The following is a 452112-nucleotide window of genomic DNA, read 5'->3' on the forward strand; positions in this document are numbered from 1 at the left end:
AGAAGGCGCGCCGTCCATCGCTGATCGCAAGTTCGAGATAAAACGGCGCGGTGCTGTCACCGGCAAGTTCCGGCGCGAAGGCGACGAAACCATGGGCATGACGGCTGGGGTCAAGACCTGCATTGAAGGGCGGCTGGTTGTCGAATTCGCGGGTGACGTCTGGTCGGTCGATGCGGGTCCAGGTCGTGTCGATCTGGATTTCACCGCGATGGCGGCGCAGTTTCACGCTTTCCACATGGCTGTCGGGATCAAGCAGCCAGCCGGAAACCAGCATGCCGCTGCCTTCAACCCGGAACACATTGTCTATTCCCATTCTCACGGGAAAGGGAAGTCCGGATACCGTGTCGGCACCGTCGAAGCGGTTTGCGGCGGAACGCATGCGCAGCAGAATATCCGTCGAGCTGCGTACCCTTGGCAGGATCGCCCGGATATGGCCGGGTGTCTCGCGGGAGCCGGACAAGAGCCTGCGGTCATAGACTTCGGTAAAACGCCAGCCCCTTCGTCCGCGAAACAGAAGTCGCTCGATATCAGTGGGTTCGACAGGCTCATTGGCAAGCAGAAGACCGGCAAACCCGGAAGCTTCATCATTCAGGTCGGGCCGTGCAAAGACACTGATTGCGCATTCGGCGAGCGAAGGAGTCTTGCCGCTGATCAGCAGACGGGTAACGGCGGGCGTCAGGTCCTGTGCCCAGCCCTGAACGAAAATCTCGCCCTCGTCGCTGCCGCCGATGAGTTCAATGCAGCCATCTGAACGGGCTCCCGCCTGCAACAGAACGGTGATGGCAGAAAGTTTCTTGCGACTGATGGGGCCGGAGATCAGCCCCTCCACCAGCTCATCGATGACGCCTGGCAGGCTCGGTCCCGCAAGATCGCCGATCATGGCGACAAAATCGGCGATGGAAGCCGAGCGTGAAGCAAAATTGTAACGAGCGACCTTTGCCCGATGCTGGAACATGATCGTCTTCAAGACGCCACGGCGCAAAGCAGCCGTAGGCACTATGGCGACGAAACCATGTGTTCCGGCAGGTGAAGGCTCCTTGAGCGGCCACGTGACCAGGCTCGTCTTTACGCTCATGGCGGGGTCGCCATTCAGGAACGCTGTCACCTGGTCGTTTGTGGCACTGCCGATGCCGAGTACCAGCACCAGCGTGTCCTCAATCACGCTGCCGACCACCATTTCACCCTCCATCATCATAGGAGGACGATCGGGAGACCGGGCAGGTCTTGCAGGATGCTGCGTGGTAGGTCTTTCGTCTTGCGCCATGAGACCTCCCTTCAGGGCATGACCGCAAGGGTGAGAAGGGCACCGGCGACGAAACCTGCCATGACGAACATCAGCATGAACAGGAGTTTGATGTCGCCGCTGCTGCGCTTACGCACATCTTCCATCCGCTGTTCCAATCCGGCGACAACACCGTCCATGCGCATGATGTGCACATCAAGCTCCGTCATGCGCTGATGAAGATCGGTGCGCAGGCCATCGACGGAACTGGCAATGTCCAGCAATTCCGCCGGGGCGGCATTGCCCGATGCATCGAGGGTTGGCGCAACGCGCTGCAAGGATCGCTGATTGACCTGTAGCTGGCGTTGCGCCGCCATCAGCATGTCGAGCTTGTCCAGAATACGTGTCATAGGCGCGGCGATAAGCGCTTCGGCGGCCTGTTCGTCGGGCTTTGGTACGCGCAGCTTCTGTTCGGTGCCAGCCGCGTTTGCGGCAACGACGACGAGTTCGCCCGCCCGCGCGGCGGCGAATTGCGGCAACATCACTTCAAAAGCGTGTTTGCCGTCGCCGATACCGTTGCGCTTGAGATCGGGGCGATCCTTGTCGGCGGGGGCCTCCGCGATAGGCTTGTCGTCCAGCAGAACACGGATCAGAAGCCGCTCGGTCGGGATAGAAGGATCGAAGGCCCAGCCATAGAGTCGGCCTTCCTCAATGGCATCAACGCGTCCTTTCATGGCTTCGGTCCTTTGAGGTCCGGCTGCGGCGTTCGGCGCTGCGGCCTGCTTTGCTTCCCCCTCGGATGGAACTTTGGTCGCGATGTTCATGATTTACCTCTCATGCTGCCTCGACACGCGCGATACGCAATGTCCCGATCAGATCGAGATAGCGTGCCGCCGTGGTGTCGATGGTGTCCGGATGACGCGCATTGTCACTGAGCGACTGGCGCAAATCCGGGTTTTCCGCCATTCGGCGCATCGCCTGGGCGAGTGCCAGCGGATCATTCGGCGGAACAGTGAGGCCGTTGACCTCATGTTCAATCATTTCGGCCATTCCACCGATATTGCTGCATATGACGGGACGGTTCTGTCCTTGTGCTTCCTGGATGACGAGGGGCGCATTTTCCCACCAGATCGACGGCATGATTGCGCAATCGACGGCCTGGATCAGTTGGGCGATATCCTCCCGGCGATAGGCACCCCGACGCTGGACAAAAGGCGAGGTTTCGGCAAAGAGCCGATCAATTTCACTGACGAAGCTTTCGCTTTGAAACGGTGCCGCGCCATGCACCCGCAATTCGAAATCGAAACCCTCCGAGATGAGTTGCTGTGCGGCTTCAAGGAGGACCGTTGTGCCTTTCCACGGATTGAGATTGCCGAAATAGCCGAAAACAGGCTTGCTGCGCTCCACCTGCCGGGTTGCGACCGCTGGACGTTCCGGCTGGCCATTGGGAATGACGCTGATGAGTTCCTCCGCAATGCCCCATTCGACGTAACGCTGCTTGAGAAATTCGCTCGGCGAAACGAACGCATCGACAGCACTCAAAAGCGATTTGATATGCCGTTCACGCAGCACGAATTTATCGAGCGCAATGTCCTTGAAGCAGGCATGGCAGCGGTCAGGGCTTGCCCCATGGCAAAGTTCCTTGCCGGTCGTGCGGACCATCAATCCATCGTGATGGCAGATCGGATAATAGTCGTGCAAAGTCAGCACGATACGGCAATCCGGCAAAGTGCGGCGCACGATATGCGGGAATTCGGCCCCGAGCAAAAGCAGATGATGCAGATGAACGACATCCGGTCGGAAATCGTTCAGCAGTTCCACAATGTCCGGAACGATCCCGTAAAGGTCGATCTGGCTCATGTAGAAACGGTCGAAGTGACCCGACCAGAGCAGGATTTCATCGCCGCCATTGCCGATACTCTGGAAGCTCGTGCCGGGGCGGGCTTCGCGATGCACCTTGTTGGTGGCGCCCATGAACATGGCTTCGCAACCGGCGCGCTGATAGGCCCGAAACAGATCGTGCGCGAAAATTTCCGTTCCGCCCGGATGGAGCGACGGATGGTTGTGGGCTGCAATGAGAACGCGCTGGGCCATCAGGCAGCACCTCGCGAAGCGATGAAAATATCCTGATAGTGATCCGCCTCAATGCCGCGCCAATGGCCGAAGGATTTTGTTTCGAGCGTTAGCTTGGCCCCGGCAAGTGCACGATCCAGGAAGCCGTTTTCAAATCCCACAGCAGCAAGCGGCGGCAGTTCCGGCACGAACCAGCATGGCCCGCTGCCATGGCGCTCAAATGCGAGCCGCCTGTCACGTTTGCCATGACGGTCGCGTGCAGCCACATCATCCACCACGAAAGCCGTCATGAACAGTTTCCCGCCCGGCGCAAGCACACGGGAGACCTGATCGAGATAGGTCTTGACCTCGTCTGATGGCAGGTGCGTGACCACCGATGTCATGATGACGAAATCGAAACTGTTGTCCGCGAATGGCAGGACAAGGCTGAGCCCGTTCACTGCACCCTTGGGATTATAGAGGTCATGGGCGATATCGATGTGACGAAACTCGAAATTCGGATAGCGCGACGTGATGTTCTGGCGGCACCAGTTTACGCCGCCTGCCACGGGATCGATGCCGGAATAGCGGGCTTTGGCCGGGTTGAGATATTGCGTCAGCGGCACTGCCATGCGTCCGATGCCGGAACCGATATCGAGTACGCGCGCGTCGGGCCGAAGTCCGCCCTTGCGAATGAAGTGTCCGAGGAACTCTGCCCCAACGGCGCGATAATCTCCATCGCCGACGAACACGCTGTTCGGATCGGGGGAGGGTAGAAAACGGTTCGTCAAAACAGACTGCATCAGCCAGTCGATCTGTGCATCCGGTATTGCTGGTTTGGCTTCAGGTTCTGGCTGTTTCAGCGCTACCACGTCCGTCAAGCGGCGCTCCTTTCAGATTTTGTCATGATCACATTCGACAGGTCGACTGTGCGCTCCTGTTCCCGTGGCTGGGCCATCAACTCGGTAATGTCGTCGTCCCAGCGCTGTGTATGGAGCCAGGAATTATATTGGCTGGCGAGGCCGCGCATGTAATCCGCGCTGCGACGGATCGAGCGGCGTTCGAAATGGTAAAGCGCTACGGAAGGCTCGTAGAAAATCTGGAAGCCGAGTTGCCTGATCTTCAGGCAAAGATCGCTATCCTCATAATCGCCGATGACATAATCCTCCGTATAACCGCCGACGAGATCGAAGATATCCTTGCGGGTTATGAGGCAGGCGCCGGTGACGCCCGGAACTTCGCGGGACCGGAGTGCCGGCGGATAGTTGCCCGGCATGCCCTTGTAATAGTGGTGGTTCAGCCAGATGCCCTGGCGGTCACGCGCAAAATAAAGCCCGGCATGTTGAAGCGAGCCGTCCTCGAACAGAAGGCGAGGGCCGATTGCTCCGAGCTTCGGCTGGTCGAACAATGGCTGGATCAGTTGCTGCAACCAGCCATGTTCGGCGGGCACGACGTCGGAATTCAACATGACGATGGTCGTTCCGGTCGCAATGCTGGCCCCTGCATTGCAGGCACGCGCATAGCCGCCATTGCGGTTCATGATCGCCAGCTTGAACGGCATACCATGCAGAATGTGCAGCCCGCCCAGCATGTGCTCGGTGTCGTCCTGAATTTCTGGGGAATCCAGCACGAAGATGAACTCTGCGTTTTCCAGCAGCCATGGGTCGGTTGCCATGGATGAAAACTGGAAACGCAGGAAATCGAGGTTGCGATAAAGCGGGATAACGATGGATGCGAGCGGCGAGGCTGGCGTCGTTCCGTATTCCTTAACCTCGGATATGTGCACTGTTGCGGCGAGCTTCTTCTCTACTTCTGTGAGGGCTGGTCCCAGAATACGCGAGAAGACGTGTGGCCTTGCCTGTTGCGGCGGTACGGATCGCAAAATGCGATTGCGCTGCGCGGATGGCTCGAAGGGCTGCGGTGCGGGCACGAGAGGCGCGGTCGCGCCCGATGCAAGGCGCAACTGGAACCGTGGCTGCAAAAGCGGCCCGAGATTTTGTACCGAAGGAAGCCAGGCGACAAAGCCTGTCACATCCTGCTGAGGTGCATCTTCGCGCTTGGCTATCTTGCCCGGAAATTTGTGAAAGTTCGGCTTCAGCGACAGCGCGCTTCCGTTTTCCGGGAGATATTCGATATCCGCCAGCATGGCGGCGGGATCATACATCCATCCGCCCACGATCAAGCCGCCGTCGAGCGCCAGAGCGAGGTCGATTTCCGCTGCGGGATGGCTGGGAGACTGCGCGATCTGGCGAACGGGCAACGGCGCGCGCGTTTGCAGGTCAATGGCAACTGCGGCCCCCGCCGGGCTGAGTTTGCCAAGCTGGCGAACCAGAAATTCGCGCAATGCGCCATTACCCTGCCATTTGGTCCACCATTTGGCAAAATCTGTCGGTTCGCCAGTATTCGCAAGCTTGCGAACGGCAACGCCTTTCTGGCCGGTGAGCACCAGCAACAGCGAAGACGGCAGATCCTGCGGTGCTTCCAGCAGAAAATGGCAAGGTTGCCAGGCATTGCGCGTTTGCTTGCCCACGACAAAGCGTGGCGGAATAACCATCACGCTGCCGGAGGTGATGCCATAGATGGCGGAAATCTCGCCCAGCATTGGGTCGACCGCTGTTTCAAGGAGATGGTGTCCCTGAACCGGTTCGCCGCAATGCTGGGCCTCGCGCGGTTCCGGCGTCAATGCGAAAGTCAGGTCACGCACGAGGGATGCGAAAGTCTGGTTTCGCGAAAGCCGGAAAGTGCTGCGCCACGTAGTCAGAATGGTGGTCAGAAGCTTGATATGTCCGGGCAGGGTAAGTTCGCTAACGACATGCTCGACGTCGAAGGGGGCAAGTTCACTGGCCGGATAGACAACAGCCTGAGTAGTCGGACCAAGGGAGCCTGCGGAAAGCGAAAGTTCGGCAGGTTCAGTGCCTGTGCGCATGGCCCAGAACATGCGCAGGCCGCCATTTTCGAGTGGAATGCCGACACTCAGCAGCGGAACTGGCTGAACCGGCATTTCAAATTTGCATTTGGTGGTTGTACGAGCCGGGCCTGGAATATCCCAGATGACCACAGCGACATCGGCGCAGAGGCGGCAAATGGAGAGGTTCTCGGTTTTGCTTTCAGTGTCCGCCGAATGGTCGAGGTTCAATGTGAGGCCCTTTCATTCTTGCAGGAATTTCGGCTTGCAGGAAGGTCCGGGCACGCAAAACTGGGGAAGATGCGTGCCCGGTAAAGACGAAACGTGCCCGGCGGGAGGAATGCCGGGCACGCTCTCAATTGTTCAATTAGTGAACGGTGAAGTACTGGTCGGGATGAGCCTGTACGTCATCTGCATTGGTGTTCACGAGTGTAACGGTGTCGCCATTGCCGAGATCGACAACGACATTGCCACCAACCTGCGTGACACGGTCGGCAAGATCGTCTGCGGAAGAGATATCAAGGCCATTGATGCCCTTCTGAATCTGCAGAATGTCTTCACCGGGATTGAAGTCGAGAATGACGTCGTTTCCGCCGCCACCGTTGAACAGGAATGTATCGCTGCCATTTCCACCGATGAGAACGTCGTTTCCTGCACCGCCATCGAGGATGTCGTTGCCGTTCCCACCGTAGAGAATGTCATTATGCGCGCCGCCATAAAGCAGGTCGGAGCCGTTGCCGCCCTGGAGAATGTCATCTCCATTGCCGCCATACAGCACGTCACTGCCATTGCCGCCGCTCAAGACGTCGTTTCCTTCATTTCCGAAGAGAATGTCATTCCCGTTTTCGCCGAACAGGGTGTCATTGCCCGTGCCGCCGAAAAGGATGTCACTCCCGTTGCCGCCGAAGATAGTGTCGTTGCCATCGCCTCCGAATACGAGATCATCACCGCCATGGGCGCGGATGAAGTCGTCAAAACGGGAGCCGAACAACACGTCGTCGTAGGCGCCGCCTTCTAAAGTGGCCATCTGCTTCTCCTTGTGTTCCTATATGGGGTTTCCACAAGCCGGAATGCTCCGACCATTATGCTCTTAGTAGTCTGCTCTGCATTAAATGGAATTGCAACATCGGTAATTGGTATAATTTTGTCTGCCATAAGTAACAAATTATTACGATTAATTTATATTACAGTTTTATAAACAGAAATATGTATTATATTTATCGTCAGTATAATTTTTATTTAGATTGTATTTATACGGAAACTAGTTCCAAATTTGAAATATTGGATTAATGGACGGAGAAATACAAAAGTTTTCAAAATGATAGCGCCGCGCATGACATTCATGCACGGCGCTGCGTTCTTCTGGAGCTTCAACCTCTGATGGAATTTTACTTTGAAATTCTCTATTTATTAATCTTCGCGGAATGCCCGGTTCAAACTATCCGTGATCGGTGAAACTAGATAATCGATGGCGCGGCGTTCCTTGTGCACGATGATTATTTCGGCAGGCATGCCGGGATAAAGTCGGGCAGTCGGATTGGCGGCAAGCGATGCCGGAGTAATTTCCGCTCGCGCCACGAAAAATGCAGTATCGGTCTTTTCATCGAGTGACTGATCGGCGGCAATATAGGTCAGTTTGCCATCGAGCGGCGCCATCGAGCGTTGATTATAGGCGGTCAGCCGTATCTGGGCGCCCGCACCGACCGAGATGCTGTCGATGTCGCGCGGGCTGATCTTCATTTCTACGACCAAAGGTTCGTTTTCCGGAACGATATCCATGATTGCCTCGCCGGGAGCGATCACGCCGCCTGGCGTGCGCAGCCGGATATTGGCGACGATGCCGTCCTGCGGCGAGCGAACTTCGACGCGCCGCATCACATCCTTGGCGGCAACGATGCGCTCCTGCACATCGGAAAGTTCGACCTGGCTCGACGTGATTTCACCTGCAATTTCCGACTGGAGATCGCTTTCGATGCCGGTCAGCGCGAATTCGGCGCCGGCTTTTGCCTGCTCGGCTTTTGCCTTGTCACCGGCATATTCGCCACGGTCGCCGGCAAGCTGGCTGAGACGCGTATCGATTTCCGTAAGCTTCGATTTCTGGGCGAACCCTTTTTCAACGAGGCTGGCAATCGCCTTGCGTTGATCGCTGATGAGCGCGATCTGCCGATCTGTGGCAGCGATCTGCGCGGTCGAGGCCTTGGCCTGCTCCGTATATTGCTCGATGGTCTTTTGTTGAATGTCGATCTTGCTCAGTTTCTGCGCAAGCCGCTTCTGGAAAAAGATGTTTTCGGCGCGGATGGCGTTTAGCGCGTTCTCGCCACCATCGGCGAAGCCTTCCGGGAAACTGATTTCCTTTTCGCCCGATTGCTCGGCGCGCAGGCGGGCCAGTTTTGCGATCAGGCCGATGCGTCGGCTTTCGAGCGACTGGAGATCGGAACGTGCCTTGGTGTCATCGAGCCGGAGAAGGGGCTGGCCGACCTTGACGATATCGCCTTCCTGCACCAGCAGGCGATCCAGAATACCGCCCTCAAGATGGCTGATGGTCTTGCGTTTGGAATCGACAATGACTGTGCCCATCGCGACTGCAGCGCTTCCCAGATTGGCGGAGTAGGCCCAGGCGAAAAATCCGCCAAAAGCGACGCCGATAGTGGCAAGGCCTGCGATGATGAGGCCGCGCAAAGGAGATCGCGAATCCTCCCGCTCAAGGTCGAGCGCCCATTCAGGTTTGACGCTGCCGAAACGGGTGAGGGCCTTGTGATCCGACGATTCTGCACGCGGAGCGAGCAGGCTGGAAACACGACGAGGAATAACCGATTTACCCATCATGCGTTTGCGGCTCCCATTTGCGGGCCATTATTGGCGGGTGTCAGTGAGGCGACGACATCGGTGCGCGGACCGAACTGCGAGATGCGCCCGTTTTCGAGCACGAGAAGCTTATCGGCGACCTGCATGATAGACGGGCGATGTGCGATCATGATGACAATGGCTCCGTCATCGCGAGCATGTTCGACGGCCCGGATGAGGGCGCGTTCACCGACGGCGTCGAGGTTCGAATTCGGTTCATCGAGAACGATCAGACGTGGACGGTTGTAAAGGCAGCGGGCAAGGCCGATTCGTTGGCGCTGTCCGCCGGACAATGTCAGGCGACCGTCGCCGACCGGGGTATCGTAGCCAAGCGGCATGCGGCCGATCATTTCATGCACATCGGCCAGACGCGCAGCTTCCAGTACGCGATGCGGATCGCTGTCACCCATGCGGGCGATATTGTCCTTGATGGTTCCATCCAGCAGCGAGACAGACTGCGGCAGGTAGCCCGCAATCTCTCCGAAAGAACCGCGTTCCCACAGGTAAACATTATTGCCGTCGAGGAAAACGCCGCCGGAGGTGGGCTTGACGATGCCGATCAGCAGTCGGGCAAGCGTCGATTTGCCTGCGGCGGACGGGCCGACGATCCCCAGCACCTCACCTGGTGAAATTGAGAAGGAAATGCCCTTGATGATCGGGACGTCCACGCCGGGCGCGGCATAGATCAGCTTGTCGATCACAAGGTCGCCATTGGGGCGCGGGGTAGGCATGGTCTGGCGTACCGCCAGATTTTCAGAAAGCAATGATTGGACGCGCTTCCAGCTGGCGATGGCACTGACCCACTGACGCCAGTTTTCCACGATTCGGTCGAACGGCATCAGCAAGCGACCGATGATGATGCTGGTCGCAATCATCGCGCCGGGTGTGATTTCCTGCTGCATGGCAAGGAGCGTGCCTATTCCGAGCGACCCGATCTGGATGATGAAGCGCGCCGTGCGGGCAATCGAGGACAAGGCGCGGGCGCGTGTTCCGCCAAGGTCGAGCACTTCGAGTGCCTGAACCTGCATCGTGCGCCAGCGACGAGCCAACGCGGGGAGCATGCCCATTGCTTCGATGACCTCGGCATGGCGCAAGCTGCTGCCAATCTTCGACACCGCTTCGATATTGGCTTGATTCGCCTCCTGAATCAGATTTCGAGTAAGGAGGTCGGTCAGCACGCCGCATGCGATCAGAATGATGACGGCGACAAGGCCGATTACGCCCAGCATTGGATGAAGCAGGAATAGCACGCCGAGGAAGATGGGCGACCAAGCTGCATCCAGCGGGGCGTTGATGGCGGGCGACGTCAGGAAACTGCGCAGTTCGTTGAGATCGCGCAGCGTCTGAGTCGCTTTCGGCATGCCCTGATTCACGGAGGCCTGTACGGCGGCGGTCAGAACCGCGAGATTGAGGCGGCGCACAAGCGCGCTGCCCATGGCCTGGAAGGAAAGCGACCGGATAAACTCCAGCACGCCGAACACCAGCATGGCGCCAACAGCGAGCACGGTGAGCATGGTGAGCGTATCCATGCTTCGGCTGTTGAGCACCCTATCATGAACCTGCAACATATAGAGAGGTACAGTGAGTTGTAGCAAATTGATACAGGCGCTCAGCAGCACTGCATAAAGTAGTCCCGACAGGAAAACGCGGCGGGCCTTGAAAATCAGGCCTTTCGGCGTAGTTACCGAATCGTCCTGCCCCTTTTTGTGCGCAGGGCTCTTGCCAATCGAGTTGATTTCGCGAGTATCATTCATACGCTATCTGCCTTGGAATGGTCACAGGTGGCGGATATCCCTAAAAACTGTGTGCTAGTTCTCAAGTTCAGTAAAGTAATACTGCAGAGAATGTGACAGAAAAAAGGTTCTTACGGCGGGGAAATGCGAAAGGAGCAAGGAAAATATAACTGCAAATTTCTTCAAAATTTGAAGTAAAATTGAAAATGGAGAGCAAAAGATGCAAAAACTTCTACACGAGGGAGTGGAAGTCGAAACATCAGTCGATGGCTTTACTGCCGTTGATTTTCCTGAAGTTACCGCCGAAAAACAGGAACGCAGACATCCGGTTCATACAGTCGTTATCACGCATTTCGAACTGGCCCGGATGATAGAACGAGTGAACCGCCGCTTTGTGAGCTTGCTTAAAACCGAGCTGACGAAGTTGGGCGTGGAAGATATCGGCCCGGCCCAGACCCTGGTTCTGATGGCTATCGGCGATGTCGAGCTCACTGTGGGTGAATTACTGGATCGCGGACATTATGTCGGTTCCAACATTTCCTATTATCTTAAGCAGCTTACCGACGGCGGTTATGTCGATCGTGTTACCTCGCAGAGGGACAAACGGTCCGCTCGTATCCGCCTGACGGACAAGGGTGAACGGCTGTGTGCAAGCTTGCGCAATGCAAGCCGCTCCTACAACCATATCCTCACCCGGGATGATGACGATCTCAAGAATCTGGAGATTGCCTATCAGACACTGCACCGGCTGGAACTCGTGTGGGGCAATGCCGCACGATTTGGCATCTGATGTGTTGCGGCGGTTTTTGGCTGTCGGTCGAGCACGTTTTGTAACATGCGTATAGCATTTGTGCACAGGCGTGGCTTCGGCCAATTCGCTGCGCTAGCCGAGAATCTGGCTACCAGCGGACATGATGTAAGCTTGATCTGCGAGACAGTGGACCGTCGCCTCCCAGCGGTCCGCGTCATCCGTCACAGAGTGGAATCTGGTCCTCGCACCGGCGGTGCGATGGCCAGATATCTGGAAGTACCCGATCATCACACGAGGATCGGGTACCGCGTGGCCGAAACCCTGGAATCCATGGCCCATCACGGACAGGCGCCCGATATCGTTGTCGGTCATATTGGCTGGGGCAGCATGATGTTCGTCAAGGACGTACTGCCCTTGGTGCCTGCACTCGGTTATTGCGAGTTCTTCTACCGCGCGAATGGCGCGGATGTGGGCTTTGTACCGGGCGACCGGCCAGACATTGAAACCCGCAAGCGCTTGCGTCTGCGCAATATGGCGCAGCTTGTTACCCTTGAGGGTATCGACGGCGGGTTCAGCCCGACGCACTGGCAAAAAAGCCTCTACCCGCATTCCGTGCAGAATCGTATCGCGGTGGTTCACGAAGGGGTGGATACAAAACTTTTCTATCCGGACCGTCATGCAACGATTCAGTTGCCAGACGGGCGGACGCTGAAAGCGGGAGAATCGCGCGTCATCACATTCGTTGCGCGCGATCTCGAACCCTATCGCGGCTTTCCGCAAGCGCTGGAAGCGGCGGCCAAGGTCATTCGCCAAAACGACGACGCGATTTTCGTTTTCGTCGGCGGTGATGGCGTCAGCTATGGAACGCCGCCGCCCGGCGGCGGTTCGTGGCGAGAGCATCTCGTCAGGAATTTCGATCTGCCGCCGGATCGCATCGTATTCCCCGGCACGATCCCCCATGCCCAGCTGCGGAAACTTTATCAGATATCGACTGCCCACATCTATCTGACTTATCCGTTCGTCCTGTCCTGGTCGGTCGTGGAGGCGATGGCATGCGGCGCGCTCATCATCGGTTCGGACACGCCGCCGGTCCGGGAGTTGATCCGCTCGGGCCAAAACGGATTGCTTGTACCGTTTTTTGAGCCGGACGTGCTGGCGGAAGTGATCATGAACGTGCTTCGCGATCCCGACGCATGTCTACAGATGCGGGCGGCAGCACGCCGAACCGTCGAAACCCGGTTCAAGTTGTCGGATTGTTTACGCCAGCAAAAAACCTTGATCGATGCAGTATTGAATGGCCGGTAGGCCATATGTGGCGACAATCGGGCACTCAAGTCCTTACAATTAAATATAAAACTGCGTATTTCTGCGTGTTTACGCTATTGTCGAAATATATATTCATATTGTTTCAAATTTCGAATTAAATTCATTCCAAATATTCGCAATATTATCATATAGTTGATGCTATAAGACTGTTGACAATACATACTCTGTATTTTCTCATTGCAGGTGCAGGCCGAGACTCCCAAGTCGGCCATCACACAATGGATGATTATGTTGAGCACACCACTTCCTGCGATCTCGGCGCGGAAATCCCGCCGATATGCCATTGCTTCGATGCGTGATCGTGAAGCGCTGGAAGCGACGTCTCTGGGCGAGCTGACGACCTTTGTCGAAGGAGACGGAAAACGCCTTCGTCTGGCAAATACATTTCCACTCATTGCGGTCGCTGCTTCGCAAGAGGGCGAAAACGAACTGAAGACGGTTCTGCAGCAGATCTATCGTCTGAGCACCATTCCCGAACTACCCGTTGTGCGTGTCGATGAAGCATCGCCCGAAACCGCTCCGCTGCTGGTTACGCAGTTGCTCGAAAATAGCCTGGATCGTCTTGTCGGCCATGTCAGCAAGGTTCACACCGAACTCGCAATGCTGCGCCGCGAGCGCGAGACCATGTTTGAGAATTATCGGGCGATTGAAGACGCATTTCACGCTCGCAACTGGGATTCCTCAACGGAGATTTTCAGCCACGCCCCTCTGGTCGATCCAAAGGACGAAGGCTTTGCGCGGCTGCTGCGCGAATCGGAGATCGAGCAGCTTTTCCCGGTTTCGAGCTATGCCGTTTCCGGTTTTGCTCTCCATTTCCGTGACCTCCCGGCCAATCGCAATGGCCAGTTGATCGTGACGCTGGACTATCTTGAAAATGGCGAAGGAATTGCCGAGTGGCTGGTGCCTTACGGCACGTTGCATTCGGAATGGAACTTCTTTTCGCTTCCCAAGGCATGTGACGGTGGCCATCGGACGCTGCGCCTGCGCATTTCCGCCTCGGGCGGAGTTCCGCCGGAACTGTCGCTGGGCAATGTGATCGCCAACGAGCGTTATGCGGCGCGGGCTCGCATTCCGCATGCCGATCTCGACATGCGCCCGCTCGCATTGCGGATTTTTACCGGCTTGCCGGGTGTGCGTCCGGCATCGTTGCCGAATGCCATCGTGCCGACTGCGCTGATCAATGGCCGAAAGGTTGACGACTATCGTCTGCCGGTTGAACTGCTGCGCAACGTGGCCAACGTGTCCGTGACCCCCATTACTCCAGATTTTCCGACCGTGCGTTTTCTGGAACATGAGGATGCCATCGGTTGTCACCCGCTTGAGGAAGGCGTCACCGCAGCCGCAATCCGACGGGTGGTCGCGCCGGGAACGGTCCGCGTTTCTGCGCGGGCAGTGATCGACCATCCGGAAGGACAGCCCTGCGCGGTCGGCCTTTTGCTGGTCAATCTGGCATCAGATGTGAAGGAAGAAATCGACGCGATTTCCAATCTCGACCGCCGACGCCAACAGGTTTTGTTCAGCGGTTGGTCGGAAGTCGCACCCAATCGCCCGATCGATATCAACTTCATGCTTGAAGGACCGGTCGACCGGACAATGGACCTCGTTGTTCTGAGCAAGGCAGCTGCGGATTCCGTCGACTTTTCGTGGCTCAAGGTCCTCAACTTCCGGCTGGTCAAGCACATCGAAGCCCAGCCCGGTCAGGAATTGGTCAAAGAGGCTGCGAATGTACGATAGGTCGAAGGATTTGATCGTCGTTGCCATGCCGCTCTACGGCCATGCGGCGCTGGCGCTCGAAGCACTGGAAACCATTCTCGCATCAGAGACGGTTTTCCGCACACAGATCGTGGTGTCGGTGGACGGAGATCCGCGCCGTGAAGTGTTCGACAGCCTGACGCTCTATGCGGCAGCACATTCCAATATCCACGTCATCTTTGGCGAGAATGCCGGTCCCGGCGGCGCCCGCAACCGTGCCGTGGACTATATTCTCGAAGAGATGCCGGATGTGAAGGCGGTCTATTTCGTCGATTCCGACAACCGGGTGCAGCCGCACACCATCGACACGCTCTACCGCCAGCTATTGGCGTCGAATGCTGGCTGGGTCTATACCAATATCGACACTTTCTCCGTCAACTGGCGCGCACATTATGGCAACAGCTATTCGCGGCTGATCCACTGCATCACGGACAATATCTGCGATACGGGATCGATGATTTCCGCAGAGGTTTTTCGCAGCGGTGTGCGTTTCGATGACGACCGGCAAAATGGTTTCGAGGACTGGGAGTTCTGGCTTTCGGCGATTGAAGCGGGGTTCGTCGGGACGCCTTGCCATGATACCGGCTTTGAATATCGCCTGCGCGCGGAAAGCCGCTTCAAGGAGGCCAATCGCGACCGCTCCGGCTCGATCAGTTTCCTGCGCAAGCGACACAAGGCGCTGTTTCGTCGCCCGACACTCGTGGGTTTCGAGCATGAGGAATGCCCGCGTTATGGCGTGATCCGCGCAGGCGAGGGGACGGTCAGCCTTTTCACCGACTTCAGCCTTGGCACTACCGATCTCAAATTCGATGATGCGATCCGCGCATTTTGGGGCAGTGTTTCGGAGCCGGATAATTTCCATTTCCCGCCGTTTCTTGCCTCGTCCAACACAGAAACGCTGAAACTTCTGGCACGTTCGCGGTTGTTGCCGAATATCCTGTCACGGCTTGAGAGGCTGGCGGAACAGGCCAATATCGTCTTTGTGGAACTCACCAATGTGGAAGACGAGCGGCGGATCGATACGGAGATCATGCCGTCGGGTACGCGGCAGCCACATGCCGATCTCCTTTTCGTTTCAACCCGACTGATCAAGGAAATCATCGAAAACGATGCACTGGACTGGTTCGCTTCGTTGGGTACGCAGCAATTATGGCCCACATCGGCGCGAATGAAGGTACGTTTCCCGTTTCCGCGGGTGCGTCAGCGCCGGGCCTTGTCGCGGCCTGAGCAGTCGATGCTCAATCTGGTGACATCAATTGCAACAAGCCCGCTGAAGCAGAGTGCAGCCACACGCTGGACATGGCGTCCGCGTCGCCTGCCGGCCCTTTCCGAAATGTATCAGGTGCTGCGCAGCGAACTTGGTGGCGGGCCCGTTTTGCCGCTTGCGCATAACCCGGCAAGGAAAAAGACGGCTGCCGTTCTGGTGCCGAACGCCTCTTTCGGAGGGGCGGAAAAGGTTGCCTATGCCGCCGGTCGTGAGTTGAAGAACCAGGGGTTTGAAACCCATCTGTTCGTGCTTGGCAATGAACGGATGGACGTGCTCGATGAGTTCGACCAGTCCTTCGATTATCTTCATTTCTGGAAGGATGGCATTCCCGCCTGGGGCGACACAAATCGCTTTCTCGGGCAGGATTTCATCACCGAGGATCACCCGCTCGACTGGAGCATTCTGCGCGGGCAGTTGTCCGGTTTCGATCTGGTGGTGAACAACCATGTCATGGCAGCGCATCCGCTGATGGGCAAGCTGCGCTCGGAAGGCACGCGCACCGCCTGCTATCTGCATGTGGTGGACGAAACGGTCTTCCGCCGTCAGGCAGGCCAGCCCTATGCGGCGATCGCGTTCGAACACGCCTATGACGCTTTTCTCACCTGTTCGGATCAGCTGAAAATCTATCTGCACAGCTTCGGCGTACCATATGAAAAAGTGTTTTCGGTGCCAAACGGGGCCAGTTTTTCAATCGATACAAAACAGCGGGAGCAAGTCACCGCAGCGCGCAAGCAGGGCCGCAAGGGCGAACCGATGCGTATCCTCTATATGGGCCGTCTCGACCGTCAGAAGGGCATCGACCGGCTGCACGACGCAATCGTCAAGCTGAAAGAGCAGGGCATTCCGTTCGAAGCGCAGGCCATCGGCGGCGAAATTCTTTCCGACGATCCGAGTGCATCCTGGATGACACGTTTGAAGGATGCAGGCGTTAAAGTCTCGCCGCCGGTTTTCGACGGCAAGGACATTGCCAACCATCTGGCATGGGCCGATGTTCTGCTGATGCCGTCGCGATGGGAAGGCGCACCGCTGATGATCGCCGAAGCGCAGCAGCTTGGCTGCGTGCCGGTGGCAACAGCCGTCGGTGCCGTCGATGAGCTCATCAATCACGGACGCGATGGCATTCTCATCCGCAATGGCAACGATGCGCAGATTGTCTCCGACATGACGCGCATCCTGACGATCCTAGCACAAGATCGCGAAGCTCTGTTGCGAACTGCCGAAGGTGCCCTCGCTTCAGCGGCCCACCGCACATGGAGCTCGGCCTTCTCCGAATTTACCGATTGGGCGAACGAAATACGCCCCGTTTATCCGAAATCCCGGTCTTCCCAGCCGGATGTTGCAGACGATGCCAGCGCGACCGCCGTTCTCCCCGGCCGCGCAGTTGCCTGATTATACCAGAAAGGTCGACCTATGAGCCGCCCAACCAACCCAAGAATCCTCGTCACGGGCATTCCGAGCCATCTGACGCGCCTCATCCAGCGTGCGGACAAGGCGCAGGTCTATTATTCGGAAAAGCAGCGGGATTCCGAATCCAGAGATAATTTTATCCAGGAACTGAAGAACATCTCCAATACGGGTAATTATCTGATCGGCGAAGGGGCGATGACAGCGCTTCTGCCGACCGCCAAGCACATTCCATTCTGGCACCTCTATAATTGCGTCAATAATGGAACGGGTCTGGAAGAGATCAACAAGCAGTTCGATATCTGCGTCTTTACCTGCGCAAACCTCCTGCGCAAGGGCCTATCGGCAGATGCGGAAGCGCTTGTTCTGTCAAAGCTCGATATGCCCGTTGTCATGCTTGGCATCGGCATTCAGAACCGTCCCGATATTGAAAGTGAGGACGGCCTGCCGGCGGGTACCAAAAAGCTTTTGGAAGTTCTGAAAAGCCGCGAACACTATTTTCTTACGCGGGGCGAAAATGCAGCCGGCTATCTCCGCGATCAGGGCTTTTCCTATGTCCGACCGGTCGGCTGCCCATCGCTTTATTTCCGCCCGGACAATATGCGCAAGGCGATCAGTCGCCTGCCGGAGGTGAAGGTGGGCGAGGGCCGCACCGTGTTCACCGGCTACATGGGAGCGGAACTCGAAACCATCGGCGATATGAATGCGCTCGGTTCCGATGACGGACGTTCAGCCTATGTGGTTCAGGATGAGCTGTTGCATTTCGACATGCAACTCGAATCCGATGCCAATGGCCGCGCCTACGATTCAACCACCGGCGAGCTGGTCGGCCCGCTCACCTATAAGGGGTCGGGCGATCTGAAAAAGAAGGTGAGTGTTCACGCCTTCCTCGATACCAATCAATGGCGCGCCTGGTGCTCGACCATGGACTTTTCCTTCGGTCGCCGCTTCCATGGCAATGTCATCTCCATGCAGGCTGGCGTGCCGAGCCTGATGGTCGCCGTCGATGACCGTATGCGCGAGATGCTCAATTTCTCCGGATTGCCGAAGATCGATGCGCGCGATCTCAACGCCGCCAACGACAGGCGGGCTTTCGTCAGCGACCACATCGCCGCGATGAACATTCCCGAAGTCATTGAAACTTACTCGGCGCGAGAACGCAATTTCCGAAGCGTGCTTTCAGAAATCGGCATCGGCTGACCTCAGGCTCTCTTCAACAGTTCCTTAATTCCAGCGAAGATGGATCACCATGCGCATAATGATCACCGGCATTCCGTCATATTTGATGCGGACCGTCGAAAGCGTTTCCGGGGCAAGAGTGAAGCATCGCCCCTATTTCGAGCCCATCCGCACAAAGAAGGATGTGATCGATCAGGTCAAGAAGATTGCCAATACCGGCAATTATCTCATCGGTGAGGGCGCGGCCAACGCGGTGCGCGGCCATGATGTGACCTATGTCCCGTTCTGGCATCTGGCGAACAGTCTCAATTCGCCGGATACCTATGCGGAACTCAACGAGAGCTTCGATCTCTGCCTGTTCGCTTCGGCCAATCTTCTGCGTCCCGGCTATGCGGCCACGACGGAATCCTTTGTCTTCGAAAAGCTGAACATGCCGATTGTCGTCATGGGCATCGGCATTCAGAAGAAGGAAAACCTTAAAGCGGAACTGCCGGAAGGCACGCGCCGTTTTCTCGAAATCCTGCGCCGCAAGGAGAGCTTCTTTCTTACACGCGGTCATTTCACCGAAGAGTTCCTGAAGGATGCGGGCATGAAATATGTCCGCCCAACCGGGTGTCCGTCGCTCTATTATGCACCGGATCAGATGAAGCGCTCACTGAGCCGCCTGGCCGATCCAAGCCTCGCTGACGCGCAGAAAATCTCTTTTGGCGGTTATCTTGGCAGCGTTGCAGATACGATCGTCGATGCGCACGCGCTGCTCGAAAAGGACAGCGTTGCAAGCTATGTCATTCAGGACGAGGTGATCGTCTACAATATGAACATGGCGGGTGAAGATCATGCGGAAGCCTACGATCAGGCCGCAAGCCGCATCACCGCGCCCGTTGATTACAAACATATGGAAAAATGGCAGCGAAAAAACGAGCTGCTGGTGTTTTTCGACACGCATAAATGGCGCAGCTGGATCTCCAGTCAGGATTTCGGCCTGAGCCGCAGATTCCATGGCACCATCATTGGCATGCAGTCGGGGATTCCGGGGCTGATGATCGCTGTCGATGACCGCATGCGGGAAATGCTGGGCTTCGTCGGATTTCCGCATATCGAGGCAAGCGTCTGGAACCGCGAACCGCAGAAAAAGGCATATCTGCGCGACTTCCTTTCCAAGATCGATGTGCCCGCAGCCATCAACCGCTATTCGGAATGCGAGGCCAATTTTAACGGTGCGCTGAAAGATATCGGTATCCGATGATGAAACTTCGCAAGAGTGTTGGGGGCAGGAAAGGGGCAATGGCAGCTTTGCTTGGCGCCGCCTTGCTTGCCGTCGCGCCCAATGGCGCTCTTGCCGACACGCGCTTTGGTGTCAATCGGGTCAATATGGCATGGCTCAAGCCAGCCGAGCGCGAGCAGATATTCGATCAGATGGTGAAGAACGGTGTGGTGGCGGTTCGTCTGTCACTCACACGTCCGCTCGATCAAAGTATTAATGCCGTCCGCCTCGCACATGAAAAAGGCCTGGCCATCCTGCTCGAAATCTCGCTCAACAATGCGGATTTTTATCCGGAAGGGACAAAACCCCGGTCTGGGCGCGGGCGTATCTGGGACATGTATCGTCTGTCCGACATATCCCCCGAGCGATTCCAAAAGGCGGTGGCGGATGCTCTGCAAAAGATCGATGCGCTGGGGGTGTCTCTAGTTGCGGCTGAACCCGGAAACGAGATCAACTGGGGCGCTTATAATGGCGATCTTGCCATTCTGCCCAAGGAGAAGATGAAGACCGCGCGCTCTTTGGCCGAGATGGAGGAACTTCCGCTGGTCGAAAAAGGTGCGGAAAAATACATCGAACTTTTGCGCATCGTGCGCGGGGAACTGGCAAAAACCAGACACAGCGCTAAGGCAAAAGTCGTATCTGCGGGCCTTTCCGATATTCCCTTCATCGATGCGGACCGGCGGGGGATAGATACCGTCGAACCTGCCGCCTTTACCGATCTTCTCAAGAAGTACGGTCTGGATGAAGCTGCCGATGGCTACGGCATCCACATCTATCCCGGCAGCAGCGGCACGCGGGCTGCGCGCGCAAAGCATATCAGCAACGCGCTATCATTCTGCGGCGGAACCAATGGCAAGCCATGCTGGATCACGGAATGGGGCTTTGCCAACACCTCAAAGGCCTGTCCGGCCGATGACAATAATCGCCAGCAACTGGTCGAGAAGGCGCGTGATCGCTTTCGGCAGATGATGGATAGCGGCCAGATCGCAGCCGCCTATTATTTTGATTGGGATGCAAGCACGTATGGTGTGTGGCGCTGCGGCGCGCTGACGCCAGCCGGTAAAGCTGCAACGGTGATGCAATGAAACTCAAGACTGTAATCATTGGCGGTTCCAACACCGTCATGCTGCCGGGCTATCTGCCCACACTTCTGTCGACGATGGCTCGGCGCGGGATGGAACTCGATATTGTCGCCGATCTTGCGGTCGGCGGCACGACGAGCGCGCTCGGTCTTTATCAGCTCAAGCAGTTTGAACAGCTCGAAGAGTGCGAGCTGCTGCTGATCGAATATGCAATCAATGATGCTTTTGTTTACGGCGATGAACGGCGTCCATTCCGTCATTGGGCGCGGTTTTACGAAGGGATCATCCGCTACGCGCTTGAACGCAATCCGAACTTGCGGATTGCAACGCTTGTGTTCGGTGCGCGCAATGGCTCCTTTCTGAATTCCGTGCCTTCGATCGATGCGGGCATCAATTACATCTCCCAATGGTATGGAACGATCTCGGTTGATGTCTCGCGAATGCTGATGCAGCAATATGGCCGCGATGTCGTGGGCAATCCGGCATTTTATCTCGATCAGGGCCATTATGCGCGGCCGGTTTCAACAACGATCGTTGCGAATTTGATTGCCGATGTTCTTGAATCGGCCCTGTCGGTTCCGAACCGTCCAAAAGCGTTGCCATTCGCCATCGATCCGGACCATTTCGCAAATGCCCGCGCCTTGAGCGGCGAGCAATTGTGCAAGCGGCTCGGACGCGTGCCAGTGCAATACAGCAATCGCCGTTTCTCGATCTCGGCGCTCGATCTTGGCTTGGACAAAATGCGCTTCGAGGTTGAGGGCGGTCAGCTTCTGGCGCTTGGTTATGTCTGTGATCCCCGCATTCCGCCGCTTGATGTGGCGATGGGGGGAGAGGTGCATCGCGCTGCGATGATGAAGGGAGGCGTGCGCGATGGAACCTACAAGTTCCTCGTTTCGATGTTGAGTTTCGAGTTTCTATATGGCGCTAAGCTTTTGGAAGCGCGGGGGAATGTTGCGCTTACCCTGTCGGCTGCCGAAGAGGGTGTGGAACATAAGCTGCATGTTCCCAAGGATAGCACGCAACATGAGGAACTGCCTGCGGAGCCGGTACTTCCAATTACCGGCATCCTGTTTTCGGGCAATCTGAAAGTCATGTCGCTGGAGAAACAAGCAGCCGGAAACGCCATTCTATCGGAAGCTGCCCAATAGGCCGCTATTCAACAAAAATGTTGACGCTTGCGGCCCGTCCGGCTGCATCGACTACAGTCAGCGTCGAATATCCGGTTCCGTCCGGTTGCCAATTTGTCGTCCTTCTCCGTTCGATCTCGGCGATGGGCTTGCCGTTGGCAAGCCAGCGAAATGGCGCGCGCCCGCCTTGTAATTTCAGCACCAGCGGCGATGCATTATCGGTCAGGGCTTTCAACTCAACATGCGCGCCATCGGGTGGAAACACGATGCGCGGTGCAGGCTCAATCGAGGCCTTGAGAACCGGCAGAGGATCGCTCGCAGACGAAAAGCGTATCTGCGTCACCGGAAGATCGGCGCGCGCTGTTCGAAACGCGCCTGCGGGCGCACGCGGCAGCGGCACGGATGCAATACCGGACCGCACAAAGGCTTCAAACAGGATAGGTGCCGCCGAAACATAGCCCGCAAGGCCCGGCACTGAGCCGCCATCGGCTCGCCCGACCCAGACACCCAGCACATAACGGCCGTCATAACCAACCGACCACGCATCGCGATAGCCATAAGACGTGCCGGTCTTGTAAGCTATGCCGAGGCGTTTCGCGCCTTGCGGCGGCACGACACCGGCCAGAATATCGCCGATCTGCCAGGATGCCTGTTCGGTGAGAATAGGGGCGGAAGGCTGCACCGGCTCCGAACTTTCCGTGCCATCACGAAGGGCGGCGCCTCGCCCGCCATTGGCAAGCCCGGTATAAAGCTGCACCAGATCCCGCAGGCTGATGCCCGCACCACCAAGGCCGATAGCCAGCCCCGGTGCTTCGCCTTTTGGCAGTTGCAGATTAACCGCCGCCTGACGAATGCGTGTCGTCAACCGCGCAGGGCCGACCGCATCAAGAAGACTAATGGTCGGCACATTGAGCGACATTTGCAGCGCCTGACGGATGCTGACATCACCCTGATAGTTCATATCGAAATTGCGCGGACGATAGCCTGCGAAATCCTGCGGGCGGTCCTCGATGATGGTTTCCTGTGCGATCAGACCCTGCTCGAAGGCCAGCCCATAAATGAAGGGCTTGAGCGTAGAACCGGGCGAGCGCACGGCGCGGGTCATATCGATCCAGCCCTGCCTCTTGCCATCGAAATAGTCAGCGGAGCCAACTTCACCCAGAATATTGCCGTTACGGCTGTCGGCCAGCACCATGGCTACCGAAACTTTCGGACCGAGCTTCGCAGCGGCTTCCCGTGCCACAGCTTCTAGTCCCGCCTGCACCGACTTTTTAAGCGTCAGGTGATGCCGCGCCTCGGTCGGTGCCTGCTTCAATGCGAGATCGGCAAAATGGGCGGCCAACGACGGCAAGGGTTGACGCGTAGCGGATATGCGCTCACGCGATGCACGCTCGGCTTCCTCGTTCGTGAACACCTCAGACGAAACCATGCGTTTCAACACACGATCCCGTGCCGCAACTGCATTCTTCATCTCGCGGTCTGGACGGCGGCGCTCCGGCAATTGCGGCAGGGCCACAAGCAGTGCGGCTTCCGATGTTGTGAGACGCAGTGGCTCCTTGCCAAAATAGGCGAGCGAAGCTGACCGCACGCCTTCCAGATTGCCGCCATAGGGCGCGAGCGTCAGATAGCGCTCAAGAATTTCAGACTTGCTCAACCGCCGCTCGATCTGGACAGCACGCGCAAGCTGCCGGAATTTGGAGCCGAAGCTGCGGCTTTCGCGCGGCTCGATAAGGCGGGCAAGCTGCATGGAAAGTGTGGAGCCGCCGGAAACAATACGGCCACTCCCTGCAAGCTGCATCGCCGCCCGTGCAAGCGCCCGGAAATCAATGCCGCCATGATCGTAAAATCGCTTGTCCTCATAGGCGATCAGCATTTTCACGAATTTCGGATCGACATCCTCGATCCGCGTATTCAAGCGCCAATAGCCGTCCGGCGTTGCATAGGCGCGGAGCAGGGCGCCGTCGCGATCCATGACTTCAGTAGAAATGGTCAGCCGTTCCGGCAAGGGCGGAGGATAGGTGCGGTCGAGCCAGTCAAGCCCGACCACGGTTCCAATAGCGGCGATGCCGAGAAACGCGGCACCGCCAATCGCTATTTTCCAACGCCTTTTCAATTGTTTCGCCATGATCTTGTCCGAAAACCGGTTCCCACTTTTCGGGATCATGGCTTACGGTGCAGCTACCTCCATCATGCCCGTTGCCGTGCGCGCTGCAAATTGCGGACGATACATATCCTCAACCGTTGCTGCCGGATGGGTGTAAAGACCAGGCGTCACCGCACGCACCACATAAGCCAGCGTGATCGGCTTCTTCTCGCCCGCCGAGCGGTCGAAAGCGGCCACGAAACGATCATTGCGGAATTCGAGATGCGCTGCCTGTGTGCTTTCCAGCCATGAGAAGTTGCCAAGATCGGCACTGGAAACAAGGCCCGGATTATCGATCTCGAAGCCCGCTGGCAGCAGATCGGTCACAAGCAGACGCGACTGCCATTCCTGCAGATCCTCGATTTTCAGGACAACTACGTAGCGCTCATTCTGATTGACGCCGGTCACATTGGCCGGTTCGCCATCGAGCGTATAATAGGTGCGCTCGATGGTGAAACCTTCACCACCCGCGGGCAGCGATTGAGCGGGCGGCGCAACTGCGGTCACGACCGCATCAACCGATCCCTGACCCTTATTGGTGACGACCAGCGGCTGTGCTTCAAGGGCTGCACCATTGAGACGCTCGGAGAACGCGCCTTGATGCGCAGTGCCATTGATGTCGAGGCTGAGGGCACCATTGTCATCCTGAAGTCCGCGTGCTGCAAGCAGCATCCACGCCTGATCCTGCGTGCTGAGATAACGAGCCTTTTCACGCTGGAACTCGACCAGCGTAATCAGCGACGGCAGCACTTTCGGCGCAGGCTTGGTTTCCGAAGCAAGAGCCAGCATCGCCGCACCGTCTCGCAAGGGCGAACCATAATCGGAGCGATTATAGTCGTAGCTGGACTGGCTGGTTGCAAGCTGGAGCGACGCATCGAACACGCGTTCCGAGCGCGGCTGATCACCATAAAGGGCCAGTGCTGCACCAAGCTGGGCAATTGCCATCGGGCTTGCGAAGTTTCCGAGGTGGGTATCGGCGAAGTAACGCAGATCACCAACCGAAGCTTTCTTGTTGCGTGCCAGAACATAGAGCGCATAGGCAATGTCGTTGCCGCGTTCCTTGACGTCAGTGGTGTAGCCGAGTGCATTTTGCAGATTGCCAAGAGCGGACAGCATCGCCTGCTGCGGCACGTCATAGCCCTTTTCGCGCGCACGCGTCAGGAAGTCGGTCACATAGGCGTCCATCCAAAGATCACCCGACCCGGGCGACCAGAGGCCAAACGAACCACTCGAAGACTGGTTGTTCAGCACACGGAAGATAGCGTCCTGCACACGCTTCTTAAGCTCGTCCTGACTTTCCAGACCCGCTGCCGCTTCCGTACCTGCAGCCATCTCGCTCAAATAAAGCAGCGGCAATGCGCGACTGGTGGTCTGCTCTGTGCAGCCATAAGGATAGCGGTCGAGAGCCATCAACAAGGCTGGCACATCAAATGCCGCACTTCGCGTCACACCAACGCTGACAAAAGCACCATCAAGCAGGCTTTCCGACAGAAGGCCGCCATCGACTTTCAGGCTTCCGCCATTGGCCGAGAGATTGACGACATGGCGGCTCGTGACCGGCAGATCGACCGGGCGCACGGGCAATGCCAAAGCCTGTTCAACATTGAGGCCTGCATCGTTGGAAAGCCGGATTGTCACACCACCGGCACCCGTGGCCACAGCATTGAGCGGAACGGTGATCGACTGCCGTTTGCCACCGGCAAGCGCAATGCTTTCAGGATAGGAGCCAACCTCAACACCGAGATTATCGGTGGTTTCAAGGCTCACACGATAATTGCCATCCGGTGCGTCCGTATTGGCAATATCGAAGCGGATATTGGCCTGATCGCCGGGGGCCATGAAGCGTGGCAGACCAGCGGTGATGACCACAGGATCGCGGATGATGACATCGGTCACCGCATGGCCAACAGCCTTCTTGGTCCATGCCACCGCCATGACGCGCGCGGTGCCGTTGAACTGCGGTATGTCGAAAGTGATTGTTGCCTTGCCGTCGCTGTCGAGTTCAACCGGACCGGAGAACAGCGCAAGAAGCTTTTCGGTGGGCGGGCTGCCTTCGGCTGCCATATTGCCACCGTCGCCACCTGTGCGCAGCTTGCCGGTGACGCCGAGCGAACCGTCAATCAGGCGACCATACATATCGCGCATTTCAAGGCCCAGCTGACGCTGTCCGAAGAACCAGTTTTCAGGGTTCGGCGGCTGATAGCGTGTCAGATTGAGAATGCCGACATCGACAGCCGCAACCATGACATAGGCCTGCTCGCCACCTGCATTTTCAACCGAAACAGGAATGGAAAGCGTGGAACGCGGTGCAATCTTCTCAGGCGGGGTCAGCTTGACTGCAAGCTGCTTGTCGGCAGGATCGACCTTCAGCCATTTAAGACCAATCGCACGCGCAGGCATGCGGCTTTCAATAGCCTCACCCGGACGGAACAGCGTTGCCGTAACATAGGCGCCCGCGCCCCAATCCTCACCCACCGGAATATCGATGGTCGTGCCACCTTCCGGCACGCTTGCGGTGATTGTCTTGAGCAGCTTTTCCGCACCAATGGTGATGAGCAGCTCACCTGCAAAGCGCGGGGAGATTTTCAGTTCTGCCGTGTCACCCGCCGCATAATGTTCCTTGTCGAGCGCAATTTCGAGCCCGTCCGGTGTTTCGGTCGAGGTTGAGCTCACAAACCAGCCCGCATCGAATTCATAGCTTGTGGCCGGACCCGAAGCATCGGCTGTTTCGATTTCCAGACGATAACGACCCCAATCGACCGGCAGGCTGATTTCAGCCTCGCTATCGGTTTTCAGATCGACCTTGCCGTTGGCAATCGCCTTGGTGGAGGTCACCGGTTCGTAGTTCCAGCTATTGCCACTGCGATACCACTGATAATTACGCTCGATCTTGACCAGCGACCATTGTGCGCCATCAAGCGTTTTGCGGTCGCCCTTGCTGTCAGAGGCGATCAGGCTGAACTTTGCGGTTCCCCCCTGCGGAACTTCATCGCCAGCGAAATCCGGGCGAATGCCGATGAGATCGGTTTCCGGCTGAATGGCAACATCGATCCTACGCTCAACCGCGCGACCGCCGGTTTCGCGCATACGAACGGTCACGGCTGCATTTACGAGACGCGTCGTTGACGGCATTTCATCGACTGTAACCGGGAAAGTCGCCTTGCCGTTGTCATCGACTTTTGACAGGCCATCGAGCGGAAGGCGCGTGGCTTCGCCCTGTTCTTCATCGGCGAGGCCGAAATAATAGCCCTTGAAGCGGTCCCACTGACGCTTGGTCGAAAGCGTGACTTCGCCTTCAAGCGCAAGACCGGCGGCAGGCGCACCATAGAGGAAACGACCGTCCACGGTGATATTGGCGGTTTCACCCACGGCGATTTCCGGCTTGTCGGACGTCAGATCGAACTCGATCCGGTCCGGCACGAAATCTTCAACCAGGAACATCTGCGTGGCAATTGCTGGCTGCTTGGGGTCGGTGTAGACCGAAACATTCCAGGTGCCGCGCATGGCGTTCGACGGCAAGGTCAGGTCGATGGCATGACCACCGGCCAGTTTGCTGTCCGAAACGAGACGGCGATCTTCCACGCCATCGGGACGCGTGAAGATGAAGGTGAGCGGCAGATCCTCGATTGCGGTTGCGGTGTCGTCACGCGCAAGCGCGCCCACATGGACGACTTCGCCAGCGCGATAGATACCGCGCTCTGTCCATGCATAAAGATCGAGCGCTTTCGGCACGGCACGGCCCGTCACACCACGATCGGAAAGATCGAAACCAGCGCGTGCCATATCGAGGAATGTGAAATCATCATCATCCCCACTCGCCATCAGCACCGCTGGCACCATGCCGTCCTTGCCGCGTGTCAGTCCCGGCGTGAACGTCGCCCGGCCATCGCTGTCGGTGGTCGCTTCGCCCAGCACTTCATTGTTGCGTGCAAGCAGCGTCAGCTTCACGCCTTTAAGCGGCTCTGCGCTTTCCAGCGAACGGGCAAACACATTGATGCCGTCCTGTCCGGTATAGGTCGACAGGCCGATGTCGGAAACGACAAACCACTGCGTTGCCTTGGTGCCATATTCATCATCGGACTTCTGAACCAGCGGTTCAGCAGTCAGCACATAGACGCCGGGCTTGCGTTCCGGCAGTGCCTCATCAACCGGGAAACTGGTCGTTGCTTCCTTGTTCAGCTCATTGCCTGCAACCTCGATCTCGCCTTCCCAGACAGGCGCACCCATCTGATCGGAAACCGTGCTGATGTCGTAGCTGTCCAACTGGCGCAGGAACTGATAGCCGGAGAGAAGCTGTGCCAGCGAACGGTCGCCGACGCGGTAGAGCTTGACCTTGGCGGTACTTAGATTGACGCTGACCAGCGGAATGCCGCGACGGGCTTTCGCAGGCAGCACAAAGCTGTCGCCGGTAAAGCGCACGGATGGCGCGCGGTCCTGCACATAGATCGAAAGATTGACCGGAGCGGGCAGCACTTCGCCAACGGCCGATGGCAGGCCCTGACGGAACGTCACCGTATAATTGCGGCCATGTTCCAGCCCCTCGACGCAAATCTGGCGGTCCTTGGCGTCAACGGCTTTTGGCGCGCCACTATCGAGCGTAACGAAGCTCGAATAATCGACACCGCTTTTCACCAGTTCTTCCGAGAACTGCGCGCAGATGCGCGGCGCGGCATTATCATTATCGACCGTATTATTGACGATGCGGAAGCCTTTGCGGGATTTCAGGTCTTCATAGGCGTCACGAACGGATGCGGAATTGACGAGATCAAGGCTCGCTTCATAGGCCTGCAAGGCCGGGCGCGATGCATCGCGCTTTTCGAGCGCCTGCGCCATGACGGCAAGCGCTTGCGCGCGCTCATCCTTGGTGCGTGAAGTCTGATAGGCAAACCACGAGGCCGAGGTCGCATCGCGCTGGAACTTGGAACGTTCCTGGCCATTGGACGGCTCGGTCGCCAGCGCCCAAAGCGCATATCCGGCCCAGATTTCGCTTTCATCCGGCGACATGCCGGCAGCCAGTCGGAATTTTTCCATTGCCGTGCGCGGATCGCCATTGAGCGCTGCCGAGGCCGCTTCGCTCTTCAAGGTGCTTAGCCCCTCAGTGCTATCATTCGAAGTCAGCTCATTTTTCAGGCGCCGAGCTTCATCAACCAGATTGGCGGCGAAGAAGGAAATGGCTGGCGGGGCGCCGATATCCTCGACTTCGCGGGCCGCTGTCGACTGCGTTACGACCTTGCCTGCAATGGAGCCTACGGACTGATTGAGCTTGTTGAAATCGGATTTTAAAAAGCACCACTTGACCTTCGGATTATAAGTGAAGGCAAGGCAGGCATTGTCGCCCAGACAAATGCTTTTGCACTGGTCCAGGGAGACATTTTTCTCCGTGCGCAGATCAAAGCCGAAATAATCGCTATCTTTGGTAATCTCTATGCGCCGGGTTTCGGCAGCTTGTGTGTTGTGTGGAGCAGCCGAAACGGAGGCTGCGACTGCAAAGGCCAATAAAAGCCGGTTGAAACCAATACGCATTTGCATCCCCTCACAACGAACGCTGCCAATTCCAGTCTATTAGAAAAGGCGAAAAGAATCCGGCTCATGTGAAGCCTCACCGCGACAAACTGTCAAGGCGAATAGGAATTATCTACAACTATTAGGATAGTTTCAGTCGCCCGTTAGAATAATAGGCGTCATTAACCTTTCGTTAACAAATGGGAGCAAAGCGGCCTTTTGCGTGTTAGAATGGTGTCTGCATAGATGCGGAATGCACATCGCTTCATACCATGGGAGAGGCAGAGATGAGCAACATTCTATTCTGGGCAGCTTTGGTAATTGTGCCCGTGTTTCTTGGGACAGCCTATGCCTATCTGCAATCGATCCGCCACAGGGACGATTTTTAGGCTGTAGTGACGAATTAACTTACGGTTTGGCGCGAGGGTATTTTGTTGCTGAACAGGAGAAACGACCGCCGTGGAGTTAATCTCCACAAGGGAGTTTCGACACATTCAGAAGCAAAATACACCGCGTCCCTTCGGGATATGGCAAAAAAACCTCCATCTCGGCGTCGCAAAACCTCGATGGAGATACACTCCACCTTCGGTTTCGCTCCTAAAGCTGAAGATTTTTTGCTCATACCAAACCACAAGTTAGTTCGTCACTACAGCCTAGGGGCTGAAGAATTCTTTTGAAACACTCGTCTGGTTTGGTTGAAGCCAAGTCGGATATTCAAGCCTGCTACAATGTTGTGTTGATCCGAGAGCGGTGGTTCGCTGTTTTTTCGATTCGATCAAATTGCTTCTCCGGGCGGCTCAGTGCCGCGCGGAAGGTCCGGCTTGATTGCGCTTTTCCCAGATAAGGTTAACGTCTGTACCAGTTTAAAATCCTTGGTTGCCAGCAACCATTATTTGCATATGCTGGGGTAGATCAATCAAAAGGTGTCGGATTCTCACATATATACCCCCCTTATTCTAGGGGATTATTGTAAAAAATATAATAAAATCAGACAGTTATAAGCCAAAGTATACGCGAATACGCTTTACTCGGAAAGAATGGGTCCGCTGGCAGGACGATCAATGCAATTTCTTGATTATCCTTATTTTTTAGAAGTAGTTTCATTTTCCATCTGATATTTTTCATTGCCTAATGAAGGAAAATACCCTTCTATTGTTGCGATCAATGCATTGCCGGTAATTGAGGGGTTTTCGATGCGTCATCGCAACGTCGGCTTATGCGCACTTCATTGCCTGTCCAGTACGGCACTGATTTCTATGGGCGCGGCCTTGTTGTCCAGTACTCCTTCCGCAGCATGCTCTTTATCGCCAACGCTTGGCGACGACACATTCATCTGTGACAGCGGTGCGTCGTCCGGCGGTCTTACCGATCTCAACGGCAACAACACGTTGCTTCTGCCTTCGGGTGGAACGGGTATCATAAACGGGAGTGTTTTGTTTGGCTCCGGCGCGGATCACGTGGAAATCCATTCCGGCTCGATCGTTGGGGATGTCCTTCAGGGCGACGGGCCCAACAGTTTCCTTATTACGGGCGGAAATGTTACGGGCGACGTTCATCAGGGAAGCAATATTGACGAATTCCGGATGACGGGTGGCGAGATTCGCTCGCTTTATCAGGGCGACGGCTATGACCGTTTCTACATGACAGGCGGACATATCATCGATGCTTTCGAAGACGGTGACTATGCTGTCATGACTGATGGTCGGATCGGGCGGGTCAATCTCAAGCTCGACAACAACTATTTCAATATGTCGGGCGGAACAATTGACCGTAACCTGGTCGCCGGGCTTGGAAACGATACGATTATTGTTTCAGGCGGCATGATTGGCGGCAATATAAGCATTAGCAGCGGAACCGACAGCGTAACCATGACGGGCGGCACGGTTGCAGGCGACGTTTTGCTCGGCTTTGGTGATGACCAACTTTCTTGGGACGGCGGTGGCATAATCCAAGGAAAGATCGACCTCGGCCCCGATAACGATACTGCTGTCCTCGCCAATCTGACGGATGCCAATATAGGTGTGACCAAGCAGCTTACCGGAGGTGAGGGAAGCGATGTCCTTACATTCAATAACGTAAAAACCGGGAAAGTTGCGCGTTTCGATAGCTGGGAGACGATTAACCTCACCAATGACACGGCTCTTGTTTTCGACGATGCGTTCACACTCGGAGACGCCGGAACAGGAACGGGCGCGCTCAACATCGATGCTTCAAGCACAGTGTACGGAGGTGCTGCCAACAGCGGCGTGAACCCATTTGCTTCAGATCAGCTGGTAAGCGTTTTCAATGCGGGACGAATTGATCTGACCAACGGTGAATCGAGTGCCGTCGATACATTTACGATCAAGGGCAATTATGTCGGGCAGAACGGTGTTCTGTCTATTGATACCATTCTCGGGTCCGATAATTCCCCGTCAGATAAACTCGTGATCGATACAGGCACTGCGTCAGGCAGCACCAGTGTTTCAGTCACGAATGTTGGCGGGACAGGCGCTGCAACGAATGCGGACGGCATTATGGTCGTGCAAGCATTGAATGGCGCCTCCACCAGCCAGAACGCGTTCTCGCTGAATGGCCGTGCCGCGGCCGGTGCCTACGAATACTTCCTGTTCAAGGGCGGCGTAACGGCAAATACAAGCGAAAACTGGTATCTGCGGTCCACCTTGGTGCCAGGGAGCGGCCCGCCTCCTGTGCCGGGTGACAATCCCGGCGCGCCAGAAATACCTCAGCCGGGTGCGACACCGGTTCAGGGCGACGTGGTCCCGCTTTATCGCACGGAAGTTCCCGTTTATTCGGCTTTGCCACCCGTCGCGCATCATCTCGTGCTTTCAACTTTGGGTACCTTTCATGAGCGCCGCGGCGAACAGGAGCTGCTTGAGGCGGATGGATATTTGCCTGCTAGTTGGGCCCGGACTTTCGGGCAGGATATCGACAGTAAATGGCGGGGTACGGTTGCCCCAGGGGTCGATGGAAAGCTCTTTGCTATTCAGGCCGGACAAGATATTCTGGGTCGGGAAACGAGCGGCGGACATTTTGACCGTTTCGGCCTGTTTTTCGGTTATGCGCGTGCAAGCGGTGACATTACCGGGCAAGCGCTCGGCTGGCACGATCTCGCTGTCGGCGATCTCAACGTTACGGGTACGAGTTTTGGCGGGTACTGGACTCATATAGGCCCTCGCGGCTGGTATCTGGACACCATATTGATGGGAACCTGGTTTGGCGGGGATGCGAGCTCAAATGAGGGGCAGACCATCGATCTCGACGGGCATGGCATTACCGCTTCGCTTGAAGGAGGATATCCAATTGCCTTGAGCGAAAGCTGGACATTGGAGCCTCAGGCGCAACTGATTTGGCAGCACCTTTCGCTTGACGATCAGGCTGATCGCTATTCGTCGATATCATTTGATACTGACGATGCTTGGACGGGCCGGATCGGGTTCAGGCTGCAAGGCAAGCAGGAAACATCGATCGGAAAGCTGCGGCCCTATTTGAAAGCCAATCTTTGGCAAAATTTCTCGTCGGACCAGACAGTGCGTTTTGCCACCGATCCGATTGTAACCGACCTCAAGGGCACTTCGTTGGAACTGGGTGGCGGCATAACCTTGGATTTCACCGAAAAGGCTAGCCTGTTTGCGACAGCGGATTATACGACCAATCTCGGTGGCGAGCGCAACCGAATATGGGAAGGCAATCTGGGACTGAATATAAAATGGTAAAAACAATGGCGACCGGGATTGATCGCCGGATTTTAGAGGAGGGAACAACACTAATGGGTAGACGCGCATACGAAAAGCTCGCGAGAATCTGTGCATCCCTGAACACATCCGAGCAGGAGCTGGCTCACTCTCTCGGTATTTCGCGAGTTGCCCTAAAGGCCATTGATCGGACTGACGCGCCTCTATATCTACGTCTGGCGCTAGCCGCTTTGGTATCGGAAATGAATCCGGATGAAGTGCTGAACTCCAAACGCGGCAGTTCGGAAACGGAAAGACCGCTTCACCTCCTGTCGGCAAGATAATCGTTAAAAGTCACAGGTTTTTACAGGTGTCGTTGTGACAAAATCTTTCGCCATGCTGCTCTTTATTGGGTTGTTTTGTTATCCGCAACTGGCTGCCGCATCCTGCGTGCGCGCAGCCGGTGCCGCGGATTTGATGACGCAACGCCAGCTTTCTGCCCTGCGCGCGATGGAACGCAGCCGTGGCTGCAAGGGAGGCGATGAACGCGGAGGGTTCTTCAACCCATGCCGTGATCTTGCCCAACAGATTGCTGAAATCCAGCGGCGGCTCCCATCAAGGTCGCTTTCTTCTCAGTCATGTACGGAACAGCCGGCGGCACGGCAGGCAACGAAAGTCAAACTGGATCGTCCCAAAACTTCATCGCCCGCCACGAACAGCAAGCCATGGGTTCCGAATGGCGTGAAGGGCGCATTAACGTACTGCGTGCGCTTGTCAGACGGCTATCTGTTTCCGGCCCCGCATTCGCAGTTTCAAAAATCCGATAATATTGCAGAAACAATGGCGCAATGCCGTTTCATCTGCCAGGGCGAAAATGTCGATCTCTATATTTTGAACGATCCGAACGGCGAAACCTCGGAAATGATCTCCGTTTCCAGCGGCAAGCCCTACGTCGAGCTGCCAACGGCCTACAATTATCAAGGCGATCTGGAATTCAAAAGGTGTGACTGGGCTGGTTATGTCAACAAGGTCAGTGAACTGCGTGCAAGCAGCACAGCTGGCCGCGCCTTCAAAAATGTCGTCGTGCCCATGCCTGACAAACGCCCGGCGCGCAATGACGAGCCCGATGTGTCCGCAACGTCTTTTGCTCCTATAAGCGACCGTAATGTGCGCATTGTGGGGCCGGCCTTTATGTTCGACGAAGACGCGGGTCATGTGGAGGCTTCCACGTACTGATCGCCAGCAGGCTATCTTCTGAAGGTCAATTTGAATGAGACGTGTCGCGATTGAGACTGAGCGGTGCGTTTTCTGTCTGTAACCTCCTCCAAGCGGGCATCTTTTAATCCAAGCCCGGAAACTATCGATCATTGCATTGTTTGAAATCTGTCAGTGTTGTTCGACCTGGAGGAGGTAGACATGAGCAGGAACCGTGGCGTCGTTTATTTGCGACCCGGCGCAGTCGAAGTTCGCGATATTGAAGATCCAGCATTGGCGGCACCGGACGGGCGAAAACTGGAACACGCCGTCATATTGAAGGTAATTTCTACCAATATTTGTGGTTCCGATCAGCATATGGTTCGTGGGCGCACCACTGCCATGCCGGGTCTCGTACTCGGCCATGAAATTACCGGTGAAATCATCGAAAAGGGCAGCGATGTCGAAATGCTCGACGTCGGCGACATCGTTTCGGTGCCGTTCAACGTCGCTTGCGGACGTTGCCGCTGCTGCAAGTCACAGGACACAGGCGTTTGCCTGACAGTCAATCCGTCGCGCGCAGGCGGTGCATATGGATATGTCGATATGGGTGGCTGGATTGGCGGGCAGGCCCGTTATGTCATGGTTCCCTATGCGGATTTCAATTTGCTGAAATTTCCCGATCGCGAACAGGCAATGGAGAAAATCCGCGACCTGACCATGCTTTCCGACATTTTGCCGACCGGCTTTCACGGTGCGGTCAAGGCTGGCGTCGGTGTTGGCTCGGTGGTGTATGTCGCGGGGGCAGGGCCGGTGGGGCTGGCCGCTGCCGCATCTGCGCGCATCCTCGGTGCGGCAGTTGTCATGATCGGTGATTTCAATAAGGAGCGCCTCGATCATGCGCGCAAGGTAGGCTTTGAACCCATTGATCTTTCGGCCAGCGATAGGCTCGGCGACATGATTGCAGAGGTCACAGGCAGCAACGAAGTCGACAGCGCCATCGATGCGGTCGGATTTGAGGCGCGCGGTCACAGCGGCGGCGAGCAACCGGCAATCGTATTGAACCAGATGATGGAGATAACGCGCCCTGCCGGGGCGATCGGTATTCCCGGCCTATACGTCACGGAAGATCCGGGCGCGGTTGATAAAGCAGCCAAACATGGAAGCCTGTCACTTCGCTTCGGGCTGGGCTGGGCGAAGGCGCAATCGTTCCATACCGGCCAGACGCCGGTCCTGAAGTATAATCGCCAATTGATGCAGGCTATCCTCCATGGACGTCTGAATATTGCGGAAATAGTCAACGCGCAGGTCATCTCGCTTGAGGATGCTCCAAAGGGCTATGAGAGTTTTGATCATGGCGCCGCGAAGAAATTCGTTCTCGATCCGCACGGGCTTGTGAGCAAGGCAGCCTGATTCAAGTCCGTATCGAAATATATGAAAGGGTGTCTCAACAGACGCCCTTTCTATTGGCTTGGAATCTGTAACGTTTCAGCTTATCTTTCTCATGTACGACTTGGTAAATTTCGTCAGAAATTTAGGCAAAGAATTCTTTTCTCCATAAAGAAAGTGCTGGCTAAAAAAGCTACGCATATTCAACATATTAAATATGGGGCCAGATAGAAACCGGGGAGAACGAAATAGGGGCTTGCAAGTAAGGATGTTTAGAATACCATTACCTGTAACGTTTCAGATTTGGGAGGATATGGAATGCGGAATGGAATATCCAAGGTTCTCATTGCATCGACTTGCCTGGCTGTGACGACGTTAACGGCGGCGGGTCCAGCCTCAGCGGCCAATCTGGAAGTTACGCATTGGTGGACGTCTGGCGGGGAAGCTGCAGCTGTCAAGATTTTGGCTGAAAAGTTCGATGCGCTTGGCGGCGACAAATGGGTTGATGGCGCCATTGCCGGTAGCGGCGCCACCGCGCGCCCCATCATCATCAGCCGTATTCTCGGCGGTAATCCCATGGGGGCAACCCAGCTCAATCACGGACGGCAAGCCGAGGAGTTGATCCGGGGCGGCTTGATGACGGACCTGACCGAACTTGCAGAGAAGGAGGGGTGGGCTGACTTTATTCGTCCGAAAAGTCTTCTTGAATCCTGTACTTTTGAAGGACGCCTCTATTGTGTGCCAGTGAACATTCATTCCACCGAATGGTTGTGGGTCAATCCGAAAGTGTTCCGCGATGCCGGAATTGAGCCCCCGAAAAACTGGAATGAGCTCATTACCGCAGCCCCAAAATTGAGGGAAAAGAACATCGTGCCGCTGGCAACCGGGGATGGCTGGCAGGTGAACGGCTTATTGACCATTCTGACAATCGCAGTTGGAGGTAAAGAACTCCATTTGAAGGTCAATAGGGACAAGGACGCCGAAGCAGTGCGCGGTCCGGAAATGAGAAAGGTCTTCGAAGCTTTCGCCAAGGCGCGCTCGCTGGCCGACCCCGGCTATGTCGGTCGTTCATGGAATGAGGCAACCAATATGGTGCTGACTGGACGTGCTGGTGCTCAGATCATGGGTGATTGGGCACAGAGCGAGTTCGGCATGGCCGGTAAGGTTGCGGGCAAGGATTATAACTGTCTGCCTGGTCTTGGTCTCCGGACGAATTTGAGTACTGGCGGCGATGCAATCTATTTTCCGAAGAACAAGGACCCGGAAGTTACGAAAGCGCAGATGAAGCTGGCCAGCATGCTTGTCTCCAAGGACACGCAGGTTGCCTTCAATCTTGCCAAAGGTTCTCTGCCGATCCGTGGCGATGTCGATCTGGAGGCAGCCTCACCTTGCATGCGTGCAGGCATCGATATCTTGAAGAACCCGGACAATATCGTTCCGTCCGGTGAGCAGTTGCGCGCACCGGATACTCAGGGACAGATCGAAAGTCTGGCAGTCGAGTTTTTCTCCAATCCCGACATGACAGTGGACGAAATTCAGGAGCGCTTTGCGGAGATCATTGAGCAGGCACAGTAGTGACACTCAAGTTCCGAGCGGTCGATGGGAACTGCGCGCGGGACTTCCCGAAAATTGGGATTGGAAGGATAGCAATGGCAGTCATGGAAGAGGGCAAACGTCGAAGGCCCCCCGGCATATTCCGAAATCTGAACGCGAAGCTTGCGGCACTTCCGATGATCGCGGTGGTTCTCGTGGTCTTTATCGGCTGTACGCTCTGGACAGTCCTTTATTCGTTCACATCTTCAAAGTCGCTGCCGACATGGAACTTTGTGGGCTTTGACCAATACATACGGCTGTTTTCTGCAACCCGCTGGCATGTGTCCATCAGTAACCTTGCGATTTATGGTGCCTTATGCATGAGCTTTGCGCTCATGATCGGATTTGTTCTTGCGGCACTGATGGACCAGAAAATCCGCTTCGAAAACACGTTTCGCACGATCTTTCTATATCCTTATGCCCTTTCGTTTATCGTGACGGGTCTTGTCTGGCAGTGGATATTCAATCCCCAACTCGGGCTGGAGAAAGTAATTCGCGATATCGGATTCGAAAATTTCCATATGGCGATCCTGTCGAGCCGCACCTCTGTCATTTATGCGATTGTCATTGCCGGGCTTTGGCAGATGACAGGGCTTGTCATGGTTCTGATGTTGGCGGGACTGCGTAGTGTCGATGAGGAAATCTGGAAGGCCGCGCGGGTAGACGGCATCCCGAAATGGAAAACCTATCTGTTCATCATCCTGCCGATGATGCGTCCCGTTCTTGTGACGACCGTGGTGTTGATCGCGACGGGCATCGTCAAACTCTATGACCTGGTTGTCGCCATGACCAATGGCGGTCCCGGCATCGCATCGGAAGTACCGGCAAAATATGTCTACGACTTCATGTTCGGCTGGGCCAATCTGGGGCAGGGACTTGCCGCTTCCACAGTCATGCTGACTACCGTTTTGATCATCCTCGTTCCGTGGACGATGCTTGGGTTTAGCCGGAGGAAAGCAGGATGACGGAAGCTGTTGTGAACGGGAAAATGCCGAATGTAACCGAGGCTTTAGCCACCCAACCACATTTGGCACGAAAACAGGCATCACAGCCTTGGGGTCGCAAGCCGAAACGGCGCTTCGCGCCTGCCACCATCATGCTTTACAGCATCCTGTTTGTTTCTGCTGTCTACTACCTGCTGCCGCTTTATGTGATGGTTATCACATCCCTGAAGGGCATGCCTGAAATCCGGCTAGGCAACGTCTTTGCGCCGCCGGTCGAAATAACATTCGAACCATGGGTCAAGGCCTGGAGCCAGGCATGCACCGGCCTTTATTGTGAAGGGCTCAGCGCAGGATTCTGGAATTCGGTAAAGATCACTGTTCCAAGTGTGATCGTTTCCATTGCGATAGCATCGGTCAATGGCTATGCGCTGGCAAACTGGAAGTTCAAGGGATCGGAAATCTTCTTCGCGGCCCTGCTGTTCGGCGCCTTCATTCCGTATCAGGTCATGCTCTACCCGCTCGTTATCATCACACGGGAGCTGGGAATTTTCGGCACTCTGACCGGAGTTGTCTTTATTCATACCATTTTCGGCATGCCCATCCTGACGCTGCTATTTCGCAATTATTTTGCCGGTTTGCCGCCGGAATTATTCAAGGCGGCTCGCGTGGACGGTGCCGGATTCTGGCGAATTTTCTTTCAAATCATGCTGCCGATGTCGCTGCCGATTTTCGTTGTCGCGATCATTTTGCAGGTAACCGGTATCTGGAACGACTTTCTGTTCGGCGTGGTCTTTGCCGGAACGCAGAATTTTCCGATGACCGTGCAGCTGAATAACATCGTCAATTCCATGCAAGGCGTGAAGGAATACAATGTCAATATGGCCGCAACTATTCTGACCGGTGCCGTGCCATTGCTCGTTTACTTCCTCTCCGGCCGTTATTTTGTTCGCGGTATCGCCGCGGGCGCAGTGAAGGGATGAGTTCATGAATTCAAGCGTTTCCATCCAGGACCTGTCACTCGCTTTCGGCTCGGTCAATGTGCTGCAAAATCTCAATCTGGAAATCGGGGAGGGTGAGTTTCTCGTGCTTCTCGGGCCTTCCGGCTGCGGAAAATCCACGCTGCTCAATTGTGTGGCGGGGCTTCTCGATATTTCCGAAGGCAGCATCTTCATCAAGGGGCGCAATGTTACCTGGGATGAACCAAAGGATCGCGGCGTGGGCATGGTGTTTCAATCATACGCGCTCTATCCGCAAATGACCGTCGAAAAGAACCTTTCTTTCGGGTTGCGCGTCGCCGGTCTGCCAAAAGGTGAGATCGACAAACGCATCAAGCGTGCTGCCGAAATTCTCCAGATCGAATCCCTGCTGCAACGCAAACCTTCGGCATTGTCTGGCGGTCAGCGTCAGCGCGTTGCAATCGGCCGTGCATTGGTGCGCGATGTGGATGTGTTTCTGTTCGATGAGCCGCTTTCCAATCTTGATGCAAAACTGCGTTCGGAGCTGCGGGTCGAGATCAAACGCCTTCATCAAAAGCTCGGTAACACAATGATCTATGTTACCCACGACCAGATTGAAGCCCTGACGCTGGCGGATCGCATTGCCGTGATGAAAGGTGGCGTGGTCCAGCAACTGGCCGACCCGATAACAATCTACAACCGCCCGAAGAACCGGTTTGTCGCAGGGTTTCTGGGTTCGCCATCGATGAATTTCTTCTCCGGTGAAATTGCCGCCACAGAGGGAAAGCCGGCATTCCACATCGGGCAGACGGTCGTAGGGCTGGAGGGGTATGACGGCGCACCAAAGCAGGGACAGAAGGCCACGCTCGGCATTCGTCCGGAGCATGTCAGGCTTAACGCGGAGGACGGCTTTGAAGCCATCGTTGATCTGGATGAGCCTATGGGCGCCGACAGTTTGGTTTGGCTTCGCCTGAACGGGCACCCGCTATCCGCGAGAGTGGAGGGCGGTAAACGCTACCGGGCGGGCGAGAAGGTCAGGATCGACTTTAAACCCGATGCCCTGTCGCTTTTCGATGCCCAAACAGAGGAGAGACTCTAGATGAACAGCGAAAAACGCGTCCCATAAGGGCCGTCGACCAGAGACGAAACAATTGGCTTTCAGTTGCCGGTCCGAAGGCAGTTTCGGACCGCCGGGATAATTTGTCTGGAAAAAAGCCCGACACAATTCGGGATAGATTTCAAGGATGAGGACAATGAACGGATATTCCTACCAACTTTACAGCTCCCGCAATTTCCAGCCGCTGGAGCGTACACTGACGATGTTGCGTGACCTCGGCTACCGCCGGGTAGAAGGATATGGAGCGATTTATGGCGATCCCGTTCAATTAAAGAAGGAACTCGACGAACTTGGGCTTGCCATGCCTACCGGCCACTTTGGTCTGGATATGCTGGAAAATGAAGTGGCCCGCGTTTTGGAGATTGCCAAGATCGCCGATATGAAGGCGATCTTCTGTCCTTATCTCGATGCAGATCGCCGCCCGGATAGCGTAGCTGGCTGGCAGGAGTTCGGCAGACGTGTGGCGGCAGCTGGCGAGCCTTATCGCAATGAAGGTTATGCGTTTGGCTGGCACAACCACGATTTTGAATTCGAGCCTTTGGCCGACGGTTCCGTGCCGCAAGAACACATTCTCAATGCTTCACCTGATCTGGCCTGGGAGGCTGATATTGCGTGGATCGCCAAAGCCGGTGCCGATCCGTTTGAATGGATCGAGCGTTATGGAGATCGGATACTTGCAGTTCATGTGAAGGACATCGCGGTGAATGGTGAAAAAGCCGACGAAGACGGTTGGGAAGATGTTGGTCACGGGACCGTCGACTGGGCTGCCCTGTTCACGGCTTTGCGCAAGACGCCCGCCCGCTATTTCATCATGGAACACGACAATCCGTCCGACGATAGACGATTTGCGAGGCGTTCCATCGAAACCGTAAGAAACTTCTAAGTTGGAGAACGAGATGACCGGGAGCCTTGGTGTCGGGATTATCGGTTGCGGCAATATATCTGCCGCATATTTGCGGCTGTCACCGATGTTTCGAAACATCGAAATAAGGGCTTGCGCAGATATCAATCTGGCGGCAGCAAATGCGCGCGCAGACGAGTTCGGTGTAAAGGCGCAGACCATCGAAGAACTGCTTCAGAATGATGATATCGATATTGTCGTCAACTTGACAATTCCAGATGCCCACTATGCCGTGACCAAGCAGATACTGGCAGCAGGCAAGCATGCCTATTCGGAAAAGCCTCTGGTTCTTTCGATGGAGCAGGGGCTGGAACTGAAGGCGCTTGCCGATGGTCGTGGTCTCAAGGTCGGATGCGCTCCAGATACGTTTCTCGGCGGCGCACACCAGCTGGCGCGGCGCGAAATCGATAGCGGGCATGTCGGTCGCATCACTTCGGGTACATGCCATGTCATGAGCCACGGGATGGAGCATTGGCATCCAAACCCGGACTTTTTCTTCAAGCACGGCGGCGGTCCCATACTCGATCTCGGCCCTTATTATATTGCCAATCTCGTCAATCTTATCGGGCCTGTGAAGCGGGTCGCCGCATTGACTTCCATGGCGACATCGACGCGGACGATCAGTTCCGAGCCGCGCAGAGGCGAAACCATTCCAGTGGAGACGCCAACGACAATCCACGCGCTGCTCGAATTCGAGCAAGGTGCAACAATCACGCTTTCAGCGAGTTGGGATGTATGGGCGCACCGCCATGCGAACATGGAACTATACGGCACCGAAGGATCGCTCTATCTGCCGGACCCGAATTTTTTCGGCGGGGAAGTCCAGATAGCGAAGCCGGGTGAGCCAGCCGTACCAGTAGAAGACTGGGAACATCCCTTTGGAATCGCCAATGAGCAGCACTTGCAAGGAATGATGGCGAACTATCGGGCGGCGGGACTGGCGGATATGGCAGCCGCCATTTTGGATAGCCGCGACATGCGTTGTTCTTTGGAACGTGCACTGCATGGAGTCGAGGTCATGTTGGCTATTCTCAAATCAGGCGAAGAAAAGCGTTTCATCGACATTGAAACCGGATGCACGCGCCCGGAAGCACTTGATATAGCTGCCGCAGAGGCCTTGCTTAGAGCATTTCCTGCAAAAGTGCGAAGCGGTTTTGCGTAGGATAATACGTAAAAACAAAGAGATAGAGCATATTGACTTGCATCGCTCCTCCCGAGCGATTGGAGGCTGTCTCAATCCTGCGGGATTGGGGTGGCCTCCACCCATTTTAGCCGATTGTCTGTAGGGACTTGATGTCTTTGCCGTTGATCCGGCCCAGGATGGCTTTACCAAGTTGTTGTCCGGCGAGCTTGAAACTTTCCTCAACGACAATCAGCCCCGGGCGAAACCAGTGCAAAATTTCGGTCGACTGTTTGGCGGCTACATCGACTTCATTGCCAATGTTCATTCCGGCATCTTCGATACCCGCAACGAGTGCCAAGGCGGCGGCACTGCCCGAGCAGATGATCCCGTCGGGCCGATCTGCCCTTTTCATCAGTTGAGCAATGTGTAGCCGCAAATCGTCAAGCGGCGTATCGAGATCGACCCCTTCAAGGGGGGATCCATTGCAATGAAAGGTGCGCAGCCCCTCGTAAAATCCACCGACCATATGCCGGTAATAGGTGAGGTGGGCCGGCGGTGTCAGCAGGGCAAGCCGTTTTCGTCCAAGCGCCGTCAGTTTGCCGACCATCTCCAGTGCAAAAGTGAAATTATCAAAGTCGTGATAAGGATGCTCAATGCCCGTATCGGTGCGGCCGTGGGTGGCGAACGGAAAATCATGTTGGGTCAGATAATGGACGCGTTGGTCGTCCGGTTCGGTGCGTGAGAATATAATTCCGTCGGCTGAGCCTGTCTCGACGATATAGCGGATAGGTTCAATCGGTGCCCGTGAATGAAAATAGGGTGTCAGAATGAGATGGTACTGCGTTTCGGCAAGTACATCCGCAACACCATGAATGACCTGGCTGGTGAACCCCATGATTTCATCTTGCGTATTAAGAACCAGCGCAATGACATTTGTTTTGCCGGTTCGCAGGCGTACACCAGCACGATTGGGGCGATAGCCGATCTGCCTCGCGATCAATTGCACACGTTTGCGGGTTTCGGGACCAATTTCAGGCGCGTCCTTCAAGGCGCGTGAAACCGTGGTTACACCCAGACCAGTCATGAATGCGATTGTCTTCAGCGTGGGACGTTCATTTTCGAGGAACGATTTGGCTGGATTTTGCGGCTTGGAAACCGTCGGGCTCCGTTTTTCATTCATGCGCATTTCGTCCGGCGGCGAGGAACGACGTATATGGGCGAACGATAGAAATCGCTTTATCTATCAATAGCTTGTTTTGATGGACTTGTCATCTTCTATGAAACAATATTGCTGACTTCCGATATTATTCTGGACCGGATATTGCGCGCGTAATTTCATGTGCTCGATGGCCAGGACAGTGACTTTCACTAGGGGGAGGGCTTCTCCGTATGTGCTGTTTTAACTGGAATGTCATGGTATTAATTCAGTATAATAAGACAATTTTGGATATGTCATGATGGAGTCGGCAGACGCATGTGGGAACCTATTTTGGAAATGCGCAAGGGCGTCACCAAGCACCGACTTCTGACCGAAAAAATAGTCGATGATATTGAAAAGGGCATTCTTCAACCCTCCATGCGTATGCCGACCCATCGGGATTTGGCTCACAAGCTCGGACTTTCGGTGCAGACGGTCAGCATCAGTTACAAGGAAGCCGAACGGCGTGGTTATTTGCGTGGCGAGGTTGGTCGGGGAACCTATGTCTGCAACCGGGTGACGGAGCGAGCGGACCGGTTCATGCTGGATCGCGATCCTAGCGGAACGGCGGATCTATCGATTATTCGGGCGGTTTATACAGAAGCGCATGAGAATGCTTCGCGTCGCCTGCTCGAAGAAATGAGCCATTCGGACAATGCAAGCTTTATGCGTCCTTGCCGTCCGATAGCGGGATTGGATAGGCATCGCGCTATCGCACGCGATTGGCTGCGCGATCTGTCGGTGGATGTCGATCCGGGCCGGATCATCATCACCAACGGCGCTGCGCATGGGCTGTTTCTCGCGGTTGCTGCTGTCGTTCAGCCGGGGGAAGTCGTGCTCACGGAGAGCCTGACCGACCATGGCATCATAGGTCTTGCCAATGTGCTCGGATTTACTCTGCGTGGGCTTCCGATTGATGAACAGGGCATTCTACCCGATGCTTTTGAAACCGCCTGCAAGGCTGGTGACGTCCGTGCGCTTGTGATGATCCCGACACTGGGCAATCCGACCAGCCATCTGATGGGCGCAGGGCGTCGCATCGCCATCGCGGAAATCGCGCGGCGCTACGATGTCTGTGTTATCGAGGATGAGGTTTATAAACCCATCCTTGAAGATAAATTACCCTCGATGCCGGAGCTGCTGCCCGACCTAGGCTTCTTTGTTACAAGTTTCACCAAGACGGTGATGACTGGCTTGCGTACGGGCTATCTCGTTGTCCCGACGCAATATTCCATCCGGGTTACATCCATTCTGCGCGTTACAAGCTGGAGCGGCGTTAATCTCATGGGTGAGATGGCCAGCCGCTGGATCGAGGATGGCACGGCGGCGGAATTGATTAAAATCCAGCGCAGCGAGCTGCGATCCCGGCAGGCGCAAGTAACCGATATCCTGGGTTCGAATGTGGCTGGCAGCAATCCGTTATCGCTCTGCGCCTGGCTGAAAATTCCTCGCAACTGGTCTGAGGATGGGCTGGTGCGCGCACTTGCCAGCAAAGGTGTTGCGGTCACGCCATCGGACCCATTTGTGGCCGGTGCCGACCGTGGAGGCGGCGGCATTCGCATCTGCCTAGGGGGAAGGCTTTCTCGCTCGGCTTTGCAGACGGCACTTGAGACCATCCGTGAGACCTTTGCGCAATTGCCGCCTGTTTACGATGTGGGATCGATCGCCTAGTTCAGCAGAAAAATACACCAACGCCGAACCGTAAGTTAATTCGTCACTCCAGCCTAGAGCACTGATTGCAGGAACTCTTTGGTGCGCGCCTCGCTTGGGGCCTGAAATATCTGTTCCGGCGTACCTTGTTCGCAAATGCGTCCCTTATCGAAGAAGCAAACGCGGTCGGATACTTCCCGGGCAAATCGCATTTCATGCGTGACAAGGAGCATGGTCAGATCGTGCTCCTGTGCCAGACTGCGAATGACGGAAAGCACTTCTCCAACGAGCTGCGGATCAAGCGCGGAGGTGGGCTCGTCAAACAGGAGTACGCGTGGGCGCATGGCAAGCGAGCGGGCGATGGCGACACGTTGCTGCTGGCCACCTGATAGCTGCGAAGGATAATGGTCCTTCTTGTCGGTCAATCCCACGAGAGAGAGCAGGTCGAGTGCGCGGGCTTCCGCTTCGGCGCGCTTCATACCCAGAACGTGAACCGGGGCCTCGATGATGTTGCGCAGCACCGACATGTGTGGAAACAGATTGAAGCTCTGGAACACCATGCCGACATGCGACCTGATCTTGCGCAGATGGGCTTCGCTGGCCTGAAAGTGACCTTTACCGTTCGGCTCGTGATAAGGCATGTCTGCAAGCTCAAGCGTGCCCTCCTGAAACGGCTCCAGCGTCATGAGGATACGAAGAACCGTCGATTTCCCCGAGCCCGAGGGGCCGATAAGGGTGACTTTTTCGCCTGTTCTGACGGAAAAATTGAAGCGATCCAGTACGGTCAGCGCTCCGAAGCGCTTGGTTACGTTCTGAAAGCGGATAATTTCCTGGGTCATTTGAGAGCGATCCCGTTTTTTGGAAGTGTACGTTCGAGCAGGCGTATGAGTGCCGAGCATATCAAGGTCAGGGCGAGGAAAATCAGGCCCACCATCGACAGAGGCACCAGATATTCGAAGGTGCGGTCGCCAATCAGATTGGCAAGGTTCAGCATGTCGACAATGCTGACCACCGACAGCACAGGCGTCTCCTTCAGCATGGAGACGAGGTAATTGCCCATGGCCGGGATGATCCGGGGTATAGCTTGCGGAATGACAATATCGCGATAGGTGCGCCAGGGCGTGAGATTCAGCGCGCGTGCTGCTTCCCATTGTCCGCGCGGGATGGCTTCGATGCCGCCACGATAAACTTCCGACGTATAGGCTGAATATTGAAGACCAAGGGCCAGGGCGCCAGTCAGAAAGGCAGGCAGCACGATGCCGTAAACCGGTAGCACGTAATACAGGAAAAACAGCTGTACCAGCAGCGGCGTATCACGCAGGAATTCCACCACGACTGCCGTTGGCCAGGAGATCATCTTGTATGGGCTGCGGCGCAGAAGCGCAAAAACGAGGCCGAGTACCAGCGCGATTGCAAACCCGGTGGCAGCGGCTTTCAGGGTTACAGTAAGACCAATCGCCAGAATTGGCAGAATGGAAATCGCGAATGAGAGTGTGGATGAGGTGTCCCAGGCGTAACCGTAGATCATGCGAAACCTCCAGCCATGGTCTGGCGTCTCAGACGCCGCTCCAGCCAGCGAATGGCGGCTGCCAGTAAGAGCGCCATTGCGAAATAGCCGAGCAGGGTCAGTGAGTAGATTGTCACGCTGTCCAATGTCAGGTTTCGCAGGCGTTGCGCTTGGAAGGTCAGGTCGCTGATCGCAATGAGCGAAGCAAGGGCGGTGTCCTTGAGATTATGGATGGCAAGATTGCCGAAGGCCGGCATCATTTCGACCACCGCTTGCGGAAGGATGACATGAAACAAGGTATGGCCCCTGCTGAAATTGAGCGCTCGGGCGGCTTCATGTTGCGCTTCCGGCACCGCCTGTAACGCACCGCGAACCACTTCTGCGCCGTAGGCACCGATATTGAATCCAAGGCCCATGATGCCGGTTGTAATCGGATCAAAGGAAATGCCGATCAGTGGCAAGGCGTAGTAGAGCCAGAAAAGCTGCACGAGCAGCGACGTGCCGCGGAATATCTCGATATAGATCACCGCAATCGCGGAAAGGATCGGCCCACCCGCGAACCGGGCAATACCGGCGGAAAATGCCAGTACTGTGCCGATAGCCATCGAACTGAGGGCAAGAATGGCTGTAATTTGCGCTCCCTTGAAAAGGGCGGGAAGATATTCCGTCCAATGCATATGATCGTCTCCCGGTTGAGATGAGACAATGCCCGCCGAGCCGTGAACGGTTCGACGGGCAGCAAATCAACTTACTTTGCGTTGCATAGGCTGGCTGTATCCACCGTTCGTGCCGCTTCTACGCTTTCCTCACTAAGCCCATAAGTCATCAGGATTTTCTTGTAGTCGTCAGTCTTCTTGAACTCGATGAGCGCCTTGTTGAAAGCTTCGTAGAACTCCTTGTCTTCCGGACGGAAGCTGAACGCGCCGAAACTTCTGGCAGATTTGCCATCCACAACCGGATCGGTGAACGGATGCGCCTGTTCCAGTTCCGGTGAATTTTCGACCAGCTTGGCGACCGTCAGTTCCGTTGCAGCATAGGCATCGGCGCGCCCGGTCTGGACCGTCGATGGCGCATCGGCATTGCCCTGTATCATGACAATCTGGGATTCATCGATGCCCATTCCATGCAGGAAGTCGATCTGGTCCGCACCGGAAACGATCGCGACTTTCAGCGACGGATCTTTCTTGATGTCCTCATAGGAATGAATGTTTTTCGGGTTGCCCTTGGGCACCAGAAGACCTTCACCGTAACTCGAATTTGCGACGGTGAACTGGACCTGTTTGCAGCGGTCCGGCAGGACATTCTGCTCGGCGGCGACAAACTCGAACCGCTTGGCCTTCAGGCCGGGAATGAGCGAACCGAACGGGGTAACAGTCCAGTCGATTTCCTCAATTCCAAGTTTCTTGAAGATTGCGGCGGCGACGTCCGGGCCTATACCCTTGGCGGCGCCACTCTCGTCCATATAACCGTAAGGCACTTCATTGGCCGTCGCTCCACGAACAAAGCCCGCACCCTTGAGATCGTCAATGGTGACAGCTTGTGACGGAAGCGTGAGGGACAAGACCGCAGCTGCCGAAAACAGAGCGGAAATTGTATGACGTTTCATGCGCATCGTGTTCACTCCTCTTTATGAACGCCGGTTGTTTTGTTGTCCGGCTTGTCAGTTGGCGTTATTGATCGGTTTATCCCGGAGACGGCTCCTCGCTGATCGTGGCGATGACCGACAGGCAATCCCCCATTTTGATGAGACCAGGAAAGTGCCGGGCTGCGAGAATTCCATCGAGCGCGGCGCGATATTCCCGCGGAGCGACGCCTGTGCGGGTTACAGTATGGACGCGCGCAATGACGTCGCCTTTGCGTATTTCCGCTCCGAGATCGACCAAAGGTTCAAGCAAACCTTCGGTATCGGCAAAACCGAAGCATTCCTGCGACGGCATATCGAGCCACGTTGTCGGTGACAGCTCCACCTCTCCTTGGAGAATGCCTGCGTGGCGCAAAAGGTTGCGAATGCCGCGCTTGGCTATGGAAGCCGTGCGGGCAGAAATTGTACCGCCGCCGGAAAGCTCCGTCGTGACAAACACCTTGCCCGCTTCTTCCGCTATCGTGTCGTACATGCCGACAGCATCAATCTCGATCATCCGCATCGAGAAAGGAGCCGAAAAGGCTTTGACTGCCGCAAAGCAGCGGAGTTCCTGCGCCGTATCGGGCAAGGCGTGTGCGGCTGCATAGGGCAGGAAATCGAGTGTCCGTCCGCCGGAGTGAAAATCCATGACGATATCGGCCGCTGGCAGAAGGTAGCGGGTGAAATAGTCGGCAATCTTTTCGGTAACGGTGCCATCGGGACGCCCGGGGAAACTGCGGTTGAGATTGCCCTTGTCGATGGGGGATGTTCGCGTTCCCGCAAGAAAGGCAGGGTAGTTCATTGCGGGAACAATGATGACCCGCCCCCTGATCTCTTCCGGTTTCAGATTGGCTGCGAGATCATAGAGAGCGACCGGCCCTTCATACTCATCGCCATGATTGGCGCCGGTCAACAGGGCGGTGGGACCATCGCCGTTGCGGATCACACAAATCGGCAACATCAGCGATCCCCATGCGGAATCGTCTCTGGACCACGGCAGTCGCAGATGTCCGTGCTGAACGCCGTCGCGATTGAGATCGACGGTAGGCGTGATCGGGGAGGGACGTGAGGGGGGCGAGGTGTGCATCATCGCAGCGTCCTAATTCTTGACCACGAGCTTGCGCGGCACATTCGACAGGCATTCAACGCCTGTTTCGGTGATCACGATGCTTTCGGTGATTTCCAGCCCCATGGTTTCGAGCCAGAGACCTGTCATGAAATGAAAGGTCATGCCGGGTTGCAACTCGGTGCGGTCGCCGGGGCGCAGGCTCATCGTGCGTTCGCCCCAATCCGGCGGGTAGGACAAACCGATGGAGTAGCCGGTGCGATTGTCCTTGATAATTCCGTATTTCTTCAGCACGGCGAAGAAGCCATTCGCGATATCTTCGCATGTGTTGCCAGGGCGAGCCGCAGCGAGCCCCGCCTCCATCCCTTCGAGCGTGGCTTTTTCGGCATCGAGAAATGCCTGTGTCGGTTTGCCGAGAAATACGGTGCGCGACAGAGGGCAATGATAGCGCTTATAGCAGCCGGCGATCTCGAAGAATGTGCCTTCGCCGGTCTTCATCGGCAGATCGTTCCAGGTCAGATGTGGTGCGGAGGCGTCGGGGCCGGAAGGCAGCAACGGAACGATGGCGGGATAATCGCCACCAAAACCGTCAACGCCGCGCGTGCCAGCATCATAGATTTCCGCAACCAGATCGCATTTGCGCATGCCCGGCTCGATTTTGTCGACGATGCGTTGATGCATAGCCTCAACGATCCGACCAGCTTTTCGCATATAGTCGATTTCCGTCGGGCTTTTGACGGCGCGCTGCCAGTTGACCAGTCCTTGCGCATCCTTGAAGCGGGCATTCGGCAGATGTTTCTGCAAGGCGTGATGAGCGGCAGCCGTGTACCAGTAATTGTCCAGCTCGACGGCAATGGTCTTGGAACCCCAACCTTTTTCATCCAGTATCGACGCCAGAAGATCCATAGGATGCCGTTCAAGCGACTGAACATAGTGGTCGGGATAGCCGACGATGTTGTCGTGGCTGAGCCATGCAGTGCGTTTCGCTCCATTGCCATCCTGACTGCGGCCATACCAGATCGGTTCCCCTTCCATCGAAAGCACAACGCATTGATGAACATAGAAGGACCAACCGTCATAGCCGGTCAGCCAGTGCATGTTGGATGGGTCGGTGACGATGAGGACGTCGAAGCCTGCCTTCTCCATGGCGCGACGGGTTTTTGCTATCCGCTGATCATACTCCGCGCGGGTGAAGTTGAGTTCCACACTCATCGGCTGGCTCCTGCAGTTTTGGTTGAATCGATTTTCGTGCCTGCATCGCACGCACTGGCGCGCTCTGTCGCAAGGCGAGCGATGGCCGTGTCCTGAACGCCTGTTCCCGTGAGGTCGCAGAAGGTTATGTCTTCCGCCTTCCGCTGGAAGGGAGAAGCAGCGAGCGCGATCTGGCCAAGTTCTGGAAAAACAGTATCCGCAGCGACAAACCCTGCCGCAATCGCATGATGCAATTCACCGAGCCTGCGCGTTTGGGAGAGGCTGTCTGCAATGTAAACGATCGGTCGCCGAAAAAGGGCAGGATCAATCTCGTTCTTGTGTTCGGCATCGGAACCCATCGCGGTGAGGTGCTGGCCGGGCACAAGCCATTCAGCATTGATGAGCGGCGTTTCCGATGGTGTTGTCGTGACGATAATATCCGCGCCTTCGCAGGCTGGTTGTGCATCCGCGATTGCTGTTACGGGTATTCCGAGCTTCTCGGTAAAGCTCTGAACGGCTTTTTGTGCGCTGTCGAAGTTGCGCGCCCAAATCCGCGCCTCGGAGATTGGACGCACGAGCGTCAGCGCTTGAAGCTGCATCCCTGCCTGCATGCCTGCACCGAAAATGGCAGCTACACGGGCGTCTTCCCGCGCCAGGTGTTTTGCCGCGACAGCACCGGCAGCCGCAGTGCGCACATCGGTCAGATAGCCATTATCCAGCAAGAGCGCCTCGACCAGCCCGGTCTTCGCTGAAAACTGGATCATCAGCCCGTTGGTAGAAGGCAAACCAATGGACGGATTGTTGAAAAAACCGGGGCTCACCTTGATGGCGAAACTGTCAAGCCCGGGAATGTAGGCCGTTTTCACGTCCACTTCGCCCCGCTGGGCGGGGATGTCCAGTCGCAGTATGGGAGGCATGCTGACATCGCCACTGGCGAGCGCCTGAAAAGCATTTTCCACGCACGCCACGCTTGCCATGTCGAGGGCAATGATCCGCCGCAGATCGGCTTCGGTGAGAATTCTCATTTCAGCCATCATCCAGCCCTCCGATAGCGGTCTTCGACGATTGCGCGATGCTGTTCAGGGTCGATGTTGCCGCCTGAAACAATGACGACGGTTGGTCCTGTTGGCTTGATCCTGCCGCTCAACAAGGCGCCGAAACCAACCGCTCCTGCGCCTTCGATAATTTCACCTTCCTGCGTTGCGGCATGTCTGATCCCCGCTGCAATCTCCTCCTCATCGAGCAGGATCACTTGGTCCAATAGCGAGCGGCACATCTCAAAAGTCCAATGATTGTCGAGCCCAATGCCGCCGCCTAAAGAATCTGCAAGTGTCTCCAGTTCCTCGACATTGACCGGCTTACCGGCTTTGAGGCTGGCATCCATGGCTGCACCGCGAGCCATGGAAACGCCGATGATACGGCAATGAGGAAGCCGGGCTTTCACAGCCGCAGCGATGCCGGCAGCGAGCCCCCCGCCCGAAAGAGGAATGAGAACAATCTCGGTGTCCGGCTGGTCGTCAATGATTTCGAGACCGATTGTGCCCTGTCCGGCAATAATGCGCTGATCGTCAAATGGGGGGACGACATTCATTCCGTTTTCGTGGGCCAGACGCACCACCTCGTTCGTCGCATCGTCCTGGGATTTTCCGACGATGCGCACATCCGCACCAAGATCGCGGATTGCATCGACCTTGTTGCGCGGCACCAGCGATGAGAGGCAAACGGTGGCGATCAATCCCTGACTGGAAGCAGCATGTGCAAGAGCCCGTCCATGATTGCCGGTGGACGCCGTCACAAGTCCATGCTTGCGAACATCGGGCGACAGGCTAAGGACTGCGTTGGTCGCGCCGCGCAGTTTGAAGCTGCCGGTGGTCTGCCGATTTTCCAGTTTGAGATAAACCGAAGTGCCGGTGAGTTCACTTAGATGCTCTGAGCGCGTTAGCGGCGTTTTCACGACGAGACCTTGCAGCCTCTCACGCGCTGCTTCGATATCGTCAAGACCAATCATTTCACGGGCCAATCTTGGCATGGCGCTGCCTCTCATAGCGTCATGGCGACGGGGAACGCCGCGCCAAGTTCTGCTGAGCGCTGCGATGGATGAGTGGACAGAAGGCGCAATAATGCACCACGTGCGAAGCCGTAAGGCCGCATCCTCGTTCCCCAAATGTCTGATTTTTGTTCTTGGCTCTATGTGTGAAAGACCATTCTTATCATGTCAATAATTATATTGGATCATTACAATTTTGATCTGTAACGACTTTTCTCTGGCGGAGCCTTGTCAGCAGAGCAGGGGCGTGCCAATGAAAACAGGAGTGTTTGCAGATGCTGGATCAAAAGAATGAAAGCCGCCTTGAAGCTGGACGCCGTCGATTTGCGTATTCTCGCAGCCGTTCAGGAGAATGCGCGGATCACCAAGCTCGCACTGGCGGAGAAGGTTGGGCTTTCGGCGACACCTTGCTGGCTGCGACTGCGCAAGCTGGAAGAGGCCGGTGTTGTGACCGGTTATCACGCGCGCATCGCCTATCGAAAAATAGCCCCGATTGCTCATGTCATAGTCCAGATTACCCTGGGCAATCATCGACAAAGCGATTTTGACCGGTTCGAGAGAGCCATCCTGGCCTTGCCCGAAATCGTGTCCTGCTGGTCCGTTGGCGGTGGGGTGGACTACTTTTTGATGATCGTGGCGCGCGACATTGATGGTTATCAGCGGCTGATTGATCGTCTTTTGGACCAGAATATCGGCATCGAGCGCTACTTCACCTATATCGTGACCAAGCTGGTCAAGGACGAGAAGGCGAGTGCGCCCTTGTCGCTGTTCAAGGATGTGACCGACTAGCCCAAACAGACTGTCCGGCTTTTAAAATTAGTCCATTCCGCATGTGCGCGGAGATGATTTGGTCCGAATCCAGAGCTATCCCGTGACAAACTTCTTCCTGAATTGGGAGAAGAACAATGAATGCCGTTCTGGATCATCCGATACAACATGACGGGCTTGGCAGGCTCCGCGATAAACATCTCTTTCGTGAACTTGGCTATGTCGATGGACGCTGGGTAGCAGGAGAAAAGGCCGAAACTTTCCCTGTTCTCGATCCTGCCACCGGTCAGCGGCTTGCGCGTGTGGCAAGTCTCGGCGAAGTGGAGACGACCCTTGCGATTGATGCCGCTGTAAAGGCCTTTCCGTCCTGGCGAGATAAATTGCCCCAGGAACGATCAGCAGCTTTGCGGCGGTGGTTCGAGTTGGTCACGGCACATCGCGAAGACCTCGCATTGCTGATGACGCTGGAGCAGGGCAAGCCGCTGGCGGAATCGCGCGGCGAAATCGATTATGGCGCATCTTTCATTGAATGGTTTGCCGAAGAAGCGAAGCGGCTTAATGGCGAAACCATTGCAAGCCATCTGCCCAATGCCGAAATGCAGGTGCGGCGCGAAGCGCTGGGGGTGGTCGCGCTTGTAACTCCGTGGAATTTCCCACATGCCATGATTACCCGCAAGGCGGCAGCGGCCATTGCCGCCGGTTGCCCGGTTGTCGTGCATCCGTCTTCGGAAACGCCGCTCTCCGCACTTGCCCTGGCCGAACTGGCCGAACGTGCGGGAATACCCGCAGGCATATTCAATGTCGTGACAGGCAAAGCCGCGCCTATCGTTGACGTATTGTGCCGCGATGAGCGTGTTCGGGCGCTGAGCTTCACCGGTTCAACCGAAATCGGCAAGTTGATTGCTACCAAAAGCGCGAACACGATGAAGCGGCTCGTCATGGAGCTTGGCGGCCATGCACCGCTGATTATCTTCGATGATGCTTGTGTCGAGCGGGCCGTCGATGTGGCGATGGCTGCAAAGTTTGCGACGTCCGGTCAGGATTGCCTTGCTGCAAACCGCATCTTTGTCCAGCGCGGCATTTTGAAAGATTTCACCGAGGCGTTTGCTACGCGCATCGCCGCGCTAAAGGTCGGTAACGGGCTGGATCCGACATCAGATATAGGCCCTCTGATGCATAGTCGGGCGGTCGCCAAGGTCGAAGAGCATGTTCAGGATGCCAGCCAGCGGGGCGCCGGAATAGTTGTGGGCGGCAATCGGTGCGGGGATGCTGGACTTTTTTTCGAGCCGACTTTGCTGGTCGATGTGCCGGACGATGCTGCGATCATGCATGAAGAGACATTCGGGCCGGTTGCCGCCGTCACGGCATTTGACGATGAGGCCGAAGTCATCGAGCGCGCCAATTCCACACAATACGGTCTCGTTGCCTATGTGGTGACGGCAAATGGTGCACGTCAACTCCGCATGGGCCGTGCGCTCGAATACGGGATGGTCGCGGTTAATCGCGCGAAGATTACCGGCGCACCGATCCCGTTTGGCGGCTGGAAGCAATCCGGGCTTGGCCGCGAAGGCTCCCATCAGGGCATCGAAGCCTTCACCGAACTCAAATATCTCTGCATCGATACCGCCGCGTGAAAGCGTGGCGACAGGAAAGGAACATACCCATGTTGAACAATAGCAATGAGCTGACCGCCTGGGACCGGGATCATTTCTTTCATCCCTCCACCCATATGGGGATGCATGCGCGGGGTGAAACGCCGACGCGAGTGCTGGAAGGCGGGGAGGGCGTTTACATTGCAGATGTGAACGGTCGCAAAAGTCTGGATGCTTTCGCGGGGCTTTATTGCGTCAATGTTGGTTATGGCCGCACGGAAATAGCGGATGCGATTGCAGAACAGGCGCGCAAACTTGCCTATTATCACGCCTATGTCGGTCATGGGACCGAAGTGTCCATCACGCTCGCCAAGATGATCATCGACCGCGCACCGGACCATATGAGCCGTGTTTATTTCGGCCTTTCGGGCTCGGATGCGAACGAAACCAACATCAAGCTCATCTGGTACTACAACAATATTCTGGGCCGCCCGGAAAAGAAGAAGATCATTTCCCGTTGGCGCGGCTATCACGGTTCCGGCGTGATGACGGGCAGCATGACCGGGCTTGCGACGTTCCACAATGCCTTCGATCTGCCGCGCGCGCCGGTATTGCACACGGAGTCCCCTTACTATTTTCGCCGTGCAGACCGCTCAGTGAGCGAGGAGCAGTTCTCGCAACATTGCGCCGATAAGCTCGAAGAGATGATCCTTACCGAAGGGCCGGAGACCATTGCAGCCTTCATCGGCGAGCCTGTTCTGGGGACCGGCGGCATCGTTCCGCCGCCGTCTGGCTATTGGCAGAAGATCCAGGCCGTTCTTGATCGCTATGATATTCTGCTGGTTGCTGACGAAGTGGTCACTGGCTTCGGTCGCCTTGGAAGCATGTTCGGTTCCGACCACTATGGCATGAAGCCCGACTTGATCACCATCGCAAAGGGTTTGACCTCCGCCTATGCGCCGCTTTCCGGTTCGATTGTATCGGATCGCATGTGGCAGGTATTGGTTCAGGGATCAGACAAGATGGGGCCGATCGGCCATGGCTGGACTTATTCTGCCCATCCGATCTGCGCGGCGGCAGGCGTAGCCAATCTCAAACTTATCGACGAATTGAAGCTGGTCGAAAATGCCGGTTCCACAGGCGCTTATTTCCGCAAGGCATTGAAGGATGCCCTCGGCGATCACAAGCATGTCGGGGAAATTCGTGGCGAAGGCCTGATGGCCGCAATCGAATTTGTGGAAGATCGTGACGACCGCAGATTCTTTGATCCGTCGCTCAAAATCGGCGCTCAGGTTTCAACGGCGCTCCTGGCCAATGGCGTTATCGGGCGAGCCATGCCGGAAGGCGATATTCTCGGGTTTGCGCCGCCGCTTTGCCTCACGCCAGAGGAAGCGGACAAGATTGTTGCAGCTACGAAACAAGCCGTCGACACTGTCTTTGCATGAGTAATTGTCCCCCCGAGGTCAGTCCTCGGGGACTATCCCCGCCAGACCGGCAAGTGCAGTTCAGCGATCAATCCGCCTGACGGATCGTTTTTCAGAAGAATATCGCCTGCATTGGCACGCGCCACGTTGCGGGCGATAGTCAAGCCGAGACCGAAGCCGCCTGAGTCCCGATTTCTGGACTTTTCCGCCCGGTTGAAGGGTTTGAACATTTCCTCGATCTGGTCTGGCGGAATTCCCGGTCCATTGTCCTTCACGCTCAGCACAAGCTCATTATTGTCCTGGCGGAGCGCCAGTTTCGCTTTGCCGCCATAGGCAATGGCGTTGTCAATGAGGTTGGTGATGCTGCGCTGAACAGAGACTGGCTGACAATAAGCTATGGCATCCAGCTTGTCGGAATTTCTTTCATCCAGCATTGCGTCCGGGTAGTTATCTGCAATGGAAAGGAGAAGCGACCAGAGATCGACCTTTTCCTTTTGTTCATTGGCCAGTTCTGATGTCGCAAAATCAATGACCGAACGAGAAATCGCTTCTATATCGTTGATATCCTTGGCCAGCGACTTTGAGAGGGCTTCATCTTCAACAAGAGCCAGACGAAGCCGGATGCGCGTGAGCGGGGTGCGCAGGTCATGCGCAAGGGCAGCGGCAAGTTGCTCGCGTTCAGCCACATAATCTAGCAGCTTCGATTGCATCGTGTTTACGGCCTTGGCCGCGGCTTTGTACTCCCGGCTGCCGTCTTCAGGCAATGGCGGGCTTTTAAGGTCACCGCCGATCCTATGTACGGCGTGTTCGAGCACCCGATAGGGCGCTGTGAGCCGGCGAGTGGCCCAAATTGCAACCAGAACAACGCTAAGCGCCACAAGTGCAAAAAGCGGTATAGTTTCGGCAGTGATAATCGGATCAGCCGGAGTTATCCGCGTGATGAAATTTATCCAGCGTCCATCGCCGAATTGCAGGGAAGTGGTCAGGCTGGCGCTCAGGTTCGTCGTTGCTGCAAGATCGTTGATCTGCTTTTCAACATCGCCGATATCGCTGCTGTCAGTCGGCTGAACCGCGATGGCGTGCGTGCCGCGAGCAAGCGTGTCCCGGCTTATGCGAGCATCGATAACGCCGTAACGTGCCAGACGTGCAACAAGGACATCTTCAAGTTCTGCAAGATCTTCCTCGCTCGCCAGAACAGTCGGCACATCGGGTCGCGCTGTAATGGTGATGCCCTGACCTGAACTGGCCAAGCGAGAAGCAAGGCTGTTCCAGTCGCCGGGCGGCGTCGTGTTGAGAAGTTTGACGAGCGATGTCGCTCTTTCGCTGAGACGGAAGAGCTCCAGCGCATTGTTGGCATCCTTGCGGTCCTGCGAAACAATCCACAGCGTTGCGATTTGCGTTATCACAAGGCCACTGATCAGAATTGTAATGAGCCAGCTCGGCAGAGAACGTGGAAAGGGTAATCTCATTCCAGTTCGACCTGATGTCCAAACTGATAACCGCCGCCGCGAATGGTGAGGATCATTCTAGGTGAGCGGGAGTCATCGTTGAGCTTGCGCCTCAGCCGGCTGATCAAAATATCGACGCTGCGATCATAGCCGTATACAGCCTGGCTTCCAGCCATTTCCATAAGCTGGTCGCGGCTGAGTATATGCTGCGAACTTTTGACGAAGGCTTCGAGCAGATTGAACTCGGCAGTCGTGAGTTCAACGCGCACGTCAGCAGGGGACGTAAGCCGCCTGCGTGCGCAGTCGAGCGTCCAGCCCGCAAAGCGGTAGCTGTGAGTGACAGGGCGACTGGGAGCACGGTTATTCTCCAGACGCCTGAGCACGGCACGGATACGGGCAAGGAGTTCGCGCGGGTCGAACGGTTTGGCCAGATAGTCGTCGGCACCGATTTCAAGGCCCAGTATTCTGTCGGCAGCGTCGGCAATTGCCGTCAGCATGATGATCGGCACACGCGAATGGCGACGGATATCCTGGCAAATTTCAATACCGCTTTTGCCCGGAAGCATGACATCGAGAATGATCAGATCAATCGCCGTCCGGCTCATTACATCATGCATCTCTTCACCGTTTTGGGCGATGGAGACACGCATACCGCGCCGCTTGAGAAACTCGTGCAGAAGGTCACGTATATCTTTGTCGTCATCGACGATCAGAACGTGGGCGTCTTCTTTCAATTTGCAGCTTCCATAATAGCTTTGATTCACTTGATAGTAGCGCCCGGATTGCGACGATAAAAAGCCTGTCGCTTCAGTTTTCAACCGGCATCTGGAGCGCGCTACAATTCAGAAACAAAATGTAACAAAGATGAAAAACAAGGGAAAACAAGGCCTGTCATAACGAACCCGCTGAAGAAACTGAAGCCCGATGAAAGATTAAAATCGTATGTTCAAATCGATTTTCAAATCGAAAATAGCTGCGAGACCGTTTCTTTCAACGCTTTGTCTTGCGGGCCTGTTGTCCTTTCCGCTTCCCAACGGAGTGATGGCAGCGCAACTCGTAACACGCAGCGAACGGTGTGACAGGCTTCAGCATCAACTGCAAACCGCGCTTTCCGGTCGCGCCGAAACCCGGCAGGCTCGTCAGGCGGAAGCCTTGCAGAAGAGGGGGATGAAATTCTGCTCAAGCAGAAGAGAGGCACAAGGCCTGCGCGCCTACGCCGAAGCCCTTAAACTTCTGGGGGTGAAACCTGACATGGCTGATCCAGGCGGACAGGAAACTGCTTTACCACCGGCGGGCAAGATCCCGAACGGAAAAACCAATTGAGGAACCGGAAAATGAAGAAGTCCCTTATTTCTGCTCTTGGCGTTGCTGTTGTTCTGGGCCTATCTGCTCCTGTCCTGACGGCAAGTGCTGCTAGCGCTGCTCCGGCTGCTGCAACGCACACGACGGCCGCCAAGCATCTTGCTAAGAAGGCTGCTCACAAGAAGCATCACACCGCCAAGAAGTCGCACAAGAAGGCCGCTCCGGCCAAGAAGTAAGCTTTCCGCTTTGTGCGATAACCGACGGCTCCCTCGCAGTCGGTTTTTGCAACAAAAGGCCGTTGCCTGTCGGACATGGATGTTGTCCGATCTGCAGCGGCCTTTTCTGTTTATGATAGCGGGGCTTGCCGAGTTGGAACCGTCCTCCATATGTATCCGTATTGTATCGAGGGGCCGTTTATATGGCGACGATTGTCCTGAAACGGATTTATGATGCTCCTTCACCGGAGGATGGCTATCGTGTCCTCGTAGATCGCGTCTGGCCTCGCGGCATGACCAAAGAGAAGGCCGATATTGATGTATGGGCCAAGGATATTGCTCCGTCGACCAATCTTCGCAAATGGTTCTGCCACGACCCGGCCAAATGGAATGATTTTCAGAAAAAGTACCGCGAAGAGCTGGAAGCCAACAAGCCTGCCATAAAGGAATTGATCTCCAAGGCTGGCACAAGAGGTGGCCACCTGACGCTGCTATATGGCGCGAAAGATGAGGAACATAATCAAGCCGTGGTCTTGCACGAATTCATGCAAGACCTGTAAGCCTTTCGATAAAGATATTTGCTAAAGCATTTCCAGCAAAAGTGTGAAACGGTTTGCGTTCGGAAATGCCGAAAAACAACGATTCCGTTCAAACAGGAACCGCTCTAGTCTCTGTTCTCGGGCGCTCCCAATGGAAACAGATGACGGAACGGTCGTGCTTCGTCCAATGCGCGGGCATAGCTTGGCCGCGCAAGCAGTCGCTGGCGATAGGCACGCACATTCGCAAATTTTTCAGGAATGACATAACTCCAGTCGGCGTAGAGGAGCGGAGGGGCGGCGGCACAGTCGGCGAGGCTGAAACTATCGCCGACGACCCATTCCCGGCCTTCCATGTGCTGATCCAGAAACCCATAGGCGGTGTCGAACATCGCTCTCCAGCGATGGCCGCCATCATCGTGTTCACGGCCAAGAGCCGTGAAGACAAGGCGTTGCAGCGGATAGTGGATATAATTATCGAAAAAACGATCCCACATGCGCACGTCGGCACTGGCAAGAGGGTCCGACGGGATCAGCCGTCTGGTATGCGGATAGGCGGCTTCGAGGTATTCGATTATCCCTGTTGCTTCAAAGACGAGCTTTCCATTGTCTGTCAGAACCGGAAATTTGCCGCACGGCCAAAGCGCTGCGAATTCGCTGGCAATCGGTTCGGTGCCATCCAGCATTTGTGCCTCGAAGGCTATGTCCTTTTCATAGAAGGCCGTTATTGCCTTCTGGCAATAAGACGAGAAGGGATGCAGGTAGAGTTTCAGTGTCATTGTGCTCCTCCAACACGGATGGCAGATCGATCTCAAGCCGCTGGCCTGAAAGAAAAGCGGCCCGCTTTCGGCGGGGCCATCTGGTATTCATCGTTCGACTGGTTTGCCTTGCGTTATCAAACGAGCGCTATGCTGGCCGGAAATATAGGTCCACAGCCAGCTCCAGGCGACGGCGGCACGACTTCTCGTTCCAATGAGAAAGAAGATGTGCGCGATGCCCCAGAACCACCAGGCGATGATCCCCTTGAGCTTAAAGCGCCCCATATCAACCACAGCAGCGCCTCTGCCAATGGTGGCGAGATTGCCCTGATGCTTGTAACGGAACGGCATCGGCGGCGTTTGTCCTTCGACGCGGTTTTTTATGACTGTAGCAACATAGGCGCCTTGCTGTTTGGCAGCCGGTGCTATGCCCGGAACCGGTTTGCCGTCCGGTCCCTCAACCCATGCCGTATCGCCGATGACGAAGATATCTTCATGGCCGGGAACATTGAGGTTGGATAGAACCTTCACACGTCCTGCGCGGTCGCTTTCGGCATTCAGCCATGTAGCGGCGGGGGAGGCGGCAACGCCTGCCGCCCATATTGCCGTCCGGCAGGGAATGAACTCCTCACCGACAGTGACGCCATCCGCTGTAATTTCCTTGACCGGAATTCCAAGGCGTACTTCCACGCCCAGTTTTTCGAGTGCTTTCAAGGCATATTCAGACAGATCTTCGGGAAATGCAGCCAGAATGCGTTGACCGGCTTCAAGCAGCATCACGCGCGTCTGCCTGGTGTCGATATTGCGGAATTCGGGCCATATGGTCTGTTTGGCAAGCTCTGCGATAATGCCGGCAAGCTCGACGCCGGTCGGTCCGCCGCCTACTATGGCAAATGTCAGCAGCGCCTGCCTTTTCGCTTCATCTGTCTCACGTTCCGCCCGTTCGAAGGCCAGAAGCAGGCGGCGGCGAATGGTGGTCGCATCTTCAAGGGCCTTCAATCCTGGAGCCAAAGCCTCCCACTGGTCATTGCCGAAATAAGCGTGACGAGCCCCTGTGGCGAGTACGAGCATGTCGTAAGAAATTTCTGTGCCGTTTTCGAGTTGCACCTGACGGCGTTCGGTATCCACGCCCGTCACCGTACCCAACAGCGTGGTGACTTCCTTGCGGTCGCGAAACAGGTGGCGGATTGGCCAGGCAATTTCCGACGTGGCAAGGATGGTCGTCGCAACCTGATAGAGAAGCGGCTGGAAAAGGTGATGGTTGCGCTGATCAATCAGCGTTATCCGAACATTGACGTTTCTGAGATCGTGGACCAGTTGCAATCCGCCAAAACCGGCACCAATGACGACGATATGGGGTACATGCGCTTCGTTCATTATCTTCAGCCTGTATTCATCCTACAATATGTAGCCTGCCCATTCGTCTCGAACAGGGTATCTGACATTGTTTATGTCCGCATCGCGTGTATCCAGGCTAATGATTTCAACATTAATCACTTTCAAGTTTTTATCAGAGATCGCCGTAGGGATGTTGCTTGTATTCTGAAATAGAACATTTACGTGGTGCGATTTCAAATTTTTAATGCATGCTTGTGTTGAGTTCTTTCCAGATTTTATATTGTTTGACTCTTGCCTTCGCCGTTTCCACGCTAGGTAACCCTTGGTCGCAATCGGCGCTTGGAGGGACGGATGCATTGGCTTCAGGCAATATTTCAGCAAGCACCCGAAATAGCGTTGCAGCCAGTAGGCCGCATCTGGTTGGCGAACTTCAACGAATATGAATATGCCGCTATAACTGCGATCCGCTGGGGCGGGCGCATGATGGTGAACTGGAAGCACGACATCCAGACTGCCACCCTATTTCGTAAGTTCCATAATACATATTATGTGATTGGCTTTTGTAGCCGGGGTGGGTTCTAGCTTGAAGTGCGACTTGCAAGCGATAACAATGAGTTATCCTAAGCAAGGAACCCATCATGGAACGCACCTACGCGCATATTGACTTGGATGAGCGACGCAAGATCGCCCGCTGGCGCACTGCAAACCTCTCCGTTGACGTTATTGCCGAGAAACTTGGACGACATCGCTCAACCGTTTTCCGCGAGTTGAAACGCAATCGATTTGTCGACGATCAGATCACGGACCTGACTCGCTATTACTGCACGGTTGCCGATCAGAAAGCACGTGAACGTCGCTCGAAACGACGCAAGCTCATCCGGTTTGATCAATTGCGTCAATCCGTGATCAAGCACATCAGCGATGGATGGTCCCCGCAGCAAATTGCCGGAAGAAGGCATTGGTGCGGATGGAAGCTGTCGATTGACATAAGAGACCCTTCTATTAATCTTACAAACATGGTCAATATGATAGAAGTCCGTCGAGCTACCGTTTGGGATGCCCTTACGATTAGCAACATTGTTAAAGATACGATCAGAGTTTCAAATTCGAGAGACTATCCCGCATCAGTGATAGAGCAGGTCTCTGCAAACTTCTCTGCTGAAGCTGTACACGAGTTGATTAATAGGAGAACCGTCTGGGTTGCCCTTATTAACGGTGTTGTAGCGGGAACAGCCAGCCTTGAAAACGATACCGTGCGGACGGTTTTTGTAGCACCTTCGGCTCAAGGGGCTGGGGTTGGACGATGCCTCATGGAGACAGTCGAATTAGCCGCAACAAATCAAAACTTTAATCTTCTCAAGGTTCCAGCGTCTCTGACTGCGAGAAGCTTTTATGCTCGTCTTGGTTACAGGGACGTGCGCGAAATCCTCTACGGTGAAGAACGTACCTTTCTAATGGAAAAGTCTTTAGTTAAACCATTGGTCGAATGACCACTGTTGAAGGCGAACCGGAAGCAGTGCCTGTGAGTGAGAAAGCTAAAGTCAAAGGCGTATTTCACCCGCCCCCATTCCTCGCTTGCAACCCCGACCAGCCACTCGAAATGGGGGCTGACCTTACATGTGGCATCACAATGACATTTCTACTTTGCACAAAAGCGGACATTTCAACTTGGTCGCCACAGCTTTGTAGCAGCAGGGAGACGTTGCGGCAACGGATGACGGAGACGGGGTTGTGGACTTTGCGCCCGAACGCAAGGCACAGACACCCTACCCTCCAGAACATTTGACAAGCTACGCTCGATACATCCCTCACCTGTTGTCGAGAACAAACGGCTAGATAACATGCTTTCGATCGTGGCCGAGATGCAGGCCGCTCGAGAACTCCAGCGTAGCACGCATGGACCGCGTCGTACGGGACAAACAAACCACATGTTTGCTATACCGGATGGAAGTCGGGGCAACAGGTATCATCAGAAGCGTGAACGTAAATCACGCACAGCTTACATGAACGCCCCGGAAGTTATCGCGCGCCGGGAGAAGGCGCTGGTTACTTCTGTCGCTGTGACAGACGCTCCACCTTCGTCGCCTGCTCATATCTTTCGAAAGGATACCCTCGATGAAGTGCCTGCGCATATACGCCTCGCCGGACGGGGAATCTCATTTCGATGAGATTGATTTGCCGACCACTAAGCGGTCAGTGCATCCGGAAGCGGTTCCCTTTGATGTGACCGCCAGCTACCCAGCCTCTCGCGTGCGCATCACTCCCATCCCAGCGGGGATGCGAGAAGTGGCATGGCATAAGGTGCCGGAACCAGTTCTGACTGTAAGACTTGATGGCTCAGTTGAATACGAGACGAGTGACGGCGAAATACGACATGTCTCGGCTGGCAGCTTTGTGTTGGTCACTGACACACATGGCAAAGGCCATCTGTCACGTCACTCTCCGGAAGCGCAAACGGTAATCTGGATTTCATTACCCGGCGGACTTGAATTACCTCCCTCGCAATGATCTGCATTCGCACAGAAATGCGAGAAGCGCCCTCTCAGGCGCTTCTCTCAATCTTAGAATGTTCGCTGGAATTGTACCATGCCCTGCCAGGCATCATACCCGTTGAGAACGGATTTATTGTCACGCCACCGCACATAGGTAACTTCCGGTATGACCGTGAAGCCTGGAACAAGTTCGTAAGTGACATTCGCAGTTGCGGAGAAAGTGTTCGTGGCGTCGTAAGAAAGCTGGGCATTGACGACGGCCTTGTCAGTTAATTTGTAGGCGCCGCCACCCCACGCAGCCCAGTCTCCGCCCCATTGGCCGTAAAAGCTGCTCTTCGCGAGAACCTGACCGGCAATTTGCCCGTCGTCGCCCTTGACATCGATGTAACGGTCCTTGTTGGACTTGTAGCCGCCCATCGCCCATACCGAAAAACGGTCGGTAATATTCAGATTGCCGCGCAATTTGCCGGCCCATTCTTCATTGCGGGCATCGTAAGCGGCGACTCCGATCACCGCTCCCCAGTCCTTGGCATATTTCAGGCCACCGACGACGTGCGGTGTGTAATCGCTTATGGTGCCTTCAAAACCATATGCTTTATCCGTATCGCCATTGTTGCCCTGCTCCAGCGACAGGACCGCCGACAAGCCATTTTTGCCAGAATATGTGTAACTGATCAGACTCGTGCGATAGCCACCGGACAGGATCACGTCGTCATTGAGGACGTCGCCGAGAAAGCCGACGAAAGATGTGAATGCCGAATAGTCGAGCCCAATGCGAAGGCCGCCTAAGTCGATATAGCCGGTGCGCAGCGAGCCAGTGGAGGTGGAATCTTCACCATCCCCCCATTGAAAGCGCGCCTCTGCATAGGTTTTGAGCGTCCCAAGCTCCGTCTCGGATGCCGTGCTTGCACGCAGTGTGAAGCGAGTGGAGTTTTCCCAGGTGTCGCGCTGGCTCGGGCGGCTGAGATAAGGCGTTCCGTCCTTGTCTGTAAAACCACGAGCGTACACATCCTCGGCGCCCAGTATGCTGTAGCGGACATACCCATGAATCCGCAGGCATGTTTCAGTACCAGGAATATAGAAAAATCCTTTGCCGTAAGCGTCGCAGACCCGGACATATTGCGCCGCTTCCGGCTCCGGCGCGACTATCGCGTCAGCACTGTGGGCTGCTGAAACTCCATATGTGGTGGCGGCTGCGCTTATTATTAAAGAAGTAAATCTCATGACCCCTCACAATTAGTTAAAAAATTTAAAGAACTGATCGATATATCGACCAGATTGCAGAAGTATATAAAATAAAATTTGATTTCCATAATCGCAATTTGTATTTACTTAAATTTTGTATATATAAAACTGTTCTTTATGTATTTTGTAGCAATAATATATTGGCAATTACTTAAAATAGTAAGTCCTCCCACCTGCGGATACAGTGTTACCAGTTTGCGATCACTGTTCTGACCGCACCATTCCTGGAGGGTTTCATGTATCGTAGTTTCCTTGTTGCAGGCGTTTGCTGGTTCTCGTTAACGGGCCTGGCATCAGCCGAAACCGTACTCAATCGCGATAGTGGCAACGATCCGTCCACACTGGATCAGCATCATACAACGACGGTCTATGAAGCCGCTTTGCTGAATGATCTCTACGAGGGGCTTGTCACGGAAGATGCCAAGGGAGGTTTGACACCGGGTGTAGCGCAGTCCTGGGATATCTCCCCCGATGGACTGACCTACACGTTCCATCTGCGTGGCAATGCAAAATGGTCAAACGGAGACCCGGTCACTGCCGGAGATTTTGAATATTCATTACACCGCGTTATGGATCCCAAAACAGCCGCAGGTTATGCCAGCGTTCTTTATGTCATTAAAAACGCGAGAGAAATCAATACCGGCAAGCTGCCACTTGATCAGCTTGGCGTTGAAGCGCTGGATGATCATACGCTGAAAATCACCCTCGCCTCACCCACTCCATATTTCCTTTCACTGATGACCCATCAGACGACATTGCCACTGAACCGGAAGGCCGTGGAAAAATACGGCGAGAAGTTCACATGGGCCGGCAATATGGTGTCGAACGGCGCATATACGCTGGAGAGCTTCACGCCCAATGCGAAGATCGTCATGAAAAAGAATCCCTATTTCTGGAACGCCAAGACGGTCAAGATCGACGTGGTGAACTGGGTACCATTTGAAGAGCCGGCTTCGTGCATGCGACGGTTCGAGGCGGGAGAAATGGACATTTGCGGCACGGTTCCCGCCGAGCAAATGGATTACATCAAGTCCAGTCTGGGGCGAAATCTGCGCGTCGCCCCCTATTTCGGCACCTATTATTTGGCTGTCAAAGGCGAGCCGGACAGCAAGCTGCGCGACCCGCGTGTACGCGAGGCGATCTCGATGGCAATAGATCGCAAGTTTCTAGCTGAAAAAATCAGGCGGGGCATGATGTTGCCCGGCAATTCGCTGGTGCCCCCCGGCACCGAAAACTACGTCGCGAATGCACCTATGCTGGACTATAAGGATCAGGATATGCTCGACCGTGAAGACAGAGCGCGGGAGTTGCTGAAGGAGGCGGGCGTCACGCCTGGCAGCCTGTCGGTGAAGCTGCGTTACGCCACTTCGGTCAATAACAAGAATTCTATGATTGCCGTTGCGGATATGCTGAAAAATATCGGCATCGAAGCTGTGCAGGATGAGGTCGAAAGCACCACCTATTTCAACTATTTGCATGAAAAGGGCATGTATGATTTCGCCTATCAGGCCTGGATCGGCGATTATAACGACGCCTATTCCTTCCTGAGCCTGTTCACGACCGGCAATTATTTCAATACCTCCGATTGGTCGAACAAGGATTTTGATGCGCTGGTCAGGAAGTCGGAAACCATGACCGACGCCAAGGCACGGGCTGAAACACTTGCCCAGGCCGAGCGTATTCTGCTGAAGGAAGTTCCAATCATTCCCGTGCTCTATCCATCGTCGCAAGCGCTGGTATCTGAAAGGGTCGAAGGCTACACCGACAATCTGATGAATGCGCACGCAACCCGCTGGCTGTCGCTTAAGGACAAATAACGAAAACGGGTGGCGCACATGCCCCGCCCCTGCATGCCCTCTGCATGCCGCCGCGCACAAATCGCGAGGCGGCATGCAGAGAAGATTAGCAAAATTGATGCCGGCAGAACCGGAAGCTGGTCGTTAATCTTATTGAAAATCCCGTCTCGTGGCTTTATGCGAAAGCAATCTTCCATATTTTTCCATGGCAGAGACGTAATGAAATTTTGTTTGTCTGGCTTCGCAGGAAATCTGTTGCGCCGGGCCGACACTCGCATCGGAGGAGAGCCAGCATGGATTTCACCCTGACACGCCGTCAGACATTGATGGGACTTGGCGCGTTGGGCGTCAGTGCGGCTTTCGGCTCCCCTGCCCGCGCCGCGACGCGAAATCTGGCGGTGCTTCATCTGGCAAGCCATGCGCCGAGCTATATCGCGCATGAGCGCGGCTATTTCAAAGATGCCGGGCTTGATATCGAACTGAAATTCTTCGAAGCGGCCCAGCCCATGGCAGTCGCCATTGCTTCCGGCGATGCCGATTTTGGCGTGACTGCGATGAGCGGCGGCCTGATCAGCCTGGCCGACAAGGGCGCGATCAAGGTGATCGGCGGGGCGCTGGCAGAAGAAAAAGGCATCACCGGCAACATCATTCTGGCTTCCAACAAGGCCTATGAAGGCGGATTGACCGAACCGTCCAAGCTGGCGGGACACAGTTTCGGCATCACCACGGCGGGGTCGTCGTTCCATTTCATGGCGCACAAGATTGCCAAGGCCAACAATATCCCGCTGTCTGGAATCCAGTTGCGTCCATTGCAGAAGCTGGGTGCCGTGGTCGGCGCCCTGTCGACCGGGCAGATCGACGCCTGGGCGATCCAGCCCAATATCGCGAAGAAGCTGATCCGCGAGGGCGCTGCAAAGCAGATCGGTCTCGTCTCCGATTATGCGCCCGATTATCAGGTCACGACGGCTTTCACGTCGACCAGAAATGCGAGCGAAGAGCGCGCCATGACGGAAGCTTTCGTCAAAGCCTATTCCAGGGCAATCGACGATTATAATGCGGCCTTCGTCGACAACACGGCAGACGATGCGGCGCGCGACGACATCGCCAAGATCGTGCACAAATATGTCGAAAGCGACAGCCCTTTCGAGACTGCAAAGCAGAACCTGATTGACGGCGCGATGCGCATCAACAAGGGGCTTGCCCTGTCGCTCAACAGCTGCGTGGAACAGCTTGACTGGTTCCGGTCCGAAGGCATGGTCAAGGAAGCTGTCACGCAGGAAAAGCTGTTCGACACATCCTACGTCAAAACAATCTGAGACGGCCTCAGTCTGGCCGAGACTGAACATTCCGTGCCCGGCGCGTCATGTCGGGCACGAGGACTGGAGTTGAAATGGATTTACAACTGAAAAACATCAGCCATTTTTATGGTCCGGTCGAAGTTCTCAATGATATCTCGCTCACCATCCCGCAGGGGCAGATCGTCTGCCTGATTGGTCCTTCGGGCTGCGGAAAGTCCACGCTGCTGCGCTTCCTTGGCGGTCTCGAGCGCCCATCCTCGGGCGAAGTGCTGCAAATCGGCTCGCCGCCAGAGGATTCGCTCAATCCCCTCACCTATGTCTTCCAGCATTTTGCGCTGCTGCCCTGGCGCACGGTGGAAGGAAATATCAAGCTGGTGCTGGAGGATCACGGTCTTGGCCGGGCCGAAATGGACCGCATCGTCACCAATGTTCTGGAGCGCACCCGGCTTTCGGATTTTCGGCAGGCATTGCCGAAGCAGCTTTCGGGCGGCATGCGCCAGCGCGTGGCGATTGCGCGCGCTCTTTCGGTGCGCCCCGCCGTCATGCTGATGGATGAGCCCTTGTCGGCGCTCGACAGCCAGACGCGCGAACTGCTGATGGACGATCTGATCGCGCTGTGGACGCGCCAGCCATTCACCTCCGTCTATGTCACCCACAATCTCAACGAGGCCGTGCGGCTCGGTCATCGGGTCGTGGTGCTGTCGCGCAGGCCGGGACGGATCAGGCAGATTGTCGACATCGATATTCCCCTTTCCGAACGTCATCTCGGCGATCCCGTTCTTGAGGAAAAGCAGAAGCAGCTCTGGGAACTGATGCGGGCGGAAGCACAGGCAGCGGATCAGGAGTTGATCAATGGTTGAGACAGCAGACGTGAAACAGTCCGGCCAGACTGCCCGCCCAGTGCCTGTCCACCCGGTGCCTTTCCGGGGCGGCGGTTTCGCGCCCCAGCCGGTGCGCCATGTCGCCCTGATCCTGTTCGTGGCGCTGCTGGCGCTGGCGGAAATCGGAACCCGCAGCGGCTTCATCTCCAATCTGACATTGCCGCGCCCGTCTGCCGTGCTCGAAACCTTCGTCCAGCTCTGGCAGAGCGGTCTTTTGTGGCAACATCTGCTGCCGTCGCTGCGGCGGCTTGTCGTCGGCGCCAGCCTCGGCATCGCGGTTGGCGTCAGTCTCGGCGTGATGATCGGCCTGTTCAGCCATGTGCGGGCCGGTCTGGTGCCGCTTGTCGCCGCCCTCTTCCCGATCCCGAAGATCGCGCTTCTGCCGCTCTTCGTGATCTGGTTCGGCATTGATGAAATGTCGAAATATATGCTGATTGCCTTCGGCACTTTCACGCCGACCGTCGTCGCCACTTACGGCGCGGTCGATAATGTGGACCGTTCGCTCGTGCGCATGGGCCAGAGTTTCGGCCTCGGATGGTGGTCCATCGTGCGCAAGATCATCCTGCCGGGAGCATTCCCGGCGATCCTGTCGGGATTGCGCGTGTCGATCTCCATCGCCATCATTCTGCTGGTCGCTGCCGAAATGCTGGGCGCCCAGTTCGGCGTCGGTTCCTATATTCTGGAAGCCGGATCGCTCTACGATCTTGAAAAGCTGTTCGCCGGGGTGACGATCCTGTCGGTAATGGGGCTGATCGTCAATTTCGTCATCGGACAGATCGAGCGGCGCTTCCTGACCTGGCGCGGCTGATCGCAATAATATTTCGTATAGGCCAGTTTCTGTCGATAGAATGAAATGCGCCGCCTGCTTTTCGTTGCATGTTCTTGCCGGGACGTTATACGAAGGGACTCTATCGCAGATTTTTGCGCCTCACTTGTGCCAGGCAGGGTTATGCTCTTGTCTGCTCCCCCGTTCACGAGGCGCCACCCCGAGAGGAGCGGATCAATGAGCTGTTATGGCAAAGCGCATCGTCAGTTCACCGGATGTGACGCGCGATGAACGCCGAACCAAACCGCATCAAACCGGAAGGGACCGGCAAGGCGGCAATCGCGCTGAAAGATGTTCAGATTTCGTTCAAGCTGGCCGATGGCGGCCGTTTCGACGCCGTTGCCGAAAGCAATCTGGAAGTTGCAGAAAACGAATTCGTGGCGATTGTCGGCCCGACCGGCTGCGGAAAATCCACATTGCTCAATGCCGTTGCCGGGCTTCTGGTGTCGGCCGGCGGCACCGTTGAAGTCAGCGGCCAGCGGTTGCAGGGCCTCAATCGCAAGGCGGGCTATCTCTTCCAGCAGGATGCCCTGATGCCGTGGAAGACGGTGCTGGACAATGTCGCCATCGGGCTGGAAATCGCCGGCACGCCGAAGGCGAAGGCGCGCGAACAGGCCCGCGAATGGCTTGGCCGCGTCGGCCTTGCAAGTTTCGGCGACCGTTACCCGCATATGCTCTCGGGCGGCCAGCGCAAGCGTGTGGGCCTGGCGCAGGTGCTGATCCGCAATCCGAAATATCTGCTGATGGACGAGCCTTTCGGCCCGCTCGATGCGCAGACGCGCGTCATCATGGGCGATCTTCTGCTTGATCTCTGGTCGCAGGACAGGAAGGCGGTCATGTTCGTGACCCACGATCTGGAAGAGGCCATTGCGCTGGCGGATCGCGTCGTCATTATGTCCGCCGGGCCGCGCGCCCGCATCATGGCGGAATACAGGATTCCCCTCGCCCGCCCGCGCGAGATTTCCGAAATTCGCCTCGACGACAAGTTTCACGAAATCCATCGCGAAATATGGAGTGCGCTCAAGGAAGAGGTTCTCAAAGGCTATCAGCAGACGAGCGGGGAAAAGAAATGAAAAAGCCGATGCTGTTTCTGGCGCAGCTCGCCGTCGCTGTCGCCGTCATTCTGGTCTGGCATGTCTTTACCGACACGCATCTACTGGGCAATCCGGCCAAGGCAAAATTCTTCTTCGCCACGCCGGGCGATGTGGCGCAGCGCATCTATAAATGGTTTGCCGATGGAACGATCTGGTATCACCTCGGCATCACGCTGCTTGAAGCCATGCTGGCCTTTGCCATCGGGGCCATCGGCGGCGTGCTGATCGGGTTCTGGTTTGCCCGCAAGCCCCTGCTCGCCGCGATTTTCGATCCCTATGTGAAGGCCGCCAACTCGCTGCCGCGTGTCGTGCTGGCGCCGATCTTCGCGCTGTGGCTCGGCCTCGGCATCTGGTCGAAGGTGGCGCTCGGCGTTTCGCTGGTTTTCTTCATCGTCTTCTTCAACGTCTATCAGGGCGTGAAGGAAGTGAACCAGACCGTACTCGCCAATGCGCGCATGCTCGGCATGAACGAGCGCCAGCTCCTGCGCAATGTCTACCTGCCATCCGCGCTGTCATGGATGTTCTCAAGTCTGCATACGGCTGTCGGCTTTGCCGTCGTCGGCGCGGTGGTCGGCGAATATCTGGGTTCGTCGGCGGGTCTCGGCTACCTGATCCATCAGGCGGAAGGCGTGTTCGATGTCACCGGCGTCTTTGCCGGCATGCTGGTGCTGACAGCATTCGTGCTGGTGATCGACTGGATCGTGTCCATCGTCGAGGAGCGCCTGCTTGTCTGGCGCCCGAAAGCTGCCGGACACAACGGTTAAGAGAATTCAAGGAGGAAACCATGAGGACAACACGTAGAGATATATTGCTGGGCGCCGCCGCCTTCGGGCTTGCGGGTATTGCCTCGCGCCTGCCTGCCTTTGCGCAGGATGCATCTGCGACGCCGGAAAAGCCGGAGCTGATGTTCGGTGTTGGTGGCAAGCCGCTCTTCTATTACCTTCCTCTCACCATTGCGGAGCGCAAGGGCTTCTTCGAGGAAGAAGGCATCAAGGCCACCATCAATGATTTTGGTGGCGGCGCAAAGTCCCTGCAGGCGCTGATCGGCGGTTCGGTCGATGTCGTTACCGGCGCATACGAACACACCATTCGCATGCAGAACAAGGGACAGGACATCAAGGCCGTCTGCGAGCTTGGCCGTTTTCCGGGCATCTGCATCGGCGTGCGGAAGGACCTTGCCAGCGAGATCAAGACAATTGCCGATCTCAAGGGCCAAAACGTCGGTGTCACGGCGCCCGGCTCGTCAACGTCGCTCCTGCTGCAATACGCGCTCATCAAGAACGGTCTGGCAGCAGATGCCGCTTCGATCATCGGTGTCGGCGGCGGCGCAAGCGCGGTTGCGGCCATCAAGAAGGGCGAAATCGCTGCCCTCGTCCATCTTGATCCGGTCATCACCCGGCTGGAAGTGGATGGCGACATCACGCTGCTTCTGGATACCCGCACCGAAGAAGGCACCCGCCAGCTTTTCGGCGGCACCAATCCGGCTGCCACCGTCTATGTGCAGCAGAGCTTCATCGATGCCAATCCGATAACGACACAGCGCGTCGTCAACGCTTTCATCAAGTCGCTGAACTGGATTCACAAGGCTTCTGCCGACGAAGTGGCAGACGCCGTGCCGGAGGAATATCTGCTGGGCGACCGCGCGCTTTACAAGACCGGCTTCGAGAAATCCCGCGCCATGTATTCCGACAAGGGTCTTATTGCGGAAGACGGCTTCAAGAGCCTGTATGAGATGCTGAAAGCCCTCGATCCGGAACTGGCAAATGCCGATATTTCCTTTGCGCAGACCTTCGATCCGCGCTTCGTGCAAGCCGCAAAGGTGTAATGCGCCTTCGGGCAGGGTGATCCCCTGCCCTTTGCAACGCCGTTGACAAAAGCTCAAAACCGGCTTTTGGCAAAGCGCTCCTGCAACCACTGCGCGGCGGGCCCCTGCCGTCGCCGCTTGTTCCAGATAAGCTCCAGCGCGACCGGATGCGCGCCTTCATCGAATTGCAGCTTGGGCATGACGAGTTGCGGCGCCAGCGGTGAGTCCTGCAGGATATGTTCGGGAATGAACGCCCAGCCGATCCCCCGCGTGAGGATTTGCAGGATGACCCAGTGGCTTTCCACCCACCAGACCTCCGCGCCGACCCGCAGGCGGCGGCTTTCGGCCGTATCGCTGTGCTTCCGGGCCATGATCTGGCGAAACGATCTCAAATCTTCCCAACTGACTGCGGTATGCGCCAGCGGATGCTCACGCCCGCAAACCAGCACCAGCGGCACCCAGCCGATGGTGTGGAAGCCCAGTTCATCCGGCATGTTTTCAGCCCGCCACATGACGCCGAGGTCTGCCCTGCCCTCAAGCACAAGACCGCTTATGGCGGTTGAGGACGGAAATTTCAGCTCTAGTTCGACGTGCGGAAATTCTTGCGCAAAGGCCGAAAACAGCGTCGCGATAGCCGGTTCAGGATAAAGTTCGTCAATTGCGACCACAAGGCGGCTTTCAACATGGTCGCCAAAGTTCCGGGCGACGGAAACCAGATGTTCACGCCGGGCAAGCAGCAGCCGCGCTTCGGGAAGCAGCCGTATGCCCGCCTCCGTCAGCACCGGATTGCGGGAAGCGCGGCTGAACAGCTTGACGTCGAGATCGTCCTCCAGCGAGGCGACCAGAACGCTCACGGCAGACTGCGCCTTGCGCAAATGCCGCGCGGCAGCTGAGAATGAGCCGTGGTCCGCAGAGGCCACAAAAGCTTCAAGTTGCTCCAGTTCGACGCTCATCTATCGCAAATCCAGATAGTATCTAACTTTTCTTATCGGTAGAATAAGATAGAAGCACGCGCATTAACAACAGGGATTAAAGGAAATGCGCAGTTTTATGGACCGTGTCCGCCACGCAATGATGTTTGAAATCATCGGTCTGGCGATCTTCATACCCGGTTCCGCCTTCATTCTGGACAAGCCAGCCGCAGACATGGGCGTTATCGGCATTGTTTCGGCGACGACCGCCACCGTGTGGAATTTTCTGTTCAATCTGGGCTTCGACAAGGCGATGCTGCGTTTCACCGGCAGCGTCCGCAAGAGCATGATTGTCCGGGTGCTGCACGCGATCCTTTTCGAAGGCGGGTTGATCGTACTCCTGATCCCGTTCATCGCCTGGTATCTGGGAATCTCGCTGGTTACCGCCCTTGTGATGGATATCGCGATTGTCGTCTTCTATCTGGTCTATGCATTTGTGTTCAACATCGCATATGACAAGCTGTTCCCGCTGCCGGTCGGTCAGACCGCGCACGCGGTTTGACCTCTCGTCAACAGGGGGCGCGGCGTTTGCGCAAGTTGGCCTGCCGCTGCTCCCAGGCGATCAGCAGCAGGCTTGCCAGCACGATCAGGAATGCACCGGCAAAAACATTTGTTGCCGGCACTTCCGCCCAGATCAGGTAGCCATAGATAAAGGCCCAGATCAGCCCGCTATATTCCACAGGCGCAAGCGCCGAGGCGGGTGCATGGCGAAACCCCTCGTAAAGAAGGAACTGGCCGAGCGTTGACACCAGCCCGAGGCAGATCATCAGAAGCCAGCCTGAAAGGTCAGGCTCCTGCCATGTCCATGGAAAGGACAGCGCGCAGGCCAGACCGAACAGCAGGCTGGTGGCATACATCTGCGTCATCGTGGTTTCGCTGCGGCTGACGAGCCGGATCAGGATCGTGCTCCATGCCCAGCAGAAGCCCGCAACGATGCACATGGCGGCGGGTATGAGATTGGGCGAATGGGTTGGATTCGCAGCCACAGTCACGCCAATGAAACCGATTGCGCAGGCGATCCACCGCCCCGGCCCGATCTTTTCTTTGAGAACGAGGATCGACAGGAACATGACCATGATCGGCGCGGAGAAATAGAGCGTGGTCAGTTCTGCCAGTTCCAGATGGCGCGCCGCATTGTAGAACAGCAACCATGCGCCGAGCATCAACACCGCGCGGAGCACGATGGTATTGCGATAAGGGCTTTTGAAAATCGATGGATGACGGCGATACCGTATCAGCACGCCGGTAATGAGCACGATCACCAGGCTGCGCATGAACAAAATCTGCGGCACCTGATAGGTTGCGACGAGCCATTTCACCATCGCATCCTGAAGGGCGAAACAAGCGTAGCCGCCACAAGCAAGGGCGATGCCTGCGAGCGGTCTTGAACTGACTGACCCGGTGTTCATGCGTTCCCCGATCCGGCCCCGGAATCCCTGTTGCGGGATGGACCACGAACGCTGAATTTGCAGGACTGGAGCGCGTAAGCAAGAGGCTGATATATGACGGCCGACGACGGCAGCGCCGATGTAGCCGGAATGCAACAAACCCGAAGTCGGAACGCGCCGCGTTGGGACCTTCACTCCCTTGGCCGTATGAAACCGGTCACGCCAGCGCCGGTTTCGGTCACAACGCCCGCAAATTCATGGCTAGCGACCGAAGGCGAGCGGCTGGTCTACTGGCCGGTCATGAAATTATGCAGGTCGGAGCCGCAAATCCTTCGCCGCATAAAGCCGGGCCGCTTTCATTGTGCCACCTTCCTCAGAGATAGTTTTTACGGATTTCCGACACGGCACGGCGAAAAGCTCTGGTCGGGGCAGACTGGGGTGCTTATTCGGCCCGGCTTGCCACGATTCAGGGCCGTTTCAGTTTGAAAGCAGGTTTCGGGAGGCAGCTTTCCAATCTCGTGCTAGAAAGCTTTTATGAAAGACCTTTTCGACCAGATTGAACCGCGTGAAATTCTTGCGCCCGGAGCCATGCTTTTGCGCGGCTTTGCGCTTTCCGCCGAGGAAGCTGTTCTGAAAGCGGTCGCAGATGTTTCTGCCGCCGCACCCTTTCGGCATATGACGACTCCCGGCGGCTATCGCATGTCGGTCGCGATGACGAATTGCGGTGATTTCGGCTGGGTTACGGACCGAACCGGCTATCGGTACAGCGCCGATGATCCGCAAACCGGCCTGCCCTGGCCTGCCATGCCGGATGCCTTTCGCGCGCTTGCCCAAACTGCCGCCAGAGAAGCCGGCTATCCTGATTTCGAGCCGGATGCCTGCCTCATCAATCGTTACGAACCGGGGGCGAAACTTTCACTGCATCAGGACAAGGACGAACAGGATTTCAACAATCCGATTGTTTCCGTGTCGCTTGGCCTGCCCGCGACTTTCCAGTTCGGCGGATTGAAGCGAACCGACCCGATCGCAAAATATATCCTGCACCATGGCGACGTGGTTGTGTGGGGCGGACCGTCGCGCCTCTTCTACCACGGCATACTTGCCTTGAAGCGCGGCGAGCATGAAAAACTGGGTCCGTTTCGCTTCAATCTGACGTTCAGAAAATCGCGCTGATTGGTCGTAAAACGCGATTTTTTGGACAGAAGACGTAATAAACCGCTGTTCAATTGCGGCGAACGCCCGTTCTTTTTGTGGCTATTTCATGGCAAATGGATTTTGTGATCAGTCCAGCGCCTTTTGTCGCGTCTCCACATTGATGAAGAAAGCGATAATTCCGGCCAGCGCCAGAAGCCCCGCAAACAGTGCTACCGCTACATAAAAGCTTTGGCTGATGACGAGCGCCAGCGCAGATGGCGCAAGCAGGCCGCCAAGGCGGGCCATCGCGCCTGCCGCTCCCATGCCGCTGGCGCGCAGTGCTGTCGGATAAAGTTCCGGCGTGAAAGCATAGAGCGCGCCCCATGTGCCGAGCAGCGCAAAGCTCATGATGAGAATGGATGCGCCCACGACCGCCGAACTGTCGGCGACGGTAAAGAGAGCGCAGGCAGCAGCGCTGATGAACAGGAAGGCGATCAGGGTCTTCTTGCGTCCCCATGCCTCGACGCCATAGGCGGCAAGGGCGTAGCCCGGCAATTGCGCCAGCGCGACCACGACGAGGAAGCCGTAGCCACGGACGAAGCCGAAACCGTCACCGGCGAGCTTTGCCGGAATCCAGGTGAAAATGCCGTAATAGGACACCGAAACCAGAAACCAGATCGCCAGTGTCGTCAGCGTGCGCTGGCGCAGATTGGGTGAAAGCAGCTTGTCATTCGTCACCATGAGCGGCGCTTCGAGCCGAGCTTTCGGCGGCAATTCCGGTTTGCCGTTGCGGCGAAGCACGCGGTTCATCACCGACTTGGCTTCTTCCGGGCGCCCCGATTTAAGAAGATGCATCGGGGATTCCGGCACCCACAGGCGCAGCCAGATGCCGATAAGAGCCGGTGCTGCGGTGACGATGAAGATATAGCGCCACGCATCCTCGACGCCCGCAAGGCTCGTCGCCCAGGCGGCAAGCGCGATGACAACAGTGCCGACCGCCCAGAAACCCTCAAGCATGACCAGCCAGCGGCCGCGATTTTTGGCAGGCAGGAATTCTGCCATCATCGCATAGTCGACAGGCAATGTGCCGCCGACTGCAATACCCGTCATGAAGCGCAGGGCAAGCAGCATGCCAAAATTTGGCGCGAACGCCGAAAGCAGCCCGAACACCGCGTCGCAGGCGACGGTAATCAGAAGCACGCGGCGGCGACCGTATTTGTCGGCCAGCCTTCCGAAAACGGCGGCACCGATCAGCATGCCGAGGAAGAACAGCGTGCCGGTCTGCAACGCCTGCGGAACGGTCAGTCCGAACGTCTTTGCGATGGCCGCGCCGGTAAAGCCGACGGCCAGCACCTGCATGGCATCTGCGGCCCAGACAAGCCCGAACACCCCCAGAAGACCGCGTTGGAATGCGCCTGTACCCGCCTGATCAAGCGTCTGTTCGATGGTAACTTTCATGCCGCGATATGTTCCCCTACTGCCGGCTGAAGATGTGCGTGCCTTTTACAGCGCTGACGGCGGGGCGCTGTCAATCGCCCTTTTTGGAAATAGCCTTATCTTTTGCCTGCAAATATTCCCAGAAGCTTTCGGCATGGGCCGGAAGTGCTGCATCGTGACGGTAAATTCGGATCTCCACCGTAAAATCCCAATAGGGATCCGCAGAGGCCGGTACGAGTTCGCCGCGTTGCAACTCATCATAAATGAGGCTCTCGGGCAGCCATGCCATGCCCCAGCCCGCAAGCGCCATGGCCTTGAGGCCGATCGACATGGTGTTCTCGTGAACGACCTGGCGCTTGAAAGCGGTGCCGGAGGCAAATTTCTGCGACAAGGCAGCGCCGAAAAAGGAAAAATCGCCGTAGCTCAGATATGGCAGCGGCTCGCCGCTGGCGATTGCGTGATCCAGGACGGGACCCGTCGAAGAAGGACGCGAGACCGGCATCAGCCGTTCCGTGCCGAGCACGATATAGGGAAATTGCGTGCGGTCGATCAGGATCGGCACCGAACTATGCGCATAGGTCAGGAAGAAATGCACCTCTCCTTCCGTCAGCGTCGCGATATTGTCTTCGAAGCCGCCGCGATCCGGACTGAGCAGGGAGCGGATGCCCCCGACATCATCCTCGATATGTTTCAGCCAGTGCGGAAAGAACGTAACCGTCAGCGTGTGCAGGGCCGAAAATGTCAGAACGGGGTTTTGTACCTCACGGCTTGGCTGCAATGCCTTGCGTGTATTGTAGAACTGGCGAACCGTATCCTGCGCGACCGGAAGGAAGGTTTTCCCCTCACGGGTAAGCTCCGCCGGAAAGGTCGCGCGATTGACGAGCGTTACGCCCAGCCAGAGCTCAAGCTGCTTGATGCGGCGGGAAAACGCTGATTGCGTTACGTGACGCGCATCCGCCGCTCGCGAGAAACTTGACGTTGCCGCCAGCGCGATGAAATCTTCCAGCCATTTCAGTTCCATTGGGTGGACCTTCTCTAGGGGAGTAGGGGAATAAGGGAATAGGTGAGTAGGAGATGAAGAGCCGGTTTGCAGCCCGACATACTCCCTTACTCACCTATTCCCCTACTCCCTTATCCCTTATGCAATTTCTGCATAGTGATTGCAAAACATAGCATTGGCAGCTCCAAAGGTTTTTTCCTACCGTCCGGCCCAATCAATCACACAGATGTCCGAGGACGTGTTTTGGCCAGGGTAATTTATTTGAATGGCGCTTTCGTCGCTGAGAACGAAGCAAAAGTGTCGGTATTCGATCGCGGCTTTCTTTTTGGCGACGGAATTTACGAAGTCAGCGCTGTCATCGATGGCCGCCTTGTCGATAATGAGCTTCATCTTGCCCGTCTGGAGCGTTCCGTCAAGGAACTCGGAATACCGCTGCCTGCTTCGCTTGACGATATTCGCGCGGCACAGATCGAGCTGATGAAACGCAACGAACTGCATGAAGGCGTCGTCTATATGCAGGTGACGCGCGGCGAAGCCGAGCGCGATTTCGTCTATGCCGACGACATCAAGCCGAACTTCGTCATGTTCACGCAGGCCAAGAACCTTGCCAACTCGCCATCCGTACAGAACGGCGTGCGTGTGGATGTGGCGCCGGATACGCGCTGGGCGCGCCGCGACATCAAGACCGTCATGCTTCTGGCGCAGGTGCTGGCCAAGAAGCAGGCGAAAGCCAAGGGTTTCCACGAGGTCTGGCTAGTCGAAGACGGCTTCGTCACCGAAGGCGGCTCTTCAACGGCCTTCATCATCACCAATGACAATGTGCTGGTAACGCGTCCGAATTCGCACTCCATCCTGCCCGGTTGCACGCGCCGCGCCGTCATCAAGATCGCTGAAGAACAGAACCTGCGCATTGAAGAGCGCCTGTTCACGGTCGATGAGGCGAAGGCTGCGAAGGAAGCTTTCCTCACGAGCGCATCGAGCTTCGTGACGCCGATCATCGGCATTCAGGATCACACGGTCTCCGACGGCAAGCCTGGGCCACTCACCCGCCGTCTGCAGGAGATCTACATGGACATGGCTCGCACGGGAGCGGAGCCGGTATTTCAACCTTAACCTCAAAAAATGAAAGCAAGAGGGGACAATGACAATAAAAAGACTACTGAAACAGACAGCCTATGGTGCACTTTTTGCCAGCGCGGCAGCGCTGGCAGGTGCGGGAGCCGCATCGGCAGCCACTGAAGGTTATGGCGATTGCCCGCTGACCGGCGAAAAAGGCTCGGCCAAGATCAACCCAGCCGTTGAAGGCCAGTTCACCGTCATCATCAACCTGCCTGCCCTTGGCCAGTTCAACGGCGATACGCCGGATACCATCAAGGACGGCTACGAGTTCTGCATGGCGGTCAACATTGCGCATCGTCTGGGCCTCGACAAGGTGAAGCTGGTCAATGCCTCGTTCGATTCCATCGTTGCCGGTCAGAACAAGGATTACGACATCGCGCTTGCGCTGATCTCGGTTACGGAACCGCGCAAGAAGGTCGTGGATTTTTCCGCTCCTTACATGAATTCGGATTACGGCGTCGCCGCCCGTGCCGACAAGCCGGTTGCGGAAGCAGACATGAAGACCGGGAAAGTCGGAACGCAGGCCGGTACGACTCTGGTTCCGTTCGCGCAGGACACGCTGAAGGTTGCAAGCCTCGATGTGTTCGACGATACGGCTTCCATGTTCACCGCCCTTGCCGCAGGCAAGGTTGACGCCGTGATGACCGATCTCTCGATCATTCTGGGACAGGTGCAGAATTCCAACGGAAAGCTGGCGGTTGTCGGCAAGTATGAGTCCGGCGGTCAGACCGCAGGCATCTATCCGAAGGGTTCTGAAAACAAGAAGGTCATCGATCAGCTGATCGAGGACATGGAAAAGGACGGCACGCTGAAGAAGCTTGAAGCCGCCTATCTGCTTCCTTCGTGGGGCACGTCGCCTTCCGACGTTCCGCTCTGGAAGCCTTGATCTGACGGTTTTCGGATCGCAACCGCAGTGCCGGTTGCGATCCGGACCGACCGTTTCCCCATCTGTTTCAGTGAGAATAAACCATGTCTTATCCGGCACCGGATGCAAGCGCGGAACGCGCGCGGCAATGGCGTGTCCGAAACAAGGTTCGCACCCATGGCGGTCGTTCCCTGTTCGCTTTCGTCTTTTCCTTCTTCACCCTTCTGGCTGCGGGCCAGACAGTCTATAGCGTTTCGGCCTATACGATCTCGCAGGGCTGGCCCGAACTGCCCGTCGTGGCGATTGGCGCGGCGCTGCTGCTAGCGCCGCTTGCTGTTCTGTGGTTTGCCTGGCGCGCCTTGCAGATTTCAGGCGACTCCGGGAAAAGCGCGGACATTTACCGCGGACGCGAGCTTGGCGCAAAAGCCTCCGATCTCTCCTGGCAGGTGATTTCCTACGCCGTTGCCGTTCTCATCATCTGCGCCGGCGCATGGTTCATGATCGTCAATGACGCAGCCGTCAGCCGAACCTTCTTCGACATCAGCCTGATCGTCAAATCGGCGGGCACGGTGCTGAAAGCCTTCGGCACGAATATCTTCATATTCTTTGTATCTGCCATCCTGATCCTCGTCTGGGCGCTCGTCATCGCCATTGCACGCACTCTGCCGGGCAAGGCTGGCAAGCCGATCCGCGTGCTTGCGACGCTCTACAGCGATCTGTTTCGCGGGCTTCCAGCCATCATCACCATCTATCTCATCGGTTTCGGCCTGCCGCTGACCGGCCTGCCGATCCTGAAGGACCTGTCCTCCAACGCCTATGCCATTATCGCGCTGACGCTGACTTATGGCGCCTATACGTCCGAAGTCTATCGCGCGGGCATTGAAAGCGTGCATCCAAGCCAGATTGCGGCCGCGCGCTCGCTCGGCCTCTCCTATGCGCGCACCATGCGCTATGTGGTTGTGCCGCTTGCCGTGCGCGGCATAATTCCGCCGCTGATGAACAATTGCATCAGCTTGCAGAAGGACACCGCCCTCGTCGCCATCATCGGCACCATCGATGCCTTCAACCAGTCGAAGATCATCGCCGCGAACTACTTCAACCTGTCGGCTGTCACCACCGTCGCCATACTGTTCATCGTCATCACCATTCCGCAGGCCCGCTTCGTCGATCGCCTGATCGAACGGGATCGCAGAAAAATGCGCTCGAGCATGTAAGGGGACGGACAATGGCACTCGTAGAAATCGACAAGGCATATAAGCGCTATGGCGCGCTGGAAGTCCTGTCCGGCATCAGCCTGAACATCGAGGAACATCAGGTCGTTTGCCTGATCGGGCCTTCCGGCTGCGGCAAGTCCACATTGCTGCGCTGCATCAATCGGCTTGAAACCATCGACGAAGGCGAAATCCGCCTGCATGGAGACCGCGTCACCGGACCGGGCGTGGACCTCGACATATTGCGTCGCGAGATCGGCATCGTGTTTCAGGGATATAATCTGTTTCCGCATATGACGGTGATGGAAAATGTCACGCTGGGGCCGACAAAGGTGCTGGGCATGCCCGTGAAGGAAGCCGAGGAAAAAGGCCTGGCGCTGCTCGCGCGCATCGGGCTTGACCACAAGGCGAAGGAATATCCTGACCGCCTGTCCGGCGGACAGCAGCAGCGTGTCGCCATCGTGCGCGCACTTCTGATGGACCCGACGCTGCTTTTGCTTGACGAGATCACCTCGGCGCTTGATCCCGAACTGGTTTCGGAAGTGCTCGACATCGTGCGCGACCTCGCCAAAAAGGGCATGACCATGGTTCTCGCCACGCATGAAATGGGTTTTGCCCGCGAGGTTGCGGACAAGGTCTGTTTCCTGCAAAACGGCAAGGTCTATGAAGAAGGCCCGCCATCGCAGATTTTCGGCAATCCGCAAGGCGAGCGCACGCAGGCTTTCCTCAAACGCATTATCGAGGCCGGGCGTCTCTGACGCCCCGCCCCCAACTTCTGACCCGGAATGACCATGACAGGCAAGGCACGCGACTACGGCATCATCTGCGGCATCATGCAGCCGGGCGAACAAAACGCCATCACCGATGTGCCGGGCGTGCGCGTGGGGCACCGCACCTTGCGCCACGGCGACATCAATACCGGCGTGACGGCGATCATCCCCCATGACGGCAACATGTATCGCCGCAAGGTGCTGGCCGCCTGCGATGTCATCAATGGTTTTGGCAAAAGCACCGGTCTTGTGCAGGTTGAGGAACTGGGAACGCTGGAAACGCCGATCCTGCTCACCAATACGTTTGGCGTTGGAACCTGCGCCAATGCGCTGATCCGCGAAGCGATTGCGGGCAACCCCGATATCGGGCGCACGACGGCCACCGTCAATCCGGTGGTTCTGGAATGCAATGACGGCCCGCTCAACGATATTCAGGCCATGGCCGTCACGGAAGCCGACGCGCAGGAAGCCTTGAAGATCGCCGGAGCAACCGTGGGCGAAGGCAATGTCGGTGCGGGCACCGGCATGAGCTGTTTCGGCTTCAAGGGCGGCATCGGCACATCCTCGCGCCAGTTCGAACTGGATGGCAAAACCCATCACCTCGGCGTTCTGGCGCTGACCAATTTCGGGCGGGCGGGCGATCTGGTTCTTCCAGACGGGCGCAGGCCTTCGCCAAAAGCAGACGACCAGCCCGAAAAAGGCTCGGTCATTCTGGTGCTGGCCACCGATGTTCCGATGGAGCATCGTCAGCTGAAGCGCGTGACGCGCCGCTGCGGCGCGGGACTGGCGCGTCTTGGGGCGTTCTGGGGCCATGGCAGCGGCGATATTGCTATCGGCTTCTCGACGGCGGTGACGTTCGATCATGACGAAGAACGTGATGTGGTCGGGATCGCGGTGCTGAATGAAAATCGCATAGACACGCTTTTCCGCGCAGCGGCTGAGGCCACGCAGGAAGCCGTTCTCAACTCCATGTGCATGGCCGAACCAATGCGCGGGCGCGCTGCAAACCGCCGCTCGCTGGCCGACTGGCTGGAACGCGCCTGAAGGGGCAGATTCCGACAAGTGGAAAAGTTTTTGCCGCAGTGAACGCTGACAGGCTCTAGACACGATCTTGATATTTTCTGTGCATTGCCACATTTGACTTCGATCATTCGCTGATGATCGGGAAAGAAGGATGACATTATGCCCGCAAACCGCGACTCGGCGCGACCCATGGCACGCTCCCACTACCTTGGACTGCCTAGGCACAACCGTTGCAGGTATAAGGGCGCTTCGTTTTCGAAGCAGTCATATGCTGAATCGATGACAGCTCGGAAATTTCAGGACCAGCTTTTTGACGATATCACTTGTTCGCCTGACTGTACTAGGAAGCATCCTCCCGTTGCTGGCGGCATGCGTCACCGTTGGTCCCGATTATCAGAAGCCGACTGTGCTGACGCCTGCCGGATGGAACAGCAGGGCTGAAAGCCGCGCCCCGCAGCTGGGCGACTGGTGGAAGAACCTGAAAGACCCGGTTCTGGATCAACTCATTGCGGATGGGATCGCGGGCAGCCCGGATGTGGCGTCCGCGAAGGCGAAGGTGCGGCAAGCCCGCGCCAACTTCACCTCTGCCGGAGGCGTGCTCTATCCAAAGCTGGACGGAAGCAGCAAATACACGCGCTCCGACAGTGACAACACGCTTGCCTCCAATCAATCGAGCATGGGCTTCAATACCACATGGGAGCTCGATCTTTTCGGCGGCAACAAGCGTGGTGTGGATGCCGCCTATTACAACGTAGAATCCGCCAATGAACAGTTGCGGGCGGCGCTCGTCACATTGATCGGCGATATTGCAACCAATTATGCCAATTTGCGCGGCGTGCAGGCCAGTATTGCCATCGCGCAGCGCAACGCCGCATCCCAGTGGCAGACCGTGGCGCTGACGCGCAGCCAGCTGGAAGCCGGAAATATTTCCCAGGTCGATCTGTTGAGCGCGGAGACGCAGGCCGCGACAACGGAATCGCAGATACCGGGGCTGCGGATCAGCTACGCCCAGTATCTCAACCAGTTGGCCGTTCTGACGGGCCGGTCGTCTTCGGCGCTGGCTGGCGTTCTGGACAAGTCGGGCCCGGTTCCGGCGATCCCGCGCAAGGTTAGCGCTGGCCTGCCCGCCGATTTGCTGCTGAGCCGTCCGGATGTGCGCGCAGCGGAACGCGATTATGCAAGTTCGACCGCCAGCGTTGGCCAGAAACAGGCCCTGCTCTATCCAAGTGTTTCGCTCACCGGCAACATCAATACGGGCGGCGCCAATTTCGGTGATCTTGGCAAGCTGTCGACGATCAGCTGGGCCTTCGGCCCAAGCCTGAGTGTCCCGATCTTTCAGGGCGGCCAGCTGAAAGCCGATGTCGAGGCGGCGCGAGCCGCGCGCGACCAGTCATTTATTGCTTATCGCAAGTCCATTCTGACAGCGCTCAGCGAAGTCGAGAACGCGAGCGTTTCGCTCAACCAGAACCGGCTGCGGGCGGCCCAGTTGCAGAAAATTGTCAGCAACAGCCGCAAGATCAACGAACTCACGCTTGAGCAATATCGTGCGGGCACAAAGAGCTTTGTGGATGTATTGACCGCACAGCGCGATCTTCTGAGCGCGGAAACCAATCTCAATCAGGCCCGAACCGATCTCGTCCTGAATTATGTCGCCCTGCAAAAAGCATTGGGCGGCGGCTGGAATGGCAGCATCGATGTTGCGAAGCCCGAGGTGGTCGACGGTCATACAGGTCCGCGCATCGTCAAGGCTAGGCCGCTTCCTCCGCTGACAACCGATAAGAGGCCACTATGAAACCCACATCGAAACGCCGTTTTCGCTGGCGCCTGTGGCTGGCCGTCCTTATCGCATTGCTGATCGCAGGGTACTTCGTCTTTCGTTTCCTGACCAAAGAGGAACCCCTGCCCGCCACGACCCTCATCAAGCGCGGCGACATCGAAAGTTCGGTTCTTGCCACGGGCACGTTGCGGCCGAAAAATCTGGTGGCCATCGGCGCGCAGGCAACCGGCCGCATTCTCTCCCTGAAGGTGAAACCCGGCCAGCAGATCAAGGCGGGCGAGGTCGTTGCCCTGATCGACTCGACCAACCAGCAGAACGAGCTGAACAAGGCCGAAGCTTCGCTTCGCCAGAATGAGGCCACGCGGGCCCAGTATCTCGCCGATCTGGAACTAGCCAGACTGGATCTGGCGCGAAACCAGATGATGATCGGCAAGAACGCTGTCGCGCGAGCGGACTACGACAAGGCGGCCAGCGCCGTGAAGTCGAAGGAAGCACAGGTCGCCAACAGCGAAGCTGCAATTGCCGCGGCAAAGGTTGAAGTCCGGATCGCCGAGACCAATCTGGCCTATACGCGCATCACCGCGCCGATCGATGGAACGATCCTCGCCACGGTGGCGCAGGAAGGCCAGACCGTCAATGCGCAGCAAAGTGCGCCGACGATTGCCATCCTCGGCCAGCTCGACGCGATGACGGTCGAGGCGGACATTTCGGAAGCCGACATTACCCAGGTTCGTGAGGGAATGCCGCTTTATTTCACCATATCCGGACAGAACCAGAGGCGCTACGAGGCAAAGCTGGAAAAAATCGAGCCGGCTCCGGATTCCGTCGTCAGCGACAAGAGCTTCACGGCGACGTCGGTGAGTTCTTCCAGCACCGCGACCGCTTCCGCAATTTATTACAAGGGTATTTTCACCGTTCCCAATCCGGATGGCCTGCTCAGGACCTACATGACAGCGGAGGTTCATGTAGTGCTGGCAAAGGCAACGAACGTATTGATCGTGCCTGTGACGGCTCTGAAGGAAACGGGTGAACCCGGCAAGGCACAGGTTCGTGTCGTCACTGGCGAACACAGGATCGAAGACCGCACTGTCGAAACCGGAATTACTGACAAGGTCAATATTGAAATCCGTTCGGGCCTGAACGAGGGGGACAAGGTCGTAACCGACAATCAGGCTTCACCGGCTGCCCCGGCTGGTGTCTGACATGAGTGACGCCCCGCTCCCGCTGATCTCGCTCAAGGGCGTTTCCCGGCATTATCCGTCGGGGGATGATTTCACCACGGTTCTGAACCATGTGAACCTGACCATCGAGCGCGGCGAGATGGTGGCGATCATCGGTGCGTCCGGTTCGGGCAAATCCACGCTGATGAACATTCTCGGCTGTCTCGACCGTCCGTCGGAGGGCGAGTATCTGATTTCCGGGCGCGCAACATCGGACCTTGAAGCGGATGAACTGGCCCAGCTGCGGCGCGAGCATTTCGGGTTCATCTTCCAGCGCTATCATCTGCTCGGCGAGCTGGATGCCGTGGGCAATGTCGAGATCCCGGCCATTTACGCGGGCCAGAAAAAAGAACAACGGCGCCTGAAGGCTCAAATGATCCTGCAGCGGCTCGGCATGGGGGAGCGCACCCATCATCGCCCGAGCCAACTCTCCGGCGGCCAGCAGCAGCGCGTCTCCATCGCTCGTGCTCTCATCAACGATGCAGATGTCATTCTGGCAGACGAACCGACCGGTGCTCTCGACAGCCACAGCGGCGAGGAAGTTCTCGGCATCCTTCAGGAACTCAACCGCGAAGGGCGCACCATCGTCATTGTCACCCATGATCGGCAGGTCGCCGCAAGGGCGCAGCGCATCATCGAAATCCGCGACGGCGAAATCATATCGGATACGAGAAACGGCGAGGCCGGGCGGCCAGCGACGTCCGTGCCGGTCAAGCAGCCCCCTGCCCGGCCGAGGCTTATCGCCGGGATACGCGACCGCTTCAACGAGGCTTTCGCGATGGCGCTCCGCTCTATGAATGCGCATCGGCTCCGCACTTTTCTGACCATGCTTGGCATTATCATTGGCACGGCATCGGTTGTCTGCGTGGTGGCGCTGGGACAAGGTTCGCAAAAGCAGATACTTGAACAGATCAGCGATCTTGGCACCAATACGCTCTATATCAGCCCCGGCAGAGGCTTTGGCGACCTGAAAGCCGCACAGATCACGACGCTCAACCTTGGCGACGCCACCGAGATTGCGAAACTGCCTTATGTCATGGCGGCGACTCCATCCGATTCCAAAAGTTCGACAATCCGGGTCGACGACAAGGAAGTCAGTGTTTCGGTGAGCGGTGTTGGCGCGGAATATTTCGTCACGCGCAACAGCAAGCTGCTCGAGGGCCGCTTTTTCGATAAACGCAACGTCGATGATCTGGCACAGGTGGCTGTGGTGGACGACACTGCACGGACGACCCTCTTTCCCCATGAGGCGGGTTCCATCATCGGCAAGATCATTCTTCTGAATAAGATGCCGGTGCGGATCGTCGGCGTGGTCAAGGCGGAGGAACGAGGACCGGGAGGCGCGCAGACGCTTGAAGTCTTCGTGCCTTATACGACGATGCAGACACGCATGACCGGCTCCCGCTCATTGCAGATGATCCTCGTGCGGGTCGCGGACACAATGGACCCTGCGGAAGCTGAGAAGCTGATTACCGCCTTTTTGACCAAGAGACACGGCGAAAAGGATTTCTCCATATTCAACACCGATAGCTTGCAGAAGACGATTGAGGCCACGACCGCGATGCTTGCCCTTCTCGTCTCCAGCATTGCAGGCATATCGCTTTTCGTCGGCGGCATTGGCGTGATGAACATCATGCTCGTGGCTGTTTCCGAAAGAATCAACGAGATCGGCGTCCGCATGGCAATCGGTGCACGCCAGAGCGACATTCTGCAGCAATTCCTGATCGAAGCGATTCTGGTCTGTTTGATTGGCGGCGTTCTCGGCGTGCTCATCGCTGCCGGATTCGGCGTGCTGTTCGCTCAGTTCAATTCAATGTTCCAGCTCATCTATTCACCGGCTTCCATCGTGGTGGCGCTTGTCTGTTCAAGCCTGATCGGCATCGGTTTCGGCTTTATTCCGGCCCGCAATGCCTCCAAACTCGACCCCGTGGTGGCGCTCGCCCGGGACTGACGGGTGAGTCTACTCCGCGTGAACCGGCATTTACCTTCGGGATGCGCCGAATAGCAAAATTAACAGGCCATACCGCTACCTGTAATTGTTTCCATTCGAATAAATCAATGTAAGAAACTTCTTTAACAATCTGTTATTGTTTACTTTTGCGCTGCAACCGATGGTAATGCCGACCACGATCCGCTTCCAGTGGGCGCTATTTGGTTGCAAGAAATTTCTGTCTTTTGGGGTGTTTCGGAAGGGGGTTGTTAACCTTCATTTTTTATTACTTGGGCTCATTCAGGCGACAGTATCTATGGTTCAGGTATCATGCGTAATTTGAGAGAAAATTTCCCCCCATCGACAGGAAATCGTGCAGAGAACGCTCAGGACCCGAAGCAGCCTCGCGGCCAGACGGGAAGCCCCAATCCTGCCAGCGATGATGCCTGGAAAATCCATTTCTCGCTCGGTGAGAATGTTCGCTTTACCCGCACGCCGGAAGTCGAGCTTATGCGTCGTCGCGGTGAGGAACTGCCGAGCATCAATGAGCGCTCGCAAGCCAACGCAACTGAAGCGCAGCCAGCGATCAGCGTTGAAAAGGTTGCCGAAGAACAGCCCATGGCCGTTGCCGAACTCCAGAAAACCGTATCGGAGAGCATGGTTCGTTCGCCGGTGGCGCCTGTTCCTCCCGCAATGCCTGCAGCTCCCGTTGCTGTCGTCACTCCGCCTGTCGTAACCGCCCCGGAAACGGTTGCCGTTGTGATCGAACCTGCAAATCCAGAGCAGCCGTCAGCGTTCACCTATCTTTCCGACTTCGCTTTCTGGGAAGGCTGCGGCGTCGATACCGCGCTTGTCCCTGCGGAGCCTCTCGTCTCGGCTGTACAGGCAGAACCGCGCAAGCCCCTGCCAACGGTTGAATCCATTCTGGCGCAGTTCCGCATTCGCGAATGGAACAAGCAGCCTGAGCCGGTTGCTGCCGCGCCCGTTCAGCCCGTCGCGGAAACGCCGGTTGCCCCTGCTCCGGTTGAAGTGGCCGCACCGCAGCCCGTGGCTGCGGTAGAGGTTGAAGCGCCTGCGCCACTACCTGTTGCGACCGAACCGGAAATTGCGCCCGAAATTGCCGGCGAAGCCACCGAAGATGAAATCGTGCTGACCGTTGCCGAGGCGGAAGAGCATGTGGTCGAGGAAGTGGAAATTCCCGAGCCAGTCATCGAAGCGCCCGCGCCTGTTGCCAAAGCCGCGCCTTCGATTGCGCTTTACCAGCCGCAGCCCCTCCCCCGTGCGGAAGCGCCTGTCATGCACGGCGCATATGAGTTCCCCCCGCGTGACCTGTTGCAGATGCCGCCCGAACAGGACGGAAATGTCATCACGCAGGAAATGCTGGAGCGCAGCGCCGGACTTCTCGAAAGCGTGCTGGAGGATTTCGGCGTGCGCGGCGAGATCATCCATGTCCGTCCCGGCCCTGTCGTCACGCTCTATGAGTTTGAACCGGCGCCCGGCGTCAAATCCTCGCGCGTCATCGGCCTTGCCGACGATATCGCTCGCTCCATGTCGGCGCTTTCCGCTCGCGTTGCCGTCGTTCCGGGTCGCAATGTCATCGGCATCGAACTGCCGAACGCCAACCGCGAAACCGTCTACTTGCGCGAAATGATCGACAGCCGCACATTTGAGGCGTCGAACTATCGTCTGCCGCTTTGCCTCGGCAAGGGGATCGGCGGCGAACCGATCATCGCAGAACTGGCAAAGATGCCCCACCTTCTGGTGGCCGGCACCACCGGTTCGGGCAAGTCGGTTGCCATCAACACCATGATCCTGTCGCTGCTCTACCGCTTCAAGCCGGAAGAATGCCGCCTGATCATGGTCGATCCGAAGATGCTGGAACTGTCCATCTATGACGGTATTCCGCATCTGCTCACCCCGGTTGTTACCGACCCGAAGAAGGCCGTCGTTGCCCTGAAATGGGCTGTGCGCGAAATGGAAGAGCGCTATCGCAAAATGGCTCGCCTCGGCGTGCGCAACATCGAGGGCTTCAATGCCCGCGCCGCGTCCGCCAAGGGCAAGGGTGAAACCGTGATGTGCACGGTGCAGTCCGGCTTCGACAAGGAAACGGGTGAAGCTACCTATATTCAGGAAGAGCTCGACCTGACGCCAATGCCCTACATCGTGGTCATCATCGACGAGATGGCCGACCTGATGATGGTTGCGGGCAAGGACATCGAAGGCGCCGTCCAGCGTCTCGCCCAGATGGCTCGCGCCGCCGGTATCCACCTCATCATGGCAACGCAGCGTCCGTCGGTCGACGTTATTACCGGTACGATCAAGGCAAACTTCCCGACTCGTATCTCCTTCCAGGTCACGTCGAAGATCGACAGCCGTACGATCCTCGGTGAAATGGGTGCCGAGCAGCTTCTCGGTCAGGGCGACATGCTGCATATGGCAGGCGGCGGACGCATCGTCCGTGTCCATGGTCCGTTTGTTTCCGACGAGGAAGTGGAAAAGGTGGTCAACCACCTGAAGGAACAGGGACGCCCGGACTACCTGGCAACCGTCACGGAAGACGAGGAAGAAGAAGACGCAACGCCAGAAGCGGCTGTGTTCGACGCAACCTCGATGGGCTCGGAAGATGGCGACGACGTCTATGAGCAGGCCGTCAAGGTGGTGATGCGCGACAAGAAGTGCTCCACCTCCTATATCCAGCGCCGACTCGGTATCGGCTATAACCGCGCCGCCTCCCTCGTCGAGCGGATGGAAAAGGACGGACTGGTTGGTCCGGCCAACCATGTGGGAAAACGCGAGATCCTGACGGGCAACCGCGACTGACCATTGAGAATTGTTGGGAAATGAAGCCGGATCGCGCACGCGATTCGGCTTTTCTTCATGCTTTGCAATGGGTTGCGAACTGTTGCGCAGATGCGCTTGTCAAGATGTAAAAATTGGTTAATACTTAGTTCATTCGTACATTCTTGATAATCGGTCGAGGCAGCTCGAAAACTGTCTCGCGCCCAGAATATAGGGAGAATGATCGATGAAAAGCATTATTATCGGTCCAGCAGCGAGCGATAAGGAACGTACAGTTACGCAGCAGATTCTGCGGCGCATTCACGAACAGATGCCTAAACCTTCGGAAGACAAGACACAGGTTTGCAACGTATTGCGCCTGTCGAAAGGCGGCTATTCGCACCGCAGACGCAAGATTCATAAACTTGCCTGATAGCGAAACGATATACTGAGATATTTTCTAGCGCCGCGCATTCGCCTCGAATGCGGCAGGCGCTGTAATTTTAAACGCCTGGATACTCAGCGAGGAAGATCAAGCGCGCTGTAGAGTTCGGCGTCCTTTGCTTCACCGGTCATACGTTCCGCCAGAATGCGTCCCGTGGTCGGTCCAAGCGTGAATCCCTGATGCCCATGCCCGAAATTCAGCCATAAGCCCTTGTGCCGCGGCGCTTCCGCCACGACAGGCAGCATACGCGGCATGCATGGACGGCTGCCGAACCATGGCGTCTGTTCCACAGGTGCGCCTATGTCGAAAAGCTCGGCTATCGCCTTGATAGATCTGTTCAATTGCTCACGCCGCGCCACGCTGCCCAGTGGCGTCAACTCAGCCCCGGTCAGGATGCGCAAACCCGCACGCATCGGTGTTGCGACGGTCGAATTACTCACATCAAGAACAGGCACCTTCGGTCCCGTACCGGAAAAATGCTGATGGTATCCGCGCTTGATAACCAGAGGAATTTTATAGCCGAAACTGCGGAGGATTTCCGGGCTCCACGGACCGAGCGCGAGCACGACCTGACGTGCGGCATGGGGGCCATCCGCCGTATCGAGCTGCCAGCCGGAGCCATCCTGCCGCAAGCTGTGCGCATCGCCATGTACGAAAATACCGCCGCGCTTGACGAACAGGTCGGCATAGGCTTGGACAAGCGCGCCGGGATCGGAACAAGACCATGGGTCGGTCCAGTGAATGGCTCCAGCCAGTCCGGTCTTCAAGCCCGGTTCGGCGGCACTGACAGCCTTGCTGTCCTCAATGACGCTGGCAACGCCGAATTCCCGCTTTTTCAATTCCGCGTCACGTACGGAAAGGTCGAACGATCGGGCAGAACGATGCAACTCACGCAAACCTGTCCGCCTGATAAGGGTCTCCGCGCCTGACGCTTCGATCAGGGGCGCATGATCGTCGGTGGCGCGCCGGATCATGCGCGCATAGAACTGCGATGCCGCGCGGTGACGTCCGGTTTCTGAATTATGCCAGTAGCGCCACAACGGGCCGATTTGGCCGGGCATGTCGCGAAGCCGCCATGCGACCTGATTTTTGGCGCCGAATGCCGCCTTCAGCAGTTCCAACGTCGCGCGCGGCAAGGCATAGGGGCTGACGGCTTCGGTCTGGATAATTCCAGCATTGCCATAGCTCGTTTCCGTTCCCGGAACTTTCCGGTCGACGAGAAGTACGGACCAGCCTCTTTCCTGCAAGGCGAGCGCCGCTCCGACGCCCACCATACCGGCACCCATAACGATGCAATCCGTCATCTTCAGCTACTTCTCAGAAATGGTTCGATTCTCTTTCCGCCACTATGGGAAATCCGGCTCGCAGATGACAAGTTCAGCGATCACGTTCTTTTGTGGTTCCGCCCTTTATCGCCATTGCATTTTTGCTATAGAAGGCCACTTTCTCTATCAGGCCCTATTGGCTGCCGTGATCGAAGGACAGGATGATGCCCTCCCCCAAAAATGAACAAGCGGTCCAGAAGACTTCCTCGCGTTTCTTCATCGGCCTGATTTCGGTGTTGGGGGCGGTGTTCTTCCTCATCTTCATGGGGCTCGGCATCTGGCAGGTGGAACGCCTGCGATGGAAGCTCGATCTTATCGAGAGGGTCGATGCGCGGGTTCATGCCGAGCCGGTCGCCGCGCCCGGGCGGGATGACTGGGCCAATGTCAACCAGAAGGATGACGAATACCGTCACGTCACGCTGACCGGCACCTATCTGAACGATAAGGAAGTTCTGGTCCATGCACTGACCGAACGCGGCGCGGGCTACTGGGTCCTGACGCCGATGCGCTCATCCGATGGTGCGCTGACCTTCATCAATCGCGGCTTCGTCCCAGGCGACAAGCGCGATCCGTCATCGCGCGGGGAAACGCAGATTGCCGGAGAAACGACCGTAACCGGACTGTTGCGCATGCCGGAGCCGGGCGGGTTTTTCCTGCGCCCCAATGATCCGGTGCGCAATGACTGGAACTCACGCGATGTCACTGCCTTTGCACAGAAGCTAAATCTGGGTCAGGTTGCGCCCTATTTCATCGATGCCGATGCAAAATCCGGCACTGGGACGCTGCCCATCGGAGGGATGACGGTCGTGAAATTCCGCAACAGCCATCTTTCCTATGCCGTCACATGGTTCGCGCTTGCTGCCATGGTTGCCGGTGCCGCCATTTTCTTCTGGCGGCACGAGCGCAAATCATAAAGTCAGATATGGAGGGCGTGGCCGAGCGCCTTCATGCTGGCTTCGGCAAAGCCTTCGCTCAATGTCGGATGCGCGTGGATCGTAGCGGCGATATCTTCCAGTCTTGCGCCCATCTCCACGGCTTGCGCGAAGGAGGATGAAAGCTCCGATATGCCGACGCCGACCGCCTGAATGCCGAGGATAAGGTGGTTATCGGCACGCGCAACGACGCGGATCATGCCGTCTTCGCGCTCGATGGTCATGGCTCGGCCATTAGCCTGAAACGGGAAGATGCCGACCTGAATTTCATGACCGGCCTTGCGGGCTTCGTCAGGTGACAGGCCAACGGTGACGATCTCCGGATCGGTGAAGCAGACGGCAGGAATGCAGCGCTTGTCCCATACCTGATTTCCACCGGCGATGATTTCCGCCACCATTTCACCCTGTGCCATCGCACGATGCGCAAGCATCGGCTCCCCGGTCACGTCGCCGATGGCGTAGACGCCCCGCATCGAAGTGCGGCAACGCTCGTCAATCCGGATGAAACGCCCGTCCATATCCAGCCGGATTTCGCTCAAGCCCCAGCCATCGGTCTGCGGCTTGCGGCCTACGGTAACGAGGATCTTGTCAGCCTCGATGGTTTTCGTAGTTCCGTCGACGGTCAGGACTTCAAGCCCGGTCTCACCCTTTGAAAGTCCCTTGGCCGAAGTGCCGGTCAGGACTTCGACTCCGAGCGCCTTCAGGCGTGCCATGACCGGACGCGTCAGTTCCGCATCATATTGCGGCAGGATACGGTCGGTCGCCTCAACCACGGTCACCTTCGCGCCAAGCTTGGCAAGGGCCGTGCCGATCTCAAGCCCGATATAGCCGCCGCCAACGATGGCGAGCTTTTCCGGTATCTTTTCCAGCGACAGCGCTTCGGTGGATGAAATGACCTTCCCGCCGAAGGGCAGCGCCTGAATTTCCACCGGAACCGAGCCGGTCGCGATCACGATGTTTTCGGCATGGATGGTCTGGCGGCCCGTATCGGTTTCAACGAGAACGGTCTTCCCGTCGAGAAAACGTGCCTGCCCATGGAACATGCGCACACGCGACCGTTTCAGGAGACCAGCCACGCCGCTGTTGAGACGGTTGACGATGCCGTCCTTCCATTCGAGCGTTTTGGCGAAATCGATTGCCGGGTTTTCAGCCGTAATGCCGAGCGCGCCCTTGGATGCAAAGACTGAAAGCCGATGGAACTCGTCGGCTGCATGGATAAGCGCCTTGGACGGAATGCAGCCGACATTGAGGCAGGTGCCGCCAAGCCGCGTCTTTTCCACCAGCACCGTGTCAATGCCAAGCTGGCCTGCCCGGATGCCGCAGACGTAGCCGCCGGGGCCGCCGCCGATGATCAGGAGTTTGCAGGAAATCTCGCTCATTCGATCAGCCTTCTACAAAAATCATCGCAGGCGCTTCCAGAAGGCTTTTCAGCTTCTGCACGAAAACCGCCGCATCCCAGCCGTCGATCACGCGATGATCGAAACTGCACGACAGGTTCATCATCTTGCGCGGCACGAACTGCGCTCCGTCCCACATGGGGCGCACGGCCATCTTGTTGATGCCTACAATCGCGACTTCCGGGCGATTGATGATCGGCGTCGTGGCGATTGCGCCGAGGGGCCCAAGCGACGTGATGGTGATGGTGGAACCGGTCAGCTCCTCCCGTTTGGCCGTGCCGTTGCGCGCCGCATCGGTAACCCGCGACAATTCGGAGGCCGCGGCAAACACGCTCATGCTTTCCGCGTGGCGCACGACCGGCACGATCAGGCCGTTGGGTGTCTGCGTGGCGATGCCGACATGCACGCCGCCGAACTGGCGGATCATATCGGCTTCGTCATCGAAATGCGCATTGAGGCCGGGCTGTTCTTTCACGGCTTTCACGATTGCGCGGATGATGAAGGGCAGAAGCGTCAAGCGCGGACGGCCTTCCTTCTTCTCATTGTTGAGGTGGCTGCGCAGTTCCTCCAATTGCGTGACATCGACTTCTTCGACGATGGTGATATGCGGAATATGGCGCTTGGCTTCCGCCATGCGTTCGGCAATCTTGCGGCGGAGTCCGATGACCTTGATCTCATTCACCGAAGTGTCAGCCGCGTAGCCGGACAGAGCTGGAGCCGCGCCGGTTTCCTGCTGGAAATAGAGGTCGAGATCATCATGCGTGATGCGCCCCGCCGGTCCCGTGCCGCGAACGCGGCGCAGATCGACACCCGCATCGCGGGCGCGCAGCCGGACAGAAGGCGTCGCAAGCGGCTTTTCGCCTTCGCTGCGTATCGGACCCGCGCCGGAGAAAGCGCGGCTTGCGGCCTCGCGCTTCGGTGCGTCTGCTTTCGGAGGAACAGGCGTCTGCAATAGAACAGGTGTTTCAGGCGTCGGCACGGGTTGCGGCTTTGCCGCTTCCGCTGCCGCCGGAGCCGGTTTTTCCTCAGCCTTTTCCTCTGAGGAGCTACCCTCGATCTCCAGCCGTACCAGTTCGGACCCGACCGCGATCTTCTCGCCCACTTCGCCATTGATGGCGATGACCTTGCCGCCGCGCGACGACGGAATTTCCACCGTCGCCTTGTCGGTCATGACGGCTGCGAGAAGATCGTCCTCGCGCACGATATCGCCAACCTTTACATGCCATTCGACAAGTTCGGCCTCGGCAACGCCTTCACCAACATCAGGGAGCTTGATCGTAAAATGTGCCATTTGCTTCGCCCCCTCAAGCTTCCATGATCGATGTAAGCGCGCGGCCCACCCGGTCCGGGCCGGGGAAATAGGCCCACTCCTGCGCATGCGGATAAGGCGTGTCCCATCCGGTGACGCGGATGATTGGCGCCTCCAGATGATAGAAACAATCGCGCTGCACGAGAGCGGCAAGTTCCGCGCCATAGCCGCAGGTCAGCGTCGCTTCATGCACGATCACGCAGCGCCCGGTCTTTTTCACCGACGCCATGATGGTCTCGGTATCGAGCGGAAGCAACGTGCGGAGATCAATCACTTCAGCGTCGACGCCGGTTTCCTCGGCGGCTGCAAGCGCCACATGAACCATCGTGCCATAGGCGAGCACCGTCACATCGCTGCCTTCGCGGCGAATAGCAGCCTTGCCGAGCGGCACGGTGTAATAGCCTTCCGGCACATCGCCGAGATCATGCTTTTTCCACGATGTTACCGGGCGGTCATGATGCCCGTCGAACGGTCCGTTATAAAGGCGCTTCGGCTCGAACATGATGACCGGGTCCGGGTCTTCGATCGCCGCAAGCAAAAGCCCCTTTGCGTCGGCGGGCGTGGACGGCATGACGGTTTTCAGCCCCGATACGTGGGTGAACAGGGCCTCCGGGCTTTGGCTATGCGTCTGCCCGCCATAGATGCCGCCGCCGGAAGGCATGCGGATGACGATAGGACAGGTGAACTCTCCCGCGGAGCGATAGCGCAGACGTGCCGCTTCCGAGACGATCTGGTCATAGGCCGGATAGACGTAGTCCGCGAACTGCACTTCGATGCAGGGGCGAAGGCCATAAGCGGCCATGCCGATGGCAGTGCCGACAATGCCAAGCTCGCTGATCGGCGCGTCGAAGCAGCGCTCCTTGCCGTATTTCTTCTGAAGGCCAGCCGTGCAGCGGAAAACGCCGCCGAAATAGCCCACATCCTCGCCGAACACGACGACGTTTTTGTCGCGCTCCATGGCGATATCGTGGGCGTTCTGGATCGCCTCGATCATTGTCATTCTCGTCATGGATTAAAACCCCGCTTCCTGGCGCTGGCGGATAAGATGCGGCGGCGTTTCAGCATAGACATCCTCGAACATGTCGCGCATGGATGGCTTGCGGCCGTCATGCAGCGTGCCAATGGCTTCCGCCTCGCGCTGTGCAGCCACCACCAGGTCCATCACTTCGGCCTCTGCCTGCTTGTGACGCTCATCCGACCAGACGCCGCGCTTGATAAGATGGTTCTTGAGCCGCAGGATCGGATCGCCAAGCGGCCATGCATCGCTTTCGGCCTTGGGGCGATAGGCGGACGGATCGTCCGAAGTAGAATGCCCGCCAGCGCGATAGGTCACATATTCGATGATGGTCGGCCCGAGATTGCGGCGCGCGCGTTCCACTGCCCATTTGGCAACCGCATGAACGGCCAGATAATCATTGCCGTCAACGCGGAGCGCGGGAATGCCGAAGCCATGGCCGCGTGCAGCAAACGTGCCGGAACCGCCGCGCGCAATGCCCTGAAAGGTGGAAATGGCCCACTGGTTGTTGACGATGTTCATCACCACCGGGGCCTTGTAGGTCGAGGCAAAAACCAGGGCCGCATGGAAATCGCTTTCGGCTGTGGAGCCGTCGCCGATCCATGCGGCGGCGATCTTCGTATCGTGGCTGATGGCCGACGCCATAGCCCAGCCGACGGCCTGCGTATATTGCGTTGCCAGATTGCCGGAAATGGTGAAGAAGCCATGCTCCTGCGACGAATACATCACCGGGAGCTGGCGGCCTTTCAACGGGTCCTGTTCGTTGGAGAAAATCTGGTTCATCATCGTGACGAGCGGATAGTCGTCAGCAATAAGCAGACCGGCCTGACGATAGGTCGGGAAATTCATGTCGCCCTTGCGGAGCGCTTTACGGAAAGCGCAACTCACCGCCTCCTCGCCCAGATGCTGCATGTAGAACGAGGTCTTGCCCTGGCGCTGCGCCATCATCATGCGCGCATCATAAGCGCGCAGGATCATCATGTGGCGAAGCCCGTCTTTCAGCTCGTCATCGGTGAGCGTTCCCGCCCATGGACCGACCGCCTCGCCCTCTCGATTGAGAACACGGATGATGCTGAAAGCCAGATCGCGCATCGCTTCCGGCTTTTCATCGATCTCCGGCCTGCGCACGCTGCCCGCACGCGGGATTTTGACATGGGAGAAATCCGGCACGTCACCCGGACGCCATTCCGGCTCGGGAACATGCAGGGATAGTACGACATCATCGCTCATGCGGGGAACCCTCGAAACTGGCCTCGCCACTGGCCTCGCAAATTTACGGTATGTCGAACGGGGGATTTCAAACTGGTTCCGGAGCCTCCGGAAACACTTTCGGCGCGTGATTGCCACTCCGCCGATCTTGCTCCTCCCATGCGACATGGCGCCGATTTCCTCCTTCGGCACCATCCGCATTCAGGGTGGAACGGGTTCAAAAATAAAGCAAGATTATTTTTCGGTTGCTTCGGCACTCTTTTGTGAAACCGGTTCGCCCATGCTTCACAACGGCCCGGCATACGCTGGACGAAACAAGCTTATTTCCGTGGTTTAGATGGGATTTTAAGTGGAAAGTTTCGTTATCATGTGCCGCAATATTATTGCTCTCGATTGACGAAAACGTCAGTACTCAACGGTACTGTTTCTACCTATTACGGCGTATTCTCTTTTTGCGCAGAGAGGACATGAGGCGTTTTGTCCGTCGCCGGATGGCAAAAACTCCACATCCCGGACGGTGCCGATTCTCTGAAAAAGAAAAGCCGCACCTGCGAGGGTACGGCTTTGTCAGACAATATGAAATGTCCGGTTCAGCGGATCGCGTTGCCGTTCGCATCGAACCGGTGCACCTTGCCGTCATCGGGCGTGATGAAGATCACGTCGTCCTCATTGTAGTGGTGTTCGCCGAACAGCCGCACCGTTATCAGGCCTGCTGCTTCGGTTTCGACGTAAAGGATCGTATCGGCGCCGAGATGTTCGGCATGGATGACCTTGCCTTTCCATCTGCCGCTGTCGCGGCTGACGGAAATATGCTCGGGCCGGATACCGACCGTTTTCGCTCCGGCATCGCCGATGCGGGCACCATCGACGAAATTCATCTGAGGCGAACCGATAAAGCCCGCGACAAACAGATTGTCCGGCTTGTTGTAGAGCTCCATCGGCGAGCCGACCTGCTCGATACGACCGGCATTGAGGACCACGATGCGGTCAGCCAGCGTCATGGCCTCGACCTGATCGTGCGTGACATAGATCATTGTCGCCTTGAGCTCGCGATGCAGCTTGGCGATTTCGAGCCGCGTCTGAACACGAAGTGCAGCATCGAGGTTCGACAGCGGTTCGTCGAACAGGAACAGTTCCGGTTCTCGCACCAGTGCACGGCCGATGGCGACGCGCTGGCGCTGGCCGCCCGACATTTCAGCCGGGCGCCGCCCCAGATATGGATCGAGCGACAGCATGGCGGAAGCTTTCGAAACGCGCGTTTCGATCTCTGCCTTGGGCGTGCCTGCCTGCTTGAGGCCAAGCCCCATATTGTCCTTCACCGTCAGATGCGGGTAAAGCGCATAGGACTGGAACACCATGGCGATGCCGCGCTTGGAAGGCGGCGTGACGGTTACATCATCGCCATTGATGAGCACCTGACCGGAGGAAACGTCCTCCAGACCGGCGATGGAACGCAGCAGCGTTGACTTGCCGCAGCCGGAAGGGCCGACGAAGATGATGAACTCCCCGTCCCGCACTTCCAGATTGATATCCTTCAGGACTTCCTGCGCGCCATAGCGCTTGTGTACCGATTTGAGTAGCAGCGATCCCACGTATCAAATTCCCTTATAGCTTTACCGGCTTGCCGGTGCGCACACTTTCATCCGCCGCAAGGCAGATGCGCAGCGATTGCAGCGCGTCATCCATATGGCGGTTGAGATCGATATCCTCGCGGATGGCCTTGAGCATATAGGCCTGCTCGCGTTCGCACAGTTCCTGATGGCCGGGTTCATCCGCCATGGAGAGATCCGTATCGGGTTTCAGGAACTTGCCATCGGCCCCACGCTCGGCACGGTGAACGCGGATGGTCGAGGTCTTGGTATGAGCGTCCACATCGTCGGATTTGGTCACGGCCTCGTTCATCACGATGGAAACGCAGCCATTCGGCGAAATCACATCCTTCACGAAGAAGGCGGTTTCGGACATCATCGGACCCCAGCCCGCCTCATACCAGCCGACCGTGCCGTCATCGAACAGCACTTGCAGATGGCCATAATTATACATGTCCGGCTTGATCTCGTCGGAGAGGCGCAGGCCCATGCCGCGCACTTCCACAGGCTTTGCGTCGGTGATCTGGCACATGACGTCCACATAATGCACGCCGCAATCGACGATCGGCGACGTGGTGTTCATCAGGTTCTTGTGCGTTTCCCAGGTGGCCCCGCTGGACTGCTGGTTGAGGTTCATGCGGAAGACATAAGGTCCGCCGAGCTGGCGCGCCTCGGAGATAAGCCGCATCCATGATGGATGATGGCGCAGGATATAGCCGATGACGAGCTTGCGTCCGTTGGCGCGCGCGCAGTCGATCACGCGGCGCGCATCTTCAACCGTGGTTGCCAGTGGCTTTTCCACGAACACGTGCGCGCCCTGCTCCATCGCGGCGATGGCATAATCCGCATGGCTTTCCGAATAGGTGGCGACACAGGCGAGATCGGGCTTCAGTTCCTTCAATGCTTCGTGGAAGGAAGGATGGATTTCATAGCCCGCCAGTTCGTCCGGCACCGCAACCTTGGTGCGATTGACGAGGCCGACGATCTCGAAACCGGGATTGCGGTGATAGGCGAGCGCATGGCTGCGCCCCATATTGCCGAGGCCGGCGGAAAGTACACGGACAGGATTTTGCATTGCAGAACTCATTTTACAGCCCCCGCGGTAATGCCGCGGATCAGCTGCCGCGAGAAGAGAACATAGAGGATGAGGATCGGGAACATCGCCAGTGAAAGGGCCGACAGGACGGCGTTCCAGTTGGTGACGAACTGACCGATGAAAAGCTGCGAACCGAGCGTCACCGTCTTGGTGGCTTCGCTTGGCGCCAGGATCAGCGGGAACCAGAGATCGTTCCAGATCGGGATCATGGTGAACACGGCGACCGTTGCCATGGCAGGCCGGATCAATGGCAGCACCAGCTTGAAGAAGATCGCATATTCCGACATGCCGTCTATTCGCCCGGCATTCTTCAAATCGTCGGATACGGTTCGCATGAATTCCGACAGGATGAAGATCGCCAGCGGCAGCCCTTGCGCGGTATAGACGAGGATGAGCGCCGTCAGCGTATTGACCAGCCCCGCCGCCACCATGCCTTGCAGCAACGCAACCGTGCCGAGCCTGATGGGGATCATGATGCCGATGGCCAGATAGAGCCCCATCAGCGTGTTACCCTTGAAGCGGTATTCGGCGAGCGCGAAGGCTGCCATCGCTCCAAACAGGATCACGAAGAAAATGCTGGCCACGGTAACGATGGTGCTGTTCTGAAAATAGGTCAGAAACGAGCCCTGCTTCAGAACCGTTTCATAACCGATGAGACTGAAGCTTTCCGGGGTCGGAAACTGCAAGGGCGTGCGGAAGATCGCATTGCGGTCCTTGAAGGAGTTGATCAGCGTCAGCGCCACCGGAAACACGGCGATCAGCATATAGAAGATCAGAGCCGCATGAACGAGAGTGGTGCGAAGGGGCGATGTGCGTGCTTTCGACATGGTCTCGTCCTCAGAACTGATAGCGGCGCATGCGGCGCTGGATGCCGAACAGGTAGAGCGACACGCCTGCCAGAATGATGAGGAACATCACGGCGGCGATGGTCGCGCCCATCGACGGATTGCCAAGCTGCAATTGGAAGCCGAAGAAAGTGCGATAAAGGAACGTGCCCAGAATATCTGTCGACTTGTCCGGCCCTGCCAGCGCGCCCTGCATCGAATAGACGAGGTCGAACGCGTTGAAGTTGGCAACGAAGGTCATCACGGAGATCAGGCCGATGGACGGCAGGATCAGCGGCAGCTTGATCTTGAAGAACTGGCTCCAGCCGGTGATGCCGTCACATTCCGCCGCCTCGATGATTTCATCGGGAATGTTGAGAAGGGCCGCGTAGATCAGCATCATCGGAATGCCGACGAACTGCCAGACTGAGACGAGCGACACGGTGACAAGCGCCGTATCAGCCTTGCCGAGCCAAGGGCCGAACAGCCATTTCAGGCCCACCAAATCCATCATCCATGGGGCCACGCCCCAGATCGGCGACAGGATCAGTTTCCAGATAAAGCCGACGATCACGAAGGACAGCAGCGTCGGAAGAAAGATTGCCGTGCGGTAGAAGGCGGCGAAACGCAGCTTCGGCAGCGACAGCATGGCGGCCAGCAGAATGCCGATCGGATTTTGAACCAGCATGTGAATGCAGAAGAATATAAAGTTGTTTTTCAACGCATTCCAGAAATCGCGCGACCAGTTCGGATCGCCGAAAAGTGCCTGGAAATTCGCAAACCCCACGAAAGTGCGCTGTCCGTCGACGACATTGAAGAATGCCTGCCGCAAGGTCTCGATCAGCGGCAGCACCATGACGGCCGTGTAGATCAGGACGCAAGGCAGAAGGAATACAAGTATATGCCAACGCCTCGGGCGCTTGTGCACGATACCTGTCACGTCGGCAGATTGGCTCATATAGACTTCGCTCTTCAACAACATCTCCAGCAAGTGCGTAAAGCGAACATCTGGAAATGCATAAACTGATGGTTAGCGCTTTCGATTGCGAGAATGCATGCAAACCGGGGAACTTTGCTCCCGTCCCTGCATGCTCGCGTCATGTTTTAACCTGACACGGATTGCACCGATTGCAAAACGGCATGTCCATGCGCCAGGCGAAAAGATATGGGCGGCGCGCCCCCGCGATCGCCGCCCATAAAGCCCCGCGTTTTTACTTCGCAGGCTTGTACCAGCTGTCGAGGCCTTCCTGCAGCTTCTTCGCAGCGTCTTCCGGCGTCACGGTGCCGTTGATGACATTGGCCGACTGAACCCAGGTTTCATTCTCAAGGTTCGGCGTGCCACGCGACAGGATCTGGTAGGTCGAGCGAATGGTCGGCTTGCACTTTTCGCGCCAGGAAACGAATTCCTGCGCCAGCGGATCGCTCATCTTCACAGCCGTCGAGTTCAGGCTGAAGAAGCCCGGCAGCGCATTGGCGTAGATTTCCGCAAATTCAGGCGAAGAGACCCAGTTCAGGAACACCTTTGCCTGTTCTGCGTGCTTGCTCGAAGCGTTGAGACCGAGGCCGATGTCGTTGTGGTCGGAGATGTAGCAGGTGTCGCCTGCATTCTTGACCGGCGGCGGGAAGGCTCCCATCTTGAACTGTGCCTGCGTGTTGAACAGGCCGATTTCCCACGATCCAGCCGGATAGATGGCTGCGCGACCGAGGGTGAACAGGTTCTGGCTGTCCGGGTAGGTCTGCGCCTCGAAACCGTCGCCCAGATAATCCTTCCACTTGGCAAGAACCTTGAACGGTTCGACCCATGGCTCGTCGGTCAGCTTCTGTTCGCCGGCGATCAGCGCCTTGCGGCCTTCCTCGCCCTTCCAGTAGGTCGGGCCGATATTCTGGTAGCCCATGGTTGCGGCTTCCCACATATCCTTCGTGCCCATGGCCATCGGGATATAGTTGCCGTCTGCCTTGATCTTTTCCAGAACTTCGAAGAATTCGGCTTCCGTGGCCGGGGCCTTGAGGCCGAGCTTGTCGAAGGCTTCCTGATTGTAGATGAAACCGTGAATGACCGAGGCCATCGGTACGCAGAAGGTCTTGGAACCGTCATCGGTGGTCCAGGCGGACTTGGCGACGTCGGAGAAGTTCTTCATGCCTTCCAGATCAGTCAGGTCGGCGAGCTTGCCCTTGTTGAACAGCTCAAGCGAGGTGTCGAACGGACGGCAGGAAATGAGGTCTCCACCGGAACCTGCATCAAGCTTGGCATTGAGGGCCGCGTTATATTCAGTCGGCGCGCTCGGTGCGAAGTTGATCTTGATGCCGGGATTCTTGGCTTCAAAAGCCGGAATGATTTTTTCCTGCCAGATTTGCAGGTCATCGTTACGCCAGCTTTCAACCGTCAGCGTAACGTCCTCGGCCAGCGCAGCCGATCCCGACGCCAGAAGCGTGGAGCCCAGCAGCATGAGTTTGAACGTATTACGAACCATTTGACCTTCTCCCGTTTTTTTGAGCGCGGATGCGCAAAAGAGGCGAAAGCACGCCAGACCGCTTCGGTACGATCATTCCTCGCGTTACGGGAAAAGCACCGGCCCCCGCCGGTTGTCTCCATCCCAAATCCGCGTGATCCTCGCCCTCAGCGGCATCGCGCTCCCCTTCTGCTGAAATTAATGCCAAAAACGTACCAATTGTCCAGAGAAGTTTACAACTTTCGCGCATAAAAATTTAAAACGGTCATTTTTCCCGAATTATTTCAACATATTAATCATTTTTTTCACAAGCCGACAAATCTGCTTGGTTAATGGTATTTTTTTGGTATCTTCAAGCTGGAGGTATCTTCATGACTGAATTCTTCATTGGCGTTGATGGCGGCGGCACCGGATGCCGCGCTGTTGTAGCCGGTAGCGATGGTGCGATTCTGGGTTCGGGACGCAGCGGCTCTGCCAATATCGTCACCGACCCACAGACGGCCTTGATCAATGTGATCGGGGCGATCGACAACGCTTTTGAGGATGCCGGACTGGACAAGGTGCATTATGCGACCAGTCACGCCGTTCTCGGCCTCGCTGGCGGCAATGTCGTCGGCGCAGGCCTTCCGATAGAGCGGAGCCTTCCCTTCGCGCACTCCAATGTAGAATTTGACGGGGTGATCGCCCTGCAGGGCGCGCTTGGCGATCAGGACGGTATCGTTGCCATTCTCGGCACCGGCACGGCCTATATCACGCGCCGAAACGGCCATATTCATTCGGTCGGCGGCTGGGGTTTCCCCTTGAGCGATCTCGGCAGCGGTGCGCGGCTTGGTCAAAGCCTGCTACAGGAAAGCCTGCTTGTGCATGATGGCATCCATCCGCGCACGCGCCTGACCACCGACCTTCTCGATGAGTTCGACAATAATCCCGACAATCTGGTCGAATTTGCCTGGACGGCAAAACCCGGCGACTTCGGCAAATATGCTCCTCGTGTTTTCCAGTATGCCAGCGAAGGCGACGACACGGCACGCATGCTGCTGGAGCGTTCCGCCGGTTATATCAGCGAAACGCTCGACATGCTGATCAAACAGGGTGCCGAACGCATCAGCCTGCTTGGCGGCATGGCGCCGCTCTATGTGGAATGGCTGCCGCCCCATCAGCAGAAACTTCTCGTCAAGCCTGCAGCGGATGCTTTGACCGGCGCCTTACAGCTCGCACTGAAGCGATATGGGCCGCAAAATGGAAAGGCGCGTGAATGAGCGGAAATTTCAGCGCCTTCCTGCCCAAGAACCTGCAAGGTTCCGCCCCGTCTTCCGGGGGGCCTCTCTACATGCAGCTGCGCCAATCGCTGGAAGCTGCGATCCGCGCCGGACAACTGGTCGACGGCGAAGCTCTGCCGCCGGAACGCGACATTGCCGAATATGCCAATATAAGCCGCGTCACGGTGCGCAAGGCCGTGGACGATCTGGTGAAGGCCGGGCTTCTCGTGCGCCGCCATGGTTCTGGTACATTCGTCGTGCGTCCGAGCGAGCGAGTGCAGCAATCGCTTTCGATGCTGACCTCCTTTACGGAAGACATGGCGCGTCGCGGCATTACCACGCAATCCAAATGGCTGGAACGCGGCCTTTATTATCCCTCGCCGGAAGAAATGATGAAACTCGGCGTTTCCTCTGAAACCCGCGTTGCCCGCCTTGGCCGCCTGCGCATGGCGAGCGATCTGCCGCTGGCGATCGAACGAGCCAGCCTTTCAAGCGAAATCCTGCCCGACCCGGACGTGGTCAAGGGATCGCTTTATGCTGAACTGAGCCGCACCGGCTTTCGGCCTGTTCGTGCTGTCCAGCGCATCGCTGCCTGCAACATCAAAGATCCGGACGCGCGCATTCTCGGCGTCAAGGAAGGAGATGCGGGCTTGTCCATCGAGCGCATTTCCTATCTGCCGTCTGGCCGCGTCGTTGAATTTACAAAATCGCTCTATCGTGGCGATGCCTATGATTTTGTGGCGGAGCTGACGATACCGCAGCCTTGAGCCGGAAGTAGCAAGGAAAACGGCCCGTTTCCGGGCCGTTTTCATTCGCTTCAATGATGTTTCTTGCCTTCGCGCGCCAGTTCCGCAGTCGGATCTGCGGCGAGACGCTTACGCGCCCGGTCGTCCATCAACTCGTACCACATGGCATTGAGTACGGCGAAAGCGGCTGCAAGCGGGAGCCCCAATAACCAGGAAAAATACCACATTTTGTTTCCTTTCCGATTAGAGCGGTTTCTAGTAGGCGTGATTGCTGTCATCTTCGATCATGTTCTTGTCCACCTTGCCCCACAGAACCTTGTAGACCCAGGATGTGTAGGCGACGATCAGCGGAAGGAAGATGATCGTCACAACCAGCATGATGAACAGTGTCATATGGCTGGAAGACGAATCCCACACCGTCAGGCTTGCACGGGGATCGATTGACGACGGAAGGATGAACGGGAACATCGATACGCCCACCGATGAAATGATGCCGAAGATCGACAGCTTTCCAAACAGAAGCGGTGCAATTTCCCGGCGGCTGCGCAGGGTCACCAAGACCGCCAGCGCTCCCAGAATGCCAAGCGCCGGAGCGATCAGCAGGACGGGATAGTTCGCATAATTGGCAAACCATGCACCGTGATCCAGTTCCACTGTCTTGCGCAGCGGATTGGACGGTCCATCCGTGATGATGGCGCTTGTGATCCGGTAGCCCGAAATCCAGAACCAGCTGACGACGCCAGCCAGCACATAGAGCACGATCGTCAGAAGGGCCGCGATGCTGCCATAGGACCGCGCGCGCTCCTGGACATCACCGGTCGTCTTCAGCACCAGCCATGAAGCGCCATGCATGGAGAGCATCGTCACCGAAAGCGCGCCGCAAAGCAGCGCAAACGGATTGAGCAGACCGAAGAACGAGCCTTCGTAGAATATCTGCAGGTCGTCAGCCAGACGGAACGGGATACCCTGTAGGACGTTGCCGACGGCAACACCAAAGATGAGGGCAGGCACGAAACCGCCGATGAACAGCGCCCAGTCCCAACCTCTTTTCCAGGCCTCGCTGTCACGCTTGGAGCGATATTTGAAGCCGACCGGACGCAGGATGAGTGCGAACAGGATGGCAAACATCGCCAGATAGAAGCCCGAGAAGGACACCGCATAGAGCGGTGGCCAGGCGGCGAAAATGGCGCCGCCGCCAAGGATCAACCAGACCTGGTTGCCTTCCCAGACCGGGCCAATCGTATTGATGATGATGCGCCGCTCGACATCGGTTTTGCCAATGGCGGGCAGGAGAATGTCGACGCCAAGGTCAAAACCGTCCATCGCGGCAAAGGCGATCAGCAATACACCGAGCAGCAACCACCAGATGATGCGCAGGGTTTCATAGTCCAACAAATCGCTGAGTATCATGATCCTTACTCCGCAGGTGCTATGCTGGCCGGGGCGAGAACTGCTTCCGGCTTGCTGTCGGGTTCAGGTCCAGCCTTGATGGCGCGGATCATCAGGCCCATCTCGATGATGAAGAGAACCGTATAGATCGCCACGAAACCAAGTATCGTCAGCAATACGGTCGATGCTCCGAGATTTGAAACACCGATTGCCGTGGGCAATATGCCTTCGATGACCCAGGGCTGGCGACCGAACTCCGCGACGATCCAGCCCATTTCGGCTGCGATCCACGGCAGCGGTATCGCGAACACGGCAATCCGCAGCAGGAATGGGTAGCGGTCGAGTGCGCGGCGTGCGGACAGCACGAAGAATGTGCCCGTCAGCAAGATCAGCAGAAAGCCGATACCCACCATGATGCGGAAGGCCCAGAACAGAGGCAGGACGCCGGGAACCGTGTCGTTGGCTGCCTGCGTGATCTGCTCGTCGGTTGCCTGACGCGGATCATCGACATAGCGCTTCAGCAAGAGCGCATAGCCCATCCATTGGCTGTTATCGGCAAAAACGTCCTTTACGTCCTGCGGAACGGCGCTCGTATCGCCCGCCGCGCGGATTTTCTGCAAGGCGTCATAGGCGACGATACCGTTCCTGATATGGTTTTCGGCGTTCTGGACCAGATCGTTGATGCCCTGGATTGGGGTCGTGAGAGAGCGGGTGCCGATCAGGCCCATGACCCATGGAATATGCACCGCGAAATGGGTTTCGCGCGCCTCCTGGTTGGGGAAGCCGAACACCGTGAACGACGCCGGAGCCGGTTCCGTTTCCCACATGGCTTCGATGGCCGCGATCTTCATCTTCTGGTGTTCGTTGGCCAGATAGCCGCTTTCGTCGCCGAGAACGACAACCGAAAGCGAGGCAGCCAGACCGAAGGATGCCGCAATGGTCATGGAACGTTTGGCCAGTTCCACGGAACGTCCCTTGAGCAGATACCAGGCCGAGACACCGAGAACGAAAATGGCAGCGGTCACGTAGCCGGCGGAAACCGTGTGCACGAACTTGGCCTGTGCGACCGGGTTCATCAGGACTGCGAAGAAATCGGTGATTTCCATGCGCATGGTTTCGGGATTGAACGCCGATCCAACCGGATTCTGCATCCAGCCATTAGCGATCAGAATCCATAGCGCCGAGAAATTGGAACCTGCCGCGACCGCATAGGTCGCCATCAGGTGCCCAACTTTCGACAGGCGGTCCCAGCCGAAAAAGAAAAGACCGACGAAGGTTGCTTCAAGAAAGAAAGCCATAAGGCCTTCGATGGCCAGCGGCGCGCCAAAGATGTCGCCGACATAATGGCTGTAATAGCTCCAGTTCATGCCGAACTGAAATTCCATCACGATGCCCGTTGCGACGCCCATGACAAAGTTGATGCCAAACAGCGTACCCCAAAATTTCGTCATCTGCCGCCAGATGAGTCGCCCCGTCATAACGTAAACGGTTTCCATGATGGCAAGCAGCACGGAAAGACCCAAGGTCAGAGGTACGAAGAGGAAGTGATAAAGTGCCGTGATTGCAAACTGCAATCGCGACAGGGAGACAATATCGAGTTCCATCTCTTTAAGCCGGGTTACCCGGCCCTCCTGGTGTTATGAGCTGCGCTTCCAGCGCGCCCCTTTTGAAAGCGGGCAGTTCCTGAAGACTTTCCCGCTTCAATTCCAACTACCGGTCCAAGTGCCGGTGCTGTTATCGCTTACCTCATGGTTTCGAGGATTTCGTCAAAGCGCACTGTCCCCTTACTTACGGACTCAATTAGAGCGCCTTGATTTAAAACAATGATCCGTTCACAAATTCGCGCTTCGCGGCGTATATGCGTGGCGATCAGCAGTGTGTGTGAACCGGCCCGCGCCTTGAGGCGTTCAAGAACATCCTCGGCGGTGGCACTGTCGAGACCTTCGGTCGGTTCATCCAGCAGCCAGAGCGGAACATCGGTCAGGAAAAGGCGCGCAAGGGCCAGACGTCGCGCCTGCCCGCCTGACAAACCCATGCCGCCCTCGCCCAGCATTGCGTCCAGTCCGGCAGGCAGGTCAGCGATAAAAGTGCCAAGGCCAGCGGCAGTCAGCGCATCCATCAGTTCCTGATCGCCTGCATCGGCGCGCGCCAGCCGCAGATTGCCGCGTATACTGTCCTGAAAAAGCTCCGTCCTCTGCGTGAGGAGCCGTGCCGGTAGCATTGCGACGCTGCCCCGATCAGTCGGAATTTCTCCGGCGAGCAGATTGAATAGCGTCGATTTCCCCGCGCCGCTTGTGCCAACGATGGCAACGCGCTCACCGGCAGCAATATCGAGCGTGATATTTTTCAGGGCATCGCGGTCGGCACCATCACGACGAACGGACACGTCTTTCAGCTGAACGGCCCTCCCCTTCACAGGCCATTGCGGCAGTGCGGCTTTGGCCTCATCTGTCAGTTGAGGCGCGACACGCTTTGCAGCAAGTACGGTGCGGCCAAGCTCCATCGCGCCGCGCCGCAAGGCCGAAAAAGGCTCCATCGCACCCAGAATGACCAGCATTCCAAGCGCGGCCACAGGCGCGCCGATGGTTTGCGCCTGCATCAGCAATCCAACCGCCACGAGGCCACCAGCAAGCAGGGCCGCATGAACGATACTGAAACCGGTGCCGGTAACAATTTCAATGCGGTTCAGCTTGCGATCCGATGCGGCGACGTAGCCATCCGCGCGAGCCAATGCCAGCTTCTGTTCCTCAAGGCGTCCCGCCATCAGAAGTTCGGTCTGCCCGGCAACAAGATCGACGGTGCGGGCCCGCAGCGCCTCCGTGCCTTTGGCGCGCTGCCGCATGGATTTTTCGGATCGGCGGGCCGCAAAAAGCGGAAGGCCAAGACCCGCGACAAGCAGGACAAGCGCTACCAGCAGCCCGAAAAGCGGGTTCATCAGGCCAAGCGCGATACCAGCCACAAGGGCGGTGGCAAGCGCAGCGCCGACCGGCACCACCACACGCAGATAAAGCGAATCCAGCGCATCAATGTCTGCGGTCAGACGGAACAGAAGACGCGCCGGACGTTTCAAAAGCGTGTTCGCAGCATTCGGGCGCGCCCAGCTGCGGAACAGTTTTTCGCGAAGGGCGGCGAGGATCGCAAGCGTTGCATCATGCGTGACGAGCCGCTCGAGATAGCGGGAGCCGGTGCGCAAGATCGCCAGCAGGCGAATACCGGCAGCGGGCGCGAACACATCGAACACAACCGCCGTGGCGATGCTCAGTCCAGCAATAGCTGTTTCCGTTATGAACCAGCCCGACAGGCCAAGAAGCGCAATGCCAGCGAGAACGGTTACGGTTGCCGTCGCGATGCCGGCAAGTAACGCCGTCCTCCTGGTTTGGAAGAACAGCCGCAGGATGGGCTGCAATGACTGAAAACCGTTCATTCCGCCGCCCTTCTCTGCCAGACCGGATCGTTTTCCGTGCTGCCATCCAGACGAACGATGCGATCCATCCGGCGCGCAAGAGTTTCGTCGTGAGTGGCGACGATCAGCGTCTTGCCTGTGGCAAGCTTCAGAAGGCTGTCAGCGATGAGCGTTGCCGTTTCCTGATCAAGATGCGCGGTGGGTTCGTCGGCCAGAATAATATCAGCAACCGGATCGATGGCAGCGCGGGAAAGAGCCAGCCGCAGGGCCTCGCCGCCGGAAATACCGGCTCCATTTTCGCCGATAAAGCTGTTCCCGGTGACGCCCGGAACATGACCAAGCGCCATGTCGTCGATGATGGTTCTGGTGGTTTCCAGATCGGCTTGCCGACCAAGCGTGATGTTCTGACGGGCCGAACCCGCAAAGATATGCGGCTTCTGGCCGATCCAGCTCATCCTTGTGCGAAGCGCAATTGCGGTTTCGTCCGTAAGCTCAACACCGCCGATCTCGACCCGGCCAGACTGCGGCGCCGTCAGCCCGGCAATAAGCGCCAGAATGGTGGATTTTCCATAGCCGCTTGGCGCGAGCAGCGCCACGTGCTCGCCAGCCTCGATATGAAGGCTGAATTCGTCGAGAACCGTGGCCCCGGTTCCGTAACCAAAGCTGACATTGTGCAAGGCAACTGTGGGAGTCTCGCCAATTACTGCCTGGCTTCCGCTCTTTCCGACAACCGACATGGGGTGTTCGGCAAGCTTTTCCAGCGCGTCGATAGAGGCTTCGCCTGCTGCGCGGTCGTGCCAGACGGCTGAAAGATCGCGCAGTGGTTCGAAGAATGTCGGAGACAGAAGCAGGACGAAAAGGCCTTCCGCCAAGGTCAGCTTATGGCCCCACGCTCCGAAGTCGAGCTGCCCCAGCAAATGGAAGCCGATATAGACCGCGACCATGGCGACGCCGATGGCGGCGAAAAGTTCGAGCACAGCGGACGACAGAAATGCGATGCGCAGGACCGACATTGTCTTGGAGCGCAGGGTTTCGGCGTTCTCGCGCAACCGGTTCGCGGTTGCGTCCACGGCATGAAATGTGCGGATGGTGGCAAGGCCACGCAGCCGGTCGAGCAGGAAGCCGTTCATGCCGCCGAGTGCGACCAGTTGCTTTTCGCTGGCAGCCTTTGCCCGCCAGCCGATCAGCGCCATGAAGACCGGTATCAGGGGCGCAGCCACCATAAGGACGAGCGCGGCGGCCCAGGAATACCAGAGCACGACTGCAAGTATCGCCAATGGAACCAGCATGACGCGAATGCGCACGGGCACGAAGCGTGAAAGATAGGGAACGACCATCTCCGCCTGTTCGGCGAGAATACTTGCCGCCTCGCCCGATGACGGACGCGTCACATCGAGCGGCGAGCGCTGAGCAAGAGCCGAAACGGCATTGGTCCGCAACCGTGAAAGCTCCAGCCGGGCAGCATCAAATGCGTTTGCCGCGCCTGCACCGTCAAGAAGGCTGCGCAGGCAGCCAAGAATGAAGATGCCTGCCGCGCTATAATAGATGGAAATATCGAAGCCGGTGTCGGCCAATCGTCCGATGGCAAAGGCCAGAATGCCCGCTTGCGGCAGCCACAAAACTGCTGCCAGCGCCTGAAGATATGCCCCCCGTTTCAGCAAGGACGGAACGGGACGACGCTGCGGACGGCGTGAACCTTGTTGGTCGCCTGCCGCCTTGCCGTCTTCTGCCGTCAATGCTTCCGTTCGGGGGACAACGGATGTCACTCTCGCTTAGGCTCCTTTTTGGCCGATGTTCGCCCGCGCCCGAGCGCCACGATCCTGTCCGTGGTTTCAAGGAAGCGGGTCACCTTGGCGCCAAGCGCCAGAAGACTGGTCAAACGGTCCGTATCGAGCCGCTTGACGTCGTCGTACCAGTTGGTCAGCCTTTCGATCAGGCCGTACATGTCCTTCATGCGATCCTGCGCATAAAGATCGCTGTCGCCTTTCGGCTGTTCCATCAGGATCTCACGCAGAACAGTCAGCGTGGGATCGATCTCGCGCTTCTTGCGCTCCTCGGCGAGCGTGCGCAGAATCTGCCACACATCGTCAGGCGTCGTGAAGAAATCACGGCGATCACCGGGAATGTGCTTCAGCAACACCAGATTCCAACCCTGCAACTCGCGAATGCCCATGGACACGTTCGAACGTGACACACCGAGGGCATCGACGATCTGGTCGGCGCAAAGCGGCTCAGGCGACACATAAAGCAGTGCATAGATCTGCCCCACGGTGCGGTTGATGCCCCAACGGCTGCCCATTTCTCCGAAGTGGAGCACGAACGACTGAACGATTGGCGACAATTCCAAAATGCTCTCTCCCGTAAATTCTGAATTTTCAGAAATTACTGAAATCCAGATAATTCAAATGACCTGAACCTTCAATCCGCTTGCCCCGGCGAAAGCCGGAATGGACAATTGGCCGCAGCCCCGGGACACTCCTCCAAATGTCCCAAAACACGACAGGCCACCGCTTCCGCTCCGCAGTCGATGGGCAATCAGGCCAGGGATTCGGCAAATGGCAGATAATGTTTCCGGTCGGCAGGATAGCCGGTCTTGAAGCGAACTCCAAAACAGGTCTCCGGTCAGGCCGGAAGCAGCAGCCGCCGCTCCCATCACGGAGCAGCGGATTTCCCCATTTGGTGCGGCGGAAAACGCAAGTTTTCCGCCCTCTCCGCACCCTCAAGCTTATACCAACAGACCTATAGCGGGTCGGAGGATGAAGGCAGCTCCTTGCTGTCCTGCGTTCTGTCGCGATGGATCACGGCGCGGCTGAGCAGCATGAGCGTTACCGGCGTTGTGACGACCACAAAGACGGTAATAAGCACTTCATGCAGAATCGGCTTCGATTGCAAGATGGAGAAAAATATAATCGACGCGATCAGGATGCCGCCCGCCCCGAACGACGAGCCGAGCGTGGGAGCATGAACGCGCTCGTAGAAGCTTTTGAAGCGGACGAGGCCGATACATCCGACAAGCGTCAGGAAGGCACCGACGACCAGAAAAAAAGAGATGACGATGGCGGCCCATACGGGAAGTTCGCCGGCATTGATCATTCTATCACCTCCCCGCGCATGAGGAATTTCGAAAGCGCCACGGTGGCAACGAACCCCAAAAGGGCGATAATCAGTGCTGCCTCAAAATAGATGATGCTTCCTGTGCGTATGCCGAACGTGATCAGGAGCAGAAGCGCGTTGAGATAGAGCGCGTCGGTTGCGAGAATGCGATCCTGCGCGCGCGGGCCGACGAGCAGCCTGTAGACCGCGCAAGCCATGGCGCCGAGCAGCATCAGTTGAGCGGCAAGCAGGGACCAGAAGATGATGACTGCGCTCATGCGGATTTCTCCTCTTCCATGTCTGCCGCGCCGAATATCCTGATGAGCGGCTGCTCATACCGTTCTTTGATGGTATCCCGCCACGCCTGCGCATCGTCCAGGTCAAGCACGTGGATCGTCAGCTCGCGCCTGGCGGCATTGTAATCGACCCACGCCGTACCCGGCGTCGCGGTGATTATACAGGCGAGAACCGCAAGCGCCGTGCGGTTTTCCAGATCAAGCTGGATAACGACAAAGCCCGGACGTCGCTTGCGCCCGTTCGACAGGATGAGGCCCGCAACGGCTATATTCGATTGTAGTATGTCATAGCTTATGGCGCCAAACAGCCAGAGCATCGTCGGGATGGAACGAATATGGTTCTTCTGCGGCTGCAAGGCCGTCATGATAAGGCATGCAACGAGCGCGATGACCGCACCAAGCAGGAGCTGCGCCCGCGTGAAGCCGTTCAAAAGCAACCAGAACAAAAGCAGCGAGGCGAACAGAAGCGGGTAAGGCAGGATTTTCTTCACTGTGCCTCCTCCGTTTGCATGCCAGCGCGCGACGCGTTGAGAACGCTGCTGATATAGGATGCAGGATTATGCAGCGAACGCGCCGTTTCATCCATGTAGCGCATCGCCGGACCGGCTGCGATTGTCAGCGCCAGACAGATTGCCAGAAGTCCTGCGATCGGCACGACTTCGCGCACCAGAACGCGCGGCACATTGCCTTCGAGCGAAGCCCAGAACGTGCGTATGCCGGTACGTGTCATCGCGATCAGTGCAGAGAGGCCGGACAGTAGAACGAGCGCAACCAGTGCCCAGCTCGCCGGACTGACAGGCATTGCAAGCTGCGGCGTCGGACCGTCACCATTGAAGACGGCTGCGAGGATGAGGAACTTGGCGATAAAGCCGGAGAATGGCGGCAAGCCGATCAGCAATATCGCGCAGATGCCGAAGAAAGTGCCAAGAACAGCAAGCGTTGCAGGCAACACCGCGCCGATCTCGTCCTCGTCTTCCTCCTCCTCGTCGTCACCATAGGCTTCCATGGTAACGGCAAGAACGTTGGCGGCGGCGTCCTGCCCGCGCTCGATCAATTCGATGAGCAGGAAGAAAGCCGCGATGGTGAGCGTGGAACTGACCATATAGAACAGCGCCGCGCCAGTCATCGCGGTGTTGCCGCTGCCGATAGCGGCCAGCAATGTGCCGGAGGATACGAGAATGCTGTAGCTGGCGAGTCGGCCCATCGCCTGCGATGCGACAACCCCGACCAGGCCGAAGGCAAGGGTGACCATTCCGCCGAAATAAAGCCAGTCATTGCCGAAGCCATAGGAGGAACCGGCACCGATGCCGAACATCAGCGGCGACAGGCGCAGAAGGACATAAATGCCTACCTTGCTCATGATGGCGAACACCGCCGCCACCGGCGCTGCTGCTGCGGTATAAGTCGGGGCGAGCCAGAAATTGAGCGGCCACATGCCTGCCTTGACCAGAAATGCGACGCCAAGGACTGCCGCACCAGCTTCAAGCAGCATGCGATCCTCCGGCGCGACCTGCGAAATTTTCTGCGCGAGATCAGCCATGTTCAAGGTGCCGGTCACGCCATAGATCAGGCTGACCCCAATCAGGAACAGCGACGACGCGACGAGATTGACGGCGATATAATGCATGCCAGCCTTCACGCGGGCCGGACCGGACCCATGCAGCGCAAGGCCGTAGGATGCGGCCAGCATGACCTCGAAAAAGACGAACAGATTGAACAGGTCGCCGGTCAGGAATGCGCCGTTCAATCCCATCAGAAGAAGCTGAAAGATCGTATGGAAATGTGGGCTCGCCTTGTGCCAATGGGCAAGCGCGAAGCTGAGCGACGCCATGCCAAGCAGGCTCGTCAGCACCAGCATCAGGGCCGCGAGGCGATCCAACACCAGCACGATGCCGAAAGGCGCTGGCCAGTTGCCGATCAGGTAAACCAGAGCGTCAGGCGCTTTTTCGCTCGCCATGCCTGCAAGTGTGACGGCAATCGCGATCAGCCCCAGGGTCGAGATGGAGTTGATGGCCATCTTGAGCTTGCGCTTGCGTTCGTCAAACAGCAGCAGGATAGCTGCCGTGACAAGCGGCAGGACAATCGGAGCAACGATGAGGTGCGTTTTCCAGTCCAACATCAGTTCTCCTTGCCGTCCACGTGGTCCGTACGTGTCAACCCGCGCGAAGCGAGCAGCACGACAAGGAAAAGTGCGGTCATTGCGAAACCGATGACGATGGCGGTCAGAACGAGCGCCTGCGGCACGGGATCGGTATATTGCGTGGCCTGAACGTCAACACCGCTATCGAGCACAGGAGCCGCATTGGTGCGCAGGCGCCCCATCGAGAAGATGAATAGGTTGACGGCATAGGAAACCAGCGACAGGCCGATTGCCACCTGAAAAGTGCGGGGGCGAAGAATGAGCCACACACCGGATGCCATCAGCACGCCGATTGCCAGAGCAAGAACGAGTTCCATCAGTTCTCCTCCTTCGTTGCGGCGAGCTTTTCGACACGGTGTTTACGCAGCGACTGGTGCGCGAGAGCGATCAAAACGAGCACGGTAGCCCCGACCACGAGTGTAAAGACCCCAAGATCGAACAGCAGAGCGCTGGCTGTCGGCATTTTTCCGATATGCGGTATTTCCGTATACTGGAAGAAGGTTGTCAGGAACGGATAGCCGAAGAACCACGATCCAGCGCCCGTTGCGGCGGCAAACAGCAGGCCGAGCCCGATCCAGCGCAGGGGCAGGATGCGCAAGCGATCCTCCACCACGCGCGCGCCTGATGCCAGATATTGCAGCAGGAATGCGATTGCGAGCGTGATACCGGCAGCAAACCCACCGCCCGGCAAATCATGGCCACGCAGGAACAGATGCACTGCCAGCACAATGATGACCGGGAACAGCCATTGCATGATGACGGACGGCACGGCCAGATAATCGGCCAGTGTTTCACCGGCCTTGCGATCGGGCGCTGCCTCGTCATAGGCATCCTGAATCTTCTGCTGGGCCGTCGATCCGGTCGTATCGGGCGCAGGACGGAAACGACGCAGGAGCGCAAAGACCGTAAGGCCGACAATGCCGAGGACCGCGATTTCCCCAAACGTATCGAAAGCGCGGAAATCCACCAGAATGACATTCACGACATTCTTGCCGCCGCCGCCCGAATAGGCGTTTTCGAGGAAATAGTCGCCGATGCTGCTGGGCGATACGCGCGTCATCACCGCATAGGCGATGGCGGCCACCCCTGCCCCGCTGCCGATGGCAAGCAGGAGATCGCGATAGCGGCGGATGCGAGGGCCAATCTGTACCGGAAGCGGATCGGGATCTTCCCAACGCTTCGGCAGCCAGCGAAGGCCGAGCAGCAGCAGAACGGTGGTGACGATTTCGACCAGCAATTGGGTCACTGCCAGGTCGGGCGCGGACAGCCAGACGAAGGTGATGCAGGTAACAAGCCCCGCCCCGCCCAGAAGAATGAGTGCAGCCAGCCGGTGAAACTTTGCCTGATAGGCCGCGCCGACGGCACAGGCCCCGCCAAGTATCCAAAGGCCGGCAAAGATAGGATCAACCGGCTGCGGACCGAGCGAACCAGATTGCAGGCCGGAGGCGAAAATCGGCCAGGCGGCGGCAAATACGGCCACCACGACAACGATACGCAGCTGCGGCTGCAAACGGCGCGTGCTGAGAAAGGCTTCGGCCTTGCGCGCCCAGTTCCATGACAGGGTCACCAGAACACGCTCAAAAATACGCTGCCCCTGCAAGTGCCGGAAGAGCGGCGGGCCATCTTCGCTGTTTGCGAGATAGTTTTTCAGCATCCAGTGCAGAAGAATGCCGCCTATCATGGCGATGATACTCATCATCAGCGGCAGATTGAAGCCGTGCCAGACAGAAAGGCTATATTCCGGCGTTGCCTTGCCTAGCACCGACAGAACAGCCGAATGCAGGAACGGGCCGATAGACAGACCCGGAACGACGCCGATCAACAGGCAAAGCAAGACCAGAAGCTCGATCGGACGGCGCATCCAGTGCGGAGGCTCGTGCGGCTCGCGCGGCAGATCATGCGGCGGCGGTCCGAAGAACGTCGAATAGATAAAGCGCACAGAATAGGCGACCGTGAAGATACCCGCAATCGTGGCAACATAAGGCGTGATCGTATCGAGCCACGACGCCATGTGGGTTTCCACCGCTTCAGCGAAGAACATTTCCTTGGAAATGAAACCGTTGAGCAACGGCACGCCCGCCATGGCCGCGCTCGCCACCATGGCAAGCGTCGCAGTATAAGGCATGGGGCGCAACAGCCCGCTCAGCTTGCGCATGTCGCGCGTGCCGGTTTCGTGATCGATGATGCCCGCCGCCATGAAGAGCGATGCCTTGAAGATCGCGTGATTGACCATGTGGAAAATCGCGGCAACGGCAGCCAGCGGACTTCCGAGGCTGAGCAGAACCGTGATCAGGCCAAGATTGCTGATAGTCGAATAGGCGAGCAGACCTTTGAGATCCTGCTGGAAAACCGCAAAGAAACTCGCGATCAGAAGCGTTATCAGACCGGCGGAACCGACGATCCAGAACCACTCCTCAGTTCCGCTGAAAACCGGCCAAAGACGGGCAAGCAGGAACACGCCAGCCTTCACCATGGTCGCCGAATGCAGATAGGCAGATACAGGCGTCGGCGCAGCCATGGCGTTCGGAAGCCAGAAATGGAACGGAAACTGGGCGCTTTTGGTGAATGCGCCGAGCAGGATCAGAATGAGCGCCACACTGTAGAGCGGATGAGTCCGAACGAGGTTGCCCGCCGCCAGAACGTTGTCGAGATCGTAGCTTCCCACGATATGCCCAAGGATCAGAACGCCTGCCAGCAAACAGAAACCGCCTATGCCGGTCACCGTCAGTGCCATACGCGCTCCGTCACGGGCGCTTGCATTGTGATACCAATAGCCGATCAGCAGAAATGAGAAGATGCTGGTCAGTTCCCAGAATACCGCAAGCAAAATCAGATTGCCCGACAGAACAACGCCAAGCATCGATCCCATGAAGGACAAAAGGAACGAGAAGAACCTTGGCACCGGATCTTCCGGCGACATGTAATAGCGCGCATAAATGACGACCAGAAGGCCGATGCCCGTGATGAGCATCGCGAAAAGCCATGCAAAGCCGTCCATCCGGAAAGTAACATTGAGCCCGTAGGCCGGAAGCCACTCCACGGTGCCGCGAAGCACCTTGCCGTCCGATACGATGGGGTAAAGGCTGGCGGTGACGATAAAGGCGACAAGCGCGATCGCTGCTGTAAACCAGGCCGAGCCGCTGCGGTCAGCCCCCCTGAATAATCCGGTTATGGCGCTGCCGAGGAATGGTAGAAGGACAAGCAGGAAAAGCATTCTGCCGTCCATCGTCATGCGCCACAGGCCTCCTAGCCGAAATCAAGGTTGATCCGAAGCAGGCACCGCTCAAGAAAACAGCAACAGAATCGCTCCGGCAAGTTGTAGAGAGGAATCATATGTCCCGATGGCCTTATTATGACGGGCCACGGAACATTATGGCAATAGCTTTCAATGGCTTATGGTGCAGATTTGAATCATTTTATGGTTCCTCTTGCCAGAAAATCTATAATTTATCGGTTGCTGCGAACCGCGATGCCTGATGATTGGACATACTCACCCGAAAATCTTTCAGTCGAATGACATAGTCTTATCGGGAAGATTGTCGCGGACACGCCTTTTGAAGAGGCCCTTATCCTTCAAGCAAAATCGCGGAAAGCCTCTCAGCCTGAACGCGAATGTCCGGCACGGCTGTGACTTCCCAGAATGCGCCCCTCGTAACCGGACCGATGGCGAAAAACGGACCGGATGGCTCGCCTCTCGCATTGAGAAGCTGCAGCCCGCGGGTTACGTCCAACCCCAGATCGAGGGCATCCGGTCGAGCCAGCCCATGTTCCATAAGTCCGATCAATGCCGCATTGCGGGTTGTCGAGAAACGCGAATTGCCGCCACGGCAATCAATGACGGCTGCCACATGCAGCGTCTCAATCTTTTCGCTGCGCCGTGGGCGATAGCGGATTTCCATCCCTCCTCCTTCGTCGCGCACGGAAACGAGATGACCCGCCGTGATTTTAAGCTGTCCGTTGTCCACGGCAGATTCGATACGATCCGCCACAGCCGGAGCCATGCGATGGCGATGGACATCCCACCATGGGCGAAGATGCCTGAGAAAACCGCGACGCTGTGAAGTCGGCAACCCGGCCCAAATATGCTGCGTATGCGGGCGCAGGCCGTCCATCACACTGCGCCAGCCGGAACCGGCTGTTTCCGCTTCCGCCATCATAGCGCGCACGCGCTGCATGAGCTTCGGCAGGCCCAGCGATACGGACAGATCGTCCGCCGCAATCGGAACGGCTTGAGCCGGGGCGTGACGCGCGGGTAAAAGCCCCCGGCGTGAAATCGCGTATATCAGGGCACGATGCCCCTTGTCGAGCAACGACAACACGCTGTCGATCATCGAAAGGCCGGTACCGAATATCGCGACCGGAGCATCAGCCGGCACGTCGAAATAGCCATTGCTTGACCAGTATTCCGTAATCTGGCTGCCGGATTTCGCAATGGCGGCCTCATTTCCCGTCGCAAGAATAACCGCATCGGTTTCGAAGGTTTCGCCGGTTTCGGTGACAACGGTCGGTCTGCCTGCTTTCAGCGACACGTCAACAATACCGGTCTTTTCAACCGTCAATCGTGAGTCACCTGCTGAAAGATAAGGCTCAATCAAATGCTCCAGATAGGCCCGGTAGACTTTACGCGGCACAAAACTGTGCGGCTCCCATGGGTCGCCGCCCGTCTGCAACCAATTGAGGAAATGATCCGGCTGATCGGGAAAGGCGCTCATATTGCTGGCGCGGACATTGAGAAGATGACTGGAATTGTCCGTCGCGTAAGCTATCCCCGTTCCCAACCGGCCCGACCGTTCGAAAATTCGCACGGTCGATTCCGGCGAACGCCGGAGCAATTGTGCAGCCAGAATGATGCCGCTTGCTCCGGCGCCGATGATGACAAATGACTTCAAACTATCGTGACCTCATCCCGTTTTGCGACAACGACCCGAAACGAGTGCCGTCAAAATCCGCGCCTTAAATCTCACCTTTTTAGTTAGATTCCACCAAAGAACCGCTCTTGTAAACCCTGCAGAACCGGGAAGTTTGTTGTGAGAGCAATGCGCAGTGGCCCGTTTTCACTGCAAACGCATGACGGGAAAGTAAACAGTCCGATGAAACTAGCCACGTATCGTTGACAGTGTGTTTCAGAAACATGGGCTGGCCTCCCGCGCCTAAATAACAATATCTAGCTCATCATTATCGCAACAGGTTGCCTTGAAAATCCCAAGCCGGACAGCCTGCCCGACCGCTGAAACACAGGACCCCAGTCATGAATAATTCCCTGCTGAATTCCATCAAGAAGCGCCGTACGCAGTATGCTCTGGGCAAATCCCTTCCGTTGTCGAATGAAGATGTGGCGGAGCTGATCCGCGAAGCGGTCAAGCACACGCCTTCCTCCTTCAACTCGCAGAGTTCACGTGCCGTAATCCTGTTTGGCGCCGAGAGCGACAAGCTGTGGAGCATGGTGAAGGAAACGCTCCGCCAGATCGTTCCAGCCGACGCATTCTCGCAGACGGAAGCCAAAATCGACAGCTTCGCTGCCGGTGCCGGTACGGTATTGTTCTACGAAGACCAGAATGTCGTTAAGGGACTTCAGGAAAACTTCCCGCTTTATGCCGACAACTTCCCGGTCTGGTCTGAACAGTCGAGCGGCATGGCGCAGCATTCGGTCTGGACCGCGCTTGCCAATGCGAATATCGGCGCCAGCCTCCAGCACTATAACCCGCTGATCGATCAGGAAGTCGCCCGGACCTGGGATATTCCAGCCTCGTGGAAACTCCGTGCCCAGATGCCGTTCGGCTCAAACGAACAGCCCTTCGGCGAAAAGGCTTTCATAGACGACGCCGACCGTTTCAGAGTTTTCTTCTAAGCGTTCATTGCATCGAAAAAGATCGGGCCGGAGGAGTTTCCTCCGGCTTTTTCGTTTCATCGGGAAAATATTTCATCAGGCCGTTGTCCCCTCCCCAAAAGCTGGATGTAATGCAGATGCTTCAAGAGAGTCGCGACGAAGCGACAAGCTTGCGAAGCTTCATCAAAGCGGGCCGCAATCGCGCGACATGTGCGGATTGCGTGGTCCGAAGGGGGAAGTTGCATGACAACCGTAATACCGCCATTTGCTCATATCTCGAAGGCTGCCCATACCAGGCACGGCCTTGCACGGAAGCTGCTGCGAGCATCCATACCGGCCGCGCTCGCGTTCACACTATTTTTGTCCGCGTCACCGAAAGCGGTAGAAGCCGCGACGCCGGCCGACACGCTTGTCATCGCGATGAGCATCGACGATGTCATTTCGCTCGATCCGGCTGAAATCTTCGAGATCACCACGTCTGAGGTGCTGACCAGCACCTATGAGCGGCTTATCACGACCGACACCAAGGACCCGACCAAGATCATCCCTCAGATTGCCGAAAGCTGGACCTTTTCGGACGACGGCAAGTCGATCACGTTCAAAATCCGCAAGGGGCTGAAATTCGCTTCCGGCAACCCTTTGACCGCCAAGGACGCCGCCTATTCGCTACAGCGCGCCATCAAGCTGGACAAGAGCCCGGCGTTCATTCTGAGCCAATTTGGTCTCACCCGCGAAAATGCCGACCAGAACATCGTCGCGACCGACGACGAAACGCTCGTTTTCACCACAGGCAAGGCTTTTGCGCCAAGCTTTGTTCTCAATTGTCTCACATCCAGCGTTGCATCGATTGTCGACAGCAAGCTGGTGAAGGAGCATGAGCAGAAGGCGGAAAAGACCAAGGACTACCCTTACGAAACCGATTTCGGCTACGAATGGCTAAAAAACAACTATGCGGGCTCCGGTCCTCTGGCGCTCAGGCAATGGCGCGCCAATGAAGTTCTTCTTCTGGAGCGCAACGAAAACTATGCCGATCCAAAACCGGCGATGAAGCGCGTCATCTATCGCCATGTGAAGGAAGGTGTTTCTCAGCGCTTGCTCCTGCAGGCGGGTGACGTCGACATTGCCCGCAATCTGGAACCCGGCGACATCGAAGAACTGAGCAAGGACGAGAAGTTCCACGTCATCAACGCACCAAAAGGCCGCGTCTATTATCTGGTGGCCAACCAGAATGTGCCTGAACTTGCAAAGCCCGAAGTCCGGCAGGCGCTTAAATATCTGATCGACTACGATACGATCGAGGCGAAACTCATCAAGGGCATCGGCCGCACGCACCAGTCGTTCCTGCCCCTCGGCATGTTCGGCGCTGTCGGTGACAAGCCGTTCACCTATGATGTCGATAAAGCCAGGGAACTGCTTGCCAAGGCGGGCCTGAAGGACGGCTTCAAGGTGACGCTGGACGTTCGCAACACCCAGCCATTTGTCGGCATCGCCGAAAACATCCAGCAGACCATGGGCAAGGCGGGCGTGCAGGTGGAAATCCTGCAAGGCGATGGCAGGCTGACAACCACCAAGGTTCGCGCACGCAAGCATCAGATGGCTCTTGGCATCTGGGGGCCGGATTATTGGGACCCGCACACCAATGCAGTGACCTTCACCAACAATCCGAACAATGGCGAAGACGTCTCGATGCGCACGAGCGCATGGCAGGCGCATTGGGATATTCCGGAATTGACGGCGGAAACCATGGCTGCCGCCGAAGAGCGTGATACCGCCAAGCGTGAGGCGATGTATCACGACCTTCAAAAGAAGTTCCAGGACACAAGCCCGTTCGCGATCATTTACCAGCAGATCGAAACAGCCGTGACCAGCTCGAACGTGCACGGTTTCAACATGGTGGCCGATGCCAACTATGTTCAGACCGTAACGAAGGACTGACGGGAAACGAAATGGCCGGGCAAAACACCCGGCCATTTTAGGAAACGGCGACAGTAGTTATACGGTCTGACAATAAGTGCCGGTAGTTTCGAACCGCTTGCGTCGCCGGTTTTGAGGCTATCGGCTCAACCCGGTCGATGAGCCTTCACAACTGCCGGATCGGTATCGATCCGCCGCGCTCCAATAAGGTCGAGACAATAAGGTACCGCCGGAAAAATGGCCTGCAAGGTCATGGCGATAGATGCCGGTTTGCCGGGTAGATTGAGAATGAAGCTCTTGCCGCGGCTGCCCGCCGTCTGGCGGGAAAGAATAGCGGTCGGTGTCTGCTCAAGGCTGACGCGGCGCATCAACTCACCAAACCCCGGTAGTTCCTTATGCAGGACCGCCTGCATGGCCTCTGGCGTTTCATCACGCGGGCTCGGCCCTGTGCCGCCTGTCGTCAGGATGAGATCGCAAGCCTCGTTGTCACAAAGATCGATCAGCGTATCCCGTACCGATTGCATGCCGTCGGGAATGACACGGCGGACTGTTTCATACGGCGTGACGACAGCGGTTTTAATCCATGCTTCCATAGCCGGGCCGCTCAGATCTTCGTATTCACCGCGGCTTGCACGGTCGGAAACAGTCACAAAACCGATCTTTACCATCACGTTCTCACAGCTAGTTTTGGGCTCAATAAACTTCTGGCGGACTTATAGGCGCTCATCGGTTTGATGTGAAGGTTTGCGCACATGAAAACGCCGCCCGGAGGCGGCGCTTTGCAAATGATGTAACTCAGAAATTACGGCGTAACGTCGAAGCCGAACCACTTTTCCGACAGACGCTTGATCGTGCCGTCAGCCTTTGCAGCTTCAATGGCTTCATCGAACATCTTTTTCAGTTCGGCATCATCCTTGCGCAAGCCTACACCGACGCCGCGTCCGAGAATGCCGCCCTTGAAGAACGGGCCGGTCATGACGATGTCTTCATTGCCAGGCTTCTTGGCAGCGTCTGCGAGATAAGCGAGCGAAGCCACGACCAGGTCGACACGGCCAGACTTCAGATCGAGGTCGTGCTGTTCCGTGGTTTTGTATTCACGGATGTCGATGTTTTCCTTGAAATACTTGTCGAGAAGCGTCAGGCCGAGCGAAGCGGTCTGGACACCAACGGTGCGGCCCTTGATTTCGGCCGATACTTCGTCGATTGCCTTCTGGGCTGCCGCTTCATCCTTGGCGAGATAAAGGGTTTCGCCAGTGTGCGGCAGCTTCGCAAAAGGGCTATCCTTCAGCGTTGCGAAAGTCTGCGGCGTCAGGCCATAGGAAACCGAGAAGCTGATCGTCTCTTCACGCTTGGCCGTTGCCGTGAGGCCAGCCATGATCGCATCGAACTTGCCGGCATTAAGCGCAGGGATCATGCTGTCGAAAGGCTGGGCAACGATCGAGCACTCAACCTTCATGCGCGTGCAGAGATCCTTGTAAAGATCGATTTCAAAGCCATCCAGCGAGCCATCGGGCTTGGTGAAGTTGTAGGGACGGTAAGCGCCTTCCGTCGCGATGGTGATCTTCGTCCACTTCTTTTCCTCGGCATGAGCCGAGATGCTCGTCAGAGCAAGAGCGGAAATGAACACGGCTTTAAAAAGTCCGATAGCCTTCATTGCAGTTATCCTGTTGCGGTTGTTTCTGTCCGGCGTCCGCCGGAACGCAGAATTTCGAAAATTAGGCAGCGTTCTCGTGGCTGATGAACTTGCGGAAACGTTCCGACTTCGAGTTGCTGAACACATCTTCCGGTGCCCCGTCCTCTTCCACCAGTCCCTGATGGAAAAAGACGACGCGGTTGGAAACATCGCGCGCGAAGCCCATTTCATGGGTCACGACCAGCATGGTGCGGCCTTCCTCGGCCAGACCGCGCATGACACGCAAAACTTCACCGACCAGTTCCGGATCGAGCGCGGAAGTCGGCTCGTCGAAAAGCATGACCTTCGGCTTCATCGCCAGCGCGCGGGCAATCGCGGCGCGCTGCTGCTGCCCGCCCGAAAGATGGGCTGGATAGAAATCGCGCTTGTCGGCAATGCCGACCTTTGCCAGCAGGGCTTCTGCTTCCGCCACGCATTCCGCGCGCGGCCGTCCCTGCACAAAGATCGGCGCTTCTATGATGTTTTCCAGAATGGTCTTGTGCGACCACAGGTTAAAGCTCTGAAACACCATGCCGAGTTCCGAACGAATGCGCGAAACCTGCTTCTTGTCGGTCGGGTAGGCTTCACCTTTCGAGTTCTTCGCCATGCGGATGGTCTCACCCGAAACCGTGACCGTGCCCGACGAAGGCGTCTCCAACAGATTGATGCAGCGCAGGAAAGTTGATTTGCCGGAGCCGGACGAACCGAGGATCGAAATGACCTCGCCTTCGCGCGCTTCAAGCGAAATGCCCTTGAGCACCTCATTCGCACCAAAGCTCTTGCGCAGGTTTTCGACTTTCAGCGCCACCGGTGCATTGGGGGAAACGTTTTTGCTCACGATGTTTGTCCCTCGGAGGAAAGCTTGACGACTGGCTGGCGCAGATATGGCGTCAGTCTATATTCTGCGAACATCAGCACGCGCGTCAGAATGAAGTTGATGGCAAGGTAGATCGCGCCGGCGATCACGAAGATTTCTATGGCCCGATAGCTCTCGGCGATCAGCTTTGCTGCGATGCCGGTCACTTCCATGAGCGTGATGATCGATGCAAGCGAGGTTGCCTTGATCATCGATATCATTTCGTTGCCATAACCCGGCAACGCTTGACGGATCGCAAGAGGCATCACGACACGCCGGAAGCAGGTGAAGGCGCTCATGCCGCAAGCCTTTGCGGCTTCGATCTGGCCGTGCGGCACCGACAGCAGGCCGCCGCGGATGATCTCGCTCGCATAGGCAGCGTTGTTCAACGTCAGCGCAATGATCGCACACCAGTAAGGCTCACGCAAAACCGGCCAAAGGAACGAGTAGCGAATGATCGGAAACTGGCTGAGACCGTAATAGATAATGAATATCTGTACCAGAAGCGGTGTTCCGCGGAACACGAAGACGTAGATGCGCGCGATCCAGTCCAGCACCTTGATGCCCGACAGGCGCATCATGGCAAAAAGCAGGGCCAGCAAGGCGCCGAGCACGATGGAACTTACCGCGAGCTTCAAGGTCAGCGGCACACCGCCCAGCATCTGGAAGAACGCATCGGAATAGAATTCAAGGTTCATTTTGCCCTCCGGACGCCGCGCGAGAAGTGGCGCTCGGCCATCTGCAAAAGCCCGCCGGAAACCGACGAAATCGCCAGATAGAGTGCACCGGCAATGAGGAAGAAGTTGAAGGGCAAACCAGTGGAACCCGCGCCGATCTGTGCCTGACGCAGAAGCTCAACCACACCGGCAACCGACACCAGGGCGGATTCCTTGAGCGAAACCTGCCAGACATTGCCGAGGCCCGGCAGGGCGTGCCGCAGCGCGAGCGGTGCGATGATGCGGCGGAATTTCAACATTCGGCCCATGCCGCAGGCGGTTGCAGCTTCGATCTCGCCTTTGAAGACGGCCCGGAACGCGCCTCGAAATACTTCCGTGTGATGCGCGCCACAGGAAATGCCGATTGCCAGTACACCGGCCAGAAAACCCGGAAAACCGATAAAACCTTCCGCTCCAAAATATTTGCCGAGCGCGGTAACAGCCGCACTGCCGCCGAAATAGAACAGATAGATGACGAGGAGGTCTGGAATACCACGAATGATCGTGGTGTAGCCGTCGGCGACTGCACGCAGCGTGCGCCCACCGGAAATCTTCGCCCAAGCGGCAAAAACGCCGATGGCGGCACCGAGAAGGAAGCCAAGAACGGCGAGCGCCACGCTCACCAATGCGCCCATCAGCAGCACATAGCCCCAGCCATCCGGCCCGAAGCTCAAAATATCGAGAAAGCCCATCTGCTTCATGATGCGTCAGGCCCTGTTGGAGGTGGGGGATTGAATGTCATTTCTATTTTCAAAACTATCGGCCGTCATCGTCATTTGGCGGTTTCGGGCAGAGCCGGTTGAACGCTGTCTGGAATCGGATTGACGAAAACGGTTCCGCCGAGCCGTTTTTCGTGATCCTGCTTTGCTTTCTCGATCTGCGCCGGATCGCGGAACAGCTCGATGGCCGTGCTGCCCATGATCTTCGCAGCATGGGCCATGCCCTTGTGCGCAGCGGGCAGCTTGCCCTGTGCCACCATCTGCCACGAATGAAGCGGCGTACCGATCGCGCAGGTCGCACCGCGCATCTGCACCGTGGGCACAACCCAACTCACACTGCCCACATCAGTTGAGCCGACGAGAGTATTGTCGCCCTTATAGGGCGTATAGATATCCTCGCAAAGCGAAAGGCCCTCTTTTGGCTCCACACCGAAGCGGCGGAAGGCATCGGAAATGTCTTCCTTCGAAAGCGTCTTCTGGAACCGGCTTGCCGTTTCACGGTCCTGATCGTCGAAGTCCGGAGGTCCGAGACGCTCGAGCTGCGATTGCATCAGTTGTTCCAGAGGCGTATTGCCGATCAAATCGGCATCGCCGCTGATAACTTCGCTGCGGACCGTCGTTTCGGTCATCAGGGCGGCACCCTCGGCGATTTTCTTCACGCGCTCCAGAAGCGACTGCATTTCCGGCAGGCTGCGGGCGCGGACGAGATAGCGCACCGTTGCCCTGGCTTGCACGACATTCGGCGCAAACCCGCCTGTATCTGTCACTGCATAATGAATGCGCGCCGTGGATGGCATATGCTCGCGCATATAGTTCACACCCACATTCATCAGTTCGACTGCGTCGAGCGCGCTGCGTCCCAGATGCGGCGCCGATGAAGCATGGGCCGCGCGACCGTTGAAGTGGAAATTGATCTCGTTGCAGGCGAGCGAAACCGGATCGTTTACACCGGCAAATGGTGCGGGGTGCCAGCAGAAGGCGATATCGACATCATCGAACAGGCCTTCGCGAACCATGAATCCCTTGGCCGAGCCACCCTCTTCCGCCGGGCAGCCATAATAGCGCACGCGTCCCTTGATACCTTGTGCAGCGAGATAATCCTTGACTGCCGCAGCGGCGAGCAGAGAGCCCGCACCCAGCAGATTGTGGCCGCAGCCATGACCATGGCCACCTGCTTCCAGTGGCAGTTCTTCGACCAGCCCCGATACCTGGCTCAATCCCGGCAAGGCATCAAATTCACCGAGAATAGCAATAACCGGCCCGTCCTCGCCAGCTTCGCCCATGACCGCTGTTGGCAGTCCTGCAATGCCACGCTCGACGCGAAACCCTTCGGCTTCCAGCATTGCCGCATGCGCATCGCTCGATTTGTATTCTTCATAGTTTGTTTCAGGATTATCCCAAACCGTATCGCTCAGTTCGAAATATGCGGCGCTCTTGGCGTCGACGATATCCCAAATATCGTTATGGTTTTTCAACTTGGCTCCGTCGCTCATTTCGCCGCCATCCCGAAGGATGCCGACTGGCGCCGAGACATTTCGGCAGTGATATTGCCGAAACCTCCTCGGGCTCTAATTTTGTTGATGCTGATAGAACCCGGGGCCTACTCTCGCAAGAGCCGATCGAAGAGTTGACGAAAAATTGCGTATTTTCCGGCGCTTTTTTGCCTTCGCTCCACCAATCCGCCTCAATTCATTCGATTGAAGGGCTGCCGCTCCTTCCTGTCGGCCCCATTATTCCTCACACCTGTACTGAGCAGTACCCGATATGAATGGCGGTAAGTAGCCTCGATATTGGTCAAACTTGTTGTGAGTTTTCGCAAAATGAGAGGATTTCTCTGACAAATTGTCAGCAAGATAGCCGTTGAGGTGCAATCAACATGCCAACCTCTTGAGCGCTCGCCAGGGACAGGATAGTTCGTCGAGTGAATTGACCTCTCCAAAGCAGCATCATGATACAGGCAACAAACCAGACAAATTTTATCATCCGTCCGCTCCAAAGAAGTGAAGTGACCGACATCTGGCAGATCGATCGGAGCGAGATCATTGAGGAAATGTATCGTCTCGACGGAGAACAGCTGCTGCTTGAGCCGCGCTTCTATGATGTGCGAGGCTGGCCCGAGGGCGAAGCCGAAATCTACACGCCGATCCTGCTCGACTGCTACGACCACGGCGGCGTTTTTCTCGGTGCTGAAGTGGATGGGGCTTTGGTTGCCGTCACGGTTACGGATGTGCGTCCTGTCGGCGCCTATCCGGAATTACACCAGCTTGGCTTCATGCATGTCGATAACGCCGTCCGGGGATTGGGCCTTGCGGGCGAACTCTATCGGCGCAGCATGGCCCTTGCCACGGAAGCCGGAGCTCAAGGGTTCTATATTTCCGCCACCCCCACGCGGCGGACCATCGATTTTTATCTGAAACGGGGGGCGAAAGTTACATTGGCCCCTGATCCCGTGCTCTTCGAACGCGAGCCGGAAGATATTCATCTCATCCATCGATTCAACAGCGAGGCTTCGTGAAGCGGAACAGGAACCGCTATCATCGATTCCTCAATCTGCATTCGACGAGGCCGAAATACCTGCAAACTCCCGCGTTGCGTTGATTGTCGCTGTCATAAAACGATTTGTTGCTTTCCCCATGAATTAGGGGTTCAATTGATCAAATGGGAGATCACCATGCCATTTCGCGGTAACAAATATCAGGGAACATACGCACCCGAGGATATTCAGGTTCTTCAGGCTGCCTATAATCGTTGCTGCGGCTTTCTGGATCGATGCCCCACTACACATGAAGACAAAGAGACACTCGCGCGAGCGATCATAAGAACATTTGAATCCGGTGAACAGAACCCGGACAGGATCGCGGAAATCGTAGCGAAGCTTGAGCACGCCCGCGCCTAAAATCTGTCTGTTTTTTTGTAAAAAGCAATGAAGGACAGACGTGTAACTCTGGCAAATCTGTGACTGTCTGAATGTTTTACGCAAAGTAAATAATTCCGAGGTATAAACATTTTACAATCTGCTATATTTCAGTATAGTAGATTGCACGGATTTATAGGCTTTCGGATGGAATGATCTGTCAGCCATATGCGGAATGCATAGAATGCCATTTTCGAGAGATTACTACTTCGGGCGCTTCAAACCCGCCGAGTTGGAAAAGCTGCAAGCGGCTTACGTGAAGTCGTGTGAATCGATGTCACGTTGCCCCATCACCTCTCCCCACAAAGACGAAATGGCACGCGAAATCATCCAGATTTATGAATGCGGCGTCCGCGACGCCGAAAAAATCGCTGAGCTCATGGTGCAGATCGAGGCCGTAAAACCACGGCCTATGGGCGAATTGCTGCTTGAGCAGGCCACGGCACTCCAACCCAAGACGGCTTGATCGCAATCACTTCAATGCGCTACCCGGATGCGGTTTACGCATCCGGGTATTTTTGTTCAACGCTGGGCGACGGGCCGCACCAGCGGGGTGACGCGACGAATGGTGACGCGACGATTTTCCTGTTCAGCGGCTTGCGTGCGAATTTTGAGGAAGCGTTCGCCATATCCCTGCGTAACAAGATTTTCCGCAGGAATATCGTAGACCTCCGTCAAAAGGTTCGCGACCGATTCAGCGCGTTTGTCCGACAGGACCAGATTTGACCGATCCGAGCCGACTGCGTCCGTATGTCCCTCGATAAAGAAGGTTTCACCAGGGTCCTTCGCCAGCACCTTCTGCATAGCGGTCGCAACCTTGCGCAAGGTCTTGGCCTGCGACAAGGAAACCTCGGCGCTTCCCGTCGCGAAATGGATCGTATCCAGATCGATGCGGCGCACCTTGTCGCGCAGACGGGCAGAGTGGCGAACTTCATCGATCGTATAGACCCGCTCCACGCGTTCTACTGGCGGCATGGCAAGGAAGTCGTAAAAATCGCGATCCGGATCGTCCGCAACGTCGATAATATAGTCCCTCACCGGAATGGTCAGGCGCATCGGCGGAAGTTCGTAGCCGACATCGATGATCGAAGCACGTGGATTATCGTCATATTCCGGCGCATAGATCATCAGATATTCGTTGCCGTCCCGGTCGATACGGGAACGTTGCAGAACATCGCCATAACGATCATAAACCGTAACGATCTGGTATCCGCCGGAACGAACGATGGTTTCGCGGGTGCGGCCCCGCGGCAGTTCATCGTAATAGGTCCGTTCCGCGTCGCGACGCAGTCTCGGGCGATCATCGCCGCGCACGAAGATGCGGTCGCCCACGTCGAGAATGACGCGGTTATCCACTTCCTCGATTACTTTGACGTTCGTGACATTGTTGGTCACATTATTGACCGTCGTGTTATTGATGACCGTATTGTTCACCACCGTGTTGTTAACGATGTTGGTGGTTTCCGGCACGGCAAAAACCGGCGCTTCCTTTATGCGAGTGCCCTCTTCCTTGAGATTGGCCTCGATCTTCTGCGGGAGTGCAGCCTTCACTTCATCGGGAATAGCGACCTGTGCCGCAGCATCATTTGCGGGCGGCGCTACATTTTCCTCGGAAGCACGCTGCTGTTCACGCTGTTTGCGACGCTCTTCACGCGACTGGCTTCCGCCCGAATTGTCGGCATCCTTGTCGCTGTCGAGAATGGCGGCACCATTTTCAACCGGCAGGACCACCGTATCGTTCGTCTTGGCCGGGTCTTTTGCAATCTCTTGCTTTTCCTCGGTCGAACGCTGATCGACTATTTCCGGCGCCTGCCCCTGTTGCGGACTTTCGGTTGATTGCGGCTGCTCGACCGGGGTCGCAGGCTGAGCCTCATTTTGCGGCTTCTCCGTCGCCTTCGGTTCTTGCGGTTGAGCTTCTTCAGGATGCTCGACAATCGAGTCTTTCGCTGGCTCTGTCTGCGAAGGTGTTACAGGGAGTGCCTCCGCCGGCTGCTCGGCTGGCTTTTCCGCTTGCGGAGCCGGAGCTTCCTTTGCCGGTTTTTCAGGTGCAGGTTGCTCGGGTTGCGCTTCAGGCTCCACAGCGGGAGCTTCCTTCACCGGCTTTTCGGTGGGCGCTGTTTGCTTCTGAGACTCGGCGGCCTTGCGAGCAGCCTCCTCCGCTGCCTTCTTCTGTTCTTCGGCGCGACGCTGGGCTTCTTCTTCAGCAGCCTTCTGCTGCTGTTCGCTCTGGCGCTGCGCCTCTTCCTCGGCTTTTTTCTGCTCAGCGGCCTGCCTGGCCTGTTCTTCAGCCTGTTTCTGCGCTTCGCGCTCTGCGGCCTTCTGTTGTTCCTCGGCTTGCTTCTGTGCTTCGCGTTCGGCGGCTTTCTGTTGCTCTTCTGCCTGCCGCTGAGCTTCCTCCTGAGCGGCCTTTTGCTGCTCTTCGGCTTGTCGGCGGTTTTCTTCCTCCGCGGCGCGCTGTTGTTCCTCAGCCCGACGCGCTTCTTCTTCCGCTGCCTTTTGCTGTTCTTCAGCCTCGCGCTGCTGCTGCAGCAATAGCTCGTCGGACGGCTGGTCTCCACTCTCCTGTGCCAGCAGGATGGGAGCCGTCAAGGTATCCGCGAGCACAGGCTGCGCGAGAATGGAGGCCGAGAGAACCGGCACCGCCACCGTGGCAAGAAGCTTCGAACGAATAGACATATATCCTTCTCCTTCTGGAAGGCAGAATTGATGTGCGTCTGCCTACGGATTCGCAGGCAAAGACACTGCACGTCGCCAGCGGTACCCACTGAATTGGGACAAATTCCGGCGATTTCACAAATCCGTTATCGTAATCCACATGAACGCAGGCTGAACCCAAGCGTTCCGAACATTACGAGATTTGCCGCATTCGTCGGGCCAGAAGCTCTATGCCTTCCGCAATGCGGCTGAGTGGAATTGAGGAATAGGCGATACGAAAATAACGGCATGGCCGGTCGTCGCCCCAAAAGAATGGCGAGCCTGACTCGATCAGCACACCGTCCTCGCGCAGATCGCGGGCAAGCTTGTCTGCGTCCATGCCCTCAGGGCCTTCGATCCAGAAAGCGGTGCCACCAAAACCCGACTTACCGGCGATTTTCAAGCCTTCACGATCCAGGGCTTCGATCATGACGATATGGCGCTTGTGATATTCCATCCGCATACGATGGATGACGGCATCGTAGTGGCCAAGCGCCAGAAAATAAGCTGCCGTCCGCTGCAGATGGCCGGGCGGATGGCGCAACATAAGTGCACGCAGCGCCCTCGCCTCGCGGATGACAGGCGCGGGCGCAACCAGATAGCCGAGCCGTAGCCCTGGAAACAGCGACTTGGAAAAGCTGCCCACATAAAGAACTCGGCCATACTGATCCAGCGATTTCAGCGCCGGTGTCGGCGGCTGGAGAAAGCTCATCTCGAATTCATAATCATCCTCGACGATGACGAAATCGCGCTCGGCAGCCGCCTCCAGCAACGCTATACGCCGCACCCGCGGCATGGTCGCTGCGGTGGGTGATTGGTGACTGGGCGTCACGAAGACCGCATCAATGCCGTCCGGCAGCAACTCCGGCGGCAAGCCGCCTTCATCTACATCCAATGCAGTCACGCGTGCGCCGGTCAGATGCAGCGTGGCGCTGATATCGGGATGGCCGGGGTTCTCACAAACGGCATGCGAACGCTGCGTCAAAAGCAGATGGCTGATGATCCAAAGCGCGTTCTGCGCGCCGACCGTGACCAGAATTTCGTCCGGTTCGGCGCGTATTCCTCGACTTGGCAGCGTGCGCGAGCGGATATAGTTGACAAGCTCCACATCGTCAGCGGCTGCGAAATCGCCTGCCATAAGGATGAAATCTTCTCGTGCCAGCGCACGCCGGGCGCAATCGCGCCATGCGGCGAGGTCAAACAAAGTCTGATCCATCTGGCCGTAGAGAAACGGGTAGCGGTATTTCCGCCAGTCGAGCGGTTTGCGAATGGTTTTGGCTATATTGAAGCCGGGGCGCAGTTTGGACGACCAGTCGACGGCGGTATCAGGTGTCTGCAAGAAATCCCTGTCGGGATGACTGATGGGCGGCGTCGCGGCTACGTGATAGGCACTGCGCGAACGCACTTCCAGATAGCCCTGAGATACGAGCTCCTGATAGGCCAGTGTTACGGTGAGGCGGGATATTTTCAGATAATCTGCCAGTTTCCGCGTCGAAGGCATGCGGACGCCCGGCAATATGGCACCGGAAAGAATGGCTGACACAGTGGTCTCGCGGACCTGCGATTGCAATCCAGTGTTTCGGCTGCCGTCTATGAAGAAAATCGTCGGCGAGACTGCATCCAAAACTCTACTCCATTAGTAAATTTGCAACTACGCCTCGGTTTGCGTCAGTTTTTCCGCTTCATGCTCCACTTAGCAATAGCGTTTCTTCTTTCTGATTTTCCCCATGGAATAATTGCGCTGGCGAAAGTGTGGCATGTCCGCATATCCGGCAGCCCCCTCTCCGCCACCAAACTGGACTTATTGACTATTCAAACTGGATATAAGGCAAAATTGATGAGATGGCTATCGTTCGTATCTGGAACTGGAGATTGGCGGAAAACGCCAGCAGTCATGACCAAGTCAGGCATGGTTCTTAAATGGAAGGGGAACTCCATGAACTATTTCAACTGCATAAAACGGGTGGTTTTATTTTCGGCTGCAGCAGCGCTTTCCACATCTGCAGCCTATGCCGAAACCACGGTTGTAGTCGGTTATCAGCAAATTGTCGGTCCATTTCTAACCGCAATCGCCAACGGAAAATTCGATGCGGCAGCCAAGGAAGCCGGATACAAGATCGACTGGCGCCAGTTTGCGTCGGGCGGCGATATTTCAACCGCACTTGCGTCGGGCAACGTGCCCGTCGGCGTGATCGGCTCGACGGGCATTGCCGCAGCTGCCACACGCGGCGTAGACCTCCAGCTGTTCTGGATTCTCGATAATATTGGCAAATCGGAAGCACTGGTGGCGCGCGAAGGTTCCGGCATCGAGAAGCCGGAAGACCTCAAGGGCAAGAAGATTGGCGTGCCTTTTGTCTCGACCTCGCATTTCCATCTGCTCGTCGGCATGGACGATATATGGAAGATCAATCCGCGTGATGCGGAAATCCTTAACATGACGCCTCCGCAAATCGTGGCCGCGTGGCAGCGCGGCGATATCGATGCGGCCTATGTCTGGCCACCGGCGCTTTCCGAAATTCTCAAGACGGGCAAGGAAATTGCCAATTCGGAAGAAATCGGCGCGAAAAGCGTTCCGACCTTCGATGGACTGGTGGTCGACAAGAGCTTCGCCAGCGAAAATCCGAAATTCATGACCGCCTTTACCGCCGTACTGAAGGATGCCTACGCCGACTACAAGGCCAATGGCAGCCAATGGACGGCGGACTCCGATCAGGTGAAGGGTATGGTCAAGCTGATCGGCGGCAATGCTGCTGACATACCCGGCGCGCTCGCGCTGTTGTCCTTCCCCACAGTCGAAGAACAGGCTTCACCGAGCTGGCTCGGCGGCGGCAAGGACAGCGGCGCGCTCAAGTCTGTTGCCCAGAGCGCAAAATTCCTTGTTGATCAAAAACAGCTCGACCAGGCTCTGGATGATTATAGCGGTAACGTCAACGGCAGTTTTGCCGAAGCCGCCGCGAAGTAATTACGTGACGTAATTCAAGCACCTCCGCCAGCGGTGGGTCTTCAGGCAAGCCGCTGAACCGAGACGGTTCCTGCAATATTGTAACCTCTGGTCTGTGCCGGAACCGCTCCTTCGTTCCCGAAAGGTGACGTTATGGAAACCTTGAACGTATCGAATGTCAGTCTGACCTATCCCGGTCTTTATGTGGAAGAAGCCGTGATTGCGCTGAAGGGTGTCAATCTGCGGATCGATAGCGGGGATTTCGTGGTGGCGCTTGGTGCGTCCGGCTGCGGCAAGACCACGCTTCTCAATCTGATGGCGGGGTTCATGATCCCGTCATCTGGCGAAATCACGCTAGGCGGAAGGCAGGTGCGCGGCCCCGGCGCCGACAGGGGCGTCGTGTTCCAGAAACATGCGCTGCTTCCCTGGCTCAATGTCATCGACAACACCGAGTTCGGCCTCAAGCTTCAAGGTGTGCCGAAGGCAGAACGCCGCGCCCGCGCCACAAAAAATCTGGCTTTGGTCGGCCTGCAGGATTTTCACATCACAAGATCTACCAGCTCTCCGGCGGAATGCAGCAGCGTGTCGGCATTGCCCGCGCCCTGACCTGCGATCCGGCGATGCTGCTCATGGATGAACCGATGGCGGCACTCGATGCCCTCACCCGCGAGACAATCCAGGAGTTGCTGTTGCGTGTCTGGCAGGTAACCAACAAAATGTTCTTCTTCATCACGCACAGCGTCGAAGAAGCCTTGTTTCTCGGTTCGCGACTGATCGTCATGTCGCCGCGTCCCGGACGGATCACCCACACCTACGATCTGGATTTCAACCGACGCTTTCTGGAATGCGGTGACGCGCGCGCCGTCAAGTCCAGTCCCGACTTCATCAAGATGCGTGAGACAATTCTGGGGATTATCTATGGCGATGAACGTGCATCAGGAAACCCGGAACTGGTCCATGCTTGAGTTCGTAACTCGGGCAAGGCCAGTCAAACCCGGTAAAATCTATGGCGCCCCCGGCGACGGCAACAGCGGCTTCACCAGCCTTGTGACCGCACTGATTTTGCTGGGGCTCTGGTTTCTCGTGACAGGAATGGGTTGGGTCAAGCCGCTGTTTCTCCCATCTCCTTTTGCAGTCTATGGCAAGTTTATGGTTGCTATGACCGATGGCGTAGCAAATTCCACGCTGGCCGAGCACACGCTTGCCAGTCTTGGCCGCGTATTGGGCGCCTTCGCTATTGCCTGCATCACGGCCATTCCTATTGGTATCATGATGGGGATGAGCAGCTTTGTCCGTGGCGTACTCGATCCGATTATCGAGTTCTACCGTCCGCTGCCGCCGCTTGCCTATCTGCCACTGATCATCATCTGGCTCGGCATCGGCGAATTCCCCAAGGTGTTCCTCATCTTTCTCGCGATCTTCGCGCCCATGGCGATTGCGGCCAGAGCTGGCGTGCGCTCGGTCTCCACCGAACAGATTCACGCCGCCTATGCGATGGGCGCGTCTCGAACGCAGGTGATAACGCAGGTCATCATGAAAGCGGCCATGCCGGAAATCTTCACCGGCATGCGCATCGGGATCGGTGTCGGCTGGACGACGCTGGTTGCTGCGGAAATGGTGGCCGCACATCGCGGGCTTGGCTTCATGGTGCTCAATGCAGCGCAGTTTCTGGCAAGCGATACCGTCATCATGGGCATCATAGTCATCGGCGTGTTCGCTTTCGCCTTCGACCTGCTGATCCGCTATCTGGAAAAGGTTCTCATCCCATGGAAGGGCAAAATCTGATGGTGACGCAACCGCTGTAACCAGCCCGACCGAATTCTCATTCGCAATATCAATCGCGCGGCAATTCTGCCGTGCCACGGGCAAGCTTTGCCCGAAAACAGACTTGGCAGGGAGCAACGAATGTCCGCAGGGCAACTCACAGAGAAACATTTTTCCGACCTTTTCGACGCCTTCAACCGACATGACATTGACGCGATCATGGCCTTTTTCGCCGACGACTGCGTGTTCTTCACCATCGGTGGCGATGAGGTCTACGGCACTCGTCTTGAAGGCAAGGACGCCATTGCCAAGGCCTTCTCCGGCGTCTGGGCTGCCATGCCAAATGCGAAATGGGACGGGCACAGGCATTTCGTGAGCGGCGACCGCGCCGTGTCCGAATGGACCTTTCGCGGAACCGATGCCAATGGCGCACGCGTCGAGGCTGAAGGCTGCGATCTCTTCACACAGCGTGACGGCAAGATCGTTCGCAAACAGGCATTCCGCAAGAACCGGCCTTTGCTGAAGGCGTAAGCCCCAACAATGTCCGTCGGTGATCTGGAGGACCGACATATGGATACCCACACTCTCAACAGTTTCTCCGCTACACAGCCATTCGATCCCGCCTATGATCCGGTGGTTTCGAAAACGCCGGGACAAGGCCGCGACTATGCGCCAACCTACTGGGTCGGCACGGCTGGCCCCGCGCCCGAAGATGACGGCCCCATTCGCGGCGATGTCGATGCCGATGTCGTGGTCGTTGGTTCAGGCTATACCGGGCTTTCTGCAGCGATCCACCTCGCCCGCGACCACGGCATCAAGGCGACGGTTCTGGAGGCGAACGGCGTGGCCTGGGGGTGCAGCACCCGCAATGGCGGTCAGGCGCAGATTTCCGCTGGCCGGCTCAAGCGTTCCCAATGGATCGAGCGCTGGGGCGTGGATGTGGCACGCAAGCTGCACCGGGAAATCGCCGAAGGGTTCGATCTCTTTCGCGCCCTGATCGCGGAGCCGGAAATCGACTGCGATCCACAGGATGGCGGCCATCTCTACATCGCCCATCGCGACAAGGTGCTTCCCGCGCTGGAGAGAGAATCCCGCCTGCTGAACGAGGTTTTCGGCTATGGCACCCGCATGGTGGGCCGTGAGGAAATCCACCGGGATTTCATCCGCGATCAGGAAGCCCGCGGCGCAATGTACGAACCGGACGGTATCGGCATCCATGCTGCAAAGCTCGCCTTCGGCTATCTCAGGCTTGCCCGCAAGTTGGGCGCGAAGGTGCACACGGCAAGCCCGGTGCTGAGTTGCCGCAAGAACGGCAATGTCTATCATCTCAACACGCCGAACGGGACGGTCAAGGCGCGGCAGGTCTGCTTTGCAACTGCTGGGTATACGTCGCCCGGCCTGCATCCGCTGACCCGCTATCGGCTGATGCCGGTCTTGTCGAACTCGGTCGTAACGCGCCCGCTGACGCCGGATGAAATCGAGGCTTGTGGTCCGAAGACCGGCATTCCGTTGACGGACACGCGCACGCTTCGCCATTATTACCGCTTTCTCCCCGATGGGCGGATGCAGATCGGCAGTCGCAGCGCCATTACCGGGGCCGATGCACCGAACCCGAAACATTACGATCTGCTGCTTTCCGGTCTCTACCGGAAATTCCCGGCGCTCACCGGCATCGAGATCGATTATTCATGGTGGGGATGGGTCGATGTCAGCCACGACATGATGCCCCGCATCTATCGGCCCGACCCGGCACAGGAAATCTATTATGCCATGGGCTATGGCGGCAACGGCGTCATGTATTCGGCACAGGCCGGACGCCGCGTCGCGCAGCTCATGGCTGGTCGCGGACAGGGCCTGGATCTGCCGATCTTCACCTCCGAATTGCCGAGCTACGGCATGTTGACGCCATTCAGGCGCATAGGCCAGCGCGCCATGTATCGCTGGTATGCGCTGAAAGACGAAATTCTCTGAATTGCAAGGAAAGGTATGCGCCATGAAAATGACGACGGAAGAAGCCTTCGTAAAGGTTTTGCAGATGCATGGAATAGAGCATGCATTCGGGATTATCGGATCGGCCATGATGCCGGTTTCCGATCTGTTTCCAAAGGCGGGCATCACCTTCTGGGACTGCGCACATGAGACGAATGCGGCGCTGATCTGCGACGGCTATACGCGGGTGACCGGTAAGATGGGCATGGCGATCGCCCAGAACGGACCCGGCGTGACGGGCTTCGTCACCGCCATCAAGACCGCCTACTGGAACCATACGCCCATGCTGCTGGTGACGCCGCAGGCCGCCAACAAGACCATCGGTCAGGGCGGCTTTCAGGAAGTGGACCAGATGGCGCTGTTTGAAGAAATGGTCTGCTATCAGGAAGAGGTACGGGATGCGACCCGCATTCCGGAAGTGCTGAACCGTGTGATCGAAAAGGCCTGGCGCGGCTGTGCTCCAGCGCAGATTAATGTTCCGCGTGATTTCTGGACGCAGGTGATCGATGTGGATCTGCCGCAGATCGTGCGTCTGGAGCGTCCTAGCGGCGGGCGCGAGGCGATTGCCGAGGCTGCAAAGCTTCTGACGGAAGCAAAATTCCCGGTCATTCTCAATGGTGCCGGTGTCGTCATCGGCGGGGCAATCCCGGAATCCATAGCCCTTGCCGAAAAGCTCGATGCGCCGGTCTGTTGCGGCTATCAGCATAATGACGCCTTCCCCGGCAGCCACCGGCTTTCGGTCGGCCCGCTCGGCTATAACGGCTCCAAGGCCGCGATGGAACTGATCGCGAAAGCGGATGTGGTTCTGGCACTCGGCACCCGCCTCAACCCGTTCTCGACCCTGCCGGGCTACGGTATCGACTATTGGCCGAAAGATGCCAGGATCATTCAGGTCGATATCAACCCGGATCGGATTGGGCTGACCAAGAAGATCACGGTTGGCATTTGCGGCGATGCCAAGCAGGTCGCGCAGCAGATATTGGACCAGCTCGGCGCCAATGCCGGAAATGAAGGCCGAGAGGAGCGCAAACAACTCATCCATCAGCGCAAATCCGCCTGGCTGCAGCAGCTTTCGTCCATGGATCACGAGGATGACGATCCGGGCACGCAATGGAATGCGGAGGCACGCGAGCGCGAGACAGATCGCATGTCGCCGCGTCAGGCATGGCGGGCCATTCAGGCGGCCATGCCGAAAAATGCGATCATGTCGACGGATATCGGCAATAATTGTGCCATCGGCAACGCCTATCCGACATTCGAACATGGCCGCAAATATCTGGCGCCAGGGATGTTCGGCCCCTGCGGTTACGGCTTCCCGTCCATCGTCGGCGCGAAGATCGGGCAACCCGACACGCCAGTGGTCGGCTTTGCCGGCGACGGAGCGTTCGGCATCTCGATGAACGAAATGACCTCCATCGGCCGCAAAGGCTGGCCAGCGATCACCATGGTCATTTTCCGCAATTATCAATGGGGGGCAGAAAAGCGCAACACGACGCTGTGGTATGACAACAACTTCGTCGGTACCGAGCTGAACCCCAACCTCAGCTATGCCAAGGTCGCGGATGGTTGCGGACTGAAGGGCGTGACCGTCGACAGCCAGCAGGCGCTTACCGAAGCCCTGCAAACGGCGATCGACGAGCAGGCCAAGGGTGTGACCACCTTCATCGAAGTCGTGCTCAATCAGGAATTGGGCGAACCTTTCCGCCGCGATGCGATGAAAAAGCCGGTCGTTGTGGCTGGTATCAGCAAGGCCGACATGCGTCAGCAGATGCCGGTTTGACGATTATGCCGGGAGGTTTCCTCCCGGCAACTCCGGAGAATTATACATCCATGCTGCCACTGGAAAAGATTTTCGAGAAGGCCCGTTCCAACCCGCGCCATATCGTGCTGGCCGAAGGCGAAGACCCGCGCATCATCGACGCGGCGCTGCGTGCCGAGCGCGAAGGCATTGCCCGCATTACGCTGCTTGGTTCGCCGGATATTATTGGCAGGCAGATCGACGGATCAAGCATCCAGATCATCGATCCCACGAGATCGGACAAAAGCGCTGATTATGCGCATAAGCTCTATCGGCTGCGTCAGGCCAAGGGCACGACGGAAGAACAGGCCGAAGCCATGGCAAAGTCACCGCTGGGTTTTGCCGCCATGATGGTGCATGAAGGCGATGCGGACGGGACGGTTGCAGGTGCGGTTGCGACGACAGCAGACGTGGTACGCCACGCGCTGCAGATCATCGGCAAGGCCGAAGGTGCATCGCTTGTTTCCAGTTTTTTCCTGATGCTGCTTTGCCAGTCGCATCATCAGAAGAAAGGCGCCTTCATCTTTGCCGATTGCGGGCTCGTGGTGGAACCGGATTCCGCACAGCTTGCCGATATCGCCATGCAGTCGGCGGAATCCTACTCCCAACTGACCGAAAAAGACGCCGCCGTCGCCATGCTCTCCTTCTCCACCGGCGGCAGTGCCGCGCATGAACGCGTGTCGAAGGTGGTTCAGGCAACCCGAACGATTCGAGATCGGAAACCTGATCTGTGCATCGATGGCGAACTGCAATTCGACACGGCTTTTGTGGAGGCGATCAGCCACGCAAAATCACCGGGTTCCCCGTTGAACGGCAATGCCAATGTCTTCGTCTTTCCCAATCTGGAGGCCGCCAATATCGGCTACAAGATCGCACAGCGCATTGGCGGTGCGCAGGCGATCGGCCCCGTGCTTCAGGGGCTGGCGAAACCCGCGAACGACCTCTCACGCGGTTGCAGCGCGGACGATGTCCTCCACATGATCGCTATAACCGTCAATCAGGCAAAGTGAGGACATCGCGTCGTGCGCAACAGCTAGGGCTTCAGGAAGCGCGCGGCTATGCCATAAAGAAACTGCGGCAGCACCGTAAAGGCGTAGGGAGCGTAGACCCGCTCCAGCCGCTGATGGTACTCGCGACCCCATGGACCGATATTCACTACGGGATATGAAAGCGCCTTCGGATTGGCACGGTCTATGAACTGAGCCGCCGGTGTATTGGCCGCGATGACTTCACTATCCGCTGCATCCGGCATATGACCGAAGAAACTCATATCGGAGATACCGGCAAAGATTTCACGATATCGGATTGTCGTATCGAACTGATGCTCTGCCTCCAAACGTGCGGTTTCCAGAGCTCCAGCAAAACGCTGTTCCTCTGCCGTTTCAGCTCCCATGCGAACATGCGGATAGACGAGACTTCCAAAGCCGATAATCACCGTCGGGCCTGTAACACGCGCCTCCGCCACCATACGGTCCACAAGTTCGCGCGTAATGAGAAGCGGGTTGTCGCTGCTTGAAAGTTCAGCCTCCAGCACCGCGATCCGTTCCAGCGCCGCATCACCGCCGACGCGCCGAACCTCCTCGCGCAACTCCGCTGTGGTCAGAATTCGGCCCTTGTGATTGACATTCGCCTCGCTGCCAACCAGCTTTGCAAACCGGTCCGCCTCGACATTGAAATGCGTGATTGCACGATCCAGCGCCTCGCCGACAACCGCCTTGAACCGCTGGAACAACGCGTCAGGCGAGACGGAATGGGTCAGCCAGTTGAACGCAACCCACGTCCGTTCCGGAGTGGTGACTTCATAGCCGCCCCGGAAATCCCGCGCTTCAAGGCAGATAGGCGGCGGCGAAACCTCCCCGTCACCCGTGTCGCAGAGAGCCGCATTGGCTTCGACTGCCCGCATGATTTCTGACGCAATGAGATGCGCGCTGACCCCTTCGAACGGATAGCTCGCATGGGACGGTTGCCCAACCACGAAAGCAAAGGGAAGCTGTTTGCCGATGGTACCACGATAGATGGCACGGCCTTCCGCTCCGTCACCCTGATCGCTTGTTGCATCCAGATTGATACCAGCGACAATATCGAGACCCCAGCGTTCGGCAAGTTCCGGCAGGGCGTCGCGCAGGCTGCGCATTCCACGCGATCCGCGCTCTTCGTCAGGGGTAGCGAACAGGATCAAATTGCCTTCGCGATCCGGCTGCTGCGAGAAACGTTCCAATACTGCGATACCGGCGGCGACCCCGCTCTTCATGTCGAGCATGCCGCGTCCGGGGATATAGTTCCCGCTCTGAAAATCGGAGAGAGCCTTTTCCTCGTTCGGTGCGAGCGTGCGACTGGTAAGATCTGCCAGAAGCGCTTCCAGCAAGGCGTCCGGTTCAAAAGCCAAATGCTTCAAATCGCGATAATTGGCGGTTTCCACCACATCGAAATGACCAGCCAGCGCCAAAGTCCGTCGTCCGCTACCGCGAACCACCGCAATAACATTCTTGGTCATCGGCGAACCGTGACTGTCGACAACGGCAATGTCGTCCGGATTTTTCTGGAAATAGGGAATCTCGCGCAAAAGCTCGGCAAGCTTCGGACCAAACGATGCCTCGTCAGGTGTCCCGGTCTCACTCGGCCATCTTACCATGCGATAGGAGAGTTCTCGCACCCGTTCCGTCGGGTTCCATTCATTTTGGCTTGCCACGGTCTTCCTCGCTCAATAGTTCCCCGCCTCCGTACCTGGGTGAGGCACAGACGGGTCTTCACAATCTGATTTAGCGTCGATTTACTGGTTGAGATGCTTTCTCAGGAACGCTCTCGTTCTTTCATTTTCCGGGTTGGTGAAGATCACGTCCGGTTTGCCTTCCTCGACCACCACGCCTTTGTCCATGAACAGCACCTTGTCGGAAACTTCAGCCGCAAAGCGCATTTCATGGGTCACGATCAGCATGGTCATATGCTCCTGCGCGAGCTGTTTCATGACCTGATTGACTTCCTCAACCAGCTCCGGATCGAGCGCGGAAGTGGCTTCGTCGAACAGCATGACTTTCGGCTGCATGGCAAGCGCGCGGGCGATGGCAACACGCTGCTTCTGCCCGCCCGACAGACGCGACGGATACATTGAAGCCTTATCGGCGAGACCGACTTTCTTCAAAAGCGAAACGGCTAGTTCCTGTGCTTCCTGCTTGCTCTTGCCCTTCAGTTTGATAGGCCCGAGCGTGATGTTCTCCATCACGTTGAGATGCGGAAACAGGTTGAAGTGCTGGAAAACCATGCCCATTTGCTGGCGCACGGCATTGATATGCCGCTCGAAGGCACGTCCGCTCAATGGCTGGTTTACCTGAACACCATCCAGCAGTATCTGGCCTGAATTGACTGTTTCGAGATGATTGATCGAGCGAAGCAGCGTGCTTTTACCGGAACCGGAAGGACCGATAATGGCGATGATCTGGCCGCGTTCAACCGACAGGTTGATGCCCTTGAGAACCTCCAGTGCGCCATAAGCCTTGTGGACGTCGCGCACTTCCACCATGGGTTTGTTGTTGCTCATCGGTAAGCCTCGACTTTCTTTTCCATCCAGTGCAATCCGGCTTCCAGGATGAGATTGAGTACGTAGAAGATCACTGCGGCAGTGATATAGAATTCAAACGGGCTGTAGGTTTCGCTGATCGCCTGCTGCGATGCGTGCACCAACTCGGTAATGCCGATTACCGACACAAGCGCCGTGTCTTTCAGAAGAGCAATCAGATTATTACCCACCTGCGGCAGCGCATTGCGAACGGCTTGCGGCACGATGATGTAGCGCAAGGTCTGGGCGCTGCCGAAACCCAGCGAACGGGCGCCCTCATTCTGCCCCGGATCGACAGTCAGGATCGCGGTGCGAAACAGATCAGAATTATAGACCGCAAAATGCAGGCCAAGGCCGATAATGCCGGTCCACACGGCGGGAATGTTGATGCCGATCTGCGAGAGGCCGTAATAGAGCAGGAAGAGCTGCAAAAGCAGCGGGGTCCCCATGAAAAGCCAGATGAAGAAGCGGATAGGATAACGCACCAGCCAGTGTCCGTAGAGAACAAGCAAGGCAAAGGCGATGCCGCCGAAGAAGCTGACGATGGATGACGAAACTGCGATGATAAGCGTCCACCAGACGCCAGTCATCAGGAGTTCGGTGTAGGGCGGGACGATGGAAAAATCGAGTTGCATAAAATCACCGCCTATTTGAGCGCGTAGCGGGCTTCGAGAAAATCGACGAAGCGTGCAACGATATAGATGAGGACCATGTAAATGGCGGCGGCGATGCCAAAAATCTCAAACGGACGATAGGTTGAGCCGATGAAACGTTGGGCCGTATAGGTCAATTCAACGACGGAAATCGCCGAAACCAGGGCGGACCCCTTGATCAGCATCACGGTGTTGACCCCGAGAGAGCGGATCATCAGCCGGGCTGCCTGCGGCAGCACCACAAAGCGCATGGACTGCCCGCTGCTGAAGCCGATGGAACGGGCGGCTTCGTTCTGACCGGCATCCACTGTCAGAATGGCGCCTCGCATGGCTTCGGCGTAATAAGCACCGATATTGAGCCCGAGACCGATGGCACCGGCTGCGAAAGGCTCAAGATTGATGCCGATCTGCGGTCCGCCGAAATAAAGAACGAAAAGTTGCAGCAGGCACGGTGTGCCGCGAAACACGCTGACGTAAGCCGTTCCGATGAAACGCAATGGCCAGAAGCGCGACAGTTTCGCGGTTGTGGCAAGTGCACCGACACTCAAACCGATAAGAATGGCAAGCGCCGAAATTTCGACGGTAACCAGGGCGGCCTCCAGAAAATATGGAAAGACCTCCGCCATCAAAGAGAAATTCATCATCTCCCCTTTCCTGTCTGGACAACCAAGCCGGAAAGATATGTTGCCGGGACGTTCATTCTAACTGTCGCCCCGGCAAGGGTTTCATAGGGTTAGCGGATGTCGCGACCGATCCACTTCATCGAGATTTTCTCGTAGGTGCCGTCGGCCTTCATGTCATCGAGGGCCTTGTTGATCGCATCCTTCAGTTCGGGATTCCCCTTGCGCAGAGCGATGCCGACATTGTCGGTGCCCTGAAGCTCCGGCGTATCGAGCTGGCGAACCTTTTCGCCGCTTTCCTTGATAGCGATCAGGATCGGAATATCATCCGACGCAATGGCGTCGACGCGGCCTGAACGAAGCTCTAGCAGCAATTCCGGAATGCCCTTATAGGTGCGAACCGTCCAGCCGCCCTGCTCGCGCGCCCACTTGTCGCTGGTTTCGCCAAGCGTCACGGCAATGGTCTTGCCCTGCTTCAGTTCATCCATGGACTTGACCGGGGAAGCTTCCGTCACGAAGATGCCGCGCCCGCCGCGATAGTAAGGGCCAGCGAAGTCGACGGCCTTTTCGCGCTCCGGCGTGATGCTCATGCTGCCGACGACAACGTCGAACTTGCCCGCGCGCAGCCCTGCAATGATACCGTCGAAAGCCGTGGTTACGACAACCGGCTTAACATCGAGACGCTTGGCGATTTCGGCGCCGATATCGACGTCAAAGCCGACAACCTGATTCTGGCCGTCGACAAAGCTGAAAGGCGGAAAAACGCCACTCATGCCGATGCGCAATTCGCCGCTCTGCTTGACCTTTTCGAGATCGTCGGCATGGGCAGGTGCCAGCATCATCAAAGCGCCGACGCCAGCTGCAATGAGTGAAGATAGAAGGGTTTTCATTTCATTTTCTCCTAAGTGATCGTAACGCGATCACGGGCGATGCCCGTTCCGAGCGCGCGATGTGGCGCATCTTTCCAGATTGTCGACGCCCGACAGGCGGCGGCAAATTTCTCGGGAAAACCTATTCGGAACGGAAAAGATCGTCGCGCCCCGGCTAGCCAGGAGCGGCAGAAGAAAAGCGCCATCGATCCACCTCCGAATTCCCCTTGCCGGTTGCGTGCTGCTTATCCGGCTTGTTTGTTTTTAGGCACGCTAACGGAGCAAAGGATCAACGAAAACGCCATTTATGTATAGAAATGTCCAGTAATCTGCGATAAACGCAATCAGATTGGCGAAATCGTCAAAATGGCGGTGTGGTGATGGATGATCTGGACCAGCGATTAATCTCGGAACTGCGTATCAACGCACGCGCGTCAATCCCGACGCTTGCGAGCATTCTTGGGGTAGCGCGGGGCACGATCCAGAGCCGGATGGAACGCCTGATAGCTTCAGGCGTGATTGCAGGCTTTACGGTTCGGCTGAAGGATCACGGGTCGACCGACATGATCCGCGGCATTATGATGATCGAACTCACCGGGCGAAACATCAAAAGCGTGATCGCGACATTGCGTAAAAATCCCGGATTTTCAGCAGTGAACACCACCAACGGAACGTGGGACCTGATCGCCGAGATCGAGGTTCCCAACATGAATGAATTTCACCGGCTTGTAACAGGTATCCGGGCGATGGATGGTATCGCAAAGTCCGAGACGCATCTCTTTCTCGGACCTGCTTAAGTCCTGGTTGTTTATTCGGCGGCTTCCGCCACATATCCGAACTGCGTAACGCCTTGCGGCGCGGCGACGCCCGGCAAAACACGTCCGTCATCGATCGGCGCACCGATCTGCGTGGTCATCGGAATGACGCCTGCCCAGATCGGTAGCGCATAATCGGCATCGTCGTCCTTCGGTGGGCCAGAACGAACCTTTGCCGAGGCTTCGTTCAGTTCCAGTTCGAGAAGCATGGTGGCCTTCAACTCCTTTGCCATCATCGGGCGCAAACCTTCCCAGCGGCCGGGGAAAAGACCGTTTACGAAACTGCGCAAGTGATGTTCTTTCGCCGTCACATCCGAAATTTTACGCGCGGTTCCGAAAGCCATGACCGAGCGATAATTGCACGAATGATGAAATGCCGAGCGGGCCAGGACCAGCCCGTCGAGCAATGTAAAGCTCACACAGACTTCGGCTTCATCGCAGCTTTCCAGCATTCGGCTGGCGGATGATCCATGCCAATAGATGAAATTGCCTTCGCGCCAGACCAGCGTCGGTGTGACATAAGGCGTTCCATTGAACACATAGGCCACATGCGCGAGCGGTTGAGCATCGATGATTGAATGAACCGTGGCTGCGTCATAGGCGCCGCGCTCGTGAATGCGTTTTACACGGGTGCGTTCGGTGGGGGCTTTCGTCATGGCCGATATTTCTCCTTTATGTTCGGTCAAACTGCCCGCATAGTGGCATTGGGAAAATAACCACTTTAATCGAATAAGATAATGCCAATTTCCAATACACTTCCGGAATTCGGGATTGATCGTGCCAGCGATATCTCGCTCACCGCGCAACTGGTTGATCAGATCAGGCAAGCGGTTCTGGCCGGTCGGCTGAAGCCGAACGCAAGGTTGCCATCCACACGTAGCCTGTCACTGGAACTGGGGCTGTCCCGAACGACTGTTCTCGCCGCATTCGACCAATTGATTGCCGAGGGCTATCTGGAAGGACGGCAAGGCTCGGGCACGCATGTCACCGCGGAACTTCCCGATACCAGCCTGACCATCGACCCATCGCCCCTCCCTGCGAGAACCCAGCCGCGATTACATCGTGAAGAAGCCAAAACCTTTCGGCTTGGTGTGTTCGATAGCGATCATTTCCCGCATGACCAGTGGGGCAAACTGCTCGGGCGCATTTGGCGCAATCCTTCAGCCGATCTATTGAGCAGCGACGATGTGTTTGGTTTCCATCCTCTGCGGTCATCGCTGGCGCGTCATTTGCACGAATGGCGGGGTATGATCGTATCGCCGGAACAGATCATCATAACTGGCGGCAGCGCAGACGCCCTTTCACTCATCCGTGAAGCCTTGTTTACCCCCGGCGACAAGCTGTGGATGGAAGAACCAGGGTATCCACCGGCTCGCAAAATCCTGGGTGTCAATGGTCTCGACATCGTCCCGGTGCCGGTTGATGGCGGCGGTCTTGATGTTTCTATAGGTCGGAACGAGGCCGACAATGCGCGCGGTGCTTTTGTTACACCTGCCCGGCACCATCCGACAGGCGTAACCATGACTTTGGCGCGCCGTCTGGAACTGATTGCCTGGGCAAGAGAACGTGATGCGATAATTATCGAGGATGATTACGACAGTGAGCATCGCTATGTCGGCCAGCCGCTGCCAGCGCTGATGTCGCTGGACCCCGACCGTATTCTTTATATCGGGAGTTTCTCCAAGGTCTTCTCGCCCCTCTTGCGGCTCGGCTTCCTGATCGTGCCGTCGCATAGAGTGGTTCAATTTCGAGAATTACGGCAGACGTTGTTTCCCGCGCCATCGCCGCTGGCCCAGCCAGCTCTGGCCGCTTTCATTGAAACGGGAGCTTTTGCTCAGCACATAAGACGTATGCGCCGCATCCATGCCTCGCGCCGCCGTAAACTCATAGCAGCACTTGCACCCGGTGAACCGGACCTGTTTCGAATTGAAGCCCCTCCTGCCGGACTATCCTTGCTGCTGGCTTTGCCGGAGGGGCAAAGCGATACACATCTCGCATCCGTTCTGGCAAAGGCTGACATTGAGGTTCATCCACTATCGACGCTTTTTACGAAACTGACGCCCCGTCAGGGACTTATTCTCGGTTTCTCAGGATTTGACGAAACCACATTGGAGAAATCTGCAACAGCTTTGATAAAAATCCTCAGACAGTCGATTTAGAGATTTCGCATTAGCAATTTCGTAAACTTTGGATTCAGCTTTTCCCGGTAAACTTTGATTAGCAATTAGCTCGGGAGGAGCGTTGCAGCCCATTTGTTTTGCGTTACGGGTGCTCATGCGTTCTTCGGTTGTATCAGTCATTGCCCTTGCCTGCGCCGCTTTGACGGGCTGTACGTCAAGCTCCGGCGTCGACAGCATCATGCTCCAGTCGAAAACCTCGGCCGAGACTACGAGTTCGGTGGTGCGCCCGGTTCCGCCCGCTCCTTTGAGTGAAATGGCGAGCGCACCCCAACCGATGCCTACCGCCAGCCAGGAGGAAGTACTGGCATGGGCAGGCCCTATTCCAGATGCCGGTCCATTCAAGGCAGAACCGCCAGCACGCGTTGCACCACAGCCACAAGAACGGCCACAGGCCCGGATTTCAGTGCCGGCTCCCGAAGTCGCGGCCTATCCGCCGGTGCGTCTCACACCGCATGAGCGCTCCAGAATCTACAGCCATCGCTTCCGCGATGCGAAGCCGATCAATTTCGGACGCTCTTCGCCGCGCAAGCTTGCAGTGCACGGCGTGGACGTATCCCGCTGGCAGGGCGATATCGACTGGGCGAGACTGCGCACGCAGGGCGCCAACTTCGCCTATATCAAGGCAACCGATGGCGGGGACCATCTGGACCCCATGTTTCGCAAGAACTGGCGCGAGGCAAAGGCAGCCGGCATCAAACGCGGTGCATACCATTTCTTCTACTGGTGTCGTGTAGCAAGCCAGCAAGCCGATTGGTTCATCCGTAATGTTCCCAAGGAAGCCGATGCGCTTCCGCCTGTCATCGATGTCGAATGGAACGGCGATTCCTCCTGCAAGCGACGACCTTCCCCGGCGCAGGTGCGGGAAAAGATGCAGGTCTTCATGGACAAGCTGGAGCAGCATTATGGCAAGCGCCCAATCATCTATACGGCACCAGATTTCTACGACGACAACCTGAAAGGTGCTTTCACCAATTATCCTTTCTGGCTGCGCGCCGTTGCCCAGCATCCGTCCAAAGTCTATCCGGGTCGTCCATGGACCTTCTGGCAGTATTCCGGATCGGGCCTGTCGCAGGGCGTAAACGGAAAGATCGACCTGAATGTCTTCCATGGTTCCGAAGACGACTGGCACAGATGGCTGGCGCGCGCCGCCAGCTAGGGTCAGGACCTACTCGCGCGCGGAACTGGTCAAGGATTGGTTTGAATGTTATGAGACCGTATCAGGGATAACCGAAGCTTTGCCTCGAAACCCGGCATGCAACATCGCCATGCCGGGCCATTTGCTGTCCGCATGGTGTTACCATGAAAGGGAATGGCAAATATGGACACCCGGCTATTTGTGCTGGCGCTGGCAACCTTCGTCACTGGTACCGCCGAGAATATCATCATCGGTATTCTTCCGAGCATTGCCCCCGGTTTGAGCGTTTCCGTCAGTGTCGCCGGACAACTGACTTCGGTTTTTTCGATTACTTTTGCGCTCACGGCTCCGCTGGCACTCATCCTCACAACACGGTTCGAGAGGAAAAACATTCTGGTCTCAGCGTTGGGCATTTTCATAGCAAGCAATATCATTGCATGCATCAGCCCCAATTATGCGATCCTGTTTGCCGCGCGGATCGGCATGGCCGCAGCCAGCGCAATCGTTTGCCTGATTGCAACCATGCTCGCCACAGAACTGGTTAGTCCCGCAATGCGCGGACGCGCTATCGGGATTATATTCATGGGCATCAGTGGATCGATGGCGGCTGGCGTTCCGACCGGAATGATCCTCGACGAATGGCTAGGTTGGCGCGCGGTTTTCCTGGGTCTGGCGTTAGCAGCAGCTCTGGTGTTCCTCCTGTCATTACGCGTGTTACCAAAGACTGGACGCAATCCCGGCGGTTTGCCACCTTATATGCCGCACCTGAAATCCTCACGGCTAAGGTCAGCCCAACTGGTTTCTATCTTGATGATCGGCGGACATTTCGTATTGTTCGCCTATCTTTCATCCTACCTTCTGGAAGTGGTCCACATTCCCTCTCACAAGGCCATCTGGGCGATGGTGGCCTTCGGATTAGCCGGAATGACCGGTGGTTATCTCGGTGGCTTGCTTGTCGACAAACTGTCGCCACGGCTGGCTATTGTACTGACACCGCTTCTCTATCTGACGGCGTTGACGGCGATACCGCTTGCAGTCGGCTCGGGCACAATTTTTGGCACAGCGCTGATGGCATGGGCCTGCGTCAGCTGGATGATTTCGCCCGTGGTTCAGAGCTTTCTCATCACGACCGATCCTGCAACAGCCGATGCCGGTGTCGGGATCAATCTGTCAGCCATGCATGTGGGCGTAGCGCTTGGCACCGCGATGGGTGGGCTTGTTTTGCAGCACCTATCTTTCCACGCCCTTCCCTGGTTCGGGTGCATTCTGGTCGCGCTGTCCTTGCTGTGCGCTCTTAACGCTTCCCGATTTTTTCCAGGTCGTAGGGCGTCGATTGATACATCTCGTTAATCCAGTTTCCGAACAGAAGATGCGCGTGGCTCCGCCAGCGATTTTCCGGCTGGCGTGTCGCATCGTCTCCGGGGAAATAATTCGCCGGAACCTTGGTGTCGGGCTGAACCTGAATGTCGCGGAAATACTCATCTGCAAGCGATGTGGTGTCGTACTCCACATGATTGAACATATGCAACGAGCGGTGATGCGGATCGTCCAGCAGACAGAGCCCCGTTTCCGGACTATCGACCAGCACCTTCAGCCCGCTATCAGCCGGAATGTCGCTCTTGCGTACCTCGGTCCAACGTGAAACCGGGATCTTGAAATCGTCCGAGAATCCCCGGAGATACGGCGAAGACGGCGCAAGGTTGCGCTGGCTATAGACGCCAGAGGCCTTGCCCGGCAGTTCATACTTGCCCATGCCGTGGAAATAATGAACGGCGGCCTGCGCTGCCCAGCATATATTCAGCGTCCGGTGCACATGGGTCTGGGTCCAGTCGAAAACACGCTGCATTTCGTCCCAATAGGTAACTTCCTCGAATTCGAGGCGTTCCACCGGAGCACCGGTGATGACAAAACCGTCAAAGCGTTGATCCTGCACATCTTCCCACGGCTGATAGAAGGACAGCATGTGATCGGCAGGCGTGTGGCGCGCCACATGATTGGTGATCCGAACAAGGGTCAACTCCACCTGCAACGGCGTTGCGCCGAGAAGGCGCGCAATCTGCGTCTCGGTGGTGACCTTGTTCGGCATCAGGTTGAGAAGACCGATTTTCAACGGGCGAATATCCTGACGAATGGCATCTGCTTCGCGCATGACCATAACGCCCTCGGCCTGGAGAACACTGGTTGCTGGCAGATCGTCAGGAATTTTAATCGGCATAGTCGCGTCGGTCCCTAGTTTGTAGCGGAGCGGACGCAAGTGGCTTTATCCGTATAATTGCCGGTTTGGCCACATCCTCTCTTTGCGGAGAGTACCACCTTGCCCGGAAAGGCAGGTTGGCGTTGGGCGTCGCCCCAACTCTTGATGTGATGCCACTTCTACTCAATCTCTTTCGGGGTGGCAATAGGGTTTAAGTGCCACCCCGAACTGTTTGAGAAATTTCCTTTTCACGAGCTGACCGGTGCGCGAAATCAGCACTGTCATAGACACACGGAATTTGGAATGAACGGCCTTTAAGTATGTTCGATTGCGGCTTTCAGCTCACTCACACGCCGGGCTGCTGTCCGAAATGATTGTTCTGTCGCAAATCCAAACGTGACAGCGCGAACATCCGTCTCGGGGACAGGTGCACGGCATGAAGCATGTATTTCCGTCACGCCTGTCGCATCTACTATGCGCCTCACGTTCTCGGCCTTAATGCCGCTGCCTGGCATGATGCTGATACGACCGGCGGCCATTCCAGCCAACAGCCGCAGATTATCCAGTCCCTCCTCCGCCGTTTGTGACAGACCGGACGTTAGAATACGTTCGAAACCGAGCGTAATCGCCTGTTCTAGTGCTGTCTTCATATCAGGAACCAGATCAAAGACGCGATGAAGCGTCGTTCCGAGGCCTTGCGCCTCTGCAACCAGCCTCCGCAACATCGCAACATCAAGAGAACCGTCAATCAGCGAAGCGCCAACGACAACACCCGCCAAACCGGCATTTCTTGCGTTGCGGATATCGGACATCATGATGGCTTCGTCTGCTGCCGAAAAGCAGAAACTGCCGGCGCGGGGTCTGACCATTGCGTACACCGGAATTGGTGCCTGCGAAGCAAGTTCCATCAAGGATTGTGAGGGCGTCAAGCCGCCCAGTTCAAGGGCGGAACAGAGCTCGATGCGATCCGCGCCGCCTTCAATTGCCGAATGAAGACCTTCGGCGCTATCCACGCAGACTTCCAGTAACACGCTCACGCCTGATGCCCCAATATTGCTGCTCCCACCAGACCGCCGTCGCTGCCAAATATACCGGGGACGACTATCGGCTGTTCTGTCTTTCGCAGGATTCGGGTCCTCACCGCCTGGTCAATGGCAGAAATCAGCTCTGACGCGGTGGCAAGACCACCACCTACGGGGATGATTGATGTGCCGGTTACATTGACAACAGCGGCCAGCGGATCGGCTACCAGCTGGAGATAGGCGGAGACTGTTCTCGCAGCCTTCTGACAACCGGCGAGCCAATCCTGTAAAATCCTATGGCTGGTTGCATCGGCAGCATTCAGAAATCGATGCAGTCTCTCAATCCCCCGCGCGCCGCCAATGGTATCGACACAACCGCTTTGCCCACAGCCGCAATTGAAGCGTGGGACAGATACGGCCTGACCGTTAATCTCTATGGATGTGTTGAGGATCGGGCCGTGCCCCCATTCGCCGGTCAGTCCGCCCTTACCTCGAACCAACCGACCATCCACAACGAGCCCACCGCCGACGCCTGTGCCCAGCACAGCACAGAAAACAATGTCATGTCCTTTCCCAGCCCCTTCGATCGCTTCGGCGAGCGCCAGGCAATCGGCATCATTGGCCGCGATGACCCGACGTTGCAATCGCTCGCCAAGTTCCACGCTCAGCCTGTGACCTGTAATGCAGGGAATATTTGCCGACAGAGCAGTCGTCGTATCCGGATCGACCAAACCGGCGATGGAAAGAGCAAGTGGCCACTCGTCGTTCGACGCGTGAGTCTGTAGCGCGATTTCCAGCGCGCGACCAAATTCCTCCCAGTTGTCAGCGGGAGTGGGCAACTTTTCGAGAAGCTCGATATTTCCCGGATGCGTGGAGCGCGCAAGCCGAATGAAAGACCCACCGACATCTGCCGAGAGAACAGTCCCAGACCTTTGAGACTGACGCGCCCTTCTGTCCTGCATGGGTCGATCTTCCGCCGATACGTTTCGATGTAGCATCCAATCATCGTAAATGTATCGGCAGTCAATCGCGGAGTGCAGTATTTCCTACGGTTTCGACGCTACAAGCGAGATGTTCACGCCTTGCGGGTCCTTGCATTGAACAACCCACTCGCCGTTCGGCACCTCCATTGGTTCTTGCAGGACGGTTCCGCCAAGAGACTTGACCCTGCTGGCTGCATCCTTGACCCCTTCCACCATGAAGTAGAAACCCCAGCCGACTGGTGTTCCGGGAGGCGCGGTCATGATGCCGCCGTGATCGGCGCCGTCGACGCTGAACACCTTGTAGTTGCCCATAGGCCCCATGTCGAAATTGCGTGAAAGCCCCCAGCCGAACACCTTCTCGTAGAACGGAAATACAGTCTCGCAATTCTGGGCATAGAGTTCGTGCCAGCCCGGATGCCCTGGCTTGCGCGAACCGAAATCAGCAGGCGGCGGCATGTCGTCTTTCGGCTCAAAAAGTGCAAAGACGGCACCTTGCGGATCCGAGACAATAGCGAACCTTCCGATGTTCGGAATGTCCTGCGGAGCTCTCAAGACCTTGCCGCCCTCCGCCTTTACCTTATCCGCGAATTCATCGGCATTCGCTACGCCGACATAGCCGATCCAGCCGGGTTTGCCGTCGCAGTCCTCCTTCGGCATGTCCGCTATCGACATCATGCCCGCGATCATGCATCCAGGCACTTCGAAAAGCGTATATTTCATGCCGGGAACGCCAGCGTCTTTCGCTGTCCAACCGACGACTTTCGTATAAAAATCCTGTGCGTTGTCAGCATCTGTGGTCATGAGTTCGTACCAGACGAACGGAGATGCGCGGTTTTTCATTGAATGTACTCCCTTGGATATTTGTCGTTGGGGCGGTCAGCCGCAACAGCTATGTTTGGAAGCCTGCGTCTCATACTCATCATGCCGCTTAACGAAATGCATCGTGCCGTTTTCGTTGCGGCCCTTGGGCGCACGGTCTAGGATCATCAGCGTACCGATCCATTCTTCAATGCCACGGGCATAGCTGGAATAGGTGTGATAGATCGTACCGCTTTCATCCTTATAGAAGGCGCTCATGCCCGGCAGTTCATCGAAAGCATCCTCCGCAGGAAGCTTGTCAAAATTATAGAACACCCGATTGTTTTCGAGTTCATCCTTCGTGAAGGAGACGTGATAATCGAAATTGAAATCACTGCCTTTCGACGAAACCCATGGGAAGTGCCAACCCATTCGCTTCTTATAGGCTTCAAGCTTTGCAAGCGGTCCGCGCGAAACGGCAACAAGCGTGACATCGTGATTGTTGAGATGAGTTATCGTACCGTCAAAATTATCCGCAAGGAACGAACATCCCGTGCAGCCTTGTTCCCAGTCAGGCCCGAACATGAAATGATAGATCAACAACTGGCTGCGCCCGTCGAACAGATCGGAAAGGGTTTTCCGTCCCGAAGGCGTATCAAACATGTAATCCTTGTCGACCTTTACCCACGGCAGGGCTTGCCGCTCTCGATTGACCTTGTCGCGCAGATGGGTGGCTTCTTTCTCGCTTGCCAGAAGCGCGCGCCGCGCGTCCAGCCAAACTTCTCGGGATACGACCTCGTTCATGGTGCAAGCCCTCCTCCGGCTTTTGCTCCGCCCGTCGATTTCAATCTTCTTGCTTGACGATTTACATTGATATCAATATTAATAAGCTATGTCAAATAGCCACGATGTGCCTTTCGAAACAACGCTTTTAGTTCGCGACACCTGCCTTTGCTTGCATGTTCAGCGCGCTGCGCGTGCCCTCGCCCGCCGCTTTGACGATGCCCTCCGTCCTGTGGGGCTGACAAATGGCCAATTCTCACTGATGATGTCGCTCAATCGCCCGGCGCCCCCTCCAATGAAGCCGGTTGCGGAGCTTCTGGCGATGGATCAAACGACACTGACGGCGGCGCTAAAGCCGTTGCAGCGGCAGGGCTGGGTGGAAATCATCGTAAATCCCAACGACAGGCGTGAGCGGTTATTGCAACTCACACCGGAAGGAAAAGCTACTCTTGCGGCAGCCGTCCCAATATGGAAGGCTACGCATTCGGAAATTGAGAAGCAGCTTAAAAACGGCAATGGCGATGAAATTCGTCGAGACTTGCTGGTTATGTCATCAGTCTAGGCTTCAGATTCAATTGATCCCCCATGTTACGACAGCGACGATGCAGCAGAGGTTGCCCCTTGCAAGGGTTCGCCCTGTTTCCGTTCACAGGCGCCATAGAGCTTCCAACAATATGGGTGTCAGAAACTAGCTGCATCGCATCCGATCAGGTCAGGCAGGCCGCTTAAAAGCAGTATGTCGCCCCTTTCCGCAAACGGACCGTCAATATCAAGGCACAGGCCATAACAGCCTCGTTCTGAAAATCGTGTGTGTAACTTTTAGCGAATCGATCCGATTCTGGCCGCATTTCAACTGCCATCCGAACTCAGCAAATCGCGGAAATTCCGGCGTTTTCCGGGCACTTTCAGCTTGGGCCGCAACTTGTAAATCCGATGAAAACGCCTGGTTCCGTACCCGAAACGCGACGCTTAAATTGCTCGATAAATTGTGAATATATTAATCAAGTCAAAGTGTTGATAAGTTCTCTTGCAAGTGGCGCGCTTATCCATAAGATGCGAGCCATTTCAAAAATTTCAACGGAGGGGTTCTCAGATGTATCGTAAATTTCTACTGACAGGTGTGTGTCTTCTGGCGCTGGCCGGTGCCGCTTCAGCCGCAACCGTTCTCAACCGCGGCAACGACACCGATCCGGCGACGCTTGACCATCACCGCACCTCGACGGTCTCCGAAGGCAACGTGCTGCGAGACCTTTATGACGGCCTGACCATTCAGGACGCAGACGGCAAGGCTATTCCCGGCGTGGCCAAGTCCTGGGATATTTCCGAGGACGGCACGGTCTACACGTTCCATCTGCGCGATAACGCGAAATGGTCGAACGGCGATCCGGTCACCGCAGGCGATTTCCAGTTCACCTTCCGTCGTTTGATGGACCCGAAGACAGCGGCCGGCTATGCCAGCATGCTGTTTATCATCAAGAACGCCGAAAATATTGCAACCGGCAAGGCACCGACGGACCAGCTTGGCGTCGAGGCGGTCGACGATCACACGCTCAAGGTTACGCTGAACTCCCCTGCTCCATATTTCCTTGAGCTTCTGACTCACCAGACCGGTTTCCCGCTGCACCAGAAAAGTGTCGAGGCCAATGGCGACAAGTTCACCACGCCCGGCAAGATGGTGACGAACGGCGCTTATATGCTGGAAAGCTTCACGCCGAACGACAAGATCGTGATGAAGAAGAATCCGTATTACTACGAAGCGGATCAAGTGAAGATCGATACGGTCAACTGGATACCGTTCGAGGACCGCGCGAGCTGCATGCGCCGCTTCGAGGCCAAGGAAGTGCAGATCTGCTCCGACGTTCCGGCCGAGCAGATGGACTATGTGAAGAAGAACCTTTCCAAGGAATTCCGCATGGCGCCATATCTCGGCGTCTATTACCTGCCGGTGAAGGGCAAGACCGCAGACAGCAAGCTGAAGGACCCGCGCGTCCGACAGGCGATTTCCATGGCGATTGACCGCGATTTCATCGCCAATCAGGTCTGGCAAGGCACCATGCTGCCGGGCTATTCGATGGTTCCTCCCGGCATCGCCAACTATGTGAAGGATGCGCCGAAACTCAACTATTCCGACGATATGCTGGATCGTGAGGACAAGGCCAAGGAACTGTTGAAGGAAGTAGGCGTCGAGCCAAACACGCTTTCGATCGAACTGCTCTACAACACTTCGGAAAACAACAAGAATACGATGGCGGCCATTGCCGATCAGCTTGGCAATATCGGCATCAAGGCTTCGCTGAACGAAACCGAAGGCGCGACCTATTTCAACTTCCTGCGTGAAGACGGTCCGTTCGATATCGCCCGCGCGGCCTGGATCGGCGATTATAACGATCCGCAGAACTTCCTCTATATCAGCCAGAGCAATGTCAGCTTCAACTATTCCAAGGTGAAGAACGCCGCTTACGACGAGAAGATGGCAGAAGCTGAAAAAATTACCGATCTCAACGAGCGCGCCAAGACACTGGCAGAAGCCGAACAGCTGAAGCTTGACGATATGAGCAATATTCCGATCCTCTATTATTCATCGCGCGCTCTCGTTTCGGACAATATCAACGGTTGGAACGACAACCTGATGGACAGCCACAAGACCCGTTGGCTTTCTTTTAAACAATAAATTTTCAGCTTGGCTGCGTTGTCTGACGCAGCCCTTTTTTCTTCGGTGCTTCCGGAGGGCCTCTTTTTTGTTGGGGCTTACATTTTCTAGTAAAGCATATGGGAGTTTCTAATGGTTCGCGGAATTTTGATGACAGGCGTTTGCCTGATGGCGTTGAGCCAACCAGCATCGGCAGAAACAGTGCTCAACCGGGGCAACGACACCGACCCCGCCACGCTGGACCAGCATCACACCACCACTATTTCGGAAAACCGTGTCCTGCGCGACCTTTATGAAGGTTTGCTCGCTCAGAACGAGAAGGGCGAAGCCATCCCCGGCGCCGCTGCCTCATGGGATATTTCAGACGATGGCCTCACCTACACGTTCCACATGCGCGAAAACGCCAAATGGTCGAATGGCGATCCCGTTACCGCTGGCGATTTCGAGTTCACTTTCCGCCGCATCATGGACCCCAAGACGGCTGCCGGTTACGCCAGCGTCCTCTATGCCATCAAGAATGCCGAGGAAGTGGCCACAGGCAAGATGCCGGTTGACCAGCTTGGCGTGAAGGCGCTTGACGACAAGACCCTTCAGATAAGCCTCAAGAATGCTGCCCCTTATTTTCTCGAATTGCTGACCCACCAGACCGGTTTCCCGCTCAACCGGAAAGCCGTCGAGAAATTCGGCGACAAGTTCACCCTGCCCGGCAATCTCGTGACCAATGGCGCCTATACGCTTGTCAGCTTCAATCCCAACGACAAGATTTCCATGAAGAAGAACCCCAATTACTGGGATGCTTCCAACGTGAAAATCGACGCGGTGAACTGGATACCTTTTGAAGATCGTGCAAGCTGCATGCGCCGTTTCGAGGCGAAAGAAGTCGACATCTGCTCCGATGTTCCAGCCGAGCAGATGGATTATGTGAAGAAGAACCTGAGCGGCCAGTTCCGCCTCGCCCCTTATCTCGGCATCTATTATGCGGACATCAAAGGCGAGCCGTCGAGCAAGCTGCGTGATCCGCGTGTGCGCCGCGCCATATCAATGGCTGTCGACCGTGACTTCATCGCCAATGAAGTCTGGCGCGGTGTGATGCTGCCAGCCAATTCAATGGTGCCGCCCGGAATCGTGAATTACGTCAAGGATGCGCCGAAGCTGGATTTCGCAGACGAGGACGTGCTGGACCGTGAGGACAAGGCCAAGGAATTGCTGAAGGAAGCCGGTGTAGAGCCTGGAAGCCTTTCGGTGACCCTGCGCTACAACACTTCGGAAAACCACAAGAATACAATGGCGGCAATCGCCAATATGCTGGGTAATATCGGCATCAAGGCAACCCTCAATGAGGTCGAGGGAACGACCTTCTACAATTACCTTCAGGAAAAGGGGATGTTCGACATCACCCGCGACGGCTGGATCGGCGATTACAACGATCCGAATTCGTTCCTGGAGCTTTATACCACCGGCAATTACTTCAATTATGCCGAATGGTCGAACAAGGATTATGACGCGCTGATGGCGAAATCCGCAACGACAATCGATCTCGCAGAACGGGCGAAAATACTTGCTGATGCGGAGAAGATTTTGCTCAGCGACGGGGCCGTCGTGCCGCTGCTGTATTATTCGTCCACCGCTCTCGTTGCCGACCGCGTTCAGGGTTACCAAGATAACCTCATGAATTCGCACGCCACGCGCTGGCTTTCGATCAACAAATAAAGCCAGAACCAAAAATACCCTCAGGGGTTGCCGGATCGTTCGTCGACGATCCGGCAAAGAAGGGAAAAGAACATGCTGGGCTATACGCTCCGACGATTGGGTAGTGCGATACCCACGATTTTCATCATCATCACGCTGACGTTCTTCCTCATCAGGCTTGCGCCGGGCGGACCTTTCGATCTGGAACGCCCGATCGATCCGCTGATCCTGGAGAACCTCAAGAAAGCCTATAATATGGACGCGCCGCTGTGGCGGCAGTATCTGATTTATCTGGGCAATCTGGTGCAGGGCGATCTCGGGCCGAGCTTTACCCGGCGTGACTTTACAGTGAACGACCTCTTTGCTTCCGGCCTGCCGGTTTCGATCGTGCTCGGCGCGCTCGGCCTGACGCTTGCCGCGATCATCGGGACCTTCCTCGGCACGCTCGCCGCGCTGAAGCAGAATTCACCGATCGACTATTTCGTTGTCGCTCTCGCCACATTCGGCATCACCACGCCGACCTTTGTCGTGGCCCCTCTCCTCAGCCTTCTGTTCGGTGTCATTCTCGGCTGGGTTCCGGCGGGCGGCTGGTCCTCGGCGAATATAACCTACTGGATACTGCCGGTCCTTACGCTTGCATTGCCGCAGGTCGGCGTCATCGCGCGCCTCGTGCGCGGCGCAACGATTGAGGCATTACGCGCCAATCACGTGCGCACGGCGCGAGCCTATGGCCTGCCTTCCCGCGTGGTTGTGGGCGTTCATGCGTTGCGCGCCGCCATGCTTCCCGCCGTTTCCTATCTCGGCCCGACCGCCGCCGGCCTTCTCACCGGTTCGGTCGTGGTCGAAACTATCTTCGGCATCCCCGGCATCGGCCGTTACTTCGTGCAGGGCGCGCTTAGCCGCGATTACACCCTCGTCATGGGAACCGTTGTCGTCATTTCGGTCTTCATCGTGGCTTTCAACCTGATCGTCGATCTTCTTTATGCATGGCTTGATCCGAGGGTTCGCTATGACTGATCTTACCGCTCCGACCGAAACAGCCCAGCTGGAAGTTCCCAGCCGCTCGCTCTGGCAGGATGCATGGCTGCGCCTGCGCAAGAACAGGGCCGCCGTGGCGAGCGCCATCGTGCTTCTCCTGATGGCTTTTCTGGGTGTGTTCGGCCCCATGCTGAGCCCGCATCCCTATGACAAGATTTATCCGCAGTTCGTGCGCGTCTCCCCAAGCCTCGAAGCCTATCCGCGTGCCGATACGATCATGCCCGGGCTGGAACAGGTGCTGGCCCGCGCGCGGCTGAAAGCCGCTGGCGAGCCTGAACTGACCGGCAATTCGCTGGTGGTCAACGTAACGTCGCAACGCCCGACGGACGAGCGCGTGCTGCGCTATTTCGAGCGTTCCGACCTGTTCGGCAATCCGAGGATTGAACTGGCGCAGGACGGGCTTTCGGGCAAGTTGACGCTCAATGTCAGCCGCAACTATTTCCTGCTCGGCACCGACAATCTGGGCCGCGATCTGCTGACGCGCATCTTCATCGGCGTTCGCATGTCGCTTGCCATCGGCCTGCTCGCTTCCGCGATGGCTCTGGTTCTGGGCGTGTCCTATGGCGCGATCTCCGGTTACCTAGGCGGACGCGTCGACAATGTGATGATGCGGCTGGTCGATATTCTCTATTCTCTGCCCTTCATTTTCTTCGTGATATTGATGCTCGTCTTCTTCGGGCGATCGATTTTCATCATCTTCATCGCCATTGGCGCGACGGAATGGCTGGACATGGCGCGCATCGTGCGCGGACAGACATTGAGCCTCAAACGGCAGGAATTCGTGCAGGCAGCGGAGGCGCTCGGCGCAACGCGGCGCGGCGTCATCACCCGCCACATCATTCCCAACGCACTCGGTCCCGTTATCGTTTTCGTGACGCTTCTGGTGCCGAAGGCAATCCTGCTTGAAAGCCTTCTTTCCTTCCTCGGTCTCGGCGTGCAGGACCCCCTCACCTCTCTGGGGCTCCTGATTTCCGAAGGCGCCCAGAACATGCGCGGCGCCAGCTGGCTGTTGATCTGGCCTGCCGCGACGCTGACCATCATCCTGTTTGCGCTGAACTTCCTTGGCGATGGCCTGCGCGACAGCCTTGACCCGAAGGATCGCTGAGATGACGAACGAAAACATTCTGAGCGTGCGTGATCTGCGTGTCACCTTCGATACGCATGATGGTCCGGTTGAGGCCGTGCGCGGCATCAATCTTGATGTCAAAGCCGGTGAAACCATCGCCATTGTGGGCGAATCCGGCTCCGGAAAGAGCCAGACGACCATGGCGATGATGGGCCTCCTGGCCCAGAACGGCAGGGCAACCGGTCAGGCGCTTTATCGTGGACAGGATCTGATCGGCATGCCCGAAAAGAAGCTGAACAGGATACGCGGCGCAAAGATCACCATGATCTTTCAGGAGCCGATGACCTCGCTCGATCCGCTTTACCGCATCGGCGACCAGCTTGCCGAGCCGCTTCGCTATCATCGGGGCTTGAGCAAGAAGGATGCGCGCCCGCGTATTCTTGAACTGCTGAAGCTCGTCGGCATCCCCGAACCGGAGCGTCGCATCGACAGCTATCCCTATGAGCTGTCGGGCGGGCAGCGCCAGCGCGTCATGATCGCGATGGCGCTCGCCAACGAACCGGACATCCTGATCGCCGACGAACCGACGACCGCGCTCGACGTCACCATTCAGGCGCAGATTCTGGATCTCCTGGCCAATCTGCAAAAGCGGCTTGGCATGGCGGTGGTTTTCATCACGCATGATCTCGGCATCGTGCGGCGCTTTGCGGATCGGGTCTATGTGATGCGCTCCGGCGAAGTGGTGGAAACCAACGATACGGAGAAACTCTTTACCACGCCGGAGCATCCCTATACGAAGATGCTGCTCAATGCGGAACCGGAAGGTGAAAAAGCCCCTCCCGGCGACGAAGCGCCCGTGCTGGTTCGCGCCGATAATGTGAAGGTCAACTTTCTCATCAGCAAGCCGTGGCTCGGCGCCGCCAACTACCTCACAGCCGTCAACAATGTCTCGCTGACGCTGAAGCAGGGCCAGACCATCGGTATTGTGGGTGAATCCGGTTCGGGCAAATCCACACTGGGCCGCGCCATTTTGCGGCTGATCGCCTCCGAAGGCCGCATCGCCTATCTGGGGCAGGAATTGCCGCGCGAGCCGCAGGCAATGCGACCGAAGCGCCGCGAATTGCAGCTCGTCTTTCAGGACCCGTTCGGCTCGCTGAGCCCCCGCATGACGGTCGGGCGCATCATCACCGAAGGGCTTCTGATCCACGAACCCAACCTTTCGGCAAAGGAGCGCGACCGCCGTGCGCAGGAAGCGCTGAAGGAAGTCGGTCTCGATCCGGCCATGCGCAACCGCTATCCGCATGAATTTTCAGGTGGCCAGCGCCAGCGCATCGCCATTGCGCGCACGATGATCCTGAAACCGCGCGTGATCGTGCTCGACGAGCCGACAAGCGCGCTCGACCGTTCGGTGCAGAAGCAGATCGTCACCCTTCTGCGCGATCTGCAGAAAGAACATGGGCTGTCCTATCTGTTCATCAGCCACGATATGGCGGTCGTTCGGGCGGTGTCCGATTATGTGATCGTGATGAAGAACGGAAAGATCGTCGAACAGGGCGACACCGAACAGGTCTTCGATCATCCGCGCGAGGATTATACCAAAGCTCTGATGGCGGCGGCGCTGAGCGAAGAACGCTTCGGCACCTGACAAGCTGACGGAAATGGGCCAGATTTTCAGGCCCATTTCCATCCTTGATCGGAGCGTTCAGGCGACGCTGTGCAGCTCTGTGCATACCTTGTTGCGCCCCAGATGCTTGGCGCGATAAAGCGCGGCGTCCGCCCGGTGGAATACGGTCTGGAAGTCACGATCTCTCGGCGTAAAGAAAGCGATGCCCGCACTGGTCGTCGTAGAAAAATCTCCCGCCAGAGCTTCAAAAATTGTCGCTGCAAAGGCTTTGCGGATCGCATCAGCCAAAGCAAGAACCTCGCTGTTCTGTTTCTGCCTCAGGACCAGCACGAACTCCTCGCCGCCGACACGCGAAATCAGGGCCTCGCATCTGACATGGCTGCGCAGGACATTGGAAAAGGTTCCCAACACCTGATCGCCGATAATGTGGCCGTGCGTATCATTGATCGACTTGAATGCATCGAGGTCGAAGATCACAACGGAATCCCCGAGCTGCAATTCATCGTGGGTCAGCACATCGTAAAGGGCGCGCCTGTTCAGCAATCCGGTCAGGCTGTCCGTGCGTGCGTCGTTGGCATGGCGGCGCGCGATACGCGACTGGGTGAAATTCAGCGATAAAGCGCCAATGCCCGTAATCCCGATGATTGCCGTTATCGCATTGATGTTTTCAGCCCAGTTGCTGGGGATGGCAGTCATCACCCATTGCCGTTCGTACAGGATCACCACACCGCACAGAAAGAATGAAATCGCCGTCAGGACATAAAGCGCAATCATGCCTGTCACAGGGACCGGCGCCTCGCGATAGACGTGGAAATACTCTTTCGCCGTCATCAGGAGCAACAGGGCCGACGTCAGGTTGAAAATTGCCGTGCCGGTGCCCGTCTGCCCCGCCAGAATGGGAAGTATCGTGGCGCAGATGACGGCAATCGCTAGGAGGATCAAAAAGCGGCTGCGAACCGCACGACCCGAAATCTGTCGTGAACCCAGTATCAGCAGTATGAAGCCGACGTTTTCGAGGCTGAAGGCGACGATCGAGGCCGTGGCCAGCGGTAGCGGCCCGGCATAATAAAGCACAGCCCCCGTGCCGAGCAGGATCATGCCAAGGCAACCCCACAGCAAGAAGCCATCGTGGGAATTCTGATACCAGACACTCAGGATCGTCAGGGCCACTGCCAGGGAGCAGATACCCGCCGCAAAAAACAGTGTATTCTCGTCAAATCCCAAAGATACGTTCCCCCGCCGCAAGATGCTGCCCGACAGACTGTACTTCAGCTCTTTGTAATAAGCGATAAGCAATGTGGTATGCCGAACAAGCATCCGGCGATGCGACGTCTTAACTGCGGAATCTAAAAACTTTTTTATTCCACCCACTTGAACAGCCGCAGCGGCTTCCTAAATCGACGCCGTCACACTAACATTTTCGTTCGATCAAATGGAGGTTCTGATGAGCGACCGTTTGTTTGACAGTCCTGTATTTGTTAAGGACGGCCCCTATCTCATTCGCGAAATTGCCTGCGTTGAAGACGCAATAGACTATCTTTATGAATGGCCGGAGCACGACCGTGATGTCATCTATGAAATGACATGGAAGGCGTGCTGTGATGCGCAGAACGGTCTCAAACCTCTGAACGTTGCGCGCCATGCGATAGCCGGCTTCGCCCTCAAGCGAAATATTCTCGAAGAACCCCAAGCAGCAATTCCATGGACATCGAACACTCGATCTGGCGGCGGCAGAGTTCCGGCATAGGAGCTTCCCCTCATGCACTGGTATTTTATAATCGAGGGTACGATCCTTGCGGCTTTTCTGACGGTAACAGCCGCGCTGGTTTGGAAAAATCTGCGCAGACGCTGAGCATTTCCAGCAAAAGTGTGAAACGGTTTTGCGTTCGGAAATGCGGAAAAACCAATAGATAGAAAAGCAAAACCCCGACACAAACGGGTCGGGGTTTTGCTATTTCAGGATAAGGACAGGCATTCCAGTATTTCAATCAAAACGGGAAATGCTCCATCCTTCGATATGCGTCATGCTGCCAGCGAAGCCATGTCGATCACGAAGCGGTAGCGAACGTCGCTCTTCAGAACGCGCTCATAGGCTTCGTTGATTTCCTGGATATTGATCTTCTCGATTTCGGAAACGATGTTGTGCTGACCGCAGAAATCCAGCATTTCCTGTGTTTCCTTGATCGATCCGATCATCGATCCCGCAAGCGACTTGCGGCCCGGAATGAGCGAGAAGGCATGCACCGGCACCATATGTTCGGGCACGCCCACGACCACCATCGTGCCATTGACCTTGAGCAGGCCCAAATAGGCATTCCAGTCGATGGCAACACCGACGGTGCAGATGATGAGATCGAACGAACCGGTCAGCTTCTCGAAGGTGCTTTCGTCGCTGGTGGCGTAATATTCATGAGCGCCAAGTTTCAGGCCGTCTTCCTTCTTGGAGAGCGACTGGCTCAGAACCGTCACATGCGCGCCCATGGCATTGGCAAGCTTGACGCCCATATGCCCGAGGCCGCCCATGCCGACGATGGCGACCCGTTTTCCCGGACCAGCATTCCAGTGGCGCAGCGGTGAATAAAGCGTGATGCCAGCACAAAGCAGCGGAGCTGCGGCATCGAGCGGAAGATTGTCGGGCATGGACAGGACATAGCCTTCCTTGACGACGATATGGTCGGAATAGCCGCCCTGCGTCCGTTCCTTTCCTTCCGCATCGAAGGTGTTGTAGGTCTGGATGAGACCGGGGAGATACTGCTCGTTGTCGACATCCCGGCTGGCGCAGCCGACGCAGGAATCCACGAAGCAGCCGACGCCGACCTTATCGCCGACCTTGAACTTGGTGACCGCATCGCCGACAGCCGTGACAACGCCCGCGATTTCATGCCCCGGAACGATTGGGTAAACGGCGTTCTTCCACTCATTGCGAACGGTATGGATGTCGGAATGGCAGACACCGCAATACTGGATCGAGATGACCACGTCATCCGCATTGGGTTCGCGTCGCTCAAAAGTGAACGGAACCAACGGTTCATCTGCATCCGTAGCAGCGTAACCTCTTGCTATGGCCATGATAGACTCCATTTATTGAATTTGGAAAGGCACGCGGAATATGCCGGAAACAGGCGCGGAAGCGGTAGACCGATCCTGCAAGCTTTTTGCACGATCCTGCAAAGGTGCCCGCTTCACGATTGCGACACAAGCCAGCGTGATAGATAGTTGCTTTATTCCAACTCATCCGAAGCGGATCATCCATGACGTCACTGACAGACACCTATAACGAGCTTGCCGCTCTCGCGGAGCGTTTCACCGGGCAGGACGGTGAATATCGCACACCAATCGAAGGTCTGGGGATCAGCAGGCGGACGACGCCAAGCATACCGTGCCACAGCAGCTATCGGCCCTGCCTCGCCATGGTGCTGCAAGGTTCAAAATCGCTGCGCCTCGGTTCCGAGACGATCAACTACACCAAGGGCGAATATCTGGTGACCTCGCTTGACCTACCAGTAACATGGCGGGTGGTTGAAGCGAGCCCGGAAGCGCCACATCTGTGCCTGGCCCTCGCCATCGACAGCGAAAAACTGACCGACCTGATCGGCCGTGTCGATGTTCGCAGACGGATGATGGCCGATGGCGATCAATGGGGGATCACCGTCAATGCCGCGCCTGCGGGATTGCTTGACGCGGTTCTGCGACTGCTGCGCCTTCTCGACAGTCCCGACGATATTCCAGTGATGGCGCCCCTGATCGAGCAGGAAATCCTTTATCGCCTTCTGACGGGTCCGGGCGGCGAACGACTGATCAACATTGCCACCGCCGACAGCCAGGCCAACCGTATAGCGCGGGCTATCGCATGGCTTCGCCAGAATTTTGCAGCACCGTTGCGGATCGAACAGCTGGCCGAACACGTCAATATGAGCGCGTCGTCGTTTCACCATCATTTCAAGGCGATCACGGCAATGACGCCGGTACAGTATCAAAAGCAGCTCCGCCTGAACGAAGCCCGCAGGCTCATGCTGGTCGAGCGGCTGGATGCCGGTACGGCAGGCCATCGCGTGGGCTATCAAAGTCCCTCGCAGTTTAGTCGCGAATATAGCCGCTTCTACGGAAACCCACCCATGCGCGACATTGAAGCAGCGTAGATAACAGAACGGCGGAACTTTCGCTCCGCCGTCACTTTCTCATCAGTGGGTCTGGCTGTTGCGGACCGCTGCGACATCCGCGGCTTTCACCGGCCCTGCGCCGTTGCCCCATGCGGAGCGGACAAAGGTAGCCAGTTCGGCAACTTCGTCATCCGACAGGCGGTCGGCATAGCCCTGCATGACCAGACGCATCGGACGCTTCGCCGTGGAGGGAACCTCCGCACCGTGCAGGATGATCGAGATCAGCGGTTTCGTTTCCGAGCCCGTCACCAGATCATTCCCGGCAAGCTCTGGGAAGATTCCCGGCGCGCCCTTGCCCGTCACGAAATGGCAGGCGGCGCAGTTGTCGATATAGAGGCGCGCGCCAAGCGGCATCTCTGGAGAAGCCTCCGTCAGCATCTTTGTGGTTGCTTCACCGGCGGCATCAGCCGGGGCAGCCGGCATGGCCTTGGAAACCTTCACCGCAAAGTCCTGCGGCATTTCCACAGCCGCGCCGTCAATCCCCTTCAGGAAAGCGGCAATCGCCAGATTGTCGGCATCAGTGAGATGCTGCAGCGAGTGCTCGACCGCAAGGCCCATTTCGCCATTGGCCGTAGAATAGGAGTTGCGGCCTGTTGCAAGATAGGTCGCCAGCTCCTCGATGGACCATTTCTGCGGAGCGGAGTTTTCACCGCGCAGCGTCGGTGCGTTCCAGCCATCGACAACACCGCCGGTGAGGAAGTCCTTGTCACCAACCTGCGTGCCGCTCTGCGCCATCAGCGGATTGCGCGGGCTGTGGCAGGCGGCACAGTGAGCCGGGCCCTCGACCAGATACTGGCCGCGATCCTGTGCTTCCGACTTGCCTGCGGCCTTGAAGCCCGCTTCCTGACCGAGAGCCAGCCAGTTCCATGCACGAATGCCGAAACGCATGTTGAACGGGAAACCGAGCTTGGTTTCCTGAACGACATTGTTCACCGGCTCCACCTGATGCATGAAATAGTCATACAGCGCGCGAACGTCTTCCTCGGTCAGCTTGCGATAGTTCTCGTATGGCATTGCCGGATAGAGATGCGCGCCATCGGCACGGATGCCGTCATAGAGAGCAGCGCGAAACTGGTCGAGCGTCCAGTTTCCAATGCCGGTTTCCTTGTCCGGGGTGATGTTGGTCGTAAAGATCGTGCCCATCGGGCTTGCGATCGGGCGTCCGCCGGCAAAAGGCTTGCCGCCTTCCGCCGTATGGCAGGCCATGCAGTCGGAAGCATACATGACATATTGGCCCTGCCCTTCGGCGGGTTTCCAGTCCGCAGCCAGTTCCTTGGTCGGCTTGGTAAGCTGCACCGGCACGAAGATGAAGGCCAGCAGCGCGATAATTCCGATGACGACAAGAACGCCGATTATGCGAAGAAAAGTTTTCATCACCATTCTCCTCAGATCAGCGGACGCGGATTGGACAGGTATTGCGTACGGATCGCATGCGCAGTCGAATAGGCAAGCCCACCCAGCAGGCCGGTCGGATTGTACTGCGTGTTCTGCACGAAGTTGCCCGCACCGGTCAGGAACACGTTGTGCTTGTCCCAAGCCTGCGAATAGCGGTTGACCACGCCCTCACGCGGATTATCCGACATGATATGACCGCCCGTGTTGTGCGTCGTCTGATATGGGCGCACGTCATACTGCGCGCCTTCCTTCTTGAAGGACGACTGCATCAGGTCTGGGTTCATCGTCTTGGCCAGATCTTCCATCTTGGTCTTCATGAACTGGGTCATCCGTATATCATTCGGATTCCAGTTGAAGGTCATGCGCATCAGCGGACGGCCGTGACGGTCCTTATAGGTCGGGTCCAGATCGAGATGGTTCGTCCGGTAGGACATATGCGAACCGTGGCTGCCGATGGACATGGCATGGCCGTACCATTCGGCGATGGCCTTCTTCCATGCACCACCCCAGGCTGGTGTTCCAGACGGCAGCGGCATGCTGCGGATCGGCTGGCCGTTGGTCTGGCCTGCGCGCCAATAGGAACCGCCGATGAAGCCTTCGCGTCCGAAATCGATCTGGTTGACACCGAAGTCGTCGATGCACATGCCATTCGCGCCGGTGCCGATAAACGGATTGAACTCCTCATTCTTGAAGAAGAGCGTTACGCCGCCATTCATCTGATAGGCGTAGTTGCGCCCGGTGACGCCCTCGCCTGTTACCGGGTCGTATGGCTGGCCGATGCCGGAAAGCAGCGCCAGATGCACATTGTTGAGCGAGAACGACGCAAGAATGACGATATCGGCGGGCTGGAAGACTTCCTCCTGCGTCGCTTCGTCGAAATAGGTCACGCCCGTAGCCGTCTTGCCGTCCGGCGCCATTTCAACACGCAGAACTTCGGACTCCGTGCGATAAGAGAAGTTCGGCATGCGCTTCAGCGCATCGAGAATTGCCGTCTGCGGTGACGATTTGGAGTACTGGTAGCAGCCGAAGCGTTCACAGAAACCGCAGTGATTGCACGGCCCCATCTGCATGCCATATTCATTGACATAGGCGGTCGAGGCAATGCCGCCCGGCGACGGGAACGGGTGATACCCCATGCCCTGGGCCGCATCGGCAAATTTCCGTCCGTCCCAGGTCGTATGCATCGGCGGCATCGGATAATCATTGGAACGCCAGCCCTCGAACGGGTTGCCACCCTCAACGATCTTGCCCTTGATGTTGCCTGCCTTGCCGGAAATCCCCGCGACGCGCTCGAAACGGTCGAAGAACGGCTCCAGTTCGTCATATTGGATCGGGTAATCGCCAAGAAGCATGTCTTCGGGAATGATCTGCTCACCCCAGCGTTCCTTTACGTAGGAGCGCAGGCGCAGTTCTTCCGCTTGCGGACGCCAGTTCAGGCCGTTCCAGTGCGTGCCCGCTCCGCCGACACCGTTGCCGGGCAGAAACGAACCGAAGCTGCGGTAAGGCAAGGCAACTTCGTCCGCGTTGCGGCGGATCGTGACGGTCTGCTGGCTGGCGCGCTGCATCATCTTCAGGCGCACACCATATTTCAGCTCGTCGATCATGTTCGGATATTTGAAATCGGGGACCGTGTTCTGGTCATGCCCGCGCTCAAGCGCGACGATTTCAAGCCCTTCCTGGGCCAGTTCCATCGACAGAATGGCGCCGGTCCAGCCGAGGCCGACCACGACCACGTCTTTTTTCTTTTCCTGACGTGCCATGCTCAAGCCCTCTCGCCCTTGATCGAAACCGGACCCAGCGGGTAGCGGACATTGTAGCGTTCGACCCATTCCTTGTAGCTGCCGCGCGCACCGGGGAAGCCGATATAGCTCCACGCCTGCATGCCGTGATTGCCGCCATACATCGGATCGGCGAAATAGCCTTCCTTGGTGTTCTGCAAGAGAAGCGTGAAGAAGTCGCGCAGTTCAGGCTGCAAGCCGACCTCGCCTTTTTGCAATGAAGTCAGCGCGGCGTCCTGCTGTTCCGCCGTCAAAGCAGAGAAAGCCGCGCCGTGCTTCTGCTCGCACCATGCGTTGAAGGCAGGAATCCCCTGCCGATAAATCTGCGCAGGGTTGAGCGGCGTCTGCCAGCCGCGCGTCGGATCAGCGGACGGATCGTGCGGGCCAACCATGTACCAGTCATCCGCGCGGCCGAAATCGCCTGCAAGCTGGAGATCGATGAATACGGGAACACGGGCTTCGATGGCGCCAGGGCCATCGCCTTCGGACGGGATCAGTCTCGCTGTTGCGGCAAGAATGAAGGCCCATTCGACCTCATTGAAATATTGGCGTTCATATTGTTCGAGGGGAACCGGAGGAGTTTGCGGTTCTGCTTTTGCTGAGACAGCGAGTCCTGAAAGCATCACACTAGCTGCGGACGCTTTCAAAAAACTGCGACGACTCGGATATCCGGGGAGGTCGGTCATTGTCGTTTCCTGCCGATTGGTGGGTAAGACTTTTGAGGTGTTTCCGAAAAAAATCCGCAATACGCAGACGGAAAACATATACGCCCGATACACATACCTCCAGCATAGTTCAAATATCTCTTGTCCCTCAGTGGATGCAAACCAACTGCGGATCACCACGAACTAGCGCATGGATGGCCGTTGAAAAGCCCCGGCAATCCGGCGAAAACGGCAAAATAAAGACCTTTAAGCAGCTTCAGTTCACATTACCGTGAACTGAAGCGACACCGGGATTAGAATGATCCCAAAGTAAGGCGAGCCTCGCGGGAAGAGATTCTCTCCTGTTCAGCGTGGCGGAGCACCGGTTTTGGCTGCACGCGACGCGACAACAGTGCGATACGAGCAAAATCTTCAATGATCTGGATATAATCTTCAGCGGGGAACTCATAGGGCAATTCCAGCCGCAATTCTGAGACGAGCGGCAGCACGGGGTCACGTGCCAGTATTTCCAGTATCTCTTCTGCCGTGCCAACCGCATCCTGCAAATAGAGAGTGCGCCGTGGTCCGTGCGGCACACCGACACGTCTGTTTCGCTCCGCTGCATAATCCTTATAGCGACGCCGTGCTGCGGGGGTAGCGCTGTCGGTCGGCAGAATGACACGTCCCAACCCTATGCGCGGCTGCCGCTCAGGTAACCACTCGGCGCGAAAGCGTTCGATCAGGGCGCGCTGCGCGGCCAGAAAGTCATCGGTGTTCTCGCCGCTGATGACATTGCCGGTCAGGAGATTGAAACCGGTCCTCCCTGCCCAGCGCGCCGAGCTTTGCGATCCGCCGCCATACCAGAGCCTATCGGTCAGCCCGCTCGCGAACGGACGGAGGCGCGGCACTTGCGCACCGGCGGCATTTCCTGCCTCGCTTGCGTCTGACAAGGGTTCCGAGCGGAGGGCCAGCGCCAGCTTTTCTGCGCGACCGTGACCATAATCGGCCTGCGGTGCCTGATCGGCATAGCCGGAAATCAGCTGCGCAAAAGGCGGCGGGCCAGCCGAGACGCCAATATTCAGGCGCCCTCCCGAAAGCACATCGACGGTGGCAAGGTCCTCCGCGAGGCGAAAAGGATTTTCGTATCCCAGTTGAATGACGGCGGTCCCAAGGCCGATCCTGCCTGTCCGTTGCGTCGCGGCGGCAAGAAAGGTTGCGGCGGAAGAAATGCCGCGTTCGAGATGCCGCTGGCGCACCCACGCACTGTCAAAACCCAGGGCTTCGCCATGCTCCAGAAGCTGAAGCGTTTCCTCCAATCCCCTGCCGGGATCGTCATCGCGATAGCTTCCGGGTGTGAGGAATGCGAAATGTTCAATATGCGATAACGGCATGAAAGGAATCCGGCTGACCTGTTGAATGTTCTCCTTTCAGGGTGCTGCCTTGCCTGCCGATTTGCACGGCATGTTCGTTTAATGAGCGCGGGAATATTGGAACATCGTTGCTCGATTCAATAGTATATAAAAATTATAGATTACTCATTGTTCAAGCCTGCCAATGAGGACCCCATGCCCTACGCCCTGAGTTTTCTCGACAAGAGCCCGATTCACGGCGATGAAACGGCGAACGATGCACTGAACCGCACGGTTGCGCTGGCGCAGTTGGCGGAGAAAGCCGGATTTCGGCGTTTCTGGGTCGCCGAGCATCACAATACTCCGGGCCTCGCGAGTTCCTCGCCGGAAATCTTGATCGGTTTTCTTCTCGCCCGGACGGAGCGGATTAGGATCGGCTCCGGGGGCGTCATGCTTCAGCACTATAGCGCCTATAAGGTCGCCGAGAGTTTCAACCTTCTGGCTTCCTTGGCGCCGGGGCGCGTGGATCTGGGCGTGGGCAAGGCGCCGGGCGGTTTGCTGCTCTCTACCCGCGCATTGCAGGGCGCATACGACCTCGGGCGCAAACCCTCTTTTGAACAGCAGCTTGATGAGCTCGACGGTTTTCTGCGCCACCCTGACAAGGAAGCCCCCAAACCGGAAGACAGCCTCGCCGCCTATCCCCTCCCGCCTGAAGCGCCTCAGCGCTTTCTGCTTGGCGCCAGCGTCGAAAGCGCGAGGCTTGCCGCAGAGCGCGGATGGAACTTTGTCTATGCGGGACATCTGCATGGCGATGAAGCCGACATTGCCCGAGCCCTGGATGCTTACCGCAGGGAGACCGGCAAATCCGCACTTCTCGCCGTGGGCATCGTCGCGGCAGAGACTGAAGCAGAAGCCGAGAAACTCGCGAGCGATATCCGGCTGTTCCGCGTCGAGATCGAAGGCGGGCAAGCAGTCAATGTCGGCAGCAGAGAACTCGCGCTCGACTATGTCCGTCAGGCAGGAGCAAGCCGCTACAAGATCGAGGAGCGCACCCCGCGGGTCATTCGCGGGACGCCGCAAAAAATCCAGGCGCAATTCAATCGTCTTCATCGGGAATACGGCGTGGAGGAATTTGTGGTGGATTGCCCCCTGACCGATGGCGCGCATCGCCTGCGAACGATCGAGCTACTGGCGGCGGCACGATCGGCGATCGCGGCCTGACCTTCCCTCGTGACCGCATTCCTCTCGTCAGGCCGGAACCGGTACGGGGCTTTTCATGTTGAATGCCAGGGTTCAAAATGGCCAATATGACGCTGTCGCGTTTTTCACGCGACAGGAGTGAAACGACGGGAGGTCAGAAAAATGAAGGCACGCACAGCGACTGTCGGTGATCTTGAAAGCGTTTTTCACGACCTTTCACGGCGCATGACGATTGAGTATATCGCCGCCGGCAAGGATACCAAAACCGCTTATGATAATCTGATGATGAATCTGCGGGAGGGTCGGGCGCACGCTTTGCTGCAGAATGACAAGGTGGTAGCGATCATCGCCTGGAACCAGGGCGAAGGCGCTACCGACACGCTTTTTGCCGCGAAGGAAGAGTTCTTCAACCGAAACACCGTGCGCTTCTGCAAACAGCATATACGGCACATTCAGGCTCTTGCGGGCGATCTGCCTGTCCATTCGCGAAGCTGGCTTGATCGTTCCGATATCGTGAAGTGGTTCAAGATTATCGGTTATGAGGAAAAGGGAACCGAAAACGGAGCCCGCCTTTTTGAACTGCCCGCTCCCAACGACGGTATTGTCGCCGCATGATGATGCTTCGCCACCGGAGAGTATCCGGTGGCGTTTCACGTCGCCTGCGGTTACGGAATCTCGCCGCGCATGTGGCTCGCCAGGAAGCCGAGATTGTCCTGTCCCCAGTAGATTTCATCCTCGTAGATGTAGGTCGGAAACCCGAAGGCGCCTCTTTCGGCGGCCGTCTCGCGATCACTTCGCCATTTATCCTGAACGTCCTTGTCCTGTTCACGCGACAGAAGATAAGCTCCGTTGAAGCCGGCAGCATCGGCGACAGCACGGCGGACTTCAGGCTGTCCAATGTCCTTCGCCTCTTCCCAGAAAGCATGTTGCAACGCCCGGACCAGCTGAAACCAGTTTTCCCCGTCAAGATACGCGGCGATGACCAGAAAGGAAGCTGCCGTCGGGTCGCCAAGCGCCGGACGATTTTCTAGCAGCAGCGGCTTGCCGCGAAATCTGGCCCACCGCTTCAGGTCACGAGCGCCATAGGCGCGGCGAGCATCAGGGCGATTTTTGGCGAATATTCCGCCATTCTCCTCGATGATAGTGGCCAGATGGGGCTTGATTTCAACCAGATGCCTTGAGGCCAGCTCTTCCAGAGTATCCAACCCAAGATATGACCATGGCGATCCGATGGAAAAGAAATATTCGACAGCTTTTGGCACGTTCAATCCTTCAGTTGCAACGAACTCATGTCGGCTCAGTTGAATTTCGGCAGGCCGGGCGGATTGGTTTCGGAACGCGACAGCGCTTCTTCCTGCAAGTGCCAGCGCTTTAGAATTTCGGCATAGGTTCCGTCATCAATCAGGCCATTGGTGGCAATCGTCAGCGCATCGGCCAGACCACTGCCCTTGCGAGTAGTGATCGCAACATCGGAACGATCCGGCCACCCCGCGCTCAGGGTTCCGACCCGCTTGATATTCTTGTCGCGCGCAGCAATGAAAACGAGCTGCGCATGCGGCTGCACGATGACGTCAGCGCGCCCGGATCGGAGCGCGAGCAGGCTAGCGGCTTCATCGTCGTAATATTGCAGTTCAATCGGTTTCAGGCCTGCGGCAACGTTCTCCTCACTCCATTTGACGAGAATGCGCTCCTGATTGGTCCCCGCGCCAACAATGATGCGCAGGCCTGCGGCATCCTTCGGCTCCTTGATGGAGGTGACCGGACTGTCTGACTTGACGAAGAACCCGTGCAGGCCCTGCCGATATGTAGAAAAGTCGAATTTTTCCTTGCGTTCCTCGGTCACGCCGACATTGGAAATGACGGCATCATACTTGCCGGAAGCCAACCCCAGCGGCCAGTCGATCCACGCGACTGGAACAAGTTGCAGCTCAATGCCCAGGCTTTCAGCGACTGCTGAAGCATATTCCGGGTCGGCACCGACAACGGTTCTCGCGTCCGTCGCATAGGTTGCCAGTGGTGGGCCGCCGGGCGCCACGGCCACGGTAAATTTGCCGGGCGCAACAAATTTGAAGTCGGCGGGAATAGCTGCGGCTGCAGCGTCGTTCTTCTTTGCGTGAATACGGCCAGTCTGCTCGGGCGAGAGGTCGAAACCATCCTCAGCCATGGCAGGCAGAACCGGGAAAGTCGCCCATGCAAGGGCAGCAATCAGCAGAGCTCCAGCTCTCATGTAACTTTCTCCAGGATTACAGAAATATGCGGGCCAGCTCGCGTCCCCTCAAGCTGACCCGCCCCTCGCCCTTCGGCTCAGGAACCGCTTTTCGGCAGGCCCTGCGGGTTGGTTTTGGCTTCGGTGATGGCTTCTGGTCCAAGGTTCCAGGTATCGAGAACCTTCTGATACGCGCCGCTTGCGATCAGATCGTTTAGAACGTTGGTCAACGGCTGGGCAAGGCCGCTTCCCTTGCGCGTCGTGACGGCGATTTCAGCTGTGATCGGCCAGCCGCCGCTCACAGTGCCGGCAAGCCTCGTCTTGCCGTTAATGCCAGCGGAATAGGCTTGCGTCGCATTGACGCTGAATACGGCATCGGCCCGACCACTCTGGATAGCCAGATCCTTGACCGCATCGTCATCGTAATATTGCACCTCAACTGCTTTCAAACCGGCAGCCACGTTCTGGCGGTCCCATTCCAGCAGGATTTTCTCCTGATTGGTGCCTGCATCGGTGATAATCTTGAGGCCCGCAATATCAGCCGGAGACTTGATCTCGCCGATCTTGCTGTCGAACTTCACATAAAAGCCAAGCTCGTCCTTGCGATAGGTGGAGAAATCGAATTTCTCCTTGCGCTCTTCCGTGACCGTCACATTTGAAATCACCGCATCGAACTTGCCCGAAGAAAGGCCAAGCGGCCAGTCGGCCCACGCCACGGAAACCAGTTCCAGCTTGCGCCCCAGACTATCAGCGATGATCTGCGCCAGATCGACGTCGTAGCCGATGACGGTCTTGGAATCCGACGCATAATCATGGAGCGGCAGATGCCCGCTGGTGCTAATGCCGATGGTCAGAACACCGTCCTTGACGAATTTGAAATCCTTTACCTCTTCCACGCGCTTGTCGATCTTCTCGACGCGCAGCCGGTTCGGCTGTTCGGGGCTAAGATCAAATTTCCCCTCGCTGTGCGCAGCGGCAGAGCCAAGCAACGCAGTTGCGATAATCCCGGCGGTCCAGTAGCTCGCCTTTCTGATAAATGTCATTTCCCATCTCCTTGTTGTGTCAATTCTTCCAGCGCCGGTTCAAAGAACCTTGGCCAGAAATTCGCGTGTGCGCGGATGCTGCGCGTCGTTGAAAATGCGGGATGGCGGACCGGCTTCTACGATCTGTCCGGCTTCCATGAAGACGACCGTATCGGCCACTTCACGTGCAAAGCCGATCTCATGCGTGACGATGACAAGCGTGGTCCCGGTGCGGGCAAGTTCCTTGATGACGTCGAGAACTTCACCAACCAGTTCCGGATCGAGCGCCGAAGTCGGCTCGTCAAAGAGGATGACCTTGGGGCGCAACGCCAATGCCCGGGCGATCGCCACGCGTTGCTGCTGTCCGCCGGACAATTGGCGCGGATAGGCTTCCGCCTTGTCGCCTAGGCCGACGCGAGCCAGCAGATCGCGCGCCAGCTGGACCGCCGCATCGCGTGAGAGGCCACGCACCTGGATCGGCGCTTCAATGATGTTTTCAACCACCGTCATGTGCGGAAAGAGATTGAAGTTCTGGAACACCATCGCGATATCGGCGCGACGCTTGAGGATGTCCTTCTCCTTCAGCTCATAAAGCGTGTCTCCATCCTGACGATAACCGACCAATGCGCCATCGACGGAAATGAAGCCTTCATCCACGCGCTCCAGATGATTGATCGAACGCAGCAGCGTGGACTTGCCGGAACCTGACGGGCCAAGAATTGCCGTCACGCTGCCAGCCGGAATAGACAGTTCCACATGCTTCAACACCGTATTCGTGCCGAACCGCTTGGAAATGTCATGAATATGGATTGGTGCGCCCGCAGACACGGTACCGGCATCGCGGAAACCGGCGACGGGGACTGTACGCTGTACCTGCCCGGTTGACGCCTGTATCGGAAGCGAGTGGCGCTTGAAGCGCTGAAGGAATGCCACGAACGGCAGGGGAACCGGATTGCGAAGCGCACCCTTGGCGAAATAGCGCTCTATGTAATATTGCGCCACCGAAAGCACGGTCATGATGACCAGATACCAGACGGTTGCCACCATCAGCAGCGGGATAACTTCCAGATTGCGCCGGTAGATCACCTGAACCGTGTAGAACAGTTCCGGCAGGGCCAGTACGTAAACCATGGACGTGCCCTTGGCGAGACCGATGATCTCGTTGAAACCCGTCGGAAGGATGGAGCGCATCGCCTGCGGCAAGACAATCCGCAAAGCTTGGCGGTTGCGCGGCAGTCCGAGCGCCGCCGCAGCTTCGTGCTGGCCCTGATCGACGGAAAGAATACCGCCGCGCACGATTTCGGCAAAGAATGCCGACTGGTTCAGCGTCAGGCCTAGAAAGGCCGCTGCAAACGGCGTGAGCAATTGCACAGTGGGATAATTGAACAATATCTGGTCCGTGAACGGCACGCTCAGCGAAATGTTTGCATAAAGATAACCCAGATTGTTCAAGATGAGCAGCAATACGATCAGCGGGATCGAGCGCAACAGCCAGATGTAACCCCAGGAAAGGCCTGAAAGCAGCGGCGATCTGGAGACACGCGCCAGCGCCAGCAATGTGCCGAGAATGGAGCCTGAAACAGCAGCGAGGGCCGTCAGCAATAGCGTTCGCCCGAGGCCGACGAGCACCGGTTCGGCAAAGAACCATTCTGCAAAAACGTTCCAGCCCCATTGAGGATTGGTGAAGATTGAATAGAGCACAAGCCCGATCACAAGGGCTGCGAACAGGGTTCCGGCCAAACGCGCCGGATGTCTTGCCGGAACGATTCTGTAGCGCGAATAGTCCTGCCTGCGCTCCACCGGGCGGGTTGCAATCTGCACGTTCGAGAATTCTGTCGTTACTGCCATCTGGTCATTCCTTGGCCTTCACGCCTTGCGGTGAGGTTCACCGGCTGGCGATATGTTGTCCGTCCGTGATGCGATGATCGGTGCCGAGCCCCGGTGAAGCGGCCAGATGGCCGATCTCCTTTTCAAAGGGCAGCGTCTTGTAAATCTCGGGGTCTGCACCCGTATCGAAAAGCGCCGTATAGCCGTTGTTGAGATAGAGACTGACGGCTTCGGGTTGACGAAAACCGGTCGTCAGATAGATGCGGGAATAGCCCTGCCTCGCCGCCTGCTCTTCCAGTTCGACCAGCAGCTTGCGCGCCAGTCCCTGCCGTCGCAGGTCCGACCGTGTCCAAATGCGCTTGAACTCCGCGGTGCGCGCATCGAATGCCTTGAAGGCACCGCCACCAATGGTTTCCCCGTTGCGGATCAGCAGCACGAAATTGCCGCTCGGAGGTGCGAACGCTTCGGGCGGATAGCGGTTCATTTCCGCCGCCGCACCTTCCGCGTTGAAATAGGTGCCGTAACGGCTGTCATATTCATGCAAAAGCTCGTCGATGAGCGGCTTTGCACGGGGATCGAGAGGGCCGGTGTATAAAAAACTGTCACTCATCAGCTTCACCGTCTGTTTCTTTGAGGAAGGTTTCGGCGAGCCGCACCCAATAGAGGGCGGCTGGCGCGATGATCTGGTCGTTGAAATCGTATTCGGCACTGTGCAGCGGGGCACTGTCGCCGTTACCGACGAAAAGGTAGCTGCCGGGCTTTGCTTGCAGCATGAAGGCGAAATCCTCGCTGGCGGTGCGGGGCAAAAATGCCTGGTCAATACTGCTTTCGCCAAAGGCATCGACCGCAACCTTGCGGGCAAACGCCGTTTCTGCGGTCGGGTTGACGACGGATGGAAAGCCCAGCCTATAATCAACCTCTGCAACGGCGCCGAAGCTTTCCGCCTGCGCCCGGGCAAGCGCCGGGATGCGTATCTGCAATCTGCGCCGCACATCTTCGCTGTAGGAGCGGATCGTCAGTTGAAGCTCTACCGAACCAGGGATGACGTTTGAGGCTTCACCGCCGTGGATGGAGCCGACCGTGACAACCGCCATTTCGCGTGGATCGACGTTGCGTGAAACCACGCTTTGCAGGGTGGTGATGATTGACGCGGCGGTTACGATAGGATCGACCGCATTATGCGGTTCGGCTCCGTGGCCACCTTCGCCGATGACCCTGATGACCGCCTTGTCGACTGACGCCATAGCTGGCCCGGCGACAAACCCGAATTGTCCTGTGGGGATGCCTGGCCAGTTGTGCAATCCGAACACAGCATCGGCGGGAAACTGCTCGAAAAGCCCTTCGCTTATCATCTTGCGTGCTCCGGCACCGATTTCCTCTGCCGGTTGAAAGACAAGATCAAGCGTACCGCTGAAGTTCCCTTCCTCGGCCAGATATCGCGCCGCCGCGAGCAGGATCGTCGTGTGCCCGTCATGGCCACAAGCGTGCATTACACCTTTGTTTCGGCTGGCATAGGGAAGCCCCGTTACCTCTTCAATCGGAAGAGCATCCATGTCGGCCCTGATCGCGAGACGGCGTTGTCCCCGCCCCCGTGCCAGGGTTGCCACCACACCCGTTTCTGCAATTCCCGTCGTGACGTCATAGCCCCAGGAGGTGAGTTTTGAAGCAACGAGACGGCTCGTGCGATGCTCGTTGAAAGCAAGCTCCGGATGCTGATGAATGTCATGGCGAAGCGCTATGAATTCATCGAGATGCGCGCCAATGCCTTCTTTCGCTGCATCGAGCCTGTTGCGGGATCGGGAGGTGACATCCATGAAACCGGCTCCTCAGGCTCGCGCGGCTTTGCTTGCCGGTTGTTCCGCCACAGATGAGTAGCGGCTTTCGCGGAACGGCAATCCCAGATGATCGCGCAGCGTTTCACCGCGCAGTTCCGGGGTGAAATAGCCACGCTCTTCGAGGATCGGCAGGACGTAGCGGATGAAATCGTCCAGGCCTTCCGCAATGACTGGAAAGCCCAAGATGAAGCCATCGGCAGCTTCGGTTTCCACCCAGTCTATCAGCTCGTCGGCAATGGCTTCCGCCGTGCCAATAAATGCGGTGCGCGGCGTTGCCACATCAAGCGCGATCTCGCGCAATGTCGCGCCGGTTTCCCTCGCCGTTTTCTTGATGCGATCTGTCGTGGCGCGGAAACTGTTCTTGCCGATTTCGCCGAGTTCAGGGAAAGGCTCGTCGAGCGGATAGATGCTGAAATCGTGATGGTCGAAGAAGCGGCCGAGATAAAGCAGTGCCTCATCGACCGAAACCAGATTACGGATCGCCTGATATTTTGCCTCAGCTTCTTCCTGCGTGCGCCCGACAATCGGGCCGATACCGGGGAAAATCCCGACATCGGAAGAACTGCGCCCTTGAGCAACGGCGCTTTGTTTTACCTGCCGGTAGAAAGCCTGTACTTCCTCGATCCTGGCACCGTTCGTAAACACCGCATCGGCATGTTTTCCTGCCAGCCGGATTCCGGAATCCGATGATCCCGCTTGAAACACCACCGGCTGCCCCTGCCGTGAGCGGCTTATATTCAGCGGCCCTTCGACATTGAAGAAACGTCCCTTGTGATTGATGCGGTGCAATTTGCTTTTATCGACATAGATGCCGGTTTCGCGATCGCGAACAAAAGCATCGTCATCCCAGGAGTCCCATAGCCCCTTGATAACGTCGAGATATTCGTCCGCAATTTCATAGCGCAGTTCGTGTTCCGGATGCGGGCGACCGTAATTGCGGCCAGAACCTTCCAGCGGTGAGGTCACGGCATTCCACCCGGCGCGTCCGCCGGAAATGAGATCCAGCGAAGCGAACTGGCGCGCAATGGTGAACGGATCGCTATAGGACGTCGATACCGTACCTACGAGGCCAATTTTCGAGGTGGAAGCAGCAAGTGCCGAGAGGATCGAGATCGGTTCAAAGCGGTTCAGGAAATGCGGTATTGACTGCTCGTTGACGTAAAGTCCGTCAGCAACGAAGGCGAAGGCGATCCCGGCTGCTTCCGCCTTGCGTGCGGCATTGACGAAGAACTCGAAATTCGTACTCGCATCGGCAGGACCGCTTGGATGCTTCCACGCATTCATATGGCCGCCCGCCCCCTGCAGCATGACGCCAAACGTGATTTGCTTTCGTTCACCCATGTCATTTCTCCACGGAAGAGTTTCGACGCCGCGCGTCCATTCTGCGGTTTCCGGCAGGGCTGCAAACGCATTATGCAACCAGCCGTTTTCCATGGAGATCAGCGTAAGCACCCCTCGGCCTGCCGATAAGAAAAGTAATTCTATAATTTTTATATACTTTAAAAATTGCAGCACCGACTGCGTCGAAAATTCTTAAATTATAAATGAAAACAATGTGTTATCATATACAGGAATTATTCCCGTCACTTATGAAACTCTTAAAAGCAAAATCCAACTGCAAAAAAACCGATTTTGAGAAGCCTGTTCCTCGATGACAAAGGTTTGGTAGCTCACCATGCATGACATGGATATGAGCTTTGTCTATATTGCCATCGCGCTGCTTCCGTTCCTGCTGTGGAGCGCAATCATCTTTGCGCTGTCGGATGTACACGCCGATTACCAAGATCGTGAACAGGCGGACGATGATCGCCCGACCGATGACCAAATGGCCGATGTCGTGACGATCCCCTACGGGGTGATCTTCCCGCTCTATTATCACACACCGAGCGCATCGCGCGAAATCGGCTGAAACCCGTGCGCGCGGCCCCCGGCCAATCATGTCAGGCTATTAATTCTCTCGAATTCGTGCAAAAGCAGTCCGGCGAAACATCGGCGGAGCGCGTATGCTTACCAAGAAGGGCAAATATGGTCTGAAGGCACTGGCCCACCTCGCCGCCCTTGAGCCGGGTGAAAGCGCATTCGTCGCCGAAATTGCCGCCCGGAACAATATTTCCAAGAAGTTTCTCGACGCGATCCTGCTGGAGCTGCGCAATGACGGGATTCTGCGGTCCAAGAAAGGCCCCGGCGGCGGCTACAGTCTTTCCAAACCGGCGTCCGAGATTACCATCGGGCAAGTCGTCCGCGTTCTCGACGGACCGTTGGCGCCAATCCGCTGTGCAAGCCGCACGGCTTACGAGCCATGCGACGACTGTGATGATCATCGCACCTGCCAGGTGCGCCGTTCCATGCTGCTGGTGCGCGAAGCAATCGCTGGCGTTCTTGACACAATGACGCTCGAACAGTTTGCACGCAATGGCGGGCTGGAAGATGACGGTTCTGCCCCCGCATGGGCGCAGCTAAGTGCCTGAAAGTGCATTGAGAAGGCGATAGTCGCCATTATGATAAAGGAGCGGTTCACCCGAGCCGGTTACGATTTTCAGAGCCCGCCCGATCACGATCGCATGGGTATGCCGTTCAATGACGTCTTCAACCGCGCAATCGATTGACGCCAGTGAACCCGCCAACGCCAGCGCCCCGCTTTCAAGCGAATACCATTCGGCGCTCGCGTAGCGCTCAACACCCTTGATGCCACCCTTGCCCGCAAAACGATCTGCGATTGCCTGCTGGCCGGAAGACAACACATTCACGCAGAAATGGTTGTGACGGCTAATTGCTGACCAGACTGACGAACCGCGATTGATGTTGACAATGATCGTCGGCGGCTCGACCGAAAGAGCCGTAGCCGATGTCACCGTCGCGCCTGTGCGGCCATTGTCGTAACCCGCTGTAACGACGCTAACACCACCGGCGAGGTGGCGCATTGCTGCCTTCAATTCGCCGGGAGAAACCTCAATATCCTCCGACTGATCGATATAGTGGGGCGCACTGGCGCCCGGATATGTCACCGTTAATCCCATGTCGGATCCTCTCAAAAAACGAACTGGGCAACTTCTAGCATGCATGAAAATGCCCACCGAGATTGTTCTTTCCATAGTTCGAATGAAATTTGGAAAACTGCGCTAATCCTGCGGATATACTGGCCTTCGCATCAAGATTACTGGAGACCGGTCTCAAGCTGACATGGCCGGAGGTTCTCTTGCACCTGTCGACTTTAGGCCCGTCGCGAAATGGCCATGCACTGGCGAGCTTGGGCAAAGCCGCCATAGGGTGAGTCCATCGGCAGGCAACCGGTCTCGCTGCCGGACGACGCCTGCAACCTTTGTTCGCAGGCACTCAACTTCCGCCATACTGGGTTGCGGCGACGCAAGCAAAGTGTTGCAGATTAATCGCAGCCGCCAGCTTGCCCTGAGTTTTCCCCTCCGATTTCTCGCTATTAATTGTTGACATTGACACTCCATTTTATAGTTGAGTGATACACTCCTATTTAATGTCGTCGAGATGGGGCTCTCGCGACATGAAGCGTTTTGATCCGAGGGACACACATGCATTTCAATTCCCGTCACGGTCGGCTGTCTCTGGCTTTGGCCTCAACCGCCCTTCTTGCTTCGACTGCGATTTCGCTTGCTCAGGATAGCGCGCAGCCACTCGTTCTCGACACGGTCACGATTCAGTCGCAGAGCAACGACACCCTCGTTCAGGACGGCTATGTCGCCAAGAAAGATCGCGAAGGCACAAAGATCGACACGGATATCGTCAGGATTCCACAGTCGATTTCGGTTATCACCCAGCGCCAGATGGAGGATCAGAAACCGATCACGCTCAATGACGCCTTGAGCTACACCGCGAGCGCCAATCCCAACAATTTCGGCTTCGATACACGCTACGACGCATTCTATCTGCGTGGCTTCCCGGCCTATTACACCGGCATGTTCCGCGACGGTCTGCGCATCATCAATGGCCCATCCGCCTGGCTGAAAACCGAGCCCTACGGCATTGAGGGCATAACCGTACTGAAGGGGCCTGCCTCCTCCCTTTATGGCGTCAGCGGCCCCGGCGGCATTGTCAATGTCGTTACCAAGCGACCGAAGGAAGAAGAGTTCCGCGAAGTCGAATTGCTTTTCGGCAATCACAATCGCTATCAGGCAGCTTTCGACCTGTCGGGGCCTGGCAATGAAGACAAGACGTTCCTCTATCGTATCACCGGCCTCGGCCGCATAAGCGATACGGAACTACCCGGCTATCCGGACGACAAATATTACATTGCACCGTCCTTCACCATAAAGCCGGATGAAGACACGCGCTTCACATTCCTCAGCGAGTTTTCCCGCTCAGTAACCGGCGGCACGGCTGCATTCTACAATCCGTCTTATGGCGAGGTTTCCAACCTCTATGAAGGCGATCCGAACTATAATGATTTCGTGCAGAAGCAGGGCCGCATCGGCTACGAATTCGAGCATCGCTTCAACGATCTCCTGACCGTTCGCCAGAACGTCCGTTACAGCGATGTCGATGCCGACCTCGAATATAGCGGCCATTATCTGCCCGAAGACAGCACCGATCTTGCCCGCTATTGGGGACACTACAAGGAGCGCATGAAGAATTTTGTCGTCGACACGATGGCGCAGTTCGATTTCGAAACCGGTGCCCTGACCCACAAGGCGATCGCCGGTATCGACTATGCCTGGTCGGACTACAAAGTCCATAGCGGCCTTTCCTATGTGTCCGTTGAAGACATCCGCGCAATGGTTATTCCCTTCAACGGTGCACAGAAGATGAATCAGGTCGGCATCTATGCGCATGACCAGATTGAGTGGGACAACCTGACGGTCTTCGGAAGTGGCCGCTATGACTGGGTGAAATCGACCACCACGGATGCCGACTATACCGATACCAAGCAGGACGACAGCGCGTTCTCGGGCCGCATCGGCGTCGCTTACAAGACGGAATGGGGCCTTATTCCCTACGTCAATTACTCGACCTCGTTTTCTCCCAATATCGGATTCGTCTATGACGACGTCATGAGCGACGACAAGCGCGTCGCCAATCCGACCATCGGACGGCAAAAAGAGATCGGCGTCAAATATGAGGTTCCCGGCTACAATGCCGTCATCAGCGCTTCGCTGTTCGATATCGACCAGAAGGACGGCATCGTGCTCGATGCGTCTTCAGGCATCAACAAGCAGCGCCAGCTCGACCTGAACTCACGCGGCTTTGAGCTTGAAGCCAATGCCACACTCGACAATGGCATCGGCATTATCGCGTCCTACACCCACTTGCGGGTCAAGATCGACAAGGGCGCCGAAGGCACCGTCGGCAATGAGCTTTCAGGCACGCCGAACGATGTGCTATCGCTCTGGGGTAACTACAAGATCGAGAACGGCGTGCTTGCGGGTCTCGGTCTCGGTTCCGGCATTCGTTACGTCAGCTCCAGCTATGGCGACGACCAGAACAGCTTCAAGAACGATTCCCGCATCATGGTCGATGCCGCCGTTTCCTATGATTTCGGCTACCAGAATCCGAAGCTTGAAGGCGTTCTGTTGCAGGTCAATGCCAAGAACATCTTCGACAATCGCGACCCTGTCTGCACCGCGGGCTATTGCTATCAACAGGAAGGCCGTCAGGTCTTCGGCAGCCTGCGTTACCGCTTCTGATCAACGCTATGGAACGGATTGAAAAAGCACCGTCACCGATCGCCGTGTTTGCGACGATCAGCGGCCTCTACATCGCCCAAAGTGTGATTGGTGGCATGACGTGGACTGGCTTGCCCGCGATCATGCGCGATAATGGCGTATCGCTCGACCAGATCGGCCTTGTTTCACTCATCATTCTGCCCTGGGCGCTCAAATTTCTCTGGGCACCTGCGGTCGAACGTTTCCGCCTGCCTCCGGCGGGCAAAACCCGCACCGCCACCATCATCCTTGGCGGCGGCATCTTGTCTGTCCTATGCCTTCTTGCCATCGGCTTCGTTGATCCGGGGAAGGTCTACCTGCTGCTCACTATTCTTGCTATCGTTGCTTTTGCCACGGCCACCATGGACATTGCCTGTGACGGCTTTGCAGTGCAAAGCCTGTCACCGGAGAACTACGGTTGGGGCAATGCGGCACAGGTGGGCGGCGCCTATCTCGGGTCCGCCATCGGTGCGGGTGCTTTTCTGGTCCTCGTCGACAAAGCGGGCTGGCAGGTCGCCATATGGACCATGGCCGCAGTCCTCGTGCTGCTGGGCCTGCCCTTTGCACTCTTTTCGCGCGGCCGCGACAGCGTCGAAGACCGTCCGCACACCCCTTCCCTGCTTGCAGCATGGCGGCGACCAGAGATCAGACGCGGCCTTGCGGCGACTGCGGTCTATGTGATTGCGCAAAAGGCGGGACTGGCAATGCTCGGCCCTTTTCTTATCGATGCCGGACTTGACCTTACGACAGTCGGAATTTTGAACGGAGCCGGTAGCATGTTCATCGGCCTTGCCGCAGCGCTGGCTGGTGGCTGGCTGGTTCGCGTGTTCGGCGTTCGCGGCATTCTCGTCGCGGCCCTGCTATTGCAGGCTTTGTGCTTCCTGTTCTTTGCACTCCATTCCGCCGACAAGAACGCGGGCCTCGCCCTCATCGCAGTCGCGGTTGCAAGCTCATCCGGCGTCGTGGCGCTGGGTTTCGTCGCGCTTTATGCGCAGTTTATGCACTGGTCAGACCCGAAACAGGCGGGTGTGGACTTCACCCTGTTCCAGTGCATGGACGCTCTGATCAGCATGGCGGGCGGTGTCGCATCGGGCTATCTGGCACAATATTTCGGATATGGCCCTTTCTTCGCGGGCGTCGGCGCCATCGCAATTCTCGCAGTGCCGCTGATGTGGAAACTCTGCCGCGCGCGCTCTTCGCATTAGTTGCATATAGCGATCGATTTCGCCCATGCTTTAACCGAATTCTGACGATTGGCCGCTATCTGAGAGGTAGCAGCCAATCGGGGGAAATCATGGCTTGGAAATTTATGTTTGCAAGTGCAGTTCTTGCTGTCGCTCGAACCATGCCGGGGATCTTCATCGCGCACAAGGGGCCAGCTGTGGTCTCCGACAATGCAATGGAAATGGAATTGAAACCCGCACCGATCAATCCTGACTGGGTGCTGGAAGGCAATCCGCATGCCCGCTCGAGCGAGCAATCGGCAAGCAAGGACAGGGCAGCCTATACCGCTGTTTGGGATTGCACCGCTGGCACCTTCCGCTGGTATTTCGGTTGGGACGAAACCGTCTATATCCTTGAAGGCGAAGTCCACGTCACCGATGCTGACGGCGGCACACGCACCTTGCGGTCGGGTGACGTTGCCTATTTCCGCGGCGGCACATGGGCAATCTGGAAAATCGAAAACTATCTGCGCAAGGTCGCCTTCATGCGGCGCACCTTGCCGGCGCCGGCTTCATTCATCTATCGCGCAAGCGACGCCGCAAAACGCCGTCTGGGCCGCCGTAAAAGCGGCGCTCTCAACTGATTGTCGGTTTGCAATTCGGTGGGCGCTGCCATCCCCCGTCAGATTGACGGGCGGTCCCAATTTTCTGTATAAATCTCCCGATGGCTTTCGCCATACGTGATGGGAATGGGGTTCTCCCGAAACTGCCAGCAATTGGCTGATGACTCCTGCTTGAATTGAAACAGGAGAAGAGTGCGATGCCGCGTGAAGCAAGAACCAGGCTTCCAGATGGCAAAGCCTCTAACCATTATTGAATGGACATAGAACAATGCAAGCAACTCTCATGGTGGCGCTTGGCGGGGCGATCGGAAGCGTCGCGCGATACTGGCTGACCCTCTTGATGTTGCCGATAAGCCGTGAACTTCCCTGGGCTACCATCGTCATAAATATCGTCGGTTCGTTTGCGATCTCGTTTTTCGGCGCGTTGACACTGGAACAAGGCCGCTTTCCTGTACCGGAAATCTGGCGCATCGCCTTCATGGTCGGCGTGTGCGGCGGCTTCACCACTTTCTCGTCATTCAGCCTCCAGACAATGGATCTCCTCCGGGTAGGTCAACCCGGCAAGGCATTATTCAATATTGGCTTTTCAGTTGTGCTATGCCTCATTGCCGTTTGGCTCGGATTACTCGCTGCAGAACGCTTCAATGGCGGTATCGAACAGGTCGCTCAGAATGCGATCGAAGAAGAAGCTTCCTGAAGTTATAAAAACGAAGCCATTGAAAGCCCTCCATTCATTTTGTTCTACGCATTATCCAGAACAAAACTTCTTCGAACCTTTTATCGATCCGCAACAATATTTTTGGCAATGTTGAGATAATCGTTATACCAACAACAGATATATGTATATTACACAATTACTATATACACCATTTCGAATAATTCTCGATCATATCAGCAATTGAATTGACTGTCGATTATTTTGCTAGTATAATATATGATATTATTTATATATATAATATTTTAGGATATAATGAATATGGAAATAGATACATTATCTTTCCTTCAATCACTTGCATTATTTGCAGTCGTCGTAGCGATAATGTTCATGATTTTTATTGGCATTAACACCAATGGGACGTTGTGAATATTTTGAGCTTGCCCCGTCAAGCCCGCAAGCCGAACCTCGCATGTTTGACGGCAACAAACGTATAGCCCCCCGCGGCGATCATAATAGTGCCCTGCCTGAATATAGCTATAACTGGACGGCCTGGTTGCGGACACCTACGAAATACGCCATCAAATCAGGGTTCGGTCGCATGCCTGATGGAAAAATAAGTTTTGCTTCCCGCGCTTCACTTGGCGTGACACCAAAGCGCGCGCGAAACCCTCGCAGAAACTGATTACTGCTAGAAAAGCCGCAGCTGAAGGCGATCTCCGAAATAAAGCGGGACGGACGATCTGTCCTGGTTAATTCCAGAAAAGCTGCATCTAGCCGCATATCTCGCAGAACCTTGGCGACGCCGCCATCAGCCGCAAAAGCGCGATAAAGATGGGAGCGCGATACGTTAAAGCGACGCTGAATGAGTTCCAAAGACATTTCCGGCAGATGGATGTTCTGCGACATGAACTCCAGCACCCGTTGCCGTAACACCAACCCGAGCGGTGAGGAGTAATCATCGGATTGTTCCGATTCTTCTCCCCTTAACGCAGCCGCCAGCAATCCGATGACAGCTTCTTCAACCGCTGCTGCCTGCGCATCGGACAACGAAGGGCTGAGGGCATAGAGCCCACCGAGGCAGGTGACCAGATATTGGGTCATTGGCTGTCCCGCCTTTAGAACGACCCCATGAAGGTTTCTAAATCCAACAGCTTTTTCGAGGGGTTTGCGGCTGATCAGGACGGAATCTCTGTGCCCCGCTTCGGTTTGGCTTCTCAGCGTCTGCGTCAAATCTGTGATCAAGATATCACCGACATCCGCCTTGACATTGACTCCGTTGAAATCGCCTCTCATGCCGCCTGAGGTCGCAATCTGCACGAAATAATAATCCAGACCACCCTGCACGATGCTCCGGCGATCCCGACTGAAACTTTGGTTGTTGAATGTCGTCGATCCCACCACCAGAGAACCGAGTGGGCGCGCTCGAAGTATGCCCTCCAGCGGTGTGTGCCATTCATCCGGGACGGGTGATGGCTCAAAAATCGGCCCCGTCGTGGCCCGCCAGAAATCGGTGCGATCCTTGCTTTCAACCATCGCGGTTGAAATGAATATGTCGTTAGCGGTCATGACAGTCCTGACCGCGCCCAGCCAGATTCTCCGGCAGGGATTTTATGAACATTGAGCATCGACAACAACAATTGCAAACCATGCCCCCGTTTGAACTTCCACCTCGTTTGAGACGTACGGACGACCGAAAAGAGATGAAATGCCGACATATTCTCTGCCATTCTTTCCGGATATATGTATTTTGCCTTTCGTCTTCCATCCATTCAGAAAAGAAATGGCTGGAATACAGGCTAAAAAACGTCTCCTCAGGTTAGGGGTCAATATATTGACCACAATTGGCGCAGCACCATAACATTTGCTGAACCGGATAGCATCACTGTTTTAAGCAGCGGCGAGGACGTGCTTAATAGCTTCACTGGCATCGACTGAAAGCATCAATATTCGTCAACAAGTTTTGCAAAATTAATTCATGATTTTATGGCGGAGGGGGTGTCTGTCATTCGAACTTATGAGTAATTCCGAGTAATTCCGATAGCTCAATAAAATAAATATTTTCGTATCTTTTTCGTGCCGGTTAATTGCGTTTAGTTCCGATGGGTTCCGACATGCATTTGTGGGTAGGTCTGTTGGGTACGATAGTATACTTTGGGTTCTAATCTCATAAACTCAAAAATGTTGTACGTGAAATTCTTTCATTCTCAATAGACTCAAGCATCTCAACAGCTTAATATCGCCACTTCTAATCCCATTTTTTGAGGTCTGAAATGGCCAGCGTCATCAACAGATTAAGCGCCGCAATGGTCGCCAAAGCACTTCCCGCAGGCATGTATAATGATGGTGGTGGGCTGTATTTGCAGGTCGCCAAGGGCGGCACCAAGTCTTGGATTTTCCGCTTCATGCTTGCTGGCCGTGCCCGCGAAATGGGACTTGGCTCCATCCACGATTTTTCACTTCGGGAAGCCCGGGAACGGGCGCGAGAAGCTCGGCAACTCACGGCGGATGGAATAGACCCGATTGAGGCGCGCCGGGAACGCCAAGCCACCACGCGAGCGAAGGCCGCGAACGAAATCTCCTTCGCGGATGCCGCCGAACGCTACATCAAGGCGCACGCGGCAGGCTGGAAAAATGCCAAGCACGCGGACCAGTGGCGCAACACCCTCAAAACCTACGCCTACCCCGTCATCGGCTCCCTATCAGTCGCCAGCATCGACACCGCCCATATCACTAAAATCATCGAGCCGATCTGGGCAGAAAAAACCGAAACCGCGAGCCGTGTGCGCGGACGTATTGAGCTGGTGCTGGATTGGGCTAAGGCCCGTCATTACCGCACCGGAGAAAACCCTGCTCGTTGGCGCGGGCACCTCGACAAGCTGCTCCCGGCCCGGTCCAGGGTTTCCAAAGTTCGCCATCACCCAGCCATGGCATACACCGACCTCCCCTCCTTCATGCCCCGGCTCCGGGAGGTGTCGGGCATAGCCGCCCGTGCCCTTGAGTTCACAATCCTCACGGCTGTCCGCACGTCCGAAGCCATCGGCGCAACCGACGCCGAGTTCGACTTAGTCGAGAAGGTCTGGACGATCCCGGCAGAGCGCATGAAAGCGGATAAGCCGCACCGCGTCCCTCTTTGCGACCGCGCCGTCGAAATCCTGCAATCAACACCGATGGAGGCCCGCAGCCCTTACGTGTTCCCCGGCGCGAAACGAGGCAAGCCGCTGAGCAACATGGCAATGCTAGAAGTTCTTCGAGGAATGGACGGCACTGAGGGACTAACCGTTCATGGCTTTCGCTCCACATTCAGGGATTGGGCGGCGGAGCGTTCCAGCTTCCCTCGCGAGATTGCCGAAGCCGCGCTCGCCCACACCGTCCGCGACAAAACCGAGGCGGCATATCAGCGTGGCGACATGCTGGAAAAGCGACGCAGGCTCATGAGCGCGTGGGCTGACTACGTTTCCACGACTCCTGCATCCGGCAACAATGTATTGGCGATTGGTAAATTATAGCGAGTAAAAAACGACGCAAGAACTGCACTGTCAGAAATTAACGATAGGAGATGAAACAAGCAGCGGTAGCCGCCATTTCCTTGAACGTAACCTGTCGTTGCGATAAAATTGAATGGGTAATGCCTATGGGGGGCACCATGAAACAGGCACAAACACACCTTTATTTCAGTATTCGCCCATCTCTGATTGCGTGGATTTCCGCCGGAATAATCGCCTTACTAGTACTTCTGCACTCCGTGGTGATGGTGTGCTGGTATACAAAAGCTTGTGGCCTTGCCATGGAGCCGATCAATCGCGTCGGCCACATGTTTGACCTTAACCGCGAAATGAACGTTCCGACTTGGTTTTCCGTGCTTCAGCTATTTGCGACTGCGTGCGCTCTCGCATTGGCCGCGTGGGTCCAGCACCTCAAATCACTTCCTTCGACTGCGTGGTGGGGATTGTCAGCGATCTTCTTCTATATGTCGCTCGACGAGGGAACGGACATGCATGGTTTATGGCGAGCGGATAATTACGCCATCCCCGGCACCGCCCATCCATTTTTCTCATGGATCATTCCAGCTGCTTTCGTGGTGATCGTTGTTGGAGTTATTTACGTCCGCTGGTTATTCACACTGCCCCGACGCACAGCAAGCCTGTTCGTCCTTGCAGGAGCGGTTTTTGTGACCGGCGCTCTGGTTTTCGAGGGTATTGGCGCGTTCTTGGCTGACGAAACTTTTTTCAATGCGTCCTACCTCGCCGCTTCAACAATCGAAGAAACGCTGGAAATGTCGGGCGTTCTAATTATGCTTTTCGCAGTGCTCGAATATCTGGAAGGCCAAGGCGTTAGGCTTGCGCTCGCCCCTGAGCCATACGACTGAAAAATTCACACAAGATTTGCGAGGGGCATGGTCAGGCAGACGGGGGGTGCCATCCGGCGAAACCACCCCCTGCGTTCGCACAATGCAAAGGGGGCGGGAGGGCCTCGGCCTACCCAGCTTTTTGGTCGTTGAGCCGATAGCGTCCCTTGGCGACCCGAACGAATAGCGCAACATCGGGCGGCTGCTTGTCGGTGCAATGGTCAGCGAGGAACTCGAAATACCGTGGATAGGTCCAGCCGGGTGCAACCCGTCGCACGTCAAGGGCGCGAAACGGCTCCGCCAGTTCCCCCTTCCGCACGGCCATGCAGACTGCCGAATAAATGTCAGTCCCACCCAGTCCCATAATAGAACACAATAAGCAATGAAACTCGATGAGGCAATGCTGGACCATACCGATCTTCGCCCCGCATCCGCCGCATGGCGCGATATTTCATTCGATGGATAGAACTACCGGCAATCATTGCCGCGCTTGATGGCGGCACCATTCCGTCCCGTTTCCCGATACATTCTATCCATTGTTAGCCATGCCATGCATCGCCCAACCCCATGCGTATGGCTCAACCTCACAGCACCGTATCTCGGCGCAGTATCACTAGGGCAAGCCCTAGTGATTCGTGGAAAAATACCAACTGATGGTATCACACACATTGGAGTTGACTTTTTGATACACCAGTATCACAGTCTTACAGAGTTATGTGAGACTATCGGAGTCCGCCATGTCCACCGCCGCTATCGTTGGCTACGCCCGCACATCAACCACCGACCAGAAAGCTGGACTTGAAGCCCAGCTCCGCGATCTGTCAACCGCAGGTGCTTCGCGCATATTCCAAGAAGAATTATCGTCTGTGGCTACTAAGCGCCCGGAACTGGAGCGGGCGCTGGATTACGTACGCGAGGGCGACACGCTTATCGTCACCAAGCTTGACCGCCTCGCGCGATCCGTCGCAGACCTCGTGGCGATCACAGAGACGCTTCGCACGAAGGGCGTGGGGCTTCGCATACTATCTATGAATCTCGACACCGCCACGCCGACCGGCAAGCTGATGCTGAATTTGCTGGGGTCGATTGCCGAGTTTGAACGGGAATTGATGCTAGAACGGCAGCGCGAAGGGATCGCGAAGGCCAAAGCCGAGGGGAAGTATAAGGGGCGAGCGCCGACTGCGCGGGCGAAAGCGGAGGATGTGCTACGGTTGAAGGCCGGAGGGATGACGGCTGACGCAATCGCGACGAAGCTGGGGATCGGTCGGGCGAGTGTATTCAGGATTCTAAAGGAATGTTCTGCCTCAATGTGAAACATACTGGCAGCTTTACACAGAGCAGTCTCCAATTTTATCTGCTTCCATTGCGCCTCTTAATCGAATCTGCCTCAATAGAGGGACACCTTTAAAACTCGAGCGTTGCGGGGCGCGAAAGTAACCTTGGCCGATGAAGCTTCACCCATTCAAGATCGCGTAATTACCCTTGGACGAGGACTAGCCCCAATTCCAGAAAGGTTGTTGCTAGCACACGCTCGCGGTGAAGTTCTTTTCGTGTGTGGCGCTGGCATTTCCAAGGCCTCAAAGCTTCCCGATTTTAGAGAATTAGTTATTGAAGTCTATGAGCAGCTAGATTCGAAAGTTCATGCAATAATTTCACACCTTCCGATTGGCGCATGCAATCAATGGGAAACCGACCTTTCATCGCTTAATGATCCGCAAAAAGCTGAAGTAAAAAGATTCATTATGCGTGATTATGACGTTGTACTAGGAATGCTAGAAAGGCGTCTCGACCAAAAAACACTAGATAACAGTCGCGTCAGACAGGTCGTAGCACAGTGTCTCAACGGGAAAAAAAGTAAACCGGCTCCACTTCACCGTGCTCTAATGAAATTAGCAGACAGGGGCGGAGCTTCGACAATAGTAACGACTAACTTTGATCTACTTCTAGAGAAGGCCCGCAACAGAACAACTCCAGCACCCCAGTGCTATTCGCTTGGTTCTATACCGAGACCAACGAGACAAACCAATTTCTCCGGAGTACTGCATATTCATGGAGCACTCGACAATAACCCGAAACGATCGGCAGAATTAGTGCTTTCCGATCAGGATTTTGGTGAGTTCTATTTGCGAAGGCGCGTTGTTCCCGATTTCATCTACGATGCTGCAAGGCTCTTCCACATCGTGCTCATTGGATACAGTGCCAATGATCCACCGATGCGCTATCTCCTCAATGCAGTAGCAGCCGACGGTTCGCGCTTCGACGACTTGAAAGAACGATTTACATTTACAAGCCAAAGTGACCCAGTCGATCTTGAAGATTGGAAGGCTCGAGGTATTACCCCAATCCACTATCCTCCGGATAATGGCCATGCTTCGCTTTGCCAAACGCTTGAGCGATGGGCGGAGTTGTCAGCTATCAACGGTAAACGGGAAAAAGTGGAGTCGACGATCCGCAAAATAGTAAAGGCTCCACGAATGTTAGCGCCTGAGCATGAGCGAGATTTGTTTGACCATCTGATACGTCGCGAAGATGCGAGTGCTAGGGATAAATTGATTGCTTTGGTGACTAACGCCAAAGCAGATATTGGTTGGCTCGATGCAACAATCTCAATACTTTCGGAAAAGGAACGGGAGGTCCGCCCATGACGCGGGCTTTCTTTAATTTAAGTGAACATGATCGCTCGTTATTTAGAGCGACTCTCATTTTCCTCGATAGCCGTCTTTGCGAAGAAGAATCCGTGTTTTGGGCGCTAAATCTGGAAGATCGCCAAACGGCCCAGCGACTAGCCATTCTTGAATTATTGGACAGACATGCAAACGATTTAAAAGAACCGTGGCGCACCACATGGCGTTTCATAGAAGAAAGCTGGGCTGGAAAAACCTTAGATGACGACTTTACATCCGTTTATTCGCTTCAAGCACGGTTACGATCTGGAGAACTATCTGGAGCAGTCATATCTGGCATCGTCGATCTTGTTTATCCGCATATAAAGGTCGAGAGAATTGATGAATGGCGCTGGACATACATCAAGAAGCCGCGGAAACCGTCGAGTTACAATCATTTGATATCCGTAAGGCTTTCTAGCGGAAAGTTGGTGCAGCGAGATCTTCTCGCCTTGGATCAGATTACTGATCGTAATTTCCTTGTATCGCTGGCAAACGAACTAAATTCTGCTGTTCTACACGGCTTGAGTATTGGCCGCCGAATTGGATGGAATGGCGAAGGAAGATTCTGGCAACTCGGAGGGCTGGATCGGGTTTATTATGTTGGGCTGAATAATGAAAATGTTCAGCGAGACCCAGATTCCTTTCATCAAGGAATTGCCCCATCGGTCAAGCTTTTATACAGCGTTGTGGAGCGTATTGCGCAACTGGATACAGAATCTGCTTTGGAATTTGCAAAGCGCTGGCGCGTCATTAACAATCCTGTACATCGTCGGTTGTGGGCAGCAGCGGCAAGATTGCCAGCGCTCGCCACGTCCCAAGAACTCAATAACTTCTTCACAGAATTAGATACCACTTCTTTCTGGAATCTGCACGATTTTCCCGAGGTCACAGAGTTGCGGGCCATTAGATTTTCCGATCTAGATGACACCACTCAAAAGAATGTGTTACGCCGCCTTCATAAGGGGCCACCTCGAAACTTCTGGCCCCGGCAAGTCGAGAAGGACAAGGTAGATCAAGCCCGCCGCTATCGCATTACCCAAGAACTCAAGCGTCTTGAATTGGCCGGAAATGAATTGCCTGAACGAGAGCAGTCATTCATACGTGCCAATGAGCAACAGTTTAGCAATATCGTCGATATGACTTTAACGGACGGCTTTAAAGTGGCGTCTGAAGCATCGTGGATATCAACAGGAACGAATAAATTACTCGATACGCTCAGCGGAGCTGCCCGGCTGCAAGAACTGGAGAATGCTTTCCGCAATTCAGAAAATGTATGGGATAACGGACCAGCAGAAAGTGCAAGCAATTGGCTCAATCAAACTGAAAACTGCCTTTCCGTACTGAAAGATTTTGAAAACGTCGCAAATGCGGGAGATGCCTATCCGTCTGTTTGGAACCAGTTCGGATATGCCCACGTCCCACCACCGGAGGTCATCGAGGACGTCCCTCGAGCTTTGGATCAAGAAGTAAGTCGCGTAATTGCCCTTATCAACCGGTTGTCAGGACGAACCATTCGGATTGCGGTTCGGGGTATTACCGCTTGGATTGATCGCTGGACAAAGTATGTTGCGAAAACAGCTAACGGGATCGATGCGTGGAAAAAAATCTGGCCTTACGCAGCCGAAGCCACAAACGCTAAACGCGAGAATAATGTCGAGGAATCTCCTAACATCGTAGAAGACGATCCTGACGATACTCGGGAGGAAATAAGCGCCTCAACCACGCCTGTTGGGAAATTGATTGGGGTTTTCTTCGAAGTTTTACAATACTCCCCCAAGGAACAACAAGCTTTTGCGGAAGGAAGTGTGGCGCGCGAGATGCGAGATTTGCTGATCGCAGAAAATGGTCGGAGCAAATTGATTGTTCTCAGTAGGTTGATTCAGGCATTACCGTTCTTTTATGCGGTGGAGCCAGATTGGACCAAAGACCATCTTATCGAGGCATTGAAACGTAATGACCCTGAATCCCGTATCTTCTGGAGCGCTGCTTCACGAAGAATGCAAAGCGAAGGGGTTTTGAAGTTAATAGGTTCTGCGATGGCGCACAAAGCAGCAGATCAAAGCCTTGGTCGTGATGTCAGAAAGAGGCTTGTTTTCAATCTAATAGTCGAAAGTCTTTTTGCTCAGCTGAAAGGGCGATCACCAGCGGTAAGCAATACTGATATCCAGCAGATGATCCGGGTCTTGGACGACGAAGTAAGGGCCTCTGCAGCAAGTGTAATGACGCAGTTCATCCGCGACCTCACGGAAAACGGGAAAACTAGGAAAGAAAGTCATACCGCTGAGAAGCTTTTCACGATGGCCATTTCACCTTTTTTAACAGCAGTATGGCCACAGGAACTTTCGTTGGTAACCCCTGGCGTGAGTGCAGCTTTGGCTGATCTACCAGCCGCTTCTCGCCAATGCTTTTCGGATGCGGTCGCGGCAATCAAACGATTTCTTGTCCCGTTTCAATGCTGGTCATTGATCGATTATGGCCTTTACGGTGACGACGAAGGCGCACCAAGAGTCGACCTGATCAATGATGAAGAAAAAGCAAGAGCACTCCTCACCTTGTTGGATTTAACCGTTGGTGCGGGCGAAAACTCCGTAGTCCCGCATGATCTTACAAAAGCTCTTGATCGGGTCCGTGCGATTTCGTCCAAATTGGCCAATTCTCCAGAATTCCGACGACTATCAGCTGCGGCAAGAAGGTGATCTCACGGCAATCCTTCTTCGCGTATGCGTTGGTGCTGAATATCGCACATCAAGGTATCGGAAAAGTGGATTGCCATCCTCCCGTCCGAAACCTCTCCACCCGCTCTCGCGCTGCTTCCAGCCTCTGCGCTAGCCGCTTCGCCTTTTCCGTATCTTCGCCTTTCGCCACTCCCGGAACAACCCGGCGCGCCTCCACCTTCCGCAGCAACTTCAACGCCTCCAGCCGCAAATCCGTTGATTGTTCGTCATCCTCGGCCACCCCGATCAAATATCGGTGGGTGAGGTCGTAGACCCCTTGCGGCGCTTCATACTCAATAATCGCTTTCGCGGCCTCAACGCACTTGGCCTCGGCCACCTCGGTCGAGGTCATGATTTGTAACAGCGCGGCGAGCGCCGGGCTTAGGATTTCGCCGTCGGCCATTCTTTTGCCTCCACATAACGGTTATGAAAGGGACAAAGCCCCGGTTTCGGTTATGGATGAAAACCCCATGTTTTCAATGGGATGGAAGAAATCCTAACCGTTCTAACTGATCTAACTGATAAGGGGATTGAAGGGATTTAGTGTCCTAGGAAGTCTATAAACTTCGTGTTATAACCGTTAGGAACAGTTAGGCGGTTAGGTCATTGTTTTTATTGTATTTTTTCATTCATCATCGGTCAGGGCCATACCATCCTGTTTAACATACCCTCTAACCGGCTTATCTCCCGCCCAGATCAGCTTCGGCCCGGTCCACCCCAGCCGCCTCATGCAATCACCCAGCCTCCGGCTATCCCGCTTCGTCACTTCCGACATTTCCATCGCCAACGCCGATGCGAAAATGCTGCTGGTGGCGATACGAAGCTCGCCTTCGGCCCGCTTAGCAAGCTTCGGCAGGAGCGCGGCGAGCGTATCTTCCCACGGATCAGCTTCAACCCGTTCGGCTTGCCGCTCGGCAGCAACCGTCCACAGATGCTCGGGGATCGTCACCGGGTCGGCTTCACCCGGTTCCACCATCGCGGCTTAGGCCCAAAGCTGATCACGTGCCTCACGCAGCGTCGCCAGATTAATCTCTCCCGTCACCACCGGCCAGAACCTCCGGTTCCCGGTTGGGTCTTTCAGGTAATGGTCGTCGTTCGTCGTGCCGATCAGGATGCAGCGACGGGGCACTTCCTCAACCGTCCGGGCGTAGGCCGCGCGCGCTCGGTCGTGGGTTTTTGAGATAAACTGCTTTGCCCGCCGCACGTCCGACTGGCCCAGCCCATCCAGCTCCGGCGCTTCAACGATCCACTTTCCCAGCAGCAGTTCTTGATGCTCCTTATAGTTCTGGCGGAAATCGAGGGCATCGGTGAAATTGTCATCGCCCCCGGCCAACACCTTAAGCGCCGATGACTTTCCGCGCCCCTGCGGCCCTTCCAGCACCAGCATTGCATCAAACTTACAGCCGGGACGCCGTACGCGCCGAACCCCAGCAACCAGCACGGCCCGGCCAATGGCCCGTGTAAGCTCATCATTCGCCGCGCCAAGATACACCGAAAGCCAAGTGTCGAGCCTCGGCGTCCCATCCCACGTCAGCCCATCAAGATAATCCCGCACCGGATCGAACGCGTTCTGCATCGCAAGCAGCCTTGCCGCATCTTCCACGTTTCGCTGGCCGGGATCGAAATCGAAATTCTCAATCACAACATCGCGCAGCTTCAGCACCGTGTCCGCAAAAGCCTCACCAACGGGCTTATCGTAACCCTCGATCTCCATCCGCATGTGAAACTTGTCGAACTTCATACTAATGCCGAGCTTGGTGATCGCCAGTTTTGCGTTCGCCACCGACGGCGCAAAACCGCCCGGATTTGCTTGGCGGCTCAGTTCCGCCTGCGCCTTGCCCTTTCGCGCCTGCTTCCGGTCCAAAAATGAACTAAAGGTCTGCACCTCGTTCGGTTTGGACGAAACCGGCAGCAAGTCTTTCATTGCCAGATCGTCTGCGGTGAGCAACGCAAGGTCCGTGGTGTCTAACTCCCGCACCACCCTTGCCATCACATCCTTCTCCATCTTCAAAATCTCACCCACGGCCCAGCCTCCGTTCTCGATCAAAAACCACCCGCATTCCTTGGCATAGGCGGTCGTAGGCATCTTCGGCCCGCTTTCCCGGCAGGGCTTCGATCAGTTCCAGCGCTTCGCGCAACAAGTACATGCCCCGGAAAAACTCGTCCTGTGCTACCAACTCCGGCTCCACCCGCAACCGATTCCGGGCCTCGTCCAATGAAATCACGTCTGCAGTCATCGCCGTTCACCTCGCTATCTTCCGAAAAATGAGACCGGCGGAATTTGCTTAGATACCTCCGCCGGTCCCCGTCGCGGTGGCCATGCCCGCGCCTCAATTCATCGACCTAGCCACCAGCTTCACGGCCAAGTCCTCCAGCACCTTCACGGCTCGCTCCGCATCCCGCGCCAACACTTCCCGACCCGCCCGCCGATGCCAGTCCCGCAACTCCCGCAGCCCTCGAAGTCCTGCCATGAACTGCTTGACCGGATCGGACGAGGCCCGAACCTCCGCAACGGCCCGGTGCGCCACCCGCATGGCGTCCCGCCAGCCCGCGTCGTCCCCCGCAATGAACGCAGCCTCGGCTTCCTCCAGCAGCGCCCCGAACGGAGTCTGTGCCATCACCGTTCCTCCGGTTTCACCGTGCTGCTAAACAGACGGCTTGCTGCCGATTCAACGCCGCCATAGGTCTCCAGCCCATGCGTCGGCGCTCCTCGTTCGGCCCCTCGGTCGTACGCGCCTGCGGCAGTGGAGTCAGCAAAGGCGTTGATGACGTTCAGGGCGTGGTCGCTCATCGGCAGATTGCTGCGCAGATAGTGCTCCAGCACTTCCCGGTGTCCGACCAGCTTGTGGTCCTGAATGTACCGGGCGACGCGCTCGTGCTCTTCTGGGTAAAGTGCCGCCGACTGCTGATAGCGGTACGCTATGGTATCCAGTTGCTCCGGCGTGAAGAGACGGGCGCTGGCGGCGTGATAAAAGTCTTCGGATTTCATCGGGCCTGCTCCTTATCCGCGAGCGCGGCAAGCCACGCCTCGACCTTGGGATGGTTGTACATAATGGACTGAAGCTCCGCTGGAGCGTCCGGGAATGCGGCGAACACCGTGGCCCGCACCGCTTCACGAGCCTTCAGGCGTTCCATGTCCCGCTTGTGCATCGCCGCACTTTCGCTAATGCCCAACGCCACCGTGTCCGAGCCTTTATCGTACGCTGGCACGGTTTGGCCGTTGAGGTGATCGGTCGCGGAAATGCCGGGTCCGGCCCGAAAACTTCCGAGCTTCGCCTCCAACCGGGCGCTTTCAGTCTTGTCGTCTGAAATGTAGTTCATGGCTTTTCGTCTCCTAAAGTTACGCGCTCGCCGCGCCGCTTCGTTCGATGCAATTCTCCTGCCACGCCGCAATCACATCCTCATCCCAGCCAACGGCGCGAGGGCCGAGCCGGACGGGTTTTGGGAACCAGCCATCCCGCATCCCCTCATAAATGGTGGATGTGGAGAGACCAGTTGCCTTACGGACTTCAGGTAGTCTAATGAAAGTTTTCATTTGATAAGTCCATGTTTTACTTACAGTTTGTTCCGATATGCTTTAGTAAAACACGATAAATTCCGACAGTCTATACATGACAAAATAGGATGATACATATGACCCCCAGCAATTACACAGGTAAACCCGTCGATCACATTTTTGTGATAATTAGTAATTGCTTGTGAGCCATATGAACCTGAAGCGATTGCTTCACGAATATTTCCTACATGTTTAGCAAAAGGGGAAAAAGACTCGGCCCTGTTAGAGATTCAATGTCTGAATTTTTGCAAAAGACTCGACCGGGAAAAGTTGCCTTATGACTCCTTGGTCAAGGCAATGCGCATTCAGGTTTATACGGTCCATCCGCGCGGCGTATTGTATGGTCGAGAGACTCGAACGACAGCTAAAGTTGAAAAGACTCGTCCGATAAGAAATTGGGTTCAGGTTCGTAAGGCTAATGGCACCGTGCCATTGTATGCTTTAAAGACGCGATTAAGCGTCTAAAGACTCCCAGCCGCGTTGGCGCGACTTCCGACTCCCTCACATTTTTCGGGCATCTAGTCGGATTGTGGCTGGGCAAAATCGCGCCAAGCCGCCGCCGCATTAGCAAACATCGGATTGTGGGTAAACTTGCGGGACGATCTTGCATCGTTTTATTTTATACAATGAATTCAATAGCTTAAACTAAACTCTGGCGGAGGGGGTGGGATTCGAACCCACGGTACGATCTCTCGCACGCCGGTTTTCAAGACCGGTGCCTTAAACCGCTCGGCCACCCCTCCATACGATTGCTTCATTACGCTTTCCCAGCTTTAGGGAAAGCAGCAAACGGAACCACGCTACCGATTTGTGACCAATCGCTCAGCGAGTGACTTCTTAGCAGCTTTTCTTTTCACGTCAACGTGCACTGTTTCATTCGCCAGTATTCTAGGCATAAGGAAACGCAACTAGCCGCGGCGACCGCCCGCTCCTTCCCATCTAAGGTATGGGCCTTGTTGCGAACCGAGGCTTCGATCTGGTAGAAATTCATGCCAAAACGCCGCAGAAAACCAGTCGGTCTTGTTCTGCGGCAGAATACGGCATAAACTTGAGTTTAATAATCAAAATAAGAAAAAGGGAAGCTATGAGTCTGGATTCTGTAAAGGCCTTTTTTGCGGCGAAAGCGCCTGAAATCGAAGTGATTGAACTTCCAACAAGCACCGCCACTGTCGTTCTTGCCGCAGAAGCACATGGTGTCGAGCCGGGACAGATCGCCAAAACGCTTTCCTTTTCAGCAAAGGACCAGACCATTCTCATCGTTACCCGTGGCGATGCCCGCATCGATAATCGCAAATTCAAGGATCAGTTTGGAACCAAGCCGCGCATGCTGGATGCCGAGAGCGTTCTTGCGCAAACCAGCCATCCCGTAGGAGGTGTCTGCCCATTTGGCCTGCCTAGCGCCCTGCCCGTTTATTGCGATGTATCGCTGAAGAGTTTCGAGGAAGTCGTGCCAGCAGCCGGGGCGACAAACAGCGCCGTGCGCATCGCTCCTCACAAAATGGCAGAACTGGTCCGCGCCGAGTGGATAGATGTCTGCCAGTAGGATTTGTGGCGGATATGGAAGGGGCCGCAGCTAACAACAATTTTTCCCCTTTAAAGATGAGAAAAGACTTCATATATTTTAAGAATGATTCTAAAGTGGGTTAAGAAACAAATGCCCTTCTTTAGCGTATGATCCGGCAGAGCCTTGAACTTGTCTGGATCGTACATGCGAAGACGACCAGAATTTTGAAGCAGTTCCGAAACAGGGATGAACCGTTTGCGGTTGGAATTGCGAAATCAAGGATCGGATTATCGGTGCCTTCGCATTGAGGCATGCAGTACTCCGAGACGTGTTGAAAGGAACAGTGATGCGTCTTACCCGCCAGACGAATTATGCCGTTCGTATGCTCATGTACTGCGCTGCCAATGACGGCAAGCTCAGCCGTATTCCCGAAATTGCGCGCGCTTACGGCGTTTCTGAACTATTCTTGTTCAAGATTCTACAGCCGCTCGTTGAGCATGGGCTGGTAAACACGGTGCGCGGTCGCAACGGCGGTGTGCGCCTTGGTCGGGCGGCCAAGGACATTTCTCTCTTCGATGTCGTGCGTGTGACCGAAGAAAACTTCGCCATGGCTGAGTGCTTCGAAAATGACGCCACCGAATGCCCGCTGGTCGATAGCTGCGCGCTCAATTCGGCACTCCGCGAGGCACTCAACGCCTTTTTTGGTGTTCTGATGAAGTACAGCATTGCAGACCTCGTCAAGGCGCGCCCGAATGTGCGGCACCTGCTTGGTCTTGATGAAATGGAAGAAGAGCGCGTGGCGGGCTGACGGCTCAATACCGAAGCGCGAACGAATAGGTCCGGCTTGCTACCGGACCTTTTTTCATTCTGCAGCTACGCGATAAGCAGACTGTGGCAATACGAAAGGCACACCCTTTTCAGGCGGAACGCCTACCCGCAATGTGCATTCATAGACGCGTTCGAGCCGCTCATCGGTCAGCGCTTCGCGCGGCGCGCCCATCACGTCAAGCTTGCCCTTGCTCATCACTGCGATACGATCGGCGAACATGGCAGTCAGGTTAAGGTCGTGCAGGATCGCGATCACTCCACCGCCTGCGGCCGCAAAATCTCTCGCAATCTCCATCACGACGATCTGATGCCGTATATCGAGGCTTGAAATCGGCTCATCCAGAAACAGATACCGCGCTTTCCCGTCGATAACCGGCTTCCAGACCTGACACAGAACACGGGCAAGCTGCACGCGCTGTTGCTCTCCACCGGAAAGCTCCTGGTAGAGCCGCCCACCGAAACCAGCAAGATCAACCCTTTGCAAGGCGAGATCGGGCAGCCGCTTTTCTTCATCGCGAGAAACGCCGCTATAGCCGCCCGTAAGCCCGATCTTCACGATCTCTCGTACCGTGAAGGGAAATGATAAGGCGCTCGCCTGCGGCAGCACCGCCCGCCGTGCTGCCATCTGCCAAGGCTTGATTTCCGCGAAGGATTGGCCATCGAGGCAAGCCGTTCCAGTATATGCAACGTCACCGGAAAGCGCACGCAGCAGCGTGGTCTTACCGGAGCCGTTGGGCCCGACGATTGCCGTCACCTCGCCCGGTTTGGCGGAAAAGCCGATGTCGCTGATGATGTTTTTGCCCGACAGGCTTACGCTCAATGAGTTTGTTTCAATCATGACAGCCTCACAGATCGAGCAGGCCGCGCTGGCGCAGCAATATCCAGAGGAAGAACGGCGCACCGAAAAGCGCGGTGATGATGCCGATCGGCAATTCTGCGGGAGCCACGATCGTGCGGCTTACCGCATCTGCGAGCAGCAGAAGCGTCGCACCCAGCAAGGCCGATGCTGGCAGCAGATAGCGATGATCCGGACCGATCCCGAGGCGCAGCATATGCGGCACCACGATACCGATAAAGCCGATCCCGCCTGCGACGGCGACCGTCGCGCCGGTGGCGGCAGCGACCGTGACAATGGCGATGTTTTTGATGCGCTGCACCTGAATGCCCAGATGGCCAGCGGCAGCTTCTCCAAGAGCCAGCGCATTGAGCCCCCGCGCCAGCAAGGGCGATACCACCAGAACAGCAGCAATTATCGGACCTGCGGCGCCAATCTTCGCCCAGGTGGAACCGGCAAGTGAGCCAAGCCCCCAAAAGGTCAGGTCGCGGAGTTGGCGGTCATCGGCAAGATAGATAAGTCCGCCAGTGGCAGCACCTGCTAAGGCCGCCAGCGCGATACCTGCAAGCAGCATGGTTGCCACAGAGGTTCGGCCTCGCCGTGTCGCCACTCGATAGAGTAGAAACGTGCTGCAAAGCCCGCCCAGAAATGCGGCTAGCGGCAGCGCATAGACGCCAAGCATGGCAATGACAGGCGCAAGAACTGTGCCGCCCAAAACAATCATGGATACCGCTCCAAGGCTTGCTCCGGCAGAAACGCCGACGAGGCCCGGATCGGCAAGCGGGTTGCGGAAAAGACCCTGCATGACAGCCCCGGAAACCGCAAGCCCCGCTCCTATCAGCATGCCCATGACGATGCGCGGCAAGCGGATTTCGACGATGATCAGATGATCGCGCCGGAATGCATCCGCGCCCTCGGCTCCGCCGGAGGTCAGGGCGCGCAGAACCGAAAGCACGGACGCATCCGAAGCGCCAGCCGTAAGACTGAAAAGAGCAGCGATGCACAAGGCCATCGCGAGTAATATGATGGTGAGCCGCGCGCGTGCCGCACGATCTCCCGTGTCATTTTCTGAAAGACGCGCTGCAATGCGCTGTTCTCGCACCACGCGACCTTGGATCGTCATTTCGAATAATCCTTGCAATCAGGCTCGCGCTTGAACCGCGCAAGCCCGACCATGTTACTGCCCCGTAGGAGCGCCGTAGAGTTTTGCCGACAGGTCACGAATGGCAGCGCCGGTTCGCGGCCCGAAACCCAACAGATAGTACGCCTCCATCGAAATGATATTCCCGTTACGCCCCGCTGGCGTTGCCGCGATAACCGGGTTTTTCATGAGCGATTCCGGTGTCATCCCATCCGAACCTGTATCCATGATCAGGATCATGTCAGGCGCCTTCTTCTCAATGGCCTCGTCGGTCAGCTGCTTGTATCCGTGATACTCGCTGATCACGTTTTCACCGCCTGCAAGCCTGATCATGCCATCAGCTGCAGTGCCGGTGCCTGATGCCATCATGCGCCCGCCCGGAGCCGACAGTACGAAAAGCACACGTTTGCGAGGGTTGTGACCCGCCGCAGTCTTTTCAGCCGCTTCGATATCACGAGAAACTTCGGCGGCGAGTTCCTTGGCCTTCTCTTCCTGACCGAGAGCCTTGCCCACGATCTCGATTTTCCTGACGACGCTTTCGCCGGTGAAGGCCTCCGGCACGACGATCGTTGGCACGGACGCCTTTTTTAGAACATCGAGCGTATCCTGCGGGCCGCTGCCTTCCAGAAGCAGAATGCCGGTCGGATTGACCGAAAGAACGCCTTCGGGCGCAAGCTGGCGCATATATCCTACATCGAGCAGCTTCTTCGCCGCGTCGGGATAAATGCTCGTCTGATCACGCCCGGCGAGCATTTTTTCCGCGCCGAGAGCGTAGACTATTTCCGTCAGTGATCCGCCAACGGAAACAATGCGCGACGTGTCGGTGAAACGATCGACCGTTTCAGCGCAAGCCGTACCAGCAGCGAGCGACAAGGCGATGGCAACCAAGCCTGCGCCGCGCCTGAAACGCGTGAAGATGAACGACATCGCCGTCACCTTACGCAGCAGACGACTGCGGCAGATGCGGAAGATTTTCCGCAATCATGCGCCAGTCCGCCAGTTCCGCTTCGCCTTCATGACGCTCACCAAAAAACTGAACGATCAGCTCGCCATTGGCATCATAGGCTTCCAGCGATGTGACATGACCGTCCTTCGTTGGCTTGCGCACGACCCATACATCGGCAATGTGATCGGTGCGCAGATGCATGTGGAAAGTTGGGTCCAGCACATTCAGCCACGGCCCCATCATCTTGATCTCGTGGATCAGCCCCGTGTGAATCTGGATGCAGCCGCGACTTCCGACAAAGCACATGATTGGCAGCTTTTCCTGCACCGCATGGTTCATCATGGCTTCAACCGACGAGGTATCGACCCGCCAAGCGAAATCATGACCGGCCAGATGCACCGCTTGATGCCGATCAACGCCGAAATCCTTCAGCAGGCCGACAAACTGGTGCACATCGGTCAGAGCACCCCAACGCTCGCGGAATGCGTCAATATCGAGAAGAGACACATCCGCCTTCGGTCCCTTGGGAGCGAGGATGCTGGTTTCGATAACAGGTGACTGATCGTCCAGCAGTATATCAGCAACGAGCGCCTCATAGGCTGCAATATCAGAAGCTGGACGCAGGTGAATCTTGAAGACTGCCTCGCCCGTGGCGTCGAAGAACTGCAGGCTGCGGCGCGTTGCTTCGCCATCCTGTTTGGCGACAGCAAAACCGTGAACCCAGTGCTTCGGGAAAATGCGAAGGTCGATTTCCTTGCCAAGCGCCAGCGAAGCATGCGGGCCCCAGATCGTTTTTTCAAAAGGTCCGATCTTTTCATGAACAACGCTTTCATTGCGCGTCAGAGCCATGATTTCACCGACAGATGCGATGCGGTTCAACAGCGTTTCGACATCGGCACGAATGCGCCGCGCAGAAATCGGCGCTGTCTCGGGCTGCCCGCAATGTGCTGCAACAAAATCGGCTTCTGATACACTGAGGAACTGCGCAAAATCACGTTCACGCATTTTCGGATTATCAGCCCGTGCCTTGAGAATCGCCTCTGGGGAGGGCTTGGTATGGGTCGTCATCGGATGCTGCCTATTTGTTAAGGATGAGCTTGCCTTGGCGGGTTATCCTGAGGCGATAGAGAGAGCCGCCGTGCTCTATGCCCACTTCCCGGGAGCCGTCGAAAAGTTCGCGGCTGCCATAGGTCTTCAGTTGCGGCTCAAGCACACTCTCACCGAAGCGAGGTTTTATCTGAGCCGGAACAGTTTCGTTCGAATCGCTGCGGAGCTGGCTTTCAGGAATGCAATTTGCTGTCCGCTCGGAAACGGATCCGCGCGGCAACCGCACCTGCATGTCGATATGGATACGCCTGTTCATTCTCTTGCCTCAGCATCGACTTTCCACACGGTGATGACAGCAAATTTGTTTTGTTGACATCAACAGTCATGTTTATTAATCACTGCATTACTGGAATAAACGAGTCAAGTTTAAATCTCGCTTATTCCAGCGCCAGCCAGGGAGAAGTTTTCTTCCCAGCCAGCACGCGGCCTTTTCCCGAGGGGAAGTCATAAACAATTGAATTTTTTGGATTTCTTCGTCGACCATTGGCCGACGAAGCGCGTCTGGTCATGAAGGAAAATTGGAAATGCGGGCGACTGGTGGGGTTTACAAAAGGTCATTTCAGGCAAGCACGGGGCTTGCCGTCATTCTCGTGGCGATGACGTCACAGGCATTCGCGCAAGAGCAGAAAGCGGTTGAAGATGAAGCCGCCGTCGCGCTGAAAACAATCACTATTCGTAGAGCGAACGACGCGCAGGTGCCGACCTCAGTCACGGCGCCCGTGGGCAAGGTGAACCGCGAAGAGATCAATCGCTTCGGTGGCGCGAAACTCGATGATGTGCTGCGCGGAACCGCAGGCGTCTTCACCCTCCAGAGCGGCTCCAACCCGGGTGTCGCCGTCAATATCCGCGGCTTCGAGGGTTCCGGTCGCGTCAACATGATGATTGATGGCGTACCGCAGAGCTATCGCAATACCGCGCATGATGCGCAGGGCTACGCCTATATCGATCCCAACCTGCTCTCCGAAATCGATGTGGCGCGCGGCGCGGTCACGACTGAAGGCGGCACCGCTCTCGCAGGCAGCGTCAACTTCCGCACGCTCGGCGTCGACGATGTAATTCTCGACGGCAAGGACAAGGGCGTTCTCGGCCGTGCCTCCTGGGGCAGCAATGGCACCGGCTTTTCCGAAATGCTGGCGGGAGCAGCCCGCGTCAATTCCATCGGGCTTGTTGCCGCAATCAGCCGTCACGATTCCAACAACTACAAGAACGGCGACGGCGTTACTGTCGAGAAATCCGGCGAGGAACTGACCTCCGGCCTTTTCAAAGCCGAGTTCGGTCTTGGCGAGGATCAGAAGCTGACACTTGGTGGCGTGCTCTACAACAACCATTACGGAACGTATGCGACCGGCTACCGTCCGGGAACCTATACGATCTACGATATGTTCCTCCAGAACCGCACCTTCTTCGCGCAGTATAACTATAACCCGTCCGACAACAATCTCATCGGCCTTGATGTCAACGTGTACCACAACAGCACGCTGCAAAACTGGGTGGGCGGCAATGGCAGCTATGTAGGGCGTCAGATTTCAACGGACACCACAGGGATGACTGCCTCAAACACGTCGCGCTTCACCTTTGGTGATGTAGCTGTTGCGTGGAAGAACGGCTTTGAAATCAACCGCGACAATGCAGGCGGCAACATCACTGGCGTCAACCCCACGGATGCCAACTCCAATCGCGGCGCAGTCTTCTCGGAGGCGACCTGGAATTATCAGGCCCTGCAAGTCGTCACCGGCCTGCGCTACGATTATTTCAAGCTTGAGAGCGAAGACAGCTCCATTTCGAACAGCGATGGCGAACTCAGCCCCAAGGTCACAGTTGCTTATAACCTGACCGACTGGCTGCAGCCCTACATCACCTATGCGCATTCCATGCGCTCGCCAACCTTGCAGGAAACCTTCCTTGGTGGCGTTGCCCATGCAGGTACAACAGGTTTGCGGGGCAATCCAGACCTGCGCCCTGAAAAGCAGCGCGGCTGGGAGTTCGGCGTTAATATCGCACGCGACGGCATCTTTACAGCGGAAGACGGCCTGCGTGTTAAGGCCAACTACTACATGATGCGAGTTGAAGACTATATCACAGCCTCCAGCACGAACAGTCAGTTCATCAACGTGGACGGCACTTCCGATGTGAAAGGTTTCGAACTCGACGCCCGTTATGACGCTGGCTTCGCCTTCGCTGGCATTGCTTATACGCATTCCACCTCAGAACTGCCCAAACAGACGGCAGGGCTTGGAGCGAACCAGTATTTACCGGAAGATGTCGTAACGGTTACGGCGGGTGCGCGCTTCTTCGAGCGCAAGCTCGAAAGCGGCTTGCGGGTTCAGCACGTTTCGAGCGGCAGGAGCATCAGCGGAAGCGATACCGACCCCTACACGCTGGTGGATGTCTTCGCGAAGTACAAGTTCACCGATACGGTCGATCTTTCACTTCAGGTGCTCAACATTGCCGACAAGGAATACACTCCTGCTCTCAGCACCTATGGTTCTGGCCGCGGACGCACATTCCTCGTTTCGACCCAGTTCCAGTTCTAAAACTTCGGGAGGCGTTCTCGCCTCTCTTTCGAGATCGTCACATCTGCTAAGGCCGACCAACCTGACCGCGGCGGCCTTTTGATCCCGAGATGTGACGCGGCGAGTGCAGCCCTACCGCTGCACTCGCCGGAACTGTATAAAATAGCCAATCCCCAACCTGATGGAAAAGGATCAGCAATGTTCATAGCCATGAATCGCTTCAAGGTTCGCATCGGCAGCGAGGCCGACTTCGAGACTGTCTGGAAAAACCGTGACTCCAAATTGTCGGAACTGCCGGGTTTCGAAGGCTTTCACCTCCTGCGCGGCGCGACAAACGAAGAGGAAGGCTACACGCTTTATGCGTCGCATACAGTCTGGCACAATCGCGATGATTTCATCGCCTGGACCAAGTCCGAGCAGTTCCGCGATGCGCATCGCAATGCTGGCGATAACAAGCCGCTCTATATGGGGCCTCCGCAGTTTGAAGGTTTCAGCTCCGTCCTCGGTGCCTGACACCTATCCACAAGCTGCGGCGAAATGGCGCACAACATCATGGCGGCGCGATTCAAACGCCGCCATGAGGGCAATTAAACTCAATTGTCTTTTAAAGATGGGTAGTTAACTCATATTTAGAACGATTCCAAGTTATTGATTTTTAGAACCTTTCAAAAACATAAAAATTGACAGAACAAAGCTTCACCGGCCATAACCTGACTTAATTTGGTGGGTTTTAAAAGTCCCACCCAAGTACTGCCTTTAATGTTCGGGCCTTTAACCCTTGCAATTGGAGGAACCTTTGACCGGTTCAGTTCGGCCTTGCGCCACAAGCAAAATAAAGCTGCCAGTTTTTCTGCGTAGCCAAACAGTTGAAGTACAGTTAGAGCCGGTAAAGTCTCTCCACCCGATGCTTTTCGCGTCTGATTTCTGCTTTGCAGGCATGGGGGACGTCTCCTCATGCTAGTGTGCAGCTGCAACGTTATTACCGATAAAGACATTGAAGCCGTCGTTATCGAGCTTCTCGATCAGGATTGCTGGCAACTTATCGTTCCCGGTACCGTCTATAATGTCATGTCCAAGCGCGGCCGTTGCTGTGGCTGCTTCCCAAACGTCGTGGAAACGATCATAAGGGTGACTGAAGAGTATCATCTTCGTCATAACCAAATGGACGAAAACGTGGTCCAGTTCATGGATCGTGTACGTTCTCTACGCGACAAATTCGGGAGTTCATGGAATGAAAGGCGAACCAAAGGTCATCGAGCGGCTTAACGAGGCTCTGTTCCTCGAGCTTGGCGCTGTAAACCAGTACTGGCTTCACTACCGCCTCCTCAACGACTGGGGCTTCACGCGTCTTGCCAAGAAGGAACGTGAAGAATCGATCGAAGAAATGCATCACGCCGACAAGCTGATTGACCGCATTATCTTCCTGGAAGGCTTTCCAAACCTGCAGACCGTAGCTCCGCTGCGCATCGGCCAGAACGTCAAGGAAGTTCTGGAAGCCGACCTTGCAGGCGAATACGACGCCCGCGCTTCCTACAAGAAGTCCCGCGAAATCTGCGACGAACTCGGCGATTACGTTTCCAAGCAGCTTTTCGATGAGCTGCTGGCTGATGAGGAAGGCCATATCGACTTCCTCGAAACCCAGCTCGATCTTCTCGCCAAGATCGGCGAAGAACGTTACGGCCAGCTCAACGCGGCTCCTGCGGATCAGGCTGAGTAAGCAGATCCCCGTTTTGCGATTGGAAGCCGGAGCCCCGCGCTCCGGCTTTTTTTATCATCTTAACTTTACCGCTGCCCCTTTATCATGATATTGCGCGCGCAATTTTCCGAAATTCGCAAGGTATCACCATGAGCGCACCGCGCGTCAGTTTCGTTTCACTCGGCTGCCCGAAGGCGCTTGTCGATTCCGAACGCATCATCACCAGCCTTCGTTCCGAGGGCTATGAAATCTCCCGCAAGCATGACGGCGCCGATCTGGTGATCGTCAATACCTGTGGCTTTCTCGATTCAGCGCGCGATGAATCGCTGGATGCCATCGGCCTTGCTCTCAACGAAAACGGCAAGGTGATCGTTACCGGCTGCCTTGGCGCGGAGCCCGAGGTTATCCGCCAGCGCCACCCGAACGTGCTCGCGATCACCGGCCCGCAGGCCTATGAAAGCGTGATGAGCGCTGTGCATGAGGCGGCTCCTCCCGCACACGACCCGTTTGTCGATCTGGTGCCGCCGCAGGGCGTAAAGCTGACTCCTCGCCATTACGCTTACTTGAAAATCTCCGAAGGCTGCTCGAACCGCTGCTCCTTCTGCATCATTCCGGCGCTGCGCGGCGATCTCGTGTCGCGCCCGATTGATCAGGTGCTGCGCGAAGCGGAAAAGCTGGTCAAGGCTGGCGTCAAGGAAATCCTCGTCATCTCGCAGGATACGAGCGCCTACGGCCTCGACATCAAGTATCAGGAAGCCATGTGGCAGGACCGCACGGTTCGCACCAAGTTCCTTGATCTATCGCGGGAACTGGGCGAGATGGGCGTGTGGGTGCGTATGCACTATGTCTATCCCTACCCGCATGTCGATGAAGTCATTCCATTGATGGCGGAAGGCAAGATTCTGCCTTATCTGGATATTCCCTTCCAGCACGCCTCGCCTGCGGTGCTGAAGAACATGCGCCGTCCCGCCCATCAGGAAAAGACCTCGCGCCGCATTCAATCCTGGCGCGAAACCTGCCCGGACCTAGCCGTGCGTTCCACGTTCATCGTTGGCTATCCCGGTGAAACGGAAGAAGATTTCCAGCTGCTTCTCGACTGGCTCGATGAAGCCAAGATCGAACGCGCCGGCTGCTTCAAATATGAGCCGGTCAAGGGCGCGAAGGCCAATGACCTCGGCCTTGAGCAGGTTCCGGAGGAAATCAAGGAAGCGCGCTGGCATCGTTTCATGGCCAAGCAGCAGCAGATTTCGACCAACCTCCTCAAGAAGAAGGTCGGCAAGCGCCTGCCTGTTATCATCGATGAAGCAAATGGCACGGTCGGCAAAGGCCGCACGCGTTACGATGCGCCGGAAATCGACGGCAGCGTCCACATCCAGTCGCGCCGCCCGCTTCGCGTTGGCGACATCGTGACGGTGAAGATCGAGGCAAGTGACGCTTACGATCTGCACGGCATCGCGGTCTGATGGCTGCGGACGCAACCATAGCGATCAGAAAAGCCGCCTCGGCTGACGTGGCTGCGATGGTCGCCATGCTGGCCGATGATGCGCTGGGCGCCAAGCGCGAAGATGCGAGCCTTCCCTTGCGGGATTCCTATCGCAGCGCCTTTGTAGCCATCGACGCCGATCCCAATCAGCTTCTCGCTGTCGTGGAACAGGATGGCGAGATTATTGGCTGCATGCAGATCAGCTTCATACCCGGCCTGTCCCGGTTGGGCATGTGGCGCGGCCAGATCGAAAGCGTTCGGATTGCAAGCCACATTCGCGGCGGCGGAATTGGCCGCCGGATGATAGAGTGGGCAATCGATCAGTGCCGCGAACGCGGCTGTGGGCTGGTGCAACTGACAACGGACAAAGCGCGCTCGGATGCGCTGCGTTTCTATCAGTCGCTTGGCTTCGTCGATAGCCACGAAGGGCTTAAGTTGTCGCTTTAACAGGTAATCCCAATACATTGTAAGAAAACAAAAAGGGCGCAATGAGCGCCCTTCTCTGTTTCAACATGGAAAAGCTTACTGCGGCAGTTTGTCGTCCACACCCGCGACGTAGAAATTGAGGCCCAGCAGGGTCTTGTCATCAGCCTGTTCACCTTCCTTGAGCCAGACGGAACCGTCCTGCTTCTTGATCGGGCCGGTGAAAGGCTTCAATTCGCCCGACTTGATCTTGGCTTCGGTTTCTTCCGCCAGCTTCTTCACGTCGTCCGGCATGTTGGTGTAAGGCGCCATCTTCACGAGACCTTCCTTCATGCCCCACCAGACATTCTGGCTCTTCCAGCTGCCATCGAGAACGGCCTTGGTACGGTCGATATAGTAAGGACCCCATTCGTCTACGACAGCGGTAAGCTGCGTGTCGGGCGCGAACTTGATCATGTCCGAAGCCTGACCAAAGGCCTTGATGCCGCGGTCATGCGCCACCTGAATGGCGGCCGTGGAATCCGTATGCTGGGTAATGATGTCGACGCCCTGATCGATCAGAGCCTTGGCCGCATCGGCTTCCTTGCCCGGATCGAACCAGGAATTGGCCCAGATCACCTTGACCTTGAAGTCGGGATTGACGGACTGCGCGCCGAGCATGAATGCATTGATGCCCTGCACGACTTCCGGCACCGGCACCGAAGCGATATAACCGGCGACACCCTTGGTCGACATCTTGGCGGCAATCACGCCTTGAACATAACGGCCTTCATAGAAGCGCGCATTATAGGCCGACATGTTGTCGGCGGTCTTGTAGCCGGTTGCGTGCTCGAACTTCACATCCGGAAACTTCTTGGCGACCTTGAGGGTCGGGTCCATATAGCCGAAAGACGTCGTAAAGATCAGCTTGTTGCCGGCGCGCGCCAGACGTTCGATGGAACGTTCGGCGTCGGCACCTTCCGGCACGTTTTCCAGAAAGGTGGTTTCGATCTTGTCGCCGAGCGCCTCGACCAGTTCCTTGCGGGCCTGGTCATGCTGATAGGTCCAGCCGAAGTCGCCCGGAGGTCCGATATAGATGAAGCCGATTTTCAGTTTTTCTTCTGCATGCGCCGCGCCGCCGAGCATAAAGCTCGTCGCAGTAGCAATTGCCATAAGCGTCTTTTTCATGTTCCCTGCACTCCTTGTTTTTACCCACGAACCAAAACAAAAATCCTTGGGAGTGATTTTCGTTACCCCTTAACCGCTCGTCTTACCTGTCCGGCACGAACGGCTTGCCAAGCGAAGCCGGCGTATTCATCATCGTCAGGCGCTTGTTGCGCGAAATGATGACCAGCACCACAATCGTCGCAAGATAAGGCAGCGCAGACAGAAACTGTGACGGCAGTCCAAAGCCGAGCGCTTGCGCGTGGAGCTGGCCGATAGTCACCGCGCCGAACAAATATGCACCGATCAACACCCGCCACGGCCGCCACGAAGCGAAAACCACAAGAGCAAGCGCGATCCACCCGCGCCCTGCAGTCATGTTTTCCACCCACTGCGGCACATAGACGAGCGATAATTGCGCACCTGCAAGACCGGCACAGGCCCCGCCGAACAGCACCGCCAAATAACGCGTGCGCACCACATGCACGCCGAGCGCATGTGCCGAGCCATGGCTGTCGCCAATGGCACGCAATGTAAGCCCTGCCCGTGTGCGGAACAGAAACCATGCAACGCCAACAACCAGCAGAATGGACATATAGAAGATGGGGTCCTGACCGAAGATGAACCGCCCGACAAGCGGGATATCGGTCAAATAGGGAATATGAACCGCCTCAAGCCGGACGCCGGGAAGCCCGACAAAGCTCTCGCCGAGCAAGGCCGATGCCCCAACGCCGAGGATTGTAAGCGCCAGCCCGGTCGCCACCTGATTGGTGACAAGGGTGAGCGTGAGAAAGCCGAAGATTGCCGCGAACAGCACGCCGACCAGCACAGCGGAGACCAGACCCAGCCAAGCCGAACCAGTCATCTGCGCGATGGCGAAACCGGACACAGCCCCCATAAGCATCATGCCTTCGACGCCGAGATTGAGCACGCCGGAGCGTTCGACCACCAGCTCGCCGATGGCAGCGATCAGGAGCGGCGTTGCAGCAGTTGCGATCGTAAGGAGAATAGCCTGCGTCAAATCCATGAGATCAGGCCTTTCCCGCTCGGGCTGCGGATATGAACCGAATACGATAGAGGATGAGCGTATCGCAGGCGAGTACGAAGAACAGGATCATGCCCTGAAACACGCGTGCGGATTTTTCCGAGATGCCGATGGACACCTGTGCGGCCTCACCGCCAAGATAGGAAAGCGCCAGCACCAAACCGGCTGCAATCGCCCCCAATGGATTGAGGCGTCCGAGAAACGCAACGATAATCGCCGTGAAACCATAGCCCGGAGAAATGACAGGGCGGAGCTGGCCGATAGCGCCCGAAGTTTCCGCAATCCCCGCAAGGCCGGCAAGAGCACCCGAAACCGCAAAGACGAAGAACACCATCTTGCCCGCACTGAAACCCGCAAAGCGCCCCGCCCGCGGGCTTTGGCCGATTACCTTGATCTCGAAGCCTTTCAGCGTGTGCTTGAGCAGAAACCAGACGACCGCCGCCGCAACGAGCGCAAAGATGAAACCCCAATGAGCACGGCCCGATGCGCTCCAGATTTCCGGCAAAACGGCGCTATCATTGAACTGGCGGGTTTCCGGGAAATTATAGCCTTCGGGGTTGCGCCAAGCGCCGCGCACCAGCCAGTCAAGGAAGAGCTGCGCAACATAGACAAGCATAAGGCTGGTCAGGATTTCGTTCGTGTTGAAGCGTACTTTCAGCAACGCGGGTATGGATGCATATGCCGCCCCGCCTGCCATCCCCATAAGCATCATCACGGGCAGAACCACCCATGACTGCGAATCCGGGAACATGACCGGCAAGACCGACCCCGCTATCGCACCGGCGATAAACTGTCCCTCGGCACCGATATTCCAGTTGTTGGACAGAAAACAGACGCAAAGACCGACCGCAATCAGGATCAGCGGTGCGGCCTTTACCAAAAGCTCATGCCACGACCAGATATCGAACAAAGGCTCGACAAAGAAGACGTAGAGCGCATGCAGCGGTTCCTTGCCCATCATTGCGAAAGCAAGACCACCGAAAACCAGCGTCAGCGACAGCGCAAGCAACGGTGACAGGGCGCTGAAAAGTTTCGACGGCTGCGGGCGTTTGACGAGTTCGATCCGCATCATGCAGCCTCTCCTGAAACGCCGCCCATCAAGAGGCCGATCTTTTCCAGCGTGACTTCGGCAATCGGCACAGGATGGGAAAGCTGGCCGTGATTCATGACTGCGATCCGGTCGCTGATTTCAAGAAGCTCATCAAGGTCTTGGCTAATAACGAGAACTGCTGAACCGGAACGCGCAAGATCGACGAGCGCCTGACGAATATGCGCTGCAGCGCCAGCATCGACGCCCCAGGTTGGCTGGTTCACGACCATGACCGACGGTGAACGGTCAAGCTCGCGCCCGATGATGAATTTCTGCAGATTGCCGCCGGAAAGTGCCGACGCAGGCGGATTTTCAGCACTCTTGCGCACATCCATCCGTTCGATGATGCGTTTTGCAGCCGATCGTAGCGCGCTCTCCGCGATCAATTTCAGTTTGCCACCGCGCAGGAACATTTTTGAGTCGGTTTTGTACCGGGACAGGAACAGATTGTCGGTCAGCGTCATCGTCGGAACGGCGCCATGTCCAAGCCGTTCTTCCGGTACGAAGGCCGCGCCCATCATACGCCTTTCGCTAATACCGGACTTACCTGCATCCCTACCCCGGATACGCACATTCGAGGCGTTGGACTGCAATACTTCACCGGAAACAGCTTCGAAAAATTCGCCCTGCCCGTTACCCGCAACGCCCGCTATGCCAACCACTTCACCAGCAGCAACCGAAAGTGAAATATCTTTCAGGGCGGTCGAGAACGGTCCACGCGGCGGCTGTGACAGGGACCTGATTTCAAAAAGCGCATCTTCACCCGCATTTGCCGCCGCAATGGGGGTGCGCGCCACAACATTGATGTCGTTTCCAACCATCATGCGGGCGAGCGACGCGGCGGTTTCCTTGCGCGGGTCGCAATGCGCGACGACCTTCCCATGCCGCAGCACAGTTGCGCGGTCACAAAGGCGCTTCACTTCCTCCAGACGGTGGCTGATATAGAGGATGGACTTGCCTTCGGCTTTCAGGCGTTCCAGCGTTTCAAACAACTTGTCGGCTTCCTGCGGCGTCAGCACGGAAGTCGGCTCATCGAGGATGATGAGGTCGGGTTCCTGAAGAAGGCAGCGCACGATTTCGATACGCTGGCGTTCGCCAACGGACAGATCACCGACATGAGCCTGCGGATCGACTGGAAGACCGTATGTCTTACCAACCTCATACGCACGTTTTGCAACGTCTGAAAGCGGCAGGGAACGATCAAGCGATAGGGCGATATTTTCAGCGGCGGTAAGCGAGTCGAACAGCGAAAAATGCTGAAAAACCATACCAATGCCGAGTTTTCTTGCAGTGGCAGGTTCCTCTATCGCGACAGGTTGCCCCTTCCAGACGATTTTGCCCTCAAGGGGTTGGAGTGCGCCGAACAGCATTTTCACGAAGGTGGATTTTCCGGCGCCATTTTCGCCCAGAAGCGCGTGAATCTCGCCTTCCCCGATGGTGAGGTCTACACCATCACAGGCCCGCAGCTGACCAAAGACTTTCGTGAGCCGGCGGACATCAAGAAGAGGCCGGTCGGATAAAGGCGCTGTCATCGTTCCCCATTTGTATTTTTGAGCGACCTTAGCCAGCAAGTCTGCTCTTGAAAAGCACAAAAGCAAGCAGCGGTGGACATATGCACACCGCTGCAATCATCAGTCAGCTCAGGGCAACAGAATGGTCGTACCAGTCGTCCTGCGGGCTTCCAGATCCTCATGAGCCTTGCCCGCATCCTTGAGAGCATAGCTCTGGTTGATCTCGATCTTGACCGCTCCGCTTCCCACCACCTCGAAAAGCTCGGCTGCGGTCTTTTCGAGGTCGGATCGCTTGGCAACGTAATTGAACAGGGTCGGCCGCGTGGCGAAGAGCGAGCCCTTCTGCGCAAGAATGCCGAGATCGAAAGGCGGAATGACACCGGACGACTGACCGAAGCAGGCAAACATGCCGAGCGGCTTCAGCACATCCAGCGAGCCCATATAGGTATCGCGGCCAACGGAATCATACACCACATCGACGCCCGCTCCGTCCGTCAACTCCTTCACCTTTTCGGCGAAGTTTTCGGTACGGTAATTGATGACGTGATCGTAGCCGTGTTTTTTGGCCAGCGCGATCTTTTCGTCCGATCCTGCCGTTCCGATAACGGTAGCGCCAAGATGCTTCGCCCATTGCCCGGCAATCAGGCCCACACCGCCGGCAGCAGCATGGAAAAGGATCGTCTGTCCCGGCTCGACCCTGAATGTGCGCCGCAGAAGATATTGCGCGGTCATGCCTTTCAGCATCATCGAGGCAGCGGTTTTCAGGTCGACATTGTCCGGAACCTTCACCAGCCGGTCGACTGGAAGAATGCGTTCATCTGCATAGGAGCCCGGTGTCGCCACATAGGCAACGCGGTCGCCGACGCGAACATCGGCCACGCCCGGACCAACCGCTACGACCATGCCCGCGCCTTCGTTTCCGGGCGTGAAGGGCATCTGCGCCGCTTTGTAAAGGCCAGTACGGAAATAGACGTCAATGAAGTTGAGACCGACGGCTTCGTGGCGCACTTTCGCCTCGCCCGGACCGGGTTCGCCGATCGCGATCTGTTCATACTTCATGACTTCCGGCCCACCAGTCTGATGAACCCGAATGGCGTTGATCATCATGCTTCTCCACTCTTCCTTGCGGCGGCGGCTTTTTCAGCCGCGATGACAGTGGCAGTCCGTCCCAATCCCGGGAAAAACTGCATAACAGCGCCGATGAAATAGATGTAGAGCCCCGTCACGGATATGCCGACGCGGACCCATAGCGGCGCATCCAGAGTATAATAGAGCGCAGCTGCGCCAAAGGCACACCAGAGCAGGAAAACAGTCAGATTAAGCGGCCGCAGACGCACGACACGCACGGGATGCAGGAAGTTGATCGGCAGAAACGACAGGATTGCCGACGCGACAACCGTTGCAAACGCCACCCACTCTCCTGGCCTGACGATGAAAAGCGTAAAGACCACCATATTCCAAACGACCGGGAAGCCCTTGAAGAAATTTTCCTTCGTCTTCATGCCGGTATCGGCATAATAGATCGCGCTCGAAACCACGATGATTGCGCCGGATATGAAGGACAAATAGGTTCCCATGAACCCGCTTTGATAGAGCGCGAAGGCGGGTATCAGAACATAGGTGACGTAATCGATGATGTTGTCGAGAAGCTCGCCCGACCAGTTTGGCAGGACATATTTGACCTCGAGCTTGCGCGCGATGGGACCGTCGATGCCGTCGACGAAAAGCGCCAGCCCCAGCCACCACCACATCGCCGTGTAGCGACCGTCACTGGCCGCCACGATGGAAAGAAATGCCAGAAACGAACCCGATGCCGTCAGAAGATGTACCGAAAACGCCTTGGCTTGCGGCGCGGTGACTTTCTTGGCTTTGAGTTTTCCGGTCAGTTTGGTTTTCACGCCGTCCGCCATTTCAGTTTGTCGCCGCGCTTATCCCGCCCAAGACATTCCCCAAGGCGGCGAGTACATTTCATCAAACGGGGAACGCATACACCAAACAAAACCGGCATCCCCAAACCTCAGGATCATCTAAACACTTTCCCTTGGGAGAGCGGTGATCCTGCAGCAGCTTTCCCTGAATAAGCGCAAAAGAGCAAGTAAGGCATGAGGCAAATCCGCCATAATTCCACGGAAGAATGGCCTTTTGGCTGCAATTCGGTTTAAGTGCGGCTGGAATCATCAGACGGTGCACCAGGTTCGCACCTGTCGGACCAGGGATGAGACACGATGAACGATCTTGTTGCGAACAAGCCACTCACCGACATTATCATCAGCGGCGGCGGGCCTGCCGGAATGATGGCCGCGCTGGCCCTTGGCACGAAAGGCTATCGCACCATCCTGCTCGGACCGGAGACCGACAAGGGAGACCGTCGCACGACAGCGCTCATGATGCCCGCCATCAGGTTGCTGGAAGGATTGGGCGTCTGGCGGGATATCGAGCCGGAAGCGGCTGCTCTTGCTTCCATGCGCATTATCGACGCGACGCGGCGTCTTGTACGAAGCCCGGTCGTAACTTTCCGCGCCGGTGAAATCGATGAGGCCGCATTTGGCTACAACATCCCCAATGCGGTATTGAACGAAAAACTTGCCGAAGCAGTCGCACGCAATCCGAACATCCAGCGCATCAATGCACCCGTCATTGAATATCGCCACAATGGCGACCATGTAACGGTCACACTTTCCGGCGGCGAAACATTGCATGCCCGGCTTGTCGTTGCCGCAGACGGGCGCAAATCCATGGCTCGCGAAGCGGCGGGCATCCGCACACGCCGCTGGAGCTATCCGCAGACAGCTGTCGTTCTTTCTTTCTCGCATGTCGTCGACCACGAGAACATTTCGACGGAGTTTCACACAGAAGAAGGTCCCTTCACGCAGGTCCCATTGAAGGGGAAACGCTCAAGCCTCGTCTGGGTGGTCAATCCCGGTCGCGCCGAAGCGCTGCTTGCGCTTGATGAAACCACGCTCGCTCAACGCATCGAGAATATGATGCAGTCCATGCTGGGCAAGATCACGCTCGATATTGAGCCGCAGGCCTGGCCTCTTTCCGGCCTGGTGCCTCACGTCTTTGCGGCCAGGCGCACGATTCTCATCGGCGAAGCCGCTCACGTCTTTCCGCCAATCGGCGCGCAAGGGCTCAATCTGGGTTCGCGTGATGTCGAAACGCTGGTCAAGGCTATAGAGAGCGACCCGGTCGATCCCGGTTCGGATCGGGTCATTCGCGCCTATGACCGTGCGCGACGCCCGGACATTCTGGCACGCACCGGCTCGGTCGATGCACTCAATCGTTCGCTTCTCTCTGATATGCTCCCGGCGCAGATCGTGCGTGGGGTTGGCCTCGAAATGCTTCGCTCGTTTGCTCCACTGCGCGCGTTTTTCATGCGGGAGGGACTTCGCCCCGGCAGCGGTTTCTTGCATTTGCTTCCGAAGCTGCCGAGCCTCCCGCACCGAAGCGACGGAAAGCGCTCCAGCTAATTCGGTTTTGAGCCAATCCGAAACATCAGACTGACAGAATTGCGGGTTCCCGCCGACTTTAATTTGTCGCGCGGTGAACTACATAATGTTGCATGGGTATGACACAGATAAAGCACGCAAAATTTCAGATCGGCCAGGTCGTCAAGCACCGGCTGTTCCCCTTCCGCGGGGTGATCTTCGACGTGGACCCCGAGTTCGCGAATACAGAAGAATGGTATGCGTCCATTCCCGAGGAAGCACGTCCGCATCGTGATCAACCCTTTTACCATCTGTTGGCTGAAAACGCGGAATCCGAATATGTTGCTTATGTATCGGAACAGAACCTTGTTCCAGATTTAAGCGGCGAGCCTTTGCGTCATCCTCAGATCGACGAAATGTTCGATCGGCTGGACAACGGTTCCTATCGCGTGAAATCGCAGCATTCTAATTAAGATAGAGCTTTCTCTTGAAATCATAGCTTAAAAGAAAAGGGGCGCTCCGGGCGCCCCTTTCTCGTAACAGACTGGATGCAACTTAGTTCGCTGCGCCCTTTGCCTTGTCCTGTTCAGCCTTCATCTTGGCTTCAAAGTCTTTCTGCTTCTTCTGGACGGCGTCCTGAAGTTCCTTCTGGCGTTCTTCCAGTTCCGACTGCTTGAGGGCTGGGCCGGTCAGAGCGCCAGAGAAACCGGTGAGCGCTACCGGAATCGGGTTCGGCTTGTTCTGATAGTTGACCGAAGTCAGGGTCAGCTTGCCGCCCTTCTTGAGCGCATTGATGAGATCGTCGGTCAGCGGAGCTTCGGCGATGCAGCGATCCGGGAAGCAGATGCCGTATTCGAGCTTGACCGGCTTGTTGTTGTCAATCTGAAGGCCGACACCGGCAGGAATCAGACGGCCGATAGGAACGGTCACCTGAAAGATCTTGCGGTTGATCTTGCCCTTAATCTCGATGAGGTTGACGGCAGTCAGGAGCTGGCCGGAATCCGCGGTGACGATGTTCTGCGTGTTGCAGATGTCATTGTCTTCCTGCTTCGAGCAGACCTTGAACCAGCCCTGTGGCGGCTGCTGCGCCGATGCAGGCATCGTCGCGGAGGCAAGCAGGGCGAACGCGCCAGCAATGGCAGATGCGGCAGCGATTGTCTTCGTGCTGGACATGATCAACAGGTTCCTTTCAACGCTCTGATCTATAGTTCCCGTTCTGTATTTAAGTCAGCGATAGACCGTCACTGGTTTGAAAATGCGGCAACAGCGTGACCTTGAGGGTTTTAGCCCCCATTCAGGCCCTATGCAGGCCCAATCCGGAGCCGTGTTACAACGACTAGGGGTATGAATCCAGATGAGTTTCGACATTCCATGCTCGGAATCCGCCAAAATCTTTGTTTTAGCTCCCACTGTCACGCGGCGGACACGCCCTAATTCCGCACTTAATGTACGATCATGCTAGTTTTCGGTTCCGAATCGGCGTCTTCGGATGCGACCTTCAAACTTATTTACAATGGACGATTGAAGTTGAACGGATTGATTGCCTTTCTCCGCAAATTGGTTCTTGCGAGCCTGACCGGAGCCGCCGTCGGTACGATGCCCGCACAGGCGATGGCAGAAGCACAGCCCGACTATGCGCTCTCCATGCACGGAGACGTAGCTCTGCCAGCCGATTTCACCCATTTCCCCTATGCTAACGCCGACGCGCCGAAGGGCGGCGCCCTCACAATGGGCGTTGTCGGCACGTTCGACAGCCTCAATCCATTTGTTCTGAAAAGCATGCGCACGACCGCGCGAGGTCTGTTCGGTGATGTTGATCTCGGCAATCTCGTTTACGAAACCCTCATGCAGCGCTCGCGAGACGAGCCATTCACCCTTTACGGCCTGCTGGCTGAAAGGGTTGCAGTCGATCCGGAACGCAAATGGGTCGAATTCACCCTGAACCCGAGGGCGAAATGGTCTGACGGCCAGCCGGTTACGGTGGACGACGTGCTCTTCACCTACGACATCCTGACGGAAAAAGGGCGCCCCCCCTACAACAACCGGATGAGCCGTGTCGAAAAGATCGAGAAGACGGGCGAACGCTCTGTCCGCTTCACCTTCAATGACAAGTCGGACCGCGAGTTTCCAATGCTCGTTGCGTCGTCGATGCCTGTGCTGCCTAAGCACGCCATTGATCGCGAAACCTTCGGCAACTCGTCACTGAAACCACCTGTCGGTAGCGGCCCGTACCTTATTTCCGGCGTGCAACCCGGCCAACGTATTGTGTACAAGCGCAGCCCTGACTATTGGGGCAAGGACTTGCCCTCACAACGCGGGCTCAATAATTTCGATACGTTGACGATTGAATATTATCGCAATGAGACTTCCCTGTTCGAGTCGTTCAAGAAGGGCCTGCTCGATGTTTTCATCGAAGCAAACCCGACACGCTGGGAAAAGCTCTATGATTTCCCGGCTGTAAAACAGGGACGGGTTATCAAGGACAGCTTTGAAAAAGGCACGCCAGCAAATCTGCTGGGATTCGTATTCAACACGCGCCGCCCGATTTTTGCCGACCGCCGGGTCCGGCAGGCGCTGGGGCTGCTGTTCGACTTTGAATGGGCCAACCGCAATCTCTTTGCCGATCAATATCGGCGCACGCAGAGTTACTGGGAAGGATCGGAGCTTTCTTCCGTCGGCAAGCCGGCAGACGATCGCGAGAAGCGATTGCTTGCGCCTTTTCCCGACGCTGTCCGCGAAGATGTCATGAATGGCACCTGGCACCCGCCAGTAACGGACGGCAGCGGCCATGACCGCACGCCAGCAAAGAAGGCCTTTGATCTGCTGACAGAGGCCGGCTTCCGGTTTGAACACGGTCTTGCGGTCGATCCTTCGGGCAAACCGCTCGCGTTCGAAATCATGACGCGCTCTCCCGACGAGGAAAAGGTCGCGCTCGCATATAAGCGCAATCTCGCGCGGCTAGGCATTACTGCAGAAATCCGCACCGCAGATGATGCCCAGTATCAGCAACGCCTGCAGACATTCGACTATGACATGATACTCGGCGCGCTGACCGGCTCGCTTTCGCCCGGCAATGAACAATGGATGCGCTGGGGTGCGGCCTCGCGGGATGTGCAGGGAAGCTTCAACTATCCCGGCGTTGCCGATCCGGCGGTCGATGCGATGATCGAAGCGCTGCTGACCGCAAGAACCCGCGCAGATTTCGTCAGTGCTGTCCGCGCGCTTGATCGGGTGCTTATCTCGGGCGACTATTACGTTCCGCTTTACTATCTGCCCTATCAATGGGTGGCGCGGTGGGATCGCATCGAACATCCACAGAAGACTTCGCTCTACGGTTTTCAACTGCCGACATGGTGGCGCGCAAAATAATGAGCGGGCTTTAACGCCAGCGTAATTCGCCCTACATGCACCCAATATAATATGGATACTCGACCGGAGGCTAAACCTCCGGTTCCTGCACGGAGATTGAACCATGGCCGCCAGAAAGATAACTATCGATGTCGTGTCGGATGTCGTCTGCCCATGGTGTTTTCTAGGGCGCAAGCGCCTCGAAGCGGCTCTCGCCATGGTGCCGGACGTGGAGGCTGAGGTGCGCTGGCGCCCCTTCCAACTGGACCCTACCCTGCCTCTGCAAGGCAAGGATCGCCAAGCCTATATGCGGGAGAAATTCGGCAGCGGCGGCAAGATCGATGACATTCATAAACAACTGACCGAGCTTGGTGAGGAAAACGGCATCGTGTTCGATTTCGACGCCATCGCCCGCGCGCCGAATACGCTCGACGCACATCGCGTCATCCATTGGGCGGCGCAGGCTGCACCCGATACGCAGGATCGGATGGTTGGCCTGTTGTTTTCGCTCTATTTCGAGCAGGGACAGGATATTGGCGACCATGAAGTGCTGGTTGATGCGGCGGCAAGCGTCGGCATGGACGCAGCAGTTGTCGCCCGGCTCCTCCAAAGCGATGCCGACAAGGCGACAATTCGCGAGGAGATCGACACTGCCAGCCGCATTGGCGTGCGCGGCGTGCCCTGTTTCATCATCGACCAGAAATACGCTGTCATGGGCGCACAGACGGCCGATGTCCTTGCCGACGCCATCCGTCAGACGGCCGAAGGTTTTGAGCCGGGAATTGCCGAGGACCGATAGGCCGAAAATAACGGCGGGGGATTAACCCGCCGCGATTTTCGCCAGTTGCGTCATGATGACGGCGGAACCGTTGAGACGCTTTTCCGGCGTCGGCCAGTCGCGGATGAAGACGATGCTCTGGTCCGGTCTGATCTTGGCCATGGAGCCCTGTTCGCCGATCATCTTCACCAGACCGACCGGATTGTTGAAGGTCGCATTGCGGAACTGGATCACCACGCCCTTCGGACCGGCGTCGAGCTTCTCGACATTCGCACGGCGGCAGAGCGCCTTGATGTAAACGATCTTGAGCAGATGCTGCACTTCGTCCGGCATCGGGCCAAAACGGTCGATAAGTTCCGCGCCGAAGGCATCGATATCCTGCGGCTCTTCCAGATCGGCGAGACGGCGATAAAGGCCGAGGCGCAATTGAAGATCGGGAACATAGGCTTCCGGAATCATCACCGCCGTGCCAATAGCGATCTGCGGCGACCACTGGCTGTCTTCAACCTCGATCGTTCCCTTGAGCGTGGCCACGGCTTCTTCCAGCATTTGCTGATAAAGCTCGAAACCGACTTCCTTGATATGGCCCGATTGTTCCTCGCCGAGCAGATTACCCGCGCCACGAATATCCATGTCGTGGCTGGCAAGCTGGAAGCCCGCCCCCAGCGTGTCGAGCGATTGCAGAACCTTGAGGCGGCGTTCCGCCATCTGCGTCAGCATCTTGCCCGCAGGAAGCGTAAACAACGCGAAGGCGCGCTGCTTGGAGCGCCCGACGCGACCACGCAACTGGTAGAGCTGCGCCAAGCCGAACATATCAGCACGGTGCACGATCATCGTGTTGGCCGTCGGAATATCGAGACCCGATTCCACGATGGTCGTGGACAGAAGCACATCGTACTGGCCGTCATAGAAGGCGTTCATGATGTCATCGAGAACGCCCGGCGCCATCTGGCCATGAGCCACGGCCACTTTCAGTTCAGGCACATGGGTTTTCAGGAATTCCTCGATCTCGCCAAGATCGGAAATACGCGGGCAAACGTAGAAGCTTTGACCACCGCGATAACGCTCACGCAGAAGGGTTTCGCGAATGACGAGCGGATCGAAAGGCGAAACGAAGGTCCGCACCGCCATGCGATCGACGGGAGGCGTAGTAATGAGCGACAGTTCGCGCACACCGGTCAGCGCAAGCTGCAAGGTGCGCGGGATTGGTGTGGCTGACAATGTCAGCACGTGCACGTCCGACTTCAGTTCCTTCAGCCGCTCCTTGTGCTTGACGCCAAAATGCTGTTCTTCATCGATGATGAGCAGCCCGAGATTCTTGAACTTGATCGAATTGCCGAGCAGCGCATGAGTGCCGACGACAATATCGACGGTTCCTTCTTCCAACCCCTTCTTGGCCGCTGCAAGCTCCTTCGTCCCAACGAGGCGCGATGCATGGGCAACATTGATGGGCAGGCCATGGAAACGCTTTGAGAAGGTCTTAAAATGCTGGCGCGACAAAAGCGTCGTCGGCACGACAACCGCGACCTGAACGCCGCTCATCGCCGCAATGAAAGCAGCACGCAGCGCCACTTCCGTCTTGCCAAAGCCGACATCGCCACAGATGAGGCGATCCATCGGCTTACCAGCAGCCAGGTCGTCCGCGACAGACTCGATTGCCGTCAGCTGGTCGTCGGTTTCATCGTAGGGGAAGCGAGCGGCGAACTCGGCATAGAGACCATCCGGTGGCGTCATGACCGGCGCGCCGCGCATCTGGCGTTCGGCAGCGATTTGGATCAGATGCCCGGCAATCTCAAGGAGCCGCTTCTTGAGCTTGGCCTTGCGCATCTGCCATGCGCCGCCACCCAACTTGTCGAGAACCGCATCGGACCCTTCCGAACCATAGCGCGACAGAAGCTCGATATTTTCGACAGGCAGGAACAGCCGGTCGTCGCCTGCATAATGGATTTCAAGGCAATCATGCGGCGCACCCGCCGCCGTGATTGTCTTGAGGCCAATAAAACGACCGATACCGTGATCAACGTGGACGACAATGTCGCCAGTCGTCAGCGAGGCGACTTCCGAGATGAAATCCTGATCGCGCTTGCGGCGCTTGGAACGGCGCACCAGACGGTCGCCGAGAATATCCTGCTCGGCCACGATGACGAGATCGTCAGCGTCGAATCCGCTTTCAACGGCCAGCACAGCCGCCGTCACCTTATCGCGTGAAAGCGCCTTGACCGTGGAAAGCCGGTCAACCGATTCGATCTTTTCCAGCCCATGCTCGTCGAGCACTTGCAAAAGACGGTCCAGCGAACCTTCCGTCCAGGCAGCAACCAGCACCTTTTTGCCCGTAGCACGCAGTTCGGCAATATGCTTCACCACGGCTTCAAACAGGTTCACGTCGGTGGCGGCGCGTTCCTCGGCGAAGCTGCGGCCCTTATGCACATCGGCATGAATAATCGTCCGCCCTGTAACCTCCGGCGCGCCAAACGGCGTCAGGTCAATACGCATCCCACCGGCTTCAGCGTGTTTCTCAACTTCCGCAGGAGTAAGATAAAGCGTTTCCGGCTTAACCGGCTTGTAAGGCACGGCATCGCTGCCCGGTTCCTTGCCTTCCGCCTGCCGCAGCCGCGCCTCGTAATGGTCGACGACCATCGTGTGGCGTTCGGTCAGCGCCTCGTGGACGAGGTGGTCAAAGACCACCGGCATATTGCCCGCATGATCGAATACGGTATCGAGTGTGTCATAGAACAGCGGCAGCCAGTGTTCCATGCCGGCAAAACGGCGACCTTCACTGATCGCCTGATAGAGCGCATCGTCACGCTGTGGTGCGCCGAACATGGCGACATAATTCTTGCGGAACCGGCTAATCATTTCGGCTGAGAGCGTTATTTCGCTCATCGGCTGGAGCACGAATTCCTTGCGCGTTCCGGTCGTGCGCTGCGAAGCAGGATCGAAGGCGCGAATCGTCTCCAGCGTGTCGCCGAAGAAATCGAGCCTGAGCGGTTCTTCCGAGCCCGGCGCATAAAGATCGAGAATGCCGCCGCGCACGGCAAATTCGCCAATATCACGCACCGTCGACACACGTTCGAAACCGTTGCGCTCCAGCCGGGATGCCAGATCGTTCATATCCAGCTGGTTGCCGGGACGTGCAGAAATCACCTGTTCGGCGATTGCCGCCTGAGGCGGCAGCTTTTGCAAGACCGCATTGGCTGTGGTCAGGACGACGGCTGGATGCGGCGTCTTCTTGAGTGCGGCCAATGCACCGAGCGCTGTGAGTCTGCGCGCAGCAGCATCCGCTCCCGGCGACACGCGATCATAAGGCAGACAGTCCCATGCGGGCAGATGCAGAACCGGTATATCCGGGGCCACGAAACCCAGCACCTGTTCAAGATCGGCAATGCGCTGCCCGTCGCGCACGATATACATAATCGGTCCGCGTTCGCCGATCTCTTCCACCAGCCGAGCGAGACAGAACGCCTCGTAACCGTCGGCAACACCGTCGATCACGATATGACGTTTTGCCCCGGGCGCGCTGGAGGACTTGAGACCTAGTTTGCTGAAAACGGGCATGGGAACCTTGAACTCAGAATTCAATACGGTCGCGGAAGGCGACAATATCGCGGAACAGGGGCGTGTCGAAATCGGCCGGGATCGGGCTTTCGCCCGTTACCCATTTGAGAAGATCGCGGTCAAGCACTTCGAGAATATGCTCGAACTCATCAAGCTGCGGGTCAGTGAAGCCGACAATATACTCATCCGCATATTGCCCGAGGATCAGATCCATCTCGCGCATACCGCGGTGCCACGCGCGAAACAGAAGTTTGCGGCGCCGTACATCCAGATTTTCCGTCGCCAATATGCTGCCAGTCATCCTCGGTAAGCTCCAGTCATTCAAATTGCTGCTGGTATATAGCATCTGCGCCGCAAACGGGAACCCGTTTATCCAACAGGAACAAAAAGAGCACAGAAAGATTGCGCCTCGCCCTTGCACGGCGAGACGAAGCAGTTAATGCTCCCGCCATGCGTCCATCTGTTCTTGACCCGTTTTTTGCTTCCGTTCGTTCGCTTTCCGGCATTGGCCCGAAGGTCGCGGCTCTGCTCGGCAAACTGCTCGGCACTGACATACCGGGTGCTGAGCCGAAGGTTGGCCAGCTTCTGTTTCTGGCCCCGCATAGCGTAATAGACCGGCGCAACCGCCCCGGCATCGTCAACGCGTCGGAGGGTGCAATCGTCACGCTGGAAGTCACTGTCGACCAGCACCAGCCGGCGCCGCCCGGACGCGGAAATGTCCCGCATCGCGTCTTCGCGCATGACGAGACAGGCGAAATTGCGCTGACCTTCTTCCACGCGCAATTGCCGTGGCTGCAAAAAATGCTGCCCGAAGGTGAGACCGTCATCGTGTCGGGCAAGGTGGAATGGTTCAATGGCCGCGCCTCCATGGTCCATCCGGACTATATTGCGAGCCTGGAAGATGCGGCCAATCTGCCAATGGTCGAGCCAGTCTATCCGCTAACTGCGGGCCTGTCGTCCAAGACGCTGGCGCGTGCCGTCAAGGAAGCATTGACCCGCGTGCCTCCGCTGCCGGAATGGATCGACCCGCCTCTCCTAGCGCGGGAGCGCTTCACCAGTTTCCAGCAGTCGCTCAATACGCTTCACCTGCCGGAAGACCCTTCCGATATCGCGCTGGAAAGCATTTCGCGACGCAGGCTCGCCTATGACGAATTTCTGGCCGGACAATTGGCGCTGGCTCTCGTGCGCGCCAAGACGCGGCGACTTTCCGGTCGCCCTCTAGAGGGCACAGGACGCATCGTCGCCGAAATCATGCGGCACCTGCCCTATCGCTTGACCAAGGGGCAGGATCAGGCCGTTCGCGAAATCATCACAGACCTCAAATCGCCGGAGCGCATGTTGCGGCTTTTGCAAGGCGATGTCGGCTCCGGCAAGACGGTGGTGGGGTTGCTTTCCATGGCGCACGCTGCCGAATCCGGCGGTCAATCCGCTCTTATGGCTCCGACCGAGGTGCTCGCACGCCAGCATTTTGCGACGATTGCACCGCTTGCCGAAAAGGCAGGACTGAAGGCAGCGCTCCTGACTGGCCGCGAAAAGGGTCGTGACCGGAATGCTGTACTTGAAGGATTGAAAAGCGGTGACATCGACATCGTCATCGGCACGCATGCGCTGTTTCAGGAAAAGGTCGAATATCACGACCTCGTTCTGGTCATCATCGATGAACAACACCGCTTCGGCGTGCATCAACGCTTGATGCTGACAGCCAAAGGTTCGGCACCGGATATGCTGGTCATGACGGCGACGCCCATTCCGCGCACCTTAGTCCTCACCGCCTTTGGCGACATGGATGTGTCGAAACTGACCGAGAAGCCCGCCGGACGCCAGTCCATCACGACTGCCATAGTACCGATGGAGCGCATGGGCGAACTTGTCGAGCGCATCCGTAAGGCCGTCGGAGAAGGACAGAAAATCTACTGGATTTGTCCTTTGGTTGAAGAATCCGAAGTCGTGGAATTGACATCCGCCGAAGAGCGCTTTGAGAGCCTCAAACCCGTCTTTGGAGATCGCATCGGCCTTATCCATGGCCGCATGAACGGAGCGGAAAAAGATGAGGCCATGCGGGCGTTCAAGCAGGGTGAAACCCGGGTTCTGGTCGCCACCACAGTGATCGAAGTCGGCGTGGATGTGCCCGATGCGACGATCATCGTCATCGAACATGCCGAACGCTTCGGCCTGTCGCAATTACACCAGCTGCGCGGGCGTGTAGGCCGCGGCGATAAACCATCAACCTGCCTGCTGCTTTACAAGGGGCCGCTCGGTGAAGTCGCGCAAGCCCGGCTGAAGGTAATGCGCGAGACGGAAGACGGTTTTCGCATCGCCGAGGAAGATCTGAAACTGCGTGGCGAAGGCGAATTGCTCGGCACACGGCAATCAGGAACGCCGGGTTTCCGTCTGGCTTCCATCGAAGCGCATGGCGATCTTCTGGAAATCGCCCGCAAGGACGCACGCTATGTTCTGACGAGCGATCCAGACCTGGAATCCGAACGCGGACAGGCGCTGCGGATATTGCTCTATCTCTTTGGGCGAGACGAAGCGATCAGGCTCTTGCGGGCGGGATAGCAAAATGGCGGCACTCCGCCGCCATTTCTATCAACTTATAAAGTCTTCCCTTTAGTGAATTGAATTTATTCGACGGTGACCGACTTCGCGAGATTGCGCGGCTGGTCAACATCGGTGCCCATCAGAACAGCGGTGTGATAGGCCAGCATCTGGATCGGCAGCGCATAGACAAGCGGCGTGATGAATTCCGGTACATCCGGCAGAACGATGGTTGCCATCGTGTCGATGCTGGCAGCTTCTGCGCCTTTTTTGTCGGTGATGAGAATGATCCGACCGCCGCGCGCAGCAACTTCCTGCATGTTGGAAACGGTCTTTTCATAGAGACGATCAGACGGCGCTATGACGATTACCGGCATCGTTTCATCGATCAGCGCAATCGGGCCGTGCTTCAACTCGCCAGCGGCGTAGCCTTCGGCGTGGATATAGGAAATTTCCTTGAGCTTCAGCGCGCCTTCCATGGCAAGCGGGAAGGATGTGCCGCGACCGAGATAAAGCACATGACTGACTTTGGCGAGTTCATGACAGACTGCCGCAATCTGGTCTTCCAGCTTCAGCACCTGATTGATGAAACGCGGTGCTTCGGAAAGCTGACGCACCAGTTCCTGTTCCCGCTTGTCATCGATTGCGCCGCGCGCCTTGGCTGCGGCAATCGCCAATGAGGCCATGGCCGAGAGCTGACAGGTGAAAGCCTTGGTCGAGGCGACACCGATCTCCGGCCCTGCGAGCGTCGGGAAAATAGCATCGGATTCACGCGCAATGGTCGAGCCCGTCACGTTGACGACGGCAGCTATTTTCAGCCCTTGCGATTTGCAGTAGCGCAGCGATGCCAGCGTATCAGCCGTTTCACCGGACTGCGACACGAACATTGCCAGCGAATCCTTCGACAGCGGCATTTCGCGATAGCGGAATTCGGAAGCGATATCGCTATCCACCGGCAGGCGCGCAATCTGCTCAAACCAGTATTTGCCGACAGATGCCGCATAATAGGCCGTGCCGCAGGCAGAAATCGTCAGGCGGTCGATCTTGCTGAAATCGATGCCGATCGCTTCCTGACGCACTTTGCCCGTGGTGAAGTCGAGATAATTGGCGAGCGTATGAGAAATGACTTCCGGCTGCTCGAACATCTCTTTTTGCATAAAGTGACGGTGATTGCCCTTGGAGACGAGCATATTTGCCGTCTGCGTCTTCTGGATCGGGCGCTCAACTTCGTTGTTGTTCTCGTCGTAAACGGTCACGCCCTTCCGCGTCAGCACAGCCCAATCGCCATCTTCGAGATAGGCGATGGTATCGGTAAAAGGCGACAGCGCAATAGCGTCGGAACCGAGGAACATTTCACCTTCGCCATAACCGACAGCAAGTGGCGGTCCCTGACGCGCTCCGATCAGGAGTTCTTCGTCTCCTTCGAACACGAAGGCGAGCGCGAAAGCGCCGTGCAGCATCGGCAGGCTGTCGCGGACAGCCTCGACCGGGGACTTGCCCTTTGCCAGTTCGCGGGTCACCAGATGGGCGACGGCTTCGGTATCGGTTTCCGTCTGGAACTTGTAGCCTTCCGCCTCAAGCATGGCGCGAAGTTCGGCGAAATTCTCGATGATGCCGTTATGAACGACCGCAAGGCGCTCGGTAATGTGCGGATGCGCATTGCGCTCCACAGGCTTGCCATGCGTCGCCCAGCGTGTGTGGCCGATACCGATGACACCGGGTAGCGGCTCTCCTGCCAGTCGCTTTTCCAGATTGACCAGCTTGCCTTCGGCACGGCGGCGATCGAGCTTGCCGTTCTGCAATGTGGCGATACCGGCAGAATCGTAGCCGCGATATTCAAGCCGCTTCAGTGCATCCACGAGAAGCGGAGCGACTTCGTTATTTCCGATAATGCCGATAATTCCACACATGGGTTGCTCCAGATCCAACGTTTGAGACGTGTGCTTCGCGGTTTAAAGATTCTAACGCAGAACGGCAACCCAATGGATTGACGCTCGTTTAGAGCGGTTCTTGCTATTACGGAATAGTTGGAACCGCTCTATCTGTCTGTTTCTGCCGCATTTCCGAACGCAAAACCGCTTCGCACTTTTGCTGGAAATGCTCCAAGCTATTGGATGATTTATTTCGCCGGGGTTTTAGCCGCTTTGATGGCGGCATACTTCTCCCGCAGGATTTTTCCCCGACCTTCCTTGGTTTCTTGCCGCGCGCGGCCAAAAGCCAGCGCATCGGCAGGAACATTGTCGGTGATCGTGCTGCCTGATGCGATATAGGCATTGTCGCCGATTTCCACCGGGGCCACCAGCGAACTGTTCGACCCGATGAACGCGTTTTCGCCGATCACCGTCTTATACTTGTTGTAGCCATCGTAGTTGCAGGTGATCGTGCCAGCGCCGATGTTGCTCCCTGCGCCGACGGTTGCATCGCCAATATAGGTCAGGTGATTGATCTTCGCGCCCTTGTGCACGGTGGCGTTCTTCACTTCGCAGAAATTGCCTACCTTGGTCTTTTCGCCCAGATTTGCGCCCGGACGTAGGCGTGCAAACGGCCCGATCTCCGCCTTCGGACCAACTTCAGCCCCCTCAAGATGCGAGAAGGAATGGATCAGGGCTCCCGACGCAACATGCACGTGGGGACCGAAGAAGACGTTCGGCTCAACAACAACATCGGCCTCAATCAGCGTGTCGTGGGAGAAAAACACTGTTTCAGGCGCAATAAGCGTCACACCTGCCAGCATCATCTCGCGGCGCTTGCGCTGCTGCCAGATGGTTTCTGCTTCAGCCAGTTCGACGCGGTTGTTGATGCCGATCACATTGTCGACCGGGACTTCGATGGCCGTCACATTCATGCCCCTGCCATGGGCGATGGCAACAATGTCGGTGAGGTAATATTCGCCCTTGGCGTTGTTGTTATCGACAGCATCCAGAAGCGCCAGCGCGTGTTGGCCGCGAACAGCCATCAGCCCGCCATTGCAGAAACCGATCTGCTTCTGCGCTTCGCTTGCTTCTTTTTCCTCAACGATGGCAACCAGTTTGTCGCCTTCTTCAATCAGACGTCCATAGCCGTGCGGATTATCCGGACGGAAACCGATAACGACAACATCGGCGCCTGCGGCCAGCCGCTCCCGAGCCTTTTGCAGAGATTGCGCCTCGATCAGCGGCGTGTCACCAAAAACGATGAGCAGATCGTCATAACCGCGCTCAATTGCTGCACGCGCTGCCAGGACAGCGTGCGCTGTACCGAGACGTTCCTTCTGCTCGAAGGCCGACACCGGCCCGGCATTCTTTTCCACCGCCGCACGCACTTCGTCAGCGCCACGTCCCACGACCAGCGCAACATCGCTTTTGCCAGTGCCCTGAACTGCCTTGACCACATGCGAAACCAGCGGCAATCCCGCCACCTGATGCAACACTTTGGGCAGGCTGGATTTCATGCGTGTGCCTTCTCCAGCAGCAAGCACGATGGAAAGGCAGGTACGGTCTGTCATGGTATCGTCCAAAAAATTGAGATGATCTTCGCTCATAACATCAAAGCGTCTATGAAAACTTACACACCAGTCTTCAGGAAAAGACCTTCGATTTGCCCGAGTGCAGGAAAGGTTTCAAGCATCCAGTACGAGAAGGACTGCATGCCGCCGGTCAGGAACAAAACGCCGGCAACCACCAGAAGCGCGCCCATCGCTTTCTCCACCTTGCCGAGATGCACCCGGAAACGCGAAAGAAAACGCATGAATGCGCCGGAAAAAAGGGCAGCGATCATAAATGGAATACCGAGGCCGAGCGAATAGATCGCCAGCAACAGCGCCCCCTCGCCAACCGTGCTGCTACCGCCTGCAAGCGTCAGAATCGGCCCGAGAACAGGCCCGATGCACGGTGTCCAGCCGAAGGCAAATGCCAGTCCCATAATGTAGGCACCAAGTGGCGATGCCGGAGCGTTACGTGCCTGAAAACGCGCTTCGCGGGACAAGAACGACAGACGCAGAACGCCAAGGAAATTCAATCCCATCAATATGATAACGGCGCCCGCGACGATTGCAATTTCCTGCTGCCAGGCGCGAAGGAAGGCGCCGATTGAAGAAGCACCAGCGCCAAGCGCCACAAAAACAGTCGTGAAGCCGAGAACAAAACAGATGGCGGCAAATGCCAGCGAACGACGCGCCGAAGGTGCTACCGCAACGGTTGCCCCCTTCTCTGCACGGAAATCCTCGACGCTCACACCCGCCATATAGCACAGATAGGGCGGTACCAGCGGAAGGACGCAGGGCGAAAGAAACGACAATGCGCCAGCTCCGACCGCAGTCATGTATGAAATATTGAGCACCAATACCTCTTTCAATTCGTCAAATCACTTGTGGCCCCTCTCAACCGCGGGCCTATATAGACCAATTTCGGCTCTACTTTGAATATTTTCAATGCGGCATCTCGCTCGACCACAAGTTCGCCCTAAATCGAGATCATTGCGCGATTTATATATGTTGCTCCAACCGGACGATGTTCCTATGAGCCTTATTGATGATGACGAAGTGCCTCCCATGCCATCCGAAACGTCAGCAAGACATCATGGCTGGTTCACCCGCTACCAACATTTTTTGTTCCCGATAGCCGGTATCGCCATTGCGTTGCTTGCAATTTATGTGCTGGAAAATCTGCTCCAGCATACGTCTCGCACGGAAACGCTAGCTGCCTTCCACAACATCTCATGGACGACGCTCGGCCTGGCCGTGTTCTTCACAGCTCTAAGCTATGCGGCAGTTGCGCTCTATGATGTCGTGGCCGTGGATACGATCGCGCCCAACCAGATACCGCGCCGAATTGCTGCTGTGGCGGGTGCTGCTGGCTATGCGATATCCAACGCACTCGGCTTTTCGCTGCTGACCGGTGGTGCCCTGCGTTATCGCATCTATGCGGCAGAAGGTGTGAGCCTGGCCGACATCGGCAAGATTGTCGGGACATCTTGGTTTGCGATCTGGTTTGCCCTGATCATCATGGTGGGGGCAGCCTTGTTGATCGACCCAAAGGACGTCCCATGGCTTTCCACCATTGATCCCCGCATCGATATTGTTGCGGGCATCGCCATTCTGGGAGGTGTTGGCTGGCTGATCTTCTGGCTGTCGCATGGACAACGCAGTTTCACGATAGGCTCGTTCAGCCTGCGTCTGCCGAACTCCAAAGGCGCGCTAACCCAGATCTTTGCAGGGCTTGTCGATGTAGGGGCTGCGGCCGCCACGCTCTATGTCCTCATGCCTGCCGACGCCGTGCCAAGCTTTGCGGTTTTCGCACTGGTCTATGTGATCGCCATCGTGCTTGGTATCGCCAGCCATGCTCCAGGTGGCCTGGGTGCATTTGAAGCGACCATCATTGCGGGACTTGGTCTCGGCGGCAAGCCGGATGCCATCGCGGGCCTTCTTGCGTACCGGCTTGTTTATACCGTCATGCCGCTTGTCGTGGCCACAGCAGGCATTCTCATATGGGAGATCATGCGCCGCCGCCATATGCTCGGCAAGCAGGCGCGCTTTGCCAAGCGGCTGGTCGAGCCACTCATCCCAGCCCTGTCTGCCAGTATCATCTTTCTGGGCGGGATCATGCTTCTCGTTTCCGGGGCCACGCCAGACCTCCGTTACCGCGTCGAAGTGCTCTCCGATATCGTTCCGGAATCTTTCATGGAAATGTCGCACCTCGCCGCCAGTCTCGTTGGCGTCGCGCTGCTCATCGTTGCTCGCGGCCTCTCGAAGAGGCTTGCCCGTGCCTGGGTAGCCGCGCAAATACTTCTTCTCAGCGGCGCAGCTTTTTCGCTGACCAAAGGCCTTGATTGGGAAGAAGCTATCACCCTGTGCCTCTTCGCTTTCACGTTGTGGGGGTTCCGGGATTCGTTCTATCGCCGCCCCATTTCGGGACCGTTTGACCTGAGCTGGAACTGGATCGCGACAGTCGGCACGACTGTGCTCGTTTCCACATGGCTCGGCTTCTTCGTCTATCGCCACGTGGAATATTCCAACACTCTATGGTGGGATTTCGCCTGGAATGGCAATGCACCCCGGTTTCTGCGGGCAACGGTCCTTGTCTTCGCCGTGGTTGCCGCAGCCGGCCTTTATTCGATCATCAACAGGAATGGGCACCGCTGGCGGAAGGTGGATTATTCGATACCCGATGCCGTGCCTGCTCTCGTCGCCCAATGCCCACATACCGACGCTGCTCTGGCGCTGCTCGGCGACAAGCAGTTTCTGCTCGCTCCCGACGAGAGTTCCTTCATCATGTATGCGCAGTCTGGCGGTAGCCTGATCGCGCTCGGCGATCCCATCGGCAATGAACAGACTGGCAAGGAGCTTGCGTGGTCATTCCACGGACTCGCCGACAAGCTTGCCTTGCGAACCGTTTTTTATGGCGTCGGCCCGCAAAGCCTGCCTCTGTTCCTGGACATGGGCCTGGTTGCGCTGAAACTGGGCGAAGTCGCGCGTGTCGATCTCGCCAACTTCTCGCTCGATGGTCCACGCCGCCAGCCGTTTCGCTATGCCGACCGCAAGGTCGACAAGGACGGACTGACATTTGAAATCATCCCTGCAGCTGACGTGCCGCCGCTCATTCCTCGCTTGCGGGAGATTTCCGACGCGTGGCTCGACTTCAAATCAGGCAGCGAAAAGGGGTTTTCGCTGGGGTATTTCGATGACGAATATATGAAACGTTTCGACGTCGCGGTGTTGAAAAGCGAAGGCGAAATCGTGGCTTTCGCCAATATATGGCGCGGCGCGGACAAGTATGAAATCACCGTTGACCTCATGCGCTATATGCCCGATGTGCACAAACTTCTGATGGACGCACTGTTCGCAAAACTGATGATGGCTGGCAAGGAACAAGGGTACAAGTGGTTCAACCTTGGCGCCGCCCCCCTTTCCGGCCTGAGCGGCAGTCGGCTGGCCTCCCGCTGGAACCGCTTTGGCTCCTTCATCTACAAGCGCGGCGCCGATCTCTACCACTTCGGCGGACTGAAAGCCTTCAAGGAAAAATTCGACCCTGTCTGGACCCCGCATTATATGGTTTGCCCGGGCGGACTTGAGACGCCACGCGCGCTCCTCGATGCCACAACCCTCATCAATGGCAGCCCCCTGGAGTTCATCCGCAAATGACGAAAAGACGCGTTCTCTCTATTGTGCTCGGGCTGGCTTTGGTGGCAGCGGCGGGTGTATACGGCGCATTGCACACGGGTAAAATCGCCCGGCTCTGGACAAAAATAATCAATTCCGACGAACCGGTTATTCATGCCAGCGCCGAGAGGCTATCCAATATCCCGGTTTACATGCCCGAGAACGACCCAGTGGGTCTCGCTATCCTGCTGAGTGATGAGGGCGGCATAGGCGACCGGGAAAAACAATTCATGGATGCCATGCTTGCCCGAAACATGATCGTTCTGCCGGTCGAGCTAGGCCCATGGCGCGCCGCTCTCGATAAGGAGGACGGCGAATGCAACTATCTGGACTCCGATTTCGAAGCCATCGCCAAGGAAGCCTTGCGCGGGCTGGATCTCGGCGTCTATTTTCACCCCGTCCTGACAGGCGTTGGACAAGGCGCGACTATTGCTTATGCGGCCGCCTCGGATTCGCCGGATGCAACGATTGCAGGCGCTGTTGCGCTTGATCCGGTTCCGGCCAAGACCCGCCTGCCTTCATGCACGGAGAAAGCCGCAGCAACCACGCCCCCCGGTGGAGGCTTCACCTATGGTTTCAATGTTTCAATTCCGGCCCCTGCCCTTGTAGTTGGACCAACCGGATCGCCGGTCAACGATCCCGCTACAGCGCGACAGGAAAATTTCGCCGTGCTTCAATCTGCTCCTGCGTTTCCGGCACGCCTGAAAATGGCCGTCGACAATGTCGTGGCCATGGCGGATCAGGATGCCAAAAACGAAGCCCTCCCTATAGTCGACCTCCCCGCCAAGAACGGAAAAGCCGATATAATTGCGGTCTTCTATTCGGGAGACGGCGGCTGGCGCGACCTCGACAAATCCATCGGCGAGTGGCTGCAGGCGCACGGCGTCCACGTGATCGGTGTGGATTCTCTGCGTTATTTCTGGTCAGAACGCACACCAGAGGAAATCGCCAATGATACGACGGCGATGATCAATAAAGCTGACCCGACGAATAAATTGCCGGTAGCTGTTCTAGGCTATTCATTTGGCGCGGATACATTTCCGTTTGCCTGGAAATATCTGCCTGCCGCCATACAGGACCGGACGAAAATGATCGGCCTACTCGGTGTTGAAACCACAACCACATTTCAGGTTTCCATTGAAGGATGGCTTGGAATGGATGGTGACAAGGAGGTCATTCCGGCCATATCGACGATCCCCCTTGACCGGGTGGTTTGTGTCTATGGCCAGGAAGAAGAGGATACTGCCTGCACTGCTCCCGAACTGAAGGGCATGGAAGTCATGAAACTGGCTGGCGGTCATCATTTCGATGAAAATTATGAGCCAATTGCCGCCAGCCTGCTGGAAAAGATGCGCACCCGTGCCGGATTGCCGCCACGACCGGCCAGTTGATAGACGGTCAAAAAGGACATCACTACGCATGTCTGCAAAAGACGCAAGCTGCTGTAAAAGCAGACTTAAATAAACGGTGCTAAGTTATTGATTTTGGTGAGCGCGCAGGGATTCGAACCCTGGACCTACTGATTAAAAGTCAGTGAATAAAATGTTTATTTTCAATATGTTATAAGTTTCATGTGCCATTTGTGTGCCAATCTATCATGAGGCGAGCGTTTCGGCAATCCTGTCGAATGCTGCCTTATGATCGTCGGATGGGAACAGATGGCCGTATCGATTCATGGTTATTGCGTAACTGGCGTGGCCCGCCAATGTCTGCACGGCCTTGGGGGAAAGTCCGGCTTCGATCCACGTCGAAATCGCATAATGCCTCAACGCGTGCCATCCGATATCCGGGGCGTTCGTCTTTGCGATAAGGGGCCTCCAATCCCGTTTCATAAAATTCGTATGCCTAATGAAGCCGCCCCTGCTGTCGGTGAATACGAAGTCGTCAAATCCGTTATGCTTGGACGACGCTTTCCACGCCTTCAGCTGATCAATCATCGCCTTTCCGATTGGAACGGTTCGGCGGCCCGCCCCCGACTTTGTCGTGTCAAACTCGCCATAGGCATCAACGCGCGTCTCGACACTGACGTGACCATTTTCCAGATCTATGTGCGCCCATCGCAGCGCCCACTGTTCCGAAGCACGCAGGCCGGTGGCAGCGGCAAATCGGATGCGCAGGTCGATAGGCGACTGAGCAAGATTGAGGATTGCCGCTAAAGCCATCTTGGACGGCGGCGTTACTCGCTCCGATCCTTCGTCCCGCTTTCCAATGACGCGGACACCCTTCGCAACGTTTACGCCGACCTTGTTCGTTTCAATACCGTGCTTGAGGGTGCGGCTTAACGTGCCTAGAACGCGGCGCGTGGTGACAATCCCCGCTCCTGCATTGCGCATGTCGTCACGAAACTTGATGACATCAGCTGTCGTTAGTTCTGCCAGCGTTTTCTCGCCAATGCCGTTTTCGAAGCTGATGCTGCTTTCGTCGGTGGGGTTGATCCAATTGTCGAAATGCTGCTTCGTCGTTCGAAGATATGACTGAACGACCTTCTCACCACGTTTGTGGCGCAGATCCATGGCTTTATAGAAATCGTCGCAAACGTCTGCGACAGTAGTTTTCTTCGCATCTTCTTTGTAAGTGGCTGAACCTGTCGTGGCGATGAGTTCAGCCAGCCTTGCTTCTGCTTCGCGCTTCTTTGTGAACTGCTCACGGTGCCGTTTGCCAAGTCGATCCGTAAAATCGAGCTGCCAAGCCTCGTGCTGCCCGCTGGCATTCTTCCATGACCGCTTCTTAATCTTGGCCAAAAATGAACTCCTGATAATTTTGGCACATAATATACAACGGCACATGAGCGGACAAGCTAGCGATGCAGAATCAACACCTCTTGACTGCAATCAAAAATGAGAACAAAATAAGAACATCAAAAAAGCAGGAGAAACCTATGAACGCTCTTGTCCAAAGCTATGACGCCGAGATCGAGGAAGTTCTCGCTTATCACGGCGGAGACGCGCACGCGGCCATTGAAGCGCTTTTGAAAGACCGCGACTTCCTCATTCGCGAAGTAGAGCTATCGCGTCTCGCTGTCACCCATGGTCAGCCGGTCGAGCTCTTTAAAAGGGCAGCGTGATGAAAACTTTCCAGGTCGCCCTTCCAGAATCTTACGCATTGAAGTTCGCGCGTCGCGAGGTGCATCGCGATGCTGATCGGCTCGGCGCTCGCCTGCCTCATCGCATGGCCCGCAAGTCTGGAGTTGGTTTCTGCGTTTTCAGTTTTCCTACTGAAAGGTGCATGAGCGCATTTATGCGTAGGCACGGCGGCAAGCCGTTTGGCGATGGGAAATGGGAAAGGGTTCTGGTTCGATAAACCCAGCGAATGCACACAGAAAATCCACAGGCAATCCCACAAGTTTCCACAGCCGTGAGTCCGCGATTGACTCTCGTTGTAGATGAGAACATTTTAAGAACATCGGGAGGCGGCCCGACAACCTCACAGACATGCTTGGTGGCGTGTGTGTCTGCTTCAATGGAGCAGAACAATGAGTGCGATTGCGCAGGAAAATGAATACAACGATGAAATCGAACTGGTTCTCGCCTACCACAAGGGCGACGTGCGGGCTGCGATCGAGGCGCTTCTGAAAGATCGGGATTTTCTCGTCAAAGAAATCGAATACGCCAGTCTGGCTATGTCGATGGGCTTTGCACGTGGCTGGAAACCGACGGTGTTTGTGAAATGAGCGGCAGATCACGTGGCGAACCGCCAAAAACGCTCATCAATAAGCATTTTCCGTTTCAGGTCGTTTTGTATCTGACAGACGAATTACGCCAACGGCTTTTGGAAGTTATCGCGGATGAGCACCGGCTCGGAGCCTATCACCTGCATGGCTACCAATATTATGAAGGGTATCATTTCTCGATCGTGAAATTCGCGACGCAGGAAGGCCAGCAAGAGTTCATTCGGCTTTATGGCGGATTGCCTTACGACCCGACGGACAAGAAATCCAAGCCGTGGGCAACGTATTTTGATCGATGAGAATGCGGCCTACCTTTCTGCAAGAAATGCCAGCATCGACCCGGATTATGGATCTTCTCCAGTGGTACGAACTATATGGTTATTGCTGTCGCTGCGGACATATCGGATCGGTGGACCGGATGATCCTTCTAAGAAAGTTCGGGACGCATACTTACTTCTTTGATTTGCACAGTCGTATGCGATGCAAGGCATGCACAGCCAAGGGCGATGCGCAGTTTGGAATTACGAAGATGCCGAGGAGATAAATGAGCGGATACAAAAGCGACAACGCCCATGTAGCCAAAGCCGGAAGTCTATTTGTGCACCTTTGTGATTCGAACGGCTGCCAGGAATGGGGTTCGTTCGGCTACAAGACGACATATGGCCAGCTTTGGTTCTGCCGGGCTCATAAGCAGGAAGGCGAGGATGCCCTGTCTGGACGGCGGAAATGAGCGCGCCGCCAACTCGACAACGCATTATTGCGCCATAGGCGCTTCTTGTTCTCCGCTATTCTCAGGGGCGACCCCGTAATAATAAGGCGTTGCAAGAATTAGGCCGAGCACCACGGCCACAGCCAGAATAAAAAGCAATACGGACTTTCGCATTCATTTCTCCTGTTTACGAGAGATGAAACGAACCTCCGGGGGTCAAGTTCCCTCGCTCGACAAACAACCGCGACGCTCTAACTAGCGAGATAAATCAGTGAGGGGATCGCCATGTCCAATCCAGAAGAGACCGAACCGACCGCGGATGGACTAAAGGAAGTTCTCCCGTCGAAATCAGCGGCAATTCACGAGCTGATCCGGCGCGATGGGGACAAAGAAATAAATCGCGAAGCAATGGCGCTGCTTTGGTCGGCCATCGCGGGCGGTATCTCCATGAGCACGTCGATGATCGCCCGCGGTATTCTGGAGACTTATCTTCCGGACGGCGACCTGTTTTTCCTGGTCAGTTCTGCCGGATATACGGTTGGTTTCATCATCGTAATCATCGCCAATCAGCAGCTCTTCACGGAGAATACCATTACTCCGGTTTTGCCGTTCATGGTTGAACCAACGTTGTCTCACTTTCTGAAGATGATCAGGCTCTGGGGAATCGTACTGTTTGGCAATCTCGTTGGGGGTGCGATAGCGGCTTATGTTATGGCCGCGATGCCTATTTTTTCAGACGAGGTGACGAAGACCTTTGTCGATATGGGAAAACACCTCATGGCCAACACCAGTAATGAGTTGTTTAGCAAAGGCATAATGTCCGGCTGGCTTATCGCAACGTTGGTCTGGATGCTCCACAGTACAAAACAAGGTCATATTGCGCTCATATTTCTCATCACCTACCTCATCGCAATCGGCGATTTAACCCATATCGTAGTTGGTTCAATAGAGGTGCTCTTTCTTCTTACAATTGGTGAAGTTTCTCCGTTTGATAGCCTCTTTAATTTTGGGCTTCCGACATTATTGGGAAATGTTGTTGGAGGAACATTTATCTTCGGATTAATCTCGCACGCTCAGGTTCGTGCAGACGAATGAGGAGCTTGCGAGGAGGAGCGCATGTGCAATCTGTACAACATCACAACGACACATGAGGCCATGCGCCGACTGTTTCCTAAGTTCGGAGATATGACGAACCGCGTCGATCCGCAGCTGGATATCTTTCCAGACTATCCCGCGCCTGTTCTGCGAAACATCAAGGGCGATGAGCCAGAATTGGCAATGCTTCGCTGGGGCATGCCGACACCGCCAATGTATGTGAGGGGCGAAGCGGATAGCGGGGTAACGAATATCCGCAATCTGACCTCACCCCACTGGAGGCGCTGGCAAGGTGTTGAAAGCCGGTGCGTCGTTCCTGCAACCTCCTTCTCCGAGTATGGACAGGAACCGGACCCGAAGACCAAGCGCAAGCCGCTGCACTGGTTCGCTCTGAACGAGGAAAAGCCGCTCTTTGCGTTCGCTGGTATCTGGACAAGCTGGAAAGGCGTACGGAAGAAAAAGGAGGGGCCGGTGGAGGTCGATATCTTCGCATTCTTGACCACTGAGCCGAATGCCGTGGTGAAGCCGATCCACCCAAAAGCAATGCCGGTCCTTCTCCGCACCACGGAAGAAATCGACACATGGCTACGCGCTCCATGGAACGAAGCCAAGGATATGCAAAAGCCCTTGCCCGATGCCGATCTGATTGACCTCACACCAAGCAATGACAATCAGGAAGAGCAGGCGAGTTTGTTCTAGGAGCTAAACCCAGATCGTAGTAACATTTGCATGTCAAATTCGTGCCCGATAACTGGCACTCGCCTGCTTATTCAATTCCAGCGGTTTTTTTTGGAACAATCCGGCAGAGGATTGGTATGTAACGCGGCGCCTGTATCGGCGTGGCTCGCTTCGGCAGGCGCCACCTCGTCGGCCATAGATTTGGCCGGCGGGGACTTTGTGATTTGTATTAACGGCTAATTGCGCCCAAGGTTACCTACTAGTTGTGGGGGTTTCTACTAGCGTAAGCTAAAGGGAGACCAAAATGCCTTTTTTTAACGAAGCGAGCCGCATATATAATCCCATCGAAGTGAATTTCATGCGCAGCTGCTTCAGTAACGCAGCAATCATTCTCGAAGAGAGCGACAAAAACTATTCCCCCTCTGAATTAGCGTCGAGAATCATCATGCTATATGAGAGCGGGTTAAGAGACCAATCGTACATTTGCGAGTTGTCCGCCCGTTTAGCACACCAGAGATATCTGGCACGCCGTGGCAAACTTCCAGCTTCAAACGACAATGGAAATATGCCGACCACGTCTTTGGCTCCTGCAGAATATGATCCGCTTGCATGACGCGGAACAAAATCTCACAGGCGCCGTTTCATACGAGGCAATGACACTGCCGAGCGCCATAAATTCGCCTATTAACGAAATTTGGCGCAGCCCTGCCTAGCTCGTCCCTTGGCAGGGTGCCTTTATTTGGGAGGGGAAGATGGCTTGGGGAAAACCAGTCGACGTCGAGCTTTATGGAATCGGGAAGTATCGGGTTGTGCCAGATACATCGACAGCCGCGCGCTGTCTTTTGAATGACTGGCCAGAAGATGCCCACGGCAAGGAATACGAGGAAGCACTGCAGGCTTGTCTCGCTGATTTGGAAGGGCTGCCGAATACCGCCAGAAAATCGTTTGTCAAAGCAGCCAAGGCAGCCGGGCTTACAATCCGACCCTGCCAGTGGCACTAAGATCGTTCAGGCTATCCGAGACGCTCTGAACGACAGCGCGAGGCAAGCACGAGCACTCCGTCTGCCAAGCGCGGCCCGTCAGGTCGGTAGATTTGTCGGGCGTAAATTTGAAGCATTTGCCCCAATAACCATTCGCGTGGAACAAAACCGCCACTTTCCTGTTAAGCCGAAACCCAAAAAGGCCTAGGCTATGACAGAACCCAAAAACCATCGTAATAATGCACGGCGAGCATCTCGCGGAATACCAGGATCTCACCAGTCTGCAGAGGCAATAGCCCAATCTTTAAAAGCGCGCTTGATAAAGGCCTTTTCAACTGAGAACCAGGATCAGTTTTCAGAGCTACTTGCACGGCTAGAGCAGGCTGAGAAGGGCGCCACCCTATTCCCCGCGCGCTCTTCGTCCCGGGACTTTTCTAGATCCGAAACTAAATTCCGCAGTCAAATTGACATCTAATGTTTGAAGGGCAAACCCCTTGATCTAAATTCGAAATCATTATTTCCCTGTAAAAACAACGGAAACATTAAATTGGGTAAGTATTTTTTCATTCAACTTAACCATATCGAATTAATAATTTGACAAAATCACTTAACATCGCTAAAAGACGGCATCGATATTTTCTTGCTGAGCTTTGCTTGCTGCACGATTAGCGCCGTGCGATGAACGAAAAATCCCTTTTAAAAATCGTTTCGTCTCTGCGTTTTTTAAACGCGTCTATCAATATTACTTTGAAAGGGGTTCCAATGAACACTGGCACAGTTAAATGGTTTAATGCAGCAAAAGGCTTTGGTTTCATTCAGCCTGAAAACGGCGGTTTGGATGCGTTTGTTCACATCTCCGCTGTTGAGCGAGCAGGTATGCATACGCTCAGTGAAGGCCAGAAACTGACTTATGATCTTGAACAGGATCGCAAGTCTGGAAAAATGTCCGTTTGTAATTTGCAGGCGGCTTGAATGAAGTTTCTTCTTTCTAGTGACCACGGATGTACTGGCACAATTGGAAGAAGTTGACTTTTGGGGTCGGGCTATTGCCCGACCTTTTTTATTGCTCGGCAAGGGAGCCAACACGAAAGAGAGATTAAAATGAATAACCATGAAGAGAATCTCGGCCTTACCATTCCGAACACTAACTTTAGCGTGGTGAAACATGCTGTTGCTACGCAGCGCGATATTGAAGACGCGCACAAACAGATGTTATCCCCCTCGGAAGATTGGACAAAGCTTTCCAATATACTTAGGCGGTCATGCGGGGGCTCATCGCGAAAACGTTCTTTTCGTAGATAAGCACCCTTAGGATGCGCGTTACTGGCTACTTTTTCTTCTCGTTTCCAACGCTTTAAGCCTCTGCGCGAAGTATATGATCTTGTTAAGGTCATACATTCGACTGGCCGCGTCTTTCTCTCCGAACCGATAGCACGCCTTGAAGATATTGCCGAGCGCGAATGACATGCCTTTGTGCTCGATCAGGTCGTTTAGCTCGGTCGCGTGAGGAGGTAGCTCGTAGTAGCTTGTGCTGCCGCCGTCGGAGGTGACAGGCGCTGCGGCTGCGCGTAGCCCCAAGTCGGTTAAGTGAATCGGTTTTGGCATGGATTGCTTGCTGGAACCCAGTTCGCCTCGAGCAATCTCGCGGTCAATTCGTGCGTCTGGAACCATTAGACTTCCTCCCTCACCTCCCGCTTCGGCTCTTCGAACTTCTCAGTCACCGGCCCGCCCGCAAGCAGACCGCGCAGCGCCGATAGCTTATCGCGAACAAGTGGACGAAACCGACGCGCCGCAAACGGCGGGTTGTCGTAACCGAACTGCGGACAGATGCCGCGATCAACGCCTTTCAGGCGAACGCCGAGGAAGTTGCCCTGCGTGTAGTGTTCGAACGGGCCAATCCAGGCGATTTCGTAAATCTCGCCTTCCTTGATCTCCAGGAACTGCTCGAACCCGACGGAGCTATCGATGCAGACGACCTTCTGGCCTACGTGGAAGTTGGTCATGGCGCCTCCCCGATCATTTCGAGGGCTTTTGTATAGCGCACCCGATGTTCCTCATCGTCGCCATATGTGCGCAGATTATCGCGCAGGTCTGCGATTTTGACCGGCCGCGCGATAGGGTTAGAGCAGGCCCTTTTAACAAACACGAAGTAGTCTTCGTCATCGCGACGGGTGATCGCGTTCAGAGCGAGTACGATGTCGTCGTCAAAGCCAAACGAATAGATATCGTTCAGCGACGTGTTCGTGTGCTCAATCATGTCGTGCATAACAGCGAGGATCTGCGTTTCGCGCGTCTCCTGAGCCATCATGACGCGCAGCGGATGAAGAATGTACGGATCGCCGTTGTCGCTCTTCTGGTCCATATGCGCCGCTGCCGCTACCGCAATTGCTGTTTCAAGGTTACTCATGATTTTTCTCCTGCAAGGATGGCGGCCTTTATAAGGTGTCGATGTTTACGAAAAGCACCCGTTTTACCGTCAGGATAACCAACGATCGAGCCGTAAGTGCCAGCCACATCCGCGCAACGCTGACGCTCTGCGAGGATGGCGCGGGCGATAGCCAAGACGTTAACCTCGAACGATCCGAAGTTCACTTCGCTATCTGCTACTGTTCTGGCGGTCGCCATGATGTCTTCTGGAATCGTCACGCCGCATCCCTCCAAGCCCCTAACCGCCGAAATTCTACCGGCACGCCATGGCTGCACGCTCGCGCCGTTCCTTCCGCCATGCCTCGACTCATACCGAAGTCTTCATAGACAACGCATTTCTCCGCCACGCGATACCATGCAAGGCCGGCCTCGATGCCGAGTTCACGTTCATCTGGCCGCATATCATCCAGCACTTGCGTGTGCAGTAGATGACTCGCAATCGGCGCTTCGCCCCGGCGCAAGCTGTCCTGAAGGCAAGCGCGAGCATAATTGGTGTTGCGCGCAACGTCGCCACTATAAGGGCTTTCGATGATGACGAGAGGCTTGCGTGCCGGTTGTGGGGCAACTGGCACCGGGGGCGGCACAGGAATGTCGCACATGTAAAGCTCACCCGCCCGTAGGACGACTTTCGTGTTTGCGCCTACTGGCCATCCTTCAACAGCCGCTCGTGCGGCGCGGTCTTCTGCTTCTTCAAGCATGTTCTCTCCTCGTGTTTGTGGTGAAAGCGCCGCTTGGTAGGCGGCGCGGGGGTTAGTATCGCGGAAGGCGATTGCGCAAACGGGCGGAAGGATCATGTGGGATTCCGATCCATCCGATTTGGAGCTCAGTGTATCCGCTGAAAATGTCGTTCTTGAACGCAAACCACCACTCACGCCAGTTAGGCCGTCTTCGCCGTTGCGATGTACGCACAGCCACTGTCGCAACGCGATGACTGTTGCGAATGGCGCGATAGAGCTCCTTCACGAACCCGGCGAAAAATACCAGAACAACCAGCCCACCGATAACCGTGAGGGCGGAAACAAGGATAATCAAGCCACCCTCCTCTCGCTCGCCACATTATCATTCGCGGGCTGATACTTCGTCTGCGCGCCATCCATCATTGCGACACGGACGCGGCTAATCTCACCGAACAGCCGGTGATAACTGATTGCCTGCATTGAGCGCCCCGATAGGAAGCCAGAGCCGAAATGCCATGCATCTTGCGGCGTCGGGGTCTGGTGCGATTCTGAAATCACCCCGTTTCCTTCCGTGGCGAACTTGCTCGAATGGTGAATGTGGAAGCCGTGAATATATCGGTGCTTTGTCGCGCCCCAGTCTTCGGCTCGACGATGCGCCATAATGCTGGCCATGTCCTTTAACTTGACCGTATGGCCATGAGTTGCACCGAGAAGGACGGCACCGAAGCGGAACCAGAAGAACAGCGAAGGATCAACATCGACCGTGACGCGATGTTCGTTGCGATACCAGGCCAGCAGGAAATATGCGACGGCCACAGAGGCGTGCTCGTCATGATTGCCGGGCAGGATTCGGACAGTAACGCGCGAATGTCGGCGAAGGTTGGCATCGACCGCTTTCACGATTAGACGGCACGCGGCCATGAGGACTTTCTGATAGCGTCCGTCAACCTGAAGAACGTTGCCAGAGCGGGCCGTCTTATTCTCATTATTATCGCTGTGAAGCAGATCGCCCCCGCCAAGCACGATGGCCTCTCCGCTCGGCGGCGTTCTGGCTACAAGATCCTCGATTGCCTCACCAATGACTTTCTCGCCAATTTCTAGATCCCAGTTAATACCGGTCTCTTTGCCCCAAGAAAAAAGGCCGAGATGCAAATCAGCTAACGGCGTTAGCGTAAGGAGGTCAGTGTTTGCAACGGTCGGCGCGGGCTGCGGCTTTGCTGCTGGCTGCCAGCCTTCGAATGCGGCCTTGAGGGTTTCGGCGATATCCACCGCCAACGGCTCCTCGCGGGTTTTAACCCACTGCTGCATAAGCCGGCCTTGCGCATCGACAAGAGCGGAAACGCCCTTGACCGAATGCCCATCCGGAACATTGAATTGATCGCCAAGGTCAGGACGCTGCTGGATGAAGTCGCCGTTCGGCGTATTGCTAACCTTGGCGATACGAAAGCCCGGCAAGACAGGACTCGTGCCCAACAGCCCAATTTCAGCGGCCCGCTTGATGCTCTCATGGAATGCCGACTTCTTTATGCCTAGCGCAGCGGCAGCCTTAATCAGCGTGCCGTGATCGCGGTAAGCCTCCGCGCGCCGCAGGAGTTCTTCGTGTGAAAGGCGCGCACCCGCGCCCTGTCTGTCATGGGACATACAGTCTCCTCGTGTTTGGTTTGGTAGCCGACTCGCGGCGCGGATTGGTCGTCCGATAGTAGAAAGAGAATGAGTCTCGAGATGAGATGTCAAGCGGGAATAAGAAAGACACCGCGTAACCTTCAGGCAAGGTTCATCTCCCAGCTTCCGTTTTGAGGATATGGAAGAGGGGTAATCAATGAACGAAGACCGGAGGCGTGAGCGCCGTGGGCGCCCGAAGAATCCTGTTGAAAAGCTCAGTATTTCCATTCGGTTGGAAGCGGAATTGGTGCGCCGGATACAAGCAACTGATCCCAACTGGCGTGAGAATATTGCCGATCTGGTCAGGCGGGAATTTCAGTTAGAAGATACGAAATGACCGGCGCCGTCCTGGTAACCGTGGTGAGCGGCGCAGAAGGAAGGATGGAATGTCTCGATAAATGTGGTGTTAATGAGTAGGTTTATTCTTTCGATTACGAGTGAATTGTAAGAAGCGCCCGCGGGAGGGCAGCGATGAGCGGTAACCAATTTTTTGGTTGAGATGCGGTTGCAATTACTAAAAATAACCTTGCACTGGCGGAGGACTAACGTGGGCGAATCGAAGCACAGAAAAGAAAATGATAAATTTTACGGTATACTTCCGAAGAATGGCTTGGGGTTGGTCGTAAGCCCGCCAATAAATATTAGAGGCAGTTCAATGGAGATATCTTCCGGATTGGACCCAGATTTACTGCGATCCCAGTTACTGTTTTGGGATCGTCTCGTTTGGCCCACCAGCAAAGCAATCTTTATTGCAAGTGGGCGCGACGAGCAATTTCTAGAATCATGCCATATATTGCAGCGACCAGAATACTCGGTTTTCGGAACCGGGGGGCGCTTATTGCTTCAAACCAACATCAACGCTTTTAACGATTTAGAATCAAAAGAACCGGGCCAATGGGCGATGTCGCAAGGTCAAGGTTCGCTAAACTTGCTAGATGAACAGTTCACCTATGGCCGAGGAACTCTCGTTAGAATTTTCAATTCGATTCCAGTACCCGACAAGGAGGTTCCTCTTCACGACGTGCTCGAATTTAAATCGAAACGGTTAGACGAACTTCGCAGGCTCAGAATTGAGATTGATGAACTATACCAAAATATCGCGAACGCAAGGGATTCAGACGCGGCCTTGCAATCTGCCCTGCGCTCGGTGGAAAGTGCAAGTTCAGATGCCATTCGCGTGGCTAAGGAAACAAAGTTTCCATTTAGACTTTCCGATTGGGAGATAAACCTCTCCGCCCCAATAGAGAATCTTATTGCCGGAGCCCTAGCTTTTGGTGGTGCACTAGCTGCTGGCCAACCACCGACATCAGCAATAGCTTTAGGTACAACGGTGTCTATTGGAAAGTCGATTGCTCGAAAAGACGTATCGGAACATAATCGTGCTTTCAATTACATTACTTCGATACATAAGGAATTCCTTTAACCCCTCCCCGGCGTCGTCGTCCTCCCCACCGCGAGATATTGCCGACGCCCCGCCCACCAGCTACAAGCGCGTATGATTTCAATTTCTTGGTGGGTTGCCGCCCTCGTCTATATGTCAATCTACTGGCCGATTACCGTGATGATAGCGGCGGCTATAGTCATAACGGCATTCTTGGGTACGAAGAGCGCGGGCTGGCGCGCCTTCTGGAGCGGCCTGGCAATCCTGATCGTGGCGCCGGTGATCTGGTTCTACACGCTTGCATAAATAAGAACTCCGGCTGGCATGCACGCCTCCCTGCCGTCATCCGCATAAATCATTGAAACGCTGCAAGTCCGTATAGTAAGTTAAGCATCTGGGCAGGGCGTGATTCATTTAGGTAGGAGATTCGCCCATGTCGCCGAAGCTTAAAGCCGCCCTCGTCGGCGCAATCATTGCTGTCGTTGTAGGCTTCGCAGCGTCGCAAGGCTTGATCAGTCAGCAGACGGCAGTAGAGATCAAGGCGAAGACCAACGAGGTTCTGGCTGAGGAGCCAGCCACCACCCCTCAGCAGCCAGCGCCCACGGAGGCCTCGCAGCCGCAGCCTACCGCAACTCAAGGGCAATAGTCGGTTACGTCCTATTCCTTGTTTTAGGCTGCATCAGATTATCAATCCGCTCGGTAAGCCCATCGATGCGGTGCGCCACGCTTTCGATGGCCCGCATGATCTGGGACGTCTGTTCCTGCATACCTGCCTTCGTGGCGAACGTCTCTGCCGCGCGCAGCTTGTAGTCGGAAAGCTCCTGCCTCGTGAGTGAGGCAAGAGCCGTTGCAGCTTCGGCTTTCGCCGCATTGCGGGCCTCGGCTTTCGCGATCTGGCTTTCCACGTACTTCCATAGGCCGAACAGAAAGCCCATCAGCATCACGATAAAGCCGACAACGGCCATGATTTCAGCGCCGGTCATCCAATAATCCCCCTTGCTGCCACGCCCAGCCACAGGCAGGCCAGCCACATTCCCGCCCTCACGGCCGCACCCCGCACAGTTTTTCCAGTTTGGTGTTCTCTACGAGGATCTGGCGCTTCGTACCTTCGGTCAGGCTATCCTCAACACTCGGGCGGACAGGCCGCGCCACGTCGCAGTAGCTACCGGCGGTCACGCATCCACCGAGACAGAGCAGCGTCAACATCACCGCCGCCAAGCTTGCTGGTTTCATCTTCGATCTTCCTTGCTTTATTGGTGACTTTCAGCCGGTCGGCGGTTGCGCTTGTGGCGTTGTCCGCCCTACCCTTGAGGTAAGCGCCCGCCAGAATCGCAAGGGCCGCAGCGATTGCCACGGCCCAGCCTGTGAGTTTGGAGCGCAGGAATAAGAGCCAGGTCATGTCGGCACTCCTGTCAAAATAAGCATGCGCTGCTGCCCTGTGAGCGGCAGCAGGTAGCCGTCGCGTGTCTCGGTAGCATCGCAGACTGTGAGTTTGGCGTTGTCCCACTGCTGCGAGCCGTTATCGATCCGCACTGTGGCCGTTCCCGCGTCGGTGTCATATTCAATGGCAATCCTTGTGAGGCTCACGCCACCATCCTCTTCAGTTCCAGCCTGCCGCTCTTCCAGAGCCAGAAGCCCGCTTCTGCTGCGACCAGTAGAAGCGCGACTGTCGCGAACGCCCATGGGTTCGACACCGCGCCGATAAGGCCGGTAACAAGCGTGCCGCCCGTGCCGGCAACGATCGTCTGCACGGTCTTGTCCTGCAGCAACGGCACGTCGTCAGGCTTGGCGTCTTCCGCCTTGGCAGGTTTCATTTCTCGAGCTGCCACGAGGCTGTCGAGGAAGTTGCGGTAATACCCCGCAATCAGGCCGGCCTTATCGCTGCCGTTGACGATAGCGCGGGCGCCTTCTGGGTCTTCCTTGCCGCCGCCGAAAAAGTCAGCCAGCCTCTTGCCAGTGAACTTTCCGTTGATCATCCCGTCGAACAGGATGCGGATAGCCGTGGCCATCTCCAGCGCGGCGTCGGGGTGATCGCCAAGGCCGTACTTCTTATAGTTGTCTTTGCCGGTGATCTGGGCCAAGGCGCGACCGCGGTATAACCAGCCGTCGTTCGGTCGGGTGTTGCCCATGCGACCGCCATAGACCTTGTTCGCCAGAGCTTGCGGGTTGCGGACATAAGGCTGGGCGCTCTGCACAGTGGAAAAGCGCGACGGCCATGTCTTCTTTATTTGCGCATCTGTCGTGTAATTAAGGTTTTCTTCGATCGGCTGCATCTTGCCGCCGGTCTCGTGGAATGCCGTTGCGAGCACATAAGCCGTCTGCTCGTCTGGCAGGCCTCGACGTTCAGCTTCAGCCAGAATTGCCGACGTGCCGTCGACTTGCGCCTGGCTCAAACGCCCGCCAAAAGGCGCGCGCCTCGCATACGCGAAGAACGTTGTTTTGTTCATGTGGATATCCTGTAATGGAGTTGGCAGCTCGATCAGTGCTATGCGCGCACGGTTCGTTCTGAGGCGTAATGCCAATTGATCGAACGGAAGCGCCGCCCGTTCGTTATTGCGGTGCCGTTAATCTGACCGTCGGAGGAATGGCTATGATTAGAAATGGTTTCGACATGCGCCGGGAGAGCGACATGACGTGGTGCGTCTATGACGTATTCAACGGCGAGGTTGTCTCTATCGAGGGCCACAAACAGTCCGGTCTCAGCGAGAGTGATGCCAAGGAGGCTGTCGATTTGCTGAACCGGAAGTATATCGAGCGCCACCAGGAATGCGGGTCTGGTCGACTGCCTTGAAGACATCACGGGATCATGCGCTTTGTTAGCGTAATTGAGCCACAAGCCAATGTTCACTGGCGACGAGGCGCTGTACAAAGCCGCCGGAAATTGGCGGGCGATATGAACCACTGAATGTTGGATGGACAATGTACAAACCTGCAGCTTTCGCAGCACTGATAACCGTATTGGCTTCCGCTCTTCCTGCTCATGCACAGAGCATAGAAATCGGCCCGAACGGCATTCGCTTACTAGAACCCGAAAGCGATCGCCCGCGATATCGCGAAGGTATCAGCGAACGACGTGCAGCACGCATCGCTCAGAGAGAAGGTATGGACGAAATCGACAGCGTATCACGTCGACGCAATGTCTACATCGTCCGCGGAGTTGACCGTTACGATGATGAAATGCGGGTAGTCATCGACCGGTATTCCGGCGATGTACTGCAAGTTCGCTGACAGATAGCCCCGGCTTGTTCCGGGGTTTTTCTTGAGGATTTTGTCATCGGTGGGTTGCCGTGTGAGCAAGCAAGGGCCATTACCGCCCAATCTTCTCCAAGACAAAGGTAATCCACCAAATGCTAGTAAGATGGTCCGGCTTCGGAATGGTATCGGTTTTTGTGCTGATTGCAGGGATGCTTGGAGCGACTTTCCTTCTGCGCCCATTTTTCATGCAAACCATGGCGCTTCATCCAGCCGCTTACGTCGCCAACGGTATCGGCCTAATCATCGGCGCTGCTGGAAACCTTTTGCTGGTTGCAGTTTTCAGAAAATTTTCCGCCGAAACGTATCACAGCTTCATGGGAATTAGCATGATTGGTTGGTCTGTCATCGGCGCCGTTGGTGGGGCTGCGCTCGCGGTTTACGGCTGGACACTGTAATGCGCCGCGCCTGCTGGCACGGATTTATCCATGGTCTTTCCTTTCGGATTGTTAGAAAAGCGCGCTTGTCAGAATTTTGCGCAAATATGCGCGCTTAACCGTGGGTAGAATTGCAAACCTCGGCCGCGCCGCTATACGGGTATCCTAGGCAGCCCAAGCAACTGCCTGAAGTGCGGAAGGTGTGAGAGGGGCGCGCACCTTCCGATCCCTCCAGTAAAGCCGTCCCGCTTTACGAATGCTTGGAACTTTTAGTGCTTGTCTGTACCCACATCCCAAGCATCAGAAGTTCCAGCATAACCCCGGCCTCTGTGTAGCCCCCGCTATTAGTCGGAGGTCGGGGCACCCATTCGGCAAAGAAAAGCCATCTCGGCGCTATTCTTGACAAAACAAGTGCTAAGCTCGAATGGTATTCTCATTGTGGTGCTTCCACCGTTCACATACTGAAAAGGCGCGTGTCGTTTTGAATGAACTTCTGCTTTCTGTTGCCGGTACAGCGTTAACAGCGATAGTCATCTGCGGCGCTATTTGCTGGAAATGCCAAGCCAAAAACGACCAGCCTGATGATAGACTTGACGATGTTTGATGGATGGCTTTTAAACCTGCTTGGCATAGCTGCCCCTGCGCTCCTTGGCGCGCGACGGGATAACCCGCCACGCCAATCGGCAGAGAAATAGTTGCATCAGTGGGCGGCATCGTTCAGCCATTGCATGCCCATGGGGAGAAAATGGGACGGGAAATATCGCTAGACTTTGCTAGGGCAGTAGCCATTCTTTCAGTGGTACTGATGCACAGCGTCGACAATGCTTATGCCTTAATGCCTGGCTTCGAAGTTGGATCAGCTCCCTGGTATGCGTTACAATTGGCACGAGCGCTGGGAAGGCTTGGGGTACCTCTGTTTTTTATGATATCGGGCGCGTTGCTTTTACACCGATCAGGCGACACGATAAGCTTTTATCGAAAACGAATACCGCAATTTGTAGCAATTTTATCCCTTACCCCAATAATCTATTATTTTATCGTCAAAAAAATAATAAGATCGGATCAGCAATCTCATTTGACCAATGCGTTCCATGACTATACTGGAGACGCATACCAATTGTGGTATTTATATGCCATAATTGGCATTTACATTATTACACCAGCTACTAGGACAATTATCCAATCAAAAAGAAATGATATAATCGCAACTATATGCACCATTCCGATCGTTTTCAATTTTATCCCAACGACGTTGAAACTGCTTGGATCAGAAATATATATTCCTTACATTGCGCTTGAGTTTACAGGCGCTTATTTCTTCTTTTTCATAGCCGGTTACGTTTTGTATCACAACAAGCTACTACATAAAGTTTCAGTACATATATTATCGGCGGCTCTCTTAATATCAATATTGATATGGGTACTCGCGAAATATTATACTGAAAATTATGTTCGCGACATGGGCGAAGATGTCATGTGGTATACGAACATATTCTGCATAATCCCATCTATTGCAACATTTGAACTTTGCAGAAGGTCTTCAATTCAGAAGAAGTTTATTGACGCGCTGAGCTTATCCAGCTTTTCTATATTCTTATGGCACCTAATTCCAATATATGCGATCAACGCGTTAATTCAGGGACGTGTGATCAAGCTGGAAGGCTTTACCTATTTCACGATTTACTTCGTTTCCATGATGGCCGGAGGACTAATTTTCGGACTAGCGGTTTATTATGCGTTTCGAAACATACCTATCGGTCGAAAGCTGGTGGCTTAGATGTTGAGCTAAGTGGGCCATTCCAACACCGGCAATTCGGCTATGAAATCTTCAACGCTCGGCTGCTCGCGTTCTCCGCTCTGCACCTTGTCGAGTTCGGCAATTGCGTAAAGCCATACGCTATCGCGCCACGCGACAAATGACTGCGCGTCAGTAGCCCATCCCGGCACGGTCGAATTGACGTAGCTCGCGAGCGTTGCCCCGCTGTCGTACTGCTTCTCCTGCGCCTTGCTATCAATGTGAGCCTGAATTTCAATGCGGTAAACATCAATCGAGCTTAGGCCGGGATGACCGGTTTGCGGCTCACCGTTCTCAACCGGGACGGTCTTCATCGGCGGGGCAATACCCAGCGCCGTAAAATGTCGAGGATGCCCCTTTTTCCCGATTTTTGCGGTATCGACAATTTGTTGCGTGGCTGACATTACACATCTTCCTTTTCACGTTCTGGGATGAGTAATCCGGTCATTGGATCGCAGAATTCATGCGTTTTGATGAATGGATCAGCGCGTTCCGCCTTCACGTGCCACGATACTTCGTCGTTGCAGGCGGGATTATTCACGGCGAAGATTGAGACTTTTCCGTCCACTACCCTGCCAGCGCGAACCTCGGTTTCTCCATCGAGATTGTTTGGCTTCAGCGGAATTGCGTTCTGTGTCAGCGCTACGAACGTACCGGGCGACAAATTGCTTGCGCTATCAATGTCCACTTCCGCTACGCCATCAACCAGACGAACGGTTCCCCAGAACTCAACACCCGCTTTCGGTGCCTCGGTGGACATGAAAACAAGGTCTTTGTTGTACGGGTCGTTTGGATGATCGAGGAGGAACGACTTGCTGCCCGCCGTGAACGCACCCGGGACATTAGCGTTACCAATGTGAGTAAAACTGAATGATGCCCCAGTTGAGCCAGAGACAACATCGATAACCGCCTGCATATTAACGCCGACAGCTTCCATCCCCTTGAATGAAGCAAATAGCTGCCCAGTGCCCACCCGACTGAGAAGCACAGGTGCATGGTTGAATGTTCCTGCTGCGGTGTTCTGACGGGGGTTGGAGGCATTTACGGCCATCCATTCGGAAGACGGTACGGATATTGTAACAACACCAGAAAACATCGGATATGACGAATTGGCCTTCGCGTTCAATGCCGTCTGTGTGGCGGTACTGATCGGCTTACTGACGTCCGATGTGTTATCGACATTACCCAGCCCGACAGCGGCTTTATTCAGCGTTTGCAGTGTCCCGTCAGCCCGCACATACTGCGAACTGTTGCCAGCCGCGAGCGCCAGCAGTGCACGGCCAAGGGTGCCAAGGTCAGACTGTTGAGCGTTACCGCTGCCGTCAGTGGTGATAGCCTTGTTAGCCTCCAGCGTCAGCGCCGCCAGTTTGCCAAGGCTGCCGTTCGGGTCTTGAACCAAATTGGCCAACTCGTATTCACCAGTTGGCCCGCCTACAGGTACCTTGCCTTCCTCGACGCCCAATTCTGCAATATTCGACAGAACACCATTGCCGAGCAGTTCAATGAGCGTCGTCGTCTGGGCGGTCACACGTGCGCCATCCGGCAAATAGCGCGCCCGGTATGGCGCGTTTGTCAGGCTCGTGCCGGTCCACGGTTCGGTCAGGGTCAGCGAAGTGTTGCTATCGACGCTGGCAATGATTGCCGTCAGGTTCTGGATTTGCAGCGTATCGCCGGGACGGAAATCCGCTGTCGCGAACATGGTCCCGGTGCCGGTAACAGTCGTTGAACCAGCCGCAAGCGTTATCGTCCCGGTCACATAATCGGGCAAAACAGCCATGAGTTTACCTCCCCGCGCTGTCAACGCGGTTTCTTTCGGTTAGATTTTGATGATGGTCAGCGCTTCCAAACGAGCGCCCGGATTGTCCCGGAGAACGCGCTTACGATGGGAATACCGGTGCCCGCATAGCGGAGTTCGTAATTATTGTTCCCGCTGACCGCGCTCGTGTCGATCATGGTGATGTAGTCTGAGAATGTCGCGCCATTGGACGAAGGCGATTGCGCCGAGGCCACCGTTACCCCAGTAGTGACATTGATCAGACTGATGGTGACAGACGAGTTTGACGAGCTTGTCCACGTGATCGACCAGCCGAAAGTGATCAGACAGGTATTCCCCTGCGGATTGATCGTCAGAAGACTGCAGGCCGGGGTGTTCTGATTGCCGGGGTTGGGTGATGATCCAGAAGCATTGAAGACTTGTGTCACAGACCCAAAGTCCAGATTGCTGGTTTTCACCTGCAAGTTGCCAATCTTCGCGGAAGTGATTGCAGCATCCCCGATTTGGGCAGTGCCGATCTGGACATTGACGATCTTCGCCCAATCCATGACGAAGCCTTCGCCGTACATAACGTTGTTCTGGATAACGAATGGCTTGAAGAACTCGGTGCCGTTCGAGAACACGATCTGTTCGGCTATCAGGGCAATACGCGCCTGGGTGCTTGTCACATCAAGGAAGAGGCCGGCGCTCTTGTAGCTATCGGTTGTTCCACCGCGCACTTCCATGCCAATGCGGGAGTTCCAGCCGCTCGGTGCCGCATAAGTCCCCATACGGAAAGTCGCGTTCGCAGACACTTCACCGATATTGGACGATAGCTGGGTGATGAGGTTGGCTTGCGCCGTAACATCCTCCTCGACGCCATCAACGCGGACTTGCAGCAACTGAATAATGCTTGCCCCGGTATTGTCCCAGAGCTGGGCATTAATCCGTGTCAGCTGCTGGCCAATGGCACTATTCGGACCCGTGGCAACGATGATATCCTCCTGCCACATCGCCTGCGCATTGCCAAAGGTGCTCGATAGCTGGCGGGTCAGACGCTGGATATCCGAATAGTTGCTGTTGTGATTGTCCGCTGTCAGGGTAGCAAGTTCTTCGGCCTGCCGGATCAATTCGCGAACCTGCGGCCCGATCCAGCCGAGATAACCCTTCAGGTCATCTGCCAGTCCTTCGTAGTCGATAGGGTTCTGGTCGCCTTGGGCGTTCAGGGTGCGGAACGGTTTTGCCGCCGACCAAGCAACAGACCGGCCATTATCGACGCGCAAACGCGTGCGCACAAACCAGTCTGTGAGCGAAGTCAGACCTTCGACCAGAAGGACATTCACAACGTCCCAGGTGACGAACCTCTTGAACACCTGGCTCGGATCGTTTGCGGGCCAGTATTCGATATCAACACCGACCACCGAGATATCATCAATCGTATCCCAGAGCAGCCGCGCACCCGGCAACTCTCCAGCGCCGTCTGCCTTGACGATTGTCGGGATAACATCGAAGTTCTGCACCTCGGCCAGATACTGCGGTGGCGGCACCACGATAATCACAGGCGGATCAGTTTCGTAAGCCGTCGGGTCAAAAACGCCATTGCTGATTTGTTGCAACGCAATCGAGATGTCGCGAGCACCCTCCGTATTGATCCCGCCAAGCTGCCGCGTCAGAACCTGATATGTCCGGTCGCCATACTTCGCACTATTCCAGCGAACCCACCGGCCTTCCTTGATCGTATCTAGGAATTTCGGATGAACGACGATTTCCGCCGATGCCTGATAACGAGCGCCACGAATGGCAATATCAGCCAACCTGTCCACCTGCCGCACATCGGTGACGGCAGCGTAAGGAATGGCGCTGGCAAGCGTTTCCCGATCTTCGGCCAGAGCCCCTTCATCGATACGGGTAGCCGCGTCCTTGGTCTCGTAGAAATCTTCCGGCGAGACATAAGAGGCAGCAACTGTATTGATGAGTTCCGTACGCTTGCGCTTGGCACTGAAACGAAGCGGTGCGCCGCGCTTGATGTCAGCATCTGTTATCGTCGCGACGATGGCCTGCGGAGCGCCAGCAATCGGAAATTCGCCGTCAACACGCTCAACCCACGACCCGCACATGGCTTCAAGGATCGGCGTTAGGTTGGCGTCGTGATTTGCGCCGGGGCCATCCTTGGCAATTGCGTGTGCACGATAGCGCTTCGAACCGTCCGACATGATTTCGTCGCAGATGTTCGCAGCCTGGGTATATTCCGCCAATGGCAACCGGCTTGCACGAACGGCCTTGCCGACCATGCGCTGAGTGCCGTTGAAAAAACCGCGTTCCAGATTGTAAATCTGCACGGGCGGATTATCGGAATATTCCCAAGTGCTCTGGTCATTCCAGCGATGCGCGCCTGATCCGCCCATCGTGCTGTCTTTGCGCCAGTCATAGAGCGGCGCACCGACGACTTCGAACAGCAGTTTTGCCGGCGAGGTCAGGCCATCGCCGTTCTTGCGAAGCTCGGAAAACACGACGGCATAGGCAACGCCTGCACCACGATGGTTCGCAGTCCAGCGGCCAGCCGGGCGGGCATTGTTGATCAGCGTGGGCTCTGCCTGCTGATCCATCGTGCCGTAGAAGAACTTGACGCGGACGTTATCATGATCATCGCCGCTCGTTCCTTCGTTCGGTACAAGCCAGTAGCCATTGGCGTCCTGCTGGCTCAAAATGCGCCATTGGCCGTTATAGCGGACACGTGGAACAGCCGTGATGCGGAAGCTCGACAGGACGAACACGTCCTGTATCAGACGCCCGCCGCTGCCGTAGCTGTTGCGGTAAATGTGATGGCCTTCAGTCGCGCAGGTACCGAGAATGACCGAGCGCGGGATATTGGCGCCGTACTGGGTTTCCAGTTCCGATGCGCGGCTCTGGGTCTTCGGAGGGAAAAGCGCATTGACCGCATATTTGAGTGCGATGCCGAAGGCTGTCTGCGCGATACCGGCGAGGATCGGGCTTGCAGCAGCCCATGCGGCCACGCTCGACACAAGACCGCCAATCGCGGTGAAGATAGGCGCTAAAAATGGCATGCGACAGCCTCAATCGGGCGCAACAAAAAAGGCCCGCTGCTGACGGACCTTCAAAGGCGCAAATTGTCGAAGTGGTTACAGGCCGACCTTGTAGGCCTGCTCGATATCGGTCACGGACAAGAACGTAAGCCCATGCGGCTGTTTCACCGCGAAGCCGGAGCCGCAAATGAACCCGGCCACATATTCGTCATTGATGATCATCACGCCGACATCTCCCCGGCGGGCAGAAAGCCGGTTGACCGGCTCAAGCTGGAGATAGGTTTCCAATACGTCCTTGACGTTCTCGCAGCCATTGGCGCGCATCTTCCGGGCTGCCCCGGCTTCTGTCTTGTACTTACCCCGAAACTCCGCAAGCGGGTCTTCGCCGGTTACGGCCTTGATGGCATCTGCGGCCGTCATGAGGCAGTCCGAAACGCCCCATTCCGGCGCGATCGAGACATGAGCCGTTGCGAGGTCTTCCAACGCCCGATCCCAACCGGGAACCCTAACCGAATTTGATTTTGAAGAACTCATTCTTTATCCTCGCGGCGTATTCGAAAAGCATGTCACCGGGCGACACAAGCTGCTGGTCCTCATGCGAGGCGTAGCGGTAGCCCTCGCGGAAGTTGTCGACCGCGCCCGTTTCAATGTGGCCTTCTAACCAGACCTCATCGCTTTCTTCGCGGTGGTCGATGTAATCGACATAGCCGCACCAGGTCGGTTCGGCATGAAGGAAAGCGTTGTTGTCTGGGTCGAAATAGAAGTCGTAGAACGTGACAGGTCGATTTTTATAATCTTCTTGCTCGATCAATCCGAGTTTATCCGGCGTCAGGCCGAAGTCGGCGGCAGCGGGCAAGCGCATGGTTACTGGTTGGGCCGCTGTGCCAAGCGCGTACATTGGTTCGTCAATGTCGATGATGGTGTTACCGTGATAGGTCAGGCCACCATAATCGACGCTTCCCTTGCCTGAGAAAAAACCATAGGTGCCGGTGCCGAACTCGAACTTTACGGCAGATGCGATCTTGCCCCTGCCCTCGTTGAGCAGTTGCTGTAGACGTGCAGGAAAGGCCATGAGTTACCGCCAAGCCATTGAAAGGGTGGATTCAACCGCGCCCAGCTGATATCTGGCCGGCATGATTAGAAGCGTTTGCATGTTGATTGTCGGTTTTGGCGCCTTGATCCAAGGCGTTCTTCGCCTGGGAAATCCTGCCCAGGCAGTAGAAAAAACGGGCTGGCTGTATCAGCAGTTCGGTGACCAAGGCGTGGCTATCGGCATGATCGCCATGGGTGCCGTCGCATTGGTCATAGGGGCCATTATGTTCAACAACACCTGGATTCGTGCTATTCGCGCTCGGCGACAGCGGTAGGGCGTCTCGACTTCCGATTGCGACTCGGCTTTGATGTTCGCGTTAACAACGGGAGGCGTGATAATGGATGAGCCAAAAAATATCGTAGAATTTAAGCAAATGTCGGGTCGGATTCTCGGCTCACTATATGCAGTCCATCCGCGAGCGATTTTTATAGACCCCGAGTCTTTTTTCGATGGCGACATTTCGGATGACGAAGACACCCTATTCTATGACACCGTATCCTATCTCTCGGAAAACGGATATTTGACCAAAACAGATAAAAATTCGCACATCAGACTTAATGATCGATCTTACGCTATTTTAGAGAAACCAGACCCGTTGGCGCCTAAAGAGCCGATTGGCAAGACGCTGTCGGTGTGGGCTAAAGAAGCAACATCGGAAACCGCTAAGGCAGGTTTAACACAGGCTGCCGGTGCCGCCCTCACTATGCTCTATACTCTCTTGAAAAGCGGCGGCTGACTTCATTTTCATTCCGGCTCTACTAAGCGATATGCGGTTGAGAGAAATATAAACGCCGTCGAATCTCGAATGGACAACGCCGAGATATTTACCCCCGGTCCATGCCGTTAAGATATCGGAGTGGACCCGTATTTCTATTTCGGCATATTCTGGCTTAGGCATCCACTTTCCTTTTACTTCGGCACCTCAATGAGCTGAAAAGACGCATCGGGAAACTTGCCTTCGCCAATTTCCCATGTCCGCGGCATGAGCCGCATATTCATCACAGGATTCTTGAACCTGACAGTGGCGCCAACTGTGATGTAAGACGGCAGAAATGGCTCAACTTTCACCTGCACGCTCGTGCTAGCCGCTGTAGCGTCGGCAACAATGCGGGCGATAAAGTTGTAGTCGCCAATCGTGAAGCCCACCAAGTCGCCGTTCGTCAGCTTCAGCCCCACTGCGACCGCGTTTAATGTAAGTGTATTGCCGTTGATCGCGCCCAAGGTTGCCGTACCGCCAATCGCCGGATTGTTCGCGTCGCCCCAATAGGCTTGAGGAATGCAAACATGCTTGGGCGTATAGTGCACCGTCACCTGACCGCCGCGGCACCGATCGATGAACGCCTCGAGCCTCTGGCGGTGCGCGTTCGTCATCGCTTTTATTTTCGCCGTCCACGTCCAGAACGGATCGCCGTTCTCAATGGCAGAAATCGCCCGATCCCCGTACTGAGACATTGAGACCGGGCGGTTCAGGACCGGGAAAGTCGGCTGATATCGAAGGCCAGTCGGAAGTAGTTCAGCCATTACTTTGCCAGCCCTCTTGAGTTTACCTGCCGCAGATCACGCGCGGTCCGGACGGCACCCGACTTATCGTAGGAAGCCAGCCCCTGCTTGACGTTGCGCTGCGAGATGCGTTCGACCTCGGCCTGCCAGTTGCCGTCGCGATCCACAAAGACACGAACATCGGCAATGCCGGCTTGGGCCTGCTGCGACGCAGCAGATGAGCGCAGGATAGGCATGGATGGCGCGCGCAAAGGTGAGCCGCCGTCCTTCAGCCCGATAACATGGCCGCTATTGATGGCTTCCAGCAAAGCACGGTTGCGCTTTGTGGCGGCGGCGTTAACGACGAATTCCTCGTCGCTCAGCATCGCCGGGATTTTATCACCACGCGGCCCGCCAGGACCGCGAACAATTCCACCGCCTGCGCGCTTTACCGGTCCACCGTTCTTGCGAAAGATGCCCCCCAGAGCGCCAAATAGGTCGAAGCCGCCCTTGTCGGTATCGAAGATGTTCGCAAGGCCGATATCGATTAGCTTTTGTGCAATGCGGCCAAGAGCGTTCGCGAAAATCTCAGCTGACTTTGCACCGTTTAAGAAATCATCAGCAATCCCACCGACGAGGTCTTTTTGGAAAGCCGCCATATCCTCGGCGGTCTCCTCGATACGGTTTTGCGCTTCGGCAAGTTTATTTGCCTCGGCACTTGCAAGCGCCCACTGGTCTGCGGTCTGGGCAATCTGCGCCCGCAGTTCTGGCGTTAGCGCCACACCCGCCTTTTGCGCCGCATTGAGCAATTCCTGCTCTGTGCGCGCCTTCTCCATGGCATAGCCATAGTCGTTGATCAGCGGGTTGATCTGGCGCTGTGCTTCGGTCTCTGCGACAAGGGCGGCTGTGCGGTCGGCGATACGTTGAATGTCGCTGTCGAAACGCTCGGCGGGAGTTTTCTTCGTTCGACCCTTCTTCTTATCGTCTGGTGTGGTGGCGATACCGCCGCCGTAGCCCGATGGGGTCGAGGCGAGGATTTGCTGAGCCTTTTTCTGCTGGTCCTCTAACTTGCCAACAGCCAACCCGAGGGCGTCTGCGTTTGCCAGTGCCTGATCGGCGGCATATTCCAGCGGTTCAAACTTGAGCCCGGTTAGCTTCCGAAACCCCTGAGCCCGCGCATTAGCCGCCGAGAAGTCCGCATCAGCTTGTGCGTAAGCCGCTTTGGCGGCCTCGAGCTGCAGACTGATCTGCTTGACCAGTTCAGTCTGATACTGACGAGAAGCAGAAGCAGCGCTCTCTAGCGCAACCTTGTTTCCATCGACGGCTTCGCTAAATGATTTGGCAGCATGGTCGCCCGACGACATATTGTTGTATAGCAGGTAAACCGCCCCAGCAGCTGCGCCTGCAAGAAGGCCAATCGGACCCAGAGAAGCACTAAATGCAGCAACAACACTGGTTCCGGTGCGCAGTGCGGTCAGAAAAGAACCCAGTGCGACGACAGCCTGACCAATCCCGACAACGACGCCAGCAATCGCCCGTCCAGTGAAGGCGGTAATCAGTACAGTTGCAAACGCTGCGACGACGTCGGCAATTTCCTTGAAATTGTCGGCCACGTACTGCAGCGCCTGAACCAACTGCGCACTAGCGCCGGCCGACTTGTCAGCGTTTCCGATGTAGGCCGTGAATTCATTGTTCAGCTGTGTGAATGCGTCAGCAATCGTTGCGTTAGTCGCTTTGAATTGCGCTTCAATGGGTTTCTGAGCATTCAGGATAGCCTTGAAAACACGATCGGACGTCAGCTTCCCATCGGCGCCAAGCTGCTTCAAACCTGCGATCGTCGTCTTAAACTCGTCCGCAATCGCCTTCGCGATCACTGGCGCGTTTTCACGTAGGGATCGCAGTTCGTCACCTTGCAGCACGCCCGATCCAAGCGCCTGACCAAGCTGGAGGATGCCAGCAGCTTGTTCCTGTGCCGATGCCCCGCCTGCCTTAAAGGCTTTCGAGACAAGCGACGTCGCCAAAGCAATCTCGTCTTCAGACTTGGCTACTGCGGAGGCCGATCTGATCAGCCGAGCATACAGGTCAGTATAGGCTTCAAGACTTGTTCGGGCTTCGTTAGCCCCGTCCTTCAATTCATTCAACGAGCGAGCGCCGACGCCCGCGGCGGTCGCTGACGATCGAATGAGGTTACCGGCCTGTGTCCAAGCATCCGCATACTGCATCAGCTCGCGCGTACCTAACGCGGCAGTAATGCCGGTCAAAGGGGCCGCGAGGTCTCGCATCGTGCCTTTGCCAAGGTTTCCAAGTGCCGCATTGATGCGCTGTACGCTGACATCTGCAGACTTCTCCATCTGGCGCATCTGCCGCGTGAACTGCCCACGCTGCCGATTGATGGCGTTTTCCAATCGCTTGAAATCGGCTGAAAATTGAACGACAAGAGATTCAAGGTTGGTTGCCATGGCAGGGAGGCTCCATGAGAGTATGTTTTTTGGTGATTGCTGCCGCAGTTATGGCAAATCCCGCGCAGGCTAATGAGCAGAACGATGCGTTCGCGCGGGCCGCTCTGGAGTGCTGGAACCCGCCTGCTTCTTTGAAATTGGCAAGCAAGATTGTTCTCTCTGTCGAACTGGATAAAGATGGGGATTTGTCGGATGTGACTGCCAAAGAGTTCCCGAAAGACGGGATTGGAAAGGCTGGCGTGGAATCGCTCAGCCGGGCCTTACAACGATGTGCGCCTTACAAGTTTCCGGGCGGCACATATACTTTGACCATCGATCCGAAGGCCAAAGGCGCAAAGTCGCTGAATCCGTTTAAGTAGATTTGCGGCGTCACTTTACCAATCATGCCGACACGAGCCATACTCCTTTGCGAGGAGGAAGATCTATGAAAGCGATAACTACAGTTTGCGTAGCAATGTTGGCTTTGTCCGGTTGCGCCAGCAATCAGGCATCGGACACGGCGAACAAAGAACTAAGATGCCAACAACTGCTTAGCCGGGCCAACTATGCTGGAATACTGGAAGCTGAACGCGCTCAGGCGCAGGCTGAAGCGACACAGTTGGGTTGCTACTAGAAAGCAACCCTACCCCTCGCTCACCCACTCCCAAAGCTCGTCTTTTTCCGCCTGGCTCAGACCACCATCGTCAGTTGAGTTAGCTTTGACGTAACCATCAACGGCAGCCATAAACTGCCACATGGACATTCGTCTTACTTCTTGCGGCGTGAAGCCGAGCGCCGCACCGTTGCCGTAGACCGCGGCAAATCTGACTTTTCCGTTTGGGAGGCTGTCGAGTTGCTCTCCGTCTGATTTGCCGCCGCCCGCTCCCCCACCGGCTCCTCCGGAACGCCTTGAATGCCAGCCTGCAGGATGATGGTCGCGAAGACGATATTCTCGGCAGGCGGGCGCTTTTCGACATAAGTTCGCACGAGTTTCGTGGCCGCCGTCGGTTCCAATCCTCCACCAATCAGTCCCTGCCGGATAACATGAGCAATATCGCCGACGCGGCACTGTTTGGTGAATAGCCGCTCCAAAATGACCCAAGGACCAGCGTCGCAAGCTTCCTGCAACGCTTCCAATTCGCCCCAACCGAGGCGGAAGGTATAAGTACCATCTGCCCAGTCGAGTTCTACCTTAGCGTCTCTGCTCATTATGGAGCCGTCGGAGCCGAGGTTCGGACCATCTCGCCGTCGGATTGCAGCGAAACGTTGTTCGTCGCGCGCTCGCCATTGTTGGCGCCAATTTCAAGGCTTTCGACGTGCATCTTGCCGGTATACGTGTAGGTCTTGGCCGGGAAAACAATCTCAACCTGCACCGGGACAGAATCGATGCTCTCCCAAGCATCCAGCCACGTTTCTACGGATTCGGAAGCCAAGACACCCTCACCGCTGATGCTCATTGAGAGCGATGCGGCGTCACGACCGATCCAGTCGACCTTGTCGGGATCTTCACAATCGGGAATTGAAACTTCATTGAGGTTTTTCGAAAGTGTGATCGACTTCTGCGTGAAGCCGCACGGCGCAGTGTAAACAATCGGCGATGCGTCATTGCCGATCTTGACGCGGACCTTGCCGCCTTTAATCGTGGTCGCAGCTGTCATGGAGTGCTCCAATACGAAAAGGGCCGCTCAGGGCGGCCGGTAACGGTTTTTGGGAAGTCGGCGTGGAGGGCCTATGGCTGCTCGATGATCGCCGTGTAGCGGATCGACGCGTGGTTGATTGCGCCATCCTGGATGTAGTCAGTTCGCCAATATTCGAATGTCACGAGGGCGTTGATGGTCAAAACAGGCTCCCACCCTCGCGTTGCGAGACGCACTGCGTTTGCGATGTCGCGCATCTGCTTTTTGGCTGGCTCAATCGACCAGACATCCAGTTGGAAAATGATATCGTCAGCGAAAATGCAGTCGGCGTTTGCCTGTTGAGCGCTCGACGCGCCGATGCTGACATACGGAAAGATCGAGGGTGAGACCTGACCTTGGTCATTCGTCGGCGGGTTATCGTAGCTGCGCTGACCAATCAGCGAGACAAGCGCGGGAAAGCTGCGCAATCGCTGAATAATTGCGCCCTGTAGTTCTAAAACCGGGTCCATTAGCGGTCCGCCGCGATCTGTTTGGCTGCCTTGGTGATTGCGCGCGACACTCGGGCCCGCGCGCTGCGCCGCTTAGCTCGCCATGAGACGTAAAAGAAGGGTTGCGCCTTTGACCCAGGGTTGAATGTTCCGGGGAACATGCCGCCGTTCACGTGTGGCGCACTGCCGAATTCGACCAGATGTGCGTAACGCACCTTGGAATTGCCGGCGTAAATCGTGATTGTCAGCTTGCTGTCATTCGACTTAACGCTGCCAATGCGCTGACTGTACTTGGGCGCTTGGCCCCACGTCCACCCGATGCTTTCCATCAGTTCACCGTCATCGACGGGAACCAAGTTTTGCATCATGTTGACGATGTCCTGCGCGCCTTGCTCCATAGCGGCTTTGACAAGTGTTTCAGTAACTTCCGGGAATTTCTTGAGCTTTATCTGCAGGCGGTCTAGACCTTTTATCTTAACCGCCATCAAGATTCCTCGCCTTCAACAACGAGCATTTCCAAATAGGCATTTCGCTCGTCCGGATTGACGACGGTCTTGATCCCAAACACGCGGTTTGGCCTTCGTACGCCTTGGGTGTCAACTGTAACGCCCGCCCGAGCGTCGTAAGCCCGCCACGATGCCGTTACCTGCCTTGCCGCGGTGCTGCCGCGAATGGTCAGATTGTACGGCTGCATGGACTGCATTCGTGCGGCCATAAGGCTTTCGGAATTGCTGCCGTAACGTGGTTCCAGCCTTCCCGGGACGGTGAACTGGTCAACCCACTCGCCGCGTGAACCGCCAAAGCCGTCGTCCACTTCCTGCCTGACCTGAAACGTCAAACGGCAGTTCAGGCTGCCGGCACCTGCGCGCTTCGCCATGCTTCGGCCTCGTCTTTCGTAGGGGTTGGAAGTCGCTCGGCTTTGCCAGCGGCAACAGCGCGATTAGCGCAAGGTGTGGTAACTAGCCCGACGTAGCCCGCCGGGTAGCGGATCGTTACCGCAGGCTTGGGAATGAAGTCGTAGTTGGCAGTAAATCGGAGCCAGGGCATTTGATCACTCCGTAAGAAAAGGGCGCCGTAGCGCCCTAAAATCAGTACCCTCTTCTGAGGTAATACCCACCGCGATAGTGGTGACGATGGTGATTACGCCAGCCGTTATGTCTGTAATAGCGGTGTGAATGCCACCGTGGCCCACGGTAATGGCGGTGGTGCGAGCGCCAATGATGGCGCTTATAGTAATGCCGCTTCTTCCAGTGTTTCCGCGAATGATGTCCACGATGATCCCGGACCTGCTCAACATTGGAGCTAATGTCCGGCTTTGCAACGTTGATTGTTGGTGCAGCTTGCGCAGCACCTGCCCCGATCAGCAGCCCGACGCCCAGAACCCCAGCAATAAGTCCCTTAACAAGCTTCATTCTGCATACTCCTTTCAAGACACATCCTGAAAGATTATGCATGAACTTGGGATGAACGGCACTACACCCTCAACAGCCTATACGGATCAAGCAGCCAGCGCGCCGACCGGTTTTCGAACAACTCCGCAGTCGATTGTCGCTCGCGGTTTTCGTAAAGATCGCCAGCAATAAGCAGCACGGCCGCATCCACTTCGGCTTCAGCCCCTGTCGGCACGGCGTCGCGGTTCATATAGCGCAACGCAGACCCTTGAGCGGCGGCTAAATAGCCTTCAAGCTCCGCACCCTCATCATCGAATTCAATTCGAAGATGTCGCTTTAGCCGATCAAGATCCACCGCCACGGTCGAAGCCCTTCTTCTTGGCTGGCTCGCTCTTGGCAGGCTCATCTGCGACGCAGCCAAGCGTTCTCGCCACCTCAGCCATGCGACCAGTCACAGTGTCGCCAACATCGAAATGGCGGGGATAAACCTCGCCTTCAGGCACCGCCTTGAATGCCTTCGCAACCCGCACTTCCATCAGCGCCTCCTGTAAGAAGGGCGCCCGAAGGCGCCCTTGTATTGTTAAGCAGCTGCGATCTTGTGGTAACGCAGGGCCGTCGGATCGGTCACGCCGCCGCCAACGCGCTTCGTGGTGTAGAACTGCACGAAAGGCTTGTTGGTGTACGGATCGCGAAGGATGCGAATACCCGTGCGGTCAACCACGAGATAACCGCGCTGGAAGTCACCGAAGACAACCGGGATGGCGTCAGCGGCGATGTCCGGCATTGCAGCAAGCTCGCTGACCGGGAAGCCAAGGACCGTTGCTGGCTGGCCCAGAACCAGACCCGGCTGCCAGATGTAATTGCCCTGACCGTCCTTCAGCTTACGGATAGCGCCCTGCGTCTTGCGGTTCATTGCAAAACGCGCATTCGGGGTGCGCTCGCTAGGCAGGTCATAGACCAGATCAATAAGGCCATCGGTCGTGAGACCAGCTGCGTCACCGCTATTCACCGTCGGGATTGCGCCCCACGGGTGCGAATTCGCCGCCGTATAGGTCAGCAGACCCTTGGGCTTGTCGGTGCCATTTCCGGAAACGAACGCAATGCCTTCCTGATAGGCGAACTCGGTCTCGACTTCACCGGCAAGCCAGTTTTCGAGATTGATTTCGGAATCGTCCAGCAGGCGCTGCGTTGCCGCAGGATTCGCGTAGATTTCGCCGGTGTTGAACTTCACCTCGGCGAACTTTGCAGCCGGGGTTTCAGGACGCTCAGCGGCTTCACCTACCCAGCCCGAAGCCGTAGCGCGGTCGTTGTAGAGCTTAGAGAAGCCATTACCAGAAATCTGAATGACCGAAGCGATACCGCGCATCGGAGAAACGATCTTCAGCTTGTCGGTGATGGTGCGGTCCCATTCGGTCGGCGCCGTATAGCCGCCATCTTCTGGAACGGCGACGCTCATCGCGGCCTGTGGGTTGGCCTGAATGAATGCGTCGATGCTTGCCTCATCGCCTTTGCGGAAGAAGCGGTCAAACGCCTTGGTGTATTCGGCGTTCTTGATGTCGCGAGCTGGGTGCGACGCACCTGCCGTCTGCAAAGCAGCGAGCTTCTGGGCCTGCTCGTCGAGAGCCGCCTGAAGATCGCTGACAGTGGCATTGATGCGATCAACCTTTTCGGTTCGAACGACATCTTCCGTGCCCTTCTTTACGTCATTGAGCGCAGCGCTGTGTTCTGCCTTGAACGCTTCAAATGCGCGGCCCTGCTCTTCGATAAGAGCTTTAATTTCGGTAGCGTCCATTCGGACTACCTCCTGAGAATTGATAAATTGCTGGAAAGTGCCGCACGAATGGCGGCTTCGCTTGTCGTGTCCTCGCCAGCATCGCGCTTGGCGTTCTCGGCGGCACCACGCTCGCCTCGAATTTCATGGAGAAGTTGAGTACGCGAGCGCCGCGTCTCACCTGCTGCAGCTAGCGCCCGGTCAATCCGGCGCATTGCTGCGATATGTGCGGGAAGTTCAGCTTTTGCGTCGGGCTTGCCGATTCCAGCGCCCTTCTCGTCCGCAAATCCCTTTTCAATGGCCTCGTCGGCAGATAGCCAAGTGCCGTCCGACGCCTTTGACGGGCCATCCAATAGAGAAAGTACGACGTCTTGCGCCAGTCCGGTTCGGGCGGCGTAAATATCCGCCATTGAACTATCGAAGGACTGAAACAGTGTCGCAGCGTCGGTAAAATCGTGCGTATTGCCGACAGCAAGGCCCCAGGCTCGGTGGATCATCATCATCGAACCGGTAGACATGATCACCCTGTCGCCAGCCATCGCGATGATTGATGCCGCAGACGCCGCATAACCCATCACATTGACAGTGACCTCGCCGGGATGGCTTGCGAGGAGATTGTAAATCGCCAATCCCTCGAACATGTCGCCGCCCGGCGAATTCACGTTCACGGTGACCGGGTTTTTACCGATAGATCGAAGCGCTGCGGCGGCTCGCTTGGCCGTAAACCCGCCTCCGCTCCAATAATCCTCGCCGATCACGTCAAAGATCGAAATTGTGTTCGGATCGTCAGCTTCTGCCGCTTGGGGGGCGCTCTCCCACCGCTCCAAGGCGGAGAGAGGCACATCCCACTGATACGACTTCGGTCGCGCAACGGCTGCAACCGGCGTTCTGTTAAGGCTCATTACGCGTTCCTGAAGGAGGGCGGCCAGTTTCTGGCTGCGTCATTGGATTTTTAAGGCTGTCCGCGTCTGGATCGTCGCTCTGGCTCAAGCCCACATAATCGCGGGCTTCATTCTGTGACATCCACGGTCTAGATCCACCGGAACCCAAGGCTTTCGCGAGGAATTCGGCCTGATCTTTAATCGAACCGCGCAGCAATTCGCGCTCATCGAAGTCAGCCTGATACGATCGACGCTCTTCTCGGGTCAGCAGGCACCGAGAAACCGCCTGTTCCCAAGCGGTGAACCACGGCGCCAGTCCATAACGAACGAAAAGCTGGCCAAGGGTTTCGATACCGCTGCCCCAGGACGTGTCGTCCATCATCAACAGAGGTCGCGGCACACCAAAAGCACGTGCAACTTCCTCAATTTGATGATTTCTTGTCTCGATCTGCTGGCTATCTCTTGCCGTCTGAGAGAACGGCTCGGCCTTCATGCCTTCTTCCAAGATCAGCCATTTGTGCGCGTTCTCCGCGCCAGAGAACTTTTCTTTGAGACTGGTGTCGAGGTTTTCGAACTCCGGGTCACCGAGTTTACCTGGGTGCGTGAGCGCGCCGCCGACCATCGTACCGTTCTTAAATAGGCGAGCCGCGGCTTTTTCGGTCTGCATGGCTAGGCCGATGGCCTCTTTTGCCTGTTGGACGCGAGAAAGTCCGACAACGCCATCGTCCGTCATATCGCGGAGATGGAAAACCTCCGACTGGGGCAGCTCGACATATCGACCACCCTTCAAGACGACTTTGTAGATGACGGTCAGGTCGTCTTTCTGCTCGACGGTGACATTGGTTGGGTGCAGGGGCTGCAAAGCCACCACACGTTTGCCGTTTCGAACAATACGAGCGAAAGCATTGCCGTAGGTCAGTGCATGTGACTGCAGCTGCCGACGGAATTCATACGCCGTCTGCCAGTTATTCGGTTGCGTAAGAAGTACATCAAACAGAGAATGATCATCGGCTGGGTGAAGTCGCCCCTTCCCGTCCTTGTGCATTAGGTAGAAAGGCAGCATCCCGATACTGCCCGAGATGAGGTCGACACAGCGAAAAACTGTTGTGTTGAACAGAGCAGCCTTGGGCGTCACCGCCATGCCGCTCGCGGTTTCTGCACCGCCACCAAGAAAGGCGGCTAGCCTTGGATCATCCAAGCCGTCGAAATATTGCCAGTCAGCTCGCGGCGCTCGTTTCGGCGCGACCGAAGGCGCTGCCTCCGGTTTGGACCGGAACAGGTCTAAAATACCCATATCTTTCCTTGTTCCGATTAGCCGGCCATTCGGATGCCGCGTTTCTTGTAGACGGACTCTTTCGGCATAACCGCGCCGTCCATCGCCACGCCAACTGCCATTGCCAGTGCTACTGCCGCGTCGATGCGCACTGACGCCTTCGTCTTGACGAACCACCGATTGTCTTGCGGGTCATGATCGAAGGTGGCGCCCATCAGGGCGGTCATGAGCACCGGACTGCGGCGCATGCGAATGCGACCGTCGATGATCATGTCTTCGAGCGCCAGAACCGAGCCCGGCATCCACAAGCCTTGCGGCGGCGGTAAGCCAGCGGCTTTTGCAGCCTCTACCTTCGCAGGCTCAGGCCGAGCCCGAACCTTGCCGCCCTGTGGGTGCGCGACATGTTCAATGCCCAACCCGAGCGCTTCGACTTCCTCGCGGAACTTGTCGTAGGCATAGCGGTCATAGGCGATGGCCTTGATATCGAACGCCTGATCGAGTTGCTGGACCCGCGATGCCACGAAATCATATCTAATTCGCTTGCCGGGCGGAGCATTCAACCACCCCTGTTTTACCCAAAGCGCATATGGCGCCTTGTCAGCCTGTTCTCGCGCTTCCAGCGTATCAGCTGGCGTCCAAGCCTCCACCCACGCATCAAACGTCGGCAGATTGACGGTAGATCCGTCTTCCCGCTCCATTTCCTTGAAGCCAGTAGGAACAACGCACGCGAGCACAGTCATATCCTTGCTACCGGACAGGTCGACGCCCATGAAAACGGGTTTGTCAGCGTGTTCGACTTCAGGATCGAAATCGTCCATTACGCTTTCAACGGTTTCGCGTGGCATCCATGCCTTGTCGGCATCGGTCCAGCAGCAGAAGTGCAGCCGAAGAATGCCGTTCAGCTTGCCCGGCATCTGCTTTGCCTGCGCGACAACACCGGCCAGATATTCCTGCGTCAAGATAACGCCCAGTAGCGGGTTAGCCTTCTTCCAGCAGGTTTCGTCCTTGAGCGGATCGTCGCCCTTGTCCAGCGCGCAAACATAGGAAAATGTCGTGTCGTCGATCACCTCGCCGACATAGGTAAAATCCTCATCCGGCGTCTGTGTCCCTGCTGCAACCTTGACGGCATGCTCGTGCTCTTCCCAGCAAATGCTGTTTCGGTCGCTGCCTGAGTTGGTAATCATCAGCAGCAGCGGCTGACGACGAAACTTGAAGCCGCGCTCAAGCATTTCCATCGTCGAGCGGTCAGGATGCTCGTGCACCTCGTCACAAAGCGCAAAATGCGGACGCGGACCAGAGCCAGACTTGCCGGAATCCTTCGAGATCGGACGAAAAAACGATTGCGACTTGTGATGCGCGATATTGAACTCGCGCCCGATACCGCCGCTGAACTTCAGTCGTTCGACCAGCGCCGGGGCAGCGCGAACCATCTTCACGGCATCCTGAAAAAGAATTCCAGCCTGTTCTTTCTTGGCAGCTGCAGCATAAATCTGGGCGCCCGCCTCTTTGTCAGCGATCAGCCCGTACAGACCGACTCCACCAGCAAACGGTGACTTACCGTTGCCCTTGCCTTCCTCGATGTAAGCGCGGCGAAAGCGGCGCGAACCGTCGGCACGTTTCCAGCCGAACAGCGACCCAAGCTTGAATGCCTGCGAGGCATGCAGCTTGAAAGGCTTGCCTTCGAACTGGCCCTCTGAAAGCTTTAGCCGCCCTTCAAAGAACCGAAACACGCGATCGGCGGCGTCGTCATCCCAATACAGCCCGCGCTCGTGCCCATGTTCGAGATCGTCGAAATGGCGGCGGCAGGCATTGCGAACGTGAGGGCCGGCGACTTCTCTGCCATCAATGACAGCTTGCGCATAAGCGCTCACACGCTCAAGCGCAGGCATATCAGTCAAGCAGATCATCCTTCTCTTCGCCCGCGTCAGGTGTCGCGACCTTGGACGCGTCAGCAGGCGTCGCACCCATCTGGCCAAGCATCTGGCGCAGCAGGTTCATCGCCTGCACACCAACTTCCTGACCGGCCATGATGCGGCCCTGAATAGTCGAGGCCATACCGACGAGCGTGCGATGCGATTCATTCAACCACGGCAGCTCTTTCGCGAAAAGCTTCCAGGCTGACTTCGCCTTGATCTCAGCGCTGTCTTTCAACCATACGGGAGGAGCCCCAAGTGGGCCGTTTGCGGCCGGTTCGGCGCGGTTTTTGTACCGCCCGGCATTGATTTTGTCGCGACCCTCGACCTTCGCTTTGCCGAGGGGATTTCTCGGCTTTGCCATGGAATGAAATCCTTATGGGGTCATGTTTTGAATTGCAGATGCGTGCGCTGTCGGACCCCGCCGGTCCGGGGTTTGTTGGCTTTTGGACTTTTCGATGCCCCCAGGTGGTCAGCTGACCGGCCATCCGTCAGGCCCGAACCGAACAACATCCTGGCCTAGCTCTTCACGCTGTTTGATGCGGTCATGGCATGGTGCGCAGAGGCTTTGGAGGTTGTGTGGGTCAAAGAACAGCGCCTCATCGCCTTTATGTGGCCTGACATGGTCACACACCGTTGCTGGCGTGACGTCCTCCTGCTGCAAGCAATAGGCGCACAAAGGATGCGCGGTCAGTTGTCGCTCACGTAAGCGTTGCCACCGGGATGTCTTGTAGAGCTTGCGGTAAGCACTGGCTTCTGTGCTGCGGCGGTCAGGACGCGAGCGTGTCAACGACTTTGGCGGCATTGCTTCCAATGCGCCGCACCTTGGTCAGCGTGTAAGGCTCAGTCCGGTCATTGACCAGACCGCCAAGGGTGACAACATCCGCAACGACAGCGACCGGCGCAGTCACAACATCGGTAGCGATCCGAAAGAGACGATCAAACATGATTTTTTACCTCGCTTAGGCAACTTTTCTGGTGCCGCGCTGTTCGTTCCCGAAAGGAGCCAGTCATGCACGCTCAAACAATTTGGGATTTGGAAAGAGGATTTTGGCTGGAAGGCGTGTCTTTTTATGTGCAGCACTTACACCAGCAAGCATTGATGGTCCTACCATCCGTAGGCACCCTCAGTCGCAAATCCATTCTGGAGAGTTTGAAAGATGTGCCGAGGTGGGAAAATGTTCTCATGCACGACATGACGCTGGCCGAAGATAGTCATTGCATTGCTATTACATACGTAGCTGAGGCGCGACGCGCAGGCGAACCTTTATATCACGCGAATTGTAGCTCTGCGTATGTTGGTTCATCTGACTTTTGGCAATTGATACTGCATCATCAAACGCAGAGCCTCTAGCGAGCACACCAGCGCTCTTGCCCGCTGAAATTGAATGGAACAATTAATCGATGACGCCCGTTCTCTCCTCGTAATCGAAAAGGAGAATGAAATGGCACAGACCACCGAAGGCATGGTTTCCGAACAAATCGACGCACTGCGCAAGGAAATCAGCAGCCTATCGTCCCGATTGTCAGATCATCTCGGGAATCTATCTGGCGCAACCGACGACGCCCTCGCGTCCACGAAGGACGCGGTGAATGTGCTCGCCGAAGGGGCACGTGAACATGGCCAGCGTGCTGTGCAATACGCACGACAAAATCCCGGAACCGCATCGGCGTGGGCATCCGTCGGTCTGGTGGCCTTGGTTGCATGCATGCTCATGAAGGGCCGCGGCAGTCGTTACCGGTAAATCGCAATCGGCGGGGAGGCACTGGCTTTATAGCTGCCGACCTCAACCCGCCGAACCAGCAGCCGGAGGAGAAACGGCGCTGGAATAGTTACCCCACCGGCAACGCCGGCAGGGGCGGCTCTTGTAACCGCACTGAAATGAAAAAGGCCGCGCGTGGCGGCCTTGATGTAGTCTTCCCCTCATTGGGGAGTTGAAGGGGATCGGGGTGCACTATGCAGGTTGCGCGATATTCCAAACGTTTCTATACGCCAGTGGATGAAGATCCAGATCGTCCATAGCGCCCCGCGCCGCAGCTAACCCGCGAAAAACAAGTGACCTTCCCGCTGCGGTTGCCTGCTTGTGCTTGAAGCCATCCTTCTCGCCTATTTCAGCCAGCGTCCGCCCACCTAGCACCGCATCCTCAAACGGTTCAAGAAGTGGCCCGAGCCTTGACCGCAGATAGACAAGTATCGGTCTTGTATCAATTTTCTCCAGCAGGAGATCGTCGGTGAATTTCAAACTCAGGCTCGGCGTCTTACCAGTCTTGGGTATTGGAACCGTACCATCGTCGTTCTCGAAGTAGGCATCAACTTTGACATTCACTTTGCGCATGGCAGGAAGGGCATAAGCTCCCTTGCTTCTGCGAAGCTTGCCGGAATATTCGATTTCTCCACCTTTCACTCCGCCTTCCCAGTTTCGCGCCGCGGCAGCCTCAACATCTTCAGTGCCTTTCAAGCGTTTGCTTTCTTGAGCAGCGTGCAGGCCAGCATCATACCCATAGTCCTGACCTTTAAGGGGCTCCGCTTCGGCGATCGCGACCAGCCGACGATATTGCATAACCAGTTCGATATAGCCGTGCAGCTTGTCTCGGCGCAAAACCGCCAGCAGTGGGAAATCCTCGTTATCATTCGCAGGAACGGCAGGGTCTCCGATAGACTGGCGCTGTTTGATTCGTCGCAATTGCGTGGCCATTGCCTTGGCTTCCTGTTTGGCCCGTGTGGCACGGTCGAGATAGATCACATTTCCCATCAAGCTGCCTCCTCATTCAGAAGATCCGACAGGTACACACCGTCGACTGCATAGAACTCGAATTCTTCCCGGCGTTTAATTGCCGCCGTCTGCCAGCCTCTTAGTTCCAAGTCTCGTGCATATGGAGATGATGAACGCTGGTCTTCATCGATCGGGCAGTTGTCATTCGCGGCGAAATATTTGTCTTTCAGCTTCTGCTTCATGCTGCTTTCCCCTTCTCTTCTGCAAGCCACCCCAGAACCGCCGTAACAGCCCGCTCAGCGGCTTCTGTCGTTGTGGTGGCCCGAATGACCAGAACTGTGTAGCCAAGCCGTTGTAGGGCTGCGTGGCGGTCTTTCTGGGCTGGTGACAGTCTTCCCTCCCCAACCTTGTTCTCGATCAGCAGCAGGCGACCGTATTCGCCGTAGATACGGAGGTCAGGTTCGCCGCTGGTCATTCCCGTTGCGATTGCCTGCGCCTGGGCTCTTGGCCCGCGCTTGCTGGCGTTCATGTCACCCGCCAGCAGGAACTGGCGTTGGTACTGTGGCAGTCGGCGCAGGCTGGCTACTTGTGCCGCCTGTAATTCCCATTCGAGCGGCGGGGCTGGCTTGGTCGTCACCTTCCCGGCCTTGGTGGTGATCTTGACGCGAGCGCCGTTGATGCAGACGGTTTGTGTTTTGGTGGCGGTCGTGGTCGTAGGCGAAGACGCGCGTGTGCGTTTGCGAGCCATGTGAACTCCTCGTGTTGATTCCGGTATGCCGTTGGTAGCGGCAAGAGGAGTGTGGAGTGCCTCAATAAATGTCGTGTTAATGGACAGGCAAAAAGCGAGACGTTACCCTGCCGTGGGGCAAGGCGCTTTGCGGCCCTCCAGTTACGCCATTCACCGGGGGCGTCTTGTCGCCAACCTCAGTTCAGGTTGTATTCTGGAATTGGCAAGAATCAGGAAAAGTGCGCACTTCTCAAAACTCGAGAACTGCGCGCCGCGCGCTTTGTGCGTAAGTTTCTATATAAGAACACTTACGCACCAAAAGCAGCGTGCATTTGCGAACTTCTTTTAGGGTTTTTCGAGAAGTGCGCACAAAGAAGTGCGCAGTATCAGAAGTTGTATTTTTATTGTGACAGCGGGTTGTATTGAGAGGTTGGTGCTGTTGTGAATCCAGCCCCCCTTTATCGCAAAAGAGGGCTGTAATTGTCACTTTAGTTTTTTAATAAATTCTCGAATTTTATCTTCATCGCGTCCATATGGGATTTCAGGAAGTTTCGCATTAGCTCAAAGATCAGATCTTTCGCCTCGCCGAAAAGCATTGGTTCGTTAGGGGGCTCGTGACCCTGATCCCCGTGTCTACAAAAGGGACCTATCGCGGCAAAATTGTTTGCCGTATATTTAAAGCGTCTTAATTCTCCGTGTTCCACATTGTATTTCGCCGCCAGTTCGCGCTCGCCGTTAGGCAGGTTGTTATTCCTTAAATATTGGTTGATAAAATCTAATAGCGCATACAATGAAATCCACGACGGGCCATTAACGCCAAGGAACAGCAACATGTGCCGCGACGTCTCTTCATACCGCGACAGAAAAAGAGAATAAGAAATCCAATCTCTAAAAGGGTCGTCCCCCATAGTGTACTTCCATTTATCCATTTTATCGGAGAATGGCGGCAACTTGTACGAAAATTCATCACTTGAATCGGTTAGAAAATGATGACCGACAGGTGAAGTAACTTCCAAATCGCTGCTACTGACGCGGCAGCCTGTTAACTTCTGTGCCCCATTTACAAGCGCGATCAAGTAGGAAACTTTTTCCATTAGCTCACGCTGATCGCTGATTCCCTGCAAATGCGGAGAATGCCAGCGATAGTCGCTACCGGCCTGTTCATCGTTACTGGCGTCATAGAATGAGAAATCGGTGCCGGAATTGCTTTGTTCTAAACTACTAATACTACCCATATTTGCGTTAAAACTAAATTCGTAGTCTCTTGGATATGTTGAATTCATTTTCTGCCCCACGATTCGGATGAGGCATAGATTAACGAAAATCGCAGTCGTGACTATATTGATGTCACTAGAGTGCGGCGTCACCCCCAGCCATGGAATGCCGCGGCGGGCCAAACAAAAAAGCGGAGCCGAAGCCCCGCTTTATAGTTCGTCTAGATACTTTTCGGCACGCCTTTCGCACGCCCAAAAACTTTAGATATCGTATTGTTTTCTCGCGATATCTCCCAATCCAGCGGCATCCAGATTCTTCAGTGGGGCCAAGAAGGTGACCTGAATAACACCAGGATCGCGCCCGATCTCAATTGCGCCATTTACTGTTGCACGATTGCGAACCTCTCCGACGGACATGCCGAGCAATTTTGCTGCTCGTTCGAGGCCATTGACGATGGCGGCATTCATGCTGGGTGCCGTTCCGATTACTGAAATCGGCGCCACTTCTTCTGTTTGCTCGACTCCCCACTGCTCGGCCAACTTTGCTGCTTTCAGTTTTTCATCAGCAGTAAACGGTCGCGCCAGAGGCGGGAGGTCTTCCAGTAGAGGGAATAATACAGGCCCATCATTGTTGTATTTTTTGAGAATTTCCACTTGAAGCGTCACGCTTCCAGCAACGTCCATAGTATGGCCAGCAATTTCACCGTCCCCCTGAGACGCGTGCATGTCTCCCATGTAAACGCCAGCACCCTTAACCTTCACGGGGCAGACGAGAACAGCTCCAGCGCGTACCGCATCGATGTCCATATGACCATCTGTTTTGTGTTCCAGCAATTGTTCTGAGGTCAGAGAATAGATGTGAGGAGCGCCGACGAGAAAGGCGCCGAAATCGCCAGCATTGTGTGAATCGGGCATTGCGATCGAAGGCGTCGTGCCGAGTTGCCCCAAGAACGGCCGCATACGAACAATGGCACCGACGAGATCGGCCGGCGCATAGTTCAGGATGGAATGCTGCACAGAGTTATCCGGTAGCGATGCGTAATGGTCGGCGTTCTCCGCAATCTTGTGTGCCGCGGCTTGCGGCAGCGTGAGGCCAACTGACTGCGTGTCGTCAAAAACGACCGTATATCCATGCTCCACAGTAAAGGGCTTGATAGCTCCTCCACATTTGTTGCATTTGACGGAATCTTGGCCAACGCCTTCGATGTGTGTCTCTGGCCAAATTTCATCGCAAGTGGGGCAACGCGCTGCCACGAATGGATCTCCGAGACAAAATTGGTTCGACACGGTGTCATGACCAGACGCCGTCGCAAGAGACGTCACAGAGATATCTCGAATACGAATGACTACGCCGTCGCCGACTTCTGCTCCATCAATGAAAACGGGCTTAGTGACTTCGTGACCACCGCGTAACCTAGGCGTTATCATTGGACCCCAGCAGCCAGGCGCGGTATTCGCAATGATGGTGCCGCCATTCTGCAGCGGCCCAAGCATTGGCTCGTTTGGGTCGAGAACGCTGTTCGTAAAGCCATCAACCACGATGCTGCGCTTTGCGCCTGAAAAATTACCGTCAGCCATAATAGCCCTCCAATTTGATCTTCGTGAGACTGTAGCCGCGAGACGCGTTTTTGCTAACTCATTTTTTGCGTCTTTAGGACGCAACCGCCCTCACAAACGACGTCGTTTTCCGCTGTATCGGATCGCGCTCCTCGACTTTTGCGAGAAACCCTTCCTTGAACAGTGCCTTGGTAATGAGGCCGGCACGCTTCTTATGTACCTCATCGTCTATATCCAGCCCCATCGCATAAGCCACGGCGTGCCCAACCCAGTCCTTGGCCTGCGGCGCCTGCTTGTACATGCCGCCGTTTACAGCACCGCGGATTGCGTCTTTCTGCTCGTCCGTCAGCCATTCAGCCACCTCCTCGCTGGACGGCCAATGCCATTCGGTCACGACCGGCGCGTGGTCCTGCGGCTGTGTCAGTCCTCGCCCGTTGCCCAACGCCACGCTTTCGATATGGCGCCAGTCGAGCCGATGCGACAGCGGCGTAAGGTTCGACTTGCCGTACGTGATCGAGAAGTAACCGAACCGATCCATGCCGGGAATGCCCGCCTCATTGGCCTGCGCTTCTGACATGCGATTAAGCACGCGCACCGAACGCGCTGCGCCAATCAGCGCCACGGCACCGCGCGCATCTTCGACGGTTGCCTCACGATCACTCACCTTTCGCAGGTGGTGCACGATGTCGATGGAGCAGTTGGTATAGTCCGCGATCTGCGCCCAGAGCTTCGCGACCTTGTCGATTGCGCCGTTGTCGTTTTCATTGACCTGGTGCGTCGACACAAATGGATCGACGATCATCACGTCAATGCCATTGGCAAGGATGGTTTCGGCAACGGCCTCGACGATTGGCTCCTGGATTTTGACGCCTTTCTTGTCATCGATCGCCACGACAAGCTCCTGCTCGCGGCCGCTGTCGAGGAACAGATGACCATCGATGTCTTCCGGCTTAAGATTGAAGTGAATGCACGCAGCCATGATGCGCCGTTCGAGCTCGTCGCGCGGATCTTCGACGTTGAACAGCCAGACCTTAAGTCGACGCGGCGGCTTTACGCCATTCAAGGCCTTGCCAGACGCCATCGCGAGCGCTTCCACGATGCTGTTTGCAGTCTTGCCAAGCCCGCCGGGCGCGACCGTAACCGATACGTACTTGCGGATGAAGTGGCGACCAAAGGCAAATTCGCGCCGCGGCAGAGTTGACGGATCTTTCCACTGGAAGGGTGTGGCTGCGAGGATGGGCTGGTCGGCGGGCTCTTCTTCAACGGCCGGGACGTCTGGCTGGACGTTGTGCGCTTCGGGTTCCCGTTGCTCATCAACCTTCGCCCGCGCGTTATCGAGCATGCGCGTGATATCCACGAGCTTGGTATTGTCATTGACGGCTTCCGGAGCCTGACGCGGATGCATCTTGCCAGCCTTCAGGCCGTTATCGATCGTCTTGCAGCAACGGGGGAAGTCCCTGCCCCAGCCGCGCGCCACGTCTTGTAGCAAGGCCCGCGCCTCGGATTCCGCCAAGGCCCCAGCGCCAACGAAGGTCCCCAGTCGGAACGCAGCGTCGTTCAGGCGGTTGTTGCGGTTGCCCATCGGTTCCATGGCGAGGTCGTCGAGCTCGGACTGTACCGCGCGCTCGACGTACCGGTCGTTGATCGTGCCCGAGACAGACGGGGCCTGGTACATGGTCGTGCTGTCGTATGAACGCGGCAGGACAAGCTCTAGCAGCCAGTCCGGGGCGTCAACCGGTTCCATATCGACCAGCCAGCGGTAAGGCTGGCCGACTGCCGGTACGCTGCCAGCCGCAATGACATAGCCACCGTCGCCGCGAACATCGATGCCAGCGCCCAATGCCCCACGATTGCGGACGCCTTCCTTGTGCTTGAAGAAGTAATGTCGGCCGCCGCTCGTGGTTTCGGCCGTAAGCGTGGCAGGCAGAGCGCCATGCTCGGCTTCCAAAGACGAGAGCGTATCCGGCCCGCCGTGCTTCGGATCAATATCCAGCACCCACGCGCCGATAGGCGCACCGGTCGGTACGCCGATCATTGCGCCGGGATTGCGACGCCATAGTTCACGCACAATGCGCTCATTCAGTGTCGCACCGCGGAACCCGTTTGAGGTCAGCGGAGTTTTAGTCGCGAGGATTTCGATAAGGCCGTCCTCGTCGACGAATTCCTCATCGGCGGCACGGCATGGAAATACAGGCCAGTTGCGCGCCGTGTAGGACAGCGCAACGTCAAGCAGGGGGTCGGTATCCGGTAATACAGATTGCTGCATGATTACCTCGGGAGGGAAAGAGATGTGTAAAGACTACGATATGCTTCAGAACGGGGATGGCACGTGGTCCATTGTGGCTAAGTCCACGCGGCGGCCGATAACATTCAAAGGCCGACTACAAATTGCGCTGACAGAAGACGTTGCCCAGCAAGCTTTTGCGATACTCGATCGCGTCGAACATGAGCGCGAACAACAGTTGCGAGACGGCCGACTGATGTAGGGATGACCGCCTAAGCTCCTGCGAATTAAACTGGAAAACCGCAGGTTGTTTTTGTAGTGCTTAACCCTGGCTTTCAACGCGGGGGTAAGCATGACTTGGGGCTTTGTCGTAGGCAGATATTATAACAGGCGGAAAGACATACACGGTCAGTTTGCTGGCCAGCAACAGGGTGGCATCGTTACTCCGTCCAACCATAACGTTGTAATTATCATCACCGGCAAGGCTGGCAGTCATTACGGCTATGAAGACCAACACCTGCCCGATGGACGTTTTGACTATTATGGTGAAGGTCAAGTCGGCGACATGGAAATGGTCCGCGGCAATAAAGCAATTCGTGACCATGCTATGTTGGGCAAGGATCTACTCCTTTTTGAAAGCCTCGGGAAAGGCAAAGATCTTATCTTCCTAGGCAGCTTTATCTGCGAGAGTTGGCGATGGGGGCAGTCGCCTGATCGCAACGATGATATGCGCAAAGCCATTATCTTCGAACTTAGAAACCTCGAGAACATTGTAGAAGCCGTCGACGATGAACAGCCCGTTCCCGCTGTCGATTTAGCAGCTATGCGAGATCTTGCTCGACAAGCAGCGGGAAGCCGCGAGGGCAAAGCGTCAACTCGTACCATCTATGAGCGAAGCCGACACGTTAGAGATTACGTGCTTGCTCGGGCTAACGGTTATTGCGAGGGTTGCGGCTGCCAAGCGCCTTTTCTGCGAGTCAACGGGCAACCTTACCTGGAACCTCATCACATCCGTCGAGTGAGCGACGGCGGCCCTGATGATCCCGCATTCGTGATTGCGTTGTGCCCTACTTGCCATCGCAAAGTTCATCACGGCCAAGGTGGCTCCACATACAACGATACGTTACTCAAGAAGATGCCATCTATCGAACCGCCGAACGGAACTTAAAACGGCGCCTCCTTCAACGCTTCCCGCATCCCTCGCCCGCAACCTTCCCATGCGGCTTTAACCAGTTGCCTGGCCTCGAATTCGTCCATGTCCTTTAGGTCGGTCTTTTGGATGGACTGCAAGTATTCGCCGACCGCCTCGACGCCTGTGTCAAGCGCGCGAAGTTCGTAAGGATCAAGCCTTTTGCGCTGCCGAATATACTCGGCAATGTCGGCGCACTCCTTGCACAGCCAGCGGATCGGCTCGCGGTCTTCTTGCACGCCGAGGCCTACGGCGTGTCTCTGGCAAACAGCACACACATCGTCAGGCTGCATTTGCAATCTCCGCGTTGTTGTTGGCGGCAAATAGCGTAGGTGCTTCGCTGTGAGCCGCAGCTTCGGTTAGATTTTTCACCGCCTGCCGGAAGTAATTCGGGTTGAGCTCTGTGCCAACAAAGCGCCGGCCCTCCTGAAGCGAAACGTACCCTTCCGAGCCAATCCCCATAAAAGGTGAAAACACCCTGTCGCCGCGATTGGACCACATGCGCAACGCGCGCTTAGTGATATTTAATGGCATAGGGCAAAGATGTTTTTCGTCCTTATCCGACCGCGCAACCTTGACATTAAGAACGTCCGTTTCTGGTAAGTCCTGCTTACTGAAATTCCAAACTGGCGAAGCATGATCCTGCCATTCTTCGACTGGAAAGCTCTCCTTGGTGTGCGTTACCGGTACGACTTCCTCACCTGGTTTAGCCCACTTTCTGAAAACCAGCAGATATTCCGGCAGACCCATGCGGCTGAAAGTGCTGTCGGCGCGCAACGTCTTCCAAAGCAGGCCATGTGCCTTGGTCTTTTGCATCTCGCGCACCGGATCGCGCCAAATCGTAATGCGCGAATGGAAATCCCACCCTTCCTCAATGTGCAGCCGGGTGCAGTCGTCCGAGAAAGGGCGTAGTCCGGCCGTGCCACGTTCACTGCTGTTTTGGTAGTAAACTAGGTCTTTGACGTGGATGGCGGTAAGTCGCCCAGGTCGAGTGACACGCAGCTTTTCGCGCACTAGGTAGCGATATTGCTCGAAAAATTCGTCATCGGATGCGCAGTTGCCCATGTCGGCGACGCTCTCGGAATAGATATACAGCGACGAAAACGGCGGAGAATATACGCTGAAATCAATCGAGCTATCAGGAAGGCCGGCTGCAAAAGGCACACAATCAGCGTTATAGGCCGCCCAGTTTTCACCGGATGATTGGTCGAGAACAAAAGTCATGCTGATACTCCTGCAAGCCATGACGGCAATGAGATTGGCTGTGTTGGCTGGTAATCGATTTTGACTTGTCGCTTTTCGTGCGCTCGCCGCATTGCGGCGTACATTTCACGCTTCATCTGCTCGTGATCGCCGCTCTTGCGGTTGATTGTGTCCCAGATCGCGCGCTCGGTATCTGCAAGTGCAATATGGACATGCACGGGACGCTTCTGGCCAAAACGATAACAGCGGCGGACGGCCTGATAATAAGCCTCGTAGCTGAAGGACAGCCCGACGAACGCCATCCGCGCGCAATGCTGCCAGTTAAGGCCGAAGCCCGCTATTGACGGTTTACTGACGAGTACCCTGATATTTCCTTCACTGAACCCAACGAGCCTTTCTTCTTTGATGGCATCGGACATAGAACCGCGGACTTCGACGGCCTCAGGAATACGGCTGGTTAAGGCGTCAGCTTCATAATCGGTATCGCACCAAACAATCCATGGTTCCCCATTTTCGGAATTTACTTGCTCTGCAATGACTTCGGCTCGCGCATCGGCAGTCAGCCGTTTTTCTTTGTGAATGGCGGTTGCGCTCGTATCAGGAATTCTGAAAAGCAAATCGCCGGCATCGATGGATACGTCAGCGCGGACTTCGTGTTTGAACGTTTCCAATGGCGGCAGTGCAAAACCATCGTCCGAATAGCCAAGGTCAGACGGCTGTGATATGCACCGGGCCCAGCTTGCTACCCAATTCCAGAACGGCTTAACAGCGTGACCTTTCAAGCGGTAGCGACCCATATTGGTCTGGTCGGCAATAAACCAGCGGGTCAGCATTTCATTCGACTGCATCACGCCTAGGAACTGCGAGTGCTGGCCCAGTTCCATATGATCGTTCGGCGCTGGCGTAGCAGTACAGGCGAGCCGATATGGTGTGGTTGACCACATAGCCATCATCTTACGCGTTGTCTGCCCGGTGAAGTTCTTGATGATACTGGATTCATCCAAGACCACCCCGCCGAACGCTTCAGCGTCAAAATGGTCGATCTTGGCATAGTTGGTGACATTAACCCCCGGACCGACCTCATCGTGAGAGCGCACGACCTGCGCGGCGTCATATCCGAACTTCTTGGCCTCTCTAACGTGTTGAGGCGCGACGGCAAGGGGCGCAAGCATCAGGACAGGCTTGCCTGTATGCTCCGCAACTACTCGCGCCCATTCGAGAGCAACGAAACTTTTCCCCAGTCCAGTATCAAGAAAAGCGGCGCCTCCGCCCACACCAAGAAGGAATTCAGTCACGTCGCGCTGATAAGCGAACATGCCGTCGTGCAACTTGGGTATGTTTGAAAGTCCGCGCAAAGGCGCATCAGCGCTTTTACGCGCCAATAGATCTTCGTAGGACATATTTGCTCCTCGTGTTACGTGGTAGTACCCCGCCAGTTGGTGGCTGGCGGGGTGTTGGTTATAGGCTGGATGCACCGCCGTGGCCGTTGGCGCAGCATATACCGGACGGGGTCATGAACTGCGGCTCTCCGCATTCGGCATAGTTTTTCTGGCCGCCGCCTTGCTGCACGGCAGCAATCGGGCGGGATTGGTCAGGAAACCAGTCGTCATAGGTGGCAATGTCGATCATTGCATCCGCCAGCGATACCGTTTCTTGCCAATAGGCGTGGTAGTCTGGCTCGTCGTCAGGGCCAATCATAGCCATCCACGGTGCGTAGCTCACGCAGCCCTCACCGTAAGCGTTGGCTGGCCTTCGCGCAGTACGGCTCCCTTGACGGTCTTCCCAGCGTCCAGCGCCTCTTTGATAAGCGTCTTGTCAGGCGATTTCACAACCTTCAAAAAACGCGCAGGCACAGCGGATTCGTCCACTATCTCAACGCCGGCGCGCCCTTTGCTGACCGACACAGTTGCTTCCGGTAAGCTCACCTTGTTCAAGTCAGCAGCCTTCAACAGACGCAGCAACAATGCCCGCATGGCGTCCTTGCGTCTGGTGTATCGGTCCTTTCGCGCGGCCAATTCCTTGGCGCGCTCCCCAATCGCCAGCGCCATGCTGTTTGCGTCGCGCTCGATTGCTACGATCTTGCCGAGCACGCGGTAGGCGTCTGTCTCGCCTTCGATTGTATCGGCGCGCAGTTCGTCGTCTTCTGCCAGTTCGGGATATGCCGCAACCAAGTCGGCGAATTCCCGTTCCAGCACGGTAACATCATAGGCCAGATAGTTCTGTGCTTTCGTGTTGTCGGCTTTGTTATGCATTGTTGCTCCTCGTGTTTCGGTGCTTGGTTTTGGTAAGTTAACATGCCTCGCTGCGCATCCCGTTAATGGATTGGTTTATTTTGATTAAACCTAATCCTACTGTTTTAGTGCGATTAATACTTGTTTTTAACTGTTGCGCGCTTTGATTGTTTATGTATATTCGCGCCACTCTTGGGAGGGAGTTAAACCGCCCAGGCGCGCGCCGTCCGCTGCCGGGCGGTTTTTATTTTTTCCTGCATATCTGCTATGCGAATTCGCCCCTTGCAACGCGTGAGTGGGCCGCCTATTTACGCCTCGTCCGGTTTTACTCCTCCTCCCAAAAACCGGACCCTAAGCGCGGTACTCCTCCTCCCAACCGCGCTTTTCAGATCGGCCCGCTTCGCTCCTCCTCCCAATCGCGAAGCGGGCTTTTCTATTTCATGCAGTTGCGGTGCCCAATGTTGGCAACCGTTACATTCTGTTATTTCACCATTCGCTAATATGCCCATATTCTGGTGCCGCAAACCTTCTCTGGAATGCATCCGCATCGCATGAACCAGAGCCCCCGCCCCAACATGCGATGCGGAACTCCCTAGAACGGAATATCGTCATCCAATACGTCAGCCAACCCGGCAGACACACGCGCGTAGGTGGGCGTCGGCACATTGTCGTTGCTCGCCTCTGGCACGTTGTCATTTGCAGCTCCCGCAATGGCATCGACCACTTCCCAGTATTTGCCGTTCGGCTTCACAACGATTTCCGCGGTTGCCAGCAATTCATTCTGGCGTTCCATGAATTCCAGCACGGTTTTCGGGAATGGCGCTTGTCCGCCATGCTTTCGCCACCACCTGTCAGACTTCGACTTAAAGAAGCCGGTATGGGCTGGGCCGAGCCATTCGTTGATTGGCGACATGCCAACCCAGTAAGACACCTTCACGCTGTCCTGCTTGTCGCCCTTGCCTTCGTGGTATGCGAAGGTGCGGCGTGTAACTTCCCGCGTCTCCGGAACAGCAACGCTCACAATCGGCGCGTCAGTTGCGTGGCTTTGCAGCTTCGGCGTTTCATCGAATTCAAACTCGTGGCCGCAACACCAGCAAATGCGCAATGAAGCATGCAGTTGCTCGTTGCAGGTCGGGCAGACCTTGATTGGGGCTTCACCGTCGCCTTTTGTCGGCTTGCGCGGCTCGATCATATCTACCGGCCCGTGCTCTGCGACATTGCCCGCAAAATCCATGTAACGGCAGTTTGGCTTTAGATAACCCGCAATAGCCGCTCGGCGTTCTTCCGGTCCCACCGCTTCGGGATCAAATCGCGGCGGGTATAGCACGCGAGTTCCACGTCCGACGCGCTGCACATATCGGCTCGCAGATTTTGTGCGCGCCATATCAACGATGAGGTCAATGCGCGGCACGTTTGTTCCCGTAGACATGACATTGTCATTGCTGATTGACCAGATTTCACCTGCCTTACATGCCTCAATAATCTTTCGACGCTCATTTTTTGGGGTGGAGCCATGCAAAACTTCGCAGGACTTCCCCATTGAGCGAACCATGTCGCGCACGTTCGTGGCGTGCTTAACGCCGGCGCAGAAGAATAGTGCAGTCCTGCGCTGCCCTTCTGTGTCGAAAACCTCTTCAAGAATCCGGCCGTTCAAATCGTCGCGATCAACAGCATCCTGCAATGCACCCTTGGCAAGATCATTCCCTCGCATCGGGACATTTGAAGTGTCTTGCTTGGTTTCAGTTGGCTTTGACGTGACCGGCGAAAGATATCCGTCGTCAATGCCCTGCCGTATGCCGTATGTATAGACGACCTTATCGAACAGTCGGTCGTCGCCCTCATCCAGGCGCCCGCTATCGAGGCGATAAGGCGTGGCGGACAAACCCACGATCTTCATATCTGGATTGATCGCCAGCAACGCGTCGATAAATTGCCGGTACATCGTGTTGGCGTCATTCGGCACCAAATGAACCTCATCAATCGCCAATACGTCTACATGGCCGATCTGAGCCGCCTTGTTAAAAACCGTCTGTAATTGCGCAAACAGAATTTGCGCCCGCGCTTCACGGCGGCCAAGGGCAGATGCATAAATGCCAGTCGGAGCGAACGGCGCGATACCGATCAGCTCGAGAAAGTTACCCTCGACCAGTTCCACGACATGAGTGCAGCAGCACAGTCGCATGTCAGGCCAGCCGGTAATCAACTCGTGGAATAGCGTGGCGAGAGTCATCGACTTGCCCGTACCGGTCGCCATGTCGAGCAGAGGATGTCCCGCCTCAGCTTTCCAATATTCGAAAACGGCGTCCACCGCCTCGCGCTGATAGTACCGCAATGCCATCATGTTACCTGTTTGTTGTTCGGCTTGTTGTCGTTGGCGCCATCCACCCAAATCTCACCCGTCGCCAGTCTGTACGTAACTGTCTCCGCGATCTCGTCCGCATCGATCTGCTCGCCATGTATCAACCCCGGCAGATAGAGGTGCGCAGGGCAGCCGTCGCTCTGCTCGTCGATAGACAATGGTTTGTTCCAACGCGCGCATGACATATGGCAATCGCCGCCATGCTCGGGCTGGACATGAAGGCAGGTGCGGCAGTTCACTCGCGGCTGAACGCCTTCGTGGCAGACGCCTCGGTGCTTGCAGAACATGCAGCCGAAGAACTCTGGATCTTCGCTGATGCGGCTGGGCGGCTCGTCTGAAAACACGATGCGTTCGCAGCGCGCTAACAGTCGAAGGCAGAACTCGACATCGTATTCGATGCGCTCGGCATAAAGCGTGTCGGTGTTCTTGCACGACGCCAGATACAGGCAGCGCGTCAGGCCGAAGGCCTGCATCCCGAGCTGGCACTGGGCGTAGTGAAGTGGCTTAGCTTTCTGGCAGCCGTGCTTCTGAAGTTCCTTGATGCCCTTCTCGTTGCTCGACTTGAATTCCAGCAGGTGTTCGGTCTTCGGCGCTTCTGGAACACCCATTGCCTTGCCGTCGCACTTGCCGCGCACGAACCCCGAGACCAGCCTGATTCTGTCTTGCTGACCGTAGACGTCGACGCCAATGCGCTCGAGGTCGGCGACCAAGCGGTCTTCCTCGATATTGCCGGTGGCAAACAGTCGAAGCTGGCGACCCGAATGAACCTCGTGCGCCGAGACCCAGCGGAAGCCGTACCAAAGGGCTCTGTCACATTCTGTGCCAGCCTCGCCCACGCTGATGCCCCACGAGTCCCAGGACTTAGCCTGGGCCTCGTAAGCTTGATAAATGGCGCGGACGGTGCTGGATTCGGCTTTTGGGAGCGGGGCCATCCCCTACACCCTCATCGGCATCAGCACGCCAGTCCACTCGCCCTCGCCATTGACGACGGCAGGCATGCCCGCATCACTGAAAGCAAAGCGCACACTCGGTTCATCCAAAGCGCCAAGAATATCGTTGACGTACCGGGCGTTAAACCCGATTTCCAAAGGCTCGCCCTCGAACTCAATCGAAACTTCATCGCTGGCCTTGTCAGCCAGCATCAGGCGCAGCACATCACCGACGGCGAATTTCACAGCTCGCGATTTGTCGTCGGCAACAGCTGCGACACGCTCGACCGCCTTCATGAGCGCCTGGCGGTCAACGGTAAGCACGTTGCTATTGCCGGTAGGAATGACGCGCACATAGTCGGGAAACGTGCCGTCGATCAGCTTGGAAGTGATAACCGTTGAGCCAGACGAGACGCGCACCTTGTTCTGCGACAGTTCAACCGTAACAGCGCCTTTCGGCAGTAGACCGACCAGCTTTCGCGGCAGGATCACGCCGTAATCCAAAGTGCCTTCAGGGCCCATATTTCGCATAAGTCGGTGCCCGTCAGTTGCGACAGCAACCAAGCGGCCGTCAACGGCATGCAGATAAACGCCAGCCAGATAATAACGGGTCTCGTCTGTCGAAATACAGTGCACGCAAGGCGCAACAAGCGCAGCCAAATCAAGCTCGATCGTCGTGTCAAACTTACCTGCACTGAAGGACGGAAAGTCTTCTGCAGGCAAAACGTCGAGCTTGTAACGGCTGCGACCGGACGCGACGGTAAGGCGGCCTCCAACGCTAGCTGTATCCAGCTCAAGAGTAATGTCGCCAGCCGCGCGCTTTGCGATATCCGCAAGCATCTTGCCAGGAACGGTTACGCTGCCAGGCTGGCAGTCGAGCACCGGCAGGCTGGTCGTTATCTCGACATCCAGATCGGTGCCTGTCAGGCGCAGCTTGCCGTCCTCGACTGCCAAGAGCACGTTGGCAAGAATAGGAATCGTGTTGCGGCTTTCGATGGCACGGTTGACAGTTGCCAAGGCGTGCGCGAGCTCTGAGCGGTCAATGCTGACTCTCATCAAAGTCTCCTCGTGTTCGGTGGTAGAAGGCGCGGCTGGCAACCGCGCCTGTTGTTTAGCTTAGCCCCAAGGTCGCTTCTTGCCTGCCGCAGCAGCCGCTGGCGCTGGCTTATTGCTGTTTGCCGCAGCCGGTCGGTTGTCATTGGCCGGGCGGGTCTGCGCTACGGGCTGGTTGGCGTCGATCGAAGGCTGGGGGACGTTGCCCTCATCGGGAAAGTAGTACTTCTTGATCTCGGCGCGCGCCGGGTATTGGCCGTCCTTGGAAGGCTTTCCGAGACCAATCTTTGCCGTAAACGCCTTGAAGTGCAGTTCTTCGGAATCCTCGACTTCCGAGACGCCGATCGCTCGGCAAAGGCTCGCGAACTGACGCTGTCCGATTTCTTGCGCCTGCGCGTTCTTGTGTTCCAGATTGTAGAAATTGAAGACCTTGCGGCCCTTGTATTCCTCAGGGCGAAGAACCGTCATCGTTGTCTTGAGGCCGGTACCGTTTGCGCCTTCCTTGACCTCCGACGCCTCGATTTCCAGTTCATAGTCGCCGTTCGGCAGCTCTTCGTAGTCCCGCTGCTCCGTATCGTGAGCAGTCGCATCAAATCTGCTGGCTAGTTTTGCCATTTGTCATTTCCTCGTGTTGTTGGTGGTGTGGTGGCGGCGAGACTTAAGCCTTCGCCCGATGAATAGCCGGGCGGAAGAACCCACCGATGAAACCAAGCGAAGCGCCGATCTGCCACATCGCAAGGCCCGACGCGTTGATGCCAACGGCGGCAAGGAACGCATGAATTGTTTCTGCGAAAAACAGGTCCACGACCCAGCCGACGAAGGCACCGCCGAGAACGCCGACGAGCGGTGCGAAGAAGAGGATGGCCGCGATTGCTACAAGGCCAGCTAGAGCTTTTTCCATTAGGCGGCCTCCCTCTGCTCATTGTCGTTGGCAACCGGCCAGAACTTGGCAATGTCGGCAAAGCCCTGCCCTTTGCGGTAAACGACGCTGTCGGGCATCGAGTAGCGGTTCTTGGCGTTGAAGCCAGCCGCCTCATTGAAGTGCACCTGGCGCTCCTTCCCGCCCTCGGCGTGGCTAACCTTCGTCTGGCGCGCCACTTCCTTTTCCTTGATGGAGATGCGGTAATTCATGAACGCAACAACATCGGACTTCTCACGCACCAGGGCATTGGCCCGCTTGTGCAGCTTGGGCTGGTATCGACTGTATGGATCTGTCGTCGGGCTGTCGAAGCGCACGATCTCGGGGTGGGCCAGCATGACGACGTACATGCCCGCTCGGGATAACGCCGACACGGCGGCCATCAGTTCGCTCCATTCGGTATCAGCTTCCACGTAGCCTTTGCCGAACCCAGCATCCTCGATGCCATTGATGCCAAGGCGGGCAGCGGTCGCACGCCAAACAAGCGGTTCCAGCCCATCGAGGCTGTCGATAATCACGGTGCGCCGGTCGTGCTCTTCGGTCAGCAGTTCGCCGATGACGTTCAGCAGATCGTCGAAGGATTCAATTGTGCCTGGCGTTGCCATTTCGATGTCGGACGGCGGGCGCTCACCTTCGGTTGCGAGATAGATCGGATCTGGAAATTCTGCCGCGAGCGACGTCTTGCCGATGCCGTCGACGCCGTAGAGAAGGATCACGGGCGGATCGTTTCTCTTCGTCGACTTGAGGCTTGAAAGAGATAGAGCCATAGGTCTCCTCGTGTTCAGTAGGTGTGGTGGGTAACGGTGATTGCGGCGATGACGGCCGCAAGTATGAGCCAGCCTACGAGCCATGCCGGCGGGCTTGTGAGCAGCCATGCGCGTGGGGCGGTCATGCCGCCCCCCACAGATAAAGCAGCCCGTAGAACGGCAGCAGCAGGTTCCAGAACAGGAACGCTGCAATTGTCGTGGCGATTGCCAGCGCGAACGCTGCAAGCGCCAAGGATTGCCCGATGCGGCCGACACCGGGCTTTCGCCCGGGATCGATGAACGGCATGTCAGCCGCGGCTTTTGTGGCAAAAGAGATCATGCCAGCACCCATCCGTAGAAGCCGACCGTCAAGGCGAGCACAGCAACGACTGCCAAGCCCCAGAGAAAGCGGTCACCAAGGCCGAGCGTGGTTTCCCGCTCATAGAGGGTGTCGCCATCCGCGTAGTCTTTGGGCGCATAGTTGCGCGTGTGGCTGTACGTGGTGGAGGTCATCACGCGGCTCCCCTCGTCTTGGTGTTTTTCGTAAGCTTCACTTTCTTGGTGAAATCGACCGGGATGACGTTGTCATCTTCAGGCTTGTCGGCCTCGACTCCGCCGTCATCCTCTTCAAAATCGGGCTCGACTTCGAAGCGCGAGACTTCAAGTTGCACAAGGCCGGTGCCGGGGATCATGAAGCGCACGGTCAGCCAGCGAAAGCTGTCGCGCTCCTCAATGATGATGCCCTTCCATTTCCACAGTTTGTGGACGACTATCTCGCCGGGCAAATCCCAGCATTCACCGCATTCGCAGGTCATGCGGCACCTCTTTTCGATGCGCGGTGGTAAGTGACTGGCGCGTTGGAAACGTGCGTCCCATTCCGAAGCACGGCGTTCGCGCGCGCCTTTGCTTTTTGCGCAGCCGTCCGGTAAGGCTTGCGGTTTGTCATGTCCCGCTCGCCCGTTCGTGTATATTTCGTTTTCAAGATGGCCTCCTCGTCGGGAGGTTAGTCGTCGGCCCCGTCATCCTCGCGGTCGGCCTGCCTCAAAAGGCTAGTGGACTGTGCCTGTAAATGGACCGTCCAGAATGGTTATGCGGGGCAGCGAGACATAAATGTCCATGCATCCTCCCGAATAACCGCCGTTATATGTTGTGCGCCGCACAACGGTCTTCTCAGTTGGATTAGGCGGCGTTAGCGTGGGCGATCTTTCCGAAAGCAGCGACCAGGCGTGGCCTCTTGTGATCCCCATCAATTCCGCGATCTGCCCAAATGACGCACCCTTCTTACGGTGCGCGGCGGCAGCTGCCTGCAGTTCGTCCCTTGATGAATGCTGCATGTCTCCTCGTGTGTGGTTGGTGACTGTTGACAAGTGCCGTGTCTACCGGCATCTGTCTGGTCGCGCGGGGTGGTACCTGCGAAGGAAATCGCGGCGTAGAAGCGGCTTCGGCCCTCCTCGTGTTAACCGCGACGTACGGGCAGGCTGGGGTAACGGGTGGTGCCGACCCATAACAGCCTGCTTTTAAAGCACGCCGAAAGCGCCAGCCGCGTTACAGCGGCCAGCGTCCCTGATGATTTCTATGGCGGCACTTCAATGAGAGCCGGTTCGCTTCTGTCGGCAACTTTCGTCATTCGCTCTCTCCTCTATTTCAATTGCGCCTGAGCGCGGCTGCTATCTATTGAGTGCCGATATCCTTGGGAGGATGTTTTCTGGCATCATGAGGTAGGCCCTCCTTCGAACTGTCCGGCGTCTTCTGCGTCGGTTGATGACGTATAGATATGACAGATTCGCATCTATGTCAACACACGATGACATATTCGCACGTTACATTTTCACAACAATATGCGAAAAGCCCATCATGGATAAGGATTTCGCCTTTCGCCTTAAGAATGCGCGCGTCGCACGTGACATGAGCCAAGCCCAGCTTGCCGACCTTGTTGGTCGCGACAAGTCTGCAATAAGCTTGCTCGAAAGCGGCAAGCGCGGAGCTAGCGTCGACTTCGTCGCTCGCCTGGCAAAAGCCTTGAATGTTCGCGAGGATTGGCTTGCCTTTGAAAAAGGCGACATGATTGGCCAAGAAGAGCGGGCGGAACTTGAACGCCCTGCCGATATCTTCACACCGAAACTAATTCCCGGCAACGAGCTGGTAGGCGATCAGCGCGACCTTCCCGTATATGCGGCAGCCAAGGGCGGTGACGGGCACGTAATTATTACGTTCGATCCAATCAGCTATATGAAGATGCCCGCTGTTCTGCAGGGTGTTAAGGGCGGCTACGGCTTGCTTCTCTCTGGAGAATCCATGGTCCCGGCCTATCGCCCCGGCGAAACGGCGCTCGTGAACCCCAATCTGCCGCCGATGCGCGACGAAGATGTGATCCTTTATCACACCAGCGAAATGGACGAGAACGAAGCAATCATCAAACGACTCGTTGGCTTCAATGATCGCGAATGGATGCTTGAGCAATACAATCCGCACAAAGAATTCAAAGAGTTTCGCGCAGACTGGCCCGTATGCCATCGCGTTGTAGGGAAATACAACACGCGCTGACTAGCCGTTTGCGGCCTCAAGGACGGTCTCTGGCACGCGTCCGAACATTGCAATCACTTCAGCTTGATTATTCCAGCGATAGACCGCAATAACTGCGGGCTTTATTGGCGCGAGTCTCTCCGCCAACCTCACAGCCTGATCTTCGTTTTCAACTTCGATCGGATTGTCAGGAATGATTCCCCACCGGCACTCGGTGAAGGATTGAACGACAAATAACGCAGCCATCCGCCTCTCCTCAGTACGAGACTAAGGATTCCACTTGCTGCGGAACATTTCAAGAACAATTTACAGTTAATAAACCATATCGCTTTTCATGATGGGTTTTTGTCATCATCTGGCGTTGACATTTGTTGACTATTTCGCATATAACGATGACACCACAGCACGAAGACAGCCTCACCAGCTTGATCTGCTGACCCACCCATCAAAACACGAGGAGAAACCCACATGGCCGCAACAGCACCGAGAAGAAGAAGCTCGAAGCCTCGCCTGAATGAAATCATCGGCGGCGGATTCTTTGTATTCCGCCGCGGCAAGAAGACTGGCCGCGTTGGCGTCTTCACTACCATGCCGTACGAACACGGCTCCTTTGAGCAGGCCTTGGCCGAGGCGACCCGTCTCGCTGCCCTGTGCCCAGGCGAGACGTTCGAAGTTTTCCAGACGAGCGGGGCCGTGGCTTGCTGTGCTCCAGTTGAACTGGCGGAGGCTGCGTAAGATGGAGCGCAACCCCACCATCGAGCTTGAGGACGCGCCGCTTACACGTGGACAGAAAAACATCGTCGACGCGCTGGCAGCGATTTATCCGCGCCGCATTTACATCAACGACCTCGTCGACAACGTCTATGCTTTCGATCCGAACGGCGGGCCAGACAACGCGCACAATACGGTGCGAGTTCAAATCAGCCAACTTCGTAAGCGCCTGCCTTCCTATGGCTGGACGATCCCGATGAACCATCGGGGCGCCGGAAACCACGGATATTACCGCCTTGAGCCCATCGCAAACGACAACGTACTGGCGGCGGAGCGGGCCGCAACAAACCGGAGGGCTGCAGCATGAACCGCGCACTCCTGGAAATGCTCGCCGACGATGAGTTCGAAACGGAAACCGACGCACCCAAGGCCGGCAATGTCGAGCCTATGCGCCGCCCTGACTACAAGGCTAGGAAACATGGCCGCCCACAGCCGTGGCTACGTTATGCCGCCCGTGAAGCGGTCGAGATGACCGTCGTCATTGGATTTGTTGTGGCCGTATGCGGCGTTGGATTGGGGTTATCCGCATGAGGCACGAAAGATAGCGACGGGGCGCTTAAGCCCCCGAACCTCCAAGAATGACGGCATTTGCGCAACTGGCGCCACCGCTTTTTGCACCCACCCATCAAACACGAGGAGACCCCATGTCCAGATCCATCACGCACGCCGTTATGGCGCCCATCCTGACCGCCGCTGAATTTCAGCAACAGGGCACGACCGCCGCGCAGGTCTTATCGATTTCGAAGGCCGTGCGCGCTCTTGGTTATCACACTGAAGCTGAGACGCTGCGCGACACTGCTTTCGAATTGGCGCGCATTACTGGCGTTCGGTTCCGCTACGGCGCTCCACGCCAGCGCCGCAATCCAGCCAATGACAATCGCCGTCGGACGCGGAGGGCGGTGTGATGCGTGCCAAGCGAATGCGAACAACCCGGCAACAGCTAATAGAAGAGCCAGCTACATTAGCGGATCGGACAGCGAACGGAGCGGGAGCAGACACTGAACCCGCGCGTTCGCTGGCGTTGGAGGCCCTGAAAACAGCGTATGCATCTATGGAAGGTTCGTGCTCTGCAAATCACCGCATAGCCTTGAACACCGTAGATGCCGCCATCCGCGCCCTATCCTCCCCGGACCATGCCGAGGCCGGTAAATTGGATGCTGTCGCCATATGCAAGAAATTGGCTCCATATCTTGGAGCGACCGAGACTAACGACTGGACAGGCCTCAAGGATGATGACGCCATCTCAATGACCGTCAAAATGCGGGTCGGTGATTTGCGCACTCTGAAGGCTGTGGCCACCGACCATGCCGACGCCGGTAAGGTCGAGGGGGATGGATTACCGCAAGACGTTATCAATCTGGTGATCGCCGCCCGTGAAGTGTGGGAAGAAGCCGACACTCTTTCATACTATCATACCGACGAAGACTTTTCGCAACGTGTGGAAGCGCTCGACAAAGCTCTTGAGCCGTTTGGTGAACGCGTTCCCTTTGAGAATGAGCCAGATGCGCTCCCCTCTGCACCAGCTTCGGAGGGAGCGGAATGAGCAAGCTATCCTTCGACGCCCGCGTAATCGCTCAATCCGTGTTTGGATTTGGAGACAAATCCACTCTTCGTATCGGCGGGATAGGTGCAAAACATATCCTAACCGAGCGATCTGAAGCCGCAATCAATGAGTTGGTCGAAGCGGGTTACTTAGAAGCACGCGCCTACAATGATTATGGGCGCATGGAATATCAGGGAACGGAACGTCTGTCAGAAATCCCGAAGCTAAGCTTTGAGGAAATGGAAGAACATGGCCGTTTTTCGCTGACCCACCCATCAGGAGGCGACCGTCATGGCGAGTGAAACCTTCGCAGATGAACTCCGCGCCGCCGTAGCTGGTGATAAATTCACCCTCTACACAGAGTTGATGCTTCAGGCCGCAGAATTGCTCGACCACAAAGACGAGCAGATTAACACCCGCCCCGCGCCTGCCGCTACAGATACGGGACTGGTGACGGTCATGCGGCGATATCGTGGCACCGATTGGCCCGATCATTACCCTTGGGCTTTTTTGAACGAAAGCGAATGTCAAGGCGAACCCGGCCCGCGCTGGACTATCGAAAAACTCTGCCTTCAATCGCAGGCTGAGGAGCTGTTGGCGGACCTCCATGCGGCTATCGCGGTGAAGGACCACGGCCTCAAACTTCTCGAAGCCGACAACGCGGCGAAGGATGCGCGGATTAAGGCAGAGACGGAACTACGTAAGGATCATCAGCAACGTAACAAGGAACTCGAAGCCAAGCTCGCAGCTGCTGAAAATGCGCTGGCGCGCATCTCGAAAATTTTGCGCGGTGATACGGAAACAGACACCGTTATGACCGCAACGAATAGGTTAAATGCGGCAATAGACATATCCCGCGCAGCGCTGGATGGGGAATATGATACGAAGTCAGCTTTAAAGACTGATGTCGAAGCTGCATTTCGTAGTGGATGGGAAAAAGGAATAAATGAAGCCGCACTGAATTGCGAGCGTGAAGCCGGTGAAGTGTCAGGGCTTATTGATGATGTTGCTTATCATTTAAAGAGCCGCGCCAAGTCCATCCGTGGCACTCCGTTCAAGACGGAGGCGCATAAATGAGTTTTTGGGAAACACTCGGCGCTTCTGATGAGTGGTACACGCCTAAGTACATTTTTGATGCGTTAGATTGCGTGTTCGATCTGGATGTAGCCTCACCATTCCAGCGTAAAGACGTTCCATGTAAGGTATGGTTGGATCAGGAGGATGACGGCCTGAAACTTGCGCCGTTCTGGACTGGTTTTGTCTGGATGAACCCTCCATTCGGAGGGCGAAACGGACTTGAACCGTGGCTGGATGCGTTCTTCCGACACGGTAATGGCGTAGCGCTAACTCCAGATAGATCTAGTGCACCATGGTGGCAGAAGGCTGCAAGAAGCGCAGATGCCATTTTGTTCGTATCAGGAAAAATAAAATTCATTCGCCCAGACGGCAGTATCGGCGGTTCTCCATCCACCGGAACAACCCTTTTTGCGTCCGGCGATCAAGGCGTTCAGGCGCTCATTTCGGCAGCTAAGAACGGCCTTGGCCTATTAACCCTTCCTATATTGGGGGAAGCAGCATGACCGACCTCATTACCCGCCTCTCCAAGCTAGACGCGCCTGACAGGAAAGTGGATGAACGCGAAGGATATATTCGCGAGCTTTCCAAAGGCACACCGTACGGACACGAACATGATGCGTCTGCCATTGCACATCACACGGCTCGCATCGCCCTCTTGCGCGCAAAGGAGGCCAGCAAATGCTGATTGAAATCCGCTGGCAAATATTCAAAGCCCTGTCGTGGGTAGGCTGGAAGGTTTGCCCTGAACCACACCGGACGCGCCTGCAAAAAGGCATGCCGACATGGAAAGAATACGAATAGTATGAGGCCAGCAATGCCGCGTAAGGAACTCATCGCTCTAGCTGCGAATGCAATGGAAGAACGGCGCAAAGAGCTTATTGCGCAGCCGCTGTCGCGCATCTATCGGCAATTGGCCGAAGCTGCTGCCGGGGCCGTCCTCGCCGCTCTACAGGAGCCGAACGCGAACCAAGAGCAATCTGGTATGCGGGAGATTATGGGCGGCACAGGCTATGTGAACCACGAAATTTACATTGATCCGGAAACACCGTGGCACACATGGCGCGCCATGCTCGCCGCCTCCGCACTTGGGGAGCAGAGCGAATGAAGCTGAACGAGCCAATTTTACCAGACGATTATCCAGTCTATGCGGGATACCTGTACGTTGCAGACGGTCATGTTGTGGTGAGTGACTGGCACGATACCGATGTGCGGCACCTCAAGCACCACCTGCAAGCAACAGAAATCCGTCGCTGCGATATTCACGGTCGCCAAGCCCTGAAAGGCGGGGACCATGGCTAAGCTGACATGGGGCGATATTCTCGTTGCGAGCTTTTCAGCATGTCTTGCGTGTGGCCCTGACGAGCCGGTCGACAAAAGAACGCTATCCACCGACCTCGAAAAAATACTGCTCGTCTCAGGTCGAGCGCGAGAAGGCCGCGCCGCACTGCGGGGAAGGGAGTGAGGATGAACAAATCAAAAAATGAGGGAATCAATATGCACCACGAAAACGACAACGAAGCAGACCTGTTAATGGGCGTCGAGCCAATCGCAAAGTATCTGGGCGTTACCAGGCGCCAAGCTTATCGGCTGGTCTACGATAAAATTATGCCGAGCTTCAAACTTGGCGGCACAGTCGCTGCTCGCAGGTCCAGTCTCAAAAAATGGATGGAAGACTTGGAGGCAGGGAACGCAGCGTAAACCGTGTGCCATGTGTCAAATCATGTGCCGTCGATTCCCCGCGCAATCCTGAAATTGCCTGATTTTCTTGGAAATTCCTGAACATCTACGGCACATGGTCAATCAAGCCGCATCAGTCATAAACATTTGATATTGTTGTAGGTTTTTGGTGAGCGCGCAGGGACTCGAACCCTGGACCTACTGATTAAAAGTCAGTTGCTCTACCGGCTGAGCTACGCGCTCCCTTATGGAGCAAATCGCCCCGGAAGTGCGGCGGAACATAAGGGCGGCTTGCGGATTGGTCAACACCATAAAATCAGGTTTCTCCAACATAAATTCAAAAAATCACAGATAAGAGATACTCCATCTCACGCTCCGGCTTCCAGATGCGGGTGAATGTGCACTTTCCGGACCCGTCGGGCTACTGGTCCCTCAGTGAAAAGTCGATTCTCAATGCCGAATCTTGACGTAAACCGGTTTCCACTTTTGCCGGTAATGTTTTAGTTTCATCGGAATGATCTCATAGCACGGTGTTTCATGTCTCTGGCCACCAAGGCATTTTTCCATTTCCGATGCTCGTTGTCCGGTGTGGGTATAGCTGTAGGCACCTTGTTTTTCGCTGCTTCGCTTACGCCGAGCCTCATTCCGCGCACGTATGTCATGCAGGGAATCCTTGGAGGTGTCGCTTTCGGAGCCGGTTACGGCATCGGCGTGCTGTGGCGCTGGCTTTGGCATTACCTGGAATTGCCGGAACCCAAAGACCGACTGCGCAGCCAAGCCAATCTTGCGGTCGGCATTATCTGTTTCGCAGCGGCTGTCGTAGCGCTCTATTTTGCTGCAGGCTGGCAGAATTCGGTTCGAGCTGTCATGGACATGGAGCCGGTGCCCAGCGCCTATCCGATGAGCGTGTCGGCTTTGACTATCGTGACATTCCTCATTCTGTTGGTCCTCGTTCGCCTTCTCGTCCAGTTTGGGCGGTTCGTTTCCGCGAAGGTGCAACTCGTGATGCCTCGCCGGGTGGCCAATGTGCTCGGCGTTGCGATTACGGTCGTGCTTGTCTGGACGATTGCAAATGGGCTGCTCATCCAGTCCGCTTTCAAGGTTCTGGACCGTTCCTTTCGTGAATATGACGCTTTGATCGAGCCGGATCGCCCACAACCGACAGCCCCTAACAAAACCGGCAGCGCTGCGTCGCTTTTGCATTGGAACGAGCTTGGGCGGGCTGGACGTGAATTTGTTGCCTCCGGCCCTGCAGCTGCAGACATCGCAGCTGTGACCGGAGAAAATGCGATCGACCCCATACGGGTCTATGCTGGCCTGCAAGTCGCCGACACGCCGGAACAACGAGCTGAACTTGCATTGGAGGAACTGAAGCGGCAACGCGGCTTTGATCGGTCGATACTGGTCGTCATCACGCCTACCGGCACCGGGTGGGTTGACCCTACTGCAATGGACGGTCTGGAGTTTCTGCATCATGGGGACGTGGCCAGCATCGCCGTGCAGTATTCTTATCTTTCCAGTCCCTTATCGTTGCTTTTTCAACCTGAATATGGAGCGGAAGCGTCGCGGGCACTGTTCATTGCCGTCTACAACTCTTGGAGAAATCTGCCGCGTGAGAGGCGTCCGCGACTATATCTCTATGGTTTGAGTCTCGGCGCAATGAACTCGGAAGTCTCGTCCGAGCTTTTCGAAATGCTCGACGATCCGATCAACGGGGCACTATGGAGCGGCCCTCCTTTCCCTAGCCGCGACTGGAAAGCCATGACCAGACGAAGGAATCCGGGAACGCCGGAATGGTTGCCGGTTTTCAGGGACGGCTCCTTTGCGCGTTTCATGAATCAGAATGGCGAAGCCCCCGGAAATGGAACACGCTGGGGGCCAATGCGCGTGGTCTATCTGCAATATGCCAGCGATCCGGTGACTTTCTTCGACACGCTGTCCTTCTACCGTCAGCCCGACTGGATGCACGCACCGCGCGGGCCCGATGTGTCACCGGAACTGCGGTGGTATCCAGTTGTGACCATGCTCCAGCTCGCCCTTGATATGGCTTTTGGAACAACAACACCGATGGGGCACGGGCATGTGTATGCGCCGGAACACTATCTCGATGCGTGGTTGGAAATTACCGACGTGACCGGATGGGATACAGACAAGATCGTCAAGCTCAAACAATATTTGCGCCAGAAAATGGATGACGCAAATGAAGGCCATGAACAGCGCGGCGGATAGAATGTTTCTAACCGGCCAAAGCCGCGCTGCTGCTAGTTCGGCCGATCAATAATCGGGCGATTTCTGCGGCGTCTGGGAACTGTTCAAATTCAACATCGGAATCGCTCCGTTCGGCAGCATCGTGGTTGGCAGTTGCCCATCCCATTTCTCGGCCTGCGTCAACGCAACAAGACCCGGATTGTCGCGAAGTGCATCGCCGCGCGCCTTGATGGCGGTTGCTTCCGCCTCGCCCTTCAGCCTTATAGCATCAGCCTCGGCCTCCGCCTGAAGACGAACGGCATCCGCCTGGGCCTCTGCTTCGGCGCGGCGAGCATCTGCCTGCGCTTTTGCCTGCGTCACCGTGATTTCAGCCTGCACCTTTTCGCGCTCCGCATTCTGACGAAGACGCTGCACTTCAACTTCGGCCAACATGCGCTGTTCGATGGACTGCTCATAGGAGTCCGAAAAATCGATATTCTCGATCTGCACCGTATCGATGATGACCGGACCGCGCACACTGTTCTGAATCGCCTGCGCAATTTCCTGATTGAGACGGCTACGCTCCTGAATAGCCTCGACGGCGTTGAATTTGCCGAAAACAGTCTTGCTTTCCTCAAAAACGCGTCGCTCCACAAGGCGGGACAATAGGCCGTCTTCACCGCCATAGGTGGCGTAGACTTCTTCCACACGGTCTGGCGGAATGCGATAATTGACCGAGAGGTTCATCGTGGCTGGCTGCTGATCGCGGCTGTAAGCTTCCATGCTGTTGTAAATCGCGGCCTTAGATTGCACCGATATTCGCACAATCGAATCAATCACCGGAATTTTAAAGCCGAGCCCTGGCTGCGCGACGCCAGAAACTGCACCATAGCGCAAGACAACCCCGCGCTCACCTTCGTCAATTGTGTACCAGGAACCGAGTACAACGCTCAATATACCGAGTATAATTACACCGGCCAGTGCTTTGGGTAAAATCTGGGGCATCAAGTCTCCTTCGACGCTCGCTGCAAAAGGGCGAGAGTGATTCAACAAGTGCATCCCGAATACCCGCCCCGGATCGCCTTTTAAGATGCACCGGCACGAATGACAACCACTCAAGGATGCACCAAGCAGCATCAGTAAACGAAACAAAGCCGCCCATAGAGAGCGGCTTTGTCGAGTTTAACGAGTTTTCCTCGTTAGTAGGGTGAGTAACACTGCTGACGGGGGCCGTTATACGGCTGGAACGTATTGTCAGAGGCCCGGTAGGACCGGTAACGGTTATAGCACCACTGGACGTGCGCATTGCTGTAACTATAAGCAGGCGCGCGGTAGACTGGTGGCGGCGGCGGAGCGGCGATCGCACCACCAATGATTGCGCCAGCGCCGAATGCAGCGAGCGGATACCACCATCCGTCGTTATGACGACGATAGCCATGGCGATAATAGCGATAACCCCTGTGGCCGTTCCAGTAACCCGGTCCCGGACGGTAAGGACGGCCATGCCAACCCGGACGTGGTCCGGGCCGGTATCCGCCCCAGTGACCATGTCTAGGCCCGCGACGCCAGTCGTCACGGACCTGCTGAATATTTTCGTTACTTGCCGCAGGCGCAGTGGGCATGACGGGTGCAGCCGAGACTGGAACCATCGCCCCAATCAGAAAGCTGGCACCCACAAGGCCGACCATCATCTTTTTGAAGGTGTTCATCCTATGTTTCTCCATTTCTATGATGCCATCATTGCTGTCCGTTTATGAATACCCGCTGAACACTACGCCAAATTCTGCAAACTCATTTGATGGCAAGCAATAGGCAGCTATTTCATCCGTATTCTAACGGAGGAGACCGGAATTCGTTCTCGCTATTCCATTATTTTGGTTAGCAAATTACGCGACAATCGGATAACTTGCGTGAAGTAGGGCAGCAAGGGTAGTTGCGGATAGAATGGGGTTGAGGAATCGCTCTATCTCTTTGTTTTTGCGCATTTTCCAACGCAAAACCGCTTCGCACTTTTGCTGGAAATGCTGTAGTAATCGTTTCAACGAGTGGGGTTTGCATTGGCAACAAAGGTACAGCCGTCCGTAGAAGCAATGGGAACATCTTTCTCCCGGGAAGCTGATCCTTTCACGGCAGCAGTTGAACTGACGCCTATGCCGATGCTCATTACAAATCCACGACTGCCCGACAACCCGATTGTCTTTGCAAACAGGGCCTTTCAGCGTCTGACCGGCTATCAGGCCGATGAAATCATAGGAAAGAATTGCCGCTTTCTTCAAGGCCAGGGCACAGACCCTGAACATGTCGAAATGATCCGGACAGCCCTTGAAGCCGTACAGTCAATCGATATCGATATTCTCAATTACAAGAAGTCAGGCGAAGCATTCTGGAACCGGCTTCATATCTCTCCAGTCAGAACGGAAGCCGGTGAACTCCATCACTTCGTTTCATCGCAGCTCGATGTGACGCTGGAACTCGGAAAACTGGTCGAACTCGAAAAAGAACGCGAAACTCTTTCCCTTGAAAAACAGCGCAGTAATGATCAACTGCAATATATTATTGAAGTGGCGAATGTTGGCTTCTGGACGCGAGATTACCATACCGGTGAAATCAGCTGTTCGCCGGAATATCGGCGTATTTTCGGGCTGACACCGCAAGAGCCAGTCACCTACGATAAGATCATCGATATGGTGGCGCTGGAAGACCGGATTACGCTGGTCCAGCGTTCGCAGGAATCTTTTGCGACCGGCAAGTCTTTCCGGATGGAATATCGCATCACGAACAGGCTGGGTCAGGTGCTCTGGGTCGAAACCCGCGCCAAAGCGCTGCCAGGCAAATCGCCGACACTTCTGGGCATCGTCATCGACGTCACTGAGCGCAAGAAAGCCGAAGCGGACAAAGCTTTGGTAACCCGGGAAATTTCGCATCGTTTCAAGAACTCAATGGCGATGGTGCAATCCATCGCCAATCAAACCTTGCGAAATGCCACCGATCCGCAAACGGCAAACGAATTGTTCAGCGAGCGGCTGCGGGCACTTAGCCAGGCCCACGACATGCTGCTGAGGGAAGACTGGACGGGTACCACTATCAGTCAGATCTGCGAAACCGCCCTCGCCCCTTTCAACAGCACGTTCGGCCATAGAATTCGTACCCGTGGTCCGGCGCTCGTGGTGAGCGATCGTGTAACGGTTTCTCTTTCACTGGGCCTGTATGAACTCGCAACCAATGCCGTGAAATATGGCGCGCTCTCCAACGAAAACGGCACGGTCCAATTCGACTGGAATGTCGTTCAAACACAGGGCGAGCAGAAACTTCATATGCGCTGGATCGAAAGCGGCGGACCTGCGGTCGAGCGCCCTGCCCGCCGTGGCTTTGGCCAGCGGCTGCTCTATTCCGTTCTCGCAGGCGAATTGAAGGCGAAATGCGACATCGACTTCGCACCAGACGGACTGATAATTGACGTCCTGGCCCCCATGACGGCAGATGTGTTCCCGCACCTCGACGGCATGTCACGTTCACAAGCCGAGTCAGCCTGATGAAAAAGAGCAGCGGAATAGCTGCTCCTTTCGTTCTTTAGTTGTGCGGGCCGCGACGGCGTGGCTCGATGTATACGCGATCACGATGGCGATAACGATCATGGCGCCAGCGATCACGGTGGCGTTCGCGATAATAACGGGGTGAATGACGATCCCACCCGCGACGATCATCGCGCCAGCGGCGATCCCATACACAGCGGCCGCTTCGCGTGCGAAGCGCGCCACGAGGGCAGCGATAATCAACCTGAACGGCAGAACCAGCGCCATTGGCAGCGACAGCCGATATTGGCGCCGGAGCAACAGGCGTGGCCGCTTCAGCAACAGCAGTTAGCGCGAAAAGCGCGAGAGCTGCAGAAACCAATTTAAACTTCATTCTGTTTTCCTTTTCAGAGCTGACCAGAATTGGAATATCTTGCCCGCAAATAGGTAGGCCCAACAGACGATTGGTAAAGTCACTTAATCTTACGACAATCTATCAATCTCGACCCGGCATCGCAAAACAAGCCACCACGAACGACCCGCAATTTTGCAGGGGCATTTTTAAGAGAATCCGGATATCAGGAACTTATTGAATTCGCACGCAGTCCCTTGAAACAAGGGAAAAAGCTGCAGAATCTCCAATCCGCAAAGCCGATCCGGCGCCGGTTCACCTCCGGTAGCGAGCGGAGCTTTGCGGCTGTCGCAAGGAACGGGAAGATGGATCATTCGGCCTCTAAAATTGACGCTACATGGGAGGAAAACACCGGTCTGGGTACCACGCGGATCGAGTGGATCGAACTGGTCGGCGGCTTGCCGGAAGAACATTCGCTCCTCCTTCGCGATCTGATCGGCCGTCACCGCGAACAGTTCGTTGACGTGTTCTATGACCGCCTAATGAGCAATCGCGATGCGGCAACTTTCCTGTCCCAGAAAATGGTCCAGGAGCGCCTGCACAATTCGCTGAGCGACTGGCTTCTGAAAATGTTCGAGAGAACCGCCGACAATGTCGATGCATTCATTCGTGAACAGCGCAAGGTCGGCGAAGTCCATGCCCGAATTGACGTGCCGATCCATGTTGTCATGCAGGGCGCGCGCCTGCTCAAGAACGAGATCGTTCGTCAGTTGAAGCTGGAAGTTGCCCCACGCGAGGTTCTGGCGCGTCTGATCGTGCATGTCAGCAATGCAATCGACATTGCGATTGAAATAATGAGCCAGTCCTTCGTGAAAGACGCGCGCGAAAGCGCCCAGACAGACGAAGCCTATCGGGCTTTTACGCTGAGCCATGATTTTCCGCTTGAGCGCGAATCGCAGCGTGCCGCACTCATGGAATGGAGCCAGTCGCTCCTCTTCAATCTCTACGGCAATGCCGACACGCCGCTTCACCCGCTCGCAAGCTCTGACTTCGGGTTGTGGTTGCAACATAAAGCCGATCTCATGTTTTCCAATTCCTCGACCCTGGAGAACATCCGCCGAAATGCAGAACATATCGACCATGTGCTCCTCCCGGCCATCAACAGTGCCCGCAAGGATAACCCGACCGAACTCGCATCCTCTCTGTCACTGTTCCAGACCAAGATCGGAGAAGTGAAGTTCCTGCTGTCCGAATTGTTTCAGGCGGCAGCGGCCATGGAAACGGGTCGCGATCCGCTGACACGCGCACTCAATCGTCGTTTCATGCCCTCAATCCTGACCCGCGAGGTACGCATGGCATCCCAAAAGGCAATGGATTTAAGCCTTCTGATGATCGATATTGATCACTTCAAGAACATCAATGACACATACGGCCACAGCAGTGGCGATGCCGTTCTTCAGCAGGTGGCCGAAACAATCCTTTCGCTCTGCCGCCCGAGCGATTTTGTGTTCCGCTATGGCGGTGAAGAATTTCTGGTCGCGCTTGTCGAAGCAGACGCAGACAAGGCGTTTGCAATCGGCGAGGAACTGCGCAGACAAATAGCCCAACAGCCGATGAAACTGCCCGATGGCGCACATCAGTCTGTAACCTTGTCCATCGGTATCGCGGCGTTCAACGGCCATCCGGACTACAGCCACCTTGTGAACGCCGCTGACCGGGCGCTCTATCGGGCCAAGCAGGGAGGCCGTAATCGCTGCGAAAAGGAAGTGCCGCTCGCGATTCATTGATCGGAGAGGCATTTTGACATCTGGCGGTTAAGCTACAAAACCGCCATATGCTGCCATCATGATGAATAGTTCCGCATCTCCTGTTTCCGAAAACACCCCACAAAAGCCGCGCGAACGCGACGCGCTGGAAACGCATTTCCTGCCGCAACAGGCAGATGCTCCGCCTGTAGACTGGGTCATTGCAGACGGGCTGACGGACTATGAGGAAGCCCTGGCTTTTATGGAAGCGCGTGTGCAGGCCATTCGGGAAGGCACTGCAAACGAACTCGTATGGCTGGTCGAACATCCCTCGCTTTACACGGCAGGAACAAGCGCCAATGCAAGCGATCTGTTGACACCAGACAGCCTGCCCGTCTTCAACACGGGGCGCGGCGGTGAGTATACCTATCACGGGCCGGGCCAGCGCGTGGCTTATGTGATGCTCGACCTCAAACGCCGCCGCGAGGATGTGCGTGCCTTCGTGACGGCGCTCGAACAATGGATCATCGAGAGCCTTGCCGAGTTCAACGTCAAAGGCGAACGGCGTGAGGATCGCGTTGGCGTATGGGTAACGCGGCCTGAAAAGCCTCGACTCGTCAGTGGCGGCATGTGCGAAGACAAGATCGCGGCTATCGGCATCCGCCTCAGGCGCTGGGTAAGCTTTCATGGCATTGCCATCAATGTCGAGCCCGATCTCGGCCATTATTCTGGCATCGTACCATGCGGAATCTCGGAACATGGCGTCACCAGCCTGGTCGATCTCGGCTTGCCAGTGACGATGGGCGACATGGATGTCGCGCTTGGAAAGGCTTTTGAGACGGTCTTCGGCCCGCGTCAGCCCAAATAACTCTGCCTTAAGCCACCGGCTGGGCTTTCACGCGACGCTCGCGCATGAAAACATAGAAGCCTGATCCGACGATGATTACGATACCGAGCCATTTCGATGGCGTCGGAAAATCGCCGAATACGATCAGGCCAACCAGAACCGCATTGACGATTTCAAGATACTGGAACGGGGCCAGCATGGATGCCGGTGCCAGTTTGAACGCTTGCACGACCATCAGGTGGCTAACGGTTCCGATCGTCCCAAGAAGGAAGAGAAGCAGCCAAGGTTGAATGCCGTTCGGCAGGCCAAAACTCAGGTCACCAAGCCCCGCCGCAGTTCCATAAATCATGGCGAGACCTGCAAACATCCAGCCGCCCACACCTGCATAAAACTGCATTACAAGCGGGCTTTCCTTCGCACCATATTTGCGGTTCAAAATCAGATAGATAGCAAATGTTACGGCGGTTGCCAGGGGCAGAAGCGAGACGGCGCCGAAAATCTCGAAACTCGGCTGGATCACGATCATCGTACCGATGAGGCCGATGCCAACGGCACTGAATCTTCTCCAGCCTACTTTTTCCTTCAGGAAAACTGCCGAAAACAGCGTCAGAATAAGCGGTTCGGCAAAGAAGACGGCCATCGCATCTGCCAGAGGCATATACTTGACTGCTGTAAAAAAGCAGAGCCCACCAAACCCCATCAATGCGCCGCGAATGAGATTGCCTGCCAGATGCTGTGTTCGCAACGCAGCAACACCGCCGACGATCAGCAAGATGAAGAACATCAGCCAGCATTGAACGAAAAAGCGCATGAAGGTGACGGTGGCCGGAGGCATATGGTCTGCCATGGCGAGCCACTTGCCGATGGCATCCATCAAAGGCAGCAGAAGCACCGAAAGCACCATAATCGCCATGCCTTTTACGTGCGCTTCCATGCCGCCTGTTGCGCTGCTCTGCATTTCAAACTCTCGGTATATGGATGTTCCCCGCTATGCCTCTATGCGAACTGGTTCGGCGTTTCCATCCAATTTGCTTGGAAATGTCCTCCTCGTTTGACTTTCGACCGCTTTCTGGTGCAAATCAGCTTCGTTCTGAACAAAACCCTTTGAAAAAGCCGTGTGCAAATGGAACGTAAGGCGAACTTTAGTCGCCTTTCGCGCGCGCGCGTGGCATCATTCAAGTGATTCGCGAACAGTATTTTCCGGTCTTTGGCGAGCAGGCTCGACAGCGGCCTCCTGAAATTCAGATAGAGAGCTTTTCGGAACAGATGGACGATAGCAACGATCTCTTCTCGAGAGTAGTTAACAATGCCCGAGAACGGGAACAGGGACGGCAAGGTGAAAAACCTGCGTCGCCGCAACCTGTTGCGCAGCCGGTGGCAGCGTCGTCGCTTTCTGTTCCAAAGCCGGTAACGGCCAAGGCGCCGCCTGCTTCATCGGCAGGCGACGACTATAACGCATCGTCCATCCGCGTTCTGGAGGGGCTGGAACCAGTGCGCCTGCGTCCCGGTATGTATATTGGAGGCACGGACGAAAAGGCCCTGCATCACCTCTTTGCGGAAGTCATCGACAACTCGATGGACGAAGCAGTGGCGGGACATGCCAATTTCATCGAAGTCAGTTTCGATGCCGACGGATTTGTCACGGTTTCGGACAACGGACGCGGCATTCCAGTGGATGAACATCCGCAGGTACCTGGAAAATCCACCCTCGAAGTCATCATGACAAAGCTCCATGCCGGCGGCAAATTCGATGGCAAGGCTTATGAAACGTCAGGCGGTCTCCATGGCGTCGGCGTTTCGGTGGTAAACGCCCTTTCTGACGTGCTGGAAGTTGAAGTCGCTCGCAATCGTCGTCTTTACCGCCAGCGTTTCTCGCGCGGCATTCCGCAGGGCGGGCTGGAAGATGTCGGCGAAGTACATAACCGTCGCGGCACCCGGGTCCGTTTTCACCCGGACCCTGATATTTTTGGCAAGACGGCACAATTTGATCCCCACCGTCTTTATCGCATGGCGCGGTCGAAAGCCTATCTTTTCGGCGGGGTTGAAATCCGCTGGAACTGCGATCCTTCCCTGCTAGACCCGAAGAAGGAAACGCCTGAAAAGGCCGTTTTCCACTTCCCCGGCGGCCTGAAAGACTATCTCGAAGCATCGCTCGGCAAGGAGCATCAGGTTACACGCGAGGTTTTCGCAGGCAAGACCGAGAAGCAGGGCGGTCATGGCGCTGTCGAATGGGCAGTTTCGTGGTTTGGGGGCGATGGTTTCGTCCACTCCTATTGTAACACCATCCCGACCGGCGATGGCGGCACCCATGAGGCGGGCCTGCGCATTGCGCTGACGCGCGGCCTGAAAGCCTATGCGGAACTCACTAACAATAAGCGTGCCTCGATCATCACCACTGACGACGTGATGGTATCGGCAGCGGGGATGCTGTCGGTTTTCATCCGCGAGCCGGAATTTGTCGGCCAGACCAAGGACAAGCTGGCGACTGTCGAAGCGCAGCGCATCGTGGAAAATGCAATTCGCGATCCGTTCGATCACTGGCTGACGGCTTCGCCGCAAGAAGCGTCCCGCCTACTGGAATGGGTGATCGACCGCGCAGACGAGCGTTTACGCCGCCGCCAGGAAAAAGAGACAGTCCGCAAGAGCGCAACGCGCAAGCTGCGCCTGCCGGGAAAGCTTGCCGATTGTACGCAAAACGCAGCCGCCGGTGCAGAACTGTTTATTGTCGAAGGTGACTCGGCAGGTGGTTCGGCCAAGCAAGCACGCAATCGCGCCAATCAAGCCATTTTGCCGTTGCGCGGCAAGATTCTGAACGTTGCCAGCGCAGGACGCGAGAAGCTGACGGCGAACCAGCAGATCGCCGATCTCATTCAGGCTCTCGGCTGCGGCACCCGCAAGAACTATCGGGAAGACGATCTGCGCTACGATCGCGTCATCGTCATGACCGATGCTGACGTCGACGGTGCGCATATTGCGTCCCTGCTCATCACATTCTTCTATCAGGAGATGCCGGACCTGATCCGCAATGGCCATCTCTATCTGGCAGTGCCTCCGCTTTTCCGACTGAGCCAAGGCGGCAAGGTCGCCTATGCGCGCGATGAAGCCCATAAGGATGAGCTTTTGCGCACCATGTTCACCGGGCGTGGCAAGGTGGAAATAGGCCGTTTCAAAGGCCTTGGCGAAATGCGCGCCGAACAGCTCAAGGAAACGACCATGGACCCGAAGAAGCGCACGCTTCTGCGTGTCCAGGTAGACGAAGAATATGTCGATGAAACCCGCAACACGGTCGATGAACTGATGGGCACCAAGCCGGAAGCCCGTTTCCGCTTCATTCAGGACCGTGCGGCTTTTGTCGAAGAACTGGATATTTAGCGCACGTTTCCAATCACACTAGAACCTGAACCGCTTGTTCCTATGAACGGCAATTCGCAAACGCGATGCCGTTCATTTTCTTTTTCAAGAAGACTACTTAAGCCATTGTTAAAATAAATTTTTAAGCTTTCACATCAATACCAAGCTTGGCTTGAATTTCCTCAATCGATTCCTTGACGAAGAATGTTTGTTCCGTGCTCAGCGTCACAATGCGCGTGCCCGTTCCATAAGTATTGTAGCAGAGAACATGATTGAAATTCACGGCGAGCTTCTCGCCGTTCACTTCCGTCAGCATGATCCACATCGCTTGCCCTCCTCCTGATGTATCCACTCTCAAGAAGGATAGGCGCGACAGAACGTTCGGCAATGGTTGCGCAAGCTGGCTTCAGAGCTTTGTGCGCATTCTCACCTTCCCAACCGTTTTGCTGAAGCTTTCGGACCACTCCTCTCCCTGCCATTCGATCTGGAAACCAGCCTTTTTATAAAGATTGATCGCAGGGAGATTATCCGTATGCGTGCCGATTACCGCTTCATCAAAGCCGTTGAGGAGGATTTGCGCCACCAGCGCGTCCAGCAGCTGCGTACCGATCCTCTGCCCGTGATGAGGCGGATCGACCCATAGATCGGAAATGTAATTGCTTTGGGGAACTCTCGCGCCCCAGCCAGCGATGATCCCGCCGCGTTCAGCGACAAGAACGCTATCCGCATTCTCTTGCAGATCGCGCAGGAACTTCACCTCCAGAGCTTCTTGCCTCTTCGCGGTCAGTTCAACATCGCGAGCCGCAATCCGCCAAGCCCTGACCGCCAATGCGGCCATAGAAACAAATTCGCCGGGGAAGCCCCGGCGAATAAGAAGTTCGGATTTTACCACCACTTTTCCGGGGTAAAGCGCCCGGCAGCCTGTTCGATAGCATGAGCAGCCTGAAACAAAGTCTCTTCCTCAAACGGACGCCCGATCAGCTGAAGGCCGAGCGGCAGGCCCTTGTCATTGATACCGGCAGGCACGGCAATACCCGGCAAACCGGCCATATTGACCGTTACCGTGAAGATGTCATTGAGGTACATCTTCACTGGATCATTTGCGAGATCCTCATCGGCAAGGCCAAAGGCAGCCGAAGGCGTCGCCGGTGTCAGGATCGCATGGACTCCCTTGGCGAATACGTCTTCAAAATCCTTCTTGATCAATGTCCGCACCTTCTGCGCACGCAGATAATAGGCGTCGTAATAGCCTGCGGACAGAACATAGGTGCCGATCATGATGCGGCGCTTGACTTCCTTGCCGAAGCCAGCCGCACGGGTCTGTTCGTACATATCGGCAATGTCCTTGCCAGGCACGCGCAGGCCATAACGCACACCGTCATAACGGGCGAGATTCGAAGATGCTTCCGCAGGCGCAACGATATAGTAGGCGGCGAGCGCATATTTCGTGTGCGGCAGCGAAATATCGACAATTTCGGCACCGGCATCTTTCAAATACTGAACGCCCTTCTGCCAAAGTTCCTCGATCTCATCCGGCATGCCGTCGACCCGATATTCCTTCGGAATGCCGATCTTCATGCCCTTGAGCGACTTGCCGAGAGCTGCTTCGTAATCCGGAACAGGCAGATCGACGGACGTGGTGTCCTTGAGATCAAGCGAAGCCATAGATTTCAGCAGAATGGCGGCATCGCGCACGTCGCGGGCAATGGGGCCAGCCTGATCGAGCGAGGATGCGAAGGCCACCGTTCCCCAACGCGACACGCGGCCATAGGTTGGCTTGATTCCGACCGTGCCGGTGAACGCTGCTGGCTGACGAATCGAGCCGCCCGTATCGGTTGCGGTAGCGCCAGCGCAAAGTTGCGCAGCAACAGCAGCAGCCGAACCGCCCGACGAACCGCCCGGCACCAGATCGGCGTTGGAACCCTTGGCGCGCCACGGGTTCTTGACCGCACCGTAATAAGAGGTTTCGTTGGACGAGCCCATGGCGAATTCGTCCATATTGAGCTTGCCGAGCATAACCGCACCATCGGCCCACAGATTGGCCGTGACGGTCGATTCATATTCCGGCTTGAAACCGTCGAGAATGTGCGAGCAGGCCTGCGTATGCACGCCCTTGGTCGCGAAAAGATCCTTCACGCCGAGCGGAATACCTTCCAGCGCGCCCGCCTCGCCTTTGGCAATGCGTTCATCTGAAGCCTTGGCCATCGAACGCGCCTGATCGTGAGTTACTTTCACGTAAGCATTGATCGCTTCATTCGCGGAATCGATAGCGGAAAGATAGGCATCGGTGAGTTCGGTCGCGGTGATGGCCTTGGCCTTCAGCTTGTCGCGCGCCTCGGCAATGGTCAGTGCGGTCAGTTCGCTCATTGTCAAATCCTGTCAGTGCGCCGAAACGGCGCTTTCGTGCATTGCGGAAAGGTTTATTCAACAACCTTCGGCACGACGAAGAAGTTCTCTTCCGTTACCGGTGCATTGGCCACCACTGCGGCAGCAATACCGCCATCCGTTACCTTGTCCTCGCGCATGCGCATGTCCATCGGTGTAACGGACGTCATTGGCTCGATACCATCGACATTGACTTCATTCAGTTGTTCGACAAAGCCAAGAATGGCATTAAGTTCGCCAGTCATGCGTTCGGCATCGTCATCGCTGACGGCGATACGCGCCAGATGCGCGACGCGCTTGACGGTAGAAATATCGACGGACATCCTGTTCTCCGCAAATGCTTGTAGGGGCAGCTATACACCGCCCCTGAAAATTCCTTTACCGGCTATAACGGCGCGCTTCTTCAAGCGCAACAATTTAAGCTTCGAAGCTGTGAACCGTTCCTGCCGGATCGGTCAGCACTTTCGTTTCCAGATGATCGGCCATTCCGGCGACAAACTTTTCAGCCGTCTGATCGATAATAGGAAACGAGCCGTAATGGCAGGGCAGTACGGTTGTGAAGTTGAAATAGCGCTGGCAGGCAAGAGCGGCGACCGCACCGCCCATGGTAAACCGATCGCCAATGGGAACAATGCCGATTTCTGGCTGATGCAGCTCATTGATCAGCCCCATGTCCGAGAAAATATCCGTGTCGCCCATATGGTAGAGTGTCGGCGCGTCCTCAAAATGGAACACCAGACCATTAGGGTTGCCAAGTGCTTGCGACACACCGTTTTCCGTAAGCATTGCCGAGGAATGAAGTGCATTGACGAATGTGACGGTAAAGCCGCTATGCGCCAGAGTGCCGCCCGTATTGCCGGGATCGAGCTTTTCCACGCCCTGACTGCCAAGCCAGCTTGCAAGATCGGCATTGGCGACAACCGTCGCGCCGTGTTCCTTGGCAATTGCTACCGTATCGCCCACATGATCACCGTGGCCATGCGTCAGCGCGATATGGGTTACACCCTTGGTTGCTTCCTTAAAATCTATGCCTTTTGCACCGGGGTTTCCGTTCAGGAATGGATCGATGAGAATAACGGCTTTTGCAGTTTCAACGCGGAAGGCGGCGTGGCCAAGCCATGTAAGTTTCATAAACTCTCTCCTCAATCTCTGTTTCCGGCTCGATTTAGTGTTTGCGAACAGATATGACGCCAATAAAGTTGAAGGCAATAGAAACCACTTCAAAATCCGATGAGGACCGATGGCTGTCGTTGAAATCGAGGAAATTCCGTCGCTGCTTCAGCCCGGAAACACCATTGCCGGACTGGATTTGGGAACCAAGACCATCGGTCTCGCAGTGTCGGATCTCGGTCTTTCCTTCGCGCATCCCCGCCCTGTCATCAAACGGGTGAAATTTTCCATCGACGCACAGGTGCTTCTGAAAGCGCTAGACGCAGACAAGGTCGGCGTTATCGTGATCGGGTTGCCGATGAATATGGACGGAACATCCGGTCCCCGCGTTCAGGCCACACGGGCATTTGTGCGCACCATGCAGCCTCTGACCGACTTGCCCTTTGTGTTCTGGGATGAACGTCTGTCGACCGTCGCCGCCGAACGGGCGCTGATTGGCATGGATGTCTCTCGGGGCAAGCGGGCCGAACGGATTGATTCGGCCGCTGCTTCCTTCATTCTCCAAGGCGCGCTTGACCGCCTGCATAGCATCAGGCAGTCGGCATCCGACGATTACGACGCCGGATAAAGCTGATCGAGAATCCGTTCCGCATTATGGCGTGCATCCAACATGCCATAGGTCGACCGCCACTGGCCACCAAGACGGGTCTCAATAAACGCATCGGCCACATCGTCAGCGCCAAGCTGGCGCAATTCCGCAGCCGCGGCGGCATAGGCCAGTTGCTCGGTCAGAAGGCGTGCGACACCCGGATCGGTTTCAGTCAATTGCAATGCGGCACGCAAAACATCGAGCGTCCCCTGCCCACGCGGACCGAGTTGCCCGCCGATCCACTCCAGAACCTCATCGAAAAGGCCAGGTGCACGCGATAGCACACGCGCCACATCCAGCGCCATGACATTGCCGGAACCCTCCCAGATCGCATTAACCGGAGCTTCGCGATAGGCGCGCGCCAAATTGCCTTCCTCGATATAGCCGTTGCCTCCGAGGCACTCCATTGCTTCATAGAGTAAGGCAGGAGCGATCTTGCACACCCAATATTTCACCACCGGCGTCATGCAGCGGGCAAAAGCCGCCTCGGCGCGATCGCTAGCCGCCATATCGAAGGCGCGCGCCAGCCGCATGGAAAGCGCCGTCGCGCCAGCAACATCGAGCGCCATGTCGGCGAGAACGCGCTGCATCAATGGCTGTTCGATAAGAGCCTTGCTGAATACCTGCCTATGACGACTGTGATGCACAGCCTCAGCGAGACCGGAACGCATAAGTCCAGCCGATGCCACAGCGCAATCAAGCCGCGTCAGCGTGACCATATCCATGATGGTCTTGACGCCCTCGCCCGGATTACCGATCAGATGCCCGACCGCGCCGTCAAATTCCACCTCCGATGAGGCGTTGGACTTGTTGCCGAGCTTGTCTTTAAGTCGCTGAAAGAAGAATCCGTTGCCGCTTCCCTCCGCGGTAAGACGCGGAAGTAGGAAACAGGAAAGGCCGTCATCCGTCTGCGCAAGCGTCAAAAAAGCATCCGACATTGGCGCGGACATGAACCACTTGTGGCCGGCAATGGTGTAGGTGCCATCGTCATTGCGGGTTGCGCGCGTCGTGTTGGCGCGCACATCGGTTCCGCCCTGCTTTTCAGTCATCCCCATGCCGAGCGTAATGCCTTGCTTGGCAAATGCGGCTTTCTGCGAAAAATCGTATTTCCGTGACAGGATAACCGGCGACCATTCCTTGTAGATTTCCGGCGAGGCCATGAGTGCGGCAAGCGATGCGCTGGTCATGGTCAGCGGGCAAAGATGCCCTGCCTCAAGTTGAGCTGTCAGGAAAAAGCGCGATGCGCGTGCCTGATGGCGGCGACCGCTTTCGAGCGGATTGCCCTCCCAAATGGAGCAATGCAGGCCAGCCGCAATCGAACGGCGCATCAGCGCATGATAGGCTGGATGATACTCGACGAGGTCGATACGATTACCCTGCCGGTCGTGCGTGCGCAATTTCGGAAGCTCGGTGTTGGCCAGACGCGCAAGGTCCTGTGCTTCAGCCGACATGACGAAACGGCCCGTCTGCTCCAGATCCGTGTGCAGTTCCTTCGGGAAACGTGCCGCAATCTGCATCAGAAGCGGATCGCCCAGATAGGCATTGTTGCCCGTCATGGGCGGTGTCTGGTTGGTCACGTCGTGCGTTTTCAAAAGCTCGTTCCGTATTGTACGATTCAGTTCTATTTAAGCTTCTTGCATCGCATTTGCTAAAATTTTGCCATCCCGAACGCAATTTGTCGTCAGAACAACACAGGTTTTTCTTGGTGAATCGCCCGAAGCCATTATAAGGACGGTTGCGGGACCTGCCTCATGGTCCTATACGGGTGACTTGCCATGACAAATCAAACGGTCCCTCCGCTTTTCCCTCACCGCCACCTGCTGGGCATCAAGGGGCTTTCGCCCCTGGACATTCTTTGCCTTCTTGATCTTGCCGATCAGGAAATCGCTGTTTCCAGACAGCCCGAGAAGAAAAAGTCCGTGCTGCGCGGTCGCACGCAAATCAATCTCTTCTTCGAAGCGTCGACACGAACGCAATCGTCGTTCGAACTGGCCGGAAAACGGCTCGGCGCTGACGTCATGAATATGTCGGTTGGCAATTCATCGGTCAAGAAAGGCGAAACGCTCATCGATACAGCGATGACGCTGAACGCCATGCAGCCGGATATATTGGTTATCCGCCACGCTTCGGCAGGTGCCGCCGCCCTGCTCGCGCAGAAAGTTGGCTGTTCGGTGGTCAATGCCGGTGACGGTGCGCACGAGCACCCCACCCAGGCGCTTCTCGATGCGCTGACCATCCGCCGCGCCAAGGGCCAGATCGAAAACCTGATCGTCGCCATTTGCGGCGATGTGCTGCATTCTCGCGTGGCACGTTCCAATATTCTTCTTCTCAATGCGCTTGGTGCACGGGTGCGCGTCGTTGCGCCATCCACGCTCCTGCCTTCCGGCATGGCGGACATGAGCGTCGAAGTCTTCAACTCCATGGAGGAAGGCCTGAAAGACGCGGATGTGGTCATGATGCTGCGGCTCCAGCGTGAGCGCATGGCTGGTTCTTTCGTGCCTTCGGTACGCGAATATTTCCGTTTCTATGGTCTCGACAAGGAAAAGCTGAAACACGCCAAGCCTGACGCCCTCGTCATGCATCCCGGCCCGATGAATCGAGGCGTCGAGATTGCATCCGACGTTGCCGACGGGCCGCAGAGCGTGATCCAGCAACAGGTCGAGATGGGCGTTGCCGTGCGCATGGCCGTGATGGAAGCCCTGCTTGATCCGCGCCGTAACCCCAGCAACGGAGACGCAGCATGAGCGCGATCCTGTTTGAAAATGCGCGCATCGTCGATCCGTCGCGCGGCCTTGATGAATCCGGCAGCGTTCTGATCCAGAATGGAAAGATCGTCGCCGCAGGAGCCGACGCGCGGAATCAAGGTGCACCGGAAGGTGCGCAAATCGTTGATCTGAACGGTAAGGCAGTGTTGCCCGGTCTCGTAGATGCGCGGGTCTTTGTCGGCGAACCAGGCGCTGAACATCGCGAAACCATAGCCTCGGCAAGTCGTGCGGCAGCGGCTGGCGGAGTAACATCCATCATCATGATGCCCGACACTGAGCCGGTGATTGATGACGTGGCGCTGGTGGAATTCGTCAAGCGTACGGCGCGCGACACGGCTGTCGTCAATGTGCACCCGGCAGCAGCCATCACCAAAGGTCTGCGCGGCGAGGAAATGACTGAACTCGGCCTGCTGCGCGACGCCGGTGCGGTCGCCTTTACCGAAGGCAGGCAGACCATCGCCAATACGCAGCTCATGCGACGCGCGCTGACCTACGCCCGCGATTTCGATGCCGTGATTGCCTGTGAGACACGCGACCCTTACCTTGGCGCCAATGGCGTAATGAACGAAGGCTTGTTCGCGAGCTGGCTTGGACTTTCCGGCAGCCCGCGTGAAGCGGAGGTGATTCCTCTGGAACGCGATCTGCGACTGGCGGCGCTCACCAACAGCAACTACCACGCCGCCCAGCTTTCCTGCGAAATGTCGGCGGAAGCCGTTCGCCGGGCCAAGGATCTCGGCGCCAAGGTAACTGCAGGGGTGTCGATCAATCATTTGTCGCTCAATGAAAACGACATTGGCGAATTTCGCACCTTCTTCCGTCTGTCACCGCCTTTGCGCAGCGAACAGGATCGCCTTGCCATGGTCGAAGCTGTGAAGAACGGTACCATCGATATTGTCGCTTCGGCTCACGATCCACAGGATGTCGACACCAAGCGCCTGCCCTTCTCGGATGCTGAAGCAGGTGCCATCGGCCTCGAAACATTGCTGGGCGCGGCGCTTCGCCTTTATCACAATGACAGCGTTCCGCTCTTGCGGCTGGTCGAAGTGTTGTCGACCGCTCCGGCACGTATTTTCGGTCTTGATGCCGGTACGCTCAAACCGGGCGCAAAGGCAGATATTGCCATTGTCGATCTGGAAGAGCCGTGGATCGTGCGCGAAGAAGAGCTGCACTCGCTTTCGAAGAACAGCTGCTTTGAAAGTGCTCGTTTCCAAGGTCGCGTCGTCCACACCTTAGTGGCCGGCAAGACAGTTTATTCGGCTTGAAAAACACCGCATAACCCGGAACAATCGTTCGAAAATTCCGGGTAGGCGGAATCAAGAAACAAGGGGACGTTCATGGCCGAACCGGGATTCCTTAGCTTGACGCTCATTGGAGCGCTCGTCTTCGGCTATTTTCTTGGCTCCATACCATTTGGTTTGATCCTGACGCGGCTCGCCGGATTGGGCGATGTCCGATCCATAGGGTCGGGCAATATCGGCGCGACGAACGTGCTGCGCACTGGCAACAAGAAGCTCGCTGCGGCGACGCTCATTTTTGACATGCTCAAAGGCACTGTGGCCGTTCTCATCGCTTCTCGTTACGGGCCGAACGCGGCCATCGCGGCGGGCTTGGGTGCCTTCATCGGGCATCTCTTTCCGGTATGGATCGGCTTCAAGGGCGGCAAGGGCGTCGCCACCTATCTGGGCGTACTGATCGGTCTGGCATGGCCCGGCGCACTGGTCTTTGCTGCGGCCTGGATCGTAACCGCACTCCTGACGCGCTATTCCTCCCTTGCAGCACTTATCGCCAGCATCATTGTTCCAATCGCGCTTTATTTCCAGGGCAGTCCTGCAATCGCAATCCTGTTTGCGATCATGACGGTCATTGTTTTCTTTAAACACAAGACCAATATTACACGCCTCCTGAACGGCACCGAAAGCAAGATCGGAGCCAAGGGATGAAGGAAAGTGCGAATTCGAAAACTGGAATTCGCCTCTCCGACCGCCAGCGTCTCAACTGGCTGCGTCTCATCCGAACCGACAATATCGGCCCTGTCACGTTTCGCGATCTGATTCTGTTTTGCGGCTCGGCTTCGAGCGCGATAGAAATGCTGCCCGATCTCAACATCAGAGGCGGCAGCGCGCGTCCTATCCGCGTCACGTCCATGGATGACGCAGAGCGCGAACTTGAAGCCATCGAACGAGCCGGTGCTCGTCTGGTTGGAATGGGAGAGCCGGACTACCCCCATCAGCTCAAAAACTGTGAAGCCCCGCCTCCGCTGGTTACGATCAAGGGAAATGCCGCCGTTTTCAATAAGCCCCCGGTTGGCATCGTCGGTTCGCGCAACGCTTCGGTGATCGGCGCTCGTTTCACAGAACGTCTGGCCCATGATCTTGGGGAAGCCGGATTTGCTGTTATCTCCGGACTTGCCCGCGGCATCGATGCTGCGGCGCACCGTGCGAGTTTGAAGACGGGAACCGTGGCAGTGTTGGCAGGTGGACTTGACCGTCCCTACCCACCCGAAAACCTTCCGCTTTATCGCGGCATACCTGATGAGGGCGGCGCGCTTATAAGCGAGATGCCAATGGGAGCGGAACCTCGCGCGCGCGATTTCCCGCGCCGCAATCGCATTATTGCGGGCTTGTCGTTGGGATTGATCGTGGTTGAAGCTGCCGAGCGCTCCGGCTCGCTTATCAGCGCGCGTATGGCCGGCGATATGGGACGTACCGTGTTTGCTGTTCCAGGCTCACCGCTCGATCCGCGCGCGCGCGGCACGAACCTGCTTCTGAAACAAGGGGCGACATTGGTTACGGAAGCAAACGACGTTGTCGAGGCACTGCGACCGCTCACCGGTACAAGCGCCTATCAGGCGGATGTACCGGCACAGTCCGATCTCTGGTCTCCGGCAATGGAAGAATCGGAATCGTTCCAGCCGATTGCAACAGAGGAACAACGGGATATTGTCATTGATGCGCTGGGGCCGGTGCCAACCGACATCGACACGCTCGTACGTCATACAGGTATGGATACGGGAGCCGTTCAGCTCATTCTGCTGGAACTGGACCTGGCCGGCCGGCTGCACCGATATGCCGGCAATCAGGTCGCTTTGGTTCCTCTCGAATAGCCTTATGTCTTGGCTTCGTTATGAAGCGCCTCCCGGGCCTCCACGAGAGCCATCTCAAGCATATAGGCTAGAAGCAGGTAATTCGTATTTTTCGCCATTACACAGAGTTGTTCAAGCATCTGTTCAATGAAGGTTACTGTCTCGAAATGAGTCGCAGCTTCCAACTCCTCGTCGTCTTCCATGTCTGGAAAACTTACCGTATCGTCCATACCTATCTCCCCGCGAGATAAATCGATTTTGCTTTATCCCATGCTACTATTGGTTTCGCACAACTTAACAGCAATCTTAAGTTGTATTTCGTTATTTTTGTCGTCCCGCTCTTGACCAAACGCTGCCTGCTGTTCATGTGAAGGCAACGAATTTCTCGCGGGAAGGAGATATTTTGTCTCCATGGAACGCGAATCTGGGCTGCTTTAAATGAACGTCGTTGTTGTCGAATCGCCTGCCAAGGCTAAAACCATCAATAAATATCTCGGCTCGAACTATAAGGTTCTGGCCTCGTTCGGTCACGTGCGAGACTTGCCAGCTAAAGACGGTTCAGTTCGCCCCGATGAAGATTTTGCAATGTCGTGGGAGGTGGATAGCAATTCCTCCAAACGTCTTGCAGATATTGTCAAAGCGTTGAAAGACAGCGACGGCATCATACTCGCAACCGACCCGGATCGCGAAGGTGAAGCCATTTCCTGGCATGTGCTTGAGGTGCTTAACCAGAAAAAGGCGCTCAAGGGCAAAACCGTCAAGCGTGTAGCGTTCAACGCCATCACCAAGAAGGCGGTTCTCGATGCCATCGCCAATCCGCGTGACATTGATGAACCATTGGTCGATGCTTATCTCGCCCGCCGCGCGCTGGATTATCTCGTAGGCTTCACGCTTTCGCCTGTCTTGTGGCGCAAACTGCCGGGGGCGCGCTCGGCAGGCCGTGTGCAGTCGGTAGCACTGCGTCTCGTTGCGGATCGCGAATCCGAGATCGAGCGCTTTATTCGCGAAGAATACTGGAATATCGCAGCGTTGCTTAAGACGCCGCGCAATGACAGTTTCACTGCCCGCCTGACCACTGTTGATGGCAAGAAGCTTGGAAAGCTTGATATCAAGAACGGTGAACAGGCAACCGCCATTCGCACAATGCTGGAAGGCGCAAGCTTCAAGGCACTGTCCGTTGAGGCAAAGCCGACCAAGCGTAATCCGGGACCGCCATTCACCACGTCAACCTTGCAGCAGGCGGCTTCCGGCCAGCTCGGTTTCTCCGCATCGCGCACCATGCAGGTGGCGCAGCGTCTTTACGAAGGTGTCGATATCGGCGGTGAGACTGCCGGTCTGATCACCTATATGCGTACCGACGGCGTGCAAATGGCGCCCGAAGCCATCAACGCGGCCCGTGACGCCATTGGCAAAAGTTTCGGCGCAAAATATGTGCCGGAAAAGCCGCGCTATTATTCCAGCAAAGCCAAGAATGCGCAGGAAGCGCACGAGGCCATTCGCCCGACGGATTTCTCGCGGCACCCGAAGGATGTGCGCCGTTATCTCGATGACGACCAGGCTCGACTCTATGAGCTGATCTGGAAGCGCGCCATTGCCAGCCAGATGCAGGCTGCCGATATTGAACGCACAACCGTCGATATTGAAGCCATTAACGGTCCGCGTTCGGCCATGCTGCGCGCCAACGGATCGGTCACAAAGTTCGACGGCTTCCTCGCCGCCTATATGGACCATCGCGAGGAAGAGGACGACGACGAGGATAGCGCAAAGCTGCCGGAAATTCGCTCCGGCGAAGCCTTGGCACGCGAGAAGATCGATGCGACCCAGCATTCGACCGAACCGCCGCCGCGCTATTCGGAAGCGTCTCTCATCAAGAAGATGGAAGAGCTTGGCATCGGTCGTCCCTCGACCTATGCGGCAACGCTCGCCACGCTTCGCGACCGCGAATATATCACCATCGACAAGCGCAAGCTTATTCCAGAGCCGAAGGGACGTCTGGTTACCGCCTTCCTCGAAAGCTTCTTCGAGCGTTATGTGGAATATGATTTCACGGCTGACCTTGAGGAAAAGCTCGATCTTATTTCGGACGGCAAGCTTTCATGGAAAGACGTGCTGCGCGATTTCTGGCGTGATTTCTCCGGTTCAGTCGATGATATCAAGGAATTGCGCGTCACCAATGTCCTCGATGCGCTGAATGAAGAATTGGCGCCACTGGTGTTCCCGGCCCGCGAAGATGGCAGCGATCCGCGCTCATGCCCGACTTGCGGCACCGGCACGCTCTCGCTGAAGCTTGGCAAATACGGCGCATTCGTCGGCTGCTCCAACTATCCAGAGTGCAAATATACGCGCCAGCTCGGCGGCGATGCCAACGGTGAAGCCGCAGCGGCAGACGAACCCAAATCCCTTGGCAAGGACCCGTTCACCGGTGAGGAAATCACCGCACGGACCGGTCGTTTTGGCCCCTATGTCCAGCGCGGTGAAGGCAAGGAAGCCAAGCGCGCCAGCCTTCCAAAAGGCTGGACCGTGGATGCGCTGGACCATGAGAAGGCCGTTGCGCTTCTGTCCCTTCCGCGTGACATCGGCCAGCATCCGGAAACTGGCAAGATGATTTCTGCCGGTATCGGCCGCTATGGGCCTTATGTCAGCCATGACGGCACATTCGCCAATCTGGAGAATGCCGAGGAAGTCTTCTCTGTCGGTCTCAATCGCGCGGTATCGGTTCTTGCCGACAAGCAATCAAAGGGCGGTCGCGGCCGTTCCACACCAGCGGCGCTGGCGACGCTGGGCGACCATCCAGATGGCGGCGCGATCACGGTCCGTGACGGTCGCTATGGGCCCTATGTCAACTGGGGCAAGGTCAATGCTACGTTGCCGAAGGGTAAAGACCCGGCGAGTGTCACACTGGAAGAAGCGCTGGCGCTGATTACGGAAAAGGCTGGTTCTTCCAAGAGCAAGAAAGCGCCTGCTCGCAAGGCTTCGGCCAGCACGGAAAAGAAGGCCTCCGCAAAGAAGCCTGCTACCAAGAAGGCACCAGCAAAAGCCAAATCGAAAGCCAAATCCAAGGCCGAGGCGGTAGAGGAGTAGCAATTGGCACGCCGTTTTTCCAAACCCGATACCGGTCGGTCCGCGCGGACCGAACGGCGTGCAGCCAAAGCAAAATCTGCCGATGGCAGTAGCGACCCCAATGCGTTTTTGCCCACGCGTGAAGAGGTTCTCAAATATATCGAGGAAAACCCTGATCGTGCAGGCAAGCGTGAACTGGCAAAAGCTTTCAACATCAAGGGCGATGCGCGGGTCTATCTGAAAGACCTTCTGCGTGAGCTTTCTGACGAAGGCCTTGTTGAAAAACGTGCGCGCAGATTGTCCCGCCCCGGCGCGCTGCCTGCCGTGACCGTGCTTGATATTACCGGACGGGACGAAGATGGCGGCCTGCTCGGGCGACCGTCGGAATGGGATGAAGCCAATTATGGCAAACCGCCTGTCGTCCTGATCCGCCGCACTCGGCTGAACAAGTCCTCCGAAGGCGGTCCGGCGGTCGGCGTCGGCGATCGTGTTCTGGCAAAAATATTCCGCAATGAAGATCGCGACGGACCGGATTACACCGCCCGCGTCATGAAGCGTCTCGAACACCGCACGAACGCGGTGTTGGGCATTGTACGCAAGCTTGGCAATGGTGAATGGCGGCTTGATCCGGTAAACCGAAAGCAGCCGGAAGTACAGCTCGACCCCGGACATCTGGAAAATGCCGAAGCCGGAGACCTCGTGGAAGTGGACCTGATTTCCTCGCGTCGTCAGGGCTTGCCGCGTGGCAAGGTACGACAGGTGGTGGGTTCGATCGACAGCGAGAAAGCCCTGTCGATGATTGCCATTCACGAGCATGAAATTCCGCATGTCTTTCCGGCTGAAGCACTGAGCGAAGCAGAAGCCGCCAAAGCAGCGACGATGGAGGGCCGCGAAGACTGGCGCGAGGTTCCCTTGCTGACCATCGATCCGGCTGATGCCAAGGATCATGACGACGCGGTTTACGCGGAGCCGGACAAAGACCCCGCAAATCCGGGCGGCCACATCGTCATCGTTGCGATTGCTGACGTTGCCGCCTATGTCCGCCCTGATTCCGCACTGGATAGAGAAGCCCAGAAACGGGGGAACTCGGTCTATTTCCCGGATCGCGTCGTGCCGATGCTGCCCGAGCGGATTTCCAATAATCTCTGTTCCCTGCGTGAATTGGAAGATCGCCCTGCCCTTGCTGTGCGCATGGTTTTTGCGGCTGACGGACGCAAGAAATCGCACAAATTCCATCGCATCATGATGAAATCGGCGGCGAAGCTTGCCTATTCGCAGGCACAGGCCGCGATCGACGGTGCGCCGGATAACAAGACCGCGCCCATTCTCGACAGCATATTGAAGCCGCTATGGAACGCCTATGCCGTGTTGAAGCGGGGGCGTGACGCGCGTGAGCCATTGGAACTCGACCTGCCGGAAAAGAAAATCCTGCTTACGCCAGACGGCAAGGTAGACAAGGTAATCGTTCCGGAACGGCTTGATGCGCACAAGCTCATCGAAGAATTCATGATCCAGGCGAACGTCGCTGCCGCGGAAACACTGGAAGCGCGCCGACAGCCCTTGATTTTCCGTATTCATGATGCGCCGGCGCTTGCCAAGCAGGAAACCCTGCGGGAATTCCTGCGCACGCTCGATCTTAGCCTCGCCAAGGGCGCCAAACTCCAGCCAGCACAGTTCAACCGAATCCTTGAAGCCGTGGAAGGCTCTGACCATCAGGAACTGGTCAATCAGGTCGTGCTGCGCACGCAAAGCCAGGCGGAATACAGCCCAGACAATATCGGGCATTTCGGCTTGCATCTGCATCGCTATGCACATTTCACATCGCCCATCCGCCGTTATGCCGATCTCATCGTCCATCGCGCTTTGATAAAGGCACTGGGCCTTGGAAGCGATGGACTGACTACGGATGAGGAAGCGCAGCTTGAGGAAATCTCTGCACTCATCTCCTCGACCGAGCGCCGCGCCATGCTGGCCGAACGTGAAACAGTAGACCGTCTGATTGCCCATTTTCTGGCGGCCCATCTTGGCGACGAATATGAGGGACGTGTCACAGGGGTAACGCGGGCGGGTCTTTTCGTGAACCTTGCGACATATGGCGCGGATGGGCTGGTACCCATTTCAACTTTGGGTCATGAATACTATTTATATGACGAAGCGAACCACGCGATAGCCGGTGAACGGAGCGGTAAAGGCTTCCGGCTCGGTGATACAGTGACGGTTCGGCTCGTGGAAGCGCTCCCCGTTGCGGGCGCGCTTCGTTTTGAGATGGTTTCGGAACCGCATCCTCTGCCAATGTCGACCCGTTCGCATCATAAGGCAAGTCGAACGATGCGTGGGCGAAGACGCAAACCCGCGGGCATTCCGCGTCAGAAGAGAAGAGGTCGCTGATGAGCACGCTAGAGGCCAATTCCGCACAAAATGTACAGGTTTTCGGCGGTGACAATTCCAAGGTTTCCCATCCGAAGCGCCCTTTGGGGGAAGCCATGTGGCGCGGTTTTCGCGGACGCTGCCCACATTGCGGCGAAGGAAAGTTGTTCCGAGCGTTTGTGAAGCCGGTAGCAGAATGTTCAGTCTGTGGTGAAGACTACACAGAGCAGCGCGCCGACGACCTTCCTGCCTATCTCACTATTCTGATCGTAGGCCACGTGGTTGTAGGCGCTTTCATGGGCGTCGAAGCAACAACCAATCTTCCTCTGTGGGCACATATGGCTATCTGGGGGCCCTTGACCGTCATCATGTCTCTGCTCCTTTTGCAACCGATCAAGGGCGCGACGATCGGCCTGCAATGGGCGCTTTACATGCACGGGTTCGGAGGCAAGGGCGAAGGTGAATATGGCGACGTGACCTGAATGTCGGCGTGATTGTCATGTTTCAGCCTCCACTCCCGCCAACCAAAGCTGCGCGAGCTTTGCGACCGCGTGACGCCGCTTCGCTGCTACTTGTTGACAGGTCCGGCAGCAGTCCGCGGATTCTCATGGGCAGGCGCCATGCCAGTCTTGCTTTCATGCCGGGAAAATATGTTTTTCCTGGCGGGCGGGCCGATCCCGTGGACGGCGTCATCGCTGCTTCGACTGAACTGAACGATACCGATATTGTCAAACTGCTTGCAGGCATGGGTTCTCGAGCATCACCGCGCCGCGCCCGTGCGCTCGGTCTTTGCGCTATCCGTGAAACCTTCGAAGAAACGGGGCTTCGCATCGGGCAATCAGCTTTAACACCGATTGCTTCGCCCGCGCACCATGACTGGTCTGCATTCCTCGACACTGGCCTGGCACCAGCACTGCATAGCCTGCGTTATTTTGCACGTGCCGTAACACCACCGGACAATGTTCGCCGTTTCGATACCCGCTTTTTTATCGCCTTTCGCGATCATATACCGGAACTGGACCAGCAGCCACTCGTTCCCAGTGGTGAGCTGGAAGATCTGGACTGGGTTTCCATCGATCAGATCGATAGACTGGATGTTGCCCGTATTACTCAGGCTATCTTGAAAGAAGCCCGCGTGCTTCTGATGGATACCGAAGCTGAACTGCCCGCCACCTTGCCGGTGGTTCAATATTGCAAGCGGCATGGCCGCTTTGTGCGCGAAGTGATCTGAACCCGATGAATAAAGAAATCCAACCCGCCGATCTTGTCCCGCAAGAACCAGATGGCGGGCCGGCAGAGGGCCAGATGCATTGGCGCTCGCTCGCCGCCGCCATAGCCACAATCAGTGCGGTCGGCGCAGCGATTGGCCTGGGCATCCCCCTGTTGAGCGTTCTTCTTGAAAGCCGCGGCCACTCCGCAAGCCTGATCGGCGCGAATACGGCTGTTGCAGGACTCGCTTCCATCGTTGCAGCTCCTCTTGCGGCGCCAATCGCTGCACGGCTGGGGGTAGTTAAAGCGATCTTCCTAATGCTCCTGATTGGAAGTGCCGCCTTTCTCGGATTCCACTTCTTTCAGCCGCTGTGGACATGGTTTGCGCTCCGCATCGTCCTGCATTTCGCGCTGACCGTGCTTTTCGTGCTGTCAGAATACTGGATCAATGCCTCTGCCCCGCCGGAAAAGCGTGGACTGGTGCTTGGAATCTATTCCACATCCCTTTCTCTTGGTTTTGCGCTCGGGCCGTGGCTGTTCTCGAAAATCGGAAGTACCGGCGGGCTGCCTTTTTATGTCGGCTTCGTCATCATCATGATCGCCCTCATACCGGTTGCATTTGCATGGCGGGATAGCCCTGACTTTGAGGAAGGCGAACACGTCCCTTTCCTTCCTTTTATTTTCGCTGTGCCAACCGCAACGATGGCGGTCTTCGTTTTTGGTGCAGTGGAAACCGGCGGCTTTGCCCTTTTTCCGGTCTTCGGTGCGCGTATCGGTTATCCCGAAGCCGACGCAGCCCTGCTGCTTACGATGATCGGCCTTGGCAATGTCCTGATGCAGATCCCATTAGGCATTGTCAGTGATCGTATTTCGGACCGCCGCAAGCTTCTGCTATTCTGTGCCACGACCGGCCTGATCGGGATGATCGCTTTGCCCTACCTCATGCAGCACTGGTATCTCATGGCTGGCATCCTGTTTCTTTGGGGCGGCGTGGTCGCAGGGCTCTATACGATCGGCCTTGCACATCTTGGTTCGGAACTGACCGGGCGTGAGCTTGCGTCCGCCAATGCCGCCTTTGTGTTCTGCTACGCCATCGGCATGCTTGCCGGGCCGCAGGCCGTCGGCGTCGGCATGGATATGCTCGGACCGAAAGGATTCCCAGCTACTCTCGGTGTGTTTTTTGCAGCATATGCGCTCTTTGCAGCAGGAAGGCTGCTTTTGCGGAAGAAGCGGGCTTGACTTTTCGCCGCCAATACGTAGTGTCGCGCCAAATTTCCGCTGCCGGATGAGATTACCGGAATCGCTGGAGGTTTCCATCCATTGAGCATGATCCCGAAGATTGGGAACCGGTTTTCGGCAAGATCATGCTCCGGCAAAGATACAGAGCAGGTAATTCGATATGGCCAAGGCTACGACGATCAAGATCAAGCTTTTGTCGACCGCTGACACCGGCTTCTTCTACGTAACGAAGAAGAACAGCCGCACGATGACGGAAAAGATGACAAAGACCAAGTACGACCCGATTGCGCGCAAGCACGTCGAGTTCAAGGAAACGAAGATCAAGTAATTCGTTTCCAGTCGTCATCGACAAGACGATTGAAATCAAAAGCCGTCTCCTTCGAGACGGCTTTTTGTTTTCTTCGCCGTTCACCGCTCAGGCGGCTGAGGAGACGATGCGGTTACGGCCATCTTTCTTTGCCTGATAAAGCGCGGCATCCGTCCGGGAAAAAAGAGCCTCGGCGCTGTCCCCCATCAGCCTCAGCCCTGCAATACCCATGCTGATTGTCAGATTAACCTTGTGCTTGCCATTGGTAACAGCAAAGGGTGTTTTCGACACGGCAGTTCGTATTCGCTCTGCGACAGCCCTTGCGGCCTCCACATCGCTGTCTGGAAGCACCAGAACGAACTCCTCCCCGCCATAGCGGCACATAAGATCCATAGCGCGAATATTCTTTCGCAGCCGTGCGGCAAACTCGCGAAGAACATCATCACCCGCATCATGCCCATATTGATCGTTGACGCATTTGAAGTGATCGAAATCGAGCATAATAACTGACAACGGCCGCTCGCGCCCCATGGCACGTGTCACCAGGACGGGCATATGCATATCGAGGTAACGCCGGTTATGCAGCCCCGTCAGACTGTCCGTTACCGCCATGGTGATGGTGCGATTGAGGCTTTGCCGCAAAAGATCATTATAGCACTTCCGCTTGATCTGGGTCCGCAAGCGCGCAAACAACTCCAGCTTTTCCAGCGGACGCATGAGATAGTCGTTTATACCCAATTCCAGCGCACGCACCACAAGCGCCCCTTCGTCCTCCCGAACGACGAGAATGATCGGCACCAGCCGTGTGCGCTCTATGGTTCGTAACTGCGAGCACAGACGCAACGGATCATAATAAGTGAAATTGGCTGAAACGACGATGCTATCGTAATCGGTATCGATCGCACGTATCAGAGCCGTATTGGCGTCACTGGCTACGTCGACGCGATAAACCTCACCCAGAATGAGGCGAAGGCGCGCCGCGGCGAGTTCATCCTCATCAACGACGAGAATGCGGGCTACTTCATCCTTATCGGCATAATTCCCGCCCATCTTGCTCGCCAGGAGCGTTTCCACTTCTGCATCCGCGATTGTACCTGTTCGTTGAAAAAGCTCGTCAGAGACCAATTTCAGGCGAGCCAGGCTCTTTACACGCGATATAAGCTGAAGATCACTGACAGGCTTGGAAAGAAAGTCGTCGGCGCCAGCTTCGAGACCCCGAATCTTGTCCTCGGCGCTATTGAGCGACGTTACCATGACGACAGGAATATTCGCTGTACGAGGATCGTCCTTTAAGCGGCGACATACTTCAAAACCGTCCATATCCGGCATCAATATGTCGAGCAGGACAACGTCGATCTGGCCGCCCAGACAAATTTCTATGGCTTCAGGTCCACTATAGGCCGTTACGACCTCATAATATTCGGAGAGGAGCCTCGCCTCGAGGAGCTTTACATTGGAATCCACATCGTCAACGACGAGAATTCGTGCAGTCATGATGCCCCTCGCCCCAATCTTCGCTAAGCGTCGCCCAAATAGGATTTTATTGTTTCTATAAAGCGGGGCACGGATATTGGCTTGGATATATAGGCCTCACAGCCGCCCTGCCGAATACGTTCCTCGTCGCCCTTCATGGCAAATGCCGTTACGGCGATAACCGGAATATGCCGAAGCTCATCATCATCCTTCAGCCATTTCGTGACTTCCAGCCCTGACACTTCGGGAAGCTGAATGTCCATGAGAATCAGATCGGGGCGATGCTCACGCGCAAGGTCTAGCGCCTCAAGTCCGTTTCTTGTCCGAATGGTCTCGTATCCGCTGGATTCGATAAGATCGCGAAACAACTTCATATTGAGTTCGTTGTCTTCGACAATCATCACGCTTTTCGGCATCGACTATTCCTTGGTCTTATTCCCTACAGCAGCCTGGCATTGCTCGATCTCTTTATCGACTAATGGACTGAGATACACCCCCAGAAAGCCCCCACCTTTCAGACTGCAAATAGTTTAACCTCATTTCATTGATGAAAGGCAAATAATTCCGTTGTTCCTCGGCAGAGCGACCGTTACACATTCGGCGAAGCAACCGAAAAAGCGGAGAAACCACATGAAAACGCTGATGAGCCAGGCGGATGCGGAAGCGATCGCCATTGAAGCGTTGGCGTGGCTGGCGCAAGACAAGGATCTGCTGCCTCGCTTTCTCGCTCTGACAGGCATAGAGGCTACGTCGATCCGGCAGGCAGCTCGCGAACCCGGCTTTCTCGCCGGCGTCCTGCAATTTTTCCTGGCCCATGAACCGACATTGCTGCGCTATTGCGAGGATGCGGGCCGTGATCCGTCCACAATCGAGAAAGCCCTTTCCTGCCTGCCGGGCGGGCAGAACCAGCATCTTTAGAAGCAGGGTCAAAACCCCACGACAAAGCCCGGCCAAGCCGGGCTTTCTTGTTGGTTATTCAGCAGCGGGAGTTGCCGTAGCAACTTCAACTTCGTTCGAAACCGATATAACGTTCAATTCGTGCTGCTTGCCATCGCGCGCCGTCCAGGAAATCGACTGGCCCGGGGCGAGACCGATCAGCGCAGTACCGATGGGCGTGAGAATCGAAATCTTGCCCTGCGCAATATCCGCTTCGCCTGGATATACGAGCGTTACCCGGCGATCCTGCCCGTCTTTGGAGCGAAACTCCACAGTGGAGCCCATGTGAATCACATCCTGCGGCAAACGCTTCGCAGGCACGACTTTTGCACGGTCAAGCTCGGCCATCAGTTCCTCGGCGATCTCTTCCTGACGCTCCGAAACATTGTTGGCCAACCCCATCAGGCGTTCATAGTCGACTTCGCTGACGACAATATTGGGCTTCTTGCGATTCTTTCCGCTCATGGCGAGTGCTCACTGCTGTTGAAAGGTAATAAAACTCCGCGCCGTTCCGGCACGAAACTGTTCAGATTGATTTTTGGTGAAAGCGCTTATCTGAAATCCGCTTTTTTTAAAAAGCGGCGAACCATCCCCCCGGAGTTCCCCTGCGCTAGGCAGAACTCGAGGGTAGCTATCCCGTGATCGGATGAACCCGATGGAGTATGGATGCAAAATGGCTGTTCATGCTGCTAAACTTGGTGATATTCCCGGCAATGTCAAGTGTAAGACCCCGCAGGTCATATATCCCCATGGCACTTCGGGCTTTCGATGCTATAAAAGGATGTTCCTTTTATGTTCATCAGACGGTTCGTCCTCATGGCTGACACCATCGCACCTAACAGTCCGGAAAAAGGTGTATGCCGCGATTGCCTCGCGCCGCAGAAATCCGACACCGTCAGGCGCTGCCATGCATGCGGCAGCCCGCGGCTTCTTCGCCATAGGGAGCTTTATAAACTCTCCCTCGCTCATATTGATTGCGACGCATTTTACGCCTCGGTTGAAAAGCGTGATAATCCGGAACTCCGGGACAAGCCGCTCATCATCGGCGGTGGAAAGCGTGGTGTCGTGTCCACCGCATGCTATCTCGCCCGTATTCACGGCGTGCGATCTGCAATGCCCATGTTCAAGGCGCTTGAACTCTGTCCGAATGCGGTCGTCATCAAGCCGAACATGGAAAAATATGTTCGCGTTGGTCGTCAGGTGCGGCAGATGATGCGTGACCTGACGCCGCTCGTCGAACCTCTGTCCATCGATGAAGCTTTTCTGGATCTCAGCGGCACTGAGCGTTTGCATAAAGCGCCGCCTGCCATTGTTCTCGCCCGCTTCACCAAGCGGGTGGAAGACGAAATCGGCATCTCTGCCTCGATAGGGCTATCCTACTGCAAATTTCTGGCCAAGGTTGCATCAGATATCGAAAAGCCCCGCGGCTTCTCGGTTATTGGCGAAGCGGAGGCATTGGCTTTCTTGCGGGATCGATCCGTCAGCACGATATGGGGGGTCGGCAAAGCCTTTGCAGCCAAGCTGGAAAGCGACGGCATCCGGTCTATTGGCCAATTGCAGACGATGGAAGAAACTGCGCTTATGAAGGCCTATGGCACCATGGGACAGCGTCTCTACCGCCTGTCCCGTGGACAGGACAGCCGCAAGGTTGAGCCGGATCACGATATGAAAAGCGTCTCCGCAGAGACAACCTTCAATAAAGACCTCTCGGAAGCTCGCGATCTCGTGCCGATTCTTCGCGCACTCTCCGAAAAAGTCTCGCGACGACTGAAAGCAAGTGAAATAGCCGGACGCACTGTCGTTCTGAAGCTGAAAACACATGACTTCAAGTCGCGTACGCGCAATCGCCAGCTTTCCGACCCAACCCAGCTCGCAGACAGAATCTTTCGACATGGATTGCAACTCCTTGAAAAGGAATTGGATGGAACGCGATTTCGTCTGCTTGGAATCGGGGTTAGCGAACTTTCTTCAAGCGATCGCGCTGATCCTCCCGATCTCGTAGACGCTCAAGCCACCAAACGCGCCGTCGCCGAAAATGCCGTTGACCGACTGAGAAACAAATTTGGACTTAGCGTTGTAGAAACTGGCTATACCTTCTCAAAAGGCAATCTCGCACGCCCCCAGATGCCGCCAGATCGGGACGATCAGCAATGAATTTACAAAGCGTGAGGAAACCTTTGCAGAAATTTTCTACATTTGCCGCTAACGGCTTGACGAGAACAGTCTGTATCAATATTGGAACGAGCCAAGGCGCTGCCAAGTGATTTGGCAGTAGCTTTACGGAAGGCCTCGTGGCGGAGTGGTTACGCAGAGGACTGCAAATCCTTGCACCCCGGTTCGATTCCGGGCGAGGCCTCCAATATTTCCATCAATAAAATCAATTGGCTGTAAAAATTCGCGTTGTTACTCTCGCGGCTAGCCTTGTAACATTTTGCTGCAAGCCAATTCCCATAAATTACAACGTACAAAAAAGTCAGACGAATCCATGTGACATGGAACGCAATATGTTTGATGCGAACAGGATAAGAATCTCGGAAGGCAGTCCGATAACATCACACACGTGCTTGGCGGCATGTGTATGCCCGCCTCAACGAAGCAATGAATGCGGCTGCATACGTGTTCCCAAGATATGATGACGGGATCGGGCTAGAGAGCGCAGCGAACCCACTTCTCAGGGGGCAGACCACCGCATAAACACGAGCGCTATTTACGACCGCGCTGCTGTTCAATGCACTTCCTTGCGTCCTGTCCCGGAGCACATGCATCCTTTTTGGATTTTTGAACCCAGTTCTGTTTCTGCGATTCCGAGGGCTTAGGAACATGAACGCTGTTAGTTTCAGACGACTGCTGCCCCGGTGCCGGCGGGGGATTGCCCGGCACTTCGGGTTCCTGTGTGCCTGACTGTGTCGGCATTCCCGATACCTGCGCGAAAGCCAAACTCGAACAGCTTAACAATAACGCCACAAGGACTGAACGTTTCATTTCCTCACTCCGACAGTTGGACCAATAGTGGTTTCAACGGTATTCGGAGTGAAAATGTTCCTTACCCTGAAGCGGTTGGAACGCATATTGAACCATTATATCTAGAAAGTCATGGGAACTCCGAGTTCCTTTTCACATTTGGTCAAATCCTCGGAGAACGTCAGCAACAAGGGATCATAGTCAGGTTCATCAGTGCTGTCGCTTTTAACGTACTCGGATATCGTCTGCGAAACCTTCATGAGGGAACCGGCAGCGACGGCACAACTTTCGTATGCCCGATACTCAGCGGAGCTTTCATGCGCGTCTGCGGCTTGTCGCCAGTCAGACTGAGCACGCGCAACAGGATTCGTCACCTTTTCCTCCATGGCGATGCCCAGCTCCCTGGAACGCCCATCTGAATTCTCGCCCAGTTCGATATAAGTCATCATCCCAGAAACGACGGCCTTATGAAGCGCCAGAGCATCTTCTTTCGCACCAGCAAAAGCCGGAGATGCGGCAACCAAAGTTAGATTCATAGCAATAAAACTGGACACCAAACGCATAAATTACTCCTGAACAATAAAAGGTCCGTCCTTATACCGATGAGTGGAACTCAGCGCAAATCCAGCATTTGCTCAGACGCTTTTTAGTGGAAGGCGTTGAACCGCGCTAAGTTTACCGGAGGCCCTACCTTGTGAAAAAGCCTCGGCGTATTTTGCCATGAGGAACTCGACTACCCACTGAAGCGGTGATTACCTTCATCGACGAATACCCTTCGCTGCTCGGGATCGAGGCGATCTGCAGACGGCTACTGATTGCTCCATCCCCTATTATGAGGTTAGCCGGTTTCATTCCGACGAGATACTAAGCCGCTAGATTATCTGCCGTGCTAACTCGCAGGAAGCCATTGTTGTCCGGAATCGCGAGGGCCATACCCTGCCAATGAGGAACAAAACCCATTTTTGCGCAAACGGGCCCTAAGACCCTGCCAGATTGCCAGATTAGAAAGCTCTTTCTTGAATACTTCTGTGGCGCCCATCGCTTTCAGCAAAGCGTCTTTCCGGACCCCTCAAATTGGCCATGGGTTTTGGCCTAATACATCACTGCCTGTTTCTGCATATAACCCAGAAACTCAGTCGGTCCCCTTTTGCCGATATTGGCTTTCAGACTATCAGGAACCTACCGCCCATATCGAAACGCCCCGATAGGAGTTCTGTGCGCAGTGAAAGAACCATGTACATCTTCCCATGCAAGAGAAGAAAACCTTAGGTATTGAAGACATTGAAATTGTAAGCACCTTCCGAATGAAAGTGGCTCCCCGGGCCGGTGACCTGACACAAAATCAAACCACCTTTAAAACCCAATATTTTCTCTTTAATTCAATGCCTTATAGGAATCACTTCCGCTATGCGCTCCTAGCTGTGTGTACTGCTAGAGGTGCCTTTTGTGTACTGCGAATGGGCCTTAATGTAAAGCTTTAAGAAAGCCAAATAGCAATTCCACGTGAGCGCAAACCCACGGGGAACTTTTTGCTTAGCCTATCGTGCTTCCTTCGGCCCTTACTTCGGTAGTTCGCTAAAAATCGCATTCGCAAAGACGACAGCCGGTATCGCTTTCGCGAATGGCAGGACATGCAAGATTGCCGTTATCGTTTCTCTGGACAATTTGCCCCGCCAAATCTGATTATTGTGAACCCGCCGATGCAAATGTAAGGAGAATGTAGGCGAAACATGGGGCGCAATACGGCACATGCCGTTGCGATTGGATGAAGTGATTAATGGTAGTTTGATCGGGCTCGCGGGGCTAATCGGAGAGGTTACATTACAAAACGTTGTTACCGATCAGGTACAGCGCGGGATGATAGGCATTTCAGATAAACCGGACGACCTCGTTAGTGAAGCGATGAAAGAACGGCTTCGTGGTTGGATCGTGAAAATCGGCTCTTCCGTTGCCGATGAATATGAGATGCCAAGAGTCGAGGCCAGAATAAAAAGATTTTCTGAAAAGATTGAGAAAACTGATTTCGACAACAGGCAACTGCACCATGAGATTCAAGCACTTCACGAAGCCCTTCAAGACGATGTGAAGTGGCAAGCTATCTATCGTTATTCTAATGAGCAAAAGAAAGTGCTGTTTGCGTGGCGTGGCGACTGGAAAGCAGTCTTGCAGACGTTTCCTGAAGTGCAGGCGGATATAATTGCTGCCGTAGATTTGTGGGCGCTTTCCCATCCGACTGCCAGTGTGTTTCATTTGATGCGTGTGCTGGAGCACGGGCTATCTGCCTTGGCTAACGATCTCGGTGTGCAAGCAGATGGCAAGGTTTGGGGCGTCATTCTAAACGAGATAGAGAAGGCTATTAAAGTAGAAATGGATATGCCTGGACGGGCGAAGCGTACGGGACGGCTCCAGTATCTATCCGAAGCCGCCAAAGAATTCTCCTACTTCAAAGATGGGTGGCGAAATTACGTGTCTCACAACAAAGCGGTCTACGATGTGCATCAGGCGCGAAACGTCATGGAGCATGTGCGGAATTTCATGACCACGCTGGCGAAAAATCTTGCCTCAGCTAAGCAATCGGGAACCCGTAGTTAGTTGCCCGGTCTGCCTGAATGCCTGTTCCGCCACAGATGGGAGGTTTTCTAGAAGAAACGCAGAAGGCGCCGGGAGTTACCCCGGGGTTGTCTTAAGTTTATCGATTGTTGAGCCGTTCGTCGTCTTCAGCGGCCTTGAGATACTCTTTGCGTTTCTCCTCTTGCCGTTTTTTCGTTGCCGCTTCCCTTTCTTCTAGGACGCGAATACCGTCCGGTTTCGCTATCTCCGATGCGGTCTTATCGTCCAGCTTCCGCTCGAAGACTTGGCCGAAGTCCGTGAACTGACGAGTGAAGAAGTCGGATGCCGCCCTGACGTTACGCTTAGCTCGATCTGGCATGTGAACCACAGGTAAGCCGGACTCATACTGAAGGACGGCTTGATGGTCTGCGCGTTTTCCGGTCTTCTTCCAGACAGGGGGCTTCCCCTCATCGGCGGTGTTCACCCAGATTTCACGGCTCTTGTTGATCCAGACCAAATCTCCGTCCTTGTCCTTCACCTGATACAAGCCCTTGGACATGACGCTTTGATTGAACTGGTTATATGTAGCATTCGCCTTGGTTGCGGCTTCCCGGTTCGCATTATCCCACGCCCTGAGATTGCTTAAGGTGAACAGATGCATGTTCCCTTGGTCGTCGGTGAGAGGACTCATCGTGGACTTATCGACAAGGAAGAATCGCCCATCTTTGTCGCCAGTCTGATAAATCGTGATGTCTGACTTGTTGTAAGCCTTCCCCTTGCTGTCTTCGAGAAACGCCTCGACTTGCGCATTGACCGCACCTTGGAAATCGCTTGGCATGTCAGCACGTGTTCCCATGGCTCCTACGTCGATAAGCGTTCCGTTGTAGTGAATGGCTGAGTTCTGGATTGCCGCCTTGGCAGCGCTAACCGCTTCCTTCCCACTGAGACCAGCCGAAGCGTATTTCTCAGCAAGGTCCACGAGGTGATCCTCAACCATGCCTGAGTTTTCCATCGACACCGATCCAAGGCTAAACCATTTGCTTTCCCGAAGTGCACTAACTTCGTTAATGATGGCTTGTCGTTCCTTGTACACCCTATCCGGTTTCATCTTCGATAGGATACTGGGCAATTAGATGGTCTGCCGTAACATCCCTGCGGAAACCTTCATCTTGCGGGTCGTCGGGGTCAGAGCCTCCCTGCCAATGAGGATCGAAACCCATTTCACGTAGGCGCGTCCTCAGTCCCTGCCAGATTTCAAACTCGGAAAGCTCTTTCTTGGGTACGTTTGTAGCACCTACTGATTTCAGCAAGGCGTCTTTCAGTATCTTCTCAAATTTGCCGTGGGTTTTGGCGTAACGTGTCGCTGCCTGCTTCTGCGTATCCCCCAGAAACTCAGTCAGTTCTCTCTTGCCGATAACGGCTTTCAGATCATCAGGAACCCGCCGACGATATCGAAACGTCCCGGCAGGAGTCTTCTGTACGTACTTCAAGGTAAGACCCATGTGTACCTTCCCGTGTACTGCATTGTGTACTGGAAAGAAACCCTAGGCATTGAAAACATTGAGAAATAAGCACTTTCTGAATGAAAGTGGCTCCCCGGGCCGGATTCGAACCAGCGACCAACCGGTTAACAGCCGGTTGCTCTACCGCTGAGCTACCGGGGAACAGGTGCTCGTTGCGTCAGCGAGGTGGCGTATAGCAAAAGGATTTCACGTTTGCAAAGGGCTAAATCCATTTTTTTTCATCTTTTTGCATTATGCCCTGGAAACCCTATATGCTCCGGGGTGTTTTCCATCTGTGAATAGCAACTTATCAGCCTTAGAGATGCCTCCGTGACTGAGCGATATGCCGAAATGCCCCCTAAAAAAGCCATTGTGATTCTTGGCCGACGAATCCCAATGCCCCAATCGGTCCTGATGCGTCGTATGCTTGGCGGCACGCTCGTTGTCGGTGGATCATTGGGTTTTCTTCCGATTCTCGGTTTCTGGATGCTCCCACTCGGACTCATCGTCCTGTCTCACGATTCTCATCGCGTGCGTCGCTGGCGCCGTAAAAGTGAAATTCATATCTGGCGCAAATGGCTGAAGCGCAAGCCAATCAACAACCCTGAGTGATCGGTTTGCCCAAGCCCGGATATTGCGGACGCTCAAATGACAGGACTCATGAACAGCACGCCAAGACGAGGCAAACGCTAGACAGATAACCGCGAGGCGTCATTTAAAGTCTATTACGCAATTCACCTGGAGTCAGCTGTCGGTATTTTCGCAAAGCAGTCGTCAAATGACTCTGACTGGAAAAATTCAAATGGCTCGCAATTTCTCTTATCGACATCGATGTCTTTCTAAGCAGTCGCTCTGCCTCATCAAGTCGTAGCCCGAGCAGATACTGATGCGGCGTCTGTCCGATACTATTTCGGAAACACGTCGAAAAGTGGCCCGCTGAAATTCCTACCACCGCAGCCATGTCAGGGACCGAAAGAGACTTATGAAAGTTTTGAGTGAGGTATGTTTCTATCTGACGGCACGCTGATTTGCTAAGCCCGATTTTAGTGTCAGCAACAACGCGATCATCTAGCGCATTGCGAGCTATCGTATGCATGAGGACCAACCCAAGAGCCCTGAGATAAGGTTCGTCTTGCTCTGCCTGCAAGCAGATTTCGTCCCAGATCATGCTTGATATGGGCAAACACTCTTTGCATACGAATTTAACAACGCTTTCAGTGGCATTGATTTCACGAATTAATGGATTCTGGAGATGCATATCCCGAAGCCCCCCTCCATTAAACTGCCCGATTAGTATTTCTGTTGGTTCGGGCCAGTCGATGGCTAACTCCATAGAATCCGGGATAATGAAAACGGTTCCGACCGGGCAACTGGAATTTTCGTGTGCCTGCACAGGAAAATTCCACCTTAGATTGCGAACCTGTTCTCTCAGGATAAGGAATGTCGTCCGGTTTGCGCGATAGGTGATTGACCCGGCCTGGATAGAGGCGCAAGTCAAGCCGCATTTAGTCCTGCTCAGATGGAGCTCCTCGCCCCCCCTCCCCACAGCGGCGGTCTCTTCCGGAATAATCAACGATAAATCAATTAATAAGCTCATCGTCCGCTCGTTCACCCAATCTGAGAACAGAGAATAAAACTCCCCGGCTCGTACGGAGACCGCAAGGCTATCCTGCCATCCACCCGTTACGAAGGCGCAACCCAATAATGCAGTCGGCTATGCTGGCGCAATCTATACGTGTATAAGCATTTTGCAACCGGAATCTTAAACCCTAGCGAGAAACCCGCTAATGCAAATAGCTTGCATTAGCGCTTGCCATCGGACATCTAACCAGTTATGCAATTGCAACTTATTAGCAACAAGGATTAGGTATGTTGAACTGTATTTCTCGAACCACGACATTGGGCCTCTTGAGTTTGGCACTTCTCTGGGCGGGTAGCGACGGCGCATTCGCTGAGAAATTCAAGGTCGTCACGACATTCACCGTTATTGCCGATATTGCGCAGAATGTTGCAGGCGATGCCGCAATCGTGGAATCGATTACGAAACCAGGGGCAGAGATTCATAATTACCAACCCACGCCCGGCGACCTGCTGAAAGCGCAGGATGCGAAACTGGTTCTCTGGAATGGTCTTGGTCTGGAACTTTGGTTCGAAAAATTCTTTTCGCGTCTCCAGAATGTGCCGAGTGCTGTAGTTTCCGACGGCGTCGAACCAATCGACATTTCCGAGGGGCCGTATAGCGGTAAGCCCAATCCCCACGCCTGGATGTCACCCAATGCCGCATTGATCTATGTCGATAATATTCGAGACGCTCTTGTCAAAAACGATCCTGGAAACACTCGCTTCTACAAGGCAAACGCCGAGGCCTACAAGGCCAAGATTAAAGCCACAATCGAGCCCATCCGGGCTGAGCTGATGGCAATACCCGACGACAAACGCTGGCTGGTTTCGAGCGAAGGTGCGTTCTCATATCTCGCGCGAGATTTTGGCCTCAAGGAACTGTATCTCTGGCCAATCAATGCCGACCAACAGGGCACACCCCAACAGGTTCGCAGAGTAATTGATGCAGTGCGCCAGCACGGCATTATGGCCGTTTTCTCTGAAAGCACAGTCTCCTCTGCTCCAGCCGAACAGGTTGCCCGTGAAACCAGCGCAAAATACGCCGGGGTTCTTTATGTTGATTCGCTTTCTGGGCCGGATGGCCCCGTGCCAACATATATCGACCTCTTGAAAGTGACCTCCGGCACGATCGCTGAAGGACTCAGACAATGAAAGCTCTCATAGGCCTTCATGGAAATGCCTCCGCCGCGATGGATACAGGCGCGGTCGATGGTATTAATGTGCAGAAGGCAACCGTTACATACCGCAATGGTCATACGGCTCTGCACAATGCAAGTTTCGCAATTCCAACCGGAACGATTACCGCACTCGTGGGCGTCAATGGCTCCGGAAAATCAACGCTGTTCAAGGCGATCATGGGTTTCGTGAAACTCGCCAAGGGTGAAATATCCATTCTCGGAATGCCGGTTGGAACTGCGCTCAAAAAGAACCTCGTGGCTTATGTCCCGCAAAGTGAGGATGTTGACTGGAACTTCCCTGTTCTCGTCGAAGATGTTGTCATGATGGGCCGCTATGGCCACATGGGGATGATGCGCATGCCTCGTCCGGCCGACAGGGACGCCGTGGCCAAAGCGCTTGCCCGCGTCAATATGCTCGAGTTTCGCCACCGTCAGATCGGTGAACTTTCAGGAGGGCAAAAGAAACGGGTGTTTCTCGCGCGAGCACTCGCTCACGATGGCAAGGTCATTCTTCTTGATGAGCCCTTTACCGGCGTAGATGTCAAAACGGAGGAGGCAATCATAACCCTCCTTCAAAGCTTGCGCGATGAAGGGCGTGTTATGCTGGTTTCCACGCATAATCTCGGTAGTGTTCCAGAGTTTTGCGACCGGACGGTACTGTTGAAGCGAACGGTACTGGGATACGGGCTGACTGCCGACGTTTTCACCCAGGCAAATCTCGAAAAGACTTTCGATGGCGTGCTTCGTCATCTCGTGCTGGGGGCGTCCAAGGACGCAGGACGAGCTGTGGTCAGTGTCATAACGGATGATGAACGACCGTTTGTTGTCTATGAGGACGAAACCTCTGCGAGCAAGAGGAGCCAAAAACAATGACAATGCTGCTCGAGCCGTTCAGCTATAATTATATGCTGAATGCGATGTGGGTTTCGGCATTGGTCGGCGGTGTCTGCGCCTTCCTGTCGGCGTATCTCATGCTGAAAGGCTGGTCTCTTATCGGCGATGCACTTTCTCACTCCATCGTACCGGGCGTGGCGGGTGCTTATATGCTTGGCCTGCCCTTCTCCATCGGTGCTTTCTTCTCAGGGGGCTTAGCTGCCGCAGCGATGCTTTTTCTCAACCAGCGAACAAAATTGAAGGAAGATGCGATCATCGGACTGATCTTCTCGTCGTTCTTCGGCCTTGGTCTGTTTATGATCTCGCTCAAGCCCACGGCTGTAAGCATTCAAACCATTGTTCTGGGCAATATTCTCGCCATCACGCCGGAAGATACACTACAACTGGCGATCATCAGCGTCGTATCCCTCTCATTACTTCTATTGAAGTGGAAAGACCTGATGGTCGTGTTTTTCGACGAAAACCATGCGCGCTCTATCGGTCTCAAACCCAACCTGTTGAAGGTCATGTTCTTCACACTGTTGTCGGCATCGACTGTCGCCGCCATGCAAACCGTTGGCGCATTTCTGGTCATCTGCATGGTAGTAACACCCGGCGCAACCGCATATCTGCTAACCGACCGCTTTGCGCGACTGCTCTGGATTGCGGTTACCATCGGATCTGTCACAAGTTTCGCCGGCGCCTATATAAGCTATTTCCTTGATGGTGCGACGGGAGGCATCATCGTCGTTCTCCAGACGCTGGTTTTCCTAAGTGTGTTTTTGCTTGCTCCAAAGCACGGGCTGCTGGCCGCACGCCGCAAAGCGGCGATCGCACTCAAGGGGACTTGGCAATGACTCTTCTCGACATGCTGGCTTCGCCTTTCCAGTTCGAATTCATGCAATATGCGCTGGCGATTTCAGTGCTTATCGCGGTTCCGGCAGCATTGCTGTCGTGCTTTCTGGTGCTTAAAGGCTGGTCTCTGATGGGCGATGCGATCAGCCATGCCGTTCTTCCCGGGGTCGTTGTCGCTTATATCATAGGGATCCCTTTCGGCGTCGGAGCCTTTGTCGCGGGCATGGCCTGCGCGCTTGCGACCGGCTATATCGCCGAAAACAGCCGTATCAAACAGGATACGGTGATGGGCATTGTTTTCTCCGGCATGTTCGGCCTCGGCCTCGTTCTCTATGTGGCGATCCGCTCCACAGTGCATCTCGATCATATCCTATTTGGAGACATGCTTGGCATAACTTTATCTGACCTGGTTGAAACCGCCAGTATCGCCACGCTGGTCGCCAGCATTCTGATCGTCAGGTGGCGCGACTTCATGCTACACGCGTTTGATCCCGCACAAGCCCGAGTGGTCGGCCTGCCGGTTCGTCTGCTGCACTATGGTTTGCTTTGCCTGATATCGTTGACGATAGTCGGCGTTCTAAAAGCAGTGGGCATCATTCTGGCCATAGCCATGCTGATTGCGCCGGGTGCGATTGCGTTTCTACTAACGCGCAAGTTCAGCACGATGATGTTGCTTGCAGTGGCAATCGCCGTGACGGCGTCCTTCCTGGGCGTCTACCTATCATTCTTCATCGATAGTGCTCCAGCGCCAACCATCGTTCTGCTGATGACCGTGATGTTCCTCCTCGCCTTTGTTCGCTCCTCCCGGCGCAATGCAAAATTCGAAGGGCGTGTCGAGGTCTGAACCAACCCCAATGACAAATCGGGCCCATACTCTCCGTTGGGGTCCACTTGTTTGCGGCGTGGGCAGCCTTGCAAAGCTGTCCACGCCGTCGGTTGCGCGTCATACAGCTGTTATAAAACCTCGCTAAACAGCCAATAAATGACGTTTCAGAGTGGAACTGAGGTTGTTTTCTCCGCCCAATTTAACTTTTGCGGCTTGTCGAGGTAGCTTAAAGATGCTTCAATCCAAATTGCACGGCTGTGCAGAAAAAACACAACCAGCCGGCGATCCTGGGGAGGAGATGCCTATGCCTGCGTTTCTGGAGGTGGCGGATGCGCGCGTTCGTTATGGCAACAATGAAGTTCTCAAAGGCGTGAACCTGTCCGTCAGGAAGGGTGAGTTCGTTGCGCTTCTAGGCTCGTCCGGTTGCGGCAAGACAACCCTGTTGCGCGCGATTGCCGGCTTCAACGTGCCATCTGGCGGAGCAATCCGGGTTGACGGCAAAGACGTCACCAAACTGCCTCCGGACAAACGCGGCATGGCCCTTGTCTTCCAGTCTTATGCACTCTGGCCGCACATGACAGTGGCGCAGAATATGGGATACGGCCTGCGTATTCGTGGCGCAGCAAAGGAAACCATACGACAGAAGGTCGAGGAAATTGCCCGCCTGCTCGGGCTGGATGCCTTGCTGGAGCGCAAACCTGCCGCCCTTTCCGGCGGGCAGCGCCAGCGTGTTGCTCTCGGACGGGCTCTCGCCATCCAGCCCGACATTCTGCTGCTGGATGAACCGCTTTCCAATCTCGATGCACGCATCAGACTATCGGTTCGCCATGAAATCAGCGCTTTGCAGCGCCGTCTCGGCATCACCGCAGTCCATGTAACTCACGACCGGGAAGAAGCCATGGTGATGGCCGACCGCATCGTCATCCTCAACAATGGCGAAATCGCACAGGCAGGCGCACCGGAAGAAGTTTATAACCACCCGGCGTCGGATTTCGTCGCAGCCTTCATGGGCGCGGAGAATCTGATCGAAGTGCCGGTTCAGATAAAGGCCGATCGCATCGAGATCGCAGCAGGCGCGAATAACAAAGCAAGCACCATTTCAGCAGGGCGTCGCAATTTGTCTGACGGCATGGCGTCGGCACGCTTCCGCAGTGAGGCGGCCCGCCTCACTACGCCGGGGACGAAACGCAATTCGCCGCGATCTGAACTAACGCTCAGCGGAACGGTCGAGCAGACCAGTTATCCCGGCGGCCTGTGGCGGCATATGATCCGTGTCGGCGACCGCCATATCATGGTCGATGCCCAGGAAAGCCATCAGCCCGGCGCGAATGTCGAAATTCACATAGCCGAGCGCGCCCTGTTTTTATTCGACAAATAAATCAGCCGGCCACTCTCTTTTCGCGAATACCCGGCCATGCACCATGGAGTTGAGGGAGACCAATGATCGCTGAAACAGGAAATCAGGCGCAATTTCCAAAATGCACAGCCGTGCAAGCCGTTCGATAGCTCTGCCACATATCAATATGGGAAAAATCCCATCTCGACGTCATTTCCATGGGCGGCTTCGCCCAGGATGCCACCGTTCCCGATAAGCACCACCGGATGCATTGCATCTGTATTCAATCACAAGTCCGGAAAATTCCGGTTTCAGACAGGAGTCCTTTTCATGAGAACGATCCTGAATGCGGCAATGGCAATCGGCCTTACCGTTGCACCGGCTGCCGCCGACGAACTTACCGTCATCACAGCGGGCGACCAGAACATGGTCGATTACATCAATCAGTATCTTGGACCGTTGTTCGAGAAGGAAAATCCCGGAACCACAGTTCGTGTGGTCGGAACAGGTCCCGGCGATGCAGGCTCGCAGAAGGTTCTTGAACGTTTCGAAGCCCAGTCCAAGGCTGGCGTGGAAAAGTGGGATACAGACGTCGCTGTCGTCCACGAGAAATTTGTCGGACCGATGGTAACGGCAAAGTTCCTCGAAAATTATCGGAGCAAGATCGATAGCGGCAAGCTGGTGACGCGCGAAAATGCGAAGATGGCGCTCGGCACTGATGTCGACGGTTACGTCATGCCGATGTTCAACAGCCAGACCGCACTTGCCTACAACCCTGCTCTCGTTGCCAATCCGCCGAAGAGTTACGACGAACTCGTTGCCTGGGCCAAGGAAAATCCCAAGCAATTCGGTTATAACGGCATCAAGGGTGGCGCGTCGGGCGTAAGCTTCGTCATGGGCTGGATCTATGCTTATGGCGGCGACGCAGAGAAGCTGATGAAAGGCCCATTCGAAGAAGGCGCGGCGAAAAACTGGGACAAGGCGTTTGCCTCGCTCAAGGATTTTACAAAGAATGCCACCCTCACCCCAGGCAACGCCGGTACACTGGACATGTTGAGCCGCGGCGAGATCGCGATGGGACCAGTCTGGGTCGACATGTTCTATTCGTGGAAGGCAAATGGACAACTTCCGCCAGAAATGAAACTTGTTTTGCCCGCCCCCGGCATGCCCGGACAGCCGATGCACTATGTGATCCCGGAAAAAAGCGCACATAAGGAACTTGCCGAAAAGTTTGTTGCGTTGGCGACAAGCCCGAAGGTGCAGGCCGAAGGCATCGTCAAGCGCTTCAACTGGTATCCGGGCATCGATGCCGACCACGTCAAGGCAGAGCTGGACAGCGACACCTGGAACAAGCTTTTCACCGATATTTCGCCGGACGACCTCGCGAAATACGGAAAGCCTTTCCCGATCGCACCCTATAACACCGCTATTCTGGAAGCGTATGAGCGTCAGGTAGGCAACTAAACCCTACCCTTGATTGGAGTGCTCAGCTGAACAAGATTTTCAGTCTGAGCGCTCCCGCACTCACTTTCATGAGGTTTCGAATGCCGCATCGACTGACGGGAATTCTGCTTGTCGCGCCCGCGCTGGCGATCGTCCTGCTCCTGTTCATTATACCGCTTTTCGGGGCGATCACCGGAGCTTTCCATGTTTCCGGTGAATGGGGAACCGGCAACTTCACCAAGGCATTCGAGCTTTATTCCAGCGACATAATCTTCACTTTTGTCATTGTCACACTGTCATCTCTGCTGATTGCGTTGTTCTCTATTGCGATCGGCGGCTATTTGACACTGGGCTCCAATGCGCGTGCTGTCACCGTTCTGCGCTGGCTTTATCGCTGGCCGCTTTTTATCCCCTTCATTGTCGTTGGCCAGATACTTCGCACTTTCCTTGCCAAGAACGGTTTGATGAACAGCCTGCTCATCGAAACCGGACTTCTCACGCCGCTGCAGGCAATGAGTTTTCTCGACTGGCGCGGCATCGTCATCGCATTCGTCTGGAAACAAACGCCATTTGTCACACTGCTGCTGGCGGGCGCCATGGCATCCATTGACCGCAGCACAATCGAATCCGCTCGCAATCTTGGCGCCGGACGGCTGCGAATTCTCATCGAAATTGTCCTCCCCCAAGTTCGCCAGACGCTGCTCGTCGGGCTTATCCTGAGCTTTGTCACCATGATGTCCGTCTTGTCCGTACCCTTGATGATCAACGCGCAATCACCAACGATGATTACGGCGAACATGGCATTCCGCATCAATGCTTACGGGGATTACGGCGTCGCGAATGCGCTGGGCACGATCTCACTTCTCATGACCAGTCTTGTCGCCTGGATTTACCTCCGTCAGACCATGAAAGAGCACGGCCAATGAGCAACACCTTCGACTGGCGCTGGATACCCCGCGGTATATTGCTTGGCCTGCTCGCTTTCGCGATTTTCGGGCCGCTCGCCAACCTGCTTCTGTGGGCTGTAGCTGAGCGCTGGTATTTCCCGCACACATTGCCACTTCAATATGGATTTTCATTCTGGGCGAATGTGTTTTCGCCCCGCGGCAATGCGCTATCGTCGCTTGGCACAAGTGTTGTGATTGCAGGGCTGACCGTGATTGTCTCACTCGGTCTCGCCGTCCCTGCAGGGTATGCTCTCGCCAGGCTGAAACTGCCGTTTCGCGGCTTGATCCTTTTGACGCTGCTCATCCCGCAAGCTTTCCCAAACCTGCCCGTTTACGTGAACATTGCCCAAATGTTCTATTCATTCGGCCTGAATGGAACGATCACAGGTGTCGTTCTGGTGCATGTCACCCATGGCCTGGTCTATGCAGTCTGGATTGCCACGGCAGCGTTTTCCGCGATAGACCGTGAGCTTGAAGAAGCTGCGCGGTCAATGGGCGCTTCCGCCCTCAAGACGTTCTTCGACATCACCCTGCCGATAGCCGCGCCCGGTCTTCTTGCAAGCGCGATCTTTGTCTTTCTTGAATCGCTCGATGAATTCACGGGCACTTACTTCGTAGGCGCTCCTGATATTTCCACCCTGCCCTTGCTGCTTTATACAGCAAGTTCCGGAGGCAACTATCAAATCGCATCGATTAGTGCATTGATATTGCTGGTGCCATCGATTGCCTTCATGTTCGTGGTCGAGCGTTTCCTCCGGGCCGATGTCCTTTCAAAAGTAGGGCGATAAAATGCCAGATAAAGAACTGCCTCGAGAGCAGGACATCGTGGACAACCAGCCACGCTTCATCAGTGCACATGAAGTCGCGGTTGAAGCAGGTGTGTCCCGTTCCGCGGTGTCCCGGACCTTTACGCCCGGCGCCAGCGTTTCGCCAGCAACACGCGAAAAGGTGCTGAAAGCGGCTGAAAAACTTGGCTATCAAGTCAATGACCTGGCGCGAGGTCTCCTTGCCAATCGCAGCCGTATCGTTGGCATGATTGCCGCAGACCCGGACAGCCCTTTCCGCTCCCGCCAGATCGCAGCGCTTTCCCGGCGGCTTGCAGCGCGCGGCAGCGTGCCGGTATTGATCCCGACCGGCCAGCACGGAGAAAATCTCTCTGCCGCTCACGAAACGCTGCTTCGTTATCGGGCCGAAGCAACGGTGGTTCTTTCCGGCATGCCCTCCTCATCATTTGTCGAGCTCGCCCAACGAAACGGCCAGACCCTCATTTTGGTCGGGCGAACCGAAGAAGGAGCCGATCACATTCACATTAACAATCGGCTTGCCGCTGAAACGGCGGTCGATATTTTTGCCGCACGTGGCATGAAAAGGCTCGGCCTCATAACGTCGAATGTCGGTAGTCTCAACCTCGTCGAACGAGAGAACGCTTTCATTGAAAAATGTCGAAGCCTTGGATTGAGCGTCAGCGTGCAGCGTGGCGAACTGACAGATTATGACGGCGGTTATGGCGCGGCATCTCTCCTGTTGGGCGAAAAAGAGCGGGTCGAAGGCATTTTCTGCATCAACGATCTTATGGCTTTCGGCATGATGGACTGCGCGCGCGATGTCTTCAATCTCTCCATTCCCGACGATATTTCGGTCATCGGCTTCGACAACGTTACGGAAGCACGCTGGGGCGCCTATCGCCTGACAACATTCGATCAAAATGCAGAACGCCTTTCAGCCGAAATCGTTCGGTTGCTGGACGAACGACATGCGGCACCAAACGCACCGCCCCAAACTGTCATGCTTGAACTGCCGCTCATTCTCCGCAGCAGCGTCAGGCCCATTAAAAACGAACGCGGCACTCGGGGGATGCAGGATCAATGAATTTCCATTCTATATGGTTGCGTCCCGCACGTGACGATCTCCGATTTCTCGAATCTATCGTGACGGAGCTAGCTGGCCGCTTCGCTTCGCCCATATTCGAGCCGCATGCGACGCTCGTGCCCGACATGAGACGTTCGGCAGATGAACTGCTGCCATTGGCGCTCAGCCTTGCAGTTGGCCGCAAACCGCTGGACGTTCTGGTTGAGGGCGTGGTAGGAACGGAAGCTCATTTCCGCTCCTTTTATGCCGCTTTGCAGAAAACGCCTGCACTGATGGCCTTGAAACAGGACTCGCTCGACATTTCGGGAGAGAAAGACGTTTCTGCCTTTCTTCCGCATGTCTCGCTTGCCTACGGCGTCGCCGACCATCCCTCGCGCGAAAGAGAGATGACTCGCATGGCAGGCTTGCTGTTTGGTCGCAGCATTCGCTTCGACCGAATGGTGATCGTCAGTTCTTCCAGCGAAACACCGATTGATCAATGGATCGTCAAACACGAAATCTATCTTGCCGGATAGAAAAAGCCCGCTGATTGGCGGGCTTTTGGACTTTTTAGGCTCAAAGCGGACGCGGATACTGTCTGTGGACTTTCTCGATATCCTCCAGAACGTCATCTGAGAGTTTGATCTGATGCGCCGCGATATCGACTTTCAGTTGCTCGACAGACGTCGCGCCGATGATAGCCGACGTCATGAACGACCGCGTCAACGTAAAGGCGATAGCCATCTGGGCAATATCGAGGCCATGTTTCTTGGCAACATCGATATAGGCGCGAACAGCTGGCTCCGAATGAATGTTGCTGCGCCAGAGGCCGCCTTCGGAAATGGCTGCGCGTGAACCGGCTGGCAGTTTGCCACCCAGATATTTTCCGGTCAGCACACCGGCCGCCAGTGTCGAATAGGCAAGCAATCCCACATTTTCGCAGAGCGACAACTCTGCCAAATCGAAATCGAACTGGCGCTGCAAAAGGCTATATTCATTTTGGATCGAGGCGACGCGCGGCAGGCCGTGCTGTTCGGCCAAACGAAGCCACTGCATTGTTCCCCAGGCTGTCTCATTGGAAAGACCTATATGCCGGATCTTTCCGTCCCGAACCATGTCTCCCAGTCCAAGCAGAACGTCATGCATCTGTTGGGTTTCTGCCGCCCCATCCGTAGTGGAAGGATCGAAGGTCCAGCTTTGGCCAAAATGATAGTGCGCCCGCATTGGCCAATGGACCTGATAAAGGTCGATATAGTCCGTCTGGAGACGCCGCAGGCTATTTTCTACTGCTTCGCGAACACTGGTACGGCTCGGCTTGGCACCATCTCGAATCCAGTTCTGCCTGCCGCCGCCGGCAATCTTGCTTGCCAGCACGACCTTGTCGCGCTTTCCGGATTTCTTGAACCAGCTGCCAATATAAGCCTCTGTCTTGCCATAGCTTTCCGGGCTCATGGGAATGGCATAACCTTCGGCGGTATCGATAAAGTTGATACCGGCATCAAGAGCAATGTCCAGCTGTTCATGAGCATCGAGCTCGGTATTCTGCACGCCCCAGGTCATGGTGCCGAGGCAAATTTCAGTGACAGTAAGGCCAGTACGGCCCAAAGGCTTCATTTTCACGAGAATTTTCCGGATCGATTGTTCGCGACTGCGCGATATGAGAAGGGGACCAATTGATAGCCCCGCTCCCCCGCGACTGACAAGTCTGTCACGAAATTTTTAGGTCAAACTACAAAAACCGCTCTGCCGAATAGGGCCTCGGGTCGATGAAGGTTTCCTCCCCGACAAGCATCTCGGCGAGCAGGCGTCCCGTCGCAGGTCCAAGCGTCAAACCGTGGTGGGCATGACCAAAATTGAACCACAGTCCCTTGTGCCGTGGCGCAGCACCAATGACCGGGCGCATGTCAGGCAGGCAGGGGCGCAGCCCAAGCCATGGCGTTTTTTCGATGGCTTCTCCCAATTGTGGTACCAGCTGGCGTGCGATTTTCTCATCCTTCGTGAGCTGAATACGATTGGCGGGTGCATCTGGCGAAGCGAACTCGATTCCTGTCGATAGACGCACACCCTGAACCATGGGTGCGAGAACATAGCCTGCTTCTTCATCGACGACTGTGTGACCGAGCCGCGAGCCGTCCTTCATGGTGTAATGAAGATGATGACCGCGCTTGATGCCAAGCGGGATCGGATAGCCGAATTTCCTGAAGATGAGATTTGATTGTGGTCCCAACGCCACTACAACGTCACGGGCATGGACAGCGCCCTCTTCCGTTACCACCTGCCAGCCGCTCCCGCCCGGTGCCAGGGTCGTAGCATCGCCATGAACGAAGCTACCGCCATTCCTGATAAACAATTCAGCATAGGCTTTGACCAGTCCACCTGGATTCACAACGGTCTTGGGATCGAGCCAGTGGATGCCGCCCGCCACATCACCGAGCGATGTTTCGCGCTGGCGCAAGGCCGGCGCATCCAGAATGTCATAGGACAAATTGAAACGCTGCAGATCGGGAAGACGCCGAACTGCGGCGTCGAATGCCGAAGATGTCCTGAACACTTCGATCCACCCTTGCGACCGGATCAATTTTTCACTGCCGGACCGCGCTACCAGAACATCGTGTTCGCGGACGCTCGCTTCAATCAATGGCAACATCGCATTCGTGGCAGTTTTCAATCGTTCTGGCGATGACTCTCGCCAATATCGAAACAGCCAGCGAGCCATTTTAGGGATATAGAATGGACTGTAGCGAACGTCTGAGCGACGATTCATGCCATAGCGCACAAGCGTCCAGAAACCTTGCGGAAAGGAATAGGGAATAACGCTTGATCGCTCGATCAGACCCGCATTCCCGAAACTTGTTCCGCTGCCCGGCTCACTCTTATCTATAAGACAGACAGAACGGCCTCGCGCTTGTAGATGCAGTGCCGTTGATACCCCTACAATACCCGCACCCAGAACGATGACATCTTGTTGCTGAATCGGCATTTTCGGCATCCACAAAAGCAGAGAAATAAACGCGCCGATTTGCAGTCGGCGCGCTATTGCTTACAGCAAAGAGCTGTGTCTTTTACAAGTAATCAATAGATATCGAAGTCGAAATATTTCTTCATGATCGCGGCATAAGTCCCATCGTCGCGAATTTTCTTGATCGCCGCATTGAACTGTTCCCGCAGATCGTCATCGCCCTGACGCAGCGCAATGCCGGTATCGGTCCGCGTGCCGGGAATATCGCCAATGAGCTTGCAGCAATCCGCACCGTCGCCCTTGATCCAGTCCGTGATCGGGAATTTGTCGGAAACGACAGCATCGAGACGCCCGTTTTTCAGGTCCGCATTGGCTTCATCGGCAGTGGGATAAAGCTTAACATCAGCGCCTGCCTTGCCGTACACGTCCTCTGCATAATTCCCCTGCGTCGTCGATCCCTGGGCACCAACCGACTTTCCCTTGAAAGCCTCGGCATCCAGAGATGTGATCGTGCTATCTTTCGGCACGACGACAGAAAGCGGAGTGGAATAATACTTGTCGGTGAACGCAACTTCCCTTTTGCGCTCTTCCGTAATGCTCATGGACGAAATGACTGCGTCGAACTTGTTCGATTTGAGGCCTGGAATCATTCCGTCCCAGTCGTTGGCAACAAGCGTGCACTTGGCATCCATGGCCTTGCACAGAGCATTGGCTATGTCGATATCGAGGCCTTGCAGCGAACCATCGGCAGCCACAAAATTAAATGGCGGGTACGCACCTTCGTTTGCAATGCGGATTTCCTTCCATTCCTTGGCCTGCGCTGGCAAAGCAGCGATTATGGACGCGACGCCTGCAAACAGGATGGCTTTCAGCATACTTGTTCCCCTTATTCCTTTGTTATAATTATATTATTGGAGCAATACCCTTTCAGGGCAATGCTCCGTCTCTTTGTGTGTCTTTCAACTGAAACACCGGACGCTCCCGACATCAAGAGAGCGCCCGATGAAATTTTGGCATCAATAGATGTCGAAATCGAAATACTTCTTGCGGATTGTTTCGTAGGTGCCGTTGTCGCGAATTTTCTTGATAGCGGCATTGAACTGTTCACGCAGATCGTCGTCACCCTTGCGAAGAGCAATCGAAATTTTCGTTTCGGAACCTGGAATATCGCCGAGGAACTTGCAGCAGTTCGCACCCGGTTTCTTCAGCCAGTCAGCGGCGAGAAACTTGTCGGCAGCGATTGCATCCAGACGCCCACTCTCAAGGTCGGCATTTGCTTCGTCGGCAGTCGGATAGAGCTTAACCTCTGCTCCTGCCTTGCCGTAGACATCATCAGCATAATTGCCCTGTGTGGTGCCGGCCTGAGCGCCAACCGTCTTTCCGTCGAATGCTGACGGATCAAGCGAGGTCATATCCGTGTCCTTCGGCACGACAACCGCAAGCGGGGTTGTGTAATAGCGATCCGTGAAGGCAACCTGCTTTTCGCGCTCCTCCGTGATGGCCATCGAAGCAATGACCGCATCGAACTTGTTCGCCTGCAAGCCAGGAATCATACCGTCCCAGTCATTGGCCACAATGGTGCACTTGGCTTCCATCGCTTCGCAAAGCGCATTCGCTATATCGAGATCGAAACCTTCAAGTTTGCCGTCTGGAGACATGTAGTTGAACGGAGGATATGCGCCTTCGCTCGCGATACGGATTTCTTTCCATTCCTTCGCCTGAACCGGCAAAGCGAGAAAGACTGAGGCCAGACCGGCCAGCACAACTGATTTCAACATGGCTTTCCTACTTCTTCTGAGCGCACCCCGAACATACTGGATCGGAGTACACAGATAGATACAATAACGCGGACAAACATACTCCATCCGCCAGTTTGGATCGGGCAATGCGCTCAAATCCGATCCTATTCAATTGCGACTTTGGTAGGGCAGAAACGACCGCCGCCAAAAACGCAAACGGGGCCTGCTGCGCACGAGCGCAACAGACCCCGCATTCTTGCGGCAGGAGCTATCAGGCAACCATGCGTGCGCAATGGTCGTCCTGTGCGTAGGCCTTGCCAAAGCGGTTCGCGAGGAATGCTTCGAGCGTGATGTCTTCCTGGCGGATGAAGCCCTGCTGCGGAAGATCGCCCTTGGCGAGCATGTCGAGCACGGCGCAGATTGCCGAAGCCGTCGTGATCTGGATGCCCGAACGAATGATTTTGCCAACCGGAGCGGCGTAAACCTTGTTCGCGTAGGTTTCCTGAACCAGACGACCGTTCTTGGTGCCCGAAACGGTCACGAAAATCACCACAACGTCCTGAAGGGTCGTCGGCAGGGCATTTTCGAAAATGTCCTTGAGCACTTCACGGCGATGGCGCAGGCCGAGATCGTTGAGAAGCGCCTTCATCAGCGCGACGTGACCCGGATAGCGGATGGTGCGGTAGTTGAGCGTGCGCACCTTGCCTTCCAGCGTTTCGCAGAGCGTGCCGAGACCACCGGAGGTGTTGAAGGCTTCGTAGGTAACGCCGTCAAGCGAGAACTCTTCGCGTTCTTCAAGGGCAGGAACTTCAGTCAGCTCGCCATTCACGATGGCTTCGCACGGCTCGATATATTCGTTGATGACGCCGTCGGTGCTCCAGGTCAGGTTGTAGTTCAGAGCATTGGATGGGTACTGCGGCAGAGCGCCAACGCGCATACGAACGCTGTCGAGCTTGTCGAAACGCTTGGCAAGATCATAGGCAGCGATGGAGATGAAGCCAGGAGCGAGGCCGCACTGCGGAATGAAAGCCGTCTTGGCCGTCTTGGCCAGTTCCTTGACGCGGCGCGTGCTGGCAACGTCTTCAGTCAGGTCGAGATAATGGACGCCTGCCTTGGCCGCAGCTTCTGCGATACGGGTGGTAAGATGGAAGGGCGCTGCGCTAAGCACGGCGAACTTGCCGGTAAGAGCCGCTTCGAGAGCCTTGGCATCTTCGATATCAAGAGCCTGCGTCTTGACTTCCACACCGGATTCCAGTGCATCGAGCTGCGCCTGAGAGCGGTCGACAACAGTAACGGCATACTCGCCCGTGGAAGCGAGAAGATCGGCAATGGTGGCGCCAATTTTGCCTGCACCGACAACAACGATCTCTTTCATAAAATTTCCCCTTGGAATGCAATTCGGATATGCAAGAATCGCATAGTTCCATGCAAAAAGAAGCATGCAAACTGACGATATGACGTTGTTTGTTTGCGCATATTGCCGTATTTAACATGCATTATGACGACAGAAGCCGATCTAACCCTCATCGCCCTCCTCCGTGAAAATGCACGGGCCTCCACAGCCGACCTTGCAAGGCGTCTCGGAGTATCCCGAACTACCGTCCAAAGTCGTATTGAGAAGCTGGAAAAGCGGGGAGTTATTGAGGGATACACCGTGCGAATCGCGCCGGAGTTCGAACGGGATCTGGTTCGCGCCCATGTACTGGTGACAGCACTGCCCAAGCTCGCCCCAAAAGTGGAAACTGCACTGCGCGGCATGATGGCCGTCCGTTCGCTTCATTCCGTCAGCGGACATTTCGACATGATCGTTGTTGTGGAAGCCCCCTCCATACAGGAACTCGACGCCATTCTTGACCGCATAGGTGCGTTGGAAGGTGTCGAGCGCACGATGTCGTCCATCATTCTTTCAACACGGATCGATCGCTAAAGCGCAAAATTAGTACTGCGGCAAATGACGCCCTGCGCACCCGTCATATGGCGACCGCATTACTTGCACGCCTTCGGCGGAAGAGCATCGCCGCAAGGCCCAAAAGTACGGTGCCAGCGATGAACAAAAATGCGGCGGCAGCGATAGCCGGACTGATATTTTCCCGAATAGTTGAAAACATCTGGCGCGCCAGAGTGCGCTGATTTGGACCAGCCACGAACAGGGTCAGCACAACTTCGTCCAACGAAGTAGCAAATGCCAGCACCGCACCAGATGCGATGCCCGGCATGGCCAGCGGAAGTGTGATTTTACGAAAAACGGTCAGAGGCGCTGCGCCAAGACTTTCGGCTGCCAGTTCGACACGCCGGTCGATTCCTGCCAGGGCGCCGGTAACGCTCACCAGAACAAAGGGAATCGAAATCACTGTATGGGCAACGATCACGCCGAAATAGGAATTCGCTATCCCGAGCCGGACGAACAATAGCTGCATACCAACGCCCATAACCACAGCAGGAACGACCATGGGCAAGAGGAACAACGTTTTAATCGGGCCGGAAAGAAACAATATCCTGCTACGCAAGCCTAGTGCAGCCGTCGTTCCAAGCCCAGTTGCGAGAATCATCGTGCCCGATCCGATAATCAGGCTGTTGGCTATTGCCCGCCGCCAGACGTCTGCCGTAGCGAGTTCCTCAAACCAGCGCGCGGACCAGCCTGGTACAGGATAGGTCAGGAATACGCTGGACGTAAAAGCAAGCGGAAGAATTGCAAACAGCGGTGCAATCAAAAAGACGACTGCCGCCACACCGAACAGGATTTTAGCGAAGCGCCCCATGGTCACGCTCTCCCCTGCTCATCGGCGGTGAGCCGTCCGTAAACGGCGTAGAGTATCAGGCAGGCCACGAGCAGAACCAGCCCGAGTGCACCAGCCATGCCCCAGTTGGCCGAACCGGTTGCATAATAGGCGATGATCGAGCTTATCATCTGGTCGCTCGGCCCGCCAATCAGTGCTGGTGTGATGTAGTAGCCAATCGCGCTCATGAACACGAGCAGCATCCCGGACAGGATTCCGCGCAGGCTCAATGGCAGCAGGACGCGCAGAAAAGCCCTCCACGGCGGCGCACCAAGGGATGCGGCCGCTGGCATCAGATTGCCCGGGATCGATACGAGCACGCTGTAAATCGGAAGAACCATAAACGGCAAAAGCACATGGGTCATGGCTATCACCACACCCGCCCTGTTGAAGATCAACGGGAATGGCCCATCTGTAATGCCGAGCCAGATCAACGCATCGTTTATTAGTCCCTTATCCTGGAGAAGAATGAACCAGGCAGCGGTTCGCACCAGCAAGGAGGTCCATAAAGGCAGCAGAACGGCAGCAAACAACGCGCTTCTGATCCAGCCCGAAGACGCCGCAAGCAACACAGCATAGGGATAACCGATTGCCGCGCAGGCCAGTGTCACCAGAGCTGCAATCCAAAATGTGCGCAGCATGATCGCACGGTTCGCCGATGCGCCGGGTGCCATAGAGACGATCTCGCCGGATGCGTCGCGCTCCATATCCACGGCCGCTAGCAGGTTGCGATCAGTTGTGGGAGAAAGCGCATTTGCAATCGCCTGCCAGAATTCCGGCCTGCTCCATCGCTTGTCAATCGCTTCAAGATCAGGAACAGGATCGCCCTTCTCGATGGCTGAAAGCGTTTTGCTCATCAAGGTGCGAAAGCCGGATTGGGCACTGTTCAAGCGGCGAACCATATCGCCTATCGCCTGTTGGTCTGTTGAGGCCTTCAGGTCTGCCACCAAAGCCTGTTTCATATCCGGCGATGGCCCGGATTGCCCATCCCACCGGCTTACGGTCTCAGCTGTTTGAGGCAGAACACGCAAAACCGCGGTATCGGACACAGCCTGTTTCATCATGACCCCGAGAGGCCATAGGAAAAACAATGTTATAAAAACAAGCAAAGGCGCAATCAGCAGCACCGCTCGGACAGTTTTGCCGGATAGCGCCCTCATGTGGCTATAGTCCAGCAATCAGTCGCCTTAAATCCCGCTACTACGTCCGTTCCGGGGGCCCATTCACGTGCTTTCCGGTCAAGGCGCACAATAAAATCATAAGCGTCACCATCAAGCTGGATGCGCAGATGATCTCCCTGATAAACGCTGTCTGTCACCCGGGTTCTGAGATTATTATCCGACCCGTCTTCATTGCCCAGTTCGATCCGCTCGGGACGAACAGACAAAAGAACTCTCTGTCCCGTTGGCAGCCCCCTGTTTGATGAGGCTCTTAGCATGCCGCCATTGTTCAGACGAATAAAGGCACTGGTGCCTTCCACCCGTTCAATGGTTCCCTCTGCGAGATTGGTTTCACCTATGAATTCCGCGACGAACCGCGTTTGCGGCTCATCATAGATCGCACGCGGTGTACCGATCTGTTCGATTTTTCCTTTATTGAAAACAGCGATCCTGTCCGACATGGTCAAGGCTTCGCTTTGATCGTGGGTAACAAAAACAATCGTCAATCCCAGCCGGCCATGCAGCGCACGAATGTCGAGTTGCATTTGTTCGCGCAACTGCTTGTCGAGTGCGCCAAGCGGTTCATCCATCAAAACCACACTCGGCTCAAAAACCAGAGCACGGGCAAGCGCCACGCGCTGCTGCTGGCCACCAGAAAGTTGCGAGGGCTTGCGTTCGCGCATAGTGGAAAGCTGCACCATATCGAGCACCTTTTCCACCCTCTCACCGATCTCGCTTTTCCCTCGACCACGCATTTGGAGCGGAAAGGCAATGTTCTCACCGACAGTCATATGAGGGAAAAGCGCATAGTTCTGAAAAACTACCCCCATATTACGCTTGTAAGACGGAACGGTATTGATTGCCTTGCCGTCGACATAGATTGTCCCGCTGCTCGGACTTTCAAATCCCGCCAGCATCATCAGAAGCGTCGTCTTGCCCGACCCTGAAGGGCCGAGCAGGCTCACGAATTCACCTCGATCAATATCGAGGTTCAAACCATCTATAACTTTGAAATCACCGTAGGATTTACTGATATTCTCGAAGCGGATGCGGCAGTCCGTCAATGAATTACTCCATTTTCCGGAAAACAGGGAAACCCCGCCGGTGTTGCGCCGACGGGGCCATAATTGCGAATTATTGTGCGAGCCAGGCGTTGAAGCGCTTCGTCAGCTCTTCTGAATTATCGATCCAGAAATCGACATTCAGCGGGAGAGCGTCTTTCAGATTGGCTTCCGCAGTCGGAAGATCGGAAGCAAACTCTGCGGGAACCTTGCTTGCGGCCTCCTTGTTTGGCAGACCATAAGCGACGTATTTGGGGAGTTTCACCTGATTATCGGGCTGGCTGGTGAATGCGATGAAATCCAGCCCCGCATCCTTGTTTTCAGCATCCTTCAGGATCACCCAGCTGTCGACGGCATAGATGCTACCCGGCCAGACCACCTTGAAGTTCTTGCCTTCGCTTCTGTTTATACCGGTGATGCGCCCATTATAGGCCGATGCCATGACAACTTCGTCCGAGGCCAGCAATTGCAGCGGCTGTGCCCCGGCTTCCCACCAGACAATGTTGGGCTTCAATTCATCGAGCTTCTTGAATGCCCGATCCACACCTTCCGGGGTAGAGAGCACATCATAAACTTCATCCTTGCTGACACCATCGGCCAGAAGCGCGAATTCAAGTGTATATTTTGCACCTTTGCGCAAGGAACGTTTGCCTGGAAATTTCTTTACATCCCAAAAATCGGCCCAGGATTGCGGACCATCTTTCAGCTTGTCCGCGTTAAAGGCGATTGCGGTCGACCACACGATCGCTCCCACGCCGCAATCATTGACCGCGCTGTCGAGGAATTTGTCCTTGCCTCCCAACTTGTCCCAGTCGATTTTTTCGTAAAGGCCGTCCGCACAACCCAGGGCTAGTTCTTCCGCCTCCACCTGAACGACGTCCCAATTGGGCTTACCTGCTTTCACCTTCGCTTGAACGACGCCATAACCACCGTCCCAGGATTCATCCAGCAGAGGCTTGCCAGTCTTTTCTGAAAAAGGCTTGAAATAAATTTCACGCTGGGCGTCCTGGTAGTTACCACCCCAAGAAACGACCGTCAGGTCGCGGGCCATGGCAGAGCCGGTATAAAGCGCAGTTGCGAGCAGTCCGCCCATCAGGGCAAGGCGAGCAATTTTCATCGACATATTCCCCATTGTGGTTCGACAGGTTGGTCCCGCCGTTGTTGTAATGAGGGCATGCTAACTTGATCGGTAGTCGCGGGCAATATTGTAGTCGCCCAACAATGCAAAAGTAGTATCAGTCCAGGCAGACCATGGTAGATTCCTGCGAAAGCATTTCCGATCTTGCGCGCCGGGGTAGCCAGTCCGTCATTCAGGAACGCAGGCACATTGCAAGGACAGATAGATCAGTGGCCCGCACTGATCAGTTGCCAACAAACTCGAACTTGTCGACATCGACGAGACCTCTGTCAGTGATCTTGAGATGCGGGATCACCGGCAAGGCAATAAACGCAAGCTGAAGGAAGGGTTCTTCCAGAACAGAGCCCAGCTCTTCGGCGGCATGGCGCAGCTTGCGCAATTCGTCGCGCACGGTTTCGTAAGGCTCCGTACTCATCAACCCGGCAATGGGAAGCGACAGCTCGGCCAGAACCTTGCCGTCACGCACCACGACAAAACCGCCCTCTATTTCGCCAAGCCGGTTGGCGGCGGCCGCGATATCTTCGTCCGAAGTGCCAACGACGCAGATATTGTGGCTATCATGGCTGACCGTGGAGGCAATCGCGCCCGCTTTCAGGCCAAAACCATGCACGAATCCGGTGGCGATATTACCGTTCTTGCCGTGGCGCTCAATGACAGCAACCTTCACCACGTCACGCTCAAGGTCAGGCTCTACGCCGTTTGGTCCCACTTTCAGATCGAATTCGAGGTTTTGGGTAATGATCTTGCCGGGAACGATGCCGATAGCACGCGTCCTGCCGCTATTGGACTGCGAGCGGAAATTAGAGGCGCTGACGCGCGGGGCCCTGACGCTATTGCGCCCCACTTCGGCGACTGGCTTTCGCTTCGCGAACAGATCGTCCGACACTATCCGCCCCGCAGAAAGCACGGTTTCGGCATGGCAGCCTTCAAGGCTGTCCACCACGACGAGATCGGCACGCTGGCCAGGTGCCACCAGCCCGCGGTCAAAAAGGCCGAAAGCGCGCGCAGCGGAAACGCTCGCCGCGCGATAAATGGCGAGAGGTTCGACACCGCCCGCAATTGCTGTGCGGATCAGATAATCGAGATGCCCCTGATCCGCGATATCAAGCGGATTGCGGTCATCGGTGCAGAGTGACAGAAACTGCGCGTGGCGCTCGGTAATGATCGGCATCAACGCCTTCAGGTCCTTGGAAACGGACCCTTCACGCACCAGCACATGCATGCCCTTGCGCATCTTTTCGAGCGCTTCTTCCGCACTTGTCGCCTCATGCTCGGTGCGTATGCCTGCGGAAATATAGCCGTTCAAATCAAAGCCGCGCAAAAGCGGCGCGTGGCCATCAATATGCCGTCCCTGAAAAGCTTTCAGCTTCGCCATGCATTCGGCGTCTTTCGCCAGGACACCGGGAAAATTCATGAATTCAGCGAGACCGATCACCTTGGGATGATCTGCAAAGGGAAGAAGATCATCGATCAGGAGCTCGGCGCCGGATGTTTCCATATGCGTGGCCGGCACACAACTCGAAAGCTGCACACGGATGTCCATGATGGTTTCCAAAGCGCTATCGAGAAAGAACTTGATGCCTTCCACACCGAGCACATTTGCAATCTCATGCGGATCACAAATGACCGTGGTGACGCCCTGCGGCAATACGCAGCGGTCGAATTCATGCGGCGTGACATGCGAGGATTCGATATGAAGATGCGTGTCAATGAAACCCGGCACAACGATGCGGCCCGTAACATCGATTTCGCGTTTTCCACGATAGTTGCCGAAAGTGCCGACGATCCGGTCCCCGCAGATCGCAATATCACTCTCCACCAGTTCGCCGGTCACGAGATCGAAGAAGCGACCGCCCTTGAGCACAAGGTCGGCAGGCTCGCGGCCCGCGCCCTGATCGATCATCTGTTCCAGCATCGTGTCACCTCACATTCGGAATCAATTGTCGAAAGTTATCACAATGCAAGACGCGGCGGTAAGGTCACCCTTCCGCCGCGTATATAACCCCAGATATTAGTACGCTCTAACGGATGTATTCAATCATCCTGCTGCGGCTTAGAACCAGTTCAACACGATTATCATCAATCTGATGCAGACAGACACGCTTGGTCCACGGACCGTCATGTAGAGTGAAGAGCGCTCGTCCGTGACCGAGATCGTCCAGCGGCATGACATGGCGCGTGGGGCCTATGCCCATGATGAGATGACCGTCCTCGATATCGAAACTGGCCCCATAAGACGGCGCCCGCCAATGGCCGTCGAGTGCCTTGCCCAACGGTTTGGGTGCCACTGGCTTCAATCGACGCGGCACATAGCCGATTTCGCCTTCCAGCTCCGTGCCTGTCCAGCGCAGTTTCACCGGAGAAGTAGGCGACAGGGACGAGAACCAGCCATCACCGATATCGTAAAGCGTATCCTCGGAATCGAGCCAGTTGGCTATACCATTGCGCATTTCCAGCCAGAATGGCCCGCTGTCCGTCACATAAAGCCCGTCCGGGATTGTGCAGTTGGTCTCTGGCAACGGCAGACCGTTGAGAGCGGCCATGCAATCTCGCGCCATTTTATAGGTATTGGTGTCTTCACGGTTTGAGACAACGATCATGCCGGTCTTCGCGGACGGATCGAGCAGGAAATAACTCTTGTAACCGGGATGCGAGCCACCGTGTCCGACAAAGTTCTTGCCGCCCACTTCGTTCCACCGCAGCCCGAGCCCGTAACCGGTCACGCGTCCATCAACAAGATGGCGATCCGCTGACAGCTTATCGAGCAGGCCTTTGAAGGCACCCTCACCATTGACGAGCGCCTGCGCCCATTTGGTCAATGCCATGCCGCTACCGGCGAGACTGCCGGATGCCGAAATATGCAAGCCGGCGGAACTGAGCTGCCACTTCTCGCCAGACTTCCAGTAACCGGGAGCAAGCCCCGCAACCGGATCATTCCAGACGTCGGGCGCTTCCATGGAAATATCGAGCGGTTGCGCAATGTCCGACTTCACAAAATCATTGAAGCGAAACCCCTTCCTCTCAAGTGCGGCCTCCACCAGCCGATAACCGGTGTTGGAATAGGAAATTTCTGAACCCGCATCGAAATTGAGACGATTGAGAGAGGCAAGATAGTCCAGAAGCTGCTCGGCTTGCGTGTCCGTATAGACGGAAAGGCCAAGAAGCGTGAGGCATTCCCGCGTATCCGGCAAACCACCAGTCATGTCGAGTGCACGACCGACGGTGACGTCGGCTAGCGGGCTTTGCAATTCCGGCAGATGATCGCCTAGCCGGTCGTCCAAGCCGATAATATCGCCATGCTTGAGAACCATCGCACAGAATGCATGTTTCGTGACCGACGCATAGCGGACAACCGTATTCGCTGTGAAAGGCACTCCGGTAGACAGGCTTTCAAGCCCACCCGCATATGCGAACTTCACACCGTCAGGATCAAAACCGATAATAACGCCGCCCGGTTCGTTTTTATCCCAGGTTCTCGAGAAGACCTTGGCGGCGAGCGATGCCGCGTTCCAGTCAGCATGGGTGGACATGAAAACTCCGTCAGGCAGGTTCTTCCAGATTGACGCTCAGGGCGCGCAATTCTGTGGTATGCGGATGTGAGGTTCGCCCGGCACGCAAATCCTCGGCGCTGAGCTGCTCCACCATCTCCCCGTGCTGCATCACCCCAACTTGTGGGCATAGATGCGCAATCACTGCGAGATTGTGGCTCACCAATACGTAGGTTAGGTTCTTTTCCGCGCGCAAATCCGCAAGAAGATTGAGAATTTCAGCCTGCACCGAAACGTCGAGTGCCGATGTCGGTTCATCGAGCAGCAGCACTTCCGGTTCTGCAATCAAGGCGCGAGCAATTGCCACGCGTTGGCGCTGACCGCCGGAAAGCTGGTGCGGAAAACGAAACCGTGCAGCTTTGGGCAGCGCGACTTCCTCAAGCACCTTTTCAATCCGTTTATCGATATCGCCGATACCGTGAACCAGCAGAAGCTCGCTCAGGATGCGATCAATAGTCTGACGCGGATGCAGCGATCCAAATGGGTCCTGAAACACCATCTGCACCTGACGGAAGAAGGCAGGCGCACGCTTCGGGGCCGCATTTTTGCCGTCGAAAGCAATACGGCCGCTCCATTGTTCGTTGAGGCCAGCCATAGCACGCAGAATGGTGGATTTACCAGAACCGCTTTCACCAACGATCCCAAAGCTGCCGCCCTTCGCCACATTGAAGGAAACACCCTTGACGACTTCACGCTCGTTGAAGCTGATGCGGAGTTTATCAATATCTATCATGAGTTCAGCCAGCTTTCTTCCCGATTGAGAACCGGCAAACGATCACGGGGATGCGTGAGCGACGGAATGCAATTGAGAAGCCCCTTGGTGTATGGATGTTCGGCATGCACCAGTTCGGAAGCCTTCAACTCTTCCATGACACGGCCCATATACATGACCATGACCCGGTCGCAGAAATGAGACACGAGCGGGAGGTCATGGCTGATCAGGAGAAGCCCCATTCCGCGCTTGGAAACCAGATCGTCGATCAGGCGCAGAATTTCCGCCTGCACCGTGGCATCCAGTGCTGATGTCGGTTCATCGGCAATGAGCAGTTCCGGATCGGGTGCCAGCATCATGGCGATCATGACGCGCTGGCCCATGCCGCCCGAAACCTCATGCGGATAAAGCTTCGCAACGTCGCGGGGATTGCGGATCATCACCTGATCGAGAAGATCGACCGCAGCATCCATCGCCTGACGTTTGCTGCCGCCCTTATGGGTACGCCATGCTTCAGCCACTTGCACGCCTATGGTCTTGACCGGATTCAGCGAATATTTGGGGTCCTGAAGAATGAAGCCTGCCCGCTTGCCGCGTATCTGACGCATGCCGCGTTCTGTCGCTGACAGAATATCGATACCGTCGAACGAAAGCTTGTCCGCCTTCACTTCGGCGATTGGCGGCAGCAGTTTCATGAGGGCGCGCGCGGTCAAGGACTTGCCCGAACCGCTTTCGCCGACAATGCCCAGTTTTTCGCGACCGAGCTGAAGCGAGATTCCGCGCACAGCATCGAAACGGCTGGTGCGCGTTTCAAAGCTGATTTGCAGATTTTTGATATCAACCAGCATCTGTTCTCTCAATTCTGCTTCGGATCGAGCACGTCACGAAGACCGTCGCCAAGGAAATTGAACGCAAGCGAGACGAGGAAGATTGCAACGCCGGGGATGGTGGCAACCCACCATTGTTCGAAGATGAAGCGCTTGGCGGTGGCGATCATCGCGCCCCATTCCGGTGACGGCGGCTGCGCACCCATTCCGAGGAAGCCGAGACTTGCAGCCGTGATGATGATCGAGCTCATATCGAGTGTGATGCGCACAATGACACTTGGCACGCAAAGCGGCATGATGTGGCGAAGAATGATGCGGAAGGGCATTGCGCCGGTCAGCTTGGCGGCTGCAATGAAATCGCTTTTGCGCAAGGTCATGGTTTCCGCACGTGCCAGACGCGCATAGGGTGGCCATGCTGTCAATGCAATTGCGAGCACCGCACTTTCCACGCCCGGCTTCAACGCAGCCACGAAGGCAAGCGCAAGAATCAAACGCGGGAACGCAAGAAAGACATCCGTGACGCGCATCAGCGCGGTATCGACGATCCCGCCGAAATAACCGGCGATACACCCGATAAAGAGACCGATTGGTGCAACGAGAATGACGACGGCGATAACCATTCCGAGGGTAACGCGCCCGCCGTAAAGAATGCGCGAAAGAATATCGCGGCCCAGTTCATCAGTCCCAAACCAGTGCGATGCGGTGGGAGCAGAAAGCCGATTGCCGAGATCCTGCACACTTGGATCATAGGGCGCCAGCAAGGGTGCGGCCAATGACAGGACGACGAACGCAACGATGATAAAAAGACCAATCATCGCGAGCGGATTGGCCTTGAGGTTCACCCAGATGCGATAGCGCCTGCCCCAATTGGCCTGTGAACGGGACGAAGGCGATTCATCCAGCGCCCAGTTATGAAAATTTCCAAACATCATCGGACACGCGGATCCAGAACTTTATAGAGGATATCGGCGAGCAGATTGAGCCCGACATAGATAACGCCGATGAGCAACGTGGCACCCACGACCGGGTTCATATCAGCATTCATCAGCGACACGGTCAGATATTGGCCCAATCCTGGCCAGCTAAAGACGGTTTCCGTCACAACGGCGCCTTCGAGCAGGCCTGCATAAGTCAGCGCAAGAACCGTCACGAGCTGCACAGCCACGGTCGGGAAAGCATGCTTCCAGATGACGGAGGTCAGCGACAGGCCTTTCGCGCGCGCCGTAATTACGAATTCGCCCTTCAGCGCATCCAGCATGAAGGCCCGGGTCATTCGAGTGATATAGGCCATGCTGAAATAGGCGAGGATCAGAACTGGCTGAATCATGTGATAGACGGCATCCCAGAACGCGTCCCAATCACCTTCAATGAGACTGTCGATCGTGAGCAGGCCCGTTACATGCGGTATCATGCCCTCATAAATGATGTCCTGACGCCCCGGTCCCGGCGCGATATCGAGGGTCGCATAAAAGACCAGAAGCGAAATCAGGGCCAGCATGAAAACCGGAACCGAGTGACCAGCAAGACAGATCACACGGATCGTCTGGTCGACGACGGAACCCTGCCGGACGGCGGCCCAAACACCCAACGGAATACCGATAAGCGCAGCCACAAGGAGCGCAGCCGTCGCCAGCTCCAGTGTCGCCGGAAAATAACGGGCGATATCTTGCGTCACCGGATTACGGGTTAAAATGGAATTGCCGAAATCACCGTGCAGCACCTGCCCAATATAATGGACGAACTGCACTACAAGCGGCTGATCGAGCCCCATTTCTGCTCGGACACGCTGGATAACCGCCTCTGGCGCGTTGTCGCCCACAGCAGCAATAACAGGATCGACCGGCATCACGCGGCCGATCATGAAGGTAATGACCATAAGCCCAAACAGCGTGATCAACACGCTGCTCAGGATACCGGTCAGATTCTTGAGGCTTTTCTTCACGCCTTGGCGATCCCTGCATAGGAGTGAGAGTCGGAGAGAACGCCGAGGCGCATTCCAGTAACATCCTTGCGGCAGGCAGCCGTCTCGAATTTCTGCATCATGATGATGAACGGGCTGTTGTTCATGAACTCACGCTGCAGATCTTCGTACATCTTTACCCGCTTTGCAGGATCCTGTTCGTCGCGCGCGGCGAGAGACTTTTTGGCAAAATCCTCATTCTGGAAATGCGAGCGCCAAGCAAAAGGCTTGGTCTTCGCATCGTCGGAATTGTCTGGATTGTTGCAGAATACGTCAACATTGGTATTCGGGTCGAAATAGTCGGATCCCCATACGGTCAACGCCATCTGATGTTCACGAGCGCGCATCTTCGTCAGAACCTGACGATTTTCAGCAGCCAGCAACTCCACCTTGATACCGATTTCGGCAAGGCTTGCCTGAATTGCCTGCGCGATATCCGGGCTGGGCTGCGCCGAATAATGGTCCATCTTGACCGTAAAACCGTCAGGGACACCGGCTTCCGCGAGCAAAGCCTTCGCCTTTGCAATATCCTTCTTGAAAGGATTCTCATTCAGCGCGGCAGGGAAACCCTCCGGAACCAGCGCCTGATGAACCTTGTAGTTCAGCGGAACGATGTTTTTCTGAATACCGTCATAGTCCACGGCCCATTTGATCGCTTCCCAAACCTTCGGCTTGGCAAGAACTTCCACACTCTGGTTGAGCGACATCAGCATCAGGCCGCCAACGCCCTTACGCACCAGATTGTAGTTCTCATCGCCGTCCAGCACGCGAAGCTGCTCTGTGGTGAGATTACGGGCAATATCGACATCGCCTTTCTGGAGCATCAAAAGCTGCGAGGACGGATCAGCCACATGACGCAAAAGAATGCGCTTCACATTACCCTTGTAAGCGCCATGCGGATTGACGTTCAGAATGATGCTTTCGCTCGGCTTCCACGAAGCCAGAACCCACTCGCCCGAGCCGGCGCTGTTCTTCTGAAGCCAGCCGTTGCCGAGATCATCACCGGCTGCATTTTCAAGAACGATCTTCTTCTCAACGATGCTGGCAACGCTTGCGGACAGGCAATATAGCAAGAACGGCAGCGATGTAGACTGTTCCAGCTTCAAGGTAAGCGTCGACGCATCGGTGGCGACGATGCTCGTTTCAGCATTCTCAGGCGTGAAACCGAACTGGCCGATAATGAAAGCTGGGCCCTTGTTCATCTTGATCGCGCGTTGCAGCGAGAAAGCGACGTCTTCCGCAGTGATCTGCGCACCGCTGGCAAACTTGGCATCTGGATTGATCTTGAAGGTGAAGACCTTGCCGTCGGCATCCGCTTCCCAGGAAACGGCAACGCCGCCTTCCACCTGATCGGGATTGGAAAGGCTTGGATGCACCAGACGCTGATACATATTGTTGCAGATTTCGCTGCCAACAGCTTCGAAGCTCTCATGGGGATCAAGGCTGGTCATATTGTCCAGCTGCTGGGCCACAACGAGAATGTCCTGACGTCCGGCTCCAATGGCAGGCAAAATGCTTGCATAGGAAAGGAAAGGAACAGCAGCAGCGCCTGCCAGAAAACCGCGTCTTGAAATCATTGAGAGCTCCTCTTGCAACGCTTTCGGGCTGCCTCCCGGAAACTGGGAGCCATATCGACAGCGTTTTATCTCTGAATATAATTTTCTAGCTTCCCGCTATCACGTCACCCAGCGCAGGGGCCAATGCAGAATTGCGCATCCCCTATGCAGAGTTTGCATGACTCACAACTAAAAGAGAATTTTTGCATATAAGAATCGCTCTTCATGCAGCGCAGTCATATCGAGTGACCAAAATCGCATTTGCAATTCTTCCCGCTTGGGTCCATCACCCCCACTCAAATATCAGGCTTGATTTGAAAAGGCTTCCCCATGGCGACAGAGCAAAAGATATCCGTTTTCGATGGTCACAACGATGTGCTGTTGCGTCTGTGGTCATCGGATGCACCCGCGCCGGAAAAGCGTTTTCTTGAAGGTGAGAATGTCGGACATATAGACCTTCCGCGCGCTCAAAAAGGTGGGCTGGGCGGCGGACTTTGCGCGGTATATGTGCCCTCGCCTTCACGGGAACTCGACGTTAACGGCAATCTTGCAACGCCGAGCCAGGCAGAGGCGATGAAGGCAACGCTTGCCATGTCGGCGATTCTTCTCAAGATCGAGCGGGCATCGGAAGGCAAGGTTCGCGTTTGCCGCACGGCAGCAGATATTCGCGACGCATTCGCCAACGGAATTTTTGCTGCGGTCTATCATATCGAAGGTGTTGAGGCTTTTGCCGAGGACCTGGATGCCCTTTATGTATTGCATGAAGCCGGATTGCGAACCCTTGGGCCGGTCTGGAGCCGCCCGAATATTTTTGCCCACGGAATTCCGTTCCGGTTTCCCGCATCGCCTGATATCGGCCCGGGCCTGACCGATCATGGTAAGGCACTCATTCGCGCCTGCAACGAACTCAAGGTCATGATCGACCTCTCCCACATGAACGAGAAAGGTTTCTGGGACATTGCGGCCATTTCCGATGCACCGCTTGTCGCCTCGCATTCCAATGCTCACGCTCTTTGCCAGCAGAGCCGCAATCTGACCGACAAGCAGCTGGATGCCATTCGTGACACCGGTGGGCTGGTCGGATTGAATTTCGGCGTTTCATTCCTGCGTGAAGATGGAAAACGCGATCCAAACACCGATTTGACCGAGCTTGTGCGCCATGCGGACTATATCGTCAATCGCATCGGGATCGATCATCTGGCTCTGGGGTCCGATTTTGATGGCACCACGATTTCTTCGACACTTCGGGACGTTGGTGATCTGCAGCTCGTTATAGAAGCCTTCCGCAAGCATGGTTATGACGACGCTTCCATCGTCAAGCTGGCTCATGGAAACTGGATCAATGTCCTTGAGCGGACATGGGGCGCTTAACGGCGAACAGAAATGATCTCACCCTTCAAGGGTGAGATCAAACACGTGATGATGTATATGACCGTCGAACATTTCCAGGAGGCCCTTTGTGGCCTCCCGACTTGCATAACGGACAGGTGAAGCAAGCGCTTCCGCCAAAGCCTCCCTACTGTCATACTTGGTCCAAAGAACCATCGGGTACGCAGGCGCGCCTTCGTCGCGCTCGACCGCATAAAGGACGCGCACTTCCCTGATCCCCGGAAAATCAAGCCACATCGGCATGAGGGTTTCAGCCACATAAGCTTTGAACGCAACCTCGCGCCCAGCATGAATTGTGCCTTCAAAAAAGGCCTGTCTGACAATCATGGGAAGAACTCAGTTTACCTTGGTTGGCGGAACTTCGCCGGAAAAATGCGCTGCAAGATTGGCGAGTACCAGTTCGCCCATTCCGATACGCGTTTCTACTGTTGCGCTGCCCTGATGCGGCATCAGCACTGTATTTGGCGCAGTAAAAAAATCTTCTCGTATGGTTGGTTCATTGACGAAGACGTCAAGACCGGCACCTGCAATAGTCCGGTTATCCAAAGCAGCGAGAAGTGCATCTTCGTCAACGACACTGCCTCGGGCGACATTGACCAGATACCCCTTGCTCCCCAGAGCGGCGAGTACCTCAGCGTTCACAATGTTGGCGGTCGACGAAGTAGCCGCGACACAAACCGCGAGCACGTCGCTTTCCCGGGCGAGTTCTGTCGGTGTTGCATGTGCAATCCAGTTCGTGCCCGCAACGGGGGAGCGATTCCAGTAATGCACTTCCATGCCAAATGCTTCCGCTCGCCGTGCAAATGACTTTCCGATCTGGCCAAGCCCAAGAACACCAACCCGCTTGCCCTTTGGGCTAACCCCAAGAGGGAACCCTTCCCGGCGAGCCCATTTTCCTTCCCGTACAAAATGATCACCTGCTGCAACATGGCGCATTACTGCCAGCATCAGCGCGATCCCGGTGTCAGCGACATCATCGGTCAAGACACCGGGTGTGGTGCTGACATGCACGTTGCGGTTCCGCGCAAAGGCAAGATCGACCTTATCTGTTCCGACACCGTTGATGGCGATCAAACCAAGCGACGGCAGACGCTCCATCCATTCGTTGGAAAGGCCAGTTCCACCGCCACTAACAACGGCACGGATCGTGCCGAGGGCTGCGTCGATCGCCGCTTTGTCTTCTGGTTTGTACAGTCGTAGAACCCTGTAGGCCGCATCCAATCGATCTTCGATCAACGGCATCATCGGCTCAATGAGCAGAACTTCATTCTTCACTTCAGGCTCCATTATCAATCTATTGGAAACTATCAGGAAATCTGGCCAATAAACGCCCTCGTGCGCTCATGTTTCGGATTGCCGAAGAATTCTTCCGGTTCTGCCATTTCCAGAATTTGCCCTTGATCCATGAAGATCACGCGATCAGCTACCTGCCGCGCAAAACCCATTTCGTGGGTAACGCAAAGCATGGTCATGCCTTCCTTGGCGAGATCGATCATAGTGTCCAGAACTTCCTTGACCATTTCAGGATCGAGCGCAGAGGTGGGCTCATCGAAAAGCATGATCTTGGGGTTCATGCAAAGCGCACGGGCAATGGCCACACGCTGTTGCTGCCCCCCGGAAAGCTGGGCCGGATATTTATCCGCCTGTTCGGGAATACGGACGCGTTCAAGGTACTTGCGTGCGGTCTTTTCAGCTTCAGCTTTCGAAACGCCTCGCACCTTCATCGGTGCCAAAGTGCAGTTTTCAAGAACCGTCATATGCGGAAAGAGATTGAACTGCTGGAAGACCATGCCGGTTTCCTGCCGTACAATATCCACGTTCTTACCGCCTGCAGTCAGGTCGTGGCCATCAACGATTATGCGGCCCTTCTGAATAGTCTCCAGCTGGTTGATACAGCGAATGAGGGTGGACTTCCCCGAACCAGATGGGCCGCAAATAACAATGCGTTCGCCGCGGGATACAGTCAGATTGATATTCCGGAGCGCATGGTACGTGCCATACCACTTGTTCACCCCGTGCATAAGCACTGCAGAACCAGAAGCATCGTGCTGCATCTGGTTCGACGTTCCCTGAGCCATCTGGTTCATGTCGAGAAACTCACTTTCGTGGAATGGATCGCCACGCCCGCCGAATAAGCGGGCATGGCGGAGTTCGAGAACTCTTACTTGGCCTGGGAAACAAAATCCGGCAGCGGCGCGCCAAGCCACTTTTCATGAATCTTGTTTAGTTCGCCGTCGCTCTTCGTCTTTTCGATGAACTTGTTGACGAATTCGAGCATTTCCGTCGAACCCTTGCGAACGGCAATGCCCTGCACCTGCTGGCTGAGCTGGATTTTCTGCTCGTAGCGGCCTGGCGCAGCCTTTTCGATCTCGGCAGCGACAACGTTGGAAAGGCCGATCAGCTCGACCTGCCCCGAAAGCAGCGCCTGCACTGCGCTGGCATCGTCATCGAAACGACGGATATTTGCGTCCTGCGGCGCAACTTTGGTGACGGCTGTGTCCTGTGTCGAAGCGCGTGCGACGCCAATGGTCTTGCCGGAAAGATCTTCCGGCTTTGCAACAGCAATATCCTTCGGTCCGAACACGCCGATCGAAATGCCCGCATAAGGCTGCGAGAAATCAACGCTTTTGGCGCGTTCCTCAGTGATGCCGAGCGAAGCAACCAGAACATCAATCTGTCCGCTCTGGAGATATGGAATACGGTTTGGGCCGGTGACGGGTACGATCTGGGCTTCAACACCCAGCTCCTTGGCCAACAACTTCGCCACGTCGGCATCGTAGCCATCCGGCTCATTGCTGGTGTTCATGATGCCGAACGGCGGAAAATCCACCAGCATGCCGATCTTGATTTTTCCGGCAGACTTAATGCTGTCAACAGCCTGCGCAAACGCCGTCGGCGCCATTGCCGTTGCGAGCGCTCCCGCTCCAATCAAAGCCATTACCAAACGTCTGGTGATAGTCATGCTTATTCCTTCCCTATTAAGAGCCAGTCTCCTCACTGGCTTCGTTTCGTTATCTCTCGGCACATATGCTGACGCCGTATTGTTTCGGCTGGAAGTACCAACCGTTTCCCAAAGCCCCCAATTAACGAGCGGTAGCGCGAGAAAACCTCGTTTCCATGCGGCGCGCCAAAATGGATAGCGGCCAGCAAAGGACAAAATAGATGGCCGCCACCGTACCAAACACCATGAACGGGCTGAACGTCGCATTGTTGATAATCTGGCCCTGTCGGGTCAGCTCCGTAAAACCGATGATCGCAGCAAGCGAAGTGCCCTTGATGAGCTGCACGAGGAAGCCCACAGTCGGCGCCACGGAAATGCGCGCGGCCTGTGGCAGGATCACATAGCGCATGCGATTATAGTAGCGAAGACCTAACGCCGTTGCTGCTTCACGCTGTCCGGGCGGCACAGCATCGATACAACCGCGCCAAATCTCACCGAGAAAAGCACTCGCATGCAATGTCAGTGCAATCGTCGCCGCAATCCACGGATTGATGCCCAAGCCCATAATATTGAGGCCGAAGAACACCAGGAAAAGCTGCATCAGAAGTGGCGTACCCTGAAACAATCGTATGAAGCCAAGCGCGATGTAACGCGGGACGCGATCATCCGAGACCCGCATCAACGCCACAACTAATCCTCCGATGCCGCCGCCGACAAAAGCAATAGCTGAAAGCGCTATCGTCCACTGCGCTGCATAAACGATGATAAGAAATTCATTCCAGCCGAAAGGTCTGATCATGGCCTGCTCCTATCGGCTCAACGGATATTTGAACGCCACCTTCTCGATCAGCGCAAAAATGGCCGAGAAACCGATAGACATGACGAGATACATCAAGGTGATAACGATATAGACCTCAAAGCTTGCAAAGGTTGCTGACTGAAGGTCATTGCCCGCGGCTGCAAGCTCATTCGCCGAAATCACCGAGACCACGCTTGAGGTCAGCATCAGATAGATGAACTGGCTGGTAAGCGACGGATAAACCGTCCGCAAAGCCGGTTTCATAATGACATAGCGAAAGACTTGCAGCCTGGAGAGACCAAGCGCAGTCCCCGCTTCCACCTGACCCTTGTGAATGGATTCAATCCCGGCACGAATAATTTCCGTGCCGTAGGCGCCAAAATTCACCACCAGTGCAAGCAGCGCCGCACTATTCGGCGACATGCGCAGGCCTGCAGACGGCAACCCGAAGAAGATAAAGAAAATCTGCACCAGAAACGGCGTATTGCGGATGATTTCGATATAGGCATCGATGACGAACCGGATCGGCTTTGGTCCGGACGTCTTGCCGACAGCGCAGATAATCGAAACAATCAGGCCGAGGACCATCGCAGCGCATGAAAGCTCAATTGTCTGCCACGCACCGACAAGCAGCTTATCCATCGACGCGAAGACAGGCGCGAAGTTGAAATTATACAATGCTGAACCTCCCGGTACACCGATTATGCCGACTTTTCGTCCCGTCAGCAATAATTTAGATCGATCTAAATGTGTTTAGTAGCACTCGTCAATCATTAATTAGGATTAGACGGCAGAAGCTTTTGCCGGGGCGCAGGATTGCCTCACCTGCAAATATGTTTCGCTAATGATACGCTGGGCTTCTTTTTTGGGGTTTTCCAAACGGGACAAAAGCAAGTTGGCGGCATTTTGACCCACAGTGACAGGACGAGTCGAGACTGAGCTAAGGCGCGGACGTGTTGCTTCGGCATCGCTCACATCGTCGAAACCGATCAGCGAAAAATTCTCCCCCACTTTTCTTCCGCAATCATAAAGACCCGCCGAAAGACCGAGCGCTACCACATCATTGAAGCAGATTGCTGCTGTTGGCATTCGACCTTCCTGAAAAAGTAGCGGAGCCGCTTTGGCAATTTCGGGCATGGTATAGGGCAACCGGACAATCATCTCGGGATCGAGGCCTTGTTGTTGCATCGCATCGCGGAAACCTTCGACACGTTCACGATATGCCGAATGGACTGGACCATGCACAGCAAAGGCGATTGTCCTGTGCCCCAACTCGGCAAGATGATTGACCGCCTGCCGCATGCCGCCCGCATAGTCCACGCCGGCATAGTCAATTCTTTCTGTCACATGACGCAACACCTGGACCACCGGTAAGCCCCATTCAGCGATCTGCTCAATAAATTCCGGTGCTGTTTCTGCCGTCAGCGACACAATTACGCCATCGACGCCATGCTCGCGCATACGCTGCATGAGAATGGTCTGATTAGCAAAATTCTCGTGACTGTTTGCAAGAAGAACAACCAGCCCCGCTTCCCCCACGACACTGTCTATTCCTGAAAGCAATTCGCCGTAAAACGGATTGGCGAGGGTGGGTACGATAACGCCAACAGTATTCGACCTTTCCGCGCGAAGACTGGCAGCACCCATATTGTAGACATACCCCAGCTCCTGGAGGGCTTTTTCGACCTTCTCGCGCGTTGCCGCCCCAACCAATGGACTTTTGCGAATGACCAGGGAGGCTGTCGCGCGCGATACATTTGCGTGCCGGGCCACATCCAAAAGCGTAACGCGACTTTTCCGGCGATCGTCACTGGGCATAAATTCACCTGTCAGCAAGCGGGCAATGTGCAGTGGGGCTGCGGTGGAAAATCAGTCAACCACCGATCGGATTCGAAGAGCTTATAATCTGTTCAGACCTGTGCATTGGTCAATCCGCTGGATACAGAGCCATCGGCTGGCGCAGAAAATGCCATTGCAAGGCATTTTCGAACCCTTGATTATTCACATGTTCTCCCCACGATAATCGCTTCCCTTTCGTTTTTTTTCATTTTGAATGCTATCGTTTTCGAATTTATTCTGCCATTGGAAGAATCGAAGGTTGATCCTTTGCAAAAAAAAGCATTCATATAAGTGCAATGAATATACCGCAGATGTCGGGACTTTGAGACTTCATGGAGGGACTCGAATGTTCACGCAATCTCACGCTAGAGGAGGAAACATGCTTATCCGTCTGATCACGACCTCGGCGCTCACAAGCGCCCTCGCCCTCACCATCGGTTCGCAGGCATTTGCCCAGACGGAACTGGCATGGTGGCACGGCATGACCGGTGCCAACAACGAAATGGTCAATGAGCTTTCGAAAGAATTCAACGAAAGCCAGAGCGAATACAAGATCGTCCCCGTCTATAAGGGAACCTATCCTGAAACGCTGAATGCTGGCATTGCCGCGTTCCGTTCCAAGCAGCCCCCTGCAATTCTCCAGGTGTTCGACGCCGGCAGCGGCGTCATGATGGCCGCTGAAGGCGCCGTGGTGCCAGCCGCCGAAGTACTGGAAAAGGGCGGATTCAAGTTCGACAAGTCGCAGTATCTGCCCGGCATCGTCGCCTATTATTCAAAGCCGGACGGCACCATGCTGTCCTTCCCATACAATTCATCTTCGCCGATCCTTTATTACAACAAGGACGCCTTCAAGAAGGCCGGCCTTGATGAAAACAATCCGCCAAAGACCTGGCCGGAAGTTTTTGAAGCGGCCAAGAAGATCAAATCCAGCGGCGCAGCAGCGTGCGGTTTCACTTCGACATGGCTAACCTGGATTCAGACCGAAAACTTCGCGGCCTGGAACAACGTTCCTTACGGCACCAATGAAAACGGCCTTGGCGGCACCGACGTAAAGCTCGAAATCAATTCGCCGCTTTACATTCAGCACTTCCAGTCGATTGCCGACCTCGCGAAAGACGGCACGTTCCGCTACGGCGGTCGCACATCGGAAGCCAAGCAGCTTTTCACTTCAGGTGAATGTGCGATGCTGACTGAATCCTCGGGCGGTCTTGGAGACGTCGTGAAGTCCGGCCTCAACTACGGCATCGGCCAGCTGCCTTATTATGAAGGTCACGGCCCGCAGAATACGATTCCTGGCGGCGCAGCCTTGTGGGTTTTCGCGGGTCTTAGCGACGAGCAGTACAAGGGCGTTGCACAATTCTTCAACTTCCTCTCGCAGACCAAAATTCAGGTCAAGCTGCATGAAAAATCCGGCTATCTGCCTGTGACACTGGCTGCCTATGAGGAAACCAAGAAATCGGATTTCTATGAAAAGAATCCGGGCCGTGAAACGCCTATCCTCCAAATGATGGGCAAGGCTCCCACTGAAAACTCAAAGGGTGTGCGCCTCGTCAACCTGCCGCAGGTCCGCGATATTCTGAACGAAGAGTTCGAAGCCATGCTCGGTGGCAAGCAGGATGCAAAAACAGCACTTGAGAACGGCGTCAAGCGCGCTAATGACGCGATTGCCGCGGCCCAATAATCGTTCACATTGACACAAAGCCGCCTGCCTTCGTGGTGGGCGGCCTTGTAACCCACGAGGAAGCTCCCCGTGCAGAAAGTTACCTTTCCGAATAAGATCCTGCCTTATTTTTTGCTGGCTCCACAGATCGTTTTGACTGTGGTCTTTTTCTTCTGGCCAGCCAGTCAGGCAATTTATCAGTCCTTCATGCGAGAAGACGCATTCGGGCTAAAATCCACCTTTGTGGGACTGGCGAACTTTACAACCGTTCTGGCTGACCCCAATTATCTACACTCATTCAAAGTAACGATCGTCTTCAACATTCTAACCGCGTTGCTTGCCATGGGCGTAGCATTGCTGCTTGCAACGGCAGCGGATCGCGTTATCCGCGGAAAAACATTTTATCGTACGCTTCTGATCTGGCCCTATGCCGTGGCCCCGGCAGTCGCCGGCATGTTGTGGCTTTTCATGTTCAACCCTGCGATGGGCACTTTTGCTTATATATTGCGCCGCAATGGCATCGCATGGGACCCGTTGCTGGATGGCAATCAGGCCATGGGTCTGGTCGTCGTTGCGGCTGCGTGGAAACAGATTTCCTATAATTTCCTGTTCTTTGTTGCAGGGTTACAGGCAATTCCTAAATCGTTGATCGAAGCAGCTGCTATCGACGGCGCTCGCGGATCGCGGAGATTCTGGTCTATCGTATTTCCTCTGCTTGCACCGACGTCGTTTTTTCTGCTGGTCGTGAACACGGTTTATGCATTTTTCGATACGTTCGGCATCATCCACGCTGTTACTGGCGGTGGACCTGCCAAAGCCACCGAAACATTGGTCTACAAAGTTTATAATGACGGCTTCGTCAATCTCAACCTGGGCTCGTCTTCTGCGCAGTCAGTTATTCTGATGGCGATCGTGATTGCCTTGACCGCTTTCCAGTTCCGCTTCGTTGAGAAGCGGGTGCATTATTCGTGAGTGAGGCGACAATGATAGAAAAACGCCCTGTCTCAAACCTTATCGGCCATCTGATCCTGATCTTGGGCATCATTATTGTGGCGTTTCCGATCTATTATACGTTCGTCGCTTCAACGATGACATCGACGCAGATCATTCGTCCGCCTATCTCGCTGCTGCCCGGCGACCATTTTGTCGAAAACTACGGGGAGGCCATCTTCGGTGGCGTTGAACGCGTTGTTGGCGTCAGTCTTGAGCGGCTACTCTGGAACTCTTTCGTGGTCGCCATGGCAATTGCTGTCGGCAAGATCATCATCTCGTTCATGTCAGCGTTCGCGATTGTATTTTTCCGCTTTCCGTTGCGCATGTTCTTCTTCTGGATGATCTTCGTCACGCTGATGCTGCCCGTGGAAGTGCGCATCCTGCCGACTTACAAGGTAATAGTCGATCTTGGCATGATCGACACCTATGCAGGCTTGACCCTACCGCTGATGGCGTCTGCGACAGCAACATTCCTGTTCCGTCAGTTCTTCCTCACAATTCCGGGTGAACTAGTGGAGGCGGCGCGTATCGATAATGCAGGGCCGTTCCGTTTCATGCGGGACATCCTGCTTCCCCTTTCAAAGACGAATATCGCAGCGCTTTTCGTAATTCTCTTCATTTACGGATGGACCCAGTATCTCTGGCCGCTGCTCGTTACCAATGATGCAAAAATGAACACCATCATCATCGGCCTGCGCCGCATGGTCGACTGGGCAGACGCTTCCACTCCCTGGAACTACGTCATGGTAACAGCCATTCTGGCCATCATCCCGCCGATCCTCGTTGTGGTGCTGATGCAACGCTGGTTCGTCAAAGGTCTCGTTGAAACGGAAAAGTAATGAGCAAAATCGTTCTTGATAACGTCCGCAAGAGCTATGGCGGCAATGTTGAAGTCATCAAAGGCGTTTCGCTGGAGATTGAGGATGGCGAGTTCGTAGTGCTTGTTGGCCCGTCCGGTTGCGGCAAGTCTACGCTGCTTCGCATGATTGCGGGTCTGGAGAGCATCACGTCCGGCACCATTTCCATCGGTGACCGCGTGGTCAACGATGTGGAACCTGCCGAGCGCGACATCGCCATGGTGTTCCAGAATTATGCTCTCTATCCGCATATGACTGTTCGCGACAATCTTGCTTACGGACTGAAGAATCGTAAAACGCCGAAAGAAGAAATCGAACGGCGTATAGCGAAAGCTGCAAAGGCGCTTGAGATTGAGCAGTTTCTGGAGCGCAAGCCGCGTCAGCTTTCCGGCGGTCAGCGCCAACGTGTAGCGATGGGCCGCGCCATTGTGCGCGAACCAGCCGCCTTCCTCTTCGATGAACCGCTTTCCAATCTCGATGCGAAACTGCGTGTGCAGATGCGTGTCGAGATCAAGCGGCTGCAACGTTCGCTTGGCACGACCAGTGTTTATGTCACCCATGACCAGATGGAGGCCATGACCATGGCCGATCGTCTTGTGGTGCTCAATGCCGGCCATATCGAGCAGGTCGGCACGCCGATCGAGCTTTATGAAAAGCCAGCCTCCACATTCGTCGCAACGTTTATCGGCTCCCCGTCAATGAACTTGCTGCAGAGCGCGGAAAGCACAGCCTGGACAACCGGTCGCGCGGTGAAAACACCGGCAGGAAATTTCACCATCGGTGTTCGCCCGGAAGATATCCACATTCTCGACGATAGCGCGCCGGATGCTGATGGCTTCAATACGACCGTCCGCATTGAAGCCGTCGAACTCGTCGGGGCAGAAAGTTATATCCATGCTGCTTTGCCAGACGGCAAGCCGCTTATCTTCCGCGTGGCCGGGCGCTCGGCACACAATATCGATCAGACCGTCAAGGTTGGCGCATCCGCAAAAAATGTCCATATTTTTGGCAGTGATGGCCAGCGCATAAATGATTGACATTATAGCGGGTTGCGTCCTCGGACGGTCGCAACCCGCTATAATAATCGATTTCTGTTTTAGAATTTATCGGCTACACAGAGATGGAATATTTTTCCGCCTGTGAGGAAACTCCGATAGATGACGCATCAGCAGATACTCTCCTTCGCGGTAATCATACTCATGATGGGGGCGTTTATCTGGGGCAAATTCCGTTATGACGTAGTTGCGCTTTGTGCGCTTCTCTTGGGCATAGCGGTCGGGGTTGTACCCTTCGATCAAGCTTTTTCCGGCTTCAGCGACGACATTGTTATCATCGTTGGCAGTGCACTGGTGGTTAGCGCGGGCGTCGCGCGCTCCGGCCTTATGCAGGCGGCAGTCCAGCGCTTTCTGCCGGAAATGAACAGCGTGCGGCTACAGCTTGCCGTTCTGGTGGCGGTCGTCACCGTGCTTTCTGCCTTCGTTAAAAATGTCGGCGCACTGGCAATCATGATTCCTGTTGCGTTTCAGTTTGCGCGCCGTTCCAACATTTCTCCCTCAACTTTCCTCATGCCCATGGCATTCGGCGCGCTGCTCGGCGGCTTGATGACCCAGGTCGGCACTTCACCCAATATCGTCGTTTCCCGCATCCGTGGCGAAATGGTCGGAGAGCCTTTCACCATGTTCGACTTCACGCCAGTGGGAGCAGTGCTCTCAGCCGTAGGTCTCATCTATCTGGTGTTTTTTTACTGGCTTGTTCCCCAGCGCACTCGCGAAAACGTTTCACTCAATGAAGCGATCAAGATCAAGAATTATGCTTCTGAAGCCCGCCTCAGCAAAACCTCGACAATGATCGGCAAGCGCGTGACTGATCTCATCAGGGTGGCCGAAGGCGAAGCGATGGTGACGTCCATCATACGCAACGATCAGCGGTTGACGCCGCTTCCCGACACGATTCTGAATGAAGGTGACGTTGTTCTTTTGGAGGGCGATCCCAAAGCGCTTGATACTGTCATAAGTGCAGCAAAACTCACCCTGTCCGAGAATCGCAAGCCCTCCGAGACCAGCGGCTCGACCGACATTGAAGCCGTTGAAGCCGTTATCGGAAAGAATTCGCGCCTCATCGGACTGACCGCCCAGAGGCTTGCTCTTTTCGCACGCTATGACCTGAACCTGCTGGCAGTCAGCCGACCGGGCGAGCGCATTACCGAACGTCTCAGTGAGGTCATTCTACGCTTCGGGGACGTAATCGTGCTGCAAGGCAGACAGGCCAATCTTTCCAATTTCCTGCCGGAATTTGAATTGCTGCCGCTTGCTCGCCGCAAGCTGATGCTTGGCAGCGTCAGGCGTGGATTGATCCCGCTCGCCATTCTGATTGCCGCCATCGGGGCAACCGCTTTAAGCCTAGTGCCGGTGGCGGTCGCTTTCTTTGCCGCTGCCGTCGCTATGCTGTTGTTCAAAGTGATCCCTCTCAACGAGGTTTATGATGAAATCGATGGCCCGATTCTGGTCATGTTAGCTGCGCTTATTCCGGTTTCGGATGCGTTGAGAACAACCGGCGGCACGGATCTCATAGCAGAAGGGCTTGCCACCATTGGCCATCAATTGCCACCAGCTGGGGCCTTGGCACTCATTCTTGTGGCCGCGATGATGGTTACGCCGTTTCTCAACAATGCCGCAACGGTGCTTGTGATGGCTCCCATCGCGACAAGTTTTGCTTCCGGACTTGGTTTCAAGCCAGAAGCCTTTCTGATGGCAGTAGCGATCGGCGCAGGATGTGATTTCCTCACCCCGATCGGCCATCAGTGCAATACGCTGGTGATGGGGCCTGGCGGCTATAAATTCAGCGATTATCCGCGTCTTGGATTGCCGCTATCCATCATCATCGCGATTGTAACGGTTCCCACCCTGATGTTTTTCTGGCCGCTACAATAGCGTGCTAAAGCTCGACTGAACGTATCCATTCGAGGCTATCAGATACGATCTTTTCCACGCTCTCGGCGATATCAGCGCGGAAGACCAATGGTTCTCCAACCGGGCTTTCGAGTGTCGCAATCTGGCTTTCCAGCATCGTTACCGGCATGAAATGGCCAGTGCGATGCCCCATGTGCTCATGCAAGACTTCAAAACTGCCGTCCAGAAAAACAAAAAGGACAGGCGCACCCGCAGCAGAGCGGAGGCGGTCACGGTATATCTTTTTCAGCGCAGAACAGGAAACGACAATCCCGTCAGTCGAGGCAGCAAGACGTTCTCCGATTTTATCGAGCCAGGGCCAGCGATCCTCATCCTGCAAAGGTATGCCTGCTGACATTTTATCGACGTTGGACTTCGGATGAAGAGAGTCGCCTTCCAGAAACGGGAGAGCCAATGCATCGGCAATCTTCTCTCCGATCGTCGATTTTCCGGAACCCGAAACACCCATAACGATAATACGCAACATCAATTCCTCATACGCTCGCGGTCATGCCGCCATCGACATGCAAAACCTGTCCGTTTACAAAAGTGGAAGCGTCGCTGCTCAGGAACACTGCGGCCCCAACCAGTTCCTCCACATCTCCCCAACGACCCGCCGGTGTTCTTTTTTCCAGCCAAGCCGTAAATTCAGGGTCATCAACCAATGCCTGATTCAGTGGCGTCTTGAAATAGCCGGGTGCAATCGCATTGATCTGCAAGCCGTGTCTGGCCCAATCAGTGGCCATACCACGCGTCAAGTTGCGAATAGCTCCTTTCGTTGCAGTATAAGGCGCGATGGAAGGTCGAGCCAATTCGCTTTGAACCGACGCAATATTTATTATCTTGCCGCGTCCTCGTGCAATCATATGGCGCGCAGCCGCCTGTCCGGCATAAAAAGCGCTGGAAATATTGGTTTCAAGGAGCTGGTGCCATTTCTCGACCGGGAAATCTTCGAGCGGCGCTCGATACTGCATTCCGGCATTATTGACCAGAATATCGAGCGCGCCGATTTCATCCTCTATCGCATCAATAGCGGCGCGAACTTCTTCAGCATCCGTCACATCGAATCCAGATGCAAAGACCGTATGGCCCTCTTCTTCCAATGAGATAACGGCAGCATCAACCTTGTTTCGGTCACGACCATTGATGATCACCGTTGCGCCATGTTCTGCAAGCCCTCGAGCCAAAGCAAAACCAATGCCTTGACTGGAACCGGTGACCAAGGCAATGCGCCCGTCCAGACTGAAAAGTTCGAAAGAAGAAGCCATTAGAAAGTTTCCAATTTGAGACCGACGCGGCTTGCTGCCTGCACGATATGGTTTCGCATCACTTCGCGCGCACGCAATGGATCACGTGAGTGAATGGCATCCCTGATCGCGGTGTGCTCATTAATGGTGATCTCGACGATCTGCTCAAGCACGGCCCTTGCACGCGCTGCGTTGATTGCCTGATTGATGCGCTCGGCAATGAAACCGAGGACCAGCGGAAAATACTCGTTATGGGTTGCAGAAGCGAGTGCGCGATGAAAAGCCAGATCGGCAGCTATACCCGTATCTGTCCATTTTTTTGAACCGCTCATTTCTGCTAGCGCTTCGTTCAGTTGCATCATGTCATGTTCATTGCGATGCACCGCCGCTAATCCTGCCGCTTCAATCTCGAGCGCCATTCGCAACTGGAACAGGCTGCGGAAATTTTCACGATTGGCAAGTGTTTCGGGTTCGATGCGGAGGGCATGCCGCCTGTCGGGTTCCGTTACGAAAGCACCGACACCCTGACGTGTTTCAATCAAGCCCTCGTTGCGAAGCTGGGCAATCGCTTCGCGTACAACCGAACGGCTAACGCCGAAGCTTTGAGCAAGATTATGTTCTGTCGGCAGCTTTTGCCCCGGCAGCAGAGTACCTTCACCAATCTGCCGCGTAATTTCGGAAGCGATGCGTCCGGGGAGCTGCTCATTGCGCCTGATTTCACCAAACAAAATGATAAAGTCTCCCTGATTGCCCGTGCAACTGATGTGTCGTCAGCCTCTTGAAGAGTCAAGCGAAAGCTGGCAGCCCGGATTCATGATGTTGCCCGGATCAATGACCTGCTTGAGAGCTTCAAGCAACTTTCGCCGCGCAGGGTCAATGCGCTTCTCAAAATCGTCCCTTTTCAAACGACCGATGCCGTGCTCGGCGCTAATGCTGCCCGCATAATGATCCAGAACAGCATTGATCGTTTCCTTCGCAAGCTTGATCTTCACGTCTTTCGCTGCGACACCGAGATTGCTTTCGGGGATGACATTGAGATGCACATTGCCATCGCCGACATGCCCATAGGAAACCGCGAGACAATCGGGAAGAACCTTCGCCAGTTCCCTTTCAGCTTCATCGACGAATGATGCCAGTTTTGAAAGCGGAACTGATATGTCCGTGCGCAGGTGCTTGCCGCGCAGGGCCTGCCCCTCGTTCATCGCCTCCCGAAACATCCAGAGATTTTGACCCTGTGCCCGCGATGACGCGATGGCCCCGTCAAGAACGAGGCCATCTTCCAGTGCCTGTGCAAGAAACCGTTCCATCAAGGATGCTATATCGACTAGACCCGAGCCTGAAATCTCCATCAATACATAGGCCGGATATTGCCCAAGCGGCACGGTGAGTTCCGGCATAGCCTCTTGCGCGAGTGTAAAGGCCACCGGCGGCATGAACTCGAATGCGGACATCAGATCACAGCACTGCACCCGCGCCCGTCGATAAAGCGCGATCGCATCCTCAAGGGAATTAAGCCCGAGCAGCGCAGTTTCGACCTTGTCCGGCAAAGGCATCAATTTGATCGCCACACCAGTTACTATTCCAAGAATGCCTTCCGCGCCGATAAAAAGCTGCTTAAGATCAATGCCGCGATTGTCTTTTCTCAGCGTCGAAAGACCGTTGAAGACTGTACCGTCAGGCAGAACCACCTCCAGCCCAAGGATCAACTCGCGGGTCATGCCATAGCGCAACACGTTGACACCGCCAGCATTGGTGCTGACATTTCCACCAATACGGCAGCTTCCCTGTGCACCAAGCGCCAGCGGGAAAAACATTCCTTCTGCTGCCAGTTTGTCTTTCAGTTCGGAAAGAATGCAACCGGCGTCGACAACCGCTGAAAAGTCGTCCGGATCAATTTTCCGAATGCAGTACATTCGCTCGAGACTCAAGATGACGAGGTTGTCCTGGCCATCAGGTACACCGCCTTGCACGAGACCGGTATTTCCGCCTTGGGGAATGACAGACAATCCTAGCAAAGCGCAGGCTTTAACCGCGGCAGAGACATCAGCTGTCGAACGCGGACGGATCACCGCCACCGCCGCCTTCTCCACATCTCCGGGCCAGTCACGGCAATAGCCAAGCATGTCGTTTTGCCCGGTCATAACCAGATCATCGCCCAAAAGAGCGACGAGATCTGTCTGCTTGTTTCCGGTCATGTCCCCCGAACTGTGCATGATACCCTCTTGGCTATATCGATGTGCAATGCGCTGCCGCAGGAGTACGGCAGTTTTTAAGATGCAGCGGGCTTTTCCGTTTGCTCCCGTGGCAGAACAGAGAAAACTGTTTCCAAGGCTTACATATAAGGTTATCAGACAACCCTACAACATGAATCTGTGGGAGACTGGATAAGTGTTGTTACGATAGCCACGCCTACATTTTTGAGCGAGGTTGGCTGCAAGGCAGGGAGGAGATTTCTGGATGCATATCGCAATCATCGGCGCTGCCGGCATGGTCGGGCGCAAACTAACACAGCGCCTCTCGAAAGACGGTCATCTTGGCGGAAAATCCGTCGAAAAGCTTACACTTATCGATATCGTAGCGGCAGAACCTCCGACCAGTTTTGCGGGAACAGTCGATACTCTGGCAGCAGATATATCCACTATGGAAACAGCTCAGAAGATCGTGTCAGGGCGACCTGATGTCATCTTCCACCTTGCGGCCATCGTGTCCGGTGAAGCGGAGATAGATTTTGATAAAGGATATCGAATCAATCTGGATGGCACCCGGCATCTGTTTGACGCAATCAGGCTTGCGCACATTGCTGATGACTATAAGCCGCGCGTGGTTTTCACGTCTTCCATTGCCGTTTTTGGCGCCCCACTCCCCCACCCGATCCCCGATGAATTTCACACAACCCCGTTGACGAGCTATGGCACGCAAAAGGCCATAAGCGAGCTTTTGTTATCGGATTACACCCGGCGCGGCTTCTTCGAAGGTATCGGCATTCGCCTGCCGACGATCTGCATACGCCCCGGCAAACCGAACAAAGCCGCTTCCGGCTTTTTCTCCAACATCCTTCGCGAACCGCTATCCGGGCAGGAAGCCGTTCTGCCCGTTCCCGAAGATGTTCGGCATTGGCATGCTTCGCCGCGCTCAGCCGTCGGCTTTCTGATCCATGGCGCAACCATCGATACGGAAGCTGTGGGAGCGCGTCGCAATCTTTCCATGCCGGGTCTCAGTGCCACCGTGGGCGAACAGATCGAAGCCTTGCGCCGCGTAGCGGGGGAAAAAGCCGTCGGCCTCATCCGACGCGAACCGGACGAAATGATTATGCGCATGGTCGCTGGCTGGGCTCCTGGTTTTGAAGCAAAACGCGCGCAGGCTCTTGGCTTCACCGCCGAAACATCCTTTGATGAGATTATTCGCGTTCACATCGAGGACGAAATGGGAGGTAAGCTTTGACACGCAGGATCGCTTTTCTGGGAACCGGGCTGATGGGCGCACCCATGGTCGGACGCCTTCTGGATGCGGGCTTCGACGTGACTGTCTGGAACCGGAACAGCACCAAGTCTGCCCCCCTTGTTGAAAAAGGTGCCAAAGTCGCTGAAACAGCCACCAAGGCGGGGGAGCAGGCCGATATAGTCATCACCATGCTGACCGATGGGCCGGCGGTACGGGAGGTCCTCTTTGAGCAAGGCGTCGCTGCCGTCTTGAAAAATGGCAGCACCGTCATCGACATGAGCTCCAATTCACCGGATTTCGCCCGCCTGCATACCCAGCGCTTGCAAGCGATAGGCGTCAATCATATCGACGCGCCGGTTTCAGGGGGCGTAATCGGTGCACAGGAAGGCACACTTGCCATCATGGCTGGAGGCGATGAAACAATCATTGCGGGCCTCTCTGACGTGTTCAAACCAATGGGGCGCCTCACCCGCGTCGGTCCATCCGGTGCTGGCCAATTGGCAAAACTCGCCAATCAGCAGATTGTAGCCGTAACCATTGGAGCCATTGCGGAGGCAATGGTTCTGGTCGAAAAAGGCGGTGGATCACGTGCAGCATTCCGCGACGCCATTCGAGGCGGTTTCTGTGAAAGCCGTATTCTCGACCTGCACGGCAAACGGATGATTGATCGCAATTTTACGCCGGGCGGCACATCGCGCATTCAGCTGAAGGATCTCAATTCGATCCTCGATACGGCGGGCAATTTGTCCTTGAGCCTGCCGCTTACCGAGACTGTGCGCGAAGCCTTTGCCGCTTTCGTAGAAGAAGGTGGCGGCGAGCAAGATCATAGCGCCCTGCTCCTTCATCTCGAAAAGCTCAATCAAGGCGGGACGAGCTAGCTCACACCGTTTCCGATTGCATTGGGAGGTGCAATGAAGATCACAGCCGTCGAAACGATCCGCATAGCCGAACGGCCAAATCTGTTATGGGTTGAAGTTCATACAGACGAAGGGATTACCGGGCTCGGTGAAACTTTTTTCATGGCCGAGACGGTCGAGGCCTATCTGCACGAATATGTTGCACCACGCGTCATAGGTCGTGACCCGTTGCAAATTGATCTGCTGGCCTCCGACCTTGTGGGCTATCTCGGATTCCGTTCAACCGGCGCCGAAGTGCGCGGTAACTCCGCTTTCGACATCGCCCTGTGGGATCTCTACGGCAAAGCCGCCAATCTCCCTATCGCTCAGCTTCTTGGCGGTTTCAGCCGCCAATCCATCCGCACCTACAATACCTGCGCCGGAACCGAATACATAAAGAAGGCTACCGGCCAGCAGTCTGCCAATTATGGCCTTGCGAATGCGGATGCCAGTTATGATGATCTGAACGGCTTCCTGCACCGGGCAGACGAACTTGCACTTTCGTTGCTGGACGAGGGCATCACGGCGATGAAAATCTGGCCGTTTGACATGGCGGCAGAGAAGACGCGCGGACAGTATATTTCTCAACCCGATCTCAAAGCGGCATTGCAGCCTTTCGAGAAAATTCGCGCGACCGTCGGTGATCGCATGGATATCATGGTTGAGTTCCATTCCATGTGGCAACTCTTGCCCGCCATGCAAATCGCCCGTGAACTCGCGCCATTCAAGACTTTCTGGCACGAAGACCCGATCAAGATGGACAGTCTCGGTAGCCTGAAACGTTATGCGGAAACAAGTATTGCACCGATCTGCGCCTCCGAGACCTTGGGAAGCCGTTGGGCCTTTCGAGATCTTCTCGAAACAGGCGCTGCTGGTGTGGTGATGCTCGATTTAAGCTGGTGCGGTGGCCTGTCAGAAGCTCGCAAGATCGCAGCCATGGCAGAAGCGTGGCATCTTCCGGTAGCACCGCATGACTGTACTGGCCCTGTCGTTCTGTGCGCTTCAACGCACTTGTCGCTTAACGCACCGAATGCTCTCATTCAGGAAAGCGTGCGCGCATTTTACAAAACCTGGTATCGCGACCTTGTCACGGCCCTGCCCGAAGTGGCGAATGGCATGATTACCGTTCCACCCGGCGCAGGTCTCGGCATGGAACTCAATCCCGAAATGAGCAAGGCCTACACCGTCAGCCGAAGAAAAACAGATCGATCTAATTTTTGAGGTTAATGCCGCCTGACGGCTGGACTAAATATCAGACTGCTAATAATAGTACTATTGTTGTCAGACATCCTGACAACGCATGGCCAACGGGAAACGGCCATATATTGGGAGGATATCCGTGCAAGACAAGCGTGAACTGACAGCATCGGCGATTCTGCCTGAAGATAGCCATTCTGCGATTTTGATAGGCCGAGTTTGGTCGAAGGCAGAAAATGGCCCCTGTCCAGTATTGGTAAAAAACGGTTATCTGCACGACATATCCAGCTTATCTGCTACCGTTTCAGGACTTCTGGAACGCAATTCGCTACTAAGCGAGTTGCAGGCTGCAGAGAGCTTCCCCGTCCTCGGGTCTCTGGACGATTTTCTGTCCGATGATTGCGGAGAGCTGCTCGCTCCTATCGATTTGCAATCCATCAAGGCAGCAGGTGTTACCTTTGCTGACAGCATGCTCGAGCGCGTGATCGAAGAGCAGGCAAAAGGCGATCCTTCCCGCGCCCGTGAAATTCGTGAGCGCCTCGCCCCCGTCATCGGCGATAATTTGCGCGGTGTTGTTGCTGGCTCCGAGAAAGCCGCAGAGGTCAAGGCGCTCCTTCAGGAAATGGGGCTCTGGTCCCAGTATCTGGAAGTGGGCATCGGGCCAGACGCAGAAATCTTCACCAAATCCCAGCCGATGTCTGCCGTTGGATGCGGCGCAACAGTCGGCATTCTACCCATTTCGCAATGGAACAATCCCGAACCGGAAGTCGTACTGGTTGTCGCATCTGACGGACGCATTGTTGGGGCGACGCTCGGCAATGACGTCAATCTCAGGGACGTCGAAGGGCGTTCAGCGCTCTTGCTCGGCAAGGCGAAGGATAATAACGCATCCTGTGCAATCGGCCCTTTCATTCGCTTGTTTGATGGCGATTTCACTATGGACGTGTTGCGCAAACTCAAGCTTGCGCTGACTGTTCACGGAGCAGACGGCTTCGAGATGACCGGCGAAAGCCCAATGGAAGCAATCAGCCGCGACCCTGAAAATCTCGCCTCGCAAATGATGAACCGCAATCATCAGTATCCAGATGGAGCAGTGTTGTTTCTCGGCACGATGTTCGCGCCCGTGAAGGACCGTCGTGGCGCGGGACAGGGTTTCACCCACGAAGTCGGCGACCGCGTGGAAATATCCACACCGAAGCTGGGACGTCTTGTCAACTGGGTCGACAGGACTGACAGATGCCCTGAATGGACATTCGGTATCAGGGCACTGATCCAGAACCTGCAAGCCCGCGATCTGCTCCATAAAGTCTGAGGGCGAGCATATGACGAAAGCCATAGACTTCTTCTACAAGCTACTTGGCGCAATTCTCGTCTTCCTCCTCGCAGGCATGGCTATCATGGTCTTCGTCAACGTGGTTTTGCGCTATGCGGCAAATTCCGGGCTGACCGTGTCGGAGGAACTTGCGCGTTACTTTTTTGTGTGGGTAGCGTTTCTCGGGGCAGTCCTCACGTTTCGCGAGAACAGCCATTTGGGTATCGAAACGCTGGTTGCGCGCTTCGGGCGACGGGGACGCATTGCCTGCATGGCGGTCAGTTATCTGATCGTCCTTTTATGCTCGGGAATTTTCTTCTGGGGCACATGGAAGCAATTCGACATCAATGCCAGCATGGTCGCACCTGTCACCGGCCTCTCCATGATCTGGGTTTATGGCGTCGGACTATTTACCGGTGGGGCAATGTTCATCATTGCCGCCGAGCGCTTCCTGCGGGCTGTTACAGGTCGTCTGACCGATGAGGAAATAGCCACCTTTGCGGGCGAACACTCGCTCGACCATCTGATGGAGTAGACGACATGACGCTTGTAGTATTTGTCGGATCGCTCCTCAGTGCTATGGCTATCGGTGTTCCGATCGCGTTCTCCCTTATGTTCTGTGGTGTCGTTCTCATGTGGTACATGGGAATGTTCAATACGCAGATCATCGCGCAGAACATGATCGCGGGTGTCGACTCGTTCACACTTCTGGCGATCCCTTTCTTCATTCTGGCTGGTGAATTAATGAATTCCGGGGGACTGTCCCGCCGTATCATTGATTTCGCCATCGCCTGCGTTGGCCATATTCGCGGCGGCCTCGGTGTCGTGGCCATTCTCGCGGCCATCATCATGGCCAGCGTATCAGGGTCGGCTGCTGCCGACACGGCGGCGCTCGCAACAATCCTCGTGCCCATGATGGCCAAAGCTGGCTACAACATCCCGCGCTCCGCCGGGTTGATGGCAGCCGGCGGCATCATTGCACCGGTTATCCCGCCATCCATGGCCATGATCGTGTTCGGTGTTGCGGCCAATGTATCCATAACACAGCTTTTCATGGCGGGCATTGTGCCGGGCTTGTTAATGGGTATTGCCCTGCTCGTGACCTGGCAGATCGTCGTCAGAAAAGACAATCTCAAAGTGCTTCCGAAGCAGTCGCGCAAAGATCGGCTGCAGGCCACCGGGCGTGCACTCTGGGCACTCGGCATGCCGGTGATCATTCTTGGCGGCATCCGAATGGGCGTCATGACACCGACAGAAGCAGCGGTGGTGGCAGCAGCCTATGCGCTTTTTGTTGGCATGTTCATCTATCGCGAACTGAGATTTTTCGATCTCTACGGCGTCTTCTTGCGGGCTGCAAAAACAACGTCCGTCATCATGTTTCTCGTTGCGTCGGCTCTGGTGTCGTCGTGGTTGATAACGGCAGCGAATATTCCGGCCGAGATCAGCAGTTATATCGCGCCCCTGATCGATAGTCCGAAGCTATTGATGTTTGCGATCATGATTCTTGTGCTCGTCGTTGGGACCGCACTGGACCTTACGCCGACGATCCTGATCCTGACGCCGGTCCTGATGCCGATTGTCAAACAGGCGGGTATAGACCCGGCCTATTTCGGCGTTCTCTTCATCATGAATAACAGCATCGGGCTTATCACCCCGCCGGTCGGCGTCGTGCTGAATGTTGTGAGCGGCGTTTCTAAGGTGCCGCTCGGGAAAGTGGTCGCTGGCGTCAATCCGTTCCTGATTTCGCAGGTGATCGTATTGCTTCTGCTGGTTCTGTTTCCAAGTCTCGTACTGGTACCCATGAACTGGCTTCATTAGGTTTAACACCAACTCTGGGAGGAGAGTTCAATGAAGAAACTGATTATGCTGGCAACGACCGCCCTCATGGCGGGAGCCCTAACTGCACCTGCCTTCGCCGAATTTCAGGAGCGCAACATCCGCGTTTCCAACGGCATTAACGAGGATCATCCAGTCGGCAATGGCATGAAAGCCATGAATGAATGTCTGGCTGAGAAGTCCGGCGGCAAGATGAAGATAACCGCGTTCTGGGGTGGAGCTCTGGGAGGCGATTTGCAGGCGACGCAGGCACTCCGTTCAGGTGTGCAGGAAGGTGTTGTCACATCGTCATCACCACTCGTCGGGATTGTTCCCGCGCTTGGCGTTTTCGACTTGCCATTTCTCTTCGCAAACGATGAAGAGGCAGATGCTGTCGTCGACGGCCCCTTCGGCAAGATGATGGACGAAAAACTTGCCGCCGTCGGCCTCGTCAATCTGGCCTATTGGGAAAATGGCTTTCGGAATCTCTCGAATTCCAAACATCCGGTCAACAAATGGGAAGATTTCAGCGGCATGAAAGTCCGCGTGATGCAGAACAACATCTTCCTCGACACGTTCCAGAATTTCGGCGCCAATGCCACGCCGATGGCTTTCGGTGAAATATTCTCGGCGCTGGAAACCAAAGCTATCGATGCCCAAGAAAACCCCTACGTCACAATCGATACGTCAAAATTCTATGAAGTGCAGAAATACGTCACTGAAACGAAACATGCTTATACGCCGTTTCTATTCCTGTATTCCAAGCCGATCTTTGACACATACTCACCCGAAGAACAGGCCGCTTTGCGTGAATGTGCCGTCATTGGGCGCGACGTGGAACGAAAGGTCATTCGCGAACTGAACCAGAAGTCACTTGAAAAAATCAAGGAGGCAGGTCTGGAAGTCAATACGCTTTCGCCTGAAGAGCATGCACGTATGCTTGAGAAGTCCCAGCCTATCTATGACAAATATAAGTCGCAGATCGGTGCGGACGTCGTCGACGCCGTACAGAAACAGCTTGGCGAAATCCGCAAGCAATAGAACCTCGAAAAGAACAGGCCGCGCTAAATGCGCGGCCTGTGCTGCCAATTCAAGTAGCTTCCTGAGGATTCGTTCAGCAGATTGGAAACGTGCGCAGGACTGTCGGCCTGACCCGCGCTGGAGCGCTCTTCACGGATTTAAGTAATTCTCAGTTGAGCGGGATAGCGTTTCCATCCTTGCTCGCCTGATACGTACCAGACAATTCGTCATATTTGGCGAAAATGGCGTCGAGCTTTTTGCCAAGACGCAAGCGATCCGTTTCGGGCAGGGATGCAACCATCTTCGGAATTGAATGGCTGTGCCAGAAAGCATTGTCGCGATTATATCCACCCGGCTCCAGCGTGAAGACTTCCTTCAGAATTTTCAAATCGTGCGGGATCGAGAAGGCATCCCGTGAATCCTCGTGGCTGAACAAGTAGTAAAAATTGTCAAAACCACTCCAGGTAATGGCCGAAAGGCACATGGAGCAAGGCTCGTGGGTGGAAAGAAAGACCATATCCTTTGTATTGGGGCGCTCTTTCTCAGGCATTTCGTAGAAGCGCTTCAACGTGTGAACTTCACCGTGCCAGAGCGGATTTTCGGTCTCGTTGTTGGTTTCAGCCAGAACAAGAGACAAATCCGATTTGCGTAACAAGGCCGCACCGAAAACCTTGTTGCCTTCCGCGACGCCTCGCTCGGTCAGTGGAATAATATCCTGCCCAATAACATCTATCAGCTTCTCAAGCAGCTTCAGTTCATCTGTCTGCACGGGTTCACTCCTCCCGATTTGGTGCAGCAAGCGCCGGACCGTTTCGGCCCGGCGCGCGCTATTGCTACTCCGCAAAGAATGCGAAGCGGATGACGAAGAGTGCGGCAACGAGCCAGGTAGCCAGATGCACGTCACGGGCCTTTCCGGTGAAGGCTTTGAGAATGACATAGCTGATGAAGCCAAAGGCCAGACCGTTGGCAATCGAGTAGGTGAACGGGATAGCCAAGGCTGTTAGCGCAGCAGGTGCCGCTTCCGTCACATCGTGCCATTCGATCTCGGTCAGTTCGCGCATCATCAAGCAGGCAACGTAGATCAGAGCCGGCGCAGTAGCATAAGCCGGAACCGAACCTGCAAGCGGCGAAATGAACAAGGCTGCAAGGAACAGCAGCGCAACAACCAGCGCTGTCAAGCCCGTACGACCGCCAGCCTGAACGCCTGATGCGCTTTCGACATAAGCCGTCGTGGACGAGGTGCCAAGAAGCGAGCCGCCGAGAATTGCGGTACTGTCGGCAAACAGGGCACGTCCGAGACGGTTTGGTTTTCCTGGTTCAATCAGACCGCCGCGCTTTGCTACGCCGATCAGCGTGCCGGTTGCATCGAAAACTTCAACCAGAACGAAAACCAGAATGACATGCAGAATACCCGTATGCAGCGCCCCCATCACGTCGAGCTGAAGGAAGGTCGGAGCAAGGCTTGGCGGTGCGGAGAAAACGCCGCCGAACTGGCTGATGCCAAGAGCGATAGACGCCACGGTGACAATGAGAATGCCAATGAGGATCGCACCGCGCACCTTAAGAGCGTCCAACACAGCGATGATGAAGAAGCCCGCAATCGCCAGAAGCGGTCCTGCCTTCGTCAAATCGCCGAGGCCAACCAGCGTTGCTTCGTTGCCAACGACGACGCCGGCGCTCTTCAGACCGATCAGGGCCAGAAACATGCCAATACCGGCTGCAATCGCGCTTCGCAGAGAATGTGGGATGCCCTCAACCAACCAGCGGCGTACCCCGGTAACGGTCAAGATCAGGAAGATGATACCCGAAATGAAGACGGCACCAAGTGCCTGCTGCCACGAAAAACCCATCGCCCCAACAACGGTGAAGGCGAAGAAGGCATTCAGGCCCATGCCCGGCGCCATGCCGATAGGCCAGTTTGCGACGAGCGCCATAATGATCGAGCCGAGAGCTGCCGCAAGGCAAGTGGCAACGAAAACGGCGTTTCGATCCATACCCGTAGTGGACAGAATATCCGGATTTACAAAGATGATGTAAGACATGGTCAGGAAGGTCGTCACGCCGGCAATGATTTCCGTTCTCGCCGTAGTGCCGTGTTCCTGCAATTTGAACAGCTTTTCGAGCATCGTCCCTCCAAGGCAAAGCGCCCGTCAATTTGTGCCTCAATTCACGCCAAATCCCGACGCGCAACCTATTGCGCTTCGTGAAATTTCGAATTGAAGCAATCTATGCGATTGCCATAATGTTAGTTGCCGCTGCAGATTTGCATACGGACATGTTCCCCATACACCCATCGCGGACAAAAGCACAGTTCCGCCGCTTGAATGCCAGTTTATTGACATGATTTAGTGTGGACTGACTTTTCACCGGACGCCAGTCACTCATTTGCCTGGAAATATTTGAAACAGATTCAAAAAAGATAGCTTCGGGTACGTGACCCGACTTTTTCTAACCGGCTGATTGAAATGGGTTTTCCAAAAGAAGCGCCGTACCATACATGCCCAAAGCAAAAAACGTATGCGCAACAAGATTCAGTAAACGGACATTGCGCGCATTCGGCAGTTTGGATGCTGCCCAACCGATTCCCAAGCCTGGCTGCAACAAGAACCACCCCGCCGCAACGGTCAGCATGCCGAAAATCCACACCGGCAGAAATGCCGGATCAGAGAACCATTCCGCGCCGGCATAAATGGCGAAGATAACGCCGTAAAGAACACCGACGGCGTAATGTCCAATCCAGCCAAGTGCAACTTCATACCTGTAAGGTTCAGCATCGGAAATATCATCGTGGAAAATGCGTCCGCGGTGCAGGTGCCAAAACCAACGCCCTACCAATCCCCAGTCTGGACGCCTTTGCCCCGGTATCGCCGCCAGCACAAGCGCCCATAAGTCCATCGCAACCGTCGCGCCGACTCCTATCAGAACTCCGCGCAAGATAATGTCCATCACAAGTCTTCCTTTGCATCACCGGGCGGCCAGATAAGCCCGAGACCGCCCGATGACGCAAGAGGATATTCCCGTGCACTCCTGCATTCCAAATGCTTGCTTGCAATAACTTGATATACAACATGCATCGGCAATAAACGTTGCTATGAAATAAAAGCGATGAAGATCGGCAAATCATCCGCAGCTACCACGGAAAGACCGCACCTTCATCGCCTGCCCCCGCAAACACAAGGTGGCTGAAAATTGGGAGGGTCGCAATTGCAATCTGTCCCAAAATGGTGCGGATTATGTCTCATTTGCCGTTATTGACGGGAAAACGGGTGAACCGGTTCAAGCCCATGCCCAGCTGCCAAGCCGCGTTACACGAAACGAAACGCAAGCTTCGAACCACAAATTTAATTGAGTAATACATAAAACAAAAGCGTCGGGACTGGAGACCGACGCTTTGTTATTTTATCTGATTTTCACTTACAGGGCGATCTTTCGGGAGACACGCCATAAGTTTTTACTTACCGAAAACAGCGCTCTGGATCTGCGAACGCGAAACACCGATATCGGCAAGAAGATGGTCGTCCATGGCGCCGAGTTCACGAATAGCGCGACGGCGGGATACGAACTGCTGTACTTTCTGACGAATGTTCATTTGCTTTCTCCTCGTTTGGATGATCGTTAAATAGGCGTTTGCCCAAATTTCCACCACGGATATGATTGCAAATGAGGCATGCGTTTTTGCTTGAGCTCGCAACCTTGAAAAGGACAACTTTACTTCTTCTTCAAGCAATGGCCTGCATATAAACTTGGAGTGAGAACCTCCATTCCCATCAAGTGAAATGGGCCCTGACCCAAATGAAGAATTTCAGAAATGTCTTTTGCCAATAGCCTTCTAATCGATTAAGGGAGCGATAGGAACGAACTCCTCCGCGTTTCTTTCGGACATCGTCATGCTTTATGGTATTTTTCTCGCGTTTGCGTCCTATGCGGCGTTCGCTGTCAGCGACGCCTGCGTCAAGTTTCTTGATGGCACATTGTCGCCATACGAAGTTGCGTTTTTCGGCGCGGTGCTTGGCCTGTTTGCTGTTCCCTTTACAAAAAAGGCTGGCGATGTCTGGCTCGATATGTTTCGCACCACCAATATAAAGATGTGGCTGCTGCGGACGGTGACAGCCGCCATGGGAACCATAGGCAGCGTCACCGCATTCACGCATCTTTCCATGGCGGAAGCCTTCGCCCTTATTTTCCTTCTCCCGGCCTATGTGACAATACTTTCAGTCGTTTTCTTGAAAGAACAGGTCGGCTGGCGACGATGGTCGGCAGTTCTGATCGGCTTTGCCGGTGTGCTGATTGTGCTCCGCCCAGGCTTCAGGGAACTCTCGATCGGCCACCTCGGAGCACTTGCCGCTGGCATGGGCGGGGCGATGAGCATCATCATCTTCCGCGTCATGGGCAAACAAGAAAAACGAATATCGCTTTATACGAGCGGCCTCGTCGGCCCTATCATCATCTGCGGCGCTCTAATGGCTCCGTCCTACGAAGTGCCCAATACGGAACAATGGATATATCTGGCGGGTTATGGGCTTCTTGCCGCGCTCGCCAATATCCTGCTCATGCTTGCAGCTCACCGCGCGCCCGCGAGTGCGATCGCTTCCCCACAATACAGCCAGATGATCTGGGCGATCCTTTTTGGATATTTCGTCTTCCACGATCACATAGACATGCCAATGACGATTGGTATCGTCCTGATCACCATTTCAGGGCTCTTTACCTTCATTCGTGAAAGGCAAAGAGGCGTCGAAGGCCCCCCGGCCGTTGCCACGTCGGAACCAACTCCAGCGCTTGTGAAAGATGAAATGGAACAATCGTGAAGGCGAGCGGGGAGAAGTTCGCACTTGTATCCAACGTTGCCTCCCCCTACCATGCCGCCAGCCTGTAGAGGATCGATGAAATAATACTTCAAACAGAAGCGCTTGGGTCGTCGATCTGGTTCAACGCACCCGGTCGCGCTTCGAGCATTTTCCAATAGCGATCTGTGTTCGAAAGCGCTCCAACGCAGGCAGAAGCACGAGAAATATTTTGTCAAAGGACTAGGAAATGACCGACAAGCGGGCGATGTGGACCTATTACAAGGGCGAATGGCGTGAAGGTGACGTACGCATCCTCGGCGCGGCCTCGCAGGCGACCTGGCTTGGTTCGCTGGTATTTGATGGCGCTCGCCTGTTCGAAGGCGTGACGCCAGATCTTGACCGGCATTCAGCCCGCGCCAATGATTCAGCCCGTGCCTTGGGATTGGAACCCACGCTTACTGCCAATGATATAGAGGCGCTTGCGCACGAGGGCCTGAAAAAATTCGCGACAGGAACAGATGTTTATATCCGCCCCATGTATTGGGCGGAAGAAGGTGACGCCAGCACTGTTGCACCGCTTGCATCCTCTACGGATTTTGCACTCTGCCTTGAAGCAATCCCCATGGTCGAGCCGAAGGGTTTTACCATCACCACGACATCGTTCCGTCGGCCATATCTGGAAGTCATGCCGGTCAATGCAAAGGCAGCCTGTCTTTATCCGAACAACGCACGGATGCTGCGTGAGGCCAAGGCAAAGGGTTTCCATAATGCGCTGGTGACCGATGTGGTTGGCAACGTCGCGGAGACTGCGACCTCCAATGTTTTCATGGTACGAGGCGGCGAGGTTTTCACGCCTGTTCCCAATGGCACATTCCTCAACGGAATTACGCGCCAGCGCGTCATCAACCTGTTGAGAACGGCAGGCGTCAGCGTTCATGAGACCACTTTGAAGGTCGAGGATTTCCGCGAAGCGGACGAAATCTTCTCTACTGGCAATATGAGCAAGGTCGTTCCGATTATCGGTTTTGATGACCGCAAAATTGAGTACGGCCCTCTGACGAAACGCGCCCGCGCGCTATACTGGGAATGGGCTCACGCCTGATATCCAAGCAACACATCTCCGGTTTGGATCGGAGATGTGTTTCCCCTCCCCAAGAGCCGACCCGACAACCACATGATTGAGCACGCGCCCTTGTTTCTCGCGATCGCAGTGATTGCGGCATTTCTCGTCGGGCTTTCGAGAGGCGGATTACCGTCGGTCGGGACGCTTGCCGTTCCCTTGATGGCGCTCGTCATTTCACCAGTCACCGCAGCAGCGCTTCTGCTTCCGATCTATGTCATCAGCGATATGTTCGGCCTGTATCTTTATCGCCATCACTTTTCCGCACGCAATCTGGCGATCCTGACGCCAGCGGCAATTTTCGGTGTCGGCATCGGCTGGATGTTCAGCGCCCACCTGTCGCCCACTTTCATAGGGATGCTTGTCGGATTGGTGGGCATCCTTTTCTGCTTCAATGCATGGTTCGGCGCACGTTATCGCAAAAAGGCGCGAAAGGCAGATGTTCCGGGCGGTGTCTTCTGGGGCATACTCACGGGCTTGACCAGTTTTGTCTCTCATTCCGGCGCACCACCCTTCCAGATGTATGTGCTGCCGCAGCATCTGCCGAAACTGGTCTTCGCCGGCACTTCGACTATACTTTTTGCCATCGTCAACGCCGTCAAGCTCGTCCCCTACTGGCAGTTACAGCAATTTTCCAATCTCGATACATCACTCGGCCTTTGGCTTGTTCCCGCTGCAATCATCGGCACCTTTGTCGGCGCAAAGCTGACCCGGATCATGCCGGATGGCCCATTTTTCTTGCTTGTGCAGCTGACCCTGTTCGGGCTTTCCATCAAGCTCATTGCAGATTGGATTGTACCTTATTTCTTCGGTTGACGAGATTCAGCGGTAGCTTGCAACGCATCATTCGTTCAGTCACCATGCAACTATCAAGCGCTTTTTTGGGGAGAGAGGAAGCGGGGATGGCGGATGCGGATGCAATCATCATTGGAGCAGGCCTGGCCGGACTTGCCGCGGCTCATGAACTGGCTGCTGCTGGACGCAAAGTCATTCTTCTGGAACAGGAAGGTGAGAATTCCATTGGCGGCCAGGCGTTCTGGTCTCTCGGAGGATTGTTCATGGTCGACAGTCCCGAACAGCGCCGCGTTGGAATCAAGGACAATATTGATCTAGCGCGGCAGGATTGGTTCGGGTCAGCGCAATTTGACCGCCCCGAGGATCATTGGCCGAAACACTGGGCGGAATCCTATCTGGAATTCGCTGCGGGTGAAATGCGGCCTTGGCTCCATGGTCTCGGCATGCGCTGGTTTCCTGTTGTTGGCTGGGCAGAACGTGGCGGGGCAGCAGCTGACGGGCATGGCAACTCGGTGCCCCGCTTTCACGTGACCTGGGGCACAGGCCCGGCTGTTGTGGCTCCTTTCGAACGAACGCTCCGCGAAGCCATCGGCAAGAACCTCATAAGCCTGAAGTGCCGCCATCGGGTCAACAGCATCGCAACGACCGGTGGCCGGGTCAGCGGCGTGTACGGAGAAGTGCTCGCCCCCTCGACAGTCGAACGCGGACAATCTTCATCACGCGACGTCGTCGGTGAGTTTGCCTATTCCGCTGGCTGCGTCATCGTCACATCCGGCGGCATAGGCGGTAATCCGGACAAGGTTCGAAGGGCATGGCCGCGCGAGAGACTCGGCAATCCCCCAAAAGAAATGGTGTTGGGAGTTCCGGCGCATGTCGACGGACGCGGTATCGATATCGCCGTTGCTGCTGGAGGACATGTCATCAATGCCGATCGCATGTGGCACTATACTGAGGGAGTTCGCAACTGGAATCCCATCTGGCCCAACCACGGCATTCGTATTTTGCCGGGACCATCCTCGATGTGGTTTGATGCCAAGGGTAACCGCCTCCCCGCTCCTTATCTCCCGGGCTTCGACACGCTTGGCACGCTCAAGCACATTCTTTCCACCGGCTACGACTATTCCTGGTTCATCCTGACTGAGAAAATCATCCGCAAGGAATTCTCCCTATCAGGATCGGAGCAAAACCCCGATCTCACTGGCAAAAACTGGAAGCTATTGCTTAAAAGCCGTCTCGGCAAAGCGCCGCCACCGCCGGTCAAGGCATTTCTGGACAATGGAGCAGATTTCATTGCAGCCGGGAATCTGGATGAGCTCGTTGCAAAAATGAATGGTTTGACGGGAGACAAGCTTCTCAGAACTGACCATATCCGCAACCAAATCGAAGCCCGAGATCGCGAGACAGCGAACCGCTATTCCAAGGATGCCCAGGTGATGGCGATCCATAATGCGCGGGCCTATATCGGTGATCGTCTCACGCGCGCAGTGCCGCTGCATCCTCTGCTGGAACCCTCGAACGGCCCACTGATTGCCGTCAAACTTCATATTCTGACACGCAAGACACTTGGTGGACTGCATACCGATTTGGACGCACAAGTGCTGAATGAGGCTGGCGAAAAGGTGCCTGGCCTATACGCGGCAGGAGAGGCCGCCGGCTTTGGCGGCGGCGGTTATCACGGATATAATGCGCTCGAGGGCACATTTCTTGGCGGCTGCATTTTTTCCGGGCGCATAGCCGGTCGTGCGGCTGTTGCGGCAACATAGCACTAATCCCAAACAGCCAGAAGAGGTGCAACATACAGGCTGTTCTCCCCTCGTCCGTATTCCATATATGAGATCTTTATTTTTTGGCACCTAGCCCGCTCTCGAAACCCTATGCCGTGCGGCGCCATAATGTCCCTCTAAGAAACAGGGAGCCCTTTCGGGCAATTCAGGCATGATTATGGATTTCGCCGTCCTTGCGATCGGTGTCGGCTTTTTCGCGATGTTGTTCGGCTATCTGCGCATCTGCGAAAGGCTTTGAGGCATCGCCATGATGATCGAATATATCGCAGGCGCTTTGGTCGCGGCCTTCATAGCCGTCTATCTCCTTTACGCGCTTGTAAGACCGGAGCGGTTTTAGACCCGGCTCAATCCGCGTAATCGGCAGCCTTTCTGGCCTCGGAAAAAATCATGACACTCAATGGATGGATTCAGATCCTCGTTTTTTGCGGGATCATCATTTTGCTCGTCAGGCCGCTCGGTGGCTATCTGACGTGCGTTTTCAGCGGTGAACGGACGTTCCTTTCACCAATCCTTGTTCCGGTTGAGCGAGGGCTTTATGGCCTCGCTGGCACAAGTGAACGAGAAGAACAGCATTGGACGACCTATACCGTCTCCATGCTGCTATTCAATCTGGCCGGCTTTCTGCTGCTTTACATGCTGCAACGGTTTCAAGGTTCCCTGCCGTTCAATCCAATGGGTATGAGCAACGTTCCGGCAGACCTTGCCTTCAACACTGCTTCCAGTTTCGTCACCAACACGAACTGGCAGAACTATGGCGGCGAAAGCACCATGTCCTACCTGACCCAAATGGCGGGGCTGACAGTACAGAATTTCGTCTCAGCCGCGACGGGCGTTGCGATTGCCATCGCGCTCATCAGAGCGTTCTCGCGCAAATCCATGAAGACACTCGGGAATTTCTGGGTCGATCTTACACGCTGCACGCTCTACGTTCTCTTGCCGTTGTGTATTATCCTTACCCTAGCTTTTGTCAGCCTCGGCGTACCGCAAACCATCGGCTCTTATGCCGAAGCAACGACGCTGGAAGGTGCAAGACAGGTGATCGCACTCGGGCCGGTGGCTTCGCAATTAGCAATCAAGATGCTTGGCACCAATGGCGGCGGCTTCTTCAACGCCAATTCGGCGCATCCCTTCGAAAATCCCGATGCCATCTCCAACATGATCCAGATGGTTGCGATTTTCGCCATCGGCGCGTCGCTCACCAACGTCTTCGGACGAATGGTCAGCAACGAGCGCCAAGGCTGGGCGATCTTTACCGCCATGGGCATATTGTTCGTCGCTGGTGTTGCAATCTGCTATTGGGCGGAAGCGGCGGGTAATCCCCTCATCCAAGCGCTTGGGATCGATGGCGGCAACATGGAAGGCAAGGAAACGCGCTTCGGCATTGCGATGTCTGCGCTTTTTGCGGTCGTTACGACTGCGGCATCATGCGGGGCAGTGATCGCTATGCATGACAGCATGATGGCGCTCGGCGGAATGATCCCCATGATCAATATGATGCTGGGTGAGATCATCATCGGCGGTGTCGGCGCGGGCTTCTACGGTATTATACTGTTCGTCGTCGTTGCCATTTTCGTTGCCGGACTGATGGTTGGACGCACACCTGAATATCTGGGCAAGAAGATCGAAGCCAAGGAAGTGAAAATGGCAATGCTCGCCGTTCTCTGCCTTCCGCTGTCAATCCTGGGTTTTACGGCCATCGCTTCGGTCCTTCCGACAGGTCTGGCCTCCATCGCCACCCCCGGACCACATGGTTTCTCGGAAATCCTCTATGCCTATACGTCGGGCACAGCGAACAACGGTTCGGCCTTTGGCGGTCTCTCAGGCAATACGCCCTGGTACAACATCACCATTGGTCTCGCCATGCTGATGGGCCGATTTCTCGTGATCGTTCCTGCCATGGCAATCGCCGGTTCGCTTGTCGCCAAGAAAGCAGCTCCGCAATCCGCTGGCACCTTCCCCACAACCGGACCGCTTTTCGTTGGCCTGCTGATCGGTGTCATTCTTGTAGTTGGGGGCCTGATCTTTTTCCCGGCGCTGGCGCTTGGCCCGATTGCCGAACATTTTGCGCCGATTGAGGGGCAGATATTCTGATGCTCAAACCCTCAAGCTGCATACTCTCGATCCTTCTGGCAACGACCGCCCTTCTTCTTGCGGTTCAGCTTGCCGGGTTTATCTGAGCTTTCCGAACGGAAATGTAATTTTACTGGAGCCTCTGTTATGAGCCAGTCCAAATCCGCGAGCATTCTCGATGCCCGCATCCTTTTACCCGCCATTGGCGATGCCTTCCGCAAGCTCAATCCAAAGAGCCTTGCACGCAATCCGGTCATGTTCGTGGTTGCCGCCGTTTCGTTGCTCACCACTTTGCTGCTTTTGAAAGATGCGGCCGCTGGCAATCCGAATGTCGGGTTTTCGTTCCAGATTGTTCTGTGGTTGTGGTTCACAATTCTGTTCGCAAATTTTGCCGAAGCCGTCGCCGAAGGACGGGGCAAGGCACAAGCGGATTCATTGCGCCGAACACGGACGGAAACGCAGGCGAAACTTTTGGATAATCCAGAAGGACCAAACTGGAAAAGCGTGCCGGGAATGAGCCTGAAAGTCGGCGATGTGGTTCTGGTAGAAGCCAACGACATCATCCCTTCGGATGGCGAGGTCATCGAAGGTGTTGCATCCGTCAACGAAGCCGCAATTACCGGCGAGTCCGCACCCGTTATCCGCGAATCTGGTGGCGACCGCTCTGCCGTTACGGGTGGAACGCAGGTTCTGTCCGACTGGATCAAGGTTCGCATCACAGCAGCGCAAGGCTCAACCTTCATCGACAAGATGATCAGCCTTGTCGAAGGTGCCGAGCGTCAGAAAACACCAAATGAGATAGCGCTCAATATTCTGCTCGCAGGTATGACGCTGATATTCGTTCTGGCCGTCGTGACGATCCCGAGCTTTGCCACCTATGGAGGCGGTTACATTCCTGTAACGGTTCTGGTTGCACTCTTCGTCACCTTGATCCCGACCACCATCGGCGCCCTTCTTTCTGCGATTGGCATTGCAGGCATGGACCGTCTTGTGCGTTTCAACGTGCTTGCCATGTCCGGCAGGGCGGTCGAGGCCGCAGGTGACGTTGACACGCTTCTTCTCGACAAGACCGGCACGATTACGCTCGGAAATCGTCAGGCAACTGCTTTTGTCCCTATCGGCGGCGTCACGGAACAGGCATTAGCCGATGCGGCCCAATTAGCCTCGCTTGCCGATGAAACACCGGAAGGCCGCTCTATCGTTGTTCTGGCCAAGGAAAAATATGGCTTGCGCGGCCGCGACATGCAGGGGCTTCACGCGCATTTTGTGCCGTTCACAGCGCAAAGCCGCATGAGTGGCGTCGATATTGAAGGTTCCGTCATTCGCAAAGGGGCCGTCGATGCCGTGCTTACTTATGTAGGCCAGAGCAGCCACACCGATGAAAAAACTGTATCGGAACTGCAATCTATTGCTGATGCAATCGCAAAAGCGGGTGGCACACCGCTTGCTGTCGCCAAAGATGGGAGCCTTCTCGGTGTCGTACATCTGAAGGACATCGTCAAAGGCGGTATCCGTGAACGCTTCGCGGAACTTCGCCGTATGGGCATCCGCACGGTCATGATTACTGGCGACAACCCGATGACTGCGGCGGCCATCGCTGCTGAAGCAGGTGTAGACGATTTTCTTGCGCAGGCAACGCCTGAAAACAAGCTGTCGCTGATCCGCGAGGAACAGGCCAAGGGCAAGCTTGTTGCAATGTGCGGCGACGGCACCAACGACGCCCCTGCCCTTGCCCAGGCTGACGTCGGCGTGGCCATGAACACCGGCACGGTTGCAGCGCGTGAAGCGGGTAATATGGTCGATCTGGACAGCGATCCTACCAAACTCATCGAAATCGTTGAAATCGGCAAGCAATTGCTGATGACGCGGGGAGCACTGACGACCTTCTCCATTGCCAATGATATTGCGAAATATTTCGCGATTATCCCGGCGATGTTTCTAGCCTTCTATCCCCAGCTTGGCGCGCTCAATATCATGGGGCTTGCGACACCGCAGAGCGCCATCCTGTCAGCCATCATCTTCAACGCCTTGATCATTGTGGCCCTGATCCCGCTTTCTTTGAAAGGCGTCACTTATAAGCCAGTCGGTGCAGGCGCTCTCCTTTCGCGCAATCTTCTGATCTACGGTCTTGGCGGCATCATCGTCCCCTTCATCGGCATCAAGGCCATCGATCTGGCCATCACTGCCCTTGGCCTCGCATAAGGATTTGCAAAATGCTGAAACAGCTTCGTCCAGCGCTTGTCATGATCGTTTCGCTCACCGTGATAACGGGATTGCTTTATCCGCTCGGCATGACAGGTATCGCCCAGGCAATCTTTCCGGCTCGCGCCAATGGCAGCCTGATCGAAAAGAATGGCAAAATCGTCGGTTCCGAATTGATCGGACAAGGTTTTACCAGTGATCGCTATTTTCATGGTCGCCCATCCGCCGCAGGAAAAGACGGCTATGACGCTGCAAGCTCCGGTGGCTCCAATCTCGGGCCGACCAACCCACAGCTGATTGAGCGGGTCAAAACCGACGCCACCGCCCTGACGCAAAGCGAAGGCTCCGCGCCGCCGGTCGATCTGGTGACAACATCCGCCAGCGGCCTTGATCCCCATATTTCGCCAGAAGCCGCATTCTATCAAATACCCCGCGTCGCAAAAGCGCGCGGAATTGAGGAAGCCGCTTTGCGCGGGATAGTCGAGCAACAGGTTGAAGCCCGCGAACTTGGTTTCCTCGGTGAACCAGTGGTCAACGTTTTGAAGCTGAACCTTGTTCTGGACAGGACCGGTAGCAAGTAGAATAACTGGTGGCGGCATGATTTGCCGCCCCTCCCTGCCAGGAGCCTTGTTTGACATCAGACCCGCTTCGCCCCAGCGATAACAGACCCTCACCCGACGCCCTGCTGGAACAGGCGGAACGCGAAACGCGTGGCCACCTGAAAATATTTCTCGGTGCCGCTCCGGGTGTCGGTAAAACCTATGAAATGTTGATGTCGGGTCGTGCGCGCAAAGCCGACGGAATAGATGTCGTCATCGGCATGGTCGAAACGCACGGACGGGCTGAAACCGAAGCCTTGACGGAAGGGCTTGAGATCGTCCCGCGCGCGCAAGTGGCTTATCGCGGTCATCTTCTCGATGAAATGGATATCGATGCGGTACTCGCCCGCAAGCCGCAACTGGTTCTGGTGGACGAACTGGCCCATACAAATGCGCCCGGCAGCAGACACCCGAAACGGTATCAGGATGTAGAGGAAATTCTGGCGCGCGGCATCGACGTTTACACAACGCTCAATATCCAACATGTCGAAAGCCTCAATGACGTCGTGGCGCAGATCACGCGCATCCGCGTGCGTGAAACGGTGCCAGACAGCATCATCGACCGTGCTGACGATATCGAACTCATCGATCTCACGCCAAACGATCTCATCAAGCGCCTCAATGAAGGCAAGATCTATCTCCCGAAGACCGCAAAACGGGCGATCCGCAACTATTTTTCTCCGGGAAATCTCACGGCATTGCGTGAGCTGGCGCTGCGCCGCACTGCACAGCGCGTGGATGAGCAACTCCTCAGCCATATGCGCGCTCATGCCATTGAAGGACCGTGGGCCGCCGGCGACCGCATACTGGTTGCGGTCGATGACCGACCGCGAAGCATATCGCTGGTTCGCTATGCGCGTCGGCTTGCAGATCGTCTTCGTGCGCCATGGGCCGCAATCCACATCGAAACGGCGCGGTCTGCCGGGCTTGCCGAGGAAGCAAAAGACAGGCTTGCAACAGCTCTAAGGCTTGCCGAACAGCTTGGCGGAGAAACAATCGTCATTCCGGGTCAGTCCGTTGCTGAAGACATTGTTCGCTACGCTTCGGCCCACAATTTCACGCAGATCGTCGCTGGAAAGTCTATAAAGTCACGCTGGCGTGAAATGATCGACGGCTCCATTGCCCGGGAACTTGTGCGGCTTTCCGGTGCCATTGATATCCACATAACAGCGGGTGTCGAGCATGAAAACGCGAGTACTCCTCGTAAGGTCAATACCGCCAGACAGAAGGCCTCCCCTGACATCGCGCCATATGTAATCGGCATCGCGATAACAGCCGCAGCACTTGTCTGCGGGCTGCTGCTCGACCAGTTTCTGGATGTGCGCAGCATAGCGTTGGTGTTTGTTGTCGGTGTGCTTGGTGTTGCCGTTACACTTGGTCTTTGGCCTGCGCTTTTTGCGTCAGTAATCAGCGCGTTCGCCTATAATTTCTTTTTTCTCTCGCCACTTTACACGCTTTCCATTGCCGATCCGGAAAGTGTCGTAGCACTGGCGTTCTTCCTGTTTGTGAGTTTCATTGCCAGCAATCTTGCGAGCCGGGTCCAACGGCAGGCCGCAGCCGCGCGCCAGCGCGCACGTATGACGGAAGATCTGTATCTATTCAGCAAAAAGCTGGCAGGAACTGGCTCGCTTGACGATGTGCTTTGGGCAACCGCATTCCAGATCGCGTCCATGCTCAAAGTGCGGGTCGTGATCCTCCTGCCTGAAGGAAACAGCATCGTGGTCCGAGGCGGATATCCACCCGATGACACATTGGATGACGCCGACATCGCTGCCGCGCACTGGACCTGGGAACACGATCTTCCCGCTGGGCGGGGCGCCAATACGCTGCCGGGTGCCAAGCGGCTTTATCTGCCTCTCAAGACCGCGAGAACATCGGTGGGTGTCATCGGTCTCGACAATGATCGCATGGGGCCTATTCTCACACCTGAACAGCAACGTCTCTTTGAAGCCTTGGCCGATCAGGCGGCAATTGCCATTGAACGCGTCCAACTCGTCGGCGATGTGGAGCGCGCAAAACTCGCTGCTGAAGCTGACAAGCTGCGTTCGGCCCTGCTCACATCGATCTCGCACGATTTGAAAACGCCCCTTGCAGCCATTCTGGGGGCGGCAACGACGCTGCGCGATTATTCCGCGTCATTGCCCGATGCGGATCGTTCCGAGCTGGTGGCAACAGTCGTTGACCAGTCCGAGCGCCTGAACCGTTTCATTGCTAACCTCCTCGATATGACGCGGATCGAAGCGGGAGCGATGAAGCCCAATCTATCATTTCACTATGTCGGCGATCTTGTCGGAGCCGCGCTTAATCGTGCCGCCAAAATACTGGCCCATCATCAGGTGCATGTTGCTGTTCCCGCCAACCTGCCCATGATTCAACTTGATGCGGTCCTATTCGAACAGGCCTTGTTCAATCTGCTCGACAATGCAGCCAAATATGCGCCTGCGAACACACCTATTATGATTGCCGTTCATGCGAGCCCGTCCCGTATCACGCTGGAAATCAGCGATCGGGGTCCGGGTATTCCGCCTGGCGATCTGGAACGCGTGTTCGATACGTTCTATCGTGTGCGTAAGGGCGATCACGTGCAAGCAGGCACCGGCCTTGGTCTTTCAATTGCGCGGGGGTTTATAGAAGCCGTAGGGGGATCGATCAGGGCGGGCAATCGGCATGACGGCGCCGGTGCCATATTCACGATCACATTGCCCATCCTCACTGACGAAACTGACAGAAAATCATGAACGATCCCAAATTGAAAATTCTGGTCGTGGATGATGAACCAGCTATCCGCAAACTGCTCCGGGTCGGACTGACAACAGAGGGCTATACCGTCATCGAAGCGGTAAACGGCGACGAAGCGGACAGGTATCTTGCTGCTGAAAAAGCAGACATCGTGCTACTCGATCTGGGGCTTCCGGATACTGATGGGCACACGCTGCTGCAACGCTGGAGAGAAAATGGGATAACCTTGCCTATCCTCATCCTTTCAAGTCGTACGGACGAGGCCGGGATCGTCCGTGCGCTTGAAGAAGGGGCCGACGATTACGTCCCCAAACCTTTTGGCATGAAAGAACTTGCCGCACGTTTGCGCGTTGCTCTGCGTCACCGGCTGCAACAGCAGGGTGAAAAACCACTTTTCCAAAGCGACGGCCTGACGGTTGATCTTGTGCGCCGGATTGTGAAACTCGACAATGAGGAAATCAAGCTGTCGCCCAAGGAATACGACATATTGCGCCTGCTGGTACAGCATGCAGGAAAAGTGCTGACACATCACTTCATTCTCAGCCAGGTTTGGGGGCCAGCCGCAGACGTACAATATCTTCGCATTTATGTTCGGCAGTTACGGCAAAAGATTGAAAAAATTCCGGATCAGCCGCATTATATTCTGACAGAAACAGGCGTCGGATACAGGCTGCGCGAAGCCGACCCAGCCCTTTGAGAGACAGCCGGAACCAAGGCCTTTTCCAAGCGTTGTTTATCCAACAACAAAGGTGACGGAGACAATCGTGGTCGAGCTGGTCAACAATATCGAGAATCTCGAATTCATCATCGCCAAAGCCCGGGAGTATGATGTCCAGGTTCCTGCAGTGGATGAAGAAACCGGCTCCAATGCCAGTGACGACAATGAAATCGACATTCTCGACGCCTCACTGGCAAACCCTACTCGCAAGGAACTCTTTGCCGCAATTCGATCCCTCAACATTGACGAGCGGCAGGAGCTATTGGCGCTCATGTGGGTGGGACGTGGTGATTTCAGCGCCGACGAGTGGGACGAAGCTCTTTCAACTGCGGCTGACCGGGACAATGGCCGGGAGGCCAAATATCTTATTGGCACGCCCCTTCTGGGAGATTACCTGGAGGAAGGACTGGCGGCTTTGGGCATTGAAATCGAAGCTTACGATAATGAATAAGAAAAATTGATACATCCATGTACCGTTCTGTTTTGACGCTGCCATGTCCGAGCATTAGTGTTGCGAACAACTTGGGTTGGCTTCCCTGACCCGGAAAATCAAGCGTGATGGAGGACGGCACGATGCTTCAGAAGAACCTCACCCAAAAAACGGATTTCTATATCGACGGGGCATGGCGTGCGCCCATAGAAGCCAAATCCATTGAGGTCATCAATCCTGCCAATGAAAAGCCATACGCCGTTATCTCGGCCGGCTCTGCGAAAGACATAGACCTGGCGGTCGCTGGAGCTCGCAAGGCTTTCCCCTCCTGGAGCGAAACACCGGCAGCCGAGCGTATCGGGTATATACGGCGTCTCGTCGAAATCTACGAAGCCCGTCTGGATGAAATGGCCAAGACCATTTCACTTGAAATGGGTGCGCCAATTACGCTCGCTCGGGAATCGCAGGCGGCAGCTGGCCTTTCGCATACCAAGGCTTTCATTGCCGCTTTCGAGAATTTCGAATTTGAGGAAATCCTTTCCCCCAAATATCCGAACCAGACCGTGGTTCACGAACCAATCGGTGTGTGCGGCCTTATAACGCCGTGGAACTGGCCGATGAACCAGATCGCACTGAAAGTTGTTCCCGCATTGGCGGTCGGCTGCACGGTCGTGTTGAAGCCTTCCGAAATTGCGCCTATGTCGGCCATGCTCTTTGCCGAGTTTGTCGATCAGGCGGGTTTTCCGAAGGGCGTATTTAATCTCGTTAACGGTGAAGGCCCTGTTGTTGGCGAAGCGCTATCGCAGCATCCAGACGTCGACATGATGTCTTTCACCGGTTCGACACGAGCTGGAACGGCCGTTTCAAGAGCTGCCGCAGCCACCGTCAAGCGGGTGTCGCTCGAGCTTGGCGGCAAATCGCCAAACATCGTTTTTGCCGATGCCGACCTCGAAAAAACCATTGCGCGCAGTCTTGCTCATTGTTTCGAAAATACCGGGCAATCCTGTAATGCGCCGACGCGCATGCTTGTAGAACGCACGGTGTATGACAAGGCGGTAGAGCTAGCCAAGAAGGTGGCCGAAGGCACGAAGGTCGGTGATCCCGCAAAGGAAGGCGATCATATCGGCCCGCTTTCTTCTTCGATCCAGTTTGAGAAAGTTCAAAAACTGATTCAGAAAGGCATTGAAGAAGGCGCGCGACTAGTGGCGGGCGGAACCGGCCGTCCCGATGGTTTCTCCGAGGGCGATTTCGTCAAGCCGACGGTCTTTGCCGATGTTAACAATAATATGACGATTGCTCGTGAGGAAATCTTCGGTCCCGTGCTTGCCATGATCCCGTTCGATACGGAAGAAGAGGCGATCACGATTGCCAACGATACGCCTTACGGACTTGCCGCCTATATTCAGACTGGCAGCCCGGAACGCGCAAAGCGTGTGGCTCGTAAACTGCGCGCTGGCATGATTCAGATCAATGGAACGTCCCGCGCGCCTGGTAGCCCGTTCGGAGGCTACAAGCAATCGGGTAATGGTCGCGAAGGTGGAAAATGGGGCCTCGAAGACTTTATGGAAGTGAAGCTCATTAGCGGCTGATCCACATTCACTCATCAAAGCGCTGCCTGACGGCGCTTTGATGAATCTTCCACTTCAGGTCAGGCTTTCTCAATAACACGAACACGCTGGTCGCCGCCGATATCAACAAACTGCGTTGGCGGCGGCACCTCGTGTACGTTATGCGTACCGAAACTTTCTGGATAAAACGCAAAACCTTCCGGTGCTTGAGGCGGGCTTGTATCGTCAATCAAACGGCCGCCAGTCAATTCCGTCATCGGATCGGGAATGGCAGAAATCAGTCGCCGCGTATAAGGATGGGTCGGATTTGAAAATATGCGATCCCACGGTCCACTCTCAACAATCTGGCCAAAATACATGACAGCGACCCGATCGCTCATATGCTCCACGACACTCAGATCATGGCTGATCATGATGTAGGAAAGCCCAAGTCGTTCTTTCAGCTCCAGAAGCAGGTTGATGATCTGCGCCCGGATCGAGACATCAAGCGCGGAAACAGGCTCATCGAGCACAATGACCTTCGGGTTCAGCAGCAAGGCACGGGCAATCCCGATACGTTGACGCTGTCCACCGGAGAATTCATGCGGAAAACGTTTCGCCTGCTCAGGCTTCAAACCGACGAGACGCAGAATTTCCTCGACGCGGCCATCAACTTCACTGCGCGAGTTCACACCATGCAACCGCAATGGTGCAGCAAGTGATGTATAGACCGTCTGGCGTGGATTGAGTGATGCAAACGGGTCTTGAAAGACCATCTGCGCCATCTTTGCCCGTTCCAGCCGCGAGGGTTCGCTCTTGCCAGTAATCGGACGTCCTTCGAAATAAATCTGTCCGCTGGTCGGTTTCTGCAAGCCCACTATAGAGAGAGCGAGCGTGGATTTGCCGCAACCGGATTCACCCACAATCGACAGGCATTCGCCTTTATTGAGTGTCAGGCTGAGATTATTGACCGCGCGCAGCAATTGCTTGGAGCGATTGAAAATGCCACCGCTTACTGGGAAGTAAACGCAGACGTCATCGATGTGGAGCAAGGGCTCTGCCAATTTGGTTGAATGCATATCATTCATGATGGAAACACCTCACCAAGCCGGCATCCTCCAGCGGTGTCCAGCCCGGCTTTTGTGCGCGGCAAATATCGGTTGCGCGCGCGCAACGCGGCTCAAACCTGCAGCCCTTTGGAAAAGCGGAAATGGATGGCACGACGCCTTCGATCTCCTGAAGCCGCAACTGGCCTTCTTTCTGGCGAGAACCAAGTTGCGGGAGCGACGCCAGAAGCCCATGCGCATAAGGGTGCGCCGGATGATGAAAGAGGCCCGCCGTGATACGTTCTTCGACCAAATGCCCGGCATACATCACACCCACGCGACGGCACATTTTTGCGATGACCCCAAGATCGTGGCTGATCATGAGAACAGATGTCCCGCGCGCCGAGCAAAGTTCCTGCATCAGTCGCAGGATTTCCGCCTGAACCGTCACATCAAGCGCCGTCGTAGGCTCATCGGCAATCAGCAGATCCGGGTTGCATGCAAGCGCGATAGCGATCATGACGCGCTGGCGCATGCCGCCAGACATCTGATGCGGATAATTCTTCACGCGTTGCTCTGGCGCGGGAACCTGGACATTGGCTAGTGCTTCGACCGCCTTACGCTCCGCCTCATGCCAGGTCGCGCCCTGATGCAGCACGAACATTTCCGCAATCTGCCGCCCCACAGGCGACAGCGGATTGAGGGCTGTCATCGGCTCCTGAAAGATCATGGCGATACGATTGCCACGCAACTTTTGCATTTCGCGCGACGACATGGATCGCAGATCCTGACCTTTGAAGCGTATAGCCCCGCCTGTTATCGACAGTGGCTTGCGCAGCAACCCTATCATCGACAGTGCGGTGATGCTCTTTCCGCAACCGGACTCTCCAACCAGTCCGAATGTCTCGCCAGCATCGATGGTGAACGATACGTCTTCGACTACATTGTGTTTGCTCGAACCGGACACAATGTCGATCCGCAGGTTCTCGACCTCAAGAAGTGTTTGCTCGCTCATACCTTACGCGTCCTCATATGCGGATCGAGCCAGTCGCGAAGACCGTCACCGAACAAATTGAGTCCAAGCACCGTGAAAAAGATAGCAAGGCCGGGGAAGACCGCAGCCCAGGGCGCGTTCACGATCAACTCACGCGCATCCGTAAGCATATTGCCCCAACTTGGGTCTGGCGGACTGATGCCAAGGCCAAGATAGGAAAGTGCGGCTTCAGCAAGGATAGCATCGCCCATTCCCAATGTGCCGATAACGAGGATCGGTCCGATCATGTTCGGCACAATTTGCGTGATCATGATGCGGACATCGCTATAGCCAAGCATCTTGGCGGCCTGAATATAGCCCTGTTTCTTGAGTGAGAGCGTGGAACTGCGCGCAATGCGGCAAGTCCACGACCAGTTCGTGAGACCAAGTGCAAGCAAAAGGCTCGGCAAGCCGGGGCCGAGAACGGCCATGATCGCCAAAGCGAAGATCAGCGACGGTATTGCCAGCATCAGATTGGTCAGGCCATTGACGAAGTCATCCCACCAGCCGCCGAAATAACCGGCGGAAATGCCAAAACAGAGGCCAATAACCGTGTTGATGCACTGCGAGACGACGCCAACGGTCAAAGACACTTGCGCACCATAGAGAATGCGCGAATAGACATCGCGACCTTGTGCATCCGTTCCGAACCAGAACTGTGCGTCCGGCGGCAATTCGGCATTCATTAGATCGGCATCGAGGACCGGGTTATAGTGGGCAAGCAGGGGCGCAAAGACGGCCGCCGCCACGATGACTATACACACGAACCCACCGAATACGAGATTGAAACGCAGCTTCATGGGCTTACTCGTGGCTTATGCGCGGATCGATAACCGCGTAGAGAATGTCAACGATCGTATTGATCACCAGAAACCACAAAACGATCACGAGAATTGCCCCCTGCACGACGGGAATATCGCGCAAAGAAACGCTATCGATAAGCAAAGAGCCAAGGCCCGGCCAGGAGAACAGCTTCTCCACCACCACGGCCTGCCCCATCATCGATCCGAATTGCAAACCGATTGTCGTAATGATCAGCACCAGCGCATTGCGCATGACGTGCCACTTCACCAGCTTGAAACTGTTCATACCTTTCGAACGGGCAGTACGGATGAAATCAGCACCCATCACTTCAAGCACCGCTGCACGCGTCGTCCGTGCCAGCAAAGCAAGAGGTGCAACCCCCAACGTCAATGCGGGTAGAATGATGTTTCTGATGCCGCCGTCGCCATAGCCAAAGCTTGGCAACCATCCAAGCGTCAGTGCAAAGAGATACATAGCCAGCAAGCCAAGCCAGAACTGCGGCAATGAGAGGCCCGAAACCGCTCCTATCATGGTCACGCTGTCAAGCACGCTTCCCGGCTTGAGCGCGGCGAGAAACCCAAGTGGCACACCTATCAGGATCGCAAATCCCATGGCCGCAAAAGCGAGCTTCAGCGTGGGCCACATGCGCTCCTGAATAAGCGAGACAACCGGCTGCCTTGATCGATAGGACGTGCCTAGATCAAACTGCGCCAGCTGAACCAGGTAATTGCCGAAACGGACATGAACAGGCTTGTCGAGGCCGAACTCTTGGGTGATCTTTTCGACCATCTTCGGGTCGTTCATCCCCTTGCCATTGGCAATAAGGCCGGAGGCGATACTGCCGGGAACAACACTGAAAATGACGAAGATCAGCAGAGACACCGCGACAACCGTCGGTATCATCTGCAGGACGCGCCGAAGAATAAAATAGAGCACATGGTCCTCCTTTTGGATCGGCGCAAAGACGCCCGAGCAAAGGGGATGAGAGGCCCGCCCGAAATCGAGCGGGCCGATCCAGATCAGCCGAAGTTAGCGACCAGACGGAACTGTGTCATCAACCCAAAGTTTTTCGTAGGACTGAATTGCGAGTTCCGCCGAATTTGGTTGCAAACCATGCAACCATGGCTGATGCGCCATTACAGCCTTGTTGTAATTGAAGAACCATACCGGCGCTTCTTCCTGCAACAGGTTGTTGGCCTTCTTCAGAAGCTCGTTCTTTTCCTCTTCGGTTTTGGCCAGTTTTGCTGCATCGACAATCTTGTCGAATTCGGCATTGGAGAACTTCTGATAATTACACGCAGATTGTGGTGTCGTGGAATAGAAACACTGCATGGCCGTCAGCGCATCCGGGCCACTTTCAAGTGACCACATATAAGCCTGGAAATTACCAGCAGGAACCACATCGGCCAGCACCGACGCTTCGACCGGCTTTGCCTTCACCTTGATGCCGACCTTGGCGAGCATCGGAATGATCGCCTGAACGATGGTCAAACCCCAACTTTCGTTCTGCGTCGCGGTCAACTCAAACTCAAAGCCGTCAGCATATCCGGCTTCAGCAAGCAAAGCCTTCGCTTTTTCAGGATCATATGGATAAGGCTTTGCATCCTTGTCGAAGGCGGGCGACGAGTTTGGAAGCCAACCGACCGCGCGATAAGCCTTGTCCTTGACGAGGCGCTTGATGATGAGATCACTATCAATGGCGTAGTTGATTGCCTGACGGACACGCTTGTCCTGGAATGGTTTGAAATCCGGATTGAAGCCGACGGCCCGTGTATAAACTTCAGCCACCTCAACCATGTTCTTGGCAATTTCGGGGTCAGCAAGGTAGGCCGTGTATTGCGCCGGCCCAAGCACTGCCACGTCGATTTCCTTGTTGCGGAACGCAACGTCGCGCGCCGCAGCGTCACCCATGATCAATATATTGACCTTGTCGGCGTAGGGCTTACCTTTTTCATAGTATTTATCCCACTTCTCGACCGTCAGGCGGGAGCCGGGAACATATTCCGCAAATTTGTAAGGTCCAAGACCAATAGGGTGACGCTGGAACTCCTCGCTATCCCCCTCGCCTGCCGGATAAATGGCAGTATTGTTGCGCATGAACTGGAAGCCTGGGTCAATCGGCTGCTTCAGCGTGATTTCGAGGGTATGGTCGTCAATCTTTTTCAGGCCGGAAATTTCCTTGGCCTTGCCCTGCGTGTATTCCTCGGCACCCTTGATTTCTGCAATATAACGTGCCGGTGGAAATGCCTTTTTGGGGTCCATTATCCGGGTGTAGCTCCAGATAATGTCATCGGCAGTCAGTGGCTTTCCGTTGTGAAAAAATACATCAGGACGAAGTTTGTAGGTATAAACGAGCCTGTCGTCGGACACAGTCACATCGGTAGCAAGACCGAGTACCGGCTTGTTCAGATCAGCGTCCCAATCATAGAGCGTACGGTGGATAGCCTTCGCATAAAACTCATCCTGCGTGGCAGGCGACGCCTGAATATCAAGCGTTGAGAAGCTGTCGCCATAAGGTGCCACGAAATTGATGACACCTCCCGGACGCGGTTCGTCGGCAGCATAAGCAGCCGTTCCGGCCAACAGAACCGCGGACAGCGCCGCCAGCAAAGCGAATTTTCTCATATTTTTCCCCTTCATAGATATTGTTCTTGCGATCCAGATGAACCGTTTATTCGGTCAGCTTGGTCGAAACCAAGTTGACCGAATTTGCTCCGAAGCGTTTACGCTTCAATTCTTTTTGTTGCTTCCAGATATGGAGGCATGTCTTCACGACCGTTCGAACACAACCTCACCGCCACGCATGGTAAGAACGCAATGCGTATCCTTGAGAATTTCTTCCGGCTTGGCCGTGAGCATGTTGCGCGAGAAAACTGCGATATCGGCAACCTGTCCGGATACGAGCTTGCCCTTCACATTCTCCAGCTTCTGAGAGAAGGCTCCGAACTCCGTGTAAACCTGAAGAGCCTCTTCAATGGTCACACATTCGCGGGCATCCATCACCGTCCCCTTGCCAGTTTCGCGGGTCAGCATCGAATAGATGTTCGGATAGGGATTCGGGTGACATACCGGTGCATCGCTGCCGGTCGCTGGCTTGAAACCAAGCTCTTTCCAGGTCTTCAGCGGATAGCTTGAGAGAGCTCGCTCCTCACCCAGAACCGAAATATAGGCATCGCCGAAATCGTATATGAAAACCTGCTGCGGGCATGGATAGATACCAGCCTTTTTCATCCGCCCGTGCTGTTCCGGCGTGGAGAAGCCGCAATGTTCGATACGGTGGCGGCGATCCGGATCGGGATAGGCGGCGAGTGCCTTTTCATAGGCTGTGATGAGCTGGCCGATCGCAGCGTCGCCGATAGCGTGGCATGCCAGCTGGTAGCCCTTCTTGTGAGCATCCAGCACCAGCGCTTCCACTTCCGCGTCCGGCAATATCTGGACACCGATATTATTATCGTCGCCGAGATAAGGCTTGCTCATCCACGCAGTTCGTCCACCTGCCGAGCCGTCGAGGAAAATCTTGACGGCACCGACCGTCAGCATGTCATCGCCAACACCCGACACAAGACCAGCTTTGTAGCATTCCTCGACAATGGAAGAACCGGGATCGCCAAGAAGCACAAGCCAGGTACGTACCGGTAAGCGCTTCTCCAGTTTGGCGAGATTATAGGCACGAATCTCATCGAAGCCCGCAACCTGGCCGACAGCGGCATCCATAACGCTGGTAATGCCATAGGAAAGAAGCAGTTCGCCTGCGGCCTCAATGGCTTCGATCATTTCTTCCGTGGTTGCCTTAGGGATTGCTTTACGAACGACTCCCTGGGCATTTTCCGCAACTATTCCGGTCAGAACACCATTTTTCTGCTCGATCAGTCCACCTTCCGGCACCGGCGAATTTTCATCGATACCGGCCAATTCAAACGCTTTTGAATTAAAAATGGATACGTGACCGCAAGCCCGCACAAGCATGACAGGATTGTTTGGAGCAACCGCATCAAGTTCGGACTTATGCGGATGGCGGCCTACATCAAGCTTGGTCTGATCATAGCCGCGGGCTCTGATCCATGTTCCCTGAGGGACCGAAGCCGCCTTGTCTCGAATGGCATCGAGCAAACTTTGCAAGGTTGGTGCTGCCTGCGGCGTCGCGTCGATCCACTTTAGCGTAAGCCCAACCGAAATAAGATGTAGATGGGCATCGTTCAGTCCGGGCGTGGCGAAGCGTCCTTTCAAATCGATCAGACGTGTATTGCTGCCTTTCAATGACCAAATCTGGTCCTTTGTGCCTGTCGTCAGCACCTTGCCTTGCCAGATAGCCAAGGCTTCGACCGTGCCCTCCTCATATCCACACCAGATCGTACCGTTATAAATTATGGTATCGGCATACAATTCGGGCATTACAGGCATTTCAGCGATCCCCTCCCTAAGTCACGCTTTATAAGTTTAGGGAGACTTTCATTGATGCATTGAACGATCAAGCCGTGGATTTGTTAAATTTCCAGGGAGCAAATTGTTCAAAATGACAACTATACGGTCAATTTGCCGAAATTTTCGCAAAGCGGAGCCGCGCTTTCAGATCAAATCGACAAAGCCTGCTGCCAAATTGGACACTCGATGCTTCTGCCCTGTCAGCAATCGCAGCTTTTAAATGCTCGCCAACAGACGAAATATCCGCAGAGGGCCTCATTTGAGCGTCACAAAATCAAAAAACCGAATAACAGCATACCCCCGACCCCTTCCTTGGCGACCAATGGCCACCAGCACAATCGGCCGCCAAGGAAGGGGTTTAAACATGGTGTATCAGCCGCTCAATATGCCGCTCCGCCTTAATGTTCTGCCAATTGTTCAGGCGTCAGCAAATCTGCATGATGTACGCGCGCAACATCTGGATGCGACCGGAGGCGACTCTTAAGGTTGTTTGCGCCGACCTCACGAAAAATCGGATTTAGGGCATCGACGGTCACGCCGCGTTCCTTGATCTTCAACTCATCAGGCAAATCGATAACTGGAATGGTCGCATCATATCGGGCGCCAAGAAAGAAAGCGACGGAGAAACGTTCAACACCCGCCGGAGGCGCGACGACGCCATGTACATCAGCCCGCACAAACCCGTTAGTGGCAAGCTCAAGTAGTTCGCCGGTATTGATGACAAAGGTACCAGGAACCGGAGGCGCATCGATCCACTCGCCATCTTCGCGCTGGACGCGCAAGCCGGGAACGACATCCTGTAAGAGAACAGTAACGAAGCCACCGTCCTTATGGGCCCCCACTCCCTGCTCGCTTTCAGCGACGTCGCGGCCCGGATAACGAATGATCTTCAAGAGTTGAGACGGATGCGGTTCATAAATCTGGGCAAAAAAATCTTCCGGCTGCCCCAATGCGGCAGCGATGGCTTTCAGAATATCAATGCCAACACGCGTCACCTCAGCCTGATACGCAAGCAGCAAGGGTTTGAGCTCGGGCAAAGCCTCAGGCCATTGATTCGGGCCGATCAGACGCTTCCATGCCGGACTGTCCGGACCTAATATAACCGGTTCCAATTCCGTGTTGATATCCAGCTGTTCACGCCAATCCTGCTGGCCACGGGTCCGCTCAAAGCCAGCGCGATTGTAACCGCGAAAATGGGGCGACTTGACCATTTCTATTTTGAGTTTTTCTTCCGCAGGCAGCGCGAAGAACTTCTTTGCCGTGGTTACCACGTCTTCCACGAGTTTCGGATCGACGCCATGGCCAGTAAGATAAAAGAAGCCATGGTCGTGAAGCGTCTGGCGCAGTTCCGCGACAAAGTTGGCACGCTCGTCAGCTCTCCCGTTGAAACGCGATAGATCGAGCAAAGGCAGATTGATTGGCGCGGTATGTATAGTCAATGGTATCTCCCGGAAGATTTTCAACGTGAGCGGCGTGCGACGCGATGATTGGCAGGATGGGCAGCGATGCCTCACTGCTACAATCAAACTTACGGGAGAAAATAAAGCCTCCGAAATGAGTAGCCAAAGCATGGGCGTGCCATACTCGAGAGCTTCAGGAAAAGCTTTTCCATGAATTACGGAACGTGAAACAATTTCACGTTCCGCGATTGCCGCTGCTTTTGAAGCAGCGAGTCGGTCGGTGCCGGTTGCACCAAAGTTCTTCAGCTTTTTCGAAGAACAGCGCATGGCTTTCATTGTCGGCGGATGCAGCTGTCATCATCGCTATGGCAGCTGTGGCAACGATTGTATTTTCTGCACGTTTATCCACGGCAGCGCCAGACCAGACACCATACCAATATTCAAATGAGCTGAAGTTTGAGTGCTTGTCACCGCTTTCCCGGGAAAGTGTTGGAAGCACCAGATCGGTTTCACGACCGTCAAGAAGCCTGTAGATCGTATGCGGTCTATGCGGGACGAGTTCCGCGACATCACGGCTGGTCGAAACAACCGAAATCGAAGGCAGGCCGAGAAGCGCGCCCGCATCGCGATGCAATTTGCGATATGCGGGTTGTGTAACGCCCAGAAATGCAGCTTTGAGGTTCATCGGGTTTAGCAGATGGACCAGGCTATTCATTGATGAACGGGACTCAAACAGTGGATAGAGCGCAAGCAACGCATGGATCTGAGGCGCGAAACCAGCCATCGGCATGAAGCAGATTCCATGCGCCCTCAAAGCACTTCCCGCCGAGGTATGTGACGTCGCAATTGGTAGTTTGATGGCCTCAGCCGCCATCTCCAGCTTGCCAGAGATTTCCCCTGTTCCGCAGTTGCCATGCAAGACAACCGGATAGCCGGCTCGAGCGACCAGCAAAGCTGAGAGCATGAACCATGGAGACTGCATGGAATTGGGCGACAGATAAGCTGGCCAGTCGAGAGCGGGAATGTTCAATCCCGTCTCCAGTGAATAAATTCGCCTCGCCGCACGCGCCATGCCAGCAAGTTCGGTAGCAGTTTCTCCACGATAATGAATAAGCCGGAGTAGTGCGCTGATCTGCATGGGATCGGCTTTGCCCGCAAAGATCGTGGTGAATGCATCTTCAGCTTCCGACATTTCAAGCGGACGGGTATGCCCAACTTTTCGCCCTACCACAGCGATATATTTGGCAAGCCTCCGGACCGGATCATTTTCATCCTGAATGCGGGCGAACTGCGCCGCAAGCTGTTCCGGCGTCGGGTGATTTTCAAGCTCAATCACCTTGCGTATACCGAGCGGCGGCGGCGCCACTATAGCGCTTCTCTTCCATCCGTGATGCCCGGTGCAGCCCGATTTCGGCACTTCAGCAAGGTCTAGAGTCAATAGTGTTTCGGCTTCATTTGCCAGCCGCCGCAGTCGCCCTCGCAGTGCTTCTGCTTTTGGGGTCGCGACCATATTTCGGCCCGAGCGAACCAGGATAGGATCATTGAATTTTTCGCGAATCTGACCGAGCAGTCGGCTCATGGCTGCGATGCTCAACCCCATCTGCTTTGCGGCACCGCCGACACTGCCTTCCACCAGAAGTGCATCAAGAGCAATCAACAGTCGCAACTGCCCCAAACGAAGGCTTTCACTTTCGCCTTTTTGCGAATGTCGCTGAGTTTCCGGCTGCTTGCCCGACATCACTTTAGTACCCGCTCATTTGCAGTTTTTGAAATTTAGAACGCTTATAAAACATGATGATTGACCTCACCTTATTGCCATACATAAGGAGACTACAAAACTCAACTTTAAACGGTGACGAAAATGACCAGCTTGTTTCGGGGATTGTGGACTGAAGGTACACAAAACAGGCGTTCGGCGGGAAAATCGCCTGTTTACCGGGTGATCCTTGCGGGGACCTGTCTTTCCAGCACTCTGCTTCTGAGCGAAACGATGGCGACCGCGCAAACAGCAGCCAAAGCAACAGAGCAAGCAATCTCAGACGAGGCAAGCGCCAAGAAGAAAAAGGCGCCAGAAGCTGCCATCGAAACGACCGCCGACGGAGCCGTCAAACTCAATCAAATTGTCGTCACGGCCACCGGGTTCGAACAGAACATTACTGACGCCCCGGCGAGCATAACCGTGGTTCCTGGCGAAGAGCTGGAAAAGGGCGCTTATCGCGATCTGTCAGACGCTTTGAAAGATGTGCAAGGCGTGTCCGTGACCGGCCCTGCCGCCGAAAAAGACATCTTCATTCGCGGCCTTCCCGGTTCCTATACGCTGCTGCTCGTTGATGGAAAACGCCAGAGCACGCGCGATGCACGCACCAACGGTAACTCCGGCTTCGAACAGAGTTTCCTGCCACCCGCCAATGCCATCGAACGGATCGAAGTCATCCGCGGCCCTATGTCCTCGCTTTACGGATCGGACGCCATGGGCGGCGTCATCAATATCATCACCAAAAAAGTATCCGACACATGGAGCGGATCTTTTACGGTCGACGGCACGGTCCAACAACACTCCAAATTCGGGAACTCGTTGCAAGGTTCCTATTACATGACCGGGCCGCTGGTTCCGAATCTTGTCGGCGTTCAGGTCTGGGGGCGCGGCCTCAAGCGCCAGGAGGACAGTGTTATCGGTGGCACGCCTGAGCAGAAGGATATCGACATTACCGGTCGCATTACGCTGACCCCGAATGAAGATCACGATATCCTGCTCGAGTTGGGCAAGACTCGCCTTCGCCGCGACATGACCGTGGGCAACACGATCGACGCCAGCGGTCGAAATCCCGTTGACGCTTACAATTACAATGATCGCGATCACTGGTCGATCAGCCACACTGGCCGCTGGGGTCCTACCACGTCGGAATTCTCATTGATGCAGGAATGGGCCGAACGCACCAATTTTAACTGGGACAACAAGACCAAGAGCTATGTGGAGAATCTGCGTTCGCCGCATATCCGCAATTCAGTGCTTGATGGCAAGTTCACTACACCGTTCGAATTCTACGGCAATCACACGCTCGTAACCGGCGGACAGTTCACACAATCAGTGCTAACCGACCAGAATCCAGGGCGCCGCACCAACTTGGATGAAGAATTCAGTGTTCGCCAGTGGGCGCTCTTCGCCGAGGACGAATGGTGGATCACGCCGGATTTCGCTCTTACCGGCGGTCTCCGCATGGATGACCATGAAATCTACGGATCGCATTTCAGCCCGCGCGGTTACGCAGTCTGGCACGCTACTGAGCAATTGACCTTCAAGGGCGGCATCTCGACCGGTTTCCGCGCTCCGGAAATCCGTACCATTGCTCCCGGCTATGCCTATACGACTGGCGGCGCTGGTTGTTCATACGGCCCGAACGGTACCTGCGGCGTCATTATCGGCGATCCAAATCTGCAACCGGAGAAGAGCACCAGCTACGAAGCCAGCGCGCTCTGGGACAACCAGATGGGCCTGCGTCTCGGCGCGACCTATTTTTATACCGACTTCAAGGATAAGATTTCTAACGCATTGGTTACCGATGCCAACGGCAACCCGCTTCGTTGGAATGAAGATCCGAATTATCGCCTCTGGTATGCCTTCAATATCGACAATGCAGTCATGCAGGGTGTCGAGCTGACCTTTAACTGGGAAGCTACAGACAGCATTACCATTCGCGGTAACTATACCTACACGGACTCGGAGCAGAAGACTGGTGATTTTGCTGGTCTGCCGCTCGCCCGCACTCCGAAGCATATGGCAAGCCTGCGCGCCGATTGGATTACCCCTGTTGATGGTCTCAAAGCTTGGGCTGCGGGCAACTATCACGGGGAAGAAATCAACGCCAGCGCACGACTGGGTACGACACCGGCTGGAACGCCGATCTATCGCGACGGCAAAATTATCGCCGCCAAGTATAAGCCCTATGCGACCTTCGATATCGGCGGTTCCTATGACTTCAGCGAGAATGTCACCCTGAACGCTGCCGTCTACAATATCTTCGACAAAAAGGTCGATGTGGACGACTTCAATACGGTTGTCGATGGTCGCCGTCTCTGGGTCGGTATGACCTCCCGCTTCTAGGATCGCAACACCGTGACGCCTGCCAGCAATGGCGGGCGCCCTTTCCATGATTGGATGCTCGTATGAGCGTAGTGACGAATATCGTAAAAAAGGTGTGCTTAATCATGGCGGGGATACTTACAGCGTCCGCAGTGCAAGCTGCTGAGCGTGCCATCTCGTCCTTTGACATGGAAGCCAACGGCATCACCTATCGTATATTCACCGCCGCACCAAAAGAGGCGCCCCCAAAGGGTGGTTATCCGGTTATATACATGCTCGACGGCAATCGCATGTTGCCGATTGCGGCAAAACTCATGGCAGAAAATGCTGCCTTGAAAGCCGTTTTTGTCGGCATCGGCTATCCAACCGATAATCAGGATGAAATTGTTCGCCTGAGATACTTCGACCTTACACCGCACACGCGTGACGAACTGATTCCGGTTCACTTTAATGTGCCGAAGACCGGAGGACGGGATGCATTCTTCGATTTCATCGACAATCAGGTAAAACCTGAAATCGAAAAGCGTTTCGATATCGATAAAAGACAACAAGCCTTGTTCGGCCACTCATTGGGTGGGCTGTTCACCCTTTATGCCTTGTTCAATCATCGGGATTCTTTCCAGACTTACAGTGCAGCAGATCCGTCGATCTGGTGGAATGATCGCTCGATTTTGAAAGACAAAGATCAATTCGTCTCCACTTTCAAAAACACGCCTCACCCGATCCGTCTGCTCATAGAAACCTCCGGCAAACGCGGTAGCCGTCCTGGCCAGATGAAACAGGACGATGATCGGTTGAAGAAATTGCGCGGCGGACCTTCCGGTGCGGATGTTTTCAAAGAGCTTTCCGAACTTCCGCAAATGGACGCAGCCTTTCACCGTTTCGAGGATGAGAGCCACGGATCAATGATACCGTTAACGGTCGAAGACAGCCTCAATTTTATCCTGCTCAAGCAAGCCCCTCGGCCAAAAAACAACTGAATTTTATCTCCGGTCTTTGACGGAGAAGATACTTGACTATAAAGCACAGGATTGATGAAAGGATCGAACCATGCTGAATATCGCTCAACACGTTACCCGGCTATGTGGTGCCGCCGCTGTGGCGCTGGGCATTGTTGCAACTGCCAATGCTGCTGATCTAACCATCAAGCATGTCCAGGGTGAGACAGTGGTGCCAGAATCACCGGCCAAGGTATTGGTGTTCGATCTCGGCACTCTCGACAATTTGGACCGCCTTGGTGTCAAGGTTACGGGTGTTCCAAGCGGCATATCCTACCCTGAATATCTCAAGCAGTATCAGAGTGACGATTATGCGAAAATCGGCACGCTGTTCGAACCGGACTATGAAGCAGTTAATGCCGCAGAACCGGACCTGATCATCGTGGCAGGGCGTTCGGCTGCGAAATATGGCGAGCTTTCGAAGATTGCTCCGACAATCGATCTGACCACCAATGCGAAGAGTTTCATCGCCGACACGGAAGCCAATATCGAGAAACTCGGCCAGATTTTCGGCAAGGAAGCAGAAGCAAAGGCTGAAGCCGAGAAGCTTGATGTCGCACTTGCCGCGTTAAGGGAAAAGGCTGCCCAAAAGGGTAACGGCCTTCTCATTCTTACTTCCGGCGGCAAGATCAGTGCCTACGGCCCGGGATCACGCTTCGGCGTTCTGCATGACAGCTTCGGCGTGAAACCTGCCGCCCCTGATCTGTCTGTCGGCAATCACGGTCAGCCCGTCAGCTCGGAGTTCATTCTTGAAACCAATCCTGATTGGCTTTTCGTCATCGACCGAGATGCTGCCATCGGCCGTGAAGGCAATTCGGCCAAGCAGGTCCTCGACAATGAACTCGTGCGGCAGACCAATGCCTGGAAAAAGGATCAGCTTGTCTATCTGAACGCTCAGAACTGGTACCTGATCGGCGGCGGTCTCGGCGCGCTTCACGGCACCATTGATCAGCTTTCGCAGGCTTTCGACAAGGCAAAGTAACGGGCTTCCAAACCGAATCCGGTCGGGCCACCGTGGGGTGGCCCGAAATCGTGATCAGGCAAACGAGCATTTCCAAAAGTGTGAAACGGTTTTGCGTTCGGAAATGCTGAAAAAACAAATGGATAGAGCGGTTCCAATGTTCCTGTTAACCGGACCCGCTCTAGAACAGGAAATTAGCGTGAAGGGACTTGCAGCAGCCATAGCCGTTGTTGCCGTATTGGCTGTCATAAGCCTGTTTATCGGTGTCAGCGATGTGTCGCTAGCCACACTTTTTGGCGCCGAAAGCACCGACCGCGCGGCCGGAGTTCTACTCATCAGCCGCATTCCACGCACACTTGCAATCATTCTGGCGGGCATGTCCATGGCTGTTTCGGGCATGATCATGCAAATGTTGACGCGCAACCGTTTTGTTGAACCATCTACGGCTGGCACTGTTGAATCTGCCGGTCTCGGCATCCTTCTGGTCGTATTATTCGCGCCTGAAACGCCTGTTATCGGTAAAATGCTGGTTGCTTCTGTTACAGCGCTTGCCGGAACCGCCCTCTTTCTTCGTATTCTTCGGGCAATTCCATTGCGTTCCGTTCTTGTGGTGCCATTAGTCGGCATCATGCTTGGCGGCGTCATCAATGCGATAACCACCTTCATCGCTTACCGCTTCGATCTGCTGCAATCGCTCAATTCCTGGACAACCGGAGATTTTTCGGGCGTCCTCCGTGGCCGCTACGAACTCCTATGGCTGGCATTCCTCCTGACGGTCGTCGCCTATATAGCCGCCGACCGTTTCACGGTCGCTGGACTGGGTGAGGATTTCACCACCAACCTTGGTCTCAATTACCGCCGCGTGGTCACGTTCGGCCTCGTTATTGTTTCTACGGTCAGCGCATCGGTCGTTGTGACCGTCGGCATGATACCTTTCCTCGGTCTTATCGTCCCGAACGTTGTCAGCATGTTCATCGGCGACAATATGCGGCGCGCGGTGCCATGGGTGGCAGTTCTCGGCGCGGGTCTCGTTCTTGCCTGTGACATCGTTGGGCGGCTGGTCCGCTTCCCTTACGAAATCCCGATAGGCACGATGATGGGCGTCGCAGGGAGCGCCATCTTCCTTTACCTATTGTTGCGGCGGGGTTCACGCCTTGCTTAAGCGTCCGCGTGTAGTTCTTTTGCTGCTTTGCGCCCTTACTCTTCTTGCAACGGCCGCATTCATGACAATCGGCGCGAAGGGAAGCTGGTCTTTCATCCTGTCCTTCCGCGGCACCAAACTTGTGGCCATGGTGCTGGTCGCATACTCTATTGCCGTTTCAACAGTGTTGTTTCAGACCGTAACAAACAACCGCATCCTGACCCCATCTATCATGGGGTTCGACGCGCTTTATATCCTGATCCAGACGTTGGTGGTCTTCTTCTTCGGCGCCGTTCAGATCGACTGGCTTGGACCAAACATTCGATTTCTCGCTGAAACCGCTATCATGGTGGTTTTCGCCGGCACGCTCTATTACTGGCTGTTCTCGGGAGCAACCCGTAGCCTGCATCTCGTTATGCTTGTCGGTATCGTCTGCGGAGTGTTTTTCCGCAGCATTTCCAACCTGATACAGCGAATGCTTGATCCAAATCTCTTCGCTGTTCTGCAGGATCGTTTCTTCGCTAGCTTCAATACCATCAACAGCGACATTCTGATTATGTCGGTCGTCATCGTAGTTGCGGTTTCGCTCTACGGACTGCGCTTCATTCACGTTTTTGACGTTCTGTCTCTCGGGCGCGATCCCGCAATCAATCTGGGCGTTGATCATCGGCGCATCGTGCGCAAAATCCTTTTCATGGTCACGGTGCTAGTTTCCGTTTCCACGGCACTGGTCGGGCCCATTACCTTCTTCGGCTTGCTGGTGGCCAACCTGGCCTATATGCTTGCCGGTTCGGCAAAACACCGGTTTATCCTGCCTATTGCCATCCTGCTTGCAATCCTCTGCATCGTCGGCGGACAGACCGTTCTTGAACGTGTTTTCTCGTTCAACGCCGCACTCAGCGTCATTATCGAGTTTCTGGGCGGCCTTGTCTTCATCATCCTTCTCGTCAGGGGGCACGCACGTTGATAGAAATCAGTCAGGTCAGCAAATCCTACAACGGCACGCTTGTTGTCGATGACGTCACCCTGAAACTGCCTGCTTGCGGCATAACCTCGATCATCGGGCCGAATGGAGCGGGAAAATCGACGCTGCTCTCGATGGTGAGCCGTCTCCTGCCGATGGACAAGGGCCGGGTGACCGTAGACGGACTCGACGTTTCGGCGACCTCTGGTGATGTGCTCGCTAAACGCCTGTCGATCTTGCGGCAGGAAAATGCAATCAACTCTCGCCTGACCGTGCGCGACCTCGTAACCTTTGGCCGCTATCCCCATTCCAAAGGCAGGCCGAACAACGATGATCGCAAACATGTCGAGCAGGCTATCGGCTATCTTGGCCTTGACGATCTGAGCGAACGTTTTCTGGATGAACTCTCAGGCGGACAGCGCCAGCGTGCCTTTGTAGCAATGGTGCTATGCCAGGATACAGATTACGTACTACTGGACGAACCGCTCAACAATCTCGATATGAAGCATTCCGCTTCAATGATGAAGCTGTTGCGGCGAGCCGCAGACGAACTTGGAAAAACCGTCGTTCTGGTTCTGCATGATATCAATTTCGCGTCGTGTTATTCCGACCATATAGTCGCCATGCGCCACGGCAAGGTCGCACATCAGGGAAGCCCGGATGAACTCATTCATCCGGAAATCCTCGGAGACATTTACGAAATGGAGATTGCCGTCGAAATCATCGGCGGCAAGCGTATCGGGGTCTATTATCTTTAGGCAACCGCATCTGAAGGAAACAGTGCCTGCAAGGCGTCATATGATGCCAGTACGGTTTCCATTTGAGCAGTATGCCCTCGAACGAACGCATCACCGTAAATCGTCTCATCCGGATATTCGGTGATGAGCGTCAGCGGTACGGTGTGCCGATCGTCAACCCCGACGAGGCAAGGAAAACCGTTGATGATGCGGAAACCCGTTTCGCCCGCATGTTGCTCGAAAAGCCTGATCTGGGCGTTGTTATAGGCAACCAATCCATCAATGGCAGCCAAATGCCCGGTCACGCGATCGATCAGCTCCTCCGCTTGCCTCTCCCAGGAGGCATGGTGGCGAATGATCAGAAAAAACCCCTTGGGCAATGTCCACATCGCAAAGGAACGCGGCACATAGCCGGATAGCGGGCGCGTCCATTCATGCGAGGGATAACCATGCAGGTTGACATGCAGCTTCGCGCCGGTCCGCTTTTCGGCTTCCACGCGAATGGCCTTTTCATAGAGCCCCTCTCCGCTTCGATATTCCAGATCGTCGCCGAGCGCCGTATATCGGGCGGCGTGATGCATATGAAGGGGCTGGAGTGCGCAAAGCCGCTTGTGTATCTCGTATCCGTCGGGGTTTTCCTGCGGGGAAATCGTGAAATGCGCGCCGCCGCGGGCCGCAAGGCGGTTGGCAGCACGCAACGCGCCGACAACACCCGTCGTTTCATTCGCATGCTGACCGGCGCTGATCATCATAGCGGCGTCGCTGCCCTTAAGATAGGTCGCGCGCACCGTTCTGCCTGAACGGGTATTTGCCTCGAAAGGCGTACCGCCCAGTCTGGCAATTTCACGACGGATCTGATCGGCGGAAAGCGGCGCCTGAGCTGTCTCCAGAACCTGCTCTGCCGTCAGCGCGTCGTCGGTAGAAAGCGGTCGCGTTTCCACTTTGACAGACGGTTCGGCATCGAGAAAGCGGATTTCCGGCACAATCTGGCCCGGTTGCAAGCCGCGATCCCCGACCGGGCGACCGGACTTTTTCTGAAAAACTTCGAGCAGCGAGAAATAGATATCCTCGTGCATGGCTTCGGTGAGGCTCAGCCTTTCCTCGTCGTAAGACAGGCGGCGGTCAGTGATCGGTAGGCTGACTGCGATGTTCAGCTCATCAAAATAAGGTTCGCCACGCTTCCAGTCATGAGCGGCGATGGTTGAGACGGTGTCATGAAACAGCTTTTCATATGATGTTTCAAAGCGTTCGCTATCGATTTTGCCATGCTGCGTGATGGCAAGCCAACCGGTGGGTGAGACCAGTGTTTCACCGATGAAATCCTCATGCACGCGGTTTGGGGCAAAGACCCGATGGCTCTCGCTACGACCATCAGTAAAGACCAGATCGACTTCATAATGAAAATCGTCTTTGCCGGAGGCCAGGAATACTGTCTCCACCTGCGGCAGAAGCGCGGATAAGGGATAGGTCTCCAGCAGGAAGCGGTTCTGCACGCAGGCGTCGTGACGAGGATAGCGGATCGCAGCCGACTTCAGCGTAGCGCCGTCCACTTCTTCGAGAAAGAAATGCAGGAGCGGTTTATAGGCAGAACGGAACCGTGCTTCGACACCTGCCTCGCGTAGCTTCGTTTCGGCGGCAAAGCGGCTTGGCTGGTCATCGAACAGCCAGGCTTCCACCTTCGCACCGCGCATTTCGGGTTTCAGAAAGCGTTCAACAAGCGCATGAACGGTGCGCGGATAGTTTTTTTCAAAAAGCACTTTCATCGGGAAGTCCTGCCCGTTGGATCGAGGCTATCGCGCAACCAATCTCCAAGGAGATTGAGGCCAAGCACGGTGAAGAGAATGGCAAGGCCCGGAAATACGCTCACCCACCAAGCTGTCTGGAGATATGTGCGTCCGTCGGCCAGCATGCCTCCCCAACTCGGGATAGTCGGATCAACACCAAGGCCAAGAAAGGTCAGGCTCGATTCAAGCAGGATATTGTTGGCGACATTGAGCGTCATCAGCACGATCACCGGACCGAGCAGGTTCGGCAGCAGATGCTGGAAAATGATACGCCAATCCTTCACGCCGATAGCGCGAGCAGACAGGATGAACTCGCGCTCGCGCAGCGACAGCACCGAGCCGCGCACCAGTCGCGCATATTGTACACATTGCGACACGATCAGCAGGATGATGGTGTTGAACAGCCCGCCCCCCAGAATGGCCATCACGGTGATAGCGAGCAGGATGAAGGGCATGGCAAGCTGCACATCGACAAAGCGCATCAGCGCCATGTCCCAGAAGCCGCGATAATAACCAGCGACCAGCCCCATGATGGTGCCGATAACCACAGAGCCGATCACCGAAACAAAACCGACGAACAGCGAAATCTTGCCGCCGGTAATGACACGTGCCAGCACATCGCGCCCCAGCGGATCGGTGCCGAAAACATGGGCTGGATTGACGAATGGCGGTGTCAGACGGGCCAGCAGATCAATTTTGTTGGCGCCGCCCGGAAACAAATAGCCGGAGAAAATCACAGCTAGGCAAATACAGCCGGTCAGCACGACACCGACGATGAACTCAAGGCTGGCAAAACGCGAAAACAGAACGGATGAGGTCTTGGTTGCCATAGGTCCTACTCCGTGCGGATACGCGGATCGACAAGGCCGTAGGCGATGTCCACGAGAAGATTGACGCCGATGATCAGCATGGAAAGGATTGCGATAGTGGCCTGCAGAACCGGATAATCGCGCCCTGCCACGGCGTCGAAGGCAAGCGTACCCATGCCCGGCCAGTTGAAAACTCGCTCTACCACCACGATACCGCCGAGCAGACCACCGAACTGAAGGCCGAGATAGGTGATCAGCGGAATAGCGCAATTGCGCAGGGCGTGCTTGTAGAGAACCTTGTTTTCACTGAGCCCCTTGGCGCGCGCCACCATGATATATTGCGATTGCAGCGTCTCCAGCATCGCCGTGCGCACAAGACGAACATTCGTTGCGGTCAGGATGATGCCCATGGTGAGCGCTGGCATGATGAAGCTTGCAATGCCGCTCATGCCGCTCGGTGGCAGCCATTGCAGCGAGATGCCGAACAGCAACACCAGCATCGTTGCCAGCCAGAAATTCGGAAACGAAAGGCCCACAAGCGAGCAGATGCGGATCAACTGATCGGCCCATCTACCGCGCGACACGGCTGCCTTGATCCCAAGCGGAACCGAAATCACGATGGAAACGAACAGAGAAGCGAAAGCCAGCATCAGCGTGGCAGGCAAAGCGCCAGCCACCAGTGTCGATACGGGCGTGCCGCCGAGGAAACTGCGCCCCAGATCCATCGTGAACAGCCCTTTCAGGAACTGCCAGTACTGAACGAAGAACGGCTGGTTGAGACCGAGGCCTTCGCGGATGCGTGCAAGATCAGCTTCGGTGATACTGCCCGCGCCTTGCGTCAACATCAAAGCCGGATCGCCCGTAAGGCGGACCGCGAAAGCGACAAGCAGCGTCATCGCGACAAGCACGAACAACGCCTGCAAAACTCGTTTGATCAGAAATCCGGCCACCAGTGCGCCTCCGAAATGCTGCGGCAAGCCGGACATATCCGGCTTACCGTATTGTCATTCTTGCTTACTCGACGGTGACGTCCGTCAGACGCAGACGGCTATCGGGAACCGGCACGAAATTTTTCACGCGCTTGTTGACGCCGAAGATCGCCTTGAGATTGTAGAGCGGCATTTCCAGTGCGCGACCGGCAGCGTAATGCGCGATTTCCTGCAGGAGCTTTTCGCGCTCGCCGCGATCAAGAACCGAACGCTGCGCTTCCAGCATCTTGTCGAGCTTTTCGTCCTTGTCGTAAGGATTCCACTTCTCGCCGGAATGATACATCGAATAGGCAGTGTTATCGTAGTCGAAGGTCCAGCCGCCCCAGGACTGCTGGAACATGGCGCCTGTCTTGCCTTGCGGGATGATATCGTTCAGCAGAACATTGGTATCGTAAGGCTTGATGGTTGCGTTGATACCAACCATTTGCAGGAAGCTTGCGACAGCCTGTGCCACTTCATTGAAACTTGCGTCCTGCCCACGCACATCAATCTGCACGGTTGCACCGGGTTGAACGCCTGCTTCTTCGAGGAGCTTCTTCGCCCCTTCCGGATCGTAAGGCAGCGGCTTCATATTCGGATCGAAGCCGAAGGATAGCGAGCCTTGAAAGCTGGCGATCGCTTCCGCCTGACCCGCCAGAATGGACTGGATGATCGCATCGCGATCCACAGCCATAATCAGCGCCTTGCGCACGCGTTCGTCCTTGGTGATGCCGTCAGCCGTATTGAAACGCAAGGCATAAACCGTCGGCCCCGAGGCGGTGACGAGCTCCAGCTTTGGATCGCCCTGGATAGTCAGGATCATACCGATCGGAATGGTCGGCGGAATGACGAGATCAACGCGACCGGCCTGAAGTTCGGCAACAGCGGTCGAAGGCTCGGTTATGAAGCGATATTCGAGTTCTGAAAGCTTCGGCGCGCCACCCCAGTGGTCCGCAAACGCCTCAAGCTTGATGTTTACCTTCGGTTCATAGGAAACGAACTTGAACGGTCCAGTGCCCACCGGATGCATGTTGAAATAATCGTCGCCCTTTTCCTGAATATATTTCGGCGGAACGATCATACCGCCATAACCGGCAAGCTTTGTAATCAGAACCGGATCAGGCGCTTTCAGATGAAAATCGACGGTCTTGCCATCGATGACTTCCACCTTTTCGATTGCAATATAGTTTGAACGTTGAGGACCTTTCGCGCCTTCATCACCGAGCAGACGCTCAAAGGTGAACTTGACGGCTTCCGCATCGAAAGGCTCTCCATTGTGGAACTTGACGTTCTCACGCAGATGGAAGCGAATGCGCTTGCCCTCGTCCAGCTCTTCCCATGAAGTGGCGAGTGCCGGGACAATCTTGAGATCAGGGCCGCGATAAACAAGACCGTCGAAAATGTTGGTGCCAACCGAAGCCCAGTTGACGAGGAACGTGTCGATCGGGTCCCAGCTGCCGGGGTCCTGCGGCGACGAAATGGTCAGCTTTCCAGCAGCAAAAGCTGGGGCAGATGCAAGCACAGCCGCCGACAGAGCGGAAGCCATGAGAACGGCTTTAAAAGTTTTTCTTATCATTGTTTTCCCCTTTGGGTTTCGTTGAGCTTTTATGGTTCAGACGGTTTCAGCTACAAAATGTCCGGCTGCGACCTCACGGTGGCTATAGATCGTCGGCTTGTCATCGATCCGGCGTGTGGTACTTGGAATTTCCCCCTCCAGTGCAGGCCGTTTGGTCCGTGCAGTGGGGTCAGCAATTGGCACAGCCGACAGAAGCCGCTTCGTGTAAGAGTGTGATGGGGTTTCAAAAACCTGCTGGCGCGAGCCAAGCTCCATGATCTGACCGAGATAGAGCACCGCGACGCGATGGCTCATCTTTTCCACCACTGCCATGTCATGGCTGATGAACAGATAGGCCAGATCGTGCTCTTTCTGGAGATCCATGAACAGGTTGATAACCTGTGCCTGAATGGAGACATCCAGCGCTGACAGAGCTTCATCGGCGATAATGAGCTTCGGCTTGGAAGCAAGCGCACGCGCAATGCAGACCCGCTGGCGCTGACCACCTGAAAATTCGTGCGGATAACGCTTGGCGTATTCCGGGCTAAGACCGACACGTTCCAGCAATTCTGCAACGCGCGCATTGATCGCCTTGTCGTTGTCGAGAAGGCCATGTGTACGGATCGGTTCTGCAATGGAAAAGCCAACCGTCTTGCGCGGATCGAGCGATGCAAACGGGTCCTGAAAGATATATTGGACTTCACGACGCATGGCGTAGCGTTCGGCAGCGCTCATGGCCGAATAGGCCTTGCCGTTGAAGCGAATATCGCCGGAAAGCGGCGTTTGCAATTGCTGGATAGCGCGACCGATAGTTGACTTGCCCGAGCCGGATTCACCGACCAATGCCAGGGTTTCACCCGGGTAAATATCGAAAGCTACCTTCGACACCGCATTGCAGACATGCGTGACCTTGCCGAACAGGTTCTTCTTGATTGGAAAGCGCACATAGAGATCATCCACGGACAGCAACGGCTTGCTATCATAGCGCGCAGTATCCTGAATGCGCTCCTCACCTGCCAAAACCGGTACGTCATCACGCATGGTCATGACTGGCATTCGCTTGGGGAAAGCTTCTCCCGTCATACTGCCAAGTTTCGGCACCGCCGACAGCAATGTCTTGGTATAGGCATGTTCCGGCTTGGAAAAAATCTGCCCGACCGGCCCATCCTCTACCTTCTTGCCCTTCCACATGACAACGACATCGTCAGCCATTTCCGCCACCACACCCATATCATGCGTGATGAAAATAACCGCCATTTCAAGCTCTTGCTGCAACTCTCTGATAATGTGCAGTATCTGGGCCTGAATGGTTACATCGAGAGCGGTCGTTGGCTCATCGGCGATCAGGAGTTTGGGGCGGCAGGCAAGCGCCATAGCGATCATAACACGCTGGCGCATACCGCCAGAAAGCTGGTGCGGATAACGCTTCAGCAGTCCTTCCGCATCCGGCAGCCGCACCATTTCGAGAAGCCGCTTCCCTTCGGCATGTGCAGCCTGTTGGGTTATGCCTTCATGCAGCATCAGCACTTCGGATATCTGGTTGCCGATGGTGAACACCGGATTGAGCGAAGTCATCGGCTCCTGGAAGATCATGGCGATCTCCTTGCCGCGAATATTTCGCATCGTCTTTTGATCGGCTTTCAGCAGATCGCGCTCACCAAACAGAATACGACCGAACGGAAACTTTGCACCGCTCATATCGGCGAGCCGCATGATGGAAAGCGACGTAATGGACTTGCCTGAACCGGATTCCCCCACCACGGCCAGCGTGCGCCCCGGATGCACCGAGAAACTCAAATCGTCAACGACGCGGCTCGCGCCAAATTCGACGCTGAGGCCATCGACGGTCAGCAGGGGTTTTGAAACTCGCTCGCTCAACTCGGTTCCGCTCAAACTTCCAACCCTCTTAAAGTGTGATGGCAGACCGCGTGGCCTGATTGAACGCGCCGGACATGAAACGCAAAAGCGCTGCCACCTCCGAAAGCGTTTCTTCTGATGGGCGCGCATTGGCCGTCGATGCAACCAGAAGGCGCTCGCGAATCTGCGCGTAGCGCGCGCAGGCATCCGCGCCCCTGGCGGTGATCATCACCGTCTTTTCCTTTGCCGCCTTGCCGGTCGTCAGCAAGCCCGCATTTTCAAGCTTGCGGATGGCATAGGTGGCAATATGCGTGTCCTCAATGTCGAGAACGAGACAGATATCGGCAAGCTTCTTCTCCCGATCTCGATGGCGGATCGAATGGAGAATCAAAACTTCAATGGGAGAAAGCCCCGGCAACCCTGCCGCCGCCATGCAGCGCACCATCCAGCGCGAAAAAGCATGCGATGCGAGAATGAGGCCATATTCAACCTCGGACATGCCGGGCGAGCCGCCTTCGGCAAGGTGAGCGGAAGAAACGATGGGACCTATTGAGGCAACCGGACGCAAATGCTGGGGCAGCGTGACTTCATCGAAGCCTGCCTCCTGCATGTTGTCTCCGGTCTTGGGCTCTTCCTCAAAAGCCTTGTCTTTACCCATTTAGGCGCTCCCGCTTTTATGTGAATTTTATGTCATCATCTTATCGACATTTTGTCAATAAAATGTGACTATCAATTTCAGAAGTGTTTTCAGAATACACAACTCAATGCATCTGGATTATTGTGTGAGGGAGCCAGCGATGAGCGGAACGGGACGCGGAGTATGGGACTTCTGGATCGACCGCGGCGGCACATTTACCGACGTCATCGGGCGCGATCCCGACGGACAGCTCCATGCCCGCAAGGTTCTGTCGGAAAACCCCTCTGCCTATAAGGACGCAGCCGTTCACGGCATTCGCCTGCATCTTGGCCTGAAGACCGGCGAACCGGTTCCGGCCGGTGTCATCGGTGAAGTACGCATGGGAACGACCGTCGCCACCAATGCGCTTCTGGAGCGCAAGGGCGAACGGCTGGCGCTCGTCACGACCAAGGGTTTTCGCGACGCGCTCAAGATCGGCTATCAGGAACGCAAGAACATCTTTGCGACCGAGATCATCAAGCCGGAAGCGCTCTATGACCGGGTGGTCGAACTGGACGAGCGCATTCGCGCCGATGGCACGGTGGAAGTAGTGCTCGACCTTGCAGAAGCAGAAGCAGCGCTTCGCGACCTGAAGGATGCGGGTTATCAGTCCATCGCTATTGCCCTCATGCATGCTTACAAGTTTCCGGCGCATGAGGCTGAAATCGCTCGCATTGCACGTGATCTGGGCTTTGAGCAGGTTTCGGTCAGCCACGAGGTTTCGCCGCTGATCAAACTGGTCGGGCGCGGCGACACCACGGTCGTCGATGCCTATCTGTCGCCGGTTCTGCGCCGCTATGTGGCACAGGTTTCCAACGAACTGGACGTGGAGCGCACCGGCGCGCGCGTGATGTTCATGATGTCATCGGGTGGCCTGACCGCCGCCGACCTGTTTCAAGGCAAGGACGCCATTTTGTCCGGCCCCGCGGGCGGCGTAGTCGGCCTTGCCCGCACCGGTGAAACAGCCGGTTTTCCGCAGATCATCGGCTTCGACATGGGCGGCACATCCACCGATGTCGCCCATTTCGACGGCGAATATGAACGCGCCTTTGAAACCGAAGTAGCGGGCGTGCGCGTGCGCGCGCCGATGATGCTGATCCATACAGTGGCCGCCGGTGGCGGCTCGATCCTGCACTACGATGCCGGACGTTTTCGCGTCGGCCCGGATTCGGCTGGCGCCAATCCCGGCCCTGCCTGCTATCGCAACGGCGGACCACTTGCCGTCACCGACGCCAATGTCATGCTTGGCAAGCTTATGCCGGAGTTCTTCCCGGCCATATTCGGCCCCGGACAGGACAAGCCTCTGGACGTGGAGCGCGTGCGCGCGCTGTTCACCGATCTTGCCGGCGAAATTGGAGACGGACGTTCGCCGGAAGCCGTCGCGGACGGCTTTATCCGCATCGCAGTTGCCAATATGGTCGAGGCGATCAAGAAAATTTCCGTTCAGCGCGGCTATGACGTGACGCGCTATGCGCTCAATTGTTTCGGCGGCGCAGGCGGTCAGCACGCCTGCCTCGTGGCCGATGCACTGGGCATGAAAAACATTCTCCTGCACCCCATGTCCGGCCTTCTATCCGCCTATGGCATGGGACTTGCCGATATTCGCGCCACGCGTCAGAAAGCGCTGGGTGTGCCGCTGGACGAAAACGCGCCTGCGGCCCTGAAGACGCTTGGTGAAGAACTGGCGCAAGACTGCGTGGCCGAGCTTGGCGCGCAGGGCATCGAGGCCAATGCCGTGACGCGCCACCTGCGCGCCCATATTCGCTATGCGGGCACCGATACGGTGCTCTCCATTGAAGCCACCTTCCCCGCGCCGGATAATGCAGCTCGTCTGCGCGCCGAATTCGAGGCCGCGCACAAGCGCCGCTTTGGCTTCATCGCCGAAAACAAGGCGCTCGTTATCGATGCTGTGGAAGTGGAAGCAGTCGGCGGCGGCGCAAGCGAGATCGAAAGCGCCCTGTCGCTGGACAGCGACACCGAAGCCACAGCCGCAAAGCACACACGCTTCTTCTCGCAAGGAGAGTTCCGCGATGCAGGCGTGGTACTGCGCGAAGACATGCAGCGCGGCCAGACGGTGACAGGCCCCGCGATCGTCATCGAGAAGAATCAGACCATTATCATCGAAGACGGCTGGCAGGCGCGACTGACGGAACACGACCATGTCGTTCTGACCCGTATCAAGGCGCTCCCTGCCCGCACAGCCATCGGCACCGAAGCCGACCCGGTAATGGTGGAAATCTTCAACAATCTGTTCATGTCCATTGCCGAACAGATGGGCGTGACGCTTCAGAACACGGCCTATTCGGTCAATATCAAGGAACGCCTCGACTTTTCCTGCGCGGTCTTCGACGCCGAGGGCAATCTGGTCGCCAACGCGCCCCACATGCCAGTGCATCTGGGTTCCATGGATGCTTCCGTCGCCACCGCCATTCGCGAAAACAAGGTGATCAAGCCGGGCGATGTGTTCCTTATCAATGCGCCTTACAATGGCGGCACGCATCTGCCGGATCTGACCGTTTGCACGCCGGTCTTTGACGAAGACAACCGCGAGATCCGTTTCTGGGTCGCAAGCCGCGGCCACCATGCCGATATTGGCGGCATCGCGCCCGGTTCCATGTCACCGCTTGCGGTCAATATCGAGCAGGAAGGCGTCTATATCGACAATTTCAAGCTGGTCGATCAGGGCAAGTTCCGCGAGGACGCGCTGGCCGCGCTTCTCACCGGGGCGACCTATCCCGTCCGCAATCTGACGCAGAACGTCAACGATTTGAAGGCGCAGATCGCCGCCAATGAAAAGGGCGTGGCGGAACTGAAAAAGATGATCGCGCTCTTCGGCGAAGATGTCGTGAAGGCCTATATGGGACATGTGCAGGACAATGCCGCCGAAAGCGTGCGCCGGGTGCTCGACAAGTTGCCGGACGGTCAATTTACCTATGAAATGGATCAGGGTTGCCAGATTGCGGTCAGCGTGACCATCGACCGGAACAAGCGCGAAGCGACGGTCGATTTCACTGGCACGTCAGAGCAGCGCCCCGATAATTTCAATGCGCCGGAACCCGTTACCCGCGCAGCCGTGCTCTATGTCTTCCGCGTGTTGGTGGAAGGCGATATTCCGATGAATGCCGGTTGCCTGCGTCCGATCCACATCGTCGTGCCGGAAGGCTCGATGTTGTCGCCGCGCTATCCGGCGGCGGTCGTCGCGGGCAATGTCGAGGTCAGTCAGGCGGTCACCAACTGCCTGTTCGGCGCCACCAAAGCCATGGCGGCGGCACAGGGCACCATGAACAACCTGACCTTCGGCAATGACGAATATCAATATTATGAAACCATCTGTTCCGGCGCGCCTGCCGGGCCGGGTTTCCACGGCGCGGACGCAGTGCATACGCATATGACCAATTCGCGTCTCACAGACCCGGAAATCCTCGAAACCCGCTTCCCCGTGCTGCTGGAAGATTTTCATATCCGGGAAGGCTCGGGCGGTAAGGGCAAGTTTCATGCGGGCAACGGCACAAAGCGCACAATCCGCGCTCTGGAAAAGCTCGAATTCGCCATTCTTTCTGGCCATCGCCGCGTGCGTCCCTTCGGGCTTGAAGGCGGCGAAGCCGGGCAAACCGGCCGCAACGAAGTGCGCCGTACGGATGGTTCGGTCGATATCCTGAAGGGCTGCGACCAGACCGTTCTGGAAGCCGGTGAAGCCTTCACCGTCGTCACCCCGACGGGCGGCGGCTACGGCAAGCCCGAATAATCGTCCCTATCCGAACGCAAAGCGCCGCCAGCAACACTCTGGCGGCGCTTTGCGTTCGACTGGAACAAATCTGCTAAGTCCATCTCGTCAATGGGCGAATGCTATTTCCACTCTTCCGACCGCTTCCGGAAAGTGTTAGAATTATTCACCCAAATTCGGGAAATAATTAGGACAAGTTCCTAATAATTGAGCCTGAACGGTCGTTTTAAACGCATCTTTAGAATTAAATTTCTGCGATCAATAGAACATCAACCAGTTCACGGATACCGAAAATGAAATTCGCTCAGATCATCGCTACCGCAGGCCTCATTCAGACAGCTCTCTTCACCGGCGCAATGGCTGGAGAAAATCTCGACGCCATTAAGTCGGCGGGCGTTCTGAAGATTGGTACCGAAGGCACATATGCGCCTTTCACCTATCACGACAAGGACAACAAGCTCGTCGGCTTCGACGTGGAAATCGGTGAAGCTGTCGCCGCCAAGCTCGGCGTCAAGCCGGAATTCGTCGAAGGCAAGTGGGATGGTCTGATCGCCGGTCTCGACGTCAACCGTTATGATGCTGTTATCAATCAGGTCGGCATCACCGAAGAACGCAAGAAGAAATTCAACTTCTCCAATCCCTATATTGTTTCCAAGGTCGTTTTGATCGTCGGCGACAAGAACGATACGATCAAGGATTTTGCGGACCTTAAGGGCAAGAAATCAGCACAGTCGCTCACCAGCAATTATGGCAAGCTCGCCAAGGAAGCTGGCGCAGAACTCGTGGCTACCGATGGTTTTGACCAGTCGATCCAGCTCGTTCTAACTGGCCGCGCTGACGCAACGCTCAACGACAGCCTGTCGTTCCTCGACTTCAAAAAGCACCAGCCGAAGGCTCCGGTAAAGATTGTAGCGGAGAAGGAAAACGCTGACGCTTCAGGCATCATCGTTCGCAAGGGTGACGATGATCTCGTTGCAGCCATCAACAAGGCTCTGGATGAGATCAAGGCCGATGGCACCTACGACAAAATTGCCCAGAAGTATTTCGGTCAGGACGTTTCCAAGTAAGCGTCGTCTCAGGCTCACACAGCGAAGCCGGAAACCAGTTCCGGCTTCGTTTTATTG

The 452112-nt window shown here is 55.8% G+C and carries 426 protein-coding genes, 4 tRNA genes, 8 pseudogenes, 2 riboswitches and 1 other annotated feature (1 of these 441 cut by a window edge); of the genes and pseudogenes, 206 read left to right on the forward strand and 232 right to left on the reverse strand.

Annotated elements, in window-relative coordinates:
* The 8 genes from AC0TNJ_RS18745 to AC0TNJ_RS18780 form a co-directional block, all read right to left on the reverse strand.
* Positions 1-1177: the 5' portion of a glycosyltransferase family 2 protein gene (locus AC0TNJ_RS18745; protein ID WP_473772012.1), read on the reverse strand. The gene continues 995 nt to the left of window position 1, outside the view; the window shows 1177 of its 2172 coding nt (coding positions 1-1177); its start codon is at positions 1175-1177; the stop codon falls past the left edge of the window.
* Between the two features lie 98 nt (positions 1178-1275).
* Positions 1276-2046: a hypothetical protein gene (locus AC0TNJ_RS18750; RefSeq protein ID WP_473772013.1), complete on the reverse strand. Its 771-nt coding sequence runs from the start codon at positions 2044-2046 to the stop codon at positions 1276-1278.
* Positions 2047-2056: 10 nt separating this feature from the next.
* Positions 2057-3316, reverse strand: coding sequence for a glycosyltransferase family 4 protein (locus AC0TNJ_RS18755; protein ID WP_473772014.1), 1260 nt, complete (start codon positions 3314-3316; stop codon positions 2057-2059).
* Positions 3316-4155, reverse strand: a complete 840-nt coding sequence (locus AC0TNJ_RS18760; RefSeq protein WP_473772015.1) for a class I SAM-dependent methyltransferase — start codon at positions 4153-4155, stop codon at positions 3316-3318. Before AC0TNJ_RS18760 ends, AC0TNJ_RS18755 begins: the two co-directional genes overlap by 1 nt.
* Positions 4152-6410 (reverse strand): glycosyltransferase family 2 protein, encoded by a 2259-nt coding sequence (locus AC0TNJ_RS18765; protein ID WP_473772016.1) that lies wholly within the window; start codon positions 6408-6410, stop codon positions 4152-4154. The genes AC0TNJ_RS18760 and AC0TNJ_RS18765 overlap by 4 nt, the downstream gene beginning before the upstream one ends.
* Before the next feature lie 136 nt (positions 6411-6546).
* Positions 6547-7206, reverse strand: coding sequence for a calcium-binding protein (locus AC0TNJ_RS18770; RefSeq protein WP_122002475.1), 660 nt, complete (start codon positions 7204-7206; stop codon positions 6547-6549).
* 383 nt (positions 7207-7589) lie between these two features.
* Entirely contained in the window at positions 7590-9005 is a 1416-nt protein-coding gene (locus AC0TNJ_RS18775) for an HlyD family type I secretion periplasmic adaptor subunit (protein ID WP_122002474.1), read from the reverse strand.
* Complete coding sequence (locus AC0TNJ_RS18780) at positions 9002-10777, reverse strand: type I secretion system permease/ATPase (protein WP_473769306.1); 1776 nt, start codon at positions 10775-10777, stop codon at positions 9002-9004. Before AC0TNJ_RS18780 ends, AC0TNJ_RS18775 begins: the two co-directional genes overlap by 4 nt.
* Before the next feature lie 199 nt (positions 10778-10976).
* On the opposite strand from AC0TNJ_RS18780, the gene AC0TNJ_RS18785 reads away from it, so the two are divergent.
* The 8 genes from AC0TNJ_RS18785 to AC0TNJ_RS18820 all read left to right on the forward strand — a co-directional run bounded on the left by AC0TNJ_RS18785 (position 10977) and on the right by AC0TNJ_RS18820 (position 21929).
* Positions 10977-11546 (forward strand): MarR family transcriptional regulator, encoded by a 570-nt coding sequence (locus AC0TNJ_RS18785; protein ID WP_122002472.1) that lies wholly within the window; start codon positions 10977-10979, stop codon positions 11544-11546.
* A gap of 45 nt (positions 11547-11591) precedes the next feature.
* Positions 11592-12812 (forward strand): glycosyltransferase family 4 protein, encoded by a 1221-nt coding sequence (locus AC0TNJ_RS18790; protein WP_473772017.1) that lies wholly within the window; start codon positions 11592-11594, stop codon positions 12810-12812.
* Positions 12813-13061: 249 nt separating this feature from the next.
* On the forward strand, positions 13062-14567 hold the full coding sequence (locus AC0TNJ_RS18795) for a DUF6212 domain-containing protein (RefSeq protein ID WP_473772018.1): 1506 nt from the start codon (positions 13062-13064) through the stop codon (positions 14565-14567).
* The gene (locus tag AC0TNJ_RS18800; RefSeq protein ID WP_473772019.1) at positions 14557-17241 is read left to right on the forward strand and encodes a glycosyltransferase; all 2685 of its coding nucleotides are present in this window, start codon (positions 14557-14559) and stop codon (positions 17239-17241) included. The genes AC0TNJ_RS18795 and AC0TNJ_RS18800 overlap by 11 nt, the downstream gene beginning before the upstream one ends.
* 21 nt (positions 17242-17262) lie before the next feature.
* Positions 17263-18456 carry a polysaccharide pyruvyl transferase family protein gene (locus tag AC0TNJ_RS18805; RefSeq protein ID WP_473772020.1) on the forward strand — a complete coding sequence of 398 codons (1194 nt, stop codon included), beginning with the start codon at positions 17263-17265 and terminating at the stop codon, positions 18454-18456.
* A gap of 49 nt (positions 18457-18505) precedes the next feature.
* Positions 18506-19681, forward strand: coding sequence for a polysaccharide pyruvyl transferase family protein (locus AC0TNJ_RS18810; protein WP_473769311.1), 1176 nt, complete (start codon positions 18506-18508; stop codon positions 19679-19681).
* Positions 19678-20784, forward strand: coding sequence for a glycoside hydrolase (locus AC0TNJ_RS18815; protein WP_473772021.1), 1107 nt, complete (start codon positions 19678-19680; stop codon positions 20782-20784). Before AC0TNJ_RS18810 ends, AC0TNJ_RS18815 begins: the two co-directional genes overlap by 4 nt.
* Positions 20781-21929: an SGNH/GDSL hydrolase family protein gene (locus AC0TNJ_RS18820; RefSeq protein WP_473772022.1), complete on the forward strand. Its 1149-nt coding sequence runs from the start codon at positions 20781-20783 to the stop codon at positions 21927-21929. Before AC0TNJ_RS18815 ends, AC0TNJ_RS18820 begins: the two co-directional genes overlap by 4 nt.
* Before the next feature lie 4 nt (positions 21930-21933).
* Here the strand turns inward: AC0TNJ_RS18820 and pbpC are convergent, their stop codons facing one another.
* The gene (pbpC, locus tag AC0TNJ_RS18825; protein ID WP_473772023.1) at positions 21934-24033 is read right to left on the reverse strand and encodes a penicillin-binding protein 1C; all 2100 of its coding nucleotides are present in this window, start codon (positions 24031-24033) and stop codon (positions 21934-21936) included.
* A gap of 42 nt (positions 24034-24075) precedes the next feature.
* On the reverse strand, positions 24076-29580 hold the full coding sequence (locus AC0TNJ_RS18830; protein ID WP_473772024.1) for an alpha-2-macroglobulin family protein: 5505 nt from the start codon (positions 29578-29580) through the stop codon (positions 24076-24078).
* A 1166-nt stretch (positions 29581-30746) separates the two neighbouring features.
* Here AC0TNJ_RS18830 and AC0TNJ_RS18835 point away from each other — a divergent pair.
* The 9 genes from AC0TNJ_RS18835 to AC0TNJ_RS18875 all read left to right on the forward strand — a co-directional run bounded on the left by AC0TNJ_RS18835 (position 30747) and on the right by AC0TNJ_RS18875 (position 42483).
* Positions 30747-33269: an autotransporter family protein gene (locus AC0TNJ_RS18835; RefSeq protein WP_473772025.1), complete on the forward strand. Its 2523-nt coding sequence runs from the start codon at positions 30747-30749 to the stop codon at positions 33267-33269.
* Positions 33270-33677: 408 nt separating this feature from the next.
* On the forward strand, positions 33678-34463 hold the full coding sequence (locus AC0TNJ_RS18840) for a DUF2865 domain-containing protein (RefSeq protein WP_473772026.1): 786 nt from the start codon (positions 33678-33680) through the stop codon (positions 34461-34463).
* Between the two features lie 180 nt (positions 34464-34643).
* On the forward strand, positions 34644-35834 hold the full coding sequence (fdhA, locus tag AC0TNJ_RS18845) for a formaldehyde dehydrogenase, glutathione-independent (RefSeq protein ID WP_122002460.1): 1191 nt from the start codon (positions 34644-34646) through the stop codon (positions 35832-35834).
* 294 nt (positions 35835-36128) lie between these two features.
* A complete protein-coding gene (locus tag AC0TNJ_RS18850; protein ID WP_473772027.1) occupies positions 36129-37385 on the forward strand; it encodes an ABC transporter substrate-binding protein in 1257 nt (418 codons plus the stop codon).
* 74 nt (positions 37386-37459) lie between these two features.
* Positions 37460-38368, forward strand: coding sequence for a carbohydrate ABC transporter permease (locus tag AC0TNJ_RS18855; RefSeq protein WP_473772028.1), 909 nt, complete (start codon positions 37460-37462; stop codon positions 38366-38368).
* A gap of 23 nt (positions 38369-38391) precedes the next feature.
* Positions 38392-39327: a carbohydrate ABC transporter permease gene (locus AC0TNJ_RS18860; protein ID WP_473772413.1), complete on the forward strand. Its 936-nt coding sequence runs from the start codon at positions 38392-38394 to the stop codon at positions 39325-39327.
* A gap of 4 nt (positions 39328-39331) precedes the next feature.
* Entirely contained in the window at positions 39332-40402 is a 1071-nt protein-coding gene (locus AC0TNJ_RS18865; RefSeq protein WP_473772029.1) for an ABC transporter ATP-binding protein, read from the forward strand.
* Positions 40403-40556: 154 nt separating this feature from the next.
* On the forward strand, positions 40557-41303 hold the full coding sequence (locus tag AC0TNJ_RS18870) for a sugar phosphate isomerase/epimerase family protein (RefSeq protein ID WP_473769320.1): 747 nt from the start codon (positions 40557-40559) through the stop codon (positions 41301-41303).
* A gap of 13 nt (positions 41304-41316) precedes the next feature.
* Positions 41317-42483, forward strand: coding sequence for a Gfo/Idh/MocA family protein (locus AC0TNJ_RS18875; protein WP_473772030.1), 1167 nt, complete (start codon positions 41317-41319; stop codon positions 42481-42483).
* Positions 42484-42589: 106 nt separating this feature from the next.
* On the opposite strand, the gene AC0TNJ_RS18880 is transcribed toward AC0TNJ_RS18875, so the two are convergent.
* Positions 42590-43624 (reverse strand): LacI family transcriptional regulator, encoded by a 1035-nt coding sequence (locus AC0TNJ_RS18880; RefSeq protein WP_473772031.1) that lies wholly within the window; start codon positions 43622-43624, stop codon positions 42590-42592.
* 294 nt (positions 43625-43918) lie between these two features.
* Between AC0TNJ_RS18880 and ehuR the strand changes: the two genes are divergently transcribed.
* Positions 43919-45313, forward strand: a complete 1395-nt coding sequence (gene ehuR, locus AC0TNJ_RS18885; RefSeq protein ID WP_473772032.1) for a MocR-like ectoine utilization transcription factor EhuR — start codon at positions 43919-43921, stop codon at positions 45311-45313.
* A 53-nt stretch (positions 45314-45366) separates the two neighbouring features.
* On the opposite strand, the gene ehuA is transcribed toward ehuR, so the two are convergent.
* From ehuA to eutB, 8 genes are all read right to left on the reverse strand, one after another.
* Entirely contained in the window at positions 45367-46131 is a 765-nt protein-coding gene (gene ehuA, locus AC0TNJ_RS18890; protein ID WP_473772033.1) for an ectoine/hydroxyectoine ABC transporter ATP-binding protein EhuA, read from the reverse strand.
* Entirely contained in the window at positions 46128-46820 is a 693-nt protein-coding gene (ehuD, locus tag AC0TNJ_RS18895) for an ectoine/hydroxyectoine ABC transporter permease subunit EhuD (RefSeq protein ID WP_122002450.1), read from the reverse strand. The genes ehuA and ehuD overlap by 4 nt, the downstream gene beginning before the upstream one ends.
* Positions 46817-47476, reverse strand: a complete 660-nt coding sequence (gene ehuC, locus AC0TNJ_RS18900; protein ID WP_473772034.1) for an ectoine/hydroxyectoine ABC transporter permease subunit EhuC — start codon at positions 47474-47476, stop codon at positions 46817-46819. Before ehuC ends, ehuD begins: the two co-directional genes overlap by 4 nt.
* Positions 47477-47547: 71 nt before the next feature.
* On the reverse strand, positions 47548-48411 hold the full coding sequence (ehuB, locus tag AC0TNJ_RS18905; protein ID WP_473772035.1) for an ectoine/hydroxyectoine ABC transporter substrate-binding protein EhuB: 864 nt from the start codon (positions 48409-48411) through the stop codon (positions 47548-47550).
* Positions 48412-48481: 70 nt separating this feature from the next.
* Positions 48482-49510 (reverse strand): N(2)-acetyl-L-2,4-diaminobutanoate deacetylase DoeB, encoded by a 1029-nt coding sequence (gene doeB / locus AC0TNJ_RS18910; protein ID WP_122002447.1) that lies wholly within the window; start codon positions 49508-49510, stop codon positions 48482-48484.
* A gap of 9 nt (positions 49511-49519) precedes the next feature.
* Positions 49520-50698: an ectoine hydrolase DoeA gene (gene doeA / locus AC0TNJ_RS18915; RefSeq protein ID WP_473772036.1), complete on the reverse strand. Its 1179-nt coding sequence runs from the start codon at positions 50696-50698 to the stop codon at positions 49520-49522.
* Complete coding sequence (locus AC0TNJ_RS18920) at positions 50695-51711, reverse strand: cyclodeaminase (RefSeq protein WP_473772037.1); 1017 nt, start codon at positions 51709-51711, stop codon at positions 50695-50697. Before AC0TNJ_RS18920 ends, doeA begins: the two co-directional genes overlap by 4 nt.
* Positions 51711-52706 (reverse strand): hydroxyectoine utilization dehydratase EutB, encoded by a 996-nt coding sequence (gene eutB, locus AC0TNJ_RS18925; RefSeq protein WP_473772038.1) that lies wholly within the window; start codon positions 52704-52706, stop codon positions 51711-51713. The genes AC0TNJ_RS18920 and eutB overlap by 1 nt, the downstream gene beginning before the upstream one ends.
* Before the next feature lie 309 nt (positions 52707-53015).
* Between eutB and AC0TNJ_RS18930 the strand changes: the two genes are divergently transcribed.
* The 3 genes from AC0TNJ_RS18930 to AC0TNJ_RS18940 all read left to right on the forward strand — a co-directional run bounded on the left by AC0TNJ_RS18930 (position 53016) and on the right by AC0TNJ_RS18940 (position 56529).
* Positions 53016-53513, forward strand: a complete 498-nt coding sequence (locus AC0TNJ_RS18930) for an Lrp/AsnC family transcriptional regulator (RefSeq protein WP_473772039.1) — start codon at positions 53016-53018, stop codon at positions 53511-53513.
* A 116-nt stretch (positions 53514-53629) separates the two neighbouring features.
* Positions 53630-55126 (forward strand): NAD-dependent succinate-semialdehyde dehydrogenase, encoded by a 1497-nt coding sequence (locus AC0TNJ_RS18935; protein WP_473772040.1) that lies wholly within the window; start codon positions 53630-53632, stop codon positions 55124-55126.
* Positions 55127-55155: 29 nt separating this feature from the next.
* A complete protein-coding gene (locus AC0TNJ_RS18940) occupies positions 55156-56529 on the forward strand; it encodes an aminotransferase (protein ID WP_473772041.1) in 1374 nt (457 codons plus the stop codon).
* 32 nt (positions 56530-56561) lie between these two features.
* Here the strand turns inward: AC0TNJ_RS18940 and AC0TNJ_RS18945 are convergent, their stop codons facing one another.
* Both AC0TNJ_RS18945 and AC0TNJ_RS18950 read right to left on the reverse strand, forming a co-directional pair.
* Positions 56562-57977, reverse strand: a complete 1416-nt coding sequence (locus tag AC0TNJ_RS18945; protein ID WP_473772042.1) for an ATP-binding protein — start codon at positions 57975-57977, stop codon at positions 56562-56564.
* On the reverse strand, positions 57974-58690 hold the full coding sequence (locus tag AC0TNJ_RS18950) for a response regulator transcription factor (protein ID WP_122002440.1): 717 nt from the start codon (positions 58688-58690) through the stop codon (positions 57974-57976). Before AC0TNJ_RS18950 ends, AC0TNJ_RS18945 begins: the two co-directional genes overlap by 4 nt.
* A gap of 208 nt (positions 58691-58898) precedes the next feature.
* Here AC0TNJ_RS18950 and AC0TNJ_RS18955 point away from each other — a divergent pair, with 208 nt between their 5' ends.
* The 3 genes from AC0TNJ_RS18955 to AC0TNJ_RS18965 all read left to right on the forward strand — a co-directional run bounded on the left by AC0TNJ_RS18955 (position 58899) and on the right by AC0TNJ_RS18965 (position 60033).
* The gene (locus AC0TNJ_RS18955) at positions 58899-59279 is read left to right on the forward strand and encodes a hypothetical protein (RefSeq protein ID WP_122002439.1); all 381 of its coding nucleotides are present in this window, start codon (positions 58899-58901) and stop codon (positions 59277-59279) included.
* 11 nt (positions 59280-59290) lie between these two features.
* Positions 59291-59494, forward strand: coding sequence for a hypothetical protein (locus AC0TNJ_RS18960; RefSeq protein WP_473772043.1), 204 nt, complete (start codon positions 59291-59293; stop codon positions 59492-59494).
* 182 nt (positions 59495-59676) lie between these two features.
* Positions 59677-60033: a DUF488 domain-containing protein gene (locus AC0TNJ_RS18965; RefSeq protein ID WP_473772044.1), complete on the forward strand. Its 357-nt coding sequence runs from the start codon at positions 59677-59679 to the stop codon at positions 60031-60033.
* A 104-nt stretch (positions 60034-60137) separates the two neighbouring features.
* Here the strand turns inward: AC0TNJ_RS18965 and AC0TNJ_RS18970 are convergent, their stop codons facing one another.
* A complete protein-coding gene (locus AC0TNJ_RS18970) occupies positions 60138-60788 on the reverse strand; it encodes a glutathione S-transferase family protein (protein ID WP_473769334.1) in 651 nt (216 codons plus the stop codon).
* An 87-nt stretch (positions 60789-60875) separates the two neighbouring features.
* Entirely contained in the window at positions 60876-62144 is a 1269-nt protein-coding gene (locus AC0TNJ_RS18975) for an NAD(P)/FAD-dependent oxidoreductase (RefSeq protein ID WP_473772045.1), read from the reverse strand.
* A 312-nt stretch (positions 62145-62456) separates the two neighbouring features.
* Between AC0TNJ_RS18975 and AC0TNJ_RS18980 the strand changes: the two genes are divergently transcribed.
* The 5 genes and pseudogenes from AC0TNJ_RS18980 (at position 62457) to AC0TNJ_RS19000 (ending at position 64613) form a co-directional block, all read left to right on the forward strand.
* Positions 62457-62687 carry a hypothetical protein gene (locus AC0TNJ_RS18980; protein ID WP_473772046.1) on the forward strand — a complete coding sequence of 77 codons (231 nt, stop codon included), beginning with the start codon at positions 62457-62459 and terminating at the stop codon, positions 62685-62687.
* 56 nt (positions 62688-62743) lie between these two features.
* Positions 62744-63058: pseudogene (locus AC0TNJ_RS18985) on the forward strand (transposase); the annotation flags it as partial.
* 189 nt (positions 63059-63247) lie between these two features.
* A pseudogene (locus AC0TNJ_RS18990) lies at positions 63248-63595 on the forward strand (GNAT family N-acetyltransferase); the annotation flags it as partial.
* Between the two features lie 276 nt (positions 63596-63871).
* Positions 63872-64165, forward strand: a pseudogene (locus tag AC0TNJ_RS18995) (ISNCY family transposase); the annotation flags it as partial.
* A 55-nt stretch (positions 64166-64220) separates the two neighbouring features.
* On the forward strand, positions 64221-64613 hold the full coding sequence (locus tag AC0TNJ_RS19000) for a cupin domain-containing protein (RefSeq protein ID WP_473772047.1): 393 nt from the start codon (positions 64221-64223) through the stop codon (positions 64611-64613).
* Positions 64614-64666: 53 nt separating this feature from the next.
* Here AC0TNJ_RS19000 and AC0TNJ_RS19005 read toward each other — a convergent pair whose 3' ends face one another.
* Positions 64667-65821, reverse strand: coding sequence for a porin (locus AC0TNJ_RS19005; protein WP_473772048.1), 1155 nt, complete (start codon positions 65819-65821; stop codon positions 64667-64669).
* 257 nt (positions 65822-66078) lie between these two features.
* Between AC0TNJ_RS19005 and AC0TNJ_RS19010 the strand changes: the two genes are divergently transcribed.
* The 7 genes from AC0TNJ_RS19010 (at position 66079) to AC0TNJ_RS19040 (ending at position 73562) form a co-directional block, all read left to right on the forward strand.
* Positions 66079-67659, forward strand: coding sequence for a peptide ABC transporter substrate-binding protein (locus AC0TNJ_RS19010; RefSeq protein ID WP_473772049.1), 1581 nt, complete (start codon positions 66079-66081; stop codon positions 67657-67659).
* Between the two features lie 272 nt (positions 67660-67931).
* Positions 67932-68954, forward strand: a complete 1023-nt coding sequence (locus AC0TNJ_RS19015; protein WP_473772050.1) for an ABC transporter substrate-binding protein — start codon at positions 67932-67934, stop codon at positions 68952-68954.
* Positions 68955-69028: 74 nt separating this feature from the next.
* Positions 69029-69796: an ABC transporter ATP-binding protein gene (locus AC0TNJ_RS19020; protein WP_473772051.1), complete on the forward strand. Its 768-nt coding sequence runs from the start codon at positions 69029-69031 to the stop codon at positions 69794-69796.
* Positions 69789-70625, forward strand: a complete 837-nt coding sequence (locus AC0TNJ_RS19025) for an ABC transporter permease (RefSeq protein WP_473772052.1) — start codon at positions 69789-69791, stop codon at positions 70623-70625. Before AC0TNJ_RS19020 ends, AC0TNJ_RS19025 begins: the two co-directional genes overlap by 8 nt.
* A 245-nt stretch (positions 70626-70870) precedes the next feature.
* A complete protein-coding gene (locus AC0TNJ_RS19030; protein WP_473772053.1) occupies positions 70871-71716 on the forward strand; it encodes an ABC transporter ATP-binding protein in 846 nt (281 codons plus the stop codon).
* Complete coding sequence (locus AC0TNJ_RS19035) at positions 71713-72501, forward strand: ABC transporter permease (RefSeq protein WP_122002390.1); 789 nt, start codon at positions 71713-71715, stop codon at positions 72499-72501. Before AC0TNJ_RS19030 ends, AC0TNJ_RS19035 begins: the two co-directional genes overlap by 4 nt.
* Before the next feature lie 20 nt (positions 72502-72521).
* Positions 72522-73562 carry an ABC transporter substrate-binding protein gene (locus tag AC0TNJ_RS19040; protein WP_473772054.1) on the forward strand — a complete coding sequence of 347 codons (1041 nt, stop codon included), beginning with the start codon at positions 72522-72524 and terminating at the stop codon, positions 73560-73562.
* 53 nt (positions 73563-73615) lie between these two features.
* Here AC0TNJ_RS19040 and AC0TNJ_RS19045 read toward each other — a convergent pair whose 3' ends face one another.
* A complete protein-coding gene (locus tag AC0TNJ_RS19045; RefSeq protein ID WP_122002388.1) occupies positions 73616-74494 on the reverse strand; it encodes a LysR family transcriptional regulator in 879 nt (292 codons plus the stop codon).
* Positions 74495-74579: 85 nt separating this feature from the next.
* Here AC0TNJ_RS19045 and AC0TNJ_RS19050 point away from each other — a divergent pair, with 85 nt between their 5' ends.
* A complete protein-coding gene (locus AC0TNJ_RS19050) occupies positions 74580-75014 on the forward strand; it encodes a PACE efflux transporter (RefSeq protein WP_473772055.1) in 435 nt (144 codons plus the stop codon).
* Positions 75015-75021: 7 nt separating this feature from the next.
* On the opposite strand, the gene AC0TNJ_RS19055 is transcribed toward AC0TNJ_RS19050, so the two are convergent.
* Entirely contained in the window at positions 75022-75921 is a 900-nt protein-coding gene (locus tag AC0TNJ_RS19055) for a DMT family transporter (RefSeq protein WP_473772056.1), read from the reverse strand.
* Between the two features lie 513 nt (positions 75922-76434).
* Here AC0TNJ_RS19055 and alkB point away from each other — a divergent pair.
* A complete protein-coding gene (alkB, locus tag AC0TNJ_RS19060; RefSeq protein ID WP_473772057.1) occupies positions 76435-77073 on the forward strand; it encodes a DNA oxidative demethylase AlkB in 639 nt (212 codons plus the stop codon).
* 108 nt (positions 77074-77181) lie between these two features.
* On the opposite strand, the gene AC0TNJ_RS19065 is transcribed toward alkB, so the two are convergent.
* Positions 77182-78492: an MFS transporter gene (locus tag AC0TNJ_RS19065; protein WP_473772058.1), complete on the reverse strand. Its 1311-nt coding sequence runs from the start codon at positions 78490-78492 to the stop codon at positions 77182-77184.
* A gap of 70 nt (positions 78493-78562) precedes the next feature.
* A complete protein-coding gene (locus AC0TNJ_RS19070) occupies positions 78563-79492 on the reverse strand; it encodes a LysR family transcriptional regulator (RefSeq protein ID WP_473772059.1) in 930 nt (309 codons plus the stop codon).
* Between the two features lie 222 nt (positions 79493-79714).
* Between AC0TNJ_RS19070 and AC0TNJ_RS19075 the strand changes: the two genes are divergently transcribed.
* From AC0TNJ_RS19075 to AC0TNJ_RS19125, 11 genes and pseudogenes are all read left to right on the forward strand, one after another.
* Positions 79715-80584, forward strand: coding sequence for a D-amino-acid transaminase (locus tag AC0TNJ_RS19075; protein ID WP_122002382.1), 870 nt, complete (start codon positions 79715-79717; stop codon positions 80582-80584).
* Between the two features lie 28 nt (positions 80585-80612).
* Entirely contained in the window at positions 80613-81476 is an 864-nt protein-coding gene (locus AC0TNJ_RS19080; RefSeq protein ID WP_473769349.1) for an ABC transporter substrate-binding protein, read from the forward strand.
* An 83-nt stretch (positions 81477-81559) separates the two neighbouring features.
* Positions 81560-82669, forward strand: coding sequence for an amino acid ABC transporter permease (locus AC0TNJ_RS19085; protein ID WP_473772060.1), 1110 nt, complete (start codon positions 81560-81562; stop codon positions 82667-82669).
* 11 nt (positions 82670-82680) lie between these two features.
* Positions 82681-83424: an amino acid ABC transporter ATP-binding protein gene (locus tag AC0TNJ_RS19090; RefSeq protein ID WP_121981516.1), complete on the forward strand. Its 744-nt coding sequence runs from the start codon at positions 82681-82683 to the stop codon at positions 83422-83424.
* A gap of 33 nt (positions 83425-83457) precedes the next feature.
* Complete coding sequence (locus AC0TNJ_RS19095; RefSeq protein WP_473772061.1) at positions 83458-84480, forward strand: DmpA family aminopeptidase; 1023 nt, start codon at positions 83458-83460, stop codon at positions 84478-84480.
* Positions 84481-84769: 289 nt separating this feature from the next.
* The gene (locus tag AC0TNJ_RS19100; protein ID WP_473772062.1) at positions 84770-86251 is read left to right on the forward strand and encodes an efflux transporter outer membrane subunit; all 1482 of its coding nucleotides are present in this window, start codon (positions 84770-84772) and stop codon (positions 86249-86251) included.
* On the forward strand, positions 86248-87438 hold the full coding sequence (locus AC0TNJ_RS19105; protein ID WP_122002377.1) for an efflux RND transporter periplasmic adaptor subunit: 1191 nt from the start codon (positions 86248-86250) through the stop codon (positions 87436-87438). Before AC0TNJ_RS19100 ends, AC0TNJ_RS19105 begins: the two co-directional genes overlap by 4 nt.
* Before the next feature lies 1 nt (position 87439).
* A complete protein-coding gene (locus AC0TNJ_RS19110; protein ID WP_473772063.1) occupies positions 87440-89407 on the forward strand; it encodes a MacB family efflux pump subunit in 1968 nt (655 codons plus the stop codon).
* A 309-nt stretch (positions 89408-89716) separates the two neighbouring features.
* Positions 89717-90104: pseudogene (locus tag AC0TNJ_RS19115) on the forward strand (DNA translocase FtsK); the annotation flags it as partial.
* A gap of 74 nt (positions 90105-90178) precedes the next feature.
* Positions 90179-92206 (forward strand): annotated as a pseudogene (locus tag AC0TNJ_RS19120) (DNA translocase FtsK); the annotation flags it as partial.
* 205 nt (positions 92207-92411) lie between these two features.
* Positions 92412-92597, forward strand: coding sequence for a hypothetical protein (locus AC0TNJ_RS19125; RefSeq protein ID WP_006468822.1), 186 nt, complete (start codon positions 92412-92414; stop codon positions 92595-92597).
* A gap of 86 nt (positions 92598-92683) precedes the next feature.
* Here the strand turns inward: AC0TNJ_RS19125 and AC0TNJ_RS19130 are convergent, their stop codons facing one another.
* The gene (locus tag AC0TNJ_RS19130) at positions 92684-93913 is read right to left on the reverse strand and encodes an NAD(P)/FAD-dependent oxidoreductase (RefSeq protein WP_473772064.1); all 1230 of its coding nucleotides are present in this window, start codon (positions 93911-93913) and stop codon (positions 92684-92686) included.
* Between the two features lie 182 nt (positions 93914-94095).
* On the opposite strand from AC0TNJ_RS19130, the gene AC0TNJ_RS19135 reads away from it, so the two are divergent.
* Positions 94096-94848 (forward strand): SURF1 family protein, encoded by a 753-nt coding sequence (locus AC0TNJ_RS19135; protein ID WP_473772065.1) that lies wholly within the window; start codon positions 94096-94098, stop codon positions 94846-94848.
* A gap of 2 nt (positions 94849-94850) precedes the next feature.
* On the opposite strand, the gene lpdA is transcribed toward AC0TNJ_RS19135, so the two are convergent.
* From lpdA to AC0TNJ_RS19180, 9 genes are all read right to left on the reverse strand, one after another.
* Positions 94851-96245 (reverse strand): dihydrolipoyl dehydrogenase, encoded by a 1395-nt coding sequence (gene lpdA, locus AC0TNJ_RS19140; protein ID WP_473772066.1) that lies wholly within the window; start codon positions 96243-96245, stop codon positions 94851-94853.
* Positions 96246-96249: 4 nt separating this feature from the next.
* A complete protein-coding gene (locus tag AC0TNJ_RS19145) occupies positions 96250-97554 on the reverse strand; it encodes a dihydrolipoamide acetyltransferase family protein (protein WP_473772067.1) in 1305 nt (434 codons plus the stop codon).
* A gap of 13 nt (positions 97555-97567) precedes the next feature.
* Positions 97568-98581 (reverse strand): alpha-ketoacid dehydrogenase subunit beta, encoded by a 1014-nt coding sequence (locus AC0TNJ_RS19150; protein ID WP_122002370.1) that lies wholly within the window; start codon positions 98579-98581, stop codon positions 97568-97570.
* A gap of 3 nt (positions 98582-98584) precedes the next feature.
* Positions 98585-99817: a thiamine pyrophosphate-dependent enzyme gene (locus AC0TNJ_RS19155; protein ID WP_473769358.1), complete on the reverse strand. Its 1233-nt coding sequence runs from the start codon at positions 99815-99817 to the stop codon at positions 98585-98587.
* 569 nt (positions 99818-100386) lie between these two features.
* Positions 100387-101388 carry an ABC transporter ATP-binding protein gene (locus tag AC0TNJ_RS19160; RefSeq protein ID WP_473769359.1) on the reverse strand — a complete coding sequence of 334 codons (1002 nt, stop codon included), beginning with the start codon at positions 101386-101388 and terminating at the stop codon, positions 100387-100389.
* A gap of 13 nt (positions 101389-101401) precedes the next feature.
* The gene (locus tag AC0TNJ_RS19165) at positions 101402-102472 is read right to left on the reverse strand and encodes a Gfo/Idh/MocA family protein (protein ID WP_473772068.1); all 1071 of its coding nucleotides are present in this window, start codon (positions 102470-102472) and stop codon (positions 101402-101404) included.
* Complete coding sequence (locus AC0TNJ_RS19170; RefSeq protein ID WP_121981531.1) at positions 102469-103308, reverse strand: carbohydrate ABC transporter permease; 840 nt, start codon at positions 103306-103308, stop codon at positions 102469-102471. Before AC0TNJ_RS19170 ends, AC0TNJ_RS19165 begins: the two co-directional genes overlap by 4 nt.
* Positions 103309-103318: 10 nt before the next feature.
* Entirely contained in the window at positions 103319-104263 is a 945-nt protein-coding gene (locus tag AC0TNJ_RS19175) for a carbohydrate ABC transporter permease (RefSeq protein WP_122002366.1), read from the reverse strand.
* Positions 104264-104516: 253 nt separating this feature from the next.
* A complete protein-coding gene (locus AC0TNJ_RS19180; protein ID WP_122002365.1) occupies positions 104517-105776 on the reverse strand; it encodes an ABC transporter substrate-binding protein in 1260 nt (419 codons plus the stop codon).
* A gap of 350 nt (positions 105777-106126) precedes the next feature.
* Between AC0TNJ_RS19180 and AC0TNJ_RS19185 the strand changes: the two genes are divergently transcribed.
* Both AC0TNJ_RS19185 and AC0TNJ_RS19190 read left to right on the forward strand, forming a co-directional pair.
* Positions 106127-107014, forward strand: a complete 888-nt coding sequence (locus AC0TNJ_RS19185; RefSeq protein WP_473772069.1) for a glucosamine kinase nucleotide-binding domain-containing protein — start codon at positions 106127-106129, stop codon at positions 107012-107014.
* Complete coding sequence (locus tag AC0TNJ_RS19190; protein WP_121981535.1) at positions 107011-107781, forward strand: GntR family transcriptional regulator; 771 nt, start codon at positions 107011-107013, stop codon at positions 107779-107781. Before AC0TNJ_RS19185 ends, AC0TNJ_RS19190 begins: the two co-directional genes overlap by 4 nt.
* 50 nt (positions 107782-107831) lie before the next feature.
* On the opposite strand, the gene cydX is transcribed toward AC0TNJ_RS19190, so the two are convergent.
* The 13 genes from cydX to AC0TNJ_RS19255 form a co-directional block, all read right to left on the reverse strand.
* Complete coding sequence (gene cydX, locus AC0TNJ_RS19195) at positions 107832-107987, reverse strand: cytochrome bd-I oxidase subunit CydX (RefSeq protein WP_122002363.1); 156 nt, start codon at positions 107985-107987, stop codon at positions 107832-107834.
* Between the two features lie 28 nt (positions 107988-108015).
* Complete coding sequence (gene cydB, locus AC0TNJ_RS19200) at positions 108016-109170, reverse strand: cytochrome d ubiquinol oxidase subunit II (RefSeq protein ID WP_473772070.1); 1155 nt, start codon at positions 109168-109170, stop codon at positions 108016-108018.
* Between the two features lie 5 nt (positions 109171-109175).
* Entirely contained in the window at positions 109176-110753 is a 1578-nt protein-coding gene (locus AC0TNJ_RS19205) for a cytochrome ubiquinol oxidase subunit I (RefSeq protein ID WP_122002361.1), read from the reverse strand.
* Between the two features lie 137 nt (positions 110754-110890).
* Entirely contained in the window at positions 110891-112573 is a 1683-nt protein-coding gene (gene cydC, locus AC0TNJ_RS19210) for a thiol reductant ABC exporter subunit CydC (protein ID WP_473772071.1), read from the reverse strand.
* Positions 112570-114318: a thiol reductant ABC exporter subunit CydD gene (gene cydD, locus AC0TNJ_RS19215; RefSeq protein ID WP_473772072.1), complete on the reverse strand. Its 1749-nt coding sequence runs from the start codon at positions 114316-114318 to the stop codon at positions 112570-112572. The genes cydC and cydD overlap by 4 nt, the downstream gene beginning before the upstream one ends.
* A complete protein-coding gene (locus AC0TNJ_RS19220) occupies positions 114315-114899 on the reverse strand; it encodes a GbsR/MarR family transcriptional regulator (RefSeq protein WP_473769367.1) in 585 nt (194 codons plus the stop codon). The genes cydD and AC0TNJ_RS19220 overlap by 4 nt, the downstream gene beginning before the upstream one ends.
* Before the next feature lie 392 nt (positions 114900-115291).
* The gene (mnhG, locus tag AC0TNJ_RS19225) at positions 115292-115645 is read right to left on the reverse strand and encodes a monovalent cation/H(+) antiporter subunit G (protein ID WP_122002359.1); all 354 of its coding nucleotides are present in this window, start codon (positions 115643-115645) and stop codon (positions 115292-115294) included.
* A complete protein-coding gene (locus AC0TNJ_RS19230) occupies positions 115642-115923 on the reverse strand; it encodes a K+/H+ antiporter subunit F (RefSeq protein WP_109988767.1) in 282 nt (93 codons plus the stop codon). The genes mnhG and AC0TNJ_RS19230 overlap by 4 nt, the downstream gene beginning before the upstream one ends.
* On the reverse strand, positions 115920-116432 hold the full coding sequence (locus tag AC0TNJ_RS19235) for a Na+/H+ antiporter subunit E (protein ID WP_473772073.1): 513 nt from the start codon (positions 116430-116432) through the stop codon (positions 115920-115922). The genes AC0TNJ_RS19230 and AC0TNJ_RS19235 overlap by 4 nt, the downstream gene beginning before the upstream one ends.
* Positions 116429-118057, reverse strand: coding sequence for a monovalent cation/H+ antiporter subunit D (locus AC0TNJ_RS19240; RefSeq protein ID WP_473772414.1), 1629 nt, complete (start codon positions 118055-118057; stop codon positions 116429-116431). Before AC0TNJ_RS19240 ends, AC0TNJ_RS19235 begins: the two co-directional genes overlap by 4 nt.
* Positions 118058-118059: 2 nt before the next feature.
* Complete coding sequence (locus AC0TNJ_RS19245) at positions 118060-118398, reverse strand: Na+/H+ antiporter subunit C (RefSeq protein WP_121981542.1); 339 nt, start codon at positions 118396-118398, stop codon at positions 118060-118062.
* Positions 118398-121313: a monovalent cation/H+ antiporter subunit A gene (locus AC0TNJ_RS19250; protein WP_122002357.1), complete on the reverse strand. Its 2916-nt coding sequence runs from the start codon at positions 121311-121313 to the stop codon at positions 118398-118400. Before AC0TNJ_RS19250 ends, AC0TNJ_RS19245 begins: the two co-directional genes overlap by 1 nt.
* 334 nt (positions 121314-121647) lie before the next feature.
* Positions 121648-122970, reverse strand: coding sequence for an FAD/NAD(P)-binding protein (locus AC0TNJ_RS19255; protein WP_473772074.1), 1323 nt, complete (start codon positions 122968-122970; stop codon positions 121648-121650).
* Between the two features lie 359 nt (positions 122971-123329).
* Here AC0TNJ_RS19255 and AC0TNJ_RS19260 point away from each other — a divergent pair, with 359 nt between their 5' ends.
* Positions 123330-123929, forward strand: coding sequence for a nitroreductase family protein (locus AC0TNJ_RS19260; protein WP_473769371.1), 600 nt, complete (start codon positions 123330-123332; stop codon positions 123927-123929).
* A 222-nt stretch (positions 123930-124151) separates the two neighbouring features.
* Positions 124152-125843: an ABC transporter substrate-binding protein gene (locus AC0TNJ_RS19265; RefSeq protein ID WP_473772075.1), complete on the forward strand. Its 1692-nt coding sequence runs from the start codon at positions 124152-124154 to the stop codon at positions 125841-125843.
* A 125-nt stretch (positions 125844-125968) separates the two neighbouring features.
* On the opposite strand, the gene mog is transcribed toward AC0TNJ_RS19265, so the two are convergent.
* The 6 genes from mog to AC0TNJ_RS19295 form a co-directional block, all read right to left on the reverse strand.
* Positions 125969-126490 carry a molybdopterin adenylyltransferase gene (mog, locus tag AC0TNJ_RS19270; protein WP_473772076.1) on the reverse strand — a complete coding sequence of 174 codons (522 nt, stop codon included), beginning with the start codon at positions 126488-126490 and terminating at the stop codon, positions 125969-125971.
* 134 nt (positions 126491-126624) lie between these two features.
* Positions 126625-127476 carry a transporter substrate-binding domain-containing protein gene (locus AC0TNJ_RS19275; protein WP_473772077.1) on the reverse strand — a complete coding sequence of 284 codons (852 nt, stop codon included), beginning with the start codon at positions 127474-127476 and terminating at the stop codon, positions 126625-126627.
* 61 nt (positions 127477-127537) lie between these two features.
* Complete coding sequence (locus AC0TNJ_RS19280) at positions 127538-128332, reverse strand: ATP-binding cassette domain-containing protein (RefSeq protein ID WP_122002351.1); 795 nt, start codon at positions 128330-128332, stop codon at positions 127538-127540.
* Positions 128329-129048, reverse strand: a complete 720-nt coding sequence (locus AC0TNJ_RS19285) for an ABC transporter permease (protein WP_473772078.1) — start codon at positions 129046-129048, stop codon at positions 128329-128331. The genes AC0TNJ_RS19280 and AC0TNJ_RS19285 overlap by 4 nt, the downstream gene beginning before the upstream one ends.
* Positions 129045-129767, reverse strand: coding sequence for an ABC transporter permease subunit (locus AC0TNJ_RS19290; protein ID WP_122002349.1), 723 nt, complete (start codon positions 129765-129767; stop codon positions 129045-129047). The genes AC0TNJ_RS19285 and AC0TNJ_RS19290 overlap by 4 nt, the downstream gene beginning before the upstream one ends.
* A gap of 71 nt (positions 129768-129838) precedes the next feature.
* A complete protein-coding gene (locus AC0TNJ_RS19295; protein WP_473772079.1) occupies positions 129839-131278 on the reverse strand; it encodes a M20 family metallopeptidase in 1440 nt (479 codons plus the stop codon).
* Positions 131279-131790: 512 nt separating this feature from the next.
* Between AC0TNJ_RS19295 and AC0TNJ_RS19300 the strand changes: the two genes are divergently transcribed.
* From AC0TNJ_RS19300 to AC0TNJ_RS19310, 3 genes are all read left to right on the forward strand, one after another.
* Complete coding sequence (locus tag AC0TNJ_RS19300; protein ID WP_473772080.1) at positions 131791-132300, forward strand: GNAT family N-acetyltransferase; 510 nt, start codon at positions 131791-131793, stop codon at positions 132298-132300.
* A gap of 156 nt (positions 132301-132456) precedes the next feature.
* The gene (locus tag AC0TNJ_RS19305; protein ID WP_473769377.1) at positions 132457-132681 is read left to right on the forward strand and encodes a hypothetical protein; all 225 of its coding nucleotides are present in this window, start codon (positions 132457-132459) and stop codon (positions 132679-132681) included.
* Between the two features lie 202 nt (positions 132682-132883).
* On the forward strand, positions 132884-133165 hold the full coding sequence (locus AC0TNJ_RS19310; protein ID WP_122002345.1) for a hypothetical protein: 282 nt from the start codon (positions 132884-132886) through the stop codon (positions 133163-133165).
* 56 nt (positions 133166-133221) lie between these two features.
* On the opposite strand, the gene AC0TNJ_RS19315 is transcribed toward AC0TNJ_RS19310, so the two are convergent.
* A complete protein-coding gene (locus tag AC0TNJ_RS19315) occupies positions 133222-135375 on the reverse strand; it encodes an OmpA family protein (RefSeq protein ID WP_473772081.1) in 2154 nt (717 codons plus the stop codon).
* 172 nt (positions 135376-135547) lie between these two features.
* Positions 135548-137017 (reverse strand): MocR-like pyridoxine biosynthesis transcription factor PdxR, encoded by a 1470-nt coding sequence (gene pdxR / locus AC0TNJ_RS19320; protein WP_473772082.1) that lies wholly within the window; start codon positions 137015-137017, stop codon positions 135548-135550.
* Between the two features lie 312 nt (positions 137018-137329).
* Here pdxR (AC0TNJ_RS19320) and tauA point away from each other — a divergent pair, with 312 nt between their 5' ends.
* The 7 genes and pseudogenes from tauA (at position 137330) to pta (ending at position 144895) form a co-directional block, all read left to right on the forward strand.
* Positions 137330-138355 carry a taurine ABC transporter substrate-binding protein gene (gene tauA, locus AC0TNJ_RS19325; RefSeq protein WP_122002405.1) on the forward strand — a complete coding sequence of 342 codons (1026 nt, stop codon included), beginning with the start codon at positions 137330-137332 and terminating at the stop codon, positions 138353-138355.
* Positions 138356-138487: 132 nt separating this feature from the next.
* A pseudogene (locus AC0TNJ_RS19330) lies at positions 138488-139299 on the forward strand (taurine ABC transporter ATP-binding protein).
* The gene (locus tag AC0TNJ_RS19335; RefSeq protein WP_122002342.1) at positions 139292-140119 is read left to right on the forward strand and encodes an ABC transporter permease subunit; all 828 of its coding nucleotides are present in this window, start codon (positions 139292-139294) and stop codon (positions 140117-140119) included. The pseudogene AC0TNJ_RS19330 and the gene AC0TNJ_RS19335 overlap by 8 nt, the downstream one beginning before the upstream one ends.
* A 120-nt stretch (positions 140120-140239) precedes the next feature.
* Entirely contained in the window at positions 140240-140629 is a 390-nt protein-coding gene (locus AC0TNJ_RS19340) for a nuclear transport factor 2 family protein (protein ID WP_122002341.1), read from the forward strand.
* A 39-nt stretch (positions 140630-140668) separates the two neighbouring features.
* On the forward strand, positions 140669-142069 hold the full coding sequence (locus AC0TNJ_RS19345) for an NAD(P)/FAD-dependent oxidoreductase (RefSeq protein ID WP_473772083.1): 1401 nt from the start codon (positions 140669-140671) through the stop codon (positions 142067-142069).
* Positions 142070-142091: 22 nt separating this feature from the next.
* Complete coding sequence (gene xsc, locus AC0TNJ_RS19350; RefSeq protein WP_473772084.1) at positions 142092-143867, forward strand: sulfoacetaldehyde acetyltransferase; 1776 nt, start codon at positions 142092-142094, stop codon at positions 143865-143867.
* Positions 143868-143917: 50 nt separating this feature from the next.
* The gene (gene pta, locus AC0TNJ_RS19355) at positions 143918-144895 is read left to right on the forward strand and encodes a phosphate acetyltransferase (RefSeq protein WP_473772085.1); all 978 of its coding nucleotides are present in this window, start codon (positions 143918-143920) and stop codon (positions 144893-144895) included.
* Between the two features lie 23 nt (positions 144896-144918).
* Here pta and AC0TNJ_RS19360 read toward each other — a convergent pair whose 3' ends face one another.
* From AC0TNJ_RS19360 to AC0TNJ_RS19380, 5 genes are all read right to left on the reverse strand, one after another.
* Positions 144919-146517, reverse strand: a complete 1599-nt coding sequence (locus AC0TNJ_RS19360) for a M20/M25/M40 family metallo-hydrolase (protein WP_473772415.1) — start codon at positions 146515-146517, stop codon at positions 144919-144921.
* Positions 146518-146655: 138 nt separating this feature from the next.
* Positions 146656-147420, reverse strand: coding sequence for an amino acid ABC transporter ATP-binding protein (locus AC0TNJ_RS19365; RefSeq protein ID WP_473772086.1), 765 nt, complete (start codon positions 147418-147420; stop codon positions 146656-146658).
* Complete coding sequence (locus AC0TNJ_RS19370) at positions 147417-148073, reverse strand: amino acid ABC transporter permease (protein ID WP_473769386.1); 657 nt, start codon at positions 148071-148073, stop codon at positions 147417-147419. The genes AC0TNJ_RS19365 and AC0TNJ_RS19370 overlap by 4 nt, the downstream gene beginning before the upstream one ends.
* An 11-nt stretch (positions 148074-148084) precedes the next feature.
* Complete coding sequence (locus AC0TNJ_RS19375; RefSeq protein WP_411506577.1) at positions 148085-148732, reverse strand: amino acid ABC transporter permease; 648 nt, start codon at positions 148730-148732, stop codon at positions 148085-148087.
* Positions 148733-148824: 92 nt separating this feature from the next.
* The gene (locus tag AC0TNJ_RS19380; protein ID WP_473772087.1) at positions 148825-149601 is read right to left on the reverse strand and encodes an ABC transporter substrate-binding protein; all 777 of its coding nucleotides are present in this window, start codon (positions 149599-149601) and stop codon (positions 148825-148827) included.
* A 359-nt stretch (positions 149602-149960) separates the two neighbouring features.
* On the opposite strand from AC0TNJ_RS19380, the gene AC0TNJ_RS19385 reads away from it, so the two are divergent.
* The gene (locus tag AC0TNJ_RS19385; RefSeq protein WP_122002333.1) at positions 149961-150377 is read left to right on the forward strand and encodes an Lrp/AsnC family transcriptional regulator; all 417 of its coding nucleotides are present in this window, start codon (positions 149961-149963) and stop codon (positions 150375-150377) included.
* Positions 150378-150388: 11 nt separating this feature from the next.
* Here AC0TNJ_RS19385 and AC0TNJ_RS19390 read toward each other — a convergent pair whose 3' ends face one another.
* Complete coding sequence (locus tag AC0TNJ_RS19390) at positions 150389-151051, reverse strand: pyridoxamine 5'-phosphate oxidase family protein (protein WP_473772088.1); 663 nt, start codon at positions 151049-151051, stop codon at positions 150389-150391.
* A gap of 81 nt (positions 151052-151132) precedes the next feature.
* Here AC0TNJ_RS19390 and pdxR (AC0TNJ_RS19395) point away from each other — a divergent pair, with 81 nt between their 5' ends.
* The 3 genes from pdxR (AC0TNJ_RS19395) to AC0TNJ_RS19405 all read left to right on the forward strand — a co-directional run bounded on the left by pdxR (AC0TNJ_RS19395) (position 151133) and on the right by AC0TNJ_RS19405 (position 155060).
* On the forward strand, positions 151133-152554 hold the full coding sequence (gene pdxR / locus AC0TNJ_RS19395; RefSeq protein ID WP_473772089.1) for a MocR-like pyridoxine biosynthesis transcription factor PdxR: 1422 nt from the start codon (positions 151133-151135) through the stop codon (positions 152552-152554).
* A gap of 115 nt (positions 152555-152669) precedes the next feature.
* A complete protein-coding gene (locus tag AC0TNJ_RS19400; protein ID WP_473772090.1) occupies positions 152670-153731 on the forward strand; it encodes a glycoside hydrolase family 25 protein in 1062 nt (353 codons plus the stop codon).
* A gap of 162 nt (positions 153732-153893) precedes the next feature.
* Positions 153894-155060, forward strand: a complete 1167-nt coding sequence (locus AC0TNJ_RS19405; RefSeq protein ID WP_473772091.1) for an MFS transporter — start codon at positions 153894-153896, stop codon at positions 155058-155060.
* Here the strand turns inward: AC0TNJ_RS19405 and AC0TNJ_RS19410 are convergent.
* The 5 genes from AC0TNJ_RS19410 to AC0TNJ_RS19430 form a co-directional block, all read right to left on the reverse strand.
* Positions 155005-155925 carry a homoserine O-succinyltransferase gene (locus AC0TNJ_RS19410; RefSeq protein ID WP_122002402.1) on the reverse strand — a complete coding sequence of 307 codons (921 nt, stop codon included), beginning with the start codon at positions 155923-155925 and terminating at the stop codon, positions 155005-155007. The genes AC0TNJ_RS19405 and AC0TNJ_RS19410 overlap by 56 nt on opposite strands.
* Positions 155926-155968: 43 nt before the next feature.
* A riboswitch (SAM-I-IV-variant riboswitch) is annotated at positions 155969-156078 on the reverse strand.
* 140 nt (positions 156079-156218) lie between these two features.
* Complete coding sequence (locus AC0TNJ_RS19415) at positions 156219-156941, reverse strand: copper homeostasis protein CutC (RefSeq protein WP_473772092.1); 723 nt, start codon at positions 156939-156941, stop codon at positions 156219-156221.
* Positions 156938-157888, reverse strand: coding sequence for an ROK family protein (locus AC0TNJ_RS19420; protein WP_473772093.1), 951 nt, complete (start codon positions 157886-157888; stop codon positions 156938-156940). The genes AC0TNJ_RS19415 and AC0TNJ_RS19420 overlap by 4 nt, the downstream gene beginning before the upstream one ends.
* 84 nt (positions 157889-157972) lie before the next feature.
* On the reverse strand, positions 157973-158749 hold the full coding sequence (locus tag AC0TNJ_RS19425) for a VOC family protein (RefSeq protein ID WP_473772094.1): 777 nt from the start codon (positions 158747-158749) through the stop codon (positions 157973-157975).
* Positions 158750-158785: 36 nt separating this feature from the next.
* On the reverse strand, positions 158786-159511 hold the full coding sequence (locus tag AC0TNJ_RS19430; protein ID WP_473772095.1) for a DUF899 domain-containing protein: 726 nt from the start codon (positions 159509-159511) through the stop codon (positions 158786-158788).
* 88 nt (positions 159512-159599) lie between these two features.
* Here AC0TNJ_RS19430 and AC0TNJ_RS19435 point away from each other — a divergent pair, with 88 nt between their 5' ends.
* From AC0TNJ_RS19435 to AC0TNJ_RS19460, 6 genes are all read left to right on the forward strand, one after another.
* Entirely contained in the window at positions 159600-160052 is a 453-nt protein-coding gene (locus AC0TNJ_RS19435; protein WP_473772096.1) for a MarR family winged helix-turn-helix transcriptional regulator, read from the forward strand.
* 531 nt (positions 160053-160583) lie between these two features.
* Positions 160584-162161 carry a peptide ABC transporter substrate-binding protein gene (locus tag AC0TNJ_RS19440; protein WP_473772097.1) on the forward strand — a complete coding sequence of 526 codons (1578 nt, stop codon included), beginning with the start codon at positions 160584-160586 and terminating at the stop codon, positions 162159-162161.
* 111 nt (positions 162162-162272) lie between these two features.
* Positions 162273-163850 (forward strand): peptide ABC transporter substrate-binding protein, encoded by a 1578-nt coding sequence (locus AC0TNJ_RS19445; protein ID WP_473772098.1) that lies wholly within the window; start codon positions 162273-162275, stop codon positions 163848-163850.
* A 72-nt stretch (positions 163851-163922) separates the two neighbouring features.
* The gene (locus tag AC0TNJ_RS19450; RefSeq protein ID WP_122002322.1) at positions 163923-164846 is read left to right on the forward strand and encodes an ABC transporter permease subunit; all 924 of its coding nucleotides are present in this window, start codon (positions 163923-163925) and stop codon (positions 164844-164846) included.
* The gene (locus tag AC0TNJ_RS19455; protein ID WP_122002321.1) at positions 164839-165972 is read left to right on the forward strand and encodes an ABC transporter permease subunit; all 1134 of its coding nucleotides are present in this window, start codon (positions 164839-164841) and stop codon (positions 165970-165972) included. Before AC0TNJ_RS19450 ends, AC0TNJ_RS19455 begins: the two co-directional genes overlap by 8 nt.
* Before the next feature lies 1 nt (position 165973).
* Positions 165974-167578: an ABC transporter ATP-binding protein gene (locus AC0TNJ_RS19460; protein WP_473772099.1), complete on the forward strand. Its 1605-nt coding sequence runs from the start codon at positions 165974-165976 to the stop codon at positions 167576-167578.
* A gap of 57 nt (positions 167579-167635) precedes the next feature.
* Here the strand turns inward: AC0TNJ_RS19460 and AC0TNJ_RS19465 are convergent, their stop codons facing one another.
* The gene (locus AC0TNJ_RS19465) at positions 167636-168781 is read right to left on the reverse strand and encodes a GGDEF domain-containing protein (protein ID WP_473772100.1); all 1146 of its coding nucleotides are present in this window, start codon (positions 168779-168781) and stop codon (positions 167636-167638) included.
* Between the two features lie 220 nt (positions 168782-169001).
* On the opposite strand from AC0TNJ_RS19465, the gene AC0TNJ_RS19470 reads away from it, so the two are divergent.
* Complete coding sequence (locus AC0TNJ_RS19470) at positions 169002-169304, forward strand: DUF982 domain-containing protein (RefSeq protein WP_122002318.1); 303 nt, start codon at positions 169002-169004, stop codon at positions 169302-169304.
* 275 nt (positions 169305-169579) lie between these two features.
* Here AC0TNJ_RS19470 and AC0TNJ_RS19475 read toward each other — a convergent pair whose 3' ends face one another.
* Complete coding sequence (locus AC0TNJ_RS19475) at positions 169580-170626, reverse strand: NAD(P)-dependent alcohol dehydrogenase (RefSeq protein ID WP_473772101.1); 1047 nt, start codon at positions 170624-170626, stop codon at positions 169580-169582.
* A 182-nt stretch (positions 170627-170808) separates the two neighbouring features.
* Between AC0TNJ_RS19475 and AC0TNJ_RS19480 the strand changes: the two genes are divergently transcribed.
* Entirely contained in the window at positions 170809-171696 is an 888-nt protein-coding gene (locus AC0TNJ_RS19480; protein WP_473772102.1) for an AraC family transcriptional regulator, read from the forward strand.
* Positions 171697-171738: 42 nt separating this feature from the next.
* On the opposite strand, the gene AC0TNJ_RS19485 is transcribed toward AC0TNJ_RS19480, so the two are convergent.
* The 4 genes from AC0TNJ_RS19485 to AC0TNJ_RS19500 form a co-directional block, all read right to left on the reverse strand.
* The gene (locus AC0TNJ_RS19485) at positions 171739-173091 is read right to left on the reverse strand and encodes a c-type cytochrome (protein ID WP_473772103.1); all 1353 of its coding nucleotides are present in this window, start codon (positions 173089-173091) and stop codon (positions 171739-171741) included.
* 11 nt (positions 173092-173102) lie between these two features.
* Complete coding sequence (locus AC0TNJ_RS19490; RefSeq protein WP_473772104.1) at positions 173103-174872, reverse strand: GMC family oxidoreductase; 1770 nt, start codon at positions 174870-174872, stop codon at positions 173103-173105.
* 2 nt (positions 174873-174874) lie between these two features.
* Positions 174875-175576: a gluconate 2-dehydrogenase subunit 3 family protein gene (locus AC0TNJ_RS19495; RefSeq protein ID WP_473772105.1), complete on the reverse strand. Its 702-nt coding sequence runs from the start codon at positions 175574-175576 to the stop codon at positions 174875-174877.
* Between the two features lie 272 nt (positions 175577-175848).
* Positions 175849-176925: an LLM class flavin-dependent oxidoreductase gene (locus AC0TNJ_RS19500; protein WP_473772106.1), complete on the reverse strand. Its 1077-nt coding sequence runs from the start codon at positions 176923-176925 to the stop codon at positions 175849-175851.
* A 174-nt stretch (positions 176926-177099) separates the two neighbouring features.
* Between AC0TNJ_RS19500 and AC0TNJ_RS19505 the strand changes: the two genes are divergently transcribed.
* Complete coding sequence (locus tag AC0TNJ_RS19505) at positions 177100-178104, forward strand: MsnO8 family LLM class oxidoreductase (RefSeq protein WP_473772107.1); 1005 nt, start codon at positions 177100-177102, stop codon at positions 178102-178104.
* Positions 178105-178245: 141 nt separating this feature from the next.
* Positions 178246-178698 carry a hypothetical protein gene (locus tag AC0TNJ_RS19510; protein WP_473772108.1) on the forward strand — a complete coding sequence of 151 codons (453 nt, stop codon included), beginning with the start codon at positions 178246-178248 and terminating at the stop codon, positions 178696-178698.
* Between the two features lie 50 nt (positions 178699-178748).
* On the opposite strand, the gene AC0TNJ_RS19515 is transcribed toward AC0TNJ_RS19510, so the two are convergent.
* The 7 genes from AC0TNJ_RS19515 to AC0TNJ_RS19545 form a co-directional block, all read right to left on the reverse strand.
* A complete protein-coding gene (locus AC0TNJ_RS19515; RefSeq protein ID WP_473772109.1) occupies positions 178749-179345 on the reverse strand; it encodes a DsbA family protein in 597 nt (198 codons plus the stop codon).
* Between the two features lie 35 nt (positions 179346-179380).
* Positions 179381-180310 (reverse strand): ABC transporter substrate-binding protein, encoded by a 930-nt coding sequence (locus AC0TNJ_RS19520; RefSeq protein ID WP_473772110.1) that lies wholly within the window; start codon positions 180308-180310, stop codon positions 179381-179383.
* 77 nt (positions 180311-180387) lie between these two features.
* Positions 180388-181332 (reverse strand): ABC transporter substrate-binding protein, encoded by a 945-nt coding sequence (locus AC0TNJ_RS19525; protein ID WP_473772111.1) that lies wholly within the window; start codon positions 181330-181332, stop codon positions 180388-180390.
* Between the two features lie 39 nt (positions 181333-181371).
* On the reverse strand, positions 181372-183159 hold the full coding sequence (locus AC0TNJ_RS19530; RefSeq protein WP_473772112.1) for an amino acid ABC transporter permease/ATP-binding protein: 1788 nt from the start codon (positions 183157-183159) through the stop codon (positions 181372-181374).
* 37 nt (positions 183160-183196) lie between these two features.
* Complete coding sequence (locus AC0TNJ_RS19535) at positions 183197-183748, reverse strand: GNAT family N-acetyltransferase (protein WP_473772113.1); 552 nt, start codon at positions 183746-183748, stop codon at positions 183197-183199.
* A complete protein-coding gene (locus AC0TNJ_RS19540; protein WP_473772114.1) occupies positions 183741-184952 on the reverse strand; it encodes a M20 aminoacylase family protein in 1212 nt (403 codons plus the stop codon). The genes AC0TNJ_RS19535 and AC0TNJ_RS19540 overlap by 8 nt, the downstream gene beginning before the upstream one ends.
* A 12-nt stretch (positions 184953-184964) precedes the next feature.
* Positions 184965-186314, reverse strand: coding sequence for an LLM class flavin-dependent oxidoreductase (locus tag AC0TNJ_RS19545; RefSeq protein WP_473772115.1), 1350 nt, complete (start codon positions 186312-186314; stop codon positions 184965-184967).
* Between the two features lie 334 nt (positions 186315-186648).
* Here AC0TNJ_RS19545 and AC0TNJ_RS19550 point away from each other — a divergent pair, with 334 nt between their 5' ends.
* Both AC0TNJ_RS19550 and AC0TNJ_RS19555 read left to right on the forward strand, forming a co-directional pair.
* Positions 186649-186882, forward strand: coding sequence for a hypothetical protein (locus AC0TNJ_RS19550; RefSeq protein WP_473769415.1), 234 nt, complete (start codon positions 186649-186651; stop codon positions 186880-186882).
* Positions 186883-186976: 94 nt separating this feature from the next.
* Positions 186977-187441 carry an RrF2 family transcriptional regulator gene (locus AC0TNJ_RS19555; RefSeq protein ID WP_473769416.1) on the forward strand — a complete coding sequence of 155 codons (465 nt, stop codon included), beginning with the start codon at positions 186977-186979 and terminating at the stop codon, positions 187439-187441.
* Here the strand turns inward: AC0TNJ_RS19555 and AC0TNJ_RS19560 are convergent.
* Positions 187430-187990: a flavin reductase family protein gene (locus AC0TNJ_RS19560; protein ID WP_473772116.1), complete on the reverse strand. Its 561-nt coding sequence runs from the start codon at positions 187988-187990 to the stop codon at positions 187430-187432. The genes AC0TNJ_RS19555 and AC0TNJ_RS19560 overlap by 12 nt on opposite strands.
* A 525-nt stretch (positions 187991-188515) precedes the next feature.
* Here AC0TNJ_RS19560 and AC0TNJ_RS19565 point away from each other — a divergent pair.
* From AC0TNJ_RS19565 to crcB, 4 genes are all read left to right on the forward strand, one after another.
* Positions 188516-190624, forward strand: coding sequence for a TonB-dependent siderophore receptor (locus AC0TNJ_RS19565; protein ID WP_473772117.1), 2109 nt, complete (start codon positions 188516-188518; stop codon positions 190622-190624).
* Between the two features lie 8 nt (positions 190625-190632).
* Positions 190633-191847, forward strand: coding sequence for an MFS transporter (locus AC0TNJ_RS19570; RefSeq protein ID WP_473772118.1), 1215 nt, complete (start codon positions 190633-190635; stop codon positions 191845-191847).
* An 89-nt stretch (positions 191848-191936) separates the two neighbouring features.
* Positions 191937-192449: a cupin domain-containing protein gene (locus AC0TNJ_RS19575; protein WP_473772119.1), complete on the forward strand. Its 513-nt coding sequence runs from the start codon at positions 191937-191939 to the stop codon at positions 192447-192449.
* Between the two features lie 92 nt (positions 192450-192541).
* Positions 192542-192605, forward strand: a riboswitch (Fluoride riboswitch).
* 91 nt (positions 192606-192696) lie between these two features.
* Positions 192697-193125, forward strand: coding sequence for a fluoride efflux transporter CrcB (crcB, locus tag AC0TNJ_RS19580; protein ID WP_473772120.1), 429 nt, complete (start codon positions 192697-192699; stop codon positions 193123-193125).
* Between the two features lie 495 nt (positions 193126-193620).
* On the opposite strand, the gene AC0TNJ_RS19585 is transcribed toward crcB, so the two are convergent.
* Positions 193621-194652, reverse strand: a complete 1032-nt coding sequence (locus tag AC0TNJ_RS19585; protein ID WP_473772121.1) for an AraC family transcriptional regulator — start codon at positions 194650-194652, stop codon at positions 193621-193623.
* A 704-nt stretch (positions 194653-195356) separates the two neighbouring features.
* Between AC0TNJ_RS19585 and AC0TNJ_RS19590 the strand changes: the two genes are divergently transcribed.
* Both AC0TNJ_RS19590 and AC0TNJ_RS19595 read left to right on the forward strand, forming a co-directional pair.
* Positions 195357-196592, forward strand: coding sequence for a tyrosine-type recombinase/integrase (locus AC0TNJ_RS19590; RefSeq protein WP_473772122.1), 1236 nt, complete (start codon positions 195357-195359; stop codon positions 196590-196592).
* A 137-nt stretch (positions 196593-196729) separates the two neighbouring features.
* Positions 196730-197452 (forward strand): hypothetical protein, encoded by a 723-nt coding sequence (locus AC0TNJ_RS19595; RefSeq protein WP_152849382.1) that lies wholly within the window; start codon positions 196730-196732, stop codon positions 197450-197452.
* Positions 197453-197561: 109 nt separating this feature from the next.
* Here the strand turns inward: AC0TNJ_RS19595 and AC0TNJ_RS19600 are convergent, their stop codons facing one another.
* Positions 197562-197756 carry a hypothetical protein gene (locus tag AC0TNJ_RS19600; RefSeq protein ID WP_425598332.1) on the reverse strand — a complete coding sequence of 65 codons (195 nt, stop codon included), beginning with the start codon at positions 197754-197756 and terminating at the stop codon, positions 197562-197564.
* A 412-nt stretch (positions 197757-198168) separates the two neighbouring features.
* Here AC0TNJ_RS19600 and AC0TNJ_RS19605 point away from each other — a divergent pair, with 412 nt between their 5' ends.
* The 3 genes from AC0TNJ_RS19605 to AC0TNJ_RS19615 all read left to right on the forward strand — a co-directional run bounded on the left by AC0TNJ_RS19605 (position 198169) and on the right by AC0TNJ_RS19615 (position 202793).
* Positions 198169-198744, forward strand: a complete 576-nt coding sequence (locus AC0TNJ_RS19605; RefSeq protein ID WP_473772123.1) for a recombinase family protein — start codon at positions 198169-198171, stop codon at positions 198742-198744.
* 126 nt (positions 198745-198870) lie between these two features.
* Positions 198871-200076: an SIR2 family protein gene (locus tag AC0TNJ_RS19610; RefSeq protein WP_473772124.1), complete on the forward strand. Its 1206-nt coding sequence runs from the start codon at positions 198871-198873 to the stop codon at positions 200074-200076.
* Complete coding sequence (locus AC0TNJ_RS19615; RefSeq protein ID WP_473772125.1) at positions 200073-202793, forward strand: hypothetical protein; 2721 nt, start codon at positions 200073-200075, stop codon at positions 202791-202793. The genes AC0TNJ_RS19610 and AC0TNJ_RS19615 overlap by 4 nt, the downstream gene beginning before the upstream one ends.
* A 49-nt stretch (positions 202794-202842) precedes the next feature.
* On the opposite strand, the gene AC0TNJ_RS19620 is transcribed toward AC0TNJ_RS19615, so the two are convergent.
* From AC0TNJ_RS19620 to AC0TNJ_RS19660, 9 genes are all read right to left on the reverse strand, one after another.
* The gene (locus AC0TNJ_RS19620; RefSeq protein WP_473772126.1) at positions 202843-203214 is read right to left on the reverse strand and encodes a hypothetical protein; all 372 of its coding nucleotides are present in this window, start codon (positions 203212-203214) and stop codon (positions 202843-202845) included.
* Between the two features lie 222 nt (positions 203215-203436).
* Complete coding sequence (locus tag AC0TNJ_RS19625) at positions 203437-203787, reverse strand: hypothetical protein (protein WP_473772127.1); 351 nt, start codon at positions 203785-203787, stop codon at positions 203437-203439.
* Between the two features lie 6 nt (positions 203788-203793).
* Entirely contained in the window at positions 203794-204834 is a 1041-nt protein-coding gene (locus AC0TNJ_RS19630; protein ID WP_473772128.1) for a virulence-associated E family protein, read from the reverse strand.
* Positions 204827-205048 (reverse strand): hypothetical protein, encoded by a 222-nt coding sequence (locus AC0TNJ_RS19635; protein WP_162997387.1) that lies wholly within the window; start codon positions 205046-205048, stop codon positions 204827-204829. Before AC0TNJ_RS19635 ends, AC0TNJ_RS19630 begins: the two co-directional genes overlap by 8 nt.
* 93 nt (positions 205049-205141) lie before the next feature.
* Complete coding sequence (locus AC0TNJ_RS19640) at positions 205142-205429, reverse strand: hypothetical protein (RefSeq protein ID WP_473772129.1); 288 nt, start codon at positions 205427-205429, stop codon at positions 205142-205144.
* Complete coding sequence (locus AC0TNJ_RS19645) at positions 205429-205800, reverse strand: hypothetical protein (RefSeq protein WP_211693835.1); 372 nt, start codon at positions 205798-205800, stop codon at positions 205429-205431. The genes AC0TNJ_RS19640 and AC0TNJ_RS19645 overlap by 1 nt, the downstream gene beginning before the upstream one ends.
* On the reverse strand, positions 205797-206132 hold the full coding sequence (locus AC0TNJ_RS19650; protein WP_473772130.1) for a hypothetical protein: 336 nt from the start codon (positions 206130-206132) through the stop codon (positions 205797-205799). Before AC0TNJ_RS19650 ends, AC0TNJ_RS19645 begins: the two co-directional genes overlap by 4 nt.
* 19 nt (positions 206133-206151) lie before the next feature.
* Positions 206152-206346 (reverse strand): helix-turn-helix transcriptional regulator, encoded by a 195-nt coding sequence (locus AC0TNJ_RS19655; protein WP_076778831.1) that lies wholly within the window; start codon positions 206344-206346, stop codon positions 206152-206154.
* Positions 206347-207020: 674 nt separating this feature from the next.
* Positions 207021-207110, reverse strand: a tRNA-Ser gene (locus tag AC0TNJ_RS19660).
* Positions 207111-207451: 341 nt separating this feature from the next.
* Here AC0TNJ_RS19660 and AC0TNJ_RS19665 point away from each other — a divergent pair.
* A complete protein-coding gene (locus tag AC0TNJ_RS19665; protein ID WP_473768600.1) occupies positions 207452-207910 on the forward strand; it encodes a YbaK/EbsC family protein in 459 nt (152 codons plus the stop codon).
* 307 nt (positions 207911-208217) lie between these two features.
* Positions 208218-208679, forward strand: coding sequence for an iron-responsive transcriptional regulator RirA (rirA, locus tag AC0TNJ_RS19670; RefSeq protein ID WP_122002282.1), 462 nt, complete (start codon positions 208218-208220; stop codon positions 208677-208679).
* A 54-nt stretch (positions 208680-208733) separates the two neighbouring features.
* Here the strand turns inward: rirA and AC0TNJ_RS19675 are convergent, their stop codons facing one another.
* The 5 genes from AC0TNJ_RS19675 to hemP are packed head-to-tail and all read right to left on the reverse strand — an operon-like array spanning position 208734 to position 212909.
* Positions 208734-209537, reverse strand: coding sequence for a heme ABC transporter ATP-binding protein (locus AC0TNJ_RS19675; protein ID WP_473772131.1), 804 nt, complete (start codon positions 209535-209537; stop codon positions 208734-208736).
* Positions 209538-209544: 7 nt separating this feature from the next.
* Entirely contained in the window at positions 209545-210657 is a 1113-nt protein-coding gene (locus tag AC0TNJ_RS19680; protein ID WP_473772132.1) for a FecCD family ABC transporter permease, read from the reverse strand.
* 54 nt (positions 210658-210711) lie between these two features.
* Positions 210712-211602: a heme/hemin ABC transporter substrate-binding protein gene (locus AC0TNJ_RS19685; RefSeq protein WP_473772133.1), complete on the reverse strand. Its 891-nt coding sequence runs from the start codon at positions 211600-211602 to the stop codon at positions 210712-210714.
* A gap of 10 nt (positions 211603-211612) precedes the next feature.
* The gene (locus tag AC0TNJ_RS19690) at positions 211613-212689 is read right to left on the reverse strand and encodes a hemin-degrading factor (RefSeq protein ID WP_473772134.1); all 1077 of its coding nucleotides are present in this window, start codon (positions 212687-212689) and stop codon (positions 211613-211615) included.
* 10 nt (positions 212690-212699) lie between these two features.
* Positions 212700-212909 (reverse strand): hemin uptake protein HemP, encoded by a 210-nt coding sequence (gene hemP, locus AC0TNJ_RS19695; protein ID WP_473772416.1) that lies wholly within the window; start codon positions 212907-212909, stop codon positions 212700-212702.
* Between the two features lie 343 nt (positions 212910-213252).
* Here hemP and AC0TNJ_RS19700 point away from each other — a divergent pair, with 343 nt between their 5' ends.
* The 6 genes from AC0TNJ_RS19700 to AC0TNJ_RS19725 all read left to right on the forward strand — a co-directional run bounded on the left by AC0TNJ_RS19700 (position 213253) and on the right by AC0TNJ_RS19725 (position 218867).
* Positions 213253-215262 carry a TonB-dependent receptor domain-containing protein gene (locus tag AC0TNJ_RS19700; protein WP_473772135.1) on the forward strand — a complete coding sequence of 670 codons (2010 nt, stop codon included), beginning with the start codon at positions 213253-213255 and terminating at the stop codon, positions 215260-215262.
* 177 nt (positions 215263-215439) lie between these two features.
* Positions 215440-215754, forward strand: a complete 315-nt coding sequence (gene hmuQ / locus AC0TNJ_RS19705) for a heme-degrading protein HmuQ (RefSeq protein ID WP_473772136.1) — start codon at positions 215440-215442, stop codon at positions 215752-215754.
* Positions 215755-216195: 441 nt separating this feature from the next.
* Positions 216196-216507 carry a (2Fe-2S)-binding protein gene (locus AC0TNJ_RS19710; protein WP_012093011.1) on the forward strand — a complete coding sequence of 104 codons (312 nt, stop codon included), beginning with the start codon at positions 216196-216198 and terminating at the stop codon, positions 216505-216507.
* Positions 216473-216958, forward strand: coding sequence for a bacterioferritin (gene bfr / locus AC0TNJ_RS19715; RefSeq protein WP_006468896.1), 486 nt, complete (start codon positions 216473-216475; stop codon positions 216956-216958). The genes AC0TNJ_RS19710 and bfr overlap by 35 nt, the downstream gene beginning before the upstream one ends.
* Positions 216959-217086: 128 nt before the next feature.
* Positions 217087-218400 carry a 30S ribosomal protein S12 methylthiotransferase RimO gene (rimO, locus tag AC0TNJ_RS19720; RefSeq protein WP_122003585.1) on the forward strand — a complete coding sequence of 438 codons (1314 nt, stop codon included), beginning with the start codon at positions 217087-217089 and terminating at the stop codon, positions 218398-218400.
* On the forward strand, positions 218400-218867 hold the full coding sequence (locus AC0TNJ_RS19725) for a GNAT family N-acetyltransferase (protein ID WP_473772137.1): 468 nt from the start codon (positions 218400-218402) through the stop codon (positions 218865-218867). The genes rimO and AC0TNJ_RS19725 overlap by 1 nt, the downstream gene beginning before the upstream one ends.
* Positions 218868-218942: 75 nt before the next feature.
* Here AC0TNJ_RS19725 and AC0TNJ_RS19730 read toward each other — a convergent pair whose 3' ends face one another.
* The 6 genes from AC0TNJ_RS19730 to pcsA all read right to left on the reverse strand — a co-directional run bounded on the left by AC0TNJ_RS19730 (position 218943) and on the right by pcsA (position 225542).
* Positions 218943-220010: a BMP family ABC transporter substrate-binding protein gene (locus AC0TNJ_RS19730; protein WP_473772138.1), complete on the reverse strand. Its 1068-nt coding sequence runs from the start codon at positions 220008-220010 to the stop codon at positions 218943-218945.
* An 82-nt stretch (positions 220011-220092) separates the two neighbouring features.
* The gene (locus AC0TNJ_RS19735; protein ID WP_473772139.1) at positions 220093-221013 is read right to left on the reverse strand and encodes an ABC transporter permease; all 921 of its coding nucleotides are present in this window, start codon (positions 221011-221013) and stop codon (positions 220093-220095) included.
* A gap of 4 nt (positions 221014-221017) precedes the next feature.
* Positions 221018-222100, reverse strand: a complete 1083-nt coding sequence (locus tag AC0TNJ_RS19740) for an ABC transporter permease (protein WP_473772417.1) — start codon at positions 222098-222100, stop codon at positions 221018-221020.
* A complete protein-coding gene (locus AC0TNJ_RS19745; protein ID WP_473772140.1) occupies positions 222100-223653 on the reverse strand; it encodes an ABC transporter ATP-binding protein in 1554 nt (517 codons plus the stop codon). Before AC0TNJ_RS19745 ends, AC0TNJ_RS19740 begins: the two co-directional genes overlap by 1 nt.
* 108 nt (positions 223654-223761) lie before the next feature.
* Complete coding sequence (locus AC0TNJ_RS19750) at positions 223762-224736, reverse strand: quinone oxidoreductase family protein (RefSeq protein ID WP_473772141.1); 975 nt, start codon at positions 224734-224736, stop codon at positions 223762-223764.
* Positions 224736-225542, reverse strand: a complete 807-nt coding sequence (gene pcsA / locus AC0TNJ_RS19755; protein WP_473768589.1) for a phosphatidylcholine synthase — start codon at positions 225540-225542, stop codon at positions 224736-224738. Before pcsA ends, AC0TNJ_RS19750 begins: the two co-directional genes overlap by 1 nt.
* Positions 225543-225857: 315 nt before the next feature.
* On the opposite strand from pcsA, the gene AC0TNJ_RS19760 reads away from it, so the two are divergent.
* Together AC0TNJ_RS19760 and hspQ are read left to right on the forward strand one after the other, a co-directional pair.
* Entirely contained in the window at positions 225858-227102 is a 1245-nt protein-coding gene (locus tag AC0TNJ_RS19760; protein ID WP_473772142.1) for a UbiH/UbiF family hydroxylase, read from the forward strand.
* A 92-nt stretch (positions 227103-227194) separates the two neighbouring features.
* On the forward strand, positions 227195-227533 hold the full coding sequence (gene hspQ / locus AC0TNJ_RS19765) for a heat shock protein HspQ (protein ID WP_122003577.1): 339 nt from the start codon (positions 227195-227197) through the stop codon (positions 227531-227533).
* 82 nt (positions 227534-227615) lie between these two features.
* Here the strand turns inward: hspQ and AC0TNJ_RS19770 are convergent, their stop codons facing one another.
* Complete coding sequence (locus AC0TNJ_RS19770) at positions 227616-228233, reverse strand: invasion associated locus B family protein (RefSeq protein ID WP_006471370.1); 618 nt, start codon at positions 228231-228233, stop codon at positions 227616-227618.
* 348 nt (positions 228234-228581) lie between these two features.
* On the opposite strand from AC0TNJ_RS19770, the gene AC0TNJ_RS19775 reads away from it, so the two are divergent.
* Positions 228582-230429 carry an extracellular solute-binding protein gene (locus AC0TNJ_RS19775; protein ID WP_473772143.1) on the forward strand — a complete coding sequence of 616 codons (1848 nt, stop codon included), beginning with the start codon at positions 228582-228584 and terminating at the stop codon, positions 230427-230429.
* Positions 230430-230532: 103 nt separating this feature from the next.
* A complete protein-coding gene (locus AC0TNJ_RS19780) occupies positions 230533-231207 on the forward strand; it encodes a DsbA family oxidoreductase (protein ID WP_473772144.1) in 675 nt (224 codons plus the stop codon).
* Between the two features lie 21 nt (positions 231208-231228).
* On the opposite strand, the gene mfd is transcribed toward AC0TNJ_RS19780, so the two are convergent.
* Entirely contained in the window at positions 231229-234741 is a 3513-nt protein-coding gene (mfd, locus tag AC0TNJ_RS19785; protein WP_473772145.1) for a transcription-repair coupling factor, read from the reverse strand.
* A gap of 13 nt (positions 234742-234754) precedes the next feature.
* Positions 234755-235042 (reverse strand): FAD assembly factor SdhE, encoded by a 288-nt coding sequence (locus tag AC0TNJ_RS19790; RefSeq protein ID WP_122003574.1) that lies wholly within the window; start codon positions 235040-235042, stop codon positions 234755-234757.
* 149 nt (positions 235043-235191) lie between these two features.
* Between AC0TNJ_RS19790 and recG the strand changes: the two genes are divergently transcribed.
* The gene (gene recG, locus AC0TNJ_RS19795) at positions 235192-237300 is read left to right on the forward strand and encodes an ATP-dependent DNA helicase RecG (protein ID WP_473772146.1); all 2109 of its coding nucleotides are present in this window, start codon (positions 235192-235194) and stop codon (positions 237298-237300) included.
* Positions 237301-237365: 65 nt separating this feature from the next.
* On the opposite strand, the gene glmS is transcribed toward recG, so the two are convergent.
* The 3 genes from glmS to AC0TNJ_RS19810 form a co-directional block, all read right to left on the reverse strand.
* Complete coding sequence (gene glmS, locus AC0TNJ_RS19800) at positions 237366-239189, reverse strand: glutamine--fructose-6-phosphate transaminase (isomerizing) (protein WP_122003572.1); 1824 nt, start codon at positions 239187-239189, stop codon at positions 237366-237368.
* Between the two features lie 209 nt (positions 239190-239398).
* The gene (gene glmU, locus AC0TNJ_RS19805; RefSeq protein ID WP_122003595.1) at positions 239399-240763 is read right to left on the reverse strand and encodes a bifunctional UDP-N-acetylglucosamine diphosphorylase/glucosamine-1-phosphate N-acetyltransferase GlmU; all 1365 of its coding nucleotides are present in this window, start codon (positions 240761-240763) and stop codon (positions 239399-239401) included.
* Between the two features lie 59 nt (positions 240764-240822).
* Positions 240823-241578, reverse strand: a complete 756-nt coding sequence (locus AC0TNJ_RS19810) for a cytochrome c biogenesis CcdA family protein (RefSeq protein ID WP_473772418.1) — start codon at positions 241576-241578, stop codon at positions 240823-240825.
* 196 nt (positions 241579-241774) lie between these two features.
* Between AC0TNJ_RS19810 and mprF the strand changes: the two genes are divergently transcribed.
* Both mprF and AC0TNJ_RS19820 read left to right on the forward strand, forming a co-directional pair.
* The gene (gene mprF, locus AC0TNJ_RS19815; RefSeq protein ID WP_473772147.1) at positions 241775-244396 is read left to right on the forward strand and encodes a bifunctional lysylphosphatidylglycerol flippase/synthetase MprF; all 2622 of its coding nucleotides are present in this window, start codon (positions 241775-241777) and stop codon (positions 244394-244396) included.
* Positions 244393-245805 carry an AcvB/VirJ family lysyl-phosphatidylglycerol hydrolase gene (locus AC0TNJ_RS19820; protein WP_473772148.1) on the forward strand — a complete coding sequence of 471 codons (1413 nt, stop codon included), beginning with the start codon at positions 244393-244395 and terminating at the stop codon, positions 245803-245805. Before mprF ends, AC0TNJ_RS19820 begins: the two co-directional genes overlap by 4 nt.
* Positions 245806-246009: 204 nt before the next feature.
* On the opposite strand, the gene AC0TNJ_RS19825 is transcribed toward AC0TNJ_RS19820, so the two are convergent.
* The gene (locus tag AC0TNJ_RS19825) at positions 246010-247155 is read right to left on the reverse strand and encodes a tyrosine-type recombinase/integrase (protein ID WP_473772149.1); all 1146 of its coding nucleotides are present in this window, start codon (positions 247153-247155) and stop codon (positions 246010-246012) included.
* 137 nt (positions 247156-247292) lie between these two features.
* Here AC0TNJ_RS19825 and AC0TNJ_RS19830 point away from each other — a divergent pair, with 137 nt between their 5' ends.
* The 3 genes from AC0TNJ_RS19830 (at position 247293) to AC0TNJ_RS19840 (ending at position 248380) form a co-directional block, all read left to right on the forward strand.
* Positions 247293-247478: a hypothetical protein gene (locus tag AC0TNJ_RS19830; RefSeq protein WP_122003591.1), complete on the forward strand. Its 186-nt coding sequence runs from the start codon at positions 247293-247295 to the stop codon at positions 247476-247478.
* Positions 247479-247886: 408 nt separating this feature from the next.
* Complete coding sequence (locus AC0TNJ_RS19835; RefSeq protein ID WP_122003570.1) at positions 247887-248084, forward strand: CUE domain-containing protein; 198 nt, start codon at positions 247887-247889, stop codon at positions 248082-248084.
* Entirely contained in the window at positions 248081-248380 is a 300-nt protein-coding gene (locus AC0TNJ_RS19840) for a hypothetical protein (protein ID WP_122003569.1), read from the forward strand. The genes AC0TNJ_RS19835 and AC0TNJ_RS19840 overlap by 4 nt, the downstream gene beginning before the upstream one ends.
* A gap of 455 nt (positions 248381-248835) precedes the next feature.
* Here the strand turns inward: AC0TNJ_RS19840 and AC0TNJ_RS19845 are convergent, their stop codons facing one another.
* Positions 248836-248964 carry a hypothetical protein gene (locus tag AC0TNJ_RS19845; protein ID WP_473772150.1) on the reverse strand — a complete coding sequence of 43 codons (129 nt, stop codon included), beginning with the start codon at positions 248962-248964 and terminating at the stop codon, positions 248836-248838.
* Between the two features lie 111 nt (positions 248965-249075).
* On the opposite strand from AC0TNJ_RS19845, the gene AC0TNJ_RS19850 reads away from it, so the two are divergent.
* The 5 genes from AC0TNJ_RS19850 to AC0TNJ_RS19870 all read left to right on the forward strand — a co-directional run bounded on the left by AC0TNJ_RS19850 (position 249076) and on the right by AC0TNJ_RS19870 (position 252515).
* Complete coding sequence (locus AC0TNJ_RS19850) at positions 249076-249885, forward strand: formate/nitrite transporter family protein (protein WP_473772151.1); 810 nt, start codon at positions 249076-249078, stop codon at positions 249883-249885.
* A gap of 21 nt (positions 249886-249906) precedes the next feature.
* On the forward strand, positions 249907-250584 hold the full coding sequence (locus AC0TNJ_RS19855) for an SOS response-associated peptidase (protein WP_473772152.1): 678 nt from the start codon (positions 249907-249909) through the stop codon (positions 250582-250584).
* A 283-nt stretch (positions 250585-250867) separates the two neighbouring features.
* Positions 250868-251176: a hypothetical protein gene (locus tag AC0TNJ_RS19860; RefSeq protein WP_473772153.1), complete on the forward strand. Its 309-nt coding sequence runs from the start codon at positions 250868-250870 to the stop codon at positions 251174-251176.
* Between the two features lie 139 nt (positions 251177-251315).
* Positions 251316-251564, forward strand: a complete 249-nt coding sequence (locus AC0TNJ_RS19865) for a DUF982 domain-containing protein (RefSeq protein WP_473772154.1) — start codon at positions 251316-251318, stop codon at positions 251562-251564.
* A 741-nt stretch (positions 251565-252305) separates the two neighbouring features.
* Positions 252306-252515 carry a cold-shock protein gene (locus AC0TNJ_RS19870; RefSeq protein WP_100652643.1) on the forward strand — a complete coding sequence of 70 codons (210 nt, stop codon included), beginning with the start codon at positions 252306-252308 and terminating at the stop codon, positions 252513-252515.
* Between the two features lie 348 nt (positions 252516-252863).
* Here the strand turns inward: AC0TNJ_RS19870 and AC0TNJ_RS19875 are convergent, their stop codons facing one another.
* The 6 genes from AC0TNJ_RS19875 to AC0TNJ_RS19900 form a co-directional block, all read right to left on the reverse strand.
* Positions 252864-253214: a hypothetical protein gene (locus AC0TNJ_RS19875; protein WP_473772155.1), complete on the reverse strand. Its 351-nt coding sequence runs from the start codon at positions 253212-253214 to the stop codon at positions 252864-252866.
* Entirely contained in the window at positions 253214-253546 is a 333-nt protein-coding gene (locus AC0TNJ_RS19880; protein WP_473772156.1) for a hypothetical protein, read from the reverse strand. Before AC0TNJ_RS19880 ends, AC0TNJ_RS19875 begins: the two co-directional genes overlap by 1 nt.
* On the reverse strand, positions 253543-253950 hold the full coding sequence (locus AC0TNJ_RS19885) for a nucleotidyltransferase family protein (RefSeq protein ID WP_166942101.1): 408 nt from the start codon (positions 253948-253950) through the stop codon (positions 253543-253545). Before AC0TNJ_RS19885 ends, AC0TNJ_RS19880 begins: the two co-directional genes overlap by 4 nt.
* Positions 253947-254189 (reverse strand): hypothetical protein, encoded by a 243-nt coding sequence (locus AC0TNJ_RS19890; protein ID WP_473772157.1) that lies wholly within the window; start codon positions 254187-254189, stop codon positions 253947-253949. Before AC0TNJ_RS19890 ends, AC0TNJ_RS19885 begins: the two co-directional genes overlap by 4 nt.
* Positions 254186-254668, reverse strand: a complete 483-nt coding sequence (locus AC0TNJ_RS19895) for a DUF7768 domain-containing protein (RefSeq protein ID WP_473772158.1) — start codon at positions 254666-254668, stop codon at positions 254186-254188. The genes AC0TNJ_RS19890 and AC0TNJ_RS19895 overlap by 4 nt, the downstream gene beginning before the upstream one ends.
* Before the next feature lie 330 nt (positions 254669-254998).
* Entirely contained in the window at positions 254999-256288 is a 1290-nt protein-coding gene (locus AC0TNJ_RS19900; RefSeq protein WP_473772159.1) for a hypothetical protein, read from the reverse strand.
* 178 nt (positions 256289-256466) lie between these two features.
* On the opposite strand from AC0TNJ_RS19900, the gene AC0TNJ_RS19905 reads away from it, so the two are divergent.
* The 4 genes from AC0TNJ_RS19905 (at position 256467) to AC0TNJ_RS19920 (ending at position 258336) form a co-directional block, all read left to right on the forward strand.
* A complete protein-coding gene (locus AC0TNJ_RS19905) occupies positions 256467-256646 on the forward strand; it encodes a hypothetical protein (RefSeq protein WP_473772160.1) in 180 nt (59 codons plus the stop codon).
* A gap of 210 nt (positions 256647-256856) precedes the next feature.
* Positions 256857-257732 carry a DUF6236 family protein gene (locus AC0TNJ_RS19910; protein WP_473772161.1) on the forward strand — a complete coding sequence of 292 codons (876 nt, stop codon included), beginning with the start codon at positions 256857-256859 and terminating at the stop codon, positions 257730-257732.
* Between the two features lie 72 nt (positions 257733-257804).
* On the forward strand, positions 257805-257996 hold the full coding sequence (locus AC0TNJ_RS19915; protein WP_473772162.1) for a hypothetical protein: 192 nt from the start codon (positions 257805-257807) through the stop codon (positions 257994-257996).
* Between the two features lie 127 nt (positions 257997-258123).
* Positions 258124-258336, forward strand: a complete 213-nt coding sequence (locus tag AC0TNJ_RS19920; protein WP_473772163.1) for a hypothetical protein — start codon at positions 258124-258126, stop codon at positions 258334-258336.
* Between the two features lie 4 nt (positions 258337-258340).
* Here the strand turns inward: AC0TNJ_RS19920 and AC0TNJ_RS19925 are convergent, their stop codons facing one another.
* From AC0TNJ_RS19925 to AC0TNJ_RS19940, 4 genes are all read right to left on the reverse strand, one after another.
* On the reverse strand, positions 258341-258673 hold the full coding sequence (locus AC0TNJ_RS19925; protein ID WP_122003697.1) for a hypothetical protein: 333 nt from the start codon (positions 258671-258673) through the stop codon (positions 258341-258343).
* A gap of 179 nt (positions 258674-258852) precedes the next feature.
* Positions 258853-259089 (reverse strand): hypothetical protein, encoded by a 237-nt coding sequence (locus AC0TNJ_RS19930; RefSeq protein ID WP_473772164.1) that lies wholly within the window; start codon positions 259087-259089, stop codon positions 258853-258855.
* Entirely contained in the window at positions 259086-259277 is a 192-nt protein-coding gene (locus AC0TNJ_RS19935; protein WP_473772165.1) for a hypothetical protein, read from the reverse strand. Before AC0TNJ_RS19935 ends, AC0TNJ_RS19930 begins: the two co-directional genes overlap by 4 nt.
* Positions 259274-260137 (reverse strand): chitinase, encoded by an 864-nt coding sequence (locus tag AC0TNJ_RS19940; protein ID WP_473772166.1) that lies wholly within the window; start codon positions 260135-260137, stop codon positions 259274-259276. The genes AC0TNJ_RS19935 and AC0TNJ_RS19940 overlap by 4 nt, the downstream gene beginning before the upstream one ends.
* Positions 260138-260280: 143 nt before the next feature.
* Between AC0TNJ_RS19940 and AC0TNJ_RS19945 the strand changes: the two genes are divergently transcribed.
* From AC0TNJ_RS19945 to AC0TNJ_RS19960, 4 genes are all read left to right on the forward strand, one after another.
* On the forward strand, positions 260281-260481 hold the full coding sequence (locus tag AC0TNJ_RS19945) for a hypothetical protein (protein WP_473772167.1): 201 nt from the start codon (positions 260281-260283) through the stop codon (positions 260479-260481).
* 128 nt (positions 260482-260609) lie between these two features.
* Positions 260610-260918, forward strand: coding sequence for a PepSY domain-containing protein (locus tag AC0TNJ_RS19950; protein ID WP_473772168.1), 309 nt, complete (start codon positions 260610-260612; stop codon positions 260916-260918).
* A gap of 161 nt (positions 260919-261079) precedes the next feature.
* Entirely contained in the window at positions 261080-261340 is a 261-nt protein-coding gene (locus tag AC0TNJ_RS19955; RefSeq protein WP_473772169.1) for a hypothetical protein, read from the forward strand.
* A gap of 682 nt (positions 261341-262022) precedes the next feature.
* Entirely contained in the window at positions 262023-263096 is a 1074-nt protein-coding gene (locus tag AC0TNJ_RS19960) for an acyltransferase (protein ID WP_473772170.1), read from the forward strand.
* An 8-nt stretch (positions 263097-263104) separates the two neighbouring features.
* Here AC0TNJ_RS19960 and AC0TNJ_RS19965 read toward each other — a convergent pair whose 3' ends face one another.
* The 5 genes from AC0TNJ_RS19965 to AC0TNJ_RS19985 all read right to left on the reverse strand — a co-directional run bounded on the left by AC0TNJ_RS19965 (position 263105) and on the right by AC0TNJ_RS19985 (position 268983).
* Positions 263105-263518, reverse strand: coding sequence for a hypothetical protein (locus tag AC0TNJ_RS19965; protein WP_473772171.1), 414 nt, complete (start codon positions 263516-263518; stop codon positions 263105-263107).
* Entirely contained in the window at positions 263518-264891 is a 1374-nt protein-coding gene (locus AC0TNJ_RS19970) for a hypothetical protein (protein ID WP_473772172.1), read from the reverse strand. Before AC0TNJ_RS19970 ends, AC0TNJ_RS19965 begins: the two co-directional genes overlap by 1 nt.
* A gap of 56 nt (positions 264892-264947) precedes the next feature.
* Positions 264948-267932: a phage tail protein gene (locus AC0TNJ_RS19975; protein WP_473772173.1), complete on the reverse strand. Its 2985-nt coding sequence runs from the start codon at positions 267930-267932 to the stop codon at positions 264948-264950.
* A 75-nt stretch (positions 267933-268007) separates the two neighbouring features.
* Complete coding sequence (locus AC0TNJ_RS19980) at positions 268008-268445, reverse strand: DUF6950 family protein (RefSeq protein ID WP_473772174.1); 438 nt, start codon at positions 268443-268445, stop codon at positions 268008-268010.
* Complete coding sequence (locus AC0TNJ_RS19985; protein WP_473772175.1) at positions 268417-268983, reverse strand: hypothetical protein; 567 nt, start codon at positions 268981-268983, stop codon at positions 268417-268419. Before AC0TNJ_RS19985 ends, AC0TNJ_RS19980 begins: the two co-directional genes overlap by 29 nt.
* 79 nt (positions 268984-269062) lie before the next feature.
* Here AC0TNJ_RS19985 and AC0TNJ_RS19990 point away from each other — a divergent pair, with 79 nt between their 5' ends.
* Both AC0TNJ_RS19990 and AC0TNJ_RS19995 read left to right on the forward strand, forming a co-directional pair.
* Positions 269063-269278 carry a hypothetical protein gene (locus AC0TNJ_RS19990; protein WP_063882920.1) on the forward strand — a complete coding sequence of 72 codons (216 nt, stop codon included), beginning with the start codon at positions 269063-269065 and terminating at the stop codon, positions 269276-269278.
* Between the two features lie 63 nt (positions 269279-269341).
* Positions 269342-269740: a hypothetical protein gene (locus AC0TNJ_RS19995; protein WP_473772176.1), complete on the forward strand. Its 399-nt coding sequence runs from the start codon at positions 269342-269344 to the stop codon at positions 269738-269740.
* A gap of 173 nt (positions 269741-269913) precedes the next feature.
* On the opposite strand, the gene AC0TNJ_RS20000 is transcribed toward AC0TNJ_RS19995, so the two are convergent.
* Both AC0TNJ_RS20000 and AC0TNJ_RS20005 read right to left on the reverse strand, forming a co-directional pair.
* On the reverse strand, positions 269914-270525 hold the full coding sequence (locus AC0TNJ_RS20000; RefSeq protein ID WP_473772177.1) for a hypothetical protein: 612 nt from the start codon (positions 270523-270525) through the stop codon (positions 269914-269916).
* Positions 270525-272942, reverse strand: coding sequence for a tape measure protein (locus tag AC0TNJ_RS20005; RefSeq protein WP_473772178.1), 2418 nt, complete (start codon positions 272940-272942; stop codon positions 270525-270527). Before AC0TNJ_RS20005 ends, AC0TNJ_RS20000 begins: the two co-directional genes overlap by 1 nt.
* A gap of 14 nt (positions 272943-272956) precedes the next feature.
* On the opposite strand from AC0TNJ_RS20005, the gene AC0TNJ_RS20010 reads away from it, so the two are divergent.
* Positions 272957-273301, forward strand: coding sequence for a hypothetical protein (locus AC0TNJ_RS20010; RefSeq protein ID WP_473772179.1), 345 nt, complete (start codon positions 272957-272959; stop codon positions 273299-273301).
* Positions 273302-273689: 388 nt separating this feature from the next.
* On the opposite strand, the gene AC0TNJ_RS20015 is transcribed toward AC0TNJ_RS20010, so the two are convergent.
* The 15 genes from AC0TNJ_RS20015 to AC0TNJ_RS20085 form a co-directional block, all read right to left on the reverse strand.
* Positions 273690-274130 carry a gene transfer agent family protein gene (locus AC0TNJ_RS20015; protein ID WP_473772180.1) on the reverse strand — a complete coding sequence of 147 codons (441 nt, stop codon included), beginning with the start codon at positions 274128-274130 and terminating at the stop codon, positions 273690-273692.
* Positions 274130-274579, reverse strand: coding sequence for a phage tail tube protein (locus AC0TNJ_RS20020; protein WP_473772181.1), 450 nt, complete (start codon positions 274577-274579; stop codon positions 274130-274132). Before AC0TNJ_RS20020 ends, AC0TNJ_RS20015 begins: the two co-directional genes overlap by 1 nt.
* A 71-nt stretch (positions 274580-274650) precedes the next feature.
* Positions 274651-275067, reverse strand: a complete 417-nt coding sequence (locus AC0TNJ_RS20025) for a DUF3168 domain-containing protein (protein ID WP_473772182.1) — start codon at positions 275065-275067, stop codon at positions 274651-274653.
* Positions 275067-275531: an HK97 gp10 family phage protein gene (locus tag AC0TNJ_RS20030; protein ID WP_473772183.1), complete on the reverse strand. Its 465-nt coding sequence runs from the start codon at positions 275529-275531 to the stop codon at positions 275067-275069. Before AC0TNJ_RS20030 ends, AC0TNJ_RS20025 begins: the two co-directional genes overlap by 1 nt.
* On the reverse strand, positions 275531-275923 hold the full coding sequence (locus AC0TNJ_RS20035) for a head-tail adaptor protein (RefSeq protein WP_473772184.1): 393 nt from the start codon (positions 275921-275923) through the stop codon (positions 275531-275533). Before AC0TNJ_RS20035 ends, AC0TNJ_RS20030 begins: the two co-directional genes overlap by 1 nt.
* The gene (locus tag AC0TNJ_RS20040) at positions 275893-276093 is read right to left on the reverse strand and encodes a hypothetical protein (RefSeq protein WP_473772185.1); all 201 of its coding nucleotides are present in this window, start codon (positions 276091-276093) and stop codon (positions 275893-275895) included. Before AC0TNJ_RS20040 ends, AC0TNJ_RS20035 begins: the two co-directional genes overlap by 31 nt.
* 426 nt (positions 276094-276519) lie before the next feature.
* Positions 276520-276798 carry a head-tail connector protein gene (locus AC0TNJ_RS20045; protein ID WP_473772186.1) on the reverse strand — a complete coding sequence of 93 codons (279 nt, stop codon included), beginning with the start codon at positions 276796-276798 and terminating at the stop codon, positions 276520-276522.
* On the reverse strand, positions 276782-276973 hold the full coding sequence (locus tag AC0TNJ_RS20050) for a hypothetical protein (protein WP_473772187.1): 192 nt from the start codon (positions 276971-276973) through the stop codon (positions 276782-276784). The genes AC0TNJ_RS20045 and AC0TNJ_RS20050 overlap by 17 nt, the downstream gene beginning before the upstream one ends.
* A gap of 44 nt (positions 276974-277017) precedes the next feature.
* Complete coding sequence (locus AC0TNJ_RS20055) at positions 277018-278229, reverse strand: phage major capsid protein (RefSeq protein WP_473772188.1); 1212 nt, start codon at positions 278227-278229, stop codon at positions 277018-277020.
* 5 nt (positions 278230-278234) lie between these two features.
* A complete protein-coding gene (locus AC0TNJ_RS20060) occupies positions 278235-279110 on the reverse strand; it encodes a head maturation protease, ClpP-related (RefSeq protein WP_473772189.1) in 876 nt (291 codons plus the stop codon).
* Positions 279100-280383: a phage portal protein gene (locus AC0TNJ_RS20065; RefSeq protein WP_313709196.1), complete on the reverse strand. Its 1284-nt coding sequence runs from the start codon at positions 280381-280383 to the stop codon at positions 279100-279102. The genes AC0TNJ_RS20060 and AC0TNJ_RS20065 overlap by 11 nt, the downstream gene beginning before the upstream one ends.
* A gap of 17 nt (positions 280384-280400) precedes the next feature.
* The gene (locus AC0TNJ_RS20070) at positions 280401-282251 is read right to left on the reverse strand and encodes a terminase large subunit (protein WP_473772419.1); all 1851 of its coding nucleotides are present in this window, start codon (positions 282249-282251) and stop codon (positions 280401-280403) included.
* A 1-nt stretch (position 282252) separates the two neighbouring features.
* Positions 282253-282639: a hypothetical protein gene (locus AC0TNJ_RS20075; RefSeq protein WP_473772190.1), complete on the reverse strand. Its 387-nt coding sequence runs from the start codon at positions 282637-282639 to the stop codon at positions 282253-282255.
* 108 nt (positions 282640-282747) lie between these two features.
* Complete coding sequence (locus AC0TNJ_RS20080; protein WP_473772420.1) at positions 282748-283080, reverse strand: HNH endonuclease; 333 nt, start codon at positions 283078-283080, stop codon at positions 282748-282750.
* Positions 283046-283222: a hypothetical protein gene (locus tag AC0TNJ_RS20085; protein WP_473772191.1), complete on the reverse strand. Its 177-nt coding sequence runs from the start codon at positions 283220-283222 to the stop codon at positions 283046-283048. Before AC0TNJ_RS20085 ends, AC0TNJ_RS20080 begins: the two co-directional genes overlap by 35 nt.
* Positions 283223-283287: 65 nt before the next feature.
* Between AC0TNJ_RS20085 and AC0TNJ_RS20090 the strand changes: the two genes are divergently transcribed.
* Both AC0TNJ_RS20090 and AC0TNJ_RS20095 read left to right on the forward strand, forming a co-directional pair.
* Entirely contained in the window at positions 283288-283629 is a 342-nt protein-coding gene (locus tag AC0TNJ_RS20090; RefSeq protein ID WP_100652387.1) for a hypothetical protein, read from the forward strand.
* Positions 283630-283720: 91 nt separating this feature from the next.
* Positions 283721-284020, forward strand: coding sequence for a hypothetical protein (locus tag AC0TNJ_RS20095; RefSeq protein WP_235691681.1), 300 nt, complete (start codon positions 283721-283723; stop codon positions 284018-284020).
* 210 nt (positions 284021-284230) lie between these two features.
* On the opposite strand, the gene AC0TNJ_RS20100 is transcribed toward AC0TNJ_RS20095, so the two are convergent.
* From AC0TNJ_RS20100 to AC0TNJ_RS20125, 6 genes are all read right to left on the reverse strand, one after another.
* Entirely contained in the window at positions 284231-285028 is a 798-nt protein-coding gene (locus tag AC0TNJ_RS20100; RefSeq protein ID WP_473772192.1) for a hypothetical protein, read from the reverse strand.
* Positions 285028-285231 (reverse strand): hypothetical protein, encoded by a 204-nt coding sequence (locus tag AC0TNJ_RS20105; protein WP_473772193.1) that lies wholly within the window; start codon positions 285229-285231, stop codon positions 285028-285030. The genes AC0TNJ_RS20100 and AC0TNJ_RS20105 overlap by 1 nt, the downstream gene beginning before the upstream one ends.
* On the reverse strand, positions 285228-285737 hold the full coding sequence (locus AC0TNJ_RS20110) for a VRR-NUC domain-containing protein (protein WP_473772194.1): 510 nt from the start codon (positions 285735-285737) through the stop codon (positions 285228-285230). Before AC0TNJ_RS20110 ends, AC0TNJ_RS20105 begins: the two co-directional genes overlap by 4 nt.
* Positions 285738-286204: 467 nt before the next feature.
* A complete protein-coding gene (locus AC0TNJ_RS20115) occupies positions 286205-286999 on the reverse strand; it encodes a hypothetical protein (RefSeq protein ID WP_473772195.1) in 795 nt (264 codons plus the stop codon).
* A gap of 192 nt (positions 287000-287191) precedes the next feature.
* On the reverse strand, positions 287192-288508 hold the full coding sequence (locus AC0TNJ_RS20120) for an acetamidase/formamidase family protein (protein ID WP_473772196.1): 1317 nt from the start codon (positions 288506-288508) through the stop codon (positions 287192-287194).
* Positions 288509-288581: 73 nt separating this feature from the next.
* Positions 288582-290753, reverse strand: a complete 2172-nt coding sequence (locus tag AC0TNJ_RS20125; RefSeq protein ID WP_473772197.1) for a bifunctional DNA primase/polymerase — start codon at positions 290751-290753, stop codon at positions 288582-288584.
* Between the two features lie 310 nt (positions 290754-291063).
* On the opposite strand from AC0TNJ_RS20125, the gene AC0TNJ_RS20130 reads away from it, so the two are divergent.
* Positions 291064-291879, forward strand: a complete 816-nt coding sequence (locus tag AC0TNJ_RS20130) for an HNH endonuclease (RefSeq protein WP_473772198.1) — start codon at positions 291064-291066, stop codon at positions 291877-291879.
* On the opposite strand, the gene AC0TNJ_RS20135 is transcribed toward AC0TNJ_RS20130, so the two are convergent.
* From AC0TNJ_RS20135 to AC0TNJ_RS20200, 14 genes are all read right to left on the reverse strand, one after another.
* Positions 291876-292193 carry a DUF6511 domain-containing protein gene (locus AC0TNJ_RS20135; RefSeq protein ID WP_473772199.1) on the reverse strand — a complete coding sequence of 106 codons (318 nt, stop codon included), beginning with the start codon at positions 292191-292193 and terminating at the stop codon, positions 291876-291878. The two genes, AC0TNJ_RS20130 and AC0TNJ_RS20135, sit on opposite strands and share 4 nt — an antisense overlap.
* On the reverse strand, positions 292183-293124 hold the full coding sequence (locus AC0TNJ_RS20140; protein ID WP_473772200.1) for a DNA-methyltransferase: 942 nt from the start codon (positions 293122-293124) through the stop codon (positions 292183-292185). Before AC0TNJ_RS20140 ends, AC0TNJ_RS20135 begins: the two co-directional genes overlap by 11 nt.
* Positions 293121-294503 carry a helicase-related protein gene (locus AC0TNJ_RS20145; protein WP_473772201.1) on the reverse strand — a complete coding sequence of 461 codons (1383 nt, stop codon included), beginning with the start codon at positions 294501-294503 and terminating at the stop codon, positions 293121-293123. Before AC0TNJ_RS20145 ends, AC0TNJ_RS20140 begins: the two co-directional genes overlap by 4 nt.
* 58 nt (positions 294504-294561) lie before the next feature.
* The gene (locus AC0TNJ_RS20150) at positions 294562-294825 is read right to left on the reverse strand and encodes a hypothetical protein (RefSeq protein WP_473772202.1); all 264 of its coding nucleotides are present in this window, start codon (positions 294823-294825) and stop codon (positions 294562-294564) included.
* Positions 294822-295355 carry a siphovirus Gp157 family protein gene (locus tag AC0TNJ_RS20155; RefSeq protein WP_473772203.1) on the reverse strand — a complete coding sequence of 178 codons (534 nt, stop codon included), beginning with the start codon at positions 295353-295355 and terminating at the stop codon, positions 294822-294824. The genes AC0TNJ_RS20150 and AC0TNJ_RS20155 overlap by 4 nt, the downstream gene beginning before the upstream one ends.
* Positions 295356-295926: 571 nt before the next feature.
* Positions 295927-297723: a DEAD/DEAH box helicase gene (locus AC0TNJ_RS20160; RefSeq protein ID WP_241084484.1), complete on the reverse strand. Its 1797-nt coding sequence runs from the start codon at positions 297721-297723 to the stop codon at positions 295927-295929.
* On the reverse strand, positions 297672-298625 hold the full coding sequence (locus AC0TNJ_RS20165; RefSeq protein ID WP_473772204.1) for an oxidoreductase: 954 nt from the start codon (positions 298623-298625) through the stop codon (positions 297672-297674). The genes AC0TNJ_RS20160 and AC0TNJ_RS20165 overlap by 52 nt, the downstream gene beginning before the upstream one ends.
* A gap of 3 nt (positions 298626-298628) precedes the next feature.
* A complete protein-coding gene (gene dnaN, locus AC0TNJ_RS20170; RefSeq protein ID WP_473772205.1) occupies positions 298629-299678 on the reverse strand; it encodes a DNA polymerase III subunit beta in 1050 nt (349 codons plus the stop codon).
* 60 nt (positions 299679-299738) lie between these two features.
* Entirely contained in the window at positions 299739-300290 is a 552-nt protein-coding gene (locus tag AC0TNJ_RS20175) for a DUF669 domain-containing protein (RefSeq protein WP_266029941.1), read from the reverse strand.
* Between the two features lie 43 nt (positions 300291-300333).
* Complete coding sequence (locus AC0TNJ_RS20180) at positions 300334-300576, reverse strand: hypothetical protein (RefSeq protein WP_473772206.1); 243 nt, start codon at positions 300574-300576, stop codon at positions 300334-300336.
* Positions 300576-301361, reverse strand: a complete 786-nt coding sequence (locus AC0TNJ_RS20185; protein WP_473772207.1) for an ATP-binding protein — start codon at positions 301359-301361, stop codon at positions 300576-300578. The genes AC0TNJ_RS20180 and AC0TNJ_RS20185 overlap by 1 nt, the downstream gene beginning before the upstream one ends.
* A gap of 121 nt (positions 301362-301482) precedes the next feature.
* Positions 301483-301680, reverse strand: coding sequence for a hypothetical protein (locus AC0TNJ_RS20190; RefSeq protein ID WP_006471944.1), 198 nt, complete (start codon positions 301678-301680; stop codon positions 301483-301485).
* Positions 301677-301853 (reverse strand): hypothetical protein, encoded by a 177-nt coding sequence (locus AC0TNJ_RS20195; protein ID WP_157796389.1) that lies wholly within the window; start codon positions 301851-301853, stop codon positions 301677-301679. The genes AC0TNJ_RS20190 and AC0TNJ_RS20195 overlap by 4 nt, the downstream gene beginning before the upstream one ends.
* A complete protein-coding gene (locus AC0TNJ_RS20200; RefSeq protein ID WP_144897256.1) occupies positions 301853-302155 on the reverse strand; it encodes a hypothetical protein in 303 nt (100 codons plus the stop codon). Before AC0TNJ_RS20200 ends, AC0TNJ_RS20195 begins: the two co-directional genes overlap by 1 nt.
* A gap of 1039 nt (positions 302156-303194) precedes the next feature.
* Here AC0TNJ_RS20200 and AC0TNJ_RS20205 point away from each other — a divergent pair.
* On the forward strand, positions 303195-303884 hold the full coding sequence (locus tag AC0TNJ_RS20205; RefSeq protein WP_313709168.1) for an XRE family transcriptional regulator: 690 nt from the start codon (positions 303195-303197) through the stop codon (positions 303882-303884).
* On the opposite strand, the gene AC0TNJ_RS20210 is transcribed toward AC0TNJ_RS20205, so the two are convergent.
* Complete coding sequence (locus tag AC0TNJ_RS20210; protein ID WP_006469259.1) at positions 303885-304109, reverse strand: hypothetical protein; 225 nt, start codon at positions 304107-304109, stop codon at positions 303885-303887.
* Between the two features lie 222 nt (positions 304110-304331).
* Between AC0TNJ_RS20210 and AC0TNJ_RS20215 the strand changes: the two genes are divergently transcribed.
* The 13 genes from AC0TNJ_RS20215 (at position 304332) to AC0TNJ_RS20275 (ending at position 308952) form a co-directional block, all read left to right on the forward strand.
* Positions 304332-304598, forward strand: coding sequence for a hypothetical protein (locus AC0TNJ_RS20215; protein ID WP_473772208.1), 267 nt, complete (start codon positions 304332-304334; stop codon positions 304596-304598).
* Between the two features lies 1 nt (position 304599).
* Entirely contained in the window at positions 304600-304941 is a 342-nt protein-coding gene (locus AC0TNJ_RS20220) for a helix-turn-helix domain-containing protein (RefSeq protein ID WP_473772209.1), read from the forward strand.
* Positions 304938-305165, forward strand: coding sequence for a hypothetical protein (locus AC0TNJ_RS20225; RefSeq protein WP_151658874.1), 228 nt, complete (start codon positions 304938-304940; stop codon positions 305163-305165). The genes AC0TNJ_RS20220 and AC0TNJ_RS20225 overlap by 4 nt, the downstream gene beginning before the upstream one ends.
* Positions 305166-305278: 113 nt before the next feature.
* Positions 305279-305539, forward strand: a complete 261-nt coding sequence (locus AC0TNJ_RS20230; RefSeq protein ID WP_473772210.1) for a hypothetical protein — start codon at positions 305279-305281, stop codon at positions 305537-305539.
* On the forward strand, positions 305539-306177 hold the full coding sequence (locus AC0TNJ_RS20235; RefSeq protein ID WP_473772211.1) for a hypothetical protein: 639 nt from the start codon (positions 305539-305541) through the stop codon (positions 306175-306177). Before AC0TNJ_RS20230 ends, AC0TNJ_RS20235 begins: the two co-directional genes overlap by 1 nt.
* Complete coding sequence (locus AC0TNJ_RS20240) at positions 306174-306479, forward strand: hypothetical protein (RefSeq protein WP_473772212.1); 306 nt, start codon at positions 306174-306176, stop codon at positions 306477-306479. Before AC0TNJ_RS20235 ends, AC0TNJ_RS20240 begins: the two co-directional genes overlap by 4 nt.
* Complete coding sequence (locus AC0TNJ_RS20245) at positions 306469-307254, forward strand: hypothetical protein (protein ID WP_473772213.1); 786 nt, start codon at positions 306469-306471, stop codon at positions 307252-307254. Before AC0TNJ_RS20240 ends, AC0TNJ_RS20245 begins: the two co-directional genes overlap by 11 nt.
* Positions 307251-307757 (forward strand): DNA N-6-adenine-methyltransferase, encoded by a 507-nt coding sequence (locus AC0TNJ_RS20250; RefSeq protein ID WP_473772214.1) that lies wholly within the window; start codon positions 307251-307253, stop codon positions 307755-307757. Before AC0TNJ_RS20245 ends, AC0TNJ_RS20250 begins: the two co-directional genes overlap by 4 nt.
* A complete protein-coding gene (locus AC0TNJ_RS20255) occupies positions 307754-307939 on the forward strand; it encodes a hypothetical protein (RefSeq protein WP_473772215.1) in 186 nt (61 codons plus the stop codon). The genes AC0TNJ_RS20250 and AC0TNJ_RS20255 overlap by 4 nt, the downstream gene beginning before the upstream one ends.
* On the forward strand, positions 307933-308055 hold the full coding sequence (locus AC0TNJ_RS20260; protein ID WP_473772216.1) for a hypothetical protein: 123 nt from the start codon (positions 307933-307935) through the stop codon (positions 308053-308055). Before AC0TNJ_RS20255 ends, AC0TNJ_RS20260 begins: the two co-directional genes overlap by 7 nt.
* 13 nt (positions 308056-308068) lie before the next feature.
* The gene (locus tag AC0TNJ_RS20265) at positions 308069-308359 is read left to right on the forward strand and encodes a hypothetical protein (RefSeq protein WP_473772217.1); all 291 of its coding nucleotides are present in this window, start codon (positions 308069-308071) and stop codon (positions 308357-308359) included.
* A complete protein-coding gene (locus AC0TNJ_RS20270) occupies positions 308356-308553 on the forward strand; it encodes a hypothetical protein (protein WP_473772218.1) in 198 nt (65 codons plus the stop codon). The genes AC0TNJ_RS20265 and AC0TNJ_RS20270 overlap by 4 nt, the downstream gene beginning before the upstream one ends.
* 165 nt (positions 308554-308718) lie before the next feature.
* The gene (locus AC0TNJ_RS20275; protein ID WP_473772219.1) at positions 308719-308952 is read left to right on the forward strand and encodes an excisionase family DNA-binding protein; all 234 of its coding nucleotides are present in this window, start codon (positions 308719-308721) and stop codon (positions 308950-308952) included.
* A 146-nt stretch (positions 308953-309098) separates the two neighbouring features.
* On the opposite strand, the gene AC0TNJ_RS20280 is transcribed toward AC0TNJ_RS20275, so the two are convergent.
* Positions 309099-309174, reverse strand: a tRNA-Lys gene (locus tag AC0TNJ_RS20280).
* A gap of 294 nt (positions 309175-309468) precedes the next feature.
* Here AC0TNJ_RS20280 and AC0TNJ_RS20285 point away from each other — a divergent pair.
* Positions 309469-311160 carry an alpha/beta hydrolase gene (locus tag AC0TNJ_RS20285; RefSeq protein WP_473772220.1) on the forward strand — a complete coding sequence of 564 codons (1692 nt, stop codon included), beginning with the start codon at positions 309469-309471 and terminating at the stop codon, positions 311158-311160.
* 45 nt (positions 311161-311205) lie between these two features.
* Here the strand turns inward: AC0TNJ_RS20285 and AC0TNJ_RS20290 are convergent, their stop codons facing one another.
* On the reverse strand, positions 311206-312123 hold the full coding sequence (locus AC0TNJ_RS20290) for a prohibitin family protein (protein ID WP_473772221.1): 918 nt from the start codon (positions 312121-312123) through the stop codon (positions 311206-311208).
* Between the two features lie 194 nt (positions 312124-312317).
* Positions 312318-312827, reverse strand: coding sequence for a BA14K family protein (locus AC0TNJ_RS20295; RefSeq protein WP_473768621.1), 510 nt, complete (start codon positions 312825-312827; stop codon positions 312318-312320).
* A 381-nt stretch (positions 312828-313208) separates the two neighbouring features.
* Between AC0TNJ_RS20295 and AC0TNJ_RS20300 the strand changes: the two genes are divergently transcribed.
* A complete protein-coding gene (locus AC0TNJ_RS20300; RefSeq protein WP_473772421.1) occupies positions 313209-314651 on the forward strand; it encodes a PAS domain S-box protein in 1443 nt (480 codons plus the stop codon).
* On the opposite strand, the gene AC0TNJ_RS20305 is transcribed toward AC0TNJ_RS20300, so the two are convergent.
* Entirely contained in the window at positions 314643-314918 is a 276-nt protein-coding gene (locus AC0TNJ_RS20305; RefSeq protein WP_473772222.1) for a hypothetical protein, read from the reverse strand. The genes AC0TNJ_RS20300 and AC0TNJ_RS20305 overlap by 9 nt on opposite strands.
* Positions 314919-315347: 429 nt before the next feature.
* Here AC0TNJ_RS20305 and AC0TNJ_RS20310 point away from each other — a divergent pair, with 429 nt between their 5' ends.
* Positions 315348-316769, forward strand: a complete 1422-nt coding sequence (locus AC0TNJ_RS20310; protein ID WP_473772223.1) for a GGDEF domain-containing protein — start codon at positions 315348-315350, stop codon at positions 316767-316769.
* A gap of 58 nt (positions 316770-316827) precedes the next feature.
* The gene (gene lipB, locus AC0TNJ_RS20315) at positions 316828-317595 is read left to right on the forward strand and encodes a lipoyl(octanoyl) transferase LipB (protein ID WP_473772224.1); all 768 of its coding nucleotides are present in this window, start codon (positions 316828-316830) and stop codon (positions 317593-317595) included.
* A 7-nt stretch (positions 317596-317602) separates the two neighbouring features.
* Here the strand turns inward: lipB and AC0TNJ_RS20320 are convergent, their stop codons facing one another.
* On the reverse strand, positions 317603-318532 hold the full coding sequence (locus AC0TNJ_RS20320; protein ID WP_473772225.1) for a DMT family transporter: 930 nt from the start codon (positions 318530-318532) through the stop codon (positions 317603-317605).
* Positions 318533-318840: 308 nt separating this feature from the next.
* Here AC0TNJ_RS20320 and parE point away from each other — a divergent pair, with 308 nt between their 5' ends.
* Positions 318841-320946 (forward strand): DNA topoisomerase IV subunit B, encoded by a 2106-nt coding sequence (gene parE / locus AC0TNJ_RS20325; protein ID WP_473768573.1) that lies wholly within the window; start codon positions 318841-318843, stop codon positions 320944-320946.
* Between the two features lie 121 nt (positions 320947-321067).
* Here the strand turns inward: parE and AC0TNJ_RS20330 are convergent, their stop codons facing one another.
* The 5 genes from AC0TNJ_RS20330 to AC0TNJ_RS20350 all read right to left on the reverse strand — a co-directional run bounded on the left by AC0TNJ_RS20330 (position 321068) and on the right by AC0TNJ_RS20350 (position 324441).
* Positions 321068-321250 carry a flagellar FlbD family protein gene (locus AC0TNJ_RS20330; RefSeq protein WP_122001763.1) on the reverse strand — a complete coding sequence of 61 codons (183 nt, stop codon included), beginning with the start codon at positions 321248-321250 and terminating at the stop codon, positions 321068-321070.
* An 81-nt stretch (positions 321251-321331) separates the two neighbouring features.
* Positions 321332-321682: a GNAT family N-acetyltransferase gene (locus tag AC0TNJ_RS20335; protein WP_473772226.1), complete on the reverse strand. Its 351-nt coding sequence runs from the start codon at positions 321680-321682 to the stop codon at positions 321332-321334.
* 128 nt (positions 321683-321810) lie between these two features.
* Complete coding sequence (gene gatA / locus AC0TNJ_RS20340; protein WP_473772227.1) at positions 321811-323292, reverse strand: Asp-tRNA(Asn)/Glu-tRNA(Gln) amidotransferase subunit GatA; 1482 nt, start codon at positions 323290-323292, stop codon at positions 321811-321813.
* Between the two features lie 53 nt (positions 323293-323345).
* Positions 323346-323633 carry an Asp-tRNA(Asn)/Glu-tRNA(Gln) amidotransferase subunit GatC gene (gene gatC, locus AC0TNJ_RS20345; RefSeq protein WP_122001766.1) on the reverse strand — a complete coding sequence of 96 codons (288 nt, stop codon included), beginning with the start codon at positions 323631-323633 and terminating at the stop codon, positions 323346-323348.
* 94 nt (positions 323634-323727) lie between these two features.
* Complete coding sequence (locus tag AC0TNJ_RS20350; protein ID WP_473772228.1) at positions 323728-324441, reverse strand: metal-dependent hydrolase; 714 nt, start codon at positions 324439-324441, stop codon at positions 323728-323730.
* Between the two features lie 109 nt (positions 324442-324550).
* Here AC0TNJ_RS20350 and ruvX point away from each other — a divergent pair, with 109 nt between their 5' ends.
* Positions 324551-325048 carry a Holliday junction resolvase RuvX gene (gene ruvX / locus AC0TNJ_RS20355; RefSeq protein ID WP_122001768.1) on the forward strand — a complete coding sequence of 166 codons (498 nt, stop codon included), beginning with the start codon at positions 324551-324553 and terminating at the stop codon, positions 325046-325048.
* Here ruvX and AC0TNJ_RS20360 read toward each other — a convergent pair.
* Positions 325033-326661, reverse strand: coding sequence for an acyl-CoA dehydrogenase family protein (locus AC0TNJ_RS20360; RefSeq protein WP_473772229.1), 1629 nt, complete (start codon positions 326659-326661; stop codon positions 325033-325035). The two genes, ruvX and AC0TNJ_RS20360, sit on opposite strands and share 16 nt — an antisense overlap.
* Positions 326662-326844: 183 nt before the next feature.
* Here AC0TNJ_RS20360 and AC0TNJ_RS20365 point away from each other — a divergent pair, with 183 nt between their 5' ends.
* The 4 genes from AC0TNJ_RS20365 (at position 326845) to dprA (ending at position 330937) form a co-directional block, all read left to right on the forward strand.
* Positions 326845-327813, forward strand: a complete 969-nt coding sequence (locus AC0TNJ_RS20365; RefSeq protein WP_122001770.1) for an aspartate carbamoyltransferase catalytic subunit — start codon at positions 326845-326847, stop codon at positions 327811-327813.
* Complete coding sequence (locus AC0TNJ_RS20370; RefSeq protein WP_473772230.1) at positions 327810-329096, forward strand: dihydroorotase; 1287 nt, start codon at positions 327810-327812, stop codon at positions 329094-329096. The genes AC0TNJ_RS20365 and AC0TNJ_RS20370 overlap by 4 nt, the downstream gene beginning before the upstream one ends.
* A 72-nt stretch (positions 329097-329168) precedes the next feature.
* Positions 329169-329774 carry a glycerol-3-phosphate 1-O-acyltransferase PlsY gene (gene plsY, locus AC0TNJ_RS20375; protein ID WP_473772231.1) on the forward strand — a complete coding sequence of 202 codons (606 nt, stop codon included), beginning with the start codon at positions 329169-329171 and terminating at the stop codon, positions 329772-329774.
* Positions 329771-330937 carry a DNA-processing protein DprA gene (gene dprA, locus AC0TNJ_RS20380; RefSeq protein ID WP_473772232.1) on the forward strand — a complete coding sequence of 389 codons (1167 nt, stop codon included), beginning with the start codon at positions 329771-329773 and terminating at the stop codon, positions 330935-330937. The genes plsY and dprA overlap by 4 nt, the downstream gene beginning before the upstream one ends.
* A gap of 2 nt (positions 330938-330939) precedes the next feature.
* Here the strand turns inward: dprA and AC0TNJ_RS20385 are convergent, their stop codons facing one another.
* Complete coding sequence (locus tag AC0TNJ_RS20385) at positions 330940-331146, reverse strand: hypothetical protein (protein ID WP_122001773.1); 207 nt, start codon at positions 331144-331146, stop codon at positions 330940-330942.
* Between the two features lie 208 nt (positions 331147-331354).
* Between AC0TNJ_RS20385 and topA the strand changes: the two genes are divergently transcribed.
* The 6 genes from topA to rpmG all read left to right on the forward strand — a co-directional run bounded on the left by topA (position 331355) and on the right by rpmG (position 339119).
* Positions 331355-333997, forward strand: a complete 2643-nt coding sequence (topA, locus tag AC0TNJ_RS20390) for a type I DNA topoisomerase (RefSeq protein ID WP_473772233.1) — start codon at positions 331355-331357, stop codon at positions 333995-333997.
* A 3-nt stretch (positions 333998-334000) separates the two neighbouring features.
* Positions 334001-336364: a ribonuclease R gene (gene rnr / locus AC0TNJ_RS20395; protein WP_473772234.1), complete on the forward strand. Its 2364-nt coding sequence runs from the start codon at positions 334001-334003 to the stop codon at positions 336362-336364.
* Entirely contained in the window at positions 336364-336825 is a 462-nt protein-coding gene (locus tag AC0TNJ_RS20400; protein WP_122001776.1) for a DUF983 domain-containing protein, read from the forward strand. The genes rnr and AC0TNJ_RS20400 overlap by 1 nt, the downstream gene beginning before the upstream one ends.
* Before the next feature lie 17 nt (positions 336826-336842).
* The gene (locus AC0TNJ_RS20405; protein ID WP_473772235.1) at positions 336843-337574 is read left to right on the forward strand and encodes an NUDIX hydrolase; all 732 of its coding nucleotides are present in this window, start codon (positions 336843-336845) and stop codon (positions 337572-337574) included.
* Positions 337575-337648: 74 nt separating this feature from the next.
* Positions 337649-338791: an MFS transporter gene (locus AC0TNJ_RS20410; protein WP_473772422.1), complete on the forward strand. Its 1143-nt coding sequence runs from the start codon at positions 337649-337651 to the stop codon at positions 338789-338791.
* Between the two features lie 160 nt (positions 338792-338951).
* Entirely contained in the window at positions 338952-339119 is a 168-nt protein-coding gene (gene rpmG, locus AC0TNJ_RS20415) for a 50S ribosomal protein L33 (protein WP_002966024.1), read from the forward strand.
* Between the two features lie 87 nt (positions 339120-339206).
* On the opposite strand, the gene AC0TNJ_RS20420 is transcribed toward rpmG, so the two are convergent.
* Positions 339207-340592, reverse strand: coding sequence for a PleD family two-component system response regulator (locus tag AC0TNJ_RS20420; protein WP_473772236.1), 1386 nt, complete (start codon positions 340590-340592; stop codon positions 339207-339209).
* A 23-nt stretch (positions 340593-340615) separates the two neighbouring features.
* On the reverse strand, positions 340616-340987 hold the full coding sequence (locus AC0TNJ_RS20425; RefSeq protein ID WP_122001779.1) for a response regulator: 372 nt from the start codon (positions 340985-340987) through the stop codon (positions 340616-340618).
* 214 nt (positions 340988-341201) lie between these two features.
* Between AC0TNJ_RS20425 and AC0TNJ_RS20430 the strand changes: the two genes are divergently transcribed.
* Positions 341202-341489, forward strand: a complete 288-nt coding sequence (locus tag AC0TNJ_RS20430; protein ID WP_473768558.1) for a DUF3572 domain-containing protein — start codon at positions 341202-341204, stop codon at positions 341487-341489.
* Between the two features lie 54 nt (positions 341490-341543).
* Here AC0TNJ_RS20430 and rnk read toward each other — a convergent pair whose 3' ends face one another.
* Positions 341544-341972 carry a nucleoside diphosphate kinase regulator gene (gene rnk, locus AC0TNJ_RS20435; RefSeq protein ID WP_122001781.1) on the reverse strand — a complete coding sequence of 143 codons (429 nt, stop codon included), beginning with the start codon at positions 341970-341972 and terminating at the stop codon, positions 341544-341546.
* Positions 341973-342323: 351 nt separating this feature from the next.
* On the opposite strand from rnk, the gene AC0TNJ_RS20440 reads away from it, so the two are divergent.
* Positions 342324-343661 carry a DNA polymerase IV gene (locus AC0TNJ_RS20440; protein ID WP_473772237.1) on the forward strand — a complete coding sequence of 446 codons (1338 nt, stop codon included), beginning with the start codon at positions 342324-342326 and terminating at the stop codon, positions 343659-343661.
* A 131-nt stretch (positions 343662-343792) separates the two neighbouring features.
* Positions 343793-343866 (forward strand) — tRNA-Cys (locus AC0TNJ_RS20445).
* 724 nt (positions 343867-344590) lie between these two features.
* Here AC0TNJ_RS20445 and AC0TNJ_RS20450 read toward each other — a convergent pair.
* Positions 344591-345031: a hypothetical protein gene (locus tag AC0TNJ_RS20450; protein ID WP_473772238.1), complete on the reverse strand. Its 441-nt coding sequence runs from the start codon at positions 345029-345031 to the stop codon at positions 344591-344593.
* Between the two features lie 136 nt (positions 345032-345167).
* On the opposite strand from AC0TNJ_RS20450, the pseudogene AC0TNJ_RS20455 reads away from it, so the two are divergent.
* Together AC0TNJ_RS20455 and AC0TNJ_RS20460 are read left to right on the forward strand one after the other, a co-directional pair.
* Positions 345168-345294: pseudogene (locus AC0TNJ_RS20455) on the forward strand (IS3 family transposase); the annotation flags it as partial.
* Positions 345176-345291: a sequence feature (AL1L pseudoknot), on the forward strand. It overlaps the preceding pseudogene by 116 nt.
* A gap of 923 nt (positions 345295-346217) precedes the next feature.
* Positions 346218-347060, forward strand: coding sequence for a hypothetical protein (locus AC0TNJ_RS20460; protein WP_473772239.1), 843 nt, complete (start codon positions 346218-346220; stop codon positions 347058-347060).
* A gap of 97 nt (positions 347061-347157) precedes the next feature.
* On the opposite strand, the gene AC0TNJ_RS20465 is transcribed toward AC0TNJ_RS20460, so the two are convergent.
* The 3 genes from AC0TNJ_RS20465 to AC0TNJ_RS20475 form a co-directional block, all read right to left on the reverse strand.
* Positions 347158-348111: a hypothetical protein gene (locus tag AC0TNJ_RS20465; RefSeq protein WP_473772240.1), complete on the reverse strand. Its 954-nt coding sequence runs from the start codon at positions 348109-348111 to the stop codon at positions 347158-347160.
* A gap of 1 nt (position 348112) precedes the next feature.
* Entirely contained in the window at positions 348113-348520 is a 408-nt protein-coding gene (locus AC0TNJ_RS20470; RefSeq protein WP_473772241.1) for a DUF6538 domain-containing protein, read from the reverse strand.
* An 87-nt stretch (positions 348521-348607) separates the two neighbouring features.
* Positions 348608-348682, reverse strand: a tRNA-Asn gene (locus tag AC0TNJ_RS20475).
* Positions 348683-348850: 168 nt separating this feature from the next.
* Between AC0TNJ_RS20475 and AC0TNJ_RS20480 the strand changes: the two genes are divergently transcribed.
* Positions 348851-349132 (forward strand): hypothetical protein, encoded by a 282-nt coding sequence (locus AC0TNJ_RS20480; RefSeq protein WP_473772242.1) that lies wholly within the window; start codon positions 348851-348853, stop codon positions 349130-349132.
* Between the two features lie 103 nt (positions 349133-349235).
* Here AC0TNJ_RS20480 and AC0TNJ_RS20485 read toward each other — a convergent pair whose 3' ends face one another.
* Positions 349236-350117, reverse strand: coding sequence for a helix-turn-helix domain-containing protein (locus tag AC0TNJ_RS20485; RefSeq protein ID WP_473772243.1), 882 nt, complete (start codon positions 350115-350117; stop codon positions 349236-349238).
* A gap of 272 nt (positions 350118-350389) precedes the next feature.
* Between AC0TNJ_RS20485 and AC0TNJ_RS20490 the strand changes: the two genes are divergently transcribed.
* The 10 genes from AC0TNJ_RS20490 to AC0TNJ_RS20535 all read left to right on the forward strand — a co-directional run bounded on the left by AC0TNJ_RS20490 (position 350390) and on the right by AC0TNJ_RS20535 (position 359982).
* Positions 350390-351292: a metal ABC transporter substrate-binding protein gene (locus tag AC0TNJ_RS20490; protein ID WP_473772244.1), complete on the forward strand. Its 903-nt coding sequence runs from the start codon at positions 350390-350392 to the stop codon at positions 351290-351292.
* Positions 351293-351330: 38 nt separating this feature from the next.
* On the forward strand, positions 351331-352191 hold the full coding sequence (locus AC0TNJ_RS20495; RefSeq protein WP_473772245.1) for a manganese/iron ABC transporter ATP-binding protein: 861 nt from the start codon (positions 351331-351333) through the stop codon (positions 352189-352191).
* Positions 352188-353048 (forward strand): metal ABC transporter permease, encoded by an 861-nt coding sequence (locus AC0TNJ_RS20500; RefSeq protein WP_473768548.1) that lies wholly within the window; start codon positions 352188-352190, stop codon positions 353046-353048. The genes AC0TNJ_RS20495 and AC0TNJ_RS20500 overlap by 4 nt, the downstream gene beginning before the upstream one ends.
* A complete protein-coding gene (locus tag AC0TNJ_RS20505; protein ID WP_473772246.1) occupies positions 353045-353890 on the forward strand; it encodes a metal ABC transporter permease in 846 nt (281 codons plus the stop codon). Before AC0TNJ_RS20500 ends, AC0TNJ_RS20505 begins: the two co-directional genes overlap by 4 nt.
* A 286-nt stretch (positions 353891-354176) precedes the next feature.
* Entirely contained in the window at positions 354177-355250 is a 1074-nt protein-coding gene (locus AC0TNJ_RS20510; protein ID WP_473772247.1) for an ABC transporter ATP-binding protein, read from the forward strand.
* Between the two features lie 288 nt (positions 355251-355538).
* Positions 355539-356672 carry an ABC transporter substrate-binding protein gene (locus AC0TNJ_RS20515; RefSeq protein ID WP_473768545.1) on the forward strand — a complete coding sequence of 378 codons (1134 nt, stop codon included), beginning with the start codon at positions 355539-355541 and terminating at the stop codon, positions 356670-356672.
* An 80-nt stretch (positions 356673-356752) separates the two neighbouring features.
* Positions 356753-357577 (forward strand): ABC transporter permease, encoded by an 825-nt coding sequence (locus AC0TNJ_RS20520; RefSeq protein ID WP_473768544.1) that lies wholly within the window; start codon positions 356753-356755, stop codon positions 357575-357577.
* On the forward strand, positions 357574-358386 hold the full coding sequence (locus AC0TNJ_RS20525; RefSeq protein WP_473772248.1) for an ABC transporter permease: 813 nt from the start codon (positions 357574-357576) through the stop codon (positions 358384-358386). Before AC0TNJ_RS20520 ends, AC0TNJ_RS20525 begins: the two co-directional genes overlap by 4 nt.
* Position 358387: 1 nt before the next feature.
* Positions 358388-359467, forward strand: a complete 1080-nt coding sequence (locus tag AC0TNJ_RS20530) for a LacI family DNA-binding transcriptional regulator (protein WP_473772249.1) — start codon at positions 358388-358390, stop codon at positions 359465-359467.
* Positions 359464-359982: a 2'-5' RNA ligase family protein gene (locus tag AC0TNJ_RS20535; RefSeq protein WP_473772250.1), complete on the forward strand. Its 519-nt coding sequence runs from the start codon at positions 359464-359466 to the stop codon at positions 359980-359982. Before AC0TNJ_RS20530 ends, AC0TNJ_RS20535 begins: the two co-directional genes overlap by 4 nt.
* Positions 359983-360022: 40 nt before the next feature.
* Here the strand turns inward: AC0TNJ_RS20535 and AC0TNJ_RS20540 are convergent, their stop codons facing one another.
* From AC0TNJ_RS20540 to AC0TNJ_RS20560, 5 genes are all read right to left on the reverse strand, one after another.
* Positions 360023-361060, reverse strand: a complete 1038-nt coding sequence (locus tag AC0TNJ_RS20540; RefSeq protein WP_473768618.1) for an aldo/keto reductase — start codon at positions 361058-361060, stop codon at positions 360023-360025.
* Between the two features lie 115 nt (positions 361061-361175).
* Positions 361176-362426 (reverse strand): NAD(P)/FAD-dependent oxidoreductase, encoded by a 1251-nt coding sequence (locus AC0TNJ_RS20545; protein ID WP_473772251.1) that lies wholly within the window; start codon positions 362424-362426, stop codon positions 361176-361178.
* Positions 362427-362518: 92 nt separating this feature from the next.
* Complete coding sequence (locus AC0TNJ_RS20550; RefSeq protein WP_122001817.1) at positions 362519-363280, reverse strand: ABC transporter substrate-binding protein; 762 nt, start codon at positions 363278-363280, stop codon at positions 362519-362521.
* 141 nt (positions 363281-363421) lie between these two features.
* Positions 363422-364183 (reverse strand): ABC transporter substrate-binding protein, encoded by a 762-nt coding sequence (locus tag AC0TNJ_RS20555; protein WP_122001818.1) that lies wholly within the window; start codon positions 364181-364183, stop codon positions 363422-363424.
* A gap of 232 nt (positions 364184-364415) precedes the next feature.
* Entirely contained in the window at positions 364416-365519 is a 1104-nt protein-coding gene (locus AC0TNJ_RS20560) for a saccharopine dehydrogenase family protein (protein WP_122001819.1), read from the reverse strand.
* 123 nt (positions 365520-365642) lie between these two features.
* Between AC0TNJ_RS20560 and AC0TNJ_RS20565 the strand changes: the two genes are divergently transcribed.
* A complete protein-coding gene (locus tag AC0TNJ_RS20565; RefSeq protein WP_162997329.1) occupies positions 365643-366071 on the forward strand; it encodes an Lrp/AsnC family transcriptional regulator in 429 nt (142 codons plus the stop codon).
* Between the two features lie 43 nt (positions 366072-366114).
* On the opposite strand, the gene AC0TNJ_RS20570 is transcribed toward AC0TNJ_RS20565, so the two are convergent.
* The 11 genes and pseudogenes from AC0TNJ_RS20570 to AC0TNJ_RS20620 form a co-directional block, all read right to left on the reverse strand.
* Positions 366115-366903 carry an ABC transporter permease gene (locus AC0TNJ_RS20570; RefSeq protein ID WP_473772252.1) on the reverse strand — a complete coding sequence of 263 codons (789 nt, stop codon included), beginning with the start codon at positions 366901-366903 and terminating at the stop codon, positions 366115-366117.
* Between the two features lie 2 nt (positions 366904-366905).
* Complete coding sequence (locus AC0TNJ_RS20575; RefSeq protein WP_473772253.1) at positions 366906-368081, reverse strand: ABC transporter permease; 1176 nt, start codon at positions 368079-368081, stop codon at positions 366906-366908.
* Positions 368078-369145, reverse strand: coding sequence for an ABC transporter ATP-binding protein (locus tag AC0TNJ_RS20580; protein WP_473772254.1), 1068 nt, complete (start codon positions 369143-369145; stop codon positions 368078-368080). The genes AC0TNJ_RS20575 and AC0TNJ_RS20580 overlap by 4 nt, the downstream gene beginning before the upstream one ends.
* 70 nt (positions 369146-369215) lie before the next feature.
* Positions 369216-370259, reverse strand: a complete 1044-nt coding sequence (locus AC0TNJ_RS20585; RefSeq protein ID WP_473772255.1) for an ABC transporter substrate-binding protein — start codon at positions 370257-370259, stop codon at positions 369216-369218.
* A gap of 244 nt (positions 370260-370503) precedes the next feature.
* Positions 370504-372244 (reverse strand): annotated as a pseudogene (gene ade, locus AC0TNJ_RS20590) (adenine deaminase).
* 57 nt (positions 372245-372301) lie between these two features.
* Positions 372302-373810: a serine hydrolase domain-containing protein gene (locus tag AC0TNJ_RS20595; protein ID WP_473772256.1), complete on the reverse strand. Its 1509-nt coding sequence runs from the start codon at positions 373808-373810 to the stop codon at positions 372302-372304.
* A 10-nt stretch (positions 373811-373820) separates the two neighbouring features.
* Positions 373821-374561, reverse strand: coding sequence for an ABC transporter ATP-binding protein (locus AC0TNJ_RS20600; protein ID WP_473772257.1), 741 nt, complete (start codon positions 374559-374561; stop codon positions 373821-373823).
* Positions 374558-375388: an ABC transporter ATP-binding protein gene (locus tag AC0TNJ_RS20605; RefSeq protein WP_122001827.1), complete on the reverse strand. Its 831-nt coding sequence runs from the start codon at positions 375386-375388 to the stop codon at positions 374558-374560. Before AC0TNJ_RS20605 ends, AC0TNJ_RS20600 begins: the two co-directional genes overlap by 4 nt.
* 8 nt (positions 375389-375396) lie before the next feature.
* Entirely contained in the window at positions 375397-376299 is a 903-nt protein-coding gene (nikC, locus tag AC0TNJ_RS20610) for a nickel transporter permease (RefSeq protein ID WP_122001828.1), read from the reverse strand.
* A complete protein-coding gene (locus AC0TNJ_RS20615) occupies positions 376296-377309 on the reverse strand; it encodes an ABC transporter permease (protein ID WP_122001829.1) in 1014 nt (337 codons plus the stop codon). Before AC0TNJ_RS20615 ends, nikC begins: the two co-directional genes overlap by 4 nt.
* A complete protein-coding gene (locus tag AC0TNJ_RS20620; RefSeq protein WP_122001830.1) occupies positions 377306-378904 on the reverse strand; it encodes an ABC transporter substrate-binding protein in 1599 nt (532 codons plus the stop codon). The genes AC0TNJ_RS20615 and AC0TNJ_RS20620 overlap by 4 nt, the downstream gene beginning before the upstream one ends.
* A gap of 309 nt (positions 378905-379213) precedes the next feature.
* On the opposite strand from AC0TNJ_RS20620, the gene AC0TNJ_RS20625 reads away from it, so the two are divergent.
* Entirely contained in the window at positions 379214-380254 is a 1041-nt protein-coding gene (locus AC0TNJ_RS20625) for a dipeptidase (RefSeq protein WP_473772258.1), read from the forward strand.
* An 18-nt stretch (positions 380255-380272) separates the two neighbouring features.
* Here the strand turns inward: AC0TNJ_RS20625 and AC0TNJ_RS20630 are convergent, their stop codons facing one another.
* From AC0TNJ_RS20630 to AC0TNJ_RS20660, 7 genes are all read right to left on the reverse strand, one after another.
* A complete protein-coding gene (locus AC0TNJ_RS20630) occupies positions 380273-380599 on the reverse strand; it encodes a hypothetical protein (protein ID WP_473772259.1) in 327 nt (108 codons plus the stop codon).
* A 9-nt stretch (positions 380600-380608) separates the two neighbouring features.
* Positions 380609-381559 carry a 2-hydroxyacid dehydrogenase gene (locus AC0TNJ_RS20635; protein ID WP_473772260.1) on the reverse strand — a complete coding sequence of 317 codons (951 nt, stop codon included), beginning with the start codon at positions 381557-381559 and terminating at the stop codon, positions 380609-380611.
* 20 nt (positions 381560-381579) lie between these two features.
* Entirely contained in the window at positions 381580-382326 is a 747-nt protein-coding gene (locus AC0TNJ_RS20640) for an amino acid ABC transporter ATP-binding protein (RefSeq protein WP_473772423.1), read from the reverse strand.
* 107 nt (positions 382327-382433) lie between these two features.
* Complete coding sequence (locus AC0TNJ_RS20645; RefSeq protein ID WP_473772424.1) at positions 382434-383210, reverse strand: transporter substrate-binding domain-containing protein; 777 nt, start codon at positions 383208-383210, stop codon at positions 382434-382436.
* Positions 383211-383355: 145 nt separating this feature from the next.
* Positions 383356-384012, reverse strand: a complete 657-nt coding sequence (locus AC0TNJ_RS20650) for an amino acid ABC transporter permease (protein WP_473772261.1) — start codon at positions 384010-384012, stop codon at positions 383356-383358.
* Between the two features lie 9 nt (positions 384013-384021).
* Positions 384022-384690: an amino acid ABC transporter permease gene (locus AC0TNJ_RS20655; RefSeq protein WP_473768525.1), complete on the reverse strand. Its 669-nt coding sequence runs from the start codon at positions 384688-384690 to the stop codon at positions 384022-384024.
* A gap of 105 nt (positions 384691-384795) precedes the next feature.
* Entirely contained in the window at positions 384796-385830 is a 1035-nt protein-coding gene (locus AC0TNJ_RS20660; protein WP_473772262.1) for a LacI family DNA-binding transcriptional regulator, read from the reverse strand.
* 400 nt (positions 385831-386230) lie between these two features.
* Here AC0TNJ_RS20660 and ugpB point away from each other — a divergent pair, with 400 nt between their 5' ends.
* The 5 genes from ugpB (at position 386231) to AC0TNJ_RS20685 (ending at position 392291) form a co-directional block, all read left to right on the forward strand.
* Entirely contained in the window at positions 386231-387532 is a 1302-nt protein-coding gene (gene ugpB / locus AC0TNJ_RS20665) for a sn-glycerol-3-phosphate ABC transporter substrate-binding protein UgpB (protein WP_162997330.1), read from the forward strand.
* Positions 387533-387601: 69 nt separating this feature from the next.
* Positions 387602-388483, forward strand: a complete 882-nt coding sequence (gene ugpA / locus AC0TNJ_RS20670; protein WP_122001839.1) for a sn-glycerol-3-phosphate ABC transporter permease UgpA — start codon at positions 387602-387604, stop codon at positions 388481-388483.
* 11 nt (positions 388484-388494) lie between these two features.
* On the forward strand, positions 388495-389343 hold the full coding sequence (ugpE, locus tag AC0TNJ_RS20675; RefSeq protein WP_122001840.1) for a sn-glycerol-3-phosphate ABC transporter permease UgpE: 849 nt from the start codon (positions 388495-388497) through the stop codon (positions 389341-389343).
* Entirely contained in the window at positions 389343-390398 is a 1056-nt protein-coding gene (locus AC0TNJ_RS20680) for a sn-glycerol-3-phosphate import ATP-binding protein UgpC (RefSeq protein ID WP_473772263.1), read from the forward strand. Before ugpE ends, AC0TNJ_RS20680 begins: the two co-directional genes overlap by 1 nt.
* A 120-nt stretch (positions 390399-390518) precedes the next feature.
* Positions 390519-392291 carry an SLC13 family permease gene (locus tag AC0TNJ_RS20685; RefSeq protein WP_473772264.1) on the forward strand — a complete coding sequence of 591 codons (1773 nt, stop codon included), beginning with the start codon at positions 390519-390521 and terminating at the stop codon, positions 392289-392291.
* 4 nt (positions 392292-392295) lie between these two features.
* Here AC0TNJ_RS20685 and AC0TNJ_RS20690 read toward each other — a convergent pair whose 3' ends face one another.
* Genes AC0TNJ_RS20690 through AC0TNJ_RS20705 form a run of 4 tightly spaced genes read right to left on the reverse strand, consistent with a single transcriptional unit; the run spans position 392296 to position 395769 of the window.
* Positions 392296-392796 (reverse strand): gluconokinase, encoded by a 501-nt coding sequence (locus tag AC0TNJ_RS20690; protein ID WP_122001843.1) that lies wholly within the window; start codon positions 392794-392796, stop codon positions 392296-392298.
* A 7-nt stretch (positions 392797-392803) separates the two neighbouring features.
* A complete protein-coding gene (locus tag AC0TNJ_RS20695; RefSeq protein ID WP_122001844.1) occupies positions 392804-393577 on the reverse strand; it encodes an SDR family oxidoreductase in 774 nt (257 codons plus the stop codon).
* Positions 393577-394284, reverse strand: a complete 708-nt coding sequence (locus tag AC0TNJ_RS20700) for a FadR/GntR family transcriptional regulator (protein ID WP_473772265.1) — start codon at positions 394282-394284, stop codon at positions 393577-393579. Before AC0TNJ_RS20700 ends, AC0TNJ_RS20695 begins: the two co-directional genes overlap by 1 nt.
* A 42-nt stretch (positions 394285-394326) precedes the next feature.
* Positions 394327-395769, reverse strand: coding sequence for an FAD-binding oxidoreductase (locus AC0TNJ_RS20705; protein ID WP_473772266.1), 1443 nt, complete (start codon positions 395767-395769; stop codon positions 394327-394329).
* Positions 395770-396013: 244 nt separating this feature from the next.
* Here AC0TNJ_RS20705 and denD point away from each other — a divergent pair, with 244 nt between their 5' ends.
* From denD to AC0TNJ_RS20740, 7 genes are all read left to right on the forward strand, one after another.
* Positions 396014-396997 carry a D-erythronate dehydrogenase gene (gene denD / locus AC0TNJ_RS20710; RefSeq protein WP_473772267.1) on the forward strand — a complete coding sequence of 328 codons (984 nt, stop codon included), beginning with the start codon at positions 396014-396016 and terminating at the stop codon, positions 396995-396997.
* A complete protein-coding gene (locus AC0TNJ_RS20715) occupies positions 396994-397875 on the forward strand; it encodes an NAD(P)-dependent oxidoreductase (RefSeq protein ID WP_473772268.1) in 882 nt (293 codons plus the stop codon). The genes denD and AC0TNJ_RS20715 overlap by 4 nt, the downstream gene beginning before the upstream one ends.
* 33 nt (positions 397876-397908) lie before the next feature.
* The gene (locus AC0TNJ_RS20720) at positions 397909-399114 is read left to right on the forward strand and encodes a mandelate racemase/muconate lactonizing enzyme family protein (protein ID WP_473772269.1); all 1206 of its coding nucleotides are present in this window, start codon (positions 397909-397911) and stop codon (positions 399112-399114) included.
* Positions 399115-399193: 79 nt separating this feature from the next.
* Positions 399194-400402, forward strand: coding sequence for a fumarylacetoacetate hydrolase family protein (locus tag AC0TNJ_RS20725; protein ID WP_473772270.1), 1209 nt, complete (start codon positions 399194-399196; stop codon positions 400400-400402).
* Between the two features lie 10 nt (positions 400403-400412).
* Positions 400413-400937, forward strand: a complete 525-nt coding sequence (locus tag AC0TNJ_RS20730; RefSeq protein WP_473772271.1) for a TRAP transporter small permease — start codon at positions 400413-400415, stop codon at positions 400935-400937.
* A 5-nt stretch (positions 400938-400942) separates the two neighbouring features.
* A complete protein-coding gene (locus AC0TNJ_RS20735; protein WP_473768511.1) occupies positions 400943-402220 on the forward strand; it encodes a TRAP transporter large permease in 1278 nt (425 codons plus the stop codon).
* A 30-nt stretch (positions 402221-402250) separates the two neighbouring features.
* Complete coding sequence (locus tag AC0TNJ_RS20740; RefSeq protein WP_122001853.1) at positions 402251-403258, forward strand: TRAP transporter substrate-binding protein; 1008 nt, start codon at positions 402251-402253, stop codon at positions 403256-403258.
* A gap of 148 nt (positions 403259-403406) precedes the next feature.
* Here AC0TNJ_RS20740 and AC0TNJ_RS20745 read toward each other — a convergent pair whose 3' ends face one another.
* The 4 genes from AC0TNJ_RS20745 to AC0TNJ_RS20760 all read right to left on the reverse strand — a co-directional run bounded on the left by AC0TNJ_RS20745 (position 403407) and on the right by AC0TNJ_RS20760 (position 406826).
* Positions 403407-404006: a deaminase gene (locus AC0TNJ_RS20745; RefSeq protein ID WP_473772272.1), complete on the reverse strand. Its 600-nt coding sequence runs from the start codon at positions 404004-404006 to the stop codon at positions 403407-403409.
* Positions 404007-404070: 64 nt separating this feature from the next.
* Positions 404071-405363 (reverse strand): NCS2 family permease, encoded by a 1293-nt coding sequence (locus AC0TNJ_RS20750; RefSeq protein WP_122001855.1) that lies wholly within the window; start codon positions 405361-405363, stop codon positions 404071-404073.
* A gap of 322 nt (positions 405364-405685) precedes the next feature.
* Positions 405686-406186 carry a DUF2938 domain-containing protein gene (locus AC0TNJ_RS20755; RefSeq protein WP_473772273.1) on the reverse strand — a complete coding sequence of 167 codons (501 nt, stop codon included), beginning with the start codon at positions 406184-406186 and terminating at the stop codon, positions 405686-405688.
* Between the two features lie 502 nt (positions 406187-406688).
* Positions 406689-406826 (reverse strand): DUF1127 domain-containing protein, encoded by a 138-nt coding sequence (locus AC0TNJ_RS20760; RefSeq protein ID WP_006471330.1) that lies wholly within the window; start codon positions 406824-406826, stop codon positions 406689-406691.
* A gap of 298 nt (positions 406827-407124) precedes the next feature.
* Between AC0TNJ_RS20760 and AC0TNJ_RS20765 the strand changes: the two genes are divergently transcribed.
* The 12 genes from AC0TNJ_RS20765 to AC0TNJ_RS20820 all read left to right on the forward strand — a co-directional run bounded on the left by AC0TNJ_RS20765 (position 407125) and on the right by AC0TNJ_RS20820 (position 422070).
* On the forward strand, positions 407125-408045 hold the full coding sequence (locus tag AC0TNJ_RS20765) for a DMT family transporter (protein WP_122001857.1): 921 nt from the start codon (positions 407125-407127) through the stop codon (positions 408043-408045).
* A 226-nt stretch (positions 408046-408271) separates the two neighbouring features.
* Positions 408272-409126 carry a branched-chain amino acid aminotransferase gene (locus AC0TNJ_RS20770; RefSeq protein ID WP_473772274.1) on the forward strand — a complete coding sequence of 285 codons (855 nt, stop codon included), beginning with the start codon at positions 408272-408274 and terminating at the stop codon, positions 409124-409126.
* Between the two features lie 72 nt (positions 409127-409198).
* Entirely contained in the window at positions 409199-409960 is a 762-nt protein-coding gene (locus AC0TNJ_RS20775) for a sulfite exporter TauE/SafE family protein (protein WP_473772275.1), read from the forward strand.
* An 86-nt stretch (positions 409961-410046) separates the two neighbouring features.
* Entirely contained in the window at positions 410047-411702 is a 1656-nt protein-coding gene (locus AC0TNJ_RS20780; protein WP_473772276.1) for an FAD-binding dehydrogenase, read from the forward strand.
* Positions 411703-411973: 271 nt separating this feature from the next.
* Positions 411974-412060, forward strand: a complete 87-nt coding sequence (gene kdpF, locus AC0TNJ_RS20785) for a K(+)-transporting ATPase subunit F (RefSeq protein ID WP_473772425.1) — start codon at positions 411974-411976, stop codon at positions 412058-412060.
* Positions 412061-412110: 50 nt separating this feature from the next.
* Positions 412111-413814, forward strand: coding sequence for a potassium-transporting ATPase subunit KdpA (kdpA, locus tag AC0TNJ_RS20790; RefSeq protein ID WP_473772277.1), 1704 nt, complete (start codon positions 412111-412113; stop codon positions 413812-413814).
* A gap of 126 nt (positions 413815-413940) precedes the next feature.
* Positions 413941-415995 (forward strand): potassium-transporting ATPase subunit KdpB, encoded by a 2055-nt coding sequence (kdpB, locus tag AC0TNJ_RS20795; protein ID WP_473772278.1) that lies wholly within the window; start codon positions 413941-413943, stop codon positions 415993-415995.
* Between the two features lie 11 nt (positions 415996-416006).
* Positions 416007-416576: a potassium-transporting ATPase subunit KdpC gene (kdpC, locus tag AC0TNJ_RS20800; protein ID WP_473772279.1), complete on the forward strand. Its 570-nt coding sequence runs from the start codon at positions 416007-416009 to the stop codon at positions 416574-416576.
* A 50-nt stretch (positions 416577-416626) separates the two neighbouring features.
* Positions 416627-419332 (forward strand): DUF4118 domain-containing protein, encoded by a 2706-nt coding sequence (locus AC0TNJ_RS20805; RefSeq protein WP_473772280.1) that lies wholly within the window; start codon positions 416627-416629, stop codon positions 419330-419332.
* Positions 419329-420030, forward strand: coding sequence for a response regulator transcription factor (locus AC0TNJ_RS20810; protein WP_122001866.1), 702 nt, complete (start codon positions 419329-419331; stop codon positions 420028-420030). The genes AC0TNJ_RS20805 and AC0TNJ_RS20810 overlap by 4 nt, the downstream gene beginning before the upstream one ends.
* Before the next feature lie 67 nt (positions 420031-420097).
* The gene (locus AC0TNJ_RS20815) at positions 420098-420502 is read left to right on the forward strand and encodes a DUF3775 domain-containing protein (RefSeq protein ID WP_122001867.1); all 405 of its coding nucleotides are present in this window, start codon (positions 420098-420100) and stop codon (positions 420500-420502) included.
* Between the two features lie 122 nt (positions 420503-420624).
* Positions 420625-422070 (forward strand): aldehyde dehydrogenase family protein, encoded by a 1446-nt coding sequence (locus tag AC0TNJ_RS20820; protein ID WP_473772281.1) that lies wholly within the window; start codon positions 420625-420627, stop codon positions 422068-422070.
* Positions 422071-422129: 59 nt separating this feature from the next.
* Here the strand turns inward: AC0TNJ_RS20820 and AC0TNJ_RS20825 are convergent, their stop codons facing one another.
* The 8 genes from AC0TNJ_RS20825 to AC0TNJ_RS20860 form a co-directional block, all read right to left on the reverse strand.
* A complete protein-coding gene (locus AC0TNJ_RS20825) occupies positions 422130-423116 on the reverse strand; it encodes an ABC transporter ATP-binding protein (protein WP_473772282.1) in 987 nt (328 codons plus the stop codon).
* A complete protein-coding gene (locus AC0TNJ_RS20830) occupies positions 423109-424089 on the reverse strand; it encodes an ABC transporter ATP-binding protein (protein ID WP_473772283.1) in 981 nt (326 codons plus the stop codon). Before AC0TNJ_RS20830 ends, AC0TNJ_RS20825 begins: the two co-directional genes overlap by 8 nt.
* Positions 424086-424907 carry an ABC transporter permease gene (locus AC0TNJ_RS20835; RefSeq protein WP_122001870.1) on the reverse strand — a complete coding sequence of 274 codons (822 nt, stop codon included), beginning with the start codon at positions 424905-424907 and terminating at the stop codon, positions 424086-424088. Before AC0TNJ_RS20835 ends, AC0TNJ_RS20830 begins: the two co-directional genes overlap by 4 nt.
* 4 nt (positions 424908-424911) lie before the next feature.
* Positions 424912-425847, reverse strand: a complete 936-nt coding sequence (locus tag AC0TNJ_RS20840; RefSeq protein ID WP_122001871.1) for an ABC transporter permease — start codon at positions 425845-425847, stop codon at positions 424912-424914.
* A 93-nt stretch (positions 425848-425940) separates the two neighbouring features.
* The gene (locus AC0TNJ_RS20845) at positions 425941-427536 is read right to left on the reverse strand and encodes an ABC transporter substrate-binding protein (protein ID WP_473772284.1); all 1596 of its coding nucleotides are present in this window, start codon (positions 427534-427536) and stop codon (positions 425941-425943) included.
* A 144-nt stretch (positions 427537-427680) separates the two neighbouring features.
* A complete protein-coding gene (locus AC0TNJ_RS20850; protein ID WP_473772426.1) occupies positions 427681-429303 on the reverse strand; it encodes an amidohydrolase in 1623 nt (540 codons plus the stop codon).
* Between the two features lie 428 nt (positions 429304-429731).
* Complete coding sequence (locus AC0TNJ_RS20855; RefSeq protein ID WP_473768615.1) at positions 429732-430772, reverse strand: isopenicillin N synthase family dioxygenase; 1041 nt, start codon at positions 430770-430772, stop codon at positions 429732-429734.
* A 196-nt stretch (positions 430773-430968) separates the two neighbouring features.
* Positions 430969-432471 (reverse strand): glycosyl transferase family protein, encoded by a 1503-nt coding sequence (locus AC0TNJ_RS20860; protein WP_473772285.1) that lies wholly within the window; start codon positions 432469-432471, stop codon positions 430969-430971.
* A gap of 123 nt (positions 432472-432594) precedes the next feature.
* On the opposite strand from AC0TNJ_RS20860, the gene AC0TNJ_RS20865 reads away from it, so the two are divergent.
* From AC0TNJ_RS20865 to AC0TNJ_RS20890, 6 genes are all read left to right on the forward strand, one after another.
* A complete protein-coding gene (locus AC0TNJ_RS20865) occupies positions 432595-434835 on the forward strand; it encodes a TonB-dependent receptor domain-containing protein (RefSeq protein WP_473772286.1) in 2241 nt (746 codons plus the stop codon).
* Positions 434836-434897: 62 nt separating this feature from the next.
* Positions 434898-435794 carry an alpha/beta hydrolase gene (locus AC0TNJ_RS20870; protein WP_473772287.1) on the forward strand — a complete coding sequence of 299 codons (897 nt, stop codon included), beginning with the start codon at positions 434898-434900 and terminating at the stop codon, positions 435792-435794.
* A gap of 70 nt (positions 435795-435864) precedes the next feature.
* On the forward strand, positions 435865-436794 hold the full coding sequence (locus tag AC0TNJ_RS20875) for a siderophore ABC transporter substrate-binding protein (RefSeq protein WP_473772288.1): 930 nt from the start codon (positions 435865-435867) through the stop codon (positions 436792-436794).
* Positions 436795-436972: 178 nt separating this feature from the next.
* Complete coding sequence (locus AC0TNJ_RS20880) at positions 436973-437935, forward strand: ABC transporter permease (protein WP_122001879.1); 963 nt, start codon at positions 436973-436975, stop codon at positions 437933-437935.
* On the forward strand, positions 437928-438881 hold the full coding sequence (locus AC0TNJ_RS20885; RefSeq protein ID WP_473772289.1) for an iron chelate uptake ABC transporter family permease subunit: 954 nt from the start codon (positions 437928-437930) through the stop codon (positions 438879-438881). The genes AC0TNJ_RS20880 and AC0TNJ_RS20885 overlap by 8 nt, the downstream gene beginning before the upstream one ends.
* Entirely contained in the window at positions 438878-439636 is a 759-nt protein-coding gene (locus AC0TNJ_RS20890; protein ID WP_473772290.1) for an iron ABC transporter ATP-binding protein, read from the forward strand. Before AC0TNJ_RS20885 ends, AC0TNJ_RS20890 begins: the two co-directional genes overlap by 4 nt.
* On the opposite strand, the gene AC0TNJ_RS20895 is transcribed toward AC0TNJ_RS20890, so the two are convergent.
* The 6 genes from AC0TNJ_RS20895 to AC0TNJ_RS20920 all read right to left on the reverse strand — a co-directional run bounded on the left by AC0TNJ_RS20895 (position 439633) and on the right by AC0TNJ_RS20920 (position 447246).
* Positions 439633-441378, reverse strand: a complete 1746-nt coding sequence (locus AC0TNJ_RS20895; RefSeq protein WP_473772291.1) for a peptidase M14 — start codon at positions 441376-441378, stop codon at positions 439633-439635. The genes AC0TNJ_RS20890 and AC0TNJ_RS20895 overlap by 4 nt on opposite strands.
* The gene (locus AC0TNJ_RS20900; RefSeq protein WP_473772292.1) at positions 441375-442229 is read right to left on the reverse strand and encodes an ABC transporter permease; all 855 of its coding nucleotides are present in this window, start codon (positions 442227-442229) and stop codon (positions 441375-441377) included. Before AC0TNJ_RS20900 ends, AC0TNJ_RS20895 begins: the two co-directional genes overlap by 4 nt.
* 5 nt (positions 442230-442234) lie before the next feature.
* Positions 442235-443158, reverse strand: a complete 924-nt coding sequence (locus tag AC0TNJ_RS20905) for an ABC transporter permease (RefSeq protein ID WP_473772293.1) — start codon at positions 443156-443158, stop codon at positions 442235-442237.
* A 64-nt stretch (positions 443159-443222) separates the two neighbouring features.
* The gene (locus AC0TNJ_RS20910; protein ID WP_473772294.1) at positions 443223-444752 is read right to left on the reverse strand and encodes an ABC transporter substrate-binding protein; all 1530 of its coding nucleotides are present in this window, start codon (positions 444750-444752) and stop codon (positions 443223-443225) included.
* Positions 444753-444788: 36 nt separating this feature from the next.
* Positions 444789-446624 (reverse strand): ABC transporter ATP-binding protein, encoded by a 1836-nt coding sequence (locus AC0TNJ_RS20915; RefSeq protein WP_473772295.1) that lies wholly within the window; start codon positions 446622-446624, stop codon positions 444789-444791.
* Positions 446625-446637: 13 nt separating this feature from the next.
* Positions 446638-447246: a winged helix DNA-binding protein gene (locus tag AC0TNJ_RS20920; RefSeq protein WP_473772296.1), complete on the reverse strand. Its 609-nt coding sequence runs from the start codon at positions 447244-447246 to the stop codon at positions 446638-446640.
* 139 nt (positions 447247-447385) lie between these two features.
* Here AC0TNJ_RS20920 and AC0TNJ_RS20925 point away from each other — a divergent pair, with 139 nt between their 5' ends.
* Both AC0TNJ_RS20925 and AC0TNJ_RS20930 read left to right on the forward strand, forming a co-directional pair.
* Positions 447386-451009, forward strand: coding sequence for a hydantoinase B/oxoprolinase family protein (locus tag AC0TNJ_RS20925; RefSeq protein ID WP_473772297.1), 3624 nt, complete (start codon positions 447386-447388; stop codon positions 451007-451009).
* Between the two features lie 272 nt (positions 451010-451281).
* Positions 451282-452055 (forward strand): amino acid ABC transporter substrate-binding protein, encoded by a 774-nt coding sequence (locus AC0TNJ_RS20930; RefSeq protein WP_122001887.1) that lies wholly within the window; start codon positions 451282-451284, stop codon positions 452053-452055.
* The last annotated feature ends 57 nt before the right edge of the window (positions 452056-452112 follow it).

This window comes from Ochrobactrum sp. PL_is483, assembly GCF_055816855.1.

What these genes read in the sequence shown, in the direction of transcription:
- AC0TNJ_RS18750 (WP_473772013.1), bottom strand. Translation starts at nt 2,046, where the DNA reads ATGAACATCGCGACCAAAGTTCCATCCGAGGGGGAAGCAAAGCAGGCC.
- AC0TNJ_RS18755 (WP_473772014.1), bottom strand. Translation starts at nt 3,316, where the DNA reads ATGGCCCAGCGCGTTCTCATTGCAGCCCACAACCATCCGTCGCTCCAT.
- AC0TNJ_RS18770 (WP_122002475.1), bottom strand. Translation starts at nt 7,206, where the DNA reads ATGGCCACTTTAGAAGGCGGCGCCTACGACGACGTGTTGTTCGGCTCC.
- AC0TNJ_RS18775 (WP_122002474.1), bottom strand. Translation starts at nt 9,005, where the DNA reads ATGATGGGTAAATCGGTTATTCCTCGTCGTGTTTCCAGCCTGCTCGCT.
- AC0TNJ_RS18780 (WP_473769306.1), bottom strand. Translation starts at nt 10,777, where the DNA reads ATGAATGATACTCGCGAAATCAACTCGATTGGCAAGAGCCCTGCGCAC.
- AC0TNJ_RS18785 (WP_122002472.1), top strand. Translation starts at nt 10,977, where the DNA reads ATGCAAAAACTTCTACACGAGGGAGTGGAAGTCGAAACATCAGTCGAT.
- AC0TNJ_RS18790 (WP_473772017.1), top strand. Translation starts at nt 11,592, where the DNA reads ATGCGTATAGCATTTGTGCACAGGCGTGGCTTCGGCCAATTCGCTGCG.
- AC0TNJ_RS18795 (WP_473772018.1), top strand. Translation starts at nt 13,062, where the DNA reads ATGTTGAGCACACCACTTCCTGCGATCTCGGCGCGGAAATCCCGCCGA.
- AC0TNJ_RS18800 (WP_473772019.1), top strand. Translation starts at nt 14,557, where the DNA reads ATGTACGATAGGTCGAAGGATTTGATCGTCGTTGCCATGCCGCTCTAC.
- AC0TNJ_RS18805 (WP_473772020.1), top strand. Translation starts at nt 17,263, where the DNA reads ATGAGCCGCCCAACCAACCCAAGAATCCTCGTCACGGGCATTCCGAGC.
- AC0TNJ_RS18810 (WP_473769311.1), top strand. Translation starts at nt 18,506, where the DNA reads ATGCGCATAATGATCACCGGCATTCCGTCATATTTGATGCGGACCGTC.
- AC0TNJ_RS18815 (WP_473772021.1), top strand. Translation starts at nt 19,678, where the DNA reads ATGATGAAACTTCGCAAGAGTGTTGGGGGCAGGAAAGGGGCAATGGCA.
- AC0TNJ_RS18820 (WP_473772022.1), top strand. Translation starts at nt 20,781, where the DNA reads ATGAAACTCAAGACTGTAATCATTGGCGGTTCCAACACCGTCATGCTG.
- pbpC (WP_473772023.1), bottom strand. Translation starts at nt 24,033, where the DNA reads ATGGCGAAACAATTGAAAAGGCGTTGGAAAATAGCGATTGGCGGTGCC.
- AC0TNJ_RS18830 (WP_473772024.1), bottom strand. Translation starts at nt 29,580, where the DNA reads ATGCAAATGCGTATTGGTTTCAACCGGCTTTTATTGGCCTTTGCAGTC.
- AC0TNJ_RS18835 (WP_473772025.1), top strand. Translation starts at nt 30,747, where the DNA reads ATGCGTCATCGCAACGTCGGCTTATGCGCACTTCATTGCCTGTCCAGT.
- fdhA (WP_122002460.1), top strand. Translation starts at nt 34,644, where the DNA reads ATGAGCAGGAACCGTGGCGTCGTTTATTTGCGACCCGGCGCAGTCGAA.
- AC0TNJ_RS18850 (WP_473772027.1), top strand. Translation starts at nt 36,129, where the DNA reads ATGCGGAATGGAATATCCAAGGTTCTCATTGCATCGACTTGCCTGGCT.
- AC0TNJ_RS18855 (WP_473772028.1), top strand. Translation starts at nt 37,460, where the DNA reads ATGGCAGTCATGGAAGAGGGCAAACGTCGAAGGCCCCCCGGCATATTC.
- AC0TNJ_RS18860 (WP_473772413.1), top strand. Translation starts at nt 38,392, where the DNA reads ATGCCGAATGTAACCGAGGCTTTAGCCACCCAACCACATTTGGCACGA.
- AC0TNJ_RS18865 (WP_473772029.1), top strand. Translation starts at nt 39,332, where the DNA reads ATGAATTCAAGCGTTTCCATCCAGGACCTGTCACTCGCTTTCGGCTCG.
- AC0TNJ_RS18870 (WP_473769320.1), top strand. Translation starts at nt 40,557, where the DNA reads ATGAACGGATATTCCTACCAACTTTACAGCTCCCGCAATTTCCAGCCG.
- AC0TNJ_RS18875 (WP_473772030.1), top strand. Translation starts at nt 41,317, where the DNA reads ATGACCGGGAGCCTTGGTGTCGGGATTATCGGTTGCGGCAATATATCT.
- AC0TNJ_RS18880 (WP_473772031.1), bottom strand. Translation starts at nt 43,624, where the DNA reads ATGAATGAAAAACGGAGCCCGACGGTTTCCAAGCCGCAAAATCCAGCC.
- ehuR (WP_473772032.1), top strand. Translation starts at nt 43,919, where the DNA reads ATGTGGGAACCTATTTTGGAAATGCGCAAGGGCGTCACCAAGCACCGA.
- ehuA (WP_473772033.1), bottom strand. Translation starts at nt 46,131, where the DNA reads ATGACCCAGGAAATTATCCGCTTTCAGAACGTAACCAAGCGCTTCGGA.
- ehuD (WP_122002450.1), bottom strand. Translation starts at nt 46,820, where the DNA reads ATGATCTACGGTTACGCCTGGGACACCTCATCCACACTCTCATTCGCG.
- ehuC (WP_473772034.1), bottom strand. Translation starts at nt 47,476, where the DNA reads ATGCATTGGACGGAATATCTTCCCGCCCTTTTCAAGGGAGCGCAAATT.
- ehuB (WP_473772035.1), bottom strand. Translation starts at nt 48,411, where the DNA reads ATGCGCATGAAACGTCATACAATTTCCGCTCTGTTTTCGGCAGCTGCG.
- doeB (WP_122002447.1), bottom strand. Translation starts at nt 49,510, where the DNA reads ATGATGCACACCTCGCCCCCCTCACGTCCCTCCCCGATCACGCCTACC.
- doeA (WP_473772036.1), bottom strand. Translation starts at nt 50,698, where the DNA reads ATGAGTGTGGAACTCAACTTCACCCGCGCGGAGTATGATCAGCGGATA.
- AC0TNJ_RS18920 (WP_473772037.1), bottom strand. Translation starts at nt 51,711, where the DNA reads ATGGCTGAAATGAGAATTCTCACCGAAGCCGATCTGCGGCGGATCATT.
- eutB (WP_473772038.1), bottom strand. Translation starts at nt 52,706, where the DNA reads ATGCCAAGATTGGCCCGTGAAATGATTGGTCTTGACGATATCGAAGCA.
- AC0TNJ_RS18930 (WP_473772039.1), top strand. Translation starts at nt 53,016, where the DNA reads ATGAAAGCCGCCTTGAAGCTGGACGCCGTCGATTTGCGTATTCTCGCA.
- AC0TNJ_RS18935 (WP_473772040.1), top strand. Translation starts at nt 53,630, where the DNA reads ATGAATGCCGTTCTGGATCATCCGATACAACATGACGGGCTTGGCAGG.
- AC0TNJ_RS18940 (WP_473772041.1), top strand. Translation starts at nt 55,156, where the DNA reads ATGTTGAACAATAGCAATGAGCTGACCGCCTGGGACCGGGATCATTTC.
- AC0TNJ_RS18945 (WP_473772042.1), bottom strand. Translation starts at nt 57,977, where the DNA reads ATGAGATTACCCTTTCCACGTTCTCTGCCGAGCTGGCTCATTACAATT.
- AC0TNJ_RS18955 (WP_122002439.1), top strand. Translation starts at nt 58,899, where the DNA reads ATGTTCAAATCGATTTTCAAATCGAAAATAGCTGCGAGACCGTTTCTT.
- AC0TNJ_RS18960 (WP_473772043.1), top strand. Translation starts at nt 59,291, where the DNA reads ATGAAGAAGTCCCTTATTTCTGCTCTTGGCGTTGCTGTTGTTCTGGGC.
- AC0TNJ_RS18965 (WP_473772044.1), top strand. Translation starts at nt 59,677, where the DNA reads ATGGCGACGATTGTCCTGAAACGGATTTATGATGCTCCTTCACCGGAG.
- AC0TNJ_RS18970 (WP_473769334.1), bottom strand. Translation starts at nt 60,788, where the DNA reads ATGACACTGAAACTCTACCTGCATCCCTTCTCGTCTTATTGCCAGAAG.
- AC0TNJ_RS18975 (WP_473772045.1), bottom strand. Translation starts at nt 62,144, where the DNA reads ATGAACGAAGCGCATGTACCCCATATCGTCGTCATTGGTGCCGGTTTT.
- AC0TNJ_RS18980 (WP_473772046.1), top strand. Translation starts at nt 62,457, where the DNA reads ATGCATTGGCTTCAGGCAATATTTCAGCAAGCACCCGAAATAGCGTTG.
- AC0TNJ_RS19000 (WP_473772047.1), top strand. Translation starts at nt 64,221, where the DNA reads ATGAAGTGCCTGCGCATATACGCCTCGCCGGACGGGGAATCTCATTTC.
- AC0TNJ_RS19005 (WP_473772048.1), bottom strand. Translation starts at nt 65,821, where the DNA reads ATGAGATTTACTTCTTTAATAATAAGCGCAGCCGCCACCACATATGGA.
- AC0TNJ_RS19010 (WP_473772049.1), top strand. Translation starts at nt 66,079, where the DNA reads ATGTATCGTAGTTTCCTTGTTGCAGGCGTTTGCTGGTTCTCGTTAACG.
- AC0TNJ_RS19015 (WP_473772050.1), top strand. Translation starts at nt 67,932, where the DNA reads ATGGATTTCACCCTGACACGCCGTCAGACATTGATGGGACTTGGCGCG.
- AC0TNJ_RS19020 (WP_473772051.1), top strand. Translation starts at nt 69,029, where the DNA reads ATGGATTTACAACTGAAAAACATCAGCCATTTTTATGGTCCGGTCGAA.
- AC0TNJ_RS19025 (WP_473772052.1), top strand. Translation starts at nt 69,789, where the DNA reads ATGGTTGAGACAGCAGACGTGAAACAGTCCGGCCAGACTGCCCGCCCA.
- AC0TNJ_RS19030 (WP_473772053.1), top strand. Translation starts at nt 70,871, where the DNA reads ATGAACGCCGAACCAAACCGCATCAAACCGGAAGGGACCGGCAAGGCG.
- AC0TNJ_RS19035 (WP_122002390.1), top strand. Translation starts at nt 71,713, where the DNA reads ATGAAAAAGCCGATGCTGTTTCTGGCGCAGCTCGCCGTCGCTGTCGCC.
- AC0TNJ_RS19040 (WP_473772054.1), top strand. Translation starts at nt 72,522, where the DNA reads ATGAGGACAACACGTAGAGATATATTGCTGGGCGCCGCCGCCTTCGGG.
- AC0TNJ_RS19045 (WP_122002388.1), bottom strand. Translation starts at nt 74,494, where the DNA reads ATGAGCGTCGAACTGGAGCAACTTGAAGCTTTTGTGGCCTCTGCGGAC.
- AC0TNJ_RS19050 (WP_473772055.1), top strand. Translation starts at nt 74,580, where the DNA reads ATGCGCAGTTTTATGGACCGTGTCCGCCACGCAATGATGTTTGAAATC.
- AC0TNJ_RS19055 (WP_473772056.1), bottom strand. Translation starts at nt 75,921, where the DNA reads ATGAACACCGGGTCAGTCAGTTCAAGACCGCTCGCAGGCATCGCCCTT.
- alkB (WP_473772057.1), top strand. Translation starts at nt 76,435, where the DNA reads ATGAAAGACCTTTTCGACCAGATTGAACCGCGTGAAATTCTTGCGCCC.
- AC0TNJ_RS19065 (WP_473772058.1), bottom strand. Translation starts at nt 78,492, where the DNA reads ATGAAAGTTACCATCGAACAGACGCTTGATCAGGCGGGTACAGGCGCA.
- AC0TNJ_RS19070 (WP_473772059.1), bottom strand. Translation starts at nt 79,492, where the DNA reads ATGGAACTGAAATGGCTGGAAGATTTCATCGCGCTGGCGGCAACGTCA.
- AC0TNJ_RS19080 (WP_473769349.1), top strand. Translation starts at nt 80,613, where the DNA reads ATGACAATAAAAAGACTACTGAAACAGACAGCCTATGGTGCACTTTTT.
- AC0TNJ_RS19085 (WP_473772060.1), top strand. Translation starts at nt 81,560, where the DNA reads ATGTCTTATCCGGCACCGGATGCAAGCGCGGAACGCGCGCGGCAATGG.
- AC0TNJ_RS19090 (WP_121981516.1), top strand. Translation starts at nt 82,681, where the DNA reads ATGGCACTCGTAGAAATCGACAAGGCATATAAGCGCTATGGCGCGCTG.
- AC0TNJ_RS19095 (WP_473772061.1), top strand. Translation starts at nt 83,458, where the DNA reads ATGACAGGCAAGGCACGCGACTACGGCATCATCTGCGGCATCATGCAG.
- AC0TNJ_RS19105 (WP_122002377.1), top strand. Translation starts at nt 86,248, where the DNA reads ATGAAACCCACATCGAAACGCCGTTTTCGCTGGCGCCTGTGGCTGGCC.
- AC0TNJ_RS19110 (WP_473772063.1), top strand. Translation starts at nt 87,440, where the DNA reads ATGAGTGACGCCCCGCTCCCGCTGATCTCGCTCAAGGGCGTTTCCCGG.
- AC0TNJ_RS19125 (WP_006468822.1), top strand. Translation starts at nt 92,412, where the DNA reads ATGAAAAGCATTATTATCGGTCCAGCAGCGAGCGATAAGGAACGTACA.
- AC0TNJ_RS19130 (WP_473772064.1), bottom strand. Translation starts at nt 93,913, where the DNA reads ATGACGGATTGCATCGTTATGGGTGCCGGTATGGTGGGCGTCGGAGCG.
- AC0TNJ_RS19135 (WP_473772065.1), top strand. Translation starts at nt 94,096, where the DNA reads ATGATGCCCTCCCCCAAAAATGAACAAGCGGTCCAGAAGACTTCCTCG.
- lpdA (WP_473772066.1), bottom strand. Translation starts at nt 96,245, where the DNA reads ATGAGCGAGATTTCCTGCAAACTCCTGATCATCGGCGGCGGCCCCGGC.
- AC0TNJ_RS19145 (WP_473772067.1), bottom strand. Translation starts at nt 97,554, where the DNA reads ATGGCACATTTTACGATCAAGCTCCCTGATGTTGGTGAAGGCGTTGCC.
- AC0TNJ_RS19150 (WP_122002370.1), bottom strand. Translation starts at nt 98,581, where the DNA reads ATGACGAGAATGACAATGATCGAGGCGATCCAGAACGCCCACGATATC.
- AC0TNJ_RS19155 (WP_473769358.1), bottom strand. Translation starts at nt 99,817, where the DNA reads ATGAGCGATGATGTCGTACTATCCCTGCATGTTCCCGAGCCGGAATGG.
- AC0TNJ_RS19165 (WP_473772068.1), bottom strand. Translation starts at nt 102,472, where the DNA reads ATGAGTTCTGCAATGCAAAATCCTGTCCGTGTACTTTCCGCCGGCCTC.
- AC0TNJ_RS19170 (WP_121981531.1), bottom strand. Translation starts at nt 103,308, where the DNA reads ATGTCGAAAGCACGCACATCGCCCCTTCGCACCACTCTCGTTCATGCG.
- AC0TNJ_RS19175 (WP_122002366.1), bottom strand. Translation starts at nt 104,263, where the DNA reads ATGAGCCAATCTGCCGACGTGACAGGTATCGTGCACAAGCGCCCGAGG.
- AC0TNJ_RS19180 (WP_122002365.1), bottom strand. Translation starts at nt 105,776, where the DNA reads ATGGTTCGTAATACGTTCAAACTCATGCTGCTGGGCTCCACGCTTCTG.
- AC0TNJ_RS19185 (WP_473772069.1), top strand. Translation starts at nt 106,127, where the DNA reads ATGACTGAATTCTTCATTGGCGTTGATGGCGGCGGCACCGGATGCCGC.
- AC0TNJ_RS19190 (WP_121981535.1), top strand. Translation starts at nt 107,011, where the DNA reads ATGAGCGGAAATTTCAGCGCCTTCCTGCCCAAGAACCTGCAAGGTTCC.
- cydX (WP_122002363.1), bottom strand. Translation starts at nt 107,987, where the DNA reads ATGTGGTATTTTTCCTGGTTATTGGGGCTCCCGCTTGCAGCCGCTTTC.
- cydB (WP_473772070.1), bottom strand. Translation starts at nt 109,170, where the DNA reads ATGATACTCAGCGATTTGTTGGACTATGAAACCCTGCGCATCATCTGG.
- AC0TNJ_RS19205 (WP_122002361.1), bottom strand. Translation starts at nt 110,753, where the DNA reads ATGGAACTCGATATTGTCTCCCTGTCGCGATTGCAGTTTGCAATCACG.
- cydC (WP_473772071.1), bottom strand. Translation starts at nt 112,573, where the DNA reads ATGAACGGTTTTCAGTCATTGCAGCCCATCCTGCGGCTGTTCTTCCAA.
- mnhG (WP_122002359.1), bottom strand. Translation starts at nt 115,645, where the DNA reads ATGATCAATGCCGGCGAACTTCCCGTATGGGCCGCCATCGTCATCTCT.
- AC0TNJ_RS19230 (WP_109988767.1), bottom strand. Translation starts at nt 115,923, where the DNA reads ATGAGCGCAGTCATCATCTTCTGGTCCCTGCTTGCCGCTCAACTGATG.
- AC0TNJ_RS19245 (WP_121981542.1), bottom strand. Translation starts at nt 118,398, where the DNA reads ATGGAACTCGTTCTTGCTCTGGCAATCGGCGTGCTGATGGCATCCGGT.
- AC0TNJ_RS19250 (WP_122002357.1), bottom strand. Translation starts at nt 121,313, where the DNA reads ATGACGATGGACGGCAGAATGCTTTTCCTGCTTGTCCTTCTACCATTC.
- AC0TNJ_RS19260 (WP_473769371.1), top strand. Translation starts at nt 123,330, where the DNA reads ATGAATAATTCCCTGCTGAATTCCATCAAGAAGCGCCGTACGCAGTAT.
- AC0TNJ_RS19265 (WP_473772075.1), top strand. Translation starts at nt 124,152, where the DNA reads ATGACAACCGTAATACCGCCATTTGCTCATATCTCGAAGGCTGCCCAT.
- mog (WP_473772076.1), bottom strand. Translation starts at nt 126,490, where the DNA reads ATGGTAAAGATCGGTTTTGTGACTGTTTCCGACCGTGCAAGCCGCGGT.
- AC0TNJ_RS19275 (WP_473772077.1), bottom strand. Translation starts at nt 127,476, where the DNA reads ATGAAGGCTATCGGACTTTTTAAAGCCGTGTTCATTTCCGCTCTTGCT.
- AC0TNJ_RS19285 (WP_473772078.1), bottom strand. Translation starts at nt 129,048, where the DNA reads ATGAACCTTGAATTCTATTCCGATGCGTTCTTCCAGATGCTGGGCGGT.
- AC0TNJ_RS19290 (WP_122002349.1), bottom strand. Translation starts at nt 129,767, where the DNA reads ATGAAGCAGATGGGCTTTCTCGATATTTTGAGCTTCGGGCCGGATGGC.
- AC0TNJ_RS19295 (WP_473772079.1), bottom strand. Translation starts at nt 131,278, where the DNA reads ATGAGCGACGGAGCCAAGTTGAAAAACCATAACGATATTTGGGATATC.
- AC0TNJ_RS19305 (WP_473769377.1), top strand. Translation starts at nt 132,457, where the DNA reads ATGCCATTTCGCGGTAACAAATATCAGGGAACATACGCACCCGAGGAT.
- AC0TNJ_RS19310 (WP_122002345.1), top strand. Translation starts at nt 132,884, where the DNA reads ATGCCATTTTCGAGAGATTACTACTTCGGGCGCTTCAAACCCGCCGAG.
- AC0TNJ_RS19315 (WP_473772081.1), bottom strand. Translation starts at nt 135,375, where the DNA reads ATGTCTATTCGTTCGAAGCTTCTTGCCACGGTGGCGGTGCCGGTTCTC.
- tauA (WP_122002405.1), top strand. Translation starts at nt 137,330, where the DNA reads ATGAACTATTTCAACTGCATAAAACGGGTGGTTTTATTTTCGGCTGCA.
- AC0TNJ_RS19335 (WP_122002342.1), top strand. Translation starts at nt 139,292, where the DNA reads ATGCTTGAGTTCGTAACTCGGGCAAGGCCAGTCAAACCCGGTAAAATC.
- AC0TNJ_RS19340 (WP_122002341.1), top strand. Translation starts at nt 140,240, where the DNA reads ATGTCCGCAGGGCAACTCACAGAGAAACATTTTTCCGACCTTTTCGAC.
- AC0TNJ_RS19345 (WP_473772083.1), top strand. Translation starts at nt 140,669, where the DNA reads ATGGATACCCACACTCTCAACAGTTTCTCCGCTACACAGCCATTCGAT.
- xsc (WP_473772084.1), top strand. Translation starts at nt 142,092, where the DNA reads ATGAAAATGACGACGGAAGAAGCCTTCGTAAAGGTTTTGCAGATGCAT.
- pta (WP_473772085.1), top strand. Translation starts at nt 143,918, where the DNA reads ATGCTGCCACTGGAAAAGATTTTCGAGAAGGCCCGTTCCAACCCGCGC.
- AC0TNJ_RS19360 (WP_473772415.1), bottom strand. Translation starts at nt 146,517, where the DNA reads ATGGTAAGATGGCCGAGTGAGACCGGGACACCTGACGAGGCATCGTTT.
- AC0TNJ_RS19365 (WP_473772086.1), bottom strand. Translation starts at nt 147,420, where the DNA reads ATGAGCAACAACAAACCCATGGTGGAAGTGCGCGACGTCCACAAGGCT.
- AC0TNJ_RS19370 (WP_473769386.1), bottom strand. Translation starts at nt 148,073, where the DNA reads ATGCAACTCGATTTTTCCATCGTCCCGCCCTACACCGAACTCCTGATG.
- AC0TNJ_RS19375 (WP_411506577.1), bottom strand. Translation starts at nt 148,732, where the DNA reads ATGAATTTCTCTTTGATGGCGGAGGTCTTTCCATATTTTCTGGAGGCC.
- AC0TNJ_RS19380 (WP_473772087.1), bottom strand. Translation starts at nt 149,601, where the DNA reads ATGAAAACCCTTCTATCTTCACTCATTGCAGCTGGCGTCGGCGCTTTG.
- AC0TNJ_RS19385 (WP_122002333.1), top strand. Translation starts at nt 149,961, where the DNA reads ATGGATGATCTGGACCAGCGATTAATCTCGGAACTGCGTATCAACGCA.
- AC0TNJ_RS19390 (WP_473772088.1), bottom strand. Translation starts at nt 151,051, where the DNA reads ATGACGAAAGCCCCCACCGAACGCACCCGTGTAAAACGCATTCACGAG.
- pdxR (WP_473772089.1), top strand. Translation starts at nt 151,133, where the DNA reads ATGCCAATTTCCAATACACTTCCGGAATTCGGGATTGATCGTGCCAGC.
- AC0TNJ_RS19400 (WP_473772090.1), top strand. Translation starts at nt 152,670, where the DNA reads ATGCGTTCTTCGGTTGTATCAGTCATTGCCCTTGCCTGCGCCGCTTTG.
- AC0TNJ_RS19405 (WP_473772091.1), top strand. Translation starts at nt 153,894, where the DNA reads ATGGACACCCGGCTATTTGTGCTGGCGCTGGCAACCTTCGTCACTGGT.
- AC0TNJ_RS19410 (WP_122002402.1), bottom strand. Translation starts at nt 155,925, where the DNA reads ATGCCGATTAAAATTCCTGACGATCTGCCAGCAACCAGTGTTCTCCAG.
- AC0TNJ_RS19420 (WP_473772093.1), bottom strand. Translation starts at nt 157,888, where the DNA reads ATGCAGGACAGAAGGGCGCGTCAGTCTCAAAGGTCTGGGACTGTTCTC.
- AC0TNJ_RS19425 (WP_473772094.1), bottom strand. Translation starts at nt 158,749, where the DNA reads ATGAAAAACCGCGCATCTCCGTTCGTCTGGTACGAACTCATGACCACA.
- AC0TNJ_RS19430 (WP_473772095.1), bottom strand. Translation starts at nt 159,511, where the DNA reads ATGAACGAGGTCGTATCCCGAGAAGTTTGGCTGGACGCGCGGCGCGCG.
- AC0TNJ_RS19435 (WP_473772096.1), top strand. Translation starts at nt 159,600, where the DNA reads ATGTCAAATAGCCACGATGTGCCTTTCGAAACAACGCTTTTAGTTCGC.
- AC0TNJ_RS19440 (WP_473772097.1), top strand. Translation starts at nt 160,584, where the DNA reads ATGTATCGTAAATTTCTACTGACAGGTGTGTGTCTTCTGGCGCTGGCC.
- AC0TNJ_RS19445 (WP_473772098.1), top strand. Translation starts at nt 162,273, where the DNA reads ATGGTTCGCGGAATTTTGATGACAGGCGTTTGCCTGATGGCGTTGAGC.
- AC0TNJ_RS19450 (WP_122002322.1), top strand. Translation starts at nt 163,923, where the DNA reads ATGCTGGGCTATACGCTCCGACGATTGGGTAGTGCGATACCCACGATT.
- AC0TNJ_RS19455 (WP_122002321.1), top strand. Translation starts at nt 164,839, where the DNA reads ATGACTGATCTTACCGCTCCGACCGAAACAGCCCAGCTGGAAGTTCCC.
- AC0TNJ_RS19460 (WP_473772099.1), top strand. Translation starts at nt 165,974, where the DNA reads ATGACGAACGAAAACATTCTGAGCGTGCGTGATCTGCGTGTCACCTTC.
- AC0TNJ_RS19470 (WP_122002318.1), top strand. Translation starts at nt 169,002, where the DNA reads ATGAGCGACCGTTTGTTTGACAGTCCTGTATTTGTTAAGGACGGCCCC.
- AC0TNJ_RS19475 (WP_473772101.1), bottom strand. Translation starts at nt 170,626, where the DNA reads ATGGCCATAGCAAGAGGTTACGCTGCTACGGATGCAGATGAACCGTTG.
- AC0TNJ_RS19480 (WP_473772102.1), top strand. Translation starts at nt 170,809, where the DNA reads ATGACGTCACTGACAGACACCTATAACGAGCTTGCCGCTCTCGCGGAG.
- AC0TNJ_RS19485 (WP_473772103.1), bottom strand. Translation starts at nt 173,091, where the DNA reads ATGAAAACTTTTCTTCGCATAATCGGCGTTCTTGTCGTCATCGGAATT.
- AC0TNJ_RS19490 (WP_473772104.1), bottom strand. Translation starts at nt 174,872, where the DNA reads ATGGCACGTCAGGAAAAGAAAAAAGACGTGGTCGTGGTCGGCCTCGGC.
- AC0TNJ_RS19495 (WP_473772105.1), bottom strand. Translation starts at nt 175,576, where the DNA reads ATGACCGACCTCCCCGGATATCCGAGTCGTCGCAGTTTTTTGAAAGCG.
- AC0TNJ_RS19500 (WP_473772106.1), bottom strand. Translation starts at nt 176,925, where the DNA reads ATGCCGTTATCGCATATTGAACATTTCGCATTCCTCACACCCGGAAGC.
- AC0TNJ_RS19505 (WP_473772107.1), top strand. Translation starts at nt 177,100, where the DNA reads ATGCCCTACGCCCTGAGTTTTCTCGACAAGAGCCCGATTCACGGCGAT.
- AC0TNJ_RS19510 (WP_473772108.1), top strand. Translation starts at nt 178,246, where the DNA reads ATGAAGGCACGCACAGCGACTGTCGGTGATCTTGAAAGCGTTTTTCAC.
- AC0TNJ_RS19520 (WP_473772110.1), bottom strand. Translation starts at nt 180,310, where the DNA reads ATGAGAGCTGGAGCTCTGCTGATTGCTGCCCTTGCATGGGCGACTTTC.
- AC0TNJ_RS19525 (WP_473772111.1), bottom strand. Translation starts at nt 181,332, where the DNA reads ATGACATTTATCAGAAAGGCGAGCTACTGGACCGCCGGGATTATCGCA.
- AC0TNJ_RS19530 (WP_473772112.1), bottom strand. Translation starts at nt 183,159, where the DNA reads ATGGCAGTAACGACAGAATTCTCGAACGTGCAGATTGCAACCCGCCCG.
- AC0TNJ_RS19535 (WP_473772113.1), bottom strand. Translation starts at nt 183,748, where the DNA reads ATGAGTGACAGTTTTTTATACACCGGCCCTCTCGATCCCCGTGCAAAG.
- AC0TNJ_RS19540 (WP_473772114.1), bottom strand. Translation starts at nt 184,952, where the DNA reads ATGGATGTCACCTCCCGATCCCGCAACAGGCTCGATGCAGCGAAAGAA.
- AC0TNJ_RS19545 (WP_473772115.1), bottom strand. Translation starts at nt 186,314, where the DNA reads ATGGGTGAACGAAAGCAAATCACGTTTGGCGTCATGCTGCAGGGGGCG.
- AC0TNJ_RS19550 (WP_473769415.1), top strand. Translation starts at nt 186,649, where the DNA reads ATGCATGACATGGATATGAGCTTTGTCTATATTGCCATCGCGCTGCTT.
- AC0TNJ_RS19555 (WP_473769416.1), top strand. Translation starts at nt 186,977, where the DNA reads ATGCTTACCAAGAAGGGCAAATATGGTCTGAAGGCACTGGCCCACCTC.
- AC0TNJ_RS19560 (WP_473772116.1), bottom strand. Translation starts at nt 187,990, where the DNA reads ATGGGATTAACGGTGACATATCCGGGCGCCAGTGCGCCCCACTATATC.
- AC0TNJ_RS19565 (WP_473772117.1), top strand. Translation starts at nt 188,516, where the DNA reads ATGCATTTCAATTCCCGTCACGGTCGGCTGTCTCTGGCTTTGGCCTCA.
- AC0TNJ_RS19570 (WP_473772118.1), top strand. Translation starts at nt 190,633, where the DNA reads ATGGAACGGATTGAAAAAGCACCGTCACCGATCGCCGTGTTTGCGACG.
- AC0TNJ_RS19575 (WP_473772119.1), top strand. Translation starts at nt 191,937, where the DNA reads ATGGCTTGGAAATTTATGTTTGCAAGTGCAGTTCTTGCTGTCGCTCGA.
- crcB (WP_473772120.1), top strand. Translation starts at nt 192,697, where the DNA reads ATGCAAGCAACTCTCATGGTGGCGCTTGGCGGGGCGATCGGAAGCGTC.
- AC0TNJ_RS19585 (WP_473772121.1), bottom strand. Translation starts at nt 194,652, where the DNA reads ATGACCGCTAACGACATATTCATTTCAACCGCGATGGTTGAAAGCAAG.
- AC0TNJ_RS19590 (WP_473772122.1), top strand. Translation starts at nt 195,357, where the DNA reads ATGGCCAGCGTCATCAACAGATTAAGCGCCGCAATGGTCGCCAAAGCA.
- AC0TNJ_RS19595 (WP_152849382.1), top strand. Translation starts at nt 196,730, where the DNA reads ATGAAACAGGCACAAACACACCTTTATTTCAGTATTCGCCCATCTCTG.
- AC0TNJ_RS19600 (WP_425598332.1), bottom strand. Translation starts at nt 197,756, where the DNA reads ATGGCCGTGCGGAAGGGGGAACTGGCGGAGCCGTTTCGCGCCCTTGAC.
- AC0TNJ_RS19605 (WP_473772123.1), top strand. Translation starts at nt 198,169, where the DNA reads ATGTCCACCGCCGCTATCGTTGGCTACGCCCGCACATCAACCACCGAC.
- AC0TNJ_RS19615 (WP_473772125.1), top strand. Translation starts at nt 200,073, where the DNA reads ATGACGCGGGCTTTCTTTAATTTAAGTGAACATGATCGCTCGTTATTT.
- AC0TNJ_RS19620 (WP_473772126.1), bottom strand. Translation starts at nt 203,214, where the DNA reads ATGGCCGACGGCGAAATCCTAAGCCCGGCGCTCGCCGCGCTGTTACAA.
- AC0TNJ_RS19625 (WP_473772127.1), bottom strand. Translation starts at nt 203,787, where the DNA reads ATGGTGGAACCGGGTGAAGCCGACCCGGTGACGATCCCCGAGCATCTG.
- AC0TNJ_RS19635 (WP_162997387.1), bottom strand. Translation starts at nt 205,048, where the DNA reads ATGACTGCAGACGTGATTTCATTGGACGAGGCCCGGAATCGGTTGCGG.
- AC0TNJ_RS19640 (WP_473772129.1), bottom strand. Translation starts at nt 205,429, where the DNA reads ATGGCACAGACTCCGTTCGGGGCGCTGCTGGAGGAAGCCGAGGCTGCG.
- AC0TNJ_RS19645 (WP_211693835.1), bottom strand. Translation starts at nt 205,800, where the DNA reads ATGAAATCCGAAGACTTTTATCACGCCGCCAGCGCCCGTCTCTTCACG.
- AC0TNJ_RS19650 (WP_473772130.1), bottom strand. Translation starts at nt 206,132, where the DNA reads ATGAACTACATTTCAGACGACAAGACTGAAAGCGCCCGGTTGGAGGCG.
- AC0TNJ_RS19655 (WP_076778831.1), bottom strand. Translation starts at nt 206,346, where the DNA reads ATGAAAACTTTCATTAGACTACCTGAAGTCCGTAAGGCAACTGGTCTC.
- AC0TNJ_RS19665 (WP_473768600.1), top strand. Translation starts at nt 207,452, where the DNA reads ATGAGTCTGGATTCTGTAAAGGCCTTTTTTGCGGCGAAAGCGCCTGAA.
- rirA (WP_122002282.1), top strand. Translation starts at nt 208,218, where the DNA reads ATGCGTCTTACCCGCCAGACGAATTATGCCGTTCGTATGCTCATGTAC.
- AC0TNJ_RS19675 (WP_473772131.1), bottom strand. Translation starts at nt 209,537, where the DNA reads ATGATTGAAACAAACTCATTGAGCGTAAGCCTGTCGGGCAAAAACATC.
- AC0TNJ_RS19680 (WP_473772132.1), bottom strand. Translation starts at nt 210,657, where the DNA reads ATGACGATCCAAGGTCGCGTGGTGCGAGAACAGCGCATTGCAGCGCGT.
- AC0TNJ_RS19685 (WP_473772133.1), bottom strand. Translation starts at nt 211,602, where the DNA reads ATGTCGTTCATCTTCACGCGTTTCAGGCGCGGCGCAGGCTTGGTTGCC.
- AC0TNJ_RS19690 (WP_473772134.1), bottom strand. Translation starts at nt 212,689, where the DNA reads ATGACGACCCATACCAAGCCCTCCCCAGAGGCGATTCTCAAGGCACGG.
- AC0TNJ_RS19700 (WP_473772135.1), top strand. Translation starts at nt 213,253, where the DNA reads ATGCGGGCGACTGGTGGGGTTTACAAAAGGTCATTTCAGGCAAGCACG.
- hmuQ (WP_473772136.1), top strand. Translation starts at nt 215,440, where the DNA reads ATGTTCATAGCCATGAATCGCTTCAAGGTTCGCATCGGCAGCGAGGCC.
- AC0TNJ_RS19710 (WP_012093011.1), top strand. Translation starts at nt 216,196, where the DNA reads ATGCTAGTGTGCAGCTGCAACGTTATTACCGATAAAGACATTGAAGCC.
- bfr (WP_006468896.1), top strand. Translation starts at nt 216,473, where the DNA reads ATGAAAGGCGAACCAAAGGTCATCGAGCGGCTTAACGAGGCTCTGTTC.
- rimO (WP_122003585.1), top strand. Translation starts at nt 217,087, where the DNA reads ATGAGCGCACCGCGCGTCAGTTTCGTTTCACTCGGCTGCCCGAAGGCG.
- AC0TNJ_RS19725 (WP_473772137.1), top strand. Translation starts at nt 218,400, where the DNA reads ATGGCTGCGGACGCAACCATAGCGATCAGAAAAGCCGCCTCGGCTGAC.
- AC0TNJ_RS19730 (WP_473772138.1), bottom strand. Translation starts at nt 220,010, where the DNA reads ATGAAAAAGACGCTTATGGCAATTGCTACTGCGACGAGCTTTATGCTC.
- AC0TNJ_RS19735 (WP_473772139.1), bottom strand. Translation starts at nt 221,013, where the DNA reads ATGGATTTGACGCAGGCTATTCTCCTTACGATCGCAACTGCTGCAACG.
- AC0TNJ_RS19740 (WP_473772417.1), bottom strand. Translation starts at nt 222,100, where the DNA reads ATGCGGATCGAACTCGTCAAACGCCCGCAGCCGTCGAAACTTTTCAGC.
- AC0TNJ_RS19745 (WP_473772140.1), bottom strand. Translation starts at nt 223,653, where the DNA reads ATGACAGCGCCTTTATCCGACCGGCCTCTTCTTGATGTCCGCCGGCTC.
- AC0TNJ_RS19750 (WP_473772141.1), bottom strand. Translation starts at nt 224,736, where the DNA reads ATGATCAACGCCATTCGGGTTCATCAGACTGGTGGGCCGGAAGTCATG.
- pcsA (WP_473768589.1), bottom strand. Translation starts at nt 225,542, where the DNA reads ATGGCGGACGGCGTGAAAACCAAACTGACCGGAAAACTCAAAGCCAAG.
- AC0TNJ_RS19760 (WP_473772142.1), top strand. Translation starts at nt 225,858, where the DNA reads ATGAACGATCTTGTTGCGAACAAGCCACTCACCGACATTATCATCAGC.
- hspQ (WP_122003577.1), top strand. Translation starts at nt 227,195, where the DNA reads ATGGGTATGACACAGATAAAGCACGCAAAATTTCAGATCGGCCAGGTC.
- AC0TNJ_RS19770 (WP_006471370.1), bottom strand. Translation starts at nt 228,233, where the DNA reads ATGTCCAGCACGAAGACAATCGCTGCCGCATCTGCCATTGCTGGCGCG.
- AC0TNJ_RS19780 (WP_473772144.1), top strand. Translation starts at nt 230,533, where the DNA reads ATGGCCGCCAGAAAGATAACTATCGATGTCGTGTCGGATGTCGTCTGC.
- mfd (WP_473772145.1), bottom strand. Translation starts at nt 234,741, where the DNA reads ATGCCCGTTTTCAGCAAACTAGGTCTCAAGTCCTCCAGCGCGCCCGGG.
- AC0TNJ_RS19790 (WP_122003574.1), bottom strand. Translation starts at nt 235,042, where the DNA reads ATGACTGGCAGCATATTGGCGACGGAAAATCTGGATGTACGGCGCCGC.
- recG (WP_473772146.1), top strand. Translation starts at nt 235,192, where the DNA reads ATGCGTCCATCTGTTCTTGACCCGTTTTTTGCTTCCGTTCGTTCGCTT.
- glmS (WP_122003572.1), bottom strand. Translation starts at nt 239,189, where the DNA reads ATGTGTGGAATTATCGGCATTATCGGAAATAACGAAGTCGCTCCGCTT.
- glmU (WP_122003595.1), bottom strand. Translation starts at nt 240,763, where the DNA reads ATGACAGACCGTACCTGCCTTTCCATCGTGCTTGCTGCTGGAGAAGGC.
- AC0TNJ_RS19810 (WP_473772418.1), bottom strand. Translation starts at nt 241,578, where the DNA reads ATGACTGCGGTCGGAGCTGGCGCATTGTCGTTTCTTTCGCCCTGCGTC.
- mprF (WP_473772147.1), top strand. Translation starts at nt 241,775, where the DNA reads ATGAGCCTTATTGATGATGACGAAGTGCCTCCCATGCCATCCGAAACG.
- AC0TNJ_RS19820 (WP_473772148.1), top strand. Translation starts at nt 244,393, where the DNA reads ATGACGAAAAGACGCGTTCTCTCTATTGTGCTCGGGCTGGCTTTGGTG.
- AC0TNJ_RS19830 (WP_122003591.1), top strand. Translation starts at nt 247,293, where the DNA reads ATGAACGCTCTTGTCCAAAGCTATGACGCCGAGATCGAGGAAGTTCTC.
- AC0TNJ_RS19835 (WP_122003570.1), top strand. Translation starts at nt 247,887, where the DNA reads ATGAGTGCGATTGCGCAGGAAAATGAATACAACGATGAAATCGAACTG.
- AC0TNJ_RS19840 (WP_122003569.1), top strand. Translation starts at nt 248,081, where the DNA reads ATGAGCGGCAGATCACGTGGCGAACCGCCAAAAACGCTCATCAATAAG.
- AC0TNJ_RS19845 (WP_473772150.1), bottom strand. Translation starts at nt 248,964, where the DNA reads ATGCGAAAGTCCGTATTGCTTTTTATTCTGGCTGTGGCCGTGGTGCTC.
- AC0TNJ_RS19850 (WP_473772151.1), top strand. Translation starts at nt 249,076, where the DNA reads ATGTCCAATCCAGAAGAGACCGAACCGACCGCGGATGGACTAAAGGAA.
- AC0TNJ_RS19855 (WP_473772152.1), top strand. Translation starts at nt 249,907, where the DNA reads ATGTGCAATCTGTACAACATCACAACGACACATGAGGCCATGCGCCGA.
- AC0TNJ_RS19860 (WP_473772153.1), top strand. Translation starts at nt 250,868, where the DNA reads ATGCCTTTTTTTAACGAAGCGAGCCGCATATATAATCCCATCGAAGTG.
- AC0TNJ_RS19865 (WP_473772154.1), top strand. Translation starts at nt 251,316, where the DNA reads ATGGCTTGGGGAAAACCAGTCGACGTCGAGCTTTATGGAATCGGGAAG.
- AC0TNJ_RS19870 (WP_100652643.1), top strand. Translation starts at nt 252,306, where the DNA reads ATGAACACTGGCACAGTTAAATGGTTTAATGCAGCAAAAGGCTTTGGT.
- AC0TNJ_RS19875 (WP_473772155.1), bottom strand. Translation starts at nt 253,214, where the DNA reads ATGGTTCCAGACGCACGAATTGACCGCGAGATTGCTCGAGGCGAACTG.
- AC0TNJ_RS19880 (WP_473772156.1), bottom strand. Translation starts at nt 253,546, where the DNA reads ATGACCAACTTCCACGTAGGCCAGAAGGTCGTCTGCATCGATAGCTCC.
- AC0TNJ_RS19885 (WP_166942101.1), bottom strand. Translation starts at nt 253,950, where the DNA reads ATGAGTAACCTTGAAACAGCAATTGCGGTAGCGGCAGCGGCGCATATG.
- AC0TNJ_RS19895 (WP_473772158.1), bottom strand. Translation starts at nt 254,668, where the DNA reads ATGCTTGAAGAAGCAGAAGACCGCGCCGCACGAGCGGCTGTTGAAGGA.
- AC0TNJ_RS19900 (WP_473772159.1), bottom strand. Translation starts at nt 256,288, where the DNA reads ATGTCCCATGACAGACAGGGCGCGGGTGCGCGCCTTTCACACGAAGAA.
- AC0TNJ_RS19905 (WP_473772160.1), top strand. Translation starts at nt 256,467, where the DNA reads ATGAACGAAGACCGGAGGCGTGAGCGCCGTGGGCGCCCGAAGAATCCT.
- AC0TNJ_RS19915 (WP_473772162.1), top strand. Translation starts at nt 257,805, where the DNA reads ATGATTTCAATTTCTTGGTGGGTTGCCGCCCTCGTCTATATGTCAATC.
- AC0TNJ_RS19920 (WP_473772163.1), top strand. Translation starts at nt 258,124, where the DNA reads ATGTCGCCGAAGCTTAAAGCCGCCCTCGTCGGCGCAATCATTGCTGTC.
- AC0TNJ_RS19925 (WP_122003697.1), bottom strand. Translation starts at nt 258,673, where the DNA reads ATGACCGGCGCTGAAATCATGGCCGTTGTCGGCTTTATCGTGATGCTG.
- AC0TNJ_RS19930 (WP_473772164.1), bottom strand. Translation starts at nt 259,089, where the DNA reads ATGACCTGGCTCTTATTCCTGCGCTCCAAACTCACAGGCTGGGCCGTG.
- AC0TNJ_RS19940 (WP_473772166.1), bottom strand. Translation starts at nt 260,137, where the DNA reads ATGAACAAAACAACGTTCTTCGCGTATGCGAGGCGCGCGCCTTTTGGC.
- AC0TNJ_RS19945 (WP_473772167.1), top strand. Translation starts at nt 260,281, where the DNA reads ATGATTAGAAATGGTTTCGACATGCGCCGGGAGAGCGACATGACGTGG.
- AC0TNJ_RS19950 (WP_473772168.1), top strand. Translation starts at nt 260,610, where the DNA reads ATGTACAAACCTGCAGCTTTCGCAGCACTGATAACCGTATTGGCTTCC.
- AC0TNJ_RS19965 (WP_473772171.1), bottom strand. Translation starts at nt 263,518, where the DNA reads ATGTCAGCCACGCAACAAATTGTCGATACCGCAAAAATCGGGAAAAAG.
- AC0TNJ_RS19970 (WP_473772172.1), bottom strand. Translation starts at nt 264,891, where the DNA reads ATGGCTGTTTTGCCCGATTATGTGACCGGGACGATAACGCTTGCGGCT.
- AC0TNJ_RS19975 (WP_473772173.1), bottom strand. Translation starts at nt 267,932, where the DNA reads ATGCCATTTTTAGCGCCTATCTTCACCGCGATTGGCGGTCTTGTGTCG.
- AC0TNJ_RS19980 (WP_473772174.1), bottom strand. Translation starts at nt 268,445, where the DNA reads ATGAGTTCTTCAAAATCAAATTCGGTTAGGGTTCCCGGTTGGGATCGG.
- AC0TNJ_RS19985 (WP_473772175.1), bottom strand. Translation starts at nt 268,983, where the DNA reads ATGGCCTTTCCTGCACGTCTACAGCAACTGCTCAACGAGGGCAGGGGC.
- AC0TNJ_RS19990 (WP_063882920.1), top strand. Translation starts at nt 269,063, where the DNA reads ATGTTGATTGTCGGTTTTGGCGCCTTGATCCAAGGCGTTCTTCGCCTG.
- AC0TNJ_RS19995 (WP_473772176.1), top strand. Translation starts at nt 269,342, where the DNA reads ATGGATGAGCCAAAAAATATCGTAGAATTTAAGCAAATGTCGGGTCGG.
- AC0TNJ_RS20000 (WP_473772177.1), bottom strand. Translation starts at nt 270,525, where the DNA reads ATGGCTGAACTACTTCCGACTGGCCTTCGATATCAGCCGACTTTCCCG.
- AC0TNJ_RS20005 (WP_473772178.1), bottom strand. Translation starts at nt 272,942, where the DNA reads ATGGCAACCAACCTTGAATCTCTTGTCGTTCAATTTTCAGCCGATTTC.
- AC0TNJ_RS20010 (WP_473772179.1), top strand. Translation starts at nt 272,957, where the DNA reads ATGAGAGTATGTTTTTTGGTGATTGCTGCCGCAGTTATGGCAAATCCC.
- AC0TNJ_RS20015 (WP_473772180.1), bottom strand. Translation starts at nt 274,130, where the DNA reads ATGAGCAGAGACGCTAAGGTAGAACTCGACTGGGCAGATGGTACTTAT.
- AC0TNJ_RS20020 (WP_473772181.1), bottom strand. Translation starts at nt 274,579, where the DNA reads ATGACAGCTGCGACCACGATTAAAGGCGGCAAGGTCCGCGTCAAGATC.
- AC0TNJ_RS20025 (WP_473772182.1), bottom strand. Translation starts at nt 275,067, where the DNA reads ATGGACCCGGTTTTAGAACTACAGGGCGCAATTATTCAGCGATTGCGC.
- AC0TNJ_RS20030 (WP_473772183.1), bottom strand. Translation starts at nt 275,531, where the DNA reads ATGGCGGTTAAGATAAAAGGTCTAGACCGCCTGCAGATAAAGCTCAAG.
- AC0TNJ_RS20035 (WP_473772184.1), bottom strand. Translation starts at nt 275,923, where the DNA reads ATGGCGAAGCGCGCAGGTGCCGGCAGCCTGAACTGCCGTTTGACGTTT.
- AC0TNJ_RS20040 (WP_473772185.1), bottom strand. Translation starts at nt 276,093, where the DNA reads ATGCCCTGGCTCCGATTTACTGCCAACTACGACTTCATTCCCAAGCCT.
- AC0TNJ_RS20050 (WP_473772187.1), bottom strand. Translation starts at nt 276,973, where the DNA reads ATGGAAGTGCGGGTTGCGAAGGCATTCAAGGCGGTGCCTGAAGGCGAG.
- AC0TNJ_RS20055 (WP_473772188.1), bottom strand. Translation starts at nt 278,229, where the DNA reads ATGGACGCTACCGAAATTAAAGCTCTTATCGAAGAGCAGGGCCGCGCA.
- AC0TNJ_RS20060 (WP_473772189.1), bottom strand. Translation starts at nt 279,110, where the DNA reads ATGAGCCTTAACAGAACGCCGGTTGCAGCCGTTGCGCGACCGAAGTCG.
- AC0TNJ_RS20065 (WP_313709196.1), bottom strand. Translation starts at nt 280,383, where the DNA reads ATGGGTATTTTAGACCTGTTCCGGTCCAAACCGGAGGCAGCGCCTTCG.
- AC0TNJ_RS20070 (WP_473772419.1), bottom strand. Translation starts at nt 282,251, where the DNA reads ATGCCTGCGCTTGAGCGTGTGAGCGCTTATGCGCAAGCTGTCATTGAT.
- AC0TNJ_RS20075 (WP_473772190.1), bottom strand. Translation starts at nt 282,639, where the DNA reads ATGGCAAAGCCGAGAAATCCCCTCGGCAAAGCGAAGGTCGAGGGTCGC.
- AC0TNJ_RS20080 (WP_473772420.1), bottom strand. Translation starts at nt 283,080, where the DNA reads ATGCCGCCAAAGTCGTTGACACGCTCGCGTCCTGACCGCCGCAGCACA.
- AC0TNJ_RS20085 (WP_473772191.1), bottom strand. Translation starts at nt 283,222, where the DNA reads ATGTTTGATCGTCTCTTTCGGATCGCTACCGATGTTGTGACTGCGCCG.
- AC0TNJ_RS20090 (WP_100652387.1), top strand. Translation starts at nt 283,288, where the DNA reads ATGCACGCTCAAACAATTTGGGATTTGGAAAGAGGATTTTGGCTGGAA.
- AC0TNJ_RS20095 (WP_235691681.1), top strand. Translation starts at nt 283,721, where the DNA reads ATGGCACAGACCACCGAAGGCATGGTTTCCGAACAAATCGACGCACTG.
- AC0TNJ_RS20100 (WP_473772192.1), bottom strand. Translation starts at nt 285,028, where the DNA reads ATGGGAAATGTGATCTATCTCGACCGTGCCACACGGGCCAAACAGGAA.
- AC0TNJ_RS20105 (WP_473772193.1), bottom strand. Translation starts at nt 285,231, where the DNA reads ATGAAGCAGAAGCTGAAAGACAAATATTTCGCCGCGAATGACAACTGC.
- AC0TNJ_RS20110 (WP_473772194.1), bottom strand. Translation starts at nt 285,737, where the DNA reads ATGGCTCGCAAACGCACACGCGCGTCTTCGCCTACGACCACGACCGCC.
- AC0TNJ_RS20115 (WP_473772195.1), bottom strand. Translation starts at nt 286,999, where the DNA reads ATGAATTCAACATATCCAAGAGACTACGAATTTAGTTTTAACGCAAAT.
- AC0TNJ_RS20120 (WP_473772196.1), bottom strand. Translation starts at nt 288,508, where the DNA reads ATGGCTGACGGTAATTTTTCAGGCGCAAAGCGCAGCATCGTGGTTGAT.
- AC0TNJ_RS20125 (WP_473772197.1), bottom strand. Translation starts at nt 290,753, where the DNA reads ATGCAGCAATCTGTATTACCGGATACCGACCCCCTGCTTGACGTTGCG.
- AC0TNJ_RS20130 (WP_473772198.1), top strand. Translation starts at nt 291,064, where the DNA reads ATGACTTGGGGCTTTGTCGTAGGCAGATATTATAACAGGCGGAAAGAC.
- AC0TNJ_RS20135 (WP_473772199.1), bottom strand. Translation starts at nt 292,193, where the DNA reads ATGCAGCCTGACGATGTGTGTGCTGTTTGCCAGAGACACGCCGTAGGC.
- AC0TNJ_RS20140 (WP_473772200.1), bottom strand. Translation starts at nt 293,124, where the DNA reads ATGACTTTTGTTCTCGACCAATCATCCGGTGAAAACTGGGCGGCCTAT.
- AC0TNJ_RS20145 (WP_473772201.1), bottom strand. Translation starts at nt 294,503, where the DNA reads ATGTCCTACGAAGATCTATTGGCGCGTAAAAGCGCTGATGCGCCTTTG.
- AC0TNJ_RS20155 (WP_473772203.1), bottom strand. Translation starts at nt 295,355, where the DNA reads ATGCATAACAAAGCCGACAACACGAAAGCACAGAACTATCTGGCCTAT.
- AC0TNJ_RS20165 (WP_473772204.1), bottom strand. Translation starts at nt 298,625, where the DNA reads ATGGCCCCGCTCCCAAAAGCCGAATCCAGCACCGTCCGCGCCATTTAT.
- dnaN (WP_473772205.1), bottom strand. Translation starts at nt 299,678, where the DNA reads ATGAGAGTCAGCATTGACCGCTCAGAGCTCGCGCACGCCTTGGCAACT.
- AC0TNJ_RS20175 (WP_266029941.1), bottom strand. Translation starts at nt 300,290, where the DNA reads ATGGCAAAACTAGCCAGCAGATTTGATGCGACTGCTCACGATACGGAG.
- AC0TNJ_RS20180 (WP_473772206.1), bottom strand. Translation starts at nt 300,576, where the DNA reads ATGGAAAAAGCTCTAGCTGGCCTTGTAGCAATCGCGGCCATCCTCTTC.
- AC0TNJ_RS20185 (WP_473772207.1), bottom strand. Translation starts at nt 301,361, where the DNA reads ATGGCTCTATCTCTTTCAAGCCTCAAGTCGACGAAGAGAAACGATCCG.
- AC0TNJ_RS20190 (WP_006471944.1), bottom strand. Translation starts at nt 301,680, where the DNA reads ATGATCTCTTTTGCCACAAAAGCCGCGGCTGACATGCCGTTCATCGAT.
- AC0TNJ_RS20195 (WP_157796389.1), bottom strand. Translation starts at nt 301,853, where the DNA reads ATGACCTCCACCACGTACAGCCACACGCGCAACTATGCGCCCAAAGAC.
- AC0TNJ_RS20200 (WP_144897256.1), bottom strand. Translation starts at nt 302,155, where the DNA reads ATGACCTGCGAATGCGGTGAATGCTGGGATTTGCCCGGCGAGATAGTC.
- AC0TNJ_RS20205 (WP_313709168.1), top strand. Translation starts at nt 303,195, where the DNA reads ATGGATAAGGATTTCGCCTTTCGCCTTAAGAATGCGCGCGTCGCACGT.
- AC0TNJ_RS20210 (WP_006469259.1), bottom strand. Translation starts at nt 304,109, where the DNA reads ATGGCTGCGTTATTTGTCGTTCAATCCTTCACCGAGTGCCGGTGGGGA.
- AC0TNJ_RS20215 (WP_473772208.1), top strand. Translation starts at nt 304,332, where the DNA reads ATGGCCGCAACAGCACCGAGAAGAAGAAGCTCGAAGCCTCGCCTGAAT.
- AC0TNJ_RS20220 (WP_473772209.1), top strand. Translation starts at nt 304,600, where the DNA reads ATGGAGCGCAACCCCACCATCGAGCTTGAGGACGCGCCGCTTACACGT.
- AC0TNJ_RS20225 (WP_151658874.1), top strand. Translation starts at nt 304,938, where the DNA reads ATGAACCGCGCACTCCTGGAAATGCTCGCCGACGATGAGTTCGAAACG.
- AC0TNJ_RS20230 (WP_473772210.1), top strand. Translation starts at nt 305,279, where the DNA reads ATGTCCAGATCCATCACGCACGCCGTTATGGCGCCCATCCTGACCGCC.
- AC0TNJ_RS20235 (WP_473772211.1), top strand. Translation starts at nt 305,539, where the DNA reads ATGCGTGCCAAGCGAATGCGAACAACCCGGCAACAGCTAATAGAAGAG.
- AC0TNJ_RS20240 (WP_473772212.1), top strand. Translation starts at nt 306,174, where the DNA reads ATGAGCAAGCTATCCTTCGACGCCCGCGTAATCGCTCAATCCGTGTTT.
- AC0TNJ_RS20245 (WP_473772213.1), top strand. Translation starts at nt 306,469, where the DNA reads ATGGCGAGTGAAACCTTCGCAGATGAACTCCGCGCCGCCGTAGCTGGT.
- AC0TNJ_RS20250 (WP_473772214.1), top strand. Translation starts at nt 307,251, where the DNA reads ATGAGTTTTTGGGAAACACTCGGCGCTTCTGATGAGTGGTACACGCCT.
- AC0TNJ_RS20255 (WP_473772215.1), top strand. Translation starts at nt 307,754, where the DNA reads ATGACCGACCTCATTACCCGCCTCTCCAAGCTAGACGCGCCTGACAGG.
- AC0TNJ_RS20260 (WP_473772216.1), top strand. Translation starts at nt 307,933, where the DNA reads ATGCTGATTGAAATCCGCTGGCAAATATTCAAAGCCCTGTCGTGGGTA.
- AC0TNJ_RS20265 (WP_473772217.1), top strand. Translation starts at nt 308,069, where the DNA reads ATGCCGCGTAAGGAACTCATCGCTCTAGCTGCGAATGCAATGGAAGAA.
- AC0TNJ_RS20270 (WP_473772218.1), top strand. Translation starts at nt 308,356, where the DNA reads ATGAAGCTGAACGAGCCAATTTTACCAGACGATTATCCAGTCTATGCG.
- AC0TNJ_RS20275 (WP_473772219.1), top strand. Translation starts at nt 308,719, where the DNA reads ATGAACAAATCAAAAAATGAGGGAATCAATATGCACCACGAAAACGAC.
- AC0TNJ_RS20285 (WP_473772220.1), top strand. Translation starts at nt 309,469, where the DNA reads ATGTCTCTGGCCACCAAGGCATTTTTCCATTTCCGATGCTCGTTGTCC.
- AC0TNJ_RS20290 (WP_473772221.1), bottom strand. Translation starts at nt 312,123, where the DNA reads ATGCCCCAGATTTTACCCAAAGCACTGGCCGGTGTAATTATACTCGGT.
- AC0TNJ_RS20295 (WP_473768621.1), bottom strand. Translation starts at nt 312,827, where the DNA reads ATGAACACCTTCAAAAAGATGATGGTCGGCCTTGTGGGTGCCAGCTTT.
- AC0TNJ_RS20300 (WP_473772421.1), top strand. Translation starts at nt 313,209, where the DNA reads ATGGGAACATCTTTCTCCCGGGAAGCTGATCCTTTCACGGCAGCAGTT.
- AC0TNJ_RS20305 (WP_473772222.1), bottom strand. Translation starts at nt 314,918, where the DNA reads ATGGCGCTGGTTCTGCCGTTCAGGTTGATTATCGCTGCCCTCGTGGCG.
- AC0TNJ_RS20310 (WP_473772223.1), top strand. Translation starts at nt 315,348, where the DNA reads ATGGATCATTCGGCCTCTAAAATTGACGCTACATGGGAGGAAAACACC.
- lipB (WP_473772224.1), top strand. Translation starts at nt 316,828, where the DNA reads ATGATGAATAGTTCCGCATCTCCTGTTTCCGAAAACACCCCACAAAAG.
- AC0TNJ_RS20320 (WP_473772225.1), bottom strand. Translation starts at nt 318,532, where the DNA reads ATGCAGAGCAGCGCAACAGGCGGCATGGAAGCGCACGTAAAAGGCATG.
- parE (WP_473768573.1), top strand. Translation starts at nt 318,841, where the DNA reads ATGGACGATAGCAACGATCTCTTCTCGAGAGTAGTTAACAATGCCCGA.
- AC0TNJ_RS20330 (WP_122001763.1), bottom strand. Translation starts at nt 321,250, where the DNA reads ATGTGGATCATGCTGACGGAAGTGAACGGCGAGAAGCTCGCCGTGAAT.
- gatA (WP_473772227.1), bottom strand. Translation starts at nt 323,292, where the DNA reads ATGAGCGAACTGACCGCACTGACCATTGCCGAGGCGCGCGACAAGCTG.
- gatC (WP_122001766.1), bottom strand. Translation starts at nt 323,633, where the DNA reads ATGTCCGTCGATATTTCTACCGTCAAGCGCGTCGCGCATCTGGCGCGT.
- AC0TNJ_RS20350 (WP_473772228.1), bottom strand. Translation starts at nt 324,441, where the DNA reads ATGAAACTTACATGGCTTGGCCACGCCGCCTTCCGCGTTGAAACTGCA.
- ruvX (WP_122001768.1), top strand. Translation starts at nt 324,551, where the DNA reads ATGGCTGTCGTTGAAATCGAGGAAATTCCGTCGCTGCTTCAGCCCGGA.
- AC0TNJ_RS20365 (WP_122001770.1), top strand. Translation starts at nt 326,845, where the DNA reads ATGACAAATCAAACGGTCCCTCCGCTTTTCCCTCACCGCCACCTGCTG.
- AC0TNJ_RS20370 (WP_473772230.1), top strand. Translation starts at nt 327,810, where the DNA reads ATGAGCGCGATCCTGTTTGAAAATGCGCGCATCGTCGATCCGTCGCGC.
- plsY (WP_473772231.1), top strand. Translation starts at nt 329,169, where the DNA reads ATGGCCGAACCGGGATTCCTTAGCTTGACGCTCATTGGAGCGCTCGTC.
- dprA (WP_473772232.1), top strand. Translation starts at nt 329,771, where the DNA reads ATGAAGGAAAGTGCGAATTCGAAAACTGGAATTCGCCTCTCCGACCGC.
- AC0TNJ_RS20385 (WP_122001773.1), bottom strand. Translation starts at nt 331,146, where the DNA reads ATGGACGATACGGTAAGTTTTCCAGACATGGAAGACGACGAGGAGTTG.
- topA (WP_473772233.1), top strand. Translation starts at nt 331,355, where the DNA reads ATGAACGTCGTTGTTGTCGAATCGCCTGCCAAGGCTAAAACCATCAAT.
- AC0TNJ_RS20400 (WP_122001776.1), top strand. Translation starts at nt 336,364, where the DNA reads ATGAGCACGCTAGAGGCCAATTCCGCACAAAATGTACAGGTTTTCGGC.
- AC0TNJ_RS20405 (WP_473772235.1), top strand. Translation starts at nt 336,843, where the DNA reads ATGTTTCAGCCTCCACTCCCGCCAACCAAAGCTGCGCGAGCTTTGCGA.
- AC0TNJ_RS20410 (WP_473772422.1), top strand. Translation starts at nt 337,649, where the DNA reads ATGCATTGGCGCTCGCTCGCCGCCGCCATAGCCACAATCAGTGCGGTC.
- rpmG (WP_002966024.1), top strand. Translation starts at nt 338,952, where the DNA reads ATGGCCAAGGCTACGACGATCAAGATCAAGCTTTTGTCGACCGCTGAC.
- AC0TNJ_RS20420 (WP_473772236.1), bottom strand. Translation starts at nt 340,592, where the DNA reads ATGACTGCACGAATTCTCGTCGTTGACGATGTGGATTCCAATGTAAAG.
- AC0TNJ_RS20425 (WP_122001779.1), bottom strand. Translation starts at nt 340,987, where the DNA reads ATGCCGAAAAGCGTGATGATTGTCGAAGACAACGAACTCAATATGAAG.
- AC0TNJ_RS20430 (WP_473768558.1), top strand. Translation starts at nt 341,202, where the DNA reads ATGAAAACGCTGATGAGCCAGGCGGATGCGGAAGCGATCGCCATTGAA.
- rnk (WP_122001781.1), bottom strand. Translation starts at nt 341,972, where the DNA reads ATGAGCGGAAAGAATCGCAAGAAGCCCAATATTGTCGTCAGCGAAGTC.
- AC0TNJ_RS20440 (WP_473772237.1), top strand. Translation starts at nt 342,324, where the DNA reads ATGGCTGACACCATCGCACCTAACAGTCCGGAAAAAGGTGTATGCCGC.
- AC0TNJ_RS20450 (WP_473772238.1), bottom strand. Translation starts at nt 345,031, where the DNA reads ATGCGTTTGGTGTCCAGTTTTATTGCTATGAATCTAACTTTGGTTGCC.
- AC0TNJ_RS20460 (WP_473772239.1), top strand. Translation starts at nt 346,218, where the DNA reads ATGCCGTTGCGATTGGATGAAGTGATTAATGGTAGTTTGATCGGGCTC.
- AC0TNJ_RS20470 (WP_473772241.1), bottom strand. Translation starts at nt 348,520, where the DNA reads ATGGGTCTTACCTTGAAGTACGTACAGAAGACTCCTGCCGGGACGTTT.
- AC0TNJ_RS20485 (WP_473772243.1), bottom strand. Translation starts at nt 350,117, where the DNA reads ATGAGCTTATTAATTGATTTATCGTTGATTATTCCGGAAGAGACCGCC.
- AC0TNJ_RS20490 (WP_473772244.1), top strand. Translation starts at nt 350,390, where the DNA reads ATGTTGAACTGTATTTCTCGAACCACGACATTGGGCCTCTTGAGTTTG.
- AC0TNJ_RS20495 (WP_473772245.1), top strand. Translation starts at nt 351,331, where the DNA reads ATGGATACAGGCGCGGTCGATGGTATTAATGTGCAGAAGGCAACCGTT.
- AC0TNJ_RS20500 (WP_473768548.1), top strand. Translation starts at nt 352,188, where the DNA reads ATGACAATGCTGCTCGAGCCGTTCAGCTATAATTATATGCTGAATGCG.
- AC0TNJ_RS20505 (WP_473772246.1), top strand. Translation starts at nt 353,045, where the DNA reads ATGACTCTTCTCGACATGCTGGCTTCGCCTTTCCAGTTCGAATTCATG.
- AC0TNJ_RS20510 (WP_473772247.1), top strand. Translation starts at nt 354,177, where the DNA reads ATGCCTGCGTTTCTGGAGGTGGCGGATGCGCGCGTTCGTTATGGCAAC.
- AC0TNJ_RS20515 (WP_473768545.1), top strand. Translation starts at nt 355,539, where the DNA reads ATGAGAACGATCCTGAATGCGGCAATGGCAATCGGCCTTACCGTTGCA.
- AC0TNJ_RS20520 (WP_473768544.1), top strand. Translation starts at nt 356,753, where the DNA reads ATGCCGCATCGACTGACGGGAATTCTGCTTGTCGCGCCCGCGCTGGCG.
- AC0TNJ_RS20525 (WP_473772248.1), top strand. Translation starts at nt 357,574, where the DNA reads ATGAGCAACACCTTCGACTGGCGCTGGATACCCCGCGGTATATTGCTT.
- AC0TNJ_RS20530 (WP_473772249.1), top strand. Translation starts at nt 358,388, where the DNA reads ATGCCAGATAAAGAACTGCCTCGAGAGCAGGACATCGTGGACAACCAG.
- AC0TNJ_RS20535 (WP_473772250.1), top strand. Translation starts at nt 359,464, where the DNA reads ATGAATTTCCATTCTATATGGTTGCGTCCCGCACGTGACGATCTCCGA.
- AC0TNJ_RS20540 (WP_473768618.1), bottom strand. Translation starts at nt 361,060, where the DNA reads ATGAAGCCTTTGGGCCGTACTGGCCTTACTGTCACTGAAATTTGCCTC.
- AC0TNJ_RS20545 (WP_473772251.1), bottom strand. Translation starts at nt 362,426, where the DNA reads ATGCCGATTCAGCAACAAGATGTCATCGTTCTGGGTGCGGGTATTGTA.
- AC0TNJ_RS20550 (WP_122001817.1), bottom strand. Translation starts at nt 363,280, where the DNA reads ATGCTGAAAGCCATCCTGTTTGCAGGCGTCGCGTCCATAATCGCTGCT.
- AC0TNJ_RS20555 (WP_122001818.1), bottom strand. Translation starts at nt 364,183, where the DNA reads ATGTTGAAATCAGTTGTGCTGGCCGGTCTGGCCTCAGTCTTTCTCGCT.
- AC0TNJ_RS20560 (WP_122001819.1), bottom strand. Translation starts at nt 365,519, where the DNA reads ATGAAAGAGATCGTTGTTGTCGGTGCAGGCAAAATTGGCGCCACCATT.
- AC0TNJ_RS20565 (WP_162997329.1), top strand. Translation starts at nt 365,643, where the DNA reads ATGACGACAGAAGCCGATCTAACCCTCATCGCCCTCCTCCGTGAAAAT.
- AC0TNJ_RS20570 (WP_473772252.1), bottom strand. Translation starts at nt 366,903, where the DNA reads ATGGGGCGCTTCGCTAAAATCCTGTTCGGTGTGGCGGCAGTCGTCTTT.
- AC0TNJ_RS20575 (WP_473772253.1), bottom strand. Translation starts at nt 368,081, where the DNA reads ATGAGGGCGCTATCCGGCAAAACTGTCCGAGCGGTGCTGCTGATTGCG.
- AC0TNJ_RS20585 (WP_473772255.1), bottom strand. Translation starts at nt 370,259, where the DNA reads ATGAAAATTGCTCGCCTTGCCCTGATGGGCGGACTGCTCGCAACTGCG.
- AC0TNJ_RS20595 (WP_473772256.1), bottom strand. Translation starts at nt 373,810, where the DNA reads ATGTCCACCCATGCTGACTGGAACGCGGCATCGCTCGCCGCCAAGGTC.
- AC0TNJ_RS20600 (WP_473772257.1), bottom strand. Translation starts at nt 374,561, where the DNA reads ATGATAGATATTGATAAACTCCGCATCAGCTTCAACGAGCGTGAAGTC.
- AC0TNJ_RS20605 (WP_122001827.1), bottom strand. Translation starts at nt 375,388, where the DNA reads ATGCTGGTTGATATCAAAAATCTGCAAATCAGCTTTGAAACGCGCACC.
- nikC (WP_122001828.1), bottom strand. Translation starts at nt 376,299, where the DNA reads ATGATGTTTGGAAATTTTCATAACTGGGCGCTGGATGAATCGCCTTCG.
- AC0TNJ_RS20620 (WP_122001830.1), bottom strand. Translation starts at nt 378,904, where the DNA reads ATGATTTCAAGACGCGGTTTTCTGGCAGGCGCTGCTGCTGTTCCTTTC.
- AC0TNJ_RS20625 (WP_473772258.1), top strand. Translation starts at nt 379,214, where the DNA reads ATGGCGACAGAGCAAAAGATATCCGTTTTCGATGGTCACAACGATGTG.
- AC0TNJ_RS20630 (WP_473772259.1), bottom strand. Translation starts at nt 380,599, where the DNA reads ATGATTGTCAGACAGGCCTTTTTTGAAGGCACAATTCATGCTGGGCGC.
- AC0TNJ_RS20635 (WP_473772260.1), bottom strand. Translation starts at nt 381,559, where the DNA reads ATGGAGCCTGAAGTGAAGAATGAAGTTCTGCTCATTGAGCCGATGATG.
- AC0TNJ_RS20640 (WP_473772423.1), bottom strand. Translation starts at nt 382,326, where the DNA reads ATGCAGCACGATGCTTCTGGTTCTGCAGTGCTTATGCACGGGGTGAAC.
- AC0TNJ_RS20645 (WP_473772424.1), bottom strand. Translation starts at nt 383,210, where the DNA reads ATGGCTTTGATTGGAGCGGGAGCGCTCGCAACGGCAATGGCGCCGACG.
- AC0TNJ_RS20650 (WP_473772261.1), bottom strand. Translation starts at nt 384,012, where the DNA reads ATGATCAGACCTTTCGGCTGGAATGAATTTCTTATCATCGTTTATGCA.
- AC0TNJ_RS20660 (WP_473772262.1), bottom strand. Translation starts at nt 385,830, where the DNA reads ATGCCCAGTGACGATCGCCGGAAAAGTCGCGTTACGCTTTTGGATGTG.
- ugpB (WP_162997330.1), top strand. Translation starts at nt 386,231, where the DNA reads ATGCTTATCCGTCTGATCACGACCTCGGCGCTCACAAGCGCCCTCGCC.
- ugpE (WP_122001840.1), top strand. Translation starts at nt 388,495, where the DNA reads ATGATAGAAAAACGCCCTGTCTCAAACCTTATCGGCCATCTGATCCTG.
- AC0TNJ_RS20680 (WP_473772263.1), top strand. Translation starts at nt 389,343, where the DNA reads ATGAGCAAAATCGTTCTTGATAACGTCCGCAAGAGCTATGGCGGCAAT.
- AC0TNJ_RS20685 (WP_473772264.1), top strand. Translation starts at nt 390,519, where the DNA reads ATGACGCATCAGCAGATACTCTCCTTCGCGGTAATCATACTCATGATG.
- AC0TNJ_RS20690 (WP_122001843.1), bottom strand. Translation starts at nt 392,796, where the DNA reads ATGTTGCGTATTATCGTTATGGGTGTTTCGGGTTCCGGAAAATCGACG.
- AC0TNJ_RS20695 (WP_122001844.1), bottom strand. Translation starts at nt 393,577, where the DNA reads ATGGCTTCTTCTTTCGAACTTTTCAGTCTGGACGGGCGCATTGCCTTG.
- AC0TNJ_RS20705 (WP_473772266.1), bottom strand. Translation starts at nt 395,769, where the DNA reads ATGCACAGTTCGGGGGACATGACCGGAAACAAGCAGACAGATCTCGTC.
- denD (WP_473772267.1), top strand. Translation starts at nt 396,014, where the DNA reads ATGCATATCGCAATCATCGGCGCTGCCGGCATGGTCGGGCGCAAACTA.
- AC0TNJ_RS20720 (WP_473772269.1), top strand. Translation starts at nt 397,909, where the DNA reads ATGAAGATCACAGCCGTCGAAACGATCCGCATAGCCGAACGGCCAAAT.
- AC0TNJ_RS20725 (WP_473772270.1), top strand. Translation starts at nt 399,194, where the DNA reads ATGGCCAACGGGAAACGGCCATATATTGGGAGGATATCCGTGCAAGAC.
- AC0TNJ_RS20730 (WP_473772271.1), top strand. Translation starts at nt 400,413, where the DNA reads ATGACGAAAGCCATAGACTTCTTCTACAAGCTACTTGGCGCAATTCTC.
- AC0TNJ_RS20735 (WP_473768511.1), top strand. Translation starts at nt 400,943, where the DNA reads ATGACGCTTGTAGTATTTGTCGGATCGCTCCTCAGTGCTATGGCTATC.
- AC0TNJ_RS20740 (WP_122001853.1), top strand. Translation starts at nt 402,251, where the DNA reads ATGAAGAAACTGATTATGCTGGCAACGACCGCCCTCATGGCGGGAGCC.
- AC0TNJ_RS20750 (WP_122001855.1), bottom strand. Translation starts at nt 405,363, where the DNA reads ATGCTCGAAAAGCTGTTCAAATTGCAGGAACACGGCACTACGGCGAGA.
- AC0TNJ_RS20760 (WP_006471330.1), bottom strand. Translation starts at nt 406,826, where the DNA reads ATGAACATTCGTCAGAAAGTACAGCAGTTCGTATCCCGCCGTCGCGCT.
- AC0TNJ_RS20765 (WP_122001857.1), top strand. Translation starts at nt 407,125, where the DNA reads ATGCTTTATGGTATTTTTCTCGCGTTTGCGTCCTATGCGGCGTTCGCT.
- AC0TNJ_RS20770 (WP_473772274.1), top strand. Translation starts at nt 408,272, where the DNA reads ATGACCGACAAGCGGGCGATGTGGACCTATTACAAGGGCGAATGGCGT.
- AC0TNJ_RS20775 (WP_473772275.1), top strand. Translation starts at nt 409,199, where the DNA reads ATGATTGAGCACGCGCCCTTGTTTCTCGCGATCGCAGTGATTGCGGCA.
- AC0TNJ_RS20780 (WP_473772276.1), top strand. Translation starts at nt 410,047, where the DNA reads ATGGCGGATGCGGATGCAATCATCATTGGAGCAGGCCTGGCCGGACTT.
- kdpF (WP_473772425.1), top strand. Translation starts at nt 411,974, where the DNA reads ATGATCGAATATATCGCAGGCGCTTTGGTCGCGGCCTTCATAGCCGTC.
- kdpA (WP_473772277.1), top strand. Translation starts at nt 412,111, where the DNA reads ATGACACTCAATGGATGGATTCAGATCCTCGTTTTTTGCGGGATCATC.
- kdpB (WP_473772278.1), top strand. Translation starts at nt 413,941, where the DNA reads ATGAGCCAGTCCAAATCCGCGAGCATTCTCGATGCCCGCATCCTTTTA.
- kdpC (WP_473772279.1), top strand. Translation starts at nt 416,007, where the DNA reads ATGCTGAAACAGCTTCGTCCAGCGCTTGTCATGATCGTTTCGCTCACC.
- AC0TNJ_RS20810 (WP_122001866.1), top strand. Translation starts at nt 419,329, where the DNA reads ATGAACGATCCCAAATTGAAAATTCTGGTCGTGGATGATGAACCAGCT.
- AC0TNJ_RS20820 (WP_473772281.1), top strand. Translation starts at nt 420,625, where the DNA reads ATGCTTCAGAAGAACCTCACCCAAAAAACGGATTTCTATATCGACGGG.
- AC0TNJ_RS20825 (WP_473772282.1), bottom strand. Translation starts at nt 423,116, where the DNA reads ATGAATGATATGCATTCAACCAAATTGGCAGAGCCCTTGCTCCACATC.
- AC0TNJ_RS20830 (WP_473772283.1), bottom strand. Translation starts at nt 424,089, where the DNA reads ATGAGCGAGCAAACACTTCTTGAGGTCGAGAACCTGCGGATCGACATT.
- AC0TNJ_RS20835 (WP_122001870.1), bottom strand. Translation starts at nt 424,907, where the DNA reads ATGAAGCTGCGTTTCAATCTCGTATTCGGTGGGTTCGTGTGTATAGTC.
- AC0TNJ_RS20845 (WP_473772284.1), bottom strand. Translation starts at nt 427,536, where the DNA reads ATGAGAAAATTCGCTTTGCTGGCGGCGCTGTCCGCGGTTCTGTTGGCC.
- AC0TNJ_RS20850 (WP_473772426.1), bottom strand. Translation starts at nt 429,303, where the DNA reads ATGCCCGAATTGTATGCCGATACCATAATTTATAACGGTACGATCTGG.
- AC0TNJ_RS20860 (WP_473772285.1), bottom strand. Translation starts at nt 432,471, where the DNA reads ATGTCGGGCAAGCAGCCGGAAACTCAGCGACATTCGCAAAAAGGCGAA.
- AC0TNJ_RS20865 (WP_473772286.1), top strand. Translation starts at nt 432,595, where the DNA reads ATGACCAGCTTGTTTCGGGGATTGTGGACTGAAGGTACACAAAACAGG.
- AC0TNJ_RS20870 (WP_473772287.1), top strand. Translation starts at nt 434,898, where the DNA reads ATGAGCGTAGTGACGAATATCGTAAAAAAGGTGTGCTTAATCATGGCG.
- AC0TNJ_RS20875 (WP_473772288.1), top strand. Translation starts at nt 435,865, where the DNA reads ATGCTGAATATCGCTCAACACGTTACCCGGCTATGTGGTGCCGCCGCT.
- AC0TNJ_RS20895 (WP_473772291.1), bottom strand. Translation starts at nt 441,378, where the DNA reads ATGAAAGTGCTTTTTGAAAAAAACTATCCGCGCACCGTTCATGCGCTT.
- AC0TNJ_RS20900 (WP_473772292.1), bottom strand. Translation starts at nt 442,229, where the DNA reads ATGGCAACCAAGACCTCATCCGTTCTGTTTTCGCGTTTTGCCAGCCTT.
- AC0TNJ_RS20910 (WP_473772294.1), bottom strand. Translation starts at nt 444,752, where the DNA reads ATGATAAGAAAAACTTTTAAAGCCGTTCTCATGGCTTCCGCTCTGTCG.
- AC0TNJ_RS20920 (WP_473772296.1), bottom strand. Translation starts at nt 447,246, where the DNA reads ATGGGTAAAGACAAGGCTTTTGAGGAAGAGCCCAAGACCGGAGACAAC.
- AC0TNJ_RS20925 (WP_473772297.1), top strand. Translation starts at nt 447,386, where the DNA reads ATGAGCGGAACGGGACGCGGAGTATGGGACTTCTGGATCGACCGCGGC.
- AC0TNJ_RS20930 (WP_122001887.1), top strand. Translation starts at nt 451,282, where the DNA reads ATGAAATTCGCTCAGATCATCGCTACCGCAGGCCTCATTCAGACAGCT.